This is a genomic window from Ruegeria haliotis, from assembly GCF_013377785.1.
GTDB classification, from domain to species: Bacteria; Pseudomonadota; Alphaproteobacteria; order Rhodobacterales; family Rhodobacteraceae; genus Ruegeria; species Ruegeria haliotis.
Genome location: NZ_JABXWT010000001.1, coordinates 611,533 through 998,355 on the forward strand (window position 1 = coordinate 611,533; position 386,823 = coordinate 998,355).

At 56.6% G+C, this 386,823-nt stretch carries 373 protein-coding genes, 7 tRNA genes, 1 pseudogene and 1 riboswitch; of the genes and pseudogenes, 177 read left to right on the forward strand and 204 right to left on the reverse strand.

Annotated elements, in window-relative coordinates; genetic code table 11:
• Position 1 precedes the first annotated feature (1 nt).
• The 5 genes from HW561_RS03060 to HW561_RS03080 form a co-directional block, all read right to left on the reverse strand.
• Positions 2–76, reverse strand: a tRNA-Glu gene (locus HW561_RS03060).
• A 109-nt stretch (positions 77–185) separates the two neighbouring features.
• Positions 186–1,928 (reverse strand): single-stranded-DNA-specific exonuclease RecJ, encoded by a 1,743-nt coding sequence (recJ, locus tag HW561_RS03065; RefSeq protein ID WP_176861738.1) that lies wholly within the window; start codon positions 1,926–1,928, stop codon positions 186–188.
• 93 nt (positions 1,929–2,021) lie between these two features.
• Positions 2,022–3,005, reverse strand: a complete 984-nt coding sequence (gene glpX / locus HW561_RS03070) for a class II fructose-bisphosphatase (protein WP_176862272.1) — start codon at positions 3,003–3,005, stop codon at positions 2,022–2,024.
• A 71-nt stretch (positions 3,006–3,076) separates the two neighbouring features.
• Entirely contained in the window at positions 3,077–4,363 is a 1,287-nt protein-coding gene (locus HW561_RS03075; RefSeq protein ID WP_176861739.1) for a homoserine dehydrogenase, read from the reverse strand.
• Positions 4,364–4,489: 126 nt separating this feature from the next.
• Positions 4,490–4,738: a hypothetical protein gene (locus tag HW561_RS03080; RefSeq protein ID WP_176861740.1), complete on the reverse strand. Its 249-nt coding sequence runs from the start codon at positions 4,736–4,738 to the stop codon at positions 4,490–4,492.
• A gap of 101 nt (positions 4,739–4,839) precedes the next feature.
• Here HW561_RS03080 and HW561_RS03085 point away from each other — a divergent pair, with 101 nt between their 5' ends.
• On the forward strand, positions 4,840–5,427 hold the full coding sequence (locus HW561_RS03085) for a TetR/AcrR family transcriptional regulator (protein WP_176861741.1): 588 nt from the start codon (positions 4,840–4,842) through the stop codon (positions 5,425–5,427).
• A 27-nt stretch (positions 5,428–5,454) separates the two neighbouring features.
• On the opposite strand, the gene HW561_RS03090 is transcribed toward HW561_RS03085, so the two are convergent.
• Positions 5,455–6,366, reverse strand: coding sequence for a pirin family protein (locus HW561_RS03090; RefSeq protein ID WP_176861742.1), 912 nt, complete (start codon positions 6,364–6,366; stop codon positions 5,455–5,457).
• 157 nt (positions 6,367–6,523) lie between these two features.
• Here HW561_RS03090 and HW561_RS03095 point away from each other — a divergent pair, with 157 nt between their 5' ends.
• Entirely contained in the window at positions 6,524–7,000 is a 477-nt protein-coding gene (locus HW561_RS03095; RefSeq protein WP_176861743.1) for a hypothetical protein, read from the forward strand.
• On the opposite strand, the gene HW561_RS03100 is transcribed toward HW561_RS03095, so the two are convergent.
• Genes HW561_RS03100 through HW561_RS03110 form a run of 3 tightly spaced genes read right to left on the reverse strand, consistent with a single transcriptional unit; the run spans position 6,997 to position 9,993 of the window.
• On the reverse strand, positions 6,997–7,584 hold the full coding sequence (locus HW561_RS03100; RefSeq protein ID WP_176861744.1) for a TadE/TadG family type IV pilus assembly protein: 588 nt from the start codon (positions 7,582–7,584) through the stop codon (positions 6,997–6,999). The genes HW561_RS03095 and HW561_RS03100 overlap by 4 nt on opposite strands.
• Positions 7,571–8,146: a TadE/TadG family type IV pilus assembly protein gene (locus HW561_RS03105; RefSeq protein ID WP_176861745.1), complete on the reverse strand. Its 576-nt coding sequence runs from the start codon at positions 8,144–8,146 to the stop codon at positions 7,571–7,573. The genes HW561_RS03100 and HW561_RS03105 overlap by 14 nt, the downstream gene beginning before the upstream one ends.
• Positions 8,143–9,993 carry a Tad domain-containing protein gene (locus HW561_RS03110; RefSeq protein WP_176861746.1) on the reverse strand — a complete coding sequence of 617 codons (1,851 nt, stop codon included), beginning with the start codon at positions 9,991–9,993 and terminating at the stop codon, positions 8,143–8,145. The genes HW561_RS03105 and HW561_RS03110 overlap by 4 nt, the downstream gene beginning before the upstream one ends.
• Positions 9,994–10,319: 326 nt before the next feature.
• Here HW561_RS03110 and HW561_RS03115 point away from each other — a divergent pair, with 326 nt between their 5' ends.
• The 4 genes from HW561_RS03115 to rpoD all read left to right on the forward strand — a co-directional run bounded on the left by HW561_RS03115 (position 10,320) and on the right by rpoD (position 16,313).
• Complete coding sequence (locus tag HW561_RS03115; RefSeq protein WP_176861747.1) at positions 10,320–11,750, forward strand: Glu/Leu/Phe/Val family dehydrogenase; 1,431 nt, start codon at positions 10,320–10,322, stop codon at positions 11,748–11,750.
• Between the two features lie 133 nt (positions 11,751–11,883).
• Positions 11,884–12,180: a hypothetical protein gene (locus HW561_RS03120; RefSeq protein ID WP_176861748.1), complete on the forward strand. Its 297-nt coding sequence runs from the start codon at positions 11,884–11,886 to the stop codon at positions 12,178–12,180.
• A gap of 80 nt (positions 12,181–12,260) precedes the next feature.
• Entirely contained in the window at positions 12,261–14,210 is a 1,950-nt protein-coding gene (gene dnaG / locus HW561_RS03125) for a DNA primase (RefSeq protein ID WP_176861749.1), read from the forward strand.
• Between the two features lie 114 nt (positions 14,211–14,324).
• Positions 14,325–16,313, forward strand: a complete 1,989-nt coding sequence (gene rpoD, locus HW561_RS03130; protein ID WP_176861750.1) for an RNA polymerase sigma factor RpoD — start codon at positions 14,325–14,327, stop codon at positions 16,311–16,313.
• Between the two features lie 175 nt (positions 16,314–16,488).
• Here the strand turns inward: rpoD and HW561_RS03135 are convergent, their stop codons facing one another.
• Positions 16,489–17,508: a helix-turn-helix domain-containing protein gene (locus HW561_RS03135; protein ID WP_176861751.1), complete on the reverse strand. Its 1,020-nt coding sequence runs from the start codon at positions 17,506–17,508 to the stop codon at positions 16,489–16,491.
• 347 nt (positions 17,509–17,855) lie between these two features.
• Between HW561_RS03135 and HW561_RS03140 the strand changes: the two genes are divergently transcribed.
• From HW561_RS03140 to ribD, 6 genes are all read left to right on the forward strand, one after another.
• Positions 17,856–18,302, forward strand: coding sequence for a thiol-disulfide oxidoreductase DCC family protein (locus tag HW561_RS03140; protein ID WP_235962761.1), 447 nt, complete (start codon positions 17,856–17,858; stop codon positions 18,300–18,302).
• A gap of 5 nt (positions 18,303–18,307) precedes the next feature.
• Positions 18,308–18,853 (forward strand): DUF4166 domain-containing protein, encoded by a 546-nt coding sequence (locus tag HW561_RS03145; protein ID WP_176861752.1) that lies wholly within the window; start codon positions 18,308–18,310, stop codon positions 18,851–18,853.
• A 78-nt stretch (positions 18,854–18,931) separates the two neighbouring features.
• Positions 18,932–19,336, forward strand: coding sequence for a hypothetical protein (locus HW561_RS03150; protein ID WP_176861753.1), 405 nt, complete (start codon positions 18,932–18,934; stop codon positions 19,334–19,336).
• A gap of 21 nt (positions 19,337–19,357) precedes the next feature.
• Complete coding sequence (locus tag HW561_RS03155; protein ID WP_176861754.1) at positions 19,358–19,771, forward strand: secondary thiamine-phosphate synthase enzyme YjbQ; 414 nt, start codon at positions 19,358–19,360, stop codon at positions 19,769–19,771.
• Positions 19,772–19,891: 120 nt separating this feature from the next.
• Entirely contained in the window at positions 19,892–20,362 is a 471-nt protein-coding gene (gene nrdR / locus HW561_RS03160) for a transcriptional regulator NrdR (protein ID WP_176861755.1), read from the forward strand.
• Positions 20,359–21,459, forward strand: coding sequence for a bifunctional diaminohydroxyphosphoribosylaminopyrimidine deaminase/5-amino-6-(5-phosphoribosylamino)uracil reductase RibD (ribD, locus tag HW561_RS03165; protein WP_328803237.1), 1,101 nt, complete (start codon positions 20,359–20,361; stop codon positions 21,457–21,459). The genes nrdR and ribD overlap by 4 nt, the downstream gene beginning before the upstream one ends.
• Before the next feature lie 9 nt (positions 21,460–21,468).
• On the opposite strand, the gene HW561_RS03170 is transcribed toward ribD, so the two are convergent.
• The 3 genes from HW561_RS03170 to HW561_RS03180 all read right to left on the reverse strand — a co-directional run bounded on the left by HW561_RS03170 (position 21,469) and on the right by HW561_RS03180 (position 25,984).
• Positions 21,469–23,469, reverse strand: coding sequence for a capsular polysaccharide biosynthesis protein (locus HW561_RS03170; protein WP_176861756.1), 2,001 nt, complete (start codon positions 23,467–23,469; stop codon positions 21,469–21,471).
• Positions 23,470–23,472: 3 nt separating this feature from the next.
• A complete protein-coding gene (locus HW561_RS03175) occupies positions 23,473–24,606 on the reverse strand; it encodes a polysaccharide biosynthesis/export family protein (RefSeq protein WP_176861757.1) in 1,134 nt (377 codons plus the stop codon).
• 79 nt (positions 24,607–24,685) lie between these two features.
• Positions 24,686–25,984, reverse strand: a complete 1,299-nt coding sequence (locus tag HW561_RS03180) for a capsule biosynthesis protein (protein WP_176861758.1) — start codon at positions 25,982–25,984, stop codon at positions 24,686–24,688.
• A gap of 141 nt (positions 25,985–26,125) precedes the next feature.
• Here HW561_RS03180 and HW561_RS03185 point away from each other — a divergent pair, with 141 nt between their 5' ends.
• The gene (locus HW561_RS03185; RefSeq protein WP_176861759.1) at positions 26,126–26,728 is read left to right on the forward strand and encodes a riboflavin synthase; all 603 of its coding nucleotides are present in this window, start codon (positions 26,126–26,128) and stop codon (positions 26,726–26,728) included.
• Here HW561_RS03185 and HW561_RS03190 read toward each other — a convergent pair.
• Positions 26,683–27,783, reverse strand: a complete 1,101-nt coding sequence (locus HW561_RS03190; protein WP_328803239.1) for a phosphatase PAP2 family protein — start codon at positions 27,781–27,783, stop codon at positions 26,683–26,685. The two genes, HW561_RS03185 and HW561_RS03190, sit on opposite strands and share 46 nt — an antisense overlap.
• 435 nt (positions 27,784–28,218) lie before the next feature.
• On the opposite strand from HW561_RS03190, the gene ribB reads away from it, so the two are divergent.
• From ribB to HW561_RS24180, 5 genes are all read left to right on the forward strand, one after another.
• Complete coding sequence (ribB, locus tag HW561_RS03195) at positions 28,219–29,340, forward strand: 3,4-dihydroxy-2-butanone-4-phosphate synthase (RefSeq protein ID WP_176861760.1); 1,122 nt, start codon at positions 28,219–28,221, stop codon at positions 29,338–29,340.
• A gap of 2 nt (positions 29,341–29,342) precedes the next feature.
• Positions 29,343–29,894 carry a 6,7-dimethyl-8-ribityllumazine synthase gene (locus HW561_RS03200; protein WP_176861761.1) on the forward strand — a complete coding sequence of 184 codons (552 nt, stop codon included), beginning with the start codon at positions 29,343–29,345 and terminating at the stop codon, positions 29,892–29,894.
• A complete protein-coding gene (gene nusB, locus HW561_RS03205; RefSeq protein ID WP_176861762.1) occupies positions 29,891–30,373 on the forward strand; it encodes a transcription antitermination factor NusB in 483 nt (160 codons plus the stop codon). The genes HW561_RS03200 and nusB overlap by 4 nt, the downstream gene beginning before the upstream one ends.
• A 59-nt stretch (positions 30,374–30,432) precedes the next feature.
• Entirely contained in the window at positions 30,433–30,729 is a 297-nt protein-coding gene (locus tag HW561_RS03210; protein WP_176861763.1) for a hypothetical protein, read from the forward strand.
• Between the two features lie 147 nt (positions 30,730–30,876).
• A complete protein-coding gene (locus tag HW561_RS24180; protein ID WP_176861764.1) occupies positions 30,877–32,262 on the forward strand; it encodes a PIG-L deacetylase family protein in 1,386 nt (461 codons plus the stop codon).
• 208 nt (positions 32,263–32,470) lie between these two features.
• Here HW561_RS24180 and HW561_RS03220 read toward each other — a convergent pair whose 3' ends face one another.
• Both HW561_RS03220 and HW561_RS03225 read right to left on the reverse strand, forming a co-directional pair.
• Positions 32,471–32,896 (reverse strand): SRPBCC family protein, encoded by a 426-nt coding sequence (locus tag HW561_RS03220; protein WP_176861765.1) that lies wholly within the window; start codon positions 32,894–32,896, stop codon positions 32,471–32,473.
• Entirely contained in the window at positions 32,893–33,213 is a 321-nt protein-coding gene (locus tag HW561_RS03225) for an ArsR/SmtB family transcription factor (RefSeq protein WP_176861766.1), read from the reverse strand. The genes HW561_RS03220 and HW561_RS03225 overlap by 4 nt, the downstream gene beginning before the upstream one ends.
• 114 nt (positions 33,214–33,327) lie before the next feature.
• Between HW561_RS03225 and HW561_RS03230 the strand changes: the two genes are divergently transcribed.
• The gene (locus HW561_RS03230; RefSeq protein ID WP_176861767.1) at positions 33,328–33,759 is read left to right on the forward strand and encodes an MmcB family DNA repair protein; all 432 of its coding nucleotides are present in this window, start codon (positions 33,328–33,330) and stop codon (positions 33,757–33,759) included.
• 4 nt (positions 33,760–33,763) lie between these two features.
• On the opposite strand, the gene HW561_RS03235 is transcribed toward HW561_RS03230, so the two are convergent.
• A complete protein-coding gene (locus HW561_RS03235) occupies positions 33,764–33,952 on the reverse strand; it encodes a DUF6324 family protein (protein ID WP_176861768.1) in 189 nt (62 codons plus the stop codon).
• Between the two features lie 77 nt (positions 33,953–34,029).
• Here HW561_RS03235 and HW561_RS03240 point away from each other — a divergent pair, with 77 nt between their 5' ends.
• On the forward strand, positions 34,030–34,512 hold the full coding sequence (locus tag HW561_RS03240) for a GNAT family N-acetyltransferase (RefSeq protein ID WP_176861769.1): 483 nt from the start codon (positions 34,030–34,032) through the stop codon (positions 34,510–34,512).
• Between the two features lie 47 nt (positions 34,513–34,559).
• Positions 34,560–34,636: transfer RNA gene (locus HW561_RS03245), tRNA-His, on the forward strand.
• Positions 34,637–34,752: 116 nt separating this feature from the next.
• Here the strand turns inward: HW561_RS03245 and HW561_RS03250 are convergent.
• The 11 genes from HW561_RS03250 to secG all read right to left on the reverse strand — a co-directional run bounded on the left by HW561_RS03250 (position 34,753) and on the right by secG (position 43,329).
• Positions 34,753–35,559, reverse strand: coding sequence for an ABC transporter permease (locus tag HW561_RS03250; protein ID WP_176861770.1), 807 nt, complete (start codon positions 35,557–35,559; stop codon positions 34,753–34,755).
• Complete coding sequence (locus HW561_RS03255; RefSeq protein WP_176861771.1) at positions 35,556–36,443, reverse strand: ABC transporter permease; 888 nt, start codon at positions 36,441–36,443, stop codon at positions 35,556–35,558. Before HW561_RS03255 ends, HW561_RS03250 begins: the two co-directional genes overlap by 4 nt.
• Positions 36,444–36,525: 82 nt before the next feature.
• Positions 36,526–37,275: a transporter substrate-binding domain-containing protein gene (locus HW561_RS03260; protein WP_176861772.1), complete on the reverse strand. Its 750-nt coding sequence runs from the start codon at positions 37,273–37,275 to the stop codon at positions 36,526–36,528.
• 31 nt (positions 37,276–37,306) lie between these two features.
• Positions 37,307–38,083 carry an ABC transporter ATP-binding protein gene (locus tag HW561_RS03265; protein WP_176861773.1) on the reverse strand — a complete coding sequence of 259 codons (777 nt, stop codon included), beginning with the start codon at positions 38,081–38,083 and terminating at the stop codon, positions 37,307–37,309.
• Positions 38,084–38,208: 125 nt separating this feature from the next.
• Positions 38,209–38,952: a phosphate/phosphite/phosphonate ABC transporter substrate-binding protein gene (locus HW561_RS03270; RefSeq protein ID WP_176862280.1), complete on the reverse strand. Its 744-nt coding sequence runs from the start codon at positions 38,950–38,952 to the stop codon at positions 38,209–38,211.
• Between the two features lie 5 nt (positions 38,953–38,957).
• Positions 38,958–39,395 (reverse strand): tellurite resistance TerB family protein, encoded by a 438-nt coding sequence (locus HW561_RS03275; RefSeq protein ID WP_176861774.1) that lies wholly within the window; start codon positions 39,393–39,395, stop codon positions 38,958–38,960.
• Positions 39,396–39,415: 20 nt separating this feature from the next.
• Positions 39,416–39,865 (reverse strand): tellurite resistance TerB family protein, encoded by a 450-nt coding sequence (locus HW561_RS03280; RefSeq protein WP_176862282.1) that lies wholly within the window; start codon positions 39,863–39,865, stop codon positions 39,416–39,418.
• Between the two features lie 42 nt (positions 39,866–39,907).
• Positions 39,908–40,201 (reverse strand): DUF1330 domain-containing protein, encoded by a 294-nt coding sequence (locus HW561_RS03285; protein ID WP_176861775.1) that lies wholly within the window; start codon positions 40,199–40,201, stop codon positions 39,908–39,910.
• A gap of 75 nt (positions 40,202–40,276) precedes the next feature.
• Positions 40,277–41,053 carry an isocitrate lyase/PEP mutase family protein gene (locus tag HW561_RS03290; protein WP_176861776.1) on the reverse strand — a complete coding sequence of 259 codons (777 nt, stop codon included), beginning with the start codon at positions 41,051–41,053 and terminating at the stop codon, positions 40,277–40,279.
• Positions 41,054–41,159: 106 nt separating this feature from the next.
• Positions 41,160–42,803, reverse strand: coding sequence for a CTP synthase (locus HW561_RS03295; RefSeq protein WP_176861777.1), 1,644 nt, complete (start codon positions 42,801–42,803; stop codon positions 41,160–41,162).
• Positions 42,804–42,963: 160 nt separating this feature from the next.
• On the reverse strand, positions 42,964–43,329 hold the full coding sequence (secG, locus tag HW561_RS03300) for a preprotein translocase subunit SecG (RefSeq protein ID WP_176861778.1): 366 nt from the start codon (positions 43,327–43,329) through the stop codon (positions 42,964–42,966).
• 150 nt (positions 43,330–43,479) lie between these two features.
• On the opposite strand from secG, the gene nthA reads away from it, so the two are divergent.
• The 6 genes from nthA (at position 43,480) to HW561_RS03330 (ending at position 47,525) form a co-directional block, all read left to right on the forward strand.
• Entirely contained in the window at positions 43,480–44,094 is a 615-nt protein-coding gene (nthA, locus tag HW561_RS03305; RefSeq protein WP_176861779.1) for a nitrile hydratase subunit alpha, read from the forward strand.
• Entirely contained in the window at positions 44,091–44,768 is a 678-nt protein-coding gene (nthB, locus tag HW561_RS03310; RefSeq protein ID WP_176861780.1) for a nitrile hydratase subunit beta, read from the forward strand. The genes nthA and nthB overlap by 4 nt, the downstream gene beginning before the upstream one ends.
• Positions 44,765–45,100, forward strand: coding sequence for a nitrile hydratase accessory protein (locus HW561_RS03315; RefSeq protein WP_176861781.1), 336 nt, complete (start codon positions 44,765–44,767; stop codon positions 45,098–45,100). Before nthB ends, HW561_RS03315 begins: the two co-directional genes overlap by 4 nt.
• Before the next feature lie 88 nt (positions 45,101–45,188).
• The gene (locus HW561_RS03320) at positions 45,189–46,484 is read left to right on the forward strand and encodes an adenylosuccinate synthase (protein ID WP_176861782.1); all 1,296 of its coding nucleotides are present in this window, start codon (positions 45,189–45,191) and stop codon (positions 46,482–46,484) included.
• Positions 46,484–46,720, forward strand: a complete 237-nt coding sequence (locus HW561_RS03325; protein WP_176861783.1) for a DUF2842 domain-containing protein — start codon at positions 46,484–46,486, stop codon at positions 46,718–46,720. The genes HW561_RS03320 and HW561_RS03325 overlap by 1 nt, the downstream gene beginning before the upstream one ends.
• A gap of 88 nt (positions 46,721–46,808) precedes the next feature.
• Positions 46,809–47,525: a porin family protein gene (locus tag HW561_RS03330; RefSeq protein WP_176861784.1), complete on the forward strand. Its 717-nt coding sequence runs from the start codon at positions 46,809–46,811 to the stop codon at positions 47,523–47,525.
• A gap of 57 nt (positions 47,526–47,582) precedes the next feature.
• Here HW561_RS03330 and HW561_RS03335 read toward each other — a convergent pair whose 3' ends face one another.
• Positions 47,583–49,175 (reverse strand): hypothetical protein, encoded by a 1,593-nt coding sequence (locus HW561_RS03335; RefSeq protein ID WP_176861785.1) that lies wholly within the window; start codon positions 49,173–49,175, stop codon positions 47,583–47,585.
• A gap of 123 nt (positions 49,176–49,298) precedes the next feature.
• Here HW561_RS03335 and HW561_RS03340 point away from each other — a divergent pair, with 123 nt between their 5' ends.
• Entirely contained in the window at positions 49,299–50,006 is a 708-nt protein-coding gene (locus tag HW561_RS03340) for a thiamine diphosphokinase (protein WP_176861786.1), read from the forward strand.
• Here the strand turns inward: HW561_RS03340 and HW561_RS03345 are convergent.
• The 3 genes from HW561_RS03345 to HW561_RS03355 are packed head-to-tail and all read right to left on the reverse strand — an operon-like array spanning position 49,951 to position 52,993.
• Positions 49,951–50,865: a DMT family transporter gene (locus HW561_RS03345; RefSeq protein WP_176861787.1), complete on the reverse strand. Its 915-nt coding sequence runs from the start codon at positions 50,863–50,865 to the stop codon at positions 49,951–49,953. The genes HW561_RS03340 and HW561_RS03345 overlap by 56 nt on opposite strands.
• Before the next feature lie 51 nt (positions 50,866–50,916).
• Entirely contained in the window at positions 50,917–52,290 is a 1,374-nt protein-coding gene (locus HW561_RS03350) for an L-serine ammonia-lyase (protein ID WP_176861788.1), read from the reverse strand.
• A gap of 1 nt (position 52,291) precedes the next feature.
• Positions 52,292–52,993 (reverse strand): glutathione S-transferase family protein, encoded by a 702-nt coding sequence (locus HW561_RS03355; protein WP_176861789.1) that lies wholly within the window; start codon positions 52,991–52,993, stop codon positions 52,292–52,294.
• 168 nt (positions 52,994–53,161) lie between these two features.
• Between HW561_RS03355 and rpiA the strand changes: the two genes are divergently transcribed.
• From rpiA to HW561_RS03385, 6 genes are all read left to right on the forward strand, one after another.
• Positions 53,162–53,950: a ribose-5-phosphate isomerase RpiA gene (gene rpiA / locus HW561_RS03360; protein ID WP_176861790.1), complete on the forward strand. Its 789-nt coding sequence runs from the start codon at positions 53,162–53,164 to the stop codon at positions 53,948–53,950.
• Positions 53,951–54,073: 123 nt separating this feature from the next.
• Positions 54,074–55,432 carry a glutathione-disulfide reductase gene (gor, locus tag HW561_RS03365; RefSeq protein WP_176861791.1) on the forward strand — a complete coding sequence of 453 codons (1,359 nt, stop codon included), beginning with the start codon at positions 54,074–54,076 and terminating at the stop codon, positions 55,430–55,432.
• Between the two features lie 72 nt (positions 55,433–55,504).
• Complete coding sequence (gene hflK, locus HW561_RS03370; RefSeq protein ID WP_176861792.1) at positions 55,505–56,647, forward strand: FtsH protease activity modulator HflK; 1,143 nt, start codon at positions 55,505–55,507, stop codon at positions 56,645–56,647.
• Positions 56,647–57,543, forward strand: a complete 897-nt coding sequence (gene hflC, locus HW561_RS03375; RefSeq protein ID WP_176861793.1) for a protease modulator HflC — start codon at positions 56,647–56,649, stop codon at positions 57,541–57,543. The genes hflK and hflC overlap by 1 nt, the downstream gene beginning before the upstream one ends.
• Positions 57,543–57,737 carry a DUF2065 domain-containing protein gene (locus tag HW561_RS03380; protein ID WP_176861794.1) on the forward strand — a complete coding sequence of 65 codons (195 nt, stop codon included), beginning with the start codon at positions 57,543–57,545 and terminating at the stop codon, positions 57,735–57,737. The genes hflC and HW561_RS03380 overlap by 1 nt, the downstream gene beginning before the upstream one ends.
• A gap of 176 nt (positions 57,738–57,913) precedes the next feature.
• Positions 57,914–59,353: a Do family serine endopeptidase gene (locus HW561_RS03385; RefSeq protein WP_176862284.1), complete on the forward strand. Its 1,440-nt coding sequence runs from the start codon at positions 57,914–57,916 to the stop codon at positions 59,351–59,353.
• A gap of 62 nt (positions 59,354–59,415) precedes the next feature.
• Here the strand turns inward: HW561_RS03385 and HW561_RS03390 are convergent, their stop codons facing one another.
• The 6 genes from HW561_RS03390 to HW561_RS03415 form a co-directional block, all read right to left on the reverse strand.
• Entirely contained in the window at positions 59,416–60,153 is a 738-nt protein-coding gene (locus tag HW561_RS03390; protein ID WP_176861795.1) for a hypothetical protein, read from the reverse strand.
• Positions 60,154–60,701: 548 nt separating this feature from the next.
• The gene (locus HW561_RS03395) at positions 60,702–61,370 is read right to left on the reverse strand and encodes a Crp/Fnr family transcriptional regulator (protein ID WP_176861796.1); all 669 of its coding nucleotides are present in this window, start codon (positions 61,368–61,370) and stop codon (positions 60,702–60,704) included.
• Positions 61,371–61,507: 137 nt separating this feature from the next.
• Positions 61,508–62,113 carry an inner membrane-spanning protein YciB gene (locus tag HW561_RS03400; RefSeq protein ID WP_176861797.1) on the reverse strand — a complete coding sequence of 202 codons (606 nt, stop codon included), beginning with the start codon at positions 62,111–62,113 and terminating at the stop codon, positions 61,508–61,510.
• Positions 62,114–62,130: 17 nt separating this feature from the next.
• Entirely contained in the window at positions 62,131–63,033 is a 903-nt protein-coding gene (locus tag HW561_RS03405; protein ID WP_176861798.1) for an EamA family transporter, read from the reverse strand.
• A gap of 84 nt (positions 63,034–63,117) precedes the next feature.
• Entirely contained in the window at positions 63,118–64,260 is a 1,143-nt protein-coding gene (ftsY, locus tag HW561_RS03410) for a signal recognition particle-docking protein FtsY (RefSeq protein ID WP_176861799.1), read from the reverse strand.
• Between the two features lie 58 nt (positions 64,261–64,318).
• Positions 64,319–64,957 (reverse strand): lysoplasmalogenase, encoded by a 639-nt coding sequence (locus tag HW561_RS03415; protein ID WP_176861800.1) that lies wholly within the window; start codon positions 64,955–64,957, stop codon positions 64,319–64,321.
• Between the two features lie 153 nt (positions 64,958–65,110).
• Here HW561_RS03415 and HW561_RS03420 point away from each other — a divergent pair, with 153 nt between their 5' ends.
• Positions 65,111–65,506 (forward strand): hypothetical protein, encoded by a 396-nt coding sequence (locus tag HW561_RS03420; RefSeq protein WP_176861801.1) that lies wholly within the window; start codon positions 65,111–65,113, stop codon positions 65,504–65,506.
• 7 nt (positions 65,507–65,513) lie between these two features.
• On the opposite strand, the gene HW561_RS03425 is transcribed toward HW561_RS03420, so the two are convergent.
• Together HW561_RS03425 and xseA are read right to left on the reverse strand one after the other, a co-directional pair.
• Complete coding sequence (locus HW561_RS03425) at positions 65,514–66,155, reverse strand: glutathione S-transferase family protein (RefSeq protein WP_176861802.1); 642 nt, start codon at positions 66,153–66,155, stop codon at positions 65,514–65,516.
• Positions 66,156–66,158: 3 nt separating this feature from the next.
• On the reverse strand, positions 66,159–67,643 hold the full coding sequence (gene xseA / locus HW561_RS03430) for an exodeoxyribonuclease VII large subunit (RefSeq protein WP_176861803.1): 1,485 nt from the start codon (positions 67,641–67,643) through the stop codon (positions 66,159–66,161).
• Positions 67,644–67,719: 76 nt separating this feature from the next.
• Here xseA and purD point away from each other — a divergent pair, with 76 nt between their 5' ends.
• On the forward strand, positions 67,720–68,982 hold the full coding sequence (gene purD / locus HW561_RS03435) for a phosphoribosylamine--glycine ligase (protein ID WP_176861804.1): 1,263 nt from the start codon (positions 67,720–67,722) through the stop codon (positions 68,980–68,982).
• A 90-nt stretch (positions 68,983–69,072) separates the two neighbouring features.
• Here purD and HW561_RS03440 read toward each other — a convergent pair whose 3' ends face one another.
• Positions 69,073–69,876, reverse strand: a complete 804-nt coding sequence (locus tag HW561_RS03440) for an FG-GAP repeat domain-containing protein (RefSeq protein ID WP_176861805.1) — start codon at positions 69,874–69,876, stop codon at positions 69,073–69,075.
• Positions 69,876–70,199, reverse strand: coding sequence for a 2Fe-2S iron-sulfur cluster-binding protein (locus HW561_RS03445; RefSeq protein WP_176861806.1), 324 nt, complete (start codon positions 70,197–70,199; stop codon positions 69,876–69,878). The genes HW561_RS03440 and HW561_RS03445 overlap by 1 nt, the downstream gene beginning before the upstream one ends.
• Before the next feature lie 127 nt (positions 70,200–70,326).
• Here HW561_RS03445 and HW561_RS03450 point away from each other — a divergent pair, with 127 nt between their 5' ends.
• A complete protein-coding gene (locus HW561_RS03450) occupies positions 70,327–70,698 on the forward strand; it encodes an OB-fold nucleic acid binding domain-containing protein (RefSeq protein ID WP_176861807.1) in 372 nt (123 codons plus the stop codon).
• Positions 70,699–70,747: 49 nt separating this feature from the next.
• On the opposite strand, the gene HW561_RS03455 is transcribed toward HW561_RS03450, so the two are convergent.
• Both HW561_RS03455 and HW561_RS03460 read right to left on the reverse strand, forming a co-directional pair.
• Complete coding sequence (locus HW561_RS03455; RefSeq protein ID WP_176861808.1) at positions 70,748–71,581, reverse strand: creatininase family protein; 834 nt, start codon at positions 71,579–71,581, stop codon at positions 70,748–70,750.
• Positions 71,582–71,644: 63 nt separating this feature from the next.
• Complete coding sequence (locus HW561_RS03460) at positions 71,645–72,343, reverse strand: glutathione S-transferase N-terminal domain-containing protein (RefSeq protein WP_176861809.1); 699 nt, start codon at positions 72,341–72,343, stop codon at positions 71,645–71,647.
• A 122-nt stretch (positions 72,344–72,465) separates the two neighbouring features.
• A riboswitch (SAM riboswitch) is annotated at positions 72,466–72,543 on the forward strand.
• A gap of 67 nt (positions 72,544–72,610) precedes the next feature.
• On the opposite strand from HW561_RS03460, the gene metZ reads away from it, so the two are divergent.
• Both metZ and folE2 read left to right on the forward strand, forming a co-directional pair.
• The gene (metZ, locus tag HW561_RS03465) at positions 72,611–73,801 is read left to right on the forward strand and encodes an O-succinylhomoserine sulfhydrylase (protein WP_176861810.1); all 1,191 of its coding nucleotides are present in this window, start codon (positions 72,611–72,613) and stop codon (positions 73,799–73,801) included.
• Between the two features lie 250 nt (positions 73,802–74,051).
• On the forward strand, positions 74,052–75,155 hold the full coding sequence (gene folE2, locus HW561_RS03470; RefSeq protein WP_176861811.1) for a GTP cyclohydrolase FolE2: 1,104 nt from the start codon (positions 74,052–74,054) through the stop codon (positions 75,153–75,155).
• Between the two features lie 340 nt (positions 75,156–75,495).
• Here folE2 and HW561_RS03475 read toward each other — a convergent pair whose 3' ends face one another.
• Positions 75,496–75,885 (reverse strand): hypothetical protein, encoded by a 390-nt coding sequence (locus HW561_RS03475; protein ID WP_176861812.1) that lies wholly within the window; start codon positions 75,883–75,885, stop codon positions 75,496–75,498.
• Positions 75,886–76,196: 311 nt separating this feature from the next.
• Between HW561_RS03475 and HW561_RS03480 the strand changes: the two genes are divergently transcribed.
• The gene (locus HW561_RS03480) at positions 76,197–77,645 is read left to right on the forward strand and encodes a TrkH family potassium uptake protein (protein WP_176861813.1); all 1,449 of its coding nucleotides are present in this window, start codon (positions 76,197–76,199) and stop codon (positions 77,643–77,645) included.
• On the forward strand, positions 77,645–79,219 hold the full coding sequence (locus HW561_RS03485; protein ID WP_176861814.1) for a thiamine pyrophosphate-binding protein: 1,575 nt from the start codon (positions 77,645–77,647) through the stop codon (positions 79,217–79,219). The genes HW561_RS03480 and HW561_RS03485 overlap by 1 nt, the downstream gene beginning before the upstream one ends.
• A gap of 60 nt (positions 79,220–79,279) precedes the next feature.
• Here HW561_RS03485 and HW561_RS03490 read toward each other — a convergent pair whose 3' ends face one another.
• Entirely contained in the window at positions 79,280–81,019 is a 1,740-nt protein-coding gene (locus HW561_RS03490; RefSeq protein WP_176861815.1) for a serine protease, read from the reverse strand.
• Between the two features lie 206 nt (positions 81,020–81,225).
• Here HW561_RS03490 and HW561_RS03495 point away from each other — a divergent pair, with 206 nt between their 5' ends.
• The gene (locus HW561_RS03495) at positions 81,226–82,155 is read left to right on the forward strand and encodes a glycine--tRNA ligase subunit alpha (protein WP_176861816.1); all 930 of its coding nucleotides are present in this window, start codon (positions 81,226–81,228) and stop codon (positions 82,153–82,155) included.
• An 8-nt stretch (positions 82,156–82,163) separates the two neighbouring features.
• Here the strand turns inward: HW561_RS03495 and HW561_RS03500 are convergent, their stop codons facing one another.
• A complete protein-coding gene (locus HW561_RS03500; protein WP_176861817.1) occupies positions 82,164–82,796 on the reverse strand; it encodes a MarC family protein in 633 nt (210 codons plus the stop codon).
• Positions 82,797–82,887: 91 nt separating this feature from the next.
• Here HW561_RS03500 and HW561_RS03505 point away from each other — a divergent pair, with 91 nt between their 5' ends.
• The 9 genes from HW561_RS03505 (at position 82,888) to glmM (ending at position 95,312) form a co-directional block, all read left to right on the forward strand.
• Positions 82,888–83,412 carry a DUF6446 family protein gene (locus tag HW561_RS03505; protein WP_176861818.1) on the forward strand — a complete coding sequence of 175 codons (525 nt, stop codon included), beginning with the start codon at positions 82,888–82,890 and terminating at the stop codon, positions 83,410–83,412.
• Positions 83,413–83,422: 10 nt separating this feature from the next.
• Positions 83,423–84,634, forward strand: a complete 1,212-nt coding sequence (gene gltS, locus HW561_RS03510) for a sodium/glutamate symporter (protein ID WP_176861819.1) — start codon at positions 83,423–83,425, stop codon at positions 84,632–84,634.
• Positions 84,635–84,643: 9 nt separating this feature from the next.
• Positions 84,644–87,010: a glycine--tRNA ligase subunit beta gene (gene glyS, locus HW561_RS03515; protein WP_176861820.1), complete on the forward strand. Its 2,367-nt coding sequence runs from the start codon at positions 84,644–84,646 to the stop codon at positions 87,008–87,010.
• A 60-nt stretch (positions 87,011–87,070) separates the two neighbouring features.
• Positions 87,071–89,641 carry a putative PEP-binding protein gene (locus HW561_RS03520; RefSeq protein WP_176861821.1) on the forward strand — a complete coding sequence of 857 codons (2,571 nt, stop codon included), beginning with the start codon at positions 87,071–87,073 and terminating at the stop codon, positions 89,639–89,641.
• Positions 89,642–89,828: 187 nt separating this feature from the next.
• Complete coding sequence (locus HW561_RS03525; RefSeq protein ID WP_176861822.1) at positions 89,829–90,470, forward strand: cell wall hydrolase; 642 nt, start codon at positions 89,829–89,831, stop codon at positions 90,468–90,470.
• 73 nt (positions 90,471–90,543) lie between these two features.
• A complete protein-coding gene (locus HW561_RS03530; RefSeq protein WP_176861823.1) occupies positions 90,544–91,917 on the forward strand; it encodes a multicopper oxidase family protein in 1,374 nt (457 codons plus the stop codon).
• A gap of 101 nt (positions 91,918–92,018) precedes the next feature.
• Positions 92,019–92,939: a dihydroneopterin aldolase gene (locus HW561_RS03535; protein ID WP_176861824.1), complete on the forward strand. Its 921-nt coding sequence runs from the start codon at positions 92,019–92,021 to the stop codon at positions 92,937–92,939.
• Positions 92,936–93,934: a dihydropteroate synthase gene (gene folP, locus HW561_RS03540; protein ID WP_176861825.1), complete on the forward strand. Its 999-nt coding sequence runs from the start codon at positions 92,936–92,938 to the stop codon at positions 93,932–93,934. Before HW561_RS03535 ends, folP begins: the two co-directional genes overlap by 4 nt.
• Before the next feature lie 34 nt (positions 93,935–93,968).
• A complete protein-coding gene (glmM, locus tag HW561_RS03545; RefSeq protein WP_176861826.1) occupies positions 93,969–95,312 on the forward strand; it encodes a phosphoglucosamine mutase in 1,344 nt (447 codons plus the stop codon).
• On the opposite strand, the gene HW561_RS03550 is transcribed toward glmM, so the two are convergent.
• Together HW561_RS03550 and ilvC are read right to left on the reverse strand one after the other, a co-directional pair.
• Complete coding sequence (locus HW561_RS03550; protein WP_176861827.1) at positions 95,309–96,211, reverse strand: DMT family transporter; 903 nt, start codon at positions 96,209–96,211, stop codon at positions 95,309–95,311. The genes glmM and HW561_RS03550 overlap by 4 nt on opposite strands.
• Positions 96,212–96,356: 145 nt before the next feature.
• Positions 96,357–97,379 carry a ketol-acid reductoisomerase gene (gene ilvC / locus HW561_RS03555; RefSeq protein ID WP_176861828.1) on the reverse strand — a complete coding sequence of 341 codons (1,023 nt, stop codon included), beginning with the start codon at positions 97,377–97,379 and terminating at the stop codon, positions 96,357–96,359.
• 131 nt (positions 97,380–97,510) lie between these two features.
• On the opposite strand from ilvC, the gene HW561_RS03560 reads away from it, so the two are divergent.
• A complete protein-coding gene (locus HW561_RS03560) occupies positions 97,511–97,966 on the forward strand; it encodes an Lrp/AsnC family transcriptional regulator (protein ID WP_176861829.1) in 456 nt (151 codons plus the stop codon).
• The gene (locus tag HW561_RS03565; RefSeq protein ID WP_176861830.1) at positions 97,963–98,421 is read left to right on the forward strand and encodes an Lrp/AsnC family transcriptional regulator; all 459 of its coding nucleotides are present in this window, start codon (positions 97,963–97,965) and stop codon (positions 98,419–98,421) included. The genes HW561_RS03560 and HW561_RS03565 overlap by 4 nt, the downstream gene beginning before the upstream one ends.
• Before the next feature lie 6 nt (positions 98,422–98,427).
• On the opposite strand, the gene HW561_RS03570 is transcribed toward HW561_RS03565, so the two are convergent.
• On the reverse strand, positions 98,428–99,129 hold the full coding sequence (locus tag HW561_RS03570; protein WP_176861831.1) for a GntR family transcriptional regulator: 702 nt from the start codon (positions 99,127–99,129) through the stop codon (positions 98,428–98,430).
• Between the two features lie 230 nt (positions 99,130–99,359).
• On the opposite strand from HW561_RS03570, the gene HW561_RS03575 reads away from it, so the two are divergent.
• Positions 99,360–100,487 (forward strand): aminotransferase class V-fold PLP-dependent enzyme, encoded by a 1,128-nt coding sequence (locus HW561_RS03575; protein WP_176861832.1) that lies wholly within the window; start codon positions 99,360–99,362, stop codon positions 100,485–100,487.
• 12 nt (positions 100,488–100,499) lie between these two features.
• On the opposite strand, the gene HW561_RS03580 is transcribed toward HW561_RS03575, so the two are convergent.
• The 3 genes from HW561_RS03580 to HW561_RS03590 all read right to left on the reverse strand — a co-directional run bounded on the left by HW561_RS03580 (position 100,500) and on the right by HW561_RS03590 (position 102,752).
• Positions 100,500–101,696, reverse strand: a complete 1,197-nt coding sequence (locus HW561_RS03580) for a UbiH/UbiF family hydroxylase (protein ID WP_176861833.1) — start codon at positions 101,694–101,696, stop codon at positions 100,500–100,502.
• 76 nt (positions 101,697–101,772) lie between these two features.
• A complete protein-coding gene (locus tag HW561_RS03585; protein WP_176861834.1) occupies positions 101,773–102,021 on the reverse strand; it encodes a hypothetical protein in 249 nt (82 codons plus the stop codon).
• A gap of 86 nt (positions 102,022–102,107) precedes the next feature.
• Positions 102,108–102,752 (reverse strand): pyrimidine 5'-nucleotidase, encoded by a 645-nt coding sequence (locus HW561_RS03590; protein WP_176861835.1) that lies wholly within the window; start codon positions 102,750–102,752, stop codon positions 102,108–102,110.
• A gap of 100 nt (positions 102,753–102,852) precedes the next feature.
• On the opposite strand from HW561_RS03590, the gene HW561_RS03595 reads away from it, so the two are divergent.
• Complete coding sequence (locus tag HW561_RS03595; protein WP_176861836.1) at positions 102,853–103,500, forward strand: GntR family transcriptional regulator; 648 nt, start codon at positions 102,853–102,855, stop codon at positions 103,498–103,500.
• Positions 103,501–103,503: 3 nt separating this feature from the next.
• Here the strand turns inward: HW561_RS03595 and HW561_RS03600 are convergent, their stop codons facing one another.
• Together HW561_RS03600 and carA are read right to left on the reverse strand one after the other, a co-directional pair.
• A complete protein-coding gene (locus HW561_RS03600) occupies positions 103,504–105,384 on the reverse strand; it encodes a glycosyltransferase (protein ID WP_176861837.1) in 1,881 nt (626 codons plus the stop codon).
• An 81-nt stretch (positions 105,385–105,465) separates the two neighbouring features.
• On the reverse strand, positions 105,466–106,632 hold the full coding sequence (carA, locus tag HW561_RS03605; protein WP_176861838.1) for a glutamine-hydrolyzing carbamoyl-phosphate synthase small subunit: 1,167 nt from the start codon (positions 106,630–106,632) through the stop codon (positions 105,466–105,468).
• A gap of 183 nt (positions 106,633–106,815) precedes the next feature.
• Between carA and HW561_RS03610 the strand changes: the two genes are divergently transcribed.
• Entirely contained in the window at positions 106,816–107,301 is a 486-nt protein-coding gene (locus HW561_RS03610; RefSeq protein ID WP_176861839.1) for a GatB/YqeY domain-containing protein, read from the forward strand.
• 20 nt (positions 107,302–107,321) lie between these two features.
• Here HW561_RS03610 and HW561_RS03615 read toward each other — a convergent pair whose 3' ends face one another.
• The 3 genes from HW561_RS03615 to ctaD form a co-directional block, all read right to left on the reverse strand.
• A complete protein-coding gene (locus HW561_RS03615) occupies positions 107,322–107,813 on the reverse strand; it encodes a DUF2244 domain-containing protein (RefSeq protein WP_176861840.1) in 492 nt (163 codons plus the stop codon).
• A gap of 44 nt (positions 107,814–107,857) precedes the next feature.
• On the reverse strand, positions 107,858–108,457 hold the full coding sequence (locus tag HW561_RS03620; protein WP_176861841.1) for a 2-hydroxychromene-2-carboxylate isomerase: 600 nt from the start codon (positions 108,455–108,457) through the stop codon (positions 107,858–107,860).
• A gap of 156 nt (positions 108,458–108,613) precedes the next feature.
• Positions 108,614–110,287: a cytochrome c oxidase subunit I gene (gene ctaD / locus HW561_RS03625; protein ID WP_176861842.1), complete on the reverse strand. Its 1,674-nt coding sequence runs from the start codon at positions 110,285–110,287 to the stop codon at positions 108,614–108,616.
• A gap of 305 nt (positions 110,288–110,592) precedes the next feature.
• On the opposite strand from ctaD, the gene HW561_RS03630 reads away from it, so the two are divergent.
• The gene (locus tag HW561_RS03630) at positions 110,593–111,012 is read left to right on the forward strand and encodes an HIT family protein (protein WP_176861843.1); all 420 of its coding nucleotides are present in this window, start codon (positions 110,593–110,595) and stop codon (positions 111,010–111,012) included.
• Between the two features lie 152 nt (positions 111,013–111,164).
• Positions 111,165–112,100 carry a cation diffusion facilitator family transporter gene (locus tag HW561_RS03635; protein WP_176861844.1) on the forward strand — a complete coding sequence of 312 codons (936 nt, stop codon included), beginning with the start codon at positions 111,165–111,167 and terminating at the stop codon, positions 112,098–112,100.
• A gap of 313 nt (positions 112,101–112,413) precedes the next feature.
• Here HW561_RS03635 and lipB read toward each other — a convergent pair whose 3' ends face one another.
• Positions 112,414–113,070: a lipoyl(octanoyl) transferase LipB gene (lipB, locus tag HW561_RS03640; RefSeq protein ID WP_176861845.1), complete on the reverse strand. Its 657-nt coding sequence runs from the start codon at positions 113,068–113,070 to the stop codon at positions 112,414–112,416.
• Between the two features lie 39 nt (positions 113,071–113,109).
• Entirely contained in the window at positions 113,110–113,769 is a 660-nt protein-coding gene (locus HW561_RS03645) for a DsbA family oxidoreductase (RefSeq protein ID WP_176861846.1), read from the reverse strand.
• Between the two features lie 140 nt (positions 113,770–113,909).
• Here HW561_RS03645 and HW561_RS03650 point away from each other — a divergent pair.
• The 5 genes from HW561_RS03650 (at position 113,910) to HW561_RS03670 (ending at position 119,148) form a co-directional block, all read left to right on the forward strand.
• Positions 113,910–113,996: transfer RNA gene (locus HW561_RS03650), tRNA-Leu, on the forward strand.
• A gap of 148 nt (positions 113,997–114,144) precedes the next feature.
• The gene (locus tag HW561_RS03655) at positions 114,145–115,128 is read left to right on the forward strand and encodes a glycosyltransferase family 2 protein (RefSeq protein ID WP_176861847.1); all 984 of its coding nucleotides are present in this window, start codon (positions 114,145–114,147) and stop codon (positions 115,126–115,128) included.
• 5 nt (positions 115,129–115,133) lie between these two features.
• Positions 115,134–116,075, forward strand: a complete 942-nt coding sequence (locus HW561_RS03660) for a hypothetical protein (protein ID WP_176861848.1) — start codon at positions 115,134–115,136, stop codon at positions 116,073–116,075.
• Positions 116,072–118,066 carry a tetratricopeptide repeat protein gene (locus tag HW561_RS03665; RefSeq protein ID WP_176861849.1) on the forward strand — a complete coding sequence of 665 codons (1,995 nt, stop codon included), beginning with the start codon at positions 116,072–116,074 and terminating at the stop codon, positions 118,064–118,066. Before HW561_RS03660 ends, HW561_RS03665 begins: the two co-directional genes overlap by 4 nt.
• A 101-nt stretch (positions 118,067–118,167) precedes the next feature.
• Positions 118,168–119,148 carry a glycosyltransferase family 2 protein gene (locus HW561_RS03670; RefSeq protein WP_235962763.1) on the forward strand — a complete coding sequence of 327 codons (981 nt, stop codon included), beginning with the start codon at positions 118,168–118,170 and terminating at the stop codon, positions 119,146–119,148.
• A gap of 13 nt (positions 119,149–119,161) precedes the next feature.
• On the opposite strand, the gene HW561_RS03675 is transcribed toward HW561_RS03670, so the two are convergent.
• Complete coding sequence (locus HW561_RS03675; protein WP_176861850.1) at positions 119,162–119,464, reverse strand: DUF6476 family protein; 303 nt, start codon at positions 119,462–119,464, stop codon at positions 119,162–119,164.
• Here HW561_RS03675 and HW561_RS03680 point away from each other — a divergent pair.
• From HW561_RS03680 to HW561_RS03695, 4 genes are all read left to right on the forward strand, one after another.
• Positions 119,463–120,497 (forward strand): RluA family pseudouridine synthase, encoded by a 1,035-nt coding sequence (locus tag HW561_RS03680; RefSeq protein WP_176861851.1) that lies wholly within the window; start codon positions 119,463–119,465, stop codon positions 120,495–120,497. The genes HW561_RS03675 and HW561_RS03680 overlap by 2 nt on opposite strands.
• 146 nt (positions 120,498–120,643) lie before the next feature.
• Positions 120,644–121,540: an RNA polymerase sigma factor RpoH gene (gene rpoH, locus HW561_RS03685; protein WP_176861852.1), complete on the forward strand. Its 897-nt coding sequence runs from the start codon at positions 120,644–120,646 to the stop codon at positions 121,538–121,540.
• Positions 121,541–121,643: 103 nt separating this feature from the next.
• Complete coding sequence (locus HW561_RS03690) at positions 121,644–121,913, forward strand: DksA/TraR family C4-type zinc finger protein (protein WP_176861853.1); 270 nt, start codon at positions 121,644–121,646, stop codon at positions 121,911–121,913.
• Between the two features lie 177 nt (positions 121,914–122,090).
• Positions 122,091–123,140, forward strand: coding sequence for a cytochrome-c peroxidase (locus HW561_RS03695; protein ID WP_176861854.1), 1,050 nt, complete (start codon positions 122,091–122,093; stop codon positions 123,138–123,140).
• Positions 123,141–123,232: 92 nt separating this feature from the next.
• Here HW561_RS03695 and HW561_RS03700 read toward each other — a convergent pair whose 3' ends face one another.
• The 3 genes from HW561_RS03700 to HW561_RS03710 all read right to left on the reverse strand — a co-directional run bounded on the left by HW561_RS03700 (position 123,233) and on the right by HW561_RS03710 (position 126,403).
• A complete protein-coding gene (locus HW561_RS03700) occupies positions 123,233–125,053 on the reverse strand; it encodes a M3 family oligoendopeptidase (protein ID WP_176861855.1) in 1,821 nt (606 codons plus the stop codon).
• An 82-nt stretch (positions 125,054–125,135) separates the two neighbouring features.
• A complete protein-coding gene (locus HW561_RS03705) occupies positions 125,136–126,113 on the reverse strand; it encodes an alpha/beta fold hydrolase (protein ID WP_176861856.1) in 978 nt (325 codons plus the stop codon).
• Positions 126,113–126,403, reverse strand: a complete 291-nt coding sequence (locus HW561_RS03710) for an SCP2 sterol-binding domain-containing protein (protein ID WP_176861857.1) — start codon at positions 126,401–126,403, stop codon at positions 126,113–126,115. The genes HW561_RS03705 and HW561_RS03710 overlap by 1 nt, the downstream gene beginning before the upstream one ends.
• Positions 126,404–126,433: 30 nt before the next feature.
• Between HW561_RS03710 and HW561_RS03715 the strand changes: the two genes are divergently transcribed.
• The 6 genes from HW561_RS03715 to HW561_RS03740 all read left to right on the forward strand — a co-directional run bounded on the left by HW561_RS03715 (position 126,434) and on the right by HW561_RS03740 (position 132,358).
• Positions 126,434–127,042 carry a tetratricopeptide repeat protein gene (locus HW561_RS03715; protein WP_176861858.1) on the forward strand — a complete coding sequence of 203 codons (609 nt, stop codon included), beginning with the start codon at positions 126,434–126,436 and terminating at the stop codon, positions 127,040–127,042.
• A gap of 21 nt (positions 127,043–127,063) precedes the next feature.
• Positions 127,064–129,892 carry a helicase-related protein gene (locus tag HW561_RS03720; RefSeq protein ID WP_176861859.1) on the forward strand — a complete coding sequence of 943 codons (2,829 nt, stop codon included), beginning with the start codon at positions 127,064–127,066 and terminating at the stop codon, positions 129,890–129,892.
• A gap of 6 nt (positions 129,893–129,898) precedes the next feature.
• Positions 129,899–130,270 (forward strand): RNA-binding S4 domain-containing protein, encoded by a 372-nt coding sequence (locus HW561_RS03725; RefSeq protein ID WP_176861860.1) that lies wholly within the window; start codon positions 129,899–129,901, stop codon positions 130,268–130,270.
• A gap of 66 nt (positions 130,271–130,336) precedes the next feature.
• Positions 130,337–130,675 carry a ferredoxin FdxA gene (gene fdxA, locus HW561_RS03730; RefSeq protein ID WP_039534981.1) on the forward strand — a complete coding sequence of 113 codons (339 nt, stop codon included), beginning with the start codon at positions 130,337–130,339 and terminating at the stop codon, positions 130,673–130,675.
• Between the two features lie 284 nt (positions 130,676–130,959).
• Complete coding sequence (locus tag HW561_RS03735) at positions 130,960–131,478, forward strand: CarD family transcriptional regulator (protein WP_176861861.1); 519 nt, start codon at positions 130,960–130,962, stop codon at positions 131,476–131,478.
• 118 nt (positions 131,479–131,596) lie between these two features.
• Positions 131,597–132,358, forward strand: a complete 762-nt coding sequence (locus HW561_RS03740) for an ion channel (protein WP_176861862.1) — start codon at positions 131,597–131,599, stop codon at positions 132,356–132,358.
• On the opposite strand, the gene cobS is transcribed toward HW561_RS03740, so the two are convergent.
• On the reverse strand, positions 132,355–133,119 hold the full coding sequence (cobS, locus tag HW561_RS03745; RefSeq protein ID WP_176861863.1) for an adenosylcobinamide-GDP ribazoletransferase: 765 nt from the start codon (positions 133,117–133,119) through the stop codon (positions 132,355–132,357). The genes HW561_RS03740 and cobS overlap by 4 nt on opposite strands.
• 78 nt (positions 133,120–133,197) lie before the next feature.
• On the opposite strand from cobS, the gene cobT reads away from it, so the two are divergent.
• Positions 133,198–134,208 carry a nicotinate-nucleotide--dimethylbenzimidazole phosphoribosyltransferase gene (cobT, locus tag HW561_RS03750; RefSeq protein ID WP_176861864.1) on the forward strand — a complete coding sequence of 337 codons (1,011 nt, stop codon included), beginning with the start codon at positions 133,198–133,200 and terminating at the stop codon, positions 134,206–134,208.
• A 32-nt stretch (positions 134,209–134,240) separates the two neighbouring features.
• Here cobT and HW561_RS03755 read toward each other — a convergent pair whose 3' ends face one another.
• Both HW561_RS03755 and HW561_RS03760 read right to left on the reverse strand, forming a co-directional pair.
• Positions 134,241–136,121, reverse strand: a complete 1,881-nt coding sequence (locus tag HW561_RS03755) for a monovalent cation:proton antiporter-2 (CPA2) family protein (RefSeq protein ID WP_176861865.1) — start codon at positions 136,119–136,121, stop codon at positions 134,241–134,243.
• Between the two features lie 19 nt (positions 136,122–136,140).
• Positions 136,141–136,596 carry an Lrp/AsnC family transcriptional regulator gene (locus tag HW561_RS03760; RefSeq protein ID WP_176861866.1) on the reverse strand — a complete coding sequence of 152 codons (456 nt, stop codon included), beginning with the start codon at positions 136,594–136,596 and terminating at the stop codon, positions 136,141–136,143.
• A gap of 146 nt (positions 136,597–136,742) precedes the next feature.
• Here HW561_RS03760 and hppD point away from each other — a divergent pair, with 146 nt between their 5' ends.
• Positions 136,743–137,840 carry a 4-hydroxyphenylpyruvate dioxygenase gene (hppD, locus tag HW561_RS03765; protein WP_176861867.1) on the forward strand — a complete coding sequence of 366 codons (1,098 nt, stop codon included), beginning with the start codon at positions 136,743–136,745 and terminating at the stop codon, positions 137,838–137,840.
• 5 nt (positions 137,841–137,845) lie between these two features.
• Here the strand turns inward: hppD and HW561_RS03770 are convergent, their stop codons facing one another.
• Together HW561_RS03770 and HW561_RS03775 are read right to left on the reverse strand one after the other, a co-directional pair.
• Complete coding sequence (locus tag HW561_RS03770; protein ID WP_176861868.1) at positions 137,846–138,475, reverse strand: class I SAM-dependent methyltransferase; 630 nt, start codon at positions 138,473–138,475, stop codon at positions 137,846–137,848.
• Positions 138,468–140,384, reverse strand: a complete 1,917-nt coding sequence (locus tag HW561_RS03775) for a hypothetical protein (protein ID WP_176861869.1) — start codon at positions 140,382–140,384, stop codon at positions 138,468–138,470. The genes HW561_RS03770 and HW561_RS03775 overlap by 8 nt, the downstream gene beginning before the upstream one ends.
• Positions 140,385–140,542: 158 nt before the next feature.
• Between HW561_RS03775 and HW561_RS03780 the strand changes: the two genes are divergently transcribed.
• Positions 140,543–141,244 (forward strand): SIMPL domain-containing protein, encoded by a 702-nt coding sequence (locus tag HW561_RS03780; RefSeq protein ID WP_235962765.1) that lies wholly within the window; start codon positions 140,543–140,545, stop codon positions 141,242–141,244.
• Between the two features lies 1 nt (position 141,245).
• On the opposite strand, the gene HW561_RS03785 is transcribed toward HW561_RS03780, so the two are convergent.
• The 3 genes from HW561_RS03785 to HW561_RS03795 all read right to left on the reverse strand — a co-directional run bounded on the left by HW561_RS03785 (position 141,246) and on the right by HW561_RS03795 (position 144,319).
• Positions 141,246–141,956, reverse strand: coding sequence for a GNAT family N-acetyltransferase (locus HW561_RS03785; RefSeq protein WP_176861871.1), 711 nt, complete (start codon positions 141,954–141,956; stop codon positions 141,246–141,248).
• A gap of 2 nt (positions 141,957–141,958) precedes the next feature.
• On the reverse strand, positions 141,959–143,251 hold the full coding sequence (locus HW561_RS03790) for an O-acetylhomoserine aminocarboxypropyltransferase/cysteine synthase family protein (protein WP_176861872.1): 1,293 nt from the start codon (positions 143,249–143,251) through the stop codon (positions 141,959–141,961).
• A gap of 72 nt (positions 143,252–143,323) precedes the next feature.
• Positions 143,324–144,319 (reverse strand): hypothetical protein, encoded by a 996-nt coding sequence (locus HW561_RS03795; protein ID WP_176861873.1) that lies wholly within the window; start codon positions 144,317–144,319, stop codon positions 143,324–143,326.
• 144 nt (positions 144,320–144,463) lie between these two features.
• On the opposite strand from HW561_RS03795, the gene HW561_RS03800 reads away from it, so the two are divergent.
• The 4 genes from HW561_RS03800 to preA all read left to right on the forward strand — a co-directional run bounded on the left by HW561_RS03800 (position 144,464) and on the right by preA (position 148,795).
• Positions 144,464–145,096: a cupin domain-containing protein gene (locus HW561_RS03800; RefSeq protein WP_176861874.1), complete on the forward strand. Its 633-nt coding sequence runs from the start codon at positions 144,464–144,466 to the stop codon at positions 145,094–145,096.
• 159 nt (positions 145,097–145,255) lie between these two features.
• Entirely contained in the window at positions 145,256–146,590 is a 1,335-nt protein-coding gene (locus HW561_RS03805; RefSeq protein WP_176861875.1) for an NAD(P)-dependent oxidoreductase, read from the forward strand.
• Positions 146,591–146,635: 45 nt separating this feature from the next.
• Positions 146,636–147,472: a methyltransferase domain-containing protein gene (locus HW561_RS03810; protein ID WP_176861876.1), complete on the forward strand. Its 837-nt coding sequence runs from the start codon at positions 146,636–146,638 to the stop codon at positions 147,470–147,472.
• A gap of 18 nt (positions 147,473–147,490) precedes the next feature.
• Entirely contained in the window at positions 147,491–148,795 is a 1,305-nt protein-coding gene (gene preA / locus HW561_RS03815; RefSeq protein ID WP_176861877.1) for an NAD-dependent dihydropyrimidine dehydrogenase subunit PreA, read from the forward strand.
• A gap of 55 nt (positions 148,796–148,850) precedes the next feature.
• On the opposite strand, the gene HW561_RS03820 is transcribed toward preA, so the two are convergent.
• A complete protein-coding gene (locus HW561_RS03820; RefSeq protein WP_176861878.1) occupies positions 148,851–149,459 on the reverse strand; it encodes a TetR family transcriptional regulator C-terminal domain-containing protein in 609 nt (202 codons plus the stop codon).
• A gap of 170 nt (positions 149,460–149,629) precedes the next feature.
• On the opposite strand from HW561_RS03820, the gene HW561_RS03825 reads away from it, so the two are divergent.
• The 10 genes from HW561_RS03825 (at position 149,630) to HW561_RS03870 (ending at position 158,933) form a co-directional block, all read left to right on the forward strand.
• Positions 149,630–150,880: a Zn-dependent hydrolase gene (locus tag HW561_RS03825; RefSeq protein ID WP_176861879.1), complete on the forward strand. Its 1,251-nt coding sequence runs from the start codon at positions 149,630–149,632 to the stop codon at positions 150,878–150,880.
• A 73-nt stretch (positions 150,881–150,953) separates the two neighbouring features.
• Positions 150,954–152,408 carry a dihydropyrimidinase gene (gene hydA, locus HW561_RS03830; protein ID WP_176861880.1) on the forward strand — a complete coding sequence of 485 codons (1,455 nt, stop codon included), beginning with the start codon at positions 150,954–150,956 and terminating at the stop codon, positions 152,406–152,408.
• A 54-nt stretch (positions 152,409–152,462) separates the two neighbouring features.
• Complete coding sequence (locus tag HW561_RS03835; protein ID WP_176861881.1) at positions 152,463–153,260, forward strand: ABC transporter ATP-binding protein; 798 nt, start codon at positions 152,463–152,465, stop codon at positions 153,258–153,260.
• Between the two features lie 89 nt (positions 153,261–153,349).
• Positions 153,350–153,691 carry a GNAT family N-acetyltransferase gene (locus tag HW561_RS03840; protein WP_235962767.1) on the forward strand — a complete coding sequence of 114 codons (342 nt, stop codon included), beginning with the start codon at positions 153,350–153,352 and terminating at the stop codon, positions 153,689–153,691.
• Positions 153,688–154,605, forward strand: coding sequence for an ABC transporter permease (locus HW561_RS03845; RefSeq protein WP_176861883.1), 918 nt, complete (start codon positions 153,688–153,690; stop codon positions 154,603–154,605). The genes HW561_RS03840 and HW561_RS03845 overlap by 4 nt, the downstream gene beginning before the upstream one ends.
• On the forward strand, positions 154,602–155,447 hold the full coding sequence (locus HW561_RS03850; protein ID WP_176861884.1) for an ABC transporter permease: 846 nt from the start codon (positions 154,602–154,604) through the stop codon (positions 155,445–155,447). The genes HW561_RS03845 and HW561_RS03850 overlap by 4 nt, the downstream gene beginning before the upstream one ends.
• Positions 155,448–155,507: 60 nt before the next feature.
• Complete coding sequence (locus tag HW561_RS03855; protein WP_176861885.1) at positions 155,508–156,497, forward strand: ABC transporter substrate-binding protein; 990 nt, start codon at positions 155,508–155,510, stop codon at positions 156,495–156,497.
• Positions 156,498–156,655: 158 nt separating this feature from the next.
• The gene (locus HW561_RS03860; protein WP_176861886.1) at positions 156,656–157,369 is read left to right on the forward strand and encodes an ABC transporter permease; all 714 of its coding nucleotides are present in this window, start codon (positions 156,656–156,658) and stop codon (positions 157,367–157,369) included.
• A complete protein-coding gene (locus HW561_RS03865) occupies positions 157,362–158,096 on the forward strand; it encodes an ATP-binding cassette domain-containing protein (protein ID WP_176861887.1) in 735 nt (244 codons plus the stop codon). The genes HW561_RS03860 and HW561_RS03865 overlap by 8 nt, the downstream gene beginning before the upstream one ends.
• Positions 158,097–158,117: 21 nt before the next feature.
• Positions 158,118–158,933 (forward strand): substrate-binding domain-containing protein, encoded by an 816-nt coding sequence (locus tag HW561_RS03870; RefSeq protein WP_176861888.1) that lies wholly within the window; start codon positions 158,118–158,120, stop codon positions 158,931–158,933.
• 15 nt (positions 158,934–158,948) lie between these two features.
• Here the strand turns inward: HW561_RS03870 and HW561_RS03875 are convergent, their stop codons facing one another.
• From HW561_RS03875 to HW561_RS03915, 10 genes are all read right to left on the reverse strand, one after another.
• Entirely contained in the window at positions 158,949–159,821 is an 873-nt protein-coding gene (locus tag HW561_RS03875; protein WP_176861889.1) for a helix-turn-helix transcriptional regulator, read from the reverse strand.
• Positions 159,822–159,947, reverse strand: a complete 126-nt coding sequence (locus HW561_RS24115) for a hypothetical protein (RefSeq protein WP_268952714.1) — start codon at positions 159,945–159,947, stop codon at positions 159,822–159,824.
• 13 nt (positions 159,948–159,960) lie between these two features.
• Positions 159,961–161,223 (reverse strand): c-type cytochrome, encoded by a 1,263-nt coding sequence (locus HW561_RS03880; RefSeq protein WP_176861890.1) that lies wholly within the window; start codon positions 161,221–161,223, stop codon positions 159,961–159,963.
• Positions 161,224–162,429, reverse strand: a complete 1,206-nt coding sequence (locus tag HW561_RS03885; RefSeq protein WP_176861891.1) for a formate dehydrogenase subunit gamma — start codon at positions 162,427–162,429, stop codon at positions 161,224–161,226.
• 72 nt (positions 162,430–162,501) lie between these two features.
• Complete coding sequence (gene fdh3B, locus HW561_RS03890; RefSeq protein WP_010439472.1) at positions 162,502–163,095, reverse strand: formate dehydrogenase FDH3 subunit beta; 594 nt, start codon at positions 163,093–163,095, stop codon at positions 162,502–162,504.
• A 12-nt stretch (positions 163,096–163,107) separates the two neighbouring features.
• The gene (locus HW561_RS03895; protein ID WP_176861892.1) at positions 163,108–166,002 is read right to left on the reverse strand and encodes a formate dehydrogenase subunit alpha; all 2,895 of its coding nucleotides are present in this window, start codon (positions 166,000–166,002) and stop codon (positions 163,108–163,110) included.
• A 106-nt stretch (positions 166,003–166,108) separates the two neighbouring features.
• Positions 166,109–166,297 carry a ubiquinol-cytochrome c reductase iron-sulfur subunit N-terminal domain-containing protein gene (locus tag HW561_RS03900; protein WP_176861893.1) on the reverse strand — a complete coding sequence of 63 codons (189 nt, stop codon included), beginning with the start codon at positions 166,295–166,297 and terminating at the stop codon, positions 166,109–166,111.
• Between the two features lie 61 nt (positions 166,298–166,358).
• Positions 166,359–166,970 carry a TorD/DmsD family molecular chaperone gene (locus HW561_RS03905; protein ID WP_176861894.1) on the reverse strand — a complete coding sequence of 204 codons (612 nt, stop codon included), beginning with the start codon at positions 166,968–166,970 and terminating at the stop codon, positions 166,359–166,361.
• Positions 166,971–166,974: 4 nt separating this feature from the next.
• Positions 166,975–167,574: a DUF3306 domain-containing protein gene (locus HW561_RS03910; protein ID WP_176861895.1), complete on the reverse strand. Its 600-nt coding sequence runs from the start codon at positions 167,572–167,574 to the stop codon at positions 166,975–166,977.
• The gene (locus HW561_RS03915) at positions 167,571–168,125 is read right to left on the reverse strand and encodes a DUF3305 domain-containing protein (protein WP_176861896.1); all 555 of its coding nucleotides are present in this window, start codon (positions 168,123–168,125) and stop codon (positions 167,571–167,573) included. Before HW561_RS03915 ends, HW561_RS03910 begins: the two co-directional genes overlap by 4 nt.
• Positions 168,126–168,380: 255 nt before the next feature.
• Here HW561_RS03915 and HW561_RS03920 point away from each other — a divergent pair, with 255 nt between their 5' ends.
• Positions 168,381–170,336: a 4Fe-4S binding protein gene (locus HW561_RS03920; RefSeq protein WP_176861897.1), complete on the forward strand. Its 1,956-nt coding sequence runs from the start codon at positions 168,381–168,383 to the stop codon at positions 170,334–170,336.
• Here the strand turns inward: HW561_RS03920 and HW561_RS03925 are convergent.
• The gene (locus tag HW561_RS03925) at positions 170,330–171,058 is read right to left on the reverse strand and encodes a c-type cytochrome (protein WP_176861898.1); all 729 of its coding nucleotides are present in this window, start codon (positions 171,056–171,058) and stop codon (positions 170,330–170,332) included. The genes HW561_RS03920 and HW561_RS03925 overlap by 7 nt on opposite strands.
• Positions 171,059–171,190: 132 nt before the next feature.
• Here HW561_RS03925 and HW561_RS03930 point away from each other — a divergent pair, with 132 nt between their 5' ends.
• The 3 genes from HW561_RS03930 to HW561_RS03940 are packed head-to-tail and all read left to right on the forward strand — an operon-like array spanning position 171,191 to position 173,423.
• Positions 171,191–172,252 carry an Mrp/NBP35 family ATP-binding protein gene (locus tag HW561_RS03930; protein ID WP_176861899.1) on the forward strand — a complete coding sequence of 354 codons (1,062 nt, stop codon included), beginning with the start codon at positions 171,191–171,193 and terminating at the stop codon, positions 172,250–172,252.
• Positions 172,249–172,944 carry a biotin/lipoate--protein ligase family protein gene (locus tag HW561_RS03935; RefSeq protein WP_176861900.1) on the forward strand — a complete coding sequence of 232 codons (696 nt, stop codon included), beginning with the start codon at positions 172,249–172,251 and terminating at the stop codon, positions 172,942–172,944. Before HW561_RS03930 ends, HW561_RS03935 begins: the two co-directional genes overlap by 4 nt.
• A complete protein-coding gene (locus tag HW561_RS03940) occupies positions 172,944–173,423 on the forward strand; it encodes a DUF6505 family protein (RefSeq protein ID WP_176861901.1) in 480 nt (159 codons plus the stop codon). Before HW561_RS03935 ends, HW561_RS03940 begins: the two co-directional genes overlap by 1 nt.
• Here HW561_RS03940 and HW561_RS03945 read toward each other — a convergent pair.
• The 8 genes from HW561_RS03945 to acs form a co-directional block, all read right to left on the reverse strand.
• Entirely contained in the window at positions 173,420–173,920 is a 501-nt protein-coding gene (locus tag HW561_RS03945) for a flavin reductase family protein (RefSeq protein ID WP_176861902.1), read from the reverse strand. The two genes, HW561_RS03940 and HW561_RS03945, sit on opposite strands and share 4 nt — an antisense overlap.
• Positions 173,921–174,009: 89 nt before the next feature.
• A complete protein-coding gene (locus HW561_RS03950; protein ID WP_176861903.1) occupies positions 174,010–175,422 on the reverse strand; it encodes a 3'-5' exonuclease in 1,413 nt (470 codons plus the stop codon).
• A 2-nt stretch (positions 175,423–175,424) separates the two neighbouring features.
• Positions 175,425–175,943 carry a hypothetical protein gene (locus tag HW561_RS03955; RefSeq protein WP_176861904.1) on the reverse strand — a complete coding sequence of 173 codons (519 nt, stop codon included), beginning with the start codon at positions 175,941–175,943 and terminating at the stop codon, positions 175,425–175,427.
• A gap of 66 nt (positions 175,944–176,009) precedes the next feature.
• Entirely contained in the window at positions 176,010–177,833 is a 1,824-nt protein-coding gene (locus tag HW561_RS03960; protein ID WP_176861905.1) for a DUF294 nucleotidyltransferase-like domain-containing protein, read from the reverse strand.
• A 109-nt stretch (positions 177,834–177,942) separates the two neighbouring features.
• Positions 177,943–179,727, reverse strand: coding sequence for a sodium:solute symporter family protein (locus HW561_RS03965; protein ID WP_176861906.1), 1,785 nt, complete (start codon positions 179,725–179,727; stop codon positions 177,943–177,945).
• A 5-nt stretch (positions 179,728–179,732) separates the two neighbouring features.
• A complete protein-coding gene (locus HW561_RS03970) occupies positions 179,733–180,017 on the reverse strand; it encodes a DUF4212 domain-containing protein (protein WP_176861907.1) in 285 nt (94 codons plus the stop codon).
• Positions 180,018–180,202: 185 nt separating this feature from the next.
• The gene (locus HW561_RS03975) at positions 180,203–180,886 is read right to left on the reverse strand and encodes an adenylate kinase (RefSeq protein ID WP_176861908.1); all 684 of its coding nucleotides are present in this window, start codon (positions 180,884–180,886) and stop codon (positions 180,203–180,205) included.
• A 7-nt stretch (positions 180,887–180,893) separates the two neighbouring features.
• The gene (gene acs / locus HW561_RS03980; protein WP_176861909.1) at positions 180,894–182,858 is read right to left on the reverse strand and encodes an acetate--CoA ligase; all 1,965 of its coding nucleotides are present in this window, start codon (positions 182,856–182,858) and stop codon (positions 180,894–180,896) included.
• A 428-nt stretch (positions 182,859–183,286) separates the two neighbouring features.
• Between acs and dctP (HW561_RS03985) the strand changes: the two genes are divergently transcribed.
• The 3 genes from dctP (HW561_RS03985) to HW561_RS03995 are packed head-to-tail and all read left to right on the forward strand — an operon-like array spanning position 183,287 to position 186,398.
• Entirely contained in the window at positions 183,287–184,303 is a 1,017-nt protein-coding gene (gene dctP / locus HW561_RS03985; RefSeq protein WP_176861910.1) for a TRAP transporter substrate-binding protein DctP, read from the forward strand.
• Between the two features lie 58 nt (positions 184,304–184,361).
• The gene (locus tag HW561_RS03990; protein ID WP_176861911.1) at positions 184,362–184,991 is read left to right on the forward strand and encodes a TRAP transporter small permease subunit; all 630 of its coding nucleotides are present in this window, start codon (positions 184,362–184,364) and stop codon (positions 184,989–184,991) included.
• A 3-nt stretch (positions 184,992–184,994) separates the two neighbouring features.
• Complete coding sequence (locus HW561_RS03995; protein WP_176861912.1) at positions 184,995–186,398, forward strand: TRAP transporter large permease; 1,404 nt, start codon at positions 184,995–184,997, stop codon at positions 186,396–186,398.
• Positions 186,399–186,448: 50 nt separating this feature from the next.
• Here the strand turns inward: HW561_RS03995 and HW561_RS04000 are convergent, their stop codons facing one another.
• Entirely contained in the window at positions 186,449–187,492 is a 1,044-nt protein-coding gene (locus HW561_RS04000) for an ornithine cyclodeaminase (RefSeq protein ID WP_176862288.1), read from the reverse strand.
• A 101-nt stretch (positions 187,493–187,593) separates the two neighbouring features.
• A complete protein-coding gene (gene rocF, locus HW561_RS04005; protein WP_176861913.1) occupies positions 187,594–188,514 on the reverse strand; it encodes an arginase in 921 nt (306 codons plus the stop codon).
• Between the two features lie 86 nt (positions 188,515–188,600).
• Here rocF and HW561_RS04010 point away from each other — a divergent pair, with 86 nt between their 5' ends.
• Positions 188,601–189,029 (forward strand): Lrp/AsnC family transcriptional regulator, encoded by a 429-nt coding sequence (locus tag HW561_RS04010; protein WP_176862290.1) that lies wholly within the window; start codon positions 188,601–188,603, stop codon positions 189,027–189,029.
• 143 nt (positions 189,030–189,172) lie between these two features.
• On the forward strand, positions 189,173–191,782 hold the full coding sequence (gene mprF / locus HW561_RS04015; RefSeq protein WP_176861914.1) for a bifunctional lysylphosphatidylglycerol flippase/synthetase MprF: 2,610 nt from the start codon (positions 189,173–189,175) through the stop codon (positions 191,780–191,782).
• 3 nt (positions 191,783–191,785) lie between these two features.
• On the opposite strand, the gene HW561_RS04020 is transcribed toward mprF, so the two are convergent.
• The 6 genes from HW561_RS04020 to HW561_RS04045 are packed head-to-tail and all read right to left on the reverse strand — an operon-like array spanning position 191,786 to position 196,534.
• Positions 191,786–193,351, reverse strand: a complete 1,566-nt coding sequence (locus HW561_RS04020) for an efflux transporter outer membrane subunit (RefSeq protein WP_176861915.1) — start codon at positions 193,349–193,351, stop codon at positions 191,786–191,788.
• An 11-nt stretch (positions 193,352–193,362) separates the two neighbouring features.
• Entirely contained in the window at positions 193,363–194,508 is a 1,146-nt protein-coding gene (locus HW561_RS04025) for an HlyD family secretion protein (RefSeq protein ID WP_176861916.1), read from the reverse strand.
• Positions 194,509–194,529: 21 nt separating this feature from the next.
• A complete protein-coding gene (locus HW561_RS04030) occupies positions 194,530–194,886 on the reverse strand; it encodes a DUF3302 domain-containing protein (protein ID WP_176861917.1) in 357 nt (118 codons plus the stop codon).
• Between the two features lie 34 nt (positions 194,887–194,920).
• Positions 194,921–195,490 carry a disulfide bond formation protein B gene (locus HW561_RS04035; protein WP_176861918.1) on the reverse strand — a complete coding sequence of 190 codons (570 nt, stop codon included), beginning with the start codon at positions 195,488–195,490 and terminating at the stop codon, positions 194,921–194,923.
• A gap of 9 nt (positions 195,491–195,499) precedes the next feature.
• Positions 195,500–195,733: a DUF5993 family protein gene (locus tag HW561_RS04040; RefSeq protein WP_235962816.1), complete on the reverse strand. Its 234-nt coding sequence runs from the start codon at positions 195,731–195,733 to the stop codon at positions 195,500–195,502.
• Positions 195,734–195,772: 39 nt separating this feature from the next.
• Entirely contained in the window at positions 195,773–196,534 is a 762-nt protein-coding gene (locus HW561_RS04045) for a DeoR/GlpR family DNA-binding transcription regulator (protein ID WP_176861919.1), read from the reverse strand.
• Positions 196,535–196,769: 235 nt separating this feature from the next.
• Here HW561_RS04045 and glpD point away from each other — a divergent pair, with 235 nt between their 5' ends.
• On the forward strand, positions 196,770–198,359 hold the full coding sequence (gene glpD / locus HW561_RS04050) for a glycerol-3-phosphate dehydrogenase (RefSeq protein WP_176861920.1): 1,590 nt from the start codon (positions 196,770–196,772) through the stop codon (positions 198,357–198,359).
• A 74-nt stretch (positions 198,360–198,433) separates the two neighbouring features.
• Here glpD and HW561_RS04055 read toward each other — a convergent pair whose 3' ends face one another.
• The 9 genes from HW561_RS04055 to HW561_RS04095 all read right to left on the reverse strand — a co-directional run bounded on the left by HW561_RS04055 (position 198,434) and on the right by HW561_RS04095 (position 210,695).
• The gene (locus tag HW561_RS04055) at positions 198,434–201,571 is read right to left on the reverse strand and encodes an efflux RND transporter permease subunit (protein WP_176861921.1); all 3,138 of its coding nucleotides are present in this window, start codon (positions 201,569–201,571) and stop codon (positions 198,434–198,436) included.
• A gap of 3 nt (positions 201,572–201,574) precedes the next feature.
• A complete protein-coding gene (locus HW561_RS04060; protein ID WP_408015363.1) occupies positions 201,575–202,663 on the reverse strand; it encodes an efflux RND transporter periplasmic adaptor subunit in 1,089 nt (362 codons plus the stop codon).
• Between the two features lie 380 nt (positions 202,664–203,043).
• Complete coding sequence (gene metG, locus HW561_RS04065; RefSeq protein ID WP_176861923.1) at positions 203,044–204,762, reverse strand: methionine--tRNA ligase; 1,719 nt, start codon at positions 204,760–204,762, stop codon at positions 203,044–203,046.
• A 205-nt stretch (positions 204,763–204,967) separates the two neighbouring features.
• Entirely contained in the window at positions 204,968–206,191 is a 1,224-nt protein-coding gene (locus HW561_RS04070; RefSeq protein WP_176861924.1) for an MFS transporter, read from the reverse strand.
• Positions 206,192–206,272: 81 nt separating this feature from the next.
• The gene (locus HW561_RS04075; RefSeq protein WP_176861925.1) at positions 206,273–206,869 is read right to left on the reverse strand and encodes a YceI family protein; all 597 of its coding nucleotides are present in this window, start codon (positions 206,867–206,869) and stop codon (positions 206,273–206,275) included.
• A gap of 62 nt (positions 206,870–206,931) precedes the next feature.
• On the reverse strand, positions 206,932–207,552 hold the full coding sequence (locus tag HW561_RS04080) for an ImuA family protein (RefSeq protein WP_176861926.1): 621 nt from the start codon (positions 207,550–207,552) through the stop codon (positions 206,932–206,934).
• Positions 207,553–207,600: 48 nt separating this feature from the next.
• The gene (locus tag HW561_RS04085) at positions 207,601–208,182 is read right to left on the reverse strand and encodes a retropepsin-like aspartic protease family protein (RefSeq protein ID WP_176861927.1); all 582 of its coding nucleotides are present in this window, start codon (positions 208,180–208,182) and stop codon (positions 207,601–207,603) included.
• Between the two features lie 42 nt (positions 208,183–208,224).
• Complete coding sequence (locus HW561_RS04090) at positions 208,225–208,845, reverse strand: MarC family protein (protein WP_176861928.1); 621 nt, start codon at positions 208,843–208,845, stop codon at positions 208,225–208,227.
• A complete protein-coding gene (locus HW561_RS04095) occupies positions 208,842–210,695 on the reverse strand; it encodes an ABC-F family ATP-binding cassette domain-containing protein (protein WP_176861929.1) in 1,854 nt (617 codons plus the stop codon). The genes HW561_RS04090 and HW561_RS04095 overlap by 4 nt, the downstream gene beginning before the upstream one ends.
• Positions 210,696–210,782: 87 nt before the next feature.
• On the opposite strand from HW561_RS04095, the gene HW561_RS04100 reads away from it, so the two are divergent.
• Both HW561_RS04100 and ndk read left to right on the forward strand, forming a co-directional pair.
• On the forward strand, positions 210,783–212,006 hold the full coding sequence (locus HW561_RS04100; protein ID WP_235962769.1) for a multidrug effflux MFS transporter: 1,224 nt from the start codon (positions 210,783–210,785) through the stop codon (positions 212,004–212,006).
• Positions 212,007–212,125: 119 nt separating this feature from the next.
• The gene (gene ndk, locus HW561_RS04105; RefSeq protein WP_085821644.1) at positions 212,126–212,548 is read left to right on the forward strand and encodes a nucleoside-diphosphate kinase; all 423 of its coding nucleotides are present in this window, start codon (positions 212,126–212,128) and stop codon (positions 212,546–212,548) included.
• A 66-nt stretch (positions 212,549–212,614) separates the two neighbouring features.
• Here ndk and HW561_RS04110 read toward each other — a convergent pair whose 3' ends face one another.
• The gene (locus tag HW561_RS04110; RefSeq protein ID WP_176861930.1) at positions 212,615–212,962 is read right to left on the reverse strand and encodes a TfoX/Sxy family DNA transformation protein; all 348 of its coding nucleotides are present in this window, start codon (positions 212,960–212,962) and stop codon (positions 212,615–212,617) included.
• 304 nt (positions 212,963–213,266) lie between these two features.
• Between HW561_RS04110 and HW561_RS04115 the strand changes: the two genes are divergently transcribed.
• The 3 genes from HW561_RS04115 to HW561_RS04125 are packed head-to-tail and all read left to right on the forward strand — an operon-like array spanning position 213,267 to position 216,010.
• Positions 213,267–214,787, forward strand: coding sequence for a CHAD domain-containing protein (locus tag HW561_RS04115; protein ID WP_176861931.1), 1,521 nt, complete (start codon positions 213,267–213,269; stop codon positions 214,785–214,787).
• 3 nt (positions 214,788–214,790) lie between these two features.
• Positions 214,791–215,546: a ParA family protein gene (locus tag HW561_RS04120; protein WP_176861932.1), complete on the forward strand. Its 756-nt coding sequence runs from the start codon at positions 214,791–214,793 to the stop codon at positions 215,544–215,546.
• Positions 215,543–216,010 (forward strand): CYTH domain-containing protein, encoded by a 468-nt coding sequence (locus HW561_RS04125; protein ID WP_176861933.1) that lies wholly within the window; start codon positions 215,543–215,545, stop codon positions 216,008–216,010. The genes HW561_RS04120 and HW561_RS04125 overlap by 4 nt, the downstream gene beginning before the upstream one ends.
• Here the strand turns inward: HW561_RS04125 and HW561_RS04130 are convergent.
• The 9 genes from HW561_RS04130 to HW561_RS04170 all read right to left on the reverse strand — a co-directional run bounded on the left by HW561_RS04130 (position 216,007) and on the right by HW561_RS04170 (position 227,610).
• Positions 216,007–217,377 (reverse strand): ATP-binding protein, encoded by a 1,371-nt coding sequence (locus tag HW561_RS04130; protein ID WP_176861934.1) that lies wholly within the window; start codon positions 217,375–217,377, stop codon positions 216,007–216,009. The two genes, HW561_RS04125 and HW561_RS04130, sit on opposite strands and share 4 nt — an antisense overlap.
• Complete coding sequence (locus HW561_RS04135) at positions 217,370–218,050, reverse strand: response regulator transcription factor (RefSeq protein WP_176861935.1); 681 nt, start codon at positions 218,048–218,050, stop codon at positions 217,370–217,372. Before HW561_RS04135 ends, HW561_RS04130 begins: the two co-directional genes overlap by 8 nt.
• 180 nt (positions 218,051–218,230) lie before the next feature.
• Positions 218,231–219,667 (reverse strand): DegQ family serine endoprotease, encoded by a 1,437-nt coding sequence (locus HW561_RS04140; protein ID WP_176861936.1) that lies wholly within the window; start codon positions 219,665–219,667, stop codon positions 218,231–218,233.
• A gap of 751 nt (positions 219,668–220,418) precedes the next feature.
• The gene (locus tag HW561_RS04145; RefSeq protein WP_176861937.1) at positions 220,419–221,018 is read right to left on the reverse strand and encodes a nucleotidyltransferase family protein; all 600 of its coding nucleotides are present in this window, start codon (positions 221,016–221,018) and stop codon (positions 220,419–220,421) included.
• Positions 221,019–221,049: 31 nt separating this feature from the next.
• Positions 221,050–223,464 carry a GcvT family protein gene (locus HW561_RS04150; protein WP_176861938.1) on the reverse strand — a complete coding sequence of 805 codons (2,415 nt, stop codon included), beginning with the start codon at positions 223,462–223,464 and terminating at the stop codon, positions 221,050–221,052.
• A gap of 156 nt (positions 223,465–223,620) precedes the next feature.
• Positions 223,621–224,928: an HlyC/CorC family transporter gene (locus HW561_RS04155; RefSeq protein WP_176861939.1), complete on the reverse strand. Its 1,308-nt coding sequence runs from the start codon at positions 224,926–224,928 to the stop codon at positions 223,621–223,623.
• Positions 224,929–224,991: 63 nt separating this feature from the next.
• Positions 224,992–225,948, reverse strand: coding sequence for a tyrosine recombinase (locus tag HW561_RS04160; RefSeq protein ID WP_176861940.1), 957 nt, complete (start codon positions 225,946–225,948; stop codon positions 224,992–224,994).
• A 2-nt stretch (positions 225,949–225,950) separates the two neighbouring features.
• Complete coding sequence (locus HW561_RS04165; RefSeq protein ID WP_176861941.1) at positions 225,951–227,471, reverse strand: hypothetical protein; 1,521 nt, start codon at positions 227,469–227,471, stop codon at positions 225,951–225,953.
• Positions 227,461–227,610 (reverse strand): hypothetical protein, encoded by a 150-nt coding sequence (locus HW561_RS04170; RefSeq protein WP_176861942.1) that lies wholly within the window; start codon positions 227,608–227,610, stop codon positions 227,461–227,463. Before HW561_RS04170 ends, HW561_RS04165 begins: the two co-directional genes overlap by 11 nt.
• A gap of 79 nt (positions 227,611–227,689) precedes the next feature.
• Between HW561_RS04170 and HW561_RS04175 the strand changes: the two genes are divergently transcribed.
• Together HW561_RS04175 and aroB are read left to right on the forward strand one after the other, a co-directional pair.
• On the forward strand, positions 227,690–228,277 hold the full coding sequence (locus HW561_RS04175; protein WP_176861943.1) for a shikimate kinase: 588 nt from the start codon (positions 227,690–227,692) through the stop codon (positions 228,275–228,277).
• Positions 228,278–229,390, forward strand: coding sequence for a 3-dehydroquinate synthase (gene aroB, locus HW561_RS04180; RefSeq protein WP_176861944.1), 1,113 nt, complete (start codon positions 228,278–228,280; stop codon positions 229,388–229,390).
• A 12-nt stretch (positions 229,391–229,402) separates the two neighbouring features.
• Here aroB and HW561_RS04185 read toward each other — a convergent pair whose 3' ends face one another.
• Positions 229,403–230,473 carry a site-2 protease family protein gene (locus HW561_RS04185; RefSeq protein WP_176861945.1) on the reverse strand — a complete coding sequence of 357 codons (1,071 nt, stop codon included), beginning with the start codon at positions 230,471–230,473 and terminating at the stop codon, positions 229,403–229,405.
• A gap of 18 nt (positions 230,474–230,491) precedes the next feature.
• Positions 230,492–230,986: a single-stranded DNA-binding protein gene (gene ssb, locus HW561_RS04190; RefSeq protein WP_176861946.1), complete on the reverse strand. Its 495-nt coding sequence runs from the start codon at positions 230,984–230,986 to the stop codon at positions 230,492–230,494.
• A 205-nt stretch (positions 230,987–231,191) separates the two neighbouring features.
• On the opposite strand from ssb, the gene HW561_RS04195 reads away from it, so the two are divergent.
• The 3 genes from HW561_RS04195 (at position 231,192) to HW561_RS04205 (ending at position 233,938) form a co-directional block, all read left to right on the forward strand.
• On the forward strand, positions 231,192–231,764 hold the full coding sequence (locus tag HW561_RS04195) for a lytic transglycosylase domain-containing protein (protein WP_176861947.1): 573 nt from the start codon (positions 231,192–231,194) through the stop codon (positions 231,762–231,764).
• Positions 231,765–231,859: 95 nt separating this feature from the next.
• Complete coding sequence (locus HW561_RS04200; protein WP_176861948.1) at positions 231,860–232,822, forward strand: LuxR C-terminal-related transcriptional regulator; 963 nt, start codon at positions 231,860–231,862, stop codon at positions 232,820–232,822.
• Between the two features lie 129 nt (positions 232,823–232,951).
• Positions 232,952–233,938, forward strand: coding sequence for an MBL fold metallo-hydrolase (locus tag HW561_RS04205; protein WP_176861949.1), 987 nt, complete (start codon positions 232,952–232,954; stop codon positions 233,936–233,938).
• Positions 233,939–234,058: 120 nt separating this feature from the next.
• Here HW561_RS04205 and HW561_RS04210 read toward each other — a convergent pair whose 3' ends face one another.
• The 5 genes from HW561_RS04210 to miaA form a co-directional block, all read right to left on the reverse strand.
• Entirely contained in the window at positions 234,059–236,146 is a 2,088-nt protein-coding gene (locus HW561_RS04210) for a dipeptide ABC transporter ATP-binding protein (RefSeq protein ID WP_176861950.1), read from the reverse strand.
• A gap of 93 nt (positions 236,147–236,239) precedes the next feature.
• Complete coding sequence (locus HW561_RS04215) at positions 236,240–237,703, reverse strand: ABC transporter permease (RefSeq protein ID WP_176861951.1); 1,464 nt, start codon at positions 237,701–237,703, stop codon at positions 236,240–236,242.
• Between the two features lie 12 nt (positions 237,704–237,715).
• Positions 237,716–238,762: an ABC transporter permease gene (locus tag HW561_RS04220; protein ID WP_176861952.1), complete on the reverse strand. Its 1,047-nt coding sequence runs from the start codon at positions 238,760–238,762 to the stop codon at positions 237,716–237,718.
• A 133-nt stretch (positions 238,763–238,895) separates the two neighbouring features.
• On the reverse strand, positions 238,896–240,566 hold the full coding sequence (locus tag HW561_RS04225) for an ABC transporter substrate-binding protein (RefSeq protein WP_176861953.1): 1,671 nt from the start codon (positions 240,564–240,566) through the stop codon (positions 238,896–238,898).
• A gap of 335 nt (positions 240,567–240,901) precedes the next feature.
• Complete coding sequence (gene miaA / locus HW561_RS04230; RefSeq protein ID WP_408015360.1) at positions 240,902–241,810, reverse strand: tRNA (adenosine(37)-N6)-dimethylallyltransferase MiaA; 909 nt, start codon at positions 241,808–241,810, stop codon at positions 240,902–240,904.
• 82 nt (positions 241,811–241,892) lie between these two features.
• Between miaA and pyrH the strand changes: the two genes are divergently transcribed.
• From pyrH to HW561_RS04285, 11 genes are all read left to right on the forward strand, one after another.
• On the forward strand, positions 241,893–242,645 hold the full coding sequence (gene pyrH / locus HW561_RS04235; protein WP_176861954.1) for a UMP kinase: 753 nt from the start codon (positions 241,893–241,895) through the stop codon (positions 242,643–242,645).
• A 250-nt stretch (positions 242,646–242,895) separates the two neighbouring features.
• Positions 242,896–244,482, forward strand: coding sequence for a BCCT family transporter (locus tag HW561_RS04240; protein WP_176861955.1), 1,587 nt, complete (start codon positions 242,896–242,898; stop codon positions 244,480–244,482).
• A 260-nt stretch (positions 244,483–244,742) separates the two neighbouring features.
• The gene (locus HW561_RS04245) at positions 244,743–245,969 is read left to right on the forward strand and encodes an aminotransferase class V-fold PLP-dependent enzyme (protein WP_176861956.1); all 1,227 of its coding nucleotides are present in this window, start codon (positions 244,743–244,745) and stop codon (positions 245,967–245,969) included.
• A 48-nt stretch (positions 245,970–246,017) separates the two neighbouring features.
• Positions 246,018–247,442 (forward strand): cryptochrome/photolyase family protein, encoded by a 1,425-nt coding sequence (locus HW561_RS04250; protein ID WP_176861958.1) that lies wholly within the window; start codon positions 246,018–246,020, stop codon positions 247,440–247,442.
• A 69-nt stretch (positions 247,443–247,511) separates the two neighbouring features.
• Positions 247,512–248,720: an SAM-dependent methyltransferase gene (locus tag HW561_RS04255; protein ID WP_176861960.1), complete on the forward strand. Its 1,209-nt coding sequence runs from the start codon at positions 247,512–247,514 to the stop codon at positions 248,718–248,720.
• Positions 248,721–248,735: 15 nt separating this feature from the next.
• The gene (locus HW561_RS04260; RefSeq protein ID WP_176861962.1) at positions 248,736–249,176 is read left to right on the forward strand and encodes a TrgA family protein; all 441 of its coding nucleotides are present in this window, start codon (positions 248,736–248,738) and stop codon (positions 249,174–249,176) included.
• Positions 249,177–249,206: 30 nt separating this feature from the next.
• On the forward strand, positions 249,207–250,322 hold the full coding sequence (locus HW561_RS04265; protein ID WP_176861964.1) for an NUDIX domain-containing protein: 1,116 nt from the start codon (positions 249,207–249,209) through the stop codon (positions 250,320–250,322).
• Positions 250,323–250,390: 68 nt separating this feature from the next.
• Positions 250,391–251,425 (forward strand): cysteine synthase A, encoded by a 1,035-nt coding sequence (locus tag HW561_RS04270; RefSeq protein ID WP_176861966.1) that lies wholly within the window; start codon positions 250,391–250,393, stop codon positions 251,423–251,425.
• Positions 251,425–253,860, forward strand: coding sequence for a DUF3772 domain-containing protein (locus HW561_RS04275; RefSeq protein ID WP_176861968.1), 2,436 nt, complete (start codon positions 251,425–251,427; stop codon positions 253,858–253,860). Before HW561_RS04270 ends, HW561_RS04275 begins: the two co-directional genes overlap by 1 nt.
• Before the next feature lie 145 nt (positions 253,861–254,005).
• Positions 254,006–254,095 (forward strand) — tRNA-Ser (locus HW561_RS04280).
• A gap of 522 nt (positions 254,096–254,617) precedes the next feature.
• Positions 254,618–257,023, forward strand: a complete 2,406-nt coding sequence (locus tag HW561_RS04285; protein ID WP_176861970.1) for an SIR2 family protein — start codon at positions 254,618–254,620, stop codon at positions 257,021–257,023.
• 385 nt (positions 257,024–257,408) lie between these two features.
• Here HW561_RS04285 and HW561_RS04290 read toward each other — a convergent pair whose 3' ends face one another.
• From HW561_RS04290 to HW561_RS04310, 5 genes are all read right to left on the reverse strand, one after another.
• The gene (locus HW561_RS04290) at positions 257,409–258,908 is read right to left on the reverse strand and encodes a DUF3987 domain-containing protein (RefSeq protein ID WP_176861972.1); all 1,500 of its coding nucleotides are present in this window, start codon (positions 258,906–258,908) and stop codon (positions 257,409–257,411) included.
• A complete protein-coding gene (locus HW561_RS04295; protein ID WP_328803252.1) occupies positions 258,905–259,624 on the reverse strand; it encodes a DUF7146 domain-containing protein in 720 nt (239 codons plus the stop codon). The genes HW561_RS04290 and HW561_RS04295 overlap by 4 nt, the downstream gene beginning before the upstream one ends.
• Positions 259,625–260,088: 464 nt before the next feature.
• On the reverse strand, positions 260,089–260,274 hold the full coding sequence (locus HW561_RS04300) for a helix-turn-helix transcriptional regulator (protein WP_176861976.1): 186 nt from the start codon (positions 260,272–260,274) through the stop codon (positions 260,089–260,091).
• Between the two features lie 323 nt (positions 260,275–260,597).
• Entirely contained in the window at positions 260,598–261,812 is a 1,215-nt protein-coding gene (locus HW561_RS04305) for a tyrosine-type recombinase/integrase (protein ID WP_176861978.1), read from the reverse strand.
• Positions 261,813–262,380: 568 nt separating this feature from the next.
• Positions 262,381–263,082 (reverse strand): GntR family transcriptional regulator, encoded by a 702-nt coding sequence (locus tag HW561_RS04310; RefSeq protein WP_176861980.1) that lies wholly within the window; start codon positions 263,080–263,082, stop codon positions 262,381–262,383.
• A 337-nt stretch (positions 263,083–263,419) separates the two neighbouring features.
• Here HW561_RS04310 and dctP (HW561_RS04315) point away from each other — a divergent pair, with 337 nt between their 5' ends.
• The 10 genes from dctP (HW561_RS04315) to HW561_RS04360 all read left to right on the forward strand — a co-directional run bounded on the left by dctP (HW561_RS04315) (position 263,420) and on the right by HW561_RS04360 (position 272,865).
• A complete protein-coding gene (gene dctP / locus HW561_RS04315; RefSeq protein ID WP_176861982.1) occupies positions 263,420–264,424 on the forward strand; it encodes a TRAP transporter substrate-binding protein DctP in 1,005 nt (334 codons plus the stop codon).
• Positions 264,425–264,484: 60 nt separating this feature from the next.
• Entirely contained in the window at positions 264,485–265,096 is a 612-nt protein-coding gene (locus HW561_RS04320; RefSeq protein ID WP_176861984.1) for a TRAP transporter small permease, read from the forward strand.
• A 1-nt stretch (position 265,097) separates the two neighbouring features.
• On the forward strand, positions 265,098–266,393 hold the full coding sequence (locus HW561_RS04325) for a TRAP transporter large permease (RefSeq protein WP_176861986.1): 1,296 nt from the start codon (positions 265,098–265,100) through the stop codon (positions 266,391–266,393).
• A gap of 155 nt (positions 266,394–266,548) precedes the next feature.
• Positions 266,549–267,706 (forward strand): M24 family metallopeptidase, encoded by a 1,158-nt coding sequence (locus HW561_RS04330; RefSeq protein WP_176861988.1) that lies wholly within the window; start codon positions 266,549–266,551, stop codon positions 267,704–267,706.
• Positions 267,707–267,709: 3 nt separating this feature from the next.
• On the forward strand, positions 267,710–268,498 hold the full coding sequence (locus HW561_RS04335) for a carbon-nitrogen hydrolase family protein (RefSeq protein ID WP_176861990.1): 789 nt from the start codon (positions 267,710–267,712) through the stop codon (positions 268,496–268,498).
• A gap of 250 nt (positions 268,499–268,748) precedes the next feature.
• Positions 268,749–269,339 carry a YrbL family protein gene (locus HW561_RS04340; RefSeq protein WP_176861992.1) on the forward strand — a complete coding sequence of 197 codons (591 nt, stop codon included), beginning with the start codon at positions 268,749–268,751 and terminating at the stop codon, positions 269,337–269,339.
• Between the two features lie 165 nt (positions 269,340–269,504).
• Entirely contained in the window at positions 269,505–270,371 is an 867-nt protein-coding gene (locus HW561_RS04345) for an urea carboxylase-associated family protein (protein ID WP_176861994.1), read from the forward strand.
• Positions 270,372–270,463: 92 nt separating this feature from the next.
• Positions 270,464–271,306, forward strand: a complete 843-nt coding sequence (locus tag HW561_RS04350) for a glycosyltransferase family 25 protein (protein WP_176861996.1) — start codon at positions 270,464–270,466, stop codon at positions 271,304–271,306.
• A 135-nt stretch (positions 271,307–271,441) separates the two neighbouring features.
• Entirely contained in the window at positions 271,442–271,810 is a 369-nt protein-coding gene (locus HW561_RS04355; protein ID WP_176861998.1) for a group I truncated hemoglobin, read from the forward strand.
• Positions 271,807–272,865 (forward strand): adenylate/guanylate cyclase domain-containing protein, encoded by a 1,059-nt coding sequence (locus HW561_RS04360; protein WP_176862000.1) that lies wholly within the window; start codon positions 271,807–271,809, stop codon positions 272,863–272,865. Before HW561_RS04355 ends, HW561_RS04360 begins: the two co-directional genes overlap by 4 nt.
• 9 nt (positions 272,866–272,874) lie before the next feature.
• On the opposite strand, the gene HW561_RS04365 is transcribed toward HW561_RS04360, so the two are convergent.
• The 12 genes from HW561_RS04365 to guaA all read right to left on the reverse strand — a co-directional run bounded on the left by HW561_RS04365 (position 272,875) and on the right by guaA (position 285,162).
• Positions 272,875–273,489 carry a TetR/AcrR family transcriptional regulator gene (locus HW561_RS04365; protein WP_176862002.1) on the reverse strand — a complete coding sequence of 205 codons (615 nt, stop codon included), beginning with the start codon at positions 273,487–273,489 and terminating at the stop codon, positions 272,875–272,877.
• A gap of 114 nt (positions 273,490–273,603) precedes the next feature.
• Entirely contained in the window at positions 273,604–274,635 is a 1,032-nt protein-coding gene (locus HW561_RS04370; protein ID WP_176862004.1) for a sterol desaturase family protein, read from the reverse strand.
• Between the two features lie 133 nt (positions 274,636–274,768).
• The gene (gene ppk2, locus HW561_RS04375; RefSeq protein WP_176862005.1) at positions 274,769–275,638 is read right to left on the reverse strand and encodes a polyphosphate kinase 2; all 870 of its coding nucleotides are present in this window, start codon (positions 275,636–275,638) and stop codon (positions 274,769–274,771) included.
• 49 nt (positions 275,639–275,687) lie between these two features.
• Positions 275,688–276,590, reverse strand: coding sequence for an alpha/beta fold hydrolase (locus HW561_RS04380; RefSeq protein ID WP_176862007.1), 903 nt, complete (start codon positions 276,588–276,590; stop codon positions 275,688–275,690).
• A 40-nt stretch (positions 276,591–276,630) separates the two neighbouring features.
• Positions 276,631–277,548: a homoserine O-acetyltransferase MetA gene (metA, locus tag HW561_RS04385; RefSeq protein WP_176862009.1), complete on the reverse strand. Its 918-nt coding sequence runs from the start codon at positions 277,546–277,548 to the stop codon at positions 276,631–276,633.
• A gap of 38 nt (positions 277,549–277,586) precedes the next feature.
• The gene (locus tag HW561_RS04390) at positions 277,587–278,459 is read right to left on the reverse strand and encodes an ATPase (protein WP_176862011.1); all 873 of its coding nucleotides are present in this window, start codon (positions 278,457–278,459) and stop codon (positions 277,587–277,589) included.
• Positions 278,460–278,508: 49 nt separating this feature from the next.
• The gene (locus tag HW561_RS04395; RefSeq protein ID WP_176862013.1) at positions 278,509–279,405 is read right to left on the reverse strand and encodes a DMT family transporter; all 897 of its coding nucleotides are present in this window, start codon (positions 279,403–279,405) and stop codon (positions 278,509–278,511) included.
• Between the two features lie 104 nt (positions 279,406–279,509).
• Complete coding sequence (locus HW561_RS04400) at positions 279,510–280,610, reverse strand: OmpP1/FadL family transporter (protein ID WP_328803253.1); 1,101 nt, start codon at positions 280,608–280,610, stop codon at positions 279,510–279,512.
• A 176-nt stretch (positions 280,611–280,786) separates the two neighbouring features.
• Positions 280,787–281,692, reverse strand: coding sequence for a DMT family transporter (locus HW561_RS04405; RefSeq protein ID WP_176862017.1), 906 nt, complete (start codon positions 281,690–281,692; stop codon positions 280,787–280,789).
• 77 nt (positions 281,693–281,769) lie between these two features.
• Positions 281,770–282,468 (reverse strand): FkbM family methyltransferase, encoded by a 699-nt coding sequence (locus tag HW561_RS04410; protein ID WP_176862019.1) that lies wholly within the window; start codon positions 282,466–282,468, stop codon positions 281,770–281,772.
• Between the two features lie 80 nt (positions 282,469–282,548).
• Positions 282,549–283,592: a hypothetical protein gene (locus tag HW561_RS04415; protein ID WP_176862021.1), complete on the reverse strand. Its 1,044-nt coding sequence runs from the start codon at positions 283,590–283,592 to the stop codon at positions 282,549–282,551.
• 10 nt (positions 283,593–283,602) lie between these two features.
• Positions 283,603–285,162 carry a glutamine-hydrolyzing GMP synthase gene (gene guaA / locus HW561_RS04420; RefSeq protein WP_176862023.1) on the reverse strand — a complete coding sequence of 520 codons (1,560 nt, stop codon included), beginning with the start codon at positions 285,160–285,162 and terminating at the stop codon, positions 283,603–283,605.
• A 94-nt stretch (positions 285,163–285,256) separates the two neighbouring features.
• Here guaA and HW561_RS04425 point away from each other — a divergent pair, with 94 nt between their 5' ends.
• Together HW561_RS04425 and HW561_RS04430 are read left to right on the forward strand one after the other, a co-directional pair.
• Positions 285,257–285,709: a GNAT family N-acetyltransferase gene (locus tag HW561_RS04425; RefSeq protein ID WP_176862025.1), complete on the forward strand. Its 453-nt coding sequence runs from the start codon at positions 285,257–285,259 to the stop codon at positions 285,707–285,709.
• Positions 285,710–285,831: 122 nt separating this feature from the next.
• Positions 285,832–287,376 carry a trimethylamine methyltransferase family protein gene (locus HW561_RS04430; protein ID WP_176862027.1) on the forward strand — a complete coding sequence of 515 codons (1,545 nt, stop codon included), beginning with the start codon at positions 285,832–285,834 and terminating at the stop codon, positions 287,374–287,376.
• On the opposite strand, the gene HW561_RS04435 is transcribed toward HW561_RS04430, so the two are convergent.
• A complete protein-coding gene (locus HW561_RS04435) occupies positions 287,377–287,676 on the reverse strand; it encodes a DUF6477 family protein (protein ID WP_176862029.1) in 300 nt (99 codons plus the stop codon). It lies immediately after the preceding gene.
• 241 nt (positions 287,677–287,917) lie between these two features.
• On the opposite strand from HW561_RS04435, the gene HW561_RS04440 reads away from it, so the two are divergent.
• Positions 287,918–288,997, forward strand: a complete 1,080-nt coding sequence (locus HW561_RS04440) for a DUF6456 domain-containing protein (RefSeq protein WP_176862031.1) — start codon at positions 287,918–287,920, stop codon at positions 288,995–288,997.
• Positions 288,998–289,047: 50 nt separating this feature from the next.
• Complete coding sequence (locus tag HW561_RS04445; RefSeq protein WP_176862033.1) at positions 289,048–289,971, forward strand: hydrogen peroxide-inducible genes activator; 924 nt, start codon at positions 289,048–289,050, stop codon at positions 289,969–289,971.
• Between the two features lie 46 nt (positions 289,972–290,017).
• Here HW561_RS04445 and HW561_RS04450 read toward each other — a convergent pair whose 3' ends face one another.
• On the reverse strand, positions 290,018–290,566 hold the full coding sequence (locus HW561_RS04450; RefSeq protein WP_176862035.1) for a peroxiredoxin: 549 nt from the start codon (positions 290,564–290,566) through the stop codon (positions 290,018–290,020).
• 262 nt (positions 290,567–290,828) lie between these two features.
• On the opposite strand from HW561_RS04450, the gene lipA reads away from it, so the two are divergent.
• Both lipA and HW561_RS04460 read left to right on the forward strand, forming a co-directional pair.
• The gene (gene lipA / locus HW561_RS04455; RefSeq protein ID WP_176862038.1) at positions 290,829–291,779 is read left to right on the forward strand and encodes a lipoyl synthase; all 951 of its coding nucleotides are present in this window, start codon (positions 290,829–290,831) and stop codon (positions 291,777–291,779) included.
• Positions 291,776–292,918 (forward strand): amidohydrolase, encoded by a 1,143-nt coding sequence (locus tag HW561_RS04460; protein WP_176862040.1) that lies wholly within the window; start codon positions 291,776–291,778, stop codon positions 292,916–292,918. Before lipA ends, HW561_RS04460 begins: the two co-directional genes overlap by 4 nt.
• Positions 292,919–293,097: 179 nt before the next feature.
• On the opposite strand, the gene hpt is transcribed toward HW561_RS04460, so the two are convergent.
• A complete protein-coding gene (gene hpt, locus HW561_RS04465) occupies positions 293,098–293,640 on the reverse strand; it encodes a hypoxanthine phosphoribosyltransferase (RefSeq protein ID WP_176862042.1) in 543 nt (180 codons plus the stop codon).
• Between the two features lie 72 nt (positions 293,641–293,712).
• Here hpt and HW561_RS04470 point away from each other — a divergent pair, with 72 nt between their 5' ends.
• Complete coding sequence (locus HW561_RS04470; protein ID WP_176862044.1) at positions 293,713–294,159, forward strand: type II toxin-antitoxin system RatA family toxin; 447 nt, start codon at positions 293,713–293,715, stop codon at positions 294,157–294,159.
• Between the two features lie 37 nt (positions 294,160–294,196).
• Positions 294,197–295,492 carry an MmgE/PrpD family protein gene (locus HW561_RS04475; RefSeq protein WP_176862046.1) on the forward strand — a complete coding sequence of 432 codons (1,296 nt, stop codon included), beginning with the start codon at positions 294,197–294,199 and terminating at the stop codon, positions 295,490–295,492.
• Here HW561_RS04475 and pyrC read toward each other — a convergent pair.
• The gene (pyrC, locus tag HW561_RS04480) at positions 295,489–296,526 is read right to left on the reverse strand and encodes a dihydroorotase (protein ID WP_176862048.1); all 1,038 of its coding nucleotides are present in this window, start codon (positions 296,524–296,526) and stop codon (positions 295,489–295,491) included. The two genes, HW561_RS04475 and pyrC, sit on opposite strands and share 4 nt — an antisense overlap.
• 132 nt (positions 296,527–296,658) lie before the next feature.
• Here pyrC and HW561_RS04485 point away from each other — a divergent pair, with 132 nt between their 5' ends.
• Together HW561_RS04485 and HW561_RS04490 are read left to right on the forward strand one after the other, a co-directional pair.
• Positions 296,659–297,567: an AAA family ATPase gene (locus tag HW561_RS04485; RefSeq protein ID WP_176862050.1), complete on the forward strand. Its 909-nt coding sequence runs from the start codon at positions 296,659–296,661 to the stop codon at positions 297,565–297,567.
• A gap of 58 nt (positions 297,568–297,625) precedes the next feature.
• Entirely contained in the window at positions 297,626–298,882 is a 1,257-nt protein-coding gene (locus tag HW561_RS04490) for a vWA domain-containing protein (RefSeq protein WP_176862052.1), read from the forward strand.
• A gap of 3 nt (positions 298,883–298,885) precedes the next feature.
• Here HW561_RS04490 and HW561_RS04495 read toward each other — a convergent pair whose 3' ends face one another.
• Positions 298,886–299,386 (reverse strand): hypothetical protein, encoded by a 501-nt coding sequence (locus tag HW561_RS04495; protein ID WP_176862054.1) that lies wholly within the window; start codon positions 299,384–299,386, stop codon positions 298,886–298,888.
• 235 nt (positions 299,387–299,621) lie between these two features.
• Here HW561_RS04495 and HW561_RS04500 point away from each other — a divergent pair, with 235 nt between their 5' ends.
• The 5 genes from HW561_RS04500 to HW561_RS04520 all read left to right on the forward strand — a co-directional run bounded on the left by HW561_RS04500 (position 299,622) and on the right by HW561_RS04520 (position 305,551).
• Positions 299,622–300,590: an XdhC family protein gene (locus tag HW561_RS04500; protein ID WP_176862055.1), complete on the forward strand. Its 969-nt coding sequence runs from the start codon at positions 299,622–299,624 to the stop codon at positions 300,588–300,590.
• Complete coding sequence (locus HW561_RS04505) at positions 300,587–301,588, forward strand: molybdopterin-binding protein (protein WP_176862057.1); 1,002 nt, start codon at positions 300,587–300,589, stop codon at positions 301,586–301,588. Before HW561_RS04500 ends, HW561_RS04505 begins: the two co-directional genes overlap by 4 nt.
• A gap of 151 nt (positions 301,589–301,739) precedes the next feature.
• A complete protein-coding gene (locus HW561_RS04510) occupies positions 301,740–302,225 on the forward strand; it encodes a (2Fe-2S)-binding protein (protein WP_176862059.1) in 486 nt (161 codons plus the stop codon).
• Between the two features lie 81 nt (positions 302,226–302,306).
• Positions 302,307–304,667, forward strand: a complete 2,361-nt coding sequence (locus HW561_RS04515) for a xanthine dehydrogenase family protein molybdopterin-binding subunit (RefSeq protein ID WP_176862061.1) — start codon at positions 302,307–302,309, stop codon at positions 304,665–304,667.
• Positions 304,668–304,759: 92 nt separating this feature from the next.
• On the forward strand, positions 304,760–305,551 hold the full coding sequence (locus tag HW561_RS04520) for an FAD binding domain-containing protein (protein WP_176862063.1): 792 nt from the start codon (positions 304,760–304,762) through the stop codon (positions 305,549–305,551).
• A 36-nt stretch (positions 305,552–305,587) separates the two neighbouring features.
• On the opposite strand, the gene HW561_RS04525 is transcribed toward HW561_RS04520, so the two are convergent.
• Positions 305,588–306,487 (reverse strand): MurR/RpiR family transcriptional regulator, encoded by a 900-nt coding sequence (locus HW561_RS04525; RefSeq protein WP_176862065.1) that lies wholly within the window; start codon positions 306,485–306,487, stop codon positions 305,588–305,590.
• A gap of 88 nt (positions 306,488–306,575) precedes the next feature.
• Between HW561_RS04525 and HW561_RS04530 the strand changes: the two genes are divergently transcribed.
• From HW561_RS04530 to HW561_RS04540, 3 genes are all read left to right on the forward strand, one after another.
• Positions 306,576–307,367: a BKACE family enzyme gene (locus HW561_RS04530; protein WP_176862066.1), complete on the forward strand. Its 792-nt coding sequence runs from the start codon at positions 306,576–306,578 to the stop codon at positions 307,365–307,367.
• A complete protein-coding gene (locus tag HW561_RS04535) occupies positions 307,364–308,686 on the forward strand; it encodes an aspartate aminotransferase family protein (RefSeq protein ID WP_176862069.1) in 1,323 nt (440 codons plus the stop codon). Before HW561_RS04530 ends, HW561_RS04535 begins: the two co-directional genes overlap by 4 nt.
• Positions 308,687–309,026: 340 nt before the next feature.
• A complete protein-coding gene (locus HW561_RS04540; protein ID WP_235962772.1) occupies positions 309,027–309,929 on the forward strand; it encodes a serine hydrolase domain-containing protein in 903 nt (300 codons plus the stop codon).
• Between the two features lie 108 nt (positions 309,930–310,037).
• On the opposite strand, the gene infC is transcribed toward HW561_RS04540, so the two are convergent.
• The 7 genes and pseudogenes from infC to cobA all read right to left on the reverse strand — a co-directional run.
• Entirely contained in the window at positions 310,038–310,619 is a 582-nt protein-coding gene (infC, locus tag HW561_RS04545; protein ID WP_211198499.1) for a translation initiation factor IF-3, read from the reverse strand.
• 125 nt (positions 310,620–310,744) lie between these two features.
• A complete protein-coding gene (locus tag HW561_RS04550) occupies positions 310,745–311,578 on the reverse strand; it encodes a ferredoxin--NADP reductase (protein WP_176862071.1) in 834 nt (277 codons plus the stop codon).
• 109 nt (positions 311,579–311,687) lie between these two features.
• The gene (locus HW561_RS04555; RefSeq protein ID WP_176862073.1) at positions 311,688–312,095 is read right to left on the reverse strand and encodes a DUF934 domain-containing protein; all 408 of its coding nucleotides are present in this window, start codon (positions 312,093–312,095) and stop codon (positions 311,688–311,690) included.
• On the reverse strand, positions 312,092–312,853 hold the full coding sequence (locus HW561_RS04560) for a phosphoadenylyl-sulfate reductase (protein WP_176862075.1): 762 nt from the start codon (positions 312,851–312,853) through the stop codon (positions 312,092–312,094). Before HW561_RS04560 ends, HW561_RS04555 begins: the two co-directional genes overlap by 4 nt.
• Entirely contained in the window at positions 312,843–314,507 is a 1,665-nt protein-coding gene (locus tag HW561_RS04565) for a nitrite/sulfite reductase (RefSeq protein WP_176862077.1), read from the reverse strand. Before HW561_RS04565 ends, HW561_RS04560 begins: the two co-directional genes overlap by 11 nt.
• Before the next feature lie 65 nt (positions 314,508–314,572).
• Positions 314,573–314,887, reverse strand: a complete 315-nt coding sequence (locus tag HW561_RS04570; RefSeq protein WP_176862078.1) for a DUF2849 domain-containing protein — start codon at positions 314,885–314,887, stop codon at positions 314,573–314,575.
• Positions 314,887–315,666, reverse strand: a pseudogene (gene cobA / locus HW561_RS04575) (uroporphyrinogen-III C-methyltransferase); the annotation flags it as partial. The gene HW561_RS04570 and the pseudogene cobA, both read right to left, overlap by 1 nt.
• A 141-nt stretch (positions 315,667–315,807) precedes the next feature.
• On the opposite strand from cobA, the gene HW561_RS04580 reads away from it, so the two are divergent.
• On the forward strand, positions 315,808–316,287 hold the full coding sequence (locus tag HW561_RS04580) for an Lrp/AsnC family transcriptional regulator (RefSeq protein ID WP_176862080.1): 480 nt from the start codon (positions 315,808–315,810) through the stop codon (positions 316,285–316,287).
• A gap of 29 nt (positions 316,288–316,316) precedes the next feature.
• On the opposite strand, the gene HW561_RS04585 is transcribed toward HW561_RS04580, so the two are convergent.
• On the reverse strand, positions 316,317–317,498 hold the full coding sequence (locus HW561_RS04585; protein WP_176862299.1) for a cytochrome P450: 1,182 nt from the start codon (positions 317,496–317,498) through the stop codon (positions 316,317–316,319).
• A 47-nt stretch (positions 317,499–317,545) separates the two neighbouring features.
• Between HW561_RS04585 and HW561_RS04590 the strand changes: the two genes are divergently transcribed.
• From HW561_RS04590 to HW561_RS04620, 7 genes are all read left to right on the forward strand, one after another.
• Positions 317,546–319,279 carry a sensor histidine kinase gene (locus HW561_RS04590; RefSeq protein WP_176862081.1) on the forward strand — a complete coding sequence of 578 codons (1,734 nt, stop codon included), beginning with the start codon at positions 317,546–317,548 and terminating at the stop codon, positions 319,277–319,279.
• Positions 319,276–320,505 (forward strand): sigma-54-dependent transcriptional regulator, encoded by a 1,230-nt coding sequence (locus HW561_RS04595; protein WP_176862082.1) that lies wholly within the window; start codon positions 319,276–319,278, stop codon positions 320,503–320,505. The genes HW561_RS04590 and HW561_RS04595 overlap by 4 nt, the downstream gene beginning before the upstream one ends.
• Before the next feature lie 370 nt (positions 320,506–320,875).
• On the forward strand, positions 320,876–321,877 hold the full coding sequence (locus HW561_RS04600) for a DctP family TRAP transporter solute-binding subunit (RefSeq protein ID WP_176862083.1): 1,002 nt from the start codon (positions 320,876–320,878) through the stop codon (positions 321,875–321,877).
• Between the two features lie 115 nt (positions 321,878–321,992).
• A complete protein-coding gene (locus HW561_RS04605; RefSeq protein WP_176862085.1) occupies positions 321,993–322,670 on the forward strand; it encodes a TRAP transporter small permease in 678 nt (225 codons plus the stop codon).
• Positions 322,670–324,046 carry a TRAP transporter large permease gene (locus HW561_RS04610; RefSeq protein ID WP_176862087.1) on the forward strand — a complete coding sequence of 459 codons (1,377 nt, stop codon included), beginning with the start codon at positions 322,670–322,672 and terminating at the stop codon, positions 324,044–324,046. The genes HW561_RS04605 and HW561_RS04610 overlap by 1 nt, the downstream gene beginning before the upstream one ends.
• A gap of 162 nt (positions 324,047–324,208) precedes the next feature.
• Positions 324,209–324,520 carry a DMT family transporter gene (locus tag HW561_RS04615; RefSeq protein ID WP_176862089.1) on the forward strand — a complete coding sequence of 104 codons (312 nt, stop codon included), beginning with the start codon at positions 324,209–324,211 and terminating at the stop codon, positions 324,518–324,520.
• A 67-nt stretch (positions 324,521–324,587) separates the two neighbouring features.
• Positions 324,588–325,034, forward strand: a complete 447-nt coding sequence (locus HW561_RS04620) for a nucleoside deaminase (RefSeq protein ID WP_235962773.1) — start codon at positions 324,588–324,590, stop codon at positions 325,032–325,034.
• Positions 325,035–325,061: 27 nt separating this feature from the next.
• Here HW561_RS04620 and tpiA read toward each other — a convergent pair whose 3' ends face one another.
• Together tpiA and HW561_RS04630 are read right to left on the reverse strand one after the other, a co-directional pair.
• Positions 325,062–325,811 (reverse strand): triose-phosphate isomerase, encoded by a 750-nt coding sequence (tpiA, locus tag HW561_RS04625; protein ID WP_176862091.1) that lies wholly within the window; start codon positions 325,809–325,811, stop codon positions 325,062–325,064.
• 140 nt (positions 325,812–325,951) lie between these two features.
• On the reverse strand, positions 325,952–326,317 hold the full coding sequence (locus HW561_RS04630) for a HesB/IscA family protein (protein ID WP_176862093.1): 366 nt from the start codon (positions 326,315–326,317) through the stop codon (positions 325,952–325,954).
• A 220-nt stretch (positions 326,318–326,537) separates the two neighbouring features.
• Here HW561_RS04630 and HW561_RS04635 point away from each other — a divergent pair, with 220 nt between their 5' ends.
• Positions 326,538–326,879: a hypothetical protein gene (locus HW561_RS04635; protein WP_235962775.1), complete on the forward strand. Its 342-nt coding sequence runs from the start codon at positions 326,538–326,540 to the stop codon at positions 326,877–326,879.
• A 230-nt stretch (positions 326,880–327,109) separates the two neighbouring features.
• On the opposite strand, the gene HW561_RS04640 is transcribed toward HW561_RS04635, so the two are convergent.
• From HW561_RS04640 to HW561_RS04650, 3 genes are all read right to left on the reverse strand, one after another.
• Positions 327,110–327,472, reverse strand: a complete 363-nt coding sequence (locus tag HW561_RS04640) for an SUF system Fe-S cluster assembly protein (RefSeq protein WP_176862095.1) — start codon at positions 327,470–327,472, stop codon at positions 327,110–327,112.
• Between the two features lie 94 nt (positions 327,473–327,566).
• Complete coding sequence (locus HW561_RS04645; RefSeq protein ID WP_176862097.1) at positions 327,567–327,845, reverse strand: NfeD family protein; 279 nt, start codon at positions 327,843–327,845, stop codon at positions 327,567–327,569.
• Positions 327,845–328,735, reverse strand: coding sequence for an SPFH domain-containing protein (locus HW561_RS04650; protein WP_176862099.1), 891 nt, complete (start codon positions 328,733–328,735; stop codon positions 327,845–327,847). The genes HW561_RS04645 and HW561_RS04650 overlap by 1 nt, the downstream gene beginning before the upstream one ends.
• 175 nt (positions 328,736–328,910) lie before the next feature.
• Between HW561_RS04650 and HW561_RS04655 the strand changes: the two genes are divergently transcribed.
• The 4 genes from HW561_RS04655 (at position 328,911) to lon (ending at position 334,148) form a co-directional block, all read left to right on the forward strand.
• Positions 328,911–329,822: a nucleoside hydrolase gene (locus HW561_RS04655; protein WP_176862102.1), complete on the forward strand. Its 912-nt coding sequence runs from the start codon at positions 328,911–328,913 to the stop codon at positions 329,820–329,822.
• Positions 329,823–329,885: 63 nt separating this feature from the next.
• The gene (gene tgt / locus HW561_RS04660) at positions 329,886–331,016 is read left to right on the forward strand and encodes a tRNA guanosine(34) transglycosylase Tgt (RefSeq protein WP_176862104.1); all 1,131 of its coding nucleotides are present in this window, start codon (positions 329,886–329,888) and stop codon (positions 331,014–331,016) included.
• Positions 331,017–331,108: 92 nt separating this feature from the next.
• The gene (locus HW561_RS04665; RefSeq protein WP_176862106.1) at positions 331,109–331,516 is read left to right on the forward strand and encodes a DUF6636 domain-containing protein; all 408 of its coding nucleotides are present in this window, start codon (positions 331,109–331,111) and stop codon (positions 331,514–331,516) included.
• A 223-nt stretch (positions 331,517–331,739) separates the two neighbouring features.
• Positions 331,740–334,148 (forward strand): endopeptidase La, encoded by a 2,409-nt coding sequence (gene lon, locus HW561_RS04670; protein ID WP_176862108.1) that lies wholly within the window; start codon positions 331,740–331,742, stop codon positions 334,146–334,148.
• 50 nt (positions 334,149–334,198) lie between these two features.
• Here lon and HW561_RS04675 read toward each other — a convergent pair whose 3' ends face one another.
• From HW561_RS04675 to HW561_RS04695, 5 genes are all read right to left on the reverse strand, one after another.
• Positions 334,199–335,785 carry an APC family permease gene (locus HW561_RS04675; RefSeq protein WP_176862110.1) on the reverse strand — a complete coding sequence of 529 codons (1,587 nt, stop codon included), beginning with the start codon at positions 335,783–335,785 and terminating at the stop codon, positions 334,199–334,201.
• A gap of 223 nt (positions 335,786–336,008) precedes the next feature.
• Positions 336,009–336,920 (reverse strand): Abi-alpha family protein, encoded by a 912-nt coding sequence (locus HW561_RS23850; protein WP_176862112.1) that lies wholly within the window; start codon positions 336,918–336,920, stop codon positions 336,009–336,011.
• Positions 336,921–336,964: 44 nt separating this feature from the next.
• Entirely contained in the window at positions 336,965–337,165 is a 201-nt protein-coding gene (locus tag HW561_RS04685; protein WP_176862114.1) for a hypothetical protein, read from the reverse strand.
• 137 nt (positions 337,166–337,302) lie between these two features.
• Positions 337,303–337,473 (reverse strand): hypothetical protein, encoded by a 171-nt coding sequence (locus HW561_RS04690; protein WP_176862116.1) that lies wholly within the window; start codon positions 337,471–337,473, stop codon positions 337,303–337,305.
• Entirely contained in the window at positions 337,470–337,676 is a 207-nt protein-coding gene (locus HW561_RS04695; RefSeq protein WP_176862118.1) for a hypothetical protein, read from the reverse strand. Before HW561_RS04695 ends, HW561_RS04690 begins: the two co-directional genes overlap by 4 nt.
• 213 nt (positions 337,677–337,889) lie before the next feature.
• Between HW561_RS04695 and HW561_RS04700 the strand changes: the two genes are divergently transcribed.
• On the forward strand, positions 337,890–338,768 hold the full coding sequence (locus HW561_RS04700; RefSeq protein ID WP_176862120.1) for a TIR domain-containing protein: 879 nt from the start codon (positions 337,890–337,892) through the stop codon (positions 338,766–338,768).
• 946 nt (positions 338,769–339,714) lie between these two features.
• Here HW561_RS04700 and HW561_RS24255 read toward each other — a convergent pair.
• The 3 genes from HW561_RS24255 to HW561_RS04715 are packed head-to-tail and all read right to left on the reverse strand — an operon-like array spanning position 339,715 to position 344,134.
• Complete coding sequence (locus HW561_RS24255) at positions 339,715–342,078, reverse strand: phage tail tape measure protein (protein WP_176862122.1); 2,364 nt, start codon at positions 342,076–342,078, stop codon at positions 339,715–339,717.
• On the reverse strand, positions 342,075–343,742 hold the full coding sequence (locus tag HW561_RS04710) for a terminase large subunit (RefSeq protein WP_176862124.1): 1,668 nt from the start codon (positions 343,740–343,742) through the stop codon (positions 342,075–342,077). Before HW561_RS04710 ends, HW561_RS24255 begins: the two co-directional genes overlap by 4 nt.
• A 2-nt stretch (positions 343,743–343,744) precedes the next feature.
• On the reverse strand, positions 343,745–344,134 hold the full coding sequence (locus tag HW561_RS04715) for a phage terminase small subunit P27 family (RefSeq protein ID WP_176862126.1): 390 nt from the start codon (positions 344,132–344,134) through the stop codon (positions 343,745–343,747).
• 62 nt (positions 344,135–344,196) lie between these two features.
• Here HW561_RS04715 and HW561_RS04720 point away from each other — a divergent pair, with 62 nt between their 5' ends.
• Entirely contained in the window at positions 344,197–344,559 is a 363-nt protein-coding gene (locus HW561_RS04720) for a hypothetical protein (RefSeq protein WP_176862128.1), read from the forward strand.
• A gap of 5 nt (positions 344,560–344,564) precedes the next feature.
• Here the strand turns inward: HW561_RS04720 and HW561_RS04725 are convergent, their stop codons facing one another.
• From HW561_RS04725 to HW561_RS04790, 14 genes are all read right to left on the reverse strand, one after another.
• The gene (locus HW561_RS04725; RefSeq protein WP_176862131.1) at positions 344,565–344,885 is read right to left on the reverse strand and encodes a phage head closure protein; all 321 of its coding nucleotides are present in this window, start codon (positions 344,883–344,885) and stop codon (positions 344,565–344,567) included.
• A 2-nt stretch (positions 344,886–344,887) separates the two neighbouring features.
• Positions 344,888–345,304, reverse strand: coding sequence for a DUF3168 domain-containing protein (locus HW561_RS04730; protein WP_176862133.1), 417 nt, complete (start codon positions 345,302–345,304; stop codon positions 344,888–344,890).
• Entirely contained in the window at positions 345,301–345,735 is a 435-nt protein-coding gene (locus HW561_RS04735) for an HK97-gp10 family putative phage morphogenesis protein (protein WP_176862134.1), read from the reverse strand. The genes HW561_RS04730 and HW561_RS04735 overlap by 4 nt, the downstream gene beginning before the upstream one ends.
• Positions 345,722–346,021, reverse strand: coding sequence for a head-tail connector protein (locus HW561_RS04740; RefSeq protein ID WP_176862136.1), 300 nt, complete (start codon positions 346,019–346,021; stop codon positions 345,722–345,724). Before HW561_RS04740 ends, HW561_RS04735 begins: the two co-directional genes overlap by 14 nt.
• A gap of 271 nt (positions 346,022–346,292) precedes the next feature.
• Complete coding sequence (locus HW561_RS04745) at positions 346,293–346,793, reverse strand: hypothetical protein (RefSeq protein ID WP_176862138.1); 501 nt, start codon at positions 346,791–346,793, stop codon at positions 346,293–346,295.
• Positions 346,790–347,134, reverse strand: coding sequence for an HNH endonuclease signature motif containing protein (locus HW561_RS04750; RefSeq protein WP_176862140.1), 345 nt, complete (start codon positions 347,132–347,134; stop codon positions 346,790–346,792). Before HW561_RS04750 ends, HW561_RS04745 begins: the two co-directional genes overlap by 4 nt.
• Positions 347,135–347,138: 4 nt before the next feature.
• The gene (locus HW561_RS04755) at positions 347,139–347,441 is read right to left on the reverse strand and encodes a spike base protein, RCAP_Rcc01079 family (protein WP_176862142.1); all 303 of its coding nucleotides are present in this window, start codon (positions 347,439–347,441) and stop codon (positions 347,139–347,141) included.
• A complete protein-coding gene (locus HW561_RS04760; RefSeq protein WP_176862144.1) occupies positions 347,441–348,067 on the reverse strand; it encodes a hypothetical protein in 627 nt (208 codons plus the stop codon). Before HW561_RS04760 ends, HW561_RS04755 begins: the two co-directional genes overlap by 1 nt.
• 7 nt (positions 348,068–348,074) lie before the next feature.
• Complete coding sequence (locus HW561_RS04765; protein ID WP_176862146.1) at positions 348,075–349,598, reverse strand: phage major capsid protein; 1,524 nt, start codon at positions 349,596–349,598, stop codon at positions 348,075–348,077.
• The gene (locus HW561_RS04770) at positions 349,595–349,960 is read right to left on the reverse strand and encodes a gene transfer agent family protein (protein ID WP_176862148.1); all 366 of its coding nucleotides are present in this window, start codon (positions 349,958–349,960) and stop codon (positions 349,595–349,597) included. The genes HW561_RS04765 and HW561_RS04770 overlap by 4 nt, the downstream gene beginning before the upstream one ends.
• Positions 349,957–351,135 (reverse strand): phage portal protein, encoded by a 1,179-nt coding sequence (locus tag HW561_RS04775; protein WP_176862150.1) that lies wholly within the window; start codon positions 351,133–351,135, stop codon positions 349,957–349,959. Before HW561_RS04775 ends, HW561_RS04770 begins: the two co-directional genes overlap by 4 nt.
• An 87-nt stretch (positions 351,136–351,222) precedes the next feature.
• On the reverse strand, positions 351,223–351,825 hold the full coding sequence (locus HW561_RS04780) for a hypothetical protein (RefSeq protein ID WP_176862152.1): 603 nt from the start codon (positions 351,823–351,825) through the stop codon (positions 351,223–351,225).
• A 12-nt stretch (positions 351,826–351,837) separates the two neighbouring features.
• Positions 351,838–353,403, reverse strand: a complete 1,566-nt coding sequence (locus HW561_RS04785) for a site-specific integrase (protein WP_235962778.1) — start codon at positions 353,401–353,403, stop codon at positions 351,838–351,840.
• Positions 353,404–353,492: 89 nt separating this feature from the next.
• Positions 353,493–353,567, reverse strand: a tRNA-Val gene (locus HW561_RS04790).
• 213 nt (positions 353,568–353,780) lie between these two features.
• Between HW561_RS04790 and HW561_RS04795 the strand changes: the two genes are divergently transcribed.
• The 3 genes from HW561_RS04795 to uvrA all read left to right on the forward strand — a co-directional run bounded on the left by HW561_RS04795 (position 353,781) and on the right by uvrA (position 357,008).
• Positions 353,781–353,857 (forward strand) — tRNA-Asp (locus HW561_RS04795).
• A 51-nt stretch (positions 353,858–353,908) separates the two neighbouring features.
• Positions 353,909–353,985, forward strand: a tRNA-Asp gene (locus tag HW561_RS04800).
• A 164-nt stretch (positions 353,986–354,149) separates the two neighbouring features.
• A complete protein-coding gene (uvrA, locus tag HW561_RS04805) occupies positions 354,150–357,008 on the forward strand; it encodes an excinuclease ABC subunit UvrA (protein ID WP_176862154.1) in 2,859 nt (952 codons plus the stop codon).
• 15 nt (positions 357,009–357,023) lie between these two features.
• Here uvrA and HW561_RS04810 read toward each other — a convergent pair whose 3' ends face one another.
• The 5 genes from HW561_RS04810 to HW561_RS04825 all read right to left on the reverse strand — a co-directional run bounded on the left by HW561_RS04810 (position 357,024) and on the right by HW561_RS04825 (position 361,768).
• Complete coding sequence (locus HW561_RS04810) at positions 357,024–357,353, reverse strand: hypothetical protein (protein WP_176862156.1); 330 nt, start codon at positions 357,351–357,353, stop codon at positions 357,024–357,026.
• A 107-nt stretch (positions 357,354–357,460) separates the two neighbouring features.
• The gene (mmsB, locus tag HW561_RS23860) at positions 357,461–358,333 is read right to left on the reverse strand and encodes a 3-hydroxyisobutyrate dehydrogenase (RefSeq protein WP_235962780.1); all 873 of its coding nucleotides are present in this window, start codon (positions 358,331–358,333) and stop codon (positions 357,461–357,463) included.
• A gap of 3 nt (positions 358,334–358,336) precedes the next feature.
• Positions 358,337–359,377 (reverse strand): enoyl-CoA hydratase/isomerase family protein, encoded by a 1,041-nt coding sequence (locus tag HW561_RS23865; protein WP_235962782.1) that lies wholly within the window; start codon positions 359,375–359,377, stop codon positions 358,337–358,339.
• A 7-nt stretch (positions 359,378–359,384) separates the two neighbouring features.
• Positions 359,385–360,527 (reverse strand): acyl-CoA dehydrogenase family protein, encoded by a 1,143-nt coding sequence (locus HW561_RS04820; RefSeq protein ID WP_176862158.1) that lies wholly within the window; start codon positions 360,525–360,527, stop codon positions 359,385–359,387.
• Between the two features lie 125 nt (positions 360,528–360,652).
• Complete coding sequence (locus HW561_RS04825; protein WP_176862160.1) at positions 360,653–361,768, reverse strand: carboxylate-amine ligase; 1,116 nt, start codon at positions 361,766–361,768, stop codon at positions 360,653–360,655.
• 141 nt (positions 361,769–361,909) lie between these two features.
• Here HW561_RS04825 and HW561_RS24190 point away from each other — a divergent pair, with 141 nt between their 5' ends.
• Together HW561_RS24190 and HW561_RS04835 are read left to right on the forward strand one after the other, a co-directional pair.
• Entirely contained in the window at positions 361,910–362,761 is an 852-nt protein-coding gene (locus HW561_RS24190) for a class I SAM-dependent methyltransferase (protein WP_176862163.1), read from the forward strand.
• Positions 362,762–362,832: 71 nt separating this feature from the next.
• Positions 362,833–363,309, forward strand: coding sequence for a fasciclin domain-containing protein (locus tag HW561_RS04835; RefSeq protein ID WP_176862164.1), 477 nt, complete (start codon positions 362,833–362,835; stop codon positions 363,307–363,309).
• Positions 363,310–363,365: 56 nt separating this feature from the next.
• On the opposite strand, the gene HW561_RS04840 is transcribed toward HW561_RS04835, so the two are convergent.
• Positions 363,366–363,950, reverse strand: coding sequence for a L,D-transpeptidase (locus HW561_RS04840; RefSeq protein WP_176862305.1), 585 nt, complete (start codon positions 363,948–363,950; stop codon positions 363,366–363,368).
• 210 nt (positions 363,951–364,160) lie between these two features.
• A complete protein-coding gene (locus HW561_RS04845) occupies positions 364,161–365,660 on the reverse strand; it encodes a CoA-acylating methylmalonate-semialdehyde dehydrogenase (protein ID WP_176862166.1) in 1,500 nt (499 codons plus the stop codon).
• Between the two features lie 103 nt (positions 365,661–365,763).
• Here HW561_RS04845 and HW561_RS04850 point away from each other — a divergent pair, with 103 nt between their 5' ends.
• From HW561_RS04850 to coaD, 3 genes are all read left to right on the forward strand, one after another.
• Positions 365,764–366,666, forward strand: coding sequence for a LysR family transcriptional regulator (locus HW561_RS04850; protein ID WP_176862168.1), 903 nt, complete (start codon positions 365,764–365,766; stop codon positions 366,664–366,666).
• A 60-nt stretch (positions 366,667–366,726) separates the two neighbouring features.
• The gene (locus tag HW561_RS04855; RefSeq protein WP_176862170.1) at positions 366,727–367,164 is read left to right on the forward strand and encodes a CBS domain-containing protein; all 438 of its coding nucleotides are present in this window, start codon (positions 366,727–366,729) and stop codon (positions 367,162–367,164) included.
• A gap of 85 nt (positions 367,165–367,249) precedes the next feature.
• Positions 367,250–367,741 (forward strand): pantetheine-phosphate adenylyltransferase, encoded by a 492-nt coding sequence (coaD, locus tag HW561_RS04860; protein ID WP_176862172.1) that lies wholly within the window; start codon positions 367,250–367,252, stop codon positions 367,739–367,741.
• On the opposite strand, the gene gap (HW561_RS04865) is transcribed toward coaD, so the two are convergent.
• The 3 genes from gap (HW561_RS04865) to gap (HW561_RS04875) form a co-directional block, all read right to left on the reverse strand.
• Positions 367,733–368,737 (reverse strand): type I glyceraldehyde-3-phosphate dehydrogenase, encoded by a 1,005-nt coding sequence (gap, locus tag HW561_RS04865; RefSeq protein WP_176862174.1) that lies wholly within the window; start codon positions 368,735–368,737, stop codon positions 367,733–367,735. The genes coaD and gap (HW561_RS04865) overlap by 9 nt on opposite strands.
• A 91-nt stretch (positions 368,738–368,828) precedes the next feature.
• On the reverse strand, positions 368,829–368,972 hold the full coding sequence (locus HW561_RS04870; protein ID WP_176862176.1) for a hypothetical protein: 144 nt from the start codon (positions 368,970–368,972) through the stop codon (positions 368,829–368,831).
• A 71-nt stretch (positions 368,973–369,043) separates the two neighbouring features.
• The gene (gene gap / locus HW561_RS04875; protein WP_176862177.1) at positions 369,044–370,045 is read right to left on the reverse strand and encodes a type I glyceraldehyde-3-phosphate dehydrogenase; all 1,002 of its coding nucleotides are present in this window, start codon (positions 370,043–370,045) and stop codon (positions 369,044–369,046) included.
• A gap of 180 nt (positions 370,046–370,225) precedes the next feature.
• On the opposite strand from gap (HW561_RS04875), the gene HW561_RS04880 reads away from it, so the two are divergent.
• Positions 370,226–371,164 (forward strand): DUF808 domain-containing protein, encoded by a 939-nt coding sequence (locus tag HW561_RS04880; protein WP_176862180.1) that lies wholly within the window; start codon positions 370,226–370,228, stop codon positions 371,162–371,164.
• A 39-nt stretch (positions 371,165–371,203) separates the two neighbouring features.
• Here HW561_RS04880 and HW561_RS04885 read toward each other — a convergent pair whose 3' ends face one another.
• Complete coding sequence (locus tag HW561_RS04885; RefSeq protein ID WP_176862181.1) at positions 371,204–371,551, reverse strand: hypothetical protein; 348 nt, start codon at positions 371,549–371,551, stop codon at positions 371,204–371,206.
• Between the two features lie 149 nt (positions 371,552–371,700).
• Positions 371,701–373,722, reverse strand: coding sequence for a transketolase (tkt, locus tag HW561_RS04890; protein ID WP_176862184.1), 2,022 nt, complete (start codon positions 373,720–373,722; stop codon positions 371,701–371,703).
• A 236-nt stretch (positions 373,723–373,958) separates the two neighbouring features.
• On the opposite strand from tkt, the gene HW561_RS04895 reads away from it, so the two are divergent.
• Genes HW561_RS04895 through HW561_RS04905 form a run of 3 tightly spaced genes read left to right on the forward strand, consistent with a single transcriptional unit; the run spans position 373,959 to position 375,558 of the window.
• Positions 373,959–374,816: a hypothetical protein gene (locus tag HW561_RS04895; RefSeq protein WP_176862186.1), complete on the forward strand. Its 858-nt coding sequence runs from the start codon at positions 373,959–373,961 to the stop codon at positions 374,814–374,816.
• The gene (locus HW561_RS04900) at positions 374,816–375,211 is read left to right on the forward strand and encodes a cell division protein ZapA (RefSeq protein ID WP_176862307.1); all 396 of its coding nucleotides are present in this window, start codon (positions 374,816–374,818) and stop codon (positions 375,209–375,211) included. Before HW561_RS04895 ends, HW561_RS04900 begins: the two co-directional genes overlap by 1 nt.
• On the forward strand, positions 375,208–375,558 hold the full coding sequence (locus HW561_RS04905; RefSeq protein ID WP_176862188.1) for an MliC family protein: 351 nt from the start codon (positions 375,208–375,210) through the stop codon (positions 375,556–375,558). The genes HW561_RS04900 and HW561_RS04905 overlap by 4 nt, the downstream gene beginning before the upstream one ends.
• Positions 375,559–375,565: 7 nt before the next feature.
• Here HW561_RS04905 and grxD read toward each other — a convergent pair whose 3' ends face one another.
• The 7 genes from grxD to HW561_RS04940 all read right to left on the reverse strand — a co-directional run bounded on the left by grxD (position 375,566) and on the right by HW561_RS04940 (position 382,768).
• Positions 375,566–375,928: a Grx4 family monothiol glutaredoxin gene (grxD, locus tag HW561_RS04910; RefSeq protein WP_176862190.1), complete on the reverse strand. Its 363-nt coding sequence runs from the start codon at positions 375,926–375,928 to the stop codon at positions 375,566–375,568.
• Positions 375,915–376,205 (reverse strand): hypothetical protein, encoded by a 291-nt coding sequence (locus HW561_RS04915; protein ID WP_176862192.1) that lies wholly within the window; start codon positions 376,203–376,205, stop codon positions 375,915–375,917. The genes grxD and HW561_RS04915 overlap by 14 nt, the downstream gene beginning before the upstream one ends.
• Entirely contained in the window at positions 376,202–376,447 is a 246-nt protein-coding gene (locus tag HW561_RS04920; protein WP_176862194.1) for a hypothetical protein, read from the reverse strand. The genes HW561_RS04915 and HW561_RS04920 overlap by 4 nt, the downstream gene beginning before the upstream one ends.
• Positions 376,444–376,680, reverse strand: a complete 237-nt coding sequence (locus HW561_RS04925; protein WP_176862196.1) for a BolA/IbaG family iron-sulfur metabolism protein — start codon at positions 376,678–376,680, stop codon at positions 376,444–376,446. Before HW561_RS04925 ends, HW561_RS04920 begins: the two co-directional genes overlap by 4 nt.
• Positions 376,681–376,820: 140 nt before the next feature.
• Positions 376,821–378,980, reverse strand: coding sequence for a phosphoribosylformylglycinamidine synthase subunit PurL (gene purL, locus HW561_RS04930; RefSeq protein WP_176862198.1), 2,160 nt, complete (start codon positions 378,978–378,980; stop codon positions 376,821–376,823).
• 365 nt (positions 378,981–379,345) lie between these two features.
• A complete protein-coding gene (locus tag HW561_RS04935) occupies positions 379,346–381,592 on the reverse strand; it encodes a mechanosensitive ion channel family protein (RefSeq protein ID WP_176862200.1) in 2,247 nt (748 codons plus the stop codon).
• Positions 381,593–381,859: 267 nt separating this feature from the next.
• Positions 381,860–382,768, reverse strand: coding sequence for a LysR family transcriptional regulator (locus HW561_RS04940; protein ID WP_176862202.1), 909 nt, complete (start codon positions 382,766–382,768; stop codon positions 381,860–381,862).
• 169 nt (positions 382,769–382,937) lie between these two features.
• On the opposite strand from HW561_RS04940, the gene HW561_RS04945 reads away from it, so the two are divergent.
• Positions 382,938–386,357, forward strand: coding sequence for an indolepyruvate ferredoxin oxidoreductase family protein (locus HW561_RS04945; protein WP_176862204.1), 3,420 nt, complete (start codon positions 382,938–382,940; stop codon positions 386,355–386,357).
• A 20-nt stretch (positions 386,358–386,377) separates the two neighbouring features.
• Here the strand turns inward: HW561_RS04945 and HW561_RS23875 are convergent.
• Positions 386,378–386,823 (reverse strand): integrase core domain-containing protein (locus tag HW561_RS23875; protein ID WP_235962784.1); only part of this gene is annotated, 446 nt, incomplete at its 5' end.

The window sequence follows — 386,823 nt, forward strand, 5'->3', positions numbered from 1 at the left end:
GTGGTAGCCCGTAGGGGAATCGAACCCCTCTTTCCAGGTTGAAAACCTGGCGTCCTAACCGATAGACGAACGGGCCACGCTAGCTTGTGGAGGGCCTTTTACGGTTTCGCCGAGAACCCCGCAAGCCGAAAAGTGCAGAGATGTGAAAGTTTTTTGGCGGACCGGAATTCTGGCGAAAACCCTACTCAATTGGCCTCAGCGGCGTCCTCCAGCCGCAGTTGTACATTTTGCCGGCCACCCCATGAATTAACTTCGAGCCGACCGGCGAAATGGAACCGGGCCCCGCCATGGTTGGACAGCCGTTCGCCCATCGGACCGTCAAACGCGCCAAAGGCAATGGCGTCCAGTCCGCCGCTCATTCCATCAGACAAGGACAGCTTCAGATGCGACTCGCCCACGCGTTTTGCGAAACGCACCTGCAGGTCCGGCAAGGCATAGCGTGGGGCAGGGGCGCTGGCGCCAAAGGGGCCCGCTTTTTCAATCTGTTCGATTAGATCAACGGTTGCGGCCCCGGGCATCAAGGTTCCGTCCAGCTTCAGGTCGGCTGGTCCGCCTTCGCCCGCGCCTTGCTTGGCCAGTAATTCACTTAGCCGTTCCATCGCTGGTTCCAGTTGATCCCGCATCACGGTCAGCCCCGCCGCCATCTTGTGGCCGCCGCCTTTGACCAACAGCCCTTCGGCCGTCAGCCGCTGGATCGAAGCCCCAAGATCCACGCCCGAGATCGACCGGCCCGAGCCTTTACCCTCGTCTCCGTCAATGCCGATGACAATGGCGGGACGGTTCGCCATTTCCTTCAGGCGTGACGCCACAATGCCCACAACCCCGGGGTGCCAGCCCTCGCCAGCGGCCCAGACCAGAGGTGCGTCCAACCCTCGCTCTTCAGCTTGCTCTAACGCAGCGACGCGCACGGCGTTTTCAATGTCACGACGCTCAGAATTCAACGCATCCAGCCGTTGTGATAGCGCTTCAGCCTCGGTCTTGGAATCCGTGCTCAACAACCGCGCGCCCAGATCGGCTTGCCCGATCCGGCCTCCTGCGTTCACGCGCGGACCCAATAGAAACCCCAGATGATAGCTGTTAGGCGCGGAATCCATCCGCGACACATCCGATAAAGCCACCAGACCCGGTCGTTGCCGCGCGGCCATGACTTTCAGGCCCTGACGCACCAGCGCCCGATTGGCGCCAATCAGGGGCGCCACATCCGCAACGGTTGCCAACGCGACCAAATCCAGCAAGGAAATTAGGTCCGGACTCTGTGCCCCCGTCTCGCGAAGTTGCCGACCTGCTTCGACCAGCATCAAAAAGACTACGCCGGCGGCGCAAAGATATCCCAGATCGCCACTTTCATCCTGACGGTTCGGATTCACTACCGCCACGCAATCGGGCAAGGTTTCAGCCCCCAGGTGGTGATCCAGAACGATAACATCCGCGCCTTTGGCTGCTGCAATAGGCTCGTGGCTGAGGGTACCGCAATCCACGCAGATGATCAGATCATGCGCTGCAGCCAGTTCCTGCATCGCGGGCACATTCGGCCCGTACCCTTCGTCGATCCTGTCGGGAACATAGAGCGTCGCCTGCAAGCCCATCTGGCGCAGCCAAACCAGCAGCAAAGCGGCCGAGCTGCCGCCATCCACGTCGTAATCCGCAAACACGGCAATCCGTTGTTTCGCGCGAACGGCGTTTAGAAACCGGGTCGCAGCGGTCTCCATGTCTTTTAGCGCGCGCGGATCAGGTAAAAGCTCTTTCAGCTTCGGTTCCAGAAAACTCTGCGCTTCCATAGGCGGTACACCGCGCCGCGCCAGAACCTGACAGACAGCACGCGGCAGATCGGCCCGCTGCGCCAGCATTTCCGTTGCGCGTTCAACCTCGGGCACGGGTCCAACCCAGCGCCGTCCGGTCAGGGATTGCTCAACACCCAGAAAGCTCAACCTGTTCCCCTTTAGCTGTAAGGCCGGACCCTCTCGGACCCGGCCTCTTCATCTATTAACAAGTACTCTCGCCGAAGGCAGCGGCGCAAGCTGCTAAGCGTTATTATGCGACCAGGTCGGCGTGCGATAAGACATACGGCGTACCGACCCGGTTTTTGAACGCATCAATAGCGTCGTGGTCTCGACCCAACCCGGTTCACGCTTGATGCTAGGCAAAAGCGATCCGCCAGTCACACCGGTTGCGGCAAAGATCACATCTGCCGTGACCATCTCATCCCGGGCATAGACCCGGTTCAGATCGGTGATACCCGCTTTGGTGGCGCGGCCACGCTCATCATCATTGCGGAACAGCAGGCGGCCAAAGATTTGCCCGCCCATGCATTTCAGCGCAGCGGCTGCAAGAACACCCTCGGGCGCGCCACCCTGACCCATATACATGTCGATGCCGGTCACTTCGCTTTCGGCGCAATGCATGACACCGGCCACGTCGCCATCAGTGATCAGGCGGATCGAAGCGCCGGTCTCGCGCACTTCGGCGATCATCGCTTCGTGGCGGGGACGTTCCAGAATACACACAGTGATATCGGCAGCCTCGCAGCCATTGGCCTTGGCCAACGCCTCGACCCTCTCGCGCGGGGACATGTCCAGATTGACGACACCCTCGGGAAAGCCCGGGCCAATTGCCAGCTTGTCCATGTACACGTCCGGAGCATGCAGCATCGACCCGCGCGGCCCCATTGCAATCACGGTCAGCGCGTTAGGCATATCCTTGGCGGTCAGCGTTGTCCCTTCCAGCGGGTCCAGTGCAATGTCCACGCCGGGACCATTGCCGGTGCCGACCTCTTCACCGATATACAGCATCGGCGCTTCGTCCCGCTCGCCCTCGCCGATGACGACGACGCCAGCAATATCCAACAGGTTCAGCTGTTCGCGCATCGCATTCACCGCAGCCTGATCGGCGGCTTTTTCGTCGCCACGCCCAACCAGCGAGGCCGAGGCAAGGGCGGCTTGTTCTGCAACCCGAGCAAGTCCCAGAGACAGCAGGCGATCGTTAAAGTCCATCTTGGCGGCGTTCATGTGATGTAATCCTTTGGTCAGCAAAGACGTTGTATCTGGCATAGCCTGCACATGGCGCAGGCCGCAAGGGGTCAGACCTGTTCGATACGCAGGGCAACGGGGTCACCCGATACCACATCGGTGGCGCGCAGTCCTTCGAGCGCATGATCCAATGTTGCTCGCGTGGTCTTGTGGGTCACGATCAGAACCGGTGCAGTGGTCTCGGAATGCGCGTATTGGCGCATCCGGTCGATCGACACGCCTGCATCGCCCAGAATTGCTGCCACCTTGGCCAATGCGCCAGGCTTGTCCAGCAAGGCAAGGCGCAAGTAGTAGGGGGCAGGTAGGCCGGTGCGGGCCGGTGTGGCCTCTTGCAGCGATGTGGCCGGGCGCCCGAAGGTCGGGATTTGCAACCCGCGCGCAAGATCGCAGACATCGCCCATCACAGCGCTGGCAGTCGGGCCTTCGCCTGCGCCGGGGCCGCGCAGAACAACCTGCTCGACCGCATCGCCTTCGATCACCACCATGTTGGTACCGCCCTCAAGCTGTCCCAAGGGTGAATTGCTGGGCACCAGACAAGGTTGCATCCGTTGCTCCAGCCCGCGTGCGGTGCGTTGTGCCAGGCCCAACAGTTTGATGCGATAGCCCATGTCGTGCGCCTGATGGATATCGTCCAGGCTTATCTGCTGGATGCCCTCGATCTCGATTCCGTCGAAATTGGGTTTGGTGCCAAAGGCAATTGACGACAGCAGCGCCAGTTTATGCGCCGCATCAATACCACCGACATCAAGGTTGGGGTCGGCTTCAAGGTACCCGAGTTGCGCGCATTCCTCGAACAGCGCGTTATAACCCAGCTCCTGCGATTGCATCCGGGTCAGGATATAGTTGCAGGTGCCGTTCATCACGCCCATGACGCGTGTGATTTCATTTCCGGCCAGTCCTTCGGTCAGGGATTTGATCACCGGGATACCGCCAGCAACGGCGGCCTCGAACCGGATTACGCGACCTGTAGCCTCGGCCTTTTCGGCCAAGTCCTGACCATGGATGGCCAGCAGGGCTTTGTTGGCGGTGACCACATCCTTGCCGCTGGCCAACGCGGCCTCGACCGAGGCCTTGGCCGGACCGTTCTCACCGCCCATCAGTTCAACGAAAACATCTATATCATCACGTTTGGCCAATGCCACAGGATCGGTTTCCCACGCATAATCAGACAGGCTGACACCGCGATCCTTGTTGGGGTCCCGTGCGGAAACGGCCACGATCTCGACCGGGCGCCCAGTGCGTGCCTGCAGCAGATCCGCATGGCGGCGGACGATCCTGACGACACCCACGCCGACTGTTCCCAAGCCCGCAATTCCCAGCCGCAGCGCCTGTGTCATTCCGTGGGTTCCTTTCCGCTCGAATGTTCTGATTTCGGACGTTTTGTCCGTTCAGCGCTGCATTAGCCGGTTCAGGCCAAGGGTGCAATCCGTCACAGGTCGGTTGGGGCGGCGAAACGCCAAGCTTTAGTTGACTTGCGCGTTTTGTAGGGCCTGTGCCTTTTTCGCCAAGGCCTCGCTGCGCGCGGTCAGATCTTCCTCGACTTCTGCCGCTTCGCTGACTGGATCAGCGGTGGGGCCAAGAACGTCTTGAAGTGGAATAAGTCGTGGATAGGCTGACGTCTTAACCGATGGCGGCTCACTGCCTTCCAGTTCGGGGATATCGGCACATCCCGCGCAGGCAAGTATCAGGATCAGCAGGGGCAGGGGCTTCATGGTGAATGCTCTCAGTGTCGATCGTTCTTACGTGATGCACCTTTTGCCGGAGCGGTTCAAGCGGGGTTCTATCTGAACGTTTGTTCAGATACGATGTGGGCATGGCTCGTACACAAGGTTCACATTCCGACATTACCGGTCCTCGCATCCGCGAAGCCGCACTGGGGCTGTTCGCACGCCATGGCTATGCTGCGGTATCGATGCGCCAGATCGCAAAGGAAGTTGGTGTGCAAGCCGGTGCGCTGTACAACTACACGCCTGACAAGCAAAGCCTGCTTTTCCGTCTGATGCGTGATCATATGCAAGACCTTCTGGCCGCCTACAAGGCGCTGGAGGACGGCGGTGATCCGCAAGACACGCTGCGCCGGTTTGTTGGGTTTCACATCCGTTTTCACCTGCAACGCCCGGATGAGGTTTTTATTGCCTATATGGAATTGCGCAACCTGACGCCGGACAATTTCGCTGAAATCGAGGATCTGCGCCGCGCGTATGAGAACTCGCTTGAGGGGATTTTAAACAATGGTCAGAAGGTTGGCCTGTTTTCAATTTCCGACACGAAGATTGCGACACTGGCGGTGATTGCAATGCTGAACGGTGTGATGACGTGGTACCGCGCAGGGGGGCGGTTGTCGTTGGACGAGGTCGAACAGATTTACTGGGATATGGTGCGCCGCGCTGTAACGGCCTGATGCAATCCGCGACAAGCCTCCATTTTGTTAATGCGCGGGGCGAATGAACGTCCCGTTGCGCAAGTCCCGAAACGCTTGTTCCAGTTCGGCCCGTGTATTCATGACGATGGGGCCGTGCCACGCCACGGGTTCGTCAATCGGCGCGCCCGAGATCAGCAGGAACCGAACACCCTCCGGACCGGCCTGTACGGTGATCTCATCCCCCGTGCCAAAGCGAACCAGTGTCCGGTCACCGGACATGTCGCGGATGTTAACCTCTTGTCCGGAAATCTCCTTTTCAAGCAAGACTCCAGTGGGCTGAGACGCATCCGCAAAGGCGGCCTGCCCCTGAAAGACATAGGCAAAAGCGCGGCGGTAGGTGTCGATGCGAAAGGTTCTTTTTATACCAGCCGGGATCTGGATGTCCAAATACTGAGGGTCTGCCGCTATCCCATCGACAGGTCCGGTTTTGCCCCAGAATTCACCTACGATAACGCGTACGGTTGTTCCGTCGTCATCTACGACCTCCGGAATCTCTTGCCTTTGCACGTCTTGATAGCGCGGCGCGGTCATCTTTTGATCCGAGGGCAGGTTGCCCCACAGTTGAAACCCGTGCATCTGGCCAGTGATGTTACCCTGTGGCATTTCCTGATGCAAAATGCCCGAACCAGCAGTCATCCACTGCACGTCTCCGGCCCCCAACGTGCCGCTGTTACCCAATGAGTCAGAATGCTCCACCGCACCCGCCAAGACATAGGTGATCGTTTCGATACCCCGATGCGGATGCCAGGGAAACCCGGCCTGATAGTCCTGCGGCCGTTCGTTTCTAAAGTCGTCAAACAGCAGAAACGGGTCGAGTTCCGACGGGTCCTGAAACCCAAAAGCGCGATGCAGCTTAACGCCCGCGCCTTCCATGGTTGGAACGGCTTTACGGGTTTCCAATGTTGGTCTTAGGGACATGGGTGCCTCCTGATTGTCTGGGCAGCATGTAAACATTGCGTGCTTGTGGTCAATTTGCGGAAAAGCACTGTAAATGTGCAATTCTGTTCCAGGCCTATGTCTCTGTTGTTCCCGCGGAAAAGCAGCTACACGGGGTCCGAACAGACAGGAGGCATCAATGCAGGACGAAGTGCTGGCGACGGTTCAAGCATCATCCGCCAGACGGTGGGCCGGGGTAGGGATGTTGACCTCTATCGGAGCGTTGGTGATTTACGTGGCGCTTGCTTCACCACCCGAGCTGGCCTGGCAGCTATTCCTGTATGTTGTTGGAGGCGTTGCATTCTGGTTGGCGCATCGCATGTGGCACGCCACGAACGACCGGATCGAGCTCACGCGCTTGGAGTTGCGTACAGGATCAGGGCGAGTGATAGCGAGAGTAGCCGATATCGAGGCCATAGACCGCGGTGTATTTGCCTTTAAGCCGTCGAACGGGTTTCTGGTGCGGACCGGAACCAAAGGAGCCAACAGCTGGGCGCCGGGATTGTGGTGGCGGCTCGGGCACCGAGTGGGCGTGGGCGGCGTAACGGCTGCCGCCGAAACCAAATTCATGTCAGAAATGCTCTCGGCTATGCTGGCCGAACGGGCAGGGCTCTAGCAGTCGGGGTACGTTGATCTGATTTGGGTGAAAACGCGTGGCTGGGTGAAAACGAAATTGTTGATCGAAAGTTCGTTGTCCCCGAACCCGGTTTTGAATGGGCGGCGATAGTGATCCACGGATTCCACAATAATCATCACGCTGTCATTGGCCATGGCCGGAATACGATCCCAAACTTCTTTAATATTGCCGTCGTTCCACTCTCCAAGGGCCGCTCCGCGCACACAGGACCATTGGACATAGTGGCGCCCGTCAGGCTTATCATAGCGTATGAGCGTTATACGCATGGACACATCCGAGCGGTCTGCGATCATCGCTGTGTGCAGATCATACAAAGTTGAGATGTACTGCTTGGTTACCTCTCGGGTTTCCCGAGACAAGATATCGGCAAGCGCATAAGTGGCTTTTAGATTGCGCGAGCTCTGACGATAGCCATCAAAATAAGTGTACATCGTCCATATGGCCCAGAACAGCATGGGCAGCATCAAAATGGCGTCAATGGTCACAACGCCATCCTCTTTGCGGCGGAAACGTCCGAAGACTTTGCGCAAAAGATTGCGGGAGGATTGATTAGTTTGGTTCATGGACAAACACCGACATTGAGTGAAGTTCATAGTGACCATTCGATTCAAAACGCGCCAATTGGCCCAAGGTTGTTCCCAAAAATAGAGGTTTCACCTCCACACAGGCGCGAATGACCATCAATTCATTTTGGTTTCCGACTGTGAAAATTTGCTTGTCTTTGTCCCGAATGTCCTTGGGAGAATCCACACACAGCGGCTCGATGTTGATAATCGAATCAGGTCCCGGTGCGTCGAGCGGATTGATGCTTTCCATCTCTAACAATATCTTTTCAAAACACTTGGGAATAGAGCCCGCCCTCTCACAGATTTCTCTTTTTAACAGGGCTTCTGTCCAGCCATCTTGCGATGTGGTGTATTTGTGGATGTTGTTCATTCGAACATCCTGAACAATTTCATCCACAGCACGTTCAAGATTGGCGTGATTGAAGGAAACAATCCCGATTTCCAAACCTGAATAGGCCGTCATTACAAAAATGGGAAACCACATGACAAATTCAATAGTGGAAGTGCCACTTTCGTCTCGGCGGAAACGTCTGGCCTTTGAGATGAGACGCTTGATCATTGCGTAAGCCTCAGATTGCGGATGCTTGATCCGATTGATGCGAAAACATCCACGATTTCATCGCCAGTCGCTTCATAGTAGGCACCATCGTCGCTGCTGCAGGCCTGAAGGATTGCTTTACCTGCAGATGGGGCCTCGAAGGCGATTGTGAAGACGACGATGTTCTTAGCTTCTGCGTCAGCACACATGGCGTGTACTCGGGGGTTCTTTTTTGATGCGTTGATTTCAGACGCCGAATTGTCAAACCAATTGGATGCGATGGTACTTCCCAATGACTCCTGGAGCAGATCGCGAATTGCTAAGCGGGTTGTTCTTTTCCACACATCGGGCCACTCGATCTGCGTCGAGCGCAGTTCGTTTCCATCGTTGTCGGTTACCGACACTTCTCGGGTGTATCTATTGTCGAATGATGTACATTCGTACTCGCCTCGGGCGTTTTGGCGCCAATTTGTACACCTTGCCTGAGTGTATGAGTTCCTGCATTCCGTTTCTACAACGGCCGTATAAGGGTCGTCACCAAGAAAACCTCCGTAAGGGCAATCTTGCCAAGTCTCTCGAGCCCAGTACCAACCTTCGCTGTTGTTCCGTTCGTAATTATCAACACCGTGCCAATAGTATTTTTCGGTTCGGGCGTCGAATGTAGAATAGTTAACCGTCGAGCCGTTCCACCAAATAATGGATTCATTCTCTCTGTACGGCTCATTGATTTGGAACTGACTTGTATTCGAGCCGTCTGTCATCAAGACGACGACTTTCATTGAATCATTACTGGCGTATTTGTTTGGTCGTGATGCGAACTCGGCAGGCACGTCACCGTTTTGTGCAAGGCGTGCGGCAACGGGCTGAAAGCTCTCGTCCAACAGCGCCAAGCCCCATTTCAAACCGATGTCGATTGAAGTGTTCCCAGAGGCTTCAAGATTGTTGATATATGTCTTCAGAGTATCTGGGTCTTTCTGGAGGACTGCTACCTCGCGGTTTTGTCGTCGATCGCAAATCTCGTCGCGTACAAAGTCACCGTTCGGGCGTTCGTCGTAGTTATAGTAATCAGTGTTCCAAGGCCAAGGCGAGATGTGCAGCGTGCGAGGCCTGACTAGATTTAGATCAAAGTTGGTTGAACCGAATTCGTTGTCCGCGAAGTTAATGCAATTTGCGAATTCGTTTTCGCCTGATGTTGAAAGTTCCGTCATTAGGATATCTGGAACGGCAACCTGTGTCGCATATGGGACAATTGAAATAGACAATTTACCATCTTCGGTTTTGTCGGCCATTTCCTGTACAAAGCGACTTGCCGCATTCTTGAGGTTCGTCAAGCGACCGTATCTATTCATCGATCCGGAGACGTCGAGGACCAGCGAAATCTCGACATCATCAATGGATTCTTCGGCGACACTGTGGGCGACAGTTGGAAGCGTATCTTGACCCCATTGCCACATGAAGTGTGTCTTGACGTCCATTTTCGCCGTCGCTTCGACACGACGATAACCGTCGATGGTTACAGCAGTGGAACCGCATATGTCCGGCACGACGACCGGCTCGCCATCCAGAAATTCGTCCAGACCTTCCTTGCTCAGGTAATCCCTAACCACCACTTCCGGGCATAACTCCTGATCCAAGTCGGCTGCGGCCAAAACCGCCCGATCCAGTGCATATTGCAACCTGGCGCGTTCGCGGTCGTAGCGCATCATGTCCAGGCCAAAGCCGCAAACGTGGATGATGAGCATCGTGAAGCAGATACCCATGATAGTGGCGTTTCCGCTTTCCGAGGCGGCAAAGGACTCAGACGACCGCCCGGTGGCGCCCATCCGCTTCAATTTCGAGAATTTAGATTTCCAAACAAAATTATTCATAACGAGTCCCTCTACCGGTCAGACACACTGAGCCCAGTTCTTCGCAACTTTAATTATTTAGACTTCGATCGTGGCAAGATTTGGGCGTCATTGTCACTATGATGCTATTATTGAATGAAAATCGGTCGCAGTTCCTGTGTGACAGGGGGTTTGTTTCGGCGGCGGGGACAATATGCGGAAACAACGCGGTAAGGCGACTCGTGACCAAGGTTGATAACACCTCATTTATGAAATGATGAAAAAAAGTGCAGTAGTAGATTGCAGCGACCGATCAGGGGTGCGACAAAACGCCATGACGTTTGTCAGTCACCGGTACGGAGGATTTTATGACCGGCATCAAAGAACCAAGCTTTCGTGAAAGTGTTGATCTGATGTTCAACAGGGCCGCGTCCCTGATGGATCTGCCACCGGGACTGGAGCAGAAAATCCGGGTCTGTAACGCAACCTACACTGTCCGGTTCGGTGTGCGCCTGCGTGGCGAAATCCACACGTTCACCGGTTTTCGATCTGTCCATTCCGAACATATGGAACCGGTCAAAGGCGGTATCCGGTTTTCGACGGCAGTGAATCAGGACGAGGTTGAGGCGCTGGCGGCGCTTATGACCTACAAGTGCGCGCTGGTCGAAACGCCATTTGGTGGATCCAAAGGCGGTCTTTGCATCGATCCCCGTCAATACGAAGAACATGAGATGGAGCAGGTCACCCGGCGGTTCGCTTACGAATTGGCCAAACGTGATCTGATTAATCCATCTCAGAACGTGCCGGCGCCCGACATGGGAACAGGCGAGCGTGAGATGGCCTGGATCGCGGATCAATACGCCCGAATGAACACGACGGACATCAACGCGCGGGCTTGTGTGACAGGTAAGCCGCTGAATGCCGGCGGTATCGCTGGCAGGGTCGAGGCGACCGGTCGCGGGATTCAATACGCATTGCGCGAATTCTTCCGGCATCCAGAGGATATTGCGAAGGCCGGATTGTCGGGCAAGCTTGAGGGTAAGCGCGTTGTCGTTCAGGGTCTCGGAAACGTTGGCTATCACGCTGCAAAGTTCCTGAGCGAAGAAGACGGCTCGATCGTCGTTGGGATCATTGAGTGGGACGGAGCGCTATATAACCCCGAGGGTATTGACGTCGAGGCTGTGCGCCAGTGGATCGTCAAGCATGGCGGCGTCAGCGATTATCCGGATGCGACGCATTCTGCTGAAGGCGGGGCCGTGCTGGAGGCGGATTGCGATATCCTGATTCCAGCTGCACTGGAAGGTGTGATCAACCTCGACAACGCTGAGCGCATCAAAGCACCGTTGATTATCGAGGCCGCGAATGGCCCGGTGACAGCAGGGGCTGACGAGGTTCTACGTAAGAAAGGGACCGTGATCATCCCGGACATGTACGCCAACGCCGGCGGTGTGACCGTGTCTTACTTCGAGTGGGTCAAGAACCTGAGCCATATTCGCTTTGGGCGCATGCAACGGCGCCAGGAAGAGGCGCGGCATGAGCTGATTGTCAGCGAGTTGCAGCGTTTGGATCGATATTTGGGTGATGCCTGGTCAATGTCACCAGATTTCAAAGCTAAATACCTGAAAGGTGCGGATGAGCTGGAACTGGTGCGTTCGGGCCTCGATGACACGATGCGCATTGCTTATCAGTCGATGCGCGAAGTCTGGCACGGCCGCGACGATGTCGAGGATCTGCGTACAGCGGCTTACATCGTCGCCATCGACCGAGTCGCGAAAAGCTATCGCGCCAAAGGACTCTGATCGGTTTTGGGCGGGGCGAGTAAATTGCCCTGCCCATCTGGCGCTGACAATTTCATCAGGCGGTAATTGGGCAATGGCAGGTCGTGCCATGCGCGGTTAAGCTGCGCCAAAGAAACGATTCCGGGAGATCCCAATGTTGCGTATCGCCATCGCCGCCGCTGTGCTGGCCACTCCTCTGGCCGCTGCCGAGACCAAAGAGCAAAGTTGCCAATATCAGGCCGACGTCGTCGCCGCGGTTCAGCAGGCGCGTCTGGATAGGGTCAAAGAACGCGATGTTCCGCAGGCTGTCGCGGAGTCTGGTCCGGCATGGCCAGAAAATTACAATGCTGCCGTCCCGCTGATTGCGCCATGGGTTTATGAACAAAAGATGCGCGATGTGCGCAAAAAGGATCTGGGTGCCGCTTGGTTGGAGCTGTGTTTGCAGCAATAATCCACAGGCACGCGATTTCGCTGTGGACAAACGCACGTCAATGCCTTGGCGTGCGTTCTCGTTTCTGTCAGGTTTAACCCATGTCTTTGCCCCCTGGATTTCTGGATGAATTACGCACACGGCTGAGCCTGTCTCAGGTCGTCGGGCGCAAGGTCATGTGGGATGCGCGCAAATCCAATCAGGGCAAGGGTGACATGTGGGCGCCGTGCCCGTTTCATCATGAAAAGACCGCTTCCTTCCACGTGGATGACCAAAAGGGATTCTATTATTGCTTTGGCTGCCACGCCAAAGGCGACGCGATCAGTTTTGTGAAAGAGACCGAGAATGTCTCGTTCATCGAGGCGGTTGAGATTCTGGCGCGCGAAGCTGGGATACCGATGCCCGCGCGCGATCCCAGAGCGCAGGAAAAGCAGGACCGGCGTACGCAACTGGCCGATGTGATGGAGCAGGCAGTGCAGTTCTTTCGCCTGCAACTTAAGACCGGGGCAGGGGCGGGTGTACGCGATTACCTGACGCGCCGAGGTCTGGACGCGCAGGCGTTGGACCGGTGGGAAATCGGCTTTGCCCCCGACGGCTGGCAGGGCTTGTGGGATCATCTGCGTGGTAAAAACGTGGCTGAGGATTTGATCCTCGGGGCGGGGTTGGCCAAGCCGTCAAACAAGGGCAAAAAGCCCTATGACACATTCCGCAACCGGATCATGTACCCGATCCGCGATCCGCGCGGGCGCTGCATTGCCTTCGGCGGACGGGCCGTGGACCCCAATGACAACGCGAAATACCTGAACTCGCCCGAGACCGAATTGTTCGACAAGGGCCGCAGCCTGTATAATCAGGGACCAGCACGACAGGCGGCTGGCAAGGGCCAACCGCTGATCGTTGCCGAAGGATATATGGATGTCATTGCGTTGGCAGAGGCAGGTTTTGGTGCCTCGGTCGCGCCGCTGGGCACAGCGATCACCGAGCACCAGTTGCAGCTGTTGTGGCGCATCTCGGACGAGCCGATCATCGCTTTGGACGGCGACACAGCAGGTCTGCGCGCGGCGATGCGGGCGGTCGATCTGGCGCTGCCGCTGCTTGAGGCTGGCAAGTCGTTGCGATTTGCTCTGATGCCCGAAGGTAAGGATCCCGATGATCTTCTTCGAGCTGAGGGGGCAGGGGCCGTGCAAGGGGTTCTGAATGCTGCCATCCCGATGGTGAAGCTGCTGTGGCAGCGGGAAACTGAGGGGAAGGACTTTGACAGTCCTGAGAGGAGGGCCGCGCTGGAGCAGGTTCTCCGAGATAAAACGACACTCATTCGTGATGCGTCCATACGTTCTCATTATGAACGTGAAATCAAGGATCTGTGCTGGCAGTTGTTCCGTCCGAAACGGCAACCGCGGAACCGTCCGTGGCAACCACGCGGAAAATGGCAGCCTCCGAAACAACCCGCAACACCGGGTGCGCGCGCATCGTTTTTGGCCTCGTCCGAGAATGCGGATATCCGAATGCGCGAAGCGGCAATTCTGGCGATCTCCATACTCAACCCCAAGGTAGTGATCCAGTTCGAGCACCAACTGGAAGAGATGGAGTGCCTTGATCCGGATCACGCTGCCTTGCGTCATGCCATTTTGCGCCACGCCATCGATGACCCGGACAATCTGAAAGAGCACATCGTCGAAACTTTGGGGCCTCATGCCCTTGAAAACCTGCTGGGCCTTCGCCATGTGGCAGTCATCCCCTGTGTGTTCAAACCGGGCGATGTTGAAAAGGCCGAAATAACGCTGGCCGAGGAACTCGCGAAAATCAAAGCGCTCCGGGGGTTGGATGCCGAAATTGCCGAGGCTGCGGAGGAAATGTCCGATCTGGCCGATGAAGCGCTGACATATCGGTTGGCTCAGGCCGCCGAAGAACGCAACCGCACGAGCCGTAGTCAGAACGAGGACAGAGCCGTTTTTGACATTGCTGACAACGGCGCGCGAATCAACCGCGACGAGAAAGACGCGTTCAAGGCAATCATGTCTGGTATCAATTTTGAGCGGAAACGCCGCTAAAGTGATGTTTTCGTAAGGCACTGGAAAAGAAAAACAGGTAAACGGGTGGCCGAATCACTTCTACGCGCTAATGATTCGGCTCTAACGAATCACCCATCCCTGCAGGAGCATTGAATGGCCGCCAAGGACACGAATGAGGACCGCAAACCCGACGAGCAGGAACAGGAAATCTCGCTGGACATGAGTCAGGCCCAGGTCAAGAAGATGATCGCCGAGGCCCGCGAGAAAGGTTATATCACCTACGACCAGCTCAATCAGGTTTTGCCGCCCGATCAGGTTAGCTCGGAACAGATCGAAGACGTGATGTCGATGCTGTCCGAGATGGGCATCAACATCATCGAAGATGAAGAGGCCGAGGAAGAAGAGCAGAAAGGCTCGACCGATCTGGTTGCCGCCGATACCAACCGCGAGGTTGCGTTGTCAGGGGCAGGAGCGGAAAAGCTTGATCGGACTGACGACCCAGTGCGCATGTATCTGCGCGAAATGGGATCGGTCGAACTGCTGAGCCGCGAGGGCGAAATTGCCATCGCCAAGCGGATCGAAGCAGGCCGGAACACGATGATTTTGGGGCTGTGCGAAAGCCCGTTGACCTTCCAGGCGATCACCATCTGGCATGACGAATTGTTGTCCGAAGACATTCTGTTGCGTGATGTCATTGATCTGGAAACTACATTCGGCAACCAGTTGAATGAAGAAGGCGATGTCGAAGAGCCTGTGGTGGACACGTCGGCAGTGCAGGCCGCAAAACCTGCCAAGGATACCGGTCCGGAACTGGACGCGGACGGTAACCCCATCGCCAGCGATGATGATGATGACGAAGATGAGCAGGCCAACATGTCCCTTGCTGCAATGGAAGCAGCACTGAAGGATCAGGTTCTGACGACGCTGGAGCGAATTTCGACCGATTTTGCCATGTTGTCGGAAATGCAGGACAGCCGGATTTCGGCGACGCTGAACGAAGACGGCACCTTTAGCGCAAAGGACGAAGAGACCTATCAGAAACTGCGCGCTGAAATCGTTGAACTGGTGAATGGCCTTCATTTGCACAACAACCGCATCGAAGCGTTGATTGACCAGCTTTACGGCATCAATCGCCGTATCATGTCGCTGGACAGCTCGATGGTGAAACTGGCCGATCAGGCCCGCATCAACCGTCGCGAATTCATTGACGCTTATCGTGGGCGTGAACTGGACCCGAACTGGCTGACCGAAATGGCGGAAAAGCCGGGCCGGGGCTGGCAGATGTTCGTAGAGCGCTCGACTGACAAGGTCGAAGAGCTGCGCAATGATATGGCGCAGGTTGGCCAGTATATTGGTCTGGACATCCCCGAATTCCGCCGCATTGTGCAGCAGGTTCAGAAAGGTGAGAAAGAGGCGCGTCAGGCCAAGAAGGAAATGGTCGAGGCGAACCTGCGCCTGGTGATCTCGATCGCCAAAAAGTACACGAACCGCGGTCTGCAATTCCTTGATCTTATTCAGGAAGGTAACATTGGTCTGATGAAGGCGGTGGACAAGTTCGAATACCGCCGCGGCTACAAGTTCTCGACCTATGCGACCTGGTGGATCCGCCAGGCGATCACGCGTTCGATTGCGGATCAGGCCCGGACGATCCGGATTCCGGTCCACATGATCGAGACGATCAACAAGCTGGTTCGCACTGGCCGTCAGATGCTGCACGAAATCGGCCGCGAGCCGACGCCGGAAGAACTGGCTGAAAAGCTGCAAATGCCGCTGGAAAAGGTTCGCAAGGTGATGAAAATCGCCAAGGAACCGATCAGCCTTGAAACACCGATTGGCGATGAAGAAGACAGCCAGTTGGGTGATTTCATCGAGGATAAGAATGCCGTGCTGCCGCTGGACAGTGCCATTCAGGAAAACCTCAAGGAAACCACGACACGGGTTCTGGCCTCGCTCACCCCGCGTGAGGAGCGGGTTCTGCGGATGCGCTTTGGCATCGGCATGAACACCGATCACACGCTGGAAGAGGTCGGTCAGCAATTCAGTGTGACCCGCGAGCGGATTCGTCAGATCGAGGCGAAGGCCCTACGCAAGCTGAAACATCCCAGCAGGTCGCGCAAGTTGCGATCGTTCCTGGATCAATAAAGAAAAAGGCGCCTCAGATTGAGGCGCCTTTTTTCTGGCGACAACGTTCAAATGGCAATCTCTCAAGTAACATTGGCGCGAAATCACAATACCCAAGTTCATGGAACGCCCATATCTACCCTGTCCACTCATGGGACTGGCCGGGGCGAGGTGGTTGTGCTGATGACCCCCGGCCTCAGGTTCGGATGGGGTGCTCCACCCGATTTTTGAATGCGCTGGGGGCTTGACCGGTCCATCTTTTGAATGCGGTCGAAAAGGCCGCTTGATCCGCATAGCCCAAGGAATAGGAAATCTCGGACAGCGGCATGCCGTTGGTGATGAACGTCTGCGCCAAGTCACATCTGAGGTCTTCAATTATTTCACGAAAGCTTGTGCCCTCCTCCTTGAGTCGTCGTGCAAAGGTTCTGGGGCTCATACCCAGATTGGTGGCGACTTCGTCGGCGTGAATGATCTTGCCGGGCAAGGAGCGGGTGATCAGGCCTTCGACCATGGCGCGTGTCTTTTGTTGAGGCGAGCGCCGCTCGGCCAGAATGCGCTCGCCATATTCCAGCAGATGTTCACGCAATCGCGGGTCATAGGTTGGAATGGGCAGAGCCAGCGCGGACAGGGACAGGACAATTTCCATCCTTTCGGCACCAAAGACCACCGGAAATCCGGCGAGTTTCTGAAAGTCGATCGCGTGATCGCCGACGTCGTGCTGGAACCGCATTTCAATAGGGAAGAAATTCACCTGCGCGAGGTTACGCATGCGGGCCAGGGCGGCAAAGAGCAGGAATTCGGTCCGTCGATGGTATCGGGCAAAGCTCGCGTCTTTCCAGTCCGCTTCGAACGCGGCAAAGTTACCGGCGACGCGCAGGCTGAAGGCCACGGCTGGATCGATGATGTCGTGAAACCGAGAGGTGTTTTCCATGACCTGTTTCAAGTCACGTGAGTATTTGCTGATGTAAGCTGTCAGGCTGGATGCGGAAGTGACGTTCAGCCCCGTCCGGGCGCCAAACGTGATGTCTTTGACAGCATCGCAAGCGTAGCGGACGAACAATGCCTCTTTATGGACGTCAAAAACAGCTGTGGGCGGTGCGATATCTTGTTGGCTCAGGCCGCTGCGCTTCAGAACATGTTGAGACGCAGCAGAACTGCCTGTGTGTTTATCCAGAGATTGGATCAACAGGTGAAGACGGCCAATATCAACGTCCATTGCAACAACTCACCCCATTTCAACAATACTTAATCAAAAATGCAGCAGCGAGGCTGTCAGTACCAAGGGTCGTCCATAGCGGTTCAGTTCAAGCATAAGACTTTTTTGTCAGAAATTCGAATGGATTTGTCTGGATTTAGAAAGACCCGGGCTGGCAATTGCACTTATGTTTGCTGCGTTGTCGGGTTAGTACCTTCATGGGGATGAGGTCAGAGCCTTTGAGCCGGTATCAAGCTGGTCCGAGGTTCCCCGACATACCCCCCCCGGAATTTCAATGCGCCCCCTCATGTCGCATTGTGACTTATCGATCCGGGTGACACTCTTTCACCAGTGTGCAGGTGGAAGGCATGAGAAACATGCAGGATAGTTCGAATTCAGGTTTGTTCGACGGGCGGAATCTGATTGTTTTCGACGGCGAGTGTGTTCTGTGCTCGAATTTTTTTCAGTTCATGCTCAGACGGGACCGAACCCGGCAGTTTCAGTTTGCGACTGCGCAATCCCCTTTGGGGCAGGGACTATATCATGAGCTTGGGCTGCCAACACAGAATTTCCAGACCAATTTGGTCATTGTCGAGGGCAAGGTTTATCAGCGGTTGGATGCGTTTGCTGCGGCAATGCGTCGTTTGCCGGGGATGTGGCCTGTGTTGTCCCTTTGCCGGTTTCTGCCCGCTGTTCTGAAGGATCCCCTGTATCGCGCCATTGCTCGCAACAGATACGCGATTTTCGGTCGGGCCGAGGTTTGCTTTACGCCGGATGCGTCTACGCAATCCCGCTTTGCGCCCCAAGGGTATTGAAGGGGATGCCGGACCCATTTCGACAAGCTCTGCCACCTCAGGCCAAGTTGCCGAGCGCGGTTCAGGCGTTGCATAGTACTGAAGGTTGCTACGCCGGGCGATGCCGGATCGAGCGGGGTAATGGACGCTTGGTTGCCGCAGCGCTGTACATGGGTGGGTTCCCTCCAAGCGGTCAAGACGTTCCGGTGCGTGTCAGAATTGCCCGAGACGGGCAGCGCTGGTTCTGGGAACGCGACTTTGACGGGCATAAAACTCTGTCCTGTATGACCTATGATCCACATACTGGCAGTGTGCGCGAACAATTCGGGATGATGAAAGTTTGGTTGCGACCTGTCTTGGCTCAAGACGGAATGAGGGTTGAGATCAGACGTTTGACTGTTTTTGGCATACCGCTTCCTGCTTTCCTTTTGCCTTGCTCTTCCACTGCCGAGTGGCAAGACGAACGTGGTCAATTCAGATTTGATGTTTCTGCCAGCGCGCCGGGGCTGGGGCACTTAATCCGGTATCGGGGGTGGCTCACGCCTGTTCACGCCCAATCGGACAAGGCCTGAAATGATTGTGATCCCCTCTGTGCTGGGAGGGCGGACGAACTAAGGTATTGTGCGTAATCAAAAAGGAAGATGTTAACGATGAAACCGATTTTGACCTGCGCCACGCTCGCCGTTTTTGCATTGGGCATACCTGCGACCGCAGATGCGGCCCGCAATGGTTTCCGGAGCGAGCCGATAAACAGCACTGATTTCGAAGTCATCCCCAGAACTCAACAGTTCACTGACGGATACTGGTGCGCTGCATCAGATTTTGCCCGTCGCAAACTGGGCGCTGACTGGAAGCAACGTATTTATGTTCTGCGCGGCTACGGGCCCAGCGTGACGACCGGACGCAGAACTGCGGTTCAGTTCTCGCTCAAGCAGCCTGCCGGAGGTCCCCCTCCGCAAACGGGCATTGTCACATCCAGCTTTGTTCCGGGGTCCAGCTTGACCGTATCTGCCGCGAACGGCAGATGTAACGTACGACCATTCCGTGATAACTGACAGGCCGACAAGGCGGGGTTGATGCAGGGCGAATTTACGATCCAGACACATGGGCCGGGGCTGTACGAGTTTACCTCTGAAATACGCCGATGGCTGGATCCGATGGCGACGAATGGTGTGTTGACCCTGTTCGTTCGCCACACGTCGTGTTCCTTGTTGATCCAGGAAAACGCCGACCCAGAGGTTCAAACTGACCTGCATGCGTTTTTTGAAAGGCTCGTTCCACCTTCGGATCATCCGTCGATGGCGTATTTGCGGCACACATATGAAGGGCCTGATGACATGCCGGCGCATATCAAGGCGGCTCTTATGCCAGTATCCTTGTCGATCCCTGTGGTGCAAGGACGTCCTGTGCTTGGCACGTGGCAGGGCATCTACCTGTTCGAACACCGTACTGCGCCGCATGCGCGGTCGGTTGCGGCCCACTTTGGTTGACCCTTTATTTAGCGGTGCAAAATTCCGACTACCCAAATCCTAGCGGCTGCCCTATAGTTGTGGATAAGTAAGCCCCAGTGCTTACAAAAAGAGGCCGAACAAAGGACGAGGAGACGGCGGATGCGCTGCCCGTTTTGCGGAAATATCGATACTCAGGTCAAGGATTCCCGTCCGGCAGAGGATCACGCCGCGATCCGCAGGCGGAGGTTCTGTCCTGCCTGTGGGGGTCGGTTCACAACGTATGAACGCGTGCAACTGCGCGATCTGGTTGTGATTAAAACCAACGGCAAACGCGAAGATTTCGACCGGGACAAGCTGGAACGCTCGATCCGCATTTCGATGCAAAAGCGCCCCATTGATCCGGAACGGATTGATCAGATGATTTCGGGCATTGTGCGCCGATTGGAGAGCATGGGCGATACAGATATTCCGTCCAGCAAGATCGGTGAAATCGTCATGGAAGCTCTGGCGCGGATCGATACCGTCGCCTATGTTCGCTTTGCGAGTGTGTACAAGAATTTCCAGGCGGCCGATGACTTCGAGGAGTTTGTCCACGAACTGCGCCCGCCGCAGCCTTCGACGGACGAGTGAGCGACACAGATAAGCGATATATGGCGCTGGCCTTGTCATTGGGTCAGCGCGGACAAGGGACATGCTGGCCCAACCCGTCAGTGGGTTGTGTCCTTGTGCGCAACGGTCGGATCGTAGGCCGAGGCTGGACACAGCCCGGCGGTCGCCCACATGCTGAAACCGAAGCATTGACACAGGCCGGAAGCGCGGCGCACGGAGCCACCGCCTATGTTTCCCTCGAACCCTGCGCGCATCACGGCAAGACACCTCCTTGTGCCGAAGCTCTGATTGCGGCTGGCGTATCGCGTGTTGTCGCGGCCATCGAAGACAGCGATCCGCGCGTGGCAGGGCAGGGCTTTGCAATGCTGCGCGACGCGGGGATCGAAGTGATGACTGGCGTTCTGACTGATCAAGCCGAGCGAGAGCTTGCTGGATTTTTTCTGAAAACCGAACAGGGCCGTCCTTTTGTAACCCTGAAACTGGCCAGCAGCTTTGATGGTCGGATTGCAACCGCTACAGGCCATAGTCAGTGGATTACGGGCCCAAGGGCACGGCGCGCCGTTCATGCAATGCGCGCCCGCCATGACGCGGTTATGGTTGGCGCTGGCACCGCGCGGGCTGATGATCCATCTTTGACCGTGCGGGATCTGGGTATCGAGCATCAACCCGTGCGGGTTGTGGTGTCTCGGCACATGGATTTGCCGCTGATGGGGCAATTGGCGCGCACTGCGTCTGAAACCCCGGTCTGGTTATGCCATGGGCCACACCCGGATGTAGAACGAGCGCGCGCCTGGGAAGGCTTGGGCGCGCGGTTGATCCCTTGCGCCTTGCAGGAACATCACATTGATGCAGCCGATCTGTTGCAACAATTAGGCCATGCCGGTCTGACGCGTGTGTTCTGTGAGGGAGGAGCCGCCCTTGCAGCCTCATTGCTGGCCGAAGATCTGGTGGATGAGCTTGTCGGCTTCACGGCGGGGCTGACCATTGGGGCCGAAGGTCTTTCGGCAGTTGGCACGTTGGGGCTTGAGAGTCTGGATTTCGCCCCCCGTTTCGATCTGATCGGAACACGCGCCGTAGGAGACGATATTCTGCATCGCTGGGGGCGTTCGACGCGCTAGACGAAAGCTTTAGCGCCAAACATGCGCATGAGTCGCCAAAGCACCCTGCAGTTTTGACAAGATGCGGTTCAGCGGGCCTGAGCGGGTCGTAAATCCGCGCGCCAGGCGCTCTGCGGCGACTTCGACGGGGCAGGGGGATCCGGTTACTGGATCCATATAGCGCGGGTAATCGATCAGGGTTGCATGGGCTAACCCCATCAGCGATGGTCGCGCCCCTCGGCGTGCGGGAACTGTGCCCAGATCAGTGGTCAGCCCCCAGCCTGCATAAAATGGCGCGCCTAAGGTTGTTACTTTGACCCCACGCAACAGGGCTTCGAACCCCAACAGAGAGGTCATGGTCCAAACCTCATCAACCTGAGCCAATAAGGCGGCGGGGTCTGTGTCTTTGGCGATCACATCTGCCAGTTTTCCGACCTTAACCTTGCCTTCGCGTAAGTTGCCTTCGACGTCAGGATGGGGTTTGTAGATTAAAACGGCACTGGGATTTGCTTTCCGGACCGCGCGCAGCAGGTCAAGATTTGTGCGAATGTCGCTGGTTCCCAGCAGGATCGAGGCGTCATCCTCAACCTGTCCTGGCACCAAAATTCGATGCCCCTCGGGTAGGGAAGGCGATTTACCCCCGGTATTGTATTTGCTCAGACCGTCGGACAATAGCCGGGCCACCAGACGTTCCGCACGTCGTTCCTGATCGGCGCGCAAGCTTTCACGCGCGCTGATCCACTCTTCCAACCGACTGGGCCGCGTTGGGTCATAGTAAATACCCAAGTCATCCGTCACCAGCGACAAAGGGGGGACAAGGTTAGCGCCCAATCCGCGTGAGCGCAGAAAGCCATCCTCGACCCGGACAGCACCTACGGCATCTCTTGCTTGATTAGCCCATACCATATGCGGCCGGTCAGGCGTCGGGGGCATAGCGGGTTTGAACTGAACTTTTTGATGCTGACCAAACATCTGCTGTAGATGCTTGCGCTTCCAAAGTCGCATGCCCGACGCAGTCCAGCCTTTTCGATCCTGTCGCCACGCACGGGTTTGAGCCTCGAGCGTGTCGATAACCGTTTCCAGTTCGCACAGCTGATCCCTGTAGGGATCGTACCATGTTGGATAAAGCAGCATTGCCGCTGCAAACAACTGGGCGCGGGTCAGATTGCGCTGTCGGCGCGGAATGGGATTTTCGTCTCGCGTCAATCCCCACCCGGCGTAAAAGGGTTGTCCGAAGACGCGCGGTTTGTGTCCGGCGAGAATAGCCTCGAACCCCAATTGCGATGACAGGGTATAAACGCCGACTGCCCCCTCAAGCAGAGGCCAGGGACTGATCGGATCGCGCAGGATCGACACGCGGTCTGTCAGGTCCTGATCCGTGAAATGCCCGCTTCGATGACCGGCGAGTGTTTCCGGGTGTGCTTTGATCACAACGCGCATGCCTGGATTTTCTTCCTGCGCGATGACCAGCATTTCGCGGAACCGGGCGGTGTCCCCCTCGCTTGCTGTGACAGCGGCGTCACCTTGCGTTTGATCGACGACAAGAACATAGCCGGGGTCTGGTGGCGAAATCTCCAGGTCAAAGGCCGAATACTTGCTTAGGTTTAGCTCTTTCAGGCGCTCAATAGAACCGCGCGCCCGGTCCAGAAGCGTGGTGTCATCCAGTGGATGCGTGGTGATGAGGGTTTCAAGGTCCGATGGTGCAGCTGGGTCGAAATGCAAGCCGGATCGGTCCAGCAACAGACCGAGAGGGGCCTCACCGCTGCGACCCGGGTGCAGAGATCTGAGAAAGGCGTCCTCGACCCGTAAGACTTCCGTTTGGCGCTTGTGGGCAATGCGCAGGCCACGATGGGCGGTCGGGCTGTTGCCCCACACACCTACAAAGTCTTCTGACTGAGGCAGACCCAGCCGAATATCAAACCCGGCCAGGGACAGAATGCGCCGAATGCGTTTGTTTGCCAGAAATCCGCCGTTATAGACGAACAGCCGGGTGCGCTCAGCCCCGGCTGCGGTGTCCTGAACCGGCACCATGCATCAGTTACCGGTCAGGGTGGCAACGTTAGCAATTGGGGTCAAACCACCGGCGATAAGCGAGATCGATTTGCTCCACTGTGCATAGGGCGCTTCGGTCACGTAGATCGTGTCATCGTCGCGGATGACAAAATCACGCGCGATGAACAGGCCGTTGGGCGCGGTCAGGTTCAGCAGATAGATCATGCGCTGCTCTCCCTGCAAGTCGGCTCGGCCCATGACATTGCGGGCTACGTCCTGTCGTTCTTCGCGCAGGATAAAGATCCCGGTAGGGTCCGAGGACAGAGTCAGCAAGCCGCCAACCTGTGCCAGCGCTTCCAGCGCTGACAGATCCTGACTGTCAAAGGCAACACGTGATTGGCCGCCAGTTGCGCCAAGCGCGATATAGGACCGGCTGTCTTCTTCCACCAGAATGCGGTCACCGCCACGCAGGGCCACATCCAGTTTGGGGTTGCGGAACAAATCCTCGTACCAAACAGTGCCTTTTTGGTCGCCGCGGATCAGAGTTACCAGCGCGATATCCGAGGCAACGGAAACGCCACCCGCCTGAGAAAGCATACCCAGCAACGAACGGGTGGGTCGTTCGATCGGATACACACCGGGCGTCAAAACAGTGCCGGTCAGTGAAACAGTCGATCCGTCCCCTGCCACCCGACGCACTTCAACCTGAGGGTCCGGTGTCTGGTCCTGCAGCTTGTTCGTAATGAGCACACGCAATTGCTCCGGCGTGTTTCCTGCGGCCCGCATTCGACCGGCGTAAGGCACAAAGATGAACCCTTCACTATCGACCTGAACTTCATTCAATGCGGTCGCCAACCCTGTTTCACCGGACAGAAGGCCATCATCAACGTTTTCCCAGATCGTCAGACCGAGGACATCACCGGGGCGAACAGTATCTGCCGTCAGGTTCTGCGCGCTGCGAAAGGAAGAGGAAAACCCGAATTGTGGAACGGCAGAGGTCGCTTTGGTCACGCGGTCATCGACCTCGACCACAAAGGCATTACCGCCGTTTTCAACCGAACCAGAGAGAATTTCGGTTTTGTTCGGGCCGGATTTTGGGAGTTGGCACGCGGCCAGCAGGCCTATTGCGGCCACAAGGGAAACCCCCCGTATCCAACGGATTGGAAAGCACTTCACTGCCGAATATCCTCAATCGTCTTTGTTTTGGGAAGGCTACCCGTTTGAAACCTCAACTTCCAGCGCCGGATAGCCCGGGTCACTCAACGATTTTCAACTGTGGCGTCAGTGCCTCGTTGCCCTTCAGGACAGCCTGATAGGGGTCGTTGGCCCTCAGAATCATGTCTGTGGCACGTCGCAGCAATTGTCGCCGGCCTCGGCGGGAATAGAACCCACCAGGCACTTGGCTGGTTTCCAGAAGAAATCGGCGATAACAGCGGTAGGCGTTCCTGTTGGGAGTGTTTGGATTTGCGAAAAACGCATCAATGGGTTGTTGAGAGACGAATTCGGGTTTGTCATAAACTGACCGACCAAAAATACGTAACGGGATGCCGCGCCACAGAACTTGCTGACCCGCTGTCGAATTGACCGTCACAGCCGAGTTTGCATCGTTCAGCAGTTTCGCCAATTTGCCGCCGGGCACATAATGCACCCGGTCTGCGATACCATGATCCCGTGACATGTCCCGGACACGGCGGCGCAGAGGCTCGCGATGGTTTTCCAGCGGGTGTTCCTTGATAACCAGTCGATGATGTGTCGGAGCACCTTTTGCGAAACCCGCGATAACCTGTTCCAGAAATTCGCTCATGCATGCATAGTCGGAATGCGATTGCACCGAACTGTCATGGCCTAGCTGCAACAGGACGAGGTGATACGGGAATGCACCGAAGCGGACCCGGGCTGTTGCCCAACCGCGTTGCAGGCGATGAAACGGCATCAGGGCCAGTCGCTTGAAATACAATCTGAATTCTCGCGATACCGACAATTCTCGATGTGGTTTGAAATTGCGGTAACGACCGTTTGAGAACAGGACAAACCAGTGGTAGAGCGCGCCGTAGAAAATATGTTGTCGCATATCCCCCCAATGAGACGGCGGTGGAGGCGTCTGTGTATCCGATTGAACCAGCGCCTGCTGCATCTGCTCAACGTCCAGAGACATCAACCGAGAGTTGCCGTTTGATCCACCCCGTTCGTAGGTCACCCACCAAGGGCGCAAGTATCCTTCTTCGAACACGTGCACCGTCACGCCCCGGGATCTGGCAATCTCAACGGCTCGGGCATGGATCGGGCGGGTGTCCCCATAAAGCACAATATCAGTAACACCCTTGCCTACGATCAAATCAATCAGGGTGTCTGGCCATAGGTCAAGCGTATCGCGATAGGGAATGTAGCTGGTCCGATCGAACCAGAACGCCTGATCGCCCGCATTGAAACCCACGCGCCAGATTTGTGCTCCGGAGGCGCGCAACATACGGCCCAACGCACTGAAGAACGGCCCATGCGGCCCCTGCAAAAACAGGAATACACGGTCTTTGTTGCCTGAGAGCGCCTGGGTCATCTGTGCTGCTTTATTCGTATTTATTGTCAAAACTATGCCCGTTCGGGTCATTCCCGGCAAGGTGGGGCTTGCCGGGGCGGGCTCTTGGGCTTACCTCCGCTTAGGTATTCAGGTGCAGATTAGGAACTGAGGGTTAACGGAATGTTTACAGGGATCGTCACCGACGTGGGCACAGTCACCGAGCTGGATCAGCAGGGTGATCTGCGGGCACGAATCAAGACGGCATATGAAACGGCATCCATCGATATCGGCGCCTCAATCGCCAGCGATGGCGTATGTCTGACCGTGATTGCGCTTGGCGACGACTGGTACGACGTGCAGATCAGTGCCGAGACCGTCTCGAAAACCAACCTGGACCGTTGGCAGGTGGGGAAACGCGTTAATCTGGAACGTGCGCTTAAAGTCGGGGATGAACTGGGCGGTCACATTGTTTCAGGTCATGTGGATGGCGTCGCCGAGGTGGTGGCCTTGGAAGATGAAGGCGACAGTACCCGCGTCACTTTGCGTGCGCCGAAAGACTTGGCCCGGTTTATCGCGCCGAAGGGTTCGGTTGCACTGAATGGAACCTCGTTGACAGTGAATGATGTGGATGGCTGTGACTTTGGCATCAATTTCATTCCGCACACCAAGGAGGTTACAACCTGGGGCGACGTGGCGTTGGGCGATCGCATTAACCTTGAGATCGATACACTGGCCCGCTACGTGGCGCGGCTTGCCGATTCAGCGGCATTTGAGGCCGAGTAAAATCTGCGGGTCAGGACTTTGGCGAACCACCAGCAAAAAAGTGCGACCGCAGTGCCAAGGTAGCCATCAATGGCATAGTGCCAGGCCAGATGAACAGACCCGATCTGGATCATCACGGCATACAAGGTGAACGCCCATCCCAGCCAACGGGAGTACGTGAAAGCAAAGAGCGCCATGATCACGCTGGATGCGACGTGCATGCTGGGCATGGCAGAGATACCTGCAATGTATTCCCCGTCGTGAAACGCGATCAACAGCCTTTCCTGTAGCTCCAGCGCCCAGACAGGGCTGATCTGATCCAGATCAGAGAGCCTTTGCATTTGCGCAACGAAGGTATCACCGAAACCAAAGTGCTGGTAGTAGACCGGCCCTACGGAAGAGAGCAGCGTGGCCACCACGTTGCCGCCAATGATAAAGGTCAACGCAAAGGCAACCAGGTAAACCATTCCGCGTCTCGGGTCTCGTTTGTCGTAGCAAGCTACGAACAAGGTGACGTAGATCAGGACAAACCAGGCATGGTAGGCGGTATTTAAGATGGTAGTGATTTGCGGGTGGCCGAAAAGAGGCCAGAGTATTTCCCAAGCATGATGCCCACCGTGCACAGTGCGGTCGAGTTGGGTCAAAAACGGGTCCCACGAAAATGGCTGAAATGTTGAAATCAGACTTTTGAGGCACGAGAAATTCGTGAACAGAAATCCAACTGACAAAAAGCAAATCGTGCCATCCAGTAGCTTCACGTATCGCCTTAGATAGCTGCGTGTGTCCTGAATAATCCACTGAATCGGTTTGTCGGGCCGCACCCGGATGGCGGCGTAAATGAATCTGCACACGATAAACAAGGTTGCGAAGATGAAAGAGTACTTCACCATTCTGATGACAATATGCAGAAGAGTTGAGCCCAACCTCCCCCAGTAATTCAAGCCAAAATAGTGACTGACAACTGCTCCAACGATCATTTGCAGAAACAGAATTGTCAGGAATAGTCGATTGCGCCGAAGGGAGGACAGGATAGAGTTATCTGGCTTCTGCCCGCAGAATGTTTCGGTGCTACTCATTCAATTGGTCCGTATAATTATCTTAAGTTATCTTATTTTTGCGCTCTAAATTCATGCAGGATTTTTGAGGCTCAGCAAGGGCTGGATTAGGGTGATTGTATGGCAATGTGAAACTGTCTGTTTCTTATTTGGAAAAAGATATCCGCAGTAACATCTGAATTTTAATATTGATACAATAGATTGCCCTGCGTTTCGTAAGGGTTGCCCAACCGGGCGAGAGGTGCAAGCTAATAAAGGCGCGCAGCTCAAGAATGTAAAATGTGACTTTCACAGCCAAATACAGGTGGTGCCAGTGTCGCTGGACCCTTGCCAAAAACACGGCAATTCGGCGTACGGCTAGGCCCGTAACGGTTTGCGGTGTTCGTTGCGCTCTGGTCTTTGGCCGCGTGGTGGTCTATCCCGCCATGCAGAAATGCTCTTGTGAAAGGCTGCCCCATGAGCTTTGAAACCCCCGGTCCGGTCGAGGCCCAGTTGCGCGAAGCGATCAGCCCGATCAAAGAGATCATCGACGAGGCGCGAAAAGGCCGGATGTATATTCTGGTCGATCACGAAGATCGCGAAAACGAAGGCGATCTGGTGATCCCTGCGGAATTTGCTGATGCCGATGCAATCAACTTCATGGCCACCCATGGGCGCGGCCTGATTTGTTTGCCGATGACGGCGGAACGGATCGACGCGCTGGCGTTGCCGATGATGGCCGTGAACAACTCGTCTCGGCACGAGACAGCGTTCACCGTCTCGATCGAGGCGCGCGAAGGGGTGTCGACCGGCATCTCGGCGGCTGATCGCGCGCTGACCGTTGCCACCGCAATCAATCAGCAGAACACGATGGCCCAGATTGCGACGCCGGGGCATGTTTTCCCTCTGCGCGCCAAGCGGGGTGGAGTTTTGGTGCGGGCGGGTCATACCGAGGCGGCGGTTGATATTTCGCGACTGGCGGGGCTAAACCCTTCGGGCGTGATCTGTGAGATCATGAACCCCGACGGCACCATGGCGCGTTTGCCCGATCTGGTGGCTTTCGCCAAAGAGCATGACATGAAGATTGGCACGATCAGCGATCTGATCACCTATCGTTCGCGTAATGACAATCTGGTGGTCGAAACCTCACGCGAGCTGGTGAATTCCGAATATGGCGGTGAGTGGGAGATGCGGATTTACACCGATCAGACCCATGGCATCGAACATGTGGTCATGGTCAAAGGCGACGTCTCGACGCCGGAGCCGGTACTGACCCGGACTCACGCTTTGCACGAAGCGCCCGACATTCTGGGGCTGGGGCCGAAATCGCCGCAGGAACTGCCGCGCGCGATGGAGATTATTGCCGCCGAAGGGCGCGGTGTAGTCTGCCTGTTCCGCCAGCCGCACAATTCGCTGTATGCGGCTGATGAAGAAGGTCCGCGAACGATCAAGCAAACGGGCCTGGGCGCGCAGATACTGTCTAAGATGGGCATACAGGAACTGGTGTTGCTGACCGACACGCCGGAAACGAAATATCTGGGGCTCGACGCTTTTGGCCTGTCCATCGTCGGCACCCGCTCGATCCTCAAGGATGACTGATCATGGCTGAACAAGACAAACATGGCGTTCTGCCGACGCCTGCTTTTGACAAACCGGTCAAGCTGCTGATTGTTGTAGCCCCATTTTACCGTGCCATCGCGGACGATCTGGTTGCGGGTGCAAGGGCCGAGATTGAAGCGGCAGGTGGAGCTTTCGACGTGGTCGAAGTACCCGGTGCGCTGGAAATCCCCACCGCCATCGCAATGGCTGATCGTCAGTGCAATTTCGATGGTTATGTCGCACTGGGCTGCGTCATTCGAGGCGAGACCACGCACTATGAAACCGTCTGCAACGACTCCAGCCGCGCCATTCAGTTGATGGGGTTGCAGGGTCTGTGCATCGGCAACGGTATCTTGACGGTCGAAAACGATGATCAGGCCCAAGTGCGCGCCAATCCCGAAAAGATGAATAAAGGTGGCGGCGCTGCGGCTGCGGCCTTGCATCTGATCGCACTCAGCCGTAAGTGGGGCGCTTCGAAAAAGGGTGTCGGCTTTAAGCCGCCGTCCGAGTCCATCCTTGTGGCGGGCGACAGCAACGGATCCACAACAGCATGACCCAGAAAGACGCGCCGAAACCGGCCAACCGGAAACGCCTGATGAAATCGGCCGCACGGCTGTATGCTGTGCAGGCGCTGTTTCAAATGGAACATTCAGGTCAGACGACTGAATCTGTCGTGAACGAGTTTCTGGATCATCGGTTCGGCGCTGTATACGAAGGCGAAGAAATGCTGGACGGAGATATCTCGGTCTTCCGCAAGCTGGTGGGCGACGCTGTGAACTATCAGGCGCCCGTCGATCAGCTGACCGACCGCGCGCTGGTCGCGAAATGGCCGATCTCTCGGATTGATCCAACCTTGCGGGCTGTCTTCCGGGCAGCAGGGGCCGAACTGACCCAGGGCGATACGCCACCCAAAGTCGTGATCACCGAATTCGTGGACGTGACGCGCGCCTTTTTCCCAGAGGGCAAAGAGCCCAAATTCGTCAATGCCGTTCTGGATCACATGGCGCGCGAGGCCAAACCCGAGGCGTTCTGACACGTTTACACGGATCAAGTATGCGCTAAGTTGAATGTTATAGCGTCAGGAGATCCACCATGCCCAAACTGATCCGTCTTTATATTACTCAGGTCGTTTGGGGGTTCATTATCTCGGCGGTCTTTGTTGGGGTGCTGCTGGCATTGAACGTCGCCAATCTGCGCCACCTGATCACAAGCTCTGACATTGGTTTGGTTGCTCTGGGGATGATCTGGTTCATGAATGGGATCGTTTTTGCCGGTGTGCAATTCGCTTATGCCATCATGAGTATGGCGGAAAAGCCGCAAGGCCCGCGCCGGGGAACTCCTGTTGTTGCCAGATTCGAGCCTGCAGTGGTCAAAGCAGACAACGCTTGATACGCCAGCCTGAGGTGACTTGACCAAGGTTTGTTGGTGACTTGCGGCCTGAACTTCAATTCGGGCCTATGGACCACTTGAAAAACACGGGCTATTGCCTTTTGATATCCGGCAAATCTGCTGGTCGGCACAGAAAGAGCAACCCCCGTGAAAAATCCTACATACGAAGAAGTCGTGTCATCTCGGGCCTTTCGCGAGGATTTGGATCAACTGAACAATGCGATAGCGGATGGCCTCAGGCGGGCAGGTGAACCCATCGCTATCAATGGAAACGTGTGTTACGGCCACATGCAGCAGGATTTCCATCTGGGCGATATGGAACCTGTGATGGAGCCAAAACGGCGCGCTCTGCATCAGGCGTCACAAGACGCATCGTGTTTTGTCGAGGTCGGGGTTGCTGGCGGACATGCTGCCCTGCTGGCGCTGCACTCCAACCCGTCCCTCAAGTTCATCGGGATCGACCTTGGGCAAAGGTTGAAACCATTTTGGCCGCCGGTGGATGTCTATGTTCCCATAGTATTCAAGTGGCTGGAGGATCGGTTTCCCGAACGTGTCAAACTGTATCTGTCGCAGGCCATCGATGGTTTGCAACAAGCTGCTGCCGAACGTCCTTTCGGCCCTATTGATTTGCTGCATCTCGATGCCATGAAAAACAGCAGGATTGCCGAGTTGGAGGCCGCATGGCCCGGTCTGGCGGGTCGATGCTACCTTTTGCAAGGGGATAACAAGAACGGACACGTTCAGGCCAGCTCAGAGACGTTGATCGCCGATGGGCGCGCCCGCGCAATCACCTCTTCCAGATATCGGGACATTCACAGCACCAATTACGAGTTGCTGGAGATCGGACCGGACGTTGCCGCCGGCAAAGTCAGCTTGGACAGCCTGAAAGATGACCGAATCCTGCTATGTGTATGCCATCAGGATGACGAGACCCTGTTCTGCGGCTCAACTCTGTCCCGCCTGAAAGACCGGGCGGATGTGACCATAGTCAGTTTCTTCCGACCCGCGCCAAATCGCCGTGATACCGACACGCGTGAGGCTGCAATGCAGCGGGTTTGCGATCGTGTTGGCGCCCGGCGGATACAGTTTCCTTTTGCACAGGAACGCGATCATCGCATGTTGAGGCGTTTCATCCAAATGCCGCCGGATTCGTCGCAAGGCCATCCCGAAGTGCTGCGGCCGTTGCACCGTCATCCTTTGTTCAATCTGCTGAGCGGGTCCGCCTTTGCATTGATGGAGCAGCTCAAGCCTTCGACAATCATCACACACAACCATGTGGGAGAGTATGGCCATATCGAGCACGTCCTGCTGCACCACGCGGTCCTGCAAGCGGCCCAAAGATATCAGGGCGGGCGGCTTCTGAGTTTTGGGGAAGGGCTTGCAAATGCAGATCTTGTCGTGCCGTCCTGGCCCGAACAAAAGAACCGGCTTTTTGATGAATACATGCCGCAGTGGAACGGTCGGCAAAGATACGATTTTGCCCTTGCGGACGAAACTTTCGTAAAATTGGATACTTCGGTCGTCGAAGACTGAGGTGGCAATGTGGCGGGACCACCAGTCAACCGTGCGGTTTGATTCCCGAGGACCTGTATGTACAGGTGGGCGCCAGGTAATCAGGCCAGGACCTGAACAGAGCCAGCCCCCTCGGAATTGCTTAAGGCCACCAGAATGCTACCGGTCACAAGAAGGGCAGAACCCGCCACGCGCTTAAGTAGGGCTTGAGGCGGGTTTGCACAAGGGGTCAGGCGTCAACTGTTTCGTGTAGAGCGCTCCGCATCTTACCAAGGTGCTCATCCCAGCCATTGTCCAATGCCAGGATCAGGCCAAAGGCTTCTGCGCTTTGTGGCAGGCCTTCGTGTATCAGGCCAAGGCGTGTGCCCCCTGCGACCGGATCCAGCGTCCATTTGACAACACTGACGGCATCACCCATCGGCTTAACGGTGAATGTGTACTCCAGATATTCCGGCGGTCGCGCCTCGCGCACTTCACCCCAAATCAGCAAGTCACCGCTGGTTGTTCCAAACATTTCTAGCTTTTGACCCTGGGCCAATGGGCGTTCGGGTTTATGGAACCACTCCGCCAGCCTGTCTGGATCGGTCAAATATGCCCAGACAGCTTCCGGCTCGGCCCGTAGAAAGATTGTCTTTTGCAGAACGGAATTGGTCATTTATCTTTCCTTTCAATAGCTTCTTTGAGAGAGTTGAGGCGATCATCCCAGAACTGGTTGAAATAGCGGAGCCAATCGAGCACGGGGGCCATTCCCTGTGGATCGATGCGATTTACACGCTCCCTTCCGCGAGCTTCTACCGTGATCAGGCCACCATCCGACAATACAGTCAGATGCTTTTTGACAGCGGCGCGGGTCATGTCGAACCGATCGGTGAGTTGCCCGATTGTCATGTCCTGGGACGCGAGCATTTGCACGATGTCCCTGCGGGTCGGATCGGCAAGTGCGCGAAATGCGTTTTGGGTTTGAGTATGCATCCGTGACCTCTGTTTGGATACCATTTGGTTTCACATTAATGCAGTACTGAAAGGTATCATGTCAAGCATGTAGAGACACTTTACTTTTGTTCCCTAATTGTTCACATTTCCTGCATGACATTGGATATGCAACCCGGACAGAGGCTGGCACGCGGTGTATCGCGTCACTTAAGTGCGCATGGATTTGTATCTGTTGAAGAATTCGTACCCGCACGGGGGCTGCGGGTGGACGTCATGGGACTGGGCCCCAAGGGTGAGCTCTGGGTGATCGAGTGTAAATCCAGTCGCGCTGATTACCAGTCAGATTCCAAATGGCAGGGGTATTTGGAATGGTGTGATCGGTTCTTTTGGGCCGTGGATACAGAGTTCCCGACTGATCTGTTGCCAGATGAAACAGGTCTGATTATCGCCGACGCCTATGACGCGGAAATCATCCGGATGGCGCCGGAGGACAAGGTCGCCCCGGCACGACGTAAGAAGACGATACAGAAATTCGCCATGGACGCAGCGCGCAGACTTCAGGCACTGCGTGATCCACGGATTTAAGGGATCAGTCCTGCACCAAGCGGGCGGCTTGCGCTGCCGCGCGGAGTTCGTCGGCGATCTCCTCGGCTTCTTCGGGCTCGAAGTCCATCGGAACTTCAATGCCATCCGCCTCGATGAACAACCGAACCATGCCGTGATCGGTCGGCCCGATTTGCAGGTTCGCCTGAATGTCGCGTTCGCTGTTAATGCCCATATGTGCCTCCGGGACTGAGCATTCGTGCTAGCGCGCGCGGGGTTGAGAATCAAGCCGCGTTTGCTGTCAGATAGGGTATGGAAGATGTTGTTCTCAGACCGTTTCGACCAGATGACGCCCCTTGGCTGGTTGAGCAGCACGGCACGCTATATGCGCGGGACGAAGGGTTTGACAGTAGTTTCGCGCCGCTTGTGGCGCAGATTCTGGACGATTTCATTGCTGACCATGACCTGACGCGGGAACAGGGTTGGATAGCCGAGCAGGCTGGCAAAAGGCTGGGCAGCATCTTTTGCGTCTCACTGGATCGCAACACGGCCAAGCTGCGGCTGTTTTTGCTGATGCCACAGGCGCGGGGGTTAGGTCTGGGGAAGCGTTTGTTATCGACGTGCACTGGCTTTGCACGCGCCGCCGGATACCGGGAAATGGCTTTGTGGACACATGAAAGTCACAAGGCGGCCTGCGCGCTTTATAGGGCAAACGGTTGGCAGCTGACGGACAGCAAACCGGTGCATTCTTTTGGGGTCGATCTTATCGAACAAAGCTGGGAAATTCAGCTTTAATTCTCTTGCATTCCCCGGGCGCGTTCGGTAAATCGCCCCTCACGAGTGCCGCCTTAGCTCAGTTGGTTAGAGCGCTGGATTGTGGATCCAGAGGTCGCCGGTTCGAATCCAGCAGGCGGTACCATTTCTCCTAAGCGATATGAACAAAGATCAGTTTTACTGGGCGCGATGGTGCGCTGGTCTGGCTCTTTTGTGATCAGTTTAGCGCGCCGCTTGAACCGATAGCTGGCGCGCGAATGTTCAACGCGCCAGGTTGAGACGAAATTTCATCTTTATCTGTTTTGTGGCTGGCAAATGCTTGTTCAATCGTTTGTTGAACTGGCCAAACCCCCAAACGATTACCAACGTCAACAGGATGAAATAAAAGGCCAGGATTGGGTAGGGCACGAATGGGTTGAACGTCTTGTCCGCGAAATAGCTGGCGTAGTACAGCGCATCGCCCCGTTGTTGCCAGGCCGGGAAGGCCGAAAAGAAAACCAATGTGGTGGCGTGGAACAGAAAAATTGCCTCGTTGGTGTACGCGGGCCAGGCCAGACGCAGCATGGTGGGCCAGATGACCCGGCGGAACCGGGACCAGCCGGACATGCCATAGGCGTCTGCCGCCTCGATATCGCCCTTCGGGATGGATCGCAGGGCGCCATAGAAGATCTCGCCCGTATAGGCCGCCGTGTTCAGGAACAAGACGATCAGGGCCCCCAGCCAGGCCGAGGTGAATGCGTCGAACATCGGATAGGATTTCTTCAACGACAGGAAGAAGAAATAGGCAAAGAAGAACTGGATGAAGAGGGGCGAGCCGCGGAACAGGAAGATGAACCACTCGGACGGTTTGCGCAGCCACTTGTTGGGGGACGCTTTACCAAGGGCCAGTGCGGTTGCCAGGAAAAAGCCTGTCGCCAGCGCCATGATTCCAAAATAGACGTTCCAGATCATGCCAGAGCCGATCAGGGTAAACTGTTCGCACAGGGTAAAGTCACTCTTGGGCAACAGACGTTCGCCCAAGCCAACAGAGCGCAGGCCGTAATCCTGAATGGTTTGCAAGCAGCTCATGCCGTCGTCTCCTTGCGCAGCAGCTCACCACCGGATGTGGCCTGACCGTGGGACAGGCGGCGCATCAGCTTTTCAAGCCCGATCTCGGAAACGCGAGTCATGCCAAGATAAAAGATCAGTAGGAACAGGAAATACCACATGCGCCAGTCACCATGGGGGTACTGGGTAAATTTCGATGTCTTGGTGCCGCCCAGCTCGCGGGCCCAATAGACAATATCCTCGATCCCCAGCAGGAACAAAAGCGGTGTGGCCTTGATCAGCACCATCCACAGATTTGACAGGCCGGGCAGGGCGTAGACCCACATTTGCGGCACGAGGACGCGCCAAAAGATCTGGCGGCGGCTCATGCCATAAGCCTCGGCGGTTTCCAGTTGCGCGTGCGGGACAGCGCGCATGCCGCCGAACAGGACGTTGGCGGCAAAGGCTCCGAAAACGATAGAGAAGGTGATGACCGCAAGGAAAAAACCATAGGTTTCATGCATCCATTCCGGTGACGACCCCAAGGGCAGCTTGGCGGCCTGACAGACGAGGAAGTCGTTACCCTGGCGGATTGGGTCGGTCCACTCGGGGCACAGGACCTTGTGACGGATCCATTCGAACCCCTGATCCAGAGCAATTACGAAGAACAGGAAAAATGCTATGTCCGGTACGCCGCGCACGATGGCGATATAGGCCTTGCCAAGCCAGCTCAGCGGTGGGACGTGCGACCGGGCGGCCATAGCGCCAGCGAACCCAAAGCCGAGCGCAACGGGGGCAGTGACGGCCAGCAGGGCCAGAACCTTGATGAACGACAGATAGAACGACCAATGCACGCCGTTGGTCAGGTAGCACGTGAACCAACGGAATGTGCCCAGCGTATCGGGATCAGCGCAGTAGGAGAACATATGGCGTCTTTCGAACGTCGCGCCCGACTCGCGGTCGGGGTCGGTTCGGCGCTACGGCGCGCCGAACCGTGAGACATAGGGCTTAGTTGGTTACAACTGCGCCGTCTGTGCCGTAGGTGGCGGTTTCTTCGCCAAACCACTTTTTGAGCATCTCGTTCAACGTACCATCTGCCTTCATCGAGGTGATGGCTGCATCAAACTTGCCGCGCAGCTCGCCGTCGCTTTCACGCAGGCCCATGCCGATACCACCGCCCAGTGGAACTGGATCGCCGATAAAGACCAACTCGCCACCCGATTCCTCGACCAACGGAACCAGATAGTCACGGTCGGCCAGAACGGCATCCGCTTCGCCGTTACGTACGGCTGCGATGGTTTCTTCCGGAGTTGCGAATTCGACCAGAGTTGCGCCGGATTCTGCCACATGGCCCGCCTGAATTGTCGCGGTTTGGGCCGCAACAACACCGGCAGCTACATCAGCCGCGTCAGACGTTGCGACATAGGCCGATGCGGTGGGCGGAAAATAGTCCTGAGTGAAGTCGATGACCTCGTCGCGCTCGTCGGTGATCGACATACCCGCCGCGATGGTGTCGTAGTTGCCCGAGACCAGGTTCGGGATAATAGAATCCCAGTCGTTTTTAACCCACTCACAGTCCAGCTCGGCGCGTTTGCACAGCTCATCGCCCAACTCACGCTCGAACCCGTCGATCTCGCCTGCGTCATTGATGAAGTTATACGGAGGGTAGGCGCCCTCGGTGCCCATGCGGACGGTGTCCGCCATGGCGATTCCAGCAGTCAGTGCCAGTGCTGCGGTGGTCAGGATCAGGTTTTTCATTGGTTTCTCCCCAGTTTGTTTCTTCCTGAAATTATGCCGCCTTGGTGGCGGATAGAAAGCCCCGAAGCCGTTCGGATTCGGGGGACGTAAAGATATCCTCGGGCGTGCCCTCTTCCTCGATCAATCCCTGATGCAGGAATACGACATGGCTCGAGATGTCGGCTGCCATTTTCATGTCGTGGGTCACGATGATCATGGTGCGACCTTCGGCGGCCAGATCCTTGATCACCCGGATGACTTCCTGTTCCAGTTCCGGATCCAGCGCCGAGGTTGGTTCGTCGAACAACAGCGCCTGAGGCTCCATGCACAGGCCGCGGGCAATGGCGGCCCGTTGTTGTTGACCACCTGACAGCTGCGCCGGATAGACGTCGCACTTGTCGCCGATACCAACCTTGTCGAGATACTTGCGCGCGCTGTCCTCGACCTCGGCCCTGTCACGCCCCAGAACGGTCACAGGCGCCTCCATCACGTTTTGAAGGATGGTCATATGCGCCCACAGATTGAACTGTTGAAACACCATCGACAGATTGGTGCGGATACGCAGCACCTGCTTGGCGTCTGCCGGCCGTCGCCCATGACCCTTGCCCGTCCAGTGCACCGGTTCGCCTTTGAACAGGATCTCGCCTTGCTGACTGTCTTCCAGAAGGTTGCAGCACCGCAATAATGTGGATTTCCCAGAACCGGACGAGCCGATCAGCGAAACTACGTCTCCGCGATGGGCTGTTATGTCTACCCCCTTCAATACCTCGAGATTGCCGAAGCTTTTGTGGAGGTTTGTTATCTCGATGACGGGAGCGGTGTCTGTCACGGGCAGTCCAAGTGTTGGTGGTGTTGGTGCGGTACTAGGGCTGAAAAATCAGAGCAATGCAATGCGCAAATCACAGAATCAAGCCCTGAAACAGCCAAATTGACCAGACGTATTCGTCAAAACGGTCAGCTATCGGGCTGCAACGCCTGCGGAGTGGGCGGAGTTGGGACCGTTAAATAGCGATCGGCCGGAATCCCCAACAACCCTTGGATGTGCAATACTTGTTTGTCTTCTGTAGACAGATTGGCAATTGCGGCCTGAACCGCATCCGCAACATGGTCTGCGTCTTGCCCGTTTGAGGTAATATAGGGCAGTGCAGGGGTCGGCGTTGTCGAGGCGATTTCGCGTAAACTATCGCCCAAATTGGTGTGTTCTTTCAGCAATGCCCAAGTCAAAGCGTCCAGTGACGCAAAATCAGCGCGCCTGTCTGCAACAGCCTGCGCGGATAAGGCATGCCCGCCAGTTTCCAAAACCGCAGTAGGTGTCAGGTTCATTCCGGACAAATGAGTAATCGGCGCAGCCCAGCCAGATTGGGACAGGGCTTCGTTATAAGCGAATATCCCTTGTGTGAGGGCTGTCAGATCACGCTCATCCCCTTCGCGGGCCACGATCACCGAGCAATAGTATCCGGGTGCGCATCCGGGCAGGCCATAGTTGGGCGTGCCGACCAGTTGCACCTTACCATGCAACCGGGTTCTGTAAGGCATACCGCAAGTTTGGGCGAAGACCAGATCCGGGTCCAGCCAGACGTCCCAAACGTCACGGTCGCGGGTCAGACGGGAAGGACCACCGCCAAGTTGAGTGCGAATCAGACCCCAGAACCGATCATTGGCAGGCTGCAGCGTGGGCATGTCATACATGCCCAGCATTGCAGTCACGATTTTGCAGCCTTTTGCCGCGCCAGGGCAGAGTCCACGTCGCTCACACCCAACAGGCTGACCACCAACCGCAACAGAGAATCTTCTTCGCCTGTGCGATGTCCGTCAGCCAATGCCACCGACCACAAGGCCTGAACCACGGCCAGCCGGTCTTCGTAGGCGACAGCCTCTTTAATGGCGCGGGTGAAGCGGACGGTATCCGGGGCCTCGGCTTCAAGATCTTCGGCGCTGGCCCGCAACCCGGCGGCCTCAAAAGGCGACAGGCCATAGCGTTCAATTGAGATCCGGTCGATTCTGGCCATTTCAGAATCGGCATAGTCGTTGTCGGACCGGGCGATGCGCACCAGCAGGGCCGTCAGGGCCAGGCGGGCATCGTCATCGGCAAGCGGATCGGGCTGAGGCTGTGTGAGCCGGGACAGAAAATCACTAAACATGAGGTAGATATAGACTCGGCTCAGCCCACATCCAAGTGCGATTGCACGCGTTCGCGGGCGGCTTTGCTGTCGTTATAGCTCAACCCCATCGCGATCCGGGCTTCTTCGACGATTTTCATTTCGCCTTCGTCCGAATTTCCATCGGCCAGCACGACCTCCCACAGGGCTTCCAACGCGGCCAGGCGTTCCGCCAAATCGGTTGTTTCGCGGATCAGCTTGCCGAATGTATCGGTTTCGGGGGCGGCGGCGTGTAGTTTTTCGCAGGTGGCGCGGACTTTTGCGGCCTCAATGGCGTTATGCTGGTACAATCGCGCCAGAATGCGGTCTATCAGACTGATCTCTTCCAGCTTGTAGTCCCGATCCGCTTGCGCCACGCGCACCATCAGGGCTCCCAAGGCCAGTTCGGCATCGGGGTCGGGTAGATGATCATGCTGCGGCGGGCGAAACGCCTGAAAGAGTTTTTTCAACATGGGCATAAGTTATTCCATATTTTGTGGCCCGCCAAGCATGGACTACCCGTCATAGCCCCGAATGATCACAAGATCGCCTATCGAGACCGGATCACGCAGTGCCTTGGCCTTTTGATAGTCTTCGCTTTCATAGCAGGCCAGTGCATCTTCGTAGCTGGGAAACTCGATCACGACAGTTCGGGACCGGGATGCGCCCTCCTTGACAGTACGGTCCCCGCCACGCACCAGAAACCGCGCGCCATAAGTGGCGAACGGTTCGGCATTGGCGGCGATGTAGGTCTTGTATGTCTCCATGTCGTCCACGTCGACATGAGCAACCCAATAGCCTTTGGTCACGTGCCCCTCCTGCTCTGATTTGCAGGCAGGGTGATGAGAATTTTGCGGAATTGCAATCCTGTCCGTTTCAGACAGTCAGTCTGCGGATTTCATGACGTCCTGCGCCTGTTCGGTCAACCATGCGATCATACGGCGATAGGGCACCGGACCATAGCTAACACGCGCAACGCCCAAGGCCGCCAAACGCGGTGTTTCCGGTGTGCCAGGCAGAGCGATGATATTGACCGGCAAGGCCGTCGCCGCGCACAAACGTTCGATCAATGCCTCATCCTTTAGCCCCGGAGCGAAGAACCCACTGGCACCGGCAGCTTCAAAAGCTGCGGCCCGGGCGATGGCCTCGTCCAGCATGGCATCGTCATGAGTATCGGCCGGGGCCTTGAGGAAGATATCGGTTCGCGCATTGATAAAAACCGGCACGCTGGCCGCTTCGCACGCCCGGCGCATGGCTTCGATTCGCGTCGCCTGTTCCACGACAGGGTACAGCCCCTCGCCGCCGATGATCTGATCCTCGAAATTGAACCCCACAACGCCGCAATCCAGCGCGCGCGATACGTTTTCAGCGATACCTGCCGGGTCTTGGGCATAGGCCCCTTCAAAATCCAGAGAAACTGGCAGATCAACGGCGTTGACGATCCGCTTCGCGTTATCCAAGGCAACTTCAAGCGGGATCTTCTGCCCATCGGCAAACCCTTGCGCCATAGCTACTGGCGCGCTGCCGGTGGCGATCGCCTGAGCACCAGCGTCGCGCACAGCGGCCGCACTTCCAGCGTCCCAGATGTTGAACAGGATGACTGGGTCGCCCTTTTTGTGAAGGTCGGCAAAAGATTCTGCGCGTCGGGCTTGGTCGGTCATGGGGTTTCTCCTGTCAAAGCTCGTGCAACAGTTAACCCCATGCCGGTACGCACGGAATGGTTTTTTTGCGCCTGTCTGTCACTTTGCGGTGACGGCCCCGGCAAGATCAAACCAGACGCGAAGTTTCTTTCGCGGCGCGCACGAAGTCGCGGAACAGCGGATGCGGGGCGAAGGGTTTGGATTTTAGTTCGGGGTGGTACTGGACACCGATGAACCACGGATGGTCCGACCATTCCACGATCTCGGGCAGGCGACCGTCCGGCGACATGCCCGAGAAGTTCAGGCCGACCTTTTCCAGCTTGTCGCGATATTTGATGTCCACTTCATAGCGGTGGCGATGGCGTTCTTCGATACTGGTGCCGCCATAAACCTCGGCCACTTTCGAGCCTTCGGCCAGAACCGCATCATAAGCGCCCAGACGCATGGTGCCGCCTTTGTCGTCGCCGACTTTACGCTCGACCTTGTGATTGCCCTGCACCCATTCCTTGAGGTGATAGACCACAGGTTCAAACCGCCTTTTACCAGATTCGTGGTCGAATTCTTCCGAACCCGCTTCGGAAATTCCTGCCGCGTTGCGGGCCGCTTCGATGACCGCCATCTGCATGCCCAGACAGATACCAAGATAGGGTACCTTATGTTCGCGCGCGTATTGTGCGGCCTTGATCTTGCCTTCGGTACCACGTTCACCGAACCCGCCGGGGACGAGGATCGCATGGAAACCTTCCAAATGCGGCGCGGCGTCTTCGGTGTCGAAGATTTCCGCATCAACCCACTCGACCTTGACCTTGACCCGATTGGCCATACCGCCATGGGTCAGCGCCTCGGCAATCGACTTATAGGCGTCTTCAAGCTGAGTGTATTTGCCGACGATAGCTACCTTGATTTGACCTTCGGCATTATGGATACGGTCGCTAACGTCTTCCCACTTGGTCAGGTCAGGCTTGGGCGCCGGGCTGATCTGGAACGCGTCCAGAACCGCCTGATCCAAACCTTCGCGGTGATAGGCCAACGGGGCGTCATAGATGGTGGATAGGTCCTGCGCGGCGATCACGCTGTCGGGGCGTACATTACAGAACAGGGCAAGCTTTTCGCGCTCTTTCTTCGGGATCGGGCCTTCCGAACGGCAGACCAGAATATCCGGCGCCAAACCGATTGAACGCAGCTCTTTGACCGAGTGCTGGGTTGGTTTAGTCTTAAGCTCACCGCTGGCCTTGATAAAAGGCAGCAAGGTCAGGTGCATGAACAGGCACTGACCACGCGGTTTGTCCTGGCTGAACTGGCGTATGGCCTCGAAGAAGGGCAGGCCCTCGATATCGCCGACGGTGCCGCCGATTTCGCAGAGCATGAAATCAACCTCATCCTCGCCAATGGCGATGAAGTCCTTGATCTCGTTGGTGACGTGGGGGATCACCTGAATGGTTTTGCCGAGGTAGTCGCCACGCCGTTCCTTTTCCAGCACGTTGGAATAGATGCGGCCCGAGCTGACCGAGTCCGTTTTACGCGCGGCCACACCGGTGAAACGCTCATAATGGCCAAGGTCCAGATCGGTTTCGGCCCCATCATCAGTGACGAACACTTCGCCATGTTCAAACGGCGACATGGTGCCGGGATCGACGTTCAGATACGGGTCCAGCTTGCGCAGGCGCACCGAGTACCCCCGGGCCTGCAACAAGGCACCCAGAGCTGCCGAAGCCAGCCCTTTGCCCAAAGACGAAACCACACCACCAGTGATGAAAATAAAACGCGCCATGTTTTTCGGCTGCTCCCGTGAGACGACATTATCAGCTGCCCGGCGGTTGTAAAAAAACCGCAGCACCACGGGACTTCACACATAAAGGATTCGCGCGCACAGCGCAAGAGAACCGCAAGATGCTGTTGCCGTTCTCTTTAAGATTTCTAGGTTTTGTGGATCAGTCGGCCTGCGGAATCAGCGGCGTGTTGTCGCCCTGTGCCGGCGGCAGCAAGTCATCTGTTGATGGAATCGCAGGTGTGCTTTCTTCGGTCGGGGCCGGTGCTGGAACGCCCAGACGGTCAATAACCGAGCTACCCGAGGATTTCTGCGCCGCCAGAATGGTCAGTGTGACCGACGTGACGATGAAACACGCTGCAAGAATCCATGTAACCTTGCCCAGCGCGGTCGCTGCTGATCGACCAGCCATGGCCCCGCCACCACCGCCACCCATGCCAAGGCCACCGCCTTCGGATCGCTGCATCAGAACAACGGCAATCAGGCCCAGGGCCAAGAGGAGGTGGATGATGAGAACGACGTTTTCCATGGAGTTCCTGTACGGCGTGGCGTGTATCGCGTGGTACTTATGCAAGTTTGATCTTGGGGGCAAGGGAGGAGTTTGTATCACAGGTCGTGATATCTCAGATCACGGCAAAGGGACTGGACATGACGTTCATCCGTGACGCAGGCTGCGCCCATGCCACATGACAATCACGACCACCCGCACGCCCTTTTGCCGCCCGAACCTGCGCTTCGTGTAAAAGCGCTTGAAACGATTCTGACCCGCAAAGGTTTGATCGACCCGGCGGCTTTGGATGAGATTATCGATACCTATCAGAACAAGATCGGGCCCCAGAACGGCGCGCGAGTCGTTGCCAAGGCCTGGGCTGATCCAGAGTTCAGGCAAGCCTTGCTGGAGGATGCGACGCCAGTGGTCGCCGATCTGGGCTATTATGGCCGGCAGGGTGAGCACATGGTGGTCGTCGAGAACACGCCCGAGCAGCACAATATGGTCGTCTGTACCTTATGCAGTTGTTACCCGTGGCCGTTGCTGGGCATCCCGCCGGGATGGTACAAATCCGACTCCTACCGTGCCCGCGCCGTACGCGAGCCGCGTAAGGTACTGGCCGAGTTCGGGGTGACCCTTCCCAAGGACACGTCGGTGCGTGTATGGGATTCGACCGCCGAAATCCGCTACCTCGTGCTGCCGATGCGCCCGGATGGTACCGACGGGTTAAGCGAGGATGAGCTGGCCGCGCTGGTCTCTCGGGACAGTATGATCGGAACCGGATTGCCCAAGGTGCCGTCATGACGCGCGTTCATGACATGGGCGGACGTTTTGGCGATGGGGCATTTCATCCCGAATCCGAGGACGATCCGGTCTTTGCCGAAGACTGGCACGCGCGGGCATTGGCAGTCACGCTGGCTTCGGGATTTCTGGGGCAGTGGAACATTGATGTGTCGCGCCATACGCGTGAACGGCTGTCGCCCAAGGACTACACGCGGTTTTCATACTATGAGAAGTGGATTTCAGGACTTGCTGATCTGCTTGTGGAAAACGGCGTGCTGACTCGGGATGACCTACGCGGAACAGGTGAGGAGGGGCGCCACCCGCTGGCAGATCGAATGCTGAAAGCGGAATCCGTAGCTGCCGCGCTGGCCAAAGGCGGTCCGGCCGAGCGACCTTCTAATGTTCCGGTGAATTTCGAGATTGGGCAGGAGGTTTGCACTGCGCGTCCGGCGGCCAATCGTCTTGTGGATGGTGGCCACACACGGCTGCCAATCTATGCTACGGGTGCCAAAGGCCGCATTCTCAAACTGCACGGCACTCATGTCCTGCCGGATTCCAACGCGCACGGGCTGGGCGAAGCGCCCGAGCCGCTTTATGCTGTTGCCTTCCCGGCGTCCGAGCTTTGGGCGGCGCCGGAAAACCCGAAGGACGAAGTGGTGTTGGACTTGTGGCAAAGCTATCTGGAGCCGCTATGACCAGTTGTATGACCCATAGCGCGCCGGAACCGGTCTTTGCCGAGCCCTGGCACGCGCAACTTTTTGCCGTGACCGTGGCGCTCAACGAATCCGGTCGGTTCGCGTGGCCGGACTGGGCGGGGCGATTTTCCGAAACGCTCAAGCGCAACGGGTTGAAAAAGGATCTCGATGGCGGCGACGACTATTTCCACGCTTGGCTTGAGACGCTCGAAGGACTGCTGGCTGAGAAGGGGGAGGCGACGCCTGAGGATGTTCTGCGCCTGCAAAGCGCCTGGGAAGACGCATATCTTGCAACGCCGCACGGCCATCCCGTTCGATTGGCCGAAACATAACGCCAACTGCGTCGAATTACCGGTTTCCCTGCCGCGTGTGCCCCGCTATATGAGCCGAGTTTGATAACTCAGCGCAAAAGGACCGGATATGGCCAACGTGGTTGTTGTCGGCGCCCAGTGGGGTGACGAAGGAAAAGGCAAGATCGTCGACTGGCTCAGTGAACGGGCAGACGTGATCGCGCGTTTTCAGGGCGGGCACAATGCCGGTCATACGCTGGTCATCGATGGTGAGGTTTACAAACTGCATGCGCTGCCTTCGGGCGTTGTGCGCGGTGGTAAACTGAGCGTCATCGGCAATGGTGTGGTTCTGGACCCCTGGCATCTGATGAAAGAGATCGGCACGATCCGGGCTCAGGGCGTCGAAATCTCACCTGAAACGTTGATGATCGCTGAGAATACTCCCCTCATTCTGCCCATCCACGGTGAACTGGATCGGGCCCGCGAAGAAGCGGCGAGCAAGGGTACCAAGATTGGCACGACCGGTCGGGGCATTGGTCCCGCGTATGAGGATAAGGTTGGGCGCCGTTCTGTACGGGTCGCGGATCTGGCCGACGAGGCGACGCTGGAGACTCGTGTCGACCGTGCGCTGCAACACCACGATCCGCTGCGCAAAGGTCTGGGGATCGAGCCGGTCGACCGGGATGCGCTGGTGGCGCAACTCAAAGAGATCGCTCAGCAAATCCTGCCGTTCGCCGCACCTGTCTGGAAGGTGTTGAACGAAAAACGCAAGGCGGGAAAGCGTATCCTGTTCGAAGGTGCGCAGGGTGCGCTGCTGGACATTGATTTCGGGACCTATCCGTTCGTGACGTCGTCCAACGTGATCGCGGGTCAGGCTGCGACGGGTGTTGGTATCGGTCCGGGCTCCATCGATTTTGTTCTGGGCATCGTCAAGGCCTACACCACTCGCGTGGGCGAGGGACCGTTCCCGACAGAATTGGACGATGCGGATGGCCAACGTCTGGGTGAACGCGGACATGAGTTTGGCACCACGACGGGTCGTAAGCGCCGTTGCGGTTGGTTCGACGCCTGCCTGGTGCGCCAAACCTGTGCGACAAGCGGCGTGAACGGCATCTCGCTGACCAAGCTGGACGTATTGGATGGCTTTGAGACGTTGAAGATCTGCACTGGCTATGAGCTGGACGGCGAACGTCTGGATTATTTGCCCACGGCCGCGGATCAGCAAGCGCGCTGCAGGCCCATCTACGAAGAGGTGTCGGGTTGGAGCGAATCCACCGAGGGCGCGCGCAGCTGGGCGGACTTACCCGCCAACGCGATCAAATATGTCCGCCGGGTCGAAGAACTGATCGAATGCCCCGTCGCACTCTTATCCACCAGCCCGGAGCGGGACGACACCATTCTGGTGACCGACCCGTTTGCCGACTGATGAGCGGCGAAGAAAAACCCGGCCTCAGCTATAAGGCACGTCGCCGCTGGTCGCTGGTGCTTCTGCTGGTCGGGTTGCCGGTGTACATCGTGGCGGTGGTGACAGTGGTTAATTGGCTGGACCGCCCTCCGATTTGGTTGGAACTACTGGTCTATGTTGCGCTTGGTATTGTCTGGGCGCTGCCTTTCAAGTTTGTGTTCCGGGGTGTGGGCAAAGAAGACCCAGATCAGTCCTAAAGAATCCTGTGTCCCTTGCCCGAGATTCTTGGGGATGGCACTTTGCCTGAAAACAAGTGTTTAGAGACAGGCGAGGGTAAAGGGCACTATGGACAACGCCAAGTATACAGCGGCCGCAATTGTCGTGTTTGCTTCGCTCGCCAATACCGCACCGGCCAGCGATTGGGATTACACGATTGCGCCATATGTTTGGGGTCCCGAGTTTCGGACATCGCTGGATATCGGGCAGAACCCGCCGGTTGACGGCAGCACGTCCATCTTTGACATTCTCAACAGCGCCTTCCTTATTGCTGGCGAGGCTCGAAACGGACGCTGGGCCATCGGAGGGGAGTTCAACTACCTCAATCTGGGTAACGATGTAAGCATCGGGCCGTTCAGTGACATCGCGAACTGGGAACTGGACGGCATCATGGCCTCGTTGGTGGCGGGCTATGCGGTGTTTGAAGACGACAAATCCAGGTTCGAGGCATTTGGCGGTCTCCGGCACTGGGACCTGGATCTTTCCACGACGGTCGCGGGGTTTACGGCCAGCACAGATGAGAGCTGGACGGACCCATTGATCGGCGCACGGTATAGTGGGGCGATAAACGAACGCTGGAGCGTCACTGCCATGGGCAATGTCGGTGGCTTTGATGTCGGGTCCAAATTTCAATGGGAGGCGGTGGTCCAGGCAAGTTGGAACTGGACCGACCGTATCGACGTGGCAGGCGGATATCGCCACCTGAGCGTTGATTTCCAAGATAGCCTGAATGTGATCGACCTGATTCTCACCGGGCCCTACGTGGCTTTGGCTTTCAATTTCTGAGCAGAAATAGAAAGAGCCGAGAAAATCTCTCGGCTCTTCCGTTGAAATAATGAGTGCTCAGCCGACAGCGCGTTCGTCGTCAGGACGGAACCCGATCAGGTTCGAGGCTGCAAAACGCCCTCCGCCTGCTTTTTCGATCTTGCCGTCGCGCAGCAGTTGGCCAAAAGACCGCAGGCTCTCTTCGCGATTGAACTCATCCTGCTTGAGTGAACGAACTTTGTTCATCAGCTGCGGGCGCGAGAACTGTTCCTGACCTTCAATGAAGGACAGGTAAGCGGCAGCCGCCTCAAGAAGGTCGGGCAGTGATTGCGCGCCCTGATCTTGGGCGAATTGGGCAAAACCACCCTCTTCAGATGTGTTTTCGTCCTGCGGTGTGGTGACGCGGCGCGGCATGACCGGGCCGGTTTCCTCATGCTGATCATCAATACGCTGTTCCGCGACCAGCTTGAGCGGTGCAGAACTATCGGATTCTGGGCGCATGCTGGTGACCTGAATTTCCGGACGGCGGGGGCTGACGACCGAGGCAAGATCGCCACGATAGTCTTGGTCTTCGGACGCCTGATCCGCGCCATCTTTGTCCTGACGCTCGGCCTCGGTGGCGACGACGGCGGTCCGCAAGTGCGAATAGGTTTCGCGTGTATCGCTGGTGGTGGGGTCGGCCATATGCGCACCGGCCATGTCCATCAGGCGCGAGACATCCTGATCCGGATCGGCCTCATCCGTCAGCTTTTGGCTAGCGCGATCCGACATGTCCGTTTCGATCTTCGAAATCTCGTTCAGCAAGTTCGCTTCATCTTCGGCGGTCAGGACGCCCTGAGCGGGCTCGTCTTGCATATCTTCCGCATTTGTCTCTTCGAGCTGATCTACGGGGTCCTCATCGCTGAGGATGTTTATGATACCGTCCTCTTCGGCGTCAGCCTCGGTTGCCTCATCAAGATCCGAGAACAGAACACCGGCGGGCTGCACCTCTTCTTCCAGTTCACCCTCGATGACGGGAACCTGCGCAGGCTTAGGTTCGTCCATTGCGTCTGGTTGCAGCGCCTCAGTCGGTTCTTCAGGGGCCAGATCATCAATGCTCAGCGCGCCGGCTTCGAACGCGGCAGAGACCGCGTCAACAGGAGCTGAGACGTTGTCGAGCAGCGCCGAGTCGTCATCCTCGGAGTAAGTGCCCGGAGTGTCGTTCGAATGCGAAACGACGGCGCGGATGCGTTGCAGCTTGGCGGCAATGCTGTCGGCCGGTGGTGCCGGAGCAACCGCAACCGGTTCAGCCTCGGCAAAGACGGGGCGGGTTTCTGCCTGTCGGGTTTGTTCCGGAGCAGGCGCTTCAACTACGTTCAGCTCCGCAGCGCGTTCGGCGGGTTCCTGTGGTGCCGTCGGCGCAGGAGCCGGGGTCGTCTCAGTCGCGCGCAATAGCAGGCCGGTCTCGCTTTGACGGGCCTCAACCTGTTGGGAGGCGTCGCGCTGCGCAATGCGGGTCAGCATCTCGGCATCGGGTTGGGGCGGTTCAGAGCCAAAGTATCGATCATCGGCTGCCAGATCGCGAAAATACTCGGCGATGGCTTTCATCGTTTCAAAGGAATCGTCAAATCCTTCCAAAGTGCACGAAAAGGTTCCATAAGAAACGGTCAATACCTTGTTATTCTGTACCATCAGACGAACGTCCTCTACAAACTACGAGAGCTAACTTGCCCAACAACGGGCACACGCGTCAGCTCGAAACTGTCTGCATGAACCTATCATTTTGTGGTCTCAATGTGTCCAAATCCGGAAAAAATGATCAATCTTAAAAAAAATATGCCGATTGTACGGTCAGATGGTCCAATTGGGCTGTTTGGAGGGGGGCATATCGGGCCGGGCGACCTGAATCTGGTGCTGAATCGCGTCACATCGGTCGTGGCGGCGGATGGTGGCGCGGCCGATCTGGTCGAATCAGGGCGCATTCCAGATGCGGTTATTGGCGATTTCGATTCGCTTGAAAGCAGAATCCGAGAGAAAATCCCCACAGACCGCTTGTTTCCAATTCAGGAACAAAACAGCACGGATTTCGACAAAGCCTTGCGCAGCGTGCAGGCTCCAATGGTTGTGGGTGCAGGGTTTCTTGGGGGGCGTCTGGATCATCAGTTGGCGGTTCTTAATGCGCTGGTAAAACATCAGGATCGCCCCTGCATTCTATTGGGGGAACACGAGGTGGTCTTTCACGCGCCGCCGAAGATCGCGTTGACTGTCACGCCGGGGGATGTAGTCTCATTGTTTCCACTTGCGCGCGTAACCGGGCGAAGTTGGGGATTGGAATGGCCCATCGATAATCTGGTTCTTGAACCTCATGGACAGGTCGGCACATCCAATCGCGCCCTGTCCGAGGTTAAACTGCATTTGAACGACCCTGGCCTGTTGGTGATGGTTCCGCGCGTCGCGCTGGATCAGGTCATGCAGGCGTTTCAGTCGGGGCAGACCGGGCGTTGGCCCGCTCGTGCAGAATGACGTAAAGACCGGCGGTGATGGTGATCAAGATCCCAAGCGCTGCCAACCCGTTGGGCAGGTCGTGAAAGATCACCCAGCCGATCAACGTCGCCACAGGGATTTCCAGATACTGCATGGGCGCCAGTGTGGCCGAGGGTGCATAGCGCAGCGACCATGTCATCAGCAGGTGGGCGACGGTACCGAGCACACCGATTGCGATCATTAGCCAGTGGGTGTCGGCTGCGGGAACGATCGCCGACAGTTCCCAGATGCCGATATTCGTACCCAGAAATACAAAAGGCAGCAGAATGACCGTCGCAAAAGCACCCGATACGGCCTGAAGGGAAACCGGGTCGGTTTCTTTCGCAATCTGGCGCGTGACCAGCATGAACAGGGCAAAGACCACTGCGACGATCAAGGGCAGCAGCGCTGGTGCTCCGACCTGCGCAAAGCTGGGTTGGATGACCAATAAAGTGCCCGAAAACCCGACAATACAGGCAATCAGGCGGCGCGGGCCCACTTCTTCACCCAGCACGTATTTGCCCAGCAGCAACATGATGAACGGCATCACAAAGGCGATGGCCACAGCATCGGCAAGCGGCAGGAACTGCAAGGCGCTGAACATTGCCGAAATCCCGATGATGTGCAGAACAGTGCGGATCACGGTCAGTCGCAGGATACGACCACGCATCCGCCACGGACGCCGGGTGAAAGCGACCAGTGGGATCAGGATCAAAGCCTGAACCGCAAAGCGCACCAGTACCAGAAAGCCAAGCGGGGTTGTCTCGCCCAACAACTTGGCTATCGCGTCGCCAAGCGGCGCGAGTACGCAAAAACCAAGCATCAAAATGATGCCGAAAACGGGGCGATCCTGGGTCATGCCCGGCACGCTAGGTCAAGCGATGCCGGGGGGAAAGGGCAAAACGTCCGGTCAGCAATTGGGTATGTTTACCGCAAGGCCGCCAAGCGAAGTCTCTTTGTATTTCTCGTGCATATCGTGCCCTGTTTGACGCATGGTTTCGATCACCGAGTCCAACGGTACGAAATGCTGCCCATCACCGCGCAGCGCCAATGAGGCTGCCGAGACCGCCTTGATTGCTCCCAGACCGTTACGTTCGATGCAAGGGACCTGCACTAGCCCGGCGACTGGGTCACACGTCATGCCAAGATGATGCTCCAGCGCGATTTCAGCGGCGTTCTCGACCTGCTCGGGCGTCCCGCCCATCACGGCGCATAGCCCCGCTGCTGCCATGGCCGAGGCACTACCGACTTCGGCCTGACAGCCCGCTTCAGCGCCCGAGATCGAGGCGTTGTATTTGACCAGTCCACCGATGGCGGCGGCGGTCAGAAGGAAATCCTCGATGTGGCTTTCGGATGCGCCCGGCACGTGGTCGAGGTAATAACGAAGCACTGCGGGCAACACACCGGCCGCGCCGTTGGTTGGCGCCGTGACGACCTGACCGCCAGCGGCGTTTTCCTCGTTCACCGCCATGGCATAGACGCTCATCCAGTCGTTGATCGTGTGTGGTGCGACCAGGTTCATGCCCCGTTCAGCCATCAGTGAATCATGAATGCCCTTGGCGCGGCGACGTACGCTGAGGCCGCCGGGAAGGATACCGTCGGTGGTCAGGCCGCGTTCGATGCAGGCGTTCATGACCTCCCAAAGGCGGGCAGAGCCCTTGGCAAAACTATCCGCACATCCGCGCGCGATTTCGTTGTCCCGCTTCATGGCCGCGATGCTCTTGCCGCTGGCCTTGGCCATCTCAAGCATTTCGGCGGCCGAGTGAAATGGGAAAGGCACAGGCGGTCCATCATTGGTATCCTTGCCCTCGGCCAGCTCTTCTTCTGTCAGGACAAAACCACCGCCGACAGAATAGTAAACCTGCCGCAGAATGACATCGCCTTGCGCGTCAGTGGCCATCAGGATCATCCCGTTGGCGTGGCCGGACAGGGTGTGATCATAGTCGAAGATCAGATCCGCTTTGGGATCGAATTTCAGAGTTGGCAAACCCTCGGGTGTAACGGAGTGGGTTTCGGCAATCGCAGCCAGCGCGGCCTCGGCCTTGTCGTTGTCGTAGGTGTCCGGCACGAACCCGGCCAGACCCAAAACAGTGGCCCGGTCTGTCGCGTGACCAACACCGGTAAAGGCCAGCGACCCGTGCAGCGACCCACGCAAACCGGCGAATTCGAACGGCGAGGCGCGCATCATGTCAAGGAATCGTGCAGCGGCGACCATCGGGCCCATTGTGTGCGACGAGGATGGGCCGATGCCCACTTTGAACATATCGAAGACAGAAAGAAACATGTCAGATAGCTGAGCCTTCTGGAGGGTTGGCGTGTATTGGCGATGTAAACGGTGTGACCCCAAGGCCTTCGGCCGCGATGGCCGCGCGTGTTGCAGGGCGGGGTTCAAGCTGCATCAGGATTTGCTGCAGATAGGGCGTGTCGGCCAGTTGATACCAGCTGCGATCGGCGCTTGCAGGATACAGATTCATCCATCGCATCATGCAGGCAAGATAGTACGTCAGAACCGAAGGATGGTCCGCATGCAGCCAATCGGGCGCGCGTTTCGCCTCGGTATCCAGCACCTTCAGGTGGTGACGCAATCGAGGGCGAATGCCGGTGCGCAGTGCCTCGGCCTGCTCGGTATCGATATACTTCTCGGCGTAGAACAGGATGCGCAGATCGGCATGCAGTGTGTTGGAAGCAAAGAACAGCCATTTGAGGAACGCACCCCGCTCAGGGCTGTCGAGGGATGGTGCAAGCTGATTGTGGGTATCCGCCAGCCAGAGCAAAATCGCCGCGGTTTCAAAGATCGGACCTTGCGGAGTTTCCAGAACTGGGATCAACCCGTTCGGGTTCAATGCCCGATACGTGGTGCCATCCTGCGCGTGCTGTCGTCGGTCGACCAGCGCGGTTTCATAGGGCAGACCCATCTCTTCCAGCGCCAGCCGGATCACCAGCGAAGCGTTGTCGGGGGCATAATGTAGGCGATACGGCGTCGTCATGCTGAGTACTTATAGCGCAATGATGGCGCAAGAAGACTTGATTGCGACGTTTCCAATCGGAAACGCGTATTTTGGCGGCATGTTTTGACCAACGGATTTGTGAATTGGGTCTCGCAGTTGGACGGCGCTTTTCGTATAAGTCGGGCGGAAGAATCTGGGGAAACTGCCATGACCGGAGAATTGTCGCCCATCGATACGGCTAAATATGTAGCAGCGCGTCGTGCTGCCGACATGGTCGAAGACGGAATGCGCGTTGGATTGGGTACCGGATCGACCGCCGCCTGGCTTGTACGCCGTCTGGGTGAACGGGTTCGGGACGAGGGCCTGCGGATCAAAGGCGTGCCTACATCAACACGTACCGCGCAACTGGCGTGCGAGGTCGGCATCGAGGTCGTGTCGCTGGATCAGGCCGGATGGCTGGACCTGACCATTGATGGGGCGGATGAATTCGACGGTGACTTGAACCTGATCAAAGGCGGCGGCGGTGCGCATTTGCAGGAAAAGATCGTTGCCACCGCCAGTGACCAGATGGTCGTGATTGCCGATGCGGGCAAAGAGGTCGAAACGCTGGGTGCGTTCCCTCTGCCGGTCGAAGTGATCCCGTTTGGCTGGCAGACCACGCGCACCTTGATCGAAGAGGCGCTGGATACAATGGACGTTCTGGGCACCTCGGCTGCATTACGCATGAATGGCGAAGCGCCGTTTGTGACGGATGAAGGCAACCATATCCTGGATCTGCACTTGCAGCGCATTGGTAATGCGCGACAGTTGGCGCTGGTTTTGAACCAGGTGCCGGGTGTTGTTGAGAATGGCTTGTTCATTGACATCTGCGACAAGGTCGTCGTCGGTTATGGCGATGGTCGGGTCGAACTGCGCGATATCAATGCTGGCACGATTGAGTTGGATCAGCTGGCAGATGGAGCCGGAGAGAATCTGTTTTCCGATCTGGCGGATTGAGCTGCGTGCCAAGCGTGATGCAAGCGCCCGAGAAAACGCGATTTTTCCCGGTCAGGGGTTGGCACGCGAATTTTTGCGCCCAGATATCCAGAGAATTTTACAAGTTGAACGAAGGAATTCGGCATGAGCTTTGACTATGATCTTTTCGTCATCGGTGGCGGCTCGGGCGGGGTCCGGGCTGCGCGCGTGGCTGCCGGTGAAAACGGCGCCAAGGTGGCACTGGCCGAAGAAGATCGCTATGGCGGGACCTGTGTAATCCGAGGTTGTGTTCCGAAAAAGCTGATGGTCTTTGCCAGCGAGTTTTCAGAGATGGCAGGGGACGCGCAGGCCTACGGCTGGGATATTCAGTCCGGCGCGTTTGACTGGGGTATCTTCCGCGACAAGCTGCATACTGAGTTGGACCGGTTGGAAGGTATCTACCGCAATATCCTCAAGAACAATGGCGTCGAAAGTTTCGATCTGCGTGCCCATGTGGTGGATGCGCATACGGTCGAGCTGGCCGACGGCACCCGCAAGACGGCCAAGCATATTTTGGTGGCCACCGGAGGTCGTCCGGTTGTGCCCGAGTTTCCGGGCTCAGATTTGGCGATCACGTCGAACGAAATCTTTCACCTGGAAAAACTACCTGAAACCATGCTGATTGTCGGTGGTGGTTATATCGCCTGCGAATTTGCCGGGATCATGAACGGGCTTGGGGTTAAGACGACTCAGTTCTACCGCGGTGCACAAATTCTGCGCGGATTCGATGATGAAGCACGCGGGTTGATCAGCGAAGAGATGTGCCAGAACGGCATCGATGTGCATCTGGGCACCAACGTGTTGGAGATGGAGAAAGACGGCGACAAGATCCGCGTCAAGGCGACCAACGGGTCCGAACAACTGTTTGATGTGGTCATGTACGCTACCGGTCGCGCACCAAATGCCGATGATCTTGGTCTTGAAGTCTTGGGCGTCGAACGGGGCCGCAAAGGCGAGATCGTTGTAGATGAGTACAGCCAGACCGGCGTGCCGTCGATTTATGCCATCGGCGATGTCACTGATCGGGTTAACCTGACGCCGGTCGCGATCCGCGAAGGCATGGCCTTTGTCGAGACTGTCTTCAAGGGCAACCCGACGCCTGTGGATCACGAACTGATCCCGACCGCGATTTTCACTCAGCCGGAAATGGGCACTGTCGGTCTCAGTGAAGAAGAGGCAGCCGCGCAGGAGCCGATCGAGGTGTACGCAACCTCGTTCAAGCCGATGCAGAAAGCTTTTGCCGGCGGCACACAGCGGGTTTTGATGAAGCTGATCGTCTCTCAGGCGACGCGAAAGGTGCTGGGATGTCACATTGTGGCACCGGGTGCGGGAGAGATGATTCAACTGGCAGGAATCGCCGTAAAAATGGGCGCGACCAAGGAAGATTTCGACCGTACGGTTGCGGTTCATCCTGTGATGGCCGAAGAACTGGTGACAATGCGGCAACCTGTACGCACTGCTTGATTTGCAAGCGCGCGTACACAAGTTACAAGGGACCCCGTGATCACACGGGCCAACACGAAGGAATCGATAAATATGGCGGGCAACAGCGGTGGCCCCTGGGGGGGCGGAGGCTCCTCGGGTGGCGGAGGAAATCGGGGTGATAACGGGGACGGGCGCAAGCCCCCCGAAAACGACGGCCCGCAGATTCCCGAGATCGATGAGTTGATGAAGAAAGGTCAGGAACAGCTGCGCGTCCTCATGGGCGGTCGTGGTGGCGGTGGCCGTGGCAGCAATGGTCAGGGCGGCGGCGGTGGTCCAGCCTTTACCAAGGGCACGGTCGCAATTGGCCTGGTGGCGGCTGCAGTTCTTTGGGGACTGGCCAGCTTTTACACCGTTAAACCGGAAGAACAGTCGGTTGAGCTGTTTCTGGGCGAGTTTTCTGCCGTCGGTAACCCGGGTCTGAACTTTGCGCCATGGCCGCTTGTGACCGCTGAGGTTATCCCGGTCACCCGCGAACAGAACGAAGATATGGGCGGTGCCCGTGGCAGTGACGATGGCCTGATGTTGACTGGTGACGAAAATGTCGTGGATATCGATTATCAGGTTGTCTGGAACATTAGTGATCCGGCCAAGTATCTGTTTAACCTGCGTGATCCACGTCAGACGATTCAGGCCGTATCTGAATCGGCGATGCGGGAAATTATCGCACAAAGTGAGCTGGCCCCGATCCTGAACCGGGATCGTGGTGTCATTGCTGACCGTCTGCAGGAACTGATTCAGTCAACCATGGACAGCTACGATTCGGGTGTGAACATCATCCGTGTGAACTTTGACAAAGCCGACCCGCCGCAGGATGTGATCGCAGCTTTCCGCGACGTTCAGGCCGCCGCGCAGGAGCGTGACCGGTTGCAGAATGTCGCTGACGCTTATGCGAACCGGGTTCTCGCCGAGGCCCGTGGTGAAGCCGCACAGATTTTGGAAGAGGCCGAAGGGTATCGCGCCCAGCAGATCAACAGTGCCCAAGGTGAGGCCAGCCGCTTTAGCGCGGTTCTCGAGGAATACTCCAAAGCGCCGGATGTGACTCGAAAGCGACTGTATCTGGAGCGGATGGAGCAGATTCTGGGTGACGTAAACAAAATTATTCTAGATCAAAACTCGTCCGGGCAAGGGCAGGGCGTCGTGCCCTATCTGCCGCTGAATGAGCTGCGTCGTAACTCAGCAGGGGAGGGGAACTGATGCGTAAAACGACATTTATTCTACCGATCGTTTTTATTGCTATCGTCGGTCTCTTGTCCTCGATCTTTATTGTGGACGAACGCGAACGTGCCTTGGTTCTGCAATTTGGCCGCGTCGTGGCAGTCAAGGAAGAGCCGGGTCTTGCCTTCAAAATTCCGGTTGTTCAGGAAGTTGTCCGCTATGATGACCGTATCCTGTCCATCGACGTGCAGCCGCTGGAAGTCACGCCACTGGATGATCGCCGTCTGGTGGTTGATGCCTTCGCCCGCTACCGGATTTCGGATCTTGAGCAGTTCCGGCAGGCCGTCGGTGTCGGCGGTATTCCGGTCGCCGAGGATCGTCTGGACCGCATTCTGCGTGCCGAAACCCGTGAAGTGCTGGGTTCGGTGTCCTCGCGCGATATCCTGAGTTCGGACCGTGCCGCGCTGATGCTGCGTATTCGTAACAGCGCCATTGCTGAGGCACGCGCGCTGGGTGTGACCGTCATCGACGTGCGCCTGAAAGCCACCGATCTGCCGCAGGCCAACCTTGAGGCCACGTTCGACCGGATGAAGGCCGAACGCGAACGCGAAGCGACAGATGAACGCGCCCGCGGTAATGAGGCGGCGCAACGTGTGCGTGCGCAGGCCGACCGGACCGTGGTCGAACTGGTGTCGGATGCCCGCCGCGAAGCTGAAATCACCCGTGGTGAGGCTGACGCTGAACGCAACGCGATCTTTGCCGAAGCTTATGGCGCAGACCCAGAGTTCTTTGAATTCTATCGCTCGCTGACCGCTTACGAGAATGCGCTGCAAGGCGGAAACAGCTCGTTGGTTCTGAGCCCGGATTCAGATTTCTTCAACTATCTGAGTTCGCCAACCGGGCGGAAAACTCCGGCTGCTGCGGCATCTGAGTAATGGGTTTGATCCTTCTGGCCTTCGGGCTGGTGCTGATTGTTGAGGGGCTGGCCTATGCGCTGGCCCCTTCGCTTATTGAACGTATGCTCGAGGCGTTGCGGGCATTACCGGAACCGGCACGGCGCCTGATGGGAATGCTGTGCGTCGTCAGCGGGTTCATCTTGCTATGGGGCGCATACCAGCTTGGGTTTTGAGCAGTTGATGTCACGTGCTGGTGATTTCCCCCTGATCCCGAGTTGCGGGCAGACCCAAACTGACTACATTGGGTACAAAGAACGGCTTAACAGTCGGAAAGTGTTTGTCGACAAGGAGATCCCAAGTGCAGGCAAAAGCGCGCAGTGTGTCCGTCCGATGGGACGATTTTGGTAATATGATGCGATTGATGGGGTTGGCTTTTGTCGGCGTGCTGATTGTTCTGGCGCAAACCGCAAGCGCTCAGGCGCGGAGTGATAGCCTGGCGCCACTGGCTGAACGGATCAGCCCGGCGGTGGTCAATATCACGACATCCACCTTGATTGAGGGGCAGACCGGGCCACAAGGCATCGTGCCCGAAGGTTCGCCATTCGAAGATTTCTTTCGCGAGTTTCAGGATCGTGACGGAGAAGATGAAAACCGTCCTCGCCGCAGTAACGCGCTGGGCTCTGGTTTTGTGATCTCTGAAGACGGCTTTATCGTTACCAACAATCACGTCATCGCAGAAGCCGATGAAATTCTTGTGGAATTCTTTCCTGGCGACGGGCAGCCGAAAGAGGAATTGCCGGCCAAGGTCATCGGTACTGACGAAAAGACCGACATTGCTTTGCTCAAGGTCGAGGCCTCGGGACCGCTGAAATATGTAACCTTCGGCGATAGTGATACAGCGCGGGTTGGTGATTGGGTGATTGCCATGGGTAACCCGCTGGGGCAGGGGTTTTCGGTCTCGGCAGGGATCGTGTCGGCCCGCAATCGCGCGTTGAGCGGGTCGTATGACGATTACATCCAGACAGATGCAGCGATCAATCGGGGCAACTCGGGTGGGCCGCTGTTCGACATGGATGGGCAGGTCATCGGTGTGAACACCGCAATTTTATCGCCTAACGGCGGATCGATTGGGATCGGGTTCTCGATGGCGTCCAACGTTGTGGTCAAAGTTGTCGATCAGCTGCGCGAGTTTGGTGAGACCCGCCGGGGTTGGCTGGGTGTGCGCATTCAGGACGTGACCGAGGACATGGCTGAGGCGATGGGCCTAGATAAGCCCGGCGGTGCACTGATCAGTGATGTTCCGGAGGGCCCGGCAAAGGAGGCAGGGCTTATGGCTGGTGACGTGATTCTGAGCTTTGACGGTGTCGAAGTTGAAGACACCCGTGGCTTGGTACGTCAGGTTGGCGAGACAACAGTGGGCAAATCGGTTCGCGTTGTGGTGCATCGTGACGGCGGTACGCAGACAGTTCTGGTTACACTGGGACGTCGTGAGGATGCCGAGCGGGACGATAGTGGCGAAGAAGATACGCCTGACGCTCCGGCTGAGGAAAACGCCGATATTCTGGGTCTGACCATTTCGCCACTCACGGATACGCTGCGGGAAGATCTGGGTCTGGATGCCGAGGCAGAAGGTCTGGTTGTCGCTGCCGTCGATGAGGCGTCCGAAGCTTATGCTAAAGGGCTGCGCGCGGGGGATCTGATCACAGAAGCGGGTCAGCAAAAGGTCGAAACAATCGAAGATCTTGAAGCGCGCATGGGTGAGGCCAGTGAAGCCGGGCGCAAGTCGCTGCTGCTGCTGGTGCGTCGAGGCGGCGATCCTCGATTTGTAGCGCTGAGCCTCGAAGAATAGGCGCAATTGAATTGATGCGAAAAGGCCGGGTATCTAACCCGGCCTTTTTGTTTCTCGCTTACTTAGTTCAGTGGACCAACCGCCATGGTTTCAGCTGACACCAGATAATCGAGTGCCCGAACTGGTAATAGCTTTCGACGATTTTCTGCTAAGCCACCACCACCAATCCAGTACGTTAGCCCGACATATGCATAGACAGTGTTCGCGACTTCATCATCACTGTTGGAGCCGGAGAACCGTCCGTAGCTATAGCCAACGCCGCCAGTCAAGGTCAGGGGAAGGGTCGAAGGCTGATATTCGGCCCCGAATTCTGCATTCAGGCCAGTGAAGTCTACAGGCACAATGGCGTTGCCGCTATCCGAACTTTCCCTGAACACTCTGGCCAGGCGGCCATTCAGAACCAGTCGGTCGGTTGCATAGAAATCCCCGCCAATTGCTGCAAATACCCTATCGCGAATTTGGCGGAAATCCGTCCCCTCACTGGTGGTGTTCGAGAAATCCGATCCAACCGTGTCGGTGTATCCGATCGGCGCAAACAGGTCGGCGCCCTCCAGTTTCATCAACGCCTCGAGGCCAAGATAGTGTTTTTCAACCTTGTCGATATCGGAGTCCGGAAACAGCGCGTGTTCGCCATCGTCCATTTCACCTTCCCAATAGCCAGCAAAAGCACCCCATCCATACTTACCGGGCTGGTGGACAACGTGCCCTTCAATCAATCCATAGGACAAATAGTTATCATTGCGGGACGAGTTGTCGGGATTGTTGCTGTTGACGCGGCGATCCGGGTGAATATTGTACAACTACCCATCCACCTGAATTGCACAATCCCGGCAAGAGAATGATATCAACTGGCGTCGAGCCCAAGCACGCCATAATATTCGGCCTCGGTACGTAATTCATCTTTTACATCGACGGCAGGCCCGCCAAATCAACCCGGTTGATAGGTCAATTCAATCCGTCCAGCCCGTCAGCCTGTACCGACGATACCAGTGGCATGGCCCCGACAAATGTCGCAACCTTGCACTTTCATCTTCTATTCCATCAAGTTTTCAACCTGTCTGGAAGGCGAATGCCGCGGATAGCAGCGAGTAGCTATAGGTGCTTTTGGGGGTATCGAATTTACCTGCCCGATTGGTTTTGTGGCTCACCGATAGCTTTCAGGCGACTTGCTTCTGTTGTCATTGAAGAGGGGTACTAAAGAATTGAGCCATACGCCTAAAGGCATATGGCTCAGATACAGGGAGAGGTCAGTGGACAGATATCGGGGATGATTCTCTGACCTCCTACGGTAACAGGTATCAACCTAGTCAGGCGCGGGTGGTTTGTATGTGAAGCAAGTCACATCGGATCAGATGAGGTCGGACTCGGCCAGTTCCTGCAGGGCTTCGAAATCCTGGATCATCAGGCCACCCCGAGACGCCTCGACCACATTGTCGCGCTTCCAAATGGAAATCGTTTTTGACACGGCCTCGCGCGTTGCTCCGACAAATTCAGCCAGTTCGCTTTGTGACAGGGTGATGCGTTCGGTCGGATCGTCCTGCAACTCGGACAGGTGCAACAGTTTGCGTGCCAGTCGTATCGGCATTGGTAGAAAGACCTGTTCGTTCAGCTGTGACCCCATCCAGCGCATCCGCAAACCGGCCAGTCGGACCATGTCCACAGCCAGATCAGGGTGTTGCCGGATCTGGTCCATAACGTCCCTACGACGAACGCGCAGAACCTGAGAAGGCTCTGCGGCTGCAATTGTTGCGGTGCGTGGGCCGCTGTCAAACAAGGCGATCTCGCCAAAGACTTCTCCGGGACGCATCAAGGTCAGTGTCAGCTTTCTGCCGCTCATGGCCAGAAACGACACTTCGAGCGTACCCTGCAAGATGGCGTAAAGCGCATCGCCTTCATCGCCCTGCTCAAACAAGGTTTCACCCTTGTCCAAAGCAATCTCGGACGCTTGCGCTGAAAGCATTTCTCTCAGCCCGTCGGACGCTTCGGACAGGAAGCCGCTGGTGGGGAATGCCGTCATTCGGGCACGGATCTCCGGATGTAGATGGTGAGTGGTGCCCTAATTTTTCACAGCTTGGGCGCTAAGCCAAGGATTTTGTCCAGATTTCCTGAATTTGATTGGATGGAAAGCTGATTTGTTCGACTGATATGCGACCGTTATTGGTGGTCAGGGTCATCCATATAGCTTTGCAGCAGGTTGAACTGCAGCATCAGGAACACCATCAATGCAATCGGAAAGCCAAAGGTTTCGATCTTGACCCAAAGATCGGTAGATAGCGTTCGCCAGACCAGTTCATTGGCGACGGCCAGAACGGCGAAGCAGCCACACAGACGGCGGGTCAGGATCATCCATCCCTCGTGGCGCATGGGCAGCATTTCATCCAGAACATAGGCGAGATAGGATTTTCCCTGCAACAGGCCGATCCCGAGGATGACAGAAAAAAGCCCATAGACCAGCGTGGTTTTCATCTTGAAAAACCGTTCGTCGTTAAACCAAGCGGTGAGGCCGCCGAAGAAAATGACCATGAAAGCGGTGAAAATTTGCATCCGGCTGAGCTTGCCCGTCAGATACCAGAGAATGCCCATCGCCCCCAACATCAGAGGGACGAAGATAATGGTGGCGACAATAAAGCCGGAATACTCGGTGCCGCCGAACTGAAAGCTGTCATCGCGCAGGCGCAGATAGATCAAGAAGAACGCCAAGGGCGGGCCCAATTCCAGCGCTTGTTTCAGAAACGGGTTGATGTCTTTTTTGTCTGTCATAGTGTGCGTCCTGCTGCTCATCCGCCCATTTCAACTATTACAGCGCCAAGTGCAATCAATGCCATCAGTGCGATGCGTCTGGGGCCTACGGTTTCTTTCAGGACCAGCCACCCGATCAGGGCGGCAAACACCGTTGAGGTTTCGCGCAGTACGGCGGCTTCGCCTACCTTATCCAACCGGGTGGCCAGCATGATTGCTCCGAAAGACATGGGGGCGATGATGCCACCTGCAAGGCCACGCAGCATTAGCGGACCGATGGTCGGGCGATGGATCATGGCGCGCCATCTGAGGAAGGCGTAGATCGGCATAGTGGCTCCGTCGATCATGAAGAACCAGGCCAGAAAGGTGAACGGGTCAGCCGTGGCACGGATGCCATACGCGTCGTAGGTGGTGTAGAGCGCGACAAACAAGCCGGTGGCAATGGCTAGCGCAAGCGCGATCCCCAGTGTTTCGCGGTTGGTTTCGAGGAAACGGAGATTGTAGACCGCAAGTCCAAAAATGCCTGCCAGCAGGACCGCGACTCCGAACCATTGGATGCCCGTAAAAATCTCTCCGAACAGCAGATAGGCCCCGATGACGGTGAATAGCGGCCCGGTGCCGCGTACGACGGGGTAGACCACGGTGTATGAGCCTTTGGTATAGGCCATGGCTTGCAACGTTTTATAGGCGATGTGGATCAGCCAGATCGTCGCAAAGATTGGCCACATGTAGGGCTCGGGCCAAGGAACCACGAACAATGCGAAGGGTGCCGCCATCAGGCAATAGCAGGCATCGATTGCGCCACGCGAAAGCCAGGGATCGTGGCGTCCTTTTTGCAACGCGCCGAAAACTGCGTGCAGAAAAGCCGCCATCAAAGCAAGGCCAAGGGCCAGCTCGTGGCCAGCTTCGGTTCCTTCCAGAGAGATCAGCCAGTCGCTCAAATTTCAGGTCTTTCGCGGGTGGGGGAGGCCGGGAAGATCTCAACACCCCGGATGCTCAGGTATACACTCTGTCAGAAAGGCGGATCAGGTCGGTTCCAGACCGGTTAGGGCGGCGGCGAATTCTTCGGGATCAAAAGGGGCGAGGTCGTCGATCTGTTCTCCGACACCGATGGCATGGATCGGCAGGCCAAACTTATCCGCCAGCGCCACCAGCACACCCCCTTTGGCCGTACCGTCGAGTTTGGTCATCACAAGGCCGGACACATCAGCCAGATTGCGGAAGGTTTCCACCTGACTCAGCGCGTTCTGGCCAGTTGTGGCGTCCAGCACCAGCAGAGTGTTGTGCGGAGCTGTGTCGTCGACTTTGCGGATGACGCGGACGATCTTGGCGAGTTCTTCCATCAGGTCGGCCCGGTTCTGCAAGCGACCCGCGGTGTCGATCATCAAAAGATCCGCACCGTCTTCCTGCGCGCGTGTCAGGGCGTCGAATGCCAGCGAGGCGGGATCAGAACCTTCGGGCGCTGTCAGGACTGGCACACCCGCGCGATCCCCCCAGACCTGCAACTGTTCGACGGCCGCAGCGCGAAAGGTGTCGCCTGCGGCGATGACCACCTTTTTGCCGGCGGATTTGAACTGGCTGGCAAGCTTGCCGATGGTGGTGGTCTTACCTGACCCGTTGACGCCCACGACCAGAACGACTTGTGGGCGTTTAGCATAGATCGGCATGGGTTTGGCGACCGGATCCATTACACGGGCCACTTCCTGCGCCAGCAGTTGTTTTATTTCCTGGGTCGAGAGCTTACGGCCATAGCGCCCCTCAGCCATGTTGGCGGTGACGCGCAGGGCGGTGTCGACCCCCATGTCGGATGCGATCAGTAGCTCTTCGAGCTGTTCCAGCATGTCATCGTCCAGCGTACGGCGGATTTCGCTAGGGGCGTCGCCACGGCTGAACAAGCGTCCCAGCAAACCCTTCGCCTCAGGTACTTCTGGCGGTGGTGGTGCAGGTGTGGGGTCGGCCGGAATTGGCGAAGGTGTTTCAACTGGTTGTGGGACAGGCGACGGTTCGGGGACCTCGGGAACTGGTTGCGGTTCGGGCTCAGGCTCCGGGATCACCGGATCCGGCGTTGGGGTTTCCTCGCCGCCATCCTCGACAATAGCCTCGAGCCCCTGTTCGAGGCGCGATGAGGATTTGAACAGCTTGTCCTTCAGCTTGGAAAAAAACGCCATTTTCAGTCTCCGCAGATGTTCCTCTCACCTAATGCGGATTGGCGGCAGTTGCAAAGGGTCACGAAAAGGCGATCAGGAAACCGGCTTGTGCACCCCAGTACAGCGGCCAGACCAGATAAGGCGTGAGCTTCAGGGCCAGGTGATCAGGGGGCAGCAGGAATTTTTCGGTGGCAAGGATCAGGTCGGATGCAATGAATGCGATTGCTGCAGGCAGAGCCCAGCGCAGGGCACCGGTTTCTGGCAGGGCCAAAACGGTCACACCCATGCCGAGGATGATCGGGATATAGGCCAGAACAGGCCCTTTCAGATCCCCTGCACGCGGCGCAAGAAGTGTCGCCATGATGATACCCAAAATGACAAGCGACCAGACTATTGCGGGCGCATCGAAGATCAGAGCCGGGTCACTGGCGGGATATGTCAGGAATAGGCCGATATAAGCCAGGTGCCCGGCGGCAAATGCGCCGATCCCGGCCATGAATGTGTTGTCCGTTTCGCGCGACAGAAGGGCGTCTCCAAGGGCGCACAGGGCCAGCGCAAGGATCAACAGCCATGGTGCTGATTGGATCAATGCGATCAGGGTCAACAGCGCGACAGAGCTTGTTTTCAGCACGGTTCGAACGGTGCCGGCCGAACGTGCCGTCAATGGCAAATACGCCACGGCGCACATCAAGGCGGCCCAGAAAAGGATAGTCGTCATGTCATGCCCCTGTCGTTCAAGCGATGTCTCACATCTGCAGTGTCACCCGGGTTGGGAAAATGACTCAAGCAGTGACGTGGAGTTACCCAGTCGTGATCGCAGCGCGTTAAAGGTTGAATGGCGCGGACCAATCGCATCTGACAGAATGCGGGCATGTCCAAACCTCTGTTGATTCTCCTCGTTCTTTCAGCGCAGGCGGTTGCCGCGCAATCGCCACTGTCGGGTGCAGAGTTCGATGATTACACCCGCGGCAAAACCCTGTTTTACGGCTTTGAGGGGCAGGTGTACGGCGTTGAACGCTATTTGCCCAACCGCAAGGTGATCTGGTCGTTTCTGGACGGTAAGTGCAAAGAAGGCATCTGGTACCAGCGCGAGAATCAGATCTGTTTCATCTACGAAGACCGGCGGGACCCGCAGTGCTGGGTGTTTACACGTTCGGGGGGCGGATTGATCGCTCAATTCGAGGGCGATCCGCAGGCAACTGAACTGTATGAGGCCGGAGATATTGGCGAGGAAATGGTGTGTTATGGGCCCGAAGTCGGTGTCTGACGCTTGATCAGGGCACTCGAAGCTCATCATAGCCAACCATCACATGCTGCTGAAAGGCAGGCCTGTCGGTCAACTCGTCATAATACCGGCGCAGATGGGGCAGAGGCGCGCGCGGAATATCAATGTCGTAGTAGCGGAAAAGGACATGGCCGAGTTGAACATCGGCCAGAGTCAGCTCGGGCCCGGCGATACATGCGCTTTTTGCCAGCACGCTGTTTGCGATCCTGAGTTTGCTTTCAAGCGCTGCAATGGCTTGTGTGATGGCAACCTCGTCCCTCTCTGATGATGCAGTACGAACGACCCTCCAGAAGATCGGAGCGGTGAATGCCATCGCGACATTGAGTTTCGCCCATTCGGCCCATTTATCCACGGCAGCCCGGCGCACAGGGTCCTTGGGCCAGAAGGTATCGTCGCCGTATTGATTGGCCAGATACCTCAGGATCGGACCGGTTTCCCAAAGCGGCGGGTTTTTACCATCCTGCAATACGGGAATGGTCCGGTTCGGGTTCAGGTTATGAAATTCTGCAGTGTCCAGCCCGCCGAATCGATGGCCCACATCATGGCGTTCATATTCCAAGCCAAGCTCACCGACACACCACATCAACGCCTGGACATTGGATGATGTTTTTCGGCCCCAGATTCTCAACATGGTCTAGAACAACGATCCCTGATCTGGTGCGTCCGGGCTGGGCTTCTTGGCAGGTGTTTTACCAGATATGCCAGTTTTCAGGCGACCATCGGAGAATTCGATTTCCAGAACTCCATGCCCGGTAGCCTGAGATTTGGTTGTGACCACTTCGCCTTCGGCGCGAACGACCGCATAGCCCCGGTCCAGCGTCGCCTTATAACTGAGCGTTTCGCGGAGCCGATCCGTGGCCTCAAGCTGTTGGCGCAGCCGGTCCAGCCGGGTGGTTTGTGCCGTGTCGAGGCGATCTGTCAGCCGGTTCAACGTTTCGCGCCGTGTTTCCAGTTCGCGCTGAATCGGACGCAGGGATAGGCGAGACGACAGATTGCGCCAGCGGTCGCGGCGCGTTTCGACCAACCCACGCAGGGTCGAGGGGCGCAGATGGGCGGACATGTCCAGCAGTTTGACGCGCCGGTTCTGGACACCCCGGATCAAGGCACTTGGCAGCTTTTCCGAGACTTGATCCAGTCGCTGGCGTGGCGTGTCCAGCAATGTCTCGGCCCGAGGCAGGGCGCGCGACAGGTCGCGCAGGCGCTGAGACCTGCGCTGTACTGCATCGGTGGCGGCGCGCGACAGACGCGCGCCTTGTTCTCCGGTCCAGGCCAGTAGCTCCATCCGCACCGGAACAGCCAGTTCAGCCGCAGCAGTGGGGGTCGGTGCGCGGCGATCCGAGACAAAATCGATCAGGGTCGTGTCCGTCTCGTGACCGACAGCCGAAATCAAGGGGATGTCCGAGGCACCCGCAGCGCGGGCAACGCTTTCTTCGTTGAACCCCCAGAGGTCCTCGATCGAGCCTCCACCGCGTGCGACAATGATCAGATCCGGACGTGGCATCGCTCCGCCCGGTGTCATGGCGTTGAAGCCTTCGATGGCGCGGGTCACCTCGGGGGCGCAGTTCGCGCCCTGTACGGCTACGGGCCAGATCAGCACCTTGCGCGGAAAGCGGTCACGCAGGCGATGCAGGATGTCCCGGATCACCGCGCCCGAGGGCGATGTCACAACGCCGATGATCTGGGGAAGATACGGCAGGGGTGTTTTGCGTTCCTGTGCAAATAGACCCTCGGCCTCCAGCTGCTTTTTGCGTTTTTCCAGCAGCGCCATCAGCGCGCCTTGTCCGGCGACGGCGACTTCGTCGACATTCAGGTTGTACTTAGATTGCGCACCAAATGCAGTCAGGCGGCCGGTTACGACGACCTCCAACCCTTCTTCAGGGACAACGGACAAGCCGGATACCTGACCTTTCCACGTGGTGCAGGCCAGTACGTTTCGGTCGTCTTTGACGTCGTAATACAAATGCCCGGACCGCGCCGTAAACACGCGCCCGACCTCACCGCGCACACGGATTCGCCCGAACGAGCCTTCAAGCGTGCGCTTCACCTCTCCCGAAATCTCGGAAACGGAGTATTCGGGGGTATTTTGACCCGGATGCGGGTCGTCAAGCAGGTCGGACATTTCGGCGCCTTGTGTCAAATGCCCACCCAGCTTAGAACGCCGCGAAGGCGAGGCCAAGCAGATCGGAGACGACCCCATGAACATACTCATTCTCGGCAGCGGTGGGCGCGAGCACAGCCTGGCCTGGGCAGTGATGCAGAACCCCAAATGCGACCGCCTGATTGTGGCACCAGGCAACGCGGGCATCGCAGGGATCGCGGAATGCGCGGCGCTGGATATCGAGAACGGTGGAGCCGTGGTCAGCTTTGCCGAAGAAAATGCCATCGACTTTGTGATCATCGGCCCCGAGGCCCCTCTGGCGGCAGGTGTCGGGGATCGGCTGCGCGAGGCGGGCGTGCTGGTGTTTGGGCCGTCGGCCGAAGCGGCGCGGCTGGAAGCGTCGAAGAGTTTCACCAAGGAAATCTGTGACGCCTCAGGCGCATCTACGGCTGCTTATGCGCGGTTTACCGAAGCCGAGCCAGCCAAGGCCTATATTCGCGAGCAGGGCGCTCCGATCGTGGTCAAGGCTGATGGTCTGGCCGCCGGGAAAGGCGTGATCGTGGCGATGGACGAGCAAACCGCTTTGGACGCCATCGACGATATGTTCGGCGGTGCCTTCGGCGGAGCAGGGGCCGAAGTCGTCATCGAAGAATTCATGGATGGCGAAGAGGCGTCCCTGTTTGTGCTCTGCGACGGCGAAGATATTTTGTCCATCGGCACTGCGCAAGACCACAAGCGCGCGGGTGAGGGCGATACCGGCCCGAATACCGGCGGGATGGGGGCGTATTCCCCAGCCCCAGTTTTGAGCGCCGAGATCGAATCCCGTGCGATGGATGAAATCGTCCGCCCAACCATTGCCGAGATGAAGAGTCGAGGTATGTCGTTTCAGGGCATTCTCTATGCGGGTCTGATGATCAAGGACGGGCAGCCCAGGCTGGTTGAATACAATGTCCGGTTCGGTGATCCGGAATGTCAGGTTTTGATGATGCGTCTGGGGGCGCAAGTTCTGGATCTGATGCATGCTGCAGCCGAGGGTCGATTGAGCGAGACGCAAGTGGCATGGGCGGATGATCATGCGATGACAGTGGTAATGGCCGCAAAAGGTTATCCTGGCCTTTACGAAAAAGGGTCCGTTATCAACGGCCTGGACGACCTTCCTGAAGATAGCAGTAACATGGTTTTTCATGCGGGGACCAAAGCTGTTGATGGTCAGGTGCAGGCCGCTGGTGGACGGGTTCTGAACGTCACAGCGCGCGGCGATACCTTGCAGAAGGCGCGAGACCGAGCCTATGCGATGGTGGACGACGTCGATTGGCCCGAGGGATTCTTTCGTCGCGACATTGGCTGGCGGGCGCTCTAACCGAAAGCCTCCCGCGCCCTGACGCCGCATCACAGATGCGCCGCCAAAGACCTTGGGCCGGGCAGCCCGCTGATGCGGGCTGCGGATGGTTTAGGGTGAACAGGCCAGTGCGCGTTTGATTGCACCGTGCGAAAATCGTGCGAGTGGGGTTTGCTTCCACTCTCCGTCGTAGCGCACGCTGACAATTTTTTGCCAATCGGCGCTGGCGACGATGAGTTCCGGACTGGTTCCGCAATCCCGAATTCCGCCGGTAATGAAATCTTCTCCAATCCGATGGTTTGTCAGTCCGTGCAAGGTGGCGATTTCATTAAAACTGCCATCCTCAAAGCGCCAGATACGCAAGGTTTTTGCCAGATGAGGACGGTCGATGTAGGCGATCTCGACATTGCCGTCACCGTCCAGATCAGCGGCACCAATAGGGGCGAGCCAGCGGTTGCGGGTGCCGATATGGGGGGTGGTGGCGATTTTATGTCCGAGGGCGTTGTAAATTGCCAACTGCGCACCGGCGTCTTCTTGCGTTTCGACCACCAGCACCTTGGGCATTCCACTTTGATCGATTTCCACCAGCCGGGGCATAAGATCTTCAAACACCCGGTCCGATGGCAGACGAACGGTCACAGTATGAATTGACGGTATGTAGAGTAGATCTGTTGCAAAAGTGTTGTGCTGTGGCGAGGTGTCTTCAACCCTGATCTCCAACGCGCCATATTCGATAGCGTCGCCCAAAACGCCATGGGCATATCGTGTGGTGGGTTCGGTATAGCGAGCCGAGATGATGACATCGGCTGCCGCTGCGGAGAGACTCCCGGCTAACCACGTACACAACCCCAGCAGCGCGCCGCGTACCCGGCGCTGCCATAGGCGGTCGGGCAGGCGCGGCGCTTTGAGGTGCATCAGATCTGTTTTTCTGGCATCTGCACGACCAGGCCGTCTAACGCATCAGTGACCTTGATTTGGCAGGTCAGGCGCGAGCGGGCAGGATCGGGCTCGTACGCAAAGTCCAGCATGTCCTCTTCCATGTCATCCTTGGCGGGGACTTTCTCGACCCAGTCAGGGTGAATATAGACATGGCAGGTCGAGCAGGCACAGGCGCCGCCGCAATCGGCCTCGATGCCGGGAATGTTGTTGTCACGGGCCCCTTCCATAACGGTCAGGCCGTTGGCGACGTCGACTATATGTTCGGTACCGCCATGCTCGACATAGGTGATCTTTGCCATTGCGTGCGTCTTCCTTCTGCGATGTTCAAATTCTTCCTTAGTCAAGGCAATTAGGTCTTTCCAGCCTCATTTGCGACTCATCGCGCCGCCTCTGGACTTTCCTTTACTTTGTTCTATTTTTGTTCTCATGTTCGTTACTCCTGCTCGCTCTGTAACCTCAAACCGCAGCTGGCCGCGCCCGCCCGCCTGCCTGCCTGCTGGCCAGCTGAACGTTGCACCCGAGGGCGCGCTTGTGACGGTGGCAGGGCTGGTGATCCTGCGACAGAGGCCGGGGACGGCCAAGGGGGTGATCTTTGTCACGCTTGAGGATGAGACTGGCATCGTGAACGTGGTGGTCTGGCGCAAGATCTACGAACGCTTCCGCCGCGCGGTGATTTCAGGGCGTCTGTTGCGGGTGACAGGCCGGATGCAGCGCGCGCATTCAGTGACCCATGTGATCGCGGAAGAGATCGAGGATATTTCAGGCATGCTGGATGTGCTGGTGCGGGCAGAGGGGTAGGGCACGCTGCAGAAATTCGCGCCTATCTTTGGAAAACTGGTTAAGCGACTTATTGGCCTGCGTCTCGAAGACGGTGAATCTGCGTCAACGCGACCTCAATCTTTAGCAGGATCAGAGCTTCGCCAATTTCTGAGGTTGCCAGATCAGGACGGCCATTAAATCCCGAGTTCCACCCCGAGGGGATAGGCAGAGGAATGCGGTTTGCCTCATCTGGTTTGACAAAGAAGAGTTCGGACGTGTCACGAAGCCCGGCATGTGTTCCGATCTGCTCTTTATCGAACCCTAAACTTTCGAGATATGCGATCTGCCCGTTATTGTCATAATAATCGGAAATGTGCTGCACGGCGATACCAGAAGGCGCAAATTCAAGATTCATTGCGGCGGCAACACGAGATTGGGCGGCCTGATTTCCTCCGCTGTCTCCGATCAGAAGAATCTCATCAAACCCATGTAGTGCAAAGCTTCGGATCGTCGCTTCGAGCAGCTGCTCAAAGATCGGACCTGGTAGGGAAATGGTTCCAGGCCATTGCATATGGCCAGTGGGTGACGCGCCAAAGTCGCCTTCGGGCACATACGCAATAACCGGGGCGATCAGGGTGCCCCCCAATCTTTCGGCAATTTGTGCGCTCGTATGCGCTACAACAAAGTTGTGTTTTCCCAGAACTGCGTGAGGCCCATTCTGCTCTGTACCACCGGTCGGAATGATGACTGTCCTGTATCCCGCTTCAAGCGCAGCATGAACTTCTGGCCAGGTCATCTCTTCCAAAAACAGCTGTTTAGGGCGGAACGTGGCGGATGCGGCCTGGAAATAGTTCAGTGTTGCGAAGGCAAATCCTGCCAGACAAAAGACCCAAACATTCCTGCTGCACAAAAATCGGCGCACGCAAAATCCTTTCCGATCTTTCCTTGCGGTTAAAACTTAGTAGATCACTGATCTGTGGATCAGTCACCGCTTAAACAAAACCCCCTGTGCCTGCTTGTCCCGGTGATCTCCGCGCAGTTCGGCATGTAGTGCACGACCTGCCTGCACGCCGGGACGGGCGCTCACGGTTTCCAGCCAACGGGTAAAGTGGGGTTTGTCCTCCAGCACTTGTTGCTGACCTTCCCACAGACTGGCCCAACCCCAGATCGACATGTCAGCGATCGAGTAGAAATCTCCGGCAACATACTCGTTTTCCGCCAACCTTTGGTCCAAGACGCGATAAAGACGCCCGACCTCGGACCGGTAGCGATCCTTGGGGTAAGGTAAGTCTTGCGGTGGGTCCAGTTGCGGCGCGTATTTCAAGAAGTGATGCGCCTGACCGGCCATCGGGCCAACACCGCCCATCTGCCACATCAACCATTCCTCGATTGCGATCCGGTCACGCTCGGTCTTGCCATAGAATCGGTCGGTCTTACGCGCCAGATACATCAGGATTGCGCCGCTTTCGAATACGGAAATGGGTGCGCCATCTGGCCCATCTGGATCGACGATGGCAGGCATCCTGTTGTTCGGGGCGATCTTCAGGAATTCGGGGTCGAACTGGTCACCCTTACCGATGTTGATCAGATGTGTGGTGTAAGGCAGATCCATCTCTTCCAGCGCAATGGACGCCTTCCAGCCGTTTGGTGTAGGCCAGAAATACAGATCAATCGGGTTCGCCATGTGTCCTCCGTGCGTTGCGGGGATCATGCGGTATTCTGACGGATCGGCAAGAGGTGGTTACGAAAGCGTGACAGACACCCCGCCGGGCTTGACGATTCAGGGGCCTAGGCGTAAGGGCTTGGGTAGAGCTACGTGGCGATTTGTTACCGGATTGCGGGCCACGCTAAACAACACCGCTAAAAGGTCAGGATGAAAGGCCCCTTTCGCTTGACCGCGTCTGGGGTTTTTTTGATGTGCGCCCCGATATTCGGGGCCGAAAGGAATGACATGAGCGAGAGCTGGAACAAACGCACCCAAGCCGTCCATGGCGGCATCCGTCGCAGCCAATATAACGAAGTAAGCGAGGCCATCTTTCTGACGCAAGGCTTCGTCTATGACACTGCCGAACAGGCCGAGGCCCGGTTTATTGAATGCGGTCCGGATGAGTTCATCTATGCCCGTTACGGCAATCCTACCGTGTCGATGTTCGAACAGCGCATTGCAGCGTTGGAAGGTGGGGAAGATGCGTTTGCTACGGCCTCGGGCATGGCTGCTGTCAATGGTGCGCTGGTCTCGATGTTGAAGGCTGGAGACCACGTTGTTTCGGCCAAGGCTCTGTTTGGGTCTTGCCTGTACATCCTCGAAAACATCCTGAGCCGCTATGGCGTTGAGGTTACATTTGTCGACGGGACCGATCTGGATCAGTGGAAGGCAGCGCTGCGGCCTGACACCAAGGCAGTGTTTTTTGAATCCATGTCGAACCCGACTCTGGAAGTAATCGATATCGCTGCTGTGGCTGATCTGGCCCATGCGGTTGGCGCAGTGGTCGTTGTGGACAATGTGTTTTCAACCCCGGTGTTTTCGCGCGCGATTGAACAGGGGGCCGATGTCGTCATCTATTCGGCCACCAAACATATCGATGGTCAGGGACGCGCGTTGGGCGGGATCATCATCGGCACAAAGGACTTCATTCGCGGCACCGTCGAGCCTTACCTGAAACACACCGGCGGTGCGCTGAGCCCGTTCAACGCGTGGATCATGCTCAAAGGGCTGGAAACGATGGCTCTGCGGGTCAATGCGCAAGCCAATACAGCACAGACGATTGCGGAATCACTGGAAGGACATGCCGCGCTGGAGCGTACGTTGTATCCGGGCCTGAAAACCCATGCGCAGAACGATCTTGTTCAGGCGCAGTTGGGGGGCAAAGGTGGAACGGTTCTGTCGCTGGATATCAAGGGTGGAAAGGACGCGGCCTTTGCGTTCCTGAACGCCATGACCATCCCCGTGATTTCAAACAACCTGGGGGATGCAAAGTCGATCGCAACCCATCCTGCTACGACAACGCACCAACGTCTGAGCGATGAACAGAAGGACGAATTGGGCATCACCCCCGGTCTGATCCGCCTGTCCATCGGTCTGGAGGATGCCGGTGATCTGTTGGCTGATATTCAGCAGGCTCTGGACGTTTCGCAGCAGTAAGCCACCGAACCCCGATGCGGCGGGACCGTTTCGGGGCTAAGGGCGACTATTGGTACGTCGGCCGAAATCAAGAATGTGTCCAAAGGGAATCTGCGGCGTATTTCCGCCGGGAAGGACGTTTTCCCTTGTCAGGTGACGGTTTTGCGCCGCGTTTCTTCGATCCGGGCTGCTATTGCACACGTATAGGGTTAGACTGGAAAAAGAACTGCAGTCGTATATATTCGGACGACCAACCAAGGAACCCCAGCCAATGAACGTTCACCCGCGCGACATTGACGAACCCCCGGACCGTGAAGAGGCTGCCGCTGCCCTCAAGGTTCTGAGGCATTGGGCGCAGTCCGCTTCCGAGTCCGAGATCAGTCAGCTTGACCCCGCCGTGGCCCGTTTGGTGCCCGGGCTTGCGCCTGTGAACTATCCATCGCTGTCACGCGACTACCCCGAGGATTTTGCCGTAGACACGGCCTATCGTGCGTCCCTGCCGGATTTGCAGAACGGCCCGTCCAGCCTGATCCGTGGGGCCAAGCAACAGATTCAGCATGTTGGTATCTCGAATTTCCGCCTGCCGATCCGGTTTCACCGCAAAGACGGCGATGACCTGACGCTGGAAACCTCGATTACCGGAACTGTCAGTCTGGAGGCCGAGAAAAAGGGCATCAACATGTCCCGTATCATGCGGTCGTTCTACAAACATGCCGAGCGTACCTTCAGTTTCGAAGTGATCGAGGCAGCGCTGAACGATTACATGACCGATCTGGACAGCTTTGATGCCCGCATTCAGATGCGCTTTTCCTATCCGGACAGAGTAAAAAGCCTGCGCTCGGGGCTGGAGGGGTATCAGTATTACGATATCGCGCTGGAACTGGTCGAACAGAATGGCGTGCGTCAGAAGATCATGCATCTGGACTATGTGTATTCATCGACCTGTCCGTGCTCGCTTGAACTCAGCGAGCATGCGCGGTCTATGCGTGGACAGTTGGCAACGCCGCATTCGCAACGGTCGGTGGCGCGAATTTCGGTTGCCGTGGATTGCGATGCGGATTGCCTGTGGTTCGAGGATCTGATCGCTCTGTGCCGCCGCGCAGTGCCGACGGAAACCCAGGTTATGGTGAAGCGCGAGGATGAACAGGCCTTTGCCGAGCTGAATGCGGCCAACCCTATCTTTGTCGAAGATGCCGCGCGGCTGTTCTGCGCTGAGCTTCTGGCCGATCATCATGTGGGTGATTTCCGGGTTATCGCGAGCCATCAGGAAAGTCTGCATAGTCACGATGCCGTGTCGATTCTGACCGAGGGTCCTACCTTTGCAACCTCCAGTCTGGATCCGCGCCTGTTCACGACATTATTCCACGTCGGATAAATCACGCGTCGTAAGCGATTAAACTTAATCGCTGATTTGGCGTGTCAGCGCCTTATTGCCGCAATGCAGCATTAATGCTGCATGCGCGCATATATTGCGTTAACGTGAAGGGGAATGCAGCTGCGGCACTCCTGCGTCCAGATTAGGTGTGCTGCCCCGAAAGGAAGCCGAGACGTGCCACGCCTTGGACTGCAAAACCTCAAAATCCGTCCGAGTGATCGGCGCGGGCAGGGCGTTACACTCTTAATTTCCTGGCTGCATCGCATTTATAGGAGAGACAAGTAATGAATTTGATTTCCCAACCGCTGGAGCTTCAGGCTGCTGCTTTTCGTGTGGCAGGTTACACGATGGTGAGCCAGATGAAGATCATGCAGATCATGGCCCGTACGGCGATCGAGCTGCCGATGGCCCCGATCCATGCCTTGCACGCGGCTGCGTCCGTTCCAGCGCCTGCGCCTGAAAAATCGTCCGTAAAACCCAAACCCGCCGCAAAACGGACAAAACCGAGCGTCGTCAAAGCTGCGCCGGCCGCGAAAAAGCCTGTGGCTAAAACTGTGGCTGTGAAGTCAAAGGCCAAATCTGTCGCAGATTTTTCGGCCAAGCCACGCGTTGCTGCAACGCCAGTTGCCAAGACTGAGGCGAAGCCAACGACTGGTGTGAAGCCCATGACCGCTGTCAAACCGCAAACCAAACCTGCTGAGGTGCCTGTTGCGTCTGCAGTCAAAGTCACGACATCGACACCTCAGAAATCATCTCCTGCAAAGGCGACTACAGCTGCCAAACCTAAAACATCGGCAACACCCGAAACTGTTGTAGAGCAAGCAAAGCCCGCGTCCCGGACGCCTCCTTCGGCATCGAATAAAACGACTCAGGCCGATAAGCCGCAAAACCCTGCACCCTCCGAACAGGTCAAACCACAAATGCGCCGCACGCGCGCGCCGGCCAGACCACCTGTAATGCCCAAGGCGACTGCCAAATCTGAGAAGTAATCTCGGAACACCCGCTTGACACCGTCGGGTTGCCGCGCCAACGCTGCGCGTCATGATGGATCTACGCCCGGTCGGATATGTAATTGGCTTACTGGTCGCCATTCTTGGGGCGACCATGCTGCTGCCTATGCTTGCGGACATGATCGAGGGCCGGGGCGAATGGCACGTCTTTCTGGAAAGCGCGATCATAACCGTGCTGACCGGCACGGTTCTGGCGATGAGCTGCTCGAACGGGGTAGGCGAGGGGCTGACCATTCGGCAAACCTTTTTGCTGACCACCGGTGTCTGGGTGGCACTACCTGTGTTTGGTGCGATCCCCTTTCTGTTCGGTGAAACCGAACTGCGCTTTGTCGATGCCTATTTTGAGGCGATGTCGGGCCTGACAACCACAGGCTCGACTGTGATTTCAGGGCTGGATGCGCTGCCGCAGGGATTGTTGTTGTGGCGCGGAATTCTGCAATGGTTGGGCGGTATCGGTATCATTGTCGTGGCCATGGTGTTCCTGCCGGAGCTCCGCGTGGGTGGTATGCAGATATTCCGGTCCGAAGGTTTTGAGACCATGGGGAAAATTCTGCCTCGCGCACAAGAGATTGCCGGGCAGATTTCCCTAATCTACGTATTTTTGACGTTTGTATGCGCTTTGGTTTATGCCGGATTTGGCATGAGCTTTTTTGATGCGCTGGTACATGCGCTGACGACGATTTCAACCGGCGGGTTTTCAAACTATGACGCCTCGTTCGGAACCTTTTCGGGACCGGCTGAATACGCGGCTTCGGTTTTCATGATTATGGCGGCCTTGCCCTTTGTACGATATGTCCAATTGGCCAATGGTCATACCGGTTCTCTGCTACGGGACAGCCAGATTCGCGCGTTTTTGGCGACTATTCTGGTGCTGGTGGTGATCATGTCGATCTTTCTGACCTCGGTCTTTCCACATCATTGGGAACAGGCGTTCCGCGAATCCCTGTTCAATATCACCTCGATCATTTCGGGGACGGGATACGCCAGTGTTGATTACATGGGCTGGGGCAGCTTTCCGATCATGCTGTTTTTTCTGATTGGCCTCATTGGCGGATGCGCGGGATCAACCGCGTGTTCCATCAAGGTTTTCCGGTATCAGCTGCTGTTCGCCTCAATCAAAACTCAGATCCGGCGGATCAGATCCCCACACGGTGTGTTTATGCCGCTTTATGACGGGAGGCCGGTTGGCCGGGACGTGCTGACCTCGGTCATGAGTTTCTTCATGTTCTTCGTCGTAACGATGGGCGTTCTGTCCTGGGCGCTGGCCTTGACGGGGCTGGATTTCATCACATCGGTGTCCGGCGCCGCGACGGCATTGGCCAATGTCGGCCCCGGTCTGGGGGGCCAGATCGGGCCTGCGGGCAATTTCGCCGGTTTGAATGACACCGCGAAATGGCTGCTGACGCTCGGCATGCTGGTTGGCCGCCTTGAATTGCTGGCCGTCTACGCAATCTTTACCGTTCAATTCTGGAGAGGCTAATGAAAAGACCCCTTGGTGCGCAAATCTCGCACATGCTTAGGGATCGGGGCGTTGATGTGATCTTTGGCATTCCCGGTGTGCACAATCAAGAAATGTATCGCGGCATCGAAGAGGCCGGGATCACCCACGTTCTGGCCCGGCACGAGCAGGGAGCCGGATTTATGGCCGATGGCTATGCTCGCGCCACGGGTAAGCCGGGCGTGGCTTACGTAATCACCGGACCGGGCTTGTGTAATATCATGACACCGATGGGGCAGGCGTACACTGACTCTGTGCCGATGCTGGTTCTGTCGTCTTGTCTGGACGAGACGCAAGCGCAGCGCGGGCAATTGCACCAGATGAAGGATCAGCGTGCTGCCGCCGAAACCGTGACTGACTGGTCCGTGCAAGCCAACACTGCCGAGGCGGCATATGGTTTGGTTGAGCGTGCGTTTGAAGAGTTCGAGCTTTCGCGCCCGCGTCCCAAGTGTATTCAGGTGCCCATAGCCCAGTTGGAGGCCGACGCCGACCCGGCGCCCTTCCCTAATCAACCCGCGTTGCGCACAAAAGCGTTGCCGCCCGATGTCGGGCCTGTCGTATCGTTGCTGAATATCGCGCGCAGACCTTTGTTCATTCTGGGTGGGGGGTGCCGGTCAAACGATTGGCGGCAGATTCTGACGCAGCTTGGGGCGGCTTGTTTTACAACCTATGCCGGGCGCGGAATGGCCGGGGCGAACTATGCTTTGGATTTCGGATCGATGCTCCCGCGCCCGGGCAGCGCCGATGTGATCGCCTCGGCGGATCTGGTCATTGCGGTCGGGGCCGAGCTGGGTGAGGTTGATCTGTGGCGTCGTGACCTTGGCCATACGGCCAATCTGGTCCGCGTTGATCTGGACCCAGAGGTACTGTCGGACCATCACCGCGCCGCCGTTAAATTGCAGGCCGATAGTGCAAGCTTTGCCCGTGCCTTGTGGGAAGAAACTGAAAATGTGAAACCAGCCACCGGATGGACGCCTGACGAGGTGGCCGAGGCTCGTGCTCGCTGGCGCGCCGAGGTGGACGCAGAACGGCCCGGCATCGTGCCTGTCGCAGACGCATTGCGCGCCGCATTGCCAGCCGAGACCATGATCTATTCGGACATGACCCAATTCGCCTATGTCGCCAAAGAAGTTTGGGACATGGCTTATCCACATCACTGGCATCATCCCACCGGATTCGGGACGTTGGGGTATGGTCTGCCGGCCGGGATTGGCGGCGCGGTTGCGCGACGGGGTAAGCCGACAGCGGTGATTGTCGGGGATTATGGATTCCACTACACGATGCAGGAATTGGGTGTCGCGGTTGAACTTGGTTTATCCTTGCCGATTATCCTTTGGGACAACGGTAAGCTGAAAGAGATTGAGGACAGCATGGTGCGGGGTCAGATCGCCCCGAACGCGGTTGTGGCGCGCAACCCCGATTTCTGCAAACTGGCCGAGGCGTTTGGGGCGTTGTCCGCTGCACCGGGCAATCTGGAAGAGATGCAGGCGGCTGTTCGAACCGCTTTTGAGGCGCCGGTTCCGACCCTGATCAGAGTGACGCCGGATATTCTGTAACCGACTATAAAAAAGCGCCGCAGAAAATTGCGGCGCTTTTTGTTTGATTTGGAAATTTGCTCAATCCCAGCAATGAACCAAAACGGTCATTCCGGTCGCCCTGCGGTTCAACTCATTGGGTGAGATTTGCGCCGTCTCCTGAGCCGATTGGCCGGAAACGCCGGCTTGGGTCAGAATTTCGGTCAACCGATCCACCGTGGCCGACAAGCTGACTGAATCGGGCAGGGTGCGGCCCTCGGACGGAGTGGGCAGCAACATCCCCACCACATTGCCGCTGTCGTCGAATACGGGACCACCGGCATCACCCGGTTGCGCATTCAGGGCCAGACGTTTGACACCCTCTTCGCCGTTCAGACCCCGGACGTCGGCAATTTGCCCGTAGGTCAACGTCGGAGCACCCAAAGCGCCCTGATACGAAAAGCCCGACACGGCCACTTCGGATTGAATGCGGGGTTGGTTCGCGCTGAACTCAGCCACACTCATTGGGGACAGTGTCTGGCTTGGCAGCAGGACCGAGATACCCAGGTCAGCATCAGTCCAGGCCACTTGAACCTCCTGATCGCCGTCAAGGGTTACCCGTGTACAGCTATCGGCAGCTTCTGAAACGGTCAAAACCGCACCGCTGGCGTCGGCAAAAAAGCCGGACCGCGACAGGCGCGGCTTGCGCACCTGAAGGCCCGAGACAAGGTCGATCCGCTGGTCGGCATTTGCACCGGCGCCCGAGTCCAGTACAGCCTCGGTGATGGTAAAGCTGGATGACATGGCGGCTAGAACGCGTTTCCGCCGTGCTTCATCCTCTTCAGGCCAAACCAGTGTAAAGCCCTTGATCTTGCCGTCCTTCAACGTGGCCTGGGTGTAGGACACGATGCCATTGCCGCGCCCTTCCAGGGTAAACCGATCCCCGCGCAGCTCACGTGGGCCGTCCAGCGGCACGATTTCCAGCGATTGCATCACGTCATACAGCGCACGCAGCGTGGATTTGCTGCCGTCTTGGCTGATCAATATCGCCTTTGCTCCTAGGTCTGAAGCGCTGTCGAAATGCGCAAAGGGTGCTTCGTAGCGGTCGAATTTGACGGCGCCCAGCGGCATGTCCAACGCGATCCCGGCCTGTTCGTCCGTGTAGCGTTCCATCCCGACACTGATCAGGGGGGCGTTGAAGTCATCCAACAACGCCTTGCGCTGCGCGGTGGTCAGAACGCCGGTCGGCTCATAGCCGTTGAACCGCTGCCAGTCGCCCATCGACCGGCGTGTGCCCTGTCCGAATGCGCCATCGATTGTGGAATTGTAGAACCCTGCGGCCTGCAGTGCGGTCTGCAGGTTCTTGCGTTCCTGCGCGGTCAATAAACGCTCGTTTTGTAAGGCCTCCGAGCGGGTTTCATCCGAGCTTTGTGGTGTCAGCCCCGACAAGGTCTGTTCCGGTTGCACCTCGGGTTCGACCGGAGGCGTAATCACGCCCCGGTCCAGAACATTTGCTCCGATCGGCCAGAACTGTTGTCCCAGCGCGCTTGAGAACGCAATGAAGCTGTCCGCCGGAATTTGGCCTTCGGCTCGGTAGACGCGCAACACTTGCTCGGCGTCGCTGCGCAGGTAGGGGCCGATGACGATCGCGTACCAGCCGCTGTTCAGACGAAACCCGTTCACGTCGGGCAGGACATTGGCATAGGCCTGAGCCCGGTCTTGCGCTTTGCGCAACGAAGGCTGTGCCTCGACCTGGACCCAGACGCCCTGATCCTGTTGGGCGGTTGCGGCGCGCAGGCCAAAGAAGAGAAACAATAGAATTGCCGTTAGTACACGTGTCATTTTCTGCCCGTTTTATGCGGTATTGGTGCTTTGGCGCAGAGTACGCGATTTCAGACTCCGAAAGCCATGGCGCGAATACGGGGAATTTCGGGTGTGGCCGCGCAGTTACAGCATCAGGCCATTGGCCCGTTGACGCCCCTTGGCCCCTTGCATAGGAAGGGCAAAACCGACCGGAACCGGGTGCCGCCGCGCCCAAAGGGAATGTCATGACCGAACCGTCCAGCGCACCTCGTTCTTTTCAAGAGATCATCTTGCGGCTTCAGGCCTACTGGGCCTCGAAAGGATGCGCCATCCTGCAGCCCTATGACATGGAAGTTGGGGCAGGGACGTTCCACCCGGCAACGACCCTGCGCGCGCTGGGGTCCAAGGCATGGGCCGCGGCCTATGTGCAACCTTCGCGCCGTCCAACCGACGGGCGGTATGGCGAAAACCCGAACCGGTTGCAGCACTATTATCAGTACCAGGTTCTGATCAAACCCAGCCCACCGGATCTGCAAGAGCTGTATCTGGGTTCGCTTCGAGCCATCGGTATCGACATGGACTTGCACGATATCCGCTTTGTCGAGGATGACTGGGAAAGCCCGACGCTGGGTGCGTGGGGGCTGGGCTGGGAAGTGTGGTGCGACGGGATGGAAGTCAGCCAGTTCACCTATTTCCAGCAAGTCGGAGGGCATGATTGTACTCCGGTGTCCGGCGAGCTGACTTACGGTCTGGAGCGTCTGGCGATGTATGTGTTGGGCATCGATCATGTGATGGATATGCCCTTCAACGATCCGCAATCGCCCAGTCCGCTAACCTATGGGGATATCTTCAAGCAAACCGAAGAAGAATATGCCCGCTGGAATTTCGACGTGGCCAACACCGAAGTTCTGCTGCGTCACTTCGAAGAGGCCGAGGCCGAATGTGCCGTCGTTCTGGGGCAGGCGCATGACGACCCAAAAACCGGAAAACGCATCATCATGGCACATCCCGCTTATGATCAGTGCATCAAGGCCAGCCATATCTTCAACCTGCTGGATGCGCGTGGCGTGATCTCGGTGACCGAACGTCAGGCCTATATCGGCCGGGTGCGGGCGCTGGCCAAGCAATGCGCGGATGCGTTCGTTCAGACCGAGGCCGCCGGGTTCGAGGCCTAATGGGGCGCCTAAGCCAAACCCGGCAACAACGCCTTAAGCCCGTCTGCAATCATGCTGATCGCGATGGCCGACAAGATCATGCCCATAAAGCGGCTCATGATCACGCGCGCATTGACCGAAAGCCGCTGGGCCAGCCAGGCTGCATTCCAAAAAGTGATCAGAAGCAACGATACCACGAACAGAAATACGCCTGCGTAAACAATGGCCTCAACAGGTTTGGTAATGTGATGCGCGTACAGTATCAGCGTCGTGATCGTACCGGGACCGACGAGAATCGGAAATGCCAGCGGATAAAAGGCGACGGTATCCGGTTCGGGGTAGGATTTCTTTTCGCCATCCGTCCCGTGATGCGAGGTGCTTTCGTTACCGTTCAACATGTTCAGTCCGATCATCAGAACGACCAGCCCACCTGCGACGCGCAAATCATCCACGCTGATACCGAACAGGCCCAGTGTCTGACTGCCGACGGCCGCAAAAGCACTCCCAAGGATCAGGCAGTAGAGTGCCGTTTTCATGGCGATTTTTTTCTGGTCCGCCGCCGAAAGGTTCTGCGTAACACTCAGGAAAACCGGCAGGTTTGTGATCGGATTCATGATCGCAAACAGTGCGCCAAAAAATCCGACTGCGAAGGTCGATTCCATTCCAATAACCTCGTTTCATCCTGTGACAGGTTGGAACCTGTCCTATTTTCTCGAAGCAGGGAAGAGGTCGCATGAACAGGATGTGCAAACAATGATGGGAAAACTGCTGGCTATCATACTTGTCCTGTCTGCCGTGGTGGCGGGCGCAGGCATGTATTACACGCAGGTCTACGGGTTTTACTATGATGTGGTCGCGCAACCGGGCGAGGATGTGACGCTGCAGGCCAAAGACGCCGAATCGCCTGTACCCGTTGCGTATTCCGCGTTCCGGGCGATTGATGCGGATAGCTCTCCGATCCGGTATCGCGCGTGTTTCGAAACCGATTTGATGCCAGCGCGACTGGCAGAGACCTACATAACCGTCGAAAATCCCGAACCGCTGACCGCGCCGGGCTGGTTTGACTGCTATGATGCCGCCTCACTGGCCGAGGCGTTGAATTCCGGACAGGCGCAGGCCTTCATGGGGGTCAAGAACGTTCATTATGGTGTCGACCGCATCGTGGCTGTTACACAGGACGGTAAAGGTTATGTCTGGCACGCGCTGAACAATTGCGGCGAAAAGGCCTATGATGGCACTGTTGTGGGCGAAGAATGCCCGCCCCGGCCGCAAAACTGAGGAGGCAGAGATGGGATACACGCTTGAGATCCCTGCCTTTCTGACTGCCACTCTGGGGTTTGCCGTCTACCTTTTGGGGGCCGGGATCAACGCCCGCGTTGCCGTTTTGCGCAACTTCAACATTCCCGAACCGGTGACCGGCGGATTGCTGGCGTCGTTAGCCGTTTTGGCTCTCTATCTGTTGTTCGGAATTGAACTGTCATTCGAGCTAAGCGCGCGGGATTTCCTGCTGGTTCTGTTCTTTGCGGGGATTGGCCTGAATGCGCGTTTGTCCGATTTGATTGCAGGCGGAAAGACCCTGTTGATCCTCCTTGTTCTGACGCTTGTCACGATTGTGGCGCAGAACATGATCGGGGCCGCAGGCGCCGCATTATTTGGCTATCCGGCGAAGGCGGGCGTTCTGTTTGGCTCGGCAGCGTTGATTGGCGGGCATGGTACTGCCATCGCTTGGGCACCCGAAGTGGCACAGGCCACCGGATTGCAGGGCGCGACCGAACTGGGTGTTGCCGTCGCAACGCTGGGTCTGGTGCTGGCGGCCCTAGTCGGCGGTCCGATTGCGCGGCTGTTGATCGAAGGGCGGAGTCTGAACCCCAGCCGTCCGGATGAAGAACACACGATAGGTGTGCCCGAGGATACCTCGGATAACCCTGCCGCGATCGATCATCTAACCATCATGCGGGTCCTGTTGTATCTGAATATGGCTATCATCTTTGGCTACATGCTCAGCGAAGCGATCAGCGCCGCCGGTCTCAAGCTGCCGCTATTCGTTCCCTGTCTGATCATGGGCATCGTGATCGGCAATTTGCGCATGATGCTTGCCCCTTCGGCCCCAGCGGTGTCGCGCACACCGGCGCTGGCACTGATCTCGGAATTTGCACTGGGCGCATTTCTGGCCATGTCACTGATGAGCCTGCAGCTTTGGACCATTGCCGAGCTGGGCATGGCCATTGCCGTCATCATGACCGCACAGACCCTGTTTGCCGTGGCCTTTGTACTGTGGGTATTGTTCCCGCTGATGGGGTCGAACTACCGCGCCGCCGTATTGTCAGCCGGGTTTGGGGGTTTTGCACTGGGGGCGACGCCGACCGCTATCGCCAATATGACCGCCGTAACCAAGCGATATGGGCCGTCGCCTATTGCCTTTATCGTACTCCCCCTTGTATCCGCATTCTTTGTGGATATCGCCAATGCCATCGTCATCCAGATGATCGTTAATTTCTAAGGACTGAAAATGCCCGACCTGCTGATCGAACTGTTTTCCGAGGAAATCCCCGCGCGCATGCAGACCCGCGCTGGTGAAGACCTGAAAAAGCGGATTACCGACGGATTGGTCGAGGCTGGCCTGACCTATGCCAATGCCGCCGCCCTGACCACGCCGCGCCGCCTGACGCTGGCGGTTGAGGGGCTGTTGGCCGAAAGCCCTACCATTCGCGAGGAACGTAAGGGTCCCAAGGTTGGCGCTCCTGATAAGGCCATCGACGGCTTTTTGCGCGGTGCCGGTCTGACTCGCGATCAGCTTGAGGAACGCGATACGCCCAAAGGCGCGATCTATTTCGCCACCATCGAAAAGCCGGGCCGCCCGGCGGCTGAGATTGTGGCCGAAGTGCTAGAGGCGACGATCCGCAACTTCCCGTGGCCCAAATCGATGCGTTGGGGCAATGGAACCATGCGCTGGGTGCGCCCGCTGCACTCGATCCTGTGCATTCTGACGGATGAGGCGGGCGCGCAAGTGGTTCCGATGGAGATCGCAGGCATCAAGACCGGAGACACCACCGAGGGCCACCGTTTCATGGCCCCGAACCGGATTTCTGTCACCTCGTTCGAGGATTACGCCGCCAAGCTGAAACGCGCCTTTGTGGTGCTGTCGCCCAGTGAACGCGCCGAGCATATCTGGAACGATGCCCAGAACATGGCCTTTGCCGCCGGTCTGGAAGTGGTGGATGACAAGGGCCTGCTGGCTGAGGTCGCAGGGCTGGTCGAATGGCCTGTTGTGCTAATGGGGCAGATCGATGCTGAGTTTTTGGAACTGCCACCCGAAGTGCTGCAAACCTCGATGAAGGAGCATCAGAAGTTCTTCTCGGTGCGCAATCCCAAGACGGGCCGGATCGAACGCTTTATTACCGTTGCCAACCGCGAGACTGCGGATAATGGCGCGACCATTCTGGCCGGGAACCAAAAGGTGCTTTCGGCGCGTCTGGCCGATGCGAAATTCTTCTGGCAGAACGACCTGCGCGTGGCCAAATCGGACATCGCCCAATGGACCCGCGCGCTGGAGAATGTGACCTTTCACAACAAACTGGGCACGCAGGCGGAACGGATCGACCGCATCGCCGCACTGGCCCGCGAACTGGCGCCGGTGACGGGTGCCGATGCCGATCAGGCCGAGAAAGCCGCGCGTCTGGCCAAGGCTGATTTGAACTCCGAGATGGTCTATGAATTTCCCGAACTTCAGGGACTTATGGGGCGGTATTACATCGAGGCTGCAGGCGAAGATGCCACCGTGGCTGCGGTCGCGCAAGAGCATTACTCGCCGCTGGGTCCATCAGACGACGGGCCGACCGCGCCGCTGTCAGTGACCGTGGCGCTGGCGGACAAACTGGATACGCTGACCGGGTTTTGGGCGATTGATGAGAAGCCGACAGGTTCGAAAGACCCGTTTGCTTTGCGTCGTGCAGCGTTAGGTGTTATTCGGTTGGTGTTAGAGAATGAGCTAAATCTGTCGATTGGAGAAGTTGTCAACAAAGCCATCGAAATCGGGCAAGAACCAGAACTGTCCTACGTCCGAGAAATGCAGATTTATGTTGATGAGAATGCGAGCAAACGGGATGTAAGCGCAGCCTTCGAATTTGCATTCTCGCGGGCGGAAGGGTGGACCCCTTCGCCGCTGAACTGGCAGCCAAAGGATGAAACGGTCAACACAAAAGCGATGCCAGATGCAGATCGAGTAGTTGGTATGTATAAGGACGAATTTGGCTGGCCGTATTCATCCTTCAACAGTAGTGCACGGGCTCGTGCAGAAACATCGTATATGCCTTGGTCTGCCGTGACTCCTAGAGGATTTGTCGAAAAGCAAAATGACCTCCTCTCCTTCTTCCACGACCGCCTCAAAACTTTCCTCCGCGACGAGGGCATCCGCCACGATATCATCGATGCCTGTATCGCGATGGACGGCAATGACGACCTCAACCTGCTGGTCAAACGTGCTCGGGCGCTGAACACCGTCATGACCACGGAAGATGGCAAAAACCTTGTTCAGGGCTTCAAGCGCGCCAACAACATCCTGTCTCAGGCTGAAGAAAAGGATGGGGTCGAATACTCCTATGGTGCGGATGTGAAATTTGCTGAGTCGGATAGCGAAAAGGCGTTGTTTGCTGCTTTGGACGCGGCACAGGCTCAGATCGATCCGGCGTTGAAATCCGAGGATTTCCCCGCTGCCATGTCCGCCATGGCCGCGCTGCGCGGGCCGGTTGATGCCTTCTTTGAGGATGTTCAGGTCAACACCGACAATGACATCCTGCGCCGCAACCGTCTGAACCTGCTCAGCCAGATCCGGCAGATCTGCTCGAGCGTTGCAGACCTGACCAAAATCGAAGGTTGATCGTCCGGGCGCGTGTCAAAGCGCGTCCAGAACGCCCTTGCGCCATTGGCGTAGGCGCTTATGCTGCGGCGGAACCAAAAAGGTGCCGCAGTGCAGAATAACCCGCATACCACGCTTATCACACCAGATGCGCCCGTCGCTGCCAACACGCATGGCGGACGCGCCAAATGTCTGCAGCGCCTTGTGCGGCTGGAGATGCCAGTGCCGCGCACGGTCGCGTTGTCCTTTGACGCGGTTCATCGGATTGCCGAGGGGGAAATCCCGGATCTGACAGCGATCCTTGAACAGTTCGACTCTGCGGCGTTGTTGTGCGTCAGACCCAGCTCGGAAGACCCCGATTGGGGCGGTCCGGGGGCGGTGCTGAACATCGGCATGAACGATGCGCGTTATGTGGACCTGTCGGATACGATGGGGGCCGAGGCCGCCGCTGCGCTGTATCTTCGGTTCGTGCAAAGCTATGCAGTCCACGTGGCGCGGCTGGATGCGGATGTATTTGACGACATCGAGGCGGATGGCAGCGAAGGATTGCGCCAGTCGCTGCGCGCCTATGAGGATGAAACGGACGAGGCATTTCCGCAGGATCGCGGAGAGCAGCTGATTGCCGTGTTACGCTCGATGGCGCGAGCATGGGATGGCACCTCGGCACGTCTGTTGCGGCAAGCCAAGGGCGCACCGGCGGATGCCGGGCTGGGCTTGGTGATTCAAGAGATGATCCCGGGGGTCGGTCAGGGCGAATGCGGATCTGGTGTGCTGCAACTGGTTGATATCACGACCGGAATGCCGCAGATTACCGGCCGCTATCTGAGCCAAAGTCAAGGCCGGGATGCGCTGGGTGCCGGTGTGTCTGCGTTGTTTCTGGAAAAGGATCCACGTGGTCTGTCGCTTGAGGAAGTGGCGCCCAAAGCGTTTGCTGATCTTAAGGCGCAGGCCGCGTTGATGCGCGAAAAGCTGCGCGAAGAAATGCAGGTCGAATTTGTCATCGAAAACGGCCATGTGCACATTTTGGACGGGGTAAGGGTGCAACGCAGCGCCCGGGCAGCCATGCGCATTGCGGTTCGTCTGGCCGAAGACGAGATCATTCCACCGCAAGAGGCGGTGATGCGTGTGGACCCTCATGCGCTGAACGAATTATTGCACCGTCAGGTCCACCCCGAAGCGCGACGTGATGTGTTGACGACCGGGATTGGTGCAAGCCCGGGGGCGTCGACCGGCAGGATCGTCTTTACTGCCGCCGAAGCGCAAGCCAGCGCCGCGCGGGGCGAGGCCTGTATCCTTGTGCGCCGCGAGACCTCGCCTGAAGACGTACGCGGGATGCACGCTGCCGTCGCTGTTCTGACGGAAAAGGGCGGAATGACCAGCCACGCCGCCGTGATTGGTCGGGGGCTAGGTCTGCCGTGCATCGTCGGCGCCTCGGAAATGCGGTTCCAGACCAAGAAGAAGATTCTGTCCGCGCCGGATGGGCGGGTGTTCAAAACCGGGGACATTCTGACGATCGATGGAAGCTCGGGGCAGGTACTGGCCGGGCAGCCTGCCATGCTTGAGGCCACCCTTGATGACTGTTTCCAGACGCTGATGGGCTGGGCCGACGCAGAGCGCGACATTGAAATCCGCGCCAACGCGGATACGCCCGCCGACGCCCAGACGGCCCGCAATTTTCAGGCCCAAGGCATCGGGTTGTGCCGCACCGAGCATATGTTCTTTGATCCTGGCCGTTTGATCGTGATGCGCGAGATGATTTTTGCGCAAACGTCTTCGGGCCGTGCAGCCGTGCTAGAGCGATTGCTGCCGATGCAGCGCGAGGATTTTGCGCAGTTGTTTCGGATTATGGAGGGACAGCCCGTCTGCATTCGCCTGTTCGATCCTCCCTTGCACGAGTTCCTGCCCACCACCCGCAGCGGTCAGCGTGAACTGGCCGAAGCGCTGGATTTGCCGGTCTCGGATGTGGAGCGTCGGGTCGATGCAATGAGCGAATACAACCCGATGCTGGGCATGCGCGGTGTCCGGTTGGGGGTTACTGTGCCTGAAATCTACGACATGCAGGCGCGGGCGATTTTTGAGGCCACTCTGGAAGCCAGTAAAAACGGCGCACCCGTGGTGCCCGAGGTGATGATCCCGCTGGTTTCGGCCAAACGCGAGGTTGAGTTGGTCAAATCCCGCATTGACTCCGTCGCCGCTGCTGTCGCTGCTGAACAGGGACAGGAATTCGAGTATCGACTTGGTGTGATGGTGGAAACGCCTCGTGCCTGCCTGCGCGCCGAAGAAATTGCGCCACACACAGCGTTTCTGAGTTTTGGTACGAATGATTTGACCCAGATGACCTATGGCCTGTCACGCGACGATGCCGGGCGGTTCATGTCTGCCTATGTACGGCAGGGGGTCTTTACCGAAGATCCGTTCCACGTGCTGGACCCGGATGGGGTTGGGGAATTGCTGAAACTCGGGGCCGAACGCGGGCGCGCTGCACAACCGGACGTGACGCTGTCGGTGTGTGGTGAGCACGGTGGAAACCCCGAATCAATCGCCATTTGCCGGGACCTGGGGTTCGACTATGTGTCCTGTTCACCCTTCCGCGTACCGGTCGCTCGGCTGGCTGCCGCTCAACTGGCAATTTCGTCCAGACTTGGGGGTTGACATAGGCCAAAAGCCCTAGGATTAGTGGGTTTGGGATGGACCTGTGGTCGAATATTTTCGGCCCCGCGGGCAAGATTTCTCTTGCTATTTCATCAGATATGGACCTTTGCCCCGGACTGGGGTATCAGCCTCGTCGCGCCCGCCGGGGGAGGGTATGGCGCGTGAAGTGCCTGTGCGAGGTTATCTGATGCTACGTTACATAATGGCCGTTGCCGCTTTGGCAGCAGCCGTGCTGCCAAGTGCGTCTTTCGCCGAGAGAGACGCAACCAATTCTGCCAAGCAAGAGCTTGTGGCCCGCAGTGAATTGCCGGGGCAAAGCTTTCGTGATTATCTGAAATTGTTCCAACCCCGAAAGGTGGTTGAACCGATTAACGTGTCCTATTCCAAGGCATGGCTCGATCAGCAGCCCAAGGCGACCGGCGACGAGAACTGGAAGTGCCTTTCAGAGGCGCTGTACTTTGAGGCGCGCGGTGAAAGCGTTCGCGGTCAGTTCGCGGTGGCCGAGGTTATCCTGAACCGGGTCAAAAGCAGCCGTTTTCCGGGTTCTCTTTGTGGGGTGATACGTCAGGGAACAGGTAAAAAATACCAATGCCAGTTCACTTACACCTGCGATGGTCACAAGGAAGTCATCCACGAAAAGAAAGCCTTTGAGAGGGTCTCCAAGGTTGCTCGTGCCGCTATCGACGGGATAGCCAAGGATCTGACAGAAGGGGCGACCCACTATCACACCACGGCTGTGCGCCCGTCTTGGTCGCGCGTTTACAAGCAAACCGCGCGAATTGGTGTGCATATTTTCTATCGCCACAACTACCGGACTGCGAGCAACTGATTGACGCACCCGCGCTGGAAACTTGATGGCGCGGGGGATGATGCAGTCTATATTGCGGGCCAGGAGGCCCGTGATGAATTTCAACCGCAGACAGATCCTTCAAACCGCAGCAGCAATGTCGCTGCTGCCGCTTTCCGTCAGGGCGGAAGTGCCGTCGCTGGAAGCCCGGGTGACATCGCAACGCCTCGCGCCGGACGGATTCCCGAACACAGAGGTGTGGAGCCTTGGCGGTACGGTTCCGGGAACGCCCCTTCGCCTGAAACAAGGCGAGCGTCTGCAACGCAGATTGCTCAATAACCTGCCACAGGCGACTTCGGTTCACTGGCACGGTATCCGCATCGACAATGCCATGGATGGTGTTCCGGGTCTGACGCAGGACCCTGTGCCGACCGGAGGGGGCTTTGACTATGAGTTCACTGTCCCCGATGCCGGAACGTATTGGTATCACGCGCATAACAAATCGATGGAGCAGGTCGCGCGGGGGCTGTACGGCCCGTTGATCGTCGAAGAGGCAACGCCGCCGGACGTTGATCAGGATCTGGTTCTTATGCTCAATGATTGGCGGCTGGATCCCGAGACAACGCAGATCGTCGACGACTTCGATAATGGCCATGATCTGAGCCACGCCGGGCGGCTTGGGAACCTTGTGACCATCAATGGTGCGTTTGATCCGGCGTATTCGGTAAAGCGCCATGAGCGTCTGAGGTTGCGTTTGGTCAATGCCTCCAATGCCAGGATTTACGATATCGGGTTGGATGGCTTGTCGGGTTGGATTGTCGCACTGGACGGAATGCCCATGGAAACGCCACTGGCGGTTTCAGCGTCTTTCCCATTGGCACCGGCGCAACGCGTTGATTTGGTTGTCGATGTCCGTACCGAGGAAGAGACGGCCAATCTGATCAGCATTGAGCAGGACGGCGCCTATGGTCTGGTTCGCTTTGATATCGCCGGAGCATCCGCGCGCGCGCTCAGTGAAGACATAACCGCCTTGCCCTCCAACCCGTTGCCCCAAATGGCCGACGTTCATTCGGCGCCCCTGCATCGTATGGTTCTTCAGGGTGGGGCGATGCGGTGGCTGGAAAGTGCCCGGATCGGGGATGCGATGTTGACGGGGCGCGAGTTGGCGCAATTGGGACGGTTCTGGGCGTTGAACGGATATGCTGAGCGTCCGTCGGATCCCTTTTTAGATGCCCCTTTGGGCAGCCTGCACCGGATCGAGTTTGTCAACGAAACGGTTTTTCCGCATGCGATGCACCTTCATGGCCACCATTTCCGGCTGGTCCTTGAGGACGGCTCGTTGGGGCCGTGGCGAGATACTGTCCTTGTCGACCGGGGGCAGACCCGACAAATCGCTCTGATGGCTGACAATCCGGGTGATTGGCTGCTGCATTGCCACATGCTGGGACACGCTGCGTCAGGCATGATGAGTTGGTTCCGCGTGACCTGACGCCGCATTCGGCAGTTGGAATGGCGTATGTTGGAGTGCTATAGGCCCTCGCATCGCCTAAAGTAGGCAAACTTTTTACCGAGCCCAAGAAGGCCTGACCCATGAGTTCTGAAATCCGCCTGGCATTTGCTCACCCGTCCGAACGGTCCGAGGCGACTTCGCCGCAAGGCCCGCTTGATCGTATTTCGCTGCGCGACCATATCGTCGAGGTCGAAATCGGCGCCTTCCAGGCCGAACGCGGAACCACGCAGCGTATTTGTTTTAATATCGTTGTCGAAGTGCGTCCGCTGACCGATCCGATTGATGACGATGTAGATCGCATCCTGTCTTACGATCGTGTGACCGAAGCCATCGCGTATGAGCTTGCTGCTGAACGCCTTAACCTGCTGGAGACACTGGCCGAGCGTGTGGCAGAGCGTATTTTGCTTGAGCCTCAGGCTGTAAGAGTCTTTGTTCGCATAGAAAAACTGGATCGCGGACCCGGTGCTTTGGGTGTCGAGATCGTGCGGGGAAGAGACGCGCATCACCACGACATCGTCGAGGAAGAACGCCCCCATCCGCGTCTTGTTTTTTTGTCGAATGAGGCAATTGCGTCCGTAAACCTCACCGGTTGGATTGATCAGCTTGAAAGCCGTCAACGCCCGCTGATCCTATGCGTTGGCGCGTCTGATCTGGTTGTGCCCCAGACCGGTCACGCGATGACACAGCGCCGTATCGACCTGCTGACCATTGAGCAGAACGCTTGGGTTTTGGCGGCGCGCGATCATCGCTGTGTGGTGGTTTCGACCCGAACCGAACTGGACTGGGCGATGAAGAACGGACAGATTTGTGTATGGGCTCCGTCCAAGATTGTGCTGGATGCGGTGGACGGACCATCGGCAGCACCGTCGGACGCGGTTGCATTGGCCGCGTGGTTTGCCGCGACTTTTGAGGCCAGCGAGATGATGGTGATCGGCGGAGAGCTGCCGGAAACGCCCAAGACGCCGCTGCGCGCCATTGATGTGGACCAGGCGCAGCTGTGAGCAGCTATTTCAGACCGCTTGTTCAGCATGGTGCCGCCCGCCCGGCAGGTGCCGTAACACTTGCCGGTCAGCCTCTTTGGTTCACCAATACTGAAGTGTTAAAGCGCGATGCTGCGCCCGTGGTTGTGCCGGTCGCTGATATCCCTTCGGAGGTACTGGATCGGCTGACCCGTCCACGCGCTGCGCTGTCCGGTCTGGATATGGGGCAGCCGCAGATCATGGGCATTCTAAATGCGACGCCCGACAGTTTTTCGGATGGCGGTCTGCACAACTCGGTCGAGACTGCATGTACTGTCGCCGCGGATATGGTGACGCAAGGTGCCAGCATTTTGGATATCGGCGGAGAATCAACCCGACCGGGCGCTGATTTTGTCCCCGAGGACGAGGAAATCGCCCGCACTCGCCCTTTGATCGAGGCGATCCGGGCAGAAACGGATGTTCTGATTTCAGTCGACACCCGCAAAGCCAGCGTCGCCAAGGCGGCATGCGCGGCGGGGGCAGGGTTGGTCAATGATGTCTCGGGTTTTACCTTTGATCCGGATCTGGCGCCATTCTGCGCCCAGATCAATGCCCCGGTTTGCGTCATGCACATGCAGGGCGATCCGGCTACGATGCAGGACGATCCGCAATATGACAACGTTCTGCTGGACGTTTACGACTTTCTTGAGGGTCAGATCACGCATCTGGAAGGATTGGGGCTGACCCGTGATCTGATCATCGTGGATCCCGGGATTGGGTTTGGCAAGAACCAGGACCACAACCTGACTTTGCTGCGCAATCTCAGCCTGTTTCACGGGCTTGGCTGTCCCATCTTGTTGGGCGTGTCGCGAAAGGGCTTCATCGGCTCCATCGGACAAGAGCCGCGCAAGATCGCGCGTGCGCCGGGATCAATTGCGGTGGCTTTGGCCGGATTGTCCCAAGGCGTGCAGATCATTCGGGTGCATGACGTGGCCGAGACCGCTCAGGCCTTGCGTCTATGGGCCGCTGTCCGGTAATCCGGTCGCAAGCAGATTTTACGGAGTGACAGGTATGCGCAAGCTGTTCGGAACTGACGGGGTGCGAGGCACCGCCAACACCCATCCGATGACAGCCGACATGGCTTTGCGTATCGGGGCCGCGGTTGGGCGGTATTTTCGTCGCGATGCGACGGGCGTCCACCGTGTGGTCATTGGCAAGGACACGCGCCTGTCTGGGTATATGTTGGAAAGCGCGCTGACGGCGGGGTTGACCTCGACTGGGATGAACGTGTTGCTTTTGGGGCCGGTTCCAACCCCTGCGGTCGGGCTGATGACCCGGTCGATGCGCGCGGATCTGGGCGTGATGATCTCGGCCAGCCACAATCCGGCCGAAGACAATGGGATCAAGTTCTTTGGCCCCGATGGCTTTAAGCTGTCCGACCAAGCTGAGATCGAGATCGAAAAGCTGATCGAAGTGGGCGTCAAACCCGCACAGGCGCAAAACATCGGTCGTGCCCGTCGCGTCGATGATGCGCGGTTCCGTTATGGCGAACGCGTCAAATCCTCTCTGCCGCGCGATGTGCGCCTGGAAGGCCTGAAGGTGGTCATCGATTGTGCCAACGGCGCGGCGCACCGAACGGCGCCCGAGGTGTTGTGGGAACTGGGGGCCGAAGTCATTCCTGTCGGCATTGCGCCCAACGGCAAGAATATCAACCTCAACTGCGGTTCAACCAAGCCGCAGATGGCCGCTGAGACCGTGGTTGCGCATGGGGCGGATGTGGGCATCTGCCTAGACGGAGATGCGGATCGGGTTGTCGTGATTGACGAAACCGGGCAGGTTGCCGATGGCGATCAGCTGATGGCGCTATTGGCCACGGCTTGGGCCAAATCCGGCCAGTTGAAGGGCGGGGCACTGGTGGCAACGGTCATGTCGAACCTCGGGTTAGAGCGGCATCTGTTGGCCCAGGGTCTACGGCTTGAACGGACATCTGTTGGCGATCGCTATGTGGTCGAGCGGATGCGCGAAGGCGGCTTCAATCTGGGCGGCGAACAATCTGGGCACATCGTGATGAGCGACTACGCTACCACCGGCGACGGCCTTATGGCGGGACTGCACTTTCTGGCTGAGATGGTTCTGTCTGGACGCAAGGCATCGGATCTGTCCAAGCAATTTGAGACCGTGCCCCAGCTTTTGAAGAACGTTCGATACGATATTGGGCAAGTTCCGCTTGAGGCGCAAAACGTGCAGGCCGCGATTGCCGACGCCGAGGCGCGCCTGAACGGGCAGGGACGTCTGCTGATCCGTAAATCCGGTACCGAGCCGCTGATCCGGGTCATGGCCGAATGTGAAGATGACGCCCTGCTGATACAGGTCGTCGACAACATTGTTGCCGAAGTCGAGGCTGTCGCGGGTTAGCGTCCGATCAGCAGTTTTCTAAGGCTGAACCATTGGCTGATAGCCAGCCCCGTCAGGATCATCGACAGTGCGATGTAAAACCGCAGCGGCAGGGCTTCGGATAGAATCCAAGCGCCAAAGATCATCGACCAGATAGGCACCTGATAGTTCACCAGTGTCAGAAAGACCGATCCTGCGCTGCGGATGATCGATACGCGCAACAAGGTGGCAAAGGCTGTAGGGACAAAGCCTAGTGCGATGATGGCAAGGCCGGGGCGGGTGCCTTGCCAGCTTGGAACGCCTTCGGACATGAGCATGATAGGTAACAGGATCACCGCTCCGACCACCAACGTCAGGGCGGCCAGAGTGACAGGGTCAATCGGCGGGCAGCGACGGGTGAAGATGGATGCCACCGAGTAACACAGGGCTGCACCGATGCAGGCCAGTTGCGCCACTGGCTCCGATCCTTGGCCGATCTGCGCCAACCCCGGCCCGATCAGGACCAACGCGCCAGAGAACCCCAATGTAACGCCAAACATGCGGCGTGCATTGAGGGGCTCATCAGAAAAGAAATGGGCCAGTGGCAGAACCATCAGCGGAATTGCAGCCATCGACAGGCCCGCAAATGCCGACGGAACATATTGCTGCCCCCAGCTGAGCAAGAGAAATGGCAACGCTGTCGACAAAACGCCGATAGTGATAATCGAACCCCACAGTTTGCGGCTTGGACTGGGCAAGCGGCGCCGGGTCACAGCCATAAGTACCAGCAACGTCAGCGCGCCCAGCGTTGTGCGCGCCGTCGCAACGGTGACAGGGCCGTACCCTTCCAGCGCCATGGCGACAACCATGAACGTGCCGCCCCAGATGAGGCCGAGGCTGATAACACCGCCCCAGTCGCGGGAATTTGGCTGATCGACCATTTGTGTCTCTTGATAGGGTTTTGGAATTGCTGGCTAAGTGATGGTCGGAAACGGTCATGGGTTCAAGCGGTTGAGTTCAACACGACGTGTGTTCCACAAAAAAGGGCGGCCACCGGGGCCGCCCTTGTGCTGACAGGCGTCAGGCTTAGTTCTTTTCTTTGTCGACCATTTTTCCGGCCGAGATCCAAGGCATCATGGCACGCAGTTTGGCACCGGTTTCTTCGATCATGTGCTCGTCATTGGCGCGACGCGACGCTTTGATGGTGGGCTGACCCACAGCGTTTTCCAGCATGAAGTCGCGGACGAACTTGCCCTGCTGGATGTCGTCCAGAACCGCTTTCATGCGGGCCTTGGTCTCGTCGTAGTTCAGAATACGCGGGCCGGTGACATACTGACCGTATTCTGCGGTGTTCGAGATCGAGTAGTCCATGTTGGCGATGCCGCCTTCGTAGATCAGGTCCACGATCAGCTTCACTTCGTGCAGGCACTCGAAATAGGCCATTTCAGGCGCATACCCGGCTTCGACCAGAGTTTCAAAACCACAACGGATCAGTTCGACCAGACCACCGCACAGAACGGCCTGCTCGCCGAACAGGTCGGTTTCGCATTCTTCGCGGAAGTTGGTCTCGATGATACCCGAGCGGCCGCCACCGATGGCCGAGCAATAGGACAGGCCGATTTCCAGCGCTTTGCCAGTTGCGTCGTTGTCAACTGCAACGAGGCAGGGGACGCCGCCGCCTTTGGTGTATTCGCCGCGCACAGTGTGGCCGGGCCCCTTGGGGGCCATCATGATGACGTCGATACCCTCTTTCGGCTCGATCAGGCCGAAATGTACGTTCAAGCCGTGGGCAAACGCGATAGCAGAGCCGGGCTTGATGTTGTCATGCACGTATTTCTTGTAGGTCTCGGCCTGCAATTCATCGGGCATGGTGAACATGATGACGTCGCACCATGCAGCGGCTTCGGCAATGCCCATCACCTGGAGACCTTCGCCTTCGGCTTTCTTCGCCGACGCGGATCCTTCACGCAGGGCGACAACAAGGTTCTTTGCACCCGAGTCGCGCAAGTTCAGCGCGTGGGCATGACCTTGGCTGCCATAGCCGAGGATAGCCACTTTTTTGTCTTTGATCAGGTTGATATCGCAATCGCGATCGTAATAGACGCGCATTTCGCCGGTCCTTTCTGTTTCGGTTGCTGTGCTTTTATCGGGGTCGTGGACTATTGGCGAGTGGTCCGCGATTGAGTATTTATAAAAAAGGCGAAGAATCATTCGCGTAAATTCTAACTAACGAGAAAATCATGTTAGACGATGTGGATCGGCGAGTATTACGGCACTTTCAGGCCGAGCCCAGTCTGTCGATGGCTGAACTGGCCGAGCGCTGCCGGATCAGTCAGGGCGTGTGCTGGCGTAGGATCGAAAAGATGCAGGCTGCCGGTATCATTGAAGGGCAGGAGGCGGTGATCGATTGGGCCGCGCTTGGTTATGCGGTTGAGGTATCTCTGCGGGTGACATTGGACAAGACGCAGGCCCGTGCGTTTGATGAGTTCACAGCCGCTGCCAGAGACGTGGCCGAAGTGATCGAGATACAAACATTTCTAGGCCGGGTGGATGTGCGCCTGTCAGTCCTGGCGCGGGATATGGGGCATTATCAACAGGTCTATCGCGATCATATCCTTACGCTGCCCCATATCGCTGACATCGAAGCGTTGATGCATATCGCGCGGGTGAAGCGAGACGAGGTCCTGCCGGTATGATCGATCTGGACGAAATTGACCGCAAAATTCTGCTCACTTTGCAAAGAGATGCAACGCAGAGTGCTGGGGCCTTGGGTCGTAGGTTGGGCCTGTCTCAACCGGCGACGTGGCGCCGCATTCGGCGGTTGGAAGAAGCGGGGATCATCAAGGGGAGGCGGCTGCGCCTGAATGCCGAGGCGCTGGGGTTTGGAGTGACCGTTTTTCTGGGCGTGAAGCTGGCCCGCAAGGGGCAGGTCAGTCTGGAAGATTTCGAACGGGCCGTGAGCGCCATTCCCGAAGTGCAGACCGTCGAACACGTTTTGGGGCTGTATGACTACCGGCTGCGCGTTGTTGCACGGGATCTGTCAGATTTCGAACGTGTCCTGCGTCGGCGGATCATGACGCTGCCCGGGGCTGGGGATGTTGAGGCAAACGTTCTGCTCAGTGAAGAGCGTTTGCCTGGTCCAATTAGCTAATCAAAATTAGTATTTTGTGCGAATGCAGTATCCCGGATGATGCGTCATGCGGGCGAAGGTGATCGGCACTCCGTCTTTCCAGGTTGTCCGTTCCAATTGAATCATCGAGGTTCCGGCTGTGGTCCCCATGAACTCGGCCAGTCGCCGGTCCGCCGAGATTGCACAAAAGGCGATTTCGGCGTCGGTGAAGGGACTGGCGTTCAGCAACCATTCATGAGGGCCTTGTTCGCTGAGGCTGGCCTGTTCCACGTCGGGAATTGCATCGATATTGATCCAGCGTTCCTCGTGCTGAAAGGGGTGATTGTCTGCATAATGCATGCAGATCAGATGCAGCACGCGCGCGTCGGGTGACATGCTGAGTTGCGAAGTCAGCCAACCCGGGCTGGGCATCACGTTCCGCTCGACCAGAGCATAGCGATAGGCAGCATTCTGGCTTTCGACCATTTGCCGGGTCAGGGAGAATTCCAGCTTGGCGTGTTTGCTGGGTTCCTTTTTTACGCGCGTGCCGCTTTTGCGCTTACGTTCGACAAAGCCTTGATCTGCCAACTCTCGTAGAGCGCGGTTTACAGTTGCGCGGGCGCAATTAAACTCTTCGGCCAACAGTGTCTCGGTTGGTAACAGCGAGCCTTGTGGCCAAATGCGGCTTTCAATTCTGCGTTTCACTTCGTCACGGACGACCTGGAAACTGATCCGCTTTTGTACAGTCACGGGTAAGAAATCCCTTCAAGTAAAAAGTGTATGCATCTGGTCAGAAGCAAGCAGAAGTGTAAAGGGAAAGGTGACACTATTTGGCGTCAATCTGTACGTTTTCAGTGACGTATGGGGTGAACTTACCTTGGTTCGACTGGCTTACCTGGGGCCAGTTTTGTGTGGATTTGGACTTTACCATCTGTGGTAAAGGGGTCAAGATTCCTGAAAGCTTAACGAAAGGACGCTTTATGCCTGCCTTGTTGGAAACAATCGATCCAAATGGTTTCGAGGAATTCTCGGTCGTCTTCACGGATCGCTCGCTCAATCACATGTCTGAGGTGTTTCAACAGGTGATGCGCGATGTCTCGGGAATGTTGAAGCACGTCTACAACGCCGATGGGGTTGCCGTGATTCCCGGGGGTGGAACCTATGGCATGGAGGCTGTGGCCCGACAGTTTGCGCGCGGTGCAAATGTGCTTGTCGTTCGCAACGGATGGTTTTCCTATCGCTGGAGCCAGATCATTGAAAGCGGTGCATTAACGGCTTCGACCACCGTCCTGAAGGCGCGCGAGACAGGTAACGCCAGCCCGTCGCCTTTTGCGCCCGCGCCGATCGAAGAGGTCGTGGCTGCCATCCGGGACCAAAGGCCGGATGTTGTGTTCGCCCCCCATGTCGAGACGTCAGCCGGTGTTATCCTGCCGGATGATTACGTCACTGCCATGGCGGCTGCCGCACATGAGGTTGGGGCATTGATGGTTCTGGACTGCATCGCCTCGGGCTGTGTTTGGGTCGACATGAAGGCCACCGGCGTGGACGTGTTGATTTCAGCGCCACAAAAAGGCTGGAGCGCGTCGCCTTGTGCCGGTTTGGTCATGCTGTCCGAACGGGCTGAAAAACAGCTGGAGCAGACAACCTCAGACAGCTTTTCCATTGACCTTAAGAAGTGGCGTCAGATCATGCAGGCCTATGAAAACGGCGGCCATGCTTATCACGCCACGATGCCCACGGATGCACTGCGGGCGTTTCGTGACACCATGTCCGAGACGCGCGAATACGGGTTCGACAAGTTGCGCGATGCGCAGTGGGCGCTGGGCAATGGCGTGCGGGCAATGCTGAAGGACAAAGGCGTCATGTCTGTGGCTGCCGACGGGTTTGGCGCACCGGGGGTCGTCGTCAGCTATACTTCGGACCCCGAGGTGCAGAATGGCAAGAAATTCGCCGCGCTGGGCATGCAGATCGCTGCCGGAGTGCCGCTGCAATGTGATGAACCCGAGGGGTTCAGTACCTTCCGTCTGGGTCTGTTCGGGCTGGACAAGCTCTATGATGTGGACGGCACCATTGCGCGGCTCAAGCGGGTGCTGGATCAGGTTCTGTAATCTGAATGGGCCTTAGCGTACGCCGAGGCCCATCTGCATCAGCGTCTTGCGCACGGACGGCAGGGAATACAGCGCGCTCAGGCCCATGGCCCGCGCATCGCGCAAGGGCCGCGTTTCGATCATCGAGGCGCGGTTCAACAGGTCGATACCTTTGACGCGCAACTCAGTTTCGGTATGGCGGGCCTTGTGATACGCCTCGAGCATCTGCGCATCGCCCAGCCCATCGGGCCGGGCTTGTGCCAGATCCAGCAGGCAGCGCAGATCGCCCAAAGACATGTTCAGCCCTTGCGCGCCAATGGGGGGAACCACATGCGCGGCCTCGGCCATCAGGGCAATGCGTTCACCTGACAACCGCTCAGCGGACTGGCTGATGATCGGCCAGATCGTGCGGCGCGAGGCCAGTTTCAGTGGCCCGAACAACCCGCAAGAGCGTTCGGTCATCGCGGCTTCGAACGCTTCGGGTTCCAGATTCAACAGTTCAATCGCACGCGGGCCGCGCTCCATCCAGACAATGGCAGACGACGGCTGACCCTGCCAATCAGGCAGCGGCACAAGGGTGAAGGGCCCCCCGGAACGGTGGATCTCGGTCGAGACATTTTCATGCGCGATAGGATGCGTGACGGCAAAAGCCAGCGCCTTTTGGCCGTAACGCGTGGTGTGGATGTTAATCCCGGCGGCCTCGCGCATGGGCGAGTTACGCCCGTCAGCGGCGATCACCAACTTGCAGCGGATGCGGCTGCCATCGCTCAGGCCGACACGCGCCTCGGCGGTGCGGGTGAACAGGCTGACAGTTCCGGTTCCGGGGCGGAAATCGACATTGGGTAATTCGTCCAGACGCGCCACCATTTCGCGCCGCAGCAGCCAGTTGGGAAGGTTCCAGCCAAAAGGTTGTTCGGAAATATCCGATGCGTTGAAGTCACGCACCACACGCGGCTCGGGGATGTCCCCGCCTGCGTCGACAATCCGCATGATCTGAAGGGGGGCGGCATGGGCATCCAATCGTGCCCACAATCCACATTGTTCCAGCAAGCCATGCGCAGGCTGCAGGAACGCGGTGGTACGCAAGTCGGATCCGTCCACATCACGTTCGGTAATGGGTGGTGAGGGATCGACACAGATCACATCGAACCCGGCAGTGCCGAAGACCGCCGCTGCGGTCAGTCCCGCGATTCCACCGCCGGAAATCAGGATGTCACAGCTGTCTGTCATGGCGTGTCTCTCCGTGTCTCGCGCAGACCCTAGTGCGGTTCCACCGCCAGTGCCAAGTGACATCCTGTCCCGTATCTCAGCCGCGTGAAATCAGGATGAGAATCAGGAACATGACCGGGACCATGGCCAAGGCAGGAAGGTAAAGGCCCGGCAGGCCAAACAGCAGGGCCGAACAGCCCCACATGCTGACAATCGCCACAGCTGTATAACCCAGATCCTCGGGCTCGCTGTTTGCGGCATCACGGGCCATCCAGCCAAACAGGGGAATTGCAAAAAGCAGGCGTTGCCAAATCGGCAGGCGCCGAGGCATCTCGATCGCGCTCATGGGAGTCTCCGTTCTGTTCGTCGCTGCAGCGCATATAGGGGTGATGCTGCGTATGCAGAATGAGCAGATCGTCGCAGTGTGACAGGCTATCGCAGGCGGGCCAGAAATGCCGTCAAATCGTCTGTGTGGTGGTGGATGTGATCCGCCTCGTGCGGTTCTGGCGCGACATGCACCGTGCGCATTCCCATCTCATGCGGGGCGGTCAGATTACGAGGATCATCCTCGAACATGGCTGCTTTGTCAGCTTGGATGCCATCTTTTGCAAAGATGATCTCAAAGGCCACTTTCTCGGGCTTGGGGTGGTAGTCGGCATGTTCGACGCCGTAGATCGCATCGAACAGCCCTGACAAACCGCGCGCCTCCAACACCCGTTCGGCATAAGGCGCGCTGCCATTGGTATAGACGATGCGCCGACCGGGCAGAGACCGGATATGCGCGGCAAGCTCGGCGTCGGGGTCCATGTGGCTCATGTCGACCTGATGGACGGCGTGAAGGTAAGGATCCGGGTCCAGATCGTGTTCTGCCATCAGACCAGCCAGCGTGGTACCGTATTGGCGCCAGTACTGGGATCGTAACCGATCAGCCTCGGCCGGATCCACTCCGATGGTCCGCACAACGTAATCCGTCATCAGCACCTCGATCTGATCGAACAGGCGCATATGAGGCGGGTAAAGCGTGTTGTCCAGATCGAACACCCATTGGGTGACGTGGCTAAAAGCGGGTTTGACCATGCTGTGGGTTTAGGACGCAGTGGCGCGGTTTTCAATGCTGCTCTTGATTGCAGGCCCTTGTGGCGGATAGACATGTCCGAACCAGGAGACAAAGTGCCCCATGAGCCAGACCCGACAATCCAGCAAAGATGCCTATAGCCTGATTCTCGAAGCAATCGATGTCGGCGTCTACAAACCCGGTGACCGTCTGGTCGAAAGCGAACTGGCCGAGCGTTTTGGTGTGTCCCGGACTCCGATCCGCGAAGCATTGCAGCGGTTGGAGACGCAGTCGCTGTTAGAGCGGGACGGGCGGTCGCTGATTGTTGCGTCGCTGGATCACAACCAGATGGCGGAACTGTATATCGTGCGCCGAGAGCTGGAGGGGTTGGCCGCGCGGCTGGCCGCCAAGCATGCCACCGAAGAAGAGATCAAGGTGCTGCAGGATATGGTTGCGGCGGATGACGTGCTGGTGGATGATCCCACTGCTTTGTCGCGGGCCAATCGGCGGTTTCACGAACAGATTCATCTGGCGTCGCACAACCGTTACCTGGTTCAGCAGCTCAATCTGGTGCATCGAACCATGGCGTTGATGGCGACGACGTCATTGGCCGCTCAGGGCCGTGGTGAAATTGCGCAAAGTGAACACAAGGGTATCGTCGAGGCCATCGCTGCACGGGATGAAGAGGCTGCGGGCCGGGCGCTGAAACATCATATCTCGGTCGCCTTCATGACCCGCCTGAAACAGGATGCGATTCGACGGGAGACCTGAGCGTCAGGCGGCAAGATGATCTTCACCAGCCTGCCCGTGTTGGGTTTTGTCCCAAAAGAAGGGTTTAACGGCCAATTCCCACAGGGCCTTGTAGGCGGCCACGACGCCTAGCGGGAAATACAAGAACATCGTCGGCAGCCAAGGCAACAGAAACCGCCGTTCCCGGGCAGAAACGGCAAGAACACCGACGGCGACGTTCAGTCCTTCAGCCGCTAGGAACAGCCAAAGCAATGATGTCAGTGTCTGATGCGGAAGAACCAGTAGCATCGGATTAAACAACCCCAGCGCCGTCAGCCAGAACATCCATAGCACCGGGGCCAGCAGGAATTGCCCGATCGTTCCCAGAAAAAATGCCTGCACCCCCAAGAACTTGAGCAACCCGAGATCCCGGTACAGCTGTAGAGGGTCACGCATATGCACCAGATAGGTGACCATGAACCCCTTGAGCCAGCGCGAGCGTTGCTTCACCCAAGGCCAGGCACGAAAGTTTGCCTCTTCAAAGGTGGTGGTGTCCACCATCTCGGTCCGATAGCCCGCGCGGCTGAGCCGGACGCCCAGATCGGCATCTTCTGTAACGTTGTGTGCGTCCCAACCGCCAAGTTCCAACAGTTTGTCGCGGCGAAAGAAAAACGTGGTGCCGCCCAAAGGTACCACCAACCCCAACCGTGCGATCCCGGGCAGAATGACCCGGAACCAGCTGTTGTATTCGATGGTAAAACAGCGTGAGCGCCAGTTGGTGCGGGGATTGTAATAGTCCAGCCCCCCTTGCAGGCACACGACCTCTGGTGCGGCCTGCGTGAAATGGCGGACAACGCGTTCAATCTGATCCGATTGCGGCGCATCTTCGGCGTCCCAGACGCCCAGAATGTCCCCCCGGCAAAAGTCCAACGCATAGTTCATCGCGCGGGGTTTGGTGGTCAGCCCGTTCAATCCGGGCACTTCGATCGTGCGAATCCAACTGGGCAGGTCGATCTTGGCAAGCGTGTTTCGGGTGACGTCGTCGTCTTGTTCCAGCACCAAAATCACGTCCAGCAATGCTTTGGGGTATGTGAGCCGTTGAAGTCGGCGAATGAGTGCATCGGCGATCTCTCTCTCTTTGTACAAAGGGACCATGATCGAAACACATGGTTGGCGCAGAGCTTCTGCCGCAAAGTCAGGCGGGACAGATGGGCACCGACTTAGATGCGAGACGAAGGCCATGACACCTGATAACCGCAACGCCACGAACAGGATCAGCGTGCTGAGTGCCGCTAGAAGAAGAATGGTCAATCCAACTTTCGGAATAGTCGTGAACAGCGCGATCAGGCCAATCAACGCCACTGCAGGGCCTGCGCGCGACCGTGGGGTCCAGGTACGGCAGCTCTGAGATTCGTCCACGCGGGTTTCGGCAGCCTGCGCCAGCGGTTTGGAAAATTGACGCGCGATTGCGCGATCAATTTGTTCGGGGGCGGCAAGAACCGGGATAATGGCATACCCGCAATCCTGCATTTGTGCGCTGACAGTGGCAAAGCGGTCAGGCCGGGCTGTGGCGACCAGAAGAAGCGGACCCACGCGCACCCATGGGATCACGTTATGGGTCAGCCAGAAGTCAACCGGCTTGAGCTTGCAGAGCTCGGGTGAGGGCGTGATGCCTTCAAGATCAGTGATCTGCCAACCGCTCTGCGTGGACAGCGCATATAAAACGTCCCGACGACTGACCCAGCCTTCACCCACCAGTATCTCGCCCAATGGCGCTTTTTGCTGGGACTGCAGGTGCAGCGCGTGATTCAACTGCGCCTGTGTGATCACGCCTTGGTCAATCAGGCAGGTCCCAAGCGGCTTACGCAGACCCTGAGCAGGTATTGGTACGGCAGAGGTGAAATTCTGGAGATTCAGTTCAACCATAATAAAACCCTGACGCAGTTACCTGTCGTCAGGGTTGTTCAATCAAGGTTAACACTGGGTTAACACTAGATAATCTTGCGGTTATGCCTGCGTTTTTCTGTCTGCCATTGCCGAAGCGAAACGCTCGAACAGATAGAAACTATCCTGCGGACCGGGTGAGGCCTCGGGGTGATGCTGCACCGAATAGACTGGACGATCCGTCATACGGATACCGCAGTTAGAGCCATCAAACAGTGAGCGATGGGTTTCGATCACGCCCTCAGGCAAGGATTGCGCATCGACAGCAAAGCCGTGATTCATCGAGGTGATCTCAACCTTGCCTGTGTCCATATCTTTAACCGGGTGGTTTGCGCCGTGATGGCCGTGGTTCATCTTGACGGTCTGTCCGCCAAGCGCCAGCGCCAACATCTGATGGCCGAGGCAAATACCGAATACTGGCAGCTCGGTCGTGTCCAGGATTTCCTTGATCATCGGCACTGCGTATTCTCCGGTTGCGGCCGGATCGCCGGGACCGTTGGACAGAAACACACCGTCGGGCTGATGCGCCAACACTTCGGCGGCCGTTGCGGTTGCCGGTAGAACGGTCACGTCGCACCCGGCTGAAGCCAGACAGCGCAGAATGTTGCGTTTGGCGCCAAAATCCAACGCGACCACCTTATGCGTAGGGGCCTCCTGCCGCGTATAGCCGTCGGGCCAAGCCCACCGCATCTCGTCCCAACGATAGCTTTGGGCGCAGGTGACGTCCTTGGCCAGGTCCATGCCTTCCAGACCTGCGAAACTGCGTGCTTCTGCGACCAGCGCCTCGATGTCGAAGTTGCCGTCCGGATCATGTGCCAGCGCCACATGCGGCGCGCCTTGCTGGCGAATGGCGCGTGTCAGGCGGCGGGTGTCGACACCGCCGATGGCAATGCGGCCACGGCGCGCCAGCCAGTCTTTCAGTTCTTCCGTCGAACGCCAGTTCGAGGGTTCGGTCGGATCCCATTTGACCACCATCCCGGCGGCAACCGGATCACCGGTTTCATCGTCATCGGGATTCACGCCGACATTGCCGATATGCGGAAAGGTGAAGGTGACGATCTGCCCGGCATAAGATGGGTCGGTCATGATTTCCTGATAACCGGTCATGGCCGTGTTGAAACACAATTCGGCTACGGCCTTGCCTGTGGCACCAAAGCCTATGCCGTAGAACAATGTTCCGTCGGCCAATGCCAGACATGCGGTGGGCTTGGACGGGGCGTTCTGGGCCATGGCGCGACTCTCCTGCAGGGTAAACCGGCGCATACCTAAGGGCGTTGGGCCGCTGGGTCAAGTCTGTTCAATTTTTGGGCTATTGTGGAAAATCAATGGGTTAACTGTGTTGGCCCCCTGTTGTATCACGCTTTTTGTTTCGATATGTTCGGGGTTCCTTTGCCATGGGGATGGACAGACCATATGGATATGCGATCACGGGTGAACACCGCCCTGAAGCAAGCAATGAAAGACAAAGAGGCTGAGCGTCTGTCGACGCTGCGCCTGATTAATGCGGCAATCAAGGACCGGGATATCGCCTCGCGCGCTTCGGACAATGAAGAGGCTAAAGGATGCGGTGACACCGAGGTTCTTGAAATACTTGGGAAAATGACCAAACAGCGCAAAGAAAGCGCCCGCGCCTATGAAGAAGGCGGGCGGCTGGATCTGGCCGAGCGTGAACTGCGCGAAGTCGAAGTGATCGAGGAATTCCTGCCCAAACAGCTGGATGAGGATGAAGTCAGCAAGGCCATCCAAACCGCGATTACCGCCACTGGCGCAGGTTCGATCCGCGACATGGGCAAGGTGATGGGCGAATTGAAGACGCGCTATACCGGTCAGATGGATTTCGGCAAGGTCGGCCCGATGGTCAAGGACCACCTCTGCGCGGCCTCAAACGGCGGCTGCTAAGCCATTCAAGAAGACAATGGTCACTGCGCGACAGGTTCGCGCAGTTTCTCGACAAGATCGTTATAGAGTGTGACGCGTTCATCTTCGGACAGAAATGCACCTATTTCGACTTCGCGGCCATCTCCGACCAAAGTTACGTAATGCGGCACCGGTCCGCCCTTTTCATGCATTTCAGGTCGGGCCCAATAGCGGTTACAGGACCATTCCAGTTGCCCTTTGCCCGGGGTGTGGTGGATCAGCCGCGCCTGAGTTCCGCTCAAAGTCAGCACCTCAAACACGCTGCGGGCGCGATAGTTTGTCTGGATCGCCAGCCAGAGGCCCAGAACGGTCAGCATCAGGAAGGGCAGCAAGCCCCATAGAACGATTGAGCCCAGCATTGCCAGCAGCGGAAGCAGCCCGAATAGAAACACCGACAGGATGACAATCATTGCCCCGCGCGGCGGCAGGGAATTGTGTGGCCAAAGGCGCAGTTCGTGCTCTGTTTCAGATGTCTGATTCCATCGATACGGCATGGTTGAAAAATAGCGTAACGCAGTCAGGTGTCGACTGTTAACACTCAGACCACATGACCAATCCGGGCCCAGGACAGGGCATCTTCCAACCGGTCGTCACCCCAGAACACTTCTCCGTTGACGACAAAGCTGGGCGCGCCGAAAACCCCCAGTTTGGCGGCCTGGTCCGTTTCGGTTTCCAGGGCGGCAATTGTATCCGGACTGCGGGCGCGGGCGAGGGTCAGGCGTGGATCCTGCTGGCAGCGAAGGACGGCCTCGGACAGGGCGGTTTCACTTCCGGCGTCGACTCCTTCTTCGAACCAGATGCGATAGAGGTTCTGCGTGAACGCCTTGCCCCACCCATCCCGCATTCCCAAAAGGGCGACCTGGTTGGCCAGCGTCAGATCCGAGATCGGATAGGGGGCAGGCAGTTTGGCGTGGATATGATACTTGGCGGCACGCCGCTCGATATCGCGCCACATATAGGCGGATTTCACCGGCTTTCCCGCAAAAGGAATGTTCTGCTGATCCGACATCACTGTGCGCACGTTGAACGGACGCCAATGCACTGTTGCATCATTTTCAGCACACCAGTCATCCAGACGCATGACCGTCAGAAAGCTGTAGGTACTGCCAATGGAAAACCAAAAATCGACTTCGGGCATCTGGAACCTCCGGTTTGCCGGATAAGTTGCCCGAACCAGAATAGCGTATTTTTAACGTTCTGGCGACTTGTTCACCAAATAGTCTTTGGGAAGGGCGAGATGTGCAAAGAAAAAACCCCGCCGTGAGGGGCGGGGTTCTCTTGGATTTCTACGGGATCAGTGCGCGTGGCCCTTGTCCCAGTCTTCCTGTTTGGGCAACTGCTCGAACGTGTGCTCGGGCGGCGGCGAGGGTAGGGTCCATTCCAGCGTATCCGCGTATTCGTTCCAGTAGTTGTTCTGGGTGATACGTGCGCCGCGGAACAGCGCGTAGAACACGATGCCGAAGAACAGCAGGAACGACGCAAAGGACACGAACGCGCCAATCGACGAAACATAGTTCCACTGAGCGAACGCCTCAGGGTAGTCGATGTAGCGACGTGGCATGCCCTGGCGACCCAGGAAGTGCTGCGGGAAGAAGGTCAGGTTGGCGCCGATGAAGAACAGCCAGAAGTGAACCTTGCCCCAGAACTCGGAATACTGACGGCCCGTCATCTTGCCGAAGTAGAAGTACACACCGGAGAAGATCGCGAACACGGCGCCCAGCGACATCACGTAGTGGAAGTGCGCAACCACATAATAGGTGTCGTGGTACGCACGGTCCACACCGGCCTGCGACAGAACCACACCGGTCACACCGCCAACGGTGAACAGGAACAGGAAGCCAAAGGCGAACAGCATCGGCGTCTTGAACTCGATCGAGCCGCCCCACATGGTCGCGATCCACGAGAAGACCTTAACCCCTGTCGGGACCGCGATGACCATTGTGGCCAGCATAAAGTAGGCCTGCTGCTGTAGTGACATACCAACGGTGTACATGTGGTGCGCCCACACGACAAAGCCCAGAACACCAATCGCGATGATCGCCCAGACCATCGGCAGATAACCGAAGATCGGCTTGCGCGAGAAGGTTGCGATCACGTGGCTGATGATGCCGAACCCGGGCAGGATCACGATGTACACTTCCGGGTGGCCAAAGAACCACAGGATGTGCTGATACAGGATCGGGTCACCGCCACCGGCCGGATCAAAGAAGGTAAAGCCAAAGTTGCGGTCCATCAGCAACATGGTGATCGCGCCTGCCAGAACCGGCAGCGACAGCAGAATCAGCCACGAGGTGACGAAGATCGACCAGCTGAACAGCGGCACCTTGAACAGGGTCATGCCCGGGGCACGCATGTTCAGGAAGGTGGTGATCATGTTGATCGCGCCGAGGATCGAGGAGGCGCCCGATACGTGCACGGCAAAGATCGCGAGGTCCATGGACATGCCGCCTTCGGTCGTCGATAGCGGCGGGTAGAGAACCCAACCCACGCCAGACCCAAGCTGGTCATTGCCACCCGGTGACAGCAGAGAAGCCACACCCAGCGATGTACCTGCGACATACAGCCAGAAGGACAGGTTATTCATCCGCGGGAACGCCATATCCGGCGCGCCGATCTGCAACGGCATGAAATAGTTGCCAAATCCGCCGAACAGGGCGGGGATGACAACGAAGAACATCATCAGAACACCGTGGTAGGTGATCATCACGTTCCAAAGGTGTCCGTTCGGGGTGCAAAGCTCTGCACCGCTGCCGAACAGGCGGAACCCTTCCAGGCACATATGCTGTACCCCCGGCTCCATCAGTTCGATCCGCATGACAACGGTCATCAGAACCGAGATCAAACCGACAATAGCCGAAACGATCAGGTATAGAATCCCGATGTCCTTGTGGTTGGTCGACATGAACCAGCGGGTGAAAAAGCCGCGCTGATCTTCATGGTCGTGACCATGAATGGCTGCGTCTGCCATTATAGGTGCCTCCTGTTGCAACTGCACCGCGCTGCCGGACCTCTCCGGCGCGCAGGATTCCTGCTGGTTTTAGAATGCGAAGAGGACACCTTCAATGGCCGAGTTTGATCTGGATCAAGATTAATTGTCGCGGGCAGGGGGCTGCAGCGCGATTTTTCGGCCTCGAATGGGTGATATCTGGTCATCGCCGTCCTGATTTCAAGAGACCGACTGCAAGCCGGAATGCGGTCCGGCGGAGAACTGCCTTGACCCTCGGATGAGGGGATCGCAGAACTACCCTGACACCCGAAAACCGGAGACTGGACATGGCCGCTTACGATCCCGAGAACATCTTTGCCAAGATACTGCGGGGAGAGATCCCATCGACCCGCGTGTATGAGGATGAGGATACGCTGGCCTTCATGGATATCATGCCACGCGCAGATGGACACTTGCTGGTGATCCCGAAAACCCCATGTCGCAACCTGTTGGATGCCGCGCCCGAACAACTCGCGGCAGTCATGGCGACTGTTCAGAAGATGTCGCATGCGGCGAAAAACGCATTTGAGGCGGATGGTGTCACAATCCAGCAATTCAACGAAGCCGCCGGAGGGCAGGAGGTGTTCCACCTGCATTTCCACATTCTGCCACGGCACGAGGGGGTCTCGATGCGCCCACCGGGTAAAATGGGGGATTTCGACCTAATTGCTGAACACGCGAACAAAATCAAAGCGGCCTTGGATTAATCAGACCGAAGTGGCAAGAGCTTGCTGCTCGGGGTGACTGCATCAGTTGCTGTTAGGCGTCGATTGAAGATTTTTTATTTCAAACACTTGAGCCTCTAGTAACCAGAGGAATTACATGCCCTGAATAGCGGCACACAAGGGGCAAGAACGATATGGCGCACAATCACTCTAATCACGGGCACGCGCATAGTCACATTGACCCGAGCGCCGGTGATGCACGTGTCGCCTGGGCAATCGGCGTCAACATGTTGCTGACGGCGGCGCAGGTCATCGGCGGTGTCCTGTCAGGGTCATTGGCTCTGATAGCGGACGCGTTACACAATTTTTCAGATGCCATCGCCCTGATTATTGCGTTTTTTGCTCGCAAGATTGCCAGACGTCCCGCCGATGCTCGCATGAGCTTTGGTTACGGTCGGGCCGAGGTTGTCGCGGCACTGGTCAATTACACAACGTTGGTCGTGTTGTCGGTTTACCTGTTTTATGAAGGCGTGATGCGGTTCTTCGAGCCCGAGCCCATCAATGGGTGGATGGTCGTATGGATTGCCGCATTGGCTCTGGTGATTGACCTGATCACCGCGGCACTGACCTATTCCATGGCCAAAGAAAGCATGAACATACGTGCGGCATTCGTGCATAACGTTGCCGATGCGTTGGGATCAGTTGCGGTGATCGTCGCTGGGTCTGCCGTGATCTGGTTCAACTGGATCTGGGTGGATCCTGCTGTCACGATCATGATTTCGGTCTACATTCTGTGGCATGTCAAAGCCGAGATCGGTGAAACGATACGGGTCCTGATGCTTGGCGCGCCGCCAGAGTTGGACCCGGAAGAAGTTGCAACCGCAATCGAGGGAACCAAGGGCGTCACCGAAGTGCACCACGTCCACCTGTGGAGTATGCAAGAGCGACAGTCTGCATTGACCGCCCACCTGGTAATCGCAGCCGATGTCTGGCCCGGTGCCGAAGATGTACGAGAGAGTGTAAGGCAAATCTTGAAGGATCGCTTTGGGATCGGGCATGCAACGCTCGAACTCGAGCAATCCGAACGTGCCTGTATTGGCTCGTCGCGGTTTGGACATCAGGAAAATTAGGACCCTGAAATGAGAATTGCCGTTCCGATTTGGGGTCGGAACGGCAGACTCGTAACCAAACACTTCTCGGATTTCGCGGGCAAGCCCGGATCACCGGTTAACATACCACTCACTCTAGACTGGTAAATTCATACTACTCGTTAACGAGGTTGGTGTATTCAGCCGATGTGAATTTTAGTTAAAGTTTCCCATAATATGAGGCAACCATTGGCGAATTAATGCGCCCTTCGGAAACAGAAGTCTCCGGGATCGCCGATTGTTGTTTCCGCAAGCGTAAATTGGCGATTCGACACCGCCGTCAGGAGGCGATGCGTCAGGCGTTGGTTGTTTCGAAAACCTCGACAAATGTCTTTCGCAACGCGGCGTCCAGATCCGCGATTGTCACGGGTAATCCCAGATCGACCAGAGACGTCACGCCATATTCGCTGATCCCGCAGGGGACGATGCCCGAGAAATGTTCGAGGTCGGGTTCCACATTGATGGAAATGCCGTGAAAGCTGACCCATTTGCGCAGACGCAGGCCGATGGCAGCAATCTTATCTTCGGCGGGTTTGCCGGTCACGGTCAGCGGTTTGTCGTCGCGTCGCACCCAGACACCCACGCGCCCGTCCCGGATTTCGCCATGAACATTGAACTCGGCCAGCGCCGATATCACCCAGTTTTCCAGATGCTTTACAAACTGGCGAACGTCACGACCGCGTTTGTTCAGATCCAGCATGACATAAGCCACACGTTGTCCGGGGCCATGATAGGTATATTCGCCGCCGCGCTTACTTTCATAAACCGGAAACCTCTCAGGGTCCGTTAGGTCCTGGATTTTGGCAGAGGTCCCCGCCGTATAAAGCGGTGGGTGTTCCAACAACCAGACGCATTCATCAGCGTCACCCGCAGCAATCGATGCGACCCGCGCCTCCATAAAGGCGACGGCATCGTCATAGCTGGTCAAACCATCGGTGATTTTCCATTCCATGCGGGCCTCATACCGTGCAAGCCGGGCAGGGGAAAGGGGTCAGGCGGCCTCAGCCAAGCAACGCTGCAGCACCTGAGCGTAAGTATCCGTTCCTTGCGCGCCGGTCAGCAGATATTTCCCACCAAACACCATTGATGGCACGCCTGAGATGCCGCGACCCGTCCAGAACTGCTGTTTCTCACGCACCGATGCAACAAGTTGACCTGTTTCCAACACGGCGCGGGCGGCCTCAGGGTCGAGCCCTGCCGCCTTAACAGTGGCCAACAGAACCTCTTGATCTGACACGTCCTGCTGTTGTGTAAAATAGGCCTCGAACAATGCCAGTTTCAAAGGATGTTGGCGGCCCTGTTCTTCGGCCCAGTCGAGCAGTTGGTGTGCGGCAAATGTATTAACAATCCGGCTGTCATCATTGAAATTAAACGTAAACCCCAGCTCCGCGCCAAGGGATGTAAGCCGGTCACGCGCTTGCTGGCTTTGCTCGGTGGTTGAGCCGTATTTCTCTGCGATATGCTCACGTAGGTTCTGACCCTCGGGGAGCATGTTGGGATTGAGTTCGAAAGGATGCCACCTCAGGTGGGCCAATACGCCTTGTTGCTGTAAGGCCAGATCAAGTTGCCTGAACCCAACGACGCACCAAGGGCAGACGACGTCCGAGACGATGTCGACTTGAACGACGGGGCGGGGATCGGGCATGGTCATTTGCGGCTCCTGATAACTGCAACGGCTAGTGTAGAAAGTTGTAGATATGACTGCGCCATGAGATTTTAAACTGGCGTGTTTTTGTCTCTTCACATCCTGCGTCTCAGCGTCTATACGCCCCTCACCAAGTCACTGGCAGTGCGGTCGTGGCGGAATTGGTAGACGCGCAGCGTTGAGGTCGCTGTGGGGTAACACCCGTGGAAGTTCGAGTCTTCTCGACCGCACCATTTTCTCAAAGTTCAAAGTTTTTACTGGACTTTAAGGGTGTAGGCTTGCACCAGTTTTATCCTGGATTGCCGATACATCCATTTCCCATCTCGCCCACGCCTTTTGCCTTGTGTAAGAAAGGGGCAACGAAATTCGGGATCGGCCAGGATGTCTCAGACCATAACCGTATTCACAACGATGAAGAACGAAGGCCCTTATATGTTGGAATGGGTCGCCTTTCATCAGGCATTGGGCGTAGATCACTTTGTGATTTTCACCAATGATTGTGATGACGGCACCGACGAGATGGCGTGCAGGCTGCAACAGTTGGGATTAGCGACCCATGTCCCAAATGAAGTCAAAGAAGGCGGCAATCCACAGCATCAGATGCTGCGCCGTGCAAGGCATCAGCCCAAGGTGAAGGAAGCTGATTGGTTGATGTGTCTGGATGTCGATGAGTTTTGGAACATCCGATGCGGCGACCACAGCTTTGGTGCCTTGATCTCTGAGGTCGAGCAGCGCGCAGGGCAACCTGTTGATGCAATCTCGTTCGCGTGGAAGCTGTTTGGCAGTTCGGGCAACATAAGCTTTGAAGACAAGCCGGTGACTGAAGCCTTTTCGATGGCGGATCAGGAGTTTCCGCATCATTCAGGGCGCGCATATGGGTTGAAAACGTTGTTTCGCAACAATGGCAAGTTCACCCGGTTCGGGCCTCATCGTCCCAAGGGAATAGAAGAGGGCAAAGAAGATCAAATTGCCTGGTCTGACGCCGGCGGCAATCTGTTTCCCGCTGCCGATGTAGGCTGGCGGGCGTGGCGCGGGTTTGACCACAAGTTTGGGCGTTTGCATCATTACTCGGTGCGATCGCTCGACGGGTTCCTGATCAAGCGCGACCGGGGGCGAACCAACCATATACGTGTAGATCAGGGGCAGAGCTATTGGTTGGACATGAACGTAAACAAAGAAACGGATCAGTCGATCCTATCTGCCGCGCAGCGTTCGAGCGATCTACTGGCCGAACTTAAAGACGATGCCGAGTTGGGCCAATTGCATAGCAAGGCGTGTGGCTGGCACCGTGCAAGGGTCTCTGAAATCAAACTGCGACCGGACTGGGTGGAATTCCGCGCCTGGCTGGCGGACAATCTGGTTTAAGATCGATGGCAGACGATCTTCCTCAAGAGCAGCTTAAGCCCGAGCATCCGGATCGCAAAACAGGGTATGAGCGCATTCTGACCGACCCGGCACCGCCATGGTTCGTCGAGCTTTATCCCGGCGGAGATGGCACAGGGTTTCTGCAGAAACTGGAACGCCACGCGATGGTCTATCATCAGCGCGACCTCGCGCGGTTGGTGGTCAGTTTCGACAATATTGCCAATGTGAATGATCTTTCGTTTGCGCGCGAACCCTGGGGGTGGAAGTTCTTTCGGGACGAAGGCTGGTCGCATCTGGGCGTCGTGGCCCGAACGAAAGCGTGGTACCGCGATCCCGAGATCATCTCTTATTTTCAAGACAAAGCGCGCGAAGGGTTTTTCGAACGTTTTGATCAGGTTGTTTTTGCTGGCGCATCCATGGGAGGGTTCGGAGCGCTGGTTTTCTCGTCTGTTGTGCCCGGATCGACTGTGATTGCGTTCAACCCGCAAACCACGTTGGACGAAAGGATCGTGCCTTGGGAAACCCGATATCGGTTTGGCCGGGTTCAGGACTGGGATTTGTCGTTGGGGGATGCGGCGGAAGCCATTAGATCGGCAGGCCATGTCTATGTGTTTTACGACCCGTTCTTTGATCTGGATCGGTTGCACGCGTCGCGCTTGCAAGGGCCGAACGTTCTGTTGCTCAAAACCTGGTTTTCCAATCACTTTGCCGCGCCGATGTTGCGAAAGCTCAATCTGCTGAAACCGGTGATGCAGGAAGCGATGGCTGGCACTTTGAATTCGACCGAGTATTACGAAGCGATGCGTAAACGTCGCGGCTTGCCTTTGTATATGCGCGGGATCGAAGCCGTCGGCGGCGAACGCCACCCCAAGCTTGTGAACGCTGCACGGCACAGATTTCGTACGCTTCGTCGGCAATCTGCTGCAATGGCAGCGGGGACAACATGACATCCGCCAGAGGGGTGTTCATTGGGCAACGCAAGGACCGGATGGGCGCGCGGTTGCTGATGATGTTGACCTGTATCCGTCTGGCTGAAGATTTTGACACCCAGTACCGGGTGAATTGGTTTCCCCAAGGATCGGATGCGCCGGAGCTTGATCAGCCTGCCGAACTGTTCACCCAGACGTGGATGGACGATCATTTCCTGAGCGATGACGCATTTGAGGCGCTGGCCAAAAATTCACTACCGATTTGGGAGTTTCTGACAGATACATCTCCGGATCGCTTGGCTGCCCATCTTGGTGCTGGCCGGTCGGTGGTGGTTGAGGAAGGCTTTGAGGTTCTTGCCTTTCCTTGGGAAGACATCGAGGCCATTCGTCCCCGCTATCGCGAGTTCGTCCATCGGATCGGATTTACGGATCAGATTCGGGCCATCATGGACCAGGCAGATGCAAAACTGTCAGGGCAGGGCGTATCGGCCTATCACATCCGGCGTGGTGACATCCTGAACGGGTTGCCATGGAAACACACAACCTGGCCTGCCAAGATCGAGCCTGAAGAGCTGTACGAGGCTCATCTGGGCAAGAACGACGCGCAGTCGGCGATCATGTTTTCTGATCAGCCGGAATTGATCCAACGATTCCAGAAACGCCATCCGCATCTGTTGCAAATGTCGGATATTGCGGATTTATCAGAGATGACACGGGCGCAGCGGGATTTTCTGGAGCTGTACGCGATGTCCCGCGCGGATCAGGTGATCGCACCTTTCATTTCCGCCTTTTCAATGGCAGCGGCGCGCATCTCCGGGCGTCAGCGGCAGGTTTTTCGGGACGTGTTATCCGAGCAGGAACAACAAGACGCCAATTTCCGCGTCATCGATCGCGTTGCACAAGGGCCGGGAGCCTTTCTGAACGTGTCCGAAGCCGCTCATGTCTATGCCAAGGCCGCCCAGTATCTTTGCGCCAATGATCAGTGCGAAAAAGCCTATGAATTGGCAAAGCCAATCCTGGATGCAGGATCCGACAATGCGTTCCTGCCGCTGCTGCAGGCGCTGAACTGTTTTTATCTGTCCAAGTGGCAGGAAAGCGAGAAGCTGGCGCGCAGCGGCCTGGAAAACCCGCATTTGTGGCCCGAGGATTACGCGGTTTTGAGCGCATTACGTGGCGCAATATTGGGCGCTCAAAAAAAACGCTGGGGCGCGGGCCGGTATTTTGCGCAGGCATTTTGGGCCAAGCCGTTGCGGCCGGATGTCGTGGTTCTGGGCTCTCGGATGGTGTACCGTGATCAGTTGCCATTCCGGTTGTTTCCGCCAGCTGATTGGGGTTTGCAGAGGGAAATCAGGCAGCGCCGTTTTGCCCCTTTCAACAATCTGTACCTTGTTCAGCAAAGGGTGATCGCCCGACAGCCGTGCAACTTTGATATGATTTTGCTGGATTGGTCGGATCTGGCACTTGATCAAAAAGCGCGGCGCCTGTTCAGCGATCAAACCCGGATGCAGTTGCTTGCCACTGGGTTGAAGGGGGTAAAGACAATACCAGCCGATGACCCACGTGTGACGTCACTTGATACGATGCTAAAGGTGCAATTGGGGGATTTGAACCCAACCAAGGCTATCGACATGGCCCGGCAGATCGTTGTGCATGCTCCTGAGAATCCGCTTTATCATAAACGCTTGGCTGATCTGTACGAATCCGAAGGTGATCTGACCCGCGCGCGTCTGTCTTTGGCCGAGGCATTGGCGTGCGATCCCGACAACCCCTTTTTGGTGTTTGCCATGGGACGGTTTTTGGTCAGAACCGGATCGTCCGGCCAAGGAGAGGCGCAAATACTGCACGCAGCAGATTTAGACGAAAAAACTGCCGCAATCCAGGGAATGGCTGGTCAAATTCATCTGAGGCGAGGCAACAAAGGCAAGGCGCGGAAGTACCTAAAAAAAGCGCACGAGTTGTTCCCACCTTTCAAACGTTTCGCGAACCAATTGAAACGGACAGAGAACTGAGTTCATGAGTTGCACGCAGACTTTATACAGACGCTTGGGCGTGCACTCTGAAAAGCCAGAACTGGGACCGAAAGCGGCCCGAAAAAGAGAGGCAAACAGACATGGCTGAGCAACATTCCCGCTTCGTCAGCGTAACCCCTATGAAGAATGAAGGCCCTTTTGTTCTCGAATGGGTTGCACACAACCAAGCCATTGGCGTCGATCAGATGGTCGTGATGACGAATGACTGCTCTGATGGTACGGATGATTTGTTGCAACGGCTTGACGCGCGTGGAGTTCTGATTCACGTCGACAACAATTCGCACCGACCGACCAGCCCTCAGAAGCGTGCGTATAAAAAGTTCCTTCGGATGGAGGTTGCCCGACCGCAGGATTGGGTTCTCGTGATCGATGCGGATGAGCTGATTAACGTCAAAACTGGCGATAACACTTTGCGCGCGCTGACCTCGGCCATTCCTGACGCCCGGACAATTTCGATGACCTGGCGGTTGTTTGGAAATGCGGGCGTTGTTGAGTACCACGATCAGTTTTTATCCGAACAATTCCGCATGGCGGCACCCGAACGCAAACCTCGGCCACCCCAGGCCTGGGGATTCAAGACGATGTTTCAACGCGAGCTTTGGGATGCGCTGGGCGTGCACCGGCCCAAACAACCAACAGTCGAAACCATGGCTGAATGCCACTGGTATAACGGGTCCGGGCAATTGATGCCTGACCGCTACTTCACGCAAAGCTGGCGGTCGGCGCGTGATTCTATTGGTTACGATCTGGTTCAGATCAACCATTATGCCCTGAAGTCCTGCGAAAGCTATCTGGTCAAGAAAATGCGCGGCCGTGCTCATCACTTGGGTGCGGATCTTGGTATGGAGTATTGGAACAATATGAACCAAAACGCGGTCGCAGAACACTCGATTGACGTGATCGCGGATCGAAAGCAGGCCCGATACGATGCATTGATGTCCGATCCCGAAACAGCCGCGTTGCATCAGGCGTGCTGCGATGAACACCGCAAGAAAATAGTGGAACTGCGCAGCGTTCCGGAAACTGAAGCCCTTTGGGCTGAAATGACCGCCGGGGTGTAACGGGTATCAGGGTCTACTCGACCGGTATGTCCTGACGCAGCTTTCCGGTGGTTTTGTCAAAGATCAGAATACGGTTGTCATCTGTCACCACGGCATACCAGTTGTTGCCGATGGTCAGCGCTTGCGCCTGCGCGCCGTTAGGCAAGTCGATCTGATCGGGCAGGGTGGGCCTTCTGTCCGATAGCCGGATGACAATCAGTGCGAATGTCACTAGAACCCCGCCAATCATCACCGCGGTCAGTAACATGACCATGCGCCGCAGCAATCGCAGTTGCGGAGTTTCCTGCGGTTCTTGGGGTTCGGAAGGGACAGTCATGGGCACTCGCCAGATTGAGTTTCAGATCGCGGCCGCTCCGCCGCCTCGCCTTGATAAGGCGCTTTCTCGGGATGTGCCAGCCGAGGAAAACCTGTCGCGCACACGTCTGGTCCGGTTGATCGCAGATGGCGCGGTTCAGGTGAATGGTGTCGTGGCCGACGACCCCAAATCCAAAGTGTCCGAAGGTGCGGTGATTGAGATCATCGTGGCTGAAGCCGAAGACAGCCATATCGGCCCCGAGGATATCCCTCTGGAGATTATCTACGAGGACGCGGATCTGATCGTGATCAACAAACCGGCGGGCATGGTCGTGCATCCTGCACCGGGTTCACCAAACGGAACGCTGGTGAATGCCTTGCTGCACCACTGCGGCGATGATCTATCCGGGGTGGGTGGGGTCAAGCGACCCGGCATCGTGCACAGGATCGACAAGGAAACCAGCGGTCTTTTGGTGGTGGCCAAATCGGATGTTGCGCATCACGGGCTGGCTGCACAGTTCGAGGCACATAGCGTTGAACGCTACTATCGCGCCATTTGCTACGGCGTTCCAGATGCCAACGAACCCCGACTGCGCGGCGTCAAAGGGGTCAGCTTTGAGCCGGGCAATATCATGCGCCTAACCACGCAACTGGCCCGGCATAAAAGCGACCGTCAGAGGCAGGCGGTTCTGTTCCATGGTGGACGCCATGCGGTGACCCGCGCCCGGGTGGTCGAGACATTCGGCACCCCGACAGGATTGGCGCTGATCGAATGCTGGCTGGAAACCGGTCGCACACATCAGATCCGTGTGCATATGGCGCATGCCGGGCATGGTCTTGTCGGTGATCCGGTCTATGGTGGCAAACGAAAGCTGGCCGCTCGGGCCTTCAACGCAGCCACTGCGGACGCCGTGCGCGCCTTTCCCCGGCAGGCGCTCCATGCTGCTGTCTTGGGTTTTGACCACCCTGTTACGGGCGAAACCCTGCGGTTTGAGGCCGAACTGCCGCAAGATATGGATAATCTGATTGCACAGCTGCGCGAACCGTTGTCATAATTAGCAAACTCCTGTGAGTAAGAATTTCTTATCTTTCCTTTACTGAACCTTAATTCCAAACTGTTAACAGCACCTCTTGAACGGGTTGGGTTTCTTACCCATATCCTATGTTAAAGACTTAAACATTTGTCGGAGGGACATGAATCATGGCAAATTACGCAAATCTCCCCGCGCCGACGCCCGAGGGCGGCCTGAACCGTTATATGCAGGAAATTCGTAAGTTTCCCCTGCTTGAGCCGGAAGAAGAATACATGCTGGCCAAGCGCTGGGTCGAAGAGCAAGATACTGAATCTGCGCATAAAATGGTCACGTCCCACCTGCGTCTGGCGGCCAAGATCGCCATGGGGTATCGCGGCTATGGCCTGCCGCAAGCCGAGGTGATCTCGGAGGCCAATGTGGGTCTGATGCAGGCCGTCAAAAAGTTTGACCCTGAAAAGGGCTTCCGGCTGGCGACTTATGCCATGTGGTGGATTCGCGCCTCGATTCAGGAATATGTCCTGCGGTCGTGGTCGATGGTCAAATTGGGTACGACTTCTGCGCAGAAGAAATTGTTCTTCAATCTGCGCAAGGCCAAAGCGCGCATCGGCGCGCTGGAAGAAGGTGACCTGAGGCCCGAGAACGTCAAGCGGATTGCTAACGATCTGGGTGTGACCGAAACCGAAGTGATCAGTATGAACCGCCGTATGTCCGGTGGCGACGCCTCGTTGAATGCGACCGTTGGTTCCGAAGGCGAAGGAACCATGCAGTGGCAGGACTGGTTGGAAGATGAAGACGCCGACCAGGCCGGTGACTACGAAGCGCGCGACGAGCTGGATGCGCGGCGTGAATTGCTGGCGGCCGCGCTGGATGTGTTGAACGACCGGGAAAAGGACATCCTGACGCAACGCCGTCTGATGGATCAGCCGGTCACGTTGGAAGAGCTCAGCACGCAGTACAACGTTAGTCGCGAACGCATCCGTCAGATCGAAGTCCGCGCGTTCGAGAAGTTACAGAAGAAAATGCGTGAATCAGCGCGTGAAAAGGGCATGTTGGCGACCAGCTGACCTGCCGAAAACAGCCCGCACGACATGCGGGCTGTTTCGCTCTGACTTGCCATGGCTACCCCCGCTCGATTATTCTGCCCATCACCTATTCAGGAGATGTCCCATGGCCGGAGGCTGGGCGCGCGACGGCGCAGTGAGTGAACAGATCGAGGCGTCGATTTCGGATGAATTGGCGCGGATGCAGGCAAAAAAGCGACCTGTAGGCGAGAGCCTGACCCATTGCGCGGAATGCGAAGAGCCGATTTCGGAAAAGCGGCGCGTCGCGTTGCCAGGGGTCAAGCTTTGCCTTGAGTGCCAACAAGAGCGTGACGGTGCCCTTAAGTCGCGTGGTGGGTTCAATCGTCGGGGGTCAAAGGACAGCCAGCTGAAGTAGTGCTGAATGCACGGTTGAATTTCTCCCTAACTCAAACGGAAGATGCTGCATTTGGAAACACACATCACAATTTATCTATTTGTAATGATTCCAATTTAGAATTGATCTAAATCAGATGAAGAGGACATTTTCTTTTCTAAAAGACTAGTGCGCGCGGGCGTTCTAGGAGAAAAGAAAATGTTCAAGTCGTTAATCCTGACAAGTGCCTTCTTTGTATCCGCGACACAGGTGGTGGTTGCGCAGGATCTTCGTGAGGTCGCGCTGGATATCTTCAAACCGCTTCCATCGACCGTACCGTCAGTCAGGGACAACCCGATTACGGATGCCAAGATAGATCTGGGCAAAGCGCTGTTTTTTGACCCACGTATGTCTGCCTCGGGCGTCTTTTCGTGCAACTCGTGCCATAATTTGGCGACCGGTGGAGATGACAATCTGGAAACTTCGATCGGGCATGGTTGGCAGCGGGGCCCAAGAAATGCACCTACGGTGTTGAACTCAGTCTTTAACGAGGCCCAGTTCTGGGATGGGCGTGCGGCGGACCTTGCCGAACAGGCCAAGGGCCCGGTACAGGCCGGGGTGGAAATGGCGAATACACCTCAGAATGTTCTGGCGACCCTGAATTCCATGCCGCAATATGTCGACTGGTTTGGCTCGGCCTTTGAAGGTGACTCCGACCCGGTCACGTTCGACAATTTCGCCAAGGCAATCGAAGCCTATGAGGCGACGTTGATCACGCCGGCTCCATTCGATGCGTGGCTCAACGGTGATGAAAACGCGATGAGCGAACAGCAGCTTGCCGGGCTTGAGAAATTCGTGGATTTGGGATGCGCGTCCTGCCATTCCGGCGTGAATTTGGGCGGCACCGGCTACTATCCCTTCGGTTTGATCGAGAAACCTGGTGCGGATGTACTGCCTGAAGGGGACAAGGGTCGGTTTGCCGTGACCGAGACCGCAGATGATGAATACGTTTTCCGTGCCGCTCCGCTGCGCAATATCGCGGTGACGGCGCCGTATTTTCATTCTGGCAAAGTCTGGGATCTGCAAGTTGCTGTTCAGATCATGGCCGAGTCGCAATTGGGTGAGGAACTGGACAACCAAAGCGCTGCCGAAATTGTTGCCTTTTTGGAAAGCCTGACCGGTGAAATACCGGCTGTAACCTACCCGGTATTGCCCGCCGAGACCAAAGACACACCACGCCCATCCGGGGACGTGATTTCGGAAGGGTAGGCATAGAACTGAAAACAAACTACGGGCTGGATAATCCAGCCCGTCTTTGTATTCCAACATTAGCCAATTTTGAAAAACCGCATTTTGCGGAGTTAGTCTTCCATGGCTTCCAGTTCGTCAATGAACCCGGAAATCATCGAAAGGCCTTTGTCCCAGAACTTCGGATCACTGGCGTCCAATCCGAAAGGAGCCAGCAGTTCTTTGTGGTGCATGGAACCTCCTGCACGCAGCATTTCGAGGTACTTGTCCTCAAAGCCCTCAGCTCCGCCTTCGTAAACCGAGTAGAGCGCGTTCACCAGACCGTCCCCGAAGGCATACGCATAGACATAGAAGGGTGAATGGACGAAATGCGGGATGTACGCCCAGAACGTCTCGTACCCGTCCATGAATTCGAATGCCGGGCCTAGGCTCTCTGCCTGAACGCTCATCCACAAGGCGTTGATGTCGTCCGGCGTCAGCTCTCCCTCGCGGCGGGCCGCATGGAGTTTGCACTCGAAGTCGTAAAACGCGATCTGGCGGACCACAGTGTTGATCATGTCTTCGACTTTACCGGCCAACAGGATTTTGCGCTGTTCCGGCGTTTCTGCCTGATCCAACATCTTGCGGAAGGTCAGCATCTCGCCAAAGACCGAGGCCGTTTCGGCCAGCGTCAGTGGCGTGGACGACAACATCTCGCCCTGATCGGCGGCCAGCACCTGATGTACGCCGTGACCTAGCTCATGCGCCAGGGTCATCACGTCGCGGGGTTTGCCCAGATAGTTGAGCATGACGTAGGGGTGCACATCGGTGACGGTGGGGTGGGCAAAGGCACCGGGGGCTTTGCCGGGCTTCACGGCGGCGTCGATCCAGCCTTTCGAGAAGAACGGCGCTGCGATTTCACCCATGCGCGGATCAAAGGCGTCATAGGCGTCCATCACGGTCTTTTCAGCGTCAGCCCAATCCACGATACGGGTGTCTTCCATCGGCAGGGGGGCATTGCGGTCCCAGACCTGCATGACGTCCAATCCCAGCCATTTACGCTTCAGCTCATAGTAGCGATGGCTAAGCTTGGGATAAGCGGCCACAACCGCCTCACGCAGGGCCTCAACGACTTCCGGCTCAACGTCGTTGGACAGGTGGCGGCCGGTTTGCGCGGTTGGCATGTTGCGCCAGCGGTCAACGATTTCCTTTTCCTTGGTCTGCGTGTTGTGAACGCGGGCAAAGGTCTTGATGTTGTCCTGAAACACAGACGCCAGTTCCCGCGACGCAGCTTCGCGTTTTGAACGGTCCTGTTCGGTCAGCAGATTCAGAGTACCTTCGATATTCAGTTCTTCGCCATCGACCGTAAAGGTCAGTCCGGCGATGGTTTCGTCGAACAGACGCTCCCATGCGTCGCCGACGACGCCCAGATCATGCAGGAATCTCTCCAGCTCGTCCGACAGTTGGTACGGTTTCATCGCGCGGATGCGGCGGAAGACGGGTGCGTAACGGGCAAGGTCTGAATTAGTCACGAAATGCGATTCAAGCACGGTGTCATCAAGTCGGTTGATTTCCAGCGTGAAGAACACCAGCGGTGTGGTGAAGATCGTGATCTTTTCCTGCATATCTGACAGGAATTTGGCGCGTTCCGCATCCGTGGTCAGCTGGTAATAGCGCAGACCGGCAAAGGACATGATCCGCCCGGCGATGGAATTGATCTTTTCGTTCCGATGCACACAAGTCAGCAGCTCTTCGGCACCAAGATCGGCCAGCTTTCCTTCGTAATCTGCTGCAAAGGAGGCGCATTCCTCTTCGAGCCAGTCCAGATCACGTGTCAGCTCTGGCGCGTTTTCCGAGGTGTAGAGATCGCTCAGATCCCACTCGGGAAGGTTGCCCAGATTGTCGGCGCCGCCGATTGCGTTTGCATCACGGACGGGAAAGGGAAGGTCGCGCATGGATCACCTTTTGAAAACTGCTTTGGCAGACATCTAGGGCTGGCGCGCTCGGATCACAAGCGGCCAGTACCTACGGCAGTGATCAACGCGTCAGGGCGCGCTCGGGTGTGCCGTTCGATTGGTTCGCCAGGAAAAGTGCGGCGATCTGATCAAGGACGGGACCGCGAACATCGGGCGCCTCCATCAACACCTCGTGTTCGCCATTCGGAATTTCTACCAACGTCCCATTGGGCCAGTCGGCCATACGCGCCCGGATTGCCTTGCGGTCCACGATCTGTTCGTGGCCGCCCAGAAATGTAAGACAGGGCGTGTCCGGCGCGGGTTGTTCCATGATCCAGGCACACTCGTCCAGCGACTCGCGCAACCACAGGTTGGACGGAGCCCCAAGTGCCAGTTCCGGATGCGCCGTCAACTGATCCTGCATCATCTTGAACATGGCCGGGTCACGGGTCAGCACGTTCCCCTCGAACGGTTGCGAGAGGACATAACTTTCCAGTGATGTGGTCGGGGGTGTCCATTCGCCCAGACCAAGCCGTGTGCCCCAATAAGCCGTCACCCGACTGAGCGGTTTCATGATGGGCGTAAAAAAAATGCCCCACATCGGCCCGGTAAAGGCGCAGGCCGCAAAGCACTTGTGTTCTATCACAGCCCGCAAGCCTATCGCCCCGCCCATCGAGTGGCCGATGACGTACCAAGGCTGCGGCAAATCAAGTTCGGTGGCCAGATCGAGTGTCGCCTGCACGTCCCTTTGATAGTCAGGGAAATGGTCAACATGGCCGACACGCGGATCCTCCAGCAACCGGTCCGCCAGTCCTTGGCCGCGCCAATCGACCGCAAGCATGGCAAAGCCGCGTTTGGCGAATTCGCCTGCTGTACTACCGTATTTTTCAGCATATTCCGTGCGGCCCGGGAACAACATGACAGTCCCGTTGGTTGCGCCTTCCGGACGCCAATGTGCAACGCGAATGCGCTTGTCATCCGACGTTTTCAACCAATGCGCTGCACCACCGGCAGGTCCGCCGGCCACGTCTTCAAATAAGGGGGCCGGCGAGAACGTCATCAGGCCAGTACCGAGGCAAGTTTCATGGCAATTCCCATGTCTCCATCGACACTCAGCTTGCCGGACATGAACGCGCCCGTGGGGTTCAGATCGCCGCTGAGGATCTGTTCGAAAGTACCTGCGTCCGCGCTCAGGGTTACGTCCGCTTCGTCGTCGCTGACGCGTGCGCCGTCGGCATCCAGAACGATAGCGCCCAGATCTGCGATGGCAAATTTGGCCGATGCGTCGAATGCCCCACCTGCCAGCTTTTCGTTCAGCACGGCCGCGGCCTTTTCCAAAGTGTCGCTCATGGTTTTCCTCATCTTGTTTGTGCGCCGTGAATGGACATCCCCGGTCGCAACGCTACACTGAACATTGTTATGGGCATTGCAATCAACAATCTCAAAGGTACCGTTGCGGCACTTGTTATCCTAGTCACGTATTCCACCAGTTGCGTTGCGCAACAGGCGGATTCCCGGGACGAGGCGGAACTGTTGCAACAACTCGCGCAGGCTACGCCCGGGCAGGTCGTTGGCATTGAGCGGCAACTCAAGGCGTTGTGGTCGCAAACCGGCTCGGCCTCGGCCGATCTGCTGCTTGAGCGCGCCCGTGACGCGCTGGACGACGGCGACACTGCGGCTGCGATCGACCATCTGACGGCCCTGACAGATCATGCGCCCGATTTTGCCGAGGGTTGGCATTTGCGGGCGTCTGCGTTTTTTGGGATCGAACGATTCGGCATGGCCGCCGCCGATCTTGAGCATGCTCTGACGCTAAACCCCAACAATTACGAAGCAATCTACGGTCTGGGCTTGATCTTCGAGGTGCTGGACCAACCGGAACAGGCATATGAAACCTATTCCCGTGCTCTGGCTATACATCCCTATCATGAAGAAGTAACCAATGCCGTGAATCGGCTGAAGCCTCAGATCGAAGGCGCGGCACTCTAAGGTACAGGGCAGGGGGCAAAGGTGAACGGGTCATCCCGAATCGTGGCCGTTCTGGGCCCGACCAACACAGGTAAAACGCATTACGCGATCGAGCGGATGCTGGGGTACCGATCTGGTGTGATCGGCCTGCCGCTGCGCCTGCTGGCACGCGAGGTCTACGACAAGATCGTCGCCATTCGCGGCCCATCTGTCGTGGCTCTGGTCACTGGCGAGGAACGCATCGTGCCGCCACGTGCCCAATATTGGGTCTCTACGGTCGAAGCGATGCCCGAAGGCATGGGCGCCGATTTTGTTGCCATTGACGAAATTCAGCTCTGCGCCGATCCTGAACGCGGGCATGTGTTCACCGATCGTCTGTTACGATCGCGTGGCACGCACGAAACGTTGTTTCTGGGTTCGGACACCGTGCGCGGTTCAATCGCGGCATTGGTCCCCGAGGCGCAGTTCGTTCGGCGCGAGCGGATGTCGCAACTTGTCTACTCCGGCTCTAAGAAAATCAGCCGCATGCCCGCGCGCAGTGCCATTGTCGGGTTCTCGGTTGATAACGTCTATGCCATCGCCGAGTTGCTTCGCCGTCAAAAGGGTGGGGCCGCCGTGGTCATGGGGGCGCTGAGCCCACGTACACGGAACGCGCAGGTGGACCTCTACCAGAATGGAGAGGTTGATTATCTGGTCGCCACGGATGCCATCGGCATGGGGTTGAATCTGGATGTGAACCACGTGGCATTTTCCGCGCTCAGCAAGTTTGACGGGCGGCGGATGCGGCCATTGGCGCCCAATGAGCTGGCACAGATCGCAGGCCGGGCCGGGCGCGGCATGTCGGATGGAACGTTTGGCGTCACTGGTGAAGCACCGCCGCTCGACGACGGCGTGGCGCAGGCAATCATGGACAGCCGGTTTACGCCGATCAAAAAGCTGAATTGGCGGAATGCCGCCCTGCGGTTTGGCTCGGTCGATGCCCTGATTGGCTCGCTTGAGGTCAGCCCAGACGATGAACATCTGATCAAAGCGCGGCCAGCCGATGATCTGAACGTGTTGAAATCGCTCTCGCAAGTGACCGAAGTCGTGGCCCGCGCCAGCGACGGCCCGTCGGTCCGTTTGCTGTGGGATGTCTGTAGAATCCCCGATTTTCGCGGCATCAGCCACGCTGAGCATGCCAGCCTGCTCGACGTGATCTACGGCCACCTGCACGAGCGTAACGCGATCCCCGACGACTTCATGGCGCGGCAAATTCGCCGGATCGACCGAACGGACGGAGACATCGATGCATTGTCCAAAAGGTTGGCATATATTCGCACTTGGACATATGTTGCGCAACGAAACGGCTGGGTTCGTGACGAATCGCATTGGCGTGGCGAAACGCGCGCTGTAGAAGACAGATTGTCGGACGCTCTTCACGACCGTTTGACGCAGAGATTTGTGGACCGGCGTACATCTGTATTGCTGCGCCGGCTCAAACAGAAGGAGGCCCTTTTGGCCGAAGTAAATGACAAGGGTGAAGTGACCGTCGAAGGCGAATTCGTCGGTCGTCTGGAAGGGTTCCGGTTTATTCCGGACAAAAGCGCGCAAGGAGCCGAGGCGAAAGCTTTGAAATCGGCATCCCTGCAAGCACTCGCGCCGCAATTCCATCTGCGTGCCGACCGCTTCTACAATGCGCCCGATACCGAAATTGATTACACGGATCAGGGCGGTCTGATGTGGGGCGAATATGCCGTCGGCAAGCTTGTTGCCGGGGCTGAACCTCTCAAGCCAATGGTCGAGGTTTTTGTAGATGAGGCCGCAGGCCCGGATGTTGAGCAGAAAGTTCAACGCCGCTTGCAGCATTTCATCGATCGCAAGGTTGCGGCCCTGTTCGAGCCGCTGTTGAACCTGTCGCGGGATGAGGAACTGTCCGGTCTGGCGAAGGGTTTTGCCTTCCGCATGGTCGAAGCGCTGGGCGTGCTGCCCCGCGCAGGTATTGCGCAAGAGGTCAAGGATCTGGATCAGGATGCCCGTGGCGCGCTGCGCAAGCATGGTATCCGCTTTGGCCAGTTCACCATCTTTATGCCGCTGCTGCTGAAACCCGCACCGACGCGATTGCGTCTGGTGCTCTGGGCACTGGCTGGTGGTTTGCAGGAATTCCCGGATGCGCCGCCTCCTGGTTTGGTCACGGTGCCCGTCGCCAAAGGCGCGCCCGAGGGTTACGACACCATGTGCGGCTACCGCGACGCGGGTGATCGTTCAATCCGTATCGACATGCTGGAACGTCTGGCTGACATGCTGCGCGCCGAGGACAGCCGTGGCGGTTTTGAAGCCAAGCCCGACATGCTCTCGATCACTGGCATGACGCTGGAGCAGTTCGCCGACCTGATGCAGGGATTGGGCTACAAGGCCGAGCGCGGCGAGCGTGAAAAGGTTAAACCGGCCCCGATCGAAGCCGAACAGCCTGCGGCAGAAGCGCCGGAGCAACCCGCCGCCGAAGAAACCCCGGCACCCGAGGCGGTTACCGAGGAAGCTGCAGCACCCGCCGAGGCGCAAGCCGAGGCTGCCGAAAGCACCGAGGCGGCAGCTGAGGCTCCGATGACAGAACCGGCATCCGATGGGCCTGAGATAGAAGTGTTCTACACCTTCACTTGGGGTCGTCAGCGTCCCGCCAATCGTGGCCCGCGTCGTGAACAGCGTCAGGGGCAAGAACAGGGCAAAGGCAAACCGCGCGGTAAGCCGCAGGGTGCACGTGGCAAGCCACAGGGCAAGGGGGGCAAGCCGCAAGGTGCCAAGACCTTCTCGTCCCGGCCTCCGAAAAAGGAAAAGGCCATCGACCCTGATAACCCCTTCGCTGCGGCGCTGATGGGTTTGAAGGACGGTAACTGAGCCGCGATGGCCGAGGCTCAGGCCAAGCTGCGGATCGACAAATGGTTGTGGCAGGCGCGGTTCTTCAAGACCCGCAGCCTGGCCGCCAAACAAGTCAGCGGCGGCCATGTGCGCATCAATGGAAACCGGGTCCTAAAGCCCGCTCAGGCAGTGGGCCCGGGTGACGTTCTGACTTTTACCCAAGGCCGGGATGTGCGGGTTGTTCGCGTTGAATCCTTGGGTGAACGCCGCGGTCCGGCCCCTGAGGCGCAGACGCTATACACGGATTTGACCGAAAAGCAGAACAAGCCGCCCGGAAATCCGGGCTTTGAAGGAAAGGGTCGCCCTACCAAGAAGGATCGCCGTGCAATTGATCTTTCTCGCAGGTCTGATGACTGATCTGATCTTGAAGACAACACCAGAGTGAATTAGCTAGTCGCTCAAACCGCAAATGGGAAATCGACCATGACCTATGTTGTCACCGAAAACTGCATCGCCTGCAAATACACCGACTGCGTCGAGGTTTGCCCGGTCGACTGTTTCTACGAAGGTGAGAACACGCTGGTCATTCACCCTGATGAATGCATCGACTGCGGCGTATGCGAGCCTGAGTGCCCCGCCGACGCCATCCGCCCCGATACCGAGCCGGGAATGGAACAATGGGTCGAATTTAACCGCAAGTTCTCGGAACAGTGGCCCGTGATCGTGACCAAAAAAGATCCTCTGCCTGAGGCCGAAGAACGTGACGGTGAAGAGGGCAAGATGGAGAAGTACTTCTCTGAGGCGCCGGGTGAAGGTGGATAAGCGATTCGCTGCGAAATCTCGGTATCGGTTTGTCAAAATTCTGGCGTAGCTGTTTGAATTCCCGTTGAATATCGAAAATTACCGTAGCGTAAACTTTCGGGTGTCTCATTTTTGTGATATACTCTGTTCCTACATGATGACCGAGATTGGGATGCACTCCGTAAGTATGCTCGCTTTGGAGTTTTGATTTTGTGACACTATCGCCGCGTGACGGGGCTGAAACAGTCCCCGCATGTGGTGTTTTTGTCGCCTGCGCCCCGGTCTGTAACCAAGGATATAACTGAATGACAAAGTCGAAAAAGCTTGAGTTCCGCCCGAACGACTATGTTGTCTACCCCGCTCATGGCGTGGGTCAGATCATCTCGATCGAGGAACAGGATGTCGCGGGATTTTCGCTCGAGCTGTTCGTCATCTCATTTGAGAAAGACAAGATGACCCTCCGGGTGCCAACCAACAAGGCCACCGAATCCGGATTGCGCTCGCTCAGCTCGCCGGATGTGATCAGCCAGGCGATGAAGACGCTGAAGGGCAAGGCCAAGGTCAAACGCGCCATGTGGTCGCGCCGGGCGCAGGAATATGAACAGAAAATCAACTCGGGTGATCTGATCTCGATTGCCGAAGTGGTTCGTGACCTGCACCGCACCGATGACCAGCGCGAACAGAGTTACTCTGAACGTCAGCTGTATGAAGCTGCGTTGGAGCGTTTGACCCGCGAAGTGGCCGCCGTATCGGGTGCCGGGGAGATTTCCGCCGCCAAGCAGGTGGATGAGGTTCTGACCTCGCGCGCTGCCGCCGCGGCCTGATTTTTCTGCCAGACCAATTCAAAGGCCGCTCCTGTCTGGGGGCGGCCTTATTCATGGCTTGGTGAAACTTCGGATTGCGGTTAATTTTACTTTGTGTGCAAGCAGATACAGGGCCAGGATGAAGCAAACGGTGAAATTCCTGTATATCGGAAAGGACCCCATTTCGGTCTTGTTTCGATATGCTCTGATCCTGTTCGATGTGGCGACGATCGTGTTCTTTGTTGCGACGGCTCATATTGCGCATGGCCCCGGCATCACCGCAGCCAGCATGATCGTGGGGTTGGTGATTCTGTTGGACTTCTCAGCGCGGATGTGGATTTCCAAGGATCGCCTGAAGCTGCTGCGTCAGATATATACCCTTGCCGATATTGTGGTGATCGTATCCCTGATGTTGGACCCGTTCCTGACAGGCAGTCTGGCGTTTCTGCGGATCTTACGCGGTCTGCGTCTGATCCATTCCTATCACTTGTTACGGGATCTGCGGAGAGACAGCAGCTTTTTTCGAACACACGAAGATGCGGTGATTGCCGCCATCAATCTTCTGGTTTTTGTATTCGCGACGTCCACTGCGGTTTTGGTTTTTTTCATTCCGGAAAGTTCTCAAACGCCATATATCGACGCTTTGTACTTCACGATTGCAACGCTGACCACGACCGGGTTCGGCGACATCACCTTACCCACCCCGGCGGGTAAGCTGTTTTCCGTCTTCATCATGGTTGTCGGTGTGGCCTTGTTCGTGCGTTTGGCGCAGGCAATCTTCATGCCGCAAAAGGTCCGTCACAAATGCCCCAGTTGTGGGTTGTACAGGCATGATCCCGACGCCGTGCACTGCAAGCATTGCGGTGGCACCTTGCGGATCGAAACCGGCGGCGTGTCCTAAAACTGAGAAGTGACAGCCAGCAGGAATGCGATTTCGGCCAGTTGTTGCGATGCGCCAAGGATGTCGCCGGTCTGCCCGCCAATCTTTGCCTTTGCGATAATTGCCAAGGCACCAACGACTATAGCTGCGCAAAGAATAGGGATGATGGTTTGGGTGCCACCCAACAATAAGACAATCAAAACGGCCAAGCCCAGCGATACACCGACCGAACCCGCGTTGGGGACTCCAACTGAATGGCTCAGTCCAGCATTGCGGGCATTCGGCAGGGAAACCATCAAAATTGGCATCACGGCCCGCGAAAACACGCAAGCAGCCAGAACCGCCCAGAACGCCCCATTTGCCATAACTGCCGTGACTGCGGAAATCCGCAACAGTTGCGAGATCAGAAGGCCAAGCACACCGTAGGTCCCGATGTGGCTGTCCTTCATGATTTCCAAGCGTCGCTCCCGGGTAAAACCACCCCATAGCCCGTCGAACGTATCCGCCAACCCGTCCTCGTGCATCGCGCCAGTTGTGATGATCAGGACCGCAACCAGCAATGTTGCAGCAACGAAAGGTGAAAGGCTGGCCCCCATCGCCATCCAGCCCGTCAGGCAACCCAAACCGCCGACGATCAGGCCAACCACTGGAAACGCCCATGCCGCGCGCGCTTGACGCGTAAATATGGCTTCGGGCAACCGGGGCAGGGGCAGGCGTGTCAACAGGACCAGTGCAAGCGGCACATCCCAAAGGGAAAAGGGTTTGGTGTCGTTTTTAAGCACTCCTGCGCCTTTCAGGGTCTTGTTGGTTTGACTGCTTCGGTTAAACACACAGGACCACTCTGATGCAATGAGGCTTTGATGCTGCCTGACCTTACTGACTTGAACACTTTCCGTGATGCGCTGACCAATGCTCGGGGCCCTGATGAACTGGCCGTGCAGGGCGCAACTGAACGCAATGGCCAATTGACCAAACCTCCGGGGGCGTTGGGCAGGCTCGAGGATCTGGCGATCTGGTATGCGGGATGGCGCGGCGATGCCCGTCCGCAAATCACCGCGCCGCAGGTCATTGTGTTTGCTGGCAATCACGGTGTTACGGCGCAGGGCGTTTCCGCTTTTCCGCCGGAAGTGACCGTGCAGATGGTGATGAACTTTGAACACGGTGGCGCGGCGATCAACCAACTGGCCAAGTCTGCAGGCGCCAAAATGAATGTTCACGCGTTGGACCTGGACCGTCCGACATCTGATTTCACGCAGGGTCCGGCGATGTCCGAAGACGAATTGCTGATTGCTCTGCGCGCTGGGTGGCAGGCGGTTGATCCGCAGTCTGATCTGCTGGTCGTTGGCGAAATGGGGATCGGCAATACCACCCCAGCCGCCGCAATTGCGTGTGCGCTGTTCGGTGGCGAGGCTGCGGATTGGACCGGTCGCGGAACTGGCGTGGACGACGCGGGTCTGGCCAACAAAACCCGCGTTGTGGCCGAAGGGGTTGCTCTGCATACCTCGGATGATGGTCTTGAGATACTGCGCTGCCTCGGTGGGCGCGAGATCGCAGCGATGGCGGGTGCCATTGCCGCGGCGCGAGTACTGCGTATCCCAGTTATTCTGGACGGGTTCATATGCTCGGCCGCTGCCGCCTGTCTGGCGCGCATGTCGCCCGGTGCATTGGATCACGCCGTTGCGGGGCATCAAAGTGCCGAGGGCGCCCACGGAGCCGTCCTGACCAAGCTGGGTAAAGAGCCTTTGTTGAACCTTGGCCTGCGCTTGGGTGAAGGCTCGGGCGGGGCATTGGCCATCAATATCCTCAAAAGCGCCGTGGCCTGCCATTCTGGTATGGCTACGTTTGCCGAGGCTGGCGTCTCTGACAGCTGATCAGATTGCCTGACCGGGGCGAGGGCTCCGGTTCAGGCGGATTTCTTGGCGTGCTCTTCCGCCAATTCCAACAGCGCAGTTTCCAGATCTTTCTCCAGTTGCTGGGCACGATCGATGTATTTCTTGTTCTCGGCGGTTGGCATGCCGGGAATCCACAGTTCAGCCAAATCCCGCACTGATGTGCGGTCATGGTGATAGAAGGTCTGTTCCGCCTGTGCCGCCTCGTATTCGCTGAGACCGATGTTTTCGAGAACATAGCGACCCGCACGCAAAGAACTGTCGAACATCTCGCGCACAATGTCATTTGCGCCGGCCTGATACAGCTCGTACACATGTGTGCGGTCATGCGCCCGCGCGATGATATGCAGATCCGGGCGCTGGCGTCTTGCATATCCAACCAATCGCGTGACCTGTTTGCGATCATCCATGGCAGCCACCAGAACGGCCGCTTTCTCCAGCCCTGCGGCCCGCAACAGCTCGGGCCGCGTCGGATCGCCCAAAAACCCTTTGACGCCAAAGCGACGCATCAGCTGGATCGTTTCGATGTCATGGTCCAGAACGATTGTCTTGAACCCGCTGGCCCGCACCAGCCGGTTAACGATCTGACCAAATCGCCCGATTCCGGCAATGATGACCGGTCCTTTTTCATCAATCTCGTCGGGCTCAACCTCGGAGATTGTTTCGCCGATCTTGCGCGACAGGAGGTCATATAGGATGAACAACAATGGCGTGATCAGCATCGTCAGGGCGATGATCATCAACAGCTTTTGCGACAAATCAGGTGGTATGACGTTTTGCTGCGCGGAAAACGCCAGCAGTACGAAGCCAAATTCGCCTGCTTGCGCCAAACCAAGGGTGAACAGCCAGTGATCCCGCCCACGCAGATTGAAGGCTTTGCCGACCACGAACAGGATGATCCCTTTGACAAGGATGACCAGTAGGGCAAGGCCGATCAGGTCGAACGGGTCGTCAAAGAAATATGCCACGTTTATCCCGGCACCGACCGTGATGAAGAATAGGCCCAGGAACAGCCCCTTGAACGGCTCCAGATCGCTTTCCATCTCATGCCGGAATTCTGAACTGGCCAGCACCACGCCCGCCAGAAACGCTCCGAGGGCGGGTGATAAACCGACCAGGGTCATCAGAAATGAAATACCGACCACGATCATCAGGGCAAGCGCGGTATACATCTCACGCAGGCGGGTTGCGTGGATAAATCGGAACAATGGCCGGGTCAGGTAAACGCCTGCCAGAATGACAAAAGCGACGGCGCCGATGGTCACCAGCGTTACGGCCCAGCCCGGAAGGCCATCGACCAGTGACAAGCTGTGCTTGCCTGCTGCGTGTAAGATCTCAGCGCCACGATCAATCGAACCATCACTCTGGATTTGCGGTATGACGGGTAGCGCCAGCAGAGGCAGGAAAGCCAGAATGGGAATGACTGCGATATCTTGCGTCAACAGCACCGAAAACGTAGCCCGCCCGCCGTTGGTTCGCATCAACCCCTTTTCTGACAGGGTCTGCAGAACAATCGCAGTGGATGACAGCGATAAGGTCAACCCCACCGCCAGAGCCACTGACCAAGGGTGGTTGGCATAGAACGCGACACCAGCAATCACGGCGGTGGACAGCACCACCTGTAGACCTCCAAGGCCCAGCAACTTTTCCCGCATGTCCCACAAGGCGCGCGGTTCCAGCTCAAGCCCGATGAGGAACAACATCATCACCACGCCGAACTCGGCCACATGCTGCAGGCTTTCGGTCTCGGCGCCAACCAGGCCCAGAACCGGACCGATGATGATACCGGCTGCCAGGTACCCAAGGACGGATCCCAGACCAAGGCGTGCCGATAAGGGGACAGCGATCACGGCGGCAGCCAGATAGATCGAAGCCTGGTAAAGGAAGTCGTCCATGTTTGTCCTCTTGTCCTGCTCAGGTGGGCAGGGGGGCGTCGCGTTTGAGTTGGTCCATCACGATCTGGCTTTGGACTCGGGCTACTGCAGGATGCGGCAGTATCACCTGATGAAGCAAGCTGTTGAGGGCGGAAAGATCGCCGCAATAGACGTGCAGCAGATAATCTGCCTCACCCGTCATCGTCCAGGCACTGGTGATCTCAGGGCGGGCATCGACCATGCGGGCAAAGCTAGCGGATTGTTCGGGACCATGTGTGCCCAGATGCACCTGAATGAACCCCTGCACCTGCAGCCCCAGTTTCAGTGGGTCCAGCCGTGCAGTGTACCCGGTGATATAGCCATCAGCCTCCAGCCGCTGTCGGCGTCGTCCCGCCTGACTGGGTGACAGGTTCAGCATCTCGCCCAGTTGATGCGCCGTCAGATGGGCATCCTTTTGCAGGGCAGACAGTAGGCGCGTATCCATGGCGTCCAGCATATGCGGCGTTATCCTAAAATTCAGTTACTTTATGCGCAACTTGCGCGCCTGGACATAGTTTATATGAAAACAACGCGCAGAAACAGCGTTGGATAAAGCATATTTTGGAATCAGCAAAGAAATTCCGGTTTTCAAGGAGAAACGCCATGGGTCCTTTCCCGCACAACGCCCCGAAATCCATCATCAGTGACGAAAACCCCGCCGGTACTGACGGGTTTGAATTTGTCGAGTTCGCCCACCCGGAACCGCAAGAGCTGCGCGACCTGTTTACAAAGATGGGGTTTGAACTGGTGGCGCATCACAAGGACAAATCGAAGGTTGAGCTCTGGCAGCAAGGTGACGTCACCTATATCCTGAATGCCGATCCGGACAGTTTCGCTGACAAATTCGTGGCCGAACACGGCCCTTGCGCCCCGGCAATGGGGTGGCGGGTTGTGGATGCGCAAAAGGCATATGAACATGCGGTCTCAAAAGGTGCCGAACCGTATGAAGCTGCGGACAAGACGATGGATGTTCCTGCCATCAAGGGCATTGGCGGATCGTTGATCTATTTCATTGATCAGTATTACGAGACCTCGCCCTACAATCAGGAATTCAACTGGATCAAGCAATCCAAACCGCGCGGCGAGGGGTTCTATTACCTCGATCACCTGACGCACAATGTCTACACCGGTAATATGGACAAGTGGTTCCAGTTCTATGGCAACCTCTTCAACTTTCGCGAGATTCGTTTCTTTGACATTCAGGGCAAGTTTACGGGCCTGCTCAGCCGCGCTTTGACGTCGCCCTGTGGTCGCATCCGCATTCCGATCAACGAAGATCGCGGTGAGACCGGGCAGATTGTGTCCTATCTCAAGAAATACAAAGGCGAAGGCATCCAGCATATCGCAGTCGGAAGCGATGATATCTATGCCTCAACGGACGCGATTGCTGAAAACGGCCTGAAATTCATGCCCGGCCCGAACAAGGCTTACTACGACCTGTCCAAATCCCGGGTTACAGACCATTCCGAACCGCTGGATCGCATGATGAAACATGGCATCTTGATCGACGGTGAAGGTGTCGTGGACGGCGGCGAGACAAGGATTTTGCTTCAGATCTTCTCGAAAACCGTAATCGGTCCGATCTTTTTCGAGTTCATTCAACGCAAAGGTGACGATGGCTTTGGCGAGGGGAATTTTCAGGCGCTGTTCGAATCTATCGAGCGTGAGCAGATCGAAAGTGGTGAAATCTCGGCGGCCTAAACGCCCTATCCCGACGCGCCCAGAACCAGCCAGGTCCAAGTGACCCCGGCGCGTCGGTTCCCTTCTTGTATCGAAGTCTTGTGAGACATGTGCAAAATCTGCAGTCCGGAGTTGCGCGCACTGCGCACAGTCTTGTCGACGGATATTGGAAATCCAGGCCGTGTTTCAGGGCAGGGGCCATGGCGCAAGGAAAAAATCAGGCGTCCGCAAGGCTTGAGGGCTGACGACAAGACCTGAATTGCGCGCTCCTGATCCTGCGGCTGCAAATGGTGCATTACGCCAATTGCCAATATCGCGTCGTATGTGTTGCGCCATGGCCGGCACGAGGCGAGGTCGGGCAAGCGGTCGTCACACCAGGAAATGTCGTGGTGCCTGTACTTGTTTCGTCCATATTCCCGAAATCGCGCGACCGGTTCAATCGCGGTCACATGGCACCCGCACGCGGCCAGCCAACTTGCTGTACCGCCGGGGCCAGCGCCTACGTCCAAAACTGCCGCACCCGTGTCGGGCAAGTATTCGGCAACGGGTTCGAGAACGGTTTGTGGCGGCAACCTTTCGTAGATCGGTATCAGTTCCGGCGCAGCTTGCTCGTACCCATCAAGAGCCTGCTGTGTACGATCACAGAGTTCAGCCACGAGGCATCTTCAAAGTCAGATTGCGGCCCTTTTTCTGGTATCGCAACTCGCTGTCACTTATGGCAATCACCCGGCCGCCATCAATCCGGTCCCCGATCTTGAGCTTTTTGTATCGTCCGCTGGGCAGGCGCACCAACGCACGGCGGTTGGCGGGGGTGCCGTAGACACCGATCAGGTTCAGCCTGCGCAGGTTGATCGCGTTGTCTATTGTGGCCTGCCGCGCAACCGAGGCTGTGGACGGGATCTTGGGTGCGACTGTTTTGGGCTGGAACGAACCGGATTCGGTGGTTTGATCAACTGCGGCGGTCGAACCAAGATTGGAACTGCCTGAACTTGCCGCACGCGAAGCCTTTGCCGCAATTCCTGCAGGACGCGATTTGGGGCGAGGAACGCGGACAACAGCCAGAGCGGTTGGTGTTTCATCCACCTTAGGCCGCGCTTGCAGAGATTCAGGCCGCAGTTTCGGGCGCAGTACCGCAAGCTCTTCCAGCGAACGCCCGCCCAATTGCTCACGCTCGAACTGTTCTACCAGATCCCCGGGACGAGGGCGCGGGCGTCGTTGGGCCAGCCTCTGGTCAGCTTCTTCAACCACAGGCTCGTCTTCGAACCGCACGGGAACCTCGGGCGGCACGGATGAGGGGCGCCCCAGATGCACCATGACTCCATCCGGGTTCAGCGTGCCGTCTTGTGTCGGGGTGACAAGGCCGCGCTCGTCCAGATCAAAGCGTGTACCGGCAGCGTTGGGCAGGGCGACCTGATCAAAGGGCAGGTCCGTTGCGAAACTTGAAACAGGGGGCAAGGCAATTGCGTCGTTGGACAAACCAGATTTGTCGATCGATGCCAGATACAGATCGCCAAGCTCTACTGGCGCGGGGGCGACCGGAGGTGTTGGAGGTGTCAGGCTCAGCCCGGCCACGGTCTCGGCCTCGAGCTGGGCCGTGGGATCAACTTCGACCTGCTCAACAGGCGTCGGAGGAACTTTCAAGGCTTCCAGAATGGCGGCATCGGTAGGCGTCAATTCCGGTTGCTCTTCTGCCTCTAGCTCAGCGTTCTGGGATTGGGGGACGGCTGCAATCTGCGTGTTCTCGACCGTCGACTCTGTTATCGCTTGGGGGGCAGGTTGGGATTGTGGTGTCGCTGTTTCGACCTCGGTCAAATCGCTGTCGGTACGCGGGCCCAGCAAGGACCAGACACCAACGATGACAGTGACCAGTATTGCAGCCGCTATAACCGGTAAAGCGAAACGCTTGGCATCGGTCCGGGACGCCACATTTCCTGCGATAGAAAGCTTGTCCAGTGGTTCTGGAGATCGGAAAGTATCAAGCGCTGCCGTTTCGGCGATTGCATGGACCGCAGGCGTGGATGACGGTGCATCTTCCACAGTTGGCGGCTCATCAACAACGGTTGGAGGGACAGGCGTGGCCGCAGCAGTGATCTCAGCGTTCAGGTCAAAATGGGGCTCTTGCGGAAATTCTTCCTCGCTCGAATCGGCGCTGAACAATGTGGGAATGAACCCGTGTTCCGTTGCAAAGGCGCGGGCTTCGGTCAACGTTTGACGGGCCACTGCTGCCACATACGTTGTGGGGCCGCGTGTCGTGGTGTCAAAGGAAAGCTCGGATATGTCATACGGGACCGATTCGACCAGAGCATCATGCACTTTCTGTGCACTCTCCTCGCGGCTGAGGCTTTCGGTCGAAATCGAAAGATATCGAATCTGATCCGCTGGAATCATCACCTTGCAACTCAGATCATTTTCGAGCGCAAACCCCTTGTCCCGCAGCGCCTGCATCTGCTCAGTCAGATCCGGTGCATCCAGCGCAACCGCGCCGATGCTGAACCAATCGTCATCCGAATGGTGGTACAGAGAAATTCCGGTGGTAGAAAAAGACAGCGCAAAAGCGGGTTTCATAATCCGGAGGAACCATATTTGTCAGCATCAATGCAAACGACATTACGCTCGCAGATCGATACTAAAGCAGGAACCCGCCGAGGGAAAGAAAAAGGCAAACTCTCCCCTTGTCCGGCAAAGCCCTGTCGACCCATGTTGGAACAGAGAAAATTGGAGGGATGATCTTGAAGACATTCGCTTTTCTGGCCGCGATGATGGCCGCTACTACCGCAGGAATGGCCCATGCGGAAGAACGTCGCATCACCGTTGATGCCACCGGAACAGTGCAGGTTGCACCTGATATGGCAACAATCACATTGGGTGTCACAAACGAAAACGTCGAAGCTTCGGCCGCGATGCAGGCGACATCGGATGCGGTGACGCAGGTGTTGGCACGTTTGAAGGAAATGGGCATCGAAGACCGCGATGTTCAAACCCGGGATTTGTCTCTGTCGCCGGTTTGGTCCGGACGGAACAACCAGGCCGGAGAACAGCCTGTAATCACCGGGTTCGTCGCCTCGAACCGGGTGTTTGTACGCGTGCGTGATCTGGCCAGCCTTGGGCAAATAATGGATGCGGTCATTCAGGACGGTGCAAATGATTTTGGAGGGCTGAGCTTTGGCGTACAGGATCCCAAACCCGTCGAGGCGCAGGCCCGGGCGCAAGCTGTTGGCGAAGCGATGACCAAAGCCGAGCAATTGGCGCAAGCGGCCAACGTGACGCTCGGCCCGGTTCAATCGATTTCAGAACAATCCGGTGGTGTGCGGCCAATGGCCGAAATGCGCGCAATGAGCATGGCTGATGCGGGTGGCGTACCGGTTGCGGGGGGCGAGATTTCGGTCTCTGTCAATGTCTCGATGGAGTTCGAGATTTCCGAATAACCTAGTCGCGGGCGCGGGCCATCAGCGGTTGTCGCTGCTGGCCTGCGGCATCGAAATTCTCGGGCGAAAGCCATGTCTCGAATGCTGAGCGGATGCGCGGCCATTCGCTGTCGAGGATGGAATACCACGCCGTGTCCCGGTTACGTCCCTTGTAGTGGGTCGCCTGACGAAACACCCCCTCGAAGGTAAAACCCAGCCGTTCGGCAGCCCCACGTGATGGGGCATTCAGCGCGTCGCATTTCCATTCGTATCGGCGATATCCCAGTTCGTCGAACACGCGGCGCATCATCAGATACATGGTCTCGGTCGATTGCGGTTTGCGCTGCAGTAGGGGAGAGAAGTGGATATGCCCAACCTCGATTGAGCCCGCTACCGGTTCGATTCTGAGGTATGAGGCCATGCCCACCGGAATGTTGTCGCCATCCAAGACTGTGTGGAACATCGGATCTGCGTCCATGCAATGCGCCTGCGCCCACGCGACAAAGTCATGTTCCCTGTCAAAGGGACCGTACGGCAGATAGGTCCAATTGTGGCCATCCGTGTCGGTCGCAAACGCCCGGTACAACCCGGGCGCGTGCCGGTTTACGTCTAACGGCACAACCGAGCAGTATTGACCCTGCATCGGAGTGTAATGCGGCGTCGGACGCGGAAAGTCGCCCGTCACCGGCAATCCGATGGGTTGCCCCAGTTCGTTTGTGTCGTGACCTGCCATCGTCAGGCGCTGGCTTTGCTGAGCGCCTGATCCAGATCCGCGATCAGATCGTTCGCATCTTCTATCCCGATGGACAGTCGCACCACGTTGGGGCCTGCACCCGCCGCTTCTTGCTGTTCCAGCGTTAGTTGCCGGTGCGTGGTTGACGCAGAATGGATAATCAGCGAGCGCGCATCCCCAAGATTGGCCACATGGCTGAAAATTTCCAGCGCGTTGACCAGCTTGATGCACGCGTCGTAGCCGCCCTTGACCGCAAAGGTGAACAGCGCGCCCGCGCCTTTGGGATACTGCGCTTTGACCCGGTCGTGATAAGGAGAAGAGGGCAGACCCGCGTAGGTGACGTAATCCACGCGGTCATCTGCTTCGAGCCAAGCGGCGATTTTCTGGGCGTTCTCAACGTGACGCTCCATCCGCAGGGACAGCGTTTCGATCCCCATCAGCGTGTAATGCGCCGCTTGCGGGTTCATTGTCATGCCCAGATCACGCAAACCAATCGCGATACCGTGGAAGGTGAAGGCCAGCGGGCCGAACGTCTCGTGGAATTTGAGCCCGTGATAGGCCTGCTCTGGTTCGCTGAGCGAGGGGAACTTGTCATTCGCCGACCAGTCGAACTTGCCCGAATCCACGATGCAGCCACCGGTGACGGTGCCATTGCCGGTCAGGTATTTGGTGGTCGAATGCACCACTAGGGTCGCGCCAAGTTCGATGGGGCGGCACAGGTAAGGCGTGGCCGAGGTGTTGTCGACGATCAGTGGAATGCCTGCGCCATCAGCGATATCGGCCAAAGCGCGAATATCCGTGACATAACCGCCGGGGTTGGCAATCGACTCGCAGAACACCGCGCGGGTGTTTTCGTCGATGGCATCTTTCACGGCGTCCAGATCATCAGTGTCCACAAACTTGGCCGACCATCCAAAGCGTTTAATAGTCTGGCTGAATTGCGTGACAGTGCCGCCGTAAAGACGGGTCGAGGCAATCACATTGCAACCCGGCCCCATCAGCGGGAACAGTGCCATGATCTGCGCTGCGTGACCCGATGAACAGCAGACCGCGCCAACGCCGCCCTCAAGCGTGGCGACGCGTTCCTGCAATACGGCAACCGTCGGGTTGGTCAGGCGCGAATAGATGAATCCGACTTCCTGCAGGTTGAACAGGGCAGCGGCATGATCGGCGTCGCGAAACACGTATGCCGTTGTCTGGTAAATGGGCGTCTGGCGCGCTCCGGTCGCTGGATCGGGACGGGCGCCGGCGTGAATTTGCAGCGTGTCGAAACCATAGGTGGGGCCGTCAGACATCTTGAAAATCTCCTGTTGGAATTCGTCTTTTCAATTCTGTAGGACATTGCCCGCTTGCACACAACGATCCTGTCAGCGCATCCACAACCCTTTGCTCTTGATCTTGTTGCGGATGACCTGCTCGCGCTGCGGCAGGTTATCGCGATCGAACATCTCGCGTATCTTGGCGCCCTTGCCTTGAATCACCAGCTTTTTCAGCGGCTCGTAGTTTTTCAGAACTTTCTTGATCTTGTTGGGCGTGGCGACGGTTTCCAGCACGTCGATCACGTGATCACTCTCACGGGCGTAGACCAGTGGAAACAGGCGATAGTGGCAACTGACAGAGCCATCGAGCAGCCCTTCGGGCAGGGCGTCCCGCCCGCCACCAAGGGAATGAATGACCAGGGGCAGGGCGGCCTGATCCAGCCAGGGATCCAGATTCTGTCCGATCAACTCTGGGATACTCTCATCCCGGATCGCTTGAGCATATTCCAGAAACCGCTCGCCGAATTGGCGCGGGCATTTGTAGAAGAAATATCCGGCGTTGAAATACAGGTAGCGGCGCCAGTAGTCATGCGGCTGGCTGGTATCTATGGAGCTTTCGAAATCCAGTGCAAAGCGCCGATAAAGCGCGCTCCAGATGCCGTCAAATCCCGGACCATAAAGCGTCGGCTTTGGCCATGTCCCTTCAACCTTCAGCGACGCGCCGGGGCGGTCAAAGTCGAACGGCACTGTGTTCAGATCACCGGTGATCAGCGTGTCAGTGTCAAAGAAAACAAACGGCTCTCCCTCGGGCATGGCCAGTAGGGCTTCGATCTTGTTGCCGTAAGGATAGCTTTCGCCAAAGACATGAGAATCGAATGGCAGGATTTCCGCCCCCAACTGCCCCAGCGCCTTCAGGACATCATCATTCTGGATGCTCGGATTCTGGCTCCAGCGTGGACCGGGATTGGGCGTGGCAACAAACAGTTTGCCATCAAATTCAGGTGAGCAATGCCGCAAAGACGCCGCGAACAACACGGCCTCGTATTGCAGGCGGTTGTTTTGTCCGATGACAACAATGTTGAATTTTTGCGAGGGTGCCTGCATCTGTGCCCAATCCTGTTGGGTGCCCGTTGCTTGCACCCCTTCACCGGGATTACAGCAAGCAACATGGGTCGTCAAAAGCTGCCGGTTTGAATTTGCCTCAATCGATCCCATGTCTAATGTCGACAAGTGTTCAGGAGGATGTCCATGCGGATCAATGCAGATTTCACCAAACGTGTGGCGGTTCATTTTGACGAAGTTGACTGGGTCGCATCCCCGGCGGCTGGTGTCGAACGCAAGATGCTGGACCGGATCGGGGACGAGGTCGCACGCGCCACAACCATTGTCCGGTTCGCTCCGGGCAGCGCCTTTGCCGCGCATACTCATGACGGCGGTGAAGAGTATCTGGTTCTCGACGGCGTTTTTCAGGACGAGACCGGGGATTTCCCGGTTGGCAGCTATGTGCGCAACCCTCCAACCTCGTCGCACACCCCGTCCGCAGCGGACGGCGCGACGATTCTGGTCAAGCTGCATCAGTTCGATCCGCAGGACAGAACCGAAGTTCGCCGCTCGATCAATGGCGATGGTGAGCTTCAGCTGTTTAACGATGCGCGTGAAGACGTACGTATTCAGAATTGGATGGCCGGAGAGGTTGTGGAACTGGACGCACCGCACGGGCTGGAGGTGTTTGTCGTCAATGGCGGCTTTACCGAAAATGGTGAGGAATTCCGAACCTGGGATTGGCTGCGTTTGCCGCCCGGAACACGGTCACAAGCCCTCGCAGGAGAGGCCGGAGTGCGCGTTTGGACCAAATCTGGCCACTTAGGCGATATGATCTAAGCCATATTCTGCTTTAAAAATAGGCAAAACACGGTGAAATTCGGGTTTACTGGCCCGGATTTCCAATTTTTTGACCATTTAGTAAATTTTACCAATTGATAAAAAATCAAAATGTGGCAAGCTGTGCTCATAACAAACATATCTACAGGGAGTAGAGTGATGGCACAGGGCCAGATGGCACCCGGGATCGTTTCCGGGCGGCTCTCCAGCGATGAGCTGACCTCGAATTTCACCGATCTGCATCCGCCATTGGCGCCGCATGAGGCCGCCGTTGCCGCAGATCGATGCTATTTCTGCTATGACGCGCCATGTGTGACGGCCTGTCCAACGGATATCGATATTCCGTTGTTCATGCGCCAGATCCAGGCGGGCCAACCACAGGCGGCAGGTCGCACGATTTTGGAGCAGAATATTCTGGGCGGCATGTGCGCCCGGGTGTGTCCGACCGAGACGCTGTGCGAAGAAGCATGTGTGCGTGAAACAGCGGAAGGTAAACCGGTTGAGATCGGGCGCCTGCAGCGTTTTGCGACTGATGACGTGATGACGTCGGCGACACATCCATTCGAACGCGCTGCAGTTACGGGCAAAACCGTTGCCGTGATCGGGGCAGGGCCAGCGGGTTTGGCCTGTGCGCATCGGCTGGCGATGCTGGGTCATGACGTGGTGATCCACGAAACCAAGCCCAAGCCCGGCGGTCTGAACGAATATGGTATCGCGGCCTACAAATCGACCAATGATTTTGCGCAGGCCGAGGTGGATTGGCTGCTAAAGATCGGCGGTATCGCAATCGAAACTGGATCGGTTCTGGGCGAGACCGTCTCGCTGGATGGATTGCTTGAGAATTACGATGCCGTGTTCCTGTCCATTGGACTTGCGGGCGTGAATGCCTTGCGGGCGCAAGGCGCCGAGAAGGATGGCGTGCGGCACGCCGTCGACTTCATCTCGGACGTGCGGCAAGCGTCCGATCTGGCGCAGTTGCCGGTCGGTCGAAATGTGGTTGTCATCGGGGGCGGTATGACGGCCGTGGATGCGGCTATAAAATCCAAACTGCTGGGCGCGGAACATGTGACCATCGCCTATCGTCGTGGACGCGACGCAATGGGCGCCAGCCGGTATGAGCAGGACCTTGCAGCCTCGCACGGTGTTCGGATCATGACCAACGTGCAACCCGTTGAGGTGCATGGCAATGGCACGGCGGCTGAGATCGAACTGGAGTATACTGCCAGCCAGGATGGCCAGTTGGCCGGTACCGGGGAAACCACCCGCCTGCCAGCAGATCAGGTTCTCAAGGCGATTGGACAAACGTTAGACGGCGCGCCCGATGGGCTGACACTGGATGGTAACAAGATCGCCGTTAGCGAGGTGGGTCGTACGTCGATGGCCGGAGTTTGGGCAGGCGGAGATTGCGCCTCGGGTGGCGAAGACCTGACCGTGACCGCAGTTGCCGAAGGCCGCGATGCGGCGATGGACATCCACGCGACGCTTGTTTCGTGATAGGGTGAGGCCCTGACCCTCCCAATTCGCCGCTGAGGTATCGTTATGTCCCAGATCGAAGATGCAGTTGCTCAACACTACACCACAGGTGCCCTGACTGAACGCCTCCGCGCCGCCCTCGAAGAAAGCGGCGTGGACCCGGATGCTGCTACTGTCGCCGACCTGAAAGCTGGCGATGAATTTCATACCGGAGGTGTTCTGGCGACGGATCACCTGTTTGCACAGCTTGCCCCGACCCATGCAACGCGGGTGCTGGATGTCGGGTGTGGTATCGGCGGGACATCACGGTACATCGCGGATCGATACGACTCGACCGTAACCGGAGTCGACCTGACGCCTGAATTTGTAGAAACCGCGACAGAGTTGAGTGACATCGTTGGCTTGTCCGAAAAGACAAGCTTTCTGGTCGGAAGCGCTTTGGAACTACCGGTTGCCGATGCGGCGTTTGACCTTGCTGTCATGCTGCATGTCGGGATGAATATCGAAGATAAGACAGCGCTGTTTTCCGAGGCGGCGCGCGCCTTGGCAACCAGTGGCACATTTGCGCTATTCGATGTCATGGGCGGGGAGGCAGCCGAACCGCTGGACTTTCCACTCCCATGGTCGACCATGCCCGGGACGTCGTTCGTAGACGCGCCTGACGTGTACCGGGACGCGGCGGCGGCAGCGGGCTTGGAACTGGTGGCAGAATCCGACCGAACAGACTTTGCGCTGACCTTTTTCGAAGAGGTTTTTGCGCGCATCGCCGAAAGCGGCCCGGCCCCGTTGGGCATTCATCTGATGATGGGTGAGACGGCGCCCGAGAAATTCAAGAACTACGTCACAAACCTGAAGGCCGGACGCATTCGCCCGACCGAAATGATATTCAAGAAAACCGGCTGAGCCGGGAAGGGAGAAGCCATGGCCGATCTGACAACAGACTTTCTGGGAATTTCCAGCCCCAACCCGTATTGGCTGGCATCTGCGCCGCCCACGGACAAGGAATACAATGTGCGTCGTGCGTTTGAGGCCGGATGGGGCGGTGTCGTTTGGAAAACGCTAGGGTCCGAGGGGCCGCCGGTCGTCAACGTGAACGGGCCGCGTTATGGCGCGATTTACGGCGCAGATCGCCGGTTGCTGGGGTTGAACAACATCGAACTGATCACCGACCGACCGCTTGAAGTGAACCTTGAAGAAATGGCCCGTGTGAAGGCGGATTATCCGGACCGCGCGCTGATCGCGTCAATCATGGTACCTTGCGAGGAAGAAGCCTGGAAGGCCATTCTACCGCGCGTCGAAGAAACCGGTGCCGACGGGATCGAGCTGAACTTCGGGTGCCCACACGGGATGAGCGAGCGTGGTATGGGCGCGGCCGTCGGGCAGGTACCGGAATACATCGAGATGGTCACCCGGTGGTGCAAGAAATACTATGATCGACCGGTCATCGTGAAGCTGACACCGAACATAACCGACGTCCGCAAACCGGCCGCGGCGGCAAGGAACGGTGGTGCCGACGCGGTGTCGTTGATCAACACGATTAACTCGATCACCAGCGTTGATCTGGACACGTTCAGCCCCGAACCATCGATTGACGGCAAGGGCAGTCATGGCGGCTATTGCGGTCCGGCGGTGAAGCCTATTGCACTGTCCATGGTGTCCGAAATTGCCCGCGCCGAGGCCACGCATGGCCTGCCAATATCTGGTATTGGTGGCGTGACCACCTGGCGCGACGCAGCGGAGTTCATATCGCTGGGATGCGGAAACGTTCAAGTCTGTACCGCGGCCATGACCTATGGCTTCAAAATCATTGATGAACTGACCGCTGGTTTGTCCGAATGGATGGACGAGAAAGGATATTCCAACGTCTCTGAAGTTGTCGGGCGCGCGGTTCCAAATGTAACGGATTGGCAGTATCTGAACCTCAATTACGTGGCCAAGGCCAAGATTGATCAGGATCAGTGCATCAAGTGTGGTCGCTGCTACGCCGCGTGCGAAGACACCAGCCATCAGGCAATTTCGATGTCCTCAGACCGCGTGTTCGAGGTGAAAGACGAAGAATGCGTCGCGTGTAACCTCTGCGTTGATGTTTGCCCTGTTGAAGGATGTATTTCGATGGTTCCAATGGAGGCTGGCGAGATCGATCCACGGACAGGTGCCGAAGTTCAAAAAGAATATGCCAACTGGACGACACATCAGAACAACCCGATGGCCAAAGCGGCTGAATAGCGGGATCGGTGCCAGATTGTTTGTAGGGAACAAGGGCCGTTTTTACGGCCCTTGTTCATGGCGTCAGAAGCTTGCGATACAGCGTATCGATAAACGGATCGGCACCTTCGAAAGGATCTTCGTCCCCCAGGATTGATCGCACCTGTACGTCGAAATCGGCATAGTGCTGCGTCAGGGCCCAGATCGAAAAGATCAGGTGGTAAGGGTGAAGACGCGCGATTTTTCCTTGATCCATCCAATGCGTGAGGATCTTGGTTTTCTCATCGACAAGCGTTTTCAGATCATTCGACAACGCATCGTTGATGCGCGGCGCACCCTGCACAAGTTCGTTGGCAAACAAGCGGCTTTCTCGTGGCAATTCCCGGCTCATCTGAAGCTTGCGGTGAATGTATGACAGAATTTCGTGCAACGGATCTCCGCTTTCGTCAAGATCGTGCAGGGGGGCCAGCCATATCTCCAGCAAACCAGATAACAAAGCCGTGTGGATCGCCTCTTTCGATGGGAAATAATACAGCAGATTTGGCTTGCTCAGACCTGCCTCAGTAGCAATCTGGTCCACGGTTGCCCCGCGAAATCCATGCGCCGAAAACACATTCAACGCGGCCTCAAGGATTGCGGCACGGTTTTTTTTCTGAATTCGGGTCGGTGCGCGATCTTTGGGCATGTTTCCAACGTGTCTCTTTTTCCGTCAAGTAGGCGCGGGATATGCCGAAAGTTTTGACTATGTCTCGCAATTTCTTGACTGATGTCGAACCCGTGATAGCGTGAGTTTGACCAGATGGTCAAATCAAGACACCAAAAGCGAGCCAAATCGCAAGCAACAGGGGAAAGACTATGGCAGCTCCGGCGCAAAATCTCAGGATCAATGGCGACAGGCTATGGGATAGCCTGATGGAGATGGCCAAGATTGGCCCCGGTGTTGCAGGCGGAAATAATCGTCAGACGCTGACGGACGAAGATGCCGAAGGGCGTGCGCTGTTCCAGAAATGGTGTCAGGACGCCGGGTGCACGATGGGTCTGGACCAGATGGGCAATATGTTTGCCCGGCGTGAAGGAACAGACCCCGAGGCGTTACCGGTTTATGTCGGATCGCATTTGGACACACAGCCCACTGGCGGGAAATACGACGGTGTCCTGGGTGTGTTGGGCGGGTTGGAGATTATCCGAACCCTCAACGATCTGGGCATCAAGACCAGACACCCGATCGTAGCGACGAACTGGACCAATGAAGAGGGCACGCGTTACGCCCCGGCGATGTTGTCCTCGGGCGTGTTTGCGGAAATGCACACTCAGGACTGGGCCTATGACCGCGAGGATGCCGAAGGGAAAAAATTCGGGGACGAGCTGAAACGCATCGGCTGGCGTGGCGAAGAAGAGGTGGGCGCACGCAAGATGCGCGCCTTCTTCGAGTTGCACATTGAGCAAGGCCCGATCCTTGAAGCTGAAGAAAAGGACATCGGCGTTGTCACACACGGGCAGGGCCTGAGCTGGACGCAGGTCACCATCACCGGCAAGGACGCGCATACCGGTTCGACCCCGATGCCGATGCGCAAGAATGCCGGTCTGGCGATGGCGCGGGTGCTGGAAAAGGTGGATGAGATTGCGTGGTCCCACGCGCCACATGCGGTGGGCGCTGCAGGGCATATCGACGTCTTTCCAAACTCGCGCAACGTGATTCCAGGTAAGGTTGTGTTTACGGTCGATCTCCGTTCACCAGACCTAGCGGTGATCACGGATATGGAGAACCGCCTGCGTGTCGCGGCTGAGGACATCGTCGAAGAGATGGGCCTGCAGATCGAATTCGAGAAGGTTGGTGGCTTTGATCCGGTTGCGTTCGACGAAACCTGTGTGGCCGCCCTACGCAATGCGGCTGAGCGGTTGGGGTATTCTCACACGGACATCATCTCGGGTGCCGGACATGATGCGTGCTGGATCAACCGGGTGGCCCCGACAGCGATGGTGATGTGCCCTTGTGTAGATGGGCTGAGCCATAACGAAGCGGAAGAGATCAGCAAGGATTGGGCTGCAGCCGGGGCAGATGTTCTGTTTCACGCAGTCGTCGAAACTGCGGAGATCGTTGAATAAATATGGTTTGGCTGAGCTTTCGAAGCTCAGCTGATAAAAGCATGAGGCGCAAAGCGTCCACAGGGAGAAGAACATGTCAACTGTGATCAAGAACGGAACCGTCGTTACCGCCGATCTGACATACAAGGCGGATGTTAAGGTTGAAGATGGCACCATCATTGAGATTGGTCTGGGTCTGAAAGGTGACAAGGAACTCGACGCTACCGGGTGTTATGTCATGCCCGGAGGTATCGACCCGCATACGCACCTGGAGATGCCGTTCATGGGCACCTATTCCAGCGATGATTTCGAAAGTGGAACCCGGGCCGCTTTGGCTGGTGGCACCACGATGGTCGTGGACTTTGCGTTGCCAAACCCCGGTGAAAGCCTGCTGGACGCCCTGAAACGCTGGGACAACAAGTCGACCCGCGCGAATTGTGACTATTCGTTCCATATGGCAGTGACTTGGTGGGGCGAGCAGGTGTTTGACGACATCAAAACGGTCATCGAAACGCGCGGCATCAACACGTTCAAACACTTCATGGCCTACAAAGGCGCATTGATGGTGAATGATGACGAGCTGTTTGCCTCGTTCAAACGTTTGGCGGAACTTGGTGGTGTGGCGATGGTGCATGCCGAAAATGGCGATGTTGTCGCCGAATTGCAGGCCAAGCTGATGGCCGAAGGCAATACCGGTCCCGAAGCGCATGCCTATTCCCGCCCGCCACAGGTTGAGGGTGAGGCGACGAACCGCGCCATCATGATTGCCGACATGGCAGGCGTACCGCTTTATGTGGTGCACACCTCCTGCGAGGATTCCCACGAGGCCATACGCCGTGCCAAGATGCAGGGCAAGCGGGTCTGGGGTGAGCCTTTGATCCAGCATCTTACACTGGATGAGAGTGAGTACTTCAACACCGACTGGGATCATGCCGCCCGCCGGGTGATGAGCCCACCATTCCGTAACAAGCAGCATCAGGACAGCCTGTGGGCGGGCCTGCAATCCGGCTCGCTGAGTGTTGTGGCAACTGACCATTGCGCCTTTACGACCGAACAGAAACGCTATGGTGTCGGCGACTTTACCAAGATTCCGAACGGAACCGGGGGATTGGAAGACCGGATGCCGATGCTGTGGACCTATGGTGTGGGTATGGGTCGCCTGACGCCGAATGAGTTTGTGGCGGTTACCTCAACAAACATCGCTAAGATATTGAATTGCTATCCAAAAAAAGGCGCCATTCTAGTGGGTGCAGATGCGGATATTGTTGTTTGGGATCCCGAGAAAACCAAGACAATCAGCGCTGATAGCCAGCAGTCGTCAATCGACTACAACGTTTTTGAAGGCAAGGATGTTAAAGGGCTGCCACGCTTTACTCTGACACGGGGTCAGATTGCGGTGCATGACGGAGAAATACGGGCGCAAGAGGGGCACGGAGACTTTGTTTCGCGCGAGCCAAACAATCAAGTGAACAGGGCTCTGAGCACGTGGAAAGAGCTGACCGCGCCGCGGCCGGTAGAACGGTCGGGAATACCGGCGACAGGGGTATAATGCGCACGGGCCGCCATCTTGTGGCCCAAAGCCAACTCTTTTCAAGGCAATGGAATGAATACTGAAAGCACGACCCAGCCCGTTATCGAGGCAAGGCAGCTGGACCTTACTTTCCAGACTAACGACGGGCCTGTCCATGCGCTCAAGGACGTGGATCTGACCATCGACAAGGGTGACTTCGTCAGCTTTATCGGGCCGTCAGGTTGCGGCAAGACGACGTTTCTACGTTGTATCGCAGCGCTTGAAACACCGACCGGCGGAACCCTGACCGTTAATGGCATGACCCCGGATGAGGCGCGGCGGAACCGGGCTTACGGATACGTCTTTCAGGCCGCTGGCCTGTACCCTTGGCGGACCATTTCCAAGAACATCAAACTGCCGCTGGAGATCATGGGTTTCTCTGCCGCAGAGCAGCAGGAGCGCGTAAAGAACGTTCTTGAACTTGTTGATCTTGAAGGGTTTGGTGAGAAATTTCCGTGGCAGCTGTCGGGTGGGATGCAACAGCGCGCCAGCATCGCGAGAGCGCTGGCCTTCGATGCCGACATCCTGTTGATGGACGAACCCTTTGGCGCGCTGGACGAGATAGTGCGTGATCACCTGAACGAGCAATTGCTAGCCCTTTGGGCGCGGACCGAAAAGACCATCGGTTTCGTGACGCACTCGATCCCCGAGGCGGTGTATCTCAGCACCAAAATCGTAGTCATGAGCCCGCGTCCGGGGCGGATTACGGATGTGATCGACAGCCCTCTGCCTAAGGAACGTCCGCTTGATATTCGCGACTCACCAGAGTTCATCGAAGTTGCCCATCGTGTCCGCGAAGGTTTGCGGGCCGGGCATGGAGATGATGTTTAATGCCCGGCAGTGATCTCAGAAGAGCGAAGACGGGTGATGTTCCCGCTTGTGCACATGTCATATCGACGTGGGCATCGCAGACCAATTGGATGCCGGACGAACTGCCGCAGCAGCAATTGGAGGCGTTGATCCGAGAGGCGTTCCCGAGCCGAGAGATCTGGGTCGTAGGCGATCCCGTCGATTGCTACATGTCGGTTGATCCCGAAAGCCATAAGGTTGGTGCGCTGTACTGCCTGCGAACCCGAGAGGGGATCGGCAAGGCGCTGTTGGATACTGCAAAGGATGGCCGTGACTACTTGTGGCTGACGGCGCATGAGCCGAACAAGGCCGCCCAGAAGTTCTATCGGCGCGAAGGATTTACGGTGGTGGGATCGGAACCCCCAACCCCACCGGAAACTCTTCCCGTCGTGCGGATGGAGTGGCGGTCATGAAGCAGATTGTTGCCGTTTTGACCGTGATCGCCGCGCTCGTCGTGTTCTGGTATGTCGCCTGCATCCCGATGAACATCAAAGGCGTTCTGACCGAGCAGGAGCGTGCAGGCGCCGAGGTGCAGCCGCCGTCCGCCAAGGATCGACGGGACATGGGTGAGTTTGGTTTGGTTCTGAACAACAGTTTTGCCATTCCCGCCACCTGGGAACAGGATCGTCCCCGCTTACCCGCGCCGCACCAGGTTGCGGTCGAACTTTGGGAGACGACAGTTCTTAAGAAGATCACCTCGAAACGGTCGTTGATTTACCATGGTTGGGTGACCCTCAGCGCGACAATGCTGGGCTTTGCGATTGGCACGGGGTTGGGTATTCTTCTAGCGGTTGGGATCGTTCATAGCCGGGTCATGGACCTTTCGGTCATGCCTTGGGCCATTGTCAGTCAAACCATCCCGATCATTGCACTGGCGCCAATGATCATCGTGGTGCTTTATTCAGTGGGTATTCAGGGGATCATCCCCAAAGCAATCATCTCGGCCTATCTCAGCTTTTTCCCGGTCGTGGTTGGCATGGTCAAAGGCTTGCGCAGCCCTGACGCGATGCAGCTGGACCTGTTGCGCACCTATAGTGCCAGCCGGTCGCAGGGGTTCTGGAAATTACAGTTGCCTGCGTCGATGCCCTACCTGTTCACGTCATTGAAGATCGGCATCGCGGCATCCTTGGTCGGTGCGATCGTCGGTGAATTGCCCACGGGGGCTGTTGCTGGGTTGGGCGCACGATTGCTGGCGGGCAGCTACTATGGCCAGACGGTTCAGATCTGGTCAGCCCTGTTTGCCGCGGCGATCCTGGCGGCCTGTCTGGTCGGTCTGCTGGGTGTTGTCGAGCGTGCTGTTCTGAAACGGATGGGGATGGCGCAATGATACTGGTCCTGTGTGCAATCGGAATTTGGATACTGGGCTGGTGGTTGAACAGCCGCCTGGCCAGCGGACCTTATGCCGGAACGCGAATGGTGCGGTTTTTGGCGCCGCTGATCTTTGGGCTGACCGTCATCGGTATCTGGGAGTTGCTGGTGAAAGGACTCGAAGTCCCTCTGGTTATTCTGCCAGCGCCATCAATTATCTGGGATCGATTTTGGGATAGTTTACCGGTCTTGTGGGCTGATTTCGTACAGACGATCATCAAGGGGGCGCTCAGCGGGTACATCATAGGCTGCGGGGCGGCTCTGTTGATGGCGATTGCCGTGGACCGTTGGGATTTTTTGCGTCTTGGGTTGCTGCCGGTGGGAAACTTTGTGGCGGCCCTGCCGATTGTTGGTACCGCGCCCATTCTGGTGATGTGGTTCGGATTCGACTGGCATTCCAAAGCGGCTGTGGTCGTGGTGATGGTCTTTTTCCCCATGCTGGTTAACACTGTGGCTGGTCTGCGCGAGGCCACTGCGATGCAGCGCGACCTGATGGAAACCTATGCGGCAACCTATTGGCAGAGCTTCTTTAAACTGCGCTTTCCGGCCGCGATGCCTTTTGTGTTCAACGGTTTGAAAATTTCGACCACTCTTGCGCTGATCGGCGCTATCGTGGCCGAGTTTTTTGGCTCACCAACCCTGGGTATGGGCTTTCGGATATCGACCAGCGTCGGGCAATTGTCGCTGGACATGGTCTGGGCTGAGATTGTTGTGGCCGCGCTGGCAGGAACGGCCTTTTATGGTCTGGTCGCAATGATCGAAAAGGCGGTGACCTTCTGGCACCCTTCGCAACGTGGATAAAAATAGAAAATTCAACAGACCCCGAAAACGGGGCGCAATCAGCAACTAGGAGACATGAAGATGAAAAAGCTACTCAGCGGGGCGGTTGCCGCCCTTAGCCTGGCAGCCAGCGCGGCGCTGGCAGCGGATGAGGTGACACTGCAGTTAAAGTGGGTCACTCAGGCGCAATTCGCGGGTTACTATGTGGCCAAGGACAAAGGGTTCTACGAAGAAGAGGGGCTTGATGTCACAATTCTACCTGGGGGGCCGGACATTGCACCAACGCAGGTGATTGCCGGTGGTGGCGCCGATGTGGCCGTGGAGTGGATGCCCGCTGCTCTGGCGGCGCGTGAAAAAGGATTGCCGCTCGTTAACATTGCGCAACCGTTCAAAAGCTCGGGCATGATGCTGACGTGCTGGAAGGACGCTGGGATTGCCTCACCCGAAGATCTCAAGAACCGCACGCTCGGTGTTTGGTTCTTCGGCAATGAATTCCCGTTCATGAGCTGGATGAGCCAGTTGGGCATCGATACTGGTGGCAAAAGTGACAGTGGGGTGGAAGTGTTGAAGCAAGGCTTCAACGTTGACCCGTTGTTGCAGCGTCAGGCCGATTGCATCAGCACCATGACTTACAACGAATACTGGCAGGTCATTGACGCAGGTGTCGGTCCGGATGAGCTGGTGACGTTCAAGTACGAAGATCAGGGCGTCGCGACGCTGGAGGATGGTCTTTATGTGTTGGAAGAAAACCTGAGTGATACGGCCTTTACGGAAAAGATGGAGCGCTTTGTGCGTGCCTCGATGAAGGGTTGGAAATACGCTGAAGAAAACCCTGACGAGGCGGCGGAAATCGTGTTGGAAAACGACGAGACCGGTGCCCAGACCGAAGAGCATCAAAAGCGTATGATGGGTGAGATCGCTAAGCTGACCGCTGGATCGAATGGATCGCTGGACCCGGCGGACTTTGAGCGTACGGTGAATACGCTGCTGGCAGGTGGTTCTGATCCGGTTATCACAAAACAGCCGGATGGTGCCTGGACGCATCAGATCACAGATGCAGCTTTGAATTAAAACGACCTCTCAGATCCTGAGGCAACAGCGCGGTCCCATCCGGGGCCGCGTTTCTTATTCACGATGTCGGATTTGTGTCTGTACTTGGCAGCGAAACAGATTAGTATTTCCTTGTAATTTAACGCACTTCCTACGAAGTACCTCAGCCGAAGAATAAAATGCAGAACTTTGCAGCAGAATTCAATTCAGCTCTCGCTCTGATCCTCGAAGGAGACTCAGAGCTTTGGGCGATTGTGCTGCTGTCTCTGCAGGTTTCAGTGTTTGCGGTTCTGATTTCCGCAGTGATTGGGATGCCTATCGGCGCAGCACTTGCCGTTGCACGCTTTCCCGGGCGGCGGATGATGATTGTTCTGATGAATGCACTGATGGGATTTCCGCCGGTGGTCGTTGGTCTGCTGGTTTATCTGATGCTGTCGCGTTCCGGGCCGCTGGGCATTCTGGAGCTGCTTTATACACCTACCGCCATGATCATTGCGCAGGTGGTTCTGGTCACGCCCATCATCGCGGCGCTGACCCGGCAGGTGATCGAGATGCTGGCCGAGGAGTATTCCGAACAGCTCCGGTCTCTTGGTGTATCCCGATTGGCGTCGGTTCCGGTGCTGTTATGGGACGCACGCCTCGCGCTGATCACGGCATTGCTGGCCGGCTTTGGGCGCGCCATAGCCGAGGTCGGCGCGGTGATCATCGTCGGTGGCAATATCAACCATGTGACCCGGGTGATGACCACGACCATTGCACTTGAGACTTCCAAGGGCAATCTGGCGCTGGCGCTGGCTCTTGGTGCGATCCTGATTGGCATTGCGGTGGCGGTGAATGCCATTGTCAGCGCGCTGAGTTTGCGGGCCGAGCAGGAAGGGTTGCGCCATGCGTGATCTGGTCTCGGATATGACAAACTGCCTGCGGGCGCGCGATCTGCAAGTCCGAAGCAACGGAAAGGCGTTGTTGGATGTCCATGATCTGACGCTGGACGGGCCGGGCCCGACCTTGATCCTTGGGCCAAACGGTGCGGGAAAAAGCCTCTTACTGCGGTGTCTGCATGGTCTTATTTCTCCTGATCGTGGGCAGGTGGTGCAAGATGGAACGCCACTTAATGCCTATCACAAAGCCCGTCAGGCCATGGTATTTCAACGACCCGTCCTATTGCGTCGGTCGGTGGCCGCAAATCTCGACTTCGTGCTCAAACGACAAAATATGAGCAGGACAGGGCGTAAGGACCGGATCGTCGAGCTGTTGACGGAAGGCGGTCTGGAAGACAAATCGCGGCAGTCTGCGCGGTCGCTGTCAGGTGGTGAGGCGCAGCGGCTTGCCATCCTGCGTGCGCTGGCGCTGAACCCGGAAACCTTGTTTCTGGATGAACCAACAAGTGCACTTGATCCAAGCGCGACGCAAATGATCGAACGGATGGTGCTGCGCGCCTCGTCCCGCGGTGTGCGGATTGTGATGGTAACGCATGACATCGGACAGGCGCGTAGATTGGCGGCCGACGTGGTGATGATGCAGGGTGGGCATGTTGTCGAACATGGCCCGGCCAAACAGGTATTGGATGTCCCCGGAAGCGAGGCTTCACGTCGCTATCTGGCGGGCGGATTGGTTACATAACAAAACAGAGCGGAGAATTAGATGTTCCGGGGAATTATTCGGGCGGCATTGATAACCCTTGGGCTGACGGCAGGGTCGGCGTGGGCGGAAGAGCCCTTTATCGTGGTGCAATCCACAACTTCGACCCAGAACTCGGGCCTGTTGGATTACATCCTGCCGTGGTTCGAGGCAGAATCCGGGATCGATGTGCGCGTTGTTGCAGTTGGCACCGGTCAGGCAATCCGGAATGCAATCAATGGCGACGGCGATGTTCTGCTGGTACACGCCAAAACCGACGAAGAGCAGTTTGTAGCAGACGGTTGGGGCGTCGAGCGGAAGGATCTGATGTACAATGATTTTGTTCTGGTTGGGCCAAAATCTGATCCGGCCCAGATCAAAGGAGGGTCCGATATCCTGACGGCCCTGACAGCCGTCGCAGCGGCGGATGCGCCGTTTGTGTCGCGTGGGGATGACAGCGGCACGCACAAAGCCGAGATGGGCCATTGGGTCGCCACCGACATTGATCCGACACAGGACTCGGGCAGCTGGTACCGGGAAACGGGGTCGGGCATGGGGGCGACGTTGAATGTGGCCAGCGGTATGGATGCCTATACGCTGACCGACAGGGCGACATGGCTGTCCTTTGGCAACAAGCTTAACCTTGAGATTCTGGTCGAAGGAGACCCGCGATTGTTCAACCAGTATGGCGTGATCCTCGTGAACCCGGAAAAACACCCGGGTGTCAGGGCAAATGCCGGGCAACGGTTTATTGACTGGCTGACAGGGCCGGATGGGCAGGCCGCGATTGAGTCGTTCAAACTGGATGACCAGCAGGTTTTCTTTCCCAACGCCAATTGAGCGCGCTTGGGCGAGTCACCCGCTGGCCCCGTTATGGTGGATGTTTCCCAGTCGCGACAGATCATAACCACCGAATTCGGCGGCGCGTTTTGCAAATTGTTCAGTCTGCATGAAGCTCAGCAGCTTCTGCATCGGTGGATCAAAATATGCGCGCCGCCATATTGCGAGGTCCAACCGCTCGGAATGGGTTGGAACGAAGCCAAGAGAATACAACCCGGCCAGAGCCCCCAAACCAAAGCCGACTTCAGCCTTGCCGTCATGCAAGGCGATGGCCAGCTCTTCTTCGGTGCGGGCGCAGGTGGGTAAGGTCTCGAGATCATCACGCGTAAGGCCATGCGCGGCCAGTTGCGCATCAAACAGGCGTTGGCTGGCGGCGCTATTCTGGCGCAGGATGACACGTCTACCTTTAAGGTCATCAAAGCCTGAGATATCTGTGACGCCGGGCGCCAGCAACAGGCCACGTTCCCTGTTAGCTACTTCGCAGAGCACCACCGGGGCCTCACCCAAGGCGTTTCGCAATGAATGTGCGTTGAACCCGTTGTCTTCGTGGATATGCAGCGCCGCAGCCTGCGCACTTCGATCACCTAGCCGGGATAAACCGTCGAAAGAGCCATCGTAGTAGGTGGCCAATCCCGATCCGCTTTCCCGCAGCGCCCAGTCCAGCAATGGATCATGGCTGCCGGCGACGATCGGGGGCAGGGGTGGTTCCGCCACTTGCGGCCCCGAACGGGAGGCATTGAGCCATGCAATGATTTCGGCGCGAGGGAACAACAGTTTTCCCATGGCGCGGACACAGGGGATTTCGCCGGATGACGCAAGATCATAGGCTTTCCGCTCGCCAATGCGCAGCAGGTCGGCCAATTCACGGGTGGTCAGGTATTCGGACATTCAGTCGAGGCGCACGGCCGATCCGGACCCGGAATCGGCGGCACTGAACCCGATCTGATCCAGAGCGTAGGGCGCTGCAACTGTGATGACGACCATTGCGGCGACGGCGGCGAGAAAGGCTTTCATGGTCTCCTCCGATTCAGTTTTGATCTGCCGTTGCGCGGCGTAGAAAGGCAATCAGATCAGCCCGGTCCTGAGGGCCTGTGATCCGTTGCATCGGCATCTTCGATCCCGGAATGTAATGGTCAGGTCCCTCATCGAAAAGGGCATTTATCGTTTCCTCATTCCAAACGATATCAGAGTCTTGCAGCGTATCCGAGTATAAATAGTCCGGTAGTGTTCCGGCCGGGCGCCCAAAGATTCCATACAGGGTTGGACCCGCGCGCCTGTCATCATCCCGTGTCAGGCTGTGACAGATCGAGCATTTGCGGGCGAACTGGCGTTCTCCGTTGCCCATCTCATTCGGGTTTTTCAGGAAACTTGGCTCAGATGCGGCCATTTGTTCCTGATCTGACAAGGCGGCCAATGGCCAGCTGTACATCGCCTCGTCAATGCCACCAGCGTGAAGGTTCTGACCGTCAACAGAAAATGCCAACGCCCAGACGGGCCCGCGAAGCGTCGCGCGAAAATCCTGAGCGATATGCCATTCGATTGTATCTATGACCATGATGTACCCCTCGCCGTCGCCAACAGCCAGCAGTCGGCGATCAGGGCTGAGAGAGAGGGCAAGGATCGGGCGGCGGTCTAGGGTGAAATCGCGTTCGTCACCGGTCGCAAGGTCAAGAATGCGCGTGACACCATCGACTGCGCCATAAGCGATCCAGTTGTCTTCCGCGTTCAATACCAGTTCGTTGATGCCAAACCCGTGCTCGACCAACCGGGCTATTTCCTGCCCGCTGGAGACGTCCCAAACGCGCAGTGCGCCGTCCATTCCTGCGGAGTAAAGCAGCGTCCCATCGGGCGAAAACGCCACTGCGTTGACCCCACTTCCCGTCGGGCCGAGTATTGCGGCCTCGGAGCCATCTACGGGCCAAAGCCCGATTGTTCCGTCCCAGCTGGCTGTCGCGACATGGGTCTTTGATGCGGCCAGGCCGACAATCTTGCCTTGATGTCGTCCGACGATTTCGCCGTCGGGCCAGCGGCGCAGTGTGAAGTCGTCGCCTGCGGAATAGATCGCGGTGCCATTGAACGCGACCGAGTTGACGGCGGCCTCATGACCTTCCAACCACTCCGGGGTTTGTTCGGTCCAAAGGCCGACGGAGTTGTCGAAGCTTGCAGTCGCGATGCGTCCGTCCGCTGCTGTTGCGATCCCCATGATCGGGCCGCCATGACCCTTTAGCGTAAAGAACTCTGCCCCCGCAGGCAGGGGCAGCAATACCAGCGCGAAGGCCAGTGCGCGCATCTATTCAGCGGGGGAGGCCGTTGCCTTGCTGGCCTCTTTTTCCTGAACTTCCTCAAGCCACAGCGAGTGATGCTCGCGCGCCCATTGCTCTTCAACCTCGCCGGTTCCCATGGCATCAAATGCGCCCTCCATGCCGACCGACCCAAGGTAGATATGGGCCACGATGATGGCAATGAAGATATAAGCCACCATCACGTGCCAAACTTGGGCGTACTGCATCTCTTCCTGCGGCGACATCTGCACCGGGAGATTCAGGCCCAGCAGCTGCGGCAGGCCGGTTGCGTTTGCCGCCGAGAAGGTCTTGGCAAAAAGCGGCATTTCGAACGGGAACAGCAGCGACAGACCCGATAGGCTGATGGACACGCCCAATACGATGCAGGCCCAGAAGATAATCTTTTGCCCGGCATTGAATTTCTTCGCCGGGGGATGGCTGCCTTTGGTGAACAGACCACCACCGGCCGCAAGCCATCTCAAATCAGTTCGGTTGGGAATGTTATGCGCAATCCAGTTCACCGTGACGATCACAAGACCCAGCATGAACGACCATGCAAGGTTGTTGTGTAACCATTTGCATCCCTGAGCGATGGTTGCAAAGCCCTCCTTGCCAAAGATCGGGATCAGAAAATCCCGCCCGTAGAGTGTCAGCAGACCGGTCAGGCCCAAAACAAGGAAAGACCCGGCAAACAACCAGTGGCCGAACCTTTCAAAACCACCAAAGCGGGTGACAGTCCGCCCCGTCTTTTCACCGTCAATTCTGATCTTCCCCCGGATCAGGAAGAACAGTAGCAGGATAATCAGCATTCCCCCCAGAACGTATGTCCCGTTTTCACGCAGCGGACCGGTGCGGAAGTTGAGCCACCACATGCCGCCATCCTGGATCAAAACGCTGGCTGCGGGACCTTTGGAGGATACCGTCACATCTGCTGAACCATAACGCAGCGCACGATAGACATCACTGTCCGAGGCAACCCCACGGGTTCCCAATTGGCCCAACAAACCCTCGGCATTGCCTTGCCCGGTATTGTCCGAACGATAGCTTTTATCGACCTGCTCGCCACGCTGGCGGGCAAGGATATCCTCCAACGTCGTGGCCCCCCCGGTCGAGGTTCGCTCGTCCGTGGTGGCGGCTCCGTCGTCGGTGGTTTGGGCAACAGCTATCTGAACTGTTCCAATAGTGAGCAGAAATGCGATGAGTAAGCGGAACATCTGAACCTCGGTCAAAATTCCCAAGCAGATGACCCGCCTGCGCGGGTCATCTGTATTTTAACTGACGGAGTCTTAGCCGTCTTTCTGGTCGTATGCCGTGCCCCAACCCCAGGCGCCCGAGCCGAAGCCGCGCGCCACAACGCGTTCGCGGTAAACAGCCGAGACCACGTCGCCGTCACCGGCAAGCAGGGCCTTGGTGGAACACATCTCGGCGCAGATGGGCAGTTTGCCCTCGGCGATCCGGTTGCGACCATATTTGGCGAACTCTGCGGTTGAGTGCGTTTCCTCGGGGCCACCGGCGCAGAAGGTACATTTGTCCATCTTGCCGCGTGATCCGAAGTTGCCCGCCTGCGGGTATTGCGGCGCACCGAACGGGCACGCGTAGAAGCAATAGCCGCAGCCAATGCACAGGTCCTTGGAGTGCAGGACGACGCCTTCTTCATTCTGATAGAAGCAGTCGACCGGGCATACCGCCATGCAAGGCGCATCCGAGCAATGCATACAGGCCACCGAGATCGAGCGTTCGCCCGGGTTGCCGTCATTGATCGTCACCACCCTGCGGCGGTTGATGCCCCAGGGCACCTCGTGCTCGTTCTTACACGCGGTTACGCAGGCGTTGCACTCGATGCAGCGTTCAGCGTCGCAGAGAAACTTTGCTCTAGCCATTATCGTCCTCCTTTACGCTGACCAGATTTTGCAGAGCGTCACTTTGGACTCCTGCATCTGGGTCACTGAATCGTAGCCATAGGTCTGGGCGGTGTTGGAACTTTCACCCAGCACATAAGGGTCGGCCCCTGCGGGATATTTGTGCCGCAGATCCTCGCCTTGGAAATGGCCGCCAAAGTGGAACGGCATAAAGGCCACGCCGGCACCGACCCTGTTGGTCAGCATCGCCATCACCTTGACCTTACCGCCCTCGGGACCTTCGACCCAGACCTGAGCTCCGTCCCGAACACCAAGGTTGTTGGCATCGCGCGGGTTGATCTCGACGAACATGTCCTGTTGCAGCTCGGCCAGCCACGGGTTCGACCGGCTTTCCTCGCCACCGCCCTCATATTCGACCAGGCGACCTGACGTTAGGATTATCGGATAATCCTTTGAAAAGTCGTTCTTTTGGATCGAAGCATAAAGGGTGGGAAGGCGATAGGCCTGACGGTCCTCGTAGGTCGGATAATCCTCGACCAGATCGCGCCGTGGCGTATAAAGCGGCTCACGATGGATTGGGACCGGATCCGGGAAGGTCCAGACAACCGCGCGGGCTTTGGCGTTCCCGAAGGGCGCGCAGCCATGCTCGATCGCGACCCGTTGGATGCCGCCAGACAGGTCGGTTTTCCAGTTGGTCTCAGGCCCCGCAACAGCGTCGATTGCTGCGCGTTCCTCAGCCGTCAGATCGCCGTCCCAGCCAAGGTCTATCAGCATCTGCATCGTGAATTCCGGATAACCATCCTGAATTTCCGAACCGACGCTATAGACCCCTTCGGCCAGCAGGTTGTCGCCATCACGCTCCACGCCGAAACGGGCACGGAAGGTCAGGCCGCCTTCGGCCACCGGCTTGGACATGTCATAGAGGTTAGGTGTCCCCGTATGACCCATCTCTGCCGTACCCCAGCAAGGCCAGGGCAGACCGTAGTACTCGCCGTCGTTTGGACCTCCAATGGCCTGCAGCGTCGTTCTATCGAACGTGTGCTGGTTGGCCATGTGGCTTTTCAAACGTTCCGGTGACTGGCCGGTATATCCGATGGTCCAGAGACCCGAGTTGAACTCGCGCGTGATACTCTCGACATTTGGGGTTTCGGCATCATCCATTTCGATGTTGCGGAAGAACCGATCCGCCCAGCCAAACTTGTTGGCGAACTTGGCCATGATGACCTCGTCCGGCAGGCTTTCGAACAGCGGTTCGACAACCTTGTCGCGCCATTGTAGTGATCGGTTCGAGGCCGTGACCGAGCCACGAGTTTCGAACTGCGTACAAGCAGGCAACAGGTAAACGCCATCCGTTCGGTCATGCAGAACGGCGGAAACGGTGGGATACGGGTCAATCACGACCAGCATGTCCAGTTTTTCCATCGCCGTCTTCATTTCCGGCCCGCGGGTTTGCGAGTTCGGTGCGTGGCCCCACAGAACCATGGCGCGGACGTTGTTGTCCTGATCCATGTTCTCCGGGTCTTCCAGTACACCATCGATCCAGCGGGAAACAGGAATGCCGCGTTCGTTCTGAAGCGGTTTGTCCTTGCCGTCCTTGTCCTTGATCGAGGCGAACTGACCAGCCAGCCATTCGGGTTCCTCACCCCAGACACGTGCCCAGTGACCCCATGCGCCTTTCGACAGGCCGTAATAGCCGGGCAAGGTGTGGGACAGAACACCAAGGTCCGTCGCGCCTTGCACATTGTCATGGCCGCGGAAGATGTTGGTGCCACCACCCGAGGTGCCCATGTTGCCGAGCGCTAGTTGCAGCACGCAATAGGCGCGGGTGTTGTTGTTACCGTTGGTGTGCTGCGTACCGCCCATGCACCAGACGACCGTGCCGGGACGGTTGTTGGCCATGGTGCGTGCAACGCGACGCAGCTGCGAGCCGGGCGTGCCGGTGACGCGCTCCACCTCATCGGGATTCCACTTGGCAACCTCTTCACGGATCTGATCCATGCCCCAGACACGGGTGCGGATGAACTCTTTGTCCTCCCAACCGTTGTCAAAGATGTGCCACAGGATTCCCCAGACCAACGCAACGTCGGTACCGGGACGAAAGCGGACATATTCATCTGCGTGTGCTGCGGTACGCGTAAAGCGTGGGTCGCAAACGATCAGCGGGGCGTTATTCTGCTCTTTCGCGCGCAGAATATGCAACAGCGAGACGGGGTGCGCCTCGGCCGGGTTGCCGCCGATGATGAAGATCGCCTTACTGTTGTGCATGTCGTTGTAGGAATTGGTCATGGCGCCGTAGCCCCATGTATTCGCAACACCGGCAACAGTGGTCGAGTGGCAGATACGCGCCTGATGGTCCACGTTGTTCGTGCCCCAATAGGCGGCGAACTTGCGGAACATATACGCTTGTTCGTTATTGTGTTTGGCAGAACCCAGCCAATAGACGCTGTCCGGCCCGGATTCTTCGCGGATGCTCATCATGCCGTCGCCGATCTCGTTGATCGCCTGTTCCCAGCTGATGCGCTTCCACTCGCCGCCTTCCTTTTTCATCGGATACTTCAGGCGGCGTTCGCCATGGGCGTGCTCACGAACCGAGGCCCCTTTGGCGCAGTGTGCACCCAGGTTGAACGGGCTGTCCCAGCCGGGCTCCTGGCCCACCCAGACGCCGTTCTGCACTTCGGCAACGACTGTACAGCCGACCGAACAATGGGTACATACGGATTTGATGTTTTCCACCGCCGTATTGGCGGCTGTCTGGGCGCTGGCTGGCGTCACGGTTCCACCCGTGGCGCTGATCGCGGCAAGGCCGCCGATCGTCAGGCCCGATCCACGCAGGAATGCGCGGCGATCGACGGTTTTCTCGCCGACCTGGGACAGGATACTTGTCCGCTGGGGGCGTCTCGCAACCCCGTTGGTCTTTTTCCTAAGCATTACTTTCCTCCCTTGCGCGCCATGTGTTTCATGGCTGGCTTGGTACTGCTGATGCCGACGTCAGGGCCAATCGCAACCGTCTGTCGGGTGGTGAAAACGTCCGGTCCTAGAACCGGGTGCTTTCGATGTAGGCGCGCGTGTGCGCGGTATCCTGCATGCGGGTTTCATCCGTCGGCAGTTCGGCTGCTTCGGCTTTTCCGCTCAGAGTGGCGGCGGCAACGGCAGCTGGCGCTGCTGTTCCGGCCAGTTTTAGAAAGTCGCGGCGCGTGGCGCCTTCTTCCTTGGTCTTGCTCATGGGCTCCTCCTTTCCCATTTGCGATCTAGCGCCAAATTAAGCGCTGGCGAGAGGCAGCGGTTCACGCTGCCGTCATTCGAAAGGCTTCACGCTCGATCTCCATGAACACCCGACCGGCGGTTCCGACCGAGGCATAGAGAACCGAATTTTCAGCAGCTTCCAAATCCGAATAGAAATGTGCGGCCCACGGGCCGATATGTTTGTTCCAGAACGCTTTTTGTTCGTCCAGCGAGGCCGGTGTTCCAAAGCGCCCGACGATCATCCCCGCCATCATCTCCATAAGCGAGGCAATGTTGTCTTCGGGTTCAAAGACATTTGCAGCGCGTGTAATGCGCTGCGCAGCCATATCGTTACGAAGTTGTGCCAAGGGCTTTTCGTTCAGGAAACCAGTTAGGTAAAAGCTGGCATAAGGCAGCAACTCACCGCGCCCCAGACCGATAAACAACGCGTTGAACTCACGCTCGGCCGCCGCGGGTTTGGTGACTTTGGCCACGCGGGCCATGGCCTGAATGGCCTGACCCAAATCGGTTTCATCGCCGGTCAGCCCACTCATCTGAGACAGCAACATCTGATCCGGTGGACCGGCCAGCAACAACCCAAGGAAGTTGTAGAAATCCGCGCGCAGGCGATCCTCTGCCGAGACATCCAGATGTTGCGCATTGTTCGCGGTCATTGGGTCATCCTTCGAATTCAAATGTCATGCGACGCGGAGCAGGGGGCATTTCCGTGTCCTCCAGCTCTTCGAGCTCTGGCGATTGCACTGCGACTTCAACGGGTTCATCAGCCGGTTCGGCCAGCACGGCGAGTTCTTCTTCTTGTGTCTCGAGTTCCAATGTCTCGGGCGTGTCTGCGGCTGGGGTCTCGACTTCGGTGTCATCGGCGGCAAGCGCTTCAACATGGGCCAGCATGCCCTTACCCACTTGATAGGCGGTCTGGATGTTTTCGATCACACAAGCCGCATCGGTATAGTCTTCTCCGTAATCGACAAGGCCATCCACATTGGCCAGAACCGGATTCAGCCGCCACAGGCGTCGCAGTGCGCGGCGGCGCAGGCGATCCGGGATGGCCTGTGACATGAAGCCCGAGACATCGTCGCCCAGTTGGAGGTGATCGGGATCAGGCAAATTGAACTCGGCCAGAATTTCGTGATCGGGCTTGGCGTCCAGTTCGGCCTGTTGATCGGCCACGGCACTTGCTTCGATTGCTTCACGTTCGGTTTCAGCCTCGGCCTGAACAGCAGCTTTGCGACGGGACCAGAAATCTCGGGTTTCACTCATTGTACAACCCTCCGCGGTGCGCGGTAGACATCCGAGTCCTGTCGAATACGGGCGTCCCCTTTGCCGTCTTCGACAAGGTCCGTCCGTTTCTTGTCACGGCGGCGTTTGACGAAAACCTCATCGTGGTGGTGTTGCAACGCGAAATCGCGGACCCAGGCGATCAACCCTTCGGACATCGGGATCTTTTCCACGATTTCTTCGCCGGTATCGGCATAGTCCTGACCTTCGAACGGAGACGCCGTGATAAGAACCGCATCCATAGGTCGGTCGCCATCTATTTCATTACGCAAAATCAGATAGATTGACGGCTGCCCATCTGACAGATTGACCATATACGCCTCGGTCTCATCAGCCCAAAGGGTAAGGGGCAGGGTGGCCGCATGGTATTCGATGGCCTCGCCTTCGCGGCGCAATTCCTGCCAGTCAGCAGGGCCCGCGCCGGGCAGGGCGGCTATCGCACGCCAGTTCCATTTGGCCCAGCGAGTCACGCCGGGTGTTTTGCGCACAATGACGCCAACAGGCATTTCGATTTGGCTTGCGGCCTTGGCCACTGGTTCCTCCCCGGAAGGCTCTCCCCTGCCTTCTCCTGCGTCTACTATGGTACACAAGGTGCCTGTGTGCCAAGCCTGTATTGAAGGCAAATGGGCCGGATCACCAAAAATTTAACATGTGAAATTCCGACCATTACCCTCGGGAAATCGGCGGTAACTTCGTCGTCAAAAGGTGTAGCTTTTGCAGAGACCGGATTGCCACTTTGCGGATACGGTCTAATGTGCTCCGGGTAGGGAATATGTCCGGGGAGGGATATGAGTACCAATTTATTACTCTGTGATTGTGCGGGAAGTCAGTCTCTGGACGTCGACCAGATTGGCTCGGCCTGCGAGGTGGCGTGCTCGAAAGTGCATACGATGTTGTGCACCCGGGAACTTGGCGCTGCGGCTGACCTGATGAAAGATGGCGAGCCCGTCTTGATTGCCTGCGGACAGGAACAGGATGTCTTTCGGGACCTTGCTGAGGATCTGAATGTCGATCAACCGGCTTTCGTAGATCTGCGGGATCGGGCGGGATGGTCTGATCAGGGGCAGGAGGCTGCGCCGAAAATGGCAGCGTTGGCTGCCGAAGCGCTTTTGCCACAACCGATCACGTCGAGCGTTGATGTGGTCAGCGAGGGGTCTTGCTGCATCATCGGACCCGGAGACGTGTCGTATGCCTTGGCCGATCGGTTGTCCGATACACTGGCCGTGACGGTTCTGGTCACAGATGGAACTGAGCCGACCTCTCGCGCTTTTGACGTTGTGCAAGGGCAGGTGCGGTCCGTGGCCGGTGCGCTGGGTGGCTTTTCGCTGAAACTGGATGAGTTGCAGCAGCTTGAACCCGAGGGGCGGGGTGCATTCGGTTGGACGCCACCGCGCAATGGCGCACGCTCGGCTTGTGATATTCTCATAGACCTGACCGGAGGGACCCCGTTTGTACAGGCCCCGGCCAAACGTGAAGGGTATCTGCGCGCCGACCCGCGGGATGCCGTGGCAATCGAACGTCTGGCCTTTGAAGCGGTTCAACTGGTCGGAACCTTCGAGAAACCCTTGTACGTACGTATGGAAGAGACGCTGTGCGCACATTCCCGGGCCGAGCAGGTGGCCTGCACGAACTGTCTGGATATCTGCCCGACCGGAGCCATTACATCGGCAGGAGAGCATGTCGCAATTGACCCGATGATCTGCGCCGGATGCGGCGAATGCGCGGCGGTCTGTCCTTCAACTGCGATCACATACGAAGACCCGCCGGTGTCAGCGGTACTGTCGCGCATGCATATCCTGTCGCGCACCTATCGCCGGGCCGGTGGTGTGGCACCCCGATTGCTGGTGCATGATGCGCATGGGGCTGAGATGATCCGACTGGCCGCCCGGTTTGGGCGCGGTCTGCCGGCAGATGTCATCCCGGTAGAACTGAGCGTGATTTCGGGTTTCGGCCATGCCGAGATGCTGGCCGGGTTGGCGCATGGATTCGCGCGGGTCGATATCCTGCTGTCACCGACGACCGAGCGCGACGCACTGGATCGCGAACTTGCACTTGCGCAGGCCATTGCCGGGGACGCCGGGTTGGGCCTGATTGACGAGGGCGACCCCGACGTCCTTTCTGATCTGCTTTATACCCAACATGTACCGATCCCTTTGACAGACCCGGTTCTGCCGCTCGGCAACCGTCGGCAGATTGCTCGGCTGGCTGCGCAGGCGCTGAACCCGGGGGCTGAGGAACCATTGCCATTGCCGCAGGATGCGCCTTATGGGGCAGTTGCCGTGGATACCGATGCCTGTACATTGTGCCTCAGCTGCGTGTCACTGTGCCCGTCAGGTGCGCTGATCGACAATCCGGATATGCCGCAGCTTAATTTCCAGCAGGATGCGTGCCTGCAATGTGGGCTGTGCCGGACCATCTGCCCCGAGAAAGCGATCACCTTGGTACCCCAGCTTGATCTCAGCGATGCGGCATTGTCTCAGCAGGTCCTGAACGAAGAGGAACCGTGTGCATGCGTTGAATGCGGTGCGCTGTTTGGCGTGAAATCAACCGTCGAGCGCATCATGGAAAAGTTGTCGGGCAGCCATCCGATGTTTGCCTCATCCGAGCAGGCGCGGATGATCCAGATGTGTGACAATTGCCGGGTGAACGCACAATTCCAGCAGCCAGACAACCCGTTCCAGTCCAATCCCAGACCTCGGGTTGTCACCACCGATGACTACTTCTCAAAACGGAAAGATCATTGATGCTGCAGCGGAGCGCCAAGATCGGCTGCGCTGATGACCGAGACGAAGGCAAGGATGGCTTCGAGGTCGTCTACCGTCATCTCCACCGGATGAATGGGCGAAGGGCGTTCCGGATCAAAGGGCGTTGTAACACCGTCGATTTGCGTGAATGCGGGGTGCGGGTTCAGCGCAAAGAATGCCTGAAAACGGTCGGACCAGTCCGGCATCGCCCGCAAGACGGCAAAAGACGGAGTCGAGCCCAGCCCGTTCATCCGGTTTTTCGGTCCGATCACATGGCACCGACCGCAATGGGTCATCGACAGTTCTTCGCCAAGGGCCGTGTCGCCCTGCAAGACGGGAGCTTCATCGGTTGTGGCGATCTCAAGACTTGCGCTGAAGGCCGCACCCTGTTGGGGGGCAAAGCTTTCGACGGTGCGCTTGCCGATGTCCGACAACAACCACTCGCGGAACCGATCCTGTCGTGGGTTGTCTTCGATGCTCAGGTGGTAAATGACTCCGTCGCGGGCAAAAACCGGATCTCCGGGCGGCACGGTGGTCAGGGACATCGCGCCGGATTCGTCCGCGATGACGCGTATACCGGTCTTGAGTGAGAAGCGCGGAAGAATATGTTGCAACAGACCGGAGTCGGAAACCTCGGCCGGGGCCGCGAGGCCAATTGCCTCTTGCGACCAAGAGGGGGTGGCAGTGAGCGTCAGGCTCAGGCACAACAGAACAAAGCGCATGACCAAACCTAACGGTGCGGGATGGATTGCGTCAAATGAACGATAAGAGACGGAGACACATGCAATGAGCGGCGACTATACAATGTCGACACGCAGCGCCCGCGTGGCAGGGCAAACCAAGGGGATTGAGGCATGAGTGTCCGTGACGCGGTTCTGGCGAACCTGAAAAAGATCACTGATCCGGCATCGGGTCAGGATATTGTCAGCGCCGGTGTGGTGCGGGCCCTGAATGTCGAAGGCGACACGGTGCGCTTTGTGATCGAGATTGATCCTAAGCAGGCCGAGCAGATGGAGCCCGTGCGCGCCGCCGCCGAGCAAGCCGCGCAGATGGTTGAGGGTGTCGCCAAAGTCTCAGCCATGATGACGGCGCATTCCGAAAAGGCCCCGCCAGATCTGAAGCCCAAACCCAAACCGTCGCAAACTGGACCGCAAGCGGTTCCCGGTGTGGATCGGATCATCGCTATTGCCTCGGGCAAGGGTGGGGTCGGAAAATCCACCGTGTCGGCCAACCTTGCCTGTGCGCTGGCTGCCGAGGGTCGGCGGGTCGGACTGTTGGATGCAGATGTCTACGGTCCGTCGCAACCCCGGATGCTGGGCGTCTCTGGACGACCGGCCAGCCCGGATGGCAAAACGATTCTGCCGCTCCGCAATCATGGCGTTACCATGATGTCGATGGGTTTGATGACCAATGAAGGTCAGGCGGTTGTCTGGCGTGGTCCCATGCTGATGGGCGCGTTGCAGCAGATGATGAGCCAGGTGCAATGGGGCGCGCTGGACGTGCTGATTGTTGACCTGCCGCCGGGGACCGGTGATGTGCAGTTGACGCTCAGCCAGAAATTTCAGGTAGACGGGGCCATCGTTGTCTCGACCCCGCAGGACGTTGCACTGATCGATGCCCGTAAAGGGATCGACATGTTCAATCAGCTCAAGACGCCGATTTTTGGGATGATCGAAAACATGTCCACCCATATCTGTTCAAACTGCGGGCATGAGGAGCATGTGTTCGGTCATGGCGGCGTAAAATCCGAGGCCGAGGCGCTGGGCGTTCCGCTCTTGGGTGAAATTCCTCTGCATTTGGACATCCGAGTGGCGGCTGACAGCGGCGCACCCATCGTGGTCAGCAAACCCGATAGTGCGCAGGCCGAGGCGTTTCGCAAGATTGCCCGCGATATGATCGCCAAGGGCAACGCATGAGTGACCTTGTCTTTCCTCCTCTGTTGACGGGGCACCCTGTGCAGGGCGGGGAAGACCCTTTCGAGCGGGCTCAGGCGATGGCGGCTTTGGGCTGTGACGCGGGAACTGTGACTTACAACGTTCAAGCAGATCGCGTGCGCGCCGCAATCGTGTTTGCACCTGAAGTGCCTTTACAGGATGCGATGGCGATGCTGCCGTTGTGTGCGGTTGGGTTCCAGAACGCGCTGGGCGCTTTGGCCCCGCCCGAGGTTGCGGTTCATTTGGGTTGGGACGGGCTGATCTGTGTGAACGGTGCTAAATGTGGTCAGTTTCATGTTGCTGCTTCCTCGAATGAATCCGACGGTATTCCCGACTGGCTGATCATTGGATGGGAATTGGCGTTGCTTCAGACTGGTGATGCACCGGGTGCGACGCCGGATGTTACGGCCCTCTATGACGAGGGTTGCGCCGATGTGTCGCCGAACCAATTGGTCGAAAGCTGGTCACGGCATATGTTGACTTGGCTCAATCGCTGGGAGGAGGACGGCAACGCGCCGTTACACAGCGAATGGTTAGGATTGTTGCGCGGCGTTGGGGAACCGCTTGGTCAGGAAGGCGTATTCCTCGGTACGGATGAGCGGTTTGGAATGCTGATCCGGGATGGCGATGACACGCATTTGCGCCCCCTGACACGATTGTTGGAGACTGTCTGATGAAACTGGCCCGCGCTATCCATTTTGATGAAAGTGACCTGAACGTCTTTCATTCCCCGGCGAGAACCGGCGAGTGGTGCATCTCGGGTGGGTTCGAGTTTTCGAACTGGGGTCAGGGCGATCTGGAAGGCAAGGCACGCCAAGCCTTTTCCAATGGCTGGCTTGGGTTGGAGACATTCGGTCGTGTCACATTTGTGGCCGTGACGCAGGTTGAACCTGTGGAAATCGAGCAAGCCACGCAAGATCTGGCAGAGCATTTCGTGCGCATCTACGGCGCGCCATCGGTTGAGGCGGCCTTGGATGTCGCACAGACAGAAATTGCCCATATGTCCGATATGTGTGATGAGCACGCGCCAAACACGTTGCTGACGGTTGCCCGGGAGCTGACAGAAACGGGCGTACACGAGGCGTTTCGGGTCATCACTCCGCAAGAGGCCGTGTTGGAAGCACTGGCCGTGCACGGTTCACTGGACGATTAGATCACGTCGATAAAACCGCCGAATTGGCCACGTTTGAAGATCAAACCCTTGCCCGTTCGGTACATGGCCTGTTCCACATGACTCACGACGATCAGATGATCCCCGGCGTCGTGTCTGGCGTGCAGGTGGCAATCAAACCGAGCGAGGCAATTGGCCAGTTGCGGACGCCCGGACGGGTCCGTGCTCCATTCGGCATGCGAGAAATCCGCTCCGTCGCGTGCAAACCGAAGTGCCTGATCCTGTTGATCCTGCGCCATGACGTGGATCGAGTAATGCTGGCAATCGCTGAATGCGTCAAACCGGTTCGACTCTTTGGCCAGACACCACAGAACCAGCGGTGGATCCAGCGACACGGAGGAAAACGAGTTCACGGTGATCGCGCGGGGGCCGCGCGCCGTGTTTGTTGTTACAACGGTCACGCCTGTGCCAAAACACCCCAATGCCTCGCGGAACGCGGTGCTTTGTTCCGGGGTGGGAGTAAAGGTCTTTTCCGTCATTGCGCGTTCGTTCCTTGATCGCGCATCAGGTGCCATGGCCTGTCTGGATTGTCCATGAAAAGCTGAATGCCATCCGCATATTTTACTGGTCAGTTCAGGTCTTCCAGCAACCGTCCGTGTTTACGCGTCTCAGCGATGACCGCGCCAAAGGTATTCATGCCGCGGGACTGCAACATAGGCAACATCTTGACCAGCGCCTCGGCGGTTGCAACGGCATCGCCCAAGGCGGTGTGGCGCAGGGTTTCGGGTATGGTGATGCCCAGCCGATCGCAGACCGCATCCAGAGTGTGGGTTTCGCTGGCGCCGAACAACACTGCCGACAGCAGAACCGTGTCCAGAATCGGGTGGGTCCATTCCACTTCCATCCGGGCGGCGTGACGGCGTAAAAATGCCATGTCGAACGGTGCATTGTGGGCGACGATCACCGCGTCTTGTGCAAACTGGTGAAAGCTCCGCCCAGCCTGTGCGATATCGGGCGCCCCCTGCACCATGACATTGCTGACTTTGTGAACCTTGGTCGAGGCGGGCGGGATCGTTATGCCGGGATCGACCAGCGTGTCCAATCGTTCGCCCTCGACGACCCTGCCATTTACCACACGAACCGCACCGATTTGCACGATCTCATCCTTGTGTGGCAGCAGGCCTGTGGTTTCCGTGTCGAACACCACGAAACACAGGTCCGATAAAGGGCGATCCTCAAAAGCGTCGTCTCCGGGTGTGTCGAGCAGGTCGAAGTCGTAGACCAGAGGGCGGGCAGCTTCGGGTGGAATACGGGCGACGCTGTCTTCAAAAACCAACATATATCCGGGCGCATCGCCCAGAGGTTTCATCCGGGCGGTATAGGTTTGCCGCCCGTCGACACTGGACAAGGTGCAATAGACATCCATGCCTGTCTTGTTCATCTCAGCGTAAGCATCGGTCAGCCCCGTGCTTTCGAGGTAATCAAACAGCGAGGCGTTCAACCGGGGATGCGCGATCTGGGCCAGAACTCCGGCCGCCTGTGCGTCATACAGAACGATCTGGTGCTTTGGCCCGGCCAGCAACATGGCAACGGGAATTTCTGTCAGTAGGGCCGTGAGGCGATGCTTCTCAGCTGCCAGATGTGCGGTCTCCACCGCTACGGCCTCGGCTGTGGTCATGGCGTTCTCGGCCAGTTGTTCCGCCAACCCTGCAGCGGCAGGAGCCAGATCGCCAAGATAGCGCGCGGCTTGCAGGTCCAGGTCAGTGCTGACCCCGGCATGCGCACGTGCGCGCAACTGGGACGACAGTCGTTCGATCGGTTTGGCGACATTGTCATCAAACAACAGCCAGACCCCGACAATCAGCGCCAGCAACCCGAATGAGATCAACAATCCGCTGAATACAAATGCGCTGCTCAGGTCCTGCGGATCTGCCCGTTGATACCCAAACCAAAGCGCAGCGCAGGAAACTGCAATACCGCCCGCAGCCAGCAGGCAGAAGAACAGGAATATCCTCAGACGCAGGCTCAGGTGGTTCAGCATGGTCAAACTCCGCAGGTGGCCTCGATGATTGGATCACCCGATCCGGCGGCAAACCAGTCGGCGTTCAGCAGGTGGCCATCATCGGAAAACTCAGCGCCATCTGCCAGGTTGGCACGACGGTTGTCGGCGCAGTTCACAGCAACGGGCAGTTTCGAGATGGGAGCCCAACGGCCAAAGAAGTACAAATCGACAAGCCGTTGATCCGGCACCTGATCATTGGTGCGCACCGACACGGTGTCGATGGCCGCAAACCGATCCACGAAGGGCACCGCATAGGTCCAGGGTCGGTAGAAGGCGCGGCTTTCGATTTCCTGAATGATCGTCAGACCATCGGGCAGGTTGTCACGGGTGCGGTCATACCAGGAGTATTCGCTGGCGATGGTCATAAAGATCATCCCCAACCCGGCAGCGACCGGGGCAGCCCAGCGGGGCAGGCGCCCTCCGGTAAACTTGTTCAGCACCATCACGACACCTGCAAATGCAAAGCCTGCAAAGACTGTGCCGATCAATTCCAGAAACATATCGCCTCTCCGTTCCTCGGGCTGTGTCGCCCGCAATACTCTGAACCCGACCCAACCTGTTTGAGATTAGCCAAGCATACCCCTGCCATGTCCAACCGCCGATTGCATCGTTTTTACCACTACAAAGGCATCCCGCAGATGACTTCGCTCAAAGTCGGACAGGTTTGATGGTGGTAGGTAGTTGTCAGGCTTTTCGCCGGATTTAACCAGCCCGACCTGATGTTCCAGCCGCGTTTCGGCAATCAGATCATAAGCATCCAACAGGTCTTGCGCACCCGAGTGGCTAAGAACGCCACTGGCTTCGGCAGCCTTTAGTCGCGCGCGGGTATTGGCCTCGGTCAATTGCCCTTGAAGACTATAGATCCGGGCCAGATCGACCACCGGCACGACCCCATTGTGCTTTAGGTCCAGGGTGTTGCGGTGCTCGCCAGACCGGATGGTGGCAAACCCGCGCAGCAACCCCAATGGCGGTGTATGTTTCAGCGAGTTTGAAATCATATGCGCCACAAAGATAGAATTCGCGCTGACTGCATTCAGCGTGTCTGCCTGCAGATCGGCAAACAGCTCGAACTGACCACCGATGGGACGCAAATCGAACATGACCGAAGCCAACATCTGCGCCTCGGGGTTCGGTTTGGCGATCCAGCCTTTGAAATAGTCGCGCCAGACACGCACAGGTTGGCACCAGCGCGGATTGGTCGCCATCATGTCGCCGGGACAGTAGAAATACCCGCAGGTATCCAGCCCGTCCGAGACATACTTGGCCAACCGCGCGAAATAGGGTATGTCCGCGTCTTGAACACTGTCATCCAACAACAGGCAATTGTCCTGATCGGACACGCCTGTTTGTTCTTGCCGACCTTGCGAGCCGCAGGCCAGCCACAGGTAGGGAACCGGCGGAGGCCCCAACTTTTCGTCGGCAAGGGCCAGCAGGCGGCGCGTGGCAGTGTCGGCAATGTCTGTGATCAGACGGGTGACAATCTCGTGCCTGTTACCTCCGGCCACCAGTTGAACCAGCAATTGTGGGATTTCTGCTGTGACCTGCGCCATCTCTTCTGCTGTGGCCGCGTGGGCGATCTGACGGACCAGCTCGGCTGAATTGACCGCCTGATAATGGGTCAGGTCCGTTTGGGTCACGATGCCGACAAGGCGGCCGCCTTCCGATATCGGGATGTGACCGATCCCTCGTTCCATCATCACGTGCAGAACATCCGAACCTATGTCGGTGGGTGAAAGGGTGACCGGATCGCGCGTCATGATCGCGGAGACTGTCGTGGTGCCGGGCATGGCGTTAGCGACAAATTTCCCCGAGATGTCGCGCAAGGTTGCTATGCCAAGCAGCGTGTCGGCTTCAGTCACACAGAGAGACGAAATCTTCTTGTCCCGCATCATCTGCGCGGCTTTCTGAACGGGCGTGTCTGCGGGGCAGGTGGCTGGGTCGTGCGCCATCAGGACATCAATAGCGCTGGTTGCCAGGCTTTGCGGATTGGTCCGGTCACCGCGCGACCGGTTGAAAAACTTGGATACTACGTCATGCCGATCAATCAGTTCGCGCACCAGATCAGGCGGCAGAACGATCAGGACCGAGGCTGTATGCGTGCGGGCCTTGGTTGCGGCCTTGCCGTCTTTCAGAAGTCCACGCTCGCCAAAGGAATTACGCAGACCCAGATGAGATACGACAGCGCCATTCTCGTCGGTGATTTCGACCTGTCCTTCGTAGATGACGAACACGCCGGGCAACGTGTGCCCCAGTTCGTAAACGGGATAGTTTTCCTCGACGTCCAACACGTCGATCCGCTCAGACAAATCATCCAGCGTCTCAGCGGGCAGGGCGTCATAAGGGTGTACGGATTTCAGAAACCGGGTGATCTCGTCATGGGACAGGGGCATTGGATTTCTCTGGGTTTCTTTTAGAAAAATCCCGCCCGGTGGAATGCCGGGCGGGAATAGTTGATCGAAAGACGCGGCCTTTGGAGGTTATCCAGGGACCGCATCATGCTCAGTGATCCTGAGCTGTACCAGCACCACGGGGAATGCGGACACTTTCGACCAGATCCTTGATTTCCTGCGGGGTCTCTTTGGTCATTCCGGCGACAACATACGCCACACCGAAGTTGACCATTGCACCGATGGCGCCGAAAGAGGTCGACTTGATCGGACCCAGAAGCGGGTCAGCATCGGTGAACGAGTTGGTGCCCGGAATGAACAACCAGCCCTTGTGCAGGAAGATGTAGACCAGAGTCACGGTCAGACCAGCCAGCATACCAGCGACCGCACCGACGTTGTTGATGCGGGTCGAGAAGATCCCCATCATCAGCGCCGGGAAGATCGAGGCAGCCGCCAGACCAAAGGCCAGAGCAACAGTCTGCGCCGCGAAGCCCGGAGGATTCAGACCCAGATAGGTTGCGACAACGATGGCCACGGCCATTGCGATCCGCGCCGACAGAAGCTCGCCTTTTTCCGAGATCGACGGGTTGATTGCGCCCTTGATCAGGTCATGAGACACAGCCGACGAGATCGCCAGCAACAGACCCGCAGCGGTCGACAGAGCAGCCGCAAGACCACCAGCAGCCACCAGACCGATCACCCAACCCGGCAGGTTGGCAATCTCCGGGTTCGCCAGAACCAGGATATCGCGGTTGAACTTGGTCAGCTCGTTTCCGACCCAGCCTTTTTCTTCCGCGATGCCAGCCATGGCTTCGGACTTATCGTTATAGTACTGGATCTTGCCGTCACCGTTCTTGTCTTCCCAATCTAGCAGACCAGTTTTCTTCCACGTGGCCATCCAGTCATACCGAGCGTCATTGTCGATCTCTTCGACCGAAACAGCGCCACCTTCGATGCCGCCATTGGGCCACATCATGTCGGTGATATTCAGACGAGCCATTGCGCCAACCGCAGGGGCGGTCAGATACAACAGCGCGATGAACACCAGCGCCCAGCCAGCGGACCAACGGGCGTCAGACACTTTGGGAACGGTGAAGAAGCGCATGATGACATGCGGCAGACCAGCAGTACCGATCATCAACGACAGCGTGAACAGCACCATGTTCAACGTGTTCGAATGGTGTGCCGTGTAGTCGTTGAAGCCCAGCTCGGTCACGATTGCGTCCAGCTTGGTCAGCAGCGGTTCACCACTTGCGGTGTCACCGAACAGACCCAGCGCCGGAACCGGATTGCCGGTCAGTTGCAGCGAGATGAAGATTGCCGGAATGGTGTAGGCGGTAATCAGCACGCAGTACTGAGCGACCTGTGTATAGGTCACGCCCTTCATGCCGCCCAACACAGCATAGGCGAACACGACGCCCGCACCGATCAGCAGACCGGTTGTGTTAGGAACTTCGAGGAAGCGGCCAAAGGCCACGCCTACGCCAGTCATCTGGCCGATCACGTAGGTTACCGACGCTACGATCAGACAGATCACCGCAACTATGCGCGCGGTCTGGCTGTAGAAACGGTCGCCGATGAATTCTGACACGGTGTATTTGCCGAACTTGCGCAGATAGGGCGCAAGCAGCAGTGCCAGCAGTACGTAACCACCGGTCCAGCCCATCAGGAACGAGCTGTTGTCGTAGCCGGTAAAGGCGATCAGGCCCGCCATTGAGATGAACGAGGCCGCTGACATCCAGTCAGCCGCTGTCGCCATACCGTTGGTGACCGGGTGAATGCCGCGACCTGCGGCGTAGAATTCAGATGTGGACCCAGCCCGGGCCCAGATCGCGATGCCGATGTACAGCGCAAAAGACGCGCCAACAAACAGCAGGTTGATGGTAAACTGATCCATGCTGCTTACTCCTCGTCCACGCCGTATTCAGCGTCCAGCTTGTTCATGCGCCAGGCGTAGTTGAAGATCAGCACCAGAAAGACCAGAATCGATCCTTGCTGTGCAAACCAAAAGCCCAGATCGGTACCGCCTACGGCAATGCCCGACAAAAGCGGACGCAGCAGAATGCCGAATCCAAACGACACCAGCGCCCAGATAATGAGGCTGATGAAAATTAAGCGCAGGTTGGCCTGCCAATAGCCCTTGTCGGCCTCGGCAGTCTGCGCAGAGTTTGATGATTGATCCGCCATTGCGGGTTCCTCCTTGCTTCCTCTTTGGGCGGCCCTCTGCTCAACTCCTCCAGTGCGTTGGACCGTTTCTCGATTGCGCCAAACGCCAGATTGACGTTAGGCAGAACTCCACCGGGCCGCCAAGGCGGGTCCTTTGAAGTATTCTGTTGTAGGATCAAAGCCCGGGTTGGGCCTTTCTCCTCCCCTTAACTCATCGCCTCACCAACGACCCTCTCCAGATCGTTGGCGATGTCTTCGATCTTGCCCATGGCATCGGTGCGTTTGAGGACGCCATGTGAAGCGTAGTAGGTGATCAGCGGCGCCGTCTGCGCGTGGTAGGCTGTCAGCCGCGAGGCCACGGTTTCTGCATTGTCGTCAGCACGGCGATTGAATTCAGTGTGACCGCATTTGTCACATTTCCCTTCGACCGCCGGTATCTTGAATGTGTCGTGGAACCCTTCACCGCAACCATCGCAGGTGTAGCGACCCGAGATGCGGATCACCATTTCGGCGTCCTCAACCTCGAGGCTGATCGCGGCACTGATCTTTTGGTTGTTTTCGGACAGCAACCCGTCCAACGCCTCGGCCTGAACCGTCGTGCGCGGGAAACCGTCCAGAATGACGCCTTTGCTGCAATCCGGCTCGGCCATGCGGTCGCGCAGGATGGCAATGACGATCTCGTCGCTGACCAGATCGCCGGCTTCCATGACGGCTTTGGCCGCTTTGCCAGCCTCGGTTCCGGCGGCAACGGCGACACGCAGAAGGTCGCCGGTACTGAGTTGAACCAGACCGAATTTCTCTTCCAGCATACGGGCTTGCGTACCCTTCCCGGCGCCCGGAGGGCCGAGAAGGATCAGAACGGTGGGTGTGGTGATCGTAGCGGCGTCCATCACATCCTCACTTACTTGCACGGTTTTCGATCAGGTCTTCGACCACTGACGGATCAGCAAGGGTTGACGTATCGCCCAGCGCGCCAAAGTCGTTCTCGGCGATCTTGCGCAGGATACGGCGCATGATCTTGCCTGATCTGGTCTTGGGCAGGCCAGGGGCCCACTGGATCACATCCGGCGAGGCGATCGGTCCAATTTCCGTCCGAACCCATGTGCGCAGCTCCTTCAGCAGCTCGTCACTGGGCTCGCGGTCGTTCATCAGGGTGACATAGCAATAAATGCCCTGACCTTTGATGTCGTGCGGATAGCCAACCACCGCGGCCTCGGCCACAGCGGCATGCGCAACCAGCGCACTTTCAACCTCGGCGGTACCCATACGGTGGCCGGAAACGTTGATCACGTCATCGACGCGACCGGTGATCCAGTAATCGCCATCTTCATCCCGACGGCAGCCATCGCCCGTGAAATAGTAGCCTTTGTAGTCCGAGAAATAGGTCTTCTCGAACCGCTCATGATCGCCCCAGACGGTGCGCATCTGACCGGGCCAGCTGTCCTTGATGCACAGAACACCCTCGACACCATTGCCATTGATCTCGACGCCGGATTGTGGATCCAGAACCACAGGCGTGATGCCAAAGAAAGGCTTCATGGCCGAACCGGGCTTCATCGCATGTGCACCGGGCAGCGGCGTCATCAGGTGACCACCGGTTTCAGTTTGCCACCAGGTATCGACGATGGGACAGCGCCCGCCACCGATAACTTCGTTGTACCAGTTCCAGGCCTCGGGGTTGATCGGTTCACCGACTGTGCCCAACACACGCAGATCGCTCAGATCGCACTTCTCAACCCACTCGTTGCCTTGCCCCATCAGGGCGCGCAAAGCGGTGGGGGCGGTGTAGAACTGATTGACCTTGTGCTTTTCGCAGACCTGCCAAAAGCGCGAGGCGTCCGGGTAGGTTGGTACACCCTCGAACATCAGTGTCGTCGCACCATTGGCCAGCGGGCCATAGACGATATAGCTGTGACCGGTGACCCAGCCGACGTCAGCGGTGCACCAGTACACGTCACCTTCGTGATAATCGAAAGTGATCTCATGCGTCATCGCGGCATAGACCAGATAGCCGCCGGTCGTGTGAACTACTCCCTTGGGCTGACCTGTGGAGCCCGAGGTGTAGAGAATGAACAGTGGATCTTCTGCGTTCATCTCGGCTGGGGCGCAGTAGTCATCCGCCTCCAGTGCCATTTCATTGTAGTCGCAGTCGCGCCCATCGATCCATGTGGTCTGCCCACCAGTGCGTTTGACCACAAGGCACTTCACCGTGTCCTTGCAATGCAGCAAGGCGGCGTCAGCATTGGATTTCAGTGGTGTCTTGCGCCCGCCACGCGGCGCCTCGTCAGCGGTGATGACCACTTTTGCGTCACACCCGTTTACCCGCGCGGCCAACGCGTCGGGCGAGAACCCGGCAAAAACGATCGAGTGAATTGCACCAATCCGCGCGCAGGCCAGCATGGCGTAAGCAGCCTCGGGGATCATCGGCAGGTAGATGACAACGCGGTCTCCTTTGCGAACGCCCATGGATTCCAGAATGTTGGCCATCCGGCAGGTGCGGCGGTGCAACTCGGCATAAGTGATATGTTGTGCCGCGTCGTTTGGATCATCCGGTTCCCAGATGATCGCGGTCTGGTCTCCGCGTGTCTTCAGATGACGATCCAGGCAGTTGGCGGAGACGTTCAGGGTACCGTCAGCATACCAATTGATGCCGACAGAACCGAAAGTGTAATCTACGTCTTTGACTTTGGTATAAGGCTTGATCCAGTCGAGCCGCTTGCCTTGCTCACCCCAGAAGGCATCCGGGTCTTTGACCGAGGTGGCATACATGTCGGCGTATTTGTCAGCATCAACATGCGCACGGGCGACGGTTTCTGCGGATGGCGGATATGTCTTGGCATCTGCCTGGGCAGCGATGGTCATTTTTGAGGCTCCTCCCTCTGGACTGGATTGCGTTGGGTCATTTTGCCCGTCGTTCAGACAATGTCGATCCCATTCCTCCCCGATCTGAGTATTACCGGGTTCAGAAAATAAATAAATAAATTGCCGTAATCCTTGAATTTGTTTGTAAACAAATTTCTGATTTTGCAGTGATTGAGTCAATTATTTTTCAATTGCTCAGGAAAAGTAAATAAATACAATATACTGACTGTAACGAAGCCAGGACGCTCTATCGCACCCAAACCTCTTCTGCCTCTTTCGCTGTTCTACGTTAGCTAGGACAAGGCCGTTATGTCGCTGGTCAGATGTGGTTACGCCTGTTCCGCCCCAGGGGTTGGCACATCCGTATGTTGGCGCTAGCTTCCTTGGCAAGCGCCTCGGGAAGGGGCGCACCAATGGGAGAATTCACTATGAAAAAGATGTTGAGCGGTGTCGCCGTCGCCGCCCTTGGCGTTGCCTTCGTCACCGAAGCCGCCGCCACCGAATGGAATGCGTCCGTTTGGGGTAAACGCCGCGCCTTTACCGAACATGTGGAAAAACTGGCCGAGCTGGTCAGCGAAAAAACCGATGGAGAGTTTACCATCAACGTCAGCTATGGCGGCTTGTCCAAGCCCAAGGAAAACCTCGATGGGATCGAGATTGGCGCCTTTGAAATGGCCCAGTTCTGCGCCGGATATCACCGGGACAAGAATCGCGCTATTACTGTTCTGGAGCTGCCATTTCTGGGTGTGAACAATCTGGATGAAGAGGTTGCGGTCAGTCACGCCGTATACGATCACCCTGCCGTTAAAGACGAAATGGCGCAGTGGAATGCGCGCATCATCATGACGTCGCCCATGCCACAGTACAACATCGTCGGCACCGGTGAGCCACGCGATCAGCTTGCTGATTTCGACGGCATGCGTGTCCGTGCCACCGGTGGTCTGGGGCAGGCGTTCGAGGCGGTTGGCGGCGTTCCGACCTCGGTCCCGGCGACCGAGGCGTATAACGCGATGGAATCGGGTGTCGTTGATACCGTTGCCTTTGCCCAGCATGCGCATCTGTCTTTTGGCACCATCAACGACGCTGATTGGTGGACGGCCAACCTGAACCCCGGCACTGTAAATTGCCCGGTCGTTGTGAATATCGACGCCTATGAGGCGCTGCCAGCTGAGCACCGCGAGGTGCTAAACAGTTCCATCGATGAAGCGATCGATCACTATTTGGCCAACTATGGCGGATTGCTTGAACAATGGGACAGCGTTCTCGATGAAAAGGGCGTTCAAAAGGTGATGATTGACGATGCGGTGATCGAAGAGTTCCGCACCACGGCGGCTGATCCAATCCGTGAACAATGGATTGCTGACATGTCTGCACAGGGCCTGCCGGGGCAAGACCTTTATGATCTGGTTCAGACAACGCTGAAGCAGCAGCGCGGCGGCAACTGATGACACGAACCGGGTGCCATTAGGTGCCCGGTTTTTCATAATACAGGGGAACACCGGAATGGCAGGACAAGCCACGGTGCTGGAAGACGGAAGCCGTCTTAGCCAGTTGGATCAGCGTTTGCTTGGGGTCGAGCGTTTTTTGGCGCTGATCAGCGGGCTTGCTGTTTTTGGATTGATGGTTTTGGCCGTCGTGTCCGTAGGCGGACGCAACGCGTTTAACGCGCCGCTGCCCGGTTATGTCGACTGGATAGAACAAGCAATGCCGTTGATCGCTTTTTTGGGCATTTCATACGTCCAGCGCGACGGCGGGCATATCCGCATGGACATTGTCATCTCGCGGTTGCAGGGCCGGGCATTGTGGCTGTTTGAGCTGATTTCGGTGATCTTGATCCTTGTCCTCATGATGGCGCTGGTCTGGGGCAGCTGGTCTCATTTTGACCGGTCCTTCGATCTTGGCGCACCGCTTTGGAGTAGAGACAGCTCGATTGACATTGGGGTCCCGCTTTGGCCTGGCAAGTTGTTGGTCCCCATTGCATTTTCGGTGCTATGTCTGCGGCTGTCCCTACAGGTTTGGGGGTACGGCCGGGCCTTTGTCCTTGGGCTCGAAACCCCGGTTTCGGTTCCTATGAATCAGGATGCGGCAGCGCAGGCTGCCGCCGAGGCCGAGCAGTTCGAAGGGCAGGACTAACGCATGGAATCAATTGAGATCGGCCTCTGGGTCACAGGTGGTCTGCTGCTTCTTGTCGTCACCGGAATGCGCGTTGCTTTTGCTGCTGCTCTGGCAGGGCTTGTCGGGTTGATATGGATCTTCTGGGCCAAGTTCGGATACGATCCGAACCGGTTCGGCAAGGCGTTGACAGTGGCGGTGAAGACCGCCGGGCAGGTGCCGCATTCCAAGGTGGCCTCACACACGCTCAGCTTGATCCCGACCTTTATCCTGATCGGTTATCTCGCCTATTATGCAGGCCTGACGCGCGCCCTGTTCGAAGCCGCCAAGCGCTGGATTGCGTGGGTTCCCGGCGGTTTGGCGGTGTCCACCGTATTTGCTACTGCCGGTTTTGCGGCAGTCTCTGGTGCATCGGTCGCCACGTCCGCTGTCTTTGCGCGCATTGCGATCCCCGAGATGCTGAGCGCCGGCTACAACAAGCGTTTCGCTGCAGGAGTCGTGGCCGCAGGGGGAACGCTGGCCTCGCTGATCCCGCCGTCTGCAATTCTTGTGATCTACGCTATCATCGTCGAGCAGGACGTCGGCAAGCTGCTGTTGGCGGGGTTCATCCCGGGGGCATTTTCCGCTGTGGTCTACGGCATGTTGATCGTGGGCATTGCGGTTGTTTTCAAATCGGTGGGCCCTCCCGTTACCGGCTTTACGTGGAAACAGCGCTTTGCCGCGCTGCCGGGCGCAATTCCGATTGTCGCTGTGATCCTGATCATCATTTGCTTTGTCTATAATCCATTTGGCGACAAGGCGTGGGGCACACCAACCGAAGGTGGCGCAATCGGAGCCTTCATCGTGTTCTGTTTTGCTCTGTTCCACGGGATGCGGTGGGCCGAGTTCAAGTCGGCCCTTCTGGAAACGGCGAAACTGACCGCCATGATCTTTTCGATCATCTGGGGTGTCTTGATTTACGTGCGTTTTCTGGGGTTTGCGGATCTTCCAGGTGCGTTCTCTGATTGGATTACATCGCTTGAGATGTCGCCGATGCTGATCCTGATCTGTATCCTTCTGGCCTATGCGGTGCTGGGCATGTTCATGGATGCCATCGGAATGCTGCTGCTGACATTGCCGGTGGTTTACCCGGCGGTCATGGCCCTGAACGGAGGTGAGGCGGTGAGTGCCGCAGACAGTGCATTTGGCATGTCCGGCCCCATGTGCGCGATCTGGTTTGGCATTCTTGTGGTTAAAATGGCCGAGTTCTGTCTGATAACGCCACCTATCGGTTTGAACTGTTTTGTCGTGGCAGGTGTGCGCCCAGACCTGAGTGTTCAGGACGTCTTCAGAGGCGTGACGCCATTCTTTATCGCGGATGGCGTGACCATTGCTTTGCTTGTGGCCTTTCCCGGCATCGTTCTTTACCTGCCGTCTTTGGCCGGATAAAAAAATACCCCGGCAAATGCCGGGGTAGGTTCATTGACACTGCGGGTTCTTCACTGTGCCCGCATAAGCATCCCATACAGGTCCCGTGGATCATCTGGGTCCGCCAGCATGTCCAAAGGTTCATAGAAATCAGTGCCTCCAATGGCATTCTTGATGTATCTCAGGGCCGAAAAATCCTCGATGGCAAATCCCACGCTGTCGAACAGGGTTATCTGACGGTCATCCGTGCGGCCCTTGGCTTGTCCGGTCATCACGCGCCAAATTTCTGTTACAGGATGATCGGCCTCTAGCGCCTGAATTTCACCTTCGATCCGTGTTTGCTCCGGGTATTCAACGAATATCTCTGAGCGGAGTAGGATGTCGCGATGCAGTTCCGTTTTGCCGGGACAATCGCCACCAATTGCGTTGATGTGGACGCCGGGGCCAACCATGTTGTCGGTCAGGATCGTGGCGTTTTTCTTGTCAGCGGTACAGGTGGTGATGATCTGGGCACCCTCGATCGCATCTTCGGGTGTTTGGCATGCAACCACGGTCAACCCTCTTTCCTGAAGGTTTGCGGCGCATTTGGCGGTCGCATTGCGGTCAGTATCATACAGTCGAACAGTATCGATCCCGCACATCGCCTTGAAAGCGAGGCATTGGAATTCAGACTGTGCGCCATTACCGATCATCGCCATGGTCGATGCGTTCTTGGGGGCCAGATAGCTGCCGACCAGAGCCGAAGTTGCCGCTGTGCGAAGCGCTGTCAACATTGTCATTTCGGTCAACAGAGTGGGGTAGCCGGTGTAGACATCAGCCAAAAGGCCAAAGGCAGTGACCGTCTGTAGCCCTTCGGATGTGTTCTTTGGGTGGCCGTTCACATATTTGAACCCATAAGCCTCACCATCCGAGGTGGGCATCAATTCGATGACGCCATGGGGCGAATGGGCCGGAATGCGTGGCGTTTTGTCGAAACTCTCCCAGCGTTTGAAGTCAGAATCGATCTGTTGGGCGATCTGAGTGATCATCTGTTCAACACCGATATGGTGGACCAGTCGCATCATGTTATCGACGGATACAAAGGGCACCAGGGCCTTGTCTGATGGTTGCATAATGCTCTCCTATCGCCGGGCCAAGTGGGCGCCTGCATTCTTGCAGCGCACCGATCCTGCGGCGGTTTCAAGTGTCGGAACAGATTGCGCTTGCAGGGCGTACATCAGAAGCTCCAGGTTGGGCGATCAAAGATGCGGCGTCCCAACAGGGATGCGGCGAGATCGACCATCAGTTTAGCGGTGCGCCCGCGCTCATCCAGAAATGGATTCAATTCAACCAGATCCAGTGAGCAGACCAACCCGCTTTCATGCAGCAATTCCATCGCCAGATGCGCCTCGCGCTCTGTGGCGCCGCCGGGCACAGTGGTGCCAACCGCAGGCGCAATCGCGGGGTCGAGGAAATCCACATCCAACGAAACGTGCAAGATGCCGTTTTCGGCCCGAACGCGTTCTAGGAAGGCCAAAAGCGGGGCCTTGATGCCATGTTCGTCGATACTGCGCATGTCGGCCAGCATGGCGTGATCTTGTTCCAACACAGCGCGTTCGGCTGGATCAACGGAACGTAGCCCGATCATGCCGACCCGGTTGGTTGGCACAACAGAGGGCAGGGGTGGGAAGGCATCAAACCCAGGCTGCCCGGTAAAGTATGCCACAGGTGTACCGTGCAGATTGCCGCTGTCTGTGCTGCTGGGTGTGTGAAAGTCGCTATGCGCGTCGAGCCAAAGTACGAACAGTGGTCGCTCAATCCGTTGGGCGTGTGCCGTCATTCCGGCAACCGTACCCATCGACAACGCATGATCGCCCCCCATGAAGATGGGAAGTCCATGCTTGGCGGCATTTTGCGCTGCCTCGCTGAGCGCGCGTGTCCATCCCACACATTCGGGCAGGGCAAACAAATGTGGGTCTTCAGACAGATCCACATCGTCAGGGCGAACATCCCCTGCGTCGGTTACTGTGTGACCAAGGTCGGTCAGGGCTTTTTGCAGGCCTGCGACACGGTACGCATCCGGGCCCATACGGCATCCCTGGCTGCGTTTGCCGGCATCCATGGGTGCGCCGACCAAAATGATGTCTTTGATATCCATGTGTCCATTTAACCTGTCGATATGTCTTGCTGGAAGATGGCAAAATGTTCAAAATGAAACAATGAGTGACGAAATGGGAATACTTTATGGACGATTTGGATAATCGCTTGCTGAGTGCCTTGCACCGTGACGCTCGGGCTTCGCTGTCAGAACTGGCCGAAATTCTGGGTGTAACACGCACAACGGTGCGCAGCAGGTTGCAGCGTCTTAAGCAATCGGGTGAGATTGTCGGGTTTACCGTACTGACCCGACGCGACGTGGCACAAAGTCCGGTACGTGGGTTGATGATGCTGGAAATCGAAGGGCGCGGTACCGAAAGGACCATGGCCCGGATCGCGGCCATGCGGCAGGTTCGCGCAGTGCATTCGACAAATGGAAGCTGGGATCTGATTGCCGAGATCGGCACGGAAACTCTGGCGGAACTGGATGAGGTTCTATTTCAGATCCGCCGGATGGAAGGGATCACTCGGTCCGAGACGAACTTGCTCCTCTCGACACGTAAGGGGCGTTATTGAGATGATCTGCCCGGTCGTCCGTAGTGCTTTGAGTTCCAATGCAATTGTGCCAAAGTTTGCAGGCGGGCCGTGTCGGTGTGATCTGTCATTTGGCAAGCGCCTAAGAATAGCCGCCTAAAAGTACAAGAGCAGGGGCAATCATCATGACCAAACAAGAGACCGGCAAGGAACCCCGGGCTGTGCGTTGGGCTCAAAAGGCTACGACCTTGTTGGAAAAACCCTGGGTGCGGGTGGTGATTCCCGTTCTGATTACCTTCATTGCCTTGACGGTTTTGCATGAGCTGTCCTCGCACGTGAAGTGGTCGGATGTGCAGGCCGATATCTCGGCAACTTCGTGGAAGCTCATGTTCTTCGCACTCTGCTGGACCGTTGTAAGTTTTCTGTCGCTGTCTTTCTATGACGTCTTCGCAGTGCAGAGCGTGGCAGAAGGCAAAGTGCCTCTGCCCGTTGCCGGAATGGCAGGCGCAAGCGGATATGCGGTGTCGAATTGTCTGGGCTTCTCATACATCACGGGAACTGCGATCCGGTATCGGATATACGCGTCGCTAGGGTTGGATCTGGAACGTGTAGCAGGCGTGATCGCCACGTCATGGGTCGCGTTTTGGATGGGGTTCGTATTGATCCTCGGTCTGCTGCTGACTTTTCACCCGGACGGGGTGTCAAATGCGATTCCTATCAGTCAGACAACGGAAACCGTCATAGGGTTGTGCCTGTTGGCAGGATTGGTTGGTCTGTTTATCTGGTTGTCCAGTGGGGGACGCAGGCTGTCTTTCGCCGGGTTCGGATTCAATCTACCCGGTGGAAAACTGGCAAGCCTTTTGACACTGGCTGCGTTAGGCGACCTGTTTGGCGCGTCCATGACCCTGTACGTTCTGATGCCGGACGACTTAGGCGTCGGTTTCCCGTATTTCTTCACCATCTATATAGCGGCCATCGCCGTTGGCATTCTAAGCCATGCACCCGGTGGTATTGGTGTCTTCGAGGCCACGCTGATTGCCGGTCTCGGCGCATCGGGTCGCTCGGATGTCATTGCGGCCCTGCTTCTTTATCGGGTCGTCTACACGTTCTTGCCTTTTGCAATCGCCAGCCTGTCCATCGCAGTTGCCTCGGCCCTGACCCAACGCCACCGGATCGGAGGAGCGGCGACATGGGTCTATCGCGTAATTCGCCCGATTGTTCCAATGGTCGCAGCCGGTGTCGCAGCCGTAGCCGGTGTTATCCTGTTGGTTTCTGGCGCGTTGCCGTCTGACAGCCAGAGTTTGGGGGCTTTGCGTGAGTTTCTGCCCCTGTCCTTTGTCGAGGCCTCGCATCTTGCAGGCAGTGCTGTGGGTGTTCTGCTGCTCCTCGTGTCACGCGGGTTGTTCCGTAAACTCTACCGCGCATGGATTGTTGCCATGCTGCTGATGGTGGTGGGTTTCGTTGCCTCAATCGCCAAGGGTCTGGATACGCACGAAGCGGTCGGCATGCTGGGCACGATCGCTATGCTGGCCATGTTCCGGGGGGCGTTTTACCGTGTCAGCGGGGCGTCGATCTTTCGGTTGAACATTCCTTGGCTTGTCAGCGTTATCGCTTTGTTGGCCGTGATCTTCTGGATCGGTCTGTTTGCGTATTCCCATGTCGAATACCAGAACGCGCTGTGGTGGGAGTTTGCGTGGAACGGCGATGCCTCGCGCTTTTTACGCTCCAGCCTTGTGGTGGCGGTGATCCTTGGCGTGGTTGCTGTGACCTCGCTGTTCGGACGGGAAATTCCGGTGCCGGTCCGTACTGACATTCCTGAAGTCGTCGAACGTCTTGTAATGGAGAGTGAGGATACAGAGTCGCAGATTTCCCTGACCGGCGATAAGCAATTCCTGATCTCGCCGGATGAAACGGCGTTTATCGCCTATGCCGACACTGGAAACGCCATCATCTCAAAGGGTGAGCCGGTGGGTGATGAACAGGCCGGGCAGCAATTGATCTGGCAAATGCGCGAAATGGCGGATCGTGAAGGGAAGCTGTGCGCTTTCTACAGCGTCTCGACGAAATACCTGCCGACGTTTCTGGACCTTGGTCTGTCGATCCTAAAGATCGGTGAAGTCGCGCGCGTGCCGCTCGAGGAGTTCTCGCTGGATGGTAAATCCCGCAAAAGGTTCCGTCAGGCCAAAAACCGCGCCGAACGTGATGGCTATGTGTTCGAGATCATCCCAAAGGAAAACATCGCACCTGTTCTGCCGGAGCTGCGGCAGATTTCAGATGACTGGCTCGCGCGTAAAGCTGGTGAGGAAAAGGGGTTTGCCCTTGGTGGGTTTGACGACGACTATCTGTCTTATTTTGACCATGCCGTACTGCGAAACGGTGAGACAGGTCAGATCATGGCGTTCGCCAATCTGTTTCAAGGCGGCGATAAGTCCGAGCTGTCGCTTGACCTGATGCGTTATGAACCTGACAGCCCGAGCTTTGTCATGGATGCGCTGTTTGCTGAAATGATGGTTTGGGGATCCGAGCAGGGCTTTCATTGGTTCTCGCTGGGGGCGGCGCCGTTTTCAGGGATTGAGAACCGGCAGTTGGCGTCGTTGTGGAACAGGATTGGCGGGTTTGTCTATGAACATGGCGAGCAGTTCTATCACTTCGAAGGACTGCGCGCGTTCAAGCAGAAATTCGACCCGGAATGGAGCCCCAACTATCTGGCCAGCCCCGGCGGCTTTGCAGCGCCGCGCATTCTGTACGAGGTGAATATCCTGATTTCGGGCGGTCTGCGCGGACTGACGAAATAAGCGTCAGTTCAAGCTGGCGCGCGTTGGCGCTTCTTGCAGCAGGTCACCCCAATCTGTGCGGTAAGCCATCTCGGCAAGAACGGTCTCGGGCAGGAATTCTTGATTCTGGCGGATCTGCCAGCCGCCACCGAGACCCTTGTAAACTGCCACCAGATTGCTGGAGACCTGCTGGCGCGCTTGGATCAGATTGGACTGTGATCGCAGCAGGGCGGTCTGCGTGTTCAATATCCGCGAGTAGCTGGCAATCCCATCGGTATACTGACTAACGGCAATTTCCGCCGCCTTGCGCGAAGCATCGACGCTTTTTTGATAGAACCCGACCTGCTTGCGGGCCTGCGCATATGCGACCATGGCGCTTTCGACCTCGGAATAGGCTGTCAGAACCGTATTCTGGTAATTCGCGATCAGCGCCTGATAGGCCGCGTCCTGTGCGCGGACGTTGTTCTTGATCCGACCATAGTTCAGAACGTTCCAGACCACGCCAGCGCTGGCCAGTCCTGTGGTGCTGTTGGAACTGAACAGATCGCGCCCGCCAGACGCCTGCAAGCCGATGGCCCCCGACAGAACAAATTGTGGATAGAGGTCAGCGATAGCGATTCCGACCTCTGCAGATTGCGTTGCCGCCGCCAGTTCGGCAGCGCGTACATCCGGGCGGCGACGCAGCAGTTCAGCCGGAACGCCCACCGCGATGTTGGATCTGGACGATGGGATGCGGCCCGAATTGCCCAGCAGGCTGGTCATGCGGGACGGCGTCGTGCCCAGCAGAACGGCCAGCGCGTTCTTGGTTTGCTGCAAATCACTTTCCAGCTCGGGCACCAGCGCCTTGGTATTGTTCAGCAGCGCTGTAGATTCCTGCACATCCAGTTCGGTTGTGACGCCGTTGTCAAAGCGTAGCTGCGTCAGGTCCGCAGATTCCTGCTGTAGCTTGATGTTCTCACGCGCAACGGCCAGCGATTCCTGCAAGGCGCGGATATTGACATACAGGGCCGCCACATCCCCCGTCAAAGTCACCAGCGCGTCGTCATAGTTTGCCACTTGCAGCGCGAGGTTCGACCGTGCCGCCTGAACGCCGCGCCGCTGGGCACCCCAGACATCCAATTCCCATTGCGCGTCAAATCCAACCTGCGAGGTCGAAAACTCGGTATCCAAGGGGATGATCCGGTTGACGTCCGCGATAGGACCCAGATTATCGCTGATCTGACGCCGTTGCAGCGATCCACCGATGGCCTGTGACTGCGGATAAAGCTCTCCGAATGCGATGCCCAGTTGTGCGCGCGCCTGAAGAACGCGCGCGCCTGCGACCTGCAGGGTGAGGTTCTGGGCGTAGGCCTCGGCAATCAGCTTGTTCAGCGTCGGGTCGTTGAAGGTTGTCCACCATTTCACCACCGGCGCGCTGCGCGAGGTCAGGCCACTGCTCTGGCTGGCGCTGGGGCTGTTTGTCTCGATCCACTGCTTGACCACCGGAGAGTTCGGGCGCACGAAATCCGGCCCCACCGGGGTGCATGCGGCCAATACTGCGGCACACAGGGCTGTTCCCATCAATCTGCGAATGGATGTGGCCCGTGTCATGATGTGCGTCCTCAAATGTCCAGCGGTCGGATGAAGTTGGCGAAAGAGTACAGGCGGATATTGATGCGCCGCAGGAACTCAAAGCTTTTGCCCTGACCGGTGTAGATGGCCACAGCGGCGTGGCCGCCAGCGGGAAAGGTGTGCCCCTCGGGCAGGTCCACTGTTATCTGGACCGCGATCCGACCCGGCAGCTTTGGCAGCTCAAACCCGGGCAAGCGGCCTGAAGGCAGGTACTGGCCCTGGCGAGTGGCCCACCAGATCGCCTCGACCTTGCCGGGCAGGATTTCTCCGGGGTAGAGATCCAACGCAACTTCGACGTCCTGGCCGGTTTCGACAAATTTCAGGTTTTGCTGTCGAAAAGTTGCCAGAATATAGGGGCTGTCTTCGGTTACAAAGCTGGCGATTGCGCCCAACCGGAGGTCACCGACAACCAGCCCGGGGCGGGCTTGCTGCGAAACAATCATGCCGTTCTCCGGCGCGTAGATTGTCGTATTTTCCAGAAAATATTCTGCCTTGGACAATTGCGACTGTGCCTGCAGAATGCCGGTGTTCACGCCGTCGATCTGCGAGGACACAGCCAACTGCGCCTTCTGCAGATTTGCTTCGGCCTCCTTCACAGCGGCCTGATCTTCGGTGACCTGTTCATTCCATCGGTCCAATTCGTCCTGACGTGCGCCACCTGCCGGAACGAGGTTTTCGTAACGCGCCTTCTGCGTCAGCGCATAGGCCAACTGAGCATTGGCGCGCTCGACCGCTTCGGTCGCGGCAATGACGTCCTGTTCAAGAATCTTGGCGTTTTGTTCTGCCGCAACCAACTGTGCCTTGGCGTTGTCGACGGCCAGCGAAAAGACCGTATCATCAAAACGATAGAGCGGATCGCCTTTGGTGACTTGGGTGTTGGGTTCGACCAGTACCTCGGTCAGGATGGTGGGTTGTGTCAGTCTTGGTACAATCTGAATGGTCGACCGGACCACATGGCTGTCGATTGAGAATGGTTGAAAGAACCGCAAAGCGACAAGAAAGATCAGCAGCAAATGCGCTCCGACCCAGAACGAGACAATGCCCCAGGTGATGTTGAACTTCAGCCATTGCGCCTTGAAGAAAATAAACCAGACGAAAATGATGTAGAAAAGCGTGATGCCAAGAGCGACGAACATAGTGTTTTGATTCCTTTGGCCTTAGCTTTTCTGCGTCTCGTCAGACGCGGCCTGATATTCTTCTTTCACGGTGCCACCCAGACGTTCGATATCCTTGCGGATGGCATCTTTCTCTTCGTCTGGGCCCCGGCGAATGTCGACCGTCACGCCGTCATGAAACGCCCACATAAAAGCATGCACCCAGGGCACGACAGCTAGAAAGCCCATCCACCCCATGATTTTAACCGCTTCGGCATGAGGATGGTTGCGTTTGATCGCAATCCGTCCCGGCAGGCCCATGATGAACAGAAATAGCCCCATGACGGCGGCCAGCAGCAATATCAACGCAACGAAAGTCAGATAGTCGTAGTAGCCCAGTGGCTGGCCTAAAAGCCCCATGCTCGTGCCTCCTTTCGGGAAGGTTGTCCCATCCTCAGTTGTTGGTGCCCAGTTCGTCAATCAATTTGTAGCTGGTCGGAGGGTCGGCGCAAATACCCGGGCCGCATTCCAACAATGTGGACACCGCATTCAGTGCGGCCAGTCCCAGCATGATGAAGAAGGCCACCTTGGCCAGCGTGCTGCCACCGAACCGCGGCGCTGTCCGCGAGCCATCCGCATACTGACGGTCAAACATCAACATGATTGCGGTGCCCAGCAGGATCAGAAAGAAGCAGATTGCGGCCCAGGTGTAGTAATGCAGCCCCAGCACCGGCGAGCCGTAGTGGCCTGTCCCCGGTACGATATGCAGCAGGATCTGGCGCACCGAAACACTGCCACCATAAAGCGCCGCGACCAGCATCAGCGCATAGTGTTGCGGGCGCGCGCCATAAAGCAGGTTCAGACCAAGTCCGACACCGACGGCAACGAATCCGACCCGTTGTAGCAGGCAAAGCGGGCAGGGCAGTTCATACAATTTCAGTTGGTAGAAAAAGGCCAACACCAGCACAAGGCTGACGGCCAGCATTCCAAGCGCGTTCAGAGTTCTGGACAGTTCAGGTGTCATCTGTGCCCCCTACAACTGAATGGTCAGTTGACTGGTGGCATGAAACTTCAGCCAATACACACTCAACGCCAGCGTGATGAAAAACAGCGTATTGGCGGCTGTTGTTCTTTTGAAGTAGTTCAATCCCATAACGGCTGTAAGTAACGCAAATAAAAGCGCTATCATGGCCCGGTTCTCCCCTTCCGTGCGACGATCGCAGAATAAGGGGATACTGTCAGGCGGATACTCATCTGGCAAGGACATGGCCACTCGGTTCGCCAATTAGGGGAAATTAGTTGCGGCCTAAATGCTCAAGCGCAGAGCTGTTTGCCACTCGGCGCACTTCGGCGTCAGTTTCTCGGGCAGGGGGGCATCAGTGTAGAATGTGTCGACATCACGCAGCGACGCAATGCGTGCAGGGGCAGAGCGCTGGAACTTTGAGTGATCCGCAACCAGAAACGTGCGCCGCGCCTGCGCAATGATTGCTTGGCTGACATGCACTTCCTGAAAATCAAAATCCAGCAGATCACCGTCAGCATCCATCGCGGAACATCCGATGACTGAGTAATCAAACTTGAACTGTTTGATGGTTGAGGTGGTCAGATTGCCAATCAATCCTCCATCCGAGCGGCGCAAAACACCGCCCGCGACGACGATTTCGCAATCGGGATTTGCGACGAGGATATTGGCAACATTCATGTTGTTGGTCACCACCATCAGGTTCTTGTGGTCCAGCAACTGGCGCGCGACCGCCTCGGTCGAGGTGCCGATGTTCATGAATATGGACGCCCCATCCGGAATGTCTGCGGCGCAGTTCTGCGCGATTTGAGATTTGGCCTCTTCGTTTAGGCTACGACGGTCTTCATAGCCAATATTCGACACTCCGGATCTTAAAACGGCGCCGCCATGCACGCGGTCCAGCTTGCCCAGGTCAGACAACTCGGACAGGTCGCGACGAATGGTTTGGACTGTGACGCCGAACTGTTCCGCCAACTCTTCAACGGCGACGCGGCCGGTCTGCTTGGCGATATCCAGAATGTCTGACTGGCGAAAGGAAAGCGACATGAGGAGCTCCGAGATGCGGGGTGTATTCGTTTTTGTTCTTTTTTGGTAATTTTGCAAGTACCCGATAGGTGTCGGTGATAAAGATTTTTGCCCAAATTTTACACCTGGTTCAGAAATTCTGGGAAGTTTTGAATATCTGTGCTTTAAAAGCGAAAAAAAACGAAAATCAGCATTGACGAAGCGAAGGTGTCCCGGGTTAATACGCTCGACTTTCAAATTCGGGAATCACCTTGCTATGGACCAGCAGGACAATCAGATCACCGACCTCTTTGTCATCGGCGGTGGGATCAACGGATGTGGGATCGCACGTGATGCCGCAGGGCGGGGCCTGTCGGTGACGTTGGCAGAGATGAATGATCTGGCTTCGGCAACATCTTCGGCCTCGACCAAGCTGTTTCACGGTGGGTTGCGGTATCTGGAGTATTTTGAGTTCCGCCTCGTGCGAGAGGCGCTGATCGAGCGGGAAACGCTGTTGCGGGCAATGCCGCATATCAGCTGGCCGATGCGTTTTGTGCTGCCCTATCACGACGACATGCGGTTCGATTCTGAAACGCCGACGTCACGTTTGCTGAGCACGGTCATGCCGTGGATGCGTGGGCGCCGTCCAGCCTGGCTGATCCGGTTTGGCCTGTTCCTTTATGATCATCTCGGCGGGCGCAAAATCCTGCCGGGCACAAGTTCTCTGAACCTTCGTTCAGCCCCGGAAGGCGCGCCGTTGCAGGACAAGTTTGAAACGGCATACGAGTATTCTGACTGCTGGATCGAAGACTCTCGTCTGGTGGTGCTGAACGCCCGCGATGCGGAATCTCGTGGCGCAACAATTATGGTACGAACCGAGGTTACTTCGGCCGAGCGTGTGGACGATGTGTGGCACGTCACGATCCGGGACCAAGACAGTGGCGAGACCCGTATAACTCGGGCAAAAATGCTGATTAACGCCGGCGGTCCCTGGGTTGGGGATATCATCCAGTCCAAAATCCACGTGAAATCCCGCGAAGGCGTCCGTCTGGTGCGTGGAAGTCATATCGTGACACGCAAGCTGTACGATCATGACAAGTGCTATTTCTTTCAGGGAGAGGATGGGCGCATCATTTTTGCGATCCCATATGAGCAGGATTTCACCCTGATCGGCACGACGGATCAGGATCATACGGACCCATCTGTACCACCGGTCTGCACCGAGGTTGAGCAAGACTATCTATGCGCCTTTGCAACCAAGTACTTTGCCCAACCCGTGACCCGCGAGGACATCGTGTGGACCTATTCCGGCGTGCGGCCGCTCTATGACGATGGCGCGAGTAGCGCTACGGCAGCGACACGGGATTACACGCTGAAGGTGGATGCTCAGGGTGGGGCGCCTGTTCTGAACGTCTTCGGGGGCAAGATCACCACCTATCGCCGTCTGGCCGAAAGCGCGTTGGAAAAAGTCGCCGAGCATTTCCCGGATCTGCCGGGACCATGGACAGCGGGCGTTGCGTTGCCAGGGGGTGATTTTCCTGTGGATGGCGCGCAGAATCTCGTCGATGGCCTGTTGGCGGATTACGCTTTTCTGGAACCGGTCTGGGCCGCGCGTCTGATCCGCGCCTATGGTACCGAAGCTCGCACCCTTCTTGGTGACGCGAAAGACGTCGCTGATTTGGGTGAGGACTTTGGTGCATCCCTGACTGCCCGCGAAGTAGCGTGGCTGATGGACAAGGAATACGCCCGTAAGGCCGAGGACGTTGTCTGGCGCCGTAACAAGCTGGGCCTGCGCTTGACCGCAGACCAGATTGTTCGGATTGGCAAATGGATGGAACAACAAGTGCAGTTAGAAAAGACTGCCTGAACGCACCACACAGACCGGTAAAGAAAAGCCCCGTGATGATCACACGGGGCTTTTGCTTGATTGACCCCTTACGATCAGGTGGCTTCCTCAGGCGGGCCGGGATCGTTCTTGGTGCCTTTGATCCATTCCCGCAGCCCTTGCATCAAGGCATACAGGACCGGCACAAGGATAACGCCGACCAGCGTCGCAGCCAACATTCCGCCAAACACCGCCACACCGATGGCTTTCTGGCTGGCAGCACCAGCGCCACTGGCCGCCAACAGCGGTACAACACCCAACAGGAAAGACAGGGCGGTCATCATCACCGCGCGGAAACGCTGATGCGCGGCTTCGGCTGCAGCATCCTTGATGGATAGACCATTGGCGCGTTGCTCCATCGCGAACTCGACAATCAGAATGCCGTTTTTCGATGCAAGCCCCACAAGCATGATCATCCCGATCTGCGTGTACAGGTTAATGTCACTGCCAACGATCGCCACCGCCGCGACCGCGCCAAACAAGGCCACGACCACCGATAGCAGGATCGATACCGGCAAAGACCAACTCTCGTATTGCCCCACAAGGAACAAGTACCCGAACAGGATTGCCAGCCCAAGGATCACGACAACCAGACCACCCGACGCCAATTGCTGTTGTGCCGTCCCAGTCCATTCAAAGGCATAGCCGGGGGGCAGGGCGGTTGCAGACTCTTCTGTCATGACATTGATCGCATCGCCACTGGACAAACCCGCAGCCGGAACAGCCGTTACCGTTGCGGACCGGAACAGGTTATGGCGTTTCAGCAGAACAGGTCCCAGAACATTCTCGACATCGATCAGAGTACCCAATGGCACCATCTCACCCTCGGTCGAGCGCACGTAGAGGTTCGAGATATCGTCGACATTGTCGCGATAGGTCCCGTCTGCCTGGATCATCACGCGGTAAACCCGGCCAAACAGGTTGAAGTCGTTCACATAGTACGACCCCAACTGCGCCTGCATGGTCTGGAAAATCTCGGCGACTGACACCTGCAGCGTCTTGGCCTTTTCCCTGTCTAAATCGACGAACAATTGCGGCACGTTTGCGCGGAAAGTGGTATAGGCCTGACCGATTTCAGACCGCTGGTTGGCAGCATAAACAAATGAACCAACCGCTGCGGCCAGATCCTGTGGTGTACCACCGCCGGTTTGCTGAACCTCCATCTCGACCCCGGCAGACATACCCAGGCCCTGAATGGGTGGCGGGTTAAAGGCGACGATAGAGGCTGCAGATTCGCCGTTGGCAATGGCCAGCACTTTGGCAAGGATTGCATTGGCGCTCAGGTCATCTTCTTGACGGTCGTCCCAATTGTCGAGGTTCACAAAGATTGCTGCCCCGTTGGTGGTCGTTCCGTTCAGCAGCGAGAAACCGTTGACTAAAACGGTGCTGGCAACACCGGGAATCTCTCGGATCTGGGCATCCACGCGCTTTGTCACGGTCTCTGTCCGCTCCAGCGTGGCCGCGTCGGGCAACTGCACATCGACGAACAGGTATCCGTTATCTTCAAGCGGGATAAATCCGCTGGAGGTGTTGGACATGATCGTGCCAGTCCCCATCGCCAGCGCGACGATAATGCCAAACGCGATGACGGGAAGAACCAACAGCCTGCGCACGATCGAAACATACCCGTCACGCACGGTGCCGATGAAGTTTTCAAACAGCGCCAGAATCCCCTTGGGCGGGCCCGAGCGCGCGCGCAGAACCAATCCGCACAATGCCGGAGACAAGGTCAGAGCGTTGATCGAGGAGATCACAACCGCGGTCGAGATTGTGACGGCAAACTGCGAATAAAGCCGCCCCGAGATGCCGGGCATGAAGGTCACAGGCACAAACACGGCCAGCAAAACCAGAGTGGTCGCGATCACCGGGCCGGTGATCTGGCCCATCGCCTTGCGGGTTGCCTCGGCTGGGGGCAGGCCCTCATCCGCGATGATCCGTTCGACGTTTTCGACGACAACGATGGCGTCGTCGACCACGATCCCGATGGCAAGAACCAATGCGAACAACGAGATCGTGTTCAGCGACATGCCAAAAGCCAGAAGGAATGCGAATGTGCCGATCAGTGAGACCGGGATCGCCACCGCTGGAATGATTGTGGCGCGCCAACTGCCCAAAAAGATGAACACGACCGAAATCACCAGAATGAACGTCAGCATCAGAGTTGTGACCACGTCATTCAGCGATTGCTCGACAAAATCCGTGGTGTTGAACGGAACCTGATATTCAACATCCGTCGGAAAGGCCCGGGACAGCCGATCCAATTCGGCCTGAACCCGCTCCGACACCGCCAGCGCGTTGGCGCCGGGCGCCTGATAGATGCCAAGAACAGTTGCCGGAACACTTTGGAAATAACCTGAGGCAGAATAAAACTCGGCCCCGAGTTCCACGCGTGCGATGTCTTTGACACGGACGATGGAGCCTGCATCGCCGGTACGGATGACGATGTTACCGAATTCCGCAGCCGACGTCAGGCGGCCCTTGGTCTTGATCGTGTATTGAAAAGTCTGTCCTTCAGGCACCGGAGGTGAGCCAATCGAGCCTGCGGACACTTCGATGTTCTGTTCGCGAATGGCTTCAATCACGTCACCAGGCGTAATGGACAGGGCGGCCATCTGGTCAGGATCCATCCAGATCCGCATGGCGTATTCCAGATTGGTCAGGACATCTGCTTTACCAACGCCCTGCACCCGAGCCAGCGCGTCTTTCAGGTTGATCGAGGCATAGTTTGATAGAAAAACACTGTCATAGGTGCCATTGGGTGAGGTCAAGGTCACCAGCAACAGCATGTTGGTGGACGCCTTCTGAGTCACCACACCCGAGGATGTCACCTCGGAAGGCAGCGACGACATGGCCTGTGCGACGCGGTTTTGCACATTCACCGATGCGATATCAGGATCGGTGCCAACCTCGAAGGTGACGTTCAGCGAGTAAGAGCCGTTATCAGACGAAGTTGACGTCATGTAGATCATGTCGTCCACACCGTTGACCTGCGCCTCGATCGGGGCGGCAACAGTGTTTTCCACCGTTTCAGCGTTGGCACCGGTATAGGTGGCTGTGACGCTGACGACGGGCGGCGTGATGTCGGGGAACTGGGCGACCGGCAAGACCAGATAGCCGATACCGCCCATGATCGTCAGGACAAGCGAGATGACAAGCGCCAGCTTGGGCCGGCTGATGAACAGGGCTGAGAACATTGGTTATTCTCCCGGCTGTTCTGAGGCGACAACCGCGTCCACGGCAACACCCGGGCGAACCCTTTGCAGCCCCTCGACAATCACGCTTTCCCCTTCGCGCAACCCCTCCAGAACGATAATGGCGGTGCCGACCGTGTCACCAGTGGTGATGTAGCGCTGTTCGACCATCTGCTGGTCATTGACCACCAGAACGAATTCACCCCGCTGATCGCGCTGCAATGCGGCCTGAGGGACCAGTACTTGTAGGGTTGGTTCCAATGCTTCGATGTGAACGTTCAGGAACGCGCCATCAATGATCAGGCGGTTGGTGTTGTCAAACTCAGCCCGCATCGTGATTGCGCCCGTCAGCGGGTCGATACGGTTGTCGACAAAGACAATGTCACCGGTTTCATCAAGATCGGTGCCATTGGGCAGTGTGATCTTGACTACAGGGCTTTTGTCGCTTTCGGCCAGTGATGCCGCGTTTTCGCCAACGGTCTGCAGGATTGACGTGAATTGCTTTTCGTTGAGCGAGAAGTTGACGTAGATCGGCGCCTCGCTAACCAGATTGACCAAGGCTGGGTTTGTGGGGCCCACGACATCGCCCACGCTGGTGGTCACCCGCCCGATGCGTCCTGTGAATGGCGCGTGGATCTGAGTATAGCTCAGGTCCAATTCGGCCTGTTGAATGGCGGCGTTGGCCGCCTTTACCTCGGCCTCGGCCACCAGTTCATTGGCGCGGGCAATGTCACGTTCCGATTCCGGGGTGGCATCACGTTTGTACAGTTCTTCCTTTCGGGCCAGATCGACCTTGGCGAGCTCCAGATTGGCTTCGGCACGGTCTAGATCGGCTTTGCGGGCCTCGAGTGTGGCTTGGTACAGGTCGGGTTCGATGGTGAACAGCAGGTCGTCTTTGTTGACCAGTGCGCCATCTTTGACATTCTGGCTTTCCAGAAAACCGTTGACCCGGGCAACGATGTCGACCTTTTCGGTGGCCTCTGCGCGGCCAATGAAGACCGCCTCATCCGTGATTTCCTGTGTATAGGCTGCGGCGATGGACACCTTGGGTGGCGGCGCATCACTTTGATCCTGGGCCAAAGCGGGCTGCACCATACCCAGACAAGCAAGCAGGGCAAACCGCTTGCCAATCGCCCTGGCTGATCCGCAGTTGCGGGAAATTGAGTTCTTCAATGCAAGGGACATGGCGAACGCCTCGTTCAAACTAAGGATTATGCGCCAGAACAGGTCGGAGATCCTGGCGAGTCGATTGAATTTCGGATCAGGATGGCCGTTTTGAAGTCATATCTCAAGCTTCTTGAATACGAAGGGCAAACGGATGCATGCGGGAATTTTCTAATTTGTTGGCTGGTTTAGGTCGACGCGACGGCAATTGAACGCTGACAACGACACAAGTCATTGCGTTGAGCATTGCGCAGGAACGAAAACGGAGATCGAACCGACCCCCGTTGACTTTGTGCATCTATCAGGCGGTTTCAGTCGCGCGTTCCCGCAAACCGGGTCTGCCAGTCTTCGCGCTGTTCGTCCGTGATTTTGGCAAACAGGACATCGGGCACCGCAAAGCTGTGGCCAGCGGGCAGCGCGCTAAGCGCCGCCGCGACATCATCGGGCCAGCTGGTGTCCAAAGTGTTCATCGCACTTAGCATCCGTGCTGATGTTTCAGGGATGAACGGCGCGCTAAGCACGGCATAAAGGCGGATCAGGTTCAGACCCAGGCGCACCTGAACCGCCGCCTGTTCGGGGTCTGCCTTGAAGGTGGACCACGGCGCTGCTGCCTGCAGGTATTCGTTGCCGGCAACCCAGATCGCCCGCAATTCCTGCGCGGACTTGCGAACGTCCATCGCCTCCATATGCCCTTCATAGGCGCGGATGCGACGGGTGAGCTCTTCGACCAGAGCCTGTTCACGCTCGCCATATACGCCGCCTTCGGGCACCGCCTCACCAAATTTGGATCGACAGAATTTGGTGATCCGACTGACAAAGTTGCCCAGTACGTCGGCCAGATCCTTGTTCACCGACTGCTGGAAGTTCTCCCAGGTGAACTCGCTGTCACTGCTTTCGGGGGCGTGGCTCAACAACCACCAACGCCAATAGTCTGCGGGCAGAATGTCCAGCGCTTGATCCATGAATACGCCACGACCTTGACTGGTCGAGAACTGGCCGCCGTCATAGTTCAGGTAATTGAACGATTTCAGGTGATCGACCATCTTCCAAGGTTCACCCGAGCCCAAGATTGTTGCTGGGAAACTGAGCGTGTGGAAGGGCACGTTGTCTTTGCCCATGAACTGGACATAGCGCACGTCATCTGCGCCCTTGTCGGTGCGCCACCAGCGCTGCCAATCGGCATCGGTCCTGTCAGTGGCATCGGCCCACTCCTTGGCGCAGGCGATATATTCGATGGGGGCGTCGAACCAGACGTAAAAAACCTTGCCCTCCATGCCGGGCCAATCCTGATCACCTTTTTTGACCGGCACGCCCCAATCCAGATCACGGGTGATGCCACGATCGCGCAAACCGTCGCCATCATGCAGCCACTTCTTTGCAATCGAGGTGGTCAGGATCGGCCAGTCGGTTTTGCCATCGATCCACGCGTCCAGCTGATCTTTCATCGCGGACTGACGCAGGTACAGGTGTTTGGTCTCGCGCACCTCCAGATCGGTCGAGCCCGAAATGGCCGAGCGCGGCTCGATCAGGTCGGTCGGGTCCAGCTGCTTGGTGCAATTCTCGCATTGGTCACCACGTGCGCGGTCGTATCCGCAATTGGGGCAGGTGCCCTCGATATAGCGATCGGGTAGAAAGCGGCCATCTGCGTTTGAATAGACCTGCTTTTCGCTGACCTCACGGATCAGACCAGCCTCATCCAGTTTACCTGCAAAATGCTGAGTCAGTTCTTTATTCTGTTCGCTGGACGAGCGGCCAAAGTGATCGAAACTCAGCCCAAACCGCTTGGCGATGCCTGCCTGAATGTCATACATTTCGGCGCAATACTCGGCCACTGGCTTGCCAGCTTTGGCGGCTGCCAACTCGGCCGGAGTGCCGTGTTCGTCGGTCGCGCACAGGAACATCACCTCGTTCCCCCGGCCACGCTGATAACGCGCATAAAGATCGGCAGGCAATTGCGAGCCGATCAGGTTGCCGAGGTGTTTGATCCCATTGATGTAGGGGATCGCCGAGGTAATGAGAATCCGAGCCATTTTCCGTATCCGCGTATCTGTCTGCGGGCTCGTCTACCTTATGTAGACAGCCAGCAAAACCCCGGCTTTTGTACACAGGTCATTTAAAACAATAAGGACGGGAAAAATACACCGCTCCAAGGCTCTTTGTGCCTTCTAGTTTGGTGCTTGCCCTTGTTTTTGGCCTTCCTGGGCTGGAACTGATCGCCTGGCCGCTGGACAAAGTCTATCGCCCCTCACGCGACCGTTTCAGCAATCGCCCTATGGTGAAAGATGTGCGGGGCGCATAGACATAGTTGGTCCGCTGCTCCGGTGTCGGGCGCGATCGCATCCGAGCCAATCCAAAAATAATCAGAAAAACGTGGCCCATGGCGACATAAGCAAACAATGCGCTCGGTCCGAATTTCTGGATCAGGGTCGATGAAATGTAAGGCGAGGCAATCGCCCCCAATGCAAACCAGAACATCAGAGCCGCCGCCAGCTCTACCCGTTCTTCAGTGGTGGCAAAATCGTTCGCGTGGGCCGAAGATACCGAAAAGATCGGAAAGGTTGTCAACCCAAAGAAACCAGCGGCCAACATGACGCCCAGTGTTCCGGCACCGCTGGCTGCCATCGTGACGCCACAGCTGAAGATGGCTGCAGCAGACAGCCAGATTAACACCCAGCGCCGGTCATATTTGTCGGCCAACCACCCCACCGGATATTGCGCCAGCGCGCCGCCCAAAACAAACGAGGCCAGAAAAAAAGCGATCTGATCGATACCAAGCCCGACTTCTTGGCCGTAGACCGGGCCGACCATGCGGAAGGACGCGGAACTCAGTGCAGCGACGATCACGCCGGCCACAGCCAAAGGTGAGCTGCGCCAAGCCAGTTTGGGGCGCAGGCGCGGTGCATCGGGTGTTTTGGGTTGGCTGGCCTTCGTCAATGTAAGAGGTAGCAGCGCGGCACAGCACAAAATCGCCAGCAAATTGTATGAGACATAAGAAGCAGGCGGCAGAACCGCGATGATCAACTGAGCGCCCAGCGACGCGCCCATGTCCACAATTCGATAAGTCCCCATGGCGCGTCCGCGGGTTTCATTGGTGACCTTGGAGTTCAGCCAGGCTTCGATCACCGTATAACTGCCGGCAACACAGGTGCCTGACGCGATACGCAGTGCAGCCCAGATGTATGGGTTGTCCGTCAGCGTGTGTCCGATCAGTCCCATTGCGCCCAAAGCGGTGCAAACGGCAAATGCGCGGGAATGCCCGACTGAGCCCATCAGCCGCGGAGCCCACCAGCAGCCGACGAAAAAGCCGATGAAATGCGCCGAGCCCAGAAGGCCGATCTGTTCCGTCGTGAATTCGAGGGTGATGCCGGAAATCGCATCCAGGGGGCCAACGCCACCTGTCGAAAGCTGTAGCAGAATGACGGAAAAAAACAGGGCGGCAAAGGATATGATCGTACGCATAATGGCCTCAGCATTGATCGCAATGCGCAGCAAAGCGCGCACCTATTCGACTTTATCGAGTCGTTTTCTGCCCTTCTTGCGTCAGGCCTTGCGCAGGATTTCGGCTTGGATGTTCAGGCCAACAGTGTCCTGAACCAGATCGGCATAGCCCGAAGCCCCGAAATCATGACGGTTCAGTGCACCTTTCAGGCCGATGGACAGATGGTCAAGGTCATTCGTGCCCGTGCCCGGTTGGCGAAACAGTTCGGCTTGCAACGTGATCGGGCGCGTCACGCCACGCACTGTCAGATCACCAGTAATGCGCGCGCCGTTCGAGATACGGCCTCCGGGGCCAAGCTGAACTTTGGTGGAGACAAAGCGGATGGTCGGATATTCGGCGGCGTTCAGCACGCTTGGGCTTAGCATTGGTGCACGCGCAAAGGGCAGTTTGGTCCGCGCCTTTGCTACATTGAGTACGACGTCGACCTGACTGTTTTGTAATTGGCGCATGTCGATCTGAATATCGGCCGATTGGATCGGCATCGTTCCAGATTGTGCGATTCCGGACAGATCAAAAGTGAACCTGACCGAGGTGCCACCCGGCGACAGCCGATAGGGGCTGAGCGCGCCCTGTGCCGCGTGTCCAAGTGGCAGTGCGACCATACCAGCGATCATGGAACGTCGGGTCAGCTTTCTCATGCCGGAACGCTAGGGCGCGGCTGTGGCTTTGACCAATCACAAGTTGCGTGATCTTTCGGCAGTCAGGCGCGGGTGTCTTCTGTTTCGATCCTCTGCAATTGCAGCCCGGCGCGCGCTGCGGTCTGGGTGGCCTGCCAACTGACCGGGGGCAGGGCGCGGGCACGGCGGCGGGTCAGAGCCCAGCGCCGAGCCTCGTCTTGATGGGTTGCGGCCATGTGCCAGCGTGTCTCGATCCCTTGCGCGCCGCCATCGCCGGGGGTCAGCAATAAACCCAGCGGCGCCTGACCCATCGTGCCGCCCTGTTCGGCGGCCAGATGCATTCTGCGTATCGGCGTCAGTCCCGGTGGGCCGGGCAGGTCGCCGATCACCAGCGGGATTGCCCCGCTGCGCAGCGCCTCTTCCATGCACCACAGCAGGTCTTCGGCGCGGGTGGGGCGGACGAACAGGAATCGGGCCGGATCAGCAAAAGGCATCATGCCGTCGGGGTTCAATTGCCCCGCTTCCCACGCGGGAGAGATCCACAGAACCGGCCCCTGCGCCTGACCGGCCAACCACATGGCAAAGCTGCGCCGGGCAGGGCCGCAGGCCTCGTGTACGCGGCCCAGTTGCAGGGTGATTTCGTTATGAAGCGTCAGCCCCGGTGCAGCGCGCGCGGGCCTTTGTCCAAGAAGTTGTGTAGGCATGATCGCAAGCTATCATGTTCTTATTTTGTTCTCAAGCTGGGAAGTCACTCAACGCGACAGGATCAAGCGGCCTTCAGCAAACTGGATGTTGGAAAAACGGTGCAGATAATCCATGCCCAACAAAGACTGATTCAGGTCGCCTTCATTGATCCAGGCAGAAACGCCGTTGTCCCGGATCGGCCCCAACGCCAGACTGTCCAACCGAACCGGGGCAGTGCGCACAACACCATTCGCCGTTGACGCGCGGCCAAAGTAGTTCAGTTGATCCAGATCGAAACCCGCCCGTTTGGCGTCATTCGGGCTGAGGACAATCTGACTGGCGCCGGTGTCGACCAGAAACGTGATAGGCTCTCCATTTACCAGCATAGGCAGATAATAATGGCCATCAAACGCGCGCGGTACCTCGATGGTATTGCCACTGACGGCCATCTGGGGCGTGGTGCTGACGGTCGATCGGATGTCACCCCACAGGCCGACAACTGCGATGACGCCAATGAATATGAATACCCAGGCCATGACTTGCTGCAAGGTTTTGCCCAGCGACTGTCGATTATGCGTGAAGAACCACATCACCAGCGCTGCGCCCAGCAGAACCAGATAGGTCAAACGCCCGATTTCATAGCCATCCATATCAGAACCCGAAAAAAATCATTGCCATTCCGATATGGGAATTCACGACGCAAAACCAAAGGCCTTGAGGCCATCCAGAATAAACTGAACCGACAGCGCCGCCAGCAACATGCCCAGCAACCGGGTCAGCACGTTCAACCCGGTCTTGCCCAGAATCCGGGCGATCAGACCGCCGGATAGAAAGAACGTGAGCACCACAGCCATGACTGCCAGCATCACGCCCGAGGCTGCGGCGATACCCTGAAGGCCTGGATGTACTCCGGCCAGTAGAATGATCGTGGCGATCGATCCGGGACCAGCAACCAGAGGAATGGCGAGCGGAAAAACCGAAGGGTCGGGATGGTCTTCTTCTTCGGCCCGGTCCTCGCGCCGTTTGGTGCGCCGATCGAACAGCATGTCGAGCGCGGTCAGAAACAGCAACGCGCCACCCGCGACCTTGAAGGCCTCCATCGAGATGCCGACGAAACCCAGAACTGCCTCGCCGAATGCGGCGAAGGCAATCAGAATGCACGAAGCCGTCAGGCAGGTGCGATAGGCCGTCCTACGACGGGTTGGTGCATTCATGCCTTGGGTCAAGGCGACAAAGATCGGTGTGGTGCCGAATGGGTCGATGACAACAAACAGAGTGGTAAAGGCGGTGATGAAGAAGGCCAGATCAATCATGCAGCGTTCTCGGCGTTTTCAAGTCGTTCGGAGGCGGTGATCCACAAAGCCTCGGCCTTTTCCATCGCTTCGGAGACTTCGGCGAATTTACGGTTCCAGATTGCCAGATCTTTGACCCGGTCATCCTCGTACAGCGCCGGATCGGCCAATTTGGCGGACAGCTTATCATGCATGTCGGTCAGTTTCGCGACTCGGTCCTCGCATTTGCGCAGATTGGCACGCAGGGCCAGCACCGACTCACGCGAGGGGCGTTTGGGTTTTGTCGCCTGAGGCTTTTCTTTGATCGGCTTGTCGCGGGCCAGCAGCAGGCTGCGATACGCCTCAAGATCACCATCAAACGGTTTTACAGATCCGTCCGAAACCAGCCACAGATGATCTGCTACCAGCCCCAACAAGTGCATGTCATGGCTAACCAGAACAACCGCACCGGAATAGGCAGTCAGTGCCTCGACCAGGGCTTCGCGGCTTTCGATGTCCAGATGGTTGGTCGGTTCGTCAAGGATCAGCATGTGCGGTGCGTCGATGGTGGCGATCAGCAGCGACAACCGTGCCTTTTGCCCACCCGACAGGCGCCCGACTTTAGTTATAGCCTGATCCGCACCCAAGCCGAACCCGGCGAGACGCGACCGCCATTTGCCCGGCGCCTCATAGGGGCGCAGACGGCGCAAATGGTCCAGCGGCGTTTCATCCACATGCAGCTCATCCACCTGATGTTGGGCGAAATAACCGATGCGCAATTTGGGGCTGCGCGTCATTTTACCCGCCATCAGTGGCAGGCGATCTGACAGAAGCTTGGATAGGGTGGATTTCCCCTGACCGTTCTTACCCAACAGCGCAATCCGGTCGTCCTGATCGATCCGCAGGTTCAGGCGGCGCAATACCTCGGTCTCGCCATAGCCGGTCACACCGCCTTCGATTTGAATGATTGGTGGCGACAGTTCTTCGGGCTCTGGAAACGAAAAAGCACGCAAGGCAGCTTCTTGCGGGGTAGCGACCAACTGAATGCGTTCAATCATTTTAAGGCGGGATTGGGCCTGTACGGCTTTAGATGCCTTGTACCGAAATCGGTCCACAAAGCTTTGCAAATGCGCGACACGGGCTTTGGCCTTGGTGTTCTCGGATTCGGCCTGTGCCAGTCTCTCGGCGCGGCGTTCTGCGAATTTGTCGTAAGGCACCGCGTAATACGTCAGCTTGCGGTCTTCCAGGTGCAGGATCGAGCCCACAGCGCGGTTCAGCAGCCCACGGTCGTGGCTGATGATGATCACTGTATGCGGATACCTTGCCAGATAACTTTCAAGCCACAGCGCGCCTTCGAGATCCAGATAGTTGGTCGGTTCGTCCAGCAACAGAAGATCGGGCTTCGAGAACAGCACCGCCGCCAACGCCACACGCATCCGCCACCCACCCGAAAAATCCGAGCACGGACGTAGCTGGTCGTCATCGTCAAACCCCAGCCCCTTGAGGATCGAGGCGGCGCGCGCCTCGGCCGACCACGCGTCGATATCAACGAGGCGGGTCTGGATTTCAGCAATCCGGTCTGGATCGGTGGCGCTGTCCGATTCGTCCATCAGCGCGCTGCGTTCCGTGTCGGCGGCCAGAACCGTGTTTATCAGCGACACCTCGGAGGAGGGCACCTCTTGCGCAACACCGCCGATCCGCGCCCGTTTCGGCAAGGTGATGTTGCCGGACTCAAGCGCCAGCTCGCCCCGGATAAGCCGGAACAAGGTGGTCTTACCGGTACCGTTCCGGCCCACAAGGCCGACCTTGTGACCATCAGGAATGGTGGCGCTGGCCCCGTCGATCAGGGGACGGCCTTCGACGGCATAAGTTATGTTTTCGATCCGTAGCATGCGCCGCTCTTAGCAGAGGGTGAAAGGGGCCGCCAGCGGCTTGGCATGTTCAATTTGCAGGTGATGTGATAGCGCAGATCCGGTTACATGCTTTCATTGGTTTTTATCATGCGCGCGGCCCATTCACCCCCTTCACTGGTCACACTCGTTTTTGCCACGGCGCTGTCGGTGCTGTCGCTGAACATGTTCTTGCCGTCACTGGCCCGGATGGGCGAAGACTTCCAGGTTGATTATGCCTTGGTGAACCTGTCGGTGGCTGGGTATCTGGCGGTTTCCGCTGTTCTGCAATTGGTCATGGGGCCACTGTCGGACCGATACGGACGCAGGCCCGTCCTGTTGATCTGTATGTCAGTCTTCGTTTGTGCTTCTGTTGGGTGTGTCCTGGCCGAGTCGATCTGGGTGTTTCTTGGATTTCGTCTTTTGCAGGCTGCTGTTGTTGCGGGCCCCGTTCTGTCCAGTGCATCGATCCGGGACATGTATCCGCCGAATGAGGCAGCCAGCAAACTGGGTTATGTCGCGATGGCCATGGCGCTGGCGCCAATGCTGGGGCCGATGCTGGGCGGGGCTTTGGACATGTTGTTTGGCTGGCGCGCTGGGTTCGTGCTGTATTCGGTGCTGGGGGCAGGGATGCTGGTGCTGCTTTGGGCGGATATGGGCGAGACCAATACCGACCGATCCTCGACCTTCGGCGCTCAGCTGCGCGAGTACCCGCATCTGTTTCGCGCGCGTCGTTTTTGGGGATACGCCCTGTGCGCGGCGTTTTCGATCGGAGGGTTCTACAGCTTTGTCACCGGCGCGCCGCTGGTCGCCGCGGCGTGGTTCGACCTCAGCCCGGCTATGCTGGGCCTGGGTATCGGCATCATCACCGGTGGGTTTATGGTTGGAAACTTCATTACCGGGCGAATTGCATCACGAACGCGCCTGACAACGATGATACTGATCGGGCGGATGATCGCATCGGCGGGCCCATTTTGCGGTTTGCTGCTATTCATGGCTGATCTTGGGTCTGTCTGGATCTTCTTCGGCTCGGCTGTCTTTGTGGGGTTCGGCAATGGCCTGACGAATGCCAACGCATCGGCGGGATTGATGTCCGTCCGTCCCAAACTGGCAGGCAGTGCTGCGGGCCTGTCGGGTGCAATGGTTGTGGGGTTGGGGGCCGTTCTGACGTCTTTGACAGGTGCATTGGCCACCCCCGAGAACGCGCCGTTTCTGGTGCTTGGCATGATGTGTGCCAGCAGCTTTGCCGGACTGCTCGCGGTGCTTTATGTGCGCTGGGTTGACCATCGGAACCCGCTGCCCGACCCAATCTGAACGCCAATCACCAAAGCGGCCCATCATTCCACTTTTCATGACGCACATACCATGTTAGGCGGCGCGCGATGGATTTCGGCGCGGGACAATCCGCGTTATTTGACTAAGGAGAGGCCGATATGGCACTGGAACGCACATTCTCGATCATCAAACCCGATGCAACCCGCCGCAACCTGACTGGCAAGATCAACGCCAAGTTCGAAGACGCAGGCCTGCGCATCGTTGCGCAAAAGCGCATCCACATGACCAAAGCGCAGGCTGGCAAGTTCTATGACGTGCATGCCGAGCGCCCGTTCTATGACGAACTGTGCGAATTCATGTCGTCTGAGCCGGTCATCGTTCAGGTTCTGGAAGGCGAAGGCGCCATTGCCAAGAACCGCGAAGTCATGGGCGCAACCAACCCTGCCGACGCAGCCGCCGGCACCATCCGCGCCGAATTCGCTGAATCGGTTGGTGAAAACTCGGTCCACGGTTCGGACGCACCGGAAACTGCTGCGGTCGAAATCGCATACTTTTTCTCGGGCATCGAGCTGGTTGGCTAATCCGGCCTTTGGATCACGCTAAAGAGGGCCGCATCCGATCACGGGTGCGGCCTTTTTTGTGTCGGATTAAACCGGCTTGAGGTCTTTTGGTGCCACGCGTACGCCAATCGCGTCCAGATCCGAAATCATGCGGTTTTGCGGTACAGTACTGACACTTGCCTTGATTGCATCGAACCTATGCCGCAATGCCTTTTTCTCATCGCCCTTGCAGTCGTTCCACGGGCGACCCTGCAAGCCCATGACCAGCACGTAGTATCCAATGAAATGGGCCTTGGTGCCTGCCTGCAATAAGCGGGTATAGGTCGCATCTGCCCCCAGATCACGCAGCTCTTTTGCGGAATGAATGCCTGCACGGGCACAAGCCTGTTCAAAGGCCGGGCCAAGATTGCGGATCGAGGATACGGGGTCAGACATGTCCTTGTCTTAGCGGCACCGCCCGACGCTGTCACCGGTGTATTATCAGGGGCATTCGAGGTTTATCTTGATGCACGGACGGAAACGCGATTTCATGACGTTGTGCCGTTGCGGAGATGCAGATGTCCACGGCGGGGGAAGACCGCTAGCATTGAACAAAGGTGATTGGAACACGTCTCTGAAGTTGGATGAAACGACCCTGAAGGCGCTGAAAATCCGTGCGGTCAACCAAGGGGAACATTTTCGGAGAATTCGGTGAGACACTGGCCAACGAGTATCCTGATACTCTTCGAAAGGGCGCCCTATGACATTAAAAACAGATGGGTTCTTTGTCCTGCCTGGCGCGTTCGATGATGATGTCTTTGCGCAAGTGTTGACGGATTGGACGGTACGGTTTGGGACGGCAACGGCATCTAAGTCTTTCATCCTACTCGATTGTCATGATCAATCACTCCGGGTCTCAGGGCAAATGTTGATCGAAACTGACGGGACATTGCAACTGTTGCAGGGCAACGGCGAGTCCTGGGTGCAAAATTCAACCGCAAAAGGGCGGTTCGTGCAGGAATTGCTCTGTGGCTCGGTTCGCGAAGCCTTGCAAGGGTTCCCGGAATTGCGCGCCTTGACGGGCATTGGCGCAGGACGGGTCGAAAATCGGTCCCTCACCATTCTTGATGATCAGCAAAAGACACAAGTACGCGGTGATTTGATGGCGTTGTCATGCAAAACCGGGCGGGCGACCATCATCCGAGTTCAGAGATTACGAGGGTATGATCGGGCGTTTGTAGCAGTTTGCTCGGCGCTGACGGAAATGGGTGGCAATGCCGATGGGGTCGAGGCCGTGTTTCAAGCGCTTTTCCCCGGCATGGTGCCGTATCAGGCCAAACCGGAGGTCAGGTTGGGCCAAACCGAACCGTCCGTACAGGTGGCCACAGATATCATCCGCACATATTTGACCGTCGCGCGTCGGAACGAAGACGGTGTGATCGCTGATGTCGATACGGAGTTCCTGCACGACTACCGTGTGTCGCTACGACGTGTCAGGTCGGTTCTGGACCTGTTCAAAGGCGTGTTTTCCGAACGACAGTCAGCAGAATTAAAGCAAGTCTTTTCCGATCTGATGGCGCCTACCGGGCGGGTGCGGGATCTTGATGTTTATCTTTTGGAAAAAGATATCTACTTCAATCTGATACCATCAAAACTTCATGTCGGTTTGGATGTCATGTTTGAACAGTTCGAGAAGCAGCGCGCGCAAGAGTTGTCCCGTTTGTCACGCCGATTTCGCAGTGCTGCGTACGACAGATCCATGAACACTCTGATTGAGCTGTTTAGTGTCACCGACCGGTTGGAGCCGGGGCCGAACGCGACCCGTGGAGCCAATGAATATGCCTGCGCGTTGATCTGGAAACGGTATCGCAAGGTTTGCAAACTGGCACGCAGCATCAATGAAGAAACGCCCGACAAAGCCGTGCATGACCTGCGGATCGATTGTAAGAAACTGCGCTATCTGATGGAATTCTTTGCGCCGCTGTTCGCCCGCAAACGTTTCAAGCTCATCCTCAAGCCTTTGAAGAAATTGCAAGATAGCCTTGGGCTTTTCAACGATTATTCAATCCAGCAGGAGGCATTGCTAGACTTCGTTTCTCAGCAAAGCAATGCGCAAGGTCAGGTCCAGGCCCAGCTAGGCATGGCCGTTGGCGGGCTCATCGCGGTGCTGGATCAGAGGCAGCGGGCCGAGAGGGATCGCGTGATTGCAAGTTTCCAGCAATTTGACGGTCCGGACACCCGGCACCTGTTCCGAAGTTTGTTTCATCACAAGAAGGAGTGAGGGATGAAGATCATTGCCTGTTACAGCAACAAGGGTGGTGTCGGCAAAACCACAACCTCGGTGAATCTGGCCTACGCCTACGCTCGGGCTGGCAAACAGGTTTTGCTGTGCGATCTGGACCCGCAGGGGGCTTCGGGCTTCTATTTGCGGGTCAAGCCGTCAAAGAAGCTGACCGAGGCCCGGTTTTTTGAAGACGTCAAACGGTTCGTCAACGCCATCCGCGCCAGTGATTTTGAAGGGTTGGATGTGTTGCCTGCGAATCTGACGTTCCGGGATTTCGATGTGTTCTTGTCCCGGATGCGAAACAAGCGATCGCGGCTGAAAAAAGCACTGATCGCAGCCGGGAGTGATTATGACGTGATCATTCTGGATTGCCCGCCGAACTTTTCGACCTTGTCGGAGAATATCTTTAAAGCTGCTGATGAGATTGTGGTCCCGGTCGTTCCGACAACACTATCCGAGCGTAGTTTTGATCAATTGGTGAGCTTTTTCGACGAACACAAGCTGCGTAAAAAGAAACTGCGAGCATTCTTTTCAATGGTGCAACGACGCAAGACCCTGCATCACGAGACGATGGATATGATGCGTGAACGTTATCGAAGGCGCTTTCTCAAATGCGTGATCCCCTTTGCGGCGGATGTCGAAAAAATGGGACAACATCGCGCCCCGGTCAGTGTTTATGCGGGTCGCAGCGCGGCCAGTGCGGCCTATCAGGCGCTTTATGAGGAATTGGAGAACGGGGTGGTTTCAGGCAAATGAGCACGGAAATCGAACGTAAATTCCTGATCGCGGACCTCCCGGATCTGAGCGCTGCGCAAAGGGCGGTTGTGCGGCAAGGCTATCTGACGGCACCCGACGATTCGACCGAACTGCGGTTGCGACAGAAGAACGACACGTACTTCCTGACGCTTAAAGGTCGCGGTGGGATAGTTCGGGTCGAGCGTGAGGTCGAAATCACCGCCGAGCAGTTCGAAACGTTCTGGCCGGAAACGGAAGGTCGGCGTGTCGAGAAAGAGCGCTATACAGGCGGTCTGCCAGATGGACGTATCTTTGAACTGGATGTGTTTTTGGGAGAGCTGGCGCCTTTGTATCTGATCGAGGTTGAATTTGCATCCGAGTCCGAGGCATTTGAGTATAAACCACCTGCGTGGTTCGGCGCAGATGTGACAGAGGATAATCGCTATAAAAACAAGATGATGGCGATCAACGGTCTTCCGTCCTAAGGGTGCCGCGACAGTTTTATCGTTGTTTCTAGCCCAGGATCACAGTTGCGGGCCACGAATGCGCCGCCATGCATGTGCGAAATAGCGGCTACCAGTGCCAGCCCAAGACCCGCGTTCCGTTCGGTTCGCGCCGGATCGAGCGTGACGAACGGCAGCTGCAATCGCGGCAGTTCTTCTTCGGGCACACCCGGCCCCCGGTCGCGTACGCTCAGGCTTGTATGGGCACCATCTTCGGCGATCGAGATCGTTATGGCCGTGTCCTGCGGGGCATAGCGCATCGCGTTTTCCAACAGATTGGACAGGGCTTGTGACAACAGGGGGCGGTGCCCCTGAAGCGGGGCGGATTGGCCTGAGATTTCAAGTTGAATGCCCTGATCCGCCGCCACCGGCTCGTAAAGCTCCACAACATCGCCGACCAGTTGCTGCAAATCCACCTCTTCGAATTGCTCGCGACCCAGACCGGCCTCTGCCCGTGAAATTTCGGTCAGTTGTCCAAGCACGCGCAGCACATGGTCGATTTCACCGGTTGCGCGGGCGATGTCCACTTCTCGGTCCATGTCACTTTTGCCAGGGTCGGACAGGGACTCGACCCGTTGGCGCAGACGTGACAACGGGGATCTCAGGTCGTGGGCGATAGAGTTCGATGTCGTACGCAGATTACTGATCAATTCCTCGATCCGGTCGAGCATGTTGTTCAATGTTCCGGCGACCTGATCGAACTCATCCCCGGTGCCGCGCATGGGCATTCGGCGGGACAGATCGCCCGAGACGATGTTTTCCGCAGTGCTTGCGATATCTGATAGCCGGGAAAACACCAGACGGGTAAAGAGCCAGCCGGTCAGAACGCTCAGGATCAGAGCTATCCCCAGAGCCAGAGCCACAGAGCGCAGCAACACACGGTCAAACTGCTGACGTGCGACAGCGTCACGCCCCACAAGCAAGCGTTCCCCGCCGGGTAGTCGGACGGATGCGGCTGAAATTGGCACCAGCTGATCATTGTCGGAGCGGCGCAGTTCCAGATCCACCCAGCCGCTACCCGCCGTGATGTTCGCCGGCCAGCTTTTCAGGTTGCCGACCAGTTTGATACCTGAGCGGTCCGTCAACAGGTACAGGGCATCCCGCTCTGACGCGCTTGGCAAGCGTCGCTCGATGGCCGTAATCAATCCGATCAGGCCGCGCCTTTCATATTCATCCGCCAACCCGGTAAGTTCGGCAGACACTACCGAGCGCGTCTCGGATTTGATGCTTCGGTTGGCGGTGACATAGACCAAAGCCAATACTGTTGCCGTCAGTATGGTACTGAGAACCATACTGGCGACAACAAGTCGAGTGCGTGAGTTATTCAGAGAAAGCCGCAGATTATCCATCAGACATCATGTAACCAGCGCCCCGGATGGTATCAATCAGCGGAATGTCTCCGCCTTCATCCAGTTGACGCCGCAGTTTCGAGATATGGACGTCAACAACGTTGGTATTCGGGTCGAAATGGTAGTCCCAAACCCCTTCGAGAAGCATGGTGCGGGATACCACACGATTTTTTCGGCGCAGGAAGAATTCCAGAATCTGAAATTCGCGAGGGGTCAGGGTGATCTCATGCCCGTCGCGGGTGACCTTGCGGGTCAGCAGATCCATCTCAAGGTCCTTGCAGGTCAGGGTCGGGGTTTCCTCGGCCTCTTGCGGGCGGCGCAGCAGGGCTTCGATCCGGGCGTGCAACTCCTGAAAAGAAAACGGTTTGACAAGGTAATCATCTGCGCCGGACCTCAGGCCTTTGACCCGCTCGTCAACCGCGCTCATAGCGGTAAGCATCAGAACCGGAGTCTTCAGGCCTGCAGCGCGCATGGATTTGATCAGGGACAGCCCATCCAATCCGGGCAACATCCGGTCCAGAACGATGGCGTCGAACCCGCCATCAGTGGCGTGGTACAGGCCTTCACGGCCATCGGCGGCCACCTCGACCACGTATCCTTCTTCGCTAAATCCTTTGGCGATGAAGTCCCTTGTGTCTTCGTCATCTTCGACGATCAGCAGGCGACGGCTCATGAGCAGAGCTCCTTTCTATCGGGATTTAAACACAAATCTCGGATAATGCACATGGTTTGGTAATGCTCTTGCCGGGTGCGGCGCACGCACCCGGCAAGCCCGGCAGTTCGCGGACATTTCAAACCCGCCGGGAAGGCGCGCGCCAGATTTCCCCATCATGTGGCGCACGCGGGTCTCAGGTCAGGCGATCTCGACCGCGACAAAGATCTGGCTGCCGCCGCGGTTGATCAGCACCAGGGCCGGGTCGGTCTTTTCGCTGTCCAGCGCTGCCTTGAGCGCATCCGGCGTAAAGGTGTCCTGGCTGCCTAGCTTGACGATCACGTCACCGCGCTGCAGACCAGCCTTGGCGGCGGGGCTGTCAGGCTTCAGGCCGGTCACAACCACGCCATCCACGTTTTCATCAACGCCCATTTCAGCACGGGCCGCATCACTGAGTGGTGCAATGGTAACCCCCAGAGCGGTACCAGAGATATTCTCGTCCGTTGCGGCATCCACTTCGGCCGCAGCAGTCTGATACTGGCCAATCGTCAACTCAAGCTGTTCTTGCTTGCCGTTGCGCAGGACGGTCAGAACGCTATCGGTTCCAACTTTGGTGGTCCCGACCAGGATTGGCAGATCGCTGCTGGAGTCGACGGCTTTGTCATTAAAGGACAGGATCACGTCGCCCTGCTGCAGCACACCATCCGCCGGGCTGTCTGAAACGACATCAGACACCAGCGCACCGGAAGATGCGTCAATTCCCAGCGCCGAGGCAAGTTCCGGACTGACATTCTGGATCGACACACCCAGCCAGCCGCGACTGACCTGGCCATCATCGCGCAGATCGGCCGTGATATGATCAACGATGTTCGACGTGACCGCAAAGCCAAGACCAACCGAGCCACCGCTGGGTGAGTAAATGGCCGAGTTTACCCCAACCACTTCGCCTTCCATATTGAACAGCGGACCGCCCGAGTTGCCCTTGTTGATGGCAGCGTCGGTTTGAATGAATTCGGCGTAGGGGCCTTGCGAGATGTTGCGCTCTTTGGCTGACACGATGCCGGTGGTCACTGTCGCGCTCAGGCCGAACGGGTTGCCGATGGCCACGACGTCTTCGCCTACGCGAATAACGTCACTGTCACCCAATTCAACGGCTTGCAGGCGTTCGCCTGCATCGATTTTCAGAACAGCGATGTCGGTCAATGGATCGGTGCCAATCACTTTGGCCTCGAATGTCCGGTCGTCGCTCAGCCGGACCGTCACTGTCGAAGCGTTGTCGACGACGTGATGGTTGGTGACGATATAGCCGGCCTCATCCAGAACGAAGCCTGATCCAAGCCCTTGTGCCGGTCCACGCTGCGGCGCGTTGAAGCCTTCGGGGGCACCAAAACGTTTGAAGAATTCTCCGAACGGATGATCCTGGAAATCAAAGTCCTGGCCCTGCGCTGGTTTAGGGGGGGCGTCCTGTTCGGCAATGATAGTCACGACTGAGGGCGATACGCTCTCAACCAGATCGGCCAGTGCTTCATCTGCCATCGAGGGGAGGGCGGTGGTCGCCAGCATTGCGGCGCCCAGCGCGCCAACACCCACCCAGTTGGATGTGCGCGGCAAAAGAAGCGAGGATTTACGGATGCTCATTATTGGTCTCCTGTTTGTATCGCGCGATGGCGGTCGCGCGTTGCCACAAGAGATGACCTGTTATTCTTTGTCTTTCCTGACTGATCAATTAAGAAAACTTAATTTCGCCACAAATGATTTGTTCTGTGTGGGCGGACAGCGAGGAGATTCGCGAAACAGGGTCGAAATTTGACGTTCGAATCAGAGGATTGTTGCCGAATTCGGTGTCAAACTTTCAAAAACGTTGAATTAAATCGGAATGGTATACAAACGTGGCGCCTGAATTCCAACAATTCCGGCAATCCTCTTTTGGTTGTGGTCAATTTTTTTCCATAGGCTTGGAAAATCCGATAAACCTCTTTCCTTGCAATTTGATCGGGTCATTTGAGTGTGCTTATCGGTAGTTTTTGTTCAAGAAGCCCGTATTCACAATCACCTCTGGGTTGATTGGAGGTTGGCAAGTTGTTGCGCAAAAGCCATCCGGATGTGGCCAAAATTAACTGTTTCTTCCAATTTTACGTTGTTTCGACGGGTCGGATCGGAGAGGATGATCGTGCCCAAGTGAGGGGGAGCCAGAGGCGCTAGGGGGCGCCAACGGCTAGCTCAGTCACAAAAGTGCTTGCGGCATGTTAACGAGGGGGTCTTGTTTAGGTTTGGCAGCAGAATACCGAGGTGCCTGTTTGGCAACTAGGTTGCGCTTTTGAGATTGGTAAAAAGTGGTAGTCCTGTATTGGGCAACCGGCCCGGTCGACAACGACCGGGCCGTGTTCATTTAAGGGGACCGATGCATACGCCAGATCGCCCAGTCCTCCGGTGTGTCCAGATCCAACACCGCACGCTGACCGGGTAACGCATGCACATGCACCTTATCTTTGTAAGCACGAACCACGGTTTGTGCGCCCTGATCCCCAGTCAACTTAGACAGAGGCAGGAACAGCTTCCGATCAAATAAGACTGGATGACCCGGCTTGCCTGTTTCTGTCGCGCCTCGCCAGATCAGGTGATTGGGGTGGGTCGCGCGCGCGCGCAGCACTGCAGTAAGATCAGCCTCGGTCAGATCGGGTAAATCCGCCAGCAAAACCATCGCTGCCTGTGCGTCTGGATGCACATGCTTCAAAGCCCCACGCAGACTGGCATTCATACCTTCGGCGGCGTCATCTATTGCGACCCTGAGCACATCCAACCCGGAGAGTGCGTCGTGACGCGGATGCGGCTCTGGGGGCAGGGCAACAATCACCGGGCCAACGGTCTGCGCCGTTTTTGCAGCGCGTCGAAGCAACGGAATGCCATCGACTTCTTGCATCAGCTTGTCCAGCCCGCCCATGCGACGGGATTGGCCAGCAGCCAGTAATATCACGGGTATTTTGTTCATCCGGTCACCATGCCGACGGTCTGACGACAAGTCATCCCCTCATGCGCGCGCCATCCGCATCGAACAACGGGGTCGAGATCACACGAGCCTTGCGCATTTGCCCGAGGATCTCGATTTCGACCTCAAGCCCATCAGCTGCGCGATCACTGGGCAGAAATCCCATGGCGATGGATTTGTTTGCAAAATGGGAGTAGCCGCCCGACGTGCAGAACCCGACGACCACACCGTCCAACCAAATTGGCTCGTATGCGTTGACATCGGCGTCAGCCGCATCGACTTCGAACGTAACCAGTTTGCGGGCGTTGCCTGCCGACCGTTCCGCCTCGGCTGCGGCGCGGCCAATGAAGTCGGCGTTTTTGGAGAATGAAATGAGCCGGTCTAGCCCGGTTTCGGCGGCTGTGTAGTCAGGTGAGAATTCGCGCATCCACGAGCCAAAGAACTTGTCCAACCGCAGAGACATCATGGCGCGCATGCCAAAGGGCACCATACCGTGCGGCTGACCGGTCTGCCACAGCGTCCACCACAATTGCCGCTGAGCCATCGGATCACAATAGATCTCATACCCAAGATCACCGGTATAGCTGACCCGCTGAACGGTGCAGTCTGTCATGCCAATGGTCATAGGGCGCACATCCAGAAACCTGAGATCGGTTACGTCGCGAGTGCAATCCGCCAGAACCTGAGCAGCCTTTGGCCCGGCGATCTGAAACCCATTCAGTCGGTCACTGATGTTTTCGACTGTCACGCCATCCGCTTTGTTGTGCTGGAACCAACGCATGTGAAATGCCTGACTACCGTAAGAGGCGGATAGCTGGAACAAACTCTCATTCAGGCAAGAGACTGTAAAGTCACCAATCAACTTGCCCTTGGGTGACAACATTGGTGTCAGGGAAACACGACCCGGTCGCGGGATGCGTCCAGCCATGATCCGATCCAGCCAAGCGCGCGCGCCTGCTCCGGTGATGCGGTACTTGCCAAAATTGTGGACCTCGTTGATGCCCACGCCTTCGCGGACGGCGCGGACCTCACGACCTGTTGCGCCGAAGGCATCGGACCGGCGGAAGGATGGCGTTTCAAAGTCTGGCTCATTGCCTTGGGCAAAGTAGTTTGGCACTTCCAGCCCGTATTGCTGACCCCAGACGGCACCCATATCGCTGAAGATATCATACATCGGCGTTGTGCGGTTCGGACGCGCAGCGGGCAGTTCCTCATTCGGGTAGGCGACGCTGAAGCGCTTTTGATAATTCTCGATGACCTTGGGGCGAGTGTAGCCGGGGCTAATCCAGTCCCCGAACCGCGCCACATCCATCGCAAAGACGTCGCGTTCAGGCTCGCCCTCGATCATCCATTGCGCAAGCGTCAGGCCAACGCCGCCACCCTGGCTGAAACCAGCCATGACGCCACAGGCCGACCAGTAGTTCCGCATCCCTGGTACCGGCCCAACCAGCGGGTTGCCGTCCGGCGCAAAGGTGAAGGGGCCGTGGATCACGGACTTTACACCGGCTTCGGCTAATACGGGGAAGCGTTTGTACGCAAACTCGATACTGTCTGTGATCTTGTCATAATCGTCCGGCAGCAGCTCGTGCCCGAAATTCCATGATGTGCCGTCGACGGCCCATGGCTTGCAGGGTTGTTCATAGAAACCGATGCACAGACCACGACCTTCCTGACGCAGATAGCTTTCGCCAGCGGGGTCCATGACATGCGGATGCTCGCCACCGGCGTCGATGATGGCCTCGATTTGCGGGATCGCGTCGGTGACCAGATATTGATGCTCCATCGGGTGCAGCGGGAAATAGACGCCCGCCATGGCGCCAACCTCACGGGCCCACAATCCACCTGCATTGACGATATGTTCGGCATGAATGGTGCCTTTGTCGGTAACTACATCCCACGACCCGTCCGGTCGTTGATTGGTTTCGCGCACCATGCAATGCGTTTCGATTGTGGCGCCGCCCATCCGCGCCGCCTTTGCATACGCATGGGTTGTGCCCGAGGGATCAAGGTGACCGTCCAGCGGATCATAGAGCGCGCCGATGATGCCGTCCGTATTGGTGATCGGGGCAATGCTCCTGATTTCTTCCGGGCCAACGATTTCCGTTTCCAACCCCATGAACCGGTGCTTGGCACGCTCCGCCAGAAGCATGTCGAACCGATCCTGATTGTCAGCCAGAGTCACGCCGCCCACATGATGCAGCCCGCAGGACATGCCGGTAATCTCTTCCAGCTCTTTGTACAGCCGGATCGTGTACCCCTGTAGCGCGGCCATGTTGGTGTCGCCGTTAAGGGTATGAAACCCACCCGCTGCGTGCCAAGTCGAACCAGACGTCAGTTCGGACCGTTCCAGCAGCATGACATCAGACCATCCCAACTTGGTCAGATGATACAATACGGAGCAGCCAACGACACCACCGCCAATAACCGCCACACGGGTTTCGAGTTTCATGAAGATCTCCGTTTGGTTTTTTGTCAGTCTGGTTGCCAAAACCGCTAGCGCAATACCAAATGCGACAAAGCGTGTCGCAGGGGAGATCGTCGAAATGCAGAACAGGAACCGGCGCCCATCAGACGCCGGGATTTCCGAGTAATCGTGGTGCTTGTTTCAGAGAGGCCGGATCTTAAGGCCAGTAACCCGGTTGCCTTCGCGCGCGGTGACTTCGAACCGGAAGCCGTGGAAGGCAAAGACCTGCCCGACCACCGGGATCATTTGGGCCTCGTGAATGACCAGACCGGCCAGGGTGTTGGCTTCTTCATCCGGCAGGGACCAATCCAGTGCACGGTTGACGTCACGAATGGTCATCGCACCTTCGACAAGGTATTGGCCGTCGTCAGTGCGAGTGACCGGAACCTCTTCGTCAATGTCGAACTCGTCCGCGATTTCACCCACGATCTCTTCCAGAATGTCCTCAAGCGTGATCAGGCCTCGCAGCGAGCCATATTCATCAACGACCAACGCAAAGTGGCTGTGCATGCGCAGAAATTCTCGCATCTGATCGTCCAGAGTGGTGGTTTCCGGGACGAAATACGGGTCATTGGCCACCCCGGAGATGTCGAAGGATTTCAGCCGTTCGGCATCCCTATTACTGCCACCCGCCTGCGCATACATGGCGCGGAACAGGTCTTTGGCATGGACGACCCCCACAATGTTTTCGGGCTCGTTCCGGAACACGGGCAATCGGGTATGCGGGCTTTCAAGACATTGCTTCAGGATCGCCTCAGGGGCGTCATCGGCATCGATCATCTCGATATTCGAACGATGAAGCATGATTTCCTCAACAGCCCGTTCCCCCAGGTCCAGCGCACCCAGAATACGGTCACGGTCTTCTTTTTCGACCACCCCTTCGGAATGGCCCAGTTGCAGCGCACCGGCGATTTCCTCACGCACGGCAAGGATGTTGCTGTCCGGGTCGATCTGCACGCCGAACAGGCGCAAAACGCCGCGTACAAACAGGCGTACCGCTGCAACGACGGGCGAAAAGACGGTGACAACGACGCCGATGATCGGCGCAACAGCCGCCGCCGCTTTTTCCGAATTGGTGATCGCGTAGGTCTTGGGAAGAACCTCGGCAAAGACCAAAACCAACAGAGTCATGACCAGCGTTGCCAATGCCACACCGCTTTCGCCAAACAGACGGGTAAACAGGGCCGTGGCCAGCGAGGCTGCCAGAATGTTAACCAGGTTGTTGCCCAGCAGAACCGACCCGATCAGGCGTTCATTGTCATCGGTGATTTCCAGCGCTTTTTTGGCACCGCGCGACCCTTTGTCGGCCTGCGCACGCAACTTGCCGCGCGACGAAGCGGTCAATGCGGTTTCAGATCCCGAGAAAAAGCCCGAAAGGACAAGCAAAAGCAGGATAGCGCCAGTGGTAAACCAGAATGCGCCGTCGATCAGAGAGGATGTAGGTTCCATCGGTCCTTGTTTGTTCGTGTTTCTGCATCCGTTATGGGGATGCGACCCCGTCTGATCAAGGGGTTAGCCCTCATCATCCTTGGGGTCTTTGGTCAGCGGGTGATGCTGCAACACCAGTTCAGCCAGACGTTCGTCCAGAACATGGGTGTAAATCTCGGTCGTAGCGATATCGGCATGGCCAAGCAGGGTTTGAATCGAGCGCAGGTCCGCCCCGTTTGCCAGCAAATGCGTCGCAAAGGCGTGACGCAGCGTGTGTGGTGTGACCTTTTCTGGCGATACTCCACCTTGAACCGCCAGTTCCTTGACCAGCAAAAAGAACCGATGTCGTGTGATATGTCCGGATTTTCCGCGCGACGGGAACAGGAACCGGGAACGTTGACCGCCTTTTTTCAGCACCTGATCTTCAGCCTTATCGCGCACGGTCAGCCAGACTGACAGTGCATCGCGGGCAGGTGGGGACAGAGGCACCATCCGCTCTTTGCCGCCTTTGCCCAGAACCAGCAGCATGCGGGGATCGCCCCGCGCAGACGATACAGGCAGGGACACAAGCTCGGTGACCCGCATGCCGGTGGCGTAGAGCACCTCCATCAAGCAAGTATTGCGATCCCGGTCGGCCTTGCTGCGACCGGTTTGCCGGGCGGCATCCAACAGGCGATCGACCTCAGAGACCTCGAGCGTTTTCGGCAGCCGTTTCTGGCGACCCGGTCCTTTGATCTGAATGGCCGGGTTGGCCTCGCGCCAACCTTCTTCAAACGCAAACCGATAAAGCTGTTTGATCGCCGACAATCGTCGCGCACGGGTCGAGCGCGACAGCCCCTGCGCGTCACAGTCGATCAGGTAGGCTTCGATCTGGTCGCGGTCCGCCTGATCAAACGTGAATTTTCGATGCTCGAGCCACGCTGCAAAGTCTTTCAGGTCCCGGCCATAGGCCAGCAGTGTGTTCGTTGCGGCCCCCAGCTCGGCGGCTTGAGCTTGTAGAAAGGTGGAAATCCATAGTTCCTGCGATGCCGGGGCACTCATGGCTAGTGGCCTTGCAGGATAAGCAGGTTCAGCGCAGCGCGCCGGGCCGTGTCCTCAAGGCCTACGCGTCGAAAGGCAGCAATTGCAGCGGTCAGATCCACCAGATTGCCGCGCGCGCCATGTGCAAACAGTTGCATGGATTCCAGAATGGCCTCGCCCAGCTGCCCATTGGTCAGTAATGCATCGATATCCGGCGGAACCGGTGCGGCCCATTCGAACCCCTGAGATACCGCATCCGCAAACGGAGAAGGTGAGATCGCACGCCCGGGATCGCCTTGCGCGAGGGCGACCAGAAACTGGGTTTCGTTTGTCTTGTCTGGTGCGTTCAATGCAGCGTCTTCGTACAGTTCAGACAACATCAGAATCTGCCAGCGCAAGCTTTCTGTGGCAGGAACGGGAAGTGTAACGCGCGACAGGCGTTCAGCGAAAAGTTCCGCAAAAGGAACCTCAAGGCCGATGTGGCGCATCTGTTCCCAGACGGTGGGCAGTGTTTTGCCGATGGCGTCGACGTTGCCGGTTTTCAATGCGCTTTCAAAGCGGTGGATGGCCGCGACCCTGTCCCAGACCGCACCTGAAGCAGCCGGGTCTCGTTCGGTGTACAGCCCAAGTAATTGATTTGGTGTCAGTGCCCCGATCCGGGTCAAACGTTCGGCGGCCTCGATCTGAGCTTTCCATCCAGCCACATCGCGCAGGTCTGCGTTTGCAAATGCCCGGGGCAGGGGGGCGGACGGTAAACGCTCACCTATTGCTTCGAAAAGACGGAAGCTGAGCGGGTCGGGATCGTCCGGCTGAGGCAGATATGCGGCCCCTTCGAAAAGTTCGGGGCTGAGGAACCGGTCCAGGAGGGCCAATTCCTCGGGAGTCAGAATTTGCAGCGCATGGGCGGCCTCAAGCGTCAGGGCGGCCGATGCCCAATCGCCCCGGCGGGCCTTGCAGAAAATCTGTGCCGCATAGTCTTGTGACAGATGCGGCTGTGCAATCAGGGCAGTGCAACTGCGATCCTCGTCCCCGGTCAGCAGCGTTGCATCAAACCAGCGCTTAAACCGTTGATGCGAGTCCGTAGGGCCGGCCAGTTGCACCAGCGATTGCGCTGGATCGGCCGCACCCAATTGCATCAACCTGTCCAGACGGGCCAACAGCAGGGTTTCTTCAGCCTTGGGGCCGCCAGGTGCGCGCGCCTCAGACAACAGCAAAGTGAACAGCAAACGCTGCATGGCCGGGTTGTTCTTGACAGGTGTGCGCGCGATCAGTTTCGCGAGGCGCTCGGGATCACTGCCTTGCCACAGGTCGACAGGCAGACCCGTAACCGAGGATGCCACAAGTCCCAAGGGTTGGGACAGTGCCTCGAGCGGGGTCACCTCGACGTCGGGTTGTACGCCGTTTTGGGCCACGGGCGGTTCCAGCAGAACGGTGCCCGGCAGATTTTCTGGCGGATCTGTCAGCCACTCAATGACCGAGAGCGGTTCTTGCGCCTGCGCCGATCCGGCCAGAAACAAAGCCAGAAGCGTTTGCTTAGTCGACATTCAAAATGACCGGCTCGCGGATTTCATTCTGCGGGGCAGAGAAATCTGCGCCAAAGAACGGCCCGACATAGGCATAGGCAACCAGCCCGATGAAACCCAGGCAAATTAGATATATCAGGAACTTGATCAGACGGCCCATAGCGTAACGCTGCCTCAAATATTGCTTTTGGCCAAGTTATAACTGGCATTTTTTCCAAGATCACGTCATTCACGATGAAATGAGCGAAATTAAGCATAACACCCACCATACGACCACGCGGCAAGGCTATGATCTGCACAAAACCGTGGTTCTTGTCGGTATGATGGGGGCTGGTAAGACAGCTGTGGGCCGGGCTTTGGCCGCGCGACTGGGCGTTCCCTTCCTCGATAGCGATGCCGAGATCGAATCGGCGGCCAATATGACGATCCCCGAAATATTCGAACGTGATGGAGAGCCTTTCTTTCGAGCCAAGGAAAGTCAGGTCATTGGCCGGTTGCTGGACGAAGAAAAAGGCATTCTGTCAACGGGCGGCGGTGCGTTCTTGTCCGAAGGTAACAGGCAGATGATTTCGGACCGAGGCGCCTCGGTCTGGTTGCGTGCCGATTTGACCGTGTTGTGGAACCGGGTTCGCCACAAGGACACGCGGCCTTTGCTGCGCACTGCCAATCCGCATGCGACGTTGAAGGCCTTGTACGAGACGCGTGTGCCGGTCTATGCCGAGGCCGATCTGACGGTGGACTCGGATGGTGAGATCTCGATCGATAATATGGTGGACCGGGTGGTTGAGGCCCTGATGGTGCGCCCCGATGTTTTGGAACGGAAATAGATGCATCAGACCGTACACGTGGAACTGGGCGAACGCTCTTATGACGTTGAGATCGGGCCGAATCTGCTGACGCAGACGGGTGCGCGCATTGCGCCCCTGCTGCATCGTCCCAAAGTGGCGGTTCTGACCGACGAAAACGTGGCGGATCTGCATCTGGGCGCGCTACGGGACGGGTTGGGCGCTGCGGGCATTGAAATGACCTCACTCGCCTTGCCAGCGGGCGAGGCGACAAAAAGCTGGCCGCATTTCGAACATGCAGTTGAATGGCTGTTGGCCCAGAAAGTCGAGCGCCGGGATGTCGTTATCGCATTTGGTGGCGGAGTGATCGGAGATCTGGCGGGCTTTGCCGCGGCCGTTTTGCGGCGCGGCGTGCGGTTCGTGCAGATCCCGACATCGTTGTTGGCGCAGGTAGACAGTTCCGTCGGCGGCAAAACCGGGATCAACGCGCCACAGGGCAAGAACCTGATCGGGGCATTTCACCAACCCTCGCTGGTGCTGGCCGACACCTCTGTGTTGGGTACATTGACCGCGCGGGATTTCCTGGCGGGATATGGCGAGGTCGTGAAATATGGCTTGCTGGGGGATGCAGCATTCTTCGAGTGGTTGGAAGTAAACGGCCCGATCCTGTCATCCGGTGATATGGCGGCACGCGTTCAGGCCGTAACCCGGTCTGTGCAGATGAAGGCCGATATTGTGGCGCGAGATGAAACCGAGCAGGGTGATCGGGCTCTGCTGAACCTGGGTCACACATTCTGCCACGCGCTTGAGGCTGCGACCGGATATTCAGATCGGTTGCTGCACGGCGAAGGCGTTGCTATCGGGTGCGCTCTGGCATTTGAACTGTCGTCCCGTCTGGGTTTGTGTCCGCAGGAAGACCCCAGCCGCGTGCGGGCGCATCTGCGGGCGATGGGGATGAAGACCGATCTGGCCGACATCCCCGGAGAATTGCCCGGTGCAGAGGCATTGGTCGATCTGATGGCCCAGGACAAAAAGGTCGTAGATGGGCAATTGCGGTTCATTATGGCGCACGGAATTGGGCGGGCCTTTGTCACATCAGACGTGCCACGTGATGCCGTGCTGTCAGTGCTTGAAGATGCACTGGCAACTGTTTGACTGTAAAAGGTCCTAGCGTCCCCGGATCACCATCAGTTCGCCAATGTTCTCGCGCGTAATATAACCCATCATGCGCCCGGTTTGGCCGAGAACCGCGATGGCCGGCGCACCTTTGTGCAAACCATCCAGAACGGTTTCTAAACCAGCAGTCAATTCGACCTGAGGGATGTCGCTGTCCATGACAGAAGTCGCCCGATCAGAACGTGGATGATCACCTGCCAATGCCGTGAACAACCGATCCCGGGTTACAAACCCCAACAATGCGCCATTGGTATCCACGACGGGAAATTCGTGTTGAGTTGTGTGAATGACCGCCTGCGCCGCTGTGCTTAACGTATCGTCAGGCGAAAGTGCCCGGAACTCGGTAATCATGGCGTCGCGGGCCAACACGCGACGCGCGACGGACCGCAGAGCTACATCCTGGCTTTCTGCGTTGGCTGCAATGAATACGAACACCGCTATTAAAACCAAAATTGGATTGCCGGAACTAAGGCCCAGAAACCCAAGACCAACGGCCACGATTTGACCGCCCAGGGCGGCAATGCGGGTGGCTTTTACACGGTCCATTCTCAGGCACAGCAACGCCCGAAACACCCGGCCACCATCCATGGGGAAGGCGGGAATCATGTTGAATGCCGCCAACAATAAATTGACATAGGCCAGCCGGTCCAGCAGCCCGATATTGGCCGAATCGATTTGAGAGAGGGCCTCAAACGGCATTCCCGCACCCAGTGCGATCAGTATGATCCAAATGACAACATTGACTGCAGGTCCGGCCAGCGCCACCCAGACTTCTTGCATCGGGTTTTCGGGCATCCGTTCCAACCGCGCCAGTCCGCCAATGGGCAGCAATGTGATGTCGGGGGTTTTGATACCGTAACGGCGCGCCATCAGGGCGTGGCCGAACTCATGCGCTACGACGCAGGCGAAGAGGGCCAGAACGAAAACAAGGTTTTCAACTGCTGCCGGCCAGCCACCGTTGGAATAAGCAGCAAATCCGACCCACGCCAATAGTAGAAAAAAGGTGACATGGACCCTTAATTCGGACCCGAGTAATCGGCCGAGAGAAAAGGACCATGTCATATTGTGTCTCCGTTTCGCTTAGAACGGAATCTCGTCGTCGTCGATTCCGCCCGATGCCGGTGCAGGCGCGCTGGATTGTCCGCCATACGGATCACTACCACCATAGCCGCCCCCGGCCTGACCGCCGCCATAGCCGCCTGATTGTCCGCCGCCACCTTCGCCGCGGCCGTCCAGCATGACGAGTGTAGAGCCGAACCCTTGCAGGACAACTTCGGTCGAATACCGGTCTTGCCCGGACTGGTCCTGCCACTTACGCGTCTGCAGCTGCCCCTCGATATAAATCTTTGAGCCTTTTCGCAGATATTGCTCGGCTACCCGAACGAGACCCTCGTTGAAAATCGCGACCGAGTGCCATTCGGTGCGTTCCCGACGCTCTCCTGTGTTGCGGTCTTTCCAGTTTTCCGATGTGGCAATGCGCAAATTGCAGACTTTGCCGCCGTTCTGGAATGTTCTCACCTCGGGATCGCGGCCAAGATTACCGACCAAAATGACCTTGTTGACTGAACCCGCCATGTAATTCCCCGTTCTGTTTTAACTTGAATGCGCCGAATCTGGCGCTGCGTGTCTTTGCGACCCTATACGGCCTGCGTCATGGTTAAAATACAGTAGATGGCGGCAACACTGGGCAAGAATCCTTTCCACAATCTTTACCAAGCTTTCATTTTTGACTGGAATACCTATACTCCGACTGGTTTCTGAACGAGCGGGATAGGCATTGATGCGTTCTCTGGTTATTGGTTTTTCTATTCTGTGCTTTGCGCTGGGTTCGGCGCAGGCTGAAACGCTTTCCAGCAAAAGCCGTAAGGATATTTTCCTAAAACAGGCCAAAATTCTGGATTCGCGCGCGGCGACGCAATACCGCGGCTCTGAGCGGTTGAAGCCCAAAGTGGCGCAGGGGCAATTCAACAAGCGTTATAGCGGAAAGTATCGCGGTCAGTATTTGTCCATGGCCCGCCAGGCGGCGCGCCTCCATAATGTCCCCGAAGAGCTGTTCTTGCGCCTTGTTCAGCAGGAAAGTGGCTGGAACCCAACTGCTAAGTCGCACAAGGGTGCGCTTGGGTTGGCTCAGCTTATGCCGCAAACGGCTGACCTGTTGGGCGTAAATCCGCATGACCCGAAACAGAACCTCGAAGGGGGTGCGCGGTACCTGTCGTGGCAGTATCGCAAGTTCAAATCCTGGCGCCTGGCGCTGGCCGCTTATAACGCTGGCCCAAAGGCGGTTGAAAAGCATGGTGGGGTTCCGCCGTACAAGGAAACCCAGAATTATGTGAAAGTGATCTGGGGCGGTTAGAGATCGTGCTGCAGTGCAGAGCGTCTGTTTCTTGATTGAAGGCAGCCAGACAATCTAACCTGATAGAGTACGGCCCAGAACAAGGGATGCTCTTGATGCCAACTGACCGACCGCAGATACCTAAGGAAACCATGGCCAACTGGCAGCAGCTGGTCGATCTTGTGGCGCAGCTTGCGGATGTTCCTGCCAGTCTGATCATGAAGACGGATGCACCGGATCATGCGGTGCTGATTACCTCGGATCACCCCGAGAATCCCTATCCTGTTGGGTTGAGCTTTCAATTGAATCCCAAACTCTATTGTCAGGGCGTTTTCCAACGGGACGGAGAGCTTGTAGTCGAAGATGCTGCCTGTGATCCGGCATGGTCCGATAATGATGATATGGAGCATGCCATGTCATTTTACATCGGCCTGCCATTGAAGTGGCCGGATGGGTCAGTCTTTGGCACGATTTGCGTTCTGGACCGCAAACGCAATCGTCGTGCCTTGTTGTTCCGCGAGGGGTTGGCTCAATTCGCGCGCATGGTTGAGTCGGATTTGGCTTTGCTGCAAGAGGTTTACCTGCGCCGAGCGCTTGAAGAAAAGTTGAACGAAACGCTGGCGCAGCTTGAAACCCGAGTGACGGATCGTACGCGTGAACTGCAGGAAACCAACACGGCATTGCGGGTCTTGCTGTCCAGCCTTGATGATGATCGCAAAGGCCGCGATCACGAGATTGTCGAGCAAGTTCGCAGCATGGTCCTGCCGTATCTCGACAAGGCGCGCAGTCATTTGGGAAAGGGCGAGGTACAGCACGTGTATCTCGATTTGGCAGAGAGTAATTTGAAAGAGATAACTTCTTCGATGTCGGACAAGTTGAACGACGCCTTTGCTGTCATGACGCCGACTGAGATTGAGATTGCGCAATTGGTCATGTTCGGCAAAACGACGAAGGATATCGCAAAGGCGTTGTCGCGCGAAACCTCGACCATCGATTTCCACCGCAACAACATCCGTCGAAAACTTGGTCTTGAGGGGCGGGATCAAAACCTGCGAACCCATCTGATCGCGATTTCGTGAACGGTTAATATGGGGTTCCTCCCCATATTATCCCCTGATTATTCCGGTCTGAGCCAATGTGCGGTGACTTGCTAACCTCTCAGGAAGGGCATGGAAAATACCACGCCTGTCTAACAGAGAGGAGCAATAATGGATCGCAAAGATCTGAAACCGACTTTCCTGAAAGGCGACAAGGATGCGCTGGCACCAGGGCTTTCGCGCCGGTCTTTCTTCATGGCAGCTGGGGCCGCGGGTGTTGGGGCAGGGGCATCACTACTAGGCGCAAAACCGGCGCAGGCCCAATCGCAAGCCTGGCTGCAGCCGGGCAACAATAATCACGTCATTGACCTGCAAGGCTCGACCGGGCAGGCCAGCACCGGGGTAGTCGGGGTCGACTATTATGGTCATTGCGCCATCAAGATCACCTCGCCCAGTGGTGCTACGGTTCTGTTTGACCCATGGCGGGACGATCCCTCTGGCGCATGGGGGTTGTGGTTCAAAAATGAGTTTCCCCAGATCCCGGTGGATATCACCATGTCCACCCATGCGCATTTCGACCATGACGCTATTGAGCGGCCAAACTCGACCATGGTGCTGGATCGGATGGCGGGGAATTTCGAGTTCGCGGACCTCAAGATTGCGGGTTTCGCCGACAAACACGCCTGCGTTGCACCCGGGTGGTACGACTGGACAAATGCGCTGGCTGAATTCGGCGTCGAGGCGTGCCCACCCAACAATGTCGGGCATATGGACATGGTCGTCTATCTTGTTGAAACGGGGGGCATTCGGACGCTGATCTGGGGCGATAACCGTCACAATCCGCCACAAGAGTTCTGGGATTCAATTGGCGAGGTCGATATCCTGACATTGCCGGTTGACGGGTCGGAACATATCCTCAGCTTTGATCAGGGCAATGATATCGTGGCCAAGCTGAAGCCCAAGATCATTATCCCGACGCATTACCTAAACGAAGCCACTTCGTACACGTTGACAACGCTGCAAGCAGCGGACGAATGGGTCAAAGGCCAGCAGAGTTACAAGATTCTGGACAGTGCCAGCCTGCAGTTGGAGGCCGGTGATGTGAAGGGGATGAATCAAGAGTTCATGTACTTCGGGAGCAACGTTCTAACCGGCTGAAGATCAATAACCGGGGTCACCACTCACAACTTACCCCAAGCGCCGTCTCCCCACGTGATATCGCGGCGCACACAGAAAGGGCCGGTCAGTGACCGGCCCTTTTTAATGCTCTTGGGTCACTCATTCGGCGGCGATTTTGATGACCGGTTCCATTCGGGCCAGAATGTCCTCGGCCAGATGGCATTTGACCTGATGGCCATCAGTCAATGTTTTCACCGGAGGCATATCCGAATCGCATCTGCCATCCGGGACTTCAGATTTCCAACGGCATCGCGTTTGGAACGGGCAGCCCGGCGGCGGGTCCATGGCTGACGGGATGTCGCCTTCCAGCACGATGTGTTCTTTCTCGATCGATGTATCCGCAATGGGCACCGCGCTCAGCAGTGCTTCGGTATAGGGATGGTAGGGTGGCGAGAAGACCTGATCCGTCGTACCCAACTCGACCACATGACCCAGATACATCACCATAACCCGGTCACTGAGATAACGGACAATGGACAGGTCGTGGCTGATAAACAGCAAGGTTGTCTTGTGCTCTCGCTGAATCTCCATCAACAGGTCGGTTACAGCCGCCTGAACGGACACGTCGAGAGCCGAGACGGGTTCATCGGCAACAACGATCCGCGCGTCCCCGGCAAAGGCCCGGGCGATACCCACACGCTGTTTCTGCCCACCTGAAAGCTGCCTCGGCATCCGTTCAGCAAACGCGCGGGGCAGTTTCACCAGATCCAGCAACTCCAGCATGCGTTGTTTACGTTCGGCCTCAGAGTTGCCGATGCCAAAGATTTCCAACGCACGAATGATCTGACGGCCAACGCTCATCGACGGGTTCAGCGTGTCGAACGGGTTCTGAAACACCATCTGAACCTCGCCAACGGTCTTGGCATCGCGCTCTTCGATCGGCATGTCCTCGATGTTGCGGTTATCCAGCAGGATTTGCCCATCGGTTGCAGTTTCCAGACCCATCAGGACCTTGGCAAAGGTCGACTTGCCACACCCGGATTCGCCCACGATGGCCAGAGTTTCGGATTCATGCGCTTCGAAACTCAAGGTTTCGTTGGCTTTGACGACCTTTTTTGTGCCCCCACCGAACAGCGCATTGGCAGCCACCTCATAGTACTTCTTGAGGTTGTCCATTTTCAGAACAACACGGCCAATTTCGCCTTTGTCCTTCTGCTCAGCCAAGGTGATTGGGGCGTTCCAGTCAATCTCCTGAAACTTCAGACAGCGCGTGTGGTGGCGATCATTGCCCGGAACCGCGTCCATCAGGATGTTCTGCGCGTCGCAGCGACCTTCTTCGAAATAATCGCATCGTGGGCCAAAATTACAGCCGGACGGGCGCTCATGGGGCAGGGGGAAGTTGCCCGGAATGGCCACCAGTGGGCGTGAGTTCTTATCTGCACCAGGCAGCGGGATCGACCGGAACAGCGCCTGAGTATAGGGGTGCTGCATCTCGTCGAACACATCCTTGATCGAGCCGCGCTCGACCGCTTCGCCGGAATACATCACACACAGCCGGTCGCAGGTCTCCAGAACCAAACCCAGATTGTGCGAAATGAACAGCATCGAGGTGCCGTATTTCTTGCCCAGATCCTTGACCAATTCGACAACCGCCGCTTCAACTGTCACATCCAGCGCAGTGGTCGGTTCATCCAGAATCAACAATGACGGTTTGGACATCAACGCCATCGCGATCACGATCCGCTGTTGCTGACCGCCCGACAGTTGGTGCGGAAAACTGTTTAACATCCGCTCGGGGTCGGGCAGGCGCACATCCGTGACCACTTCCAACGCGCGGGCATAAGCCTCATCCTTGCTCACGCCTTCGTGGATCATCGGCACTTCCATCAATTGTCTGCCGATTTTCATCGCCGGGTTCAGCGAGGCCATCGGTTCCTGATAGATCATGGCGATCTCGTTGCCGCGAATATCGCGCAGCTCTTCGGTAGACATCTCGCTCAGGTCGCGACCTTTGAATTTGATCGTACCGCCGACGACGCGCCCATTTTTACCGAGATCTTGCATGACGCCTAACGCGACGGTGGATTTGCCGCATCCGGACTCGCCTACCAGCCCCACGGCCTCGCCGGGTTGCACGCTGACCGAAAAGTCCATCACGGCGGGAATTTCCCGAAGGCGAGTGAAGAATGAGATCGACAGCTTGTCAATCTCTAGGATCGGGCCGTCATATTCCGCCATTTTATTCATCGTGTTATCTCCTCGCGAGAGTCAGGGATTCCCCTTCATCTGGCTAAAAATACCTCGGGGGGTCCCGGGGGCTGGCCCCCGGCCTTGATCACATCAGTCCTTCAGACTTTCCTCGCGCAGGCCATCCGCCAGCAGGTTTAGACCCAGAACCAGTGACAGAAGGGCAAACGCAGGTGGCAGGGCAGGGTGCAGGTAGATCGACAACAGCTTACGCCCCTCGTTGATCGTAGACCCCCAATCCGGGCTTTCCGGCGGCAGACCCAGACCAAAGAAACCCAAGGTTCCCAAAAGGATGGTTGTATAGCCGATGCGCAGACAGAAATCGACGATCAGCGGCCCGCGCGCGTTGGGCAGGATTTCCCACAGCATGATGTACCATGGGCCTTCGCCGCGGGTTTGGGCCGCAGCCACGTAGTCCCGTGTCTTGATGTCCAGTGCCAGCCCGCGCACGATCCGGAACACGGTGGGTGAGTTCACAAAGACCACTGAAACGAACACCACCAGAATACCTCCCGGAATGTCGAACAAATCCAGATAGGTTGGCAGTCCCCAGATGCTGTAGTCGTCTGTGTTGATCACAAACCCATTGGTCGAGATCAACGACAAGTACAGCCAGAGGGCAACACCCAGCACCCCGATCAGCAGTGGCGTGCGGAAATTCGGCCGCGTGTAATAGCGTGAATTCAGAAGGACGCTGATGAACACAATGGGAAAGACAAACAACACCGCGGCCATATAGTTTGGCACACCGGTCGCCACGATCTCGGGCGTGACCAGCAGGTAGAACAGCAAGATCACCGGGAAGGCCAGGATCAGGTTGGCCAGAAACGACAGGAACGTGTCCAGGCGACCACCATAATATCCGGCTGGCAAACCCAGAGTGATACCGACCATGAAGGCAAACATGGTTGCCAACGGCGCGATCTGCACCACGATCCACGCCCCCTTGACCATCCGGCTAAAGATGTCGCGGGCAAGGTTATCGCCGCCCAGAAGATACCAGGCATATTCCCCGTCTTCCAGATTGGGCAGGGGCGTTCCGGGCACTTTGTTCTTCATGCCTGAAACCTGCACCAGAGGGTCATGAGTCACGATCAGATCGAGTGCGCCGAATATGCCCGTGAACACCCAGAACATGACAAGGCCAAAGCCGATCATACCGATTGGGCTATCGTAAAGCTTGCCATACAGGCCCAACCGTCGCTTGAAAGCAATCGACATGGCAAACAGAATGATCAGAGCGAGCCACACGGGCAGAAACTGTTGAGAAATCGCACCGATAATGCCTGCACTCGTACCCATCACGATCCCCAGTACCGCGTAGGCCAGTGCCAGTGCGACACAGGCGACGAAACTGTACCACAGGGCCAGTTGGGTAAGCCCGCGTACGCCGCCACTGGAACTTACAGTTCCATCCGGGTTGACGGTAACTTGTGCTTCGGGCAGGACAATGCTGCTGACCATCCAGATTACAATTGATAACGCCAACGCAGCCAATGCGATCATAAGGATCGGATTGAGAAAGGCGATAGAGCCGGTCCAGCTTAGAGGTTCCATGATCTATCTCCCTTACGAAATACGGATGCGAGGGTTGAGGTAGACATAGCCGATATCCGAGATCAGCTGCGTCACCAGCACCACAAAGACCGACACGACCGAAATCGCCAGCAACAGCTGAATGTCATTGTTGCCTGCGGCCTGAACCAGCGCCCAGCCAAAGCCCTTGTAGTTGAACAGGGTCTCGACAATCACCACACCATTCAGCAGCCATGGGAACTGCAGCATGATGACGGTAAAGGGTGCAATCAGTGCATTGCGCAGAGCGTGCTTCATGACAATGTTCGGAAACGAGACGCCTTTAAGTCGTGCGGTTCGAATGTACTGCGCAGTCATCACCTCGGTCATCGAAGCCCGCGTCATCCGTGCGATGTAACCCATTCCGTACAAGGCGATGGTCAGCACTGGTAGAAAGAAATTCTCGAAAGTCGGGTTATCCATCGCTTGGGTCGCAGTGCCCTTGAACCATTTCAAACCCACCGTAGACGAGGTGAAAATGGCGATAAAAATCACGCCGGATACATATTCCGGCGTTGCGGTGGTGATGATCGAGAATGTCGACAGCGAGCGGTCCAACGCCGATCCCTCGCGCATCCCCGCCAGCACCCCAACCAGCAGCGCCGAAGGCACCATCAGGACCAGAACCCAGAACATCAGGTAACCCGTGTTCCCAAGACGTTTGGCAACGATCTTGCCAACCTCATCCTTGAAGACGGTGGAATAACCCCAATCCCCTTGAAGAACACCGCAATACTTGGCTGTGTTTTCGGCGGTCGAGCCGGGCCGCGTGCAGGTCCCAAGGAACGTGCCGTCATCAAGTGTGTTGGTGAAACCCGGCATCACGCCCAGCCATTGGCCGTATTTGACGAGTGTCGGTTGCAGGAACCCGCGATTATCGAGCCAAGTCTCGACCTGTGTGTCGGACATGCGCTGGTTACCTTGGGTTTTGGCAAGCTTTTCCAGGTTCGGGTAGAGGTTGGTCAGAAAGAAAACCACGAAAGTAAGACACAATGCCGTAAGTAGCATGACGCCCAACCGTCGGAGAATGAATAGTCCCATGATGGCCCCTGTTGTTCAGGTGTTCTGCAGATCGGTGGACCATTGTTTGGCCTCGGACATCCGACCCCGTGTCGGCCTGTCTGCAGCTGGAAGGGGCGCCAGTTACAGGCGCCCCCAGGGAGTTCGGCAGATCTTAAGCCGCCCAACCCCATTTATAGTGGTGGTGTTCGAACGACACATGCATGTCGGTGCCAACAAGGCCATCTTTCATGTGGCGGTAGATCGAACGCCAATAAGGCTGGATCGTGACGCCTTCTTCCTGGATCATCGCTTCGCCTCTGGCAGCAACCTCGCGGCGCTTATCTGAATCCGCAATGGCCAGCGCCTCGTTCAGGATCGCGTCGAAATCCGGGTTCGCCCAACCGAATTCGTTCCACGCTTCGCCGGATTTGTAGGCCAGCGCCCAGATCTGAACGCCCAGCGGGCGGTGATTCCAGTTGGTCGAGCTATAGGGGTATTTTGCCCAGTCATTCCAGAAGGTGTTGCCGGGCAGAACAGTCCGCTTGACGTTGATACCCGCGTCGCGCAGCTGTGCAGCGACCGCGTCTGTCGTGTTGCGGCGCCAATCGTCGTCGATTGACAGCAGTTCATGTTCGAAATCAGCCATACCGGCCTCTTCCATCAGCTTGCGCGCGCCTTCTGGGTCGACTTTTTGTTTCGGAAGTTCGGCATATTCCGGATGAATCGGTCCGACATGGTGGTTTTCGGCAGGAACGCCCCGGCCGCCATATCCCAACTCCAGAAGCACGCTGTTGTCGACGGCCATCTGCAACGCCTGTCGAACACGTTTGTCGGCGTATACTTTCTTGCCGTCAATTTCGGCTTGCTGATTGGGACGGATCACGATGGTGTTCATCGTGACAACTTCGGATTTTACATACCCCAAGCTGTCCATCACGTCGATAAATTCGCCAACCGATTCGTAGAGCATGTCCACTTCATCGGATTCAAGCGCCGCCAGCCAGGCCGACGGATCCGTGCCGTAGTCGATGTATTCGATACGGTCCAAAGTTGCGGGGCCAAAGACGGCCTCGCCCCACCAGGCATGATCTTCGTTTCGCACCAGCGAGGCTTTTACGCCAACTTCAAGCTCTTCAACCAGATAGGGACCAGTGCCCACATTGTTGAGCAGATCGGTTTCACTGAACGAACTGTGAACAATCGCAGCCGGGTAATCCGACATACCGGCAATCAGCGAGATGTCTGAATTCGGCAGGTTCAATTTCACGGTTTGTGCATCGACAACTTCGATCGCGCCTTCGACGGCCTGACCGGTTTCCGCGTCCACCAAGGTTGCAAAACGCCCGGCCATCGAGTTGGTTTCCGAGCTCTTGTCACACCAGCGTGCAATGTTGCGCGCGACGTCTTCTGCAGTGAAATCGTCGCCGTTGTTCCACGTGACACCTGGACGCACATTCAACGTGTAGACGGTGGCGTCGTCGTTGACTTCCCAACCTTCCAGCAGCATGCCGCGGAATGTCCCGTCCGAGTTGTATTCGACCAAGTATTCCAGCGTACCACGTGTAACGTTGGCGATCTGCGACCAGTCATAGGTGCGCGGGTCTTTCAGTGCACGAACTTCCTGTTGAACGCGCAGGGTGCCACCTTGTTTTTTGGCGTCTTCTCCTTCGGCGCGCGCGGGTGCGGCCAGACCGATCATGCCATAGGCCGTTGCTGCCGTGATACCCAACCCAGTGGTGCGGGTCAGAAATTCCCGGCGATTCAGTTTGCCGTTCCGGTATTCTTGCGCGTGCATCTCAGCCGCCCAATGAATCGGTGCTCCGGTCGTTGTTTGATTTTTCATAAATGTCTCCCTGCGACATTGCATTTTTATGTAAGAAGATCTGAACTACCCGGGCCGGTTGGCGCCGGACGGTAGTCTCATGGGTTCTCTCTTTTGGATTCTTAACATCCCCATGGCGGTATTCGGCACCAGAATTCCGATCAGGTCAATGTTCGAAATCGTCATGGATGGCACAAAAACGACATCCGTGCATTCAGTTGATCAGGCACACGCCACCAATTGCCCTTGAGGTTGGCTGTTTATCCCCATGTTGATGCGCGAGTTAAGAAACGAGATTCCTGCCGGTTAGCGATTGATGATTTCCTGCGGCATTTCCGATTCAACTTGATTAAGTATCACTTTGAGAAATCAACTCGATTCCAGTTTTTCATTCGCGCGCGAAACCAGGTGCGCTGCCGCTTGGCGAACTGCCGGGTCGATATTGTCGCCCGCTCTCGGGCCTGATCCAACGTCATGTGGCCGTCCAGATAGGCCATCAATTCTGGCACGCCGATCGCCTTGCAGGCTGGCAGTGACAGATCGTATCGATCCCGCATGGCCTCCACCTCGTTCAACGCGCCCATCTCCAGCATCTGATCGAACCGGCGGGTGATCCGTTCGAGCAGCCATTCTTTATCTACATCAAAGACGATAGGGACCGTGTCCGACAGGTTCAAAACCGGAGGCGGCGTTTCAGCTTGCCACGACGACAGGCTACGCCCCGTGGCCTTCTGCACCTCCCACGCGCGTTGAACGCGCGCACGGTTATTGATGTCCAGACGGTCCAGCGTCCGTGTGTCGACGCCTGCCATCAAGTCAGACAATGCCATCATATCCGCCGTAGATCGCACCTGCGGTGGCGTTGCGGGAATATCGGCCATCCCTTCCGTCAGGGCGGTAAAGTACAACCCCGTACCGCCGACAATGATCGGGCGCTGAGTGTCGCTGAGCAGCGGAATGACCTCGCGCAGCCAGTGGCCGGTAGAATATTCGTGATCATAGCAAATATGCCCGTACAGCTTGTGCGGGGCGCGGGCCTCTTCTTCGGCTGACGGTCGGGCGGAAATCACTCTCCAGCAGTCATAGACCTGACTGGCATCAGCGTTAACGATCACGCCACCGAATGTTTCGGCAATTTGCAGGGCGAGTGCCGATTTCCCCGAGGCCGTGGGCCCGGCAATCAGTACCGGTTTGCCATCGATGATCGGCGGCAATCTGTCCCAAATCTGTGTTGCAGAGCGGTTGGCCATTACACGATGTCTCATTACTCACCATCCGCATTGAACCTGCGGCGGTTTTGCTTCATTTTGCGCCGGAAAATAAACCCGTGCCAGCCCGGAGCGCAACATGAGCCTTTCCCCCACCATTGATACCGCCGAAGCCCCCAAAGCAACGTACAAGCGCGTCATGTTGAAGATCTCGGGGGAGGCGTTGATGGGAGATCAGGGATTCGGCCTGCATCCACCAACGGTTCAGCGCATCGCCCAAGAAGTAAAATCGGTACATGATCTGGGTGTCGAGATTTGCATGGTTATCGGAGGCGGTAACATTTTTCGCGGCCTCAGCGGCTCGGCCCAAGGGATGGAACGCACGACGGCCGACTACATGGGCATGCTGGCCACCGTGATGAATGCGCTGGGGATGCAATCCGCGCTGGAAGAGGTTGGGGTTTTTACCCGTGTGATCTCGGCCATTCGTATGGATGAAGTGTGCGAGCCTTACATCCGACGCCGGGCCGTGCGTCATCTGGAAAAGAAGCGGGTCTGCATTTTTGCGGCCGGGACCGGGAACCCCTATTTTACCACCGACACCGCCGCGACGCTGCGAGCCAACGAAATGGCCTGCGAGGCGATCTTTATGGGTAAAAACGGTGTGGACGGGATTTACGACAAGGACCCCAAAGAACACGCGGACGCCGTGCGCTATGATACCGTGTCTTATGACGATATTCTGACCAAGCGGCTTCGGGTCATGGATGCGTCGGCCATCGCATTGGCGCGCGACAACAACTTGCCGCTGATCGTATTCGGGCTGGATGAACCCGGCGGGTTCCGGGGCATTCTGGCAGGCGAGGGGACCTATACCAAGGTTCAGGGCTGAACATATCACACCAGTGTCAATAATACAGGCCGGGCGAAAGTGCCCGGCCTGTATTATTTCAAGGCCTTGGAAGCCGGATATGATATTTAGTATTGACCAGATGCTAGTCGGGATACGCGGATTTTTGCGGCGCGATTTCTGAGGTTAGTGCCGTTTTCACTCAGCATATGTTCTTGTCTGCCCGGCTCTCAAATTCCGCAATTGCGCAATCCCGGATGTCAGGTGCACCGAGTAGGGGAAGGAAAAGGTCATGTCCGATAATACGGAAACCGACTATGAGGTCGGTCAGGATAATGTCCAGATCATGGGTCTGGATGTCCATAATCCGGTCTTCGCTATTTCGGGGCTTACCATCATCGCGTTCGTCTTTTTCTCGTTGGTGTTCCGCGAGCAGGCGAGCGAGTTCTTTGGCTGGCTTCGTCCGGCACTAACCAGCAAATTCGACTGGGTTTTCATGCTCGCCGCAAACATCTTTGTGGTGTTTTCGCTGCTTCTGATTGTAACGCCCTTTGGCTCGATCCGTCTTGGTGGCGATGATGCCAAGCCCGATTACAGCTATGCGGGCTGGCTCTCGATGTTGTTTGCCGCCGGCATGGGCATTGGTCTGGTGTTCTGGGGTGTGGCCGAACCGATCTCACACTATGGTGCGTCGCTTGGGGGCGTTGCTGTTGGTGAGGACAGCCTACGCACCGACTGGGCCCCTCTGGGTGCTGGTTTGGAAGACCCGGAAGCGTCGAAGAAACTGGCCATGGCAGCGACTATTTTCCACTGGGGCATGCACCCTTGGGCCGTCTATGCCGTGGTGGCATTGGCGCTGGCCTTTTTCAGTTTCAATCGCGGCCTGCCGTTAACCATGCGGTCTGTGTTCTACCCGTTGTTTGGCGAAGCGACATGGGGTCCGTTGGGTCATATCATCGACGTTCTGGCTGTGTTTGCCACCATCTTCGGTCTGGCGACCTCGCTGGGGCTGGGGGCGACGCAGGCGCTGGCTGGTCTGAACTACTTGTTCGATGTGCCAATCACGGACGGTATGAAGGTCTTGCTGATTGGTCTTATCACCGCCTTTGCGCTGGTTTCGGTGGTCGCTGGCCTGGACAAGGGTGTCAAGCGCCTGTCCGAAGCGAACATGATTCTGGCGGCGGCTTTGCTGCTGCTGGTGTTGATCGTTGGGCCAACGGTTGCGATTTTGACGGGTTTCCTGGACAGCATGATCGAATATGTCATCGCGCTGCCGACATTGTCGAACTGGGTTGGTCGTGAAGACACCAACTTTATGCAAGGCTGGACCACTTTCTACTGGGCATGGTGGATTTCCTGGTCACCCTTTGTGGGCATGTTCATCGCGCGCATTTCGCGTGGCCGGACAGTGCGTGAATTCGTGACCTGCGTCATCGTGATCCCGACGGTCGTTGGCGCGCTGTGGATGAGCGTGTTTGGTGGCGCCGCGTTGGATCAGGTTATGTCTGGTTCAGGTCAGGCTCTGTCAGACGCAGCTCTTGAGCTGAAAATGTTCAAAATGTTTGAAGCATTCCCAATGACAGGCTTGCTGTCCTTTATCGGTATTGTTCTGGTCGTGGTGTTCTTCGTGACCAGCTCGGATTCTGGTTCATTGGTGATCGATACGATCACCGCGGGCGGTAAGACCGACGCCCCCACGGCTCAGCGTGTATTCTGGTGCATTCTGGAAGGCGCAATTGCGATCGTTTTGTTGTTGGGGGGTGGTCTTGGGGCGCTGCAAGCTGCGGCGGTTGCGACCGGCTTTCCGTTTGCGATTGTTCTGGTTCTGATGTGCGTGTCGCTCTTCATCGGGCTTGTGAACGAAAGGCGGCGGCACTGACCTGAAGGGTGACTGAAAAAGCCCCGGTCTTGCGTCAGGGCTTTTTTGACTCAGGATCGGCTTGACCGGCGAAGGCATCACTGGCTAATTGATCGCGTCCAACGGTTGGAAAAACCGGGCGCAAAGGACTGCCGACGCTTTGTCAACTTCATGACGAAGACTGCGGCGAGGCTGGAAGACCTGCCATGATTTCTGAGTTGTCCGGAAACATGCGCGGGCACCTCATGGATACGAGCCGCATGACTGAGGAGTGAGGTGCCATGAGCACTCTGGATATCGATTTCGTACGGGCGCAATTTCCGGCTTTTTCAGAACCAAGCCTGCAGGGTCAGGCGTTTTTCGAAAACGCGGGCGGGTCTTATACATGTAAGCCGGTTATTGATCGACTGACCCGATTTTATACGCAGCGCAAAGTGCAGCCATACGCGCCTTACGACGCCAGCCGATTGGCCGGTGAAGAAATGGACGAGGCGCGTGTCCGTATGGCCGCAATTCTAGGTGTGGACACGGATGAGCTGAGCTTTGGTCCATCAACCACACAAAACACCTATGTACTGGCGCAGGCTTTCCGACAATGGATGAAACCTGGCGAGGCCATCGTGGTGACCAATCAGGATCACGAGGCCAATTCCGGCCCGTGGCGTCGTCTGGCCGAGGCAGGGATCGAGGTTCGGGAATGGCAGATCGATCCCGATACAGGATCACTGAACCCGCAAGATCTGGAGAATATGCTGGACGAAAAGGTGCGTCTGGTCTGTTTCCCGCATTGCTCGAATGTCGTGGGCGAAATCAATCCGGTGACCGAGATCACGGCGATTGCCCATGCAGCGGGGGCCTTTGTCTGTGTGGATGGCGTGTCTTACGCGCCTCATGGTCTTCCGAATGTCGGTGATTTGGGGCCGGACGTCTATCTGTTCTCGGCCTACAAGACCTACGGCCCGCATCAGGGTTGTATGGTCATGCGTCGCACACTTGGAGAGTTGCTGCCAAACCAGGCGCATTCTTTCAACGGAGATGTCCTATACAAGCGGTTTACGCCTGCGGGTCCGGATCACGCGCAGATCGCGGCCAGTGCAGGGATGGCGGATTATGTCGAACAGCTTTGCGCCCATCACGGTGGGCCGAGCACGGGCGCTGCCGAGCAGGGGGCTTTTGTCCATGATCTGATGCGGGCGCATGAGGTTGCGTTGCTGCAACCCGTGCTGGATGCCGTCAAAGATCGAAACACGGTGCGCCTGATCGGCACGTCAGAGGCATCCCGACGGGCGCCGACCGTCGCGCTGGCCTTGAACCGGCAAGCAGAGCCTGTGGCCGCAGAGCTGGCACAACATGGCGTCATGGCTGGCGGAGGAGACTTCTATGCGGTGCGTCCGTTGCAGGCGATGGGGGTTGATCTGGCGCAGGGTGTGCTTCGGGTCAGTTTCACCCACTACACGTCGCAACACGAAATTGATCAGTTGTTGAACGCACTTGACCACGTTTTGTGATCCGGGTTCCGCCCTGCTTCGTATACCGAAGAAAACAACAGGGCGAACATGGCGCAAGAGCAGTCTCCGATCATTTTCTGGTTCCGACGGGATTTACGCCTGTCGGATCATCCAGCGTTGCGGGCGGCTGTCGAAACTGGCCGTCCGATCATTCCGGTGTTCATTCATGATGGCGTCTCTCAGCAGTTGGGCAGCGCGCCCAAGTGGCGGCTGGGGCTGGGGTTGGAAGTTTTTGGGCAGTCTCTGAGCGAAATTGGCAGCCGCCTGATCTTGCGCCGAGGTGATGCGTTGGAGCACCTGCAGGGCCTTGTATCCGAAACGGGCGCTACTGCAGTTTACTGGTCACGGGCTTATGATCCTGCATCAATCGCGCGGGATTCGAAAATCAAATCGACCTTGTCCAAGCAAGGGGTGCAAACCAAGTCATTTGCGGGGCATTTGTTGTTCGAGCCCTGGACCGTTGGGACCAAAACCGGGCAGCCATTTCGCGTCTTCACGCCGATGTGGCGATCCGTGCAGGGTAGGGACGTGCCTACGCCGGATATGTCGCCATCCCGCTTGCCTGTGCCGGAAAATTGGCCCGCTTCAGATGAATTGACGGATTGGCACTTGGGTGTGGCCATGAACCGTGGGGCGCAAATCGTGTGCCCGCATGTTCAACCCGGCGAACAGGCGGCACGGGATCATATCGATGGGTTTCTGGAACGCATTTGCACCTATTCCAGCAACAGGGACAGGCTGGATCTGAACGGTACATCGAACCTGTCGGAATATCTCTCGCTGGGTGAGATCGGACCGCGCAGCGTCTGGCACATGGTGCAGCGCGCCGCCTTGATGGGGGTGAACGGCACCGAGAACTACCTGCGTCAGCTCGTTTGGCGCGAGTTCGCGTACCACCTTATGTATCACAATCCACAGCTTTTGACCGGGAATTGGAGGCCGGGATGGAACAACTTTCCATGGAACACTGATCCTGACCATCCAGATGTCATTGCGTGGAAGCAGGCCCGAACCGGGATTCCCGTGGTCGATGCAGGGCTGAGAGAGATGTATGTGACGGGCCGCATGCACAATCGCGCGCGGATGATTGTAGCGAGTTATTTGACCAAGCATTTGATGACTCATTGGAAAATTGGAATGCAGTGGTTTGAGGATTGCCTGATTGACTGGGACCCCGCGGCCAATGCCATGGGGTGGCAATGGGTTGCCGGTTCTGGGCCGGACGCGTCGCCGTTTTTTCGGATATTCAATCCACATACGCAACAGGAACGATTTGATCCTAACGCAGCCTATCTGCGGCGATGGATCGCCGAGGGGCAACAGAATCCAAGTGACACAGCTCGCGCCTATTTTGACGCCACTCCCAGATCATGGGGATTGCGACCTGACATGGCGTACCCATCGCCAATCGTAGAGTTATCCGAAGGTCGCAACCGCGCATTGGCGGCCTATGAAGGCCTTAAAAACCAGTAAGGAACTGAAAACTTGCCAGAAACAGAATCGCGGCCTAGCCTGTTGCAACCACTGCACAAAGGAGAGCGGATGATCTTAACGACCACCGAAGGGCAGAAAAACCTGCCCAGGTATTTCCTGCAAGTCTTCAGGATGTTGGGCAAGATGGAGTCCGGGCGTCTGGATATCTCCTTGCCGGATGGTCGCATCTTTCGCTCGGAAGGAGATAGGCCGGGTCCGGTCGCGCGGATCGATATCCATGATCCTGACGTATTTGCCCGCCTGATCCGTGAGGGCGAATTGGGTTTTTCTGACGCCTATTTGGAAGGAGACTGGAGTACGCCGGATCTGCGGTCTTTCATGGATTTGGTGCATCTGGGTACTGAGGCCGTCTATGATGACTTCACCGGGAAGCTGCTGGTGCAGGCCTATGAACGGCTACGATTCTGGCTGCATCGCAACAATCGGACGCAGGCGAAAAAAAATATCTCGTACCATTATGATCTTGGCAATGAGTTTTATGGGCTTTGGCTGGACGAAACGATGACCTATTCCAGTGCCTTGTTTGAAACAGGGCAGGAAAGCCTCGAAAATGCGCAGACGGCCAAATACGCAAGTATGGTGGACGAAATGGGGGCTAAACCAGGGGACCATATCCTTGAGATTGGCTGTGGCTGGGGTGGCTTTGCTGAATACGCTGCAAAAGAGCGCGGTCTGCGTGTTACAGGACTGACAATAAGTGAAGAACAGTTGAAGTTTGCGACGCAGCGCATTGAAAAAGCAGGTCTTTCAGATCTTATCGATTTTAAGTTACAGGACTACCGGGATGAGCGTGGATACTATGACGGCATCGCCTCGATCGAGATGTTCGAAGCAGTCGGCCAGAAATACTGGCCAGTGTACTTTGACACCGTGCGCGACCGGCTAAAGCCCGGCGCGCAGGCAACGCTGCAGATCATTACGGTCGCCGATCATCGATGGGAAATTTATAAAAACGGCGTCGATTTCATTCAGAAATATATTTTCCCCGGCGGGATGCTTCCTGCTCCGTTGGTATTACGGCAACAGATTGATCAGGCTGGACTGAATTTGGTCCGCTCAAAGGAGTTCGGCAAAAGCTATGATCTGACACTGCGCCGCTGGTATGAGACGTTCAACGCCAAATGGGATCAGATCGCGGACATGGGTTTTGATGAGCGTTTTCGCCGCATGTGGAATTATTATTTGACCGCGTGTGGCGCAGCCTTTGACACTGGTAATTGTGATGTGACACAGATCACCGTAGCAAAGCCCAGTTAAGGAACGGAAATCAGAATGCCCAGTGCCTCGCGTTTAGTTGCCGCTGTTTGTCTTATGGTGGTGGCCTTTTTGGTGTCGAGCATGATCATTGAGAATGGTGACGAAGGCAAAGACTATGGTTACTTCACCTTGGTGAACATCGCATTGGGTTGGGTCTGTGGCTGGATGATCATGGGCAAGCGTGCGGGCAAGGGTTGGACTGCTGGTGTGAACAACGGTTTGACCGGGGTCGCCTCGCTGGTGTTCTGGGGATTGTTTGTACAGGGTTGTTACGAAATGTTCCGGCTTGCGATGCGCAACCGCTACGATGGCCCGTTCCAGGCGTTAAAGGCGATTTTCGAAATCGGGGTCGACTACGGCCGGTTGCTGCTTGTCCCCGAGATCCTTGTGACTTTGGCTGTGGGGGCAGTGGTCGCAGGCTTGGCAACTGAAGAAGCAAGTCGCCGTTGGCGCTGATCCCTGTCATCTAATGTGAGAGTTTGAACCGTGACTGATCTGTTCTTTTACGGCACGTTACGGCATATTCCGCTGCTGGAACGTGTAATGGGGCGCACTGCAAGCGCGCTGTCCTTGGAAACCGCGGTTCTTCGCGACCACGCGGTCCATGCGGTTCAGGGGCAGGTTTTTCCGATGATCCTGCATGACAAGGGCGCAGGCGCGAAAGGCATCCTTGCACGCGGATTGACCTCTGAGGATTTGGCCAGACTGGCGTTTTATGAAGGCGGGTTTGACTATGATCTGCGGCCAATGACCGTTGTCCTGACTGATGGTGCCGAAGCCCCGGCACAGGTCTTTTTCCCGGCTCCTGACGCATGGGTGCCGGGCGATCTTTGGTCTTTGCAAGGCTGGGTTGAAGCTTTGGGAGAGGTCACCGCGCTCGCTGCTGAAGAAGAGATGGCTTATTTCGGCAAGGTCGATGCCCGTGCGATGTCACGCAGCATGCCTGCGATCCAGACCCGTGCCTGGGCCAAGCTGTTCGCGCGCCAACGTAAAACAAGTGATCCACGCGATGTGGCCAACGATGTGATCGTGCACCGCCACACCCGGGCTTATGTCGATTACTTCGGAATGGAAGAGATCGAGTTGCAGCATCGCCAGCATGACGGATCTATGGGGGCAGTCTTGAGCCGCAACGCGCTGCTACAAGGTAGTGCCGTCGTTGTTCTGCCCTATGATCCGGTCCGTGATACGGTTCTTCTGGTCGAACAGTTTCGCCCTCCGGTGTACCTGATCGATGATCCCGAACCCTGGATGTGGGAGCCCGTAGCAGGAATGATCGATCCCGGCGAAACGCCAGAAAACGCCGCACATCGCGAAACGTTGGAGGAGGCGCATGTCAAACTCAAAACGCTGGAATATGCCGGCGGGGCTTATTCCTCCAGCGGGTCCTCCACCGAGTATATCTATCTTTATGTCGGGCTTGGCGAACTGACGGAAACGACCAACGTCGGAGGCCTGGATACCGAGGGCGAAGACATTCGAACTCAGATTCTGCCGTTTCCAGAATTCATGCAAATGGTGGATGGCCATGTTTTCAAAGATTTGCCTTTGCTGTCCTTGGCCCATTGGTTGGCCCGCCACCGGGACCGCCTGCGCGCGTGACTATCACGCTTGTGGTCGCGGCAACGCGGCTGTAAATCTTCCAAGATACCAAATGACAAGAGGGTGCCATGCGCATTGCACGAGACCTTGCTGACGCAGTAGGAAAAACACCGTTGATCCGGCTACGCCGCATCAGTGAAGAGACCGGATGCGAAATTCTCGGCAAAGCCGAGTTCATGAACCCGGGTCAGTCCGTGAAAGACCGTGCTGCGCTGTACATCATTCGTGATGCAATCGCCCGAGGTGACTTGAAGCCTGGTGGCACCATCGTCGAAGGGACAGCGGGCAATACCGGCATCGGGCTTGCGCTTGTTGGGGCGTCCATGGGGTTCAAAACGGTGATTGTGATACCGGAAACCCAATCGGAAGAGAAAAAGGATATGCTACGTCTGGCGGGCGCACAATTGGTGCAGGTCCCAGCGGCGCCGTATCGCAACCCCAACAACTTTGTGCATTATTCCCGCCGTTTGGCCGAGGAACTGGCGCAAACCGAACCCAATGGCGCGATCTGGGCCAATCAGTTCGACAACGTGGCCAATCGCCAGGCCCACGTGGAAACAACTGGCCCAGAGATTTGGGAACAGACCGGCGGCAACGTAGACGGCTTTGTCAGCGCAGCCGGGTCGGGGGGGACGCTGGCCGGTGTGGCCGAGGTGCTGCAGCCCAAGGGCGTCAAGATCGCACTGGCCGATCCGATGGGGGCAGGGCTTTATTCCTACTACACCACTGGTGAAATCGCGACGGAGGGTGGCTCGATCGCCGAAGGTATCGGCCAGGTGCGTGTGACCAAAAACCTTGAAGGGTTCACGCCGGATCACTCTTATCAGATTACGGACAACGAGGCGCTGCCCTACATCTTTGACCTGCTGCATGAAGAAGGGTTGGTGATGGGTGGGTCGACCGCGATCAACATGGCAGGTGCGGTACGCCTAGCCAAGGAAATGGGTCCGGGCCATACCATCGTGACCATTCTGTGTGACTACGGCACACGGTATCAATCCAAACTGTTCAATCCGGAATTCTTGCGTGAAAAGGAACTGCCAGTCCCCGACTGGATGACCGAAGTACCACGCAGCATTCCCGGCGTCTTTGAGGACGTGTGATGCTGCGACAGGTCCGCCTGTTTCTTGTCCTTTTTTCCCTGTGTCTTGCCGGGCTTGGCGGCGTTGCGAATGCTAGGCTGACGGATCGACAAAGTGAGTATTATCAGGGGTGGTTAAAATCGGCGGACCGGGCCGAAGCGGTGATCGAGGTTAACAGAGCTTCGAATGCCGCTTTGGAGAATTTGCGTTCGGAAATAGTTGGTTATCGTGAAGACTTTAATCAGGCGCGCGGGGCCAATACAGAACGCATTCAAACGCTGGAAAGTCAGATCAAAGCTTTGGGTGCCAAGCCCGAGGGCGACGCGTCCGAGCCGGAAGATATCGCCAAACTACGCAAGCATCTGGAAGAACAGCTAAACGACCTGCGTGTTCCCCGCATTATCTCTGAAGAGGCCTATAGTCGGGCTAACGGGTTGATCAGCGAGATCGACCAGATCATCCGAGATCGACAGAAAAAAGAACTGTTGGAAAAGGGGCCTTCGCCAATCAACCCGGTTTATTGGAGGCCGGCATGGGTGGATGTCAAAGAAGCCGCCCACAGTCTAACCAATGAGATTGTCGAAAACCTGCGCTCAGACGTAGTTCGTGAGCGAATTCGCGAACGGGGGTTGGGCATTTTTGCCTTGCTGGTCCTATCGGCTATTTTGTTGATTTACGGCAAATACTGGTCGGAAAGAGGTGGGGACTACCTGCGCCGGTTAGGGGGCTCTGGCACCGGCGTCTGGACGTTTGTGATTTCCCTGCTGCGGATTATTTTACCATGGGTTGGTGTTTCGGCGGCGGTCATGGCGATCAGCTTGACTGGGGTCGTGGGGTTGCGCGGTGCATTGCTGCTGGAGAATATTCCATTCTGGGCGGCGATTGTCTTTTTCTATGACTGGATCGGTCGTCAGATTTTTCTTATGGGCGCGGCTCATGATTTCAAACGGCTGTCTGCGGCCAAGATTACAGAGCTACGCATCTATATCGATTTGCTAGCCGTGATGCTGATCTTGCACGAACTGGCCGACTTGTTCGAGCAGATTGAGAACATCTCGGACGCCACGCGGGCAGTGGTCAGCTTTCCTGTCATTGTGGCTACAGCTCTGCTTCTGCTGCGGGTGCGTCACATTCGGGCTAATGACATTCAGCAAGATCAGAATGATCCAAACGCCTCAACACGGGGTGCCGGATTTAGCCAACTGGTCGAGTTTCTGCGGCGTGCCCTGTTCCTGCTCGGAATAACGACGCCTATCCTGGCCGTATTCGGGTTCACAAACGCGGCAGAAGCGATTGTCTTTCCAGCGGTAAGAACGTTGGTTCTGATTGCCGGGTTGGTCATTTTCCAGCGCTTCATCAGCTTGGTCTATGGTTGGGTTACAGGGCAGGGCGAAGCTGCGCGCGACTCGCTGTTTGCCGTTCTGGTGGGCTTTGCGCTCGCGATCCTGGCTCTGCCGATCCTGGCGATCTACTGGGGGGCACGGGAAACGGACCTGCTCGAGGTCTGGTCTCGATTGCTGTTGGGGTTCGATGTTGGCGGCGTTACGATTTCGCCCAGCAACTTTCTGACATTTGTAGCTATATTTGCGATTGGATATACGCTGACGCGGCTGCTGCAAAGCGGGCTGCGGAACTCACTGTTGCCCAAGACCAGCATCGATCCTGGCGGGCAAAATGCGATCGTCGCGGGATCGGGCTATGTCGGGGTTTTTCTGGCGGCTTTGGTTGCCATCATGGTGGCTGGCTTTGATCTGTCGTCACTAGCGATTGTAGCCGGTGCCTTATCCGTTGGTATCGGTTTCGGCTTGCAAACCATCGTGTCGAATTTCGTCTCTGGCATCATCCTTTTGGTTGAACGCCCGATTTCCAAAGGGGACTGGATCGATGTGAACGGGATGATGGGCTATGTGCGCGACATCTCGGTCCGCTCGACCAGAATCGAGACTTTTGACAGGACGGATGTCATCGTCCCAAATTCAGATCTGATCAGCGGTGTGGTGACGAATTATACGCGTGGCAACACCATCGGCCGGGTGATTGTGCCGGTTGGGGTGGCCTATGGTACGGACACACGTCGGGTCGAGGCCATTCTGGGTGAAATCGCCAATGGTCACCCGATGGTACTGGCCAACCCGGCACCCAGCGTGGTGTTCCAAGGGTTTGGTGCGGATTCGCTGGATTTCGAGATCCGCGCAATCCTGCGTGACGTGAACTGGGTGCTGTCCGTGAAGTCTGACATGAACCACGAGATCAACAGGCGTTTTGTCGAAGAAGGGATCGAAATTCCCTTTGCTCAGCGCGACTTGTGGCTGCGTAATCCCGAGGCCCTGCACGCAGCCTCCAGCAGCTCCACCGACAAGGTGAAGCCCCCTCAAGCACCGCCTGCAAAGCCATCATCGGACCCCGTTGCCATGACAGAATCTGATCTGGACGTGGACGGTGGCGACGAAATGTAGCCCGGATTTCATTGCCTCTCGCAGCTTTGATATCCGTCGGATTGTGCTTGTAACTGTTGGTTTAACTTATTTGTGACCATAGGGCAGATTTCCCTGTAATGAGGCCTTGCAAATCCGATTACGTTGGTCCAAATATCGCCGTCACGGAGAGGTGGCCGAGTGGTCGAAGGCGCACGCCTGGAAAGTGTGTAGGCGGGAGACCGTCTCCAGGGTTCGAATCCCTGTCTCTCCGCCACTTAAACTTAATAAGTATGTGATTTTTAAGTATTTTTAAGTAATAGCCAATTCCTTATCCCTCATTTACTCCCCCTTGAGGAACCTCAAAGCCCAATTGAACCGCCTGGCAAGAATTCTTACTTAAAACAAAGCTACGGCTGCATTTACTGAATCTATGGATTCTACGACCCTCATCTCCGTTTTCTGCGTCGCCGTTCGAGGGGCTTGTCAGTGGAGGGTAGGCAGAGAGTTGCTCTTTAGCTGTGATTCAAGAAAAGGCGGCAAAGCACAGAAAGCGGACTTTGCAAAGTCTCGCGTGCGCCCGATTGCCGCCGTTGAGCTCCACCAATCAATACTGCGTCGCGGCCCACCGAACCGGACCTCGGTGAGTTGGGCAGCATCTTGAGACTTCGAACAACTACAGCACGGAAAATACTGTCATTTTCCAATTGACGGGAAGCTCTTGAGCCATCTTAATCGATGCCAGTTAAAGGGAATAGCAATGCCTCATACAAGTGATAGAGAACGGCTCAGAAGGGCCATGAACAGCATAGATGATGGTAGATCAATTCTTGTTTTGGGGGCCGGCTTCAGCCTTGGCGCTGAAAACATTATTGGCGAAAGCATGCCGTTGGCAAACGACCTTGCAAAAATTCTATCAAATGAACTTGGTGAAGATGAGGGCTCTGGGCTGGAGGAGATAAGTGGTCTGTATCTGGATGAAAGAGAACGTACAGACCTCTTAGATCTTCTTAAGGGAATGTTCACGTGCAAAGAGCCCAACGAAGCTCAGCGAAAAATTTCAACAGCTCCGTGGAAGAGAATTTATACGACAAACTATGATGACGTTGTGGAATCATCATGGAATAAAGGCGATATCGCAAGTCCAACTCGATCATCAGACCCGCGGAGCTTGAAAGACGGTCCCTGTTGCATACATCTGAATGGGTTCATTGGAACTGTGAATGTCAGCAATTTTGATGAAGAAATAATGCTGACTGATGTACAATATCTAACCAATGAGCTGAGAGATAGTCCCTGGGCCGGTAGACTCAGAGCTGATTTCCATTCAGCAAGGAATATCTTTTTTGTTGGCTATTCTCTGTACGACTTTGATATTTCAAAAATATTGTTTGATAGCGCTGCGTCTCCAAAAAACATATTCTTCATCCAATATGAAAAACTGAGTCGGGCGCAAACCGTCAAATTTGAAAGATTTGGAGAACTGCATCGAATTGGTGTGAACGAGTTCAGCGAGCTCTTGGAGAATCGAGACAGACATCAAGACGAAAGTCTGAAGCACGGTTTTCTGTCTAACTTTACAGAATATGATCTGGAGAGCGTCTACCCCGAAAAACCGGGGATCGAAGTGATGCGACCATTCCTTTCCAAGGGGGACGTCAAACTCAACTGCATTTCGTGGGATATTGCACAACAGGCGGAGGATTACCGGGTGTTCCGTCCGGCAATGGAGTCAATATCACCCGTGTCACTTGCTGCTGGTTCAACGGCCATTATTGCCGGAGATATTGGAAGCGGGAAGAAGGTTTTATTGGAGGAGATTGCGCTTACTTTTTACCAAGCGCAGTTCAGGTGTTTCTACTTCGACGGGCTTTCGGAGGATTTGGCAGACGATATCGAATACTTGGAGAATGCAAGCTCCAATTCCGATGTTTTGATCGTGTTTCCAGATTACTACAACCACGAAGCGCATTTGAAACTTGTTCGTGCCGGAGTTCCCAAAGCAGTCGTTGTGACCACAAGCACCATCGCAGCGTTGGAGCTTAGTCGTTCCAAGCCGTTTGACGGTGATAATGATGTGTTAACGGTTAACTTAGAGCGGCTCTCGCCCAGGGAGGTTGAGGCATGGGATACCTTACTCGATAATTACGCGCTTTGGGGCGACCGGGCAGGTGACAGCCCAGCCAAGCGGAGAAGATTCATCCAAGTCGATTGCGGCGCGCGGCTGAGAGACCTGATGTTATTTTTGTTTGGGCAAGAGCAGATCAAAAATGAGATCAAAGCTGTATTTCTAGATGCAAAAGAATCTGGGGCGGAAGCTAGGGCACAACTAGTCAAGTACCTTGCAATAAGTGCATCTAGCCACGATCCGTCTTTCTCTGAAGTTCAAGAAATTTTGGGTTTAGCATTCGCTCGCATCGTCACCCTTGGACGGGCAAAATGGACCTACGAACTTCTTACTGTGGAAGGGGGCCGGAGAAAGATGACTTCGTCAATCTTTGCGCAGTACCTTCTTCGAGAGTTTGTTTCTGACCGTGAAGTTTTAGACGAACTTGCGGAGCTTGCGACCCAATTGGATCAAGCAGCCCGCGGCAACACAAACTTCTCTAAGTTAAAGAACTTTCCCAAGCGTTACTCGTTTGTAGAAAGGTTATTCGCAGACAAAGGAAAGCGAGAAAAGCTCGTCGAGTATTATGAGACTTTACGACAACGAGGCCTCGGAATTAATGATCCTCAGTTTTGGCTCCAGTACGCCATCGCGCGAATGTCATTCAAGGACTATCCTGTAGCAAGGGACCTTTTTGATACAGCATATGCCAAAGCCGGTGGAATGACAGACTACGACACATACCAGATTGACAACCATTACGCGCGTTTTCTTTTAGAGTCATCGGTTCAGGGCGCTGATTGGATTGCCGCTGAGGTGAACTTTTGGCATGCGCATGAGATACTGCTAAAACAGATGAGTTCAAAAAGGCAGGGACACTACCCATACAGAGTCGCTTCTAACTATCTGGATTTTGTAGAAAAGTTTGAATCGGATATGTCGCAAGAAGATCTCTCGGGCTTTGTTGGTGCTTGTCGCGAAGTCGAGGATTTCCTCAAACAGCTGAAAGGCGATGTTACGCGGAATGCATACGTAAAGAAATGTCTTCACCGAATACCGAGAGCGATTGAGTACGCTGAAGAGGCGGCGTTTGGTTGATACTAGTGAAGGAGGTAAGTTCACTAGCCCGACTTCAGATTGTCTGTTCTCGGTGAATGTTTGATCTAACAGTGCATAGGTAAATAACTTGTTCTTTCCGTCCTGAGCATGGAACCCTGTCGTCCGCTTTCAACTTTGAGTGGCCTAGGCGCTTGCAGCATCCGGTGTGGGCAGAGATGGCGGCAATGGGCTCAACTGTAATCTGAGGTCAAGAGGCGGATTTCACTTGGTGGCATGGCCGCTTTCAAGTTTTGAGTGTGTGCATTTCGCCCTTGGCTGGGTATTGTCGGGCTTATTGATATCCGTTCTGACAAAACCGACACAACCGACAGAACCCAAAGACGGACAGGTTTTGTCGGTTGTGTCGGTTTTGTCATTAGCCTTTTCACGTGCCTGCCTGGTGGATCACTGGATTGACGATGTAGAGACGAGAGCGACGTCCCCCATTTGGGCTCGCTGGTTGCTCAATCATTCGCACAATATCTCCTTCTTCCAATGCCTTGATAACCGGATTTAAATCACCTGCTGTTGCCAATCCCGACCGATCCAAGCGCAAGACCTCGCGCGACGTGAAGCGCTCCCAGCCTAGGTCCCGGATCACGGCCACCAACCGACGTGCGGCACGCTCGGTTTTGGACAGAGACGCGGTTGCGTAAGCGCGCTGTGCCATTGGCAAAGCATAGGATTTGATGAACATCGCTGCCCGATCAAACTCTTCTGCGCTGACCTGGTGTGCCTCTTCGTCAATGCCGGTCGCCCAATCCAGGTAAGACAGCACCAGGGCGAGACGAATGGTCATCCCCGGGAGCTTGCCTATATAAGATAACAGCAACCCGTCTGCCTGAGCCTCCAAATCCCTTACATAGCTACGTAACGTATCGAGCCGGTCGCGGGCCTCTTCCGTAAAGGGAATGAGCCAAGGCCGCGTGACATCGAATTCGTCTGTTACCATACGTAGGGACAAAAGCCTGTTTATCGCTCGTTCGATAAACGCATCGTCCGGTGTGGATTGCGGGCGCTTGATTGGAACCGGATCAGGCCAGATCGGCGTGAACCGCGCCAACAGGCCATCATCATCGGAGTTCATCAGCAATCCGTTCAACTTGTCCGGTTGGATGCCGCCCACAACGCCAATGGACAGTCGGTCTATGTATACGGGATCACGCCCCATACGTTCGACCGTATAGGCACGCCCCCCATAAGCTTCGAGCCAGAAGGGTCGATCCGACCCACCCCCGGAATAACGCGTCATGCCTTGCAGCCACCCGGCCAGTTCATCGCGTGCCGCCAATGTCCCACGTGCCTGCTTTTCCAGAATGACCGCTAAGCGTTCTACGGTGCCATCAGCGACGCACAGACGCGGAAGAAACGGCTCTTGACCAGGATTGGCCGCGTCGGGCCGTTCGGGCGGCGTGGAACCATCCTTGATTGCGGCCTTGGTTGCTTCCTTCCAGGTGCTTTCGGCAATCTTGGCAATCTCTGCCGCTTCGCGCCATTGAGCAAGTTCGCCTTCGGCGCTCTTTCGCATTTCTCGTTCCGCCTTGCGTTGCGGCGCTAACACCGCATCCAATCCAGGGGATTTCCCACTGGACGGCAAACCAATCGCAATCGTCCACAGGATCGGCGGTTCCGACCATCCTGCCCAGGGAGAGACCCAGCGGGTATTTCCGATCAATGACCCGGCAACGGCCAGCAATGCCGCTACAACGTAATCTGGTAGCGAAGATTTGGCCTCCGCTGCCGCCGTGATCCACTGCGCCCACTTCGATCCAAAGACCTCTTCCAGTGGGAGCTTTGGTGCAGCCGCGCGTTCATCCCGCAAAAACCGCGATGCCGGTTCCGGCCAGTCTAGCGAAAAACTCTCTTCTCTCGGATAGATCGTCATTGAGCCTTCACCTTTCCGGTCAAAACGTCGTTCCAGTCATATCCGTCTGGTGCGGGCAGCAGAGAAACACGCCACCCCAAGGCATAAGCGCGCTGCGCCAACACTTTCGCCGCATCGCGCCCAACAGCATCCCCATCCGGGGCAATTACCAAATCGCCAGGGTGATCCGGCAGTCGCAAAGCCTTCATGCCGTTTGCGCTCAGGGCCGCCCAAACCTCCAAGGGGCCACCCATCAGACCGGAAAGAAGCGACAGCCCGGTTTCGATCCCTTCCGTTACCACGAGCCTACCCGGGGTATGGGTAAGCCGCACCGCGCCACCTTTGGTTGCCCCGAGCATAGCCTTACTCGGGGTATACTTGGATTTGCCCGTGCCATCGCTGCACAGGTATGTGCGATGCAACGCATCCAGGTTGCTACCTGTGACCCGGCCTATGAGTGCCGGGAGCCTTTTGGCCGATGGATGCCAGCACGTATCCAGATAACGCAGGCTGGTTGGTAATGGGCATGTAATGCCGCGCTTGCGTAGGTAGGTTTCGGCTAGAGTTCCGTGAACCGACCCTGCGTCTTGCCAAACAGATCGAGCGATATCCGCGCGACGTTGGTTGTGGAGGTGCTCTATTTCGCGGCGTTTGCGCTCAATCTCTCCATCACGCGGCAGGACCTCTTGTCGGTCGCCCGCCAGTCCCAAACCTTTGAGCGCGTCCAGAACATGCACGAAGCTGCATCCTGCGTGACAAGTCAGCAAAAGCTGACCTGTGCGCCCGTTCGCGATGCTCAAGCTTGGCGAGCGGTCTTGATGAGCCGGACAACAGGCAACGCCAGACCGTCCGGACCAACGCCCACCCAATGCGCGTGTTATGACCTCCGCTTCCATCAGTTCCAGCCCCCGGTCCTGAATGCTTCCGGAAGAGCGGCAATCTCGGGCAGCGGGACGCCCTCCAACTTGTGCTGGAGTCGCGATAGGGAATTTCGAGTGGTGCAGTAACCCAAAGTCCGCCACCGCGCTCCAACACAGGTTTTTAGTGTTACACGTTGTTGGAAGAGCCATTGCAGGTCATCCCTGCACACGGCGACGCGATAACGGCCACGGCGGAACAATTCACCTTTGTAAAAGTCAGAGGTTTCCCGATGGTCTGATTTTTGCGTGGTAGCAATAGCTTGCAGAGTTTCGTTCATTGGTCACACCACCTCGCTTGCGCGGCTATCAAGCCAGGACAAAACTTCGGACTGACGCCAGCCGACTGCGCGTTTTCCAAGCTTGATGGGTTTGGGGAATGTACCGTCTGCAATCATTGCGTAGATGGTTGACCTGGAAAGGCCGACCAGGGTTTCCACATCTGGCCTGCGATAGATTTTGTCGTGCATTTCAATTTGCCTCTTCGAGCGCCGCGCCATTTCTTTTGACGCGAACTGTTGTCGGCAGTATCGAGAAAGGCAGGGATTTCTCTAATTCCTAACTTCCCGTCGGTTCCGGTGTTGGCGCATCGGGGCCGACACGAAGCGCCTACTGCCTGTAAGCGCCGCGTAAGTCCGAATAAGCACAGCGAGAAACACCTGCCAACACACCGCCAGGAAGAGTGCAAAACGCTTTTTTAACAAAGCCTTGCGTAGAGTATTGGGGGACTGTGTAGGAAAATCATGGAAAATGCAGGTTTTGTGGACGGAAATCCTAAGCGACTGATTTTACTTTATTCTTTTTTCAGGAAAATTTCCCAGGCACCCATCATTTTGCGTCGGCGCTCCAATGCGTCGGTCCTGCGGTAGGCGCGAACAACCATGCTATCGACGTTATGCGCAAGCGCGAGCTCTGCCATATGGTGGTCATACCCTTCCTCAGCAGCCCAATCGCGGAAGGTTGAGCGCAACCCATGCGGCACGGCAGGTGAACCACTTTTGACGTCAAAATAGCCTGAGCCGCCTTTTTCAAGATTGGCCTTGTGCATCTTCCGCATGACGGATGACAGCGCCATATCCGACAACATGCCACCTTTGGCGGCAAAGAACACGTAAGTCGAACCCTCAAGGCGCGGAAGCCCTTGCAGCAGGGCAATCATGGAATTGGTCAATGGGACGCGGTGCTGACGCCGTGCCTTCATGCGCGCCGCCGGAATGGTCCAATGTCCCGCTTCAAAATCCACTTCGTCCCAGGTCATGCCGCGTATCTCGCCAGAGCGTGACGCGGTGAGCGCTGCAAACTGCAAGGCTTTGATCGACATACCATCCCGGCTCGCCAGATCAGCCCACCAACGCCCGGTATCCTTCTGCGCCAAAGCGGGGTGGTGCTTCACGCTCGCAACTTTGCTAGGTTTGGGCAGAATTTCCGATAAGTTGCCTTTCCACCGGGCCGGATTATCCCCAATCCGCATTTCGTTCACGGTCGCCCAGGACAAGACCTTTTCAATACGTCCGCGCAAGCGGCTGGCGGTTTCGGTTTTTTCTTCCCAGATCGGCTTGAGAACCGACACGATATCTGTGACGTCAATGTTCTCTACGGCCATGTGGCCAATCACGGGAATAGCGTATGTGTCGAGTGTCGCGCGCCATTGTTTCTTGTGCTTTTCGTTTCGGAACTCTGCAAGTTTTGCGTCCAGATACTTTTCAACAACGCTTGCAAAGCCGGTGTCCATTCGGGATTTGCGTTTGTCGGCAAGGGGGTCGCCACCCAAATACACTTTGCGCTTGTTGTTGACCGCCTGCTCCCGCGCCATGGATAGCGTCACAAGCGGAAAGTTCCCAAGGCCAATCTCTCGGCGCTTGCTGGAAATCACGATCCGCTGAACCCAATGCTTGCGACCATCATTGTCGATCCGTAGAAACAGACCCATACGGCTGTTGTCGAAGTATTTGCCAGGCTTGGAGATGTTTTTGACAAAGGTTGCTGTGAGTGGTTTGCCTGCTGCCATAAAGTTGCGTGCCCCGTATTCTAATCCACCATCTTATCCCCCATTCAGTGCTGGATTTCATTGGAATTCACAAGACCTTTTGGGACACTAAAGTGGAAAAAAACTGTTTATTAAGTTGATCTTATGGGGCTACAGAAGACTTCTCCGGAACACCGAATGGCTGCCTGTCTCTCCGCCATTTACTGTATGTAAGTATTTGTTTTGAATTTTTCTTACTGCAGTTAAAATCAATCCCTCAAGTATACAAAATCCGAATTGAGCGGCTTGGCACGAAATCCCACCTGAACAAAGCTATGACCGCATTTTTGACCAAATGGAGTCAGCGACGCTCACGTCGACTTTTTGCGCTGTCGTTCGAGAGGCCTGTTATTGGAGGATGGATCGACGAGTCCGCTCTTGCCATGGCTTAGAGGCCACTTGGCTGCCGGTCGCTGCAACCGCAAATCCGAGCGGCAGGAAACTTACACATCGCGGTTAATAGCTGCCGCTTAAGGTACGTTGCGCGGCGCCTGGTGTCCGTCTCTTCTGTGCAATAGGAACATGAACTTCCGATGAGCATGTTGTGCCGTCACTCGTCAGCATCCGCTGCAAGTAGATGCTCCTTAATCCTTTGAAATCCATATCCAATGTGAATTCGCTGCACGAAGCCCACCTCAGATAACCCTCCTTGCTGAAGAGCATCATTTAGTTCGTTCAATTCGAGAATGAGTCCTGTCGCCGCGTCTGCCTCTGCCAGGGTTGCAATCCGATACCATGTACTGGCTGCCTGATAGTAGGATTGCTGCCAGAAGGACTGTAAAAGAGTGTTGCCGATCAAATCCGTCACCAGATTGTGCAGTTGGTGATTGAGTTCAATATACCGCTTGGGTGAAAACTGTTGCTGAAGCGCCTTGCTGTCATCCAAGAGCTGTTTGGCGCAGGCCTTGTTCGCCTCGCTGATCGGTTTTGCTGACATTGAGCCAAACAATGTCGCCAGATGCATGCGCATTTCATAAACATGGCGAATTTGTTCGTCCGACAGCTCGATAACCACGGTGCCTACGCCATTGCATGTTTCCACCAGCCCAAGGTGTTTTATTCGGCTTATGGCGTCCCGAACCGGAGTACGGCTGACCCCGAACTCCGCAGCCAGCTCTGCCTCTTTCAGTTGGCTGCCAGGGGGGTATTTTCGAAAGCAAATACGCCGAATAATCTCAGATTGCATGATGCCGACCGACGGCTTTCGCTCGCCGAAACTATCCGGAGTAAATTCGATATCCAGATTTTCCATGTCATTCTCCGAGAGTTACATAACGTTGTTAGTGGAATTTGGTGATCGTTTTAAGGTTTTCCTGCCATTGACCCTCGGAACTCGCTGCCTTTTTCTCTGCTCCATGAGAAAATACCAGCCTCCTTTTCGCCCATGCGACACTTCGTTCCCAAGTAGATTTTCAATATCGGCATGATCCACAGGTGTATACATGTGTCGGGATAATGTGAGAATTTTGCATATTCTATACCATATGACATACTAGCTGTACACACCTAGTGACTATTTTGGCGCACTTCGAATCGATTTCCGACGCGGAGGTTCGCCTTAGTTCCGCATCAACATGGGGGGAGACTTCATGCGATTGAATACCCTGATCAAGACCAGTGCCGTGGCGCTTGGGCTTGCATTTTCGACCACGTCCGTAGCTCAGGCTGAAGAAATCATTCTTGGCCACGTTATGGACACGCAGCATATTTTCCACTCGGTTTCCGAGCGGTTTTCGGCACGTCTGGACGAGCTGTCCGGCGGCACGATGACAGTTGATTATCACCCCGGCGGCGATCTCGGCGACTGGACTTCGATTGTCGAGCAGGTCGCACAAGGTGCGGCGCATATGACGATGTCGTGGAACCACTCCGAACTCGACCCGCGTTGGGACGTTTCGGTTCTGGGCTATGTCGCAAATGACTGGGAAACCGGTCGCGCAATCTATGGCCCCGGTTCGGTGATGATGGATGTCTACAACGGCATCATGAGCGACCTGAACATGGTTCTTCTGGGCACGATCCCGACCGACTTTACCGGCTTTGTCGTGCGCCAAGGCGTTGACACACCGGTGAACTTTCCTGCCGATGCCGAAGGCTTCAAAATGCGGGTTCCGGGCATGCCGATGGCGATTGAACGCTATCAGGCGACCGGCTTCTCGGCTGTTCCAATGGCGTTCTCTGAGGTGCATACAGCGCTGCAAACCGGCGCGATTGATGGTCGGGCCTATTCCCCGCCATCCGAAGTGCTGCTCTTCAAAGATGTTCTCAACGCGTATGTCTTTACCCGTGAAAACTTTGAGCACACATTCTGGACCGCCAACAAACAGTGGTTTGAAGGTCTGAGCGATGAGCAAAAAGGCTGGGTTCGCACCGCAGCGGACGAAGCTGTGACATGGGCCTGGGAAAACGCCGAAGCCGAGAGCCCCAAGTGGTTCGAGCAAATCGAAGAAGCCGGCATCGAGGTCATCGAATTGACCCCCGAGCAACTGGCAGCTTACCGCGAAAAAGTTGTGGCCGTTGAATACCCGTATATGGAAGGCGTCCTGGGCGCCGAAGTAATGGGTCAGATCAAGGCCGCCGCTGGCGTCGAATAACCTGATTATAATGCGCGCGGGTCTCATCCCGCGCGCATTTGCATGTCTGGGAGGAAGGTCATGTCCAAGGAGTTACTGCACACTGACAGCCTGAGTGACGTCAATGTGCCTGAACCGATTGTCCCGGTTCCAACCAGCGATAATGGTGACGCGTCCGTCTACCGTTCGCTGGGGTGGGTGTATGCCCTTGAAGCCAAGCTTGCGTGGCTCATGAGGGTCATCCTGTTTGTTGCGATGATCTCTTTGGGTTTGTTGATGGCGGCGCAGGTTTTCATGCGTTACGTCATTTCTCTGCCATTTCTGGGAATGGAAGAGATGGCACCGATGCTGGCTGTCTGGATCTACTTTTTCGGCATGGCCTATTGCTCGCGCGAGCGGGATCACATCGAGGGTGGTGTGATGGCGTTGCTGACACACAACCGCACAGTTCTCCTCAGCTTGCGCCTATTGGGCTCGATCATCTGTCTGGTCGCCCTCGTGGTTTTTCTGAAATTTGGTTACGACTTTGCGTCGTTCAATATTCAGGTGAACCGTAAAAGTTCTTATATGCGCCTGCCGAAATACCTTTGGGATTTCAGCATGATCTTTGGCCTTGGTCTGATGGTTTTCTACATGATGTTGCAGATCTTCCTCGAGGCACGTGCGTTGTTTACCGGAAAGGGAGGCGAGTAAGATGGCATTCTTTTTTGTCGCGATCCTGCTGATTGTTTTACTGCTGTTGATCGAAGTTCCGGTTGGATTTGCATTTGGCGTCGGCGCGCTGGCTTATGGGGCTCTGCTTGGTACGGATACTTCATTCCATACCGGATTTGGCTATACGCAAGTCAGCGCCTTTTCTTTGTTGGCTATTCCCCTGTTCATCATGTCCGGCACCTTGATGGGTGCGTCGGGCATTTCGGAATGCCTGTTGGATTTTGTAAATTCCTTCGTCGGGCGATTCAAAGGTGGTTTGGGTGCAGTAACGGTCCTGACATGTGCTTTGTTTGGCGCCATTTCTGGGTCTGCCTCGGCGGCGATTGCCGCAATCGGCAAGATCATGGTGCCCCGCATGATCAAGGAAGGGTACCCGCCCGGACACGCAACCGCGCTTGTGGCTGTGTCGTCGGTTCTGGCGCTGATGATCCCACCCAGTATTCCGATGATCGTGTTTGCCATTGCGATCCGTGAATCTGTGGCCAAGTGTTTCCTTGCGACCATGGGGTCGGGGGTGTTGTTGGCACTGATTTATTGTGGCCTGAACTTCTGGTTCCTGCGCAAAAACGAAACCATCACGGTCGAGGAGCCCTTGTCGCCGCGCGATACCATGTGCGACATCGCCAAGACCGGCAAACGGGCCAGCCTTGCCATTTTGATGCCCGTCATTGTTCTGGGTGGTATCTATAGCGGGATCGCCACCCCGACCGAAGCGGGCGCCGTGGCGCTGGTTTACACCTTGATCGTTGGCGTGCTGATCTATCGGACGCTGCCCTTTGACAACCTGTTCAACTCAACCGTTGAAGCGGCCCGCCTGACGGGCTCGATCATCATGGTGCTGTTCTTCTTGTTCATCATGAGCCGCGGTATGATCCTGGCCAAAGTGCCGACGCAGTTTGCCGGCGTTCTGTTGTCCATATCGGAAAACAAGATCGTCATCCTGCTGTTGATCAATTTGTTGCTTCTGATCATGGGCATGATCATTGACGATGTCTCCGGCGAAGTTCTGGCAGCAATTATCCTGTTGCCCGTCACACAGAAAATCGGTTTGGATCCTATCCATTTTGCGGCCATCGTCGGCACCAATCTGGGTTTGGGAAATATCTCGCCACCCTGCGCGCCGCTGTTGTACATGGCGGGAGGTGTGACCAAACAACCGCTGTCAACTTATGTCGACCCAACGATGAAGTTCCTGGTGTTTGGCCACTTGCCGATGGTCTTTATCGTGACGTTCATTCCACCGGTTGCATTGTTCCTGCCAAGCCTTCTTGGATAGTGCATATCCCTCGTTCCCCTCGCCTTCGGGCGAGGGGACACCCTTTCGGATTTCTATACCTCTTTCAAAGGTCAATGTGATCCGGTTGGGCTTAGTTGTCTGGAAAATGAATACCACAGCTCACCTACGCAAACTTTCACAAAAGGAGATCTCCGATGCTTGAAGAAGCTAAGATCCGCACCCAAATCCTTCAATCTCGTATGAAAGACGAAGGCATTCGTAAGGCCGTTTTCACCGATGAGAGCTCCATCGCGTATCTGGCAGGGTTCTGGGGGTATCTCGGGATCGAATTTGGACGCCCCACTATGCTGGTCGTGGATGTCGAAGACGCGCCTGTTGTCATCACGCCGCTGATGGAATCCGAAATGGTCGCGGAAATGACCTGGGTCGAAGATGTGCGCGTCTGGGAAGATATGGGGCAACGCACCTGGGGCCGTGCTCTGGCCGGTGCTCTTGGCGACAACCCGTCGGAAATCTGGATCGAAAAAGGCTCGGTTCCTGCCATTGTGCGCAATCACTTGGATGAAGCCTATCCCGGTGTAGCGCTCAAGGATATCTCACCCGTTCTGGGCGCAATGCGCACGGTCAAATCGCCGTTTGAAATCGGTGTGATGAAAGAAGCGGGCCAGATCGCAGGCGCGATGATGGCTGCTGCTCATAACAGCCTTGTCGAAGGCGGTCGCGAGTTTGAATCCGCCTTGGCGGTAATCGACGCTGGATCGCGTCGCGCGGCGGACTTCCTGACCGACAAAGGCTGGGACCGGTTTGTGTCCCCCATGATCCACAACCTGCAAATCCTGCAAAGCGGCAAGGATGCGTCGATGGTCCACCGTCGCGCCAGCGTCAAAACATTCGAGAAGTTCGACCCGGTCTATTTCTGCTTCTGCAACATGGCGCAGTTCAAACAATACAAGCTTGGCTTTGACCGCATGTTCCACATCGGAGACGTCAAAGACGAAGACCGCAAGGTGCAATTGGCGGCGATCGACGCACAACAAGCAGCCATCGCCGCCATTCGCCCGGGTGTTCTGGCCGAAGATGTTGCGGCTGCTGCCAACGAAATCTACCGCGAGCGTGGTTATGAAACCGGCTATCGTACCGGACGGTCCATCGGTGTTGCCTACCTTGAGGCGCCAGAGCTGAAAGAGGGCGACAAGACCGTTCTGCAACCCGGAATGACTTTTGCCGTGGATGGTGGCATTTCGGTGGATGGCGTAACGGCTGGGCGGATCGGTGATTCGATTGTTGTGACGGAAACCGGCGCGGATTACATCACGCAGTACCCACGCGAAATCCTGCTCAGCAAGGGATAAGGAATGTCCGAAACACTCAACATTGCAGTGGTTCAAAGCCCTGCGGACCTGAACGGTCCGCAGGCGCGGCTGACTTGGCTGCAACAGGTCTTGGTGTCTCAAATTGATCGCGCTTGTGATTTGATCGTCCTGCCGGAGTTGTTTCAAAGCGGCTATCACATCGGCAGTGCGGTTGTGGACCATGCAGAACCTTCGAATGGTCCCTTCGCCAAGGCCATTTCCGAACTGGCTGCAGAATACGACACCGCCATCCTTTATGGATATTCCGAACGTCAGGGTGAGGCGTACTTCAACAGCGCCCAATGCATCGACAAAACAGGTGCGGTGATCGGCCACCACCGCAAGCTTATTTTGCCACCCGGTTTTGAGGGGGATCACTTTTCCCCCGGCGCTGGATGTGATCTGTTCACCCTTGGCGCATTTCGCGTCGCGATGCTTGTCTGCTATGACGTCGAATTCCCGGAAAACCTGCGCCACGTTGCCTTGCAGGGCGCTGATCTGGTTGTGGTCCCAACTGCATTGGGTGCGCAATGGGGTGTTGTCTCTGAAAAAGTTGTGCCAACGCGTGCGTTTGAAAACGGTGTCTTCATCGCTTATGCAAACTCGGCAGGCCACGAAAATGGCATGGATTTCTTCGGCGGAAGCTGCCTTGTCGCTCCAAACGGCACAGATCTGGCCCGCGCTGGAACAGACCCGGAAGTCATTTCCGCAAAACTAGAAAAATCAGCAGTCACCACGGCCCAAACACGCCTTCCTTATCACAAAGATCGCTTGCATTTGCCTTGGGTATGATCTGACCAACAAGTGTCAATACAACAGCGATGCGGGATCGGGGCTTTCAGGTTCAAGACTTTCTATGCTGGAGCGGCCCATTTCTGCCGGCCTTTCCGCCATTTTCACTTCCTGTATGAACGCTTTGGGTCCGTCTGCTGCAATGATGTTGCATGACTGGCCGACTGCGTTGTATCAGATTGGCGGCAGTAATATATTGCCCATACTGGTGGTTTCCTGCGTTTGAGCAGACAGGACAGAATTGAAAAACATGATTGAACTGGACGGCCTCGCCCCGCTGCGTAAAAGCCAAAACTATCAGATTTTCCAGCACCCTGAGCTGGACCGCGCGCTGCTGAAAGTCAGATGCGATGAGCCCCGACGAAATCATTTCATTCGGCGATATTCAGAATGGAGATACGGTAATCTGCGACAATGGCAACGCGAGGCGAATGAGTATTTGGCCGCTCTGAACCGCGGATGTCCTGAGATTGAGCGGTTGGCTCGGTTCATGGGGTATGAACAGACATCCCTGGGGCCAGCCCTCGTTGTGGAAAAAATGACCGGGCCGGATGGAAATCTGGCACCATCGCTGCATTCCGAAATGATGGCGCAGGCTGGTAATCCCGAAGGCGGCAAGCGATTGCGCGCAGAGTTGCTGGAGCTGTTGGATGATCTTGAGCGGGGCCGAATTGTTGTCGGAGACATGGGGTTGGAAAACATCGTCCGCGCCCAGGAGAGAGGCGGTCGATTGGTGGTGATCGACGGGTTGGGTGAACGCGTATTATTTCCTTTGACGGTGTTCAGCGACTGGGCCTTTAGACAATCCATGGCGCGACGACGCGCGCGTATGGCTGGATGACCTCGAAGTGAGCGCGATCAATAGTTAAATTGATTTACCTGCCCAACGTTCTCATTGATCATTGATGAGCTATTGATGGCAAAGGCGCGGATGGCGCTGTGGTCAGAATTGCTCTAACTCTGGCGCAGTTAGGTTCCTTTAAGGTCATAGGATCGGAGTGTTATCGTGAAGCTTGAAAACCCGAACTACGCGCGGCCTCAGGATGCCGCTGACAGAAAGGCCATTCGACCGGTTATCTGCTATCCCCCTGACACTCTTGATCCACCCGATTTGAAGAGACTGGAAGAGGTGCGGCAAAGCGCTGTGAAATCAGCCGAGGTGACAGCCGCTCCGCGTGACGCAGCCTGCGTAGACGTACCCGCAGGGGCATTTTTCCGCATCGTTTCGGTCGAGGGCGCGCAGGTCGGGGATCTGAACCTGTGGAACAAACATGATCTGACCGAGCGGTTCTATTCGGGCAAGACCCGCGCGCTGCATGGCACGCACTTGTCGACCGGCGACAGAATGTGGTCGAGCTTTCCGAATATGCGCCCAATGGCAACTATCGTCAGCGATACGCTGGACTGGTATGGGTTTGATGAATTCGGCGGATCGGTGCATGACGTCATCGGCACGCGATGCGATCCATATACCGGGCGGTTGCTATCGGGGGACAACTATCACTACTGCTGTCATTCCAACCTGACGCGTGCGTTGGCCGGTCATTGCGGTCTGCCATTGCACGAAGCTGAGATGCATGTGCATGACGTTTTGAACGTGTTCATGTGCACTGGTTTCACGCGGGATACCGGCCAGTACTTTATGAAGGCCAGCCCGGTGCGCCCCGGAGATTATCTTGAGTTTTATGCCGAGATCGACCTTGTTGTCGGCATCTCTGCGTGTCCCGGTGGCGATTGCTCGTCCGAGCATTCATCGGATACGGCAGCCTGCTATCCATTGTTGATCGAGGTATACGATCCCGGTGAGGCCGCGCGGGCGACCCATGTTCAACCCGCTGCATCTGGCTATGACCGCACTCATGGCACCAGTTAATCGTTCTGTTTTTAATAGGTCCGCCCATAAAGCCGGGTTGATTTTCCGCTGAGGCTGAGCGTATCTGGCCGGGCTGAAGGAAAGGACCGAATGTGGGTGATCACGATCTGCGACCGGGAACAGGGATCTTCTATATCAATCTGGATCGAGTCCCTGAAAGGCGCTCATTTATGGAGGCGCAGTTCACCAAAGCTGGGCTGGCCGGCGCCAATCAGTTTAGCGCAATAGATGGACGCAAATCCGGTGCGCTGGATCAGAGTGGATATGTGCCCGGAACCGGTAGCCGCTGGGGGCTGCTTCAAAGCGAAATTGCGTGTTTTGAAAGCCATCGGGCAGTCTGGCAGCACGTTCTGGATCAAGATTTGCGGGCTGCGGTCGTTTTTGAAGATGACGCGGAAATGTCCATCAGGGCAGGGGACGTCATTCGATCCGTCCTGCAGGAGCCGTCTAGTTATGACTTTGTGAAGTTGGATTATGCGCCGCGTTCGTTACGATTTGGTCCTGAACAGACGATCTGCGGCGTTCCCGTGCGACCGATGCTGGAGATGGCGCCAAGTGCGGCGGCTTATGTCGTGTCCCGGGAAGGTTGTCGTAAGTTGCTGAATTGGTCGCGGGAATATTCGGATCATTTGGACGATTTCATCACAATCCCACGCCCGGACTGGCGTATGTATCAGGTTTTCCCGGCAGTCTGCGTGCAAATGATTTGGTCCAGACAACAAGAACAGGCGGTAGATCTGGTTAAGACTAGCGAGCGAACGCAAGACGAGCAGACCAATAGTGGATTGGACAAAGGACCGCTTTGGTTCCGGGTAAGACGCGAATTGCACGCCGCCCGCCGTAAATTGGGTTGGCGGATGGGAGCTCAGAACCGGTTGTTGGAGCAGGGTGGTTTCGTCGGACTCATACCCTGTGCTGACGATTTGCAAGTCTGATCGGCACGCAACCCACTACAACTGTAAGGGTATCCTGACAGCCAAGTTCTCCCGGCAACCTCATAAGCGTTAACAAAAATACCGATTTGATATAGAGTTATAGTGTTATTGTAGAAACAACGCCCGGGTATTGGTGTGACACAGACGCTTTATGAAAAATATGGTGGGTTCAAAACGATCAGCCGGGTGGTGATGTCATTTTATGAAATGGCGTTGGAATCGGATGAAATCGGCGACTATTTCGAAGATATTGATATGCCACGCTTGATTGACCACCAAACCAAGTTTGTGTCGTCGCTGATTGGTGGTCCGGCATCGTTCAGTGATGATCGGATCGAAGCCGTTCATCGGCACCTCAAAATCTCGCACCAGGATTTTGACGTTATGGCTGCGTTGTTTGGCGACGCTTTGGAACAACATGGCATGTCGGATAGGGACGTTAAAACGGCCCTTGATGCGATCGAAGGAAAACGGTCCATCATCGTCGCCCGGGATGCTGCATGAGCATCCTTGCCATCAACGAGCAACTGTTACGTGCGATTGGTGTTGGCGTGGCAGTTGTACGGGCGTCGGATCTGCAATTCATCTTTCACAATGGACCGTTCGCAGAATGGTTTGGCACACCGGATCAGGGTGGAACCCTGCGGGATTATTTACCCGATCTGGATCCCAAAGAGCTTGAGGATGTGAAACAGTCCGGTCTGCGTTATTCGGTGGAGTTAGAGATCAAGCCGAAGCGTCGGACGCTGATTTTTGCAGTGTCGGTATCGCTGGCCAATGGCCTATCCGATCAGGTGCTGATCATCGAATGCCAGAACATCACACGCATCCGCGAGCTGGAGAGTATGATCGACAGCTATTCAACCATGGTCGAGCGTAACACGCGCGAACTGGAGCGCGAAAAGGAGCGGGTTGAACGGTTATTGCTGAACCTGATGCCGCGGGCCGTGTACGAAGAATTCAAGACATTTGGTGTCGTCACGCCGCAGCTGTATGAGCAGGTGTCTGTGGTCATGCTGGACTTTGTCGGCTTCACCGATTTCGCGGCCAAGACCGACCCGACAGTGACCCTTAGTGAACTGAACGATATTTTCACGGCGTTTGACCGCATCGTCGAGCAATTTGGCTGTGAACGGATCAAAACGATCGGCGATGCGTATTTGGCGGTTTCTGGAATGCCGGATCCCACGCCTGATCACGCGACGGCGGTGGCCCATTGTGCGGTTCGGTTCCTAAGGTATCTGGAACGGCGCAATGAAAGCCATCCGCATAAATGGCAGGCCCGGATCGGATTGGGGATGGGGGCAGCTGTTGGATCAGTCGTGGGTATTCAAAAATATGTCTACGATGTCTTTGGGCCGGCGGTGAACGTAGCCTCACGGCTGCAAGTCTTTGCCAATCCGATGAATATCGTGGCGCCGGAGGAAATGAAATTTGCTTTGATAGACGAATTTCAGGTGTCAGATCTGGGGCGTGTCGAAATAAAGGGTATGGGTGAGATGAGTTTGATCAATGTCACATCCGGCCTAAAGGTCCTGCAAAGCGGCAAACGGCTCTGACGACCTTTGTCACTCGTCCTGCGGGACCAATCCTAACCCCCTGAGGTAAATGCCGATACCGCTCTCCAACAAATCCTCGGGCGGGAAGGGCGAGGTTGCGCCGGTGTTGCGGGCATAAAGCTCGACCACGCCATGACTCATCGCCCAGATATGCGCGCTGAACATTGAGGCTGGCGGACGCTTTTCAGGTGGGATGTGCTGAGATAAATCTGCCGCCGCCTTTTCAAGAACGCTTTTGGCACGGTTGGCAGCCAGAGACAGTTCAGGCGTCCGGTTCAGCGAAATCCCGCTTTCGAACATGGCAATGTAGTGGCCGGGGTGTTTCCGGGCAAAGGCCAGATAAGCGCGCCCGGTGGCCTCGAACGCAGCGAGGGCAGAGGGCTGCCCTTTGTCGTATGCGTATTGCATCAGATCGGCGAACATTTCGAATCCCTGTCGCGCCGCTTCGGCGATCAAATCTTCGCGCCCCTGAAAATGACGATAGACCGCAGCAGGCGTGACGCCTGCGGTCTTTGCAGCCTCTGAAAGTGTGAAGCCGGTTGGACCCTTTTCTTCGATCAGGGATAATGCGGCCTCAATCAGGGCTTGTTTCAGGTTTCCATGGTGATAACCGCGTTTCGTCATTCCAGACTTAGGCACCTTTGAGCAAATGATATTTGAGACCAAAGGAATAGAGTATCAGCGATGGTTCGTCCAACGCTTGACGGGTCGAAGTCCCATTGTTTCAGAACTAGTGACCTAGTTTGTCTCGGCAGAGTTCTGAGGTGCGGCGTCTTGCTTTGATTGGGCTTCGTCGGTTGAACTCCTGAATGCAGCTCTCGGGTTCTTCTTGAAGAGTGCATAAGCGTTCTTGAAAGGCCGAAAGTACAGGGCCACGGGATCATTCCATGTTCCGTCTTCTCCATTTCCCAACCCATATTCCACGTCTTCTTTCGACTTGGGAGAGTAAAGTGTGCCTGCGCTCCAGTCCCAAAACGCGAATATGAAGCCCATATTCTTGTCCCAGTGCTGTCGGGCCTTTGAGTGGTGAATTTGATGTTGAGCAGGACTGACAAAAATATGCTGTACCCAATCAGGATACTGGAGCCAAACGTGGCTGTGGCGCAAATTGAAGGCCGCAATAAAAAAGACGAAAATAATGATGTTCAGGCCAAACAAAGAAAACGCGCGCGAACCGAATCCAAAGTACTGATCCAATAACGCTACAACGACACCGACTGAACAGGCGCTCAGTAGAGAGGCAAAGATTTCCTCAACTGGATGCATACGAGATGCTGTTAGTGGTGTCATTACTTCGGCTGAGTGATGAACTTTGTGAAACTCCCACAGAAAGGGGACTCTGTGAAAAATATAGTGCGCCAACCATAATGCGCCGTCAAATGCCAGAACTGCCGCCACGGTGTAGATTGCCGATATAGTCCAAGATGCTTCATACGGCCCTTCGGTTGCAGGCCCCAGCATCTTCTCTACCGCACTGTACCAAATCGGAACCTGTATCAGGATCGATGCGTAAATTGCGCCGACAACTGACTTGTTCAGCAAAAACATCACGTAGTCGGCTTTTGCCGATTTGTGCGTAAGAATGTCCCATGGAAGCAGCCAATTCAGAAGCCCCTTCAGATTTCTTCTGTGCCGCATGTTGCGCGTACGAAAAAAAATGAAAACTGCTGCTGCGAGCGCTGTGCCTAAATGCAAAAGAGACAAGCGGTTTGTCGGATCAAAGAACAATTCAAAGGGATGCCGCAGAGTGGCCAGTACGTCCTCGATCATCAAAGGCACCTGTCTACATGTGTGTGTTTTTTGATTCAGGAGTATGGGGGATGTCCACGACTGCGGAGTGGCGGAAATGAGGCGGTCTTGTGTTATTTGGCGTCGGGATTCTGTCAACAAAGTGCTTCGGCTATTACGCGTCCCAGATTTCCGGTCCCCCACAGATATTCAGATCAATATCGCCGATGGATTTAGCGTCTTTCTCGTCGTAATCCAGCCCGTGCAGAACGGTGCGGATTGCGGCAAGGCGGGCGCGCTTCTTGTCATCTGAGCGGACAATCGTCCAGGGGCAGCTTTCGGTGTGCGAGCGTGTCAGGGTTTCGGAAATAGACTGGGTGTATTCCTTCCACTTGTCCAAGCCTGCGACATCGATCGGGCTAAGCTTCCATTGTTTCAGCGGGTCCGTTTCGCGGGCCAGAAAGCGGTTCAATTGCTCGGCACGCCCGACGTTGAGCCAAAACTTGAAGAGATGGATACCATCATTGACCAAGCCTGTTTCCAATGGGAAGACCTGCCGAAAAAAACGTTCTCTTTCCTTGGGTGTGCAAAACCCAAAGACGTTTTCTACAACACCCCGATTGTACCAACTGCGGTCAAAGAAAACGATTTCTCCGGCTGAGGGCAGGTGTTGGATGTAGCGTTGGAAATACCACTGACTGCGTTCGGAATCTGAGGGTTTGCTCAACGCTACATTGCGCGCACCGCGCGGGTTCAGATTTTCGCGGAACCGCTTGATTGTACCGCCTTTGCCCGCTGCATCACGGCCCTCAAACAAGATGGCGACCCGCTGGTCGGTCTCCTTGACCCATGATTGCATTTTGACCAATTCGATTTGCAGCGCTCGCATCTGCTTTTCGTAATCTTTGGTCTTCATCTTCTCTGAATAGGGATAGGTCGGGTTGAGGATATCGCCCTTGTTCGCCTTTTTGATTTCGTCACGCACATTTTCTGGTGCGCCCTTGCGATAGTACTTTTCGATGGAGCCTTTTTCGGACCGGGCCATGTGCTACCTCGTGATAAAATCCATATCCTACTATGGATTAGGCGATGGCTTAACGCAAACCCGCCCGCTGCGCTGCGCGATCGACAGCGGCAGCCACTTCGGGCGCAGCAACGACTTGGGGCATGTGTCCGATTCCAGGCAATTCGGTCAGTTCAGCCCCCGGGATTTGCTCAATCAGGCGTTCGGAATGCCAACCCAGGCCAACAGTGTCATCGGCGGAACCATGCACGATCTCCGTGGGCACCGTGATCTCGCCGTAACGAGGTTGCAGCTGAGTGACTTCGTCCAGAAGGTTGGCCCGCTGCTTGGCATTTGCGTGCATCGAGGCGCGGCGCATCGTCAGTTCCGGTCCGAAATGCTCGGCGTAACCCTCTGGAACTGCCTGCGGAGCAAAGACTTTGTCGAGCGTTTCAGTGACATACCAGTCTGGTACAAACGCGGTGATCAGGGGCAGGGCGAGCGCATTTCCCACCGGAGTTGACGCAAGCTGATTGAAACCATCCAGCGGCGTTTCCCACGGAATGGCAGCCGGGGCGATAAGGACCAGTGCCGAAATACTCTCGGGACGGGTGACGGCCCAAGCCAGCGACACCGATCCTCCATAGCTTTGCCCGGCCACAATCGGTTTTTCAGCACCCAGCTCGGCGGCGGCACGTTGCAGGATGTCGGCTTGTTCTGTGATGGTTTCCCCATTCGGATTAAAACTGGACGAATAACCAAGGCCGGGCCGATCAAAGACGATGATGCGGTAGTGTTCCGCCAGTATCGGGGCAAGGGCAAAGGTCATATCTCGGGTGTTGCCACTGGAGCCGTGGATCAGCACGACATCAGGTCCTTCGCCCATAACGACCGCATGAACAGAGATGCCGTCTATGTCAAGAATCCGACCCTCAGGGGGAAAGGCGATCTCGGCGCGGGATTCTTTCTGCGCGCTCCGCCATGCAGTGAGCATCGCAAGGCTCAGGATGACCAGGCCAAGTGATATCAACGCCTTAACAGCCAATGTTATTCATGTTGAAAGGGGTGGTTTGATAGATTGCGTTGATCCAGTTGCCGTAAAGCAGGTGCGCATGGCTACGCCACCGATTCTGCGGCGTTTGGGCCGGATCATCACCGGGGTAATAGTTGATCGGCACATTGATCGGCGTGCCATTGGCAATATCGCGATCATACTCCTGTTTCAACGTGTCACTGTCATACTCAAAATGGTTGAAGATATAGAGCGCACGGTGGCTTGGATCTTCGATCAGGCAAGGACCAACATCGTCGCTGCCGAGCAGCGTGGTCAAACCGGGGGCGCCGTCGATCTCATCCTGCTTCATTTCCGTCCAGCGACTGACGGGTATGACGCAATCATCCGAAAATCCGCGCAGAAACGGCGAGGCCGCTTTCAGGTTCTGATGCCGGAAGCATCCGAACGCCTTGGCATCGAGCATGTGTTTTTTGACGCCGTGGAAGTGGTTGATCATCGCCATTCCACCCCAACACACGCCAAAGGTTGAATGGACGTTCGTTTGGGTCCACTCGAATACCTCGCTGATTTCGTTCCAATAGGTAACGTCGTCAAACTCTAGATGCTCGATCGGTGCGCCGGTGATGATCAGCCCGTCGAATTTCTGATTCTTTACCTCCTGAAAAGGGCGGTAGAATTCGGCCATATGCGCGGCTGCGGTGTTCTTAGTCCGATGCTCGGTCATGCGGATCAACGAAAGGTCGATCTGCAGAGGTGTTGCCCCAATCAGACGCGCGAATTGGTTTTCGGTCTGGATCTTTTTGGGCATCAGATTCAGCAACCCGATCCGCAAGGGGCGGATATCCTGACGCATTGCCTGATCCTCGTCCATCACCATGACGCCCTCTTGGGTCAGGACGTCAAAGGCAGGAAGGTCTGAGGGTATCTTGATTGGCATGGTCTCGGGCTTTTGAAGAGTTCAGGGAAAACTGGTAGTTAGGCGCTATTGCTCCGGGTCTCAAGGGTGCGTTCGATCAACTCATCGAAATCGCCGGCATCGCGCACCTTGCTGATCTCGTCAGCGGTTATGGTGACACCCCAGTTTCGGGCCATCGCTTCGTATCTGGGCTGACGATGGGCCAACGCCTGCGCATAGGTCCAGCGGATGAAGGCATCGGGATCGACATCCGTCTCGGCACAGCCATGTTGATCCAGATAGTCGCTCCAGACGCGGGTGAGGAATTCGGCCTGATAAGACATTGGCTTGGGGGCCCTGTCGAAGCGCCGTATCAGTTCTGCGGTATGATCCTCATCCCCTTTGAGCCAGATCATCAGGGTCTGGCGGGACAATTCGGACAAAAGCTGATCGTTGGGATCCTCAGGATCTACCCATTCGCAGATTGATCCGCCGGTGTCGCAGATGAAGTGAGGATATTGATACAGTCGCTGTGCCCGGTCGGTGAAATACTCGGTATCAAGTAGGGCGTGAATTTCGGCCAGACGGAACTGCTCTTGCCTGCGGTGGTATTCAGGCATCTCAAGGCCACCGAGGTCAGGATTTCCGGGTTTGCCCAGATAGGCAGCGACAGGGGTGAGGTTTTCAAATGAGATGTTCGAGCCGATATAAATCGAATCCGACAACAGCAGATCACGCAAGAACGGGACTTTCATCGCTTCTGCCTTGGCATTGTCGATGATGTATTCGCCCATGTAACGCGTACCAATCCGGTAATCGACCGAATAGTGAAACCAGTCTCCCGAGTCCCTCAGGATGTTTGAGACATAAGTTTTGCCCAGACCTGACATGCCGAAAAACAGCACCTTCTTTCGCGCCGCATTGCGCCAGTCCTGTGCCGAGCTGTAGATCATGTTCCGCTGTCCCCTTTTCTGCCTTTGCTAAATCGGGCAGGGGGCAACGTCAATCACGTGTGCTGGATCGGTTTAACACCAGCAGGCCAAGTGCGAGGACTACAAAGCCCAGATAGGCGTTGGATTGCAGCGCTTCATCCCGGACAATCGAGCCCAGGACTATGGCAACCGGGGGGATGACCAAGGTCACCAGCATCAGGTTGCCACTGCCTGCCATGGCGAGCACACGGTAGTACAGTAGATAGGCCCCCGCAGTTGCGACGATTGCGTAATATCCGATGGCCGCCCATGTGATTGCCGGCAGTGCCAGCGTTGGAACGCCGTCAATCATAAGCGTAATGGGCAAGATCAGCAGGGTCGACCCGGTCAGCATGCCTGCGGCGGCGACAACCGGCGACAGGTCGGACAAATAGGCCCGCGCCCAAGCCCCGGCCAGTGCGTAAGAAATCGTTCCAGTGAGGACTGCAAGTTGGGCGGTGCTTTGCAGGCTGAAACTAGTGAAATTCTGCACGCCAATGGCAATTGTAACACCCAGAAACCCGAGGCCGACACCTAAAAGGCGTGTTTTCGTCAGCCGCTCATCACGGAAGAAAAAGGCCGCGACCAGTACGCCAAACACGGCCGTCGCTGCATTCAAAATCGCGGTCAGACCGGTATCGATATAGAGCTGCCCCCATGCCATCAAGGTGAACGGAATGGCGTTGTTCAACAGCCCCATCATCAGAAATGCCATCCAGATTTTTGGTTTTCTCGGCACAGTGAGCCGTCGAACCCAAACGATCAGCCACAGCGCCAGCATGGCCCAGAACGTACGATGCAGGACCGATGTCATCACCGGGATCGTGTCAAGGGCGATACGGATCGATACAAAAGATGCGCCCCAGATCAAACCAAGCAGAAAAAGTTCGGACCAGGCGCGGGCAGAGAGGTGTTTTTGAGGTTCCATAGGCGCACTCTTTCATCCTGCCGTGATCGAAACGACCCGAATCTTGCGGCAAAAAAAGACCCCGCTGACTCAGCGGGGTCTCTGTCTTTTTTAAAGGGATAATTTCAGTCCAGCGCGTAAGTGAGCTGAACACCGACACTCCACGCACTATTGCCCGAGAAGTCGGCGGTAACGCCACTTGCACCATCCGCAGTTGCGTCGCCAATGTCGGTGTAGCGAACGCCGCCTGAAATTTTCGCTTTTTCAAACGAATAGGTGCCGCCAACGCCGATACTCCAGAACCCGTCAGTCGGACCCAGGTTTGATACTGGGTCGCCGATAGAGGATTCATAACCCAAAGTTACTGCCCCTGAAAACTCGTCCGAGAATTGGTAGCCCAAACCAAGAGAGTAGGTGAACGTATCATCGTCGTAGTCAACAAGGTTCGAAGTCGGCGGATAGTTTGGCGGGTTGTAAACCAACTGGGTCCAGTCAACCCAACGTACAGATCCGAACAGCAAAGTGCGCGGTGCAACGCCTGTCTGGAAATCCAAGTTAACGGACTGAGGTGTTTCGATTTCACTCGAGCTATCGAATGTCGCTACGGTTCCTACTGGAATCGGAGGAACCGGTATCGGATTCACTGACTCGGTTTGCGACAGGTCATGGCTGATCTTGGAGTTGTATGTTAGCGATACGCGTGCAGCGATTTCAGGTTTTTCCCACGCTACTCCAACCACATAGCCAAAAGCGATGTCAGCATCCGTATCCACTTGGTATCCAGCCGCAGCGGGAACCGTTACTGACGCCGTTACGCGTTGTGCACGGATACCGCCAATTGCGCTGAATCCGCCTTCAAATTTGTAACGCAGCAATGCGGTGATCGCATCTGTATCGGCGGTCGCCTTCAAAATACCTGTGCGGCCACCCGGAATGGGGTTGGTGGACAACGGATAGTCGTCTGCATATGCGATATCTGCACCATATGGTTGATCATACATGATCGCAAAGTCGAGCTGTTCGGTGAGGGAAGTTTTGTATCCCAAATGCGGCGTGAAAAAGCTCTTTGCCACGTCGCCTGAACTGATGGGTTGACCCAATGGAGGTCCAGGCATGGTGCCGCTGACACTCGGGTTGGTATAGCCGAGACGGAATTGAGCAACCGAACCTTCTTCAAAAATTAGATTAATGCCTTGTCCGCTACGATCAATGCCACCAGCTTGCACTGTCGTAGCTCCGACGCACAGCGCGCACGCTTGTAGAAGCGTTTTTTTCATTTTTTCCTCCCTTACTGTCTCTCTCGGGCCTGATTGACATGGTGTGAGTGCAACACGCTGACCCGTTAGTTGTGGTGTCCGATACTCGCTCGCCCCTTATTTTATCGTCAACTACTGACCGTGCGTTACTTACTACGTGTTACGCTACGGACTGTTGCTAAACTGTTACGATTTTCGGACCAAACATTCAGAAAGATACCTGAGAAAATGACGGTGGCGCCTAACAGCGTCCAATGGTCGATCGGTTCGTGATACAGGATCATGCCAATGACGGCGATTGTTGGCAGGCGGGCGAAGTCGAAAGGGATAACAACCGTTGCAGGGGCGATGGCAAGCGCATTCGTGATGCAATAATGGGCCAGCAGCCCGGCAAACCCGACAAGTAGCAAGAATGGTGCAGTCTGCAAGGTAGGCAAGGCGATTTGCCCGTCAAAGCCAGCGGCGGCGGCCCCGAGTATGGCTTGCATGGCGGTGAGCCAGAAGATGATGCACCCAATGCTCGTAAATCGCGTCAGTTTCTTTGTTGTGATCGTTGTAAACGCAAAGAAAACCGCTGATCCGGCGGCCATTGCGATGCCGGCAGAGAAGGGGGCCGCACCTGGACGTGTGACGATAAGAATTCCTGCGAAACCAATCAGCGCGGCAGTCATCCGCAATGCAGTCAGACGTTCTTTGAGCAACAAGGGCGATAGCAGGATGACCCAGATGGGTTGTGTGAACTCCAACGCAAAGACTTGTGCCAGCGGAATGACGCCAACCGCGTAAAACCACAGGTTTTGACCGGTGAAATGCAGCGTATTCCGGATCGCGTGCAGACCTAGCCGTCGCGTTGAAACCTGATGCCAGTTTCGGGTCACGCTCAGCACCAAGGCGACCACAACCAACCCCACGATACTGCGGTACATCATGATCTCGAAAGTGTCATGATCGCCGCTCAGTTCGCGCCCGGCAACGGCCATGGAGGAAAACGACGCAATGGCACCGGTCATCCACAGAGCTGCCTTAAGGGTCTGCCGTTGCGCATCCGTCATGATGGCTTTACTCCGGTCTTGCTGCGCGGACGAAGAACGCCACATCGCGCCGTTTCAGGTGCCTGCGTTTTCAAAACCTAGAGTGAAAGTCGGTCCCTGATATCCTTAAATAGATAATCATGTTGACTCAGCGATGTTTCGAACTTGTACCCGACCGACTGCAGGTAATCGTTCAATCGATCAAAGCTTCTGCATTCAATCAGCATATAGTCAAAGCGAAATCGGTCGTGATCAATACCTTTCAGGACGTTTAGCTCAGCGCCCTCTACGTCCAGTGAAAGAAAGTTGATTTGATCGGGTGCTTCGCCATCGATCAGAATTTCATTGAGAGGTTTTGCGACGGCACCAAATGAAAAGCTGACTTCCGTTTCCTTCATGTGCTGCTGTGCGTCTCGAAGGTGCTGATCCTTGTCCGCAAGATCGAGGTCCAAGCCGACGGAGATGCTCATCAAATTTGCATAGGTCAATTCAACAAGCTTGTCTGGAAAGCCGAATTCGACACATGCATTGCAGAAAACGCGGCTTGTTTTCCCGCGACGAGCAAAGCACTTTAAGAAATTATGCGGCGCGGGCTCGATAAGAATTCCGTTCCAATTACGCGCTTTCTCAAAATAGTACGAGTTTGACTGTGTGATGCCGTCGTTTGCGCCTAACTCAACAAAGAAACCATTGTCGAAGTCGACATAGGGTTCAAGTTTCTGATCTAAGCTGTTGAGACCAAAATACTTTGCTTCTCGTTTTTTTAACCTTCGGCTTATCCAGTCTAATATAATCATAATTACTTGGTTCCGTTACAATGGTCGCATGTGGTTATCGCGGAATTTTCTTTTGCAGAGTAAGCGGGTTATACAAAGTTCTAGAGCTCTTGTTCAGGTAGTGTCCACCAATCAGGTACTCGGCTTTTTGCTAGATCCGATAAAGAAAGCGGACCAATCTCACTATTGGGTAAAGTGAGCATCAGCGACAGTTGTTCCGGTGATGCCCTCCAATCGCCTACCTGGGGATAACGCCCTCCGATATCGCCCCAAGTCTTGATGCTCTTGAGGTGATCAAACTGCTGATACGCGGGTCCGCTGGCTCCAAAGATATTTACAGTTTCGGCTGAATTACTTAGAAGACACACTCCGACCCCGAATGTTCCATATCCAAAGGTTAGATGCCGTGCGGACATTAGTACGTCCAAATCTTCCTGCAGCGATCCGCTTTGGAGCAAGAGCGGCAAATTGATGCTTTCCAGGTATGATTGCAATGCACCAACGCATGGGTTGCGCCTGTCTTCAAAAACCAACCGAACGCGATTTACTCCGAGTTGCTCACGGGCGTCTTCAATGACAAGCTTATAGAATGCCAATGGTGGCTGCGCGAAATCTGGATGTGGGTTTGCGTCGAACGCGTCCCCTGACCGCAAGTGAATCGTAAGACAGCCCGGTGCTTCAGGTTGAGGTATTGAAAGATGGGCCGCAGGAACAAGGTACTTTGACAGCACCTTCCTGCGCACTGGCATCCGTATCCCCAGCCGCTCTAAGCGGGGTCCTCGATAGAACGTGCCCTTCAGAAACAGGCCTCGCTTATTCGTGTCATAGTTTGCTGGCAGAAACGTGATGCCATCAACTTCAGTCGGTGTAACTATTTTGACCAATTCGGTTTCAGGTAGTTGGACAAACGGAAGCCTAAGCGAACTGGCCAAAAGCAGTGCATTGCTGGTTTGAAGAAGATTGTTTCCCATCCGGCCATATTCGTCGACTGAAAGCCCAACGATATTCACGGTCTCCTGTTTGATGGGAGGACTAATCGAATAGTCGGTCTGCACGAAGCTGGCAGTTTTAGGCTCACTAAAGCTGTCATGCCTGTTTGCCCACCAATTCTTCAGTCGGCGCAGCCTTTTCACTTTTTTGACCAAGGCTTCCCTTTCACTCCCACTCAATCGTACCCGGCGGCTTCGAGGTGATGTCATAGGTGCATCGGTTGATGCCTTTGACCTCATTGATGATGCGCGTGGCCGTTTCGCCTAGGAACTCGTGACTGAACGGATAATAATCGGCCGTCATTCCATCGACAGACGTGACAGCACGCAGCGCGCAGGCATAGTCATATGTGCGGCCATCGCCCATGACGCCAACAGTGCGCACGGGGAGAATTGCGACAAAGGCCTGCCAGATATCGTCGTAAAGCCCGTGCTTGCGGATTTGGTCGATATAGATCGCATCTGCCTCACGCAGAATTCCGAGCTTTTCTCGGGTGATCTCGCCGGGACAACGGATCGCAAGCCCCGGTCCGGGGAAGGGATGACGACCAATAAAGCTTTGGGGAAGCCCCAGTTCACGGCCCAGGGCGCGCACTTCGTCCTTGAACAGTTCTCGCAGCGGTTCGACAAGTTTCAAACCCATCTTTTCGGGCAGGCCGCCAACATTGTGGTGCGACTTGATTGTGACCGATGGGCCGCCTGAGAAGGACACAGATTCGATCACATCGGGATAGAGTGTGCCTTGAGCCAGGAACTCGGCGCCGTCGATCGTGTCGGCATGTTTCTGGAACACGTCAATGAACAATTTACCAATGATCTTGCGTTTGGTTTCCGGGTCGCTTTGACCATCCAGTTCGCCCAGGAACAAGTCGCTTTCATCGGCGTGAATCAATCGGATGTTATAGTTGTCTCGGAACATGCCGACGACTTCGGTCGCCTCATTCTTGCGCAACAGGCCATGGTCGACGAAGACGCATGTGAGCTGGTCGCCAATCGCCTCGTGGATCAGGATCGCTGCGACAGAACTGTCAACGCCGCCGGACAGGCCGCAAATGACCTTTTTGTCACCAACCTGTTCGCGAATCTTGCGGATCATCTCTTCGCGATAGGCACCCATGGTCCAGTCGCCCTTGAACCCGGCCAGTTTCACAAAATTCTCGTAAAGCTTCGCACCTTTGGGTGTGTGGTGCACCTCGGGGTGGAATTGCACGGCATAGAAGTGACGATCCGGGTCCGCAGTGATGGCATAAGGCGCGTTCGGTGATGTGCCAAAAACCTCAAAACCCGGTGCGATTTTGCTGACATGGTCACCGTGGCTCATCCAGACCTGCTCATCACCGTCGGCGAACCAGCCGTCCAAGATATCCAATTGCTCATTGGGTGTTACAAAGGCGCGTCCAAACTCGGCTGTGCCATGTCCGCTTTCGACCTTGCCGCCGAGCTGATGCATCATCACCTGTTGGCCATAGCAGATGCCCAGTATCGGGACGCCGAAGTCAAAAATCTCTTGCGGTACGCGGGGTGATCCCTCGCGCGTCACGCTGTCCGGTCCGCCCGAGAAAATCACGGCGCGCGGAGACATATCCCGCACGAAATCCATCGTGACATTCTGGTAAGGGTGGATTTCGCAGTAGACGTTCAGTTCGCGCAGGCGGCGGGCGATCAGCTGTGTTACCTGGCTACCGAAGTCGATGATCAGAAGGCGGTCATGGGATGTCTGGGTCATATCCGGCTCATAGGTCGCAAGCCTTGCATGTGCAAGCGCTATGACGTCATTTGGTACAAAAGCAGCGTTCTAACTGCACAGGAATTGCAGCGTCATGCCAAAGATTCAGTTTAGGCCCGCAATCGCGGAAGATGTCGAATCCATTCAGGAGTGCATTGCGCAGGCATATGCCGATGCGAGACGTCAGATTGAAGATTTGCCTGACGTCACCGCAGGGCTTGCAGATGATATTGATGCGCATCATGTGATTTTGGCGGAAACGGGCAATGAAACGGTTGGTGTCATTGTGTTCGACCGTGTCGGGGATGCCATGATGGTATTTAACCTTGCGGTTGTGCCACAATCTCAGGGGCAGGGGCTTGCGCGGAAACTTTTGCGTTTTGTGGAAGATAAGGCCGTTGCTTTGCAGTGCGCCCGGTTAAGGTTGCGTACGCATCGGCTGATGCACGGCACTATTACCATGTATCAGCATCTGGGCTGGAGAGTGACCGTTTCCAAAGGAAGTGGCCTCACGATGGAAAAAGATGTGATTCTTGCAAAAAAATAACTTCTGTGTCGTTGTCGGGCGTCAATGTCGCTTTTACCTCTAGAGCGCCGTAAACCAGATGCCTGCCAGTTTCCAATCCTGTAACAAAACGATCAATCTAACCAATCAGACGGGATTTTCTCATGGCAGAGGCAAACACCCGGCGCAGGGCGAGAGGTGGCGGTGGCGCCGCCCGCCGGGCCGAGCGCACCGCAGTTCGTATTGAAACGGCGAAATATATCGAACGGAACATTCCGAATTTCGAGATTCTCAACGAAGAAGCGTTGGAAATCATCGAATACAATGCGGAAACCGTGTTGGAAGAAATCGGCGTCAACTTTGTTGACAATCCGGCGGCTCTGGAACGGTGGCGCGATGCGGGTGCTGACGTTAACGGAGAGCGTGTTCGCATTCCCCGCGGACTGGCGCGCGAGCTGATCAAAACGGCACCCAGCCAGTTCACTCAGCATGCTCGCAATCCTGAGAAAAATGTGGAAATCGGTGGCCGCAATCTGGTGCTGGCCCCTGTTTATGGTCCTCCGTTTGTTCGCGACGCTGAGGGTGGTCGCCGCTATGCGACCATGGAAGATTTCAACAAGTTCGTAAAACTGGCCTATATGTCCAAATGGTTGCACCATTCGGGCGGCACCGTCTGCGAACCGACCGACATTCCGGTGAACAAGCGCCACCTGGACATGCTGAAAGCGCACATGACGTTGTCGGACAAACCCTTCATGGGGTCTGTAACCGACCCAAGCCGTGCGCAAGATTCGGTCGAGATGTGCGAAATCCTGTTCGGCAAAGAGTTCGTTCAGGAAAACACGGTGATGACGTCGCTCACCAACATCAACTCGCCGATGACCTTCGACGATGTGATGATGGGCTCGCTCGAAGTTTATGCGCGTAATAACCAAGCCTGCATCATCTCACCGTTCATTGTGGGTGGTGCGATGGCACCTGTGTCCGTGGCCGGTACGCTGACGCAGGTTCTGGCCGAGGTTCTGGCCGGTGTTGCGTATAGCCAGATCATTCGGCCGGGGGCGCCGGCGATCTTTGGCGCCATGGTGACATCCATCGACATGAATTCGGGCGCGCCGACCTTTGGAACGCCAGAAGCGTCACACATCACGTATGGCGCTGGCCAATTGGCGCGCCGTCTGAACTTGCCATACCGCTCTGCGGGATCGTTCTGCGGCTCGAAATTGCCGGACGCGCAAGCGGCCTATGAAACAGCCAACTCGCTGAACATGGGTCTGATGTCGGGCGTGAACTTCATGCTGCATTCCTGTGGTTGGCTAGAAGGTGGTCTGGTGGCGGATTTCGAAAAGTTCGTCATGGATGCCGATCAGCTGGGTGTCCTGCACGGATTGGCCAAAGGCGTGTCGTATGACGAAAACGCGCAGGCCATGGATGCAATCCGCGAGGTTGGCCCGGGCGGTCATTACCTTGGCTGTGCGCATACGCAGGCGAACTTCAAGGAATCTTTCTGGAAATCCGACTTGCTGGATTACAAGCCGTTCGAGACCTGGGAGGAAGAGGGCGCGCGTGACACCCGTACACTGGCCTCAGCACGGGTGGAACATCTGCTGGCCAACTATCAACAGCCACAGCTTGACCCGGACAAGACCGCTGCGTTGGAGGCCTATATTGCAGAGAAGAAAGCCTCCATGCCGGATGCATTTACCTGATCAATTCAGGTGCGGGGCGCGGCTGGCCTGATATAGCTGCGCCTCGCCCAGCAGTGCGATAAGCAGATCGAGATGCCGGACCAGAGAATAGCTGGCATCTTCTTCTTTTCGCTGCTCATTTACCTCTTTTTCCATATCCATCAATCGCATCAGGGCCGCACCTGAACCGGGCAGCGAACCGTATCCTAGGATGCGTTGCAAATGCCGGTCCCGATTGTAATCCTGCGCCCCGAATTTTGCTGCGCGCGCCAACAGGCGGGGGCGGCGAAGGGTGGTGATCATGGTCATCAGGTCCTGCATGTCGTGTGTCCCTTGTACGAGTGTTTGACGGCTTGTTCTTCGCACAACCTAGGCGGGTGTTGCATTGATGACGCTCTCGCCGAACGTTGGTTTCACGACTGTTTATCTTTTTGAATCAAATCTGGTTCCCGCTCATTGGGGTTAACGAACGAGTAACGAAAGCAACTCTAGTTAGATTTGGTTAACTCAAATTCCGAGGGCGAAAAGTGGCAGTTTGTTTTGTCGACGAGGGCAAATAACTATGGAAAAAAACATGGCTTTCACCATTCCGGCATGGGTACCAGAGGGGGCGCAACGATACCTTGCTCATACCGAGACCGGCCGATCGATCCGCGATATTGCCCGGTCGGCGGGGTGCCATGCGTCTACCATCCTCAGGCAAATTCGGCGCATCGAGATGCGGCGCGACGACCCCCTCGTGGATGCGGCGCTGCAATCCTTGGCCGAGACACATTTTGCGATAGCAGATCAGCGGCAGGATTTTTCGACGAGCCCTGAGGAGGGCCAAGAAGAGCAATTCGACCGCGAGGCACTGCGGGTCTTGCGCCGTCTTTGTGAAACCGGATCGGTTCTGGCTGTTGCCGAGGACATGGACAAAGCGGTGGTCGTGCGCGATACGGGCGATGCCGGGGCGACAAGAACTGCGGTGGTAGAATGTAAGACTGCTCAGGCGCTTGCGCTACAGGACTGGATTACCTGCGACAATCCCGGGCGCGTTTCCCGGTATCGCATATCCACATCCGGTCGAACCGCGCTGAGTCGTCTGTTGGCCGAAGCCGAAAATAAGGCGCGTATGCGCAACGAGTTCGGGATGGCTGATGCGCAAACGCCATTTCAGCCTCAGGCTTCGGGATCTTCCTCCGAACGGGCACGGCGCGTTCGTTACAGCGCGGCTGAAAGCCCGTTGGTCGCACTGGCTCGCAGGCGAGACCGCGACGGAAAACCGTTTCTGGACGAGACTCTTGTTGGTGCTGGCGAACGCCTGCGGGAAGATTTTGAACTGGCCCAGATCGGTCCTCAGGTTGCACAAAACTGGGATCGGTTTCTGACGGCGGGCGGGCGTGGCAGTTTCGACAGTGAAACGCATGGCGGTCGAGGCTCGTCGGATGCGCGGGATCGCGTCGCGCGTGCCTTATCGGATCTCGGTCCGGGCCTCAGCGATGTCGCCTTGCGGTGCTGCTGCTATCTTGAAGGGTTGGAGTTGGCGGAAAAGCGTATGGGGTGGTCCGCTCGATCCGGTAAGATTGTTCTGCGGATCGCGCTGCAACGGCTCAAACGCCACTATGAGGATCAGGTGGGGCGCGACCGTATGATCGGGTAGGGCGTATTGGGTTCTCTTGCGGTTTTTCCGCTAAGTGATAATCAGTGGTTATGAATTTCACTCTTAGACAATTGCAGTATTTTCAGGCCGTCGCCGAGCAACGCAACTTTGGTCGTGCGGCTCAGGTCTGCAATGTATCGCAGCCCGCATTGTCAGTTCAGATCAAAGCGTTGGAAGAGACGTTGGGCGGAATTCTGTTCGAACGTCAGGCGCGGGATATCCTTCTTACACCGCTGGGACGTGATGTGCTGGAGCATGCGCGACAGGTGTTGGGGGCCGCAGATCGGCTGGACCAGTTTGCCCGCGATCATTCCGGTGGCCATCGGTCCCTGTCGATCGGGATCATTCCGACCATCGCGCCTTACTTGCTGCCCGGGGTTCTGGCAGGGCTGCGGGCAGGTGATGTGTCGCTACGGGTTCGAATCCGCGAGGCACGGACCGAGCGTTTGCTGTCTTTCTTGCGGGGTGGCGAGATTGATGCGGCAGTGCTGGCATTGCCAGCCGGAGGTTCCGAGTTTCAGGAAATCCCGTTGTTTAAAGACCAGTTTCTACTCGCTGGTAGCGCAACACGACTGAAGCGGTTGAGCACCAGCCCCGACGTGCTGCGACCGCTTGATTTGCAGTCGGCACAATTGATGTTGCTTGAGGACGGTCACTGCCTGACGGATCAGGCCCTTGAAGTGTGTGGACAGGATCGCAGCAGCGGGCAAATCAACATGGGTGCATCGTCCTTGGCAACCTTGTCGCGGCTGGTGGCCGAAGGGTTCGGCCTGACGCTGATGCCCGAACTTGCCGCGCGGTCTGAAACCGAAGCCGTACCGGGCCTGAGGTTGCTGCGTTTCGGTGCGCCGCAACCGGCGCGAACCGTGGGGTTGGTGCGACGGGCTTCGACAGTTGGGGAGGATTGGATGGATCGACTGGCTCAGGTGATCCGGGACGTGGGCGAGGGGATTGTCACCGCAACGCGCACATAAAATGGCCCGCCTGAGGCGGGCCTGAATTCAGCAGGGCAAGGATGGCTTAGGCCAGCGCCGGCACTGCGGCTTCTTCCAGATGTTTCATGAGATTATCCGGGGAGGATACGCCGTAAGGATCTTCGGGGCAGTTGTCCATCAGGCCCGGTTCTTCAAACCATGCCTCTACAACGCCGTTGTTGATGATGGCCGCATACCGCCAGGACCGCATGCCAAAGCCCAGATTGTCCTTGTCGACCAACATACCCATCTTGCGGGTGAATTCGCCCGAGCCGTCGGGGATGACTTTGACGTTCTTCAGGCCTTGATCCTGCGCCCATTTGTTCATGACAAAGCTATCATTGACAGACATGCAGTAGATCTCGTCGATGCCCTTAGCCGCAAAATCGGCCTGACCATTTTCGAAACCCGGCAATTGATAGGTCGAACATGTCGGGGTGAAGGCACCCGGCAGCGAAAACAGGATGACCCGCTTTCCGGCAAAGTAGTCTGCAGTCGTCTTGTCGTCCCAGCGGAATGGGTTAGGTCCGTCGATGGATTCGTCACGGACGCGGGTGTGAAAGGTCACATCGGGCAGTTTGGCGCCGGATTTCATGATCAATCTCCTGTGATTCACATGTGATTTAGTCGTGATCTAAAACAGTTCTAAACAGCCTTCAATCACAGATATGCCGCAAGTGCGAATATTTCTGCCTAACTTTTACATACTGTAAAAAAAGGAAAAACCAGCGTTAGATTGAATGGTTTCTGCGTTTGCGTGGATGACGCACATAGCGGCTATGCGTCGCTGGTGTAATCACAGCGGCTGGTTTATGTTATAGGTACACAGAGTTGACCCAAAGTCAGGAAAACTGCCCGTGCGAGATCTGAAGATCCCCGAACAACGCCACCCGGAAAAAGCGCATCGCCCGGACAATGCACAGCCGAAAAAGCCAAGCTGGATTCGGGTCAAAGCCCCCGGTGGCAAAGGCTACGCCGATACGCACCGGATTATGCGCGACAACAATCTGGTCACTGTCTGCGAAGAGGCCGGTTGCCCGAACGTTGGCGAGTGTTGGAGCCAGGGTCACGCAACGATGATGATCATGGGCGAGATTTGTACGCGTGGGTGCACCTTCTGCAATATCGCGACAGGTCGTCCGGATACACTCGACGCGTTTGAACCGGGCCGGGTTGCACACGCGGTCGAAAAACTGGGTTTGAACCATGTCGTGATCACTTCGGTTGACCGGGACGATCTGAAAGACGGCGGCGCCGATCACTTTGCCCAAACCATTCGCGCCGTGCGGCATCGTTCTCCCAAGACAACGATCGAAATTCTGACGCCGGATTTTTTGAAATGCGATCCGTCGGTTCTGGAAACCGTGGTCGGGTCCAAACCTGACGTGTTCAACCACAATCTGGAAACCATCCCGGGCTTGTATCCCAGCGTGCGCCCCGGTGCACGTTACTTTCATTCCTTGCGTCTTTTACAGCGGGTCAAGGAGTTGGATCCTTCGATCTTTACCAAATCCGGCATCATGGTCGGGCTTGGGGAAGACAAACAGCAGGTCGGTCAGGTGATGGATGACATGCGTGCCGCTGATATCGATTTCCTGACCATCGGCCAGTATCTGCAACCCACTCCCAAGCACCATGCCGTGGATCGTTTTGTGACACCTGATGAATTCGCATCCTACGAAAAGGCTGCCTACGGCAAAGGGTTCCTGATGGTGTCTGCCACTCCGTTGACGCGCTCATCGTACCACGCGGGCGATGATTTCGCGCGTTTGCGCGCGGCCCGCCAAGAGAAGCTGGGACAGGCGTGACGCCCGATACGATTGCACGACTGACAAATCTACGCCACGAGCTGCATCAAAAACCTGAATTGTCCGGGCAAGAGCGGGACACCGCTGTGCGCGTTGCTGACTTGTTGCGTCAGGCAGGTGCTGACCGTGTGCTGACTGGGATCGGAGGGCATGGTGTCGCAGCTGTTTTTGACAGTGGCAAGGATGGGCCCAGCGTCGGCATACGTTGCGAGTTGGACGGCCTGCCCATTCAGGAGATTTCGGACCTGTCCTATGTCTCGACCATTCCCGGAAAGGGGCATCTGTGTGGCCATGATGGCCACATGGCGATGGTTTTTGGTGTGGCTGATGCGCTAAATGGAAACCGCCCACAGAGGGGACGGGTAATTCTGTTCTTCCAACCGGCCGAGGAAACCGGACAGGGCGCCATCGCGTTTCGTGCCGATCCGAATTTTTCCGAGATTGACCCAGACTACGTGTTCTCATTGCACAATCTGCCGGGGCTGGACCTCGGCACGGTGGAACTGTGCGAAGGACCGACCAATTGTGCGTCCCGCGGAATGCGGATTGTGTTGATCGGGAAAACCTCTCATGCAGCAGCGCCTCAGGACGGGATGTCTCCGGCTGAAGCGTTGTCGAAGCTCTTGCAAAAACTTGCAAGGTTGGGGCAGGGCGGTGCCTTGGATGTGAACTATGCGCTGACCACGATAACCCATGCCAATCTGGGTGCGCAGACTTTCGGTGTCGCGCCCGGGCAGGCTGAAATCTGGGTCACCTTGCGCACGGTCTCTGATATACGCATGGCGCATTTGATTTCTGAGGCCGAGACGCTGGTCGCCGAAACGGCCCAATCCGAAGGGCTGACTGTCGAGATCAGTTATGACGATGTGTTCGAAGCCTGTACCAATCACCCGGACGCCGTGGACATTCTGAGCCAGGCTTGTGTCGCTCAAAGCGTCCCTGTCCGTATTGTAACTGATCCGCAAAAGTTCTCGGAGGATTTCGGACAATTTGGCAAAAGTGCAAAGACGGCGATGTTTTGGCTTGGATCGGGGCGGGACCATCCGCAGCTCCACAATCCGGATTATGACTTTCCAGACGCTCTCATTCCAATCGGGGCAGAGGTGTTTCTGGCCGCGATCCGTCGCGTGTTAGGGTGACGTCGTCAGCGCGGGGCGCGAGTCCATTCTCCTGTCGCCCAATCGGGCCACCATCCCATGTATTCTACCCCAAAAATCAGCAGACACAGCAATATAACCGCAAAAACAAGCTGTATCCGCCGTTTCGAGGGCGGGTTTCTGGCCCATTGGGACATGCGCAGGAAATGGCGCGGGTTCATCTAAGCCTCGGTGAATCTGACCTTGCCGATAAAGGGCAGGTTGCGGTTACGCTGAGCATAATCGATCCCGTAACCCACGACAAACTCGTCCGGAATTTCAAAGCCAATCCAATCTGACCGGAAATCAACCTCGCGACGGCTTGGTTTGTCCAGTAAGGCGATGGATTTCAGGCGTTTAGGCTTGCGGCTAACCAACAAGTTGGTGACATGGTTCAGGGTGTGGCCCGTATCGACGATGTCTTCGACAACCAGCACATCACGTCCTTCAATTGCGCCTCTTAAATCTTTGAGAATACGTACTTCCCGGCTGCTTTCCATCGAGTCGCCGTAAGAGGACGCCTCAAGAAAATCGACTTCAATCGGCAGATCCAGCTCGCGCACGAGATCGGCAATGAACACGAAACTTCCGCGCAACAGGCCCACAACGACCAGCTTGTCGGTGTCCCCGAATTCGTCGGTAATTTTGCGACAAAGCTCCTCGATCCTGGCGGCGATCGCCTTGGCCGAGATCATCTCATCTATCACATATGCGCGGTCGCTCATCGCTGCCCCCTTGATCTTTGGCGCGCAACATACGACATGACGCGCCATTGTCACCAGTTAATGCCGGACGCCATGCCTATCCATTCGGAAACACGTCACCTGCCATACACCGCTCAGCAAATGTATGATCTTGTCGCTGACGTGGCCAAGTACCCGGAATTTCTACCCTGGTGTGCGGCAGCGCGTATTCGAAAGACCTACGAGGTCGGCGAGGCCGAGGTGATGGAGGCTGATCTGGTCATCTCGTTCAAGGTTTTCCGCGAGCGGTTTGGCAGCCGGGTGACCTTATTCCCGGATCAAAAGAGAATTGACACTGAATATCTGGACGGCCCGTTCAAATACATGAAATCCGATTGGCAGTTCGAAGACGCACCGGATGGCGGCTGCAACATCTCATTCCACGTCGATTTCGAATTCAAAAACGCCATTTTACAGGGCATCATCGGCGTGGTGTTTAACGAGGCCATGCAGCGGATCGTACGAGCATTCGAAAACCGCGCGGCAGATCTTCATAGCTAAGCCTTTACCATTAGTTAGCGCGCGTTAGACTGCGCCCATGAATGATCTGACCCATTCGCTGGCCGCCTTTGCCGCAAGCCCCGTAACGACGTCCGCGCAGACGCGGATTGTCACCTCTTTGTCTGTGCTTGATTGGGTTGCAGTGGGCAGGGCCGGGGCCACAGAACCTGTCTCGAATGTTATTCGGGACATGGTGTTGGCGGAAAACGGTGCCGCTCAGGCGCATCTGTTTGGCGGAGGTGCTGCACCGCTTCGCGCGGCAGCGCTTGTGAATGGCACCGTATCTCATGCTCTGGACTATGACGACACGCATTTCGCCCATATCGGTCATCCATCCGTGGCCGTCATGCCTGCAGCGCTCGCGGTCACCGAATGGGATGATCGTATCTTGGTAGACTTTCTCGAGGCTGCACTTGTCGGGATGGAGGTATCCATTCGTATAGGGCTGTGGTTGGGACGCGCGCATTATCAGGCCGGATTTCATCAAACCGCCACGTCGGGTGCCTTTGGCGCCGCCGTTGCAGCTGGGCGAGTATTCGGGTTCGATACAGATCAGATGCGGAACGTACTGGGCCTGACGGCAACGCGTGCCGCGGGCATGAAGGCGCAGTTTGGGACCATGGGTAAACCTTACAATGCGGGCCTTGCGGCCTCGGCAGGGCTGGAGGCTGCATTGCTGGTGCAGCGCGGGTTTGAGGCAAACGCTGATGTCCTCGAAGGTCAATATGGCTTTGGCGCGACTCATCAGGGGGTAGCAGACCTGAAGACGGCTCTGGACGGTCTTGGAGAGGATTGGTTATTCGAAGCCGTCAGTCATAAGTTCCACGCATGCTGCCATGGGCTTCATGCGGCGCTGGAGGCCGCACGGGAAATGGATATTGCCGAACCCGAAGTGGCTGAAATCAAGATCAGAACACATCCACGCTGGATGAGCGTCTGCAACCAGATGTCCCCGACATCCGGTTTGGGGGCCAAGTTCTCATACCGCACTGTCATCGCAATGCAGTCATTGGGGTATGATACGGCACTACCCGATAGTTATTCCAAGAAAACCTGTGCCAACCCGCGGATCCAATCTCTGCGAGACCGCATCACGGTCGAGGCTGATGACACTCTTTCAGAAACTCAGGCGCATCTGTCGCTGCTGCGCCGCGATGGCGTCCGGCGGGAATCCCTCCACGATTTGCTGGCCCCCATGTCGCTTGCGGATCGCGAGGATCGGGTGCGCGGCAAGGCCGCCAAGTTGATCGGCAGGGATGAGGCGGACGCGATCTGGTCGATGCTACGCACCGGAGGCCGCGCCCGCGACCTTGCCAACCGACTGGTGGATTAATCCACGCGCCAATGCAGCGGGAATCCGGGGTCAAACACTGTGACCGGACCATCGCCGGTTTCGATCTTGGCCGGGTATGTGACCGGGCCCCCTTTGGTCAGGGTCAGCGTGTCTTCGTTCACCGGCAAGCCATAAAAGGCCGGGCCATTCAGCGACGCGAATGATTCTAACTTGCCTAAGGCACCTTCACGTTCGAACATCTCTGCCAGCAGAGACATTGTGTTCGTCGCAGTAAAGCACCCAGCACAGCCACAGGCCATTTCCTTATTGCCATCCGTATGCGGCGCACTGTCAGTGCCCAGGAAAAAACGTGGATCACCCGAGGTTGCAGCGGCCAGCAGTGCCAGACGATGCTCCTCGCGCTTGGCGACGGGCAGGCAATAATAGTGCGGCTTGATCCCGCCAACCAGAATGTGATTGCGGTTGATGATCAAATGGTGGGTCGTGATCGTTGCACCCAGATCGGTAGCGTTTGCTTTGACATACTCAACGCCATTCTTGGTCGTGATATGCTCCATCACCACACGCAGGCCCGGCGTTGCTTTGCGGATTGGATCCAGAACACGATCAATGAACACGGCTTCGCGGTCAAAGATATCGATCTCTGATTCTGTGACCTCGCCATGTACACACAGCGGCAGGCCGATCTCGGCCATCTTTTCCAGCGCGGGGCGTACCTTGTCAAAGTCCCGTACACCAGAGGCAGAGTTTGTCGTCGCACCTGCCGGGTACAGCTTTACGGCCTTGATCAAACCGCTGGCATGTGCGGTTGTCATATCCTCGGGGTCGGTATCTTCGGTCAGATACAGCGTCATCAGCGGCTCAAACGTCATTCCGGCAGGCAACGCGGCCATGATGCGGTCGCGATAAGCGGTGGCCTGCGCCCCGGTCACAACCGGCGGTACCAGGTTCGGCATGATGATCGCACGGGCAAAATGGCGCGCGGTTTCGGGCAGGACGGCCTGCAACATCGCGCCATCGCGCAGATGAAGGTGCCAGTCGTCGGGGCGGCGGATCGTGATGCTATCGGTCATGGTGCCTCCGCTAGCACAGAGGTCACCATCGTGAAAGCCCTTGTCGGCTGGCGAGATCGCCGTAAATCGAGAAAGACCATGGGCTTGACGCAGCCCCCGGCCCATGACCTGTTAGGCCCAAGGAGAAAATACATGCACCACCCCCATTCCATCGATGCCGTTCAGGAGACGCTCGGCGCGCAGGGCTATGTCTGCGGCAGGGCGCTTGCGACTGTTGTTTTCCTTGCATTGAAACTGGGTCGTCCCTTGTTTCTGGAAGGTGAGGCCGGGGTTGGTAAGACCGAAATTGCCAAGGCTCTGGCAGCCGGTTTGGGGCGTCGTCTGATCCGTTTGCAATGCTACGAAGGTTTAGATGCCTCCTCTGCGGTTTATGAATGGAATTTTCCGGCGCAGATGGTTGCGATCCGAACGGCGGAGGCGTCGGGAGGCGCCGATCGCAATACATTGCAGTCCGAGTTGTTCTCAGATGACTACCTGATCGAACGCCCCTTGCTGCAGGCCATGCGGCCTGACGAAAACGGCGCGCCGGTTTTATTGATTGATGAATTGGACCGCACGGATGAGCCGTTCGAGGCTTTTTTGCTCGAGGCGCTCAGCGATTTTCAGGTCACGATCCCTGAACTGGGAACGGTGAAAGCGCCCGAGCCTCCGATCGTAATCGTGACATCGAACCGCACACGAGAAGTGCATGACGCACTGAAACGTCGTTGCCTGTATCACTGGGTCGACTACCCCGATTTCGACCGCGAGATTGAAATCCTGAATGCGCGGGCTCCGGAAGCAGCCGAGACCCTGAGCCGTGAGATTGTGGCGTTTGTCCAGCACCTGCGCACCGAGGATCTGTTCAAGAAACCGGGCGTAGCAGAAACCATCGACTGGGCCAAATGTCTGCTGGCGCTGGACGTGATCAACCTCAGTCCCGAAGTGATCGGGGACACTCTGGGCGCGATCCTGAAGTATCAGGACGACATCCAAAAACTCCAGGGATCCGAAGCCAAACGCATCCTGGATCAGGCCAATGCCTCACTCGAACCGGCGTGATGCTTCATCTTTTCAAAAATACTCCGGGGGTGTGGGGGCAGCGCCCCCATGAGGTGTGATGGCGGAACAGCTCACACTGGATATCCCCGAGAAACCGAAGCTGGCGCAAAACATCACGCATTTTGCCCGGGCGTTGCGAAAGGCTGGGTTGCCTATCGGTACAGGCCGGGTCGTTGATGCAATTCGGGCTGTTGAGGCCGCAGGCTTTACCCGGAAACAGGATTTCTACTGGACGCTGCACGCGTGTTTCGTAAACCGCCCCGAACATCGCACAGTGTTTGCACAAATCTTCCGTCTGTATTGGCGTGATCCGCGGTATCTGGAGCATATGATGGCCATGATGCTGCCTGCCATTCGCGGGGTGCAAGAGGATCGCAAGGCCGAGGCCGGCGAAAAGCGGGCGGCCGAGGCCTTGTTGGACGGCGTTGAACGTGACTTGCCTGAAGCTTCCGAGGAAGAAGGCGAGACTGAACTAGACATCGACGCCTCACAAACCGCATCATCCGAGGAGCGTTTGCGCAGTCTGGATTTCGAACAGATGAGCACCGCAGAAATCGCGCAGGCCAAGCGACTGTTGGCGCGTCTGAGTTTGCCGGTCAAACCCATCAAGTCCCGCCGGGGGCAGGCCAGTCATCTCGGTCATCGTATAGACCGGGCGCGCACCTTGCGCGCAGCGATGCGACAAGGGGGGGAGTTGCGCGATATCGCCCGGATGAAACCCAAACCGCGCTGGCCCAATCTGGTGGTCCTCTGTGATATCTCCGGCTCAATGAGTCAATACAGCCGTATCATCCTGCACTTTCTACACACGGTTTCGAATGCAAAGGGCGCGGGATGGGCCAAGGTGCATGCGTTTACCTTTGGAACCCGGCTCACCAACATCACCCGCCACCTGCAGCAGCGCGATGTAGACGCCGCCTTGGCCGCCGCCGGCGCCGAGGCGGAGGATTGGGAAGGCGGCACCAGAATTGGCGAATGCCTGCACAGCTTCAATCGCGACTGGTCGCGTCGTGTCATGGGGCAGGGTGCAATGGTGCTATTGATCTCGGATGGTCTGGACCGGGGTGAACCCGATACGCTGGCAAAAGAGATGGAACGCCTGCACCTGTCTTCGCATCGCCTGATCTGGCTCAACCCGTTGCTGCGGTGGGATGGTTTTGCGCCAAAGGCGCAGGGAATCGCAGCGATGTTGCCGCATGTGGACAGTTTTCGGGCCGGTCATTCGATTGCGTCGCTGGAAGATCTGGCCGCTGTCATCTCACAACCCGATGACGTGGGTGAGAAAGCGCGGCTTATGTCCGCGCTTTCTGCCTGAGGTTTACCCAAGCTGCTTTTCGTTGCACTCGCGTGCCATTTCCATGGCTTTATAGGTGCCGGTCAGATCGACTGTGAAGGCAAATTCCTTTTCCGGGAAAACGACCATTACTTTTTGCTTGGCCAGATCATCCGCGAATTGAGGATCATCTGACAAGACGTACCCACCGGAATAACCCTTGGTGATGTTGCCCTTCATGCCGGTTGCTTCGCCAAGATAAATGTTGTCACCCAGAAGGATGGCGACAGCCTCTGTCTCGCCGCGCTTGATGTCAGTTTTGGCTTTGGTGAAAACGCCGACATAACCCACGCCGCGATCCTCGGTCAGGCCCATCTGAACGACGTTTTCCGCATCGTCGACGGCCTCAATCAGGCAGGATTTCTTTTCGTTGTCGATGAAAACCTTCCAGCCCTCGACCTCACCATAACGTTCGAATGTATCAGCCCATGCGGCAGCCGAGGTCAGAAGACCGATTGCCGCTCCCAGTGTAAGAATGCGTTTCAATTTTTGTCTCCAATTTGAAAATTTCAATGCGCGCATCCGGCCGATTGCCGGCTGCAAGCGCAGGCTAGAACCATGACCAGAGACAATCAATCCTTTGCTTTTATGAATGTGAGACAAGCCGATTGCCGCCCTGTTCTAATAGCTAAACATCCAGATTTGCTGATGTGGTTTGGCAGCTGGCTTTTCATTGCGTCAAAGCTCCCTATGTTGGATCGGAGTTTGCCGGGAGGGTTCGATGGTTCGATTCAGCAAGAGTCCTGAGACAGCATTGGATTGGTTTCGCAATGGGCGCGGCGCCGCCCTTGCTACTGTTGTCGAAACCTGGGGAAGCGCGCCGCGTCGCGTAGGTGCCCAGCTGGTTATTGGCGGGGACGGCCAGATCGAAGGGTCGGTTTCGGGTGGTTGCGTCGAAGGCGCGGTGATTGTCGAGGCGCTGGAAGCCATCGATGAAGGTGAAGCCAGATTGCTGGAGTTTGGGGTAAGCGACGATGACGCGTTTGCCGTAGGCTTGGCCTGTGGCGGAACCATCCGAGTCCTTGTGGAACCTGTTGGCAAAGTCCTACCCGAAGCAATGCTGGCCGAGTTGGTTGCGACACGCGCCGCGCGCGCGCCTCTGGCCTATGAGGTTAATATCGATACCGGTCATCGTGCGTTGCGTCGTAATGCTTATCGCGACAGACTGCGCATGGATCGATCAGGGTTTGAAGAAGACGGCAAAACTTTTGTGGCTGTGCACAACCCTCCACTGCGATTGATTGTCGTAGGGGCTGTTCACATCGCGCAAGCCTTGGTGCCGATGGCGCGGATTGCGGGTTATGATCCGGCAATTGTTGATCCGCGTGATGCTTTCGCATCCAATGCCCGGTTTCCCGGTGAGAAGATTCTTACAGATTGGCCGGATGAAGCAGTGGCCAAATTGGGATTGGATACACGCACCGCAGTGGTTTTGCTGACCCATGACCCCAAGCTGGACGACCCTGCGCTGCAGGCAGCACTGAATGCCGGTGTGTTTTATATCGGCGCCCTTGGATCGACCCGAACCCATGCCAAGCGGGTTGAAAGGATGAAGAGTTCGGGATTCACGGAGGCTCAGATCGCGCGAATTCATGGGCCCGTAGGTTTGGATATCGGCGCATCAGATCCGTCCGAGATTGCAGTTGCGATCCTTGCGCAGATGACCGCAGTGTTGCGGGGCAAGGCGTGAAATTCGGCCCGGTCCCGGTCGCCGATGTAAGCGGTGCGATCCTGGCTCATTCCGTCACGGTTGGTGACCGCAAACTGCGAAAGGGGATGGTCCTTCTGCCGGAACATGCGACTCAGCTGGCCGAAGCCGGCTTTGCCGATGTCATCGTGGCGCAGATGGAGCCCGGCGATTGTCACGAGGACGAAGCGGCCCGGATGTTGGCCACGGCGCTGGCCTCCGATGCCTCGGATGCCAATCTGCGCGTGACCGAGGCCTTCACCGGACGGGTGAATCTGTTGGCAGATGGGCCGGGTGTGGCGGTGCTGAATGTCACCGCCCTTGAGCGGTTCAATCAGGTTAACCCGATGATTACTGTCGCCACGGTTCCTCAGTACCAGCAGATGGGGGCTGCGGGGATGGTGGCAACGATCAAGGTCATTTCCTATGCCGTTCCGAAAACTGACGTGTTGCGGGCCGCAGATCTGGCGCGGGGCGCTATCCGACTTGTTCGGCCCGTGCATCGCAAGGCTGGGTTGATCGTGACGGATATTCCCGGCGGGCCGCCGAACGAAAAAGGAATTGCGGCTATGCGGGGCAGGGTCGAGGCGCTTGGCATGGAGCTCTGCGATGTACAGATCGTGCCACATGATACGGAAGCGCTTGCAGCCGTCATCGCGAGTGTACGCGGAGACCTGACGATGATCCTGACCGGATCGGCCACCTCGGATGTTGACGATGTGGCACCTTCGGCGGTCCGCGTGGCAGGTGGAACAGTGGACCGGTTCGGAATGCCCGTTGATCCGGGGAACCTTCTGTTTTTGGGCGCGCTTGAAGATCGCCCGGTGATCGGTTTACCGGGGTGCGCGCGATCTCCTGCGTTGAATGGCGCGGATTGGGTTTTGTCTCGGGTCGCATGCGGGATCGAAACGACCGCGGTAGATATCGCGGCAATGGGTGTTGGCGGATTGCTCAAGGAGATCCCGACACGGCCGCAGCCCCGTGCGCAGAGAAAGAAATGACGCAACGGCAGTTTTGCCGTTGCCCTGAGGTGCTTTAAATCGTGTCTCTTACGCTCTTGCTGGCCTGAAAAATCGGCAAAGATTTTTGTTCTCAAACGAAAATTCCCGTGCTTAACTCGGCGTAAGCAAAAATACGAAATGGGAGGAACTTATGACACAGGTCTCAATGACCGTGAACGGAAAGTCCGTGAGCGGTGATGTCGAGGGCCGGACATTACTGTCCAGCTTTCTGCGTGAACACCTGTCGCTGACAGGTACACATGTCGGATGTGATACCGCACAATGCGGTGCCTGCGTGGTGCATGTGAATGGTGAAGCGGTCAAATCCTGCAACATGTTGGCCCTTGAAGCAGACGGGTCTGATGTTGGCACGATCGAGGGGCAGGCCAATGAGGATGGCTCGCTGAATGTGATCCAGCAGGCCTTTCAGGATCATCACGGATTGCAATGCGGGTTCTGCACACCGGGTATGGTGATGAGTACGGCAGCGCTGTTGAAAGACAACCCGCGTCCGACCGAAGCGGAAATCCGCAAATACCTTGAAGGCAACCTGTGCCGCTGCACTGGCTATCACAACATCGTCAAGTCGATCATGGCCGCATCCGGTCAAGACGCCAGCAGCATCGCTGCTGAATAATGCCACTGCGGGCGTAAGGGAGACGCCCGTGGGAAAAGAAAGGGTGCGCATTCGTACCCGTTTATGGGAGGAGAACAAGCTATGCCCAAAGACAGTGGCATCGGAGCCAGTTCCAAGCGCCGTGAAGACGTGCGCTTTCTGACCGGAGCAGGTAATTACACCGACGACATCAACGTACATGGTCAGGCCTATGTGCATTTCCTGCGGTCCGACATCGCGCACGGCCGGATCAAGAGCATCGACACCTCGGCGGCTGAAGGCATGCCGGGCGTGGTCAAGGTTTTCACCGGCAAGGATTTTGAAGGCGTGGGAGGGATACCCTGCGGCTGGGAAGTGACCGACAAGCACGGCGCGCCCATGCAAGAACCGGCGCACCCCATTCTGGCGCAGGGTAAGGTTCGACATGTGGGTGATCCCATCGCGGCCGTTGTGGCCGACAGCCTGGAACAGGCCCGAGATGCGGCCGAGGCGATAGATGTAGACATTGAAGAACTGCCCGCGGTGATGAACATGAAGGCTGCCGCGCAGGACGGGTCTACGCTGGTGCATGACGATTTGAAAAACAACATCTGCTATGACTGGCAGCTGGGTGAGGCGGACGACGCCAAGGTCAACGAGGTCTTTGCCAATGCGGCACATGTGACCACGTTGGATCTGGTGAACAACCGTCTAGTCGCGAACCCGATGGAACCGCGCGTGGCCGTGGCTGAATATAGTCGGGGGACCGAAGACTATACGCTCTATACCACCTCACAGAACCCGCATGTAATCCGTCTGCTGATGTGTGCCTTTGTGTTGGGCTTGCCCGAGCATAAGGTCCGCGTCGTAGCCCCCGATGTGGGTGGTGGCTTTGGCACCAAGATCTTCCACTATGCCGAAGAGGCGTTCTGCACCTTCGCCGCCAAAGCTTGCAACCGACCCGTCAAATGGTCGGCCAGCCGCTCCGAGGCGTTCATGTCCGACGCTCATGGCCGCGACCATGTCAGCACGATCGAGCTGGCGTTGGATGCGGATAGCAATTTTGTCGGTTTGCGCACCAATACCTACGCCAATCTGGGTGCATATCTGTCAACTTTCTCCAGCTCGGTTCCGACCTGGCTGCACGGCACGCTGATGGCGGGCAACTACAAGACGCCGGTTATCCAGGTGAACGTCAAGGCGATGTTCACCAACACGGTGCCGGTGGATGCCTATCGTGGCGCGGGTCGCCCCGAGGCAACCTATCAGCTTGAACGCGTCGTGGACAAAGCCGCGCGTGAACTGGGTGTCGATCCGATTGTACTGAGACGGCAGAATTTCGTCACCGAGTTCCCTTACGATACGCCTGTGGCGCTGACCTATGACACCGGCGATTACAACGGAACGATGGATAAGCTTGAATCCGCGGCTGACCTAGCGGGATTTGCTGCGCGCCGTTCAGCCAGCGAAGCCAATGGCAAGCTGCGTGGTCTGGGCATCAACTGCTATATTGAGGCTTGTGGGATCGCGCCCTCGAACATCGTCGGCATGTTGGGGGCTCGTGCGGGTCTTTATGATGCGGCAACAGTTCGAGTGAACGCCACCGGCTCGATCAGTGTCATGGTCGGGGCGCACAGCCACGGGCAGGGGCATGAAACGGCCTTTCCACAAGTTGTGGCTGATATGATCGGCATCGACGAGTCGATGATTGAGATTGTGCATGGCGATACCTCGAAAATCCCGTTTGGCATGGGCACTTATGGCTCGCGCTCGCTTGCCGTCTGTGGCTCGGCTATGGTCAAGGCGACTGAAAAGGTGATCGACAAGGCCAAGAAGATCGCCGCGCATCTGCTTGAGGCCTCTGAGGCCGATATCGAGTTAAAGGACGGCCAGTTCAGCGTTGCGGGCACCGACAAATCCGTGGCTTGGGGTGATGTAACCCTGACGGCCTATGTGCCTCACAACTATCCGTTGGAAGTTGAGCCGGGGCTGGAGGAGACCGCTTTCTATGATCCGGCGAACTTTACTTTCCCGGCGGGCGCCTATGCCTGTGAGGTCGAGGTTGACCCGGATACTGGTCAGGTCACCATCGAAAAGTTTACGGCGGCGGATGACTTTGGCAACATCGTCAACCCGATGATCGTAGACGGTCAGGTCCATGGCGGTATTGGTCAAGGCATCGGTCAGGCGTTGTTGGAGAACTGCGCCTATGACGAGAACGGCCAGCTGCTGAGCGCGTCCTTCATGGATTACGCAATGCCGCGCGCCGACGATGTGCCGTTCTATAGCGTTGATCATTCCAGCCAGACACCCTGTACCCACAATCCTTTGGGTGTGAAGGGGTGTGGTGAAGCCGGGGCTATCGGCTCACCCCCGGCTGTTGTCAATGCAGTTTTGGATGCGCTGAATTCGGGTGGAAAGGCGATCGATCATATCGATATGCCGGTTAGCCCATCCCGTGTCTGGGCGGCGATGAATGGGTAAATTGAAGTGGATGGGGGTTCTGCCCCCAAACCCCCGGAGTATTTCCAAAAAGATGAAGGGCGGATTGCAGCCTTTCGGAAAGGAAGAGCGAAATGTATAATTTCGAGTTCGAAAAACCCTCGACCATAGCGGACGCTGTTGCCGCGCTTGGGGTTGAGGATGCGCAGGCGCTGGGAGGTGGGCAAACCCTGATCCCGACGTTGAAACAGCGACTGGCAGCACCGTCGAGCCTTGTCTCACTCAGCGGGATCGCTGAATTGCAAGGTGTCTGTATCGAAGATGACGGCTCGGTCGCCATTGGTGGAGCGACGACACACGCAACAGTGGCGCATGAAGCGGCCAGCAGCTATCCCGCATTGGCGGCATTGGCTGGTCAGATTGGGGACCCGGCGGTGCGCAATCGCGGTACAATTGGCGGTTCGATCGCCAATAATGATCCGGCGGCCTGCTACCCGGCAGGTGCTTTGGGATCGGGCGCGACTATTGTCACCGACAAACGTCAGATCGGGGCGGATGATTTTTTTCAGGGTATGTTTACGACCGCCCTGGAGGAAGGTGAGATCATCACTTCGGTCCGTTTCCCGGTGCCACTGGCGGCCAGCTATCAGAAGTTCCTGCAGCCGGCCTCGCGCTTTGCGTTGGTCGGTGTGTATCTGGCGCGCTTCTCGGATGGTGTCCGCGTCGCCGTGACTGGTGCGAGCGAAGATGGAGTGTTTCGCTGGTCTGAGGCAGAGCAGGCGTTGACCAAAGAGTTCCGTCCGGATGCGTTGATGGATCTGCAGATCAATCCGATGAATATGATCGGTGATCTGCATGGCAGCAAAGCGTATCGCGCCCATCTGGTTGGCGTGATGACGAAACGCGCTGTTGAAGCTACGCTGTAATCACTAGTCAAAGCCCCGGCCAAGTGTCGGGGCTTTTCATTTGCGGCGTAGTCTGGGCGATTTGGACGGTTGCCAATATGCCCCGGTGTCTTCACGCGCTTTCTGATACTCTTCGACGCGCCGGCGCGCATCCTCGGCACCTGCCGCGAAGAGATGACCCAGCAGGCACTCCAGAACGGCCATCGCGCCGGAGAAGCTGGAAAAGTGATGCATGGATCGTGTGCTGATCTGAAAGGTAACATCGGCCTGAATCCCCGGAGCAATAACATCGCTGTCGGAAATCAGAATGATCCGCGCGCCCTTGTCGCGGGCAAAGCGCATCGACCGGATCGTGTCTGAGGAATAAGGGCGGACGGTCATGGCGAGCAGGCAATCTCCTTCATCAGCATCTAACAGATCGTCAATTGCCGACCCCATATGTCGAGGAATCAAGTGCAATCCCGGATGGGCCATACGTCCCGCATAGTGAAAGTAATAGGCAAGGCCATAGCTGGCCCGGGTCGCGGTTACAAAGCAGCGTCGAGAGGCAAGGATGATCTCGGTCGCCTGCCGTAGTTTTTCTGGGTTCATGAGGCGCAAAGACCGCGTGACCACATTCAGTTCGTTCTGCGCATAGTCGGCCTGCGCTGCGCTGAATTCATCTCCGCCGCGCAGTCGCGTCAACCAATCTCGGCTGAGACGATCCTCTCCATCTGTAACCAACGCCTGCCGAAATGGGCGCCGGAACGCCTCAAACCCGTCAAATCCCAGACGCTGGGCCAACCGGACCAGAACGTTCGAGCTGATGCCGATACTCTCTGCCGTGACCCGAATGGGGTTGATGCCGAAATCGCCCGGATGGTCGATGACGTATTTGGCGGCGGCCTGAAGTTGGGCGGGCATCCCGTCGATGTCGCGACGCAAACGGTCGATAATCTGGCTTGGTGTCTCAATCATTACAAAAGAAAAACATATGTTTTGTATTTAGCAAGTTGAAAACGGCTCTGCACTGGATAGATCGGCATGGTTCGCAGGAGAATGCTCAATGTCGGAACAGCAGCAGCAACGAAATACCACAGGTCGGGTTGTGGAAAGGCCCTATATTCTGGTCGCACCAAATGGCGCCCGACGAGGGCATGCGGATCATCCGACGCTTCCCGTCACTTTGGATGAAATCGTGCGCACCGTGCGGGATTGCTATAACGCTGGCGCGCAAGGTCTGCATTTGCATATCCGCGATGAACAAGGGCAGCACGCATTGGATTCCGGTCAGTATCTGGAGGCGATTGACGAAGTTCAATCAGCCGTGCCGCAGATGGATATTCAGATCACAACCGAGGCAGCCGGGGTTTTCGATGTTCAGGCACAGTTCGATTGCCTGCGGCAGGTCCGGCCAACATGGGCCTCAATTTCGGTGCGAGAGATCGCCCGCGCGCCCGAGATGGCGGGCCGCGTTTATGGGCTCTGTGCCGAGCAGGGGACGCGGGTGCAGCACATCCTTTATAACGCGGATGATGCGACGTTGTTGGAACACTGGCAAAGCAGCGGTACCGTTCGTAAAGGGCAGGTAGATCGGCTTTTGGTTCTGGGCCGCTATGCGACTGGTCAGGAATCGGTGCCTAAAGATCTGGATCAGTTCCCCGCGGACACTGCGCCCTGGATGGTATGTGCGTTCGGATCGCAGGAACACATGTGTCTGCAAGATGCAGCCCAACGCGGTGGTGATGTGCGGGTTGGGTTTGAAAACAGCCTGACCGGTCCGGACGGGCAACCCTGGGCCGATAATGCGGCGTCTGTTGCGGCGCTGGTCTCTCTGTTTGAAAGGACAGTCAAATGAACCACGTTTTTGCACGCCATACAAAATCGGACCTGCCGGTAGCGGTCGGGGGCGATGGTTGCTATCTGATTGACGCGCAGGGCAAACGCTACTTGGATTGCGGTGACGCGGCGGTGTCCTGTCTGGGGCATTCCAACCCGGCGGTCATCAAGGCGGTGCAGGACCAGGTGGAACAGATCGCCTTTGCGCACACCGGGTTCATGACATCTGAACCGGCTGAGGCGCTGGCGGATCTTCTGATCAAGCATGCACCGGGTGATCTGGACCGTGTGTATTTTGTTTCCGGCGGGTCAGAGGCGACCGAGGCTGCAATTAAGCTGGCCCGGCAATACTTCCTTGAAATCGACCAACCTGAGCGTCGGCATGTGATTGCCCGGCGACAGAGCTATCACGGGAATACTCTGGGCGCGCTGTCAGCGGGCGGCAATGCGTGGCGGCGGGCTCAGTTCGCGCCGATGCTGATCGAGATGACCCATATCGCGCCATGTTACGAATATGCTGAGAAGCCGGAAGGTGAGAGCAGTTTTGACTATGGTCAGCGCGTCGCCAATGAATTGGAAACAGAAATTCTGCGGCTTGGCCCAAACACCGTCATGGCCTTTATGGCCGAGCCGGTTGTAGGGGCCACGCTGGGCGCGGTTGTGGCGGTTGATGGGTATTTCAAACGAATCCGGGAGATCTGCGATCAGTATGGTGTGCTGTTGATCCTGGACGAAGTCATGTGTGGGATGGGTCGGACTGGGCATTTATTTGCCTGTGATCATGATGGCGTGGCGCCGGATATTCTGTGCATTGCCAAGGGTCTGGGCGCTGGGTACCAGCCGATAGGTGCGATGCTTTGCACGGGTCAGATCTATGGTGCGATCCGGGACGGGTCCGGTTTCTTTCAGCATGGGCACACCTATATCGGGCATCCAGTCGCCACAGCTGCCGCACTGGCGGTAGTGCGCGAACTGACAGATCGTGACCTGCCTGCACGGGCGGGCGTCATGGGCGAAAAGCTACAATCGGCGTTGCAGGCTGCATTCGGCCAACACCCGAATATCGGTGACATACGGGGCAGGGGATTGTTCCGGGGGCTGGAACTGATTGCGGACAGAGACAACCAAACCCCATTTGATCCGTCACTGGGCGTCGCGGGCAAGATCAAGAAAGCGGCTGTCGCCGAAGGTTTGATCTGCTATCCGATGTCCGGTACCCGCGATGGAAAGAACGGTGATCACATCTTGCTGGCGCCACCTTTCATCATTGAGGACGAACAGATCGAGGAACTCGTGACCAAATTGGCGCGCGCGATCCAGGTTTCAATTCCGTCGTAGACCGTTCCTTGTCAGAAGGCAGTGCCTGCCATTGCCTTCTGATACAATGCGTTGAATGCCGTGATCGGATTGCGATAAGCACGCCCCATACGCAACGGAGGGCATACGCGTCGCTGCGGATTTCTATCGTGCCCAGAACGCTAACTCGCTCTACGTCCGCCACGACAGGTTGACCAAACCTTTCAGTGGGTCCGCCGCATGGAACCTCAATGAGTATATTCGTTGGCTGGAAATGCGGCTTGCTGAGCTTCGACCGCCGGAGATCAATCGGGCATAATATATACAGAACGGCGAATGGCAGGGAAGTCCGCTTCGAGCCCAAATTGACTTTGCGAACTAAATGCCAGACACCACAACAATGTCTTCTCAAGTAGTACATTCCCACTGGATAACAGCATCCTGCGACGAAGGTAGTTCAGGTTCAGCTGATGCGCTTTTTCCGTATTGGAGCTTTACCAAAACCGTCATTGCCATCTGCGCACTGAAACTGAGTGAAGATGGTGCACTTGATTTGGATGCTAAGATAGAAGGCTCCAACTACACCCTTCGTCAACTTCTTGCCCACACTTCAGGTTTGCCAGACTATGGTCAGTTTCCAGCATACGGCGAAGCAGTCCGGGCCAACGAGGAACCTTGGTCACGTAACAAGATGCTTGAACTGGCGTTTTCAAATGGAATGTTGTTTGAACCAACGCAAGGTTGGTCTTATTCAAACATTGGCTACATGTTTGTCCGCGAGTTAATTGAGTTCAGAACAGAACAAACACTTGGCGACGTCATCTCTGATATGATTTGCGAGCCTTTAGGCCTGAAAAGCGTTGAGCTGGCCAAATCTCACGAACAGTTTGGGAGACTGCATTGGGCGGCTGCCGCAAATTATGATCCGCGCTGGGTCTACCACGGCTGCCTCATGGGCACAGCGGCTGACGCAGCTCGATTGTTGCACGGTCTTTTTGCTGGAGAGTTGTTACACCCTGACACCCTGTCACAAATGTTAAAAACGAAGCTTCTTGGCGGACCTCTGCCCGGACGACCATGGACAACGTGTGGGTATGCTTTAGGGCTCATGTCCGGCACAATCGATGGAATAGGACGATCAGTCGGCCACTCCGGCGGCGGTCCTTTTTGCGTCAACGCTGTATATCATTTTCCAGATGCCAATGATCCAATCACCATCGCAAGTTTCACGGATGGAACAAATGAAGGTATCGCAGAGATTGCTACTACAAAACTAATTGTATGAATGGCAGCAAAGCCCCACACAGCGAACCAACACGGTTCGCGAATATCGCCAACAAAAAACCCTGCCAGATCAGCTCTGACAGGGTTTCAGCTGTAATCTTCTGCTGACCTATTTCTGAGGCAGCGGGCCGATCATCATAATCATCTGACGACCTTCCATCTTCGGCATGTTCTCGACCTTGCCGATTTCCTTGGTGTCCTCGGCCACACGTTCCAGAAGTTCGCGCCCAAGATTTTGGTGCGCCATTTCACGGCCACGGAAGCGCAGGGTGACTTTGACCTTGTCGCCGTTTTCCAGAAACTTAAACACGTTGCGCATTTTCACATCATAATCATGTGTATCGGTGTTGGGTCGAAACTTGACCTCTTTCACCTCAATGATTTTCTGCTTCTTGCGCGCTTCGGCTTCGCGCTTTTGCGTCTCGTATTTGAACTTTCCAAAGTCCATGATCTTGCAGACCGGGGGGGTCGCGTTGGGCGAAATCTCGACCAGATCAAGGCCGACATCAGCGGCAAGTTGCATGGCTTTGGCGGGATGAACCACCCCGACATTTTCACCTTCAGCGCCAATCAGGCGAATTTCGGGGGCACGGATTTTGTCATTGACGCGCGGTCCAGTGTCTCTCTGCGGCGGCGCGTTGTGAGGTCTGCGAGCTATGGGTTCATTCCTTTGATGATTGCAGAATTTCAAGCCCGGAATTTAAACCGGTGCGCAGTGTGATTCAAGCAGCATAAGTGCCGGGAAACACGAAAATCCCGTAATTCATGGCGGGAAGGGGCTGGCCGCGAAGGTAATCTTGCGGCCAGTGGTGGAAATCAGCCGACAAATGCCTTTTCGATCACGAATTCCTTGGGGTCCGAATTGGCACCTTCACGCAAATCGAACTCTTCGAGAATTTTCTTGATGTCCAGGTTGAATGCAAGCGAACCACAGACCATTGCACGATCGGTTTCCGGCTTGATGCCGCCTTCGATACCCAAATCGGCAAAGACAGTGCCGTCCTTCAACAGGTTGGTGATACGGCCCATCTTGGGGCTGTCTTCGCGCGTGGTGGTCGGGTAATAGCGGATCTTGTCGGCAAAGCCTTCGCCCATCAGCTCGGCCAGCATTTCGTCCTGCTTGATGCTCTCGATCAGTTGACGACCATATTCCAGCTCAGCCACTTCGCGACAGGTGTGAGTGATGATGACTTCGTCATAATCCTCGTAGGTCTGCGGCTCGCGCAGAAGTGAGGCAAATGGGGCAAAGCCGGTGCCAGTGGCAAAGAACCATAGGCGTTTGCCGGGCAGCAGAGCGTCGTGTACCAGCGTGCCGACTGGTTTGGGCCGCAGGATGATCTGGTCGCCGGTTTTGATGTGCTGAAGCTTCGAGGTCAGTGGGCCGTCCTGCACCTTGATCGAGTAGAACTCCAGTTCTTCGTCCCATGAAGGCGACGCGATGGAATAGGCGCGCAACAGCGGCTTGCCGTTTTCGCCCAGCAGGCCGATCATTACAAACTCGCCCGAGCGGAAGCGCAGCGAGGCAGGGCGCGACACCTTGAACGAAAACAGGCTGTCGGTCCAATGCTTAACATCAGTCACGGTCTGGGCGTCCGGCAGGACAGGGGCCTTCACGGCGGTGGCTTCGGTCACGGGTTTCATCTCTGTCATCGTTTCACTGCCGGTCTGGTAAACCGACATCTCCGTTTAAGCTTTGATTCAGGTCATGAAAAGGGGGGCGCATTGCCCCCTTTAGTGTAACAAGCTGGCGATTGGCGGATTAACCGCGCAGGCGGGCCTGGTAGTTGTTGTCTTGCCAGTTGGCACGGGCCAACCACTGTTTTTCAGGTTGCCGAGCGGCCAGAGCGTGATCGATTTCGACCTCGTCAAAACCGCTGCGGCGCGCCATGGCGTACTGGTCTGCCAGAACGTGACCCTTGGCCCGCAGCCGCCCGGTATACCCCTTAAGGCGCAGGGTGCGCGCAATGGTAAAGCCGCGGCCGTCCGCAAAAGACGGAAAATCGACCCGCACAAGCTGAGCGCTGCCCAACCGGTCGTAAAGCTCATCCGGGTCGGTGTCCGAATTGACATCCAGCGCGACCACATCATTTGCGGCATCGTCCAGTGTGACAAAGCCGTCGGTCCAGTCATCGGGCGAAAAGCCCTCATCGGTTACAATTACATTCATTGCTTCTCTCCAACACGCACCATCTTGCCGTCAACAAAATGGATGCCGCATTCTTCCTTGTTCTGGTCGCGCCAGCGTCCGGCGCGGGGGTCTTCGCCCTCTTTGACCGGCGAGGTGCAAGGCGCACAGCCGATCGAAGGGTATCCTTTGGCCACCAACGGATGCCGGGGCAGGTTGTTTTCGTCCATATAGGCGCGCACATCTTCGGGCGCCCAATGGGCCAGCGGGTTGACCTTGATGCGACCGGTGCCGTCTTCGACCTCAAAGAAATCAAGAGCCGCGCGCGTGCCTGCCTGAAACCGTTTGCGCCCTGTGATCCAACCGCAATAGCCGGAAAGTGCCATTTGCAGTGGGAATGTCTTGCGCAGATTACAGCACGCATCCATGTCATTCAGGCGCAAAGCTCCATATGGGTCTTCGCGCTGCAAGTCCTCATCGTCCGCGCGAATGATACGGACGTTTTGCAACCCCAACCGTTCGCTCACCTCATGCTGGTACTCCAGCGTTTCGGTAAACAGCATTTGCGTGTCGATGAACAACACCGGCGTCATCTTGTCGACCACTGCCATCATATGCAGCAACACCACGGATTCCGCGCCAAAGCTTGAGACCAGAGCAAGCTCATCGATCTCTTCAATCGCACCATGCATCACGTCGTGCGCGCTGTGATGGCGGAACCGGGCGTTCAGCGCCTCGACCCTTTCGGTCAGTTCGCTTCTGTCATTACCCAGTTCCGTCTGAATCAGGTCAAGCGGCATTAGCCCGCGCCTCGGGGTAGAGAGCGGCCTTGAACGGTGCCATGCCAACCCGGCGATAGGTTTGCAGGAAGGTTTCTTCTGCGCCTTCCCTTTGGTCCAGATAGGTGTCGACAATGCGTTCGACGGCGGGAACGATCTCGTCATAGGCAAAGCCCGGACCAGTTCGGTCGCCGATTGTGGCAGTTTCAGTCGCGTCACCACCCAGGGTGATCTGATAGTTTTCGACGCCTGCACGATCCAAACCCAAGATGCCGATATGGCCAACATGGTGGTGCCCACAGGCGTTGATGCAGCCTGAAATCTTGATCTTCAGGTGACCGATATCATGCTCCAGCTTCATGTCTTCAAACCGAGTGGCGATTTCCTGAGCCACCGGGATCGAACGTGCCGTTGCCAGCGCGCAGTAGTCCATGCCGGGGCAGGCGATGATGTCGCTGATCAGGCCGATATTTGCGGTGGCCAGTTCATGTTCTTTCAGCTTGGCGTGGATCGCGGGCAGGTCCGACTTGTGGACATGCGGCAGGATCACGTTCTGCTCATGGCTAATGCGCAACTCGTCATAAGCGAACTCCTCGGCCAGATCGGCCATCACGCGCATCTGTTCGGCTGTCGCATCACCCGGTGTCGCGCCATGTTTTTTGATCGAGATCGTGACAATGGCATGATCTGCGTTCTTATGCGGCGCGATGTTGGTGTCGACCCACGACCGAAAAACCGGATCGTTGGTGTAGGTGGACTCAAAGGATGCAACCGAACCCTCACGGAAGGTTGGCGGCGCAAAGTGGCCCTTGATTTCTTCCAGCAGGTTCATGTCCGCGCCTTTGAACTGCGGGCGAACCTGAAGGAAGCGCTCGTTGACCTTGGCGCGAATGGTGTCGATGCCGTTTTCGTGCACGGTGATCTTGATGCGCGCCTTGTACTTGTTGTCACGGCGGCCGATCTGGTTCCACACGGAAACGGTGGCCTCCAGGTAGGCCAACAGATCGTCAAAGGCGACGAATTCGGACAGTTCCTTGCCGATCATCGGTGTACGGCCCAGACCGCCACCGACGATGACACGAGCACCCAGAACACCGTCACGCTCGACCAGTTGCAGGCCGATGTCATGCGCCTTGATCACGGCGCGGTCGTTCTCGGCGCCGGTGATGGCGATCTTGAACTTGCGCGGCATGAACTGGAATTCAGGGTGGTCGGTGGACCACTGGCGCAGCAGTTCGGCATAGGGGCGCGGATCAGCGACCTCATCCGCGGCGGCACCGGCGAAATGGTCGGCGGTCACGTTGCGGATGGTGTTGCCCGAGGTCTGAATGGCGTGCATCCCAACCTCGGCCAGCGCGTCCAGCATGTCGGGTACATCGCTTAGTTTCGGCCAGTTGTACTGAATATTCTGACGGGTGGTGAAATGGCCATAGCCCTTGTCCCACTTTTCGGCCAACAGGGCCAGTTGGCGCATCTGCGCGCTGTTCAGCGTGCCATAGGGAATAGCAACCCGCAGCATGTAGGCGTGCAGTTGCAGATACAGACCGTTCATCAGGCGCAGGGGCTTGAATTCATCTTCGGTCAGCGAACCGTCAATGCGGCGTTCGACCTGGGCGCGGAACTGCGCGTTGCGCTCTGCCAGAAATTCGTGATCAAACTCGGAGTAGCGATACATGTCTAGCTGTCCTTAATTGCAGCCCCGGACCCGGGGCCTTGTAGGGGAGAGAGGTGGGCCGGAAGTCAGGCCCGGGGCTGCGGGGAAGTTTCCTGTTTGCCGTGGGCATAGTTGGACGGACCAGTCCGGCGGAAGTCTTCCCGAAAATGGGTGGGCTCGGGACCGTTTTCGCCAGCTATGGCATCGGCCAGATAGGCCCCCACGATCTTGCTTGCCTGACGCGCGGCATCCAGCAGGCGAACCTGAGCATGCGCCTCGTCAGTGATCAGTTCAGCCTCGGACAGATCACGCGACCAGCGGTCGTCTTCGGTCAGGTAGATTACATCACCGTCCAGCAAATCGTTGGCGGTGACGATTTTTGGGGTAAAAGCGCGGGCCATCAAGCGTGCTCCTTATTGAATTCGGTTACGGCCTGTGCCGCGTCGCGCGGTGCCAAGCCATAGAAAGTCAGGGCCGGGCCGTCCATTTCGGCGGTGGCCAGATCGGTGGGCAACTGGTCCAGTGTGGTGGCCAGAATGCGTTGGTTCGGGCGCGAGGCATTCTCGACCAAGGTGACCGGCGTGGCGCGATCCGCGCCGTGCATGATCAGACGACCTTGGATGAACCGGGCGGATTTCTTGCCCATGTAAATCGCGGCAACGGATCCAGCACGCGCCAAAGCGTTCCAGTCATGATCGGCAAAACCTTTCATGTCATGCCCAGTCAGGAACCGTACAGACGAATTGCGACCACGCCGGGTCAGGCTTTGACCAATCCCGGCAACCGCCGCAGACGCGGCAGTGATGCCCGGAACGATCTGCCACGAGATGCCAGCGGCTTGCACGGCTTCGATTTCTTCGTCGAGACGGCCAAAGACGGTTGGATCGCCTGATTTCAGGCGTACAATGCGGTGGCCTTTCAGCGCGTAATCGACCAGAAGTGCGTCGATATCGCTTTGCTTCCATGATGGGCCGAATCCGGCTTTGCCCACATCAACCAGTTTTGCCTGCTGTGCGGCCAGTGCCAGAACTTCGTCACTGATCAGCCGATCATGCAGTACAAGATCAGCCTGCTCAAAGGCGGCAAGCGCCTTGAGTGTCAGCAATTCCGGATCACCAGGGCCAGCGCCGACAAAGTCGACATGTCCTGCGTCACCTGTTTTGTATGAATGCTGCATCAGATCGTCTCGAGTGTGGTTTGACTTGACCTCCAATATAGGAAATATTCCCACCAAAGCGCCATATTGCCGCGCAAATAAGGACGTATGTTCTAATGATGCAGCAGTTTGGAACGCAGGTTTCGAAACGAAAGGAAAATTGGAATGTCGGTGCGGATAGACGACACGGATCGGAAAATTCTGGCCGAGCTGCAGCGGGATGCCAGTCAATCCCTGGATGAAATAGCAGCCCGTGTCGGCAGCTCCAAGACGCCGGTTTGGAATCGCATTCGCAAGTTGAAGGGGGCTGGGATCATCGGCCAGCAGACCGTTTTGTTGAATGCCGAAGCGCTCGGGTTCGAAGCCACATTCTTTGTACTGATCCGCACATCGGAACACGAGGCGGATTGGCAGCAAAAGTTCCTCAAGGCCTTGCGTGATCACCCTGAGGTGCAAGAGGCGCACCGGCTGGCAGGTGATATTGACTACATTCTTAAGGTGAGGGTCAAAAACGCCCGGGCCTATGACGTGTTCTATCAATCCCTGATTTCAGAGGTTCGGGTCCACAATGTAACGGCCCTGTTGTCGATGGAAGAGATCAAGTCCACGACGATGCTGCCGCTGAACGCGCTGGCTGAGGCGTGACACGACAGGGGGCGTTTGGTCGTCAGACGTCAGACGTGCACCAGTAGCCGTGTAAGGCCATGGAAATGGTAGCTGTTTGAATACTCGGGCTGTTCTGCCAATCGCAGGTTGGGGCATCTGTCAAACAGGATGGGCAGGGCAATGCGCATTTCCAATCTGGCGAGCGGTGCGCCGACACAGAAGTGCAGACCTCCACCAAAACTGGTGTTGGTCTGGATCGGACGCGCCGGATCAAACCTGTTCGGATTGGGCCAGATCCCCGGGTCACGGTTTGCCGCGCCCAGCAACAGCGCCACCTGATCCCCGCGTTTGAAAGTGTGCCCGAAGACTTCAACGTCTTCATATGCATAACGTGTGAACATGTGCAGAGGTGGATCATAGCGCAGGACCTCTTCGACGGTCCCGTCGAGGACCTCGGGGGCGAATGCCGGAGCGGTCGTGTCGGACTGTAACAGCGTTTTCACACCGTTCCCGAGGGAATGCACTGTCGCTTCATGCCCCGCGTTCAACAATAATACGCAGGTGGCGATCAATTCGTCACGGGACAACTTCTCACCTTCTTCTTCGGCGGCGATCAGCCGCGTGATCAGGTCATCGCGAGGGGCACTGCGCCGTTTTCCGATATAGTCGTCAAGAAATTCTGTAAATTCCTGTGCAGATTGGGCGGCTGTATCTTCGGTCTCGCGCGTTCGGCTGGCTTGATACATCGCGACCATGTCATGGGACCACCGCAGCAGGTGCGGTGCCATATCCTCGGGGACACCCAGAAGACGGCAGACCGTGATGACGGGAACTTGCGTGCAATAGGCATCAAGCAGGTCGAATGGCTCTTCGGGGAACGCGTCAATCAAATCGTGGCACAGCGTTTCGATTGACGGGGTAAGCGCTGCGATGGCCCGGGACGTAAAGGCGCGCATCACCAAAGCACGCAGGCGTGTGTGCCGGGGCGGCTCGGCTTCCAGCAGTGAATGCGCTTCGACCGCAAGCCATGGGGCCAGATGATCAGGGCCGGGGCGCGCCAGTTCTGGGGGAACTTCGCGGCCAAATCGCCGATCGCGAAACAGCGTCTGAACGGCCCTGTGACAGACCGCGGCGACCATGTCATAATCGCTCCAAAACACCAGATCGCCAGAGGCACGGGCCGTGTCGTAGAATGGATAGGGATTTTGTACGAAATTCGGCTCGGTCGGGGATTGGGACAGCGTCTTCATGTGGCGCAGACTTGCCATGGCGCGCGCTGAATGCAAGACCCTATGTCATGCAAAGGTTTTGGGTCATTGCCGGATTTCTGTGTGCCGTCGGACTGTTGTCGGCGTCCGTGTGGTCCTATGGCTACAATCAGGCGCTGTCCCAAGTTAGCGAAAAGGCCGAGGCCGATCTTGCATTGGCCGCTGACCGTCTGAGTACGCAGTTGCAGGTCTATCAGGAACTGGCCGTTCTAATGGCCGGACACCCCGTCTTGCGTGACCTCAAGGATCCGGCCAATCGTGCCACCGCACAAGCGCTGTTGCTGGAAGTTGCGGACAAGACTGCAGCAGTTGACGTTTTCTATGCGGATCGTACCGGACAAGTCCTGACTGCGGCGCATGATGTGGTTAATGGAAATGTACGCGGGCAGGCGGCGTTTGAGCGGGCGATGCACGGGGCATTGGGCAGCGCGCACGGAGTGTTGCCAAAACTGGGAAACAGGATTTTTTCCTACGCTGCACCTGATTTCGATGCAGATGGTCGGGTCTCGGGTGCGTTGATGGTCATCGCCGATGTCGAGGATATAGAACAGACCTGGCGTGGCAGTACCGAGGCGGTGTTTTTCGTTGATAGCACGGGCCTGGTGTTCATTTCGAACCGGTCTGAGTTGTTGTTTTGGCAGCGGATCGCGGGGCAAGCAGGGTTGACGCCCCCGGATGCCAAATCTGTAGAGTTTGCTTCTGGCCAACGGGGGCCGTTCGAACTTTGGCGTCTGGATTGGGGGCCGTATTTGCCACAACGGGCCTTGCATCTGACGCGCTATCTGCCTGTGATCGGGATGACCGGAGAGGTTTTGATGGATGTTGCCCCGGCCCGTCGATTGGCAGGACTTCAGGCTGCAACTGTTGCTGCGATCTGTCTGGCCTTTGGTGCACTTTTGTTTCTCGCGACTGAACGCCGCCGGACTTTGGCGCAAGCCAACACTATTCTGGAAAGTCGCGTGGCCAAACGAACCCGCGACTTGACTGTAGCCAACACGGCTCTGCGGCGTGAAGTGGCCGAGCGGCAAGAGGCCGAAGCCGCCCTCAAGAGGGCGCAGGCGGATCTGGTTCAGGCCGGTAAATTAAGCGCGCTGGGACAGATGTCAGCGGGCATTAGCCACGAGCTGAACCAGCCGCTGATGGCGATCCGGCAATTTGCCGACAACGGATCGGCATTTATGACCCGGGGAGATCAGGTTAAGGCCGGGGAAAACCTGGGCCGGATTTCGGACTTGGCGGCGCGCATGGCTCGGATCATCAAGAACCTGCGGGCATTTGCACGAAATGAAAGTGAGCCGATGGGACGGGTTGATCTGGCTCAGGTGCTGAATACCGCGGTGGAGCTGACCGAGGCACGCTTGCACGATGAGGATGTGACATTGGATTGGGTACCACCCAATGATCCGGTATTCGTCTGGGGCGGCGAAGTGCGTCTGGTGCAGGTTTTCGTGAACCTCATCAACAACGCAGCGGACGCGATGGTGGACCTGCCACATCGCCGGATCTCGATCACGGTGAACAAGGGACCACGATTACGCGTGTCTGTGTGTGACACCGGCCCCGGCATCGAAGATCCGGATCGGGTGTTTGAACCGTTTTATTCAACCAAGAGCGTTGGGTCTTCTGAAGGGATGGGTTTGGGTCTGTCGATTTCTTACGGTTTGGTGCAGAGTTTCGGGGGCGATATTCGCGGTGCCAACACGGCAGATGGGGCCGCGTTCACGGTGGAGCTCGAGCCGTGCGAAAAGGAACAAGCAGCATGATACGCAGCGTTCTTCTTGTCGATGACGATGCCGCTGTTCGCGAGGCATTGGCACAGACGCTGGAACTGGCGGATTATACGCCCGTTTCGGTCGGGTCCTTTGTGGCTGCCAAAGATCATATTCGTGCCGATTTCCCTGGTGTGATCGTGTCGGATATCCGGATGCCGGGGCGCGACGGTTTTCACCTTTTATCCTACACCTGCGATGTGGATTCCGAACTACCGGTGATCTTGTTGACCGGAGAAGGCGATATCCCCATGGCGGTTCAGGCTATGGGATATGGAGCGTTTGATTTTCTGGAAAAGCCCTGCGCTGCCTCTGATTTGCTGGCTGTGCTGGACCGAGCCCTTGCCGCCCGGTCGCAGGTTTTGGAACAGCGCGCGCTGAAATCGGAACTTGAGCGTGGAGATCCTGCGGCGCGGTTGTTGTTTGGCTTGTCGCCACAGGCCGAAGCGCTGCGGGAACGTGTTCGCAATGTCGCTCCGACCAGGGCTGAAGTTCTGGTCACTGGTCCTCCGGGAAGCGGGATATCGAAGGTGGCGGAGGTTGTGCATCTGATGTCTCCGGTCGGGCAGGGGCCATTCGTCAAACGCCCGGCGTCGGGTTTAAGTATCGATGAGCTGGTTCGGGGATGTGAGGATGCAGCCGGAGGATCGCTGTTCCTGGATGAGGTCTCGGCAATGCCGCAGGCCACGCAATACGCCGCATTGGAATTGATCGAGCGTGGTGCGGGCGTCAGGATCATCGCTGGAACAACGTCGGACCTGGCCGCGGTATCCGCCGAGGGGCGTTTCAATGCCGATTTGTTCTACCGGCTGGACGTGATGCGCGTGCGTATTCCGTCTTTGGCGGAACGGCCCGAGGACATTCCGGTGATATTTCGTCACTACGTCGCACAAGCGGCCGAGCAGGCCGGAATTGCCGAGCCCGAGATTACGTCAGAGCATCTGGCATCGCTGATGGCCAGTGATTGGCCCGGCAACGCGCGGTCCTTGATGTCGGCGGCCATGCGGTTTGTTCTGGGTATGCCCGAGGAGGTTGCGCAAGCTGCAGATCTTGGGTTGAGCGAACAGATGGCAAGGGTGGAACGGTCCTTGCTGGTCGCGGCGTTGGGGCGGCACAATGGTAAAGCGTCGGACGCGGCAAAGGCGCTGAAACTGCCGCGCAAGACATTCTATGACAAGCTGGCGCGCTATCGGATTCGCCCTGAAGACTATCGCAGGTGAGCAAAGGCTCCCGCCCCCTTTGCCCGCATTATCATGCGGTTAAAGGCGTTGGGCCCGGCAGCCCGCCTAGGCGGGCTGCGGTCGCGTTGCATTGAGAAGGTTTTGATTCGTCAAACGCGATTCGAAAAATAGTGCGGAAATCCGCACAAATGGCGGCCGCCATGTGCGGATTTCCGCACTTTGCTTGTAGGCTTTAGTGCTGATGTCTTGTGAGTTGCGCGTAGGATGCTGAAAGAAAACAATAAATAACGACGTGCGTTCTGATTTATCAAAGAGTTGTGCGGTTGGAATTGATTCGGTTCACTGCCGGCCATACGGCGCTGATCAGGCGCCAAAGGGAAGTTTTAAGGAAGTCTGGGAGGAAAAACAGATGAAAATCCTGACAACAGCCGCCACCGCACTGGCGCTGACCGTGACCGCAACCGCTGGCATGGCGGCTTGTGATGACGGAGAAATCGTCGTCAAGTTCGCACATGTGACCAACACCGATAAGCACCCCAAAGGTATCGCGGCATCATTGCTGGAGCAGCGTGTCAACGACGAGATGAATGGTGTGATGTGCATGGAGGTCTACCCGAACTCCACGCTTTATAACGATGACAAGGTGCTTGAGGCGATGCTGCAGGGCGATGTGCAACTGGCTGCTCCGTCGTTGTCGAAATTCGAAAAGTTCACCAAGCAGTTCCGCTTGTTCGATCTGCCATTCATGTTCAAGAACATCGACGCTGTGGACGCATTTCAGGCTTCGGCTGATGGTCAGGCGATGAAAGACAGCATGCAACGCCGTGGTCTGCAGGGTTTGGCCTTTTGGCACAATGGCATGAAGCAGATGTCAGCAAACAAACCGCTGGAAGATCCGTCAGATGCAAATGGCCTGAAGTTCCGCGTTCAGTCTTCGGACGTACTGGTTGCTCAGATGGAAGCAATTGGCGGTAGCCCGCAGAAAATGGCGTTCTCGGAAGTGTATGGCGCGCTGCAGCAAGGCGTTGTCGATGGGCAGGAGAACACCTGGTCCAACATCTACGGCAAGAAGTTCTTTGAAGTTCAGGACGGCGTAACCGAAACCAACCACGGCATCATCGACTATCTGGTTGTGACCTCGGTGGACTGGCTGGACAGTCTGGATCCGGAAGTGCGTGATCAATTCCTGACGATCCTGAGCGAAGTTTCCGAACAACGGAACAAAGAAGCCTTTACCGTGAACGAAGCGGCCAAAGCGTCGATCACCAACGCCGGCGGCATCATTCGCGAACTGAACCCTGAACAGCGTCAGGCCTGGGTCGACGCCATGAAGCCGGTATGGGATCAATTTTCTGGCGATGTTGGTCAGGACAAGATTGACGCCGCTCAGGCGATCAACGCCGGGTTCTGATACCGGAACAGGCCGCGCGTCCGGGGACTGGGGAGTTAAGGATGCGCAGGCCGGGCGGGCCGAACAAGGCCCGCCACTTTTCACTCTCATCACAAAAAAATGCGGGGACACAGAGATGTCTGGTGCGAAATCCGGCCAAGGCGGGCTGGTCGACCATATCGAAGAAACTCTGATTGCGTTGCTGTTGGGCCTGATGACGGCCGTGACCTTTGCCAACGTGATCGCGCGGTTTGTTTTCAATTCCAATATCTTATGGGCGCTTGAACTGACGGTGTTTGCCTTTGGTTGGTTGGTGCTGTTGGGCGCGTCTTATGCGGTCAAGAAACATGCGCACCTGGGTGTTGATGCAATCCTGAACATGCTGCCACCAGCACCGCGCCGAATTCTTGCGCTGATTGCCATCGGCTGCTGCCTGGTGTTTTCGCTGCTGATGTTGAAAGGCGCGTATGATTATTGGGCTGTTTTCGCAGATCTGCCGCCCACATCAGGCCGCTGGTTCCCGACTGGATTCAATTTCGATGCCCGCAGTCAAAGTTTCTACGAAGTTGATGATATCCCAATGGTTGCCCCGCTGCGATTTCTGGAAGGCATGATCAATTACGGCGAAGCCTATGAAAAGCTGCCCAAAGTCGTCCCGTATTTCGTTTTGCCCTTGTCGATGCTGTTGCTTGTGATCCGATTTGCTCAGGTCGCGGTGCAGGTCTGGCGCGGGGAAACCGACCGTATCGTTGCTAGCCACGAAGTCGAAGACGAGATCGAAGAAGTTCGGCAGCAGCAGGGGGAGCATGACTGATGGATGTTATTCTTCTCTTCTCGATGGTCATTGGCCTGCTGCTGATCGGTGTGCCGATTGCGGTGGCTCTAGGCCTCAGCTCGACCTTGTTTCTGCTGATCTATTCCGACAGTTCGCTGGCTTCGGTCGCCGGAACGCTGTTTGAGGCGTTCGAGGGTCACTTCACGCTATTGGCGATCCCATTCTTCATTCTGGCCTCGTCATTCATGACGACAGGTGGTGTGGCCCGTCGGATTATCCGGTTTTCGATTGCGTGCGTCGGTCATTTGCCGGGCGGGCTGGCGATTGCAGGCGTGTTTGCCTGTATGCTGTTTGCCGCGCTTTCGGGCTCGTCACCCGCGACCGTTGTTGCCATCGGCTCCATCGTCATTGCCGGGATGCGGCAGGTGGGTTATTCCAAGGAATTCGCTGCTGGTGTGATCTGTAATGCGGGTACACTTGGTATTTTGATCCCGCCGTCCATCGTGATGGTGGTCTATGCGGCAGCCGTCGAAGTCTCGGTCGGTCGCATGTTCCTTGCCGGCGTCATTCCGGGCCTTCTGGCCGGGCTAATGCTGATGGTCACAATTTACGTCATGGCCAAAGTCAAGAACCTGCCCAAAGGCGAATGGAAGGGCTGGGGCGAAATCTTTGTTTCAGCGCGCGAGGCTGGTTGGGGTCTGTTTCTGATCGTGATCATTCTAGGCGGCATCTATGGCGGTATCTTCACACCGACCGAGGCCGCAGCCGTGGCCGCCGTCTACGCCTTCTTCATCGCCAGTTTTGTCTACAAGGACATGGGGCCGCTCAGCACGGAAGATGGTACGCCAAACCGGTCGCTGCTATCGAAACCGTACGCGTTGATCACAGCATTCTTCCACCCCGACACCAAACATACGTTGTTCGAAGCCGGAAAATTGACCGTGACGCTTCTGTTCGTCATCGCTAATGCGCTGATCCTGAAGCACGTGTTGACCGATGAACAGGTGCCGCAGCATATCGCCGAGGCCATGCTGACCGCAGGTCTGGGCCCAGTGACATTCCTGATTGTGGTCAACTTAATCCTGCTGATCGGTGGTCAGTTCATGGAGCCCTCGGGCCTGCTGGTCATCGTCGCTCCGCTGGTGTTCCCGATTGCGATCGAACTGGGTATCGATCCGATCCATCTGGGCATCATCATGGTGGTCAACATGGAAATTGGGATGATCACACCTCCGGTCGGATTGAACCTGTTCGTGACATCGGGCGTGGCGGGAATGCCGATGATGAGTGTTGTGAGAGCGGCGTTGCCCTTTCTGGCCGTGTTGTTCGTCTTCTTGATCATGGTGACATACATCCCGTGGATATCGACCTACCTGCCCAACACATTCATGGGGCCGGAAATCATTACCAACTAGGATTTGGGCAGCGAGTGTTCAGGCCGGGCGGAGCGATCTGTCCGGTCTTTTTCTGTGAAAAATCTTGAATCGCAGTTCGAAATCCTTAGGTGACGCTTTGAGGACGACCTCCCCCTACTGGGTGATCATTCGGGACGACTCGAACGGACAAGAGGTGTTCTTATGCCCTGGATCTTTCTGTTATTCGCAGGTTTGCTTGAAGTTGTTTGGGCCGTTGCCATGAAACAATCGGCCGGATTCACACGCCTGTGGCCCACAGTTGTGATGGGTGTGTCGATGATCGGCTCGTTTGGCTTGTTGGCAATGGCAATGCGGACGCTGCCGTTGGGAACTGCCTATGTCATTTGGACGGGTATCGGAGCGGTCGGTGCGTTTTTGGTCGGTATCATGTTTCTGGGCGAGGCGATCACACCTCTTCGTATCGGGGCGGCCGTCCTGATCGTCTCTGGCCTGATAACGATGAAACTGGCCTGATGATCCAGCCTGCCGTTGACGCCTTTGGGTGCATTCGGCAGGCTGCTTATCAAGGAGAACCAACATCATGATGACCGAAACCGACACGCGTTTGCTGCGCATCGCCTATGAAGAAGCCAAAGCCGGGTTTGATGAAGGTGGATGCCCGATCGGATCCGTTTTGGCGCGAAACGGAGAGGTTGTTTCACAAGGTCGCAATCAGCGCGTGCAGCGTGGTGACCCGATTGCGCATGGCGAGATGGACGCGCTGCGCAAGGCGGGCCGACAAAAGTCCTACAGGGATACCGTGCTCTATACGTCGCTGTCGCCTTGCATGATGTGTGCTGGCACAATCGTTCAGTTCGGCATCCCTCGTGTGGTAATCGGCGATACGCGGAACTTTGGTGGCAATGAGGAATTCCTACGCGAGCGTGGGGTCGAGGTCATCCTTGCGGAAGACCCCGATTGCATCGCCTTGATGAAGCGGTTCATCGAAGAGAAACCCGAACTTTGGGCCGAAGATATTGCGGAATGACACAAAAAGACGGTTTTCGGCAGTGTCTCAGACGCTTTCGAGCGCCTGAATAATCCCTGAGAAATCTTCGGCCTTCAGGCTGGCGCCTCCGACCAACGCACCATCAACGTTCGATACGCCAAAGATCTCGGTGGCGTTGCTTGGCTTGACCGAACCGCCATACAGCAGCCGGACAGAACGGCCGACACCTTCGCCAAAGCGGCGTTCCAGACGAGCACGGATGAAATCGTGAACCTCTCCGATTTCTTCCAGTGTCGGAACTTTTCCAGTGCCAATGGCCCAGATCGGTTCATAGGCCACGATCAGATTTTCACCCGTCGACTGATCTGGAATCGAGCCCGATAACTGGCCGCCAATGATGTCCAGCGTGTTGGCCGCGTCGCGCTGCTCCAGGCTTTCGCCAACGCAAATAATCGCTTTTAATCCGGCATCCATCGCCGTGCGGGCCTTGGCGCGAACGTCTTCGTTTTGTTCGCCGTGGTCCACGCGTCGCTCAGAATGTCCCAAGATTACCGCCGTTGCACCAGTATCCGTCAACATTTCTGCGCTAACGTCGCCAGTATGGGCGCCAAAGCTTTCACCGTGACAATCCTGACCACCGATAGCGATTCCAGTACTTTCAGCTGCGACTGCTGCGCGATGCAGCAATGTGGCGGGAGGACAGATCAGGATATCGACGGAAGGTGAGGGGTGCTTAAGGGCAAGCGACTCAATCTCGCTGAGCGCCGCGCCGGTTCCGTTCATCTTCCAGTTTCCAGCTGCCAGCCTGCGCCGCATAACGATTTCTCCCTGAATATTCGGTTGGTTGAGAAATCGGATAGCACCACAGACGCGATCTTACAATTCCGGTTGCAAGCGGTCCGGGTATCAAAGTTCAAAGGTCAGGTGATGGGATATACAGCGGGTTTGAAGATGTCTTAGCTTTGCTGGGCAAGAGTCTCATCAAACTTGATGGATTCTCCGCAGCCGCATGCATCTACGACGTTCGGATTCTTGAATTTAAACCCGGACTCCAGCAGTGACACTTCGTAGTCGATTTCAGTCCCGAACAGGAACATCTGCGCCATCGGGGCAATCATCACGCGGGCACCGTCCTGCTCGACAATTTCGTCATGCGGATCAGGTTGATCCACATACTCCATTGTGTATTCCATGCCGGCGCAACCGCCTTTTTTGACACCGATCCGCAACCCGGCATGACCGCCGGACGTCATCAGGCGGGTGATTTGCTCTGCAGCTTTGGGTGTCATGGTCACGGCTTGCTTGCCGGGAATGCCGAACATGTGTGTCTCCGTCGTCGCGCGTTAGCCTCAATCTAAGTGTCCGCAGGGGCAGGCTCAAGTGACAGAGGCGATACAGACCTGTTTTTTATCCGATTTGTGCGCCAACGGTTGTTTTTTGCACTGTGGCTTGCGTTTGTCAGTCCGTTGGACTTAGCGTGGCGGTATAAGGCGAGCATCAGTCGGTCATTGCCAAGCAACTTATCGGAAAAGGTCTAATGAAATGAATTTGATACCATTCAAAGTTCAAGTTTCTTCGAAGCTTTTGGTGGTGAGCTGTACGGCTGTAGTAATGGCAGCTGGACCCGTGTTTGCCGCTGCGGACACCAAAAGACATCCCATCAATTGTGCAACAGCCGAGGGAGATTTACGCGCGATTGCTGCTGAAAAGAAGCACGCCCAAGATCAGCAGGTAGAGAGTGTCGTCGCAATCATGCCTGCCGGGGCTTTGCTTGGGCTGGCCACAGGGACCGAGCACAAGAGATTGGAAATGCTTTCAGGCGATTACATCAAACAGCTCGATGCACGATCAGCTGAGATCAAAACAAAGTGCGGTGTGAAGTAAGGTGCAAATTGTCTTTGTTCCTGGCGATAAAAAAGGACCGTTCTCGGGCAAGAACGGTCCATATTCGAGACCAGCGCCTTGTTGGGGGCGGCCATTTGTCCGCCGGCCTGTGCAAACGGAAACACCGCTGCGGCGTATTTGTCTCGCAGAAGTATGACAAGAAATACACTGTTCGGTAACAAAACAATTACCGTTTTATGACAAAGGTCTAGGGGCGATGGCTAAGAGGGTTACATGAACCCGAGTTCAAGCCGAGCCTCGTCCGACATCATTTCCATCCCCCAGGGTGGCTCCCACGTAAGCTCGACATCGACCTCTTTGACGCCTGCCACGGGCTCGATCGCCTCCATGATCCAGCCGGGCATGTCACCTGCAACCGGGCAGCCGGGTGCGGTCAGGGTCATGATGACCTTCACCGCGTTATCATTGGCGATATCGATCGTGTAGATCAGGCCCAGATCATAGATATTGACGGGGATTTCAGGGTCAAAGACTGACCGGCAAGCCTCGACCACGGATTCGTACAGCGGGTGTTCGATAGTGGACGGCGCAATCAGTGGTGTGCCTTCAAACTGTTCGCTTGGATGGGTCATTGTTGCCTCGGGTCAGTTGCCTGAGTGATTATATAGGGAATGCCTGCGACAGCGTCCAGTGGGGCAAAGGCGCCCACTTGGGGCGCCAATTTTTTTAGTCGTTGATATCGTGCTCGAAGGTCTTCACCTGACCATGTGGCCGGGCGAACATGCGACGCAGGCCCAGCCATGCGGCCAGCGAGAGAATGGCGAAGATCAACAGCAGGATGGACAGGGGTGGAACGACCCCCGGGATGACCAGAATGAGACCGGTAATCGCAGCCCCGATTGCAAAGCCCAGAAATATAAAGCCGGGCAGAACAACCTCAAAGATCCCAAGGGCAAGCGCAGCGGCCAGCCAGATCCACCATGTCAGCCAAAAGGGGTCAGCCATCATTTTCCTCCTTTAAGCATTTTGAACGCATCTCCGAAGGCTTCAAGGGCATTTGCAGGCAAGACGATTGTTTGTTTGCCCGAACCGTTACCCAGTGCGTTCAGCGCTTCGACCTGTTTCAGAGCAACCTGGTACTGTGCCGCCTCGAGGCCATTGTCCTGAATCACTTTTGCAACAACACCTGTCGCGTAAGCTTCGGCTTCGGCCAGAATGCGGCGGGCTTTGGCTGATTGCTCGGCCGCGTACAATTCTGCATCAGCTTGCAGTTCGACAGAACGTTTCTGGCCTTCGGCCTCGGTCACTTGTGCGCGGCGGGCACGTTCGGCATTCAGCTGCTGCAGCATCGCGTCACGGGTCGCCTGATCAAGGTTCACATCCAGAATCTCAGCCCGGGTGACTTCGATGCCCCAGTCGTCGACAGCGGTTTCGACGCTTTCCTGAATGCGGTTAATCAGTTGGGAGCGGTTCGACTGAACTTCGTCGAGGTCCATTTTACCAATCTCGGCCCGGACGATGCCAGCGACAGTTGTGGCGATGGCGCCGTCGACGTCACGGATACGGTAAACCGTCTTTTCCGGTTCGAGAATCCGATAGAAGACCGAGGTGTCGATCTGCACCAACACGTTGTCTTTGGTGATTGCGTCTTGTGTCGCATTGGGAAGTTGGCGTTCCAGGATCGAGATCTTGTGGCGCGCAACATCAAGAAACGGCACTATAAAGTTGATGCCAGGGCCAAGCACCGAGTGCAGGCGACCGAATCGTTCAACCACGTATTTCTCGGACTGCGGGACGATCTTGATACCCTTCAGGATGACAATGACCACCAGTGCGGCAGCCAGTAGGTAAATTATGTTTGACGTGAGTAATCCAATGATCTGCTCTTCTGTCATAACTGTCCTCTTTTGTTGTGTACTATGGTATACATGTGGAAGTTGAGCCGCCGAATTTCAACTCTGGTATGGATGGAAACACGGGGGATGCAAATGCGATAACGCCGCTATGAGGGGGTGGATTTGCAAGCTGTGGCCGCTTTGCATCCGTGATTGATTGCGCTATCGGGTCGGGATGAAACTGATTATCGACACAGATCCTGGCATCGACGATGCCATGGCCATTGCATACGCCGCCGCTGCGCCTGAAATCGAGCTGATTGGCCTGACCACGGTCTTCGGCAATACGCATGTTCACCAGTCCAGCCGCAATGCACGGTTTTTGAGCCACAAGTTGGGATTGGATATCCCGATTGCTGAAGGCGCCCCATTTGCTATGGAGGCTGACGGTCACGCTCCGTCTGAGCACGTGCATGGCCCGGAAGGTTTCGGTGACCTGACCGACATTCCAGAGATCGGCGAGAACCACGCGCTGACGGCGGCGGAGTTTCTGGCTCAGATGGCGCGGGCTCACAAAGGTGAACTGGTGGTTTGCGCCGTCGGACCGTTGACCAACATTGCAGACGCAATGCGCCTCGATCCAGAGTTCTCGCAGAATCTTAAGCGGCTGGTGATCATGGGCGGGGCGGTGTTCTGCCCCGGAAACATTACGGAACATGCCGAGGCGAACATCTATCACGACGCCAAGGCAGCCAATGAGGTTTTTTCTGCCCCGCCCGAAACCGTGCTGGTTGGGTTGGATGTCACGCTGAAAACGCTCTACGAAACCACCGATTTCGAAGCGTTGGCGCAGCGTTCTCTGGATATGGGGGCCTTTCTGCGCGACATCTCGCGGTTCTATCTGAAATTCTACAGGGAAATCGGTGGGCTCGAAGGATGTGGGCTGCATGATTCGACGGCGGTTATTGCCTGCACGCATGAACCGATGTTCGACATGGTTGAAACCGGCCTGCATGTGGTCACCGAAGGGGCAGAGGTGGGTGCAACTCGGCCAGATCCGTCCCGACCCTTGGTGTCTGTTTGTCGCGATGTGGATGGGGCAGGGGTGGTGCGCTTGTTTACTGAGCGTGTTGCGTCACTGCCCTGACGGGTTGCAAAGACAAGGCAGATCGGGCAAATGCTGCCCGGTTCCGCGACTTGAGGCGATGACATGACCCAGCGATTTTCATTTGAACTGAAAGCCACCGATGGCAAAGCCCGCACTGGCGTAATTCAGACGCCACGGGGCGAGGTGCGGACACCAGCCTTTATGCCGGTGGGAACAGCTGCCACGGTCAAGGCGATGATGCCCGAAAGCGTGCGTGCCACGGGGGCCGACATTCTGCTGGGGAACACCTACCATCTTATGCTGCGGCCTACTGCGGAACGGATCGACCGTTTGGGCGGCTTGCACAAGTTCATGAACTGGGACCGACCTATTCTGACCGACTCGGGTGGTTTTCAGGTCATGTCGCTGGCTGGATTGCGCAAGCTGACCGAAAAGGGCGTGACGTTCAAATCCCATATCGATGGGTCAAAACATGAATTGACCCCGGAACGGTCGATGGAAATTCAGCGCTTGCTGGGATCCGACATTGTCATGTGTTTCGACGAGTGCCCTGCATTGCCAGCCGACCGTGACCGCCTTGCCGAGTCAATGCGCCTGTCGATGCGGTGGGCCGACCGTTCGCGCGAAGCGTTCGGGGATCGTCCGGGACATGCTTTGTTCGGGATTATGCAGGGCGGGTTGGAGCGTGATTTGCGCGAAGAAAGCGCTGAGGCCCTGAAAAACATCGGGTTTGAAGGCTATGCCGTCGGCGGTTTGGCTGTTGGTGAAGGGCAGGAGGCTATGTTCTCGTGCCTCGACTACGCGCCTGATTATCTGCCCACGGACAAACCGCGGTACCTCATGGGGGTTGGCAAACCAGACGATATCGTGGGGGCTGTCGCGCGTGGGATCGACATGATGGATTGTGTGCTGCCGTCCCGCTCGGGCCGCACCGGGCAGGTGTTTACCCGCTTCGGTGTCGTCAATATCAAGAATGCCCGCCATGCGGACGACCCGCGCCCGCTAGATGAGACGTGTTCGTGCCCGGCCTGTTCCAAATACTCTCGGGCGTATCTGCACCATGTATTCCGCGCCAACGAGATGATCTCGGGGATGTTGCTGACCTGGCATAACCTGCATTATTTCCAGGAAATCATGCAGGGCATGCGCGATGCGATTGCTGCAGGCACGTTCGAAGGTTGGCAGGCGCAATTTCATGCGCAACGTGCGCAGGGTGATATTGAACCTCTATAGAAAGCCTCACAGGTGACAATTTGGTCACAATGAAGTACACTGCTTCCCGATTTAAGTAGTGATTTTTGTTGTGGCTTACCCCGGAGGGTTCGATGTTTCGCCTTTTGATTGGCGCGATTATTTTATGCGCATCACCTGCCTTCTCAGATGTCTGGACGTTCGAGACTCCGTCGGAAAACATACAATGCTCGGTCGGTGAAGAATTAGAGTTTTCGGATATTCGGTGCACAATCATCGAAAAGAATGGTCCGCCAGCTTTACCACGGCCATCAAGTTGTCACGCTGATTGGGGTCATGACTTTGTCATGAGCAACACCGGCATTGTCCAGATGCTGTGCGCTCCGCTGAGCCGTAACCGCGACGGATATGACAGAGCGGAATATGGCGTTACGGGTAAGTTCGGTGGATTTTTATGCAATTCGTCCAAAAAGGGACTCGAGTGTAAAAACGAAGATGGCCATGGGTTTTTTCTATCTCGTGCGGTTCAGAGGGTCTTTTGAAGCAGGGATTGCCCGCGCAATCGGCCTGTTTCATTAATTTCGGTGGATATGTCTGTGGGATGTCTTGCAGTTGGTAAAACCTCGGGTCATTCTGAATTCCGACACATGGCGATAAGGTTGAAAAAGGGCGATGAGGCCCCACCTATATCGTCCAAGACAGGAGACGGCCAAATGTTGCCTCGATGAGGGACAAGAGCCGTCTTGCCAACGATAAGGATAGAGCATGCAAGAGCCTCTGAATTCCTCATACCCCGTCCTGCCGCTGCGCGACATTGTGGTATTCCCGCACATGATCGTGCCGCTTTTTGTGGGTCGCGATAAATCGGTCCGCGCGCTGGAGGAGGTGATGCAGGATGACAAGCAAATTCTGTTGTCCAGCCAGATTGATCCCGGCGTCGATGATCCGGATGTAGACGGTATCTATCAGTCTGGTGTGCTGGCCAATGTGCTGCAGCTGCTGAAGCTGCCCGATGGTACTGTTAAGGTGCTGGTCGAAGGGCAGGCACGGGTGCAGATTACGGAATTCCTTGAAAACGATAACTTCTTTGAAGCGCGCGCGGAGTATCTGACCGAGATGCCGGGCGACGTGACCACCACACAGGCGCTGCTGCGGACTGTGGCCGACGAGTTCGAGCGCTATGCAAAAGTGCGTAAGAACATCCCCGAAGAAGCGCTGACCGCCGTGGGTGAAACGACCGAAGCCGCCAAACTGGCTGACCTTGTGTCCGGTCATCTGGGGATCGAGGTTGAGCAAAAGCAGGAGCTGTTGGAAACGCTCAGCGTCAGCGAGCGGCTGGAGAAGGTCTATGGCCTGATGCAGGGCGAAATGTCGGTTCTACAGGTCGAGAAAAAGATCAAGACGCGCGTCAAAACTCAGATGGAAAAGACCCAGCGCGAATATTATCTGAATGAGCAGATGAAGGCCATTCAGAAGGAATTGGGCGATGGTGAGGACGGCTCGAACGAAGTCGCCGAGCTGGAAGAGAAGATTACCGAAACCAAGCTGTCGAAAGAGGCGCGCGAAAAGGCCGAAGGCGAGCTGAAGAAGCTCAAGAACATGTCGCCTATGTCAGCTGAGGCCACGGTTGTGCGCAACTACCTGGATTGGATCCTGTCGCTGCCATGGGGCACCAAATCCCGTGTCAAAAAGGATCTGGGTAAAGCGCAGGAGATTTTGGACGATGATCACTATGGCCTTGAAAAGGTCAAGGAACGGATCGTTGAATATCTGGCGGTTCAGCAGCGTTCGAAAAAGCTGAAAGGCCCGATCATGTGCCTTGTCGGCCCTCCGGGCGTGGGTAAAACCAGCTTAGGCAAATCGGTTGCGCGGGCCACGGGACGCGAGTTCATCCGCATCAGCTTGGGTGGTGTGCGTGATGAATCCGAGATCCGCGGTCACCGCCGGACCTATATCGGCTCGATGCCCGGCAAGATCATTCAGGCGTTGAAAAAGGCGAAAACCACGAATCCGCTTATCTTGTTGGATGAAATCGACAAGATGGGGCAGGACTTCCGTGGTGATCCGGCATCTGCCATGCTTGAAGTGTTGGACCCCGAACAGAACAGCACGTTCATGGACCACTACCTGGAGGTGGAATATGACCTGTCCAACGTGATGTTCCTGACCACATCGAACAGCTACAACATGCCTGGGCCGTTGCTTGACCGGATGGAGATCATTCCGCTGGCAGGCTACACCGAGGACGAAAAAAGCGAGATCGCCAAGCAGCACCTGATTGACAAACAGATCAAGAACCACGGCCTGAAAGCCAAAGAATTTGAGCTGACCGATGAGGCACTGCATTCGATCATCCGCACTTACACCCGCGAGGCGGGTGTGCGAAACCTTGAGCGTGAAATCGCCAAGGTGGCGCGGAAATCGCTGACCAAGATCATCAAGAAAGAGGCTGAATCCGTCACGGTGACGCCCGATAATCTGGATGAGTTCCTAGGGGTGCCCAAATTCCGCTATGGTTTGGCCGAGCAAGATGATCAGGTCGGTGTTGTCACTGGTTTGGCCTGGACATCGGTCGGGGGTGACCTGCTGCACATCGAGGCGCTGAAATTGCCGGGCAAGGGTCGGATGAAGACCACCGGTAAGCTGGGTGATGTGATGAAGGAGTCCATTGATGCGGCCTCATCCTATGTGCGGTCGATCTCGCCCCAGATCGGGGTGAAGCCGACGCAATTCGACAAGCTGGACATTCACGTTCACGTCCCCGATGGCGCGACACCGAAGGACGGCCCAAGTGCTGGTCTGGCGATGGTAACTTCGATTGTGTCGGTGTTGACCGGTATTCCGGTGCGCAAGGATATCGCCATGACCGGCGAAGTGTCTCTGCGCGGCAACGCGATGCCGATTGGCGGTCTGAAAGAAAAGCTACTGGCGGCCCTGCGCGGCGGAATCAAAACCGTCCTGATCCCGGAAGAGAACGAAAAGGATCTGGCCGACATTCCGGACAATGTGAAGGAAGGGTTGAAAATCATTCCGGTCGAACATGTCTCGGAAGTTCTGAAACAAGCGCTGGTACGTGACCCTGAACCCATCGAATGGGACGAAGCCGCCGAGGAGGCAGCCGCAGCCGCAGCCGCAGCCGCCGAAAAATCTGGTCCGGCTGCCACAGCACATTAAGCTTGAAACGATGTAAGAAAAGGCGGGGCACGACCCCGCCTTTTTTTGTTTCAGAATCCGATGACGGGTTTGTTCGGATCCAGAATTTCTTCTTCTGCGATGTACTTTTCGAATTTCTCAAGGGCTAGGGAGGATCGAACTGCCAAGCCAAAAATAATGCTCGAAAACAGAGCGCAGAGTGCAATGTCCCATCCAAATGGAATTTGCTTTTGGGCGCCTTCTCCAAATTGCCCCAGGTATGAGATCAATCCGATTCCAGACAGATAAGGCACCAACCACAGCGCTTCGGTCACATCCATTTCATCAAGACGATTACGAAATCGGACCAGTAGCAAAGCCATTCCGACGATCAGCGCAATGCCAAGCCGCCAGATCGTGTCCCAGCCACTCCAATACACAATCAACGTTGCAATGGCGAAGGCCGAGACAGCGACCAGTTTGACCGCGGGAATGCGGATGGAGCGTGGGTGATCAGGCATCAGGCGTCGCAGACATACAACCGCGATAGGGCCAACCGCAAAAGACAAAACGATGGCCGCGCCGTTCAGAGCGATGACGGTGGTGAATGGGATTGTCAGAAGAAACAGAATTCCGATCAGGAAATTGAGCGCCAACGCCCACAACGGAACGCCAAATGACGACAGGATCAGCAATCTTTTCGGCAAAAATCCGTTCTTGGACAGGGCCAGCGCGATCCGTGCATTTGAACCTGTAGCCACTAACCCGTTGCCAAATGGGCCGATGACGGCCCCCACGTTCAGCAGGCTGAGGAACCAAACTATTCCCACTGACATTATCACAGCATCCAATGGGCCTTCACCACCAAAGCTCAGGCTTGCCCAACCGTTCTTGAACATCGCCGGATCGAGGGCTCCGATGAACGCGATCTGCAGGCCCAGATAAATGGCAGCACATAATACAATCGACAGAATCAGGGCGGCGGGGATGGCGAATTTGGGATTGCGGACCTCCCCGGCCATATCGACAACGTGGCGAAAACCGATGAAGGAAAAGATCACGCCTCCGGTAGATACGGCCGCCAGAACGCCCTGCAGTCCATAAGGGGCAAAGCCATCGGGTTGCGTGAAGTTCTTCACCTCAAACCGGCTGACGATCAGCAAGACCGATAGAACGACCGGGATCGCGATCTTGGCCCAAGTCAGGATTGCGTTGACCTGCGTGAAAAATTTCACTCCTAACGCATTCACGGCCACGAACAACAACATGAAGCACAGCGCGACGGCAATGCCTGCGCCCGTCAAATCCCCTGTCTCTGCCGTGTGCAACCAAGGCGCATAAGGTGCGAGGTATTTCAACATGGCCTCAACCTCGATCGGGGCTGTGGTGTTGTACCCGATCCAAGCGGTCCACCCCATTGCCATCGACACGATATTGCCGTGCGAAAACTGCGGCACGCGTGCGATTCCCCCGGGGATGGGAAGCATCGCAGATATCTCTGCAAAGGTGATGGCCAGAACGAACATGGCAACAGCGCCGATGACCCAGGACAATACCGCTGCTGGTCCGGCATGTTGTACGGCCAGCATTGGCCCGAACAACCACCCTGAACCGATAATACCGCCGACCGAGATGAACGTCAGGCCCACAAGGCCAATGTCTCGTTTCAGCTTGGCCATGCGTACCCTCGTTCGCCCGCGCCGATTGTTCACACGGCGATTAGGTCAACGATACGCAGCCGTATTGCGGAGTGGCAAGCATTGTCGCGTCATCTCGGAAGGGAGAATGGTGGGTGATAAGAGATTTGAACTCCTGACCGTTCTAGTAAAATCAATGACTTACGTGTAGTTTTGTAACCATGCAACCGGCCTCAAAATGGGCCGGATGAAGACACGTCAATCGTTATTCAACACAGGTTTCGAAGAAATGAGTTCCAAAGTCAGTCAACTGAAAGTTGGCCTCTGGCGTCCCTGTGAAAGCGTTGGTGAAGAAAACTCCAGGCTGGTCTTTCAGCCCGAACAGTTCATTTAGATGTTCTGACACTTGGTTGAATTGATCAGCAATTTTGTCTGGGTCAACCCCGGTCATAGGTTCATCGGAAAAGCTGCCGCGATTTGATCTCTCAAAACTTGACCCCCAAATATGGCCACTTCTTTTCGCATCCGAAGGGGCGATACATTGAAGCCTTGATAAATTGGTGGTTGAGAAGTCGACTTGGTAGTCGCTGAAACCTTCTAGTCCGTCCAATAGAGCAGAAATTCTAGTCTGAAAAAGCTCTTGCTGTTGTTCAGGTGATCCATCGATTTCTTCTATAAGAGGGTATCCCTGCTTGGTCTTCTCGCGGTATTCCCTGTCAAATTTCCAATACAAGGCAATTACTTGAAATACCTTGGCATCCACTGCGGAGATCTGTTCAAGCACAGATATTACCGCTCTGTTGAGTTCGGATACCTCAGGGTCGCATCCAGACGCCAACAATTTTGCCCACATCTCCTGAACGCTTGGTTCTTCCTCTTTAGAGGCACCTTCAAATATTCGGTAGATATCGCCCATAGGCAGGGCTTTGGCGCTTTCAAGTGATATTCCCTTCTCTTTCAGAAGCTCAGCGGTTCGAGCCGTTGTGTGGATCAAGTTTCGTGTTCGCCATTCTCTTATGCGATCACCAATTAGACCCCCAAAGACGTTACCAGCGATATCAAGCGCTCCATCAGTGGCACCGCCAAATAGCTTTGAAATTACTTGACCGGCAGCTTTATCAATTGCATCTCCGGGTAGGTTTACATTGATTACGTTATTGTTCTTGCTATCCGTCACGCTGGCCCTCGTGCTTTAGACTCGGTGAATTTTGACAACCTATTTCAACGGCTAGAGACGTAGAAGTTGTTCTCGCCCTCCGGGCATTCTTCCCGCATTTTCACGCATAGCGCCCGTTCTGAGGCGTCACTATCGCCATAGACCTCAACAGTGTGCCCACACCGTTCGCACTGGCCTGACAGCCCGTCTACTTCTCGGTATTCGCCTTCAAGGGTGGTGTCAGTGACCTGGACCTCAACTCGCATAGCAGCTCCTAAATTATGCAACCATGACACGAGGGGTAGATGAGAATCGAAACGGTTAAAAGGTATGATTTTGATACAATAAACCCGCCAGCTTGCACCGGCGGGTTCTTCGTTTAGGGCAGGGCGTAAGGTGTGGTCTAGCTGCCAATCATTTCACCCAAGACGATTTCTGCCAGCGTCTGCGCTTCCATGTCGCCGATCTGGGTGCGCTTGGTCTGCCCGGCATAGGTGACGACCAACAGGTGTCCTTGCACGCCGTAGCTGCCGGTGTAGGTTGCACCGTTCCTTGTTATGGCGACGGGATTCATGCCGCCTCCGCGACCTGAGCTTCATCCAGCACCGACAATGGCCAGATGTTCCCGATCTCACCCAGAGCGGTGACAATTTCGGTCTCAGGGTCAGTGCCGCACTCTTCGAACGGCTCAGATACCAGCTTTTCCAGCTTGGCTTTTAGCGCGTGGTAAACGTGATCCGGCAGATAGGTTTCTTGGTTATTGGTAGTGGCCTGCACGAAACTATTCCTCTTTAAGATGATTTGGTGCGCACAGACTCGCATGGATGGAATCTGGGGCGCAAGAGGGTAAATGGTGTAACTTATTGTTTTTGTTATATGTAAGTGCTTACTTATTAGCTGGATGTGCATTGGAATTGGTGTCTGGACACCCGGTAGCGGCTTGTTCATCTTGTTCCGAAAAGCGGCAATGAAGAAACTGTTGAGGAACAAATGTATAACTTGCTTGTATCGGGCGATACCGAGGCGTGGGACGAAGGCCAATGGACCATTGAAGCGGGACGCTGCGTGAGCCCATTCGAATACACAAACGCCGAAATCGCAGAGACTTTAGGCGGATTCAGCGCAGAAGCAATAAAAAGCCTGGTCGGTTTTCCCTGTATTTTCGCATACGAAAACGCGCGCGACAAAGACCCAAAACTTGGACGAATTACTGAAGTGGCAGCTAGGCAAGGAAAGGTGCGAGTCAACTTTGAGATACAGCTCTGCACGCCATTTCTAACCTTCAATGATTTGGAGGACGAAGGCGTAAAGTTCGATTTGGATATTCAAAGTTGGGAAATGAACCGCACTCATTGGGCAGTGAAAGACATAAATCTGGATAGAGAAATGTCCAAGCGAGGCATCACTCTTCCGAGTTGGGCTTCTACTACGCGTCGAGCTATTGATATCTCCAATCACCAATTTGACGTCGCGTTATCCTTCCCCGGGGAAGTGCGACCACTTGTCGAAAAAGTGGCTTCCGAATTAGAACGGACATTGGGCCAAGATACATACTTTTATGACTTAAACTACACGGCTCAGTTAGCCCAACCATCTCTCGATACACTCTTGCAATCCATTTATCGCAATCAATCGAATCTAGTAGTTGTATTTATAGGAGCCAACTACCAACAGAAGGACTGGTGTGGGATTGAGTTCCGCGCAATAAGGGACATTATTGCTACCCGTGAAAATAGCCGTGTGATGTTTGTTAGAACTGACCCCGGCGACGTCGAAGGCGTGTTTGCCACCGATGGCTATATTGATGCAATGAAGTTCACACCGCAGCAAATCGCTGAGTTTATTGTTCAACGAGCCGCTAAACCCTGAGATTGATTGGAGTAGAACCCCGCGCCGGTTGACTTACATCGCTTTGATGATCCTGCGCGGGGTTCGGGGAGGGCATAGTTGGAAGCCAGCCCTTACGTGATATTATAACAAACTCTTCCCCGGATGTCCAAGAAGTTTGTCTTGTTTCCGATGTTTTTCGGCGAGCAAGTGCAGTTCAGTAGGGACTGTTTTCAGGTCCATTTCGTTGCCACCGCTCCGGGTTAGTTTGGGCCATGTGCGTGCAAGTGCCTCTAGCAGATTTTGTGCTGTCATCTCTCTCTTAACTCCTGCGCGCTCGCTAAAGCTCGCTTTCGGGCGCTTCGCGCCCACCATTTCTGTTCTTTAAGCCGGAAGATCACATGAAATGCACAGAATGAATGATCATCAATAATCCCTGCAGAAATAGGACTTTCCCCCTAGGACAGCACAAATGCTAATATGTGCTGTCCTAGGGGGATGTTCTGCATATAACAGGTGGTGAAGGGCTTCTAACACTAGGTGGCTTCCATTGACCTAGCAGCGCCCCGATCCCGGTCTTTCAACCAAGCGGTTACAGCCTTTCGGCTGAGCATCACACCCGGCTTGCCTTCAACCGCAGTGTGACCGGTTGTTGTGACCCAGAGCCTAAGCTCACCGCACATTGCAACCGTCTTTCTGTGCCATTTTGTCAGACGACCGGCGGCAACCACTTGGGGCGTCCGGTGATCTCCACCGGGGAGCGATCCAAAGCGATCTTTCCTGCACCTTCCAGCTAGGCGACTCGCTGCCCGGTCATGTTCCCGGCGCTGGCGTTTTATGTTGGGCTGGTATCTCGGCGTCGGCGAGCGTCATTGAAAGTATCGGCTCGAACCTGACTGCTTGGTGCTTTGTGCTGCCTTAAAGGCAAGAACAAGAATACCAAAGTCCAGACTCAGCTACAAGGCGATTTTCAGCAAGATTCCCAAACTCAGCGCGCACCTTGCCGCCGGTTATTCATCATGTTCCCGGGGCGTCCCTGTTTCCTGATCTCATCTACAACCACACCACGCACCGTGCCTTCCATCTGCGAAGCCATCCGGGCAGCCAAGTCTTCATTCTGTTGCGGCGTTCCAGCGGAGCCATTGACCGTAATAGGGGAGTTGATCGTGACATTCGGTGCAGCCGCCGCGCCAACAGACTCAGAGCGCGCCGCTGAGACCGCCTGAACGGGTGCCCGGCCCACATACCCGCCAGACGCATAGCCACGCTTGGCGGAGCTGTGCAGCGCCTCTAGGTTGCCAACACCAATGCGGTTCGTGGCTTCTTTGCTCATGACGTATTCGCCGCGATGGACGACACCAGCCGGTTCATACTTACCGCCATTCCCGGTGTAGCCACCTTCAGCGAACGCACCACCCAACAAGGTCGCAAAGCTGTTCATCCATCCTTGACCACCGCCTGCCAAACCGCCAAGCATTTGCAGAACGAACTTTTGCGCGGCGTAGCGCGCGAGGTCTTTCATCAGGCTGGCCATTGCCTCTTTGAAGTTCATGGTGCCATTGATCAGGCCAGTGAAGGCATTGGTCGCTGAATTTTCGATGTGCAATCTGGCCTCATCAATCTTGCGCAACCCTTGGGCGGCCAATTCAGATTTTCGAGCGCTATCTGTGTAAGCTTGAGCGAGCCGTGAGACTTCGTTGCGCAGTTCGGGCGTGACTTCCCTCCCGGAGCTTTGCGCCGCATGCAACAATTCGGCTTCCCGGCGGGCAGTCTCAATTGATACCGCGTATTCCCCGCCAGCACTCGCACTTGCGACAAGGGCAGCAGCCTCAAGCTCTAATATAGTAATCTCAGAGCGCAGAGCAGATGTAACAAGCTCAAAGTCCTCACGCCTTCCAGCTCCACCGCCGCGCTTGGTTCCGGTGTTCTCATCCACTAGAGGCGGCGCAGCTCTGGGCCGTGGTGAGCTGGTTGGTGCCCGTTCAGATGCAGGCTGATTGCCTTCGAACCGGCGGCGCTCAACTTCGGCCTCACCATTGCCACGGCCAGACGATGTATATCCGCCGTTTCCGGGTAGTTGTGTTTTTAGCAATGTCGCTTTGCCAATGGTTTTGTCCAGTGCATCGCCAATACCGCCAATAGCTGAAATCACGTTTGAGAAACGGGAACCGTCGATCTCTGCCAATTCCTTGGCAACTTCGCGCGCCTCGCCAACAAGTTCGCCAATCTCGGTTTCGAATTCGCTTGCTTCGATCTGGCCGCCTTCAAGGGCATCCACCAGCCGTTTCAGGTCGCCCATGATATCAGCCAGGGCGAACCGGGCATCGGTGTTGTCGATCTCAAAAACTCGCACACCATCCGGGCCGGTCATGCGGTTGATCAGGTTGAACAGCTCGTCATACGTGCCGTGCAAGTCGCGCAGGTCGCCGGCATGAGCAGCGATAGCGGCCTTGTTGCCTTCAAGACCTTTTGCCAGCTCGTCGCCAAGAACAGATTCTGCCCGTTCAATGTCGCCAAAGATGCCTTCAAGGTTCTTCTTGGCGCTGAGAATGCCTGCCACACCCTCTGACATCGATACCGCCAGTTTCTTACCGAATGAGCTGAGCCGGGTGTTCAACTCATCAAACTTGCGGCTGACCTCATCTGCCGACGCAACCACATCATCATCCAGAACCGCACCAAGTTCGTGCGCTCGGTTGATGGTGTTGCGCAGTTCGGCATCGCTCCGTTCCATCAGTGCAACAAAGCGTTCTCCACCAGTGCCGCTGAATATCTCATCAGCGACACGGATACGGCTGGCTCTATTCAAACGCCGCGAACGCTCAAGGATTTCGAGCATCAGCTCAGACGGATTCTGCAATTTCTGTTGAAGTTGCTCGGCGCTGAAACCAAGGCGCTCGAACATCTCAGCGCCGCCGCCCTTGCCGGTTTCGATAAACTCATCAGCGCGCAGATTGAGCTCCTTGAAAGAGTCGATCATCGCATCAACTTCGATGCGGTTCTGTTGAGCCACAAAACGCCATTCCTGATGCTCTTTGAGGGACACACCGGCACGCTTGGCCTCATCGCCAAGTTTGGCAACACCCTTGGTCGTGTCAGAGATCGCTCTGAGCGTCGAAGTGGAAGCGATACCGGCAGCCAACGGAACCGCCATGCGCGCAAAGCTGGCGGCCACATTCCGGCCCATCTTGGAATAGGTGGCGTCGATCTTGGTCGCTGATTGCTTCGCCCGGCGCTCCATTTGTTGGGTGGAGCGACGTTGTGTGCGGTTCGCCCGTTGCAGGCCTTTCTCAAGTTTGTCGATCCGGGCTTCGATAGGGACGATCAGGCCGGGCAGTGTTGCGTCGTTCATGCTGCTTCCTCAAGGATATCTGCCAAACTTTTGTAGTTCGGGTCGTTGTATTTCGATTGGTTGGATTCTTGCGCCACGGCGCGATGCACGGCCATCGCAGCGGCAATAGCGCCGTCGATACGATCGGTTGTTTTACCCTTGTGCATGCGCACTAGACCGGTGGTTTCGTTGCGGCTGGCAACCACGCTGTCAAAGTGGTGCCGTAACACAGGGTGGCCGCTATGGCGGATCAAACGCCCATTGACGGTGCGTTCCAGATCACCAATTGCGACGCCCATAGACAGGGGCGCTTGGCGCAGTTCGATCACCGGTAATCCATCGTCATGCAAGTGCTGCATGATCTGGCGGGCAAGGTGGGGGTCAAATGCGATCTCTTGCAAGTTATGCCGCGCGGCCAATTCGCGTATGTGATCCTCAACGGCATCCGGATCGATAATCGGACCGGGTGTAGCTGTGATCAGACCATCATCGCGCCAGCGTTCATAGGGAACACGGTCGCGGTCGCTGCGCTCCTTGAGGTCTTCACCGGGAACAAAGAACCAAGGTTTGATGGTGATCTGATCATCGTCATGCCGCCACGCGGCCACCACGGCAGCCGTGTCGCCGTTCTTCGCCATATCTACACCGATCCAGCACGGCAGAGCTTCAAGGTCGGTTTCGTCATCATCGAACTGCCGGGCGTCATAGGTCGCCATACTGAACAGCGGGTCGCGGCTGTTTCCGTGCCAGATGTTCAGATTGTATTGCTGGAAACTGTAGCGCTCTGCCGGGTGGTCCTTCGCTTCCTTCGCCAGTGACCGCAGGCCGGACAGGCTGGGGAAACCATGTTTCAAGCCGGGGTTAACCCGGTGCCAAACGTTTTCGCTCTGCCAGTCGTCATCCGGTTCGGCGGCAAAGATGATCGGCAGGAATTCGGGGTTGTCGATCTCACCCAAGGCAACGCGCCGGGCATAATCATACTGTTCTGCGGCAAGCGTTTCGTGGCTACGCCCTGCCGTGGTGGCAATGACCAGAAGGCTATCATCGGTCTTGGCAAGACCGGATTTCAGGGCTTCCCACAGATCCCGTCCTTTCCACGCGTGTATCTCATCAGCCAGGACAAAAGCTGGTGTAGTGCCGTGCTGCGCGCGGCCATCGCTGGACACGGCGCGCAACCGGGCGCTGCTATCACGGTGGGTGATCTGCTTGGCGCTGTTGAAAGCGTCGTGAATGCGTGTCGCAGCTACAATGCGCTTGTCTTGCCGGATAATCTCGGCGGCTTCACGAAAACCGATACCAGCCTGTTCCCGATCCGACGCGGCAAAGATAGCTTGACCAGAAGAGACCTTTTCAGGGCCGATCACGTGCAGCAATGATAGGGCTGCGGCCAGACTGGTTTTCCGGTTGCCACGGGGGAGCATCAGGAACACAGTTTTTACGATCCGGCGGCCATCTGCATGGCGTGGGCCGTAGATGCGCCGCACGATGCGTTCTTGAAACGGTGCCAGCTGGAAGGCTCGGGGATGCCGATTGACGCTTGCAGCCTTGGGCGCGCGATTATCGTTCACCGCTGCCGGGTGGCGCAATCGTTTCAAGAATGTGACCGCACGTTGCCCATGTCCAAGAGGATCAGCAATAGGGCTGCCGTCATCGATCCAAGTCGGGTATGTGCTGACCGTGCTCATGGTTACACCGCCAGAGGATTATCGGCGTCATCGTCATCCGACTGCACAGCACCGATCCGGGCGCGGCTCGTCGGGGTCAGGCCGTATTCGGCGGCAAGCTGGCGGGCTGTTTGCATGTAGCTAATCTGCAAACGGCTCATTTTCAGATCGGGTAGGGCACCGGCGCTCAGGTTATCCGAGATAGTTCGCGCAGCACCAACGGCCACGCAGTAATTCTCAACACCACCCTGATCAGCTTTGGTGATGACACGCCGGGCGATGAGCTGAGGCATGATGCGTTTCCACTCAGCCTTGGCATGTGCCGACAGGTATTTCGGCACCGGCGGGGCTTTGGTCAGGGCTTCGGCATCAGGGGAAAGGGGCGGCTTCACACCGCGCGAATGCACGCTCATTGAACAGCCCCCATTTTATTGCCATAGGTTGTGGCGACATTGGGCACTTTAGGACCACAGCAATGAAGAAATTTGCGATCCCACTTTTGATCATCGCCAACATCGCCGCTGCATACGGCCTTTGGGAACGAGAAATGAAAATTCGATCCCTTGAGGCCACAAATACCACGCTTGGAGAGCGGGACGCCTACGGCGAAGCGTGCGTTCGTTGGTTGCGGGAAACAGCGAAAGAGGAGGACGAGCGGGAAGGTGAGTTTTATCTTGGCCGCTCTTGGAGAAAGCATGGTCAGCTTGTTTTCGAAGTTATCGGTCCGCGCGATGATATCAGTGCAAAAAGAGGCGACGCGCTTTGCACTTACGATAAACAAAGCGGCATGATGTATTCCTACTACGGGGCATCCAAAGAGACTTGGATGTTTTACTAAACCTGTCATGTAGCGGCTTCCGAACAGCGCAGCTCTAGGCCACGTTTGCGGCCCAGCTCTGCAATCTCATCAATGTCATAGGCGGTGCCGTCAAAGGTCACGCGGTCTGCCGTGGTGATCCCGGTCAGATGCCGGATGCGGAACACTGCACCGCCAGCATCACCTTCGCCGAACCCTGTCAGGTATTCTTCGGCGCTGAGCTGCACCAGCTCTGCCCGGACGGTTGCGATGGGTGCCCATGTCTTCGACACCGCGCCAGATGCGGCCACAGTCTCGGTCTCGCGTTCAATGATGATCTGCTTATCCAGTTTGCCAGCTCGGATCATGGTCACGGCCTCCACCGGACAACACCCGACACCGTTGCAACGCCGTGGCAGTATGTTTTGTCGGGGTCAGGGTCGCGCATGTATTTAAAGCTGGGACGTCCATAGGCGTCGATATCGTTCTCGATTAAATCGGGCGCATCCCAAAGCGCATGAGCTACGGCACCACCGATCTGCCGGGCCATGTCTGCGCCGTCTTCAATTGCCCAAACATGCAAGTCCAGCCAAACGCGCGTCAGATGCCATTCGCCAGACCGGCCAAGATTTGCGGTGTCCGGGTTCGCCAGAATGACACAAGGCAGCTTGTCCGGGCGCGTCGATCCAGCCCGGATGTGGTCAACAGGCACAAGGTCGGTCACTGCCGAACTAGCCAACAATGCCGATCTGATTTGTGTCTGAAACTCGATATCGGGCGCGATCATGATTTGCCCTCCGCTGCCTTCTTGATTGCTTGCCCGATAGCGCGGCTGATGCGCCGTTGCGCACGGGGTTTCGCCAGCCGGGCACCCGGACGCATGAACGGCTGCGCCTCCTGTTTGACTGTGCCGAATTCCTGCAAGTGGCCGTGGCGCACGTCTTCGTTGCCGACAGTCACAAGCGCCTGATTGGGGCCAGCCGTGCGCCTGCCGCCACCTTCGGCATAGGCCGGGGTAGTCTCGCCCGGTGCGGTGACTTCAATGGATTCTTTCAGGTCGCCTTCATCGACAGGCACCAACGCGCGCATAGTTGCGGCGTATTCTTCGGCGCTTTTGACAAGCGCAGGGCGCAGCGCTTTCTCAATCTCCCCAGCCATCGACCCAAAGCGGGCGCTGAGGATGTTCGATTGTTCGGTCAGGCTCTTATTCCGCGACATAACCAGTCACCGGATTCTTGTAAGGGGAAAGCAGTTCACGGACGCCAAAGGGCACCGGGGCGGTGGTCATGCCGAATGACGCGGCCTCACGCTGTTCATACCAATAGGCCGCAAGCTGCAAAGCCGCTTCGGTCAACGGTGCTTCACCAGTCACAAAGGGCGTCCCGGTGTAGTGGCCGATCCATGTTTCGGCAGCGTCCAGCTTGTGCGCCAGCAGGGCGTCATCAAGATCATGATCAAGGTTGAGCTGCGATTTCAGCAACGCAATGGGTGTCAGTGCGGCCATATTTTTGCCCCTATTTGGGTTAAGAAAAAGGCAACGTATTTCGTTGAAAGGATTGCCAAATGGGTGAATGGTCTGATGCGATGGCAGATGGTGTGATTTGCGAAGGTTGCGCCTGCCCGGGTAACACCGCGACATGCGGCTGCTTTGAGTCTCAGGAGATTATTCGGAGACGCCAGTTCAGTAGTGTCAAAGACGGTGGAGTTACGGCGGACACTATTATGAACGCCATCCGGAACCCTTATGGCAATCGGTCCAAAGACTAGAGAAGCCATCAGCTCGCCTCTCTCTCTGAAAAAGTTATTTTCACTCTGTCTTGTGCGGACGTCCCCACGCCGGTCCCCTCAGAGGCCCCAAAGTTCGAGACCACCCCCGGTCTGTTGCGGCTGTTCTTCGACACAGGCTCATTCAAGGTTCTTGCAACAGACCAGCCTTGGTTAAGTCGGTATCGCAGGGTAGCTTTCTGAATTCCTGTGATTGTTGCCCATTCATTGAGGCTGCGTTCTTCGCCACGGAATGTGAGACGGACAGTCGATCCAAGCTTCTTCTTAGATTTGACTTCAGTTAGCTTGCGGATAGCTGCGATGATCAGTCGATCTCTCAGCTTTTCACCGGGTTCAACAGCGATGGGTTCGCCGATGGCACAACCAACAGGCCAGCCATCGTTAAGCCGCTTGATGATCGTTGCAAGGGGGATGCCATAGTCCAGCGCCCACTCTGTGATGGATTGCGTGGTGCTCTGATAAGTTAGCATGGATTCAGGGTTGTAGCTCATGCGTGGCGCTCCTGCCGTTGCTTGTGGCGGCTGTGACAAGACGTGCAAAGCGGCTGCCAATTTGAGCGATCCCAGAACAGGCGCATGTCGCCACGATGAGCGATGATGTGATCTACAAGCGTGGCCTTGGCTCCACAGCCGGGCCATACACAGCGATCATTGATCTTTAGGAAAGCGTCACGTGCCTTGCGCCATTTGCTGCCGTAGCCTCGTGCAGATGCAGACGGGCGGCCCGCATCATGGCGCTTGTTCCGGGCACGGGTGCGCGCAACCTGACAGGCGCAGCGTTCGCCATGCGGAACGATATTGCCACAAGTGCAGATATGGGGTGGGCGGGGCATTAGATCACCAGAGCAATGTGATTGCTTGGTTGCTGGGTGTTAGGCTGGGGTCGCCAAAGGTGCCTGTTGCGAAAATCCGCGTCGGGCGAATGCGGTGGATAACACCGGGTTTCAAGAATACCCGGACCGTGGCACCGCCCTTGAGCCTCATTTGGACAGGCAGGGGCTCACTCAGAGCTGCATTGATCACGATTGCGCCGGGGATGACGGGCAGATCGGTGTCGTCATTAGCCGTAACATCAACAGCGTTTTCATAGGGTCCGTCTGGTGACTTCCCAAACCCGGCGTATGGATCGGTAATAGGCATCAGATCATCTGTCCTTCTCTAAATGTGCTGAGTGCGCGCAGGCTATCCAGCCCGGCACGGTCGAATTCAGGATCAAGGTTGTTCTGAATGTTCTCTTGGCGTTGTTCTTCGGTGGGGCCGTCATGGTCTTCCTCGGGTGTGCCGTGGATAGCCATGAGCATCTTCATGTGTATCTCGAACGCGTCCGCGATCTCTTGCGGGGTGGCGTTCCAAGCGGTTTCTGGTGACCAATGCAGACAGCCGGTGGCCCAGCAATACAGGTCTTTGAACAAGTCAGCCCATGGCCGTGGATCAGCGTTGTTAAGGGGCTGCCTGTCGGTCTCAGCCGTTTGCAGGGTCAGAGTTTTGTAGAACTCAAACAATGCGGTGTAAGCTGCGTTGAAGAACCCGGACAGGGGTTGCGTTGCGACATACCCAAACAGAGCGTCGGTGGCCGCTTTCCCAGCCCCAGCGGTGATAACGTGCCAGACAGTGAACGTGTCGAATTCTTCCAGTTTGCGCAGCAGCTCGGGAAAGCCACCGTGCAGCCGTTCAAGGTGCATGGCAGCCCGCAAAGACGGGCGCAGAAACACGGTGTGACCACCGTGTTCCAATGCGATTTCGCAATATGCGAGCTGCCGTTTCATGGCTGGGTTAGGCTGCCAAAGACAGTTTGGACAGGGCTTCACCCATGACGACGCGACCGCCAACGCGGCGGCGAGCGATCAGCTTCACGATATCATTCACCGCGCCGGTGATCTCATCTTTGATGAGTTCGAAAGCGATGCGATCCCCAATGGTGTAACCGGTATAGAAGTCGCCAAACACGATGGGTGTGTTCCCTGCGCTGGGGTCGGGCATGTCAACGGCTTCGAGAACCGGGCGGCCCATGATCTGCGGAGGTTGGCGGCCAGCGATACCTTCCTGCCAAATATACTGACCATTGCCGTCTTTGAGCTTGCGCACCAGCGCCATGGTCTTGCGGTTCATCATCCACGCACCATTCAGCGCATACGCAGTCTTCAGTGAGTAAAAATGATCAATCAACGTGTCACCGTCGATTGCACCAACTTCGTTGTTGGCGACTTCGTTTGAGGTCAGCACACCTTCCGGCTGCGTAGTGCCATTGCCGTTAATGAACCACGAGGACTCTTTCTGACCGAACCGACGTGCGATGTGGTTGCCAAGGTATGCGGACAGGTCAACATGCGCATCTTCCAGAAGAGTTCTTGTCACCGGAACCACAACACCAAGGGTGAAGTTCTTCAGGTCGATTTCCTCAAAAGACGGTTCGCTTTCCGGCTTTGCATCAGTCTCACCGACTTCGGCAGGATTGACCTCGTTCACAAGGCGGGGGATTTGGAGGCTTGAACCGCTCATCTGGATTTTCTGAGCTTCGCCACGCATTGGCGAGAATTCGGCTACTTTTTCCAGAATGATTTTGCTGACAGGATCAGGTGCCAGAATGCCGCCGGTGCCAGAGCCATAGGCCAGTGACTTCACTTCAGCGGCGAAAGACTTCATCTCGTCTTCGCCCATGACGGGGTTTGCCGGGCCGGTGATCTGGGGCCGGTTGCCTTTGGCTTCCAGTTTGTCCAGGCGCGCAATAACCTTGTCGAATGCCTTGGTGTCGATCTGGGGCACCTGCGGCGTATCGTTGGCCGGAGTAACGGCCTTCTGCTCGGTCTCGATTTCTTCGTTTTCCAATTTGGGGGTCTCCATAGATTGGGTCAGGGGGTCATCCGATTTGATGGACGTGATCTGTGCGCCCGGATGACACGGGACGGCGACAACAGAGATTTCATGCAAGTGGGCGGCTGTGATGGTGCGGCCTTTGGCGTGGCGCTTGTGCTGCTTGGTCACAAAACCAATGGACAGGCCGGAGATTGCTTTGCTGCGGATCATGGCGCGCACTTCACGGGCGCGCTCGACGTCATCGACCAGCATGCGGCCTTTAACGGTCAGGCCTTCGTTGGTTTCGGCGATCTGATCCCAGACGCCAATGACCTGAGCTTGATCGTGGGCAAATAGCATCGGCAGGTTTTCAGGGGATGTGATTGCTCCCTTTTCAATCACATCCCCAACCCGGTCAGCAGAGCCAAACGGCCACGCAATGCCGGTGATCTCGCCTGCGTCTGTGACTTCGAATGCGGCTTTGATCTCAATACGATCGGTCATTCGGCGGCCTCATCCAGAGCTGCTGATTGGTCGCAAGTTTGGGCTGCATCGGTGGTGTCAGGTCGGCCACCCCAACGGGCATCCAGAATGTCCAGCGCCAGCGGATATAGATCATCAATCGGGGTATTCCGGGCGTAGGTGTCTGCGAGTTGTGCAGCGCGTTCAGGTTTGGTGCCGCCACCGATCAGGCCAAGCCGGATGATCTCGATCAAATCGGCCAGTTTAAACTGCATGTTCACGGCGCGCAGGTAGAAAGCGCCAATGCCAAGATCAGCAAGGCGCTCAAGCTCAGTGATCATGTCATCGGTCAAGGCGAAGGTGTATTCACCATCGCCAAAAAAGGCGGTGTGGGTCAGGTTCATTCAGCCTGTTCCTTCTGGGTGGTGGTGTAGGGGTTGCTCAGTTCGTTGCCGTTCGGATGAGGCGGCAAGTTCTCTTTGGCGCGCACCTCGTTCGCGGTCATGACGCCCATGCTGCGATACTGCCCATATGCCGTTGCTCGGGCAGCGGTGTCGGTGGTCAGCAGGTCGTCGGTGATGGCTTCGAAGTAGAAGTCATCCTGTTCTTCAGGCGTCAGCAGACATTGCGCGTATGCGTCCGTCCAGTCCTTCAGCCACGGCTTGAGAGTGACGGTGTGAAACTGCCGGAACATTTCTTCGGTGTTTGACCAAGTGCCGCGCGACAACTCAAAGAGCATAGTTGGTGGCACCCGGAAAACACGGGCGATTTCGTTGATCTGTTCAAGGCGATTTTCGGCGAACTGCGCGTCAGCCAGCGTCATGGAAATCGACTGATACTGCATCCCGTCCTCAAGGATTGCTGGCGCTCCGTTTTGTTCACCTGAGAATTGGGCTACCCACTCCTTGATGAAGTTCAACATCCCGGTGGCGTCCATTTTTTTGTCGGTCGTAACGACACCGGAAGGGCGCGCGCCGTTTTTGAGCGACGTCGCCATATGCTTCTCAAAACTAATAGCCAGCGCGATAGCTTCTCGGCCCAAAGTGATCGGTGCCACCCCGCCGACGGCTTCAATGCGCAGCACGTCACGGTAGGAAAGCCGCACCTGTCCGGCATCAGTGTGAACTCGAAAGAAGGGTTCACCGTCCGGTTCCTGATCCCGCTGGACTTTACCCGGTTCCAGCCTGTGCAGCTCATAGGGCGTGTCATCGGAAAGGCGGACCACCTGTGCGTGACCGGCGCCGTGCAACAGTGCATCAATGGTTAGTTGTTCGCGTAGCTTCGCGGCGCTTGTCCAAGGGTTTGCGCGCCCATGCACCAGTCGGTAGGCCGGATGGTCGGTCAGGGTGTCTTTGGACGCGCGGTCATAGAGTTTGACCGGCAGTGCGCCGATGGTCTCAGAGATGAGCGACACAGCGCAGTTCACAGCCGGAACACGCATGGCATTGCTGGGACCGACTGACAGGCCGGATGCTGTAGGCGTCACCCCAAACAAGGGGAACACGTCAGGGTCGGTCAGTGTCAGCGCCTTTTCGTCAACGCCGAATCCGAGTGCTTTTTTGATCTTGGTAAGGGCCATGCGATCCACGTGAAAATAGAAGTGTGGCAAAAATAACACACTGCGAATCGCGGTTAAAGGAAAAAGTGATACTATAACAATCTTAATTCATTCATTTTCCCAACCGAAGTCTTTCGGTGGACTGACAGAGATTTCCTCCATGCGTTCCTGCGCAAAGGCTGCGATGTTCGACTTCATGTCTACATTTGGATAGATCACTTGAAAAAGGTGGGTGCTGACATTCTCGACAGACCCTTCACATTTTTTGACCTCATGCCGCAAAACGTTCATTCGGGACATCAGCTTTAGAATGGCATCGTCATTGAACATCTTATCGTTCTCCTCTCGAAAGAAACGATGGGCGAAGTAGTTCCGAGAATGCCTGAGTGCTTTCAAATCATCAGCAAGAAACTTCATGTCAGGACAGTCTCCCAGTAAGTTGACCAGCCGTCCAAAAGTCGCGTCGAAGGCCTCGCTCTCAAACTTAGAGTGCAACGCTAGCCAGTCGTTTTTCGACCCGACCTCGCCGTTAATCAAAGCGATGTGAAGTTGCCAAAAAAGATAACAGTTTTGAAGACCACCTTCTAAATTTGCGAAGCCTGAAAACAGCAGTCCAAAATGAGCTAAGACCTCCTTGCCTAGAATAAAATCGCCCCCCTCTAACTCGGGGAAATCTTTCAAAAGCTGCTGTATGTCCTCATCAGCGTGCATTGTTCCTCTCCCCTAGCTAAAATCGTAATTTGGCAAACGGCCAATAGCGTCGATCTTAGCTTTCAAGCTGACATCGCCGTAATTGTCCGATGCGTCATTACCGGAATGGCCCTGTATGGCGTCGTAGACACGTTTGAGAATACCCAGCTCAATGCACTGGCTCTTGAAGCGGTGTCGCCATGCATGGGTAGGGCGCACGTCATCTGGCACAAGCTCCACTTCGCGCAACCAACTGGCCAGTCGGTTTGATATCTGGGTTGCTGCGGAGATGTATTTCTTGGGATCAGCGCCGTGGTGGAACAGGGGGCCAGGGCCTGCATTTTGGACGAATTCAATAAACCCTTCATCGATGATCTGGGAATGCAGTGGCACGTCACGATACTCACCTGTTTTGATGGTTCCGGCATCTGGTGTTAGCCGGATGACCCATGTGTTTCCCTCATTGCGCACATCCTCTTTCCGGAGTTGGGTGATTTCTGTGACTCGTGTGCCAGTGAAGGCACCAATGAGCGGCACCCAGCGCTTGGCTGCAATCATGTGTTCGGTTTCTCGGATGCGGCCATTGTCGTCAGTGACTGGGTTGTATGTGCGGGATGCCTTTAGGATTTTGGTAGCCTCTGGGTCGGTGAACCCCTTCTCTCGGGATTGAATTTTCTTCGGCTTGGGCTGTTTTACCTGAGCGGCCACGTTTTCGGTAAGCCTGTCATTCTCCACGGCCCAATTCAGGACGGAACGCACAGTTGAGAGATACTTGTCGCTTACGGTGCGCGGTGACAGGGATTTCAGAAGGTGGTCACGCCATGCGATGATGTCTTTCTTTGTCAGCCGGGCGGCATCATTGTGCCTGACGAACTTGCGGAGTGTTTCGATTGCTAGGCTGAGTTGTTTGCCGCCGTCGCGCATGGACCCTGTTTGTTGACGCATTTGCACATAGTCGGTCCAGAGCTGTTTGAGACTGACAGGCTCAGGTGCTTTTTCAAGTGGCTTTGCGTTTACAATGATTGGTGCAGTAGGTGTGCCAGTGAAGTCCCCTTCATCGCGCTCAGCAGAACGCGCAAGGGCTTCCAGCTCTGCGTGACACAAGGCACGGGCTATCTCACGCCATTCGGTGCTGCCGACTGCCGCATCCAGATTGCCAGCAGCCCGGAAACGTTCGACCTGTGCGCCGACCAGCTCACCTAGCTCAGCGTCGTTTGCGTTCCCGGCGATGGCAGCTCGCAGACGCTCGACTAGCAGATCGTCGATGCCGACACCGGACCAACGCGGATCGTTGCGCAGTTCGTCATCAAAAGCCAAGCGCTGGTGATAATGGCTGTGTGCGATCTGAGCCGGTGCCAAGGGAAAGCGGGCAGGGGCGTTAGTTGGCTGATTGGGGTAGGCTTGTTGCTCAGCCACCGCGATCTGGTGCTGAAGCTGTGCAACCGCACCCGGAAGCAGCTTGAGCGCTTGGCGGTAGTCGCCACCCAACGGGGTGCGCAGCTCAGTCTTGCCGACAAATCCGCGTAAATCTTTTGGCACCACAAGCCGGGCGTGATAACGCCCTTTGCGGTTGACCAAGTGCATAACCTTGCCTGCCATTGAAACACCTTTTGTAACCAAAGTTGTAACCTTCAAACGGACAAACGTCCTTGTTTGCAAGGGTTTTCTTTTGTTTCAAAAGGTTAGAATGGTGGGTGATAAGAGATTTGAACTCCTGACATCTTCGATGTGAACGAAGCGCTCTACCACTGAGCTAATCACCCGTGAGGCGTGCACTTACAGCGACTCTACTTTCTTCGCAAGTCCGCACGGTGCTGAATTGCGCTGCCGCTGTGGAATAGTTCGCCAGCACATTATTCTCTCTGGACGTTGCTTGGGAAAAAATCAGCTTCGGGCAAAAAACTTGAAAACGCCGCTTGACGATGCCGGGGCAGGGCCATAATACACCCCAACGTTCAGCAACGAACGGGCAGCGGGCGGTTGTAGCTCAGTTGGTTAGAGTACCGGCCTGTCACGCCGGGGGTCGCGGGTTCGAGTCCCGTCAACCGCGCCATCGCTGCCAGCCTTTGATTCGGGTAAATGGATCGCAGATAGACCCTAATGCGCGGTTGTAGCTCAGATGGTTAGAGTACCGGCCTGTCACGCCGGGGGTCGCGGGTTCGAGCCCCGTCAACCGCGCCATTTTCCTAAAATGCCAAAAACGTTTTACCTCCATGGGGGGTAACGTCGTTTGGTGTCAGTAGGTGTCGGCAATAAACGGACTGTTCGCGCTTTGTTCTAATTTTTTTGTTGGAGACTCAGCGTGGTTCACCTATTTCTAGGACACTTGTGAGTTGGGGGCCGAAATGGCTGAGCTGAAGAATATCGAGGTGCGCGGCGCGCGCGAGCATAACCTCAAAGGCATCGATGTGGATATTCCGCGCGATCAACTGGTGGTGATCACCGGGCTGTCGGGGTCGGGAAAGTCGTCACTGGCCTTTGATACCATCTATGCCGAAGGGCAGCGCCGGTATGTTGAAAGCCTGTCGGCCTATGCGCGGCAGTTTCTGGACATGATGGAAAAGCCCGACGTGGACCACATCAGCGGCCTGTCTCCGGCTATTTCCATCGAACAGAAAACCACCTCCAAGAACCCGCGTTCGACTGTTGGCACAGTTACCGAGATTTATGACTATATGCGCCTTCTGTTTGCGCGCGCCGGTACGCCTTACAGCCCTGCAACCGGATTGCCGATCGAGGCACAGCAGGTGCAGGACATGGTCGATCGGATCATGACCATGGAGGAGGGAACGCGCGGTTATCTGCTGGCCCCGATCGTGCGTGATCGGAAAGGGGAATACAAAAAGGAATTCCTGGAACTGCGCAAGCAGGGCTTTCAACGCGTCAAGGTGGACGGAGAGTTCTATGAACTCGACGAGCCGCCCACGTTGGACAAGAAATTCCGCCATGACATTGATGTGGTCGTAGATCGTCTGGTTGTGCGCGAAGGGATGGAAACGCGGCTGGCGGACAGCCTGCGCACAGCTCTGGATTTGGCCGACGGGATTGCGATTCTGGAAACTGCCCCCCGCGAAGGTGACCCCGAACGTATTACCTTCAGCGAAAATTTTGCGTGTCCAGTTAGTGGCTTTACCATTCCCGAGATCGAACCACGCCTGTTCTCATTCAATGCGCCCTTTGGCGCTTGCCCGGATTGCGACGGTCTTGGGGTCGAGCTGTTCTTTGACGAACGTCTCGTCGTGCCGGACCAAACACTCAAGCTGTATGACGGAGCGCTGGCGCCTTGGCGAAAGGGGAAGTCCCCGTATTTCCTGCAGACCATCGAGGCTATCGCCCGGCATTATGAGTTCGATAAGAACACCCCTTGGAAAGACCTACCCGAGAAGGTCCAACAAGTCTTTCTGCGAGGATCAGGCGAAGAAGAGATCCAGTTCCGTTATGACGAGGGCGGGCGGGTTTATCAGGTCACGCGCAGCTTTGAGGGCGTGATCCCGAATATGCAGCGCCGCTATCGCGAAACCGACAGCGCGTGGATTCGGGAAGAATTTGAGCGGTATCAGAACAACCGGCCGTGCGGTACGTGTGAAGGGTATCGTCTGCGCCCCGAAGCGCTGGCCGTCAAGATTGCGGACCTACATGTGGGTCAGGTGGTCCAGATGTCGATCCGAGAGGCTCTGGCCTGGATCGAAAGTGCGCCAAACCGCCTGAGCTCGCAAAAAAACGAAATCGCGCGGGTCATTCTTAAAGAGATACGCGAGCGATTAGGTTTCCTGAATAACGTTGGACTAGAATATCTTACCCTGTCACGTTCAAGTGGTACGCTTTCTGGTGGCGAAAGCCAGCGTATCCGTTTGGCCAGCCAGATCGGCTCGGGCCTGACGGGCGTGCTCTATGTGCTTGATGAACCCTCGATTGGTTTGCACCAGAGGGATAATGATCGCCTGTTGGGAACGCTCAAGAACCTGCGGGATCAAGGCAATACCGTGATTGTGGTCGAGCATGACGAAGAAGCGATCCGCGAAGCGGATTATGTCTTTGATATCGGACCTGGCGCCGGGGTGCATGGTGGACAGGTTGTCAGCAAGGGTACGCCCGCCGAAATCATAGCGGATGCGGCCTCGGTCACAGGGCAATACCTGGCCGGGACGCGGGAAATTGCAGTGCCTTTGAAACGGCGCAAGGGGAACAAAAAGAAAGTTACGGTGGTGAAGGCGACCGGCAACAACCTGAAGAGCGTCACGGCAGCTTTCCCGCTGGCGAAATTTGTCTGTGTCACTGGTGTCTCTGGTGGCGGTAAATCGACCTTGACCATTGAAACGCTGTTCAAGACGGCCTCGATGCGCCTGAACGGTGCGCGTCAAACACCAGCGCCGTGTGAAACCATCAAGGGGTTGGAGCATCTAGACAAAGTCATTGATATTGACCAGCGCCCAATCGGACGAACTCCACGTTCAAATCCAGCAACTTACACCGGGGCCTTCACCCCAATTCGGGACTGGTTTTCTGGTCTTCCCGAGGCCAAAGCCCGAGGCTACAAACCCGGTCGTTTCAGTTTTAACGTCAAAGGTGGGCGGTGCGAGGCGTGTCAGGGCGACGGTGTTATCAAGATCGAGATGCACTTTCTGCCAGACGTGTATGTAACCTGCGAAACCTGCAAGGGCGCACGGTACAACCGTGAGACACTTGAGATCAAATTCAAGGGCAAGTCCATCGCTGATGTCCTTGATATGACAGTGGAAGATGCGCAGGACTTTTTCAAGGCTGTGCCGTCGATCCGTGACAAAATGGATGCGTTGGCCCGCGTTGGGCTGGGCTATATCAAGGTTGGCCAGCAAGCCACGACCTTGTCGGGGGGCGAAGCCCAGCGGGTGAAGCTGTCGAAAGAGCTCAGCAAGCGGTCGACCGGACGAACACTGTATATTCTGGATGAACCGACGACGGGTCTACATTTCGAAGATGTGCGAAAACTTCTCGAAGTGCTGCATGAATTGGTTGATCAGGGCAATTCGGTTATTGTGATCGAACACAATCTGGATGTGATCAAAACGGCTGATTGGATCATTGATATAGGCCCCGAAGGCGGCGATGGTGGTGGTCAGATCGTAGCTGAAGGCACGCCTGAGAAAGTTGCAGATAGCGAACGTAGTCATACCGGGCGATACCTCAAATCCATGCTTGAGGCTAAACGTGTCGCGGCAGAATAGCGGGCTGATTGACCCCTAGTAGAGTATATCGGCTACAGCTCCGATCAGGTTCAGAACTTTTCGCGTGTCGGGGTCTATTCTATAAACATAGTCGCCGGCGCGCACGTAGTTTCCGCCTCGCTTGAGGCCATATCGGTTTGGATCGTTGATCCAAGTGTAGTCTTGATCAATCCGGTCTCCCTCTCGATACAGTTTGTTGACCTGCCCGGGAGGTACGCAAGGCACAGCCTTCTTGGCCAGCCCAGGTGGGCAGTGACCAGACTTGCTTTTTCCGTTGCCTGCGAAAGCTGCAACAGGGCTGAACGCCATCAGAACAAGTGCGCCAATACAGCTAAGTTTTTTCATGAGAACCCTCATATGCGTCACGTGAGGGTTCTACTCTGCACCTGCCTAGCTAAGAAAGTGGGGTCGGTCTTTTTCCTTGAAACCGGCGAGTTACTGCTTTCGAGTCTCTAGCTCCGCCCACGTTTTTCGAACCGTGGAAGCATGGCCGAAAAATCCTGCCCTTTACCGTCCTCGGTTTCAACAAATTGCTCATAGAGTGCAGTTGCTGCTTGCCCCATAGGCGTATCGGCATCCGAGCTCTCGGCGGCCTGTTGGCTAAGACGCAAGTCCTTCAGCATCAATTCGGCCGCAAAGCCGGGCTGGTAGTCGTTGTCTGCCGGGCTGGTTGGGCCAACGCCGGGGGCAGGGCAATACGCATTCATTGTCCAGCTATAGCCCGAGGACGTGCTGACCACGTCGAACATCTTCTGGCGATCCAACCCCAGCTTGTCTGCCAGAGCGAACGCCTCGCAGGTGGCGATCATGGTGACACCCAGGATCATGTTGTTGCAAATCTTGGCCGCTTGCCCTGCGCCTGCCTCGCCGCAATGAACGGCCTTTTGCCCCATGATATCGAACAGAGGGTTTGCCTTGGCAAAAGCTTCTTCCGACCCGCCTGCCATGAAGGTCAGAGTGCCAGCAGATGCACCTCCGATGCCGCCGGACACAGGTGCATCAACTGACAGCAGGCCGGTGGCAATCGCCTGATCGGCAACCGCACGCGCGCTGTCGACATCCACCGTAGAGCAATCGATCAACACAGCACCTTTCGCCATGTCGGGGATGACCTGATCGGCGACGGCACGCAGGATAGCTCCGTTGGGTAGCATAGTGATCACAGCGTCTGCACCAGTGACCGCGTCGGCAGCTGTTTCTGCTTGTGTCACGCCATCAACTGTCACGCCAGCTGTGTCAAAGCCACTGACGTGATGCCCCGCTTTGGCCAGATTGGCAGCCATCGGCGCGCCCATGTTTCCCAGCCCGATAAAACCGATTTGCATTGCTTATTCCTCCTCGAAAGTCAGTGCATCCGCGCCCAGCGGTTGCAACATTTTTGACACGGCCACCGCAGGCACATTCAGGTCCGGGAACTGCCAATTCGGATTACGGTCCTTGTCGATGATCTGGGCTCGGATACCTTCCAGAAAGTCACCATGTTCCATAGACCGATAAGTGAATCGGTATTCCATGTCCAAAGCGCGACGCATGGTCAGGGATGGTCCGCGCAATCGGTGTATCATTTCAACTGTACTAGCAACCGAAAGCGGCGCGTTCCGCTGCAGGGTTTCCAGAGTTTTCGTCGAAAACTCTCGGTCGCCAGACCGGAGATTAGTCAAAATATCACCAAGTGTTTCACCGCCAAAGAACTGATCAATATCGTTTTGTATTTCAGACAATTTGCCATCCGGCGGGGTGGTGGCGTGCTCTGGCAATAGGTCTGCGGTGCCGGACGCTTCCAATATCTCTATCAAGTCAGGCCATTGCGCCTGAGGAATAAAATGGTCCGCAAACCCGGCGAGGATTGCGTCCGCCGGCCCCATGCGGTGACCTGTTGTACCCAAGAATTCACCGAGACGACCGGGGGCCAAAGCCAGCATCAATGTACCACCGACATCTGGCACAAGACCGATGGAACACTCGGGCATTGAGATCTTTGAGCTTTCGCCGACCACCCGGTGGCTTCCATGGCAGCCAATGCCCACACCGCCACCCATGGTAAAACCCTGCAGAAAACTGATCACTGGCTTGGGGTATTCAAAGATCAGCGCATTCAGCCGATATTCATCCCGCCAGAATGTGCGACCAAAACCGTAATCACCCTTGGTGCCTGTTGCATAGAGATCGGCTATATCTCCGCCTGCGCAGAACGCCTTGTCGCCTTCGGCGTCGAGAATGATCAGATCGACCGCATCGTCTTCACGCCAGTTGCGCAGGGCGGTATCAATCGCCATGCACATCTCATAGGTCAACGCATTCAGAGCCTTGGCGCGCGTCAGGGTGATGCGGCCTGCGCGGCCGGTAGTGCGGATGTCAATGTCAGACATAAAGCCCTCAGTTCTGTGCAAGCATCTGGCGGGCGACAATCACGCGCATGATTTCGTTGGTACCTTCCAGAATCTGGTGTACGCGCAGATCGCGCACAAGTTTTTCAATCCCGTAATCCGCCAGATAGCCGTACCCACCGTGCAACTGCAGGCACTGATCGACAACTTTTGAACCGGTCTCAGTCACGAACTTTTTGGCCATGGCGCAGAATTTGGTAGCATCCGGTGCACCTTGGTCCAGCTTCCACGCCGCCTGGCGTAAGAACACCCGCGCAGCTTGCAGCTCAATTTCCATATCGGCCAAGCGGAATTGCAGCGCCTGAAACTGGTCGATGGATTTGCCAAAAGCTTTGCGTTCGGACATGTACCGCAGGGTCATATCCAGCCCGGCCTGTGCGGCGCCCAGTGAACAGGACGAGATGTTCAGACGACCACCATCCAGACCCATCATTGCATATTTGAACCCGTCGCCTTCGACACCAACCAGATTGCCAGAGGGTATTTTACAATCATCGAACTGGACTTGTGCCGTGGGCTGGCTCTGCCAACCCATCTTTTTCTCCAGCGCACCAAAGCTGAGGCCCTGCGTGCCATCTTCGACATACACCGTCGAAATACCTTTGGGTCCATCCTGACCCGTGCGCACCATGCAGACATAAGCATCGGAATAGCCACCGCCTGAGATGAATGCTTTGGTACCGTTCAGCGTATACCCTTCGTTCGTGCGTTCTGCGCGGGTTTTCAAGGCTGCTGCATCAGAACCAGAGCCGGGTTCGGTCAGGCAATAGCTCAGAACGGTGTTCAACGTCAGAATGTCCGGCATGATGCTGGATTTGAGATCGTCACTGCCAAAGCTGTCCAACATCTTGGCGCACATGTTGTGGATCGACAAAAATGCCGCGACCGAGGGGCAGGCCATCGACAACGCCTCGAACACCAGAGTTGCATCCAATCGGCTGAGGCCCGAGCCGCCGCCGTCTTCCGAGACATAGAGCCCGCCAAATCCCAGTTCACCGATCCGGGGCCAAAGGTCTTTGGGGATGGTGCCATCGGCCTCCCACTGGCGGGCGTAAGGTGCGATGTTTTCCTGTCCAAAGGCGTAGGCCATATCAAAGATGGCTGTTTGTTCCTCGTTCAGTGCGAAATCCATGGCAATCCCTTCCGTCGATATCGAATTGAACGCTTGTTTATTTCCCAATCGTTACAGAAATTTTGCAGGCTCGGCAATCGTGCGGACGTGTTTTGGATATCGTATCGTCAGCGGAAAGAAAGTTCTTACAAGTCGGCGTGGAACTCTTCGATCAGATGACGAACGACGGCATGTCCAGGATCTTCTCCGCAGGCAACAGCTTCGGCATGAACGCGGCGCTGGCGCGTGGCAGAGGTTCCGGTTTCAGCGATCTGCCTTAGACGAGCCAATTCGGTCATCGTGCCAAGTGCCTCGGTGTCTTCAGCGAGCATACCCATCAATTCCCCCATCAACTCGGCCATGGGCTTGATGGAGCGATCGCCGAAGTCGATTAACCCTTCGCCGACGCCATACCGTTGCGCACGCCATCGGTTCTCGCCGATCAGAAATCGGTCGTACTGTCGCCAGCGCAAGTTGCGGTCTTTCAGGCGGCATAGCATGCGGGTTAACGCTTGCACCATCGCGGCCAGAGACAGGGCATGTTCAAGACGAGGTTGCACATCCATGATGCGTGCCTCAAGCGTTGGAAAGCGGTGAGACGGGCGCAAATCCCACCAGATCTTCGATGTGTCCTCGATCACGCCCAACTCGACCAGTGCACCGGCGGTTCGTTCATATTCGGACCAACTGGAAAAGTCTGGCGGCAACCCGGTGCGGGGCAGGTTGTCAAATACGGTCAGGCGGTACGAAGACAATCCGGTGTCTTCACCTTTCCAGAACGGCGAAGACGCCGACAAAGCCAGAAGATGCGGCAGGAAATAACTCAGCTGCGGCATCAGATCGGAACGCAGGGCAGGGTCCGCGACGCCGACGTGTACATGCATACCGCAGATCAGCATCCGCCGCGCGACACCACCTAAGGCATGTTGCAGGGCATCATACCGTTCTTTTCGGGTGTGGTGCTGATCCTGCCAGTTTGCAAAGGGATGGCAGGATACCGCAATCGGAGTCAGGTTATAGTCCGCCGCGCGTTTTGACACACATGATCGCAGGCGTTTCAGATCTTCGCGCGCCGAGCTGATCGTTGTGTGTGGTCGTGTGCCGACTTCGATCTGGCATTGCAGGAATTCGGGGCTGACCTGTCCTTCGAAGTCGGCCTGGCAGGATTCCATCAATGCAGCGGGGGCTTGGGCAAGTTGCAGGCTGTCGCGGTCGACCAGCAGGTATTCTTCTTCTATGCCCAGGGTGAATTCCTGCTGCATGGCGGCCCTCTTCGTTCACTTCAGACCAGTCAATACGGAAATTGCCATTTTGCCAAGGGTTTGCGGTTCGGGTTCTTGCGGAAACCCTGCCAGCAAAGGTATGGAGCGAAGGTACCGCATCAAAAGACCGGAGCCACCCGCGTGAAACCCAGGAAATTCCCCCGGATCAATGCCGCCCTTGACCGGTTTGGCGTGAAGCTAATCGACAAGGCCGCTGAGCGTGAAGAACGCGCGCGGCTTGAGGTGTTTGAACAGGCAGGGGGATTGACCCGCCCCGCATATGCTCTGTCACCGGGGATGGAGGCATTCGATATCGGTCCGTTGATTGATGAGTACAGCGAGCATTCTGACGCGTTGCAGGCGCTGAAGGACCCGGGGCGCAATCAGACCGGATATCGCATCGGCAACGGTTACTATGACAGCCCGGATGCGGATGCTCTCTATCTGATGATCCGCCGGTTTCAGCCGAAGCGCGTGATCGAGGTAGGTTGTGGCAACTCAACCCGCGTAACACGGCAAGCGATCATGGACGGCGGTTTGCAAACGCAGATCACCGCAATCGATCCCTATCCGCGCGCCGATATTGCCCATGTAGTCGATCAGTTCGAGCAAAAACGACTGGAGGACGTCGATCCCGCCTTGTTTGATCAGCTTGAGGCCGGGGACATCCTGTTTATCGACTCCAGCCACGTGGTGCGGATGAGCAACGATGTGGCACATCTGTTCTGCCGGATCATTCCCGCGTTGAAACCGGGGGTGGTGATCCACGTGCATGATGTTTTTCTGCCCTACGAATACCCCAATCGGTTTTTCTATGACTGCCCGGGTTGGGGCGAGCAGTATATGTTGCATGCCATGCTGCAATCTGGCGCGTTTTCAATGCTTTGGCCGGGATACTATCTGCAACAGGACCGTCCCGATGCGGTTGAGGCTTTGCCGTTCCTCAAGGATGGTCGTGCTCAGAGTATCTGGGTGCAGATCAAGGACGCGTGATCCAATAGTGATCCGATCCGACAGAGTGCCCGTAACCCTTTCCATAACAAGCTGGAGAGGAGATAACAGCCATGTTTCGCCGTACATTTATGAGCGCTGCCGCCGCAATGGCACTTGCACTGCCCCTGAAAGCCCAGGCCGCTGACATCGTGGATACAGCGGTATCTGCCGGATCATTCAACACCCTGGTCGCTGCTGTGCAGGCCGCCGGGTTGGTTGACACACTGAAAGGCAAGGGCCCCTATACAGTGTTTGCACCGACGGATGAGGCGTTTGCCGCTCTGCCAGAGGGGACGGTTGAAACGCTGCTTCTGCCGGAAAACAAAGATCAGTTGGTTGCGATCCTGACCTATCACGTTGTGCCGGCAAAGGTGATGTCAGGCGACATCGCAGGCAAGCGCGCCAAAGTTCTGACGGTTCAGGGTGATCGGTTAAGCGTCAACGCCAAGAACGGTGTCAAAGTTAACGGAGCCGAAGTCATTCAGGCGGATATCGAGGCCAGCAATGGCGTTATCCACGTGGTCGACGCGGTAATCTTGCCGGAGTAAACTCTGACTTTTCTCAGAACAAAGCCCCGGTCCTTCTGGCCGGGGCTTTGTTGGTCTTATACCAGTCGAACCTGTGTGCCGACCTGAACCAGAGGGTACAATTCCTCAACGTGTTGGTTATATAGACCGATACAGCCCGACGAACTTTGGCGACCGATTTTACGGGTGTCGTGGGTTCCGTGCACCAAATAAGCAGGCCAACTAAGATACATGGCGCGGGTGCCCAGCGGATTGCCCGGGTCGCCACCTTCCATCCGGACTGGCAACAATGGGTCTCGTTCACGCATTGATGCAGTTGGAGTCCAGCTTGGGAATTCTGTTTTGCGGACCACCTTGGTGTAGCCGCGCTTGGTCAGTTCCTCGCTTTGGGGAACAGAGCTGGGGTAAAGTTTATAGATTCCATCCGCACCCCAGTAATGCACAGCGCGGCTGGTAATGTCCGCGAGTAGGCAACCAACGCCAAGTTCATCGAAATGATCCTGCCAGTTCTGTTGTGAAAACGATGACACATTACGCCGCACGGGCAACTGCGTGCTGATCGCGTCTTCGGCTTGGGGGAAGGCATCCACACTTTGTGCGCGTACCAGCGCAGGTGTGGCCAGAACGGACGCTGCACCCAAAAGGGCAGAGCGGCGGGTCATGCGGGAGTTGGGCAATTCAGCCTCCGGATTTGAACTGGTCAAACAATATTCCGCGTAAAATATTGCGGCGGCGCTCGAATTTCCAGTGCGTCGGCCCTGAATTTATCGTGAGACTGGCGATTTATTTGTCCGGTGGGCGACTATTCGCCAAAAAACCGGCCCAATATCGGGCCGGTTCGAATGTGCGCGGATTCTGTCTGCTTTCGCAGATCAGTCCATGGCTTTGAAGTTGAACTCGCCACCTTCCTTGATGCCCGACGGCCAGCGGGCCGTGACGGTTTTGGTGCGGGTGTAGAACTTGAAGCTGTCCGGGCCATGCTGGTTCAGGTCGCCAAACATGGATTTCTTCCAGCCGCCAAAGGTGTGATAGGCCAGCGGTACTGGGATCGGCACGTTGATGCCGACCATACCGATGTTGATACGGCTGGCAAAGTCACGGGCAGTGTCACCATCACGGGTAAAGATCGCGGTGCCGTTGCCGTATTCGTGGTCCATCGCCAGCTTCAGGGCTTCTTCGTAAGACTCGGCACGCACGGTGGACAAAACCGGGCCGAAGATTTCCTGTTTGTAGATGTCCATATCCGGTGTCACATGGTCGAACAGGTGCGGGCCAACAAAGAAACCGTCCTCATAACCCTGCAGGCTGAAATCGCGATTGTCGACGACCAGCTTTGCACCTTGCTCCACGCCGGAATTGATCAGACCCAAAATACGCTCTTTGGCGGCTGCGGTCACGACCGGGCCCATATCAACGTCATCACCGGCGGTATACGGGGCGACTTTTAGCTTTTCGACACGTGGTACCAGCTTTTCGATCAGCGCGTCGGCTGCTTCCTGACCTACCGGCACAGCGACCGAGATGGCCATGCAACGTTCGCCCGCTGCACCAAAACCCGCACCAATCAGTGCGTCGGCAGCCTGATCCATGTCAGCATCCGGCATCACGATCATGTGGTTCTTGGCACCGCCAAAACACTGCGCCCGCTTACCGTTCGCCGTTGCGCGCGAATAGATGTATTGCGCGATCGGGGTCGATCCCACAAAGGACACGCCTTGAATGATCTCGCTGTCCAGAAGGGTATCTACGGCTTCCTTATCGCCGTTGACGACCTGGAATACACCTTTGGGCAGTCCCGCCTCGACAAACAGTTCGGCCAGCATCAGCGGGACTGAAGGGTCACGCTCCGAAGGCTTCAGGACCACGGCGTTGCCGCAGGCCAGCGCAGGGCCAACATGCCACAGCGGCATCATCGCAGGGAAGTTGAACGGCATGATCGAGGCGACAACACCCAGCGGCTGACGCATGGAGTACATGTCGATGCCGGGGCCTGCGCTGTCGGTGTATTCGCCTTTCAGCATTTGAGGCGCGCCGACGCAATATTCGATCACTTCCAGACCCCGCTGCAGATCGCCCTTGGCATCGGGGATGGTTTTGCCATGCTCGCGGCTCAGCGCCTCGGCCAGCTTGTCCATATCGCGGTTCATCAAGCCAACCATCGCCATCATGACGCGAGCGCGTTTCTGCGGGTTGGTTGCGCCCCAGGCGGGCTGTGCAATGGCCGCCTGCTCGATAACGGCAGTGGTTTCGGCCGCGCTGGCCATAGGGCACTTATATTGCACTTCGCCGGTTGCCGGGTTGAAGATATCGCCGAATCGGCCGGACGTGCCAGCCACGTATTCGCCGTTGATGAAGTGGGTCAGGTCTTGCATCGAAAACTCCTCCGGTAAATTTGTGCGCAGAATAGGCTTGCAGAAATCTCTTGAACAGAGGCAATGTTTCAAAAGAGCTTTGCAAAAATGCAAAAGGGAAGCGATGAACCCGAATTGGGATGACATGCGGGTCTTTCTGGCCGTCGCGCGCGAAGAAAGCCTGTCTTCGGCGGGGCGAATCCTCAAGATTGATCCAGCTACGGTCGGACGGCGCATTGCCCGGCTGGAATCCACATTGGATGCGCTTTTGTTCACAAAATCGCAGCAGGGTTACATGCTAACAGCGGCGGGTGAGCGCCTGCTGGAACATGGACTGCACGCCGAAGAGGCGATGCGCGCTGCAGCGGGGGCAATGACGGGCTCGACCAAATCTCTAAGCGGTCAGATCCGGATCGGAGCGCCAGATGGCAGCGCCAACTACCTGTTGCCGCAGGTTTGCGCCAGAATCAGCAATGCGAACCCCGATCTGGACATTCAGATCCTGGCGTTGCCGCGGATTATCAACCTGTCTCGACGCGAGGCAGACATGGCCATCACGGTCAGCGCGCCGACCGCTGGGAAATTACTGGTGAAAAAAGTCAGTGATTATAAATTGCACATGGTCACGACGCAGGACTATCTGGATCGTCACGGCCCAATCCGCTCGGTCGCGGATTTAGGCGGGCACAGGCTGATCGGGTATATCCCGGATATGATCTTCGACCGCGAGCTGGATTACCTGAACGATATTGGTGTGGACCGTGTCGCCCTTGCATCGAACTCGGTGTCCGTTCAATTGAGGCAGGTTTCGTTGGGAACGGGCGTTTGCGTGGCACATGACTTTACTTTGCCCTTTCATCCGCATCTTCGAAAAATCCTGATGGATCAAGTGAGTTTGACGCGCAGTTTCTACTTGGTTCGGCATCAGGGGGATCAGCGCAACGAGCGGCTGAACCGCTTTGCCGAGGCCCTAACGCGCGGTATCCGTGACGAAGTTGCGCGGCTGGAAGCCGATGCTGACGCTTGACAGGTGGCACCAATCGCGCAACGTTTTGGAATAAGTGTTTTTATTCCGGAGGTGATCTTCATGCTCGTTCAGGCCATTCTGAAATCCAAAGCGACAGAAGGCGTGGTGACGGTCCAATCTTCGGCGACAGTCTCAGAAGCCGCAAAGATCCTTGCAGATAAGCGGATCGGTACGGTTGTTGTATCGGACGATGGGGGAGAGACGGCAGCCGGTATCCTGTCCGAGCGTGATATCGTCCGGGAGTTGGCCTCCAGTGGCAGTGGATGTCTGACACAGCCTGTCAGCTCTTACATGACGCAAGACCTTGTCACCACCACGCGGCAGGCGACAGTTCAAGAGATCATGTCGCGTATGACCGAAGGACGTTTTCGCCATATGCCCATTGTCGAAGACGGTAAGCTGGTCGGTATCGTTACCCTTGGGGATGTGGTCAAGGCCCAACTGGCTGAACTCGCCATGGAAAAAGATGCGCTGGAAGGCATGATCATGGGGCACTGACTGCAAGGGCTGATGATGTCGCCTCTTGCACCCGCAGCAAAGTTGTGTTTGCTTGCGCAGAAATTTTATTGCGCAGGAGGGCGCGATGCGGGTTGGATTATATCCCGGAACTTTTGACCCGATCACGCTGGGTCATATCGACATCATCCGCCGCGCGGCGGCCTTGGTGGACAAGCTGGTCATCGGTGTCGCCATCAACCGTGACAAAGGGCCGTTGTTTTCATTGGAAGAACGCGTGGCCATGATCGAGGCCGAGTGTGCGCATTTGACCGAGCAGACCGGAACCGAGATCGTCGCTCACCCCTTTGAGAACCTGCTGATTGATTGCGCCCGCGATGTGGGCGCACAGATCATTGTGCGCGGTTTGCGCGCCGTGGCCGATTTCGAATACGAATTCCAGATGGTCGGTATGAACCGCGTGCTGGATGATTCAATCGAAACCGTGTTCCTGATGGCCGAGGCGCGGCATCAGGCCATCGCCTCGAAACTGGTCAAGGAAATTGCGCGGCTGGACGGGGACGTGTCAAAGTTCGTCACGTCCCGCGTCAATACAGCATTACGCGAGAGGCTAGGCTAAGGCGCCCATCGCAGCAGCTGTGTCGAGCATCCGGTTCGAGAAACCCCATTCGTTGTCATACCAGGCCAGCACGCGCACAAGCGTGCCGTCGGTGACTTTGGTTTCAGCCATAGACACTGTCGAGCTATGAGCATCATGGTTGAAATCCGTTGAAACCAGCGGGCGGCTTTCAGCCGCCAGTACACCGGGGATTTTGGCCGCAGCTTTTTCGAACAGGGCGTTGATCTCTTCCTCGGTGGTTGGGCGCGACACCTCAGCCACCAGATCGACAACCGAGACGTTCGGTGTGGGAACACGGATGGCTTGACCTGTCAGTTTGCCAGCCAGTTGCGGTAGAACCAGCCCCACAGCGGACGCCGCGCCGGTCGTTGTCGGAATCATCGACAACGCCGCCGCGCGCGACAGATACGGGTCTTTGCCTGCGGTGTCGTGCACAGGTTGGCTTGCTGTATAGGCGTGAACGGTTGTCATGTTGCCATGCAGAATACCCAGACCTGCGTCCAGCGCCGCTGCAACCGGCGCCAGACAATTCGTGGTACAAGAGGCGTTGGATACGACGGTGTCTTTGGCGGATAGCTCGTGATCGTTGACACCAAAGACAATTGTTTTCACTCCGCCGTCTCCACGTGCTGGCGCCGAGATCAAAACCTTCTTTGACCCGTTCTTGAAATGGCGTTCAGCCGCTTCGCGTGTGCGAAACACGCCGGTGCATTCCAGAACGATGTCTACATCGGACCAATTCAGTGCTTCAGGATCACGCTCGCTGCTCAACCGGATTGGACCGGCGCCGACATCCAGGCCAGTATCAGACAGGGTGACTTTGTTCGGATACCGACCATGCACGCTGTCGAATTCGAACAGATGCGCGTTGATCTCCGGTTTAGCCAAATCGTTTATTGCGACAATCTCTAAATCTGTGCGTCCAGATTCCATGACGGCCCGCAGAACGCCGCGCCCGATCCGTCCAAAGCCGTTGATTGCGAGTTTGAGTGTCATGTTGCGCTCCATCTGATTAGCCGCTCGGCATTGGTAAAAGTAGTTAGCGCTAACAAAGTCAGATGAGCCAAAATGTCAAGCGAAACCTCACTCAACGCCAGAAGGCCAGCCAATCCAGAAAGTCATAGAGCTTTTTGCCTAGAAACAATAAATGCTCGGTCCCGAATGCTGCGAAGTCCAGCATGATCCCACCAAGAATGAGTATCCCGAGCCAGATGGCGATTTGATTTGTCATCCTGTCCCCGAACGAAAACACCCGCCCAGATAACCTGAGCGGGCGAAGCTGTTCAAGCTATCATGGGAAAATCAGTTAAGACGGCCCATGGCAACGGCAACATCGGCCATACGGACCGAAAAGCCCCATTCGTTGTCATACCAAGCCAGCACGCGCACCATGCGGCCATCGACAACGCGAGTCTGCTCGGGCGCAAAGATCGAGCTTTCTTCGGTGTGGTTGAAATCGGTCGAGACCAGCGGCGCAGGCTCATAACCCAGAACGCGCTGCATTGGGCCTTGGGCGGCCTCTTGGACAATGGCGTTCACCTCTTCGACAGAGACATCACGCGCGGCGCGGAAGCTCAGGTCGACGGCAGACACGTTCGGAGTCGGTACACGGATGGCAGAACCGTCCAGACGACCCTTGAGGTTTGGCAGGACTTCACCCAGCGCAGCAGCCGCACCGGTGCTGGTCGGGATCATCGACATAGCGGCAGCACGGGCGCGGTACAGGTCGCTGTGGCGACGGTCCAAAGTCGGCTGATCGCCGGTATAGGCGTGGATCGTGGTCATGATGCCGTGTTCGATGCCGATACCTTCGTCCAGAACCTTGGCAAGCGGAGCAAGGCAGTTCGTCGTGCAGGAACCATTGGATACCATTTTGTCTTCGGCGGTCAGACTGTTGTGGTTCACGCCGAAAACGATGGTTTTGTTGACGTTTTTGCCCGGGGCCGACAGCAGAACCTTTTGCGCGCCGCGTTCAAAATGTGTTTTGGCCTTCAGCCCGTCGTTGAATTTACCGGTGCATTCCAGAACGACATCGCAGCCATCCCAGTCCAGTTCGTTCATGTCATAAGTCGAGAACATCTGCATCGGGCCACGGCCCAGATCCATGGTGTTGCCATTGATGGAGACGTCGCGCGGGAAACGACCGTGAATGCTGTCATATTTCAACAGATGAGCCGAGGTTTCCAGCGGGCCGGTAGCGTTGACCTTGATCACTTCGATGTCGTTACGGCCGGATGCGGCGATGTGCGACAGGGTACAGCGGCCAATGCGGCCAAAACCATTGATACCGACCTTGATGGTCATATGACGTCTCCAGATGCGCTTGCTTTGTGGGCCATATAGCCGTGATTGCGCATTCTCAAAAGGGCAAAAGTGGCATATTTTTAAGGTGGTAGCGCAAACCTCACGCGATTGCGCTAACGCTTGCGCTAGCCGTTGGATCGGTTAGGGTCCCATTGCGACAGTGAAAGGAAAGGAAGCGCGATGAGTGGTCTGTTGGCCCTGTTGGACGATGTGGCAGGGATCGCCAAGGTTGCGGCTTCCTCTTTGGATGATGTCGCGGCAGCGGCAGGCAAGGCCGGGGCCAAGACCGCAGGCGTGATCATTGACGATGCGGCGGTCACACCAAAGTATGTGCAGGGATTTGCCCCGGCACGAGAGCTGCCGATCATCTGGCGTATTGCCCGTGGGTCGATCTTCAACAAGATCATACTATTGCTGCCGGTTGCCTTGCTGCTGGCCAATTTTGCGCCGTGGCTGATCACGCCATTATTGATGCTGGGCGGGTCCTACCTTTGTTTTGAAGGGGCCGAGAAGATTTTCCATGTCCTGTTTCCCCATGGCAGTCCCACAATTGAACAGGATATGGACGTCCGCGATCCCGGTCATCTGGAAGAGCAGAAGATCAAAGGCGCCATCAAGACAGATTTCATTCTGTCTGCCGAGATCATGACCATCGCTCTGGCGGCGATCGAGGCCCCGAACCTGTGGATGCAAGCTGCAACGCTGGCGGTTGTCGGGATCGGTGTGACTGTGGCCGTGTACGGCTCGGTCGCGTTGATTGTGAAAATGGATGATGTCGGTCTGTTTCTGGCAGAGAAAGCTCCGACACCGATCGGGCGTGGGTTAGGCCGGGGGCTGGTCAGGGCCATGCCGGTGGTGATGAAAGTTCTGTCGGTTGTTGGAACTGCTGCCATGCTGTGGGTTGGTGGATCGATTATTATCCATGGGATGGAAGTTCTGGGCTTTGGCTGGCTGGGACATCATATCCATGACTGGGCCTATGCTATTGGTCATTCTGTTGCGGCCCAGTGGACTGCGGCGGTGGAATGGATTGCCAAGGCGACCATGGACGGTGTGTTCGGGCTGGCCTGGGGCTTTGTGCTGATCCCGGTAGCCACGAAGCTGTTGAAAAAGCATTAATCAGGGCAGGGCGCGGTTTTGGAACCGCGCCGCTGGTCGTCAATAGCTGTTCGGATTGCCCTTGACGATCACGCCAGCGCCATCGACCGCGCCGTCCTTGAACAGAGTCACCACATTGCCGTCGATTTTCAGATCCCAGCAATTTTCGGGGTCGGTGCCATAGGTGAAGCACATGCCGTTATCCGTGGCGCGCCATGTCCCCGAATATCCGTCGCCCTTGATCGCGCCGTCAGCTGAGTAATATTCGCTGAACGCCCCGGTCAGCATGCCGCCCTGATAGGTGTGATCGCCTATCGCGCTCTGGATTTCGCCTTTCGAGGCGAAGCCGGCCGCAAGCGCCGGTGATGAGATCGCGGCCAGCGCGAGAGCCAAGAAGTTTCGTTTCATGGTATTTCCCTGCGTTAAGAAGTGCCGGGCACAGATATTGTGGCCGGGCAGGGGGAATAGGCCACGTGCGCTCACGACACCTCACGATAGCGCGAGCAAAAGAGGCGGCCGTTTGGCCGCCTCTTTCGTCTGAATGTGGCTTTAGGAGTTTAGCTCAGGAGCTCTTTCACCTTGGCAACGGTCGCCTCGGCTGTGATGCCGAAATGCTTGTAGAGTTCACCCGCAGGGGCCGAGGCACCAAAGCTGGACATGCCGATGAACCCGGACTTGGCCTCGCGGCCACGCTCGCCCAGCAGCCAGCGGTCCCAGCCACCGGCGCGGACTGCGGCCTCGATGCCAACGCGGACTGTACCACCGGGCAGAACGCGTTTGCGGTAGGCTTCGTCCTGCTGCGCGAACAGCTCCATGCAAGGCATGGAAACGACGCGGGTGCCGATGCCGTCGGCTTCAAGCATTGCCTTGGCTTCCATCGCCAATGACACTTCCGAGCCGGTGGCGATCAGGATGGCCTGACGCTTGGTCTCGGCGTCGGCCAGCACGTAAGCGCCTTGTGCGGTAAGGTTCTTGGTTTTGTGGTCCTTGCGTACGGTCGGCACCCCCTGACGGGTCAGCGACAGGACCGATGGGCTGTCCTTGAAGGTCAGCGCCAGTTCCCAGGCTTCAGCCGTTTCCACGGTGTCAGCAGGACGGAACACATAGGTGTTCGGCGTCGCGCGCGAGATCGCCAGATGTTCGACCGGCTGATGGGTCGGTCCGTCTTCGCCCAGACCGATCGAATCGTGGGTCATCACAAAGACGGTAGGCACCTTCATCAGCGCCGCCAGACGCATCGACGGGCGGGCATAGTCAGTGAAGGCCATGAACGTCCCGCCATAGGGACGGATACCGCCATGTAGCGCCATGCCGTTCATCGCCGCCGCCATACCGTGTTCGCGGATGCCGTAATGGATGTACCGACCCTTGCGGTTTTCCGGCAAGAACACGCCCATATCGGCGGTCTTGGTGTTATTCGACCCTGTCAGGTCCGCCGAACCGCCAACGGTTTCGGTCAGGATCGGGTTCACGATGCCCAAAACTTTTTCCGACGACGCGCGCGTGGCCAGTTTCGGTTGATCTTCCGAGGCCTGCTTTTTGAACGCACGGATCGCACCGGCCAGCTTTTTGGGGGCTTCAAACGCATAAGCGCGGTTGAACTCGGCCTGCTTGCGTTCGGAGATCTGTGCGAAACGATCCTCCCACGCGGCGCGTTCAGTGGCTCCGCGTGTGCCGATGGCTTCCCATGCGGATTTCACGGCCGCCGGAATTTCGAAAGCGGCGTGCGGCCAGCCATAGCCTTCTTTGGCGGCCTTCAGCTGGTCCTGATCTGTCAGTGCACCGTGACCCTTGGAGGTGTCCTGCGCCGCGTGACCCAGTGCGATGTGGCTTTCACACGCGATCATGGTGGGCTTTTTCGACGATTTGGCTTGAGTGATGGCGGCGTCGATGGCCTTGGGGTCATGACCGTCAATTTCGATCACATGCCAGCCCGACGCCGCGAAACGACGCACCTGATCGGTGCGGTCGGCTATATCGACGGTGCCATCGATCGTGATGTTGTTGTTGTCCCAGAACACGATCAGTTTGCTCAACTCGTGACGGCCGGCGAGGGTGATCGCCTCTTGGCTGACGCCTTCCATCAGGCAACCGTCGCCCGCGATCACATAGGTATAGTGATCGACGACCTTCTTGCCGTAATGGGCGCGCTGGATTTCCTCGGCCATGGCAAAGCCCACAGCGTTCGAGATGCCCTGACCCAGCGGACCTGTGGTGGTCTCGACGGCATCGATCAGGAAGTTTTCAGGATGACCGGCGGTTTTGGCGCCCATCTGGCGGAAATTCTTGATTTCCTCCAGTGTCACGTCGGCGTGGCCAGTGAGGTATAGCAACGAATACACCAGCATCGAGCCATGTCCCGCGGACAGGATAAACCGGTCACGGTCGGGCCAGTTGGGGTTTGCGGCGTCGAATTTCAGGTGCTTTTCAAACAGCACGGTCGCAACATCGGCCATGCCCATCGGCATACCGGAATGGCCGGAATTGGCGGCGGCGACGGCGTCAAGGGTCAAGGTGCGGATAGCCGCAGCCTTATCCCAGTGTTCGGGGTTGGATTTGCGCAGCGCAGTCAGGTCCACGGGCGTTGTTCCTTTGGATTACAAGCAGATTGCGGGCTCAATATCATCCACCCCTCAAAGTGCAAGCGGAACCGGCTGTGACAGGTCTGGGGCGCTTCAACAGCGCAGTCCAAGTTGTTGAAACCAAACAGTGGGTATTTTCTGTCGCATTCCGCTAGACTAGGCACAGGCGGGGCCGGATTTTGATTCGGATCACCCCGCACCAGAACGAACCTTGATAAAGAGGTGACAGGGGCATGAGCCAGATCGAGGAATTACAGCATCGCATTATAATCGCGATGCAACGTATTGGCACCGGTGTCGAGGCTTTGCGCGAAGCGACTCCAGCCGGTGACGGCCAGGATGAGGGCTTTCAAGCGGCTTTGGATGAAGAGCGCATCGCCAATGCTCAGCTTCAGGAGCGGTTGAAGTCTCTGAAAGAGCGGCACGAGCAGGAAATCGACGCTTTACGCGCGGACATGGAGATTTTGAAATCTTCACCCGATCCGGATGAGGAAATGGATGCGCTGCGCGAGCAATTGGCCGACGCGAAAGAGCAACTGATCTCGGTCGAGGCGGCAAGGTCCGAGTTGGCCGAGGCCAAGGCCGCGCTGGAAAACAGCGAAGAGCTGGATGCCCTGAAAGGCGAAAATGACCAGCTGCGAGCCGATCTGGACTCGCGGGAAGATCCAGCCCCGTTGCGCGCCGAGCTGGAGCAACTCCAAGCGTTACTTGCACAAGCGCAGAACATAGAGGCGGAAAATAGCCGGTTGCGGGCAGAACTGGCCGACACCGAACGGGTAGGGGATCTGAGCGCAGAACTTGAGATGCTGCGCGCCGAGCGCACCAGCCATGGTGCCGCGATGTCGCGTCTGGATGATGATTTGCAGCGGATGCGCAAGGCGAATGAACAGTTACGCAGTTCGATTGATGAGTTGCGAGCCGCCGCAGAAGGAGGCATGCCGGACGCCGAATTGCTGAACCGCGCCACAGTGGCCGAGCTTGAGGCAACGCGAGCAGCTCAGGCGACGGATGCGGCCGAGGCGCATGCGGTTCTGGCGCGTCTTGAACCCCTGCTGTCGCGGGCAAAACTGGCGGAAGGTGAGGTGGAATGATGCCTGAACTAACCATTCATATCGGTGGCCGCGGCTTTGAAGTTTCCTGTCAGGAGGGCGAAGAGGTCTTTCTGCAATCTGCCGCCAAAATGCTGGATGATGAGGCGCAAATCCTGTCAGATCAGATCGGGCGGATGCCGGAATCCCGGATGTTGCTGATGGCCGGTCTGATGCTTGCTGATAAGACGGCGGCAATGGACGACAAGGTCAGTGCACTAGAAGCAAAATTGGCCGAGATCGAGGCAGAGTTACAAATGTTGCGCAACGCTCCTCCGCCTGAACCAGAACGGGTGGAAGTGGCCGTGGTGCCGCCGTCGATTACAGATACGCTGGCAGAATTGGCCGCACGGGCCGAAGCCCTGGCATCGGTTGTGGAGGAGAAACAGGCACAATGAAAATTCTGCGCGGTATTGCCGGTGGGATGTTGATGATGGCGTCCGCCTCAGCAGCACTGGCCGAGATCGACATTCTGTCGGTGACGTTTACTTGCGAGAACGGCATTCCGCTGCCGGTGACCTATTTCAATGCGCCCGACGGGTCGGGGGCGGCGGCGACAATGGTCGACAATTCGCTTGTGCCCATGCGTCAGGTGGCAAGTGGATCTGGTATCCGCTACGAATCCGTCGGCGGTGAAGGCACGTATATCCTGCGCTCGAAAGGCTGGAATGCCTCAATCAGCTATCTGGCGGCAGATAGTGCCGCCAGCGAGCAAGTCATCTATCAGGAGTGCTCCAGCCGCTAGGCGGGGATCACGCGTTTGCTTCGCGAATTTTGTCGGCTGCGTCTTTGTTGTAGCCGACGCCATTCTGTTCAAACAGCGTGTCCAGTTCGCCCGACAGTGTCATCTCGGTGATGATGTCGCAGCCACCGACGAATTCGCCTTTGACATAAAGCTGGGGTACTGTCGGCCAGTCAGAGTAATCCTTGATGCCCTGACGGAGGTTTTCGTCGGCCAGAACGTTCACATCGGCATAATCGACGCCCATATAATTAAGCACACCGGCCACACGCGAAGAGAAACCGCACTGCGGCATGTCTTTGGTGCCTTTCATGTACAGCACTACGTCGTTGGCTTTGACGGTTTCGTCAATCTGGGTTTTAACTTCGCTCATCTTGCTTGTCCTCTTTACCCGCATCCGGGGCGGTCGTTTCGTCTTGTGAAAGGCCAGGGGCCCATCCTTCTGTCTCAAGCCTGCGATGCTCGGCTTGTGCCAAAGTCACCGGATCAAGCCCGTATCGTTCAATGCCACCGACTTTACTAAGTTTGTCAGGGTCGGGGCGCATATCTGACAGTTTTCGCTTTCTGTTGCGCTTGACATAGGCTTCGATCAGCGCGGCGGCAACTATGAATGCGGCGACGATGCTTATCCAGAAGAGCCAGCCGTTCATTTTTTAGGAGCCATCGCCTTGGCATATTCCTGGGGATCTTTTGTCACTCGTGACGCAGTTGGATGACCGCCGCCGCTTATGCCCATTGCAGTTCCATGATCAATGATTGAGTCACCTTGCCCCGGTTCGACACCTCGTTCACGGTTCGAACCCTTCGGTCGCCCAATGGCCTTCACAATCGCAATAGAACCGGCCAATGCGATCATTCCGCAAAAACCATATATCCACAACGTAGCGCTCATTCAGGCACTTTCGTCGTCAACGCCAATGCATGCAACTCGCCATCCGGGCCGTCCATTTTGCCCTTCAGCGCTGCATAGACCGCACGCTGCTGTTGCACCCGGTTCATACCGCGAAAGCTTTCGTCCACCACCATGGCGGACATGTGAACACCGTCTTGGCCGCCAACCTGAATTTCCGCATCGGGAAAGGCTTCGCGCAGCAGGTGTTCAATTTCGTGGGTGCTCATCGGCATGTAGGTTTCTCCTGAAGGTCTTTCTCAAGATGTAGAGCGCCGGGGCGGGGCGTGCAAGGGTGCGATAGGGTCTGCAAAACGGCAAAACCCGCGACTGTTAAAGACACGGGTTCTTTGAACAAGAGAGTGTCTGACAGGTATCAGGCCACCGCTGCGGCAAAGCTGGTTCGGAATGTGGCGGCCAATTCCTCTAGCGGAGCGTCAGATCCACCGATGCGAACGCAATCGCCGGTAAAACGGCCAACCGAGACCAGCGGCACACCGGCTTGGCCGGCCGCAATCATCAGCGCCTCGGCCTGATCAAAGTTGCAGGCCACAAGATAACGGGCCTGATCTTCGCCAAACAGGAACTCGGTTGAGGCATCGTCCAGGCAGACACCGACGCCAGCGGCCTCGGCCAATTCAAAGGCAGCCAGTGCCAGCCCGCCATCGCTCAGATCGGTACAGGCCTTGATCATGTCGCGATTGGCACGAATGAATTCTCCGTTGCGCTGTTCGGCGGCCAGATCGACATGAGGCGCATCGCCGTCTTCACGGTTGAACACCTCGGCCAGCAGGGCGGATTGGCCCAGATGTCCATTGGTTTCGCCGATGACCAGCGCAACGTGGCCCTCACGGACTTCGTTTCCGATGATCTCGTCCGTGTGAGACAGCAGGCCCACTGCGCCGATGGTTGGCGTGGGCAGAATCGCCTGACCGTCGGTTTCATTGTAAAGGGACACGTTGCCCGACACGATGGGCATATCCAGCGCAGCGACCGCGGCCCCGATCCCTTTGATGGCACCAACAAGCTGACCCATGATCTCGGGCTTTTCGGGGTTGCCGAAGTTCAGGTTGTCGGTCGTCGCCAGCGGTTTGGCCCCGACTGCGGTCAGGTTCCGATACGCCTCGGCTACGGCCTGTTTGCCACCTTCTTCTGGGTTGGCGCGGACGTAGCGTGGGGTAACGTCGGATGTGAACGCCAGCACTTTGTCGGTCCCGTGTACACGGACCATACCGGCACCCAGACCCGGGGTACGGGTGCTATCGGCCATCACCATTGTATCATACTGTTCGTAGACCCATTGCTTGCCTGCATAGTTGGGAGAAGCGAGCAGGGCGCGCAGACCATCGATCGGATCGATCTGCGGGACTTCGGTCAGTTCTTCAGCCTCGGGGGTCGGTTCCCAAGGACGATCGTATTCGGGTGCGGTTGAAGACAGCTTGGACAAGACCAGATCCGCCTTGACCTCGCCATTATGCACGATCAGGAACCGATCTTCGGCGATGGTCTCACCGACGATGGCAAAGTCCAGATCCCATTTTTCGAATACCGCGCGGGCCTCGACCTCCAGCTCGGGTTTGAGAACCATAAGCATGCGTTCCTGAGATTCTGACAACATCATCTCGTATGCGGTCATGTTCTCTTCGCGTTGAGGTACGTTTTCCAGATCCAGCCGAACGCCCAGACCGCCCTTGTCGCCCATTTCAACGGCCGAGCAGGTCAGCCCGGCTGCACCCATGTCCTGAATGGAAATCACGGCGCCGGTCTGCATCAGTTCCAGCGTCGCCTCCATCAGGCGCTTTTCGGTGAACGGGTCGCCGACCTGAACGGTGGGGCGCTTTTCTTCGATGGTGTCATCAAATTCGGCCGAGGCCATGGTGGCACCACCAACCCCGTCACGGCCGGTTTTGGCACCCAGATAAACCACCGGCATGCCGACACCAGATGCCGCCGAGTAAAAGATTTTGTCGCTATCGGCGAGACCGGCCGCAAATGCATTCACAAGGCAGTTGCCGTTATAGGCCGGATGGAATCGCACTTCGCCACCAACGCAGGGCACACCGAAACAGTTGCCATACCCGCCGACACCTTCGACCACACCGTTGACCAGTTGCCGGGTTTTGTGGTGACCGGGTTCGCCGAATGACAGGGCATTCATCGAAGCGATGGGGCGCGCGCCCATGGTGAAGACATCGCGCAGGATGCCACCAACGCCAGTAGCCGCGCCTTGATAGGGTTCGATGTAAGACGGGTGGTTGTGGCTTTCCATTTTGAAAACAACGGCCTGATCGTCACCAATATCCACAACGCCCGCGTTTTCACCGGGGCCGCAGATAACCTGTGGGCCCGAGGTCGGCAGCGTGCGCAGCCATTTCTTGGAGGATTTGTACGAGCAGTGTTCGTTCCACATCGCCGAGAAGATGCCCAGCTCGGTGAATGTCGGTTCGCGCCCGATGATCTCGAGGATCATGTCGTATTCTTCGGGCTTCAGCCCGTGGGCGGCAATCAGATCCTGGGTGATGGCGGGCTCTTGCATCGTCTGTCCTGTTCTCAAGGTGGCCGAGATTGCGGGCCTTTTAGGGCAAGGGCGCGCCGGTGGGAAGGGTCAAGACCGCGCAGCCCTCTTCAGAAATGCTGACCGATGTAAATATATAGCTGATCTTCGTCTTGAAGGTTGTGTGCCCAATCGACCGGGAACTTCTTTGAGACGTGATTTCGCGCACGTGGTTCAATGGCTCAATAGGTTCAGCCGTCCGACAGGTTAGAAAACTGTCGTCTGTCGTCGCCCCCCAGCCGGTAGTTGTGGGATAGGTCGATATCGAGGTTTCTGCTGGTGGTAGGATAGATCGTGTCGTCAAGGGTGCAGCGGCACCAAGGCCGCTGCATCGGGGGATTGTGGTCTCAGGTCGAACCTTGTTTCTTGCTGACAGCATCGCCTGCAGCAGCGCCGATCGCGGCCTTCTGCGCTTCCGTCAGGTTTTCAGCCTCATCCAGACCCGGGATTGCCACGCGTACTTCACGGCGGGCAAAGTCAATACCATTCGCCTTGAATTCGGTTTTGACGCGGTTGAAAATCTCCTTGCGTAGGGTGAACTGCGCGCCCGGCTTGGCCATGAATTTGCCGCGGATGATCATACCGACATCGTCGAAATCGAACACACCTTGCGACTTGAACGGCTGCAGGAAACCGGCTTTGTGGGTTTCGTCCTCCATCATTTCGGCACCGATCTTTTTGAAGATCTTCTTGACCTTGTTGGGGTCAGTGTCAAAGGGCACGGTGAACTTGAGCTTCATGATCACCCAATCACGGCTGAAATTCGTCAGCTTTTGAATTTCGCCGTAGGGGATCGTGTGCACCAGGCCGCGATGGTGGCGCAACTGCATCGAGCGGATCGATATCCTTTCGACCGTGCCCATGGTGCCGCCGACATCGACATATTCGCCAACGCGGAAGGCATCGTCGATCAGGAAGAAGACGCCACCGACGATATCGGCTACCAGTTTCTGTGCGCCAAAGCCAATTGCCAGACCAAGAACACCGGCACCGGCCAGCAATGGGGTTATGTTGATCCCCAATGCGCCCAGCGCAAGCAGGCCAAAAATGACGGCAATCGTTACTTGTGCGGTTATGCGCAGCAACGGCAGAACGGTCGCCAGGCGTGAGCCGCCAGCTCCTCCACCTTCGCCACCGGCTTCTTCATCCACAGCCTCTGCCGAGGTCTGTTCCTTGGCAAGACGGCGGTTGGCCCACAGCGAGACAACCTCGTTTAGGATATAGCCAACTGCGATGATCAGCAGGAATTCAATGACCGCTCCGCCAACTTCGGCGCCGATACCAGCCGAGGCGACGTGGCGCAAATCAAGTTGCCATGCCCGTGAAATCATAAAGATAACAATCAAGCCAGCCAGAACGCGGCCAATTCGGATATAGCTGCGCTTGGTTGAGCGATAGGCTTTTTCGGCCAGCGGACCTTCGCCTGCCATCGGCGGCTGGAGATGACGGACCAGCCCGCGGATCAACGTGTCCAGCGCTGGTGCGATCAGCAACCAGAACATTGTGGTAAAGTGCGGACCTTTGCCTAGCAGCGCGAGGGTTGAAGGATCACGCTGCGCGACCAGAAACTCGACAAGCAGCCAAATTACAGCCGAAACGCCAATGGCAAAATAGGGATAATAGTGGGCAACTTCTTCGTCGAATTTGGTGTGATCGGGATCAGTGCCCAGCATCATCTGGGACAGCCCTTCGCGTGCCGTCCAGGCGATGACGCCAATATAGATGTGGATGGCTGCGTTGAGCCAGAAGCCGATGCGCGTTTCACCACCGGTGATACCGTTAAGTACATTGAATCGGACAATGAACAGCGTGAAGCCGATCAGGATAAGTAGGCCGATCAGGTTCCGGTGCAGGTATTTCGCCCAGTGATCGTCAATATTGACCAGCCTGAGTTGTGGCTTGTTCGGTGCCAGAACGAAACGCGACGCGGCTGCGCCCAGACGCGGGACCCAGATCAGGTAGAACACAAATGGAGCGGCAAAGGTGATTTGCTCAGTCGTTAACAGGCCGCGCCCAACTGCCCGTATGACGACATAGAAAACGACCAGCCCAGCGATCTCATGACAGAAGCGGCGGAACAAATACCGAACTGCCCCCCGAAGATCTGCGCCTTCCGCAACATCGTTTTGATTGTGCCATTTTCGGGTAACAAGACCGAATAATTTTTCGGCAATGTATCCCAAGATAAGAACCGTCAGGACCAGACCCATAAGAACAAAAACGCCGTTTGTTCCAAAGGTTGTTGAGAAGTTGCTGAATGCCTCTGCTTGGGCGCTGAAGATATTGGGCAATGTGGTCAGAACATGGGTCCAAGAGGCGACCATTTCGGCCCAGATCTCGTTGATCTCAGTCAGCGGGTCTTCGTGGCCTTCCTTGGCTGCCGCTTGTTCTTCCGCGACCGCATCAAGGCGCTCCAGCAAAATGGCGCGGACCTGATCGTCGGACATGCGTGCGACCAGACCGTCGACCTGCTCGGGTGTCAGATCCTCGGGGATGGTTACGGCGGATGAGGTGGCGGTGTCTTGTGCGTAAACTGGAACCGCAAGGAATACGGCGGATACCAGCGCCAGCAAAAGGCGGAGTGGGTGGAACATGTTTTGCCCTCGAATACGAATTTAGGTCGTTTTTTCGGGATCATACGCACAGATGCGTATATTTCCCAGTGATTTCCGGGGCAAAGGATGCGTGCGGGCAAAAAAAAGGCCGAGCACTAAGCTCGGCCATAGTCCAACAGGGAGGTATGAAGAAGATGAGCGTTACAGCATCACCGCCTTCGAGTGCTCATTTAAGTGTCAGTTTATGAACGTTCAAGATTTTTCAGTGCACTTGATGCTCATGCCCGATATGCCATGGGTGCATAGCTACAGTTTTCCCATTTGCTTCAAGTGCTTGCGTTGGGCGATGATCTCATCCTGAACGAAATCCCGGAACGCTCCGACGCGCTTAGAATGCCGCAATTCCTCAGGGTAAGCTAAATAGACAGGGACATCTGCCGTTTCGATATCCGCCAGAACCGGAACGAGGTGCGGGAAATCTTGCGTTACGTAGTCCGGCAGAACGCCGATCCCCAGATTATGCAAAACGCCCTGCAGGACCCCAAAATAGTTGTTCACTGTCAGCAGTGAGCTTGGGTTGCATGTCATCAGGTGCCGCACCATCGCCGCACCAGCCCCTACCTGAGGCGCTGCAGGTGTCTGGCAGATCAGCCTGTGTTCCTTTATGTCTTCAAGTGATTTCAGCATGCCGCCATGAGACTCGATGTACTCCTGAGTTGCATAGAGCATCATCTGAACCGTCATCAGGCGTTTGCGAACAAGGTCCGCCTGGCTGGGTTCCTTCATGCGGATGGCAACATCGGCCTCGCGCATGGGCAGGTCGAGAACCCGTTCCTCGAGCATCAGATCGATGTTGAGATCAGGATATTGTTCATAAAGCTTGGGCAGGCGCGGGGCCAGCCATAGGGTCCCGAACCCAAAGGTCGTGGTGACGCGCAGGACGCCAAAGACTTCATCTTCGCTGTCGCGAATGCGTGCGGCGGCGGCGTCCAGACGTTTGGACATTGCGGAGGTCGCGTCAAACAGCAACTCGCCTTGTTCGGTCAGAATCAGGCCACGCGCATGACGGTGAAACAGGGTGGCATCGAGTGATTCTTCTAGTGCGCGGATCTGTCGGCTCACGGCGGATTGAGACAAATTGAGCTTGTCCCCGGCATGAGTCAGGCTGCCCGCATCGGCAACTGCGTGAAATATTCTAAGCTTGTCCCAATCCATCGCCGCAACTTTCGTTATCCTCCGGAACGCCTATATGAAATAGGTAACAAGTTCTACATTCAAACAGTGAAATCGTTGCGATTCAGGGGATAGTACCTATACAGGTCAGAAATTATGACCTAAAATGCGTTAAGATACAGCACACTGATCTGACGAGGGGAGGCGTCTGATGAGCCAGCCAAAAATTACGCTAAACGACCGGTTTGATCTTGAGAAAAATCCCGTTCTTTTGAACGGCACACAGGCGCTTGTGCGGTTGATGCTGATGCAAAAGGCGCGGGACCGACAAGCAGGTCTGAATACAGCCGGTTTAGTAACTGGATATCGCGGCTCGCCTCTGGGTGCGGTGGACCTGCAGATGACGCGCGCGCAAAAACAACTGACCGAAAGTGACGTTACCTTTCAGTACGGGTTGAACGAGGATTTGGCAGCAACCGCCCTGTGGGGCAGTCAGCAGGCCGGACTACGCGGAGACGGCCGGTTCGATGGCGTCTTTGGCCTGTGGTATGGCAAAGGGCCAGGTGTGGATCGGTCCGGCGACGTAATGCGCCATGCGAATATGGCGGGTACCGCGCAGCATGGTGGCGTGCTGATGGCGATGGGGGATGATCATACCGGCGAAAGCTCGACCGTGTTGCATCAATCCGAGTGGTCGCTGGTTGATATGTACATGCCTGTGGTCAGTCCGGCAGGCGTGCAAGAGATATTGGACTACGGCATATATGGCTTTGCTCTTAGCCGGTTTGCCGGAGTTTGGGTCGGTCTGAAAACAATGAAGGACACGATCGAGGTGACCTCGGTCGTGGATGGCAGCCCGGACCGGATGAAGGTTGCCATTCCGGACTTTGACATGCCCGAAGGTGGCTTAAACATTCGTCTGGGTGACACACCGCATCTGCAAGAAGCACGGATCATTGATTACAAACGTTTCGCGGCTGAGACGTTTTCCCGCGCAAATAAACTGGACAAGCGGGTTTGGGGTAAACCGGGCGCCAAGATCGGTCTGGTTGCGGCTGGCAAGAACTGGCTGGACCTGACGCATGCGCTGTCTTTGCTGAACATTGACGAAGTTGAGGCCGAGCGGCTGGGGATCACCACCTACAAGGTTGGTCAGACCTTCCCACTGGACATGACCGGGTTTCATGACTGGGCCGAAGGGCTGGATTTGGTTGTTATCGTCGAGGAAAAGCGCAAACTGATCGAGGTGCAGGTCAAGGAGGCAATCTTCGATGATCGTCGGGGCCGCCGGGTTTATGGCTGGTACAAAGGTGGAGCTGGGACGCTGCACCGCGAAGAACTGTTCCCGACACGGGGCGCTCTGGATCCGATCATGATTGCCGAGAAGCTGGGTGAGATATTGATCGAAGAGGGGCGGGAAACAGACGGCGTCCGCGCCGGTTTGGCGAAACTATCCGAAGCACGCCGCGCCGATAACGCACAGGAAATAGCAACGCGATTGCCGTATTTCTGTTCAGGTTGTCCGCATAACAGCTCGACCAAGGTACCGGATGGCAGCCGTGCTTATGCGGGCATTGGTTGTCATTATATGGTTCAATGGATGGACCGTGAGACAACCGGGTTCACCCAGATGGGCGGTGAGGGTGCGAACTGGATTGGGGAAGAGCCGTTCTCGACCACTAACCACGTGTTCCAGAATCTCGGCGACGGGACGTACAATCATTCCGGCGTACAGGCGATCCGGGCGGCACTGTCGGCGGGGACAAATATTACCTTCAAGATCCTGTTCAACGATGCGGTTGCCATGACTGGTGGTCAGGATAACGAGGGCGGCCTGACAGCCGAACGGATCGTGGCCGAAGTCAAAGCGATGGGTGTCCGCGATGTCGCTGTGGTTTACGACGAGAAGGAAGACGTGAACTTCAAGGCGCTGCCTGCCGGGGTCGAAACCTTTGAACGGTCCGATCTGATGCAAGTGCAAGAGCGGTTTCGCGAGATCGAGGGTACTTCGGTCATTGTCTATGTGCAGACCTGCGCGGCAGAGAAACGCCGCCGTCGTAAGCGTGGTACCTTCCCGGACCCTGACAAGCGAGTCTTCATCAATACCGATGTATGTGAAGGGTGCGGTGATTGTGGCGTGCAATCCAATTGCGTCTCAATAGTTCCCAAGGAAACGGAACTTGGCCGCAAGCGCGCCATTGATCAGTCCAGCTGCAACAAGGACTATTCCTGTGTGAACGGTTTCTGCCCTTCGTTCGTGACGCTCGACGGCGCAAAGATTCGCAAGGAAGCCACCACCGAGATTGACCTGCCAGACCTGCCAATGCCGGTGCTGCCCGAAATCAACGGCACGCATAATGTGGTGATTACAGGGGTCGGTGGGACCGGTGTTGTAACCCTTGGGGCGGTGCTGGCTCAGGCGGCTCAGATTGACGGCAAAGGCGCGGGCATGATGGAGATGGCGGGTCTGGCCCAGAAGGGCGGAGCGGTCCACATCCATTGTCGCATAGCAAACCGACCCGAAGATATCAGCGCTATTCGGGTTGCGACTGGTGAAGCGCATGCGTTGATCGGTGGTGATTTGGTCGTATCGGCGGGGTCCAAGACGCTGGGGCTAACGCGAACGGGGCAAACCGGTGCTGTTGTGAACAGCCATGAGACGGTTACCGGCGACTTCACCCGCGACACCGAATTCCGCATCCCAAGCGATCAGTTGCAGTTGGCCTTGCAGGCTCGGTTGAAAGAGGGCGTGTCGCTGTTCGACGCAACCGATCTGGCGCGGGCTGTGATGGGAGATTCGATATACTCCAACATGATGGTTTTGGGCGCGGCCTGGCAACGTGGCTTCCTGCCAGTCACACACAATGCCATCCTGCAAGCAATTGAACTGAATGGAACGGCGGTAGAGCGTAACAAGCGGGCTTTTGACATCGGTCGCTGGGCTGTGTTGCATCCCGAGGATGTGCAGGCGATTCTGGCTCCGTCCGTTGCCGAATTGCCGAAGACGTTGGATCAGGTAATTGAGTTCCGGGCACAGCATCTAACGAACTATCAAGGGACGCGTCTCGCCAAGCGCTATCGCAAATTGGTGGGCAGGGCCGAGAACGCGGCAGTTCGCGAAGCGGTGGCCAAAGGATATCACAAGCTGTTGTCCTACAAAGATGAATACGAAGTTGCCCGCCTGCTGTTGTCCAGCCGAGAAAAGGCAGCGGCAGAGTTCGACGGCGATTTCAAGATGACCTTCCACCTTGCACCACCAATTTTTGGTGGCGTCGCGAGTAACGGCCGATCGCGCAAGAAGGCATTTGGCGAGTGGATGCTGAGGCCATTGAGACTGTTGGCGAAAATGAAAGCCGTGCGCGGCACGCCGCTGGACCCGTTTGGTTATTCAGCCGAGCGGCGCATGGAACGTTCTTTGATCCGGCAATACGAGAACGACATGCAGGAGGTACTGCCCTTGGTGTCGCAAGACACACAGGACGCTGTCGTCGCGTTGGCCCGCTTGCCATTGGATATCCGTGGCTTTGGCCCGGTTTTGCTGGAGAGCGAGGCCAAGGCCGCCAAGCGGCGAGAGGAATTGCTGACGATCATTCGTAGTGGAGGGCCGGAGATACGTGCGGCGGCAGAGTAAACGTCACAAGCCTGTCACGATTACTGACTGTTCAGTCCCGGCATCTGGTGGATCGGATTTAGGATGAATCGATCTGGCTCAGAAGTCCAGATTTTACAGATGTACTCGTAAGGCGTGAGGCCGCCGAGTGTCTTGAGCCTGCGAGCAAAATTGTAAGCCGCCATGAAGTCGGTGAGGTGCACTCGCAGCTGATCATTGTCATCGTAATGATATCGTTTGACGGTGGCGTCCTTGATCGTACGGTTCATCCGCTCGACCTGGCCGTTTTCGGGGAATTTGATCCACTGGATCAAATCCTGATCCCTCAAACTCCACGGATGGTTGGGCTTCGTTAGCCTGTGCTCGATCCCGTTTGCATCGCAGATCATGTCAAAGCGCATGGGCCGAGAATAGATTGTGTTCCGGTTTCGAGGCTGCTCGGCGAACTGGATGCCATTATCGGTAAGGATCGTGTGGATGTGATAGG

What these genes read in the sequence shown, in the direction of transcription:
- HW561_RS03200 (WP_176861761.1), top strand. Translation starts at nt 29,343, where the DNA reads ATGGCTGAACAAGACAAACATGGCGTTCTGCCGACGCCTGCTTTTGAC.
- HW561_RS04685 (WP_176862114.1), bottom strand. Translation starts at nt 337,165, where the DNA reads ATGCGAGTTGAGGTCCAGGTCACTGACACCACCCTTGAAGGCGAATAC.
- gltS (WP_176861819.1), top strand. Translation starts at nt 83,423, where the DNA reads ATGGGATACACGCTTGAGATCCCTGCCTTTCTGACTGCCACTCTGGGG.
- HW561_RS03895 (WP_176861892.1), bottom strand. Translation starts at nt 166,002, where the DNA reads ATGCTTAGGAAAAAGACCAACGGGGTTGCGAGACGCCCCCAGCGGACA.
- HW561_RS04150 (WP_176861938.1), bottom strand. Translation starts at nt 223,464, where the DNA reads ATGAAACTCGAAACCCGTGTGGCGGTTATTGGCGGTGGTGTCGTTGGC.
- HW561_RS04470 (WP_176862044.1), top strand. Translation starts at nt 293,713, where the DNA reads ATGCCTATCCATTCGGAAACACGTCACCTGCCATACACCGCTCAGCAA.
- HW561_RS03990 (WP_176861911.1), top strand. Translation starts at nt 184,362, where the DNA reads ATGGCAGGACAAGCCACGGTGCTGGAAGACGGAAGCCGTCTTAGCCAG.
- HW561_RS04270 (WP_176861966.1), top strand. Translation starts at nt 250,391, where the DNA reads ATGCGCATTGCACGAGACCTTGCTGACGCAGTAGGAAAAACACCGTTG.
- HW561_RS04100 (WP_235962769.1), top strand. Translation starts at nt 210,783, where the DNA reads ATGCTTTCATTGGTTTTTATCATGCGCGCGGCCCATTCACCCCCTTCA.
- rpiA (WP_176861790.1), top strand. Translation starts at nt 53,162, where the DNA reads ATGACCGGAGAATTGTCGCCCATCGATACGGCTAAATATGTAGCAGCG.
- HW561_RS03775 (WP_176861869.1), bottom strand. Translation starts at nt 140,384, where the DNA reads ATGAAACCCGCTTTTGCGCTGTCTTTTTCTACCACCGGAATTTCTCTG.
- HW561_RS04550 (WP_176862071.1), bottom strand. Translation starts at nt 311,578, where the DNA reads ATGACAGAGATGAAACCCGTGACCGAAGCCACCGCCGTGAAGGCCCCT.
- HW561_RS04745 (WP_176862138.1), bottom strand. Translation starts at nt 346,793, where the DNA reads ATGAGCTACAACCCTGAATCCATGCTAACTTATCAGAGCACCACGCAA.
- HW561_RS04405 (WP_176862017.1), bottom strand. Translation starts at nt 281,692, where the DNA reads ATGACGGATGCGCAACGGCAGACCCTTAAGGCAGCTCTGTGGATGACC.
- ctaD (WP_176861842.1), bottom strand. Translation starts at nt 110,287, where the DNA reads ATGGCAGACGCAGCCATTCATGGTCACGACCATGAAGATCAGCGCGGC.
- ssb (WP_176861946.1), bottom strand. Translation starts at nt 230,986, where the DNA reads ATGGCGGGTTCAGTCAACAAGGTCATTTTGGTCGGTAATCTTGGCCGC.
- HW561_RS23865 (WP_235962782.1), bottom strand. Translation starts at nt 359,377, where the DNA reads ATGTCTGACATTGACATCCGCACTACCGGCCGCGCAGGCCGCATCACC.
- HW561_RS03255 (WP_176861771.1), bottom strand. Translation starts at nt 36,443, where the DNA reads ATGTTCTCCTACTGCGCTGATCCCGATACGCTGGGCACATTCCGTTGG.
- HW561_RS03865 (WP_176861887.1), top strand. Translation starts at nt 157,362, where the DNA reads ATGCGTGATCTGGTCTCGGATATGACAAACTGCCTGCGGGCGCGCGAT.
- HW561_RS03655 (WP_176861847.1), top strand. Translation starts at nt 114,145, where the DNA reads ATGTCTCAGACCATAACCGTATTCACAACGATGAAGAACGAAGGCCCT.
- HW561_RS04025 (WP_176861916.1), bottom strand. Translation starts at nt 194,508, where the DNA reads ATGTTCGTCGCTCTTGGCATCACGCTTTTCTACATCATTTTCGTCTGG.
- HW561_RS03675 (WP_176861850.1), bottom strand. Translation starts at nt 119,464, where the DNA reads ATGACTGTCCCTTCCGAACCCCAAGAACCGCAGGAAACTCCGCAACTG.
- HW561_RS04880 (WP_176862180.1), top strand. Translation starts at nt 370,226, where the DNA reads ATGAGTGGTCTGTTGGCCCTGTTGGACGATGTGGCAGGGATCGCCAAG.
- HW561_RS04310 (WP_176861980.1), bottom strand. Translation starts at nt 263,082, where the DNA reads ATGGAAAATCTGGATATCGAATTTACTCCGGATAGTTTCGGCGAGCGA.
- HW561_RS03105 (WP_176861745.1), bottom strand. Translation starts at nt 8,146, where the DNA reads ATGATCAAGCGTCTCATCTCAAAGGCCAGACGTTTCCGCCGAGACGAA.
- ilvC (WP_176861828.1), bottom strand. Translation starts at nt 97,379, where the DNA reads ATGCGCGTCTATTACGATCGCGATTGCGATATCAACCTGATCAAAGAC.
- HW561_RS03350 (WP_176861788.1), bottom strand. Translation starts at nt 52,290, where the DNA reads ATGTTTCTTTCTGTCTTCGATATGTTCAAAGTGGGCATCGGCCCATCC.
- HW561_RS03780 (WP_235962765.1), top strand. Translation starts at nt 140,543, where the DNA reads ATGATCTTGAAGACATTCGCTTTTCTGGCCGCGATGATGGCCGCTACT.
- HW561_RS03240 (WP_176861769.1), top strand. Translation starts at nt 34,030, where the DNA reads ATGGAAGATGTTGTTCTCAGACCGTTTCGACCAGATGACGCCCCTTGG.
- HW561_RS04320 (WP_176861984.1), top strand. Translation starts at nt 264,485, where the DNA reads ATGTCCAAGGAGTTACTGCACACTGACAGCCTGAGTGACGTCAATGTG.
- HW561_RS04845 (WP_176862166.1), bottom strand. Translation starts at nt 365,660, where the DNA reads ATGCAAGACCTGACCCACTTCATCAACGGCGAATACGTGGCTGGCACG.
- HW561_RS03970 (WP_176861907.1), bottom strand. Translation starts at nt 180,017, where the DNA reads ATGGCGGATCAATCATCAAACTCTGCGCAGACTGCCGAGGCCGACAAG.
- fdh3B (WP_010439472.1), bottom strand. Translation starts at nt 163,095, where the DNA reads ATGGCTAGAGCAAAGTTTCTCTGCGACGCTGAACGCTGCATCGAGTGC.
- HW561_RS04370 (WP_176862004.1), bottom strand. Translation starts at nt 274,635, where the DNA reads ATGATCGAGGACGTACTGGCCACTCTGCGGCATCCCTTTGAATTGTTC.
- hflC (WP_176861793.1), top strand. Translation starts at nt 56,647, where the DNA reads ATGCGTAAAACGACATTTATTCTACCGATCGTTTTTATTGCTATCGTC.
- HW561_RS04650 (WP_176862099.1), bottom strand. Translation starts at nt 328,735, where the DNA reads ATGACAGAAGAGCAGATCATTGGATTACTCACGTCAAACATAATTTAC.
- HW561_RS04225 (WP_176861953.1), bottom strand. Translation starts at nt 240,566, where the DNA reads ATGAAAAATCAAACAACGACCGGAGCACCGATTCATTGGGCGGCTGAG.
- HW561_RS04130 (WP_176861934.1), bottom strand. Translation starts at nt 217,377, where the DNA reads ATGGATAATCTGCGGCTTTCTCTGAATAACTCACGCACTCGACTTGTT.
- HW561_RS04570 (WP_176862078.1), bottom strand. Translation starts at nt 314,887, where the DNA reads ATGGCCCGCGCTTTTACCCCAAAAATCGTCACCGCCAACGATTTGCTG.
- HW561_RS04485 (WP_176862050.1), top strand. Translation starts at nt 296,659, where the DNA reads ATGCACCACCCCCATTCCATCGATGCCGTTCAGGAGACGCTCGGCGCG.
- HW561_RS03280 (WP_176862282.1), bottom strand. Translation starts at nt 39,865, where the DNA reads ATGTTGAAAAAACTCTTTCAGGCGTTTCGCCCGCCGCAGCATGATCAT.
- HW561_RS04535 (WP_176862069.1), top strand. Translation starts at nt 307,364, where the DNA reads ATGAACCACGTTTTTGCACGCCATACAAAATCGGACCTGCCGGTAGCG.
- HW561_RS03850 (WP_176861884.1), top strand. Translation starts at nt 154,602, where the DNA reads ATGATACTGGTCCTGTGTGCAATCGGAATTTGGATACTGGGCTGGTGG.
- HW561_RS04165 (WP_176861941.1), bottom strand. Translation starts at nt 227,471, where the DNA reads ATGTCGACTAAGCAAACGCTTCTGGCTTTGTTTCTGGCCGGATCGGCG.
- HW561_RS04755 (WP_176862142.1), bottom strand. Translation starts at nt 347,441, where the DNA reads ATGCCTATTACCGATCCATACGCCGGGTTTGGGAAGTCACCAGACGGA.
- pyrC (WP_176862048.1), bottom strand. Translation starts at nt 296,526, where the DNA reads ATGACCGATAGCATCACGATCCGCCGCCCCGACGACTGGCACCTTCAT.
- HW561_RS04585 (WP_176862299.1), bottom strand. Translation starts at nt 317,498, where the DNA reads ATGAAGACGCTGTCCCAATCCCCGACCGAGCCGAATTTCGTACAAAAT.
- HW561_RS04175 (WP_176861943.1), top strand. Translation starts at nt 227,690, where the DNA reads ATGAGCGAAATTAAGCATAACACCCACCATACGACCACGCGGCAAGGC.
- HW561_RS04915 (WP_176862192.1), bottom strand. Translation starts at nt 376,205, where the DNA reads ATGAACGGCTGGCTCTTCTGGATAAGCATCGTCGCCGCATTCATAGTT.
- HW561_RS04155 (WP_176861939.1), bottom strand. Translation starts at nt 224,928, where the DNA reads ATGGAACCTACATCCTCTCTGATCGACGGCGCATTCTGGTTTACCACT.
- HW561_RS03795 (WP_176861873.1), bottom strand. Translation starts at nt 144,319, where the DNA reads ATGCAGGCACCCTCGCAAAAATTCAACATTGTTGTCATCGGACAAAAC.
- HW561_RS03615 (WP_176861840.1), bottom strand. Translation starts at nt 107,813, where the DNA reads ATGCCGTATCGATGGAATCAGACATCTGAAACAGAGCACGAACTGCGC.
- HW561_RS04380 (WP_176862007.1), bottom strand. Translation starts at nt 276,590, where the DNA reads ATGCTCACTGCATGGCGGAGCGCGCAGAAAGAATCCCGCGCCGAGATC.
- glmM (WP_176861826.1), top strand. Translation starts at nt 93,969, where the DNA reads ATGCGCAAGCTGTTCGGAACTGACGGGGTGCGAGGCACCGCCAACACC.
- ribB (WP_176861760.1), top strand. Translation starts at nt 28,219, where the DNA reads ATGAGCTTTGAAACCCCCGGTCCGGTCGAGGCCCAGTTGCGCGAAGCG.
- HW561_RS03880 (WP_176861890.1), bottom strand. Translation starts at nt 161,223, where the DNA reads ATGCGCGCACTGGCCTTCGCGCTGGTATTGCTGCCCCTGCCTGCGGGG.
- HW561_RS04125 (WP_176861933.1), top strand. Translation starts at nt 215,543, where the DNA reads ATGAGCACGGAAATCGAACGTAAATTCCTGATCGCGGACCTCCCGGAT.
- HW561_RS03840 (WP_235962767.1), top strand. Translation starts at nt 153,350, where the DNA reads ATGCCGGACGAACTGCCGCAGCAGCAATTGGAGGCGTTGATCCGAGAG.
- HW561_RS03460 (WP_176861809.1), bottom strand. Translation starts at nt 72,343, where the DNA reads ATGGCGAACCCGATTGATCTGTATTTCTGGCCTACACCAAACGGCTGG.
- HW561_RS04185 (WP_176861945.1), bottom strand. Translation starts at nt 230,473, where the DNA reads ATGACATGGTCCTTTTCTCTCGGCCGATTACTCGGGTCCGAATTAAGG.
- HW561_RS03995 (WP_176861912.1), top strand. Translation starts at nt 184,995, where the DNA reads ATGGAATCAATTGAGATCGGCCTCTGGGTCACAGGTGGTCTGCTGCTT.
- HW561_RS03420 (WP_176861801.1), top strand. Translation starts at nt 65,111, where the DNA reads ATGTCCAAACCTCTGTTGATTCTCCTCGTTCTTTCAGCGCAGGCGGTT.
- HW561_RS04560 (WP_176862075.1), bottom strand. Translation starts at nt 312,853, where the DNA reads ATGCCGCTTGACCTGATTCAGACGGAACTGGGTAATGACAGAAGCGAA.
- HW561_RS03235 (WP_176861768.1), bottom strand. Translation starts at nt 33,952, where the DNA reads ATGGGCATTAACAGCGAACGCGACATTCAGGCGAACCTGCAAATCGGG.
- gap (WP_176862177.1), bottom strand. Translation starts at nt 370,045, where the DNA reads ATGACCATCAAGGTCGGTATCAATGGTTTTGGCCGCATTGGCCGCTGT.
- HW561_RS04060 (WP_408015363.1), bottom strand. Translation starts at nt 202,663, where the DNA reads ATGGTGCAGCCCGCTTTGGCCCAGGATCAAAGTGATGCGCCGCCACCC.
- HW561_RS03080 (WP_176861740.1), bottom strand. Translation starts at nt 4,738, where the DNA reads ATGAAGCCCCTGCCCCTGCTGATCCTGATACTTGCCTGCGCGGGATGT.
- HW561_RS04330 (WP_176861988.1), top strand. Translation starts at nt 266,549, where the DNA reads ATGCTTGAAGAAGCTAAGATCCGCACCCAAATCCTTCAATCTCGTATG.
- HW561_RS04215 (WP_176861951.1), bottom strand. Translation starts at nt 237,703, where the DNA reads ATGGAACCTCTAAGCTGGACCGGCTCTATCGCCTTTCTCAATCCGATC.
- HW561_RS03810 (WP_176861876.1), top strand. Translation starts at nt 146,636, where the DNA reads ATGTCCCAGATCGAAGATGCAGTTGCTCAACACTACACCACAGGTGCC.
- HW561_RS03690 (WP_176861853.1), top strand. Translation starts at nt 121,644, where the DNA reads ATGGCCGGAGGCTGGGCGCGCGACGGCGCAGTGAGTGAACAGATCGAG.
- HW561_RS04410 (WP_176862019.1), bottom strand. Translation starts at nt 282,468, where the DNA reads ATGATTATATTAGACTGGATAAGCCGAAGGTTAAAAAAACGAGAAGCA.
- HW561_RS03520 (WP_176861821.1), top strand. Translation starts at nt 87,071, where the DNA reads ATGCTGCGGCGGAACCAAAAAGGTGCCGCAGTGCAGAATAACCCGCAT.
- HW561_RS04160 (WP_176861940.1), bottom strand. Translation starts at nt 225,948, where the DNA reads ATGAGTGCCCCGGCATCGCAGGAACTATGGATTTCCACCTTTCTACAA.
- HW561_RS03790 (WP_176861872.1), bottom strand. Translation starts at nt 143,251, where the DNA reads ATGTCTGACGGCCCCACCTATGGTTTCGACACGCTGCAAATTCACGCC.
- HW561_RS04390 (WP_176862011.1), bottom strand. Translation starts at nt 278,459, where the DNA reads ATGATCTACAGCTCGGCACAGGACTGGCGCAATGCGGCGCGAAAGAAG.
- HW561_RS04275 (WP_176861968.1), top strand. Translation starts at nt 251,425, where the DNA reads ATGCTGCGACAGGTCCGCCTGTTTCTTGTCCTTTTTTCCCTGTGTCTT.
- acs (WP_176861909.1), bottom strand. Translation starts at nt 182,858, where the DNA reads ATGACCATCGCTGCCCAGGCAGATGCCAAGACATATCCGCCATCCGCA.
- metZ (WP_176861810.1), top strand. Translation starts at nt 72,611, where the DNA reads ATGAGCGAGAGCTGGAACAAACGCACCCAAGCCGTCCATGGCGGCATC.
- HW561_RS04515 (WP_176862061.1), top strand. Translation starts at nt 302,307, where the DNA reads ATGCCCAAAGACAGTGGCATCGGAGCCAGTTCCAAGCGCCGTGAAGAC.
- nusB (WP_176861762.1), top strand. Translation starts at nt 29,891, where the DNA reads ATGACCCAGAAAGACGCGCCGAAACCGGCCAACCGGAAACGCCTGATG.
- HW561_RS03755 (WP_176861865.1), bottom strand. Translation starts at nt 136,121, where the DNA reads ATGGACGACTTCCTTTACCAGGCTTCGATCTATCTGGCTGCCGCCGTG.
- HW561_RS03975 (WP_176861908.1), bottom strand. Translation starts at nt 180,886, where the DNA reads ATGGACGCCGCTACGATCACCACACCCACCGTTCTGATCCTTCTCGGC.
- HW561_RS04920 (WP_176862194.1), bottom strand. Translation starts at nt 376,447, where the DNA reads ATGAGCGCTACGTTGTGGATATATGGTTTTTGCGGAATGATCGCATTG.
- HW561_RS03635 (WP_176861844.1), top strand. Translation starts at nt 111,165, where the DNA reads ATGGCGCACAATCACTCTAATCACGGGCACGCGCATAGTCACATTGAC.
- HW561_RS03600 (WP_176861837.1), bottom strand. Translation starts at nt 105,384, where the DNA reads ATGGTTGAACTGAATCTCCAGAATTTCACCTCTGCCGTACCAATACCT.
- HW561_RS04500 (WP_176862055.1), top strand. Translation starts at nt 299,622, where the DNA reads ATGGTTCGATTCAGCAAGAGTCCTGAGACAGCATTGGATTGGTTTCGC.
- HW561_RS04710 (WP_176862124.1), bottom strand. Translation starts at nt 343,742, where the DNA reads ATGAGCACGGTCAGCACATACCCGACTTGGATCGATGACGGCAGCCCT.
- fdxA (WP_039534981.1), top strand. Translation starts at nt 130,337, where the DNA reads ATGACCTATGTTGTCACCGAAAACTGCATCGCCTGCAAATACACCGAC.
- HW561_RS04675 (WP_176862110.1), bottom strand. Translation starts at nt 335,785, where the DNA reads ATGGCCAAGCTGAAACGAGACATTGGCCTTGTGGGCCTGACGTTCATC.
- HW561_RS04475 (WP_176862046.1), top strand. Translation starts at nt 294,197, where the DNA reads ATGAATGATCTGACCCATTCGCTGGCCGCCTTTGCCGCAAGCCCCGTA.
- HW561_RS03535 (WP_176861824.1), top strand. Translation starts at nt 92,019, where the DNA reads ATGAGTTCTGAAATCCGCCTGGCATTTGCTCACCCGTCCGAACGGTCC.
- HW561_RS04715 (WP_176862126.1), bottom strand. Translation starts at nt 344,134, where the DNA reads ATGAGCGTGCATTCGCGCGGTGTGAAGCCGCCCCTTTCCCCTGATGCC.
- HW561_RS04335 (WP_176861990.1), top strand. Translation starts at nt 267,710, where the DNA reads ATGTCCGAAACACTCAACATTGCAGTGGTTCAAAGCCCTGCGGACCTG.
- HW561_RS03760 (WP_176861866.1), bottom strand. Translation starts at nt 136,596, where the DNA reads ATGCTGGACGCCATGGATACGCGCCTACTGTCTGCCCTGCAAAAGGAT.
- HW561_RS03920 (WP_176861897.1), top strand. Translation starts at nt 168,381, where the DNA reads ATGAGTACCAATTTATTACTCTGTGATTGTGCGGGAAGTCAGTCTCTG.
- HW561_RS24255 (WP_176862122.1), bottom strand. Translation starts at nt 342,078, where the DNA reads ATGAACGACGCAACACTGCCCGGCCTGATCGTCCCTATCGAAGCCCGG.
- HW561_RS04635 (WP_235962775.1), top strand. Translation starts at nt 326,538, where the DNA reads ATGAATTTGATACCATTCAAAGTTCAAGTTTCTTCGAAGCTTTTGGTG.
- HW561_RS03680 (WP_176861851.1), top strand. Translation starts at nt 119,463, where the DNA reads ATGGGCACTCGCCAGATTGAGTTTCAGATCGCGGCCGCTCCGCCGCCT.
- preA (WP_176861877.1), top strand. Translation starts at nt 147,491, where the DNA reads ATGGCCGATCTGACAACAGACTTTCTGGGAATTTCCAGCCCCAACCCG.
- HW561_RS03620 (WP_176861841.1), bottom strand. Translation starts at nt 108,457, where the DNA reads ATGCCCGAAGTCGATTTTTGGTTTTCCATTGGCAGTACCTACAGCTTT.
- HW561_RS04300 (WP_176861976.1), bottom strand. Translation starts at nt 260,274, where the DNA reads ATGCACGACAAAATCTATCGCAGGCCAGATGTGGAAACCCTGGTCGGC.
- HW561_RS03395 (WP_176861796.1), bottom strand. Translation starts at nt 61,370, where the DNA reads ATGACGGCATTCCCCACCAGCGGCTTCCTGTCCGAAGCGTCCGACGGG.
- HW561_RS03315 (WP_176861781.1), top strand. Translation starts at nt 44,765, where the DNA reads ATGACCAGTTGTATGACCCATAGCGCGCCGGAACCGGTCTTTGCCGAG.
- HW561_RS04740 (WP_176862136.1), bottom strand. Translation starts at nt 346,021, where the DNA reads ATGGCCGCACTGACACCCATTGCGTTGCTGAAATCGCAGCTCAACCTT.
- HW561_RS04425 (WP_176862025.1), top strand. Translation starts at nt 285,257, where the DNA reads ATGCCAAAGATTCAGTTTAGGCCCGCAATCGCGGAAGATGTCGAATCC.
- gap (WP_176862174.1), bottom strand. Translation starts at nt 368,737, where the DNA reads ATGACACTCAAACTCGCAATCAACGGCTTTGGACGGATCGGGCGCGGC.
- HW561_RS03120 (WP_176861748.1), top strand. Translation starts at nt 11,884, where the DNA reads ATGTTGCGTATCGCCATCGCCGCCGCTGTGCTGGCCACTCCTCTGGCC.
- mmsB (WP_235962780.1), bottom strand. Translation starts at nt 358,333, where the DNA reads ATGCAAATCGGTTTTATCGGGCTGGGAAACATGGGCGCGCCGATGGCT.
- HW561_RS04630 (WP_176862093.1), bottom strand. Translation starts at nt 326,317, where the DNA reads ATGTTCGGCATTCCCGGCAAGCAAGCCGTGACCATGACACCCAAAGCT.
- HW561_RS03275 (WP_176861774.1), bottom strand. Translation starts at nt 39,395, where the DNA reads ATGTTTAGTGATTTTCTGTCCCGGCTCACACAGCCTCAGCCCGATCCG.
- lipB (WP_176861845.1), bottom strand. Translation starts at nt 113,070, where the DNA reads ATGGAATGGAAAATCACCGATGGTTTGACCAGCTATGACGATGCCGTC.
- carA (WP_176861838.1), bottom strand. Translation starts at nt 106,632, where the DNA reads ATGGCCCAGAACGCCCCGTCCAAGCCCACCGCATGTCTGGCATTGGCC.
- HW561_RS04615 (WP_176862089.1), top strand. Translation starts at nt 324,209, where the DNA reads ATGCCCTGGATCTTTCTGTTATTCGCAGGTTTGCTTGAAGTTGTTTGG.
- HW561_RS03550 (WP_176861827.1), bottom strand. Translation starts at nt 96,211, where the DNA reads ATGGTCGATCAGCCAAATTCCCGCGACTGGGGCGGTGTTATCAGCCTC.
- HW561_RS04590 (WP_176862081.1), top strand. Translation starts at nt 317,546, where the DNA reads ATGCAAAGGTTTTGGGTCATTGCCGGATTTCTGTGTGCCGTCGGACTG.
- HW561_RS04250 (WP_176861958.1), top strand. Translation starts at nt 246,018, where the DNA reads ATGGCGCAAGAGCAGTCTCCGATCATTTTCTGGTTCCGACGGGATTTA.
- nthB (WP_176861780.1), top strand. Translation starts at nt 44,091, where the DNA reads ATGACGCGCGTTCATGACATGGGCGGACGTTTTGGCGATGGGGCATTT.
- HW561_RS03260 (WP_176861772.1), bottom strand. Translation starts at nt 37,275, where the DNA reads ATGAAAAACCTGATCCTGACCACCGCAGCACTGGCACTGACTGCTGGA.
- HW561_RS04440 (WP_176862031.1), top strand. Translation starts at nt 287,918, where the DNA reads ATGGAAAAAAACATGGCTTTCACCATTCCGGCATGGGTACCAGAGGGG.
- HW561_RS03155 (WP_176861754.1), top strand. Translation starts at nt 19,358, where the DNA reads ATGCAGGGCGAATTTACGATCCAGACACATGGGCCGGGGCTGTACGAG.
- HW561_RS03530 (WP_176861823.1), top strand. Translation starts at nt 90,544, where the DNA reads ATGAATTTCAACCGCAGACAGATCCTTCAAACCGCAGCAGCAATGTCG.
- HW561_RS04725 (WP_176862131.1), bottom strand. Translation starts at nt 344,885, where the DNA reads ATGATCCGAGCTGGCAAACTGGATAAGCAGATCATCATTGAACGCGAG.
- HW561_RS03565 (WP_176861830.1), top strand. Translation starts at nt 97,963, where the DNA reads ATGATCGATCTGGACGAAATTGACCGCAAAATTCTGCTCACTTTGCAA.
- HW561_RS03340 (WP_176861786.1), top strand. Translation starts at nt 49,299, where the DNA reads ATGATCAATCTTAAAAAAAATATGCCGATTGTACGGTCAGATGGTCCA.
- HW561_RS03335 (WP_176861785.1), bottom strand. Translation starts at nt 49,175, where the DNA reads ATGGTACAGAATAACAAGGTATTGACCGTTTCTTATGGAACCTTTTCG.
- HW561_RS04135 (WP_176861935.1), bottom strand. Translation starts at nt 218,050, where the DNA reads ATGAGCCGTCGCCTGCTGATCGTCGAAGATGACGAAGACACAAGGGAC.
- HW561_RS04200 (WP_176861948.1), top strand. Translation starts at nt 231,860, where the DNA reads ATGCCAACTGACCGACCGCAGATACCTAAGGAAACCATGGCCAACTGG.
- HW561_RS04935 (WP_176862200.1), bottom strand. Translation starts at nt 381,592, where the DNA reads ATGTTCCACCCACTCCGCCTTTTGCTGGCGCTGGTATCCGCCGTATTC.
- HW561_RS03950 (WP_176861903.1), bottom strand. Translation starts at nt 175,422, where the DNA reads ATGCTGAACCACCTGAGCCTGCGTCTGAGGATATTCCTGTTCTTCTGC.
- HW561_RS03700 (WP_176861855.1), bottom strand. Translation starts at nt 125,053, where the DNA reads ATGCGCGACCTTCCCTTTCCCGTCCGTGATGCAAACGCAATCGGCGGC.
- HW561_RS04010 (WP_176862290.1), top strand. Translation starts at nt 188,601, where the DNA reads ATGGACGATTTGGATAATCGCTTGCTGAGTGCCTTGCACCGTGACGCT.
- HW561_RS04115 (WP_176861931.1), top strand. Translation starts at nt 213,267, where the DNA reads ATGACATTAAAAACAGATGGGTTCTTTGTCCTGCCTGGCGCGTTCGAT.
- HW561_RS04730 (WP_176862133.1), bottom strand. Translation starts at nt 345,304, where the DNA reads ATGATCGCGCCCGATATCGAGTTTCAGACACAAATCAGATCGGCATTG.
- HW561_RS04145 (WP_176861937.1), bottom strand. Translation starts at nt 221,018, where the DNA reads ATGAACAAAATACCCGTGATATTACTGGCTGCTGGCCAATCCCGTCGC.
- HW561_RS04900 (WP_176862307.1), top strand. Translation starts at nt 374,816, where the DNA reads ATGCCTGAACTAACCATTCATATCGGTGGCCGCGGCTTTGAAGTTTCC.
- tgt (WP_176862104.1), top strand. Translation starts at nt 329,886, where the DNA reads ATGACCCAGCGATTTTCATTTGAACTGAAAGCCACCGATGGCAAAGCC.
- hflK (WP_176861792.1), top strand. Translation starts at nt 55,505, where the DNA reads ATGGCGGGCAACAGCGGTGGCCCCTGGGGGGGCGGAGGCTCCTCGGGT.
- hppD (WP_176861867.1), top strand. Translation starts at nt 136,743, where the DNA reads ATGGGTCCTTTCCCGCACAACGCCCCGAAATCCATCATCAGTGACGAA.
- HW561_RS04750 (WP_176862140.1), bottom strand. Translation starts at nt 347,134, where the DNA reads ATGCCCCGCCCACCCCATATCTGCACTTGTGGCAATATCGTTCCGCAT.
- HW561_RS03705 (WP_176861856.1), bottom strand. Translation starts at nt 126,113, where the DNA reads ATGACGTTCTCGCCGGCCCCCTTATTTGAAGACGTGGCCGGCGGACCT.
- HW561_RS03100 (WP_176861744.1), bottom strand. Translation starts at nt 7,584, where the DNA reads ATGAACCAAACTAATCAATCCTCCCGCAATCTTTTGCGCAAAGTCTTC.
- HW561_RS03290 (WP_176861776.1), bottom strand. Translation starts at nt 41,053, where the DNA reads ATGACCGACCAAGCCCGACGCGCAGAATCTTTTGCCGACCTTCACAAA.
- HW561_RS03725 (WP_176861860.1), top strand. Translation starts at nt 129,899, where the DNA reads ATGGCCGAGGCTCAGGCCAAGCTGCGGATCGACAAATGGTTGTGGCAG.
- HW561_RS04820 (WP_176862158.1), bottom strand. Translation starts at nt 360,527, where the DNA reads ATGGATTTCGCACTGAACGAGGAACAAACAGCCATCTTTGATATGGCC.
- HW561_RS04605 (WP_176862085.1), top strand. Translation starts at nt 321,993, where the DNA reads ATGTCTGGTGCGAAATCCGGCCAAGGCGGGCTGGTCGACCATATCGAA.
- HW561_RS04260 (WP_176861962.1), top strand. Translation starts at nt 248,736, where the DNA reads ATGCCCAGTGCCTCGCGTTTAGTTGCCGCTGTTTGTCTTATGGTGGTG.
- HW561_RS04305 (WP_176861978.1), bottom strand. Translation starts at nt 261,812, where the DNA reads ATGGCAGCAGGCAAACCACTCACAGCAACCTTTGTCAAAAACATCTCC.
- HW561_RS03505 (WP_176861818.1), top strand. Translation starts at nt 82,888, where the DNA reads ATGATGGGAAAACTGCTGGCTATCATACTTGTCCTGTCTGCCGTGGTG.
- glyS (WP_176861820.1), top strand. Translation starts at nt 84,644, where the DNA reads ATGCCCGACCTGCTGATCGAACTGTTTTCCGAGGAAATCCCCGCGCGC.
- HW561_RS04775 (WP_176862150.1), bottom strand. Translation starts at nt 351,135, where the DNA reads ATGGCCCTTACCAAGATCAAAAAAGCACTCGGATTCGGCGTTGACGAA.
- HW561_RS03490 (WP_176861815.1), bottom strand. Translation starts at nt 81,019, where the DNA reads ATGACACGTGTACTAACGGCAATTCTATTGTTTCTCTTCTTTGGCCTG.
- HW561_RS04885 (WP_176862181.1), bottom strand. Translation starts at nt 371,551, where the DNA reads ATGAAACGAAACTTCTTGGCTCTCGCGCTGGCCGCGATCTCATCACCG.
- HW561_RS03440 (WP_176861805.1), bottom strand. Translation starts at nt 69,876, where the DNA reads ATGCACCTCAAAGCGCCGCGCCTGCCCGACCGCCTATGGCAGCGCCGG.
- HW561_RS04075 (WP_176861925.1), bottom strand. Translation starts at nt 206,869, where the DNA reads ATGAGAAAGCTGACCCGACGTTCCATGATCGCTGGTATGGTCGCACTG.
- HW561_RS03190 (WP_328803239.1), bottom strand. Translation starts at nt 27,783, where the DNA reads ATGAGTAGCACCGAAACATTCTGCGGGCAGAAGCCAGATAACTCTATC.
- HW561_RS03670 (WP_235962763.1), top strand. Translation starts at nt 118,168, where the DNA reads ATGGCTGAGCAACATTCCCGCTTCGTCAGCGTAACCCCTATGAAGAAT.
- HW561_RS03210 (WP_176861763.1), top strand. Translation starts at nt 30,433, where the DNA reads ATGCCCAAACTGATCCGTCTTTATATTACTCAGGTCGTTTGGGGGTTC.
- HW561_RS03480 (WP_176861813.1), top strand. Translation starts at nt 76,197, where the DNA reads ATGATGGATCTACGCCCGGTCGGATATGTAATTGGCTTACTGGTCGCC.
- HW561_RS04220 (WP_176861952.1), bottom strand. Translation starts at nt 238,762, where the DNA reads ATGGGACTATTCATTCTCCGACGGTTGGGCGTCATGCTACTTACGGCA.
- HW561_RS04365 (WP_176862002.1), bottom strand. Translation starts at nt 273,489, where the DNA reads ATGACGAAACGCGGTTATCACCATGGAAACCTGAAACAAGCCCTGATT.
- HW561_RS03955 (WP_176861904.1), bottom strand. Translation starts at nt 175,943, where the DNA reads ATGTTTCTGGAATTGATCGGCACAGTCTTTGCAGGCTTTGCATTTGCA.
- HW561_RS04445 (WP_176862033.1), top strand. Translation starts at nt 289,048, where the DNA reads ATGAATTTCACTCTTAGACAATTGCAGTATTTTCAGGCCGTCGCCGAG.
- HW561_RS03345 (WP_176861787.1), bottom strand. Translation starts at nt 50,865, where the DNA reads ATGACCCAGGATCGCCCCGTTTTCGGCATCATTTTGATGCTTGGTTTT.
- HW561_RS03415 (WP_176861800.1), bottom strand. Translation starts at nt 64,957, where the DNA reads ATGACGACTATCCTTTTCTGGGCCGCCTTGATGTGCGCCGTGGCGTAT.
- metG (WP_176861923.1), bottom strand. Translation starts at nt 204,762, where the DNA reads ATGGCTCGGATTCTCATTACCTCGGCGATCCCCTACATCAATGGGATC.
- uvrA (WP_176862154.1), top strand. Translation starts at nt 354,150, where the DNA reads ATGGCTGAGCTGAAGAATATCGAGGTGCGCGGCGCGCGCGAGCATAAC.
- HW561_RS04525 (WP_176862065.1), bottom strand. Translation starts at nt 306,487, where the DNA reads ATGATTGAGACACCAAGCCAGATTATCGACCGTTTGCGTCGCGACATC.
- HW561_RS03785 (WP_176861871.1), bottom strand. Translation starts at nt 141,956, where the DNA reads ATGGCAGGTCACGACACAAACGAACTGGGGCAACCCATCGGATTGCCG.
- rpoH (WP_176861852.1), top strand. Translation starts at nt 120,644, where the DNA reads ATGGCAAATTACGCAAATCTCCCCGCGCCGACGCCCGAGGGCGGCCTG.
- HW561_RS04085 (WP_176861927.1), bottom strand. Translation starts at nt 208,182, where the DNA reads ATGGATGGCTATGAAATCGGGCGTTTGACCTATCTGGTTCTGCTGGGC.
- HW561_RS03630 (WP_176861843.1), top strand. Translation starts at nt 110,593, where the DNA reads ATGGCCGCTTACGATCCCGAGAACATCTTTGCCAAGATACTGCGGGGA.
- HW561_RS04850 (WP_176862168.1), top strand. Translation starts at nt 365,764, where the DNA reads ATGAACCCGAATTGGGATGACATGCGGGTCTTTCTGGCCGTCGCGCGC.
- HW561_RS03115 (WP_176861747.1), top strand. Translation starts at nt 10,320, where the DNA reads ATGACCGGCATCAAAGAACCAAGCTTTCGTGAAAGTGTTGATCTGATG.
- HW561_RS03385 (WP_176862284.1), top strand. Translation starts at nt 57,914, where the DNA reads ATGATGCGATTGATGGGGTTGGCTTTTGTCGGCGTGCTGATTGTTCTG.
- glpX (WP_176862272.1), bottom strand. Translation starts at nt 3,005, where the DNA reads ATGAACGCCGCCAAGATGGACTTTAACGATCGCCTGCTGTCTCTGGGA.
- HW561_RS04195 (WP_176861947.1), top strand. Translation starts at nt 231,192, where the DNA reads ATGCGTTCTCTGGTTATTGGTTTTTCTATTCTGTGCTTTGCGCTGGGT.
- ppk2 (WP_176862005.1), bottom strand. Translation starts at nt 275,638, where the DNA reads ATGGCCCGGTCCGAAAAAGGCTCCATCGAAAAGTACTATCGCAAGGGC.
- HW561_RS04255 (WP_176861960.1), top strand. Translation starts at nt 247,512, where the DNA reads ATGATCTTAACGACCACCGAAGGGCAGAAAAACCTGCCCAGGTATTTC.
- HW561_RS03170 (WP_176861756.1), bottom strand. Translation starts at nt 23,469, where the DNA reads ATGGTGCCGGTTCAGGACACCGCAGCCGGGGCTGAGCGCACCCGGCTG.
- HW561_RS04325 (WP_176861986.1), top strand. Translation starts at nt 265,098, where the DNA reads ATGGCATTCTTTTTTGTCGCGATCCTGCTGATTGTTTTACTGCTGTTG.
- metA (WP_176862009.1), bottom strand. Translation starts at nt 277,548, where the DNA reads ATGCCAATCAAGATACCCTCAGACCTTCCTGCCTTTGACGTCCTGACC.
- HW561_RS04360 (WP_176862000.1), top strand. Translation starts at nt 271,807, where the DNA reads ATGAGCATCCTTGCCATCAACGAGCAACTGTTACGTGCGATTGGTGTT.
- HW561_RS04035 (WP_176861918.1), bottom strand. Translation starts at nt 195,490, where the DNA reads ATGACACCTGAACTGTCCAGAACTCTGAACGCGCTTGGAATGCTGGCC.
- HW561_RS03740 (WP_176861862.1), top strand. Translation starts at nt 131,597, where the DNA reads ATGAAGCAAACGGTGAAATTCCTGTATATCGGAAAGGACCCCATTTCG.
- HW561_RS03870 (WP_176861888.1), top strand. Translation starts at nt 158,118, where the DNA reads ATGTTCCGGGGAATTATTCGGGCGGCATTGATAACCCTTGGGCTGACG.
- HW561_RS03860 (WP_176861886.1), top strand. Translation starts at nt 156,656, where the DNA reads ATGCAGAACTTTGCAGCAGAATTCAATTCAGCTCTCGCTCTGATCCTC.
- HW561_RS04840 (WP_176862305.1), bottom strand. Translation starts at nt 363,950, where the DNA reads ATGACCCGCCGCTCTGCCCTTTTGGGTGCAGCGTCCGTTCTGGCCACA.
- hydA (WP_176861880.1), top strand. Translation starts at nt 150,954, where the DNA reads ATGTCAACTGTGATCAAGAACGGAACCGTCGTTACCGCCGATCTGACA.
- grxD (WP_176862190.1), bottom strand. Translation starts at nt 375,928, where the DNA reads ATGAGCGAAGTTAAAACCCAGATTGACGAAACCGTCAAAGCCAACGAC.
- HW561_RS03225 (WP_176861766.1), bottom strand. Translation starts at nt 33,213, where the DNA reads ATGCATACTCAAACCCAAAACGCATTTCGCGCACTTGCCGATCCGACC.
- HW561_RS03820 (WP_176861878.1), bottom strand. Translation starts at nt 149,459, where the DNA reads ATGCCCAAAGATCGCGCACCGACCCGAATTCAGAAAAAAAACCGTGCC.
- HW561_RS04110 (WP_176861930.1), bottom strand. Translation starts at nt 212,962, where the DNA reads ATGTCTGACCCCGTATCCTCGATCCGCAATCTTGGCCCGGCCTTTGAA.
- HW561_RS03220 (WP_176861765.1), bottom strand. Translation starts at nt 32,896, where the DNA reads ATGACCAATTCCGTTCTGCAAAAGACAATCTTTCTACGGGCCGAGCCG.
- HW561_RS03295 (WP_176861777.1), bottom strand. Translation starts at nt 42,803, where the DNA reads ATGGCGCGTTTTATTTTCATCACTGGTGGTGTGGTTTCGTCTTTGGGC.
- HW561_RS04780 (WP_176862152.1), bottom strand. Translation starts at nt 351,825, where the DNA reads ATGCACGCTGATGAGGACATACAGCAGCTTTTGAAAGATTTCCCCGAG.
- HW561_RS03940 (WP_176861901.1), top strand. Translation starts at nt 172,944, where the DNA reads ATGAAACTGGCCCGCGCTATCCATTTTGATGAAAGTGACCTGAACGTC.
- HW561_RS03715 (WP_176861858.1), top strand. Translation starts at nt 126,434, where the DNA reads ATGGACATCCCCGGTCGCAACGCTACACTGAACATTGTTATGGGCATT.
- HW561_RS04855 (WP_176862170.1), top strand. Translation starts at nt 366,727, where the DNA reads ATGCTCGTTCAGGCCATTCTGAAATCCAAAGCGACAGAAGGCGTGGTG.
- HW561_RS03965 (WP_176861906.1), bottom strand. Translation starts at nt 179,727, where the DNA reads ATGGATCAGTTTACCATCAACCTGCTGTTTGTTGGCGCGTCTTTTGCG.
- HW561_RS24115 (WP_268952714.1), bottom strand. Translation starts at nt 159,947, where the DNA reads ATGAAAGCCTTTCTCGCCGCCGTCGCCGCAATGGTCGTCATCACAGTT.
- HW561_RS03400 (WP_176861797.1), bottom strand. Translation starts at nt 62,113, where the DNA reads ATGACAGACAAAAAAGACATCAACCCGTTTCTGAAACAAGCGCTGGAA.
- coaD (WP_176862172.1), top strand. Translation starts at nt 367,250, where the DNA reads ATGCGGGTTGGATTATATCCCGGAACTTTTGACCCGATCACGCTGGGT.
- HW561_RS04205 (WP_176861949.1), top strand. Translation starts at nt 232,952, where the DNA reads ATGGATCGCAAAGATCTGAAACCGACTTTCCTGAAAGGCGACAAGGAT.
- purD (WP_176861804.1), top strand. Translation starts at nt 67,720, where the DNA reads ATGAACATACTCATTCTCGGCAGCGGTGGGCGCGAGCACAGCCTGGCC.
- secG (WP_176861778.1), bottom strand. Translation starts at nt 43,329, where the DNA reads ATGGAAAACGTCGTTCTCATCATCCACCTCCTCTTGGCCCTGGGCCTG.
- HW561_RS04020 (WP_176861915.1), bottom strand. Translation starts at nt 193,351, where the DNA reads ATGACACGGGCCACATCCATTCGCAGATTGATGGGAACAGCCCTGTGT.
- HW561_RS03380 (WP_176861794.1), top strand. Translation starts at nt 57,543, where the DNA reads ATGGGTTTGATCCTTCTGGCCTTCGGGCTGGTGCTGATTGTTGAGGGG.
- hpt (WP_176862042.1), bottom strand. Translation starts at nt 293,640, where the DNA reads ATGAGCGACCGCGCATATGTGATAGATGAGATGATCTCGGCCAAGGCG.
- guaA (WP_176862023.1), bottom strand. Translation starts at nt 285,162, where the DNA reads ATGACCCAGACATCCCATGACCGCCTTCTGATCATCGACTTCGGTAGC.
- HW561_RS03695 (WP_176861854.1), top strand. Translation starts at nt 122,091, where the DNA reads ATGTTCAAGTCGTTAATCCTGACAAGTGCCTTCTTTGTATCCGCGACA.
- HW561_RS04810 (WP_176862156.1), bottom strand. Translation starts at nt 357,353, where the DNA reads ATGAAAAAACTTAGCTGTATTGGCGCACTTGTTCTGATGGCGTTCAGC.
- HW561_RS03710 (WP_176861857.1), bottom strand. Translation starts at nt 126,403, where the DNA reads ATGAGCGACACTTTGGAAAAGGCCGCGGCCGTGCTGAACGAAAAGCTG.
- HW561_RS04095 (WP_176861929.1), bottom strand. Translation starts at nt 210,695, where the DNA reads ATGCTACGGATCGAAAACATAACTTATGCCGTCGAAGGCCGTCCCCTG.
- HW561_RS04645 (WP_176862097.1), bottom strand. Translation starts at nt 327,845, where the DNA reads ATGGCTGACCCCTTTTGGCTGACATGGTGGATCTGGCTGGCCGCTGCG.
- HW561_RS03925 (WP_176861898.1), bottom strand. Translation starts at nt 171,058, where the DNA reads ATGCGCTTTGTTCTGTTGTGCCTGAGCCTGACGCTCACTGCCACCCCC.
- HW561_RS04760 (WP_176862144.1), bottom strand. Translation starts at nt 348,067, where the DNA reads ATGAAACGGCAGCTCGCATATTGCGAAATCGCATTGGAACACGGTGGT.
- HW561_RS04895 (WP_176862186.1), top strand. Translation starts at nt 373,959, where the DNA reads ATGAGCCAGATCGAGGAATTACAGCATCGCATTATAATCGCGATGCAA.
- HW561_RS03805 (WP_176861875.1), top strand. Translation starts at nt 145,256, where the DNA reads ATGGCACAGGGCCAGATGGCACCCGGGATCGTTTCCGGGCGGCTCTCC.
- HW561_RS04765 (WP_176862146.1), bottom strand. Translation starts at nt 349,598, where the DNA reads ATGACCGATCGTATTGAGATCAAAGCCGCATTCGAAGTCACAGACGCA.
- HW561_RS03445 (WP_176861806.1), bottom strand. Translation starts at nt 70,199, where the DNA reads ATGGCAAAGATCACCTATGTCGAGCATGGCGGTACCGAACATATAGTC.
- HW561_RS03145 (WP_176861752.1), top strand. Translation starts at nt 18,308, where the DNA reads ATGCCGGACCCATTTCGACAAGCTCTGCCACCTCAGGCCAAGTTGCCG.
- HW561_RS03960 (WP_176861905.1), bottom strand. Translation starts at nt 177,833, where the DNA reads ATGCCCCTGTCCCATGACGAGATCACCCGGTTTCTGAAATCCGTACAC.
- HW561_RS04770 (WP_176862148.1), bottom strand. Translation starts at nt 349,960, where the DNA reads ATGAACCTGACCCACACCGCCTTTTTTGGCGATGGTGAATACACCTTC.
- HW561_RS03935 (WP_176861900.1), top strand. Translation starts at nt 172,249, where the DNA reads ATGAGTGACCTTGTCTTTCCTCCTCTGTTGACGGGGCACCCTGTGCAG.
- rpoD (WP_176861750.1), top strand. Translation starts at nt 14,325, where the DNA reads ATGGCCGCCAAGGACACGAATGAGGACCGCAAACCCGACGAGCAGGAA.
- pyrH (WP_176861954.1), top strand. Translation starts at nt 241,893, where the DNA reads ATGAGCCTTTCCCCCACCATTGATACCGCCGAAGCCCCCAAAGCAACG.
- ndk (WP_085821644.1), top strand. Translation starts at nt 212,126, where the DNA reads ATGGCACTGGAACGCACATTCTCGATCATCAAACCCGATGCAACCCGC.
- HW561_RS04620 (WP_235962773.1), top strand. Translation starts at nt 324,588, where the DNA reads ATGATGACCGAAACCGACACGCGTTTGCTGCGCATCGCCTATGAAGAA.
- HW561_RS04555 (WP_176862073.1), bottom strand. Translation starts at nt 312,095, where the DNA reads ATGAATGTAATTGTAACCGATGAGGGCTTTTCGCCCGATGACTGGACC.
- HW561_RS03325 (WP_176861783.1), top strand. Translation starts at nt 46,484, where the DNA reads ATGAGCGGCGAAGAAAAACCCGGCCTCAGCTATAAGGCACGTCGCCGC.
- HW561_RS03270 (WP_176862280.1), bottom strand. Translation starts at nt 38,952, where the DNA reads ATGCTGGGCATGTATGACATGCCCACGCTGCAGCCTGCCAATGATCGG.
- HW561_RS04055 (WP_176861921.1), bottom strand. Translation starts at nt 201,571, where the DNA reads ATGTTCTCAGCCCTGTTCATCAGCCGGCCCAAGCTGGCGCTTGTCATC.
- HW561_RS04080 (WP_176861926.1), bottom strand. Translation starts at nt 207,552, where the DNA reads ATGCCTACACAACTTCTTGGACAAAGGCCCGCGCGCGCTGCACCGGGG.
- HW561_RS03900 (WP_176861893.1), bottom strand. Translation starts at nt 166,297, where the DNA reads ATGAGCAAGACCAAGGAAGAAGGCGCCACGCGCCGCGACTTTCTAAAA.
- HW561_RS04040 (WP_235962816.1), bottom strand. Translation starts at nt 195,733, where the DNA reads ATGTCCTTGCCAGATGAGTATCCGCCTGACAGTATCCCCTTATTCTGC.
- HW561_RS03560 (WP_176861829.1), top strand. Translation starts at nt 97,511, where the DNA reads ATGTTAGACGATGTGGATCGGCGAGTATTACGGCACTTTCAGGCCGAG.
- HW561_RS04520 (WP_176862063.1), top strand. Translation starts at nt 304,760, where the DNA reads ATGTATAATTTCGAGTTCGAAAAACCCTCGACCATAGCGGACGCTGTT.
- HW561_RS03525 (WP_176861822.1), top strand. Translation starts at nt 89,829, where the DNA reads ATGCTACGTTACATAATGGCCGTTGCCGCTTTGGCAGCAGCCGTGCTG.
- HW561_RS03595 (WP_176861836.1), top strand. Translation starts at nt 102,853, where the DNA reads ATGAGCCAGACCCGACAATCCAGCAAAGATGCCTATAGCCTGATTCTC.
- HW561_RS04245 (WP_176861956.1), top strand. Translation starts at nt 244,743, where the DNA reads ATGAGCACTCTGGATATCGATTTCGTACGGGCGCAATTTCCGGCTTTT.
- HW561_RS03665 (WP_176861849.1), top strand. Translation starts at nt 116,072, where the DNA reads ATGACATCCGCCAGAGGGGTGTTCATTGGGCAACGCAAGGACCGGATG.
- HW561_RS03330 (WP_176861784.1), top strand. Translation starts at nt 46,809, where the DNA reads ATGGACAACGCCAAGTATACAGCGGCCGCAATTGTCGTGTTTGCTTCG.
- purL (WP_176862198.1), bottom strand. Translation starts at nt 378,980, where the DNA reads ATGCAAGAGCCCGCCATCACCCAGGATCTGATTGCCGCCCACGGGCTG.
- HW561_RS04030 (WP_176861917.1), bottom strand. Translation starts at nt 194,886, where the DNA reads ATGGGGCTTTTAGGCCAGCCACTGGGCTACTACGACTATCTGACTTTC.
- HW561_RS03425 (WP_176861802.1), bottom strand. Translation starts at nt 66,155, where the DNA reads ATGTTGAGAATCTGGGGCCGAAAAACATCATCCAATGTCCAGGCGTTG.
- HW561_RS04870 (WP_176862176.1), bottom strand. Translation starts at nt 368,972, where the DNA reads ATGACAAATCAAATCGCCATCTGGCTCGGGATACTCATTCTTGGTGGG.
- dctP (WP_176861910.1), top strand. Translation starts at nt 183,287, where the DNA reads ATGAAAAAGATGTTGAGCGGTGTCGCCGTCGCCGCCCTTGGCGTTGCC.
- aroB (WP_176861944.1), top strand. Translation starts at nt 228,278, where the DNA reads ATGCATCAGACCGTACACGTGGAACTGGGCGAACGCTCTTATGACGTT.
- HW561_RS03090 (WP_176861742.1), bottom strand. Translation starts at nt 6,366, where the DNA reads ATGTCCCTAAGACCAACATTGGAAACCCGTAAAGCCGTTCCAACCATG.
- HW561_RS03945 (WP_176861902.1), bottom strand. Translation starts at nt 173,920, where the DNA reads ATGACGGAAAAGACCTTTACTCCCACCCCGGAACAAAGCACCGCGTTC.
- HW561_RS04945 (WP_176862204.1), top strand. Translation starts at nt 382,938, where the DNA reads ATGAGCCAGCCAAAAATTACGCTAAACGACCGGTTTGATCTTGAGAAA.
- HW561_RS03180 (WP_176861758.1), bottom strand. Translation starts at nt 25,984, where the DNA reads ATGACCCAGGCGCTCTCAGGCAACAAAGACCGTGTATTCCTGTTTTTG.
- xseA (WP_176861803.1), bottom strand. Translation starts at nt 67,643, where the DNA reads ATGTCCGACCTGCTTGACGACCCGCATCCGGGTCAAAATACCCCCGAA.
- HW561_RS03230 (WP_176861767.1), top strand. Translation starts at nt 33,328, where the DNA reads ATGACATTGGATATGCAACCCGGACAGAGGCTGGCACGCGGTGTATCG.
- HW561_RS03585 (WP_176861834.1), bottom strand. Translation starts at nt 102,021, where the DNA reads ATGAGCGCGATCGAGATGCCTCGGCGCCTGCCGATTTGGCAACGCCTG.
- HW561_RS03250 (WP_176861770.1), bottom strand. Translation starts at nt 35,559, where the DNA reads ATGAGCTGCTTGCAAACCATTCAGGATTACGGCCTGCGCTCTGTTGGC.
- HW561_RS03855 (WP_176861885.1), top strand. Translation starts at nt 155,508, where the DNA reads ATGAAAAAGCTACTCAGCGGGGCGGTTGCCGCCCTTAGCCTGGCAGCC.
- HW561_RS03150 (WP_176861753.1), top strand. Translation starts at nt 18,932, where the DNA reads ATGAAACCGATTTTGACCTGCGCCACGCTCGCCGTTTTTGCATTGGGC.
- HW561_RS04720 (WP_176862128.1), top strand. Translation starts at nt 344,197, where the DNA reads ATGAAGAAATTTGCGATCCCACTTTTGATCATCGCCAACATCGCCGCT.
- HW561_RS03910 (WP_176861895.1), bottom strand. Translation starts at nt 167,574, where the DNA reads ATGAGTGAAACCCGAGATTTCTGGTCCCGTCGCAAAGCTGCTGTTCAG.
- HW561_RS04435 (WP_176862029.1), bottom strand. Translation starts at nt 287,676, where the DNA reads ATGCAGGACCTGATGACCATGATCACCACCCTTCGCCGCCCCCGCCTG.
- HW561_RS03660 (WP_176861848.1), top strand. Translation starts at nt 115,134, where the DNA reads ATGGCAGACGATCTTCCTCAAGAGCAGCTTAAGCCCGAGCATCCGGAT.
- HW561_RS03875 (WP_176861889.1), bottom strand. Translation starts at nt 159,821, where the DNA reads ATGTCCGAATACCTGACCACCCGTGAATTGGCCGACCTGCTGCGCATT.
- HW561_RS04430 (WP_176862027.1), top strand. Translation starts at nt 285,832, where the DNA reads ATGGCAGAGGCAAACACCCGGCGCAGGGCGAGAGGTGGCGGTGGCGCC.
- HW561_RS04090 (WP_176861928.1), bottom strand. Translation starts at nt 208,845, where the DNA reads ATGATTGATCTGGCCTTCTTCATCACCGCCTTTACCACTCTGTTTGTT.
- HW561_RS04580 (WP_176862080.1), top strand. Translation starts at nt 315,808, where the DNA reads ATGTCGGTGCGGATAGACGACACGGATCGGAAAATTCTGGCCGAGCTG.
- HW561_RS03140 (WP_235962761.1), top strand. Translation starts at nt 17,856, where the DNA reads ATGAGAAACATGCAGGATAGTTCGAATTCAGGTTTGTTCGACGGGCGG.
- HW561_RS03575 (WP_176861832.1), top strand. Translation starts at nt 99,360, where the DNA reads ATGCCTGCCTTGTTGGAAACAATCGATCCAAATGGTTTCGAGGAATTC.
- HW561_RS04640 (WP_176862095.1), bottom strand. Translation starts at nt 327,472, where the DNA reads ATGACCCATCCAAGCGAACAGTTTGAAGGCACACCACTGATTGCGCCG.
- dctP (WP_176861982.1), top strand. Translation starts at nt 263,420, where the DNA reads ATGCGATTGAATACCCTGATCAAGACCAGTGCCGTGGCGCTTGGGCTT.
- HW561_RS03095 (WP_176861743.1), top strand. Translation starts at nt 6,524, where the DNA reads ATGCAGGACGAAGTGCTGGCGACGGTTCAAGCATCATCCGCCAGACGG.
- rocF (WP_176861913.1), bottom strand. Translation starts at nt 188,514, where the DNA reads ATGGATATCAAAGACATCATTTTGGTCGGCGCACCCATGGATGCCGGC.
- HW561_RS04240 (WP_176861955.1), top strand. Translation starts at nt 242,896, where the DNA reads ATGTCCGATAATACGGAAACCGACTATGAGGTCGGTCAGGATAATGTC.
- HW561_RS04290 (WP_176861972.1), bottom strand. Translation starts at nt 258,908, where the DNA reads ATGACGATCTATCCGAGAGAAGAGAGTTTTTCGCTAGACTGGCCGGAA.
- HW561_RS03185 (WP_176861759.1), top strand. Translation starts at nt 26,126, where the DNA reads ATGTTTACAGGGATCGTCACCGACGTGGGCACAGTCACCGAGCTGGAT.
- HW561_RS03800 (WP_176861874.1), top strand. Translation starts at nt 144,464, where the DNA reads ATGCGGATCAATGCAGATTTCACCAAACGTGTGGCGGTTCATTTTGAC.
- dnaG (WP_176861749.1), top strand. Translation starts at nt 12,261, where the DNA reads ATGTCTTTGCCCCCTGGATTTCTGGATGAATTACGCACACGGCTGAGC.
- nrdR (WP_176861755.1), top strand. Translation starts at nt 19,892, where the DNA reads ATGCGCTGCCCGTTTTGCGGAAATATCGATACTCAGGTCAAGGATTCC.
- HW561_RS03135 (WP_176861751.1), bottom strand. Translation starts at nt 17,508, where the DNA reads ATGGACGTTGATATTGGCCGTCTTCACCTGTTGATCCAATCTCTGGAT.
- HW561_RS04340 (WP_176861992.1), top strand. Translation starts at nt 268,749, where the DNA reads ATGATTGAACTGGACGGCCTCGCCCCGCTGCGTAAAAGCCAAAACTAT.
- HW561_RS03835 (WP_176861881.1), top strand. Translation starts at nt 152,463, where the DNA reads ATGAATACTGAAAGCACGACCCAGCCCGTTATCGAGGCAAGGCAGCTG.
- HW561_RS03075 (WP_176861739.1), bottom strand. Translation starts at nt 4,363, where the DNA reads ATGACACAGGCGCTGCGGCTGGGAATTGCGGGCTTGGGAACAGTCGGC.
- folE2 (WP_176861811.1), top strand. Translation starts at nt 74,052, where the DNA reads ATGAACGTTCACCCGCGCGACATTGACGAACCCCCGGACCGTGAAGAG.
- HW561_RS04450 (WP_176862035.1), bottom strand. Translation starts at nt 290,566, where the DNA reads ATGAAATCCGGCGCCAAACTGCCCGATGTGACCTTTCACACCCGCGTC.
- HW561_RS03495 (WP_176861816.1), top strand. Translation starts at nt 81,226, where the DNA reads ATGACCGAACCGTCCAGCGCACCTCGTTCTTTTCAAGAGATCATCTTG.
- HW561_RS03590 (WP_176861835.1), bottom strand. Translation starts at nt 102,752, where the DNA reads ATGGTCAAACCCGCTTTTAGCCACGTCACCCAATGGGTGTTCGATCTG.
- HW561_RS04530 (WP_176862066.1), top strand. Translation starts at nt 306,576, where the DNA reads ATGTCGGAACAGCAGCAGCAACGAAATACCACAGGTCGGGTTGTGGAA.
- HW561_RS04690 (WP_176862116.1), bottom strand. Translation starts at nt 337,473, where the DNA reads ATGAATCCCGTCGCCATAACAAGGAACGGTGCAACCTACACCGGCAGC.
- HW561_RS04700 (WP_176862120.1), top strand. Translation starts at nt 337,890, where the DNA reads ATGTATAACTTGCTTGTATCGGGCGATACCGAGGCGTGGGACGAAGGC.
- HW561_RS04045 (WP_176861919.1), bottom strand. Translation starts at nt 196,534, where the DNA reads ATGTCGCTTTCCTTTCGCCAGTCAGACATTCTGGATATCGCCAAGCAG.
- HW561_RS04665 (WP_176862106.1), top strand. Translation starts at nt 331,109, where the DNA reads ATGTTTCGCCTTTTGATTGGCGCGATTATTTTATGCGCATCACCTGCC.
- HW561_RS04565 (WP_176862077.1), bottom strand. Translation starts at nt 314,507, where the DNA reads ATGTATCGCTACTCCGAGTTTGATCACGAATTTCTGGCAGAGCGCAAC.
- HW561_RS04140 (WP_176861936.1), bottom strand. Translation starts at nt 219,667, where the DNA reads ATGAGCATCCGTAAATCCTCGCTTCTTTTGCCGCGCACATCCAACTGG.
- HW561_RS03110 (WP_176861746.1), bottom strand. Translation starts at nt 9,993, where the DNA reads ATGAATAATTTTGTTTGGAAATCTAAATTCTCGAAATTGAAGCGGATG.
- cobT (WP_176861864.1), top strand. Translation starts at nt 133,198, where the DNA reads ATGCTGCCTGACCTTACTGACTTGAACACTTTCCGTGATGCGCTGACC.
- HW561_RS04285 (WP_176861970.1), top strand. Translation starts at nt 254,618, where the DNA reads ATGAACAGCATAGATGATGGTAGATCAATTCTTGTTTTGGGGGCCGGC.
- HW561_RS04785 (WP_235962778.1), bottom strand. Translation starts at nt 353,403, where the DNA reads ATGGCAGGCAAGGTTATGCACTTGGTCAACCGCAAAGGGCGTTATCAC.
- HW561_RS04735 (WP_176862134.1), bottom strand. Translation starts at nt 345,735, where the DNA reads ATGTCGCGGAATAAGAGCCTGACCGAACAATCGAACATCCTCAGCGCC.
- HW561_RS04395 (WP_176862013.1), bottom strand. Translation starts at nt 279,405, where the DNA reads ATGGAACCTCAAAAACACCTCTCTGCCCGCGCCTGGTCCGAACTTTTT.
- HW561_RS03320 (WP_176861782.1), top strand. Translation starts at nt 45,189, where the DNA reads ATGGCCAACGTGGTTGTTGTCGGCGCCCAGTGGGGTGACGAAGGAAAA.
- HW561_RS03580 (WP_176861833.1), bottom strand. Translation starts at nt 101,696, where the DNA reads ATGACAGACAGCTGTGACATCCTGATTTCCGGCGGTGGAATCGCGGGA.
- HW561_RS04610 (WP_176862087.1), top strand. Translation starts at nt 322,670, where the DNA reads ATGGATGTTATTCTTCTCTTCTCGATGGTCATTGGCCTGCTGCTGATC.
- mprF (WP_176861914.1), top strand. Translation starts at nt 189,173, where the DNA reads ATGACCAAACAAGAGACCGGCAAGGAACCCCGGGCTGTGCGTTGGGCT.
- HW561_RS04510 (WP_176862059.1), top strand. Translation starts at nt 301,740, where the DNA reads ATGACACAGGTCTCAATGACCGTGAACGGAAAGTCCGTGAGCGGTGAT.
- HW561_RS04210 (WP_176861950.1), bottom strand. Translation starts at nt 236,146, where the DNA reads ATGAATAAAATGGCGGAATATGACGGCCCGATCCTAGAGATTGACAAG.
- HW561_RS03845 (WP_176861883.1), top strand. Translation starts at nt 153,688, where the DNA reads ATGAAGCAGATTGTTGCCGTTTTGACCGTGATCGCCGCGCTCGTCGTG.
- HW561_RS04825 (WP_176862160.1), bottom strand. Translation starts at nt 361,768, where the DNA reads ATGCAGCAGGAATTCACCCTGGGCATAGAAGAAGAATACCTGCTGGTC.
- HW561_RS03500 (WP_176861817.1), bottom strand. Translation starts at nt 82,796, where the DNA reads ATGGAATCGACCTTCGCAGTCGGATTTTTTGGCGCACTGTTTGCGATC.
- HW561_RS04600 (WP_176862083.1), top strand. Translation starts at nt 320,876, where the DNA reads ATGAAAATCCTGACAACAGCCGCCACCGCACTGGCGCTGACCGTGACC.
- HW561_RS04540 (WP_235962772.1), top strand. Translation starts at nt 309,027, where the DNA reads ATGCCAGACACCACAACAATGTCTTCTCAAGTAGTACATTCCCACTGG.
- HW561_RS03610 (WP_176861839.1), top strand. Translation starts at nt 106,816, where the DNA reads ATGGATATGCGATCACGGGTGAACACCGCCCTGAAGCAAGCAATGAAA.
- miaA (WP_408015360.1), bottom strand. Translation starts at nt 241,810, where the DNA reads ATGAGACATCGTGTAATGGCCAACCGCTCTGCAACACAGATTTGGGAC.
- HW561_RS03930 (WP_176861899.1), top strand. Translation starts at nt 171,191, where the DNA reads ATGAGTGTCCGTGACGCGGTTCTGGCGAACCTGAAAAAGATCACTGAT.
- HW561_RS04835 (WP_176862164.1), top strand. Translation starts at nt 362,833, where the DNA reads ATGTTTCGCCGTACATTTATGAGCGCTGCCGCCGCAATGGCACTTGCA.
- glpD (WP_176861920.1), top strand. Translation starts at nt 196,770, where the DNA reads ATGGACCAGCAGGACAATCAGATCACCGACCTCTTTGTCATCGGCGGT.
- nthA (WP_176861779.1), top strand. Translation starts at nt 43,480, where the DNA reads ATGCCACATGACAATCACGACCACCCGCACGCCCTTTTGCCGCCCGAA.
- HW561_RS04070 (WP_176861924.1), bottom strand. Translation starts at nt 206,191, where the DNA reads ATGCGTACGATCATATCCTTTGCCGCCCTGTTTTTTTCCGTCATTCTG.
- HW561_RS03485 (WP_176861814.1), top strand. Translation starts at nt 77,645, where the DNA reads ATGAAAAGACCCCTTGGTGCGCAAATCTCGCACATGCTTAGGGATCGG.
- HW561_RS04595 (WP_176862082.1), top strand. Translation starts at nt 319,276, where the DNA reads ATGATACGCAGCGTTCTTCTTGTCGATGACGATGCCGCTGTTCGCGAG.
- HW561_RS04655 (WP_176862102.1), top strand. Translation starts at nt 328,911, where the DNA reads ATGAAACTGATTATCGACACAGATCCTGGCATCGACGATGCCATGGCC.
- HW561_RS03885 (WP_176861891.1), bottom strand. Translation starts at nt 162,429, where the DNA reads ATGTTCCGCTTACTCATCGCATTTCTGCTCACTATTGGAACAGTTCAG.
- ftsY (WP_176861799.1), bottom strand. Translation starts at nt 64,260, where the DNA reads ATGGCGTTTTTTTCCAAGCTGAAGGACAAGCTGTTCAAATCCTCATCG.
- HW561_RS04170 (WP_176861942.1), bottom strand. Translation starts at nt 227,610, where the DNA reads ATGGGCCGTCTGATCAAGTTCCTGATATATCTAATTTGCCTGGGTTTC.
- HW561_RS03085 (WP_176861741.1), top strand. Translation starts at nt 4,840, where the DNA reads ATGGCTCGTACACAAGGTTCACATTCCGACATTACCGGTCCTCGCATC.
- gor (WP_176861791.1), top strand. Translation starts at nt 54,074, where the DNA reads ATGAGCTTTGACTATGATCTTTTCGTCATCGGTGGCGGCTCGGGCGGG.
- HW561_RS04925 (WP_176862196.1), bottom strand. Translation starts at nt 376,680, where the DNA reads ATGCCGATGAGCACCCACGAAATTGAACACCTGCTGCGCGAAGCCTTT.
- HW561_RS03645 (WP_176861846.1), bottom strand. Translation starts at nt 113,769, where the DNA reads ATGACCATGCCCGATCCCCGCCCCGTCGTTCAAGTCGACATCGTCTCG.
- HW561_RS03355 (WP_176861789.1), bottom strand. Translation starts at nt 52,993, where the DNA reads ATGACGACGCCGTATCGCCTACATTATGCCCCCGACAACGCTTCGCTG.
- lon (WP_176862108.1), top strand. Translation starts at nt 331,740, where the DNA reads ATGCAAGAGCCTCTGAATTCCTCATACCCCGTCCTGCCGCTGCGCGAC.
- tpiA (WP_176862091.1), bottom strand. Translation starts at nt 325,811, where the DNA reads ATGCGGCGCAGGCTGGCAGCTGGAAACTGGAAGATGAACGGAACCGGC.
- HW561_RS03735 (WP_176861861.1), top strand. Translation starts at nt 130,960, where the DNA reads ATGACAAAGTCGAAAAAGCTTGAGTTCCGCCCGAACGACTATGTTGTC.
- HW561_RS04905 (WP_176862188.1), top strand. Translation starts at nt 375,208, where the DNA reads ATGAAAATTCTGCGCGGTATTGCCGGTGGGATGTTGATGATGGCGTCC.
- HW561_RS03905 (WP_176861894.1), bottom strand. Translation starts at nt 166,970, where the DNA reads ATGACCGCGAACAATGCGCAACATCTGGATGTCTCGGCAGAGGATCGC.
- HW561_RS04940 (WP_176862202.1), bottom strand. Translation starts at nt 382,768, where the DNA reads ATGGATTGGGACAAGCTTAGAATATTTCACGCAGTTGCCGATGCGGGC.
- HW561_RS03825 (WP_176861879.1), top strand. Translation starts at nt 149,630, where the DNA reads ATGGCAGCTCCGGCGCAAAATCTCAGGATCAATGGCGACAGGCTATGG.
- HW561_RS03450 (WP_176861807.1), top strand. Translation starts at nt 70,327, where the DNA reads ATGTTCGTTACTCCTGCTCGCTCTGTAACCTCAAACCGCAGCTGGCCG.
- HW561_RS04120 (WP_176861932.1), top strand. Translation starts at nt 214,791, where the DNA reads ATGAAGATCATTGCCTGTTACAGCAACAAGGGTGGTGTCGGCAAAACC.
- HW561_RS04490 (WP_176862052.1), top strand. Translation starts at nt 297,626, where the DNA reads ATGGCGGAACAGCTCACACTGGATATCCCCGAGAAACCGAAGCTGGCG.